The sequence below is a fragment of the Streptomyces sp. RB17 genome (assembly GCF_009604455.1).
GTDB lineage: Bacteria > Actinomycetota > Actinomycetes > Streptomycetales > Streptomycetaceae > Streptomyces.
The window spans coordinates 111,445-564,611 of record NZ_WEGL01000003.1 but is presented as its reverse complement, the minus strand read 5'-3'; the positions used below and the strand labels follow the sequence as shown (position 1 = coordinate 564,611).

414 protein-coding genes, 2 tRNA genes, 5 pseudogenes and 1 riboswitch (2 of these 422 only partly in view) are annotated in these 453,167 nt (G+C 71.3%); of the genes and pseudogenes, 243 read left to right on the top strand and 178 right to left on the bottom strand.

Features of this window, described 5'->3' with window-relative positions:
- Positions 1-341 carry the final stretch of a LuxR C-terminal-related transcriptional regulator gene (locus SRB17_RS16225; protein WP_153539162.1) on the top strand. 403 nt of this gene lie to the left of the window's left edge, so the window shows 341 of its 744 coding nt (coding positions 404-744); its start codon lies off the left edge, out of view; its stop codon occupies positions 339-341.
- Between the two features lie 193 nt (positions 342-534).
- Here SRB17_RS16225 and SRB17_RS16220 read toward each other — a convergent pair whose 3' ends face one another.
- Positions 535-1,599, bottom strand: coding sequence for an NlpC/P60 family protein (locus SRB17_RS16220; RefSeq protein ID WP_323375657.1), 1,065 nt, complete (start codon positions 1,597-1,599; stop codon positions 535-537).
- Positions 1,600-2,024: 425 nt separating this feature from the next.
- Here SRB17_RS16220 and SRB17_RS16215 point away from each other — a divergent pair, with 425 nt between their 5' ends.
- Positions 2,025-2,378, top strand: a complete 354-nt coding sequence (locus SRB17_RS16215; RefSeq protein WP_153539160.1) for a hypothetical protein — start codon at positions 2,025-2,027, stop codon at positions 2,376-2,378.
- Positions 2,379-2,381: 3 nt separating this feature from the next.
- Here the strand turns inward: SRB17_RS16215 and SRB17_RS16210 are convergent, their stop codons facing one another.
- Both SRB17_RS16210 and SRB17_RS16205 read right to left on the bottom strand, forming a co-directional pair.
- Positions 2,382-3,347 carry a tellurite resistance/C4-dicarboxylate transporter family protein gene (locus tag SRB17_RS16210; protein ID WP_153539158.1) on the bottom strand — a complete coding sequence of 322 codons (966 nt, stop codon included), beginning with the start codon at positions 3,345-3,347 and terminating at the stop codon, positions 2,382-2,384.
- A gap of 313 nt (positions 3,348-3,660) precedes the next feature.
- Positions 3,661-4,827, bottom strand: coding sequence for a C40 family peptidase (locus SRB17_RS16205; protein ID WP_153539156.1), 1,167 nt, complete (start codon positions 4,825-4,827; stop codon positions 3,661-3,663).
- Positions 4,828-4,834: 7 nt separating this feature from the next.
- Positions 4,835-5,005, bottom strand: a riboswitch (cyclic di-AMP (ydaO/yuaA leader).
- 262 nt (positions 5,006-5,267) lie between these two features.
- Here SRB17_RS16205 and pcrA point away from each other — a divergent pair.
- A complete protein-coding gene (pcrA, locus tag SRB17_RS16200) occupies positions 5,268-7,760 on the top strand; it encodes a DNA helicase PcrA (protein ID WP_153539154.1) in 2,493 nt (830 codons plus the stop codon).
- A 43-nt stretch (positions 7,761-7,803) separates the two neighbouring features.
- On the opposite strand, the gene SRB17_RS16195 is transcribed toward pcrA, so the two are convergent.
- Positions 7,804-9,354 (bottom strand): M23 family metallopeptidase, encoded by a 1,551-nt coding sequence (locus tag SRB17_RS16195; protein WP_323375655.1) that lies wholly within the window; start codon positions 9,352-9,354, stop codon positions 7,804-7,806.
- Positions 9,355-9,576: 222 nt separating this feature from the next.
- Positions 9,577-10,428, bottom strand: coding sequence for an esterase/lipase family protein (locus SRB17_RS16190; RefSeq protein ID WP_153539150.1), 852 nt, complete (start codon positions 10,426-10,428; stop codon positions 9,577-9,579).
- 225 nt (positions 10,429-10,653) lie between these two features.
- On the opposite strand from SRB17_RS16190, the gene SRB17_RS16185 reads away from it, so the two are divergent.
- Entirely contained in the window at positions 10,654-11,070 is a 417-nt protein-coding gene (locus SRB17_RS16185; protein WP_153539148.1) for a cobalamin B12-binding domain-containing protein, read from the top strand.
- On the opposite strand, the gene SRB17_RS16180 is transcribed toward SRB17_RS16185, so the two are convergent.
- The gene (locus SRB17_RS16180; protein WP_228396084.1) at positions 11,052-12,809 is read right to left on the bottom strand and encodes a DUF5691 domain-containing protein; all 1,758 of its coding nucleotides are present in this window, start codon (positions 12,807-12,809) and stop codon (positions 11,052-11,054) included. The genes SRB17_RS16185 and SRB17_RS16180 overlap by 19 nt on opposite strands.
- 188 nt (positions 12,810-12,997) lie before the next feature.
- Positions 12,998-14,353 (bottom strand): SWIM zinc finger family protein, encoded by a 1,356-nt coding sequence (locus SRB17_RS16175; RefSeq protein ID WP_153539146.1) that lies wholly within the window; start codon positions 14,351-14,353, stop codon positions 12,998-13,000.
- 141 nt (positions 14,354-14,494) lie between these two features.
- Here SRB17_RS16175 and SRB17_RS16170 point away from each other — a divergent pair, with 141 nt between their 5' ends.
- From SRB17_RS16170 to sucD, 8 genes are all read left to right on the top strand, one after another.
- Positions 14,495-15,652, top strand: a complete 1,158-nt coding sequence (locus SRB17_RS16170; RefSeq protein ID WP_228396083.1) for an ATP-binding protein — start codon at positions 14,495-14,497, stop codon at positions 15,650-15,652.
- Positions 15,649-19,284 (top strand): DUF5682 family protein, encoded by a 3,636-nt coding sequence (locus tag SRB17_RS46345; protein ID WP_228396082.1) that lies wholly within the window; start codon positions 15,649-15,651, stop codon positions 19,282-19,284. The genes SRB17_RS16170 and SRB17_RS46345 overlap by 4 nt, the downstream gene beginning before the upstream one ends.
- Positions 19,281-20,459: a VWA domain-containing protein gene (locus SRB17_RS16155; RefSeq protein WP_228396081.1), complete on the top strand. Its 1,179-nt coding sequence runs from the start codon at positions 19,281-19,283 to the stop codon at positions 20,457-20,459. The genes SRB17_RS46345 and SRB17_RS16155 overlap by 4 nt, the downstream gene beginning before the upstream one ends.
- 118 nt (positions 20,460-20,577) lie before the next feature.
- Positions 20,578-21,522, top strand: a complete 945-nt coding sequence (locus tag SRB17_RS16150; protein WP_153539144.1) for a hypothetical protein — start codon at positions 20,578-20,580, stop codon at positions 21,520-21,522.
- Positions 21,523-21,720: 198 nt separating this feature from the next.
- Entirely contained in the window at positions 21,721-23,310 is a 1,590-nt protein-coding gene (locus SRB17_RS16145; RefSeq protein WP_153539142.1) for a hypothetical protein, read from the top strand.
- Positions 23,307-23,624 (top strand): hypothetical protein, encoded by a 318-nt coding sequence (locus SRB17_RS45415; protein ID WP_194294026.1) that lies wholly within the window; start codon positions 23,307-23,309, stop codon positions 23,622-23,624. Before SRB17_RS16145 ends, SRB17_RS45415 begins: the two co-directional genes overlap by 4 nt.
- A gap of 443 nt (positions 23,625-24,067) precedes the next feature.
- A complete protein-coding gene (gene sucC, locus SRB17_RS16140) occupies positions 24,068-25,246 on the top strand; it encodes an ADP-forming succinate--CoA ligase subunit beta (RefSeq protein WP_323375654.1) in 1,179 nt (392 codons plus the stop codon).
- A 28-nt stretch (positions 25,247-25,274) separates the two neighbouring features.
- Positions 25,275-26,159 carry a succinate--CoA ligase subunit alpha gene (sucD, locus tag SRB17_RS16135; RefSeq protein WP_153539140.1) on the top strand — a complete coding sequence of 295 codons (885 nt, stop codon included), beginning with the start codon at positions 25,275-25,277 and terminating at the stop codon, positions 26,157-26,159.
- A gap of 88 nt (positions 26,160-26,247) precedes the next feature.
- Here sucD and SRB17_RS16130 read toward each other — a convergent pair whose 3' ends face one another.
- Positions 26,248-27,081 carry an RNA polymerase sigma factor gene (locus SRB17_RS16130; RefSeq protein WP_323375652.1) on the bottom strand — a complete coding sequence of 278 codons (834 nt, stop codon included), beginning with the start codon at positions 27,079-27,081 and terminating at the stop codon, positions 26,248-26,250.
- Between the two features lie 96 nt (positions 27,082-27,177).
- On the opposite strand from SRB17_RS16130, the gene SRB17_RS16125 reads away from it, so the two are divergent.
- Positions 27,178-29,040: a DUF6350 family protein gene (locus SRB17_RS16125; protein WP_194294025.1), complete on the top strand. Its 1,863-nt coding sequence runs from the start codon at positions 27,178-27,180 to the stop codon at positions 29,038-29,040.
- Between the two features lie 21 nt (positions 29,041-29,061).
- Here the strand turns inward: SRB17_RS16125 and SRB17_RS16120 are convergent, their stop codons facing one another.
- A complete protein-coding gene (locus SRB17_RS16120; protein ID WP_153539138.1) occupies positions 29,062-29,967 on the bottom strand; it encodes a hypothetical protein in 906 nt (301 codons plus the stop codon).
- Positions 29,968-30,284: 317 nt separating this feature from the next.
- On the opposite strand from SRB17_RS16120, the gene purN reads away from it, so the two are divergent.
- Both purN and purH read left to right on the top strand, forming a co-directional pair.
- Positions 30,285-30,923 carry a phosphoribosylglycinamide formyltransferase gene (gene purN / locus SRB17_RS16115; RefSeq protein WP_323375650.1) on the top strand — a complete coding sequence of 213 codons (639 nt, stop codon included), beginning with the start codon at positions 30,285-30,287 and terminating at the stop codon, positions 30,921-30,923.
- On the top strand, positions 30,920-32,488 hold the full coding sequence (gene purH, locus SRB17_RS16110; protein WP_323375648.1) for a bifunctional phosphoribosylaminoimidazolecarboxamide formyltransferase/IMP cyclohydrolase: 1,569 nt from the start codon (positions 30,920-30,922) through the stop codon (positions 32,486-32,488). Before purN ends, purH begins: the two co-directional genes overlap by 4 nt.
- Before the next feature lie 84 nt (positions 32,489-32,572).
- On the opposite strand, the gene SRB17_RS16105 is transcribed toward purH, so the two are convergent.
- The 4 genes from SRB17_RS16105 to SRB17_RS16095 all read right to left on the bottom strand — a co-directional run bounded on the left by SRB17_RS16105 (position 32,573) and on the right by SRB17_RS16095 (position 36,163).
- Positions 32,573-33,055, bottom strand: a complete 483-nt coding sequence (locus SRB17_RS16105; RefSeq protein ID WP_153539136.1) for a hypothetical protein — start codon at positions 33,053-33,055, stop codon at positions 32,573-32,575.
- A gap of 104 nt (positions 33,056-33,159) precedes the next feature.
- A complete protein-coding gene (locus tag SRB17_RS16100) occupies positions 33,160-34,725 on the bottom strand; it encodes a serine/threonine protein kinase (protein WP_323375646.1) in 1,566 nt (521 codons plus the stop codon).
- Entirely contained in the window at positions 34,722-35,471 is a 750-nt protein-coding gene (locus SRB17_RS46340) for an FHA domain-containing protein (protein ID WP_228396080.1), read from the bottom strand. The genes SRB17_RS16100 and SRB17_RS46340 overlap by 4 nt, the downstream gene beginning before the upstream one ends.
- A gap of 143 nt (positions 35,472-35,614) precedes the next feature.
- Positions 35,615-36,163 (bottom strand): hypothetical protein, encoded by a 549-nt coding sequence (locus SRB17_RS16095; RefSeq protein ID WP_153539134.1) that lies wholly within the window; start codon positions 36,161-36,163, stop codon positions 35,615-35,617.
- A 289-nt stretch (positions 36,164-36,452) separates the two neighbouring features.
- On the opposite strand from SRB17_RS16095, the gene SRB17_RS16090 reads away from it, so the two are divergent.
- The 5 genes from SRB17_RS16090 to SRB17_RS16070 all read left to right on the top strand — a co-directional run bounded on the left by SRB17_RS16090 (position 36,453) and on the right by SRB17_RS16070 (position 41,530).
- Positions 36,453-37,307: a bifunctional methylenetetrahydrofolate dehydrogenase/methenyltetrahydrofolate cyclohydrolase gene (locus SRB17_RS16090; protein WP_153539132.1), complete on the top strand. Its 855-nt coding sequence runs from the start codon at positions 36,453-36,455 to the stop codon at positions 37,305-37,307.
- Complete coding sequence (locus tag SRB17_RS16085; RefSeq protein ID WP_323375644.1) at positions 37,297-37,758, top strand: DUF3017 domain-containing protein; 462 nt, start codon at positions 37,297-37,299, stop codon at positions 37,756-37,758. The genes SRB17_RS16090 and SRB17_RS16085 overlap by 11 nt, the downstream gene beginning before the upstream one ends.
- 319 nt (positions 37,759-38,077) lie before the next feature.
- Positions 38,078-39,595 (top strand): DUF2690 domain-containing protein, encoded by a 1,518-nt coding sequence (locus SRB17_RS16080; protein WP_153539130.1) that lies wholly within the window; start codon positions 38,078-38,080, stop codon positions 39,593-39,595.
- 410 nt (positions 39,596-40,005) lie between these two features.
- A complete protein-coding gene (locus tag SRB17_RS16075) occupies positions 40,006-40,995 on the top strand; it encodes a malate dehydrogenase (RefSeq protein ID WP_153539127.1) in 990 nt (329 codons plus the stop codon).
- A 238-nt stretch (positions 40,996-41,233) separates the two neighbouring features.
- Entirely contained in the window at positions 41,234-41,530 is a 297-nt protein-coding gene (locus SRB17_RS16070; RefSeq protein ID WP_416237059.1) for a hypothetical protein, read from the top strand.
- Between the two features lie 8 nt (positions 41,531-41,538).
- On the opposite strand, the gene SRB17_RS16065 is transcribed toward SRB17_RS16070, so the two are convergent.
- Genes SRB17_RS16065 through SRB17_RS16055 form a run of 3 tightly spaced genes read right to left on the bottom strand, consistent with a single transcriptional unit; the run spans position 41,539 to position 43,277 of the window.
- A complete protein-coding gene (locus SRB17_RS16065) occupies positions 41,539-42,462 on the bottom strand; it encodes a bifunctional helix-turn-helix transcriptional regulator/GNAT family N-acetyltransferase (protein WP_153539125.1) in 924 nt (307 codons plus the stop codon).
- Positions 42,449-43,075 carry a DUF2637 domain-containing protein gene (locus SRB17_RS16060; protein WP_153539123.1) on the bottom strand — a complete coding sequence of 209 codons (627 nt, stop codon included), beginning with the start codon at positions 43,073-43,075 and terminating at the stop codon, positions 42,449-42,451. Before SRB17_RS16060 ends, SRB17_RS16065 begins: the two co-directional genes overlap by 14 nt.
- 22 nt (positions 43,076-43,097) lie before the next feature.
- Entirely contained in the window at positions 43,098-43,277 is a 180-nt protein-coding gene (locus SRB17_RS16055) for a hypothetical protein (protein ID WP_153539121.1), read from the bottom strand.
- 254 nt (positions 43,278-43,531) lie between these two features.
- Between SRB17_RS16055 and SRB17_RS16050 the strand changes: the two genes are divergently transcribed.
- Genes SRB17_RS16050 through SRB17_RS16030 form a run of 5 tightly spaced genes read left to right on the top strand, consistent with a single transcriptional unit; the run spans position 43,532 to position 50,632 of the window.
- The gene (locus SRB17_RS16050; protein ID WP_153539119.1) at positions 43,532-45,052 is read left to right on the top strand and encodes an aldehyde dehydrogenase family protein; all 1,521 of its coding nucleotides are present in this window, start codon (positions 43,532-43,534) and stop codon (positions 45,050-45,052) included.
- A gap of 55 nt (positions 45,053-45,107) precedes the next feature.
- The gene (locus SRB17_RS16045; RefSeq protein ID WP_153539117.1) at positions 45,108-46,640 is read left to right on the top strand and encodes a GMC family oxidoreductase; all 1,533 of its coding nucleotides are present in this window, start codon (positions 45,108-45,110) and stop codon (positions 46,638-46,640) included.
- Positions 46,637-47,737 carry a quaternary amine ABC transporter ATP-binding protein gene (locus SRB17_RS16040; RefSeq protein WP_153539115.1) on the top strand — a complete coding sequence of 367 codons (1,101 nt, stop codon included), beginning with the start codon at positions 46,637-46,639 and terminating at the stop codon, positions 47,735-47,737. The genes SRB17_RS16045 and SRB17_RS16040 overlap by 4 nt, the downstream gene beginning before the upstream one ends.
- On the top strand, positions 47,737-49,671 hold the full coding sequence (locus SRB17_RS16035; protein WP_153539112.1) for an ABC transporter permease: 1,935 nt from the start codon (positions 47,737-47,739) through the stop codon (positions 49,669-49,671). Before SRB17_RS16040 ends, SRB17_RS16035 begins: the two co-directional genes overlap by 1 nt.
- A gap of 1 nt (position 49,672) precedes the next feature.
- Complete coding sequence (locus tag SRB17_RS16030; RefSeq protein WP_153539111.1) at positions 49,673-50,632, top strand: ABC transporter substrate-binding protein; 960 nt, start codon at positions 49,673-49,675, stop codon at positions 50,630-50,632.
- Between the two features lie 6 nt (positions 50,633-50,638).
- On the opposite strand, the gene SRB17_RS16025 is transcribed toward SRB17_RS16030, so the two are convergent.
- The 3 genes from SRB17_RS16025 to SRB17_RS16015 are packed head-to-tail and all read right to left on the bottom strand — an operon-like array spanning position 50,639 to position 52,307.
- Positions 50,639-51,361: an isocitrate lyase/phosphoenolpyruvate mutase family protein gene (locus SRB17_RS16025; RefSeq protein WP_323375642.1), complete on the bottom strand. Its 723-nt coding sequence runs from the start codon at positions 51,359-51,361 to the stop codon at positions 50,639-50,641.
- Positions 51,358-51,801 (bottom strand): carboxymuconolactone decarboxylase family protein, encoded by a 444-nt coding sequence (locus SRB17_RS16020; protein ID WP_323375640.1) that lies wholly within the window; start codon positions 51,799-51,801, stop codon positions 51,358-51,360. The genes SRB17_RS16025 and SRB17_RS16020 overlap by 4 nt, the downstream gene beginning before the upstream one ends.
- Positions 51,798-52,307 carry a carboxymuconolactone decarboxylase family protein gene (locus tag SRB17_RS16015; RefSeq protein ID WP_153539105.1) on the bottom strand — a complete coding sequence of 170 codons (510 nt, stop codon included), beginning with the start codon at positions 52,305-52,307 and terminating at the stop codon, positions 51,798-51,800. Before SRB17_RS16015 ends, SRB17_RS16020 begins: the two co-directional genes overlap by 4 nt.
- 47 nt (positions 52,308-52,354) lie before the next feature.
- On the opposite strand from SRB17_RS16015, the gene SRB17_RS16010 reads away from it, so the two are divergent.
- Positions 52,355-53,770: a PLP-dependent aminotransferase family protein gene (locus tag SRB17_RS16010; RefSeq protein WP_153539102.1), complete on the top strand. Its 1,416-nt coding sequence runs from the start codon at positions 52,355-52,357 to the stop codon at positions 53,768-53,770.
- 25 nt (positions 53,771-53,795) lie between these two features.
- On the opposite strand, the gene SRB17_RS16005 is transcribed toward SRB17_RS16010, so the two are convergent.
- Positions 53,796-54,323, bottom strand: coding sequence for a hypothetical protein (locus tag SRB17_RS16005; protein WP_153539101.1), 528 nt, complete (start codon positions 54,321-54,323; stop codon positions 53,796-53,798).
- Between the two features lie 185 nt (positions 54,324-54,508).
- Between SRB17_RS16005 and SRB17_RS16000 the strand changes: the two genes are divergently transcribed.
- Complete coding sequence (locus SRB17_RS16000; RefSeq protein WP_194294024.1) at positions 54,509-56,911, top strand: LPXTG cell wall anchor domain-containing protein; 2,403 nt, start codon at positions 54,509-54,511, stop codon at positions 56,909-56,911.
- 98 nt (positions 56,912-57,009) lie between these two features.
- Here the strand turns inward: SRB17_RS16000 and SRB17_RS15995 are convergent, their stop codons facing one another.
- Both SRB17_RS15995 and rocD read right to left on the bottom strand, forming a co-directional pair.
- Positions 57,010-57,837 carry a DMT family transporter gene (locus SRB17_RS15995; protein ID WP_153539796.1) on the bottom strand — a complete coding sequence of 276 codons (828 nt, stop codon included), beginning with the start codon at positions 57,835-57,837 and terminating at the stop codon, positions 57,010-57,012.
- 258 nt (positions 57,838-58,095) lie between these two features.
- On the bottom strand, positions 58,096-59,301 hold the full coding sequence (rocD, locus tag SRB17_RS15990; RefSeq protein ID WP_153539097.1) for an ornithine--oxo-acid transaminase: 1,206 nt from the start codon (positions 59,299-59,301) through the stop codon (positions 58,096-58,098).
- Between the two features lie 406 nt (positions 59,302-59,707).
- Between rocD and SRB17_RS15985 the strand changes: the two genes are divergently transcribed.
- The 3 genes from SRB17_RS15985 (at position 59,708) to SRB17_RS15975 (ending at position 63,060) form a co-directional block, all read left to right on the top strand.
- Positions 59,708-61,159, top strand: a complete 1,452-nt coding sequence (locus SRB17_RS15985; protein WP_153539095.1) for a glycine hydroxymethyltransferase — start codon at positions 59,708-59,710, stop codon at positions 61,157-61,159.
- Positions 61,160-61,282: 123 nt separating this feature from the next.
- On the top strand, positions 61,283-62,299 hold the full coding sequence (trpS, locus tag SRB17_RS15980; protein WP_153539093.1) for a tryptophan--tRNA ligase: 1,017 nt from the start codon (positions 61,283-61,285) through the stop codon (positions 62,297-62,299).
- A 176-nt stretch (positions 62,300-62,475) separates the two neighbouring features.
- A complete protein-coding gene (locus tag SRB17_RS15975; RefSeq protein ID WP_323375638.1) occupies positions 62,476-63,060 on the top strand; it encodes a 2'-5' RNA ligase family protein in 585 nt (194 codons plus the stop codon).
- 11 nt (positions 63,061-63,071) lie between these two features.
- Here the strand turns inward: SRB17_RS15975 and SRB17_RS15970 are convergent, their stop codons facing one another.
- Complete coding sequence (locus SRB17_RS15970; RefSeq protein WP_323375637.1) at positions 63,072-63,806, bottom strand: decaprenylphospho-beta-D-erythro-pentofuranosid-2-ulose 2-reductase; 735 nt, start codon at positions 63,804-63,806, stop codon at positions 63,072-63,074.
- A gap of 145 nt (positions 63,807-63,951) precedes the next feature.
- On the opposite strand from SRB17_RS15970, the gene SRB17_RS15965 reads away from it, so the two are divergent.
- Positions 63,952-64,875, top strand: coding sequence for a YihY/virulence factor BrkB family protein (locus SRB17_RS15965; protein WP_153539090.1), 924 nt, complete (start codon positions 63,952-63,954; stop codon positions 64,873-64,875).
- On the opposite strand, the gene SRB17_RS15960 is transcribed toward SRB17_RS15965, so the two are convergent.
- The gene (locus SRB17_RS15960) at positions 64,823-66,046 is read right to left on the bottom strand and encodes a D-alanyl-D-alanine carboxypeptidase (protein WP_323375635.1); all 1,224 of its coding nucleotides are present in this window, start codon (positions 66,044-66,046) and stop codon (positions 64,823-64,825) included. The two genes, SRB17_RS15965 and SRB17_RS15960, sit on opposite strands and share 53 nt — an antisense overlap.
- 91 nt (positions 66,047-66,137) lie before the next feature.
- Here SRB17_RS15960 and SRB17_RS15955 point away from each other — a divergent pair, with 91 nt between their 5' ends.
- Together SRB17_RS15955 and SRB17_RS15950 are read left to right on the top strand one after the other, a co-directional pair.
- Positions 66,138-66,377, top strand: a complete 240-nt coding sequence (locus tag SRB17_RS15955; protein WP_153539086.1) for an SCO4848 family membrane protein — start codon at positions 66,138-66,140, stop codon at positions 66,375-66,377.
- Between the two features lie 293 nt (positions 66,378-66,670).
- Entirely contained in the window at positions 66,671-68,215 is a 1,545-nt protein-coding gene (locus SRB17_RS15950) for an ABC transporter substrate-binding protein (RefSeq protein WP_153539084.1), read from the top strand.
- Here SRB17_RS15950 and SRB17_RS15945 read toward each other — a convergent pair whose 3' ends face one another.
- From SRB17_RS15945 to SRB17_RS15905, 9 genes are all read right to left on the bottom strand, one after another.
- The gene (locus SRB17_RS15945) at positions 68,216-68,980 is read right to left on the bottom strand and encodes a TetR/AcrR family transcriptional regulator (protein ID WP_323375633.1); all 765 of its coding nucleotides are present in this window, start codon (positions 68,978-68,980) and stop codon (positions 68,216-68,218) included.
- Between the two features lie 33 nt (positions 68,981-69,013).
- On the bottom strand, positions 69,014-69,574 hold the full coding sequence (locus SRB17_RS15940) for a thiol-disulfide oxidoreductase DCC family protein (protein WP_153539082.1): 561 nt from the start codon (positions 69,572-69,574) through the stop codon (positions 69,014-69,016).
- 5 nt (positions 69,575-69,579) lie between these two features.
- The gene (locus SRB17_RS15935) at positions 69,580-69,987 is read right to left on the bottom strand and encodes a hypothetical protein (protein ID WP_153539080.1); all 408 of its coding nucleotides are present in this window, start codon (positions 69,985-69,987) and stop codon (positions 69,580-69,582) included.
- Between the two features lie 83 nt (positions 69,988-70,070).
- Entirely contained in the window at positions 70,071-70,481 is a 411-nt protein-coding gene (locus SRB17_RS15930) for a VOC family protein (protein ID WP_153539078.1), read from the bottom strand.
- 102 nt (positions 70,482-70,583) lie between these two features.
- Complete coding sequence (locus SRB17_RS15925) at positions 70,584-71,363, bottom strand: succinate dehydrogenase iron-sulfur subunit (protein ID WP_153539076.1); 780 nt, start codon at positions 71,361-71,363, stop codon at positions 70,584-70,586.
- Positions 71,363-73,117 carry a succinate dehydrogenase flavoprotein subunit gene (gene sdhA / locus SRB17_RS15920; RefSeq protein ID WP_153539074.1) on the bottom strand — a complete coding sequence of 585 codons (1,755 nt, stop codon included), beginning with the start codon at positions 73,115-73,117 and terminating at the stop codon, positions 71,363-71,365. Before sdhA ends, SRB17_RS15925 begins: the two co-directional genes overlap by 1 nt.
- Before the next feature lie 19 nt (positions 73,118-73,136).
- On the bottom strand, positions 73,137-73,619 hold the full coding sequence (locus SRB17_RS15915; RefSeq protein ID WP_153539072.1) for a succinate dehydrogenase: 483 nt from the start codon (positions 73,617-73,619) through the stop codon (positions 73,137-73,139).
- A gap of 5 nt (positions 73,620-73,624) precedes the next feature.
- Positions 73,625-74,005: a succinate dehydrogenase, cytochrome b556 subunit gene (gene sdhC / locus SRB17_RS15910; RefSeq protein ID WP_323375631.1), complete on the bottom strand. Its 381-nt coding sequence runs from the start codon at positions 74,003-74,005 to the stop codon at positions 73,625-73,627.
- A 193-nt stretch (positions 74,006-74,198) separates the two neighbouring features.
- Positions 74,199-74,771, bottom strand: a complete 573-nt coding sequence (locus tag SRB17_RS15905; protein ID WP_323375629.1) for a 2-oxo-4-hydroxy-4-carboxy-5-ureidoimidazoline decarboxylase — start codon at positions 74,769-74,771, stop codon at positions 74,199-74,201.
- A 193-nt stretch (positions 74,772-74,964) separates the two neighbouring features.
- Here SRB17_RS15905 and SRB17_RS15900 point away from each other — a divergent pair, with 193 nt between their 5' ends.
- From SRB17_RS15900 to SRB17_RS15870, 7 genes are all read left to right on the top strand, one after another.
- Positions 74,965-76,581: a beta-N-acetylhexosaminidase gene (locus tag SRB17_RS15900; RefSeq protein WP_153539786.1), complete on the top strand. Its 1,617-nt coding sequence runs from the start codon at positions 74,965-74,967 to the stop codon at positions 76,579-76,581.
- A 131-nt stretch (positions 76,582-76,712) separates the two neighbouring features.
- Positions 76,713-77,411, top strand: a complete 699-nt coding sequence (locus SRB17_RS15895; protein ID WP_153539070.1) for a DUF4328 domain-containing protein — start codon at positions 76,713-76,715, stop codon at positions 77,409-77,411.
- A gap of 92 nt (positions 77,412-77,503) precedes the next feature.
- Positions 77,504-78,058, top strand: a complete 555-nt coding sequence (locus SRB17_RS15890; protein WP_153539068.1) for a hypothetical protein — start codon at positions 77,504-77,506, stop codon at positions 78,056-78,058.
- Positions 78,059-78,217: 159 nt separating this feature from the next.
- A complete protein-coding gene (locus SRB17_RS15885) occupies positions 78,218-78,607 on the top strand; it encodes a hypothetical protein (RefSeq protein ID WP_323375628.1) in 390 nt (129 codons plus the stop codon).
- Positions 78,608-78,783: 176 nt separating this feature from the next.
- The gene (locus tag SRB17_RS15880) at positions 78,784-79,479 is read left to right on the top strand and encodes an RNA polymerase sigma factor (protein WP_228396112.1); all 696 of its coding nucleotides are present in this window, start codon (positions 78,784-78,786) and stop codon (positions 79,477-79,479) included.
- 316 nt (positions 79,480-79,795) lie between these two features.
- Entirely contained in the window at positions 79,796-80,458 is a 663-nt protein-coding gene (locus SRB17_RS15875) for an RNA polymerase sigma factor (protein WP_323375626.1), read from the top strand.
- The gene (locus SRB17_RS15870) at positions 80,458-81,534 is read left to right on the top strand and encodes a hypothetical protein (protein WP_153539066.1); all 1,077 of its coding nucleotides are present in this window, start codon (positions 80,458-80,460) and stop codon (positions 81,532-81,534) included. Before SRB17_RS15875 ends, SRB17_RS15870 begins: the two co-directional genes overlap by 1 nt.
- 238 nt (positions 81,535-81,772) lie before the next feature.
- Here the strand turns inward: SRB17_RS15870 and SRB17_RS15865 are convergent, their stop codons facing one another.
- Entirely contained in the window at positions 81,773-82,651 is an 879-nt protein-coding gene (locus tag SRB17_RS15865; RefSeq protein WP_153539064.1) for a L,D-transpeptidase family protein, read from the bottom strand.
- A gap of 79 nt (positions 82,652-82,730) precedes the next feature.
- Between SRB17_RS15865 and SRB17_RS15860 the strand changes: the two genes are divergently transcribed.
- Both SRB17_RS15860 and leuE read left to right on the top strand, forming a co-directional pair.
- The gene (locus tag SRB17_RS15860) at positions 82,731-84,311 is read left to right on the top strand and encodes an acyl-CoA mutase large subunit family protein (protein WP_153539062.1); all 1,581 of its coding nucleotides are present in this window, start codon (positions 82,731-82,733) and stop codon (positions 84,309-84,311) included.
- Positions 84,312-84,377: 66 nt separating this feature from the next.
- Positions 84,378-85,028, top strand: a complete 651-nt coding sequence (gene leuE / locus SRB17_RS15855) for a leucine efflux protein LeuE (protein WP_153539060.1) — start codon at positions 84,378-84,380, stop codon at positions 85,026-85,028.
- Between the two features lie 7 nt (positions 85,029-85,035).
- Here the strand turns inward: leuE and SRB17_RS15850 are convergent, their stop codons facing one another.
- Positions 85,036-86,406, bottom strand: a complete 1,371-nt coding sequence (locus tag SRB17_RS15850; RefSeq protein WP_153539058.1) for an FAD-dependent monooxygenase — start codon at positions 86,404-86,406, stop codon at positions 85,036-85,038.
- A gap of 71 nt (positions 86,407-86,477) precedes the next feature.
- On the opposite strand from SRB17_RS15850, the gene SRB17_RS15845 reads away from it, so the two are divergent.
- Positions 86,478-87,128, top strand: coding sequence for a TetR/AcrR family transcriptional regulator C-terminal domain-containing protein (locus tag SRB17_RS15845; protein WP_323375624.1), 651 nt, complete (start codon positions 86,478-86,480; stop codon positions 87,126-87,128).
- Between the two features lie 4 nt (positions 87,129-87,132).
- On the opposite strand, the gene SRB17_RS15840 is transcribed toward SRB17_RS15845, so the two are convergent.
- From SRB17_RS15840 to SRB17_RS15825, 4 genes are all read right to left on the bottom strand, one after another.
- Positions 87,133-88,068, bottom strand: a complete 936-nt coding sequence (locus tag SRB17_RS15840; protein ID WP_153539055.1) for a class I SAM-dependent methyltransferase — start codon at positions 88,066-88,068, stop codon at positions 87,133-87,135.
- A 104-nt stretch (positions 88,069-88,172) separates the two neighbouring features.
- Positions 88,173-89,315, bottom strand: a complete 1,143-nt coding sequence (locus tag SRB17_RS15835; protein ID WP_194294022.1) for an acyltransferase family protein — start codon at positions 89,313-89,315, stop codon at positions 88,173-88,175.
- Between the two features lie 132 nt (positions 89,316-89,447).
- On the bottom strand, positions 89,448-90,782 hold the full coding sequence (locus SRB17_RS15830) for an alpha-2,8-polysialyltransferase family protein (RefSeq protein ID WP_323375623.1): 1,335 nt from the start codon (positions 90,780-90,782) through the stop codon (positions 89,448-89,450).
- Positions 90,779-91,756 carry a glycosyltransferase family 2 protein gene (locus tag SRB17_RS15825; protein ID WP_323375621.1) on the bottom strand — a complete coding sequence of 326 codons (978 nt, stop codon included), beginning with the start codon at positions 91,754-91,756 and terminating at the stop codon, positions 90,779-90,781. Before SRB17_RS15825 ends, SRB17_RS15830 begins: the two co-directional genes overlap by 4 nt.
- A gap of 198 nt (positions 91,757-91,954) precedes the next feature.
- Between SRB17_RS15825 and SRB17_RS15820 the strand changes: the two genes are divergently transcribed.
- The 4 genes from SRB17_RS15820 to SRB17_RS15805 are packed head-to-tail and all read left to right on the top strand — an operon-like array spanning position 91,955 to position 96,749.
- A complete protein-coding gene (locus SRB17_RS15820) occupies positions 91,955-93,277 on the top strand; it encodes a DUF6716 putative glycosyltransferase (protein WP_323375619.1) in 1,323 nt (440 codons plus the stop codon).
- Positions 93,278-93,294: 17 nt separating this feature from the next.
- Positions 93,295-94,590, top strand: a complete 1,296-nt coding sequence (locus SRB17_RS15815) for an N-acylneuraminate cytidylyltransferase (protein WP_153539051.1) — start codon at positions 93,295-93,297, stop codon at positions 94,588-94,590.
- A gap of 12 nt (positions 94,591-94,602) precedes the next feature.
- Positions 94,603-95,541 carry an N-acetylneuraminate synthase family protein gene (locus SRB17_RS15810; protein ID WP_153539049.1) on the top strand — a complete coding sequence of 313 codons (939 nt, stop codon included), beginning with the start codon at positions 94,603-94,605 and terminating at the stop codon, positions 95,539-95,541.
- Between the two features lie 38 nt (positions 95,542-95,579).
- A complete protein-coding gene (locus tag SRB17_RS15805) occupies positions 95,580-96,749 on the top strand; it encodes a hypothetical protein (RefSeq protein ID WP_153539047.1) in 1,170 nt (389 codons plus the stop codon).
- Between the two features lie 607 nt (positions 96,750-97,356).
- Here SRB17_RS15805 and SRB17_RS15800 read toward each other — a convergent pair.
- A complete protein-coding gene (locus SRB17_RS15800) occupies positions 97,357-98,022 on the bottom strand; it encodes a class I SAM-dependent methyltransferase (RefSeq protein ID WP_323375617.1) in 666 nt (221 codons plus the stop codon).
- A gap of 226 nt (positions 98,023-98,248) precedes the next feature.
- Between SRB17_RS15800 and SRB17_RS15795 the strand changes: the two genes are divergently transcribed.
- The 7 genes from SRB17_RS15795 to SRB17_RS15765 all read left to right on the top strand — a co-directional run bounded on the left by SRB17_RS15795 (position 98,249) and on the right by SRB17_RS15765 (position 106,824).
- On the top strand, positions 98,249-99,484 hold the full coding sequence (locus SRB17_RS15795; RefSeq protein WP_153539043.1) for an amidohydrolase: 1,236 nt from the start codon (positions 98,249-98,251) through the stop codon (positions 99,482-99,484).
- A 352-nt stretch (positions 99,485-99,836) separates the two neighbouring features.
- The gene (locus SRB17_RS15790) at positions 99,837-100,895 is read left to right on the top strand and encodes a BMP family ABC transporter substrate-binding protein (protein WP_323375616.1); all 1,059 of its coding nucleotides are present in this window, start codon (positions 99,837-99,839) and stop codon (positions 100,893-100,895) included.
- Between the two features lie 233 nt (positions 100,896-101,128).
- Positions 101,129-102,655: an ABC transporter ATP-binding protein gene (locus SRB17_RS15785; RefSeq protein ID WP_153539039.1), complete on the top strand. Its 1,527-nt coding sequence runs from the start codon at positions 101,129-101,131 to the stop codon at positions 102,653-102,655.
- A complete protein-coding gene (locus tag SRB17_RS15780; protein ID WP_153539037.1) occupies positions 102,652-103,779 on the top strand; it encodes an ABC transporter permease in 1,128 nt (375 codons plus the stop codon). Before SRB17_RS15785 ends, SRB17_RS15780 begins: the two co-directional genes overlap by 4 nt.
- Complete coding sequence (locus tag SRB17_RS46335; protein ID WP_153539035.1) at positions 103,779-105,065, top strand: ABC transporter permease; 1,287 nt, start codon at positions 103,779-103,781, stop codon at positions 105,063-105,065. Before SRB17_RS15780 ends, SRB17_RS46335 begins: the two co-directional genes overlap by 1 nt.
- Positions 105,062-105,466 (top strand): cytidine deaminase, encoded by a 405-nt coding sequence (locus tag SRB17_RS15770; RefSeq protein ID WP_323375615.1) that lies wholly within the window; start codon positions 105,062-105,064, stop codon positions 105,464-105,466. Before SRB17_RS46335 ends, SRB17_RS15770 begins: the two co-directional genes overlap by 4 nt.
- A 74-nt stretch (positions 105,467-105,540) precedes the next feature.
- On the top strand, positions 105,541-106,824 hold the full coding sequence (locus SRB17_RS15765) for a thymidine phosphorylase (RefSeq protein ID WP_153539033.1): 1,284 nt from the start codon (positions 105,541-105,543) through the stop codon (positions 106,822-106,824).
- 154 nt (positions 106,825-106,978) lie between these two features.
- Here the strand turns inward: SRB17_RS15765 and SRB17_RS15760 are convergent, their stop codons facing one another.
- On the bottom strand, positions 106,979-107,899 hold the full coding sequence (locus SRB17_RS15760; RefSeq protein WP_323375614.1) for an AEC family transporter: 921 nt from the start codon (positions 107,897-107,899) through the stop codon (positions 106,979-106,981).
- 82 nt (positions 107,900-107,981) lie between these two features.
- On the opposite strand from SRB17_RS15760, the gene SRB17_RS15755 reads away from it, so the two are divergent.
- Positions 107,982-108,368 (top strand): STAS domain-containing protein, encoded by a 387-nt coding sequence (locus tag SRB17_RS15755; protein WP_153539031.1) that lies wholly within the window; start codon positions 107,982-107,984, stop codon positions 108,366-108,368.
- Here SRB17_RS15755 and SRB17_RS15750 read toward each other — a convergent pair.
- The 3 genes from SRB17_RS15750 to SRB17_RS15740 form a co-directional block, all read right to left on the bottom strand.
- Entirely contained in the window at positions 108,252-109,265 is a 1,014-nt protein-coding gene (locus tag SRB17_RS15750) for a sigma-70 family RNA polymerase sigma factor (protein WP_153539029.1), read from the bottom strand. The two genes, SRB17_RS15755 and SRB17_RS15750, sit on opposite strands and share 117 nt — an antisense overlap.
- Before the next feature lie 107 nt (positions 109,266-109,372).
- The gene (dnaN, locus tag SRB17_RS15745) at positions 109,373-110,527 is read right to left on the bottom strand and encodes a DNA polymerase III subunit beta (RefSeq protein ID WP_153539027.1); all 1,155 of its coding nucleotides are present in this window, start codon (positions 110,525-110,527) and stop codon (positions 109,373-109,375) included.
- Between the two features lie 93 nt (positions 110,528-110,620).
- On the bottom strand, positions 110,621-111,922 hold the full coding sequence (locus SRB17_RS15740) for an MFS transporter (RefSeq protein ID WP_153539025.1): 1,302 nt from the start codon (positions 111,920-111,922) through the stop codon (positions 110,621-110,623).
- A 63-nt stretch (positions 111,923-111,985) separates the two neighbouring features.
- On the opposite strand from SRB17_RS15740, the gene SRB17_RS15735 reads away from it, so the two are divergent.
- Entirely contained in the window at positions 111,986-112,948 is a 963-nt protein-coding gene (locus SRB17_RS15735) for a LysR family transcriptional regulator (protein ID WP_153539023.1), read from the top strand.
- A 22-nt stretch (positions 112,949-112,970) separates the two neighbouring features.
- On the opposite strand, the gene SRB17_RS15730 is transcribed toward SRB17_RS15735, so the two are convergent.
- A complete protein-coding gene (locus SRB17_RS15730) occupies positions 112,971-113,732 on the bottom strand; it encodes an alpha/beta hydrolase (RefSeq protein ID WP_153539021.1) in 762 nt (253 codons plus the stop codon).
- A 123-nt stretch (positions 113,733-113,855) separates the two neighbouring features.
- Between SRB17_RS15730 and SRB17_RS15725 the strand changes: the two genes are divergently transcribed.
- On the top strand, positions 113,856-115,019 hold the full coding sequence (locus SRB17_RS15725) for an adenosine deaminase (protein WP_153539018.1): 1,164 nt from the start codon (positions 113,856-113,858) through the stop codon (positions 115,017-115,019).
- Between the two features lie 147 nt (positions 115,020-115,166).
- On the top strand, positions 115,167-115,523 hold the full coding sequence (locus tag SRB17_RS15720; protein WP_153539016.1) for an ATP-binding protein: 357 nt from the start codon (positions 115,167-115,169) through the stop codon (positions 115,521-115,523).
- Between the two features lie 102 nt (positions 115,524-115,625).
- Here the strand turns inward: SRB17_RS15720 and SRB17_RS15715 are convergent, their stop codons facing one another.
- The 5 genes from SRB17_RS15715 to afsQ1 all read right to left on the bottom strand — a co-directional run bounded on the left by SRB17_RS15715 (position 115,626) and on the right by afsQ1 (position 119,609).
- On the bottom strand, positions 115,626-115,826 hold the full coding sequence (locus SRB17_RS15715; protein ID WP_153539014.1) for a PspC domain-containing protein: 201 nt from the start codon (positions 115,824-115,826) through the stop codon (positions 115,626-115,628).
- Positions 115,827-115,938: 112 nt separating this feature from the next.
- Positions 115,939-116,502, bottom strand: coding sequence for a VanZ family protein (locus tag SRB17_RS15710; protein ID WP_323375613.1), 564 nt, complete (start codon positions 116,500-116,502; stop codon positions 115,939-115,941).
- 211 nt (positions 116,503-116,713) lie between these two features.
- On the bottom strand, positions 116,714-117,331 hold the full coding sequence (locus SRB17_RS15705; protein WP_194294020.1) for a hypothetical protein: 618 nt from the start codon (positions 117,329-117,331) through the stop codon (positions 116,714-116,716).
- On the bottom strand, positions 117,331-118,935 hold the full coding sequence (locus tag SRB17_RS15700) for a HAMP domain-containing sensor histidine kinase (protein WP_323375611.1): 1,605 nt from the start codon (positions 118,933-118,935) through the stop codon (positions 117,331-117,333). The genes SRB17_RS15705 and SRB17_RS15700 overlap by 1 nt, the downstream gene beginning before the upstream one ends.
- On the bottom strand, positions 118,932-119,609 hold the full coding sequence (gene afsQ1, locus SRB17_RS15695) for a two-component system response regulator AfsQ1 (protein ID WP_067041772.1): 678 nt from the start codon (positions 119,607-119,609) through the stop codon (positions 118,932-118,934). The genes SRB17_RS15700 and afsQ1 overlap by 4 nt, the downstream gene beginning before the upstream one ends.
- A gap of 241 nt (positions 119,610-119,850) precedes the next feature.
- Here afsQ1 and SRB17_RS15690 point away from each other — a divergent pair, with 241 nt between their 5' ends.
- Positions 119,851-120,591, top strand: a complete 741-nt coding sequence (locus tag SRB17_RS15690; RefSeq protein ID WP_153539010.1) for a SigE family RNA polymerase sigma factor — start codon at positions 119,851-119,853, stop codon at positions 120,589-120,591.
- Positions 120,592-120,748: 157 nt separating this feature from the next.
- Here SRB17_RS15690 and SRB17_RS15685 read toward each other — a convergent pair whose 3' ends face one another.
- Complete coding sequence (locus tag SRB17_RS15685) at positions 120,749-121,351, bottom strand: uridine kinase (protein WP_323375814.1); 603 nt, start codon at positions 121,349-121,351, stop codon at positions 120,749-120,751.
- A 158-nt stretch (positions 121,352-121,509) separates the two neighbouring features.
- Between SRB17_RS15685 and SRB17_RS15680 the strand changes: the two genes are divergently transcribed.
- Positions 121,510-121,893 carry a hypothetical protein gene (locus tag SRB17_RS15680; protein WP_153539008.1) on the top strand — a complete coding sequence of 128 codons (384 nt, stop codon included), beginning with the start codon at positions 121,510-121,512 and terminating at the stop codon, positions 121,891-121,893.
- Between the two features lie 78 nt (positions 121,894-121,971).
- Here SRB17_RS15680 and SRB17_RS15675 read toward each other — a convergent pair whose 3' ends face one another.
- The 3 genes from SRB17_RS15675 to deoC are packed head-to-tail and all read right to left on the bottom strand — an operon-like array spanning position 121,972 to position 125,245.
- Positions 121,972-122,856 carry an aldehyde dehydrogenase family protein gene (locus tag SRB17_RS15675; protein ID WP_153539006.1) on the bottom strand — a complete coding sequence of 295 codons (885 nt, stop codon included), beginning with the start codon at positions 122,854-122,856 and terminating at the stop codon, positions 121,972-121,974.
- Positions 122,849-124,279, bottom strand: a complete 1,431-nt coding sequence (locus tag SRB17_RS15670; RefSeq protein WP_153539004.1) for an aldehyde dehydrogenase family protein — start codon at positions 124,277-124,279, stop codon at positions 122,849-122,851. The genes SRB17_RS15675 and SRB17_RS15670 overlap by 8 nt, the downstream gene beginning before the upstream one ends.
- 6 nt (positions 124,280-124,285) lie before the next feature.
- Positions 124,286-125,245, bottom strand: a complete 960-nt coding sequence (gene deoC / locus SRB17_RS15665; protein ID WP_153539764.1) for a deoxyribose-phosphate aldolase — start codon at positions 125,243-125,245, stop codon at positions 124,286-124,288.
- A gap of 135 nt (positions 125,246-125,380) precedes the next feature.
- Between deoC and SRB17_RS15660 the strand changes: the two genes are divergently transcribed.
- Entirely contained in the window at positions 125,381-126,079 is a 699-nt protein-coding gene (locus SRB17_RS15660; RefSeq protein ID WP_153539002.1) for a PH domain-containing protein, read from the top strand.
- Positions 126,080-126,139: 60 nt separating this feature from the next.
- Here SRB17_RS15660 and SRB17_RS15655 read toward each other — a convergent pair whose 3' ends face one another.
- The 6 genes from SRB17_RS15655 to SRB17_RS15630 form a co-directional block, all read right to left on the bottom strand.
- Positions 126,140-126,628, bottom strand: coding sequence for a hypothetical protein (locus SRB17_RS15655; protein WP_153539000.1), 489 nt, complete (start codon positions 126,626-126,628; stop codon positions 126,140-126,142).
- Positions 126,629-127,003: 375 nt separating this feature from the next.
- Entirely contained in the window at positions 127,004-127,552 is a 549-nt protein-coding gene (locus SRB17_RS15650) for a hypothetical protein (protein ID WP_153538998.1), read from the bottom strand.
- A gap of 450 nt (positions 127,553-128,002) precedes the next feature.
- Entirely contained in the window at positions 128,003-129,634 is a 1,632-nt protein-coding gene (locus tag SRB17_RS15645) for a phospho-sugar mutase (RefSeq protein ID WP_323375609.1), read from the bottom strand.
- 837 nt (positions 129,635-130,471) lie between these two features.
- Positions 130,472-131,296, bottom strand: coding sequence for a purine-nucleoside phosphorylase (locus tag SRB17_RS15640; RefSeq protein WP_323375608.1), 825 nt, complete (start codon positions 131,294-131,296; stop codon positions 130,472-130,474).
- Between the two features lie 107 nt (positions 131,297-131,403).
- Entirely contained in the window at positions 131,404-131,685 is a 282-nt protein-coding gene (locus tag SRB17_RS15635) for a type II toxin-antitoxin system RelE family toxin (protein ID WP_153538996.1), read from the bottom strand.
- A gap of 51 nt (positions 131,686-131,736) precedes the next feature.
- Positions 131,737-132,174: a gamma-glutamylcyclotransferase gene (locus SRB17_RS15630; RefSeq protein WP_153538994.1), complete on the bottom strand. Its 438-nt coding sequence runs from the start codon at positions 132,172-132,174 to the stop codon at positions 131,737-131,739.
- A gap of 96 nt (positions 132,175-132,270) precedes the next feature.
- On the opposite strand from SRB17_RS15630, the gene SRB17_RS15625 reads away from it, so the two are divergent.
- Both SRB17_RS15625 and SRB17_RS15620 read left to right on the top strand, forming a co-directional pair.
- Positions 132,271-133,719 (top strand): NAD(P)H-quinone dehydrogenase, encoded by a 1,449-nt coding sequence (locus tag SRB17_RS15625; RefSeq protein WP_153538992.1) that lies wholly within the window; start codon positions 132,271-132,273, stop codon positions 133,717-133,719.
- Positions 133,720-133,909: 190 nt separating this feature from the next.
- Positions 133,910-134,821, top strand: coding sequence for a DeoR/GlpR family DNA-binding transcription regulator (locus tag SRB17_RS15620; protein WP_153539762.1), 912 nt, complete (start codon positions 133,910-133,912; stop codon positions 134,819-134,821).
- Positions 134,822-134,928: 107 nt separating this feature from the next.
- Here SRB17_RS15620 and SRB17_RS46330 read toward each other — a convergent pair whose 3' ends face one another.
- From SRB17_RS46330 to SRB17_RS15610, 3 genes are all read right to left on the bottom strand, one after another.
- Complete coding sequence (locus SRB17_RS46330; RefSeq protein ID WP_228396079.1) at positions 134,929-135,252, bottom strand: hypothetical protein; 324 nt, start codon at positions 135,250-135,252, stop codon at positions 134,929-134,931.
- A gap of 436 nt (positions 135,253-135,688) precedes the next feature.
- A complete protein-coding gene (locus SRB17_RS45405; protein WP_194294051.1) occupies positions 135,689-136,114 on the bottom strand; it encodes a hypothetical protein in 426 nt (141 codons plus the stop codon).
- A gap of 79 nt (positions 136,115-136,193) precedes the next feature.
- Positions 136,194-137,966: an acetyl/propionyl/methylcrotonyl-CoA carboxylase subunit alpha gene (locus SRB17_RS15610; RefSeq protein WP_323375606.1), complete on the bottom strand. Its 1,773-nt coding sequence runs from the start codon at positions 137,964-137,966 to the stop codon at positions 136,194-136,196.
- Positions 137,967-138,345: 379 nt separating this feature from the next.
- Here SRB17_RS15610 and SRB17_RS15605 point away from each other — a divergent pair, with 379 nt between their 5' ends.
- Positions 138,346-138,921 carry a hypothetical protein gene (locus SRB17_RS15605; RefSeq protein ID WP_323375605.1) on the top strand — a complete coding sequence of 192 codons (576 nt, stop codon included), beginning with the start codon at positions 138,346-138,348 and terminating at the stop codon, positions 138,919-138,921.
- Here the strand turns inward: SRB17_RS15605 and SRB17_RS15600 are convergent.
- The 4 genes from SRB17_RS15600 to SRB17_RS15585 form a co-directional block, all read right to left on the bottom strand.
- Positions 138,893-139,510 (bottom strand): Maf family protein, encoded by a 618-nt coding sequence (locus SRB17_RS15600; RefSeq protein WP_153538990.1) that lies wholly within the window; start codon positions 139,508-139,510, stop codon positions 138,893-138,895. The genes SRB17_RS15605 and SRB17_RS15600 overlap by 29 nt on opposite strands.
- Positions 139,511-139,536: 26 nt before the next feature.
- Positions 139,537-139,665 (bottom strand): morphogenic membrane protein MmpB, encoded by a 129-nt coding sequence (mmpB, locus tag SRB17_RS47595; RefSeq protein WP_153538988.1) that lies wholly within the window; start codon positions 139,663-139,665, stop codon positions 139,537-139,539.
- A 103-nt stretch (positions 139,666-139,768) separates the two neighbouring features.
- A complete protein-coding gene (locus SRB17_RS15590) occupies positions 139,769-139,978 on the bottom strand; it encodes an acyl-CoA carboxylase epsilon subunit (protein WP_323375604.1) in 210 nt (69 codons plus the stop codon).
- Between the two features lie 10 nt (positions 139,979-139,988).
- Complete coding sequence (locus SRB17_RS15585; RefSeq protein WP_153538986.1) at positions 139,989-141,581, bottom strand: acyl-CoA carboxylase subunit beta; 1,593 nt, start codon at positions 141,579-141,581, stop codon at positions 139,989-139,991.
- A 110-nt stretch (positions 141,582-141,691) separates the two neighbouring features.
- Here SRB17_RS15585 and SRB17_RS15580 point away from each other — a divergent pair, with 110 nt between their 5' ends.
- On the top strand, positions 141,692-142,588 hold the full coding sequence (locus SRB17_RS15580; RefSeq protein WP_153538984.1) for a biotin--[acetyl-CoA-carboxylase] ligase: 897 nt from the start codon (positions 141,692-141,694) through the stop codon (positions 142,586-142,588).
- Between the two features lie 654 nt (positions 142,589-143,242).
- The gene (locus tag SRB17_RS15575) at positions 143,243-144,388 is read left to right on the top strand and encodes an adenylate/guanylate cyclase domain-containing protein (RefSeq protein ID WP_323375603.1); all 1,146 of its coding nucleotides are present in this window, start codon (positions 143,243-143,245) and stop codon (positions 144,386-144,388) included.
- Positions 144,389-144,403: 15 nt separating this feature from the next.
- Here SRB17_RS15575 and SRB17_RS15570 read toward each other — a convergent pair whose 3' ends face one another.
- A complete protein-coding gene (locus SRB17_RS15570; RefSeq protein ID WP_228396078.1) occupies positions 144,404-145,003 on the bottom strand; it encodes a hypothetical protein in 600 nt (199 codons plus the stop codon).
- Between the two features lie 181 nt (positions 145,004-145,184).
- Here SRB17_RS15570 and SRB17_RS15565 point away from each other — a divergent pair, with 181 nt between their 5' ends.
- From SRB17_RS15565 to hutH, 3 genes are all read left to right on the top strand, one after another.
- A complete protein-coding gene (locus tag SRB17_RS15565) occupies positions 145,185-145,979 on the top strand; it encodes an enoyl-CoA hydratase/isomerase family protein (RefSeq protein ID WP_153538982.1) in 795 nt (264 codons plus the stop codon).
- 122 nt (positions 145,980-146,101) lie between these two features.
- Positions 146,102-147,247, top strand: a complete 1,146-nt coding sequence (locus SRB17_RS15560; protein ID WP_153538980.1) for a GGDEF domain-containing protein — start codon at positions 146,102-146,104, stop codon at positions 147,245-147,247.
- Between the two features lie 100 nt (positions 147,248-147,347).
- A complete protein-coding gene (gene hutH, locus SRB17_RS15555) occupies positions 147,348-148,886 on the top strand; it encodes a histidine ammonia-lyase (protein WP_153539754.1) in 1,539 nt (512 codons plus the stop codon).
- Positions 148,887-148,937: 51 nt separating this feature from the next.
- Here hutH and SRB17_RS15550 read toward each other — a convergent pair whose 3' ends face one another.
- On the bottom strand, positions 148,938-149,714 hold the full coding sequence (locus SRB17_RS15550; protein WP_153538978.1) for a hypothetical protein: 777 nt from the start codon (positions 149,712-149,714) through the stop codon (positions 148,938-148,940).
- 42 nt (positions 149,715-149,756) lie between these two features.
- Positions 149,757-150,080: an LPXTG cell wall anchor domain-containing protein gene (locus SRB17_RS15545; protein WP_323375601.1), complete on the bottom strand. Its 324-nt coding sequence runs from the start codon at positions 150,078-150,080 to the stop codon at positions 149,757-149,759.
- 109 nt (positions 150,081-150,189) lie between these two features.
- Between SRB17_RS15545 and SRB17_RS15540 the strand changes: the two genes are divergently transcribed.
- The 5 genes from SRB17_RS15540 to SRB17_RS15515 all read left to right on the top strand — a co-directional run bounded on the left by SRB17_RS15540 (position 150,190) and on the right by SRB17_RS15515 (position 157,900).
- Positions 150,190-150,537: a hypothetical protein gene (locus SRB17_RS15540; RefSeq protein ID WP_153538976.1), complete on the top strand. Its 348-nt coding sequence runs from the start codon at positions 150,190-150,192 to the stop codon at positions 150,535-150,537.
- Between the two features lie 221 nt (positions 150,538-150,758).
- Positions 150,759-152,006: a L,D-transpeptidase gene (locus SRB17_RS15535; protein ID WP_153538974.1), complete on the top strand. Its 1,248-nt coding sequence runs from the start codon at positions 150,759-150,761 to the stop codon at positions 152,004-152,006.
- 155 nt (positions 152,007-152,161) lie between these two features.
- On the top strand, positions 152,162-153,625 hold the full coding sequence (locus tag SRB17_RS15530; protein ID WP_153538972.1) for an ABC transporter permease: 1,464 nt from the start codon (positions 152,162-152,164) through the stop codon (positions 153,623-153,625).
- A 50-nt stretch (positions 153,626-153,675) separates the two neighbouring features.
- Positions 153,676-154,359, top strand: a complete 684-nt coding sequence (locus SRB17_RS15525) for an ABC transporter ATP-binding protein (protein WP_153538970.1) — start codon at positions 153,676-153,678, stop codon at positions 154,357-154,359.
- Between the two features lie 301 nt (positions 154,360-154,660).
- On the top strand, positions 154,661-157,900 hold the full coding sequence (locus SRB17_RS15515; protein WP_153538968.1) for a S8 family serine peptidase: 3,240 nt from the start codon (positions 154,661-154,663) through the stop codon (positions 157,898-157,900).
- 100 nt (positions 157,901-158,000) lie between these two features.
- Here SRB17_RS15515 and SRB17_RS15510 read toward each other — a convergent pair whose 3' ends face one another.
- Complete coding sequence (locus SRB17_RS15510) at positions 158,001-158,912, bottom strand: helix-turn-helix transcriptional regulator (protein ID WP_153538966.1); 912 nt, start codon at positions 158,910-158,912, stop codon at positions 158,001-158,003.
- A 169-nt stretch (positions 158,913-159,081) separates the two neighbouring features.
- Here SRB17_RS15510 and SRB17_RS15505 point away from each other — a divergent pair, with 169 nt between their 5' ends.
- Positions 159,082-160,122, top strand: a complete 1,041-nt coding sequence (locus tag SRB17_RS15505; RefSeq protein ID WP_153538964.1) for an NAD(P)-dependent alcohol dehydrogenase — start codon at positions 159,082-159,084, stop codon at positions 160,120-160,122.
- Here SRB17_RS15505 and SRB17_RS15500 read toward each other — a convergent pair.
- Entirely contained in the window at positions 160,089-160,559 is a 471-nt protein-coding gene (locus tag SRB17_RS15500) for a hypothetical protein (RefSeq protein WP_228396077.1), read from the bottom strand. The two genes, SRB17_RS15505 and SRB17_RS15500, sit on opposite strands and share 34 nt — an antisense overlap.
- Before the next feature lie 257 nt (positions 160,560-160,816).
- Here SRB17_RS15500 and SRB17_RS15495 point away from each other — a divergent pair, with 257 nt between their 5' ends.
- Positions 160,817-162,139, top strand: a complete 1,323-nt coding sequence (locus SRB17_RS15495; protein ID WP_228396076.1) for a hypothetical protein — start codon at positions 160,817-160,819, stop codon at positions 162,137-162,139.
- Between the two features lie 266 nt (positions 162,140-162,405).
- Here the strand turns inward: SRB17_RS15495 and SRB17_RS15490 are convergent, their stop codons facing one another.
- The 3 genes from SRB17_RS15490 to SRB17_RS15480 all read right to left on the bottom strand — a co-directional run bounded on the left by SRB17_RS15490 (position 162,406) and on the right by SRB17_RS15480 (position 164,941).
- Positions 162,406-162,885, bottom strand: a complete 480-nt coding sequence (locus tag SRB17_RS15490) for a DUF6114 domain-containing protein (protein WP_323375599.1) — start codon at positions 162,883-162,885, stop codon at positions 162,406-162,408.
- Between the two features lie 86 nt (positions 162,886-162,971).
- Positions 162,972-163,595, bottom strand: a complete 624-nt coding sequence (locus tag SRB17_RS15485; protein WP_153538960.1) for a DUF6230 family protein — start codon at positions 163,593-163,595, stop codon at positions 162,972-162,974.
- Between the two features lie 227 nt (positions 163,596-163,822).
- Positions 163,823-164,941 (bottom strand): hypothetical protein, encoded by a 1,119-nt coding sequence (locus SRB17_RS15480; protein WP_153538958.1) that lies wholly within the window; start codon positions 164,939-164,941, stop codon positions 163,823-163,825.
- Positions 164,942-165,135: 194 nt separating this feature from the next.
- Between SRB17_RS15480 and SRB17_RS15475 the strand changes: the two genes are divergently transcribed.
- The gene (locus tag SRB17_RS15475; RefSeq protein WP_153538956.1) at positions 165,136-166,290 is read left to right on the top strand and encodes a cystathionine gamma-synthase; all 1,155 of its coding nucleotides are present in this window, start codon (positions 165,136-165,138) and stop codon (positions 166,288-166,290) included.
- 70 nt (positions 166,291-166,360) lie between these two features.
- Here the strand turns inward: SRB17_RS15475 and SRB17_RS15470 are convergent, their stop codons facing one another.
- The 3 genes from SRB17_RS15470 to SRB17_RS15460 form a co-directional block, all read right to left on the bottom strand.
- Complete coding sequence (locus SRB17_RS15470; RefSeq protein ID WP_323375596.1) at positions 166,361-166,609, bottom strand: hypothetical protein; 249 nt, start codon at positions 166,607-166,609, stop codon at positions 166,361-166,363.
- A 103-nt stretch (positions 166,610-166,712) separates the two neighbouring features.
- Positions 166,713-167,216, bottom strand: a complete 504-nt coding sequence (locus SRB17_RS15465; protein ID WP_323375594.1) for a sigma factor-like helix-turn-helix DNA-binding protein — start codon at positions 167,214-167,216, stop codon at positions 166,713-166,715.
- A gap of 196 nt (positions 167,217-167,412) precedes the next feature.
- Positions 167,413-167,913 (bottom strand): MarR family transcriptional regulator, encoded by a 501-nt coding sequence (locus SRB17_RS15460; RefSeq protein ID WP_153539747.1) that lies wholly within the window; start codon positions 167,911-167,913, stop codon positions 167,413-167,415.
- 168 nt (positions 167,914-168,081) lie between these two features.
- Here SRB17_RS15460 and ilvA point away from each other — a divergent pair, with 168 nt between their 5' ends.
- The 3 genes from ilvA (at position 168,082) to SRB17_RS15445 (ending at position 171,423) form a co-directional block, all read left to right on the top strand.
- Entirely contained in the window at positions 168,082-169,311 is a 1,230-nt protein-coding gene (gene ilvA / locus SRB17_RS15455; RefSeq protein ID WP_153538952.1) for a threonine ammonia-lyase, read from the top strand.
- Positions 169,312-169,582: 271 nt separating this feature from the next.
- Positions 169,583-170,569 carry an ATP-binding cassette domain-containing protein gene (locus tag SRB17_RS15450; protein ID WP_153538950.1) on the top strand — a complete coding sequence of 329 codons (987 nt, stop codon included), beginning with the start codon at positions 169,583-169,585 and terminating at the stop codon, positions 170,567-170,569.
- Positions 170,566-171,423, top strand: a complete 858-nt coding sequence (locus SRB17_RS15445) for an ABC transporter permease (RefSeq protein ID WP_153538948.1) — start codon at positions 170,566-170,568, stop codon at positions 171,421-171,423. Before SRB17_RS15450 ends, SRB17_RS15445 begins: the two co-directional genes overlap by 4 nt.
- 106 nt (positions 171,424-171,529) lie before the next feature.
- On the opposite strand, the gene greA is transcribed toward SRB17_RS15445, so the two are convergent.
- The gene (gene greA, locus SRB17_RS15440) at positions 171,530-172,030 is read right to left on the bottom strand and encodes a transcription elongation factor GreA (protein ID WP_323375592.1); all 501 of its coding nucleotides are present in this window, start codon (positions 172,028-172,030) and stop codon (positions 171,530-171,532) included.
- Between the two features lie 194 nt (positions 172,031-172,224).
- The gene (locus SRB17_RS15435; protein ID WP_153538944.1) at positions 172,225-172,623 is read right to left on the bottom strand and encodes a DUF4307 domain-containing protein; all 399 of its coding nucleotides are present in this window, start codon (positions 172,621-172,623) and stop codon (positions 172,225-172,227) included.
- A gap of 113 nt (positions 172,624-172,736) precedes the next feature.
- Here SRB17_RS15435 and mca point away from each other — a divergent pair, with 113 nt between their 5' ends.
- A complete protein-coding gene (gene mca / locus SRB17_RS15430) occupies positions 172,737-173,618 on the top strand; it encodes a mycothiol conjugate amidase Mca (RefSeq protein WP_153538942.1) in 882 nt (293 codons plus the stop codon).
- The gene (locus tag SRB17_RS15425; RefSeq protein WP_153538940.1) at positions 173,611-173,865 is read left to right on the top strand and encodes a hypothetical protein; all 255 of its coding nucleotides are present in this window, start codon (positions 173,611-173,613) and stop codon (positions 173,863-173,865) included. The genes mca and SRB17_RS15425 overlap by 8 nt, the downstream gene beginning before the upstream one ends.
- A 9-nt stretch (positions 173,866-173,874) precedes the next feature.
- On the opposite strand, the gene SRB17_RS15420 is transcribed toward SRB17_RS15425, so the two are convergent.
- Positions 173,875-177,078: a tetratricopeptide repeat protein gene (locus SRB17_RS15420; protein ID WP_153538938.1), complete on the bottom strand. Its 3,204-nt coding sequence runs from the start codon at positions 177,076-177,078 to the stop codon at positions 173,875-173,877.
- A gap of 188 nt (positions 177,079-177,266) precedes the next feature.
- Between SRB17_RS15420 and SRB17_RS15415 the strand changes: the two genes are divergently transcribed.
- The 6 genes from SRB17_RS15415 (at position 177,267) to SRB17_RS15390 (ending at position 186,530) form a co-directional block, all read left to right on the top strand.
- Positions 177,267-177,509, top strand: a complete 243-nt coding sequence (locus tag SRB17_RS15415) for a hypothetical protein (RefSeq protein ID WP_153538936.1) — start codon at positions 177,267-177,269, stop codon at positions 177,507-177,509.
- A gap of 273 nt (positions 177,510-177,782) precedes the next feature.
- Positions 177,783-179,831 carry a thioredoxin domain-containing protein gene (locus SRB17_RS15410; RefSeq protein WP_153538933.1) on the top strand — a complete coding sequence of 683 codons (2,049 nt, stop codon included), beginning with the start codon at positions 177,783-177,785 and terminating at the stop codon, positions 179,829-179,831.
- A 216-nt stretch (positions 179,832-180,047) separates the two neighbouring features.
- Positions 180,048-181,316, top strand: a complete 1,269-nt coding sequence (locus tag SRB17_RS15405) for a glycosyltransferase (protein ID WP_153538931.1) — start codon at positions 180,048-180,050, stop codon at positions 181,314-181,316.
- Positions 181,313-182,959, top strand: coding sequence for an ArnT family glycosyltransferase (locus SRB17_RS15400; protein ID WP_323375588.1), 1,647 nt, complete (start codon positions 181,313-181,315; stop codon positions 182,957-182,959). The genes SRB17_RS15405 and SRB17_RS15400 overlap by 4 nt, the downstream gene beginning before the upstream one ends.
- The gene (locus SRB17_RS15395) at positions 182,956-184,125 is read left to right on the top strand and encodes a glycosyltransferase (protein WP_153538927.1); all 1,170 of its coding nucleotides are present in this window, start codon (positions 182,956-182,958) and stop codon (positions 184,123-184,125) included. The genes SRB17_RS15400 and SRB17_RS15395 overlap by 4 nt, the downstream gene beginning before the upstream one ends.
- Positions 184,126-184,127: 2 nt before the next feature.
- Complete coding sequence (locus SRB17_RS15390) at positions 184,128-186,530, top strand: galactose oxidase early set domain-containing protein (protein ID WP_153538925.1); 2,403 nt, start codon at positions 184,128-184,130, stop codon at positions 186,528-186,530.
- Between the two features lie 5 nt (positions 186,531-186,535).
- Here SRB17_RS15390 and SRB17_RS15385 read toward each other — a convergent pair whose 3' ends face one another.
- The 4 genes from SRB17_RS15385 to trhA form a co-directional block, all read right to left on the bottom strand.
- On the bottom strand, positions 186,536-187,258 hold the full coding sequence (locus tag SRB17_RS15385; RefSeq protein ID WP_323375587.1) for a Mut7-C RNAse domain-containing protein: 723 nt from the start codon (positions 187,256-187,258) through the stop codon (positions 186,536-186,538).
- A 33-nt stretch (positions 187,259-187,291) separates the two neighbouring features.
- Entirely contained in the window at positions 187,292-187,933 is a 642-nt protein-coding gene (locus SRB17_RS15380; RefSeq protein WP_153538922.1) for a TetR/AcrR family transcriptional regulator, read from the bottom strand.
- Between the two features lie 4 nt (positions 187,934-187,937).
- The gene (locus SRB17_RS15375) at positions 187,938-189,509 is read right to left on the bottom strand and encodes a DHA2 family efflux MFS transporter permease subunit (protein ID WP_153538920.1); all 1,572 of its coding nucleotides are present in this window, start codon (positions 189,507-189,509) and stop codon (positions 187,938-187,940) included.
- 112 nt (positions 189,510-189,621) lie between these two features.
- On the bottom strand, positions 189,622-190,332 hold the full coding sequence (trhA, locus tag SRB17_RS15370) for a PAQR family membrane homeostasis protein TrhA (RefSeq protein WP_153538918.1): 711 nt from the start codon (positions 190,330-190,332) through the stop codon (positions 189,622-189,624).
- Positions 190,333-190,618: 286 nt separating this feature from the next.
- Between trhA and SRB17_RS15365 the strand changes: the two genes are divergently transcribed.
- Positions 190,619-192,439 (top strand): phosphoenolpyruvate carboxykinase (GTP), encoded by a 1,821-nt coding sequence (locus tag SRB17_RS15365; RefSeq protein ID WP_323375586.1) that lies wholly within the window; start codon positions 190,619-190,621, stop codon positions 192,437-192,439.
- Between the two features lie 369 nt (positions 192,440-192,808).
- Here SRB17_RS15365 and SRB17_RS15360 read toward each other — a convergent pair whose 3' ends face one another.
- A complete protein-coding gene (locus SRB17_RS15360) occupies positions 192,809-193,228 on the bottom strand; it encodes a hypothetical protein (RefSeq protein WP_153538916.1) in 420 nt (139 codons plus the stop codon).
- Positions 193,229-193,315: 87 nt separating this feature from the next.
- Positions 193,316-194,527, bottom strand: a complete 1,212-nt coding sequence (locus SRB17_RS15355) for a pyridoxal phosphate-dependent aminotransferase (protein ID WP_153538914.1) — start codon at positions 194,525-194,527, stop codon at positions 193,316-193,318.
- A gap of 216 nt (positions 194,528-194,743) precedes the next feature.
- On the opposite strand from SRB17_RS15355, the gene SRB17_RS15350 reads away from it, so the two are divergent.
- Both SRB17_RS15350 and SRB17_RS15345 read left to right on the top strand, forming a co-directional pair.
- On the top strand, positions 194,744-195,760 hold the full coding sequence (locus tag SRB17_RS15350; protein ID WP_228396074.1) for a hypothetical protein: 1,017 nt from the start codon (positions 194,744-194,746) through the stop codon (positions 195,758-195,760).
- 325 nt (positions 195,761-196,085) lie between these two features.
- Complete coding sequence (locus SRB17_RS15345) at positions 196,086-196,919, top strand: trypsin-like serine peptidase (protein WP_153538912.1); 834 nt, start codon at positions 196,086-196,088, stop codon at positions 196,917-196,919.
- On the opposite strand, the gene SRB17_RS15340 is transcribed toward SRB17_RS15345, so the two are convergent.
- Positions 196,916-198,529 (bottom strand): N-acyl-D-amino-acid deacylase family protein, encoded by a 1,614-nt coding sequence (locus SRB17_RS15340; protein WP_153538910.1) that lies wholly within the window; start codon positions 198,527-198,529, stop codon positions 196,916-196,918. The two genes, SRB17_RS15345 and SRB17_RS15340, sit on opposite strands and share 4 nt — an antisense overlap.
- Before the next feature lie 24 nt (positions 198,530-198,553).
- Entirely contained in the window at positions 198,554-199,837 is a 1,284-nt protein-coding gene (locus tag SRB17_RS15335) for an amino acid deaminase (protein ID WP_153538908.1), read from the bottom strand.
- 196 nt (positions 199,838-200,033) lie between these two features.
- Between SRB17_RS15335 and SRB17_RS15330 the strand changes: the two genes are divergently transcribed.
- The 5 genes from SRB17_RS15330 to SRB17_RS15310 all read left to right on the top strand — a co-directional run bounded on the left by SRB17_RS15330 (position 200,034) and on the right by SRB17_RS15310 (position 204,585).
- The gene (locus SRB17_RS15330; RefSeq protein ID WP_153539740.1) at positions 200,034-201,131 is read left to right on the top strand and encodes a sugar kinase; all 1,098 of its coding nucleotides are present in this window, start codon (positions 200,034-200,036) and stop codon (positions 201,129-201,131) included.
- Positions 201,128-201,889, top strand: a complete 762-nt coding sequence (locus SRB17_RS15325; protein ID WP_153538906.1) for an IclR family transcriptional regulator — start codon at positions 201,128-201,130, stop codon at positions 201,887-201,889. Before SRB17_RS15330 ends, SRB17_RS15325 begins: the two co-directional genes overlap by 4 nt.
- Before the next feature lie 16 nt (positions 201,890-201,905).
- A complete protein-coding gene (locus SRB17_RS15320; RefSeq protein WP_153538904.1) occupies positions 201,906-202,316 on the top strand; it encodes a RidA family protein in 411 nt (136 codons plus the stop codon).
- Between the two features lie 162 nt (positions 202,317-202,478).
- Positions 202,479-203,954, top strand: a complete 1,476-nt coding sequence (locus SRB17_RS15315) for a gluconate:H+ symporter (RefSeq protein WP_323375812.1) — start codon at positions 202,479-202,481, stop codon at positions 203,952-203,954.
- A gap of 73 nt (positions 203,955-204,027) precedes the next feature.
- On the top strand, positions 204,028-204,585 hold the full coding sequence (locus tag SRB17_RS15310) for a hypothetical protein (protein WP_323375583.1): 558 nt from the start codon (positions 204,028-204,030) through the stop codon (positions 204,583-204,585).
- 60 nt (positions 204,586-204,645) lie between these two features.
- Here the strand turns inward: SRB17_RS15310 and SRB17_RS46325 are convergent.
- A pseudogene (locus SRB17_RS46325) lies at positions 204,646-204,771 on the bottom strand (antibiotic acetyltransferase); the annotation flags it as partial.
- A gap of 166 nt (positions 204,772-204,937) precedes the next feature.
- Positions 204,938-206,653 carry a glycoside hydrolase family 18 protein gene (locus SRB17_RS15305; RefSeq protein WP_323375582.1) on the bottom strand — a complete coding sequence of 572 codons (1,716 nt, stop codon included), beginning with the start codon at positions 206,651-206,653 and terminating at the stop codon, positions 204,938-204,940.
- Between the two features lie 312 nt (positions 206,654-206,965).
- Between SRB17_RS15305 and SRB17_RS15300 the strand changes: the two genes are divergently transcribed.
- The 14 genes from SRB17_RS15300 to SRB17_RS15235 all read left to right on the top strand — a co-directional run bounded on the left by SRB17_RS15300 (position 206,966) and on the right by SRB17_RS15235 (position 218,249).
- A complete protein-coding gene (locus SRB17_RS15300) occupies positions 206,966-207,850 on the top strand; it encodes a hypothetical protein (protein ID WP_416237058.1) in 885 nt (294 codons plus the stop codon).
- Between the two features lie 57 nt (positions 207,851-207,907).
- Complete coding sequence (gene cpaB / locus SRB17_RS15295; RefSeq protein ID WP_153538900.1) at positions 207,908-208,615, top strand: Flp pilus assembly protein CpaB; 708 nt, start codon at positions 207,908-207,910, stop codon at positions 208,613-208,615.
- Between the two features lie 12 nt (positions 208,616-208,627).
- Positions 208,628-209,869: a P-loop NTPase gene (locus SRB17_RS15290; protein WP_153538898.1), complete on the top strand. Its 1,242-nt coding sequence runs from the start codon at positions 208,628-208,630 to the stop codon at positions 209,867-209,869.
- Positions 209,870-209,924: 55 nt separating this feature from the next.
- Positions 209,925-210,254 carry a pilus assembly protein gene (locus SRB17_RS15285; protein ID WP_153539732.1) on the top strand — a complete coding sequence of 110 codons (330 nt, stop codon included), beginning with the start codon at positions 209,925-209,927 and terminating at the stop codon, positions 210,252-210,254.
- A gap of 1 nt (position 210,255) precedes the next feature.
- Positions 210,256-210,603 carry a TadE/TadG family type IV pilus assembly protein gene (locus SRB17_RS15280; RefSeq protein WP_153538896.1) on the top strand — a complete coding sequence of 116 codons (348 nt, stop codon included), beginning with the start codon at positions 210,256-210,258 and terminating at the stop codon, positions 210,601-210,603.
- Between the two features lie 16 nt (positions 210,604-210,619).
- Positions 210,620-211,957, top strand: coding sequence for a CpaF family protein (locus tag SRB17_RS15275; protein WP_153538894.1), 1,338 nt, complete (start codon positions 210,620-210,622; stop codon positions 211,955-211,957).
- A gap of 7 nt (positions 211,958-211,964) precedes the next feature.
- On the top strand, positions 211,965-212,909 hold the full coding sequence (locus SRB17_RS15270; RefSeq protein ID WP_153538892.1) for a type II secretion system F family protein: 945 nt from the start codon (positions 211,965-211,967) through the stop codon (positions 212,907-212,909).
- A gap of 16 nt (positions 212,910-212,925) precedes the next feature.
- Positions 212,926-213,816 (top strand): DUF5936 domain-containing protein, encoded by an 891-nt coding sequence (locus tag SRB17_RS15265; protein WP_153538890.1) that lies wholly within the window; start codon positions 212,926-212,928, stop codon positions 213,814-213,816.
- A 198-nt stretch (positions 213,817-214,014) separates the two neighbouring features.
- Positions 214,015-215,334, top strand: coding sequence for a sensor histidine kinase (locus SRB17_RS15260; protein ID WP_194294041.1), 1,320 nt, complete (start codon positions 214,015-214,017; stop codon positions 215,332-215,334).
- An 11-nt stretch (positions 215,335-215,345) separates the two neighbouring features.
- The gene (locus SRB17_RS15255) at positions 215,346-216,098 is read left to right on the top strand and encodes a response regulator (RefSeq protein ID WP_153538888.1); all 753 of its coding nucleotides are present in this window, start codon (positions 215,346-215,348) and stop codon (positions 216,096-216,098) included.
- 125 nt (positions 216,099-216,223) lie between these two features.
- On the top strand, positions 216,224-216,421 hold the full coding sequence (locus tag SRB17_RS15250; protein ID WP_153538886.1) for a Flp family type IVb pilin: 198 nt from the start codon (positions 216,224-216,226) through the stop codon (positions 216,419-216,421).
- Positions 216,421-217,008: a pilus assembly protein TadG-related protein gene (locus SRB17_RS15245; RefSeq protein ID WP_416237063.1), complete on the top strand. Its 588-nt coding sequence runs from the start codon at positions 216,421-216,423 to the stop codon at positions 217,006-217,008. Before SRB17_RS15250 ends, SRB17_RS15245 begins: the two co-directional genes overlap by 1 nt.
- 34 nt (positions 217,009-217,042) lie before the next feature.
- Positions 217,043-217,627, top strand: coding sequence for a hypothetical protein (locus tag SRB17_RS15240; protein ID WP_153538884.1), 585 nt, complete (start codon positions 217,043-217,045; stop codon positions 217,625-217,627).
- Positions 217,628-217,634: 7 nt separating this feature from the next.
- Positions 217,635-218,249, top strand: a complete 615-nt coding sequence (locus SRB17_RS15235) for an OmpA family protein (RefSeq protein WP_323375579.1) — start codon at positions 217,635-217,637, stop codon at positions 218,247-218,249.
- Between the two features lie 27 nt (positions 218,250-218,276).
- Here SRB17_RS15235 and SRB17_RS15230 read toward each other — a convergent pair whose 3' ends face one another.
- From SRB17_RS15230 to SRB17_RS15220, 4 genes and pseudogenes are all read right to left on the bottom strand, one after another.
- Entirely contained in the window at positions 218,277-218,711 is a 435-nt protein-coding gene (locus SRB17_RS15230) for a hypothetical protein (protein WP_153538882.1), read from the bottom strand.
- Positions 218,712-218,833: 122 nt separating this feature from the next.
- Positions 218,834-219,448, bottom strand: a complete 615-nt coding sequence (locus SRB17_RS46320; protein WP_228396127.1) for a hypothetical protein — start codon at positions 219,446-219,448, stop codon at positions 218,834-218,836.
- Between the two features lie 86 nt (positions 219,449-219,534).
- A pseudogene (locus SRB17_RS46315) lies at positions 219,535-219,756 on the bottom strand (DUF3224 domain-containing protein); the annotation flags it as partial.
- Between the two features lie 35 nt (positions 219,757-219,791).
- Complete coding sequence (locus tag SRB17_RS15220; protein WP_153538878.1) at positions 219,792-220,232, bottom strand: DUF192 domain-containing protein; 441 nt, start codon at positions 220,230-220,232, stop codon at positions 219,792-219,794.
- A 92-nt stretch (positions 220,233-220,324) separates the two neighbouring features.
- On the opposite strand from SRB17_RS15220, the gene SRB17_RS15215 reads away from it, so the two are divergent.
- The 3 genes and pseudogenes from SRB17_RS15215 to SRB17_RS48490 form a co-directional block, all read left to right on the top strand.
- On the top strand, positions 220,325-221,197 hold the full coding sequence (locus tag SRB17_RS15215; protein WP_153538876.1) for an LLM class flavin-dependent oxidoreductase: 873 nt from the start codon (positions 220,325-220,327) through the stop codon (positions 221,195-221,197).
- 45 nt (positions 221,198-221,242) lie between these two features.
- Positions 221,243-221,737, top strand: a complete 495-nt coding sequence (locus tag SRB17_RS15210) for a GNAT family N-acetyltransferase (protein ID WP_153538874.1) — start codon at positions 221,243-221,245, stop codon at positions 221,735-221,737.
- A pseudogene (locus SRB17_RS48490) lies at positions 221,734-222,057 on the top strand (nucleoside deaminase); the annotation flags it as partial. The gene SRB17_RS15210 and the pseudogene SRB17_RS48490, both read left to right, overlap by 4 nt.
- A 273-nt stretch (positions 222,058-222,330) precedes the next feature.
- On the opposite strand, the gene SRB17_RS15200 reads toward SRB17_RS48490, so the two are convergent.
- Positions 222,331-222,828 (bottom strand): DinB family protein, encoded by a 498-nt coding sequence (locus SRB17_RS15200; RefSeq protein WP_153538872.1) that lies wholly within the window; start codon positions 222,826-222,828, stop codon positions 222,331-222,333.
- Positions 222,829-222,880: 52 nt separating this feature from the next.
- On the opposite strand from SRB17_RS15200, the gene SRB17_RS15195 reads away from it, so the two are divergent.
- The 5 genes from SRB17_RS15195 to SRB17_RS15175 all read left to right on the top strand — a co-directional run bounded on the left by SRB17_RS15195 (position 222,881) and on the right by SRB17_RS15175 (position 229,502).
- On the top strand, positions 222,881-223,663 hold the full coding sequence (locus SRB17_RS15195; RefSeq protein WP_194294018.1) for a class I SAM-dependent methyltransferase: 783 nt from the start codon (positions 222,881-222,883) through the stop codon (positions 223,661-223,663).
- 735 nt (positions 223,664-224,398) lie between these two features.
- Positions 224,399-225,172 carry an isoprenyl transferase gene (locus SRB17_RS15190; RefSeq protein WP_323375578.1) on the top strand — a complete coding sequence of 258 codons (774 nt, stop codon included), beginning with the start codon at positions 224,399-224,401 and terminating at the stop codon, positions 225,170-225,172.
- Between the two features lie 345 nt (positions 225,173-225,517).
- Entirely contained in the window at positions 225,518-226,843 is a 1,326-nt protein-coding gene (locus SRB17_RS15185; protein ID WP_323375577.1) for a PhoH family protein, read from the top strand.
- 400 nt (positions 226,844-227,243) lie between these two features.
- Positions 227,244-227,942, top strand: a complete 699-nt coding sequence (locus tag SRB17_RS15180; RefSeq protein ID WP_323375576.1) for a transglycosylase SLT domain-containing protein — start codon at positions 227,244-227,246, stop codon at positions 227,940-227,942.
- Positions 227,943-228,143: 201 nt separating this feature from the next.
- Complete coding sequence (locus tag SRB17_RS15175; protein WP_153538866.1) at positions 228,144-229,502, top strand: AI-2E family transporter; 1,359 nt, start codon at positions 228,144-228,146, stop codon at positions 229,500-229,502.
- Positions 229,503-229,645: 143 nt separating this feature from the next.
- Here SRB17_RS15175 and SRB17_RS15170 read toward each other — a convergent pair whose 3' ends face one another.
- Positions 229,646-230,188 carry an alkyl hydroperoxide reductase gene (locus SRB17_RS15170; protein ID WP_153538864.1) on the bottom strand — a complete coding sequence of 181 codons (543 nt, stop codon included), beginning with the start codon at positions 230,186-230,188 and terminating at the stop codon, positions 229,646-229,648.
- A gap of 3 nt (positions 230,189-230,191) precedes the next feature.
- Positions 230,192-230,746, bottom strand: a complete 555-nt coding sequence (locus tag SRB17_RS15165) for a peroxiredoxin (protein ID WP_069778975.1) — start codon at positions 230,744-230,746, stop codon at positions 230,192-230,194.
- A gap of 139 nt (positions 230,747-230,885) precedes the next feature.
- On the opposite strand from SRB17_RS15165, the gene SRB17_RS15160 reads away from it, so the two are divergent.
- Positions 230,886-231,887, top strand: a complete 1,002-nt coding sequence (locus SRB17_RS15160) for a hydrogen peroxide-inducible genes activator (protein WP_153539722.1) — start codon at positions 230,886-230,888, stop codon at positions 231,885-231,887.
- Positions 231,888-232,417: 530 nt separating this feature from the next.
- Here SRB17_RS15160 and SRB17_RS15155 read toward each other — a convergent pair.
- The 5 genes from SRB17_RS15155 to SRB17_RS15135 form a co-directional block, all read right to left on the bottom strand.
- Positions 232,418-234,760: an ABC transporter permease gene (locus SRB17_RS15155; RefSeq protein ID WP_153538860.1), complete on the bottom strand. Its 2,343-nt coding sequence runs from the start codon at positions 234,758-234,760 to the stop codon at positions 232,418-232,420.
- Complete coding sequence (locus SRB17_RS15150) at positions 234,757-235,446, bottom strand: ABC transporter ATP-binding protein (RefSeq protein ID WP_323375575.1); 690 nt, start codon at positions 235,444-235,446, stop codon at positions 234,757-234,759. Before SRB17_RS15150 ends, SRB17_RS15155 begins: the two co-directional genes overlap by 4 nt.
- Positions 235,443-235,967 (bottom strand): PadR family transcriptional regulator, encoded by a 525-nt coding sequence (locus tag SRB17_RS15145; RefSeq protein ID WP_153538858.1) that lies wholly within the window; start codon positions 235,965-235,967, stop codon positions 235,443-235,445. The genes SRB17_RS15150 and SRB17_RS15145 overlap by 4 nt, the downstream gene beginning before the upstream one ends.
- A gap of 94 nt (positions 235,968-236,061) precedes the next feature.
- Complete coding sequence (locus SRB17_RS15140; RefSeq protein WP_323375573.1) at positions 236,062-236,295, bottom strand: hypothetical protein; 234 nt, start codon at positions 236,293-236,295, stop codon at positions 236,062-236,064.
- Positions 236,292-237,230, bottom strand: coding sequence for an SPFH domain-containing protein (locus SRB17_RS15135; RefSeq protein ID WP_153538856.1), 939 nt, complete (start codon positions 237,228-237,230; stop codon positions 236,292-236,294). The genes SRB17_RS15140 and SRB17_RS15135 overlap by 4 nt, the downstream gene beginning before the upstream one ends.
- 217 nt (positions 237,231-237,447) lie before the next feature.
- Between SRB17_RS15135 and SRB17_RS15130 the strand changes: the two genes are divergently transcribed.
- Positions 237,448-239,778, top strand: a complete 2,331-nt coding sequence (locus SRB17_RS15130; RefSeq protein WP_153538854.1) for a transglycosylase domain-containing protein — start codon at positions 237,448-237,450, stop codon at positions 239,776-239,778.
- Positions 239,779-239,851: 73 nt separating this feature from the next.
- Here the strand turns inward: SRB17_RS15130 and SRB17_RS15125 are convergent, their stop codons facing one another.
- The 3 genes from SRB17_RS15125 to SRB17_RS15115 form a co-directional block, all read right to left on the bottom strand.
- The gene (locus SRB17_RS15125) at positions 239,852-241,996 is read right to left on the bottom strand and encodes a SpoIIE family protein phosphatase (protein ID WP_323375572.1); all 2,145 of its coding nucleotides are present in this window, start codon (positions 241,994-241,996) and stop codon (positions 239,852-239,854) included.
- 313 nt (positions 241,997-242,309) lie between these two features.
- A complete protein-coding gene (locus tag SRB17_RS15120; protein WP_153538850.1) occupies positions 242,310-243,026 on the bottom strand; it encodes a DUF402 domain-containing protein in 717 nt (238 codons plus the stop codon).
- Positions 243,027-243,110: 84 nt separating this feature from the next.
- A complete protein-coding gene (locus SRB17_RS15115) occupies positions 243,111-244,496 on the bottom strand; it encodes a class II fumarate hydratase (RefSeq protein ID WP_153538848.1) in 1,386 nt (461 codons plus the stop codon).
- Between the two features lie 79 nt (positions 244,497-244,575).
- Here SRB17_RS15115 and SRB17_RS15110 point away from each other — a divergent pair, with 79 nt between their 5' ends.
- Positions 244,576-245,376 carry a helix-turn-helix transcriptional regulator gene (locus tag SRB17_RS15110; protein WP_323375571.1) on the top strand — a complete coding sequence of 267 codons (801 nt, stop codon included), beginning with the start codon at positions 244,576-244,578 and terminating at the stop codon, positions 245,374-245,376.
- On the top strand, positions 245,369-245,587 hold the full coding sequence (locus tag SRB17_RS15105; RefSeq protein WP_153538844.1) for a DUF397 domain-containing protein: 219 nt from the start codon (positions 245,369-245,371) through the stop codon (positions 245,585-245,587). Before SRB17_RS15110 ends, SRB17_RS15105 begins: the two co-directional genes overlap by 8 nt.
- A 1,283-nt stretch (positions 245,588-246,870) precedes the next feature.
- Here SRB17_RS15105 and SRB17_RS15100 read toward each other — a convergent pair.
- The gene (locus SRB17_RS15100; protein WP_153538842.1) at positions 246,871-248,541 is read right to left on the bottom strand and encodes a fumarate hydratase; all 1,671 of its coding nucleotides are present in this window, start codon (positions 248,539-248,541) and stop codon (positions 246,871-246,873) included.
- Positions 248,542-248,709: 168 nt separating this feature from the next.
- On the opposite strand from SRB17_RS15100, the gene SRB17_RS15095 reads away from it, so the two are divergent.
- A complete protein-coding gene (locus SRB17_RS15095; RefSeq protein ID WP_323375569.1) occupies positions 248,710-249,429 on the top strand; it encodes a DUF1707 SHOCT-like domain-containing protein in 720 nt (239 codons plus the stop codon).
- A gap of 175 nt (positions 249,430-249,604) precedes the next feature.
- The gene (locus tag SRB17_RS15090; protein ID WP_323375568.1) at positions 249,605-249,982 is read left to right on the top strand and encodes a WhiB family transcriptional regulator; all 378 of its coding nucleotides are present in this window, start codon (positions 249,605-249,607) and stop codon (positions 249,980-249,982) included.
- 83 nt (positions 249,983-250,065) lie between these two features.
- On the opposite strand, the gene glpX is transcribed toward SRB17_RS15090, so the two are convergent.
- Positions 250,066-251,100, bottom strand: a complete 1,035-nt coding sequence (gene glpX, locus SRB17_RS15085) for a class II fructose-bisphosphatase (RefSeq protein ID WP_153538840.1) — start codon at positions 251,098-251,100, stop codon at positions 250,066-250,068.
- Between the two features lie 127 nt (positions 251,101-251,227).
- Here glpX and SRB17_RS15080 point away from each other — a divergent pair, with 127 nt between their 5' ends.
- Positions 251,228-251,755: a DUF4245 domain-containing protein gene (locus SRB17_RS15080; protein ID WP_323375567.1), complete on the top strand. Its 528-nt coding sequence runs from the start codon at positions 251,228-251,230 to the stop codon at positions 251,753-251,755.
- A gap of 63 nt (positions 251,756-251,818) precedes the next feature.
- On the opposite strand, the gene SRB17_RS15075 is transcribed toward SRB17_RS15080, so the two are convergent.
- From SRB17_RS15075 to SRB17_RS15060, 4 genes are all read right to left on the bottom strand, one after another.
- Positions 251,819-252,409, bottom strand: coding sequence for a malonic semialdehyde reductase (locus SRB17_RS15075; protein ID WP_153538837.1), 591 nt, complete (start codon positions 252,407-252,409; stop codon positions 251,819-251,821).
- A 148-nt stretch (positions 252,410-252,557) separates the two neighbouring features.
- A complete protein-coding gene (locus SRB17_RS15070) occupies positions 252,558-252,788 on the bottom strand; it encodes an exodeoxyribonuclease VII small subunit (RefSeq protein ID WP_055706901.1) in 231 nt (76 codons plus the stop codon).
- Positions 252,785-253,993: an exodeoxyribonuclease VII large subunit gene (xseA, locus tag SRB17_RS15065; protein WP_153538835.1), complete on the bottom strand. Its 1,209-nt coding sequence runs from the start codon at positions 253,991-253,993 to the stop codon at positions 252,785-252,787. The genes SRB17_RS15070 and xseA overlap by 4 nt, the downstream gene beginning before the upstream one ends.
- 122 nt (positions 253,994-254,115) lie before the next feature.
- Positions 254,116-255,495: an APC family permease gene (locus tag SRB17_RS15060; protein WP_153538833.1), complete on the bottom strand. Its 1,380-nt coding sequence runs from the start codon at positions 255,493-255,495 to the stop codon at positions 254,116-254,118.
- 65 nt (positions 255,496-255,560) lie between these two features.
- Between SRB17_RS15060 and SRB17_RS15055 the strand changes: the two genes are divergently transcribed.
- Together SRB17_RS15055 and ppgK are read left to right on the top strand one after the other, a co-directional pair.
- Complete coding sequence (locus tag SRB17_RS15055; RefSeq protein ID WP_153538831.1) at positions 255,561-256,577, top strand: 4-hydroxy-3-methylbut-2-enyl diphosphate reductase; 1,017 nt, start codon at positions 255,561-255,563, stop codon at positions 256,575-256,577.
- Between the two features lie 29 nt (positions 256,578-256,606).
- Positions 256,607-257,356: a polyphosphate--glucose phosphotransferase gene (gene ppgK / locus SRB17_RS15050; RefSeq protein WP_153538829.1), complete on the top strand. Its 750-nt coding sequence runs from the start codon at positions 256,607-256,609 to the stop codon at positions 257,354-257,356.
- Positions 257,357-257,467: 111 nt separating this feature from the next.
- Here the strand turns inward: ppgK and SRB17_RS15045 are convergent, their stop codons facing one another.
- Positions 257,468-258,040, bottom strand: coding sequence for a DUF6542 domain-containing protein (locus SRB17_RS15045; protein ID WP_323375564.1), 573 nt, complete (start codon positions 258,038-258,040; stop codon positions 257,468-257,470).
- Between the two features lie 184 nt (positions 258,041-258,224).
- On the opposite strand from SRB17_RS15045, the gene ychF reads away from it, so the two are divergent.
- Both ychF and SRB17_RS15035 read left to right on the top strand, forming a co-directional pair.
- Positions 258,225-259,313 (top strand): redox-regulated ATPase YchF, encoded by a 1,089-nt coding sequence (gene ychF, locus SRB17_RS15040; RefSeq protein ID WP_323375562.1) that lies wholly within the window; start codon positions 258,225-258,227, stop codon positions 259,311-259,313.
- A gap of 811 nt (positions 259,314-260,124) precedes the next feature.
- Positions 260,125-260,793: a hypothetical protein gene (locus SRB17_RS15035; protein ID WP_153538827.1), complete on the top strand. Its 669-nt coding sequence runs from the start codon at positions 260,125-260,127 to the stop codon at positions 260,791-260,793.
- Here the strand turns inward: SRB17_RS15035 and SRB17_RS15030 are convergent.
- From SRB17_RS15030 to SRB17_RS15010, 5 genes are read right to left on the bottom strand one after another with little or no spacing between them, the layout of a single operon-like run.
- The gene (locus tag SRB17_RS15030; protein WP_153538825.1) at positions 260,775-261,884 is read right to left on the bottom strand and encodes an FAD-dependent oxidoreductase; all 1,110 of its coding nucleotides are present in this window, start codon (positions 261,882-261,884) and stop codon (positions 260,775-260,777) included. The two genes, SRB17_RS15035 and SRB17_RS15030, sit on opposite strands and share 19 nt — an antisense overlap.
- Positions 261,885-262,358: a hypothetical protein gene (locus SRB17_RS15025; RefSeq protein ID WP_153538823.1), complete on the bottom strand. Its 474-nt coding sequence runs from the start codon at positions 262,356-262,358 to the stop codon at positions 261,885-261,887.
- Complete coding sequence (locus SRB17_RS15020; protein WP_153538821.1) at positions 262,348-262,605, bottom strand: acyl carrier protein; 258 nt, start codon at positions 262,603-262,605, stop codon at positions 262,348-262,350. Before SRB17_RS15020 ends, SRB17_RS15025 begins: the two co-directional genes overlap by 11 nt.
- Positions 262,602-264,488, bottom strand: a complete 1,887-nt coding sequence (locus SRB17_RS15015; RefSeq protein ID WP_153538819.1) for an HAD-IIIC family phosphatase — start codon at positions 264,486-264,488, stop codon at positions 262,602-262,604. Before SRB17_RS15015 ends, SRB17_RS15020 begins: the two co-directional genes overlap by 4 nt.
- Positions 264,489-264,505: 17 nt before the next feature.
- Complete coding sequence (locus tag SRB17_RS15010; RefSeq protein ID WP_153538817.1) at positions 264,506-265,522, bottom strand: 3-oxoacyl-[acyl-carrier-protein] synthase III C-terminal domain-containing protein; 1,017 nt, start codon at positions 265,520-265,522, stop codon at positions 264,506-264,508.
- A 273-nt stretch (positions 265,523-265,795) separates the two neighbouring features.
- On the opposite strand from SRB17_RS15010, the gene SRB17_RS15005 reads away from it, so the two are divergent.
- Positions 265,796-267,175 carry a hypothetical protein gene (locus tag SRB17_RS15005; protein ID WP_153538815.1) on the top strand — a complete coding sequence of 460 codons (1,380 nt, stop codon included), beginning with the start codon at positions 265,796-265,798 and terminating at the stop codon, positions 267,173-267,175.
- Positions 267,172-268,515, top strand: coding sequence for a cation:proton antiporter (locus SRB17_RS15000; RefSeq protein WP_153538813.1), 1,344 nt, complete (start codon positions 267,172-267,174; stop codon positions 268,513-268,515). The genes SRB17_RS15005 and SRB17_RS15000 overlap by 4 nt, the downstream gene beginning before the upstream one ends.
- Here the strand turns inward: SRB17_RS15000 and SRB17_RS14995 are convergent.
- The gene (locus SRB17_RS14995) at positions 268,425-269,174 is read right to left on the bottom strand and encodes a hypothetical protein (protein ID WP_194294017.1); all 750 of its coding nucleotides are present in this window, start codon (positions 269,172-269,174) and stop codon (positions 268,425-268,427) included. The two genes, SRB17_RS15000 and SRB17_RS14995, sit on opposite strands and share 91 nt — an antisense overlap.
- A gap of 84 nt (positions 269,175-269,258) precedes the next feature.
- On the opposite strand from SRB17_RS14995, the gene SRB17_RS14990 reads away from it, so the two are divergent.
- Positions 269,259-269,624: an NIPSNAP family protein gene (locus tag SRB17_RS14990; RefSeq protein ID WP_194294016.1), complete on the top strand. Its 366-nt coding sequence runs from the start codon at positions 269,259-269,261 to the stop codon at positions 269,622-269,624.
- 46 nt (positions 269,625-269,670) lie between these two features.
- On the opposite strand, the gene SRB17_RS14985 is transcribed toward SRB17_RS14990, so the two are convergent.
- Both SRB17_RS14985 and SRB17_RS14980 read right to left on the bottom strand, forming a co-directional pair.
- Positions 269,671-270,018 (bottom strand): cupin domain-containing protein, encoded by a 348-nt coding sequence (locus tag SRB17_RS14985; RefSeq protein WP_153538809.1) that lies wholly within the window; start codon positions 270,016-270,018, stop codon positions 269,671-269,673.
- Positions 270,019-270,030: 12 nt separating this feature from the next.
- A complete protein-coding gene (locus tag SRB17_RS14980; RefSeq protein WP_153538807.1) occupies positions 270,031-270,417 on the bottom strand; it encodes an MmcQ/YjbR family DNA-binding protein in 387 nt (128 codons plus the stop codon).
- Positions 270,418-270,613: 196 nt separating this feature from the next.
- Between SRB17_RS14980 and SRB17_RS14975 the strand changes: the two genes are divergently transcribed.
- From SRB17_RS14975 to SRB17_RS14925, 11 genes are all read left to right on the top strand, one after another.
- Positions 270,614-270,766, top strand: coding sequence for a hypothetical protein (locus SRB17_RS14975; protein ID WP_153538805.1), 153 nt, complete (start codon positions 270,614-270,616; stop codon positions 270,764-270,766).
- Positions 270,767-270,812: 46 nt separating this feature from the next.
- Positions 270,813-273,299, top strand: a complete 2,487-nt coding sequence (gene pepN, locus SRB17_RS14970) for an aminopeptidase N (protein ID WP_153538803.1) — start codon at positions 270,813-270,815, stop codon at positions 273,297-273,299.
- Positions 273,296-274,558, top strand: coding sequence for an ATP-grasp domain-containing protein (locus SRB17_RS14965; protein ID WP_153538800.1), 1,263 nt, complete (start codon positions 273,296-273,298; stop codon positions 274,556-274,558). The genes pepN and SRB17_RS14965 overlap by 4 nt, the downstream gene beginning before the upstream one ends.
- A gap of 96 nt (positions 274,559-274,654) precedes the next feature.
- On the top strand, positions 274,655-275,971 hold the full coding sequence (locus SRB17_RS14960; protein WP_323375560.1) for a SidA/IucD/PvdA family monooxygenase: 1,317 nt from the start codon (positions 274,655-274,657) through the stop codon (positions 275,969-275,971).
- Positions 275,972-276,005: 34 nt separating this feature from the next.
- On the top strand, positions 276,006-276,425 hold the full coding sequence (locus SRB17_RS14955) for a cupin domain-containing protein (protein WP_416237057.1): 420 nt from the start codon (positions 276,006-276,008) through the stop codon (positions 276,423-276,425).
- On the top strand, positions 276,422-277,996 hold the full coding sequence (locus tag SRB17_RS14950) for a class I tRNA ligase family protein (protein ID WP_153538798.1): 1,575 nt from the start codon (positions 276,422-276,424) through the stop codon (positions 277,994-277,996). Before SRB17_RS14955 ends, SRB17_RS14950 begins: the two co-directional genes overlap by 4 nt.
- Positions 277,997-278,036: 40 nt before the next feature.
- Complete coding sequence (locus tag SRB17_RS14945; protein WP_153538796.1) at positions 278,037-279,320, top strand: MFS transporter; 1,284 nt, start codon at positions 278,037-278,039, stop codon at positions 279,318-279,320.
- Positions 279,317-280,561 (top strand): ATP-grasp domain-containing protein, encoded by a 1,245-nt coding sequence (locus SRB17_RS14940; protein WP_323375558.1) that lies wholly within the window; start codon positions 279,317-279,319, stop codon positions 280,559-280,561. The genes SRB17_RS14945 and SRB17_RS14940 overlap by 4 nt, the downstream gene beginning before the upstream one ends.
- 148 nt (positions 280,562-280,709) lie before the next feature.
- A complete protein-coding gene (ddaH, locus tag SRB17_RS14935) occupies positions 280,710-281,546 on the top strand; it encodes a dimethylargininase (protein ID WP_153538794.1) in 837 nt (278 codons plus the stop codon).
- A 4-nt stretch (positions 281,547-281,550) separates the two neighbouring features.
- Positions 281,551-282,009: a hypothetical protein gene (locus tag SRB17_RS14930; RefSeq protein ID WP_228396073.1), complete on the top strand. Its 459-nt coding sequence runs from the start codon at positions 281,551-281,553 to the stop codon at positions 282,007-282,009.
- Complete coding sequence (locus SRB17_RS14925) at positions 282,006-283,805, top strand: ABC transporter substrate-binding protein (RefSeq protein WP_323375557.1); 1,800 nt, start codon at positions 282,006-282,008, stop codon at positions 283,803-283,805. Before SRB17_RS14930 ends, SRB17_RS14925 begins: the two co-directional genes overlap by 4 nt.
- Positions 283,806-283,880: 75 nt before the next feature.
- On the opposite strand, the gene SRB17_RS14920 is transcribed toward SRB17_RS14925, so the two are convergent.
- Together SRB17_RS14920 and SRB17_RS14915 are read right to left on the bottom strand one after the other, a co-directional pair.
- Positions 283,881-285,089, bottom strand: coding sequence for an NYN domain-containing protein (locus tag SRB17_RS14920; protein ID WP_153538791.1), 1,209 nt, complete (start codon positions 285,087-285,089; stop codon positions 283,881-283,883).
- Between the two features lie 234 nt (positions 285,090-285,323).
- A complete protein-coding gene (locus tag SRB17_RS14915) occupies positions 285,324-286,565 on the bottom strand; it encodes a serpin family protein (RefSeq protein WP_153538789.1) in 1,242 nt (413 codons plus the stop codon).
- 365 nt (positions 286,566-286,930) lie between these two features.
- On the opposite strand from SRB17_RS14915, the gene SRB17_RS14910 reads away from it, so the two are divergent.
- The 5 genes from SRB17_RS14910 to SRB17_RS14890 all read left to right on the top strand — a co-directional run bounded on the left by SRB17_RS14910 (position 286,931) and on the right by SRB17_RS14890 (position 292,503).
- Entirely contained in the window at positions 286,931-287,683 is a 753-nt protein-coding gene (locus SRB17_RS14910; RefSeq protein ID WP_323375555.1) for a GntR family transcriptional regulator, read from the top strand.
- A gap of 770 nt (positions 287,684-288,453) precedes the next feature.
- Complete coding sequence (locus tag SRB17_RS14905; protein ID WP_153538787.1) at positions 288,454-288,645, top strand: SPOR domain-containing protein; 192 nt, start codon at positions 288,454-288,456, stop codon at positions 288,643-288,645.
- Positions 288,646-288,675: 30 nt separating this feature from the next.
- Complete coding sequence (locus tag SRB17_RS14900) at positions 288,676-289,116, top strand: (deoxy)nucleoside triphosphate pyrophosphohydrolase (protein ID WP_416237056.1); 441 nt, start codon at positions 288,676-288,678, stop codon at positions 289,114-289,116.
- Between the two features lie 95 nt (positions 289,117-289,211).
- The gene (locus tag SRB17_RS14895; protein ID WP_153538785.1) at positions 289,212-289,646 is read left to right on the top strand and encodes an ATP-binding protein; all 435 of its coding nucleotides are present in this window, start codon (positions 289,212-289,214) and stop codon (positions 289,644-289,646) included.
- Positions 289,647-289,917: 271 nt separating this feature from the next.
- A complete protein-coding gene (locus SRB17_RS14890) occupies positions 289,918-292,503 on the top strand; it encodes a SpoIIE family protein phosphatase (protein ID WP_323375553.1) in 2,586 nt (861 codons plus the stop codon).
- Between the two features lie 13 nt (positions 292,504-292,516).
- On the opposite strand, the gene SRB17_RS14885 is transcribed toward SRB17_RS14890, so the two are convergent.
- Entirely contained in the window at positions 292,517-294,091 is a 1,575-nt protein-coding gene (locus SRB17_RS14885) for a hypothetical protein (RefSeq protein WP_323375551.1), read from the bottom strand.
- 63 nt (positions 294,092-294,154) lie between these two features.
- Between SRB17_RS14885 and SRB17_RS14880 the strand changes: the two genes are divergently transcribed.
- The 3 genes from SRB17_RS14880 to SRB17_RS14870 are packed head-to-tail and all read left to right on the top strand — an operon-like array spanning position 294,155 to position 296,662.
- The gene (locus SRB17_RS14880; protein WP_194294039.1) at positions 294,155-295,354 is read left to right on the top strand and encodes a glycosyl hydrolase family 18 protein; all 1,200 of its coding nucleotides are present in this window, start codon (positions 294,155-294,157) and stop codon (positions 295,352-295,354) included.
- Between the two features lie 19 nt (positions 295,355-295,373).
- Positions 295,374-296,348 carry an aminoglycoside phosphotransferase family protein gene (locus SRB17_RS14875; RefSeq protein WP_323375549.1) on the top strand — a complete coding sequence of 325 codons (975 nt, stop codon included), beginning with the start codon at positions 295,374-295,376 and terminating at the stop codon, positions 296,346-296,348.
- A 5-nt stretch (positions 296,349-296,353) separates the two neighbouring features.
- Positions 296,354-296,662, top strand: coding sequence for a hypothetical protein (locus tag SRB17_RS14870; protein WP_153538780.1), 309 nt, complete (start codon positions 296,354-296,356; stop codon positions 296,660-296,662).
- Here SRB17_RS14870 and SRB17_RS14865 read toward each other — a convergent pair.
- The 4 genes from SRB17_RS14865 to SRB17_RS14850 are packed head-to-tail and all read right to left on the bottom strand — an operon-like array spanning position 296,643 to position 300,524.
- Positions 296,643-297,413, bottom strand: coding sequence for a succinate dehydrogenase/fumarate reductase iron-sulfur subunit (locus SRB17_RS14865; RefSeq protein ID WP_323375547.1), 771 nt, complete (start codon positions 297,411-297,413; stop codon positions 296,643-296,645). The genes SRB17_RS14870 and SRB17_RS14865 overlap by 20 nt on opposite strands.
- Positions 297,410-299,371: a fumarate reductase/succinate dehydrogenase flavoprotein subunit gene (locus SRB17_RS14860; protein WP_153538778.1), complete on the bottom strand. Its 1,962-nt coding sequence runs from the start codon at positions 299,369-299,371 to the stop codon at positions 297,410-297,412. The genes SRB17_RS14865 and SRB17_RS14860 overlap by 4 nt, the downstream gene beginning before the upstream one ends.
- Before the next feature lie 18 nt (positions 299,372-299,389).
- Positions 299,390-300,211 (bottom strand): hypothetical protein, encoded by an 822-nt coding sequence (locus tag SRB17_RS14855; protein WP_153538776.1) that lies wholly within the window; start codon positions 300,209-300,211, stop codon positions 299,390-299,392.
- A 22-nt stretch (positions 300,212-300,233) separates the two neighbouring features.
- Positions 300,234-300,524: a hypothetical protein gene (locus tag SRB17_RS14850; RefSeq protein WP_153538774.1), complete on the bottom strand. Its 291-nt coding sequence runs from the start codon at positions 300,522-300,524 to the stop codon at positions 300,234-300,236.
- Between the two features lie 314 nt (positions 300,525-300,838).
- Between SRB17_RS14850 and SRB17_RS14845 the strand changes: the two genes are divergently transcribed.
- The 7 genes from SRB17_RS14845 to SRB17_RS14815 all read left to right on the top strand — a co-directional run bounded on the left by SRB17_RS14845 (position 300,839) and on the right by SRB17_RS14815 (position 311,912).
- Complete coding sequence (locus SRB17_RS14845; RefSeq protein WP_153538772.1) at positions 300,839-303,073, top strand: ABC transporter family substrate-binding protein; 2,235 nt, start codon at positions 300,839-300,841, stop codon at positions 303,071-303,073.
- Positions 303,074-303,226: 153 nt separating this feature from the next.
- Positions 303,227-305,143 carry a translational GTPase TypA gene (gene typA, locus SRB17_RS14840; protein ID WP_153538770.1) on the top strand — a complete coding sequence of 639 codons (1,917 nt, stop codon included), beginning with the start codon at positions 303,227-303,229 and terminating at the stop codon, positions 305,141-305,143.
- A 545-nt stretch (positions 305,144-305,688) separates the two neighbouring features.
- On the top strand, positions 305,689-306,723 hold the full coding sequence (locus tag SRB17_RS14835; protein WP_323375545.1) for an ABC transporter permease: 1,035 nt from the start codon (positions 305,689-305,691) through the stop codon (positions 306,721-306,723).
- Positions 306,724-306,780: 57 nt separating this feature from the next.
- Positions 306,781-308,589 (top strand): ABC transporter substrate-binding protein, encoded by a 1,809-nt coding sequence (locus tag SRB17_RS14830; protein ID WP_153538768.1) that lies wholly within the window; start codon positions 306,781-306,783, stop codon positions 308,587-308,589.
- A 90-nt stretch (positions 308,590-308,679) separates the two neighbouring features.
- On the top strand, positions 308,680-309,660 hold the full coding sequence (locus tag SRB17_RS14825; RefSeq protein WP_153538765.1) for an ABC transporter permease: 981 nt from the start codon (positions 308,680-308,682) through the stop codon (positions 309,658-309,660).
- Positions 309,661-309,670: 10 nt separating this feature from the next.
- Entirely contained in the window at positions 309,671-310,735 is a 1,065-nt protein-coding gene (locus SRB17_RS14820) for an ABC transporter ATP-binding protein (protein ID WP_323375543.1), read from the top strand.
- Positions 310,736-310,793: 58 nt separating this feature from the next.
- On the top strand, positions 310,794-311,912 hold the full coding sequence (locus SRB17_RS14815) for an ABC transporter ATP-binding protein (protein WP_153538763.1): 1,119 nt from the start codon (positions 310,794-310,796) through the stop codon (positions 311,910-311,912).
- 83 nt (positions 311,913-311,995) lie between these two features.
- On the opposite strand, the gene SRB17_RS14810 is transcribed toward SRB17_RS14815, so the two are convergent.
- The 3 genes from SRB17_RS14810 to SRB17_RS14800 all read right to left on the bottom strand — a co-directional run bounded on the left by SRB17_RS14810 (position 311,996) and on the right by SRB17_RS14800 (position 313,843).
- Entirely contained in the window at positions 311,996-312,736 is a 741-nt protein-coding gene (locus SRB17_RS14810) for a class I SAM-dependent methyltransferase (protein WP_323375541.1), read from the bottom strand.
- Between the two features lie 64 nt (positions 312,737-312,800).
- A complete protein-coding gene (locus tag SRB17_RS14805) occupies positions 312,801-312,989 on the bottom strand; it encodes a DUF397 domain-containing protein (RefSeq protein ID WP_153538759.1) in 189 nt (62 codons plus the stop codon).
- Positions 312,990-312,991: 2 nt separating this feature from the next.
- Positions 312,992-313,843 carry a helix-turn-helix domain-containing protein gene (locus SRB17_RS14800; RefSeq protein ID WP_153538757.1) on the bottom strand — a complete coding sequence of 284 codons (852 nt, stop codon included), beginning with the start codon at positions 313,841-313,843 and terminating at the stop codon, positions 312,992-312,994.
- A 205-nt stretch (positions 313,844-314,048) separates the two neighbouring features.
- Between SRB17_RS14800 and SRB17_RS14795 the strand changes: the two genes are divergently transcribed.
- Together SRB17_RS14795 and SRB17_RS14790 are read left to right on the top strand one after the other, a co-directional pair.
- A complete protein-coding gene (locus SRB17_RS14795) occupies positions 314,049-314,471 on the top strand; it encodes an ATP-binding protein (RefSeq protein WP_153538754.1) in 423 nt (140 codons plus the stop codon).
- A gap of 32 nt (positions 314,472-314,503) precedes the next feature.
- On the top strand, positions 314,504-315,412 hold the full coding sequence (locus tag SRB17_RS14790) for a hypothetical protein (RefSeq protein ID WP_153538752.1): 909 nt from the start codon (positions 314,504-314,506) through the stop codon (positions 315,410-315,412).
- A gap of 362 nt (positions 315,413-315,774) precedes the next feature.
- Here SRB17_RS14790 and SRB17_RS14785 read toward each other — a convergent pair whose 3' ends face one another.
- From SRB17_RS14785 to SRB17_RS14765, 5 genes are all read right to left on the bottom strand, one after another.
- The gene (locus tag SRB17_RS14785) at positions 315,775-316,818 is read right to left on the bottom strand and encodes an ABC transporter ATP-binding protein (protein WP_153538750.1); all 1,044 of its coding nucleotides are present in this window, start codon (positions 316,816-316,818) and stop codon (positions 315,775-315,777) included.
- 26 nt (positions 316,819-316,844) lie between these two features.
- A complete protein-coding gene (locus SRB17_RS14780) occupies positions 316,845-317,882 on the bottom strand; it encodes an ABC transporter ATP-binding protein (protein WP_323375539.1) in 1,038 nt (345 codons plus the stop codon).
- Positions 317,883-317,932: 50 nt separating this feature from the next.
- Positions 317,933-318,913 (bottom strand): ABC transporter permease, encoded by a 981-nt coding sequence (locus SRB17_RS14775; protein WP_153538748.1) that lies wholly within the window; start codon positions 318,911-318,913, stop codon positions 317,933-317,935.
- Between the two features lie 98 nt (positions 318,914-319,011).
- Entirely contained in the window at positions 319,012-320,769 is a 1,758-nt protein-coding gene (locus tag SRB17_RS14770) for an ABC transporter substrate-binding protein (protein ID WP_153538746.1), read from the bottom strand.
- A 79-nt stretch (positions 320,770-320,848) separates the two neighbouring features.
- Positions 320,849-321,877 (bottom strand): ABC transporter permease, encoded by a 1,029-nt coding sequence (locus SRB17_RS14765; protein ID WP_153538744.1) that lies wholly within the window; start codon positions 321,875-321,877, stop codon positions 320,849-320,851.
- Positions 321,878-322,348: 471 nt separating this feature from the next.
- Between SRB17_RS14765 and SRB17_RS14760 the strand changes: the two genes are divergently transcribed.
- The 6 genes from SRB17_RS14760 to SRB17_RS14735 are packed head-to-tail and all read left to right on the top strand — an operon-like array spanning position 322,349 to position 328,100.
- Complete coding sequence (locus SRB17_RS14760; RefSeq protein ID WP_153538742.1) at positions 322,349-323,968, top strand: peptide ABC transporter substrate-binding protein; 1,620 nt, start codon at positions 322,349-322,351, stop codon at positions 323,966-323,968.
- 5 nt (positions 323,969-323,973) lie between these two features.
- Complete coding sequence (locus tag SRB17_RS14755) at positions 323,974-324,894, top strand: ABC transporter permease (RefSeq protein ID WP_153538739.1); 921 nt, start codon at positions 323,974-323,976, stop codon at positions 324,892-324,894.
- Positions 324,887-325,867 carry an ABC transporter permease gene (locus tag SRB17_RS14750; RefSeq protein ID WP_194294015.1) on the top strand — a complete coding sequence of 327 codons (981 nt, stop codon included), beginning with the start codon at positions 324,887-324,889 and terminating at the stop codon, positions 325,865-325,867. The genes SRB17_RS14755 and SRB17_RS14750 overlap by 8 nt, the downstream gene beginning before the upstream one ends.
- A 28-nt stretch (positions 325,868-325,895) precedes the next feature.
- Positions 325,896-326,057, top strand: coding sequence for a hypothetical protein (locus SRB17_RS48485; RefSeq protein ID WP_416237065.1), 162 nt, complete (start codon positions 325,896-325,898; stop codon positions 326,055-326,057).
- Positions 326,058-326,080: 23 nt separating this feature from the next.
- Positions 326,081-327,073, top strand: a complete 993-nt coding sequence (locus SRB17_RS14740; RefSeq protein WP_323375809.1) for an ABC transporter ATP-binding protein — start codon at positions 326,081-326,083, stop codon at positions 327,071-327,073.
- Entirely contained in the window at positions 327,048-328,100 is a 1,053-nt protein-coding gene (locus SRB17_RS14735; protein ID WP_153538738.1) for an ABC transporter ATP-binding protein, read from the top strand. The genes SRB17_RS14740 and SRB17_RS14735 overlap by 26 nt, the downstream gene beginning before the upstream one ends.
- A 172-nt stretch (positions 328,101-328,272) precedes the next feature.
- Here the strand turns inward: SRB17_RS14735 and SRB17_RS14730 are convergent, their stop codons facing one another.
- Positions 328,273-330,420: a prolyl oligopeptidase family serine peptidase gene (locus tag SRB17_RS14730; RefSeq protein WP_153538736.1), complete on the bottom strand. Its 2,148-nt coding sequence runs from the start codon at positions 330,418-330,420 to the stop codon at positions 328,273-328,275.
- A gap of 164 nt (positions 330,421-330,584) precedes the next feature.
- On the opposite strand from SRB17_RS14730, the gene SRB17_RS14725 reads away from it, so the two are divergent.
- The 9 genes and pseudogenes from SRB17_RS14725 (at position 330,585) to SRB17_RS14685 (ending at position 339,430) form a co-directional block, all read left to right on the top strand.
- Positions 330,585-330,779, top strand: a complete 195-nt coding sequence (locus SRB17_RS14725) for a hypothetical protein (protein WP_194294050.1) — start codon at positions 330,585-330,587, stop codon at positions 330,777-330,779.
- A gap of 682 nt (positions 330,780-331,461) precedes the next feature.
- Positions 331,462-331,952 (top strand): annotated as a pseudogene (locus SRB17_RS46310) (ATP-binding protein).
- Positions 331,949-332,806, top strand: coding sequence for an N-acetyl-1-D-myo-inositol-2-amino-2-deoxy-alpha-D-glucopyranoside deacetylase (gene mshB / locus SRB17_RS14715; protein WP_153538731.1), 858 nt, complete (start codon positions 331,949-331,951; stop codon positions 332,804-332,806). The pseudogene SRB17_RS46310 and the gene mshB overlap by 4 nt, the downstream one beginning before the upstream one ends.
- Before the next feature lie 14 nt (positions 332,807-332,820).
- Positions 332,821-333,237 carry a DUF6113 family protein gene (locus SRB17_RS14710; protein ID WP_153539677.1) on the top strand — a complete coding sequence of 139 codons (417 nt, stop codon included), beginning with the start codon at positions 332,821-332,823 and terminating at the stop codon, positions 333,235-333,237.
- Positions 333,238-333,398: 161 nt separating this feature from the next.
- Positions 333,399-335,816 (top strand): hypothetical protein, encoded by a 2,418-nt coding sequence (locus SRB17_RS14705; protein ID WP_153538729.1) that lies wholly within the window; start codon positions 333,399-333,401, stop codon positions 335,814-335,816.
- A 140-nt stretch (positions 335,817-335,956) separates the two neighbouring features.
- Positions 335,957-336,886 (top strand): ABC transporter ATP-binding protein, encoded by a 930-nt coding sequence (locus SRB17_RS14700; protein ID WP_194294014.1) that lies wholly within the window; start codon positions 335,957-335,959, stop codon positions 336,884-336,886.
- A complete protein-coding gene (locus SRB17_RS14695; RefSeq protein WP_153538725.1) occupies positions 336,883-337,623 on the top strand; it encodes an ABC transporter permease in 741 nt (246 codons plus the stop codon). Before SRB17_RS14700 ends, SRB17_RS14695 begins: the two co-directional genes overlap by 4 nt.
- A 5-nt stretch (positions 337,624-337,628) precedes the next feature.
- Complete coding sequence (locus SRB17_RS14690) at positions 337,629-338,819, top strand: sensor histidine kinase (RefSeq protein WP_153539675.1); 1,191 nt, start codon at positions 337,629-337,631, stop codon at positions 338,817-338,819.
- Positions 338,816-339,430 carry a response regulator transcription factor gene (locus SRB17_RS14685; protein ID WP_153538723.1) on the top strand — a complete coding sequence of 205 codons (615 nt, stop codon included), beginning with the start codon at positions 338,816-338,818 and terminating at the stop codon, positions 339,428-339,430. Before SRB17_RS14690 ends, SRB17_RS14685 begins: the two co-directional genes overlap by 4 nt.
- 4 nt (positions 339,431-339,434) lie before the next feature.
- Here the strand turns inward: SRB17_RS14685 and SRB17_RS14680 are convergent, their stop codons facing one another.
- Both SRB17_RS14680 and SRB17_RS14675 read right to left on the bottom strand, forming a co-directional pair.
- Entirely contained in the window at positions 339,435-340,301 is an 867-nt protein-coding gene (locus SRB17_RS14680) for a transglutaminase-like domain-containing protein (protein WP_153538721.1), read from the bottom strand.
- Positions 340,302-340,732: 431 nt separating this feature from the next.
- Positions 340,733-341,734 (bottom strand): annotated as a pseudogene (locus SRB17_RS14675) (GNAT family N-acetyltransferase); the annotation flags it as partial.
- A 140-nt stretch (positions 341,735-341,874) separates the two neighbouring features.
- On the opposite strand from SRB17_RS14675, the gene fdxA reads away from it, so the two are divergent.
- Positions 341,875-342,195, top strand: coding sequence for a ferredoxin (gene fdxA / locus SRB17_RS14670; protein ID WP_018561461.1), 321 nt, complete (start codon positions 341,875-341,877; stop codon positions 342,193-342,195).
- A 126-nt stretch (positions 342,196-342,321) separates the two neighbouring features.
- Positions 342,322-343,419, top strand: a complete 1,098-nt coding sequence (locus tag SRB17_RS14665) for a bifunctional succinyldiaminopimelate transaminase/glutamate-prephenate aminotransferase (RefSeq protein WP_323375536.1) — start codon at positions 342,322-342,324, stop codon at positions 343,417-343,419.
- Between the two features lie 64 nt (positions 343,420-343,483).
- Here the strand turns inward: SRB17_RS14665 and SRB17_RS14660 are convergent, their stop codons facing one another.
- Positions 343,484-343,897 (bottom strand): ATP-binding protein, encoded by a 414-nt coding sequence (locus SRB17_RS14660; protein ID WP_153538718.1) that lies wholly within the window; start codon positions 343,895-343,897, stop codon positions 343,484-343,486.
- A gap of 286 nt (positions 343,898-344,183) precedes the next feature.
- Complete coding sequence (locus SRB17_RS14655) at positions 344,184-345,185, bottom strand: heavy metal transporter (RefSeq protein ID WP_323375535.1); 1,002 nt, start codon at positions 345,183-345,185, stop codon at positions 344,184-344,186.
- A gap of 95 nt (positions 345,186-345,280) precedes the next feature.
- On the opposite strand from SRB17_RS14655, the gene dapE reads away from it, so the two are divergent.
- Positions 345,281-346,360, top strand: a complete 1,080-nt coding sequence (gene dapE / locus SRB17_RS14650; RefSeq protein WP_153538715.1) for a succinyl-diaminopimelate desuccinylase — start codon at positions 345,281-345,283, stop codon at positions 346,358-346,360.
- A gap of 133 nt (positions 346,361-346,493) precedes the next feature.
- Positions 346,494-347,252 carry a TIGR00730 family Rossman fold protein gene (locus tag SRB17_RS14645; RefSeq protein WP_153538713.1) on the top strand — a complete coding sequence of 253 codons (759 nt, stop codon included), beginning with the start codon at positions 346,494-346,496 and terminating at the stop codon, positions 347,250-347,252.
- A gap of 261 nt (positions 347,253-347,513) precedes the next feature.
- Here SRB17_RS14645 and folP read toward each other — a convergent pair whose 3' ends face one another.
- Entirely contained in the window at positions 347,514-348,374 is an 861-nt protein-coding gene (gene folP / locus SRB17_RS14640; RefSeq protein WP_153538711.1) for a dihydropteroate synthase, read from the bottom strand.
- A gap of 136 nt (positions 348,375-348,510) precedes the next feature.
- Between folP and SRB17_RS14635 the strand changes: the two genes are divergently transcribed.
- The 3 genes from SRB17_RS14635 to SRB17_RS14625 are packed head-to-tail and all read left to right on the top strand — an operon-like array spanning position 348,511 to position 350,101.
- Positions 348,511-348,867: a DivIVA domain-containing protein gene (locus SRB17_RS14635; RefSeq protein ID WP_153538709.1), complete on the top strand. Its 357-nt coding sequence runs from the start codon at positions 348,511-348,513 to the stop codon at positions 348,865-348,867.
- Positions 348,864-349,454 (top strand): DNA-3-methyladenine glycosylase I, encoded by a 591-nt coding sequence (locus SRB17_RS14630; RefSeq protein WP_153538707.1) that lies wholly within the window; start codon positions 348,864-348,866, stop codon positions 349,452-349,454. Before SRB17_RS14635 ends, SRB17_RS14630 begins: the two co-directional genes overlap by 4 nt.
- A 5-nt stretch (positions 349,455-349,459) precedes the next feature.
- Positions 349,460-350,101, top strand: a complete 642-nt coding sequence (locus tag SRB17_RS14625) for a GNAT family N-acetyltransferase (RefSeq protein ID WP_153538705.1) — start codon at positions 349,460-349,462, stop codon at positions 350,099-350,101.
- A gap of 24 nt (positions 350,102-350,125) precedes the next feature.
- On the opposite strand, the gene SRB17_RS14620 is transcribed toward SRB17_RS14625, so the two are convergent.
- Entirely contained in the window at positions 350,126-350,929 is an 804-nt protein-coding gene (locus SRB17_RS14620) for an enoyl-CoA hydratase/isomerase family protein (RefSeq protein ID WP_153538703.1), read from the bottom strand.
- A 371-nt stretch (positions 350,930-351,300) separates the two neighbouring features.
- On the opposite strand from SRB17_RS14620, the gene SRB17_RS14615 reads away from it, so the two are divergent.
- Positions 351,301-351,468, top strand: a complete 168-nt coding sequence (locus SRB17_RS14615) for a DUF3117 domain-containing protein (protein ID WP_018544333.1) — start codon at positions 351,301-351,303, stop codon at positions 351,466-351,468.
- An 87-nt stretch (positions 351,469-351,555) separates the two neighbouring features.
- Here SRB17_RS14615 and SRB17_RS14610 read toward each other — a convergent pair whose 3' ends face one another.
- The gene (locus SRB17_RS14610) at positions 351,556-352,254 is read right to left on the bottom strand and encodes an O-methyltransferase (protein ID WP_323375808.1); all 699 of its coding nucleotides are present in this window, start codon (positions 352,252-352,254) and stop codon (positions 351,556-351,558) included.
- A 245-nt stretch (positions 352,255-352,499) separates the two neighbouring features.
- On the opposite strand from SRB17_RS14610, the gene sigE reads away from it, so the two are divergent.
- From sigE to SRB17_RS14585, 5 genes are all read left to right on the top strand, one after another.
- Positions 352,500-353,210: an RNA polymerase sigma factor SigE gene (gene sigE, locus SRB17_RS14605; protein ID WP_323375531.1), complete on the top strand. Its 711-nt coding sequence runs from the start codon at positions 352,500-352,502 to the stop codon at positions 353,208-353,210.
- Positions 353,207-354,256: a zf-HC2 domain-containing protein gene (locus SRB17_RS14600; protein ID WP_323375530.1), complete on the top strand. Its 1,050-nt coding sequence runs from the start codon at positions 353,207-353,209 to the stop codon at positions 354,254-354,256. The genes sigE and SRB17_RS14600 overlap by 4 nt, the downstream gene beginning before the upstream one ends.
- Positions 354,257-355,590: 1,334 nt before the next feature.
- A complete protein-coding gene (locus SRB17_RS14595) occupies positions 355,591-357,402 on the top strand; it encodes a S1C family serine protease (protein WP_153538699.1) in 1,812 nt (603 codons plus the stop codon).
- Between the two features lie 84 nt (positions 357,403-357,486).
- The gene (locus SRB17_RS14590) at positions 357,487-357,954 is read left to right on the top strand and encodes a sec-independent translocase (protein ID WP_323375529.1); all 468 of its coding nucleotides are present in this window, start codon (positions 357,487-357,489) and stop codon (positions 357,952-357,954) included.
- A gap of 240 nt (positions 357,955-358,194) precedes the next feature.
- Positions 358,195-358,860: a hypothetical protein gene (locus tag SRB17_RS14585; RefSeq protein ID WP_194294012.1), complete on the top strand. Its 666-nt coding sequence runs from the start codon at positions 358,195-358,197 to the stop codon at positions 358,858-358,860.
- A gap of 75 nt (positions 358,861-358,935) precedes the next feature.
- Here SRB17_RS14585 and SRB17_RS14580 read toward each other — a convergent pair whose 3' ends face one another.
- The 3 genes from SRB17_RS14580 to SRB17_RS14570 are packed head-to-tail and all read right to left on the bottom strand — an operon-like array spanning position 358,936 to position 362,012.
- The gene (locus SRB17_RS14580; protein WP_153538693.1) at positions 358,936-360,069 is read right to left on the bottom strand and encodes an Mrp/NBP35 family ATP-binding protein; all 1,134 of its coding nucleotides are present in this window, start codon (positions 360,067-360,069) and stop codon (positions 358,936-358,938) included.
- Positions 360,070-360,112: 43 nt separating this feature from the next.
- The gene (locus SRB17_RS14575; protein ID WP_153538691.1) at positions 360,113-360,727 is read right to left on the bottom strand and encodes a DUF1003 domain-containing protein; all 615 of its coding nucleotides are present in this window, start codon (positions 360,725-360,727) and stop codon (positions 360,113-360,115) included.
- Positions 360,717-362,012, bottom strand: coding sequence for a magnesium transporter MgtE N-terminal domain-containing protein (locus SRB17_RS14570; protein WP_153538689.1), 1,296 nt, complete (start codon positions 362,010-362,012; stop codon positions 360,717-360,719). Before SRB17_RS14570 ends, SRB17_RS14575 begins: the two co-directional genes overlap by 11 nt.
- A gap of 190 nt (positions 362,013-362,202) precedes the next feature.
- On the opposite strand from SRB17_RS14570, the gene SRB17_RS14565 reads away from it, so the two are divergent.
- The gene (locus tag SRB17_RS14565) at positions 362,203-362,949 is read left to right on the top strand and encodes a hypothetical protein (RefSeq protein WP_323375528.1); all 747 of its coding nucleotides are present in this window, start codon (positions 362,203-362,205) and stop codon (positions 362,947-362,949) included.
- A 16-nt stretch (positions 362,950-362,965) separates the two neighbouring features.
- Here SRB17_RS14565 and SRB17_RS14560 read toward each other — a convergent pair whose 3' ends face one another.
- Positions 362,966-363,508: a hypothetical protein gene (locus SRB17_RS14560; RefSeq protein WP_153538687.1), complete on the bottom strand. Its 543-nt coding sequence runs from the start codon at positions 363,506-363,508 to the stop codon at positions 362,966-362,968.
- A gap of 25 nt (positions 363,509-363,533) precedes the next feature.
- A complete protein-coding gene (locus SRB17_RS14555; RefSeq protein ID WP_153538685.1) occupies positions 363,534-364,664 on the bottom strand; it encodes a magnesium and cobalt transport protein CorA in 1,131 nt (376 codons plus the stop codon).
- A gap of 502 nt (positions 364,665-365,166) precedes the next feature.
- Here SRB17_RS14555 and SRB17_RS14550 point away from each other — a divergent pair.
- Positions 365,167-365,751: a suppressor of fused domain protein gene (locus SRB17_RS14550; RefSeq protein WP_153538683.1), complete on the top strand. Its 585-nt coding sequence runs from the start codon at positions 365,167-365,169 to the stop codon at positions 365,749-365,751.
- 41 nt (positions 365,752-365,792) lie between these two features.
- On the opposite strand, the gene SRB17_RS14545 is transcribed toward SRB17_RS14550, so the two are convergent.
- Complete coding sequence (locus tag SRB17_RS14545) at positions 365,793-367,028, bottom strand: MFS transporter (protein ID WP_153538681.1); 1,236 nt, start codon at positions 367,026-367,028, stop codon at positions 365,793-365,795.
- Between the two features lie 117 nt (positions 367,029-367,145).
- Here SRB17_RS14545 and SRB17_RS14540 point away from each other — a divergent pair, with 117 nt between their 5' ends.
- The 3 genes from SRB17_RS14540 (at position 367,146) to SRB17_RS14530 (ending at position 369,505) form a co-directional block, all read left to right on the top strand.
- Positions 367,146-367,787, top strand: a complete 642-nt coding sequence (locus tag SRB17_RS14540) for a DUF6758 family protein (RefSeq protein ID WP_153538679.1) — start codon at positions 367,146-367,148, stop codon at positions 367,785-367,787.
- Positions 367,788-367,979: 192 nt separating this feature from the next.
- Positions 367,980-368,837: a PHP domain-containing protein gene (locus tag SRB17_RS14535; protein WP_323375527.1), complete on the top strand. Its 858-nt coding sequence runs from the start codon at positions 367,980-367,982 to the stop codon at positions 368,835-368,837.
- Between the two features lie 62 nt (positions 368,838-368,899).
- A complete protein-coding gene (locus tag SRB17_RS14530; RefSeq protein WP_153538675.1) occupies positions 368,900-369,505 on the top strand; it encodes a MarC family protein in 606 nt (201 codons plus the stop codon).
- A gap of 55 nt (positions 369,506-369,560) precedes the next feature.
- On the opposite strand, the gene SRB17_RS45400 is transcribed toward SRB17_RS14530, so the two are convergent.
- On the bottom strand, positions 369,561-369,713 hold the full coding sequence (locus SRB17_RS45400; protein WP_194294011.1) for a hypothetical protein: 153 nt from the start codon (positions 369,711-369,713) through the stop codon (positions 369,561-369,563).
- A 206-nt stretch (positions 369,714-369,919) separates the two neighbouring features.
- On the opposite strand from SRB17_RS45400, the gene SRB17_RS14525 reads away from it, so the two are divergent.
- Entirely contained in the window at positions 369,920-370,825 is a 906-nt protein-coding gene (locus tag SRB17_RS14525; RefSeq protein ID WP_153539661.1) for an NYN domain-containing protein, read from the top strand.
- Here SRB17_RS14525 and SRB17_RS14520 read toward each other — a convergent pair.
- Complete coding sequence (locus SRB17_RS14520; protein WP_153538672.1) at positions 370,822-371,703, bottom strand: alpha/beta fold hydrolase; 882 nt, start codon at positions 371,701-371,703, stop codon at positions 370,822-370,824. The genes SRB17_RS14525 and SRB17_RS14520 overlap by 4 nt on opposite strands.
- 185 nt (positions 371,704-371,888) lie before the next feature.
- Positions 371,889-374,318 (bottom strand): DEAD/DEAH box helicase, encoded by a 2,430-nt coding sequence (locus SRB17_RS14515; protein WP_228396072.1) that lies wholly within the window; start codon positions 374,316-374,318, stop codon positions 371,889-371,891.
- Positions 374,319-374,724: 406 nt separating this feature from the next.
- On the opposite strand from SRB17_RS14515, the gene SRB17_RS14510 reads away from it, so the two are divergent.
- Positions 374,725-375,471 carry a ferritin-like fold-containing protein gene (locus SRB17_RS14510; RefSeq protein WP_153538668.1) on the top strand — a complete coding sequence of 249 codons (747 nt, stop codon included), beginning with the start codon at positions 374,725-374,727 and terminating at the stop codon, positions 375,469-375,471.
- Positions 375,472-375,595: 124 nt separating this feature from the next.
- Here the strand turns inward: SRB17_RS14510 and SRB17_RS14505 are convergent, their stop codons facing one another.
- From SRB17_RS14505 to SRB17_RS14490, 4 genes are all read right to left on the bottom strand, one after another.
- Positions 375,596-375,862, bottom strand: a complete 267-nt coding sequence (locus SRB17_RS14505) for a hypothetical protein (RefSeq protein WP_153538666.1) — start codon at positions 375,860-375,862, stop codon at positions 375,596-375,598.
- A gap of 169 nt (positions 375,863-376,031) precedes the next feature.
- Positions 376,032-376,259, bottom strand: coding sequence for a DUF3107 domain-containing protein (locus SRB17_RS14500; protein WP_323375523.1), 228 nt, complete (start codon positions 376,257-376,259; stop codon positions 376,032-376,034).
- Positions 376,260-376,393: 134 nt separating this feature from the next.
- Positions 376,394-377,035: a TetR/AcrR family transcriptional regulator gene (locus SRB17_RS14495; RefSeq protein WP_323375521.1), complete on the bottom strand. Its 642-nt coding sequence runs from the start codon at positions 377,033-377,035 to the stop codon at positions 376,394-376,396.
- Positions 377,036-377,214: 179 nt separating this feature from the next.
- On the bottom strand, positions 377,215-377,439 hold the full coding sequence (locus tag SRB17_RS14490) for a hypothetical protein (RefSeq protein WP_153538662.1): 225 nt from the start codon (positions 377,437-377,439) through the stop codon (positions 377,215-377,217).
- A 223-nt stretch (positions 377,440-377,662) separates the two neighbouring features.
- On the opposite strand from SRB17_RS14490, the gene SRB17_RS14485 reads away from it, so the two are divergent.
- From SRB17_RS14485 to moeZ, 12 genes are all read left to right on the top strand, one after another.
- Positions 377,663-378,667 carry an alpha/beta fold hydrolase gene (locus tag SRB17_RS14485; protein ID WP_153538661.1) on the top strand — a complete coding sequence of 335 codons (1,005 nt, stop codon included), beginning with the start codon at positions 377,663-377,665 and terminating at the stop codon, positions 378,665-378,667.
- A gap of 697 nt (positions 378,668-379,364) precedes the next feature.
- Complete coding sequence (locus tag SRB17_RS48480; RefSeq protein WP_416237055.1) at positions 379,365-380,405, top strand: DUF3152 domain-containing protein; 1,041 nt, start codon at positions 379,365-379,367, stop codon at positions 380,403-380,405.
- Between the two features lie 56 nt (positions 380,406-380,461).
- The gene (locus SRB17_RS48070; protein ID WP_323375518.1) at positions 380,462-380,557 is read left to right on the top strand and encodes an Ms4533A family Cys-rich leader peptide; all 96 of its coding nucleotides are present in this window, start codon (positions 380,462-380,464) and stop codon (positions 380,555-380,557) included.
- Positions 380,558-380,712: 155 nt separating this feature from the next.
- The gene (locus SRB17_RS14475) at positions 380,713-382,431 is read left to right on the top strand and encodes an ABC transporter substrate-binding protein (RefSeq protein WP_153538657.1); all 1,719 of its coding nucleotides are present in this window, start codon (positions 380,713-380,715) and stop codon (positions 382,429-382,431) included.
- 5 nt (positions 382,432-382,436) lie between these two features.
- Positions 382,437-383,516, top strand: a complete 1,080-nt coding sequence (locus SRB17_RS14470) for an ABC transporter permease (RefSeq protein ID WP_323375516.1) — start codon at positions 382,437-382,439, stop codon at positions 383,514-383,516.
- Complete coding sequence (locus SRB17_RS14465) at positions 383,513-384,511, top strand: ABC transporter permease (protein WP_153538655.1); 999 nt, start codon at positions 383,513-383,515, stop codon at positions 384,509-384,511. The genes SRB17_RS14470 and SRB17_RS14465 overlap by 4 nt, the downstream gene beginning before the upstream one ends.
- Positions 384,508-386,100, top strand: coding sequence for a dipeptide ABC transporter ATP-binding protein (locus SRB17_RS14460; RefSeq protein WP_153538653.1), 1,593 nt, complete (start codon positions 384,508-384,510; stop codon positions 386,098-386,100). The genes SRB17_RS14465 and SRB17_RS14460 overlap by 4 nt, the downstream gene beginning before the upstream one ends.
- A gap of 201 nt (positions 386,101-386,301) precedes the next feature.
- The gene (locus tag SRB17_RS14455; RefSeq protein WP_323375514.1) at positions 386,302-388,002 is read left to right on the top strand and encodes a DUF3492 domain-containing protein; all 1,701 of its coding nucleotides are present in this window, start codon (positions 386,302-386,304) and stop codon (positions 388,000-388,002) included.
- Between the two features lie 674 nt (positions 388,003-388,676).
- A complete protein-coding gene (locus SRB17_RS14450) occupies positions 388,677-390,041 on the top strand; it encodes a hypothetical protein (protein ID WP_228396071.1) in 1,365 nt (454 codons plus the stop codon).
- A gap of 409 nt (positions 390,042-390,450) precedes the next feature.
- The gene (locus SRB17_RS14445; RefSeq protein WP_153538649.1) at positions 390,451-391,410 is read left to right on the top strand and encodes an NAD-dependent epimerase/dehydratase family protein; all 960 of its coding nucleotides are present in this window, start codon (positions 390,451-390,453) and stop codon (positions 391,408-391,410) included.
- Entirely contained in the window at positions 391,398-392,147 is a 750-nt protein-coding gene (locus SRB17_RS14440) for a spherulation-specific family 4 protein (protein ID WP_153538646.1), read from the top strand. Before SRB17_RS14445 ends, SRB17_RS14440 begins: the two co-directional genes overlap by 13 nt.
- Before the next feature lie 63 nt (positions 392,148-392,210).
- Positions 392,211-393,389 carry an adenylyltransferase/sulfurtransferase MoeZ gene (gene moeZ, locus SRB17_RS14435; RefSeq protein ID WP_323375512.1) on the top strand — a complete coding sequence of 393 codons (1,179 nt, stop codon included), beginning with the start codon at positions 392,211-392,213 and terminating at the stop codon, positions 393,387-393,389.
- Between the two features lie 140 nt (positions 393,390-393,529).
- On the opposite strand, the gene SRB17_RS14430 is transcribed toward moeZ, so the two are convergent.
- The 5 genes from SRB17_RS14430 to SRB17_RS14410 all read right to left on the bottom strand — a co-directional run bounded on the left by SRB17_RS14430 (position 393,530) and on the right by SRB17_RS14410 (position 398,938).
- Complete coding sequence (locus tag SRB17_RS14430; RefSeq protein ID WP_153538644.1) at positions 393,530-394,090, bottom strand: DUF3710 domain-containing protein; 561 nt, start codon at positions 394,088-394,090, stop codon at positions 393,530-393,532.
- A 487-nt stretch (positions 394,091-394,577) separates the two neighbouring features.
- Positions 394,578-396,140: a beta-propeller fold lactonase family protein gene (locus SRB17_RS14425; protein WP_153538642.1), complete on the bottom strand. Its 1,563-nt coding sequence runs from the start codon at positions 396,138-396,140 to the stop codon at positions 394,578-394,580.
- A gap of 469 nt (positions 396,141-396,609) precedes the next feature.
- Positions 396,610-397,098: an NUDIX domain-containing protein gene (locus SRB17_RS14420; RefSeq protein WP_153538640.1), complete on the bottom strand. Its 489-nt coding sequence runs from the start codon at positions 397,096-397,098 to the stop codon at positions 396,610-396,612.
- Between the two features lie 19 nt (positions 397,099-397,117).
- The gene (locus SRB17_RS14415) at positions 397,118-398,332 is read right to left on the bottom strand and encodes a helix-turn-helix domain-containing protein (protein WP_153538638.1); all 1,215 of its coding nucleotides are present in this window, start codon (positions 398,330-398,332) and stop codon (positions 397,118-397,120) included.
- Positions 398,333-398,566: 234 nt separating this feature from the next.
- Complete coding sequence (locus SRB17_RS14410; RefSeq protein ID WP_153538636.1) at positions 398,567-398,938, bottom strand: winged helix-turn-helix domain-containing protein; 372 nt, start codon at positions 398,936-398,938, stop codon at positions 398,567-398,569.
- A 152-nt stretch (positions 398,939-399,090) separates the two neighbouring features.
- Here SRB17_RS14410 and SRB17_RS14405 point away from each other — a divergent pair, with 152 nt between their 5' ends.
- The 12 genes from SRB17_RS14405 (at position 399,091) to SRB17_RS14350 (ending at position 405,832) form a co-directional block, all read left to right on the top strand.
- Positions 399,091-399,447 carry a hypothetical protein gene (locus tag SRB17_RS14405; protein WP_153538633.1) on the top strand — a complete coding sequence of 119 codons (357 nt, stop codon included), beginning with the start codon at positions 399,091-399,093 and terminating at the stop codon, positions 399,445-399,447.
- 3 nt (positions 399,448-399,450) lie between these two features.
- On the top strand, positions 399,451-400,806 hold the full coding sequence (locus tag SRB17_RS14400; RefSeq protein ID WP_153538631.1) for an FtsK/SpoIIIE domain-containing protein: 1,356 nt from the start codon (positions 399,451-399,453) through the stop codon (positions 400,804-400,806).
- 82 nt (positions 400,807-400,888) lie between these two features.
- Positions 400,889-401,095 (top strand): hypothetical protein, encoded by a 207-nt coding sequence (locus SRB17_RS14395; RefSeq protein ID WP_153538629.1) that lies wholly within the window; start codon positions 400,889-400,891, stop codon positions 401,093-401,095.
- A 2-nt stretch (positions 401,096-401,097) separates the two neighbouring features.
- The gene (locus SRB17_RS14390; RefSeq protein ID WP_323375510.1) at positions 401,098-401,760 is read left to right on the top strand and encodes a DUF2637 domain-containing protein; all 663 of its coding nucleotides are present in this window, start codon (positions 401,098-401,100) and stop codon (positions 401,758-401,760) included.
- Positions 401,761-401,775: 15 nt separating this feature from the next.
- Positions 401,776-401,967: a mobile element transfer protein gene (locus tag SRB17_RS14385; RefSeq protein WP_153538627.1), complete on the top strand. Its 192-nt coding sequence runs from the start codon at positions 401,776-401,778 to the stop codon at positions 401,965-401,967.
- Positions 401,968-401,979: 12 nt separating this feature from the next.
- Positions 401,980-402,135 carry a hypothetical protein gene (locus SRB17_RS14380; protein WP_086728272.1) on the top strand — a complete coding sequence of 52 codons (156 nt, stop codon included), beginning with the start codon at positions 401,980-401,982 and terminating at the stop codon, positions 402,133-402,135.
- 24 nt (positions 402,136-402,159) lie between these two features.
- Complete coding sequence (locus tag SRB17_RS14375) at positions 402,160-402,477, top strand: SpdD-like protein (RefSeq protein WP_153538625.1); 318 nt, start codon at positions 402,160-402,162, stop codon at positions 402,475-402,477.
- An 89-nt stretch (positions 402,478-402,566) separates the two neighbouring features.
- Positions 402,567-402,770 carry a hypothetical protein gene (locus tag SRB17_RS14370; RefSeq protein ID WP_153538623.1) on the top strand — a complete coding sequence of 68 codons (204 nt, stop codon included), beginning with the start codon at positions 402,567-402,569 and terminating at the stop codon, positions 402,768-402,770.
- Positions 402,767-403,009, top strand: a complete 243-nt coding sequence (locus tag SRB17_RS14365; RefSeq protein ID WP_153538621.1) for a hypothetical protein — start codon at positions 402,767-402,769, stop codon at positions 403,007-403,009. The genes SRB17_RS14370 and SRB17_RS14365 overlap by 4 nt, the downstream gene beginning before the upstream one ends.
- Positions 403,006-404,394: a replication initiator protein RepSA gene (gene repSA, locus SRB17_RS14360; RefSeq protein WP_323375509.1), complete on the top strand. Its 1,389-nt coding sequence runs from the start codon at positions 403,006-403,008 to the stop codon at positions 404,392-404,394. The genes SRB17_RS14365 and repSA overlap by 4 nt, the downstream gene beginning before the upstream one ends.
- Positions 404,395-404,396: 2 nt before the next feature.
- Complete coding sequence (locus SRB17_RS14355; RefSeq protein ID WP_153538619.1) at positions 404,397-404,597, top strand: helix-turn-helix transcriptional regulator; 201 nt, start codon at positions 404,397-404,399, stop codon at positions 404,595-404,597.
- Entirely contained in the window at positions 404,597-405,832 is a 1,236-nt protein-coding gene (locus SRB17_RS14350) for a tyrosine-type recombinase/integrase (RefSeq protein ID WP_153538617.1), read from the top strand. Before SRB17_RS14355 ends, SRB17_RS14350 begins: the two co-directional genes overlap by 1 nt.
- A 121-nt stretch (positions 405,833-405,953) precedes the next feature.
- On the opposite strand, the gene SRB17_RS14345 is transcribed toward SRB17_RS14350, so the two are convergent.
- From SRB17_RS14345 to SRB17_RS14335, 3 genes are all read right to left on the bottom strand, one after another.
- On the bottom strand, positions 405,954-407,510 hold the full coding sequence (locus SRB17_RS14345; RefSeq protein WP_153538615.1) for an alpha/beta hydrolase: 1,557 nt from the start codon (positions 407,508-407,510) through the stop codon (positions 405,954-405,956).
- 182 nt (positions 407,511-407,692) lie between these two features.
- Positions 407,693-409,237 carry an alpha/beta hydrolase gene (locus tag SRB17_RS14340; protein ID WP_153538613.1) on the bottom strand — a complete coding sequence of 515 codons (1,545 nt, stop codon included), beginning with the start codon at positions 409,235-409,237 and terminating at the stop codon, positions 407,693-407,695.
- Between the two features lie 84 nt (positions 409,238-409,321).
- Positions 409,322-412,195 (bottom strand): lysylphosphatidylglycerol synthase domain-containing protein, encoded by a 2,874-nt coding sequence (locus SRB17_RS14335; RefSeq protein ID WP_153538610.1) that lies wholly within the window; start codon positions 412,193-412,195, stop codon positions 409,322-409,324.
- A gap of 185 nt (positions 412,196-412,380) precedes the next feature.
- On the opposite strand from SRB17_RS14335, the gene SRB17_RS14330 reads away from it, so the two are divergent.
- From SRB17_RS14330 to nudC, 5 genes are all read left to right on the top strand, one after another.
- Positions 412,381-412,767, top strand: coding sequence for an MGMT family protein (locus tag SRB17_RS14330; protein WP_153538608.1), 387 nt, complete (start codon positions 412,381-412,383; stop codon positions 412,765-412,767).
- A gap of 257 nt (positions 412,768-413,024) precedes the next feature.
- On the top strand, positions 413,025-416,465 hold the full coding sequence (locus tag SRB17_RS14325) for an ATP-dependent DNA helicase (RefSeq protein ID WP_323375508.1): 3,441 nt from the start codon (positions 413,025-413,027) through the stop codon (positions 416,463-416,465).
- 115 nt (positions 416,466-416,580) lie between these two features.
- Positions 416,581-420,147, top strand: coding sequence for an ATP-dependent helicase (locus SRB17_RS14320; RefSeq protein WP_194294009.1), 3,567 nt, complete (start codon positions 416,581-416,583; stop codon positions 420,145-420,147).
- 53 nt (positions 420,148-420,200) lie between these two features.
- A complete protein-coding gene (locus SRB17_RS14315) occupies positions 420,201-421,604 on the top strand; it encodes a dipeptidase (RefSeq protein WP_153538607.1) in 1,404 nt (467 codons plus the stop codon).
- Between the two features lie 154 nt (positions 421,605-421,758).
- Positions 421,759-422,703 (top strand): NAD(+) diphosphatase, encoded by a 945-nt coding sequence (gene nudC, locus SRB17_RS14310; protein ID WP_323375506.1) that lies wholly within the window; start codon positions 421,759-421,761, stop codon positions 422,701-422,703.
- Between the two features lie 86 nt (positions 422,704-422,789).
- On the opposite strand, the gene SRB17_RS14305 is transcribed toward nudC, so the two are convergent.
- Positions 422,790-423,032 (bottom strand): mycoredoxin, encoded by a 243-nt coding sequence (locus SRB17_RS14305; protein WP_030649619.1) that lies wholly within the window; start codon positions 423,030-423,032, stop codon positions 422,790-422,792.
- A gap of 150 nt (positions 423,033-423,182) precedes the next feature.
- On the opposite strand from SRB17_RS14305, the gene SRB17_RS14300 reads away from it, so the two are divergent.
- From SRB17_RS14300 to SRB17_RS14280, 5 genes are all read left to right on the top strand, one after another.
- Positions 423,183-425,435: an ATP-dependent DNA helicase UvrD2 gene (locus SRB17_RS14300; RefSeq protein ID WP_153538603.1), complete on the top strand. Its 2,253-nt coding sequence runs from the start codon at positions 423,183-423,185 to the stop codon at positions 425,433-425,435.
- 165 nt (positions 425,436-425,600) lie between these two features.
- Positions 425,601-425,921, top strand: coding sequence for a hypothetical protein (locus tag SRB17_RS14295; RefSeq protein ID WP_323375504.1), 321 nt, complete (start codon positions 425,601-425,603; stop codon positions 425,919-425,921).
- Positions 425,922-426,093: 172 nt separating this feature from the next.
- On the top strand, positions 426,094-426,462 hold the full coding sequence (locus SRB17_RS14290; RefSeq protein ID WP_037660091.1) for a WhiB family transcriptional regulator: 369 nt from the start codon (positions 426,094-426,096) through the stop codon (positions 426,460-426,462).
- Positions 426,459-426,782: a hypothetical protein gene (locus SRB17_RS14285; RefSeq protein ID WP_153538599.1), complete on the top strand. Its 324-nt coding sequence runs from the start codon at positions 426,459-426,461 to the stop codon at positions 426,780-426,782. Before SRB17_RS14290 ends, SRB17_RS14285 begins: the two co-directional genes overlap by 4 nt.
- A 138-nt stretch (positions 426,783-426,920) precedes the next feature.
- Positions 426,921-427,133: a hypothetical protein gene (locus SRB17_RS14280; RefSeq protein WP_153538597.1), complete on the top strand. Its 213-nt coding sequence runs from the start codon at positions 426,921-426,923 to the stop codon at positions 427,131-427,133.
- A 162-nt stretch (positions 427,134-427,295) separates the two neighbouring features.
- Here SRB17_RS14280 and SRB17_RS14275 read toward each other — a convergent pair whose 3' ends face one another.
- Together SRB17_RS14275 and SRB17_RS14270 are read right to left on the bottom strand one after the other, a co-directional pair.
- On the bottom strand, positions 427,296-428,675 hold the full coding sequence (locus SRB17_RS14275) for an ABC1 kinase family protein (protein WP_153538595.1): 1,380 nt from the start codon (positions 428,673-428,675) through the stop codon (positions 427,296-427,298).
- Positions 428,668-429,882 carry a TOMM precursor leader peptide-binding protein gene (locus SRB17_RS14270; RefSeq protein ID WP_153538593.1) on the bottom strand — a complete coding sequence of 405 codons (1,215 nt, stop codon included), beginning with the start codon at positions 429,880-429,882 and terminating at the stop codon, positions 428,668-428,670. Before SRB17_RS14270 ends, SRB17_RS14275 begins: the two co-directional genes overlap by 8 nt.
- Before the next feature lie 339 nt (positions 429,883-430,221).
- On the opposite strand from SRB17_RS14270, the gene SRB17_RS14265 reads away from it, so the two are divergent.
- From SRB17_RS14265 to SRB17_RS14250, 4 genes are all read left to right on the top strand, one after another.
- A complete protein-coding gene (locus SRB17_RS14265; protein ID WP_323375502.1) occupies positions 430,222-430,818 on the top strand; it encodes a M48 family metallopeptidase in 597 nt (198 codons plus the stop codon).
- 129 nt (positions 430,819-430,947) lie between these two features.
- Complete coding sequence (locus SRB17_RS14260) at positions 430,948-432,690, top strand: TerD family protein (protein ID WP_153538591.1); 1,743 nt, start codon at positions 430,948-430,950, stop codon at positions 432,688-432,690.
- An 11-nt stretch (positions 432,691-432,701) separates the two neighbouring features.
- Positions 432,702-433,382 carry an AIM24 family protein gene (locus SRB17_RS14255; RefSeq protein WP_153538589.1) on the top strand — a complete coding sequence of 227 codons (681 nt, stop codon included), beginning with the start codon at positions 432,702-432,704 and terminating at the stop codon, positions 433,380-433,382.
- A 17-nt stretch (positions 433,383-433,399) separates the two neighbouring features.
- Complete coding sequence (locus SRB17_RS14250; RefSeq protein WP_153538587.1) at positions 433,400-434,155, top strand: AIM24 family protein; 756 nt, start codon at positions 433,400-433,402, stop codon at positions 434,153-434,155.
- A gap of 44 nt (positions 434,156-434,199) precedes the next feature.
- Here SRB17_RS14250 and SRB17_RS14245 read toward each other — a convergent pair whose 3' ends face one another.
- Together SRB17_RS14245 and SRB17_RS14240 are read right to left on the bottom strand one after the other, a co-directional pair.
- Positions 434,200-434,715, bottom strand: coding sequence for an NUDIX hydrolase (locus SRB17_RS14245; RefSeq protein WP_323375501.1), 516 nt, complete (start codon positions 434,713-434,715; stop codon positions 434,200-434,202).
- A complete protein-coding gene (locus tag SRB17_RS14240) occupies positions 434,712-436,178 on the bottom strand; it encodes a zinc-dependent metalloprotease (protein WP_323375500.1) in 1,467 nt (488 codons plus the stop codon). The genes SRB17_RS14245 and SRB17_RS14240 overlap by 4 nt, the downstream gene beginning before the upstream one ends.
- Before the next feature lie 192 nt (positions 436,179-436,370).
- On the opposite strand from SRB17_RS14240, the gene SRB17_RS14235 reads away from it, so the two are divergent.
- The 4 genes from SRB17_RS14235 (at position 436,371) to SRB17_RS14225 (ending at position 439,558) form a co-directional block, all read left to right on the top strand.
- Positions 436,371-437,480, top strand: a complete 1,110-nt coding sequence (locus SRB17_RS14235) for an SDR family oxidoreductase (protein WP_323375499.1) — start codon at positions 436,371-436,373, stop codon at positions 437,478-437,480.
- Positions 437,481-437,610: 130 nt separating this feature from the next.
- Entirely contained in the window at positions 437,611-438,072 is a 462-nt protein-coding gene (locus SRB17_RS14230; protein ID WP_153538583.1) for a molybdenum cofactor biosynthesis protein MoaE, read from the top strand.
- 164 nt (positions 438,073-438,236) lie between these two features.
- Positions 438,237-438,410, top strand: coding sequence for a hypothetical protein (locus tag SRB17_RS45395; protein ID WP_194294008.1), 174 nt, complete (start codon positions 438,237-438,239; stop codon positions 438,408-438,410).
- A gap of 50 nt (positions 438,411-438,460) precedes the next feature.
- Entirely contained in the window at positions 438,461-439,558 is a 1,098-nt protein-coding gene (locus SRB17_RS14225) for a PDZ domain-containing protein (RefSeq protein WP_194294007.1), read from the top strand.
- An 84-nt stretch (positions 439,559-439,642) separates the two neighbouring features.
- On the opposite strand, the gene SRB17_RS14220 is transcribed toward SRB17_RS14225, so the two are convergent.
- Positions 439,643-440,185, bottom strand: coding sequence for a PPA1309 family protein (locus SRB17_RS14220; protein ID WP_153538581.1), 543 nt, complete (start codon positions 440,183-440,185; stop codon positions 439,643-439,645).
- 164 nt (positions 440,186-440,349) lie between these two features.
- Here SRB17_RS14220 and SRB17_RS14215 point away from each other — a divergent pair, with 164 nt between their 5' ends.
- The 4 genes from SRB17_RS14215 (at position 440,350) to SRB17_RS14200 (ending at position 445,531) form a co-directional block, all read left to right on the top strand.
- Positions 440,350-443,262 (top strand): UPF0182 family protein, encoded by a 2,913-nt coding sequence (locus SRB17_RS14215; protein ID WP_153539636.1) that lies wholly within the window; start codon positions 440,350-440,352, stop codon positions 443,260-443,262.
- Positions 443,263-443,303: 41 nt separating this feature from the next.
- Positions 443,304-443,377, top strand: a tRNA-Met gene (locus SRB17_RS14210).
- Between the two features lie 203 nt (positions 443,378-443,580).
- The gene (locus SRB17_RS14205) at positions 443,581-445,389 is read left to right on the top strand and encodes a tetratricopeptide repeat protein (RefSeq protein WP_153538579.1); all 1,809 of its coding nucleotides are present in this window, start codon (positions 443,581-443,583) and stop codon (positions 445,387-445,389) included.
- Positions 445,390-445,457: 68 nt separating this feature from the next.
- Positions 445,458-445,531 (top strand) — tRNA-Met (locus SRB17_RS14200).
- A gap of 124 nt (positions 445,532-445,655) precedes the next feature.
- Here the strand turns inward: SRB17_RS14200 and SRB17_RS14195 are convergent.
- Positions 445,656-446,072, bottom strand: a complete 417-nt coding sequence (locus SRB17_RS14195) for a Fur family transcriptional regulator (protein ID WP_153538577.1) — start codon at positions 446,070-446,072, stop codon at positions 445,656-445,658.
- A 156-nt stretch (positions 446,073-446,228) separates the two neighbouring features.
- Between SRB17_RS14195 and SRB17_RS14190 the strand changes: the two genes are divergently transcribed.
- On the top strand, positions 446,229-447,680 hold the full coding sequence (locus SRB17_RS14190; RefSeq protein WP_323375498.1) for a catalase: 1,452 nt from the start codon (positions 446,229-446,231) through the stop codon (positions 447,678-447,680).
- 94 nt (positions 447,681-447,774) lie between these two features.
- Here the strand turns inward: SRB17_RS14190 and SRB17_RS14185 are convergent, their stop codons facing one another.
- Together SRB17_RS14185 and hisN are read right to left on the bottom strand one after the other, a co-directional pair.
- Positions 447,775-448,170 (bottom strand): cyclic nucleotide-binding/CBS domain-containing protein, encoded by a 396-nt coding sequence (locus SRB17_RS14185; protein ID WP_153538573.1) that lies wholly within the window; start codon positions 448,168-448,170, stop codon positions 447,775-447,777.
- Between the two features lie 148 nt (positions 448,171-448,318).
- Positions 448,319-449,119: a histidinol-phosphatase gene (gene hisN, locus SRB17_RS14180; protein WP_153538571.1), complete on the bottom strand. Its 801-nt coding sequence runs from the start codon at positions 449,117-449,119 to the stop codon at positions 448,319-448,321.
- Positions 449,120-449,472: 353 nt separating this feature from the next.
- Here hisN and SRB17_RS14175 point away from each other — a divergent pair, with 353 nt between their 5' ends.
- Positions 449,473-450,081: a TetR/AcrR family transcriptional regulator gene (locus SRB17_RS14175; protein ID WP_194294006.1), complete on the top strand. Its 609-nt coding sequence runs from the start codon at positions 449,473-449,475 to the stop codon at positions 450,079-450,081.
- Positions 450,082-450,091: 10 nt separating this feature from the next.
- Here the strand turns inward: SRB17_RS14175 and SRB17_RS46295 are convergent, their stop codons facing one another.
- From SRB17_RS46295 to aroA, 4 genes are all read right to left on the bottom strand, one after another.
- Positions 450,092-450,277: a hypothetical protein gene (locus tag SRB17_RS46295; RefSeq protein ID WP_228396070.1), complete on the bottom strand. Its 186-nt coding sequence runs from the start codon at positions 450,275-450,277 to the stop codon at positions 450,092-450,094.
- Between the two features lie 157 nt (positions 450,278-450,434).
- Positions 450,435-450,758 (bottom strand): DMT family transporter, encoded by a 324-nt coding sequence (locus SRB17_RS14165; protein WP_153538569.1) that lies wholly within the window; start codon positions 450,756-450,758, stop codon positions 450,435-450,437.
- A gap of 87 nt (positions 450,759-450,845) precedes the next feature.
- The gene (rsgA, locus tag SRB17_RS14160; protein ID WP_153538567.1) at positions 450,846-451,856 is read right to left on the bottom strand and encodes a ribosome small subunit-dependent GTPase A; all 1,011 of its coding nucleotides are present in this window, start codon (positions 451,854-451,856) and stop codon (positions 450,846-450,848) included.
- An 11-nt stretch (positions 451,857-451,867) separates the two neighbouring features.
- Positions 451,868-453,167, bottom strand: the 3' portion of a protein-coding gene (aroA, locus tag SRB17_RS14155; protein WP_153538565.1) for a 3-phosphoshikimate 1-carboxyvinyltransferase. Its footprint extends 41 nt past the window's final position; 1,300 of the gene's 1,341 nt are visible here — the last part of the coding sequence; its start codon lies beyond the right edge, outside the window; the stop codon is at positions 451,868-451,870.

Genomic DNA, 453,167 nt, shown 5'->3' with positions numbered 1-453,167 from the left:
GCTATGTCACCAAGACCATCACCGGTACCGACCTGGTCGACTCCATCTTCCGCGTCCAGGAGGGCGACGCCGTCTTCTCCCCGCGCCTGGCCGGGTTCGTCCTGGACGCCTTCGCCTCCACCGACGCTCCGCCCGTGGACGAGGACCTGGACCGCCTCACCCAGCGCGAGCGCGAGGTGCTCCGCCTGATCGCCCGTGGCTACGCCTACAAGGAGATCGCCAAGCAGCTGTTCATCTCGGTGAAGACGGTCGAGTCCCATGTCTCGGCGGTCCTGCGCAAGCTCCAGCTGTCCAACCGCCATGAACTGACCCGCTGGGCGACGGCGCGTCGGCTGGTCTGACCCCTACGGGCCCGCCCTAGGCCCTGTCGTCAAACTCCCTCCTGCCCCGCGACGCCATGCACGCACTCTCGCCGCACCGGACCCAGGCCCAAGTACATCCAGTACGAGGGCCAGGGTCCGGCACGCCGAGAGCACGCACCTGACGCCGCAGGGCCCGCCCTTCGGGCGGACGGCTGGAGTTTGACGACAGGGCCTAGGACACCCGGGTCGCCCCCGCGAACGGCATCAGGTCGACCGGGGCCAGCCGGACCGGGGCCGAGGGGTTCGGGGCGTGGATGATCTGCCCGTTGCCCACGTAGATGCCCACGTGGCTGATGCCGGAGTAGAAGAACACCAGGTCCCCGGGCTCGAGTTCGGAGCGGGAGACACGGCGGCCCGCGTCGATCTGGGCGTAGGTGGTGCGGGGCAGGGAGATGCCGGCGGAGCGGTAGGCGGCCTGGACCAGGCCCGAGCAGTCGAAGGCGTTAGGGCCGGCCGCGCCCCACACGTAGGGGCTGCCGAGCTTGGCGTAGGCGTACTCGACGGCGGCCTCGGCGCGCGCGTTCGGGGCCGCGGCCGACCCGGCCTGTTCCAGCGGGTCCCGGGTGTCCGAGGCCGAGCGGGATGCACGGCCTCGTGCGCTGCCGTCACCGGTGACCTCGGACCGCTGCTGCGGAGTGAGTCCCGCCAGCAGCCGCCGGGCCTCGTCCAGCTTGGCGTTGATGGTCTTCTTCTGCCGTTGCAGTTCGGCCTGCCGTGACCGCAGCGACGTCAGCTCGAGGCGTGCCGCGCCCCGCAACTGCTCGATCTCCCGCAGCTGTCCGCGCACCCGGGACACGGCGGCGGCCTGCCGGTCGTCGGCCCGTTCCATGAACGCGGCGTCGTCCAGATACCGGTCGGGGTCGCCTGACAGGGCCAGCTGCCAGGTCGGCGCGAAGCCGCCCTCGCGGTACTGCGCCGCCGCGAACGAACCCAGCGCGTCCCGGGCGGTGTTGAGGTTCTGCTGCTTGCGGGCGGTCTCGTCCCGCAGCGCGTTCAGCCGCCGCTGCGTCGTGTCCGCCTTCTCCTTCACCCCGTCGTACTTCTCGGTCGCTGCCTCCGCCTCCTGGTACAGCTTGTCCACCTTGGCCTTCACCTGTGCCGGCGTCAGCTGTGGCTCGGCGTGTCCGGTCCCGTCGAACCCCGTCGCGGTGGCCGCGCCCGCCAGGGCGAGCGTGGCGGCGGTGCGGGCCGTATGGCCGCCCATCGAGCGTTGCCGGGGCTTACGGTGCGCTGCCACCTGGACCGTCACGTCCTTCCGTACGACTCGCACGCCCGAGAGGTCCGTCCGGCGGCGGCCCGCACAGGGGAAGCGGGTCACCGCCGGACCCTTCTCGGCGGTGGTGGCCGACGGCCGCCCCTGGCCCGGGCGGCGGTGGGAAGCCGGTCACCTGGGGGAGGACGCTAGGCCCGACTGTGACGAGTGGGTAACGCAGTGTACGGAACTGGCCTCGAGCGATCGGGGTGTGACCGCAAGTGACCGCATGGCCGTTCCGGAGTCGTCGCCTTCACACGGCGAGGTGACCGAAGCGCGGAAAGCGGGACGGACGGGAGGCGTGGGGTGCTATGGGGCGCATATATGCAAGATCACCCCGCCGTCGCCGACCACTGTGACCGGGGGCCGGTGGCAGGAGGCCCCGGGGCCCCTGGTTAGGCTCCGAGCCCATGGACGTACTCATCCATCTCTTCGTCGGCCTGCACATCATCGGCATCGCCGCGCTGCTCGGCGGTTTCCTCACCCAGATGAAGGCGATGGGCCAGGGCACGGCCCGGTTCGTGCCCGCGATGCTGCACGGCGCGCTGACCATGCTGGTCACCGGTGTGGCTCTGGTCGGCCTCAACCAGGCCGACGACCACCACGTCAACACCGTCAAGATCGGCGTCAAGCTGGCGGTGCTGATCGTGATCCTCGGGCTGGTCTACGTGAAGCGCGACGAGGAGAAGATCGACAAGGGCGCGTTCGGGCTGGTCGGCCTGCTGACCATGGCGAACATCTTCATCGCCGTCCTGTGGACCTGACGGTCAACCGCCCCCTTCGCCAGTGCGGGCCGCGAGCAGCGCACCGGCGGCGACCGCGAGCCACACCGCCACCGCCGCCCACAGCAGCACCCGTCCCGGCAAGGTGAGCCACGGGACGCCGAGGGCGGTGTCGACGGACAACGTCGCCACCGCCGTCATTCCCATCGGGAACACCGTCGCCCACCGCAGCACGTGGTAGCCGGGCCGGGGCCGCGCCGCCTCGGCGGCCAGCAGTACGACGTAGCAGACCAGATCCAGCACGAGCAGCGTGACCGTCACGTTCCGCAGCACCCCGCGGTCGTCGGCGTTCCACAGGTACATGCCGGCGTCCCCGGCGATGAGCAGGTTCGCCCCGGCCAGCGCCGAGATCGCGAGCGCCCCGCCCGCGATCCAGTGGTCACCCGCCCCCTCCAGCACCTGTCGTGGATCGAAGTGGGTCAGCGCCAGGACGTAGAGCACCAGACCCAGCCAGAACAGCACCAGCGCGGTGTGCGCGAGCCACGCCGCGCGCTCGGCCGTGGCCAGCGTGGCGGCCAGTACGGCAAGCCCCTCGGTGGCCACGCAGCACAGGAACACCGCCCCCGGCATGCGCCGCCTCCAGCGCCGTACGACCAGGACCAGCAGCACCGGCCAGAGCAGCGCCGCGAGCGCCAGCAAGGCCTCGGCCGCGGTCTGCGCGCCCACCGCCGAGATCCGGGTACCGAGCACCGTGGTCGCGGCGACGGAGGTGAGCCCGCCCGGACTCTCCGCCTCGGTCACCCAGCGCTGCCGGTCACCGACCAGCCGCAGTACGAACTCGGCGGCCAGCGCGGCCCAGGCGACGCACGCCATCGCCAGCACCACCCGGGAGACCGTCTCGTCGCCGGTCATGTGCAGCCCCACCGACACGATGCCGGTCGCCATCACGGCGGCCCCGGCCGCGGGGGAAGGCTCCGCCCACCACACGCGTGGACCTGAGATGCCGGGCATGCGCCCGATGCTAGGCAGCCGTGCGGTCCCCTCCGGAAGGGCACGCGCGCGTGAAGAGCAAAAACGCCGGTACGCGTGCGTGGGGGCAAGGGAGAGGGCGCGGCTCCGGGGGTGGGGAGGCCGCGCGCGGGACGTCGGGACAGGGAAGGCGGCGCGCGGGGCGCGGGTGCCCGGACGCCGTGCACGGGCTTGTGAGTCGGCGGCCCCGGGCGCGGCGCCCACGACTCCCGCACGCGCGTGTGCACATCCGATGCGGCGGCACGCGCGCGTGGAGCGGGAAGGGCAGAGGCGCGCCGTTGTGCCGGGCCGGCGGTCAGCCGGGGCGGACCACGCTGTGGATGATCGACTCGCCGCCGTAGTAGATGGACTCCTCGCGGACGTACGCGCCCGGCTTCGGGGCATGGATCATCATGCCGTTGCCTATGTAGATGCCGACGTGGCTGATGTCGTCGTAGAAGAAGACCAGGTCGCCGGGCCGCGCGTCGGCGAGTGAGACCGTGGTACCCGCGTTGACCTGGTCGTACGTGGTGCGCGGAAGCGTGACGCCGGCGGCCTTCCAGGCGGCCTGGGTCAGGCCCGAGCAGTCGTAGGAGTCCGGCCCGGTGGCGCCCCACACATACGGCTTGCCCATCTGCGCGCGGGCGAAGGCGATCGCCTTCTCGGCCTTGGTGTCGTAGGAGCTGGACGCGGTGGTGGACCCCGTCGAGCCGGACCCCGCCGAACCGGACCCGGACCCCGTGGACGCGGACGACGAGTCGGCCTGCTGCTGAGCCGCCTGCTGCTTCGCCAGCTCGGCCGCCTTGCGCGCCGCTTCCTGCTCCTTCTGCCGTTCGATGGCGGCCAGCCGCGCCTTCTCCTGGGCCGTCAGCTGCGACAGCAGCTCGCGTGCCGAGGCCAGCTTCTTCTGCACGGTGGCCTTGGCGGTCTGCAGGTCGTGCTGGGAGTCGGTCAGCGTCTGCAGGCTCTCCGCGGCCTGCCGCCGCTTCTTCATGGTCGCGGCCTGCTCGCCGATGTAGTCGTCGACCGCGCTCTTCTCCCGCGAGGTCAGCCGGCCCATCAGCTGGGTCTGGTCGAAGTAGTCCTGCGGGTCATTGGCCAGCAGGAAGGTGGCCGTGTCGGGAGCGGCGGCGCCGGTGCGGTACTGGGCCGCGGCGAAGGAGCCCAGCTCCTCGCGGGCCTTGTTGAGGCGTGCGGTGCGCCGGGCGACGTCGTCGCGCAGGGCGTCGACGCGGCCCCGCTGTTTGCCGGTCCGCTCCTTGGCCGCGTCGTACTTCTCGGTCGCCGACTCCGCCTGGCGATAGAGCTCGTCGACCTTCTTCTCGACCTCCTCCAGGCTCGGCTTGGCGTGATCGGTACTCGGGGCGGCCTCTGCGGTCTGCGAGAACACGGCCATGGAGGTGAGGGCGGCGGTGGCGAGGGCGGGGGTGCGAAGGCCCGTTCCGATGGTCCCGCCGGGGCGCGGCTTGCGGTGCGACGCCAAGGGAGGCGACTCCTTCCAATGGGCCGCCTACCGGGTTAGCTGTCGGGTTCGGGCGGTGGTTCGGAAGGGTTGCCCTACGGCGGCGTCCCGGATGGGAGCCGACCGATTCACCCCAAAGTCGGTGGGTCCCCGGCTCCGGGCGCCATGCGCGGCGCGCCGGACTCGGCGGAGGCCGCGCGACCCGGCGAGGCTCGCCGGTAGGGGTCGTACGGCCCGCACGCACGCTAGCCAACTCGTGTGACTCCTGTGAAGGTTGGTGCGTGATATGTCCGATACATTTTCGTGACCTGAGGCGGGTTTCTTCTCTGTGTCATCGCACGGTTCCCCTGCGTGAGCAGGTCGCGGGCCCGTCGGGCGGTTAAGATCAACTCCGTTCCGGACCGGCCATGTTCCGGGGACGGCGACCGGTTGTCGGTGGGGCGCCCTAGACTCGTAGAGCGATGAGCAGCCTCTTTGACGACAGCTTCCTGGCGGACCTCCAGGCCCCTCGCGGGCGCGAGGAGGAGCCCCCGCCACCGCCCGAGGACGATCATGCTCCGGAGCCGGTTCCGGACGATCTGTTCGGCGGGAAGTTCGACGTGCCGCAGGACCGGGACGTGTACTACCGCGACGGCGCCCCACGTCCTGCCCTCGACTCGGCGGCCCTGCTGGAGGGGCTGAACGACAACCAGCGCGCCGCGGTCGTGCACGCCGGCTCCCCGCTGCTCATCGTCGCCGGTGCCGGCTCGGGCAAGACCCGCGTGCTCACCCACCGCATCGCCCACCTGCTCGCCGAGCGGCATGTGCATCCGGGCCAGATCCTCGCGATCACCTTCACCAACAAGGCCGCGGGCGAGATGAGGGAGCGCGTCGAGCAGCTGGTCGGCCCGCGCGCGAACGCGATGTGGGTGATGACCTTCCACAGCGCGTGCGTGCGCATCCTGCGCCGGGAGAGCAAGAAGCTGGGCTTCACCTCCAGTTTCTCCATCTACGACGCCGCCGACAGCAAGCGCCTGATGGCTCTGGTCTGCCGTGACCTGGACCTCGACCCCAAGCGCTTCCCGCCGAAGTCGTTCAGCGCGAAGATCAGCAACCTGAAGAACGAGCTGATCGACGAGGAGGACTTCGCCGCCCAGGCCACCGACGGTTTCGAGAAGACCCTCGCTCAGGCCTACGCGCTCTACCAGTCGCGCCTGCGCGAGGCGAACGCGCTCGACTTCGACGACCTGATCATGACGACGGTCAACCTGCTGCGCGCCTTCCCGGACGTCGCCGAGCACTACCGCCGCCGCTTCCGGCACGTCCTCGTCGACGAGTACCAGGACACCAACCACGCCCAGTACGCGCTCGTGCGCGAACTCGTCGGCACGGGTGAGCCCTCCGCCGAGGAGGCCGACACCCCGCCCGGCGAGTACGACCTCCCGCCCGCCGAACTGTGCGTCGTAGGTGACGCGGACCAGTCCATCTACGCCTTCCGGGGCGCGACGATCCGCAACATCCTCCAGTTCGAGGAGGACTACCCGAACGCGACGACGATCCTGCTGGAGCAGAACTACCGCTCCACGCAGACCATCCTGTCCGCCGCCAACGCGGTCATCGAGCGCAACGAGTCCCGCCGTCCGAAGAACCTGTGGACCAACGCCGGCCAGGGGGCCCGGATCACCGGTTACGTCGCGGACACCGAGCACGACGAGGCACAGTTCGTCGCCGACGAGATAGACCGCCTGGTCGACGCGCGCGAGGCGAAGGCGGGCGATGTCGCCGTCTTCTACCGCACCAACGCCCAGTCCCGTGTCTTCGAAGAGGTCTTCATCCGCGTCGGCCTGCCCTACAAGGTCGTCGGCGGTGTCCGCTTCTACGAGCGCAAGGAGGTCCGGGACGTCCTGGCCTATCTGCGCGTCCTCGCCAACCCCGAGGACTCGGTGCCGCTGCGCCGCATCCTCAACGTTCCCAAGCGGGGCATCGGTGAGCGCGCGGAGGCGATGATCGACGCCCTCTCCCAGCGCGAGAAGATCAGCTTCCCGCAGGCGCTCAAGCGCGTGGACGAGGCGTACGGCATGGCCGCGCGCTCCACCAACGCCGTCAAGCGGTTCAACACGCTGATGGAGGACCTGCGCACGATCGTCGAGTCCGGCGCGGGCCCCGCGACCGTCCTGGAGGCGGTGCTCGAACGCACCGGCTATCTGGCCGAGTTGCAGGCCTCCACCGACCCGCAGGATGAGACCCGCATCGAGAACCTCCAGGAACTCGCGGCCGTGGCCCTGGAGTTCGAGCAGGAGCGCGCCGAGGGAGAGACCGGCACGCTCGCGGACTTCCTGGAGCAGGTCGCCCTGGTCGCCGACTCCGACCAGATCCCCGACGAGGACGAGGACGGCTCCGGCGTCATCACCCTGATGACCCTGCACACCGCCAAGGGCCTCGAGTTCCCGGTCGTCTTCCTGACCGGCATGGAGGACGGTGTCTTCCCGCACATGCGCGCCCTCGGCCAGACCAAGGAGCTGGAGGAGGAGCGGCGCCTGGCGTACGTCGGCATCACGCGCGCGCGGGAGCGGCTCTACCTCACCCGGTCGGCGTTGCGCAGCGCCTGGGGCCAGCCGTCGTACAACCCGCCCTCCCGCTTCCTGGAGGAGATCCCGGCGACCCATGTGGACTGGAAGCGGACGGGAGGGGCTGCGCCGGTGTCCTCCGGCCCGGCCTCCGGGATCGCGGCCTCGCTGTCCTCGACCCGCTCGCGCTCCTCGGCGTCGGGCGCCTCCGGGTTCGCCACGCGGCGCACCACGGAGAAGCCGGTGGTCGCCCTCGCCGTCGGGGACCGGGTCACCCACGACCAGTTCGGGCTCGGCACGGTCGTCGCCGTGAAGGGCACGGGCGCGAACGCGGAGGCGACGATCGACTTCGGCGACGCCAAGCCCAAGCGGCTGCTGCTGCGGTACGCGCCGGTGGAGAGGCTGTAGGGGAGAAGCCGTAGGGGACTGGGGGGCGGGAAGCCCCCGGACCCTACGTCGGGTCGAGGCCGTGGCTGCGCAGCCACGGCAGCGGGTCTATGGCCGCTCCGCCCGCGGGCCGTACCTCGAAGTGCAGGTGCGGACCGGTTGAGTTGCCGGAGTTGCCGGAGTAGGCGATCGGCTGGCCGGCCTTGACGGACGTCCCGGCGGGGACGCGGTAACTGGACAGGTGGCAGTACCAGGTCTGCGTGCCGTCCTTCGCCGTCACGATCATCATGTTGCCGTAGGCGCTGTTCCACTTGGTGGAGACGACGCCGTCGGTCGCGGCCATCACCGTGGTGCCGTACGCGACCGGGAAGTCGATGCCCGTGTGCACGGACATCCAGTTCACACCGGCCTGGCCGAAGTAGGCGCTGAGCCCCTTCTGCGTGACCGGCAGCACGAACTTGGGGCGCAGCCGCTCCTTGAGCGCGGCCTCCGCGGCGGCCTTCTTCTTCTCCAGCTCCTGCTGGTTCCTGAGGTCGATCCGCTCCTGCGTACGGCTCGCCCGGTCGGCGAAGTCGTGCGCGCCGGCGGACAGGGTGTTGAGCTGGGTGTCCAGCCTGCTGTTGGCGACCGAGGCCTTGACCGTGTGCGCGTCCGGGGCGGAGGCCGTGGTGTCCTGGCCGTCGTCGGTCAGCGCGCCGACCGAGGCGGCGGCGATCCCGGCAACGCCCATGACACAGGCGGAGGGCACGGCGACGGTCAGCAGCGCGGAGCGCTTGGCGGTCGTACGACGGCGGGAGCGTGCGGCACTTCGCGCGCCGGTGCGGGGCGCCGGCGCGCTTTCTTCCTGCTCGTCCAGCAGCTGGGCGGGGCCGGGCTGTTCACCCGTGGTGACCGACTCGTCGTCCCCGGCCCCCGGTTCGTCGAAGGCCGTGTCCGTGTACGGCGTATCGCCCTCGTACGACGTGTCGTTCGCATAGGGCGCGTCGTCCGCGTACGGCCCCTGGTGCTGGTACGGCACCTGCGGGAAGGCCGCGGTCGCCTGCGGGCCGCCGACCTGGTCGAACAGGGCGGTGGCCGGCTGGTCGAACGGTTCGCCGGCCTGCTCGGCCTCCGCCGGCACGGTCTGGCCGCCGGAATTCCACTGCGTGGCGTCGAACGTGCCCGACTCGAAGGTCTGGGTGCCCCACGCCCACTGCTGGGTCGGTTCGGCGATGCCGGACTGGTCGGGCTGCAGCCAGGCGCCGGCGTCCCACTGGCCGCTGATGTCGTTGCCCGTCGCCTGAGCGGGGATGGTCCAGCCAGTGGCGTCGTAGGCGCCCGAGTCGTAGGCGGCGTGGTGCTGGGCCGCGTACGGGTCGTGGCTCAGGGCCTGGCCGGTCTGCCACTGCGTGCTGTCGTACGCGCCGGTGCTCTGTTCGCCGGGCATGCTGCCGAAGAGCGGGTCCGCGGAGAAGGTGCCGGTGCCGTCCGGAAATCCGGTGGTGCCGTAGCCGTCGTACGTGGTGAAGTCGCCGTAAGGGGCTCCATTCGTCCCGTACGGCGCGTAGTGCGCGGCAGAGGCGTCGGAAGCCGGGGCCGGGGAGGTCATGGTCCCCGACGGGTGACGGTCGTTCACCAACTTCTCTTTCGCCTCGACAACAGGGGCTGCCAGAGCAGTGCGGTGACTGTACCCGCCGGTACCTGGGCGCGACAATCTTCGGCTGGTTTCGCGCCCGCCGTAAACGGGCATTCAGCGGCGTTTCGGGGGGCGCGGGACACGAGTTTGGCCGAGAGTTCGATTGGCGTTCGATGTACGGCGACTGTTCGTCACCTGTACGTCACTCCGCCGCCGGATATGTCACGCCACCGTCAGACCGCCGGCGACCCGGTCCCCGGGGCTCGGGGAGTCGAGGACCTCGCGTATTCCGGCCGCGACGGCCGGGTGCACGGGCAGGGCGAGATGCCCGATGCCGGTCACCCGGACGTTCTGCACGTCGAGGTCGGGGTGCTCCAGGCAGGCCGTCTGCAGGGGCACCATCACGGAGTCCAGGTCGCTCCAGAAGCTGATGAACCTTGTACGGCAGCCGGGCGCGGGCCGGGCCAGCTGCTCGATCACCCCCGAACCGGGCCGCATCTGGCGCACGATCGGATGGGCGTTGGCCAGTGGCGCCGCGCTGGTACCCGAGTGCGGTGTACCCAGTGTCACGAGGATGCGCACCCGCAGGTCACCGCCCAGGCACTGCACGTAGTAACGGGCGATCAGCCCGCCGAGGCTGTGCCCCACGATGTCGACCTGGTCGCTGCCGGTGCGCTCGCAGATCTCCTCGATGTGCCGGCCGAGCAACTCGGCGGCGGTGCGGATGTCGCAGGTCAGCGGAGAGTAGTTGAGCGATATGACGCGCTGCCCGCCGTGCTGGGCGAGGTTGCGGCGCAGCAGCAGGAACACCGAGCGGTTGTCGATGAAACCGTGCAGCAGCACCACCGGCGGGCCGGACCGGACCGGCAGCTGGGCGGTGCCGTCACGGGCGGGCAGGGCGGGGGCGCGGCGCTCCTGGGTGAGACCGGTCGGGTACAGCAGGAGGTGGCCGGCCAGGATCACGGCCTCGAGGGCGGTCGCCTTCAGCAACGCCACGGAGATTCCGGCGAGTCTGCCGGGCCACAGGCGCCGGCAGAACGGGAGAAAGAGTGGCAGTACCCCGGTGACCTTCATGGGCCGACCTCCTGTCGGCACGCCGGAGGACGGCTCGGTCCCCCGTGTGCCCTGATGTCCCACCATGTGATTTCCCCCTCGCTGCGCACCGTAAAACTGCCGGTTGCGGGATGCTGGAGATAACGTTCGTTCACTTCGCGACGGGTGGCGGAACGCGCCAAAAGTGCGGTACTTGTCGTTACGGACGGAAGCGACCGCTTCCGGGGTCGTTTGATGGAGGCAGTGATGGGTGTGGCAGCCGGTCCGATCCGCGTGGTCGTCGCCAAGCCGGGGCTCGACGGCCACGATCGGGGGGCCAAGGTCATCGCGCGGGCCCTGCGCGACGCCGGTATGGAGGTCATCTACACCGGGCTCCACCAGACGCCGGAACAGATCGTGGACACCGCCATCCAGGAGGACGCCGACGCGATCGGCCTGTCCATCCTCTCCGGCGCGCACAACACGCTGTTCGCGGCGGTGATCGACCTGCTCAAGGAGCGCGAGGCCGAGGACATCCTCGTCTTCGGCGGCGGCATCATCCCGGACGAGGACATCCCGCCGCTGAAGGAGAAGGGCGTCGCGGAGATCTTCACGCCGGGCGCGACGACCGCGTCGATCGTGGAGTGGGTGCGGGAGAACGTCCGTCAGCCGGCCGCCTCCTGAGGCTGAGCCGACGGTTGCGGTGAGCGGGGGCCGGCGTCCCTGGGGACTGGGCTCCCGGACCCCCGGACGGCCTGCCGGCCTCGTCCTTGGACTCCGGACGGGCTGGTGATGCCGGCCGGCGCCAACTCGCGGGCCATCTCCGCCCGCAACCGCAACGTGGTCACCAGCCGCTGGAACGCCTCCGCCCAGTAGCCCCCGGCTCCCGGCGCGGCGTCCTCCCGTTCGTCGGGTATCGCCAGCAGCGCCTCGAGCCGGGCGGCCTCCGTGGGGTCCAGGCAGCGCTCTGCCAGTCCCATCACCCCGCTGAAGCTCCAAGGGTAATTGCCCGCGTCCCGCGCGATGTTCAGCGCGTCCACGACCGCCCTGCCGAGCGGTCCGGCCCAGGGCACCGCACACACCCCGAGCAGCTGGAAGGCCTCCGACAGCCCGTGCGTGGCGATGAACCCGGCCACCCACGCGGCCCGTTCCGCCGGGTCCAGGGCGGCCAGCAGCTTCGCGCGTTCCGCCAGCGACACCGCGCCCGGCCCGCCGGCCTCCGGCGCCGAGGGCGAGCCGAGCAGCGCTCTCGACCACTCGGCGTCCCGCTGCCGGACCGCCGCCCGGCACCAGGCCGCGTGCAGCTCGCCCTGCCAGCCGTCCGTCACCCGCAGGGCCACGATCTCCTCCGCCGTCCGTCCGCCGAGCCGTTCCGGCCAGGTGCGGAGCGGGGCGGCCTCCACCAACTGTCCCAGCCACCATGAGCGTTCCCCTCTGCCTGCGGGAGGTGCGGCCACCACACCGTCGCGCTCCATACCGGAGTCGCACTCGAGCGGCGCCTCCACCGCGATCGCGGGCGAGTTCCCCGTGCGGTCGAGGGCCACGCACGCCGCGGCCCGTACGGCCATGCGCGCGGCGAGCGCCGAAGCGGGCAGCGCCGACAGCAGTTCGGCCGCCGTCGCCCGTACATTGCGGCTGCGGTCGCCCAACGCCTGCTCCAGGAACGGCTCGTCCTCGGCGGACAGGCCCGTGCGCAGTGAGTCGAGGAACATCAGCCGGTCCTCCGCCCGCTCCGTCGGCCAGGTCGACGCGAGCAACTCGCGCGCGAGCGCGGGCGTACCGGCGCGCAGCGCGCCCAGCAGGGCGACCCGCTCGGCGAACAATCCCTCCAGCCACAGCCTGCGCACCGCCTCGGTGTCCCCGGGGCCGGGCAGCGTGGCACCGCCGCCGGGAGCCGCGCGCAGCGCGAAGCGCCAGTCCGTGTTCAGCCGGGCCAGCCACGGCGCCCGCGGGCCCGCGAACGCCAGCGCCGCCGGGCGCAGGTCCGTTCGGCCCCGGGCCGCGTCCAGCAGGGCGGGAAGGGTCTGCGGGGGTGCCGCGTAGCCGTGCGCGTTGGCTGCCGCGAGCCACTGTGGGAGCAGCTCCATGAGATCCGGTGAGCTGCCCCGACGGCCACCGTTTCCGCCACCGGAACGGTCGGCCAGCAGCGCGGTGAGTCTGCGGGCCGCCGCGGGGGGCAGGGCCGGACGGGAATCCTCGGGCGCCGGGTCCGGCCGGCTCGCCGCCCGCGCGGGCCGCAGCCCGGCCCGCCGCCGTACGGTCGCCACGGCGGCCTCGTCGAGCAGTGCCAGGGGTGCCTCCCGGCCGGATCCGGCGTATGCGGCGGGGCGCCGGTCGGTGCCGAGGAGGGCAGTGGTGACCAGGTCTTCCCAGGAGCGTGCGGGTGCCGTGGTGGTCACGCCGGTCGGGGTCGTGCCGTTCATCGCGTTTCCTTCCTTGGGAGCGTCCGAGGAGTGCCGGCGCCTTCCGGCAGGCCAGTAGCAGGGGCTTCGCCCCAGACCTGTCCACGGGCTCCGCCCCCGCCTCCTGGACCCCGTTTCGCCCACCCACCACCCACTCGGCCGGCGGCCCCGACCAGTCCGCAGGTGTCCGCCCTCTCTCGGCATGCCGGTCAGCACAGCGGCACCGCCTCGCGCGAGTCCTCCGGCCAGGCTGTGAGCGGGGTGAAGCCGCGGTGGCCGCACTCGCCGAAGACCGTGACGGGGGCGCCGCCGGACAGGGCGACCAGCCGCCACAGGCCGGGGCGGGAGCGGGCTGCCAGGGTCAGCGGCAGGGCGGAGTCCGTGTCGGCGTCGGCGAGCTGCCACTGGTCGCCGTCCGGGACCGGTATCACCCGGTCCAGCGTCGCCGGCACGGACTCCAGCCAGGGGTCGTCGCACAACGCCGCGCCGTAGCGGGCCGCCGCCTCGGCCGTGCCGGTGCCCGGTGGACGGAACGCGGCCGGCGCGGGAGGGGCGAACCGCTCGCCCAGGGCGGACCGGGACTGACCCGCCCCCGGATAGGCGGACAGTTCCGCGTCCAGCGCCAGCCCGACCGGCAGGGACAGCTCGGGAGCCCGGCCGGCCGCGCCGTAGGACAGCAGCAGCCGGGTGCGGCCCGAGGCGGCTCCGTGCAGCCATATCCGGCGGGTCGTCAGTTTCGGGTCCACCGTGTCGTACTGGGCGAGGACCAGCCAGCGGTCGCGAAGCGGCACACCGTCCGCCGTGGCGGGCAGGCCCAGACGGGAGCGGACCGTGGCCGCGAGGGCGTCCGGCAGGCGGTCGCGGCGCAGCCAGCCCTGGTCGAGCAGGTGCAGCAGCGCGCACTCCTCCAGCAGCCGGGCCGGCCAGCCCGCACCGGACGCCGGGATCGTCCCCAACTCCCGTACGTGCGCGGCCAGTCCGGGCGCCTGGGCGTCCACCATGCGGGCCGCCGTCTCGTCCCACAGGCCGTACCCCGTCTGCTCGGCCGCGGCCAGGCCGCCGCGCAGCAGGTCCGCGAGGCGTTGCTCCAGCTCCGTCGCGCCCGCGGTGACCCGCTCGGCCCGGCGCTCGGCCCGCCGCCGGGCCGCCTCCGGATCCGCGGACCCGCTCCCGGGACCTCTCTCGCTCCGGCTCTGCTTGCTCACGGCGCGGGTGCGTCTGCCCACGAGCCACTGCTCGGCCCAGTCCGGCGGCTCCGCGGACGCCGGCACCGAGCCGTTGTCGCCCGCCCACAGCAAAAGCAGTCCGAGCGCGTGCTTGCACGGGAACTTACGGCTCGGACAACTGCACTTGTACGCCGGTCCGGCCGCGTCGGCGAGATCGACCACCGTCTGGTACGGCCTGCTGCCGCTGCCCTTGCACAGCCCCCACACCGTCCTCTCTCCGCTCCCCGCCTCGGACCACGGACCGGCCGTGCCGAGCCTGCCTCCCGCTTTGCGTGACGCGGCGTCAGGCGCCAGTGACAGCACCTGGTCCGCGGTCCAGCGCACCCCCTGCTCAGTCATGTCTCCGACGGTAGGCCCCGCCACTGACAATCCGTCCGGAGCGGGCGTTCGTGCAGGTCAGAGCGATTGTCAGTGGCGTGGTGCACGGTGGATGCCAGATCCGAACCGGCCGAGCTGGAGGGGGCCTCAGCCATGTCAGCCATGTCTGCGTCAGCCACGTCTGCGTCCGTGCGACCGACGACCGCCGAACCGACCGACGGCGAGGGTGCATCCGGGAGCGGACAGGCGCTGCGCCCGCACGCCGAGCACGCCTTCGCCACCGAACTCACCGCGCTCGCCGCGCAGGACGACCGCCCGCGCCCGGCCCGCTGGAAGCTGTCGCCATGGGCGGTGGCGACGTACCTGCTGGGCGGCACCCTGCCGGACGGCACGGTGATCACACCCAAGTACGTGGGCCCGCGCCGGATCGTCGAGGTCGCCGTCACCACGCTCGCCACCGACCGCGCCCTGCTCCTGCTCGGCGTGCCCGGCACCGCCAAGACCTGGGTGTCGGAGCACCTGGCCGCCGCCGTCAGCGGGGACTCCACCCTGCTGGTGCAGGGCACGGCCGGCACCCCGGAGGAGGCGATCCGCTACGGCTGGGACTACGCGCAGCTGCTCGCGCACGGCCCGAGCCGCGCCGCCCTCGTGCCCAGCCCCGTCATGCGTGCCATGGCCGAGGGCATGACGGCCCGCGTGGAGGAGCTGACCCGGATCCCGGCCGACGTGCAGGACACGCTGATCACGATCCTGTCCGAGAAGACCCTGCCCATCCCGGAGCTGGGCCAGGAGGTCCAGGCGGTCCGCGGGTTCAACCTCATCGCCACCGCCAACGACCGGGACAGAGGGGTCAACGACCTCTCCAGCGCGCTGCGCCGCCGCTTCAACACCGTGGTGCTGCCGCTGCCGGAGAGCGCCGACGCCGAGGTCGACATCGTCACCCGCCGGGTCGAGCAGATCGGCCGCTCCCTCGACCTGCCGGCCGCGCCCGACGGCATCGAGGAGATCCGCCGGGTCGTGACCGTCTTCCGCGAGCTGCGCGACGGCATCACCGCCGACGGCCGCACCAAGCTGAAGTCCCCCAGCGGCACGCTGTCCACTGCCGAGGCCATCTCCGTCGTCACCAGCGGCCTTGCCCTGTCCGCGCACTTCGGCGACGGCGTGCTGCGCCCGGGCGATGTGGCCGCCGGCATCCTCGGTGCCGTCGTGCGCGATCCGGCGGCCGACCGGGTCGTCTGGCAGGAGTACCTGGAGACGGTCGTCCGCGAGCGCGAGGGATGGACGGACTTCTACCGCGCCTGCCGGGAGGTGAGCGCATGACCGACGACAGCCGCTGGCCCAAGGCCCATGACTGCGGACCGCTGCTGCTGGGCGTGCGGCACCACGGCCCCGGCTCAGCCCGTGCGGTGCGCGGCGCCCTGGACGCAGCCCGGCCCGCCGCCGTCCTGATCGAGGGCCCGCCCGAGGCCGACGCGCTGATTCCGCTGGCCGCCGACCCGGAGCTGAGGCCCCCGGTCGCCCTGCTCGCCCATGCCGTGGACGAGCCAGGCCGCTCGGCGTTCTGGCCGTTCGCCGAGTTCAGCCCCGAGTGGGTGGCGATCCGCTGGGCCCTGGAACACGGCGCCCCGGCCCACTTCATCGACCTGCCGGCCGCGCACACGCTCGCGTGGGAGGAAGGGGAGAAGGGGGCGGAAGGGGAGGAGAAGAGGGGAGTTCCTGCCGGACCGGGCTCGTCCGCCGGACCCGGCGCCGAGGGAACCGCGGCGGACCCGCAGCATGCCGGTGCGGACCGGGACGGCGATGAGAGTGTGGACGACGCCGATGCCGGCCGGGACGGCGACTTCGGCTGGGACGGCGATGAGAGGCTGGACGGCGGCGATCAGGTCCGGGTCGACCCGCTCGCCGTGCTCGCCGAGGCCGCCGGATACGACGATCCCGAACGCTGGTGGGAGGACGTGGTCGAGCACCGGGGCCCGGGGGAGCGGGACCCCTTCGCCCCCTTCGCCGCGCTGGAGGAGGCGATGGACGCACTCCGCGAGCGGTACGGCGCCGGCGGGCACTCCCGGGACCTGGTCCGCGAGGCGCACATGCGGCTCCGGCTGCGCGCGGCCCGCAAGGAGTACGGCGACCAACTGGCCGTGGTCTGCGGTGCCTGGCACGTCCCCGCGCTGCGGAAGAAGACCACGGTCACCGCCGACCGGTCCCTGCTGAAGGGGCTGCCCAAGGTCAAGGCGGATCTGACCTGGGTGCCCTGGACCCACCGCAGGCTCGCCCGGTCCAGCGGGTACGGCGCGGGCATCGACTCGCCGGGCTGGTACCGCCATCTTTTCCACGCCCCCGACCGGCCGGTCGAGCGGTGGCTGACCAAGGTGGCGCGGCTGCTGCGCGAGGAGGACCGGCTCGTGTCCTCCGCGCATGTCATCGAGGCCGTCCGGCTCGCCGAGACCCTGGCGGCACTGCGCGGGCGCCCGCTGCCGGGACTGAGCGAGACCACCGACGCCGTGCGCGCGGTGATGGGCGACGGCTCGGACGTGCCGCTGGCGCTGGTGCACGACCGGCTGGTGGTCGGGGACGTCCTCGGTGAGGTCCCGGAGTCGGCGCCCGCGGTGCCGCTGCAGCGGGACCTGACCCGGCAACAGCGCTCGCTGCGGCTCAAACCCGAGGCGCTGGAGCGCGAACTGGAGCTGGATCTGCGGGGCGACACCGACGCAGACCGCAGCAGGCTGCTGCACCGGCTCCGACTGCTCGGCGTCGGCTGGGGAGAGCCCGCGGCTTCACGGGGGAGCACGGGCACGTTCCGGGAGACGTGGCGGCTGCGCTGGGAGCCGGAGTTGTCGGTGCGGGTCGCCGAGGCGGGCGTGTGGGGGACGACCGTAATGGGCGCGGCGCAGACCAAGGCCGAGGCGGACGCCACGGCCGCGCGCACGCTCGCCGACGTGACCGCGCTCGCCGAGCAGTGCCTGCTCGCCGGACTGCCGGACGCCCTGCCCGTGGTCATGCGGGTCCTCGCCGACCGGGCCGCGCTCGACGCCGATGTCGGCCATCTCGCCGAGGCCCTGCCCGCCCTGGTCCGCTCCCTACGCTACGGCGACGTGCGCGGCACCGACACCGGCGCGCTGGCCGGCGTCGCCGCGGGCCTCGCCGAACGCATCTTCGTCGGCCTGCCCCCGGCGTGCGCCGCGCTCGACACCGACGCGGCGGAGGAGATGCGCGCCCATGTGGACGGCGTGCACACGGCGGTGGCACTGCTGACGGAGACACTGGCCGCAGCGGGTGCCGGGGCCGGCGGGGTCGCGGATCCGAGCTCGGGCGAGCCTGCCGGTGCCGGTGCCGGTGCCGGTGCCGGTGCCGGTGGTTCGGTCGGGCTGGGTGCGGATGCCGGTGGCGCAGCCGGGCCGGGCGTGGATGCCGGTGGGCGTGTCGGTGTGGGTGCGGGCGGTGGTCCCGGTGGCGAGGCCGGTGATCCTGGTGGCCCGGATATGAGGGGCGGTGAGGGCGAGCGTGCCGTTGGCCCAGCCGGACCCGGTGACCGTGCCGGTGCCGACGCGCGGGGTGGTGCCGGTGGCGGGGGCGCTGCCCTGGCGACGGGAGACCCCGCCGCGAGTGCCGGGGCCGGACGGCGTGCCGGTGTCGGTCGGGATGGTGGTGCCGGGCGCGGTGATCTGCGCGGCCGTTGGCGAGCGGTGCTGCGGACACTGTCGTTGCGTGACCGCGTGCCCGGTGTGCTGCGGGGGCGGGCGGTGCGGCTGCTGTTGGACGACGGTGAGTTGGCGGCCGATGAGGCGGCGCGGCTGATGGGGCTCGCGCTGTCGCCCGGGACGCCGCCAGCCGACGCGGCCGCCTGGATCGAGGGCTTCGTCGGCGGCGGGGGCGGGCTGCTGCTGGTGCACGACGAGCGGTTGCTCGGCCTCGTGGACGGCTGGCTGACCGGGGTCTCGGCGGAGGCGTTCACGGACGTACTGCCGCTGCTCCGCCGTACGTTCGCGGCGTATGAGCCCGGAGTGCGCAGAACGCTCGGCGAACTGGTCCGGCGCGGCCCGGGAGACCGGTCGGCCGGCCGGGCGGCCGACGGGGCCATGGCACTCGGCTTCGGCGCCGAAGCGGACACCGAGCGCGCCGACGCCGTACTGCCGGTGCTGCACCTGCTGCTCGGCCTGGCCGACCGAGCCCCGCGAGACTCGGCCGAGCGTCAAAGGACTCGGCGCGAATCGGCCAAGCGCGCCCCGGTCCGGCGTGGCGCGACCGGGTGCGAGCCGGCCGCGCGGGGGAATCCCGAGGCGGGGACTGCCGACACGGGGACTTCCGATACGGGGTCTCCCGGAGCGGGAATTCCGGAGCCAGGGGAACCAGGATCGGGGAGCCTCGGGTCGGGTGATCTGGAGCCAGGGGAACCAGAGGCGGGGATCCTCGCGGCGGGTGATGCGGGGCCAGGGGAACCAGGGGCGGGGATCCTCGCGGCGGGGGTTCCCGGGTCGGGAAGTCCGGAGCCAGGCCGACCAGGGTCGGGAAGTCCGGAGCCAGGGCGACCAGGATCGGGAAGTCCGGAGCCAGGGCGACCAGGGTCGGGAAGTCCGGAGCCAGGGCGACCAGGATCGGGAAGTCCGGAGCCAGGGCGACCAGGATCGGGGTGCCTCGCGGCGGGGCCTCCCGGGTCGGGGAATCCGGAGCCGGGGGAACCAGAGGCGGGAACCCTCGCGGCGGGGCCTCCCGGGGCGGGATATCCGGAGCCAGGGGAACCAGAGGCGGGAACCCTCGCGGCGGGGGTTTCCGGGGCGGGGAATCCGGAGCCGGGGGAACCAGGGTCGGGGTGCCTCGCGGTGGGGATCTCCGGGGCGGGAGAGCCCGGGCTGGGGGGACCTGAGGTGGGAAGGGTCGGGCCGGGTGACGGCGAGCGAGTCGCGGCGCGGCGTGACACGACCGAGGACAACAGCCTTGCGGGGGTGGGGGGATGACGGACGAATCGATGCCGTTGGAGGTGGAGGACCCGGCGCGGGAGCGGTTGCGGCGCTGGCGGCTGGTGCTCGGCGGGGACCAGGCAGACGGCACCGGATGCGCGCTGTCCGGCCGGGACGCGGCGATGGACGGCACGCTCGCCGCGCTCTACGGCAAGGGGGACAAGCCGCAGGCGGGACGGGACCGTTCGGCGGGACTCGGCGCCTCGGCGCCGTCGGTGGCACGCTGGCTCGGGGACATCCGCACGTACTTCCCGTCCTCCGTCGTCCAGGTCATGCAGCGCGACGCCATCGACCGGCTCGGCCTCGCCGCCCTGCTGCTGGAGCCGGAGATGCTGGAAGCGGTGGAGGCGGACGTGCACCTGGTCGGCACGCTGCTCTCGCTGAACAAGGCGATGCCGGAGACGACGAAGGAGACGGCACGCGCGGTCGTGCGCAAGGTCGTCGAGGACCTGGAGAAGCGGCTCGCGAACCGCACGCGGGCCGCCCTCACCGGCGCCCTCGACCGCAGCGCGCGGATCAGCCGCCCGCGCCACCACGACATCGACTGGAACCGCACCATCGCAGCCAATCTCAAGCACTACCTGCCCGAGTACCGCACGGTCGTGCCGGAACGGCTCATCGGATACGGGCGGGCCGCGCAGTCGATGAAGAAGGAGGTCGTGCTCTGCATCGACCAGTCCGGGTCGATGGCGGCGTCCGTGGTCTACGCGTCCGTGTTCGGCGCGGTCCTCGCCTCCATGCGGTCGATCAGCACCCGGCTGGTCGTCTTCGACACGGCGGTGGTCGACCTCACCGACCAACTGGACGACCCGGTCGACGTCCTCTTCGGCACCCAACTGGGCGGCGGCACGGACATCAACCGGGCGCTGGCCTACTGCCAGTCGCAGATCACCCGGCCCGCCGAGACCGTGGTCGTGCTGATCAGCGATCTCTACGAGGGCGGCATCCGCGACGAGATGCTCAAGCGGGTGGCGGCGATGAAGGCGTCCGGGGTGCAGTTCGTGGTGCTGCTCGCGCTGTCGGACGAGGGCGCGCCGGCGTACGACCGGGAACACGCGGCCGCGCTCGCCGCGTTGGGCGCACCCGCCTTCGCCTGTACGCCCGACCTGTTCCCCGAGGTCATGGCGGCCGCACTGGAGAAGCGGCCGCTGCCGATACCGGACACGGTGTGACGCCGCGCATGAAAGGGACGGGAAAGGGGACATGACTACCCATCGGTAACAGGGGGCTTGCGTGGTCTCGGGCGTGGCGTGCAAGGATCGGCGGAGCCCGTGTCGTACCGAGCCGAGGATGTCCAGCTCCTTGACCTTCCCAGCAGCCCTCCTTGGTCCCACCGTGCGCGTGCTGCGTACGGCGGCCGGGCGGCGTGCGCTCCAACTGGTGCTGCTGGTGGGCGGACTGTTCGGGCTGGGTTTCCTCTGCGGCGAGCAGGCGCACGCGGCCGACGGGGCCCCGGTGCCGGTGCAGGCGGCATCGGTGCGAGCCGTGGGGACCGCGGGGCACGAGGACGCGGGACGGGCCGTACGAGCGGTACACGCTGTACGGGCGGTGCAGGCCGTACGGGCGGTGCGGGCCGTACCGGGCGTGGAGGACGCATCTGCGGTGCAGGTGGTCCGCGCGGCGACCGAGCGGGTTGCCACTCAGGTCCACAGCACCGGCGAACAGGCCGTCACTCCCGTGCGGGACGTGCTCACCACCGTTTCGCGGACCGTCGAGACCGCGGCCGCGCACGCCGTGGTCGACGGGTCCCGGACCTCGGCGCCTTCCCTGCCCCTGCCCGACCTCGCTCAGGTCACGGACGCACCCGCCCAGCTGACGCCGGAGCAGAAGTCGTCGGAGTCCGGCCCGCAGCGGTACAGCGGTACCGCGGCGCCCGCTCCGACGGAGCAGAAGACGCAGCGGCACGCCCGCGCCCTGGGCCGTGACGCCGTCGGCGCATCCGCGCCGGTCGTCGCATACGGCCTGGAGTGTGCCCCCGTGTCGCGGCCCGTTGCGCACGCCTTCGCGCGCCACGGGGCCGCCGTGGGCGTCCCCGGCCGGCCCGCGCCCACCGGAGACTCCGACGGCGTGCTCGGCAAGCAGGCCGCCGACGGCAGTGCGTCCCGCCACGGTGACGCGTACGCCGTCACCCTCGACGACCGGGCGCCCCTGCGGCTCGTGCCCGGCGCCGCCGCGCGCGTCGACGCGCCCCACACCCGGGACCGGTACCGGGACATCCCCGTCTTCCCCGGCTAGGCATCAGGCCGACCTCCCCGCCACGGACCTGTCGCGCGGGGGCGGAACAGGTCTGCCCGTCCGTCCGGACCGACCCCCAGTGATCGTCGCCGCGGGCCGTCGAAGCGTTCACCGCGATCGGCGTTCCGCGCTCTCCGGACGGAAACCCCAGCCGTTTCCGGCCGTTTCCGGCCACTTCCGAAGGACTTGACGCACACAATGAACAAGAACATCCGTCGCTCGATCGTGATAGCCGCCGGTGTCACCGGTGCGTGGGCGCTCGGCTCGGCCGTCGCCAGCGCCGACGAGCTGTCCGCCACCGTCTCCGCGCCGGACGCGGGCACCGAGGCCGGCGGCACCACCGACAGCGTCGCCGGCACCGTCGACGGCGTCCTCACCGGCGTCCACGACACCGTCTCCGGCGTCCAGAACACCGTCACGGGCACCGTCTCCGGCCTGACCGGCACGGCCACCCCGGCAGCCCCGGCCGCCGCCTCCACCTCGCTCACCTCGACGGCGCCCACCACCGACGCCGCCACCGGCACCGCCGACCAGGCCCGTCGCCACGTGGGCGCCAAGGTCCCGACCGCCGCGAGGATCCGCGGCGCCGAGGCCGTCAGGGGCGCCCAGGCCGCCCGCACGGCGCAGGGGCACGTCCAGGCCCGCGTCCAGACCGACGGCACACACGGCACCCACTACGCCGTACATGCGGCCGCGCACGCCGCCTCGACCGCCTCCCGGGCCCTCCCCCACACCACTCCGCAGGACGAGATCGACTACCTCTTCGGCCCGCTCTCCTCCTTCGCGCCCGAGGTGGAGGAGGCCCTGGCCGCCGCCCAGACCAAGCTTCAGGCCACCCAGACGGCCGCCCGTCTGAAGGCGCAGGGTGTCGAGGGTGCCGTACGGACGACGGCGCGGCAGGCCGTCGCCGCGGCGCAGGGTCGCACCGCCGGTGCCGCGAACGCCGCGAACGCCGTGAGCGGCACGGTGGCCGGGGCGGCCGGCGCGGCCGAGGCCTCCGTCGCCGGTGTGCCCGCGCAGGCCACCGGTACGGCCGGGGTCGCCGGGCAGCGCGTCGTCGGCACGGTCCGGGCCGTGCCCGGTGCGGTCACGCCGGTGGTGGACGAGACGACCGCCGCCGCCGTGCCGCCGGTGGCCTCCGCGGCGCTGGACGGCGCGGTGCCGGTCGCCGGCCGCGCTGCGACGGGCGTACAGGCCACGGCAGGGCACGCGGTGGCCGGCGTACAGGCCACGGCAGGGCACGCGGCGGCGGGCGGGTACGGAACCGTCGGGCACACCGTCCCCGCCGTGCACGGGGTCGCCGGTGGTGCGGTCTCCGGGGCGCTGGGCACCGCCGAGGGCGCCGGGTCGGGTGTGTACCGGACCGCCGAGGCGGCCGTGTCGGGGGCGTACGGAACCGTCGCGGACAGTGCCCCGCTGCGTACGGAACCGTCACGGACACCGCCCCCACTGTGTACGGGACGGCCGGAGACGCCGCGTCCGGTGCGTATGGGACCGCCGAGGGCGCCGCGTCCGGGGTTCACGGGGTCGCCAGGGACGCCGTCGGCGATGTGCCGCCGGTGGCCGCTGGGGCGACGGCGTACGCCGCCGGACCGGCCGGGCAGGTCACGCGGGACGCCACGGACGCGGTACTGCCGCCCGTGGCCGCCGGTGCCGTGCACGGGGCCGTGCCGGTCGCCGGGCAGGCCGTCGCGGACACGGGCGCCCTGGGCCACGGCGTGGCCGGTGACGTCCGGCCCTTCGCGGGCGGTGTCGTCGGCACCGTACCCCCGCTCGCGCACGGTGTGACCACGCGGACCGGGGTCTTCGCCGAGGGCGTCACCGCCCCGGTGTCCCCCTTCGCGGCCGGGATCGCCGAGTCCGCGGCCGCGCCGGTCGTCCGGCCGACCGCAGGGTTCGTCGACGCCCTCCACGGCACGGTCCGGGAGACCGGCGGCTCGCTCGCCGGGCACGCCGTCGGCGGGGTCGAAGGGGTCGCCCGTACGGCCGTACCGGCGTACGTCCAGGACATCCAGGACGTCCAGGACATGCCCGGCTTCCAGCACGTCCGGGACGGGTACGGCGTGCCGGGCGCCGTACAGGGCATGCGACAGCAGGGCTGAGCGCCTGCGGGCGCTGAGTGCCCCGACCGCTCCGCGGGGTGTCCGGATCCGGATGGCCGAATGCCGTCGGCGCGTCCGGCCGGGTGCCCCGCGGCCCGGGCGGGTGGTCCCCATTGGGGTGGGGATCAACCGCCCCGGCCCCGGCACCACCGGGGCCGCCCCAGGGGCCTCACCGGGTCAACCCCAGCCCGGTGAGGCCTCGCACATCACTGCGATTGCGGCACGGCGTGTCAGGAAACCCGGCATCATGTGACAGGTATCACCGCTCGCGTGTGACCCTCGATTTAGGGAGCCCCCGCAAGCGGCGATAACCTGCGAGACGGACATGCCGCGCGCTCGGACACCGTGTGCGCCCCCCTTGTGACAAGCGGACGTCACGTTGCCCTTCGCGGCACGCCCACGCATCCAACGAACCGCGAGATCACTGATAGGGACGGAAGCGCGTGGACCTGTTCGAGTACCAGGCGAGGGACCTCTTCGCCAAGCACGATGTACCGGTGCTGGCCGGTGAAGTCATCGACACGCCTGAGGCGGCGCGCGAGATCACCGAGCGTCTGGGCGGCAAGTCCGTCGTCAAGGCGCAGGTGAAGGTCGGTGGTCGCGGCAAGGCCGGTGGCGTGAAGCTGGCCGCCTCCGCGGACGAGGCCGTCGCCCGCGCGACGGACATCCTCGGCATGGACATCAAGGGCCACACGGTCCACAAGGTCATGATCGCCGAGACCGCTCCGGAGATCCTCGAGGAGTACTACGTCTCCTTCCTCCTCGACCGTGCCAACCGCACCTTCCTCTCCATCGCCTCCGTCGAGGGCGGCGTGGAGATCGAGGAGGTGGCGGCCACCCGTCCGGAGGCCGTCGCCAAGACGCCGATCGACCCGATCGACGGTGTGGACGAGGCCAAGGCCCGCGAGATCGTCGCGGCCGCCAAGTTCCCGGCCGAGGTCGCCGACAAGGTCGTGAACGTCCTCGTCCGCCTGTGGGACACCTTCATCAAGGAGGACGCCCTCCTGGTCGAGGTCAACCCGCTGGCCAAGGTCGCCTCCGGCGAGGTCATCGCCCTCGACGGCAAGGTGTCGCTCGACGACAACGCCGAGTTCCGCCACCCCGACTTCGAGGAGCTCCACGACAAGGCCGCGGCCAACCCGCTCGAGGCCGCCGCCAAGGAGAAGAACCTCAACTACGTCAAGCTCGACGGCGAGGTCGGCATCATCGGCAACGGCGCGGGTCTCGTGATGAGCACCCTGGACGTCGTCGCGTACGCCGGTGAGAAGCACGGCGGCGTCAAGCCCGCCAACTTCCTGGACATCGGCGGTGGCGCCTCCGCCCAGGTCATGGCGAACGGCCTGGAGATCATCCTGGGCGACCCGGACGTCAAGTCCGTCTTCGTCAACGTCTTCGGTGGCATCACCGCCTGCGACGAGGTCGCCAACGGCATCGTGCAGGCCCTGAAGCTCCTGGAGGACCGCGGCGAGAAGGTCGAGAAGCCGCTCGTCGTCCGCCTCGACGGCAACAACGCCGAGCTGGGCCGGCAGATCCTCACCGACGCCAACCACCCGCTGGTGCAGCGCGTCGACACCATGGACGGCGCGGCCGACAAGGCCGCCGAGCTGGCCGCCGCCAAGTAAGCACTCAGGACGAGGACACCAACACACCATGGCTATCTGGCTCAACAAGGACAGCAAGGTCATCGTCCAGGGCATGACCGGCTCCACCGGCATGAAGCACACCAAGCTCATGCTCGGTGACGGCACCAACGTCGTGGGCGGCGTGAACCCGCGCAAGGCGGGTCAGACCGTGGACTTCGAAGGCACCGAGGTACCCGTCTTCGGCACCGTCAAGGAGGCCATCGACAAGACCGGCGCCAACGTCTCCGTCATCTTCGTGCCGGAGAAGTTCACCAAGGACGCGGTCGTCGAGGCCATCGACGCCGAGATCCCGCTGGCCGTCGTGATCACCGAGGGCATCGCCGTGCACGACTCGGCGTCCTTCTGGGCGTACGCCGGCAAGAAGGGCAACAAGACCCGCATCATCGGCCCGAACTGCCCCGGCATCATCACCCCGGGCCAGTCCAACGTCGGCATCATCCCGGGCGACATCACCAAGCCGGGCCGCATCGGCCTGGTGTCGAAGTCCGGCACGCTGACGTACCAGATGATGTACGAGCTGCGTGACATCGGCTTCTCGACGGCCGTCGGCATCGGTGGCGACCCGATCATCGGCTCCACCCACATCGACGCCCTGGCCGCGTTCCAGGACGACCCGGAGACCGAGCTCATCGTGATGATCGGTGAGATCGGCGGCGACGCCGAGGAGCGCGCGGCCGCGTTCATCAAGGAGAACGTGACCAAGCCGGTCGTCGGCTACGTCGCGGGCTTCACCGCGCCCGAGGGCAAGACCATGGGTCACGCCGGCGCCATCGTCTCCGGCTCCTCCGGCACGGCGCAGGCCAAGAAGGAGGCCCTGGAGGCCGCGGGCGTCAAGGTCGGCAAGACCCCGACCGAGACGGCGAAGCTCGCCCGCGAGATCCTGGGCGGCTGAGCTTCTCAGCTGACCGTCGCTGGGCCCGCCCCGTTCGCCGGGGCGGGCCCAGCGACGTTTCGCTCACAGTCCTGCCGCGCTCACCGCTCTATCGCGCCTCCGGAGTCACCCGATCCGGCCCCCGCGCGGCAGCGCTCCGCAACTTCGCCTGCAACTTCGAGCGCAACGCCCGCTCCTTCCGCGACAGCGGCCCCATCACCCCCACCGGCGGAACCCCCTGCACCGCCTGTGCCGGAGCGATCGGCGCCTCGTAGTGCGTCGGCGCGGACCGCACCGTGAGCGTCGTCGCGCCGATGATCGCCGCCGTGAACGCGATCGCCGTCCGCGTCCAGAACGTGTTCCGCCGTTCGCTCGCCCGCCGCACCGGCTCCGGCCGGGCCGCGCGCACCCGCTCCGCCGAGGCCAGCGCCCGCAGCCGGTGATGCAGCTCGACGGGGTCGGCCAGTTCCGGCAGCCGCGCGGCCAGCGCCTCGCGGGCGTGGGTCAGCCGGTTCGCGGCGGCCGGTGTGCTCGCCTCCGTCTCCGCCGCGGTCTCCGGCAGGTCGAGGCCCACACCGTCGTACAGGACGAGCGTGCGCCGGTACGTCGGCGGCAGCTCCAGCAGGGCGTCCAGCAGCGCCCGGTCGGCCGGATCGGCGGGCGGCGGCTCGGGGTGCCGGTACCGGGGCCGGAAGCGGTGCCAGGGCGAGAGCGCGCAGTCGTGCGCCGCCGCCCGCACCCAGCCGCCCGGATCCCGGTCCCGGGCCACCTGGGGCCAGCGCTGCCAGGCCAGCTGGAAGGCCCGCTCCACGGCCTCGCGGGCCGGCTCCCGGCGCCCGGTGAGCAGATAGGTCTGGCGTACGAGGGCGGGGGCGCAGAACGTGTACAGCTCGTCGAAGGCCTGAGCGGGCGTCAGGGGATCGGTGGTGTTCTGCGGAGTCACCGTACGCCTTTCCGTACGAAAAAGAACATGAACGTATATTGAGCGACACTACGGAAGTTCCCCTGTTGCGACAGGAATGCGCGTGTCGTTGGGAGCATGGCGTGCGTGATCCTGATGAGCGCTCGCCTGCCGTCGCTGTCGCCCCTGCTGACCCGGATGCGGGACCGCGAGCCGGGACTCGCCGCGAGCCTGCTCGGCGGCGCCGTCGCGGCCGGACTCGGATTCGGCTCGTTCGCCGTGCTGGTGATGGTCCTGTGGGTCAGCTCGCCGTATCCCGACAGCGGTCCGGGCGGCGCGCTGCATGTCGCCGCCGGGCTGTGGCTGCTGGCCCACGGCGTCGAACTGGTCCGCACCGACAGCCTCTCCGGCGCGCCCATGCCGGTCGGGGTGACCCCGCTGCTGCCGCTCCTGCTGCCCGTGTGGCTGGTGTACCGGGCCGCCAGGGTCGCGGTGGACGCGCCCGCCGACGCCGACGGCCCGCCGCCGGTACCGGCGCGCACGGTGTGGACGGGGGTCGTCCTCGGCTACCTCGGCGTCGGCTGCGGGCTCGCGGTGTACTGCTCGCGCGGCGAACTGCGGCCCGACTGGATCTGGGTGACGCTGTGTCTGCCCCTGGTCGCGGCCGGCTCGGCGGCGGCCGGGGTATGGGCGGCGTACGGCCGTCCGCGCGAGCCGGTGCTGAGCGCGCTGGCGGTGGTTCCCGGGGCGGTGCGGCGGCTGGTGCTCGGCGCGGACGAACGCGCCCGGCTGGGTACGGCCGTACGCGCCACCGGTGCCGCCACGGCCGTGTTCCTCGGCGGCGGGGCGCTGCTGCTCGCGGTGTCGCTGGTGTGGCACGGCGGGGCGGCACGGGCGTCCTTCGTCCAGCTGACGGAGGGATGGACGGGACGGTTCGCCGTACTCCTGCTCGGCGTCGCGCTGATCCCCAACGGGGCGGTGTGGGCCGCGTCCTACGCCCTGGGCCCCGGCTTCCTCCTCGGCGTCGGGCATGTGGTGCAGCCCTCCGTCTCCGATCCGGCCCCTCTGCTGCCGCCGTTCCCCCTGCTGGCGGCGGTGCCGGACGCCGGTGCCGGGACGCCGCAGAACTGGGCGACGGGACTGGTGCCGGTGGCGGCCGGGGTGACGGCGGGGTGGTTCGTGGCGCGCGGCGCCGTACGACGGCCGGAGCCGGGCGCACCGGCACCGCCCCGCTGGTCGGCCGTCCGTACCGCCGGGATGGTGCTGCTGACGGCGACCCTCTGCGCGGCGGTCCTCGCCCTGCTCGCCGTCCTGGCCGGCGGCCCGCTGGGAGTGTCCGCGCTGGCCCGCTTCGGACCGGTGTGGTGGCAGACCGGGGGAGCGGCGTGGGCGTGGACGGCGCTGTGCGGGATGCCGGTGGCGCAGACCGTGCGGCTGTGGCGGCTGTGGAGGCAGCGCGAGCGGCGTGGGGAGATCCCTTCGCAGGGGACGGGGCCAGGGACAGGGCGCGCCGGGAACACGCAGGGCCAGGGCAACACGAAGGACGCCTCGAGGACGAAGGACGCGACGAAGCCGGGGGACACCGCCGAGGCGACGGGCAAGACCAAGGCGGAGGACACGGCCGAGGCGGAGGACACGGCCGAGGCCGAGGAGGCGGGTCAGGCGGCCGAGGAGACCGCGAAGGCCAAGGACAAGCACGCGGGCAAGACCAAGGACTGGGTCAACGGCAAGGACTCGGCCAAGGGCAAGGGCAAGGACTCGGGTACCGGCAGGACTCCCGCAGCCCTACCGGAGCTCGTGCCCGACGACGAGGAGCCCTACGACTTCCTCCCGACCGACGATCCGTTCCCCCCGGACTGGCACGACGACCTGGCACGCGCCTCACGCTGGGCGGCCCTGCGAGAGGCTGCGGCGCCACGCGACCCGTCGGGCCCCGGGGCGAGCCCCGACCTCACCGACCCGCCGCCGGGAGCCACAGAACCCCCGGACACGGCTCAATGACCGCGCTGAGGACCCGCCGGCTCAGCTGTTCCCGACCCCCAGAACCCCCCGCAGCTCCTTCGGCAGCAGTTGGTCGCAGGATTGTTTGGCCTCGTGGGTGAGGGCGTCGTTCACACAGGTGTAGTAGTCGCGGTAGACGAACTGGACCGTGAAGGTCGAGGCCACCAGGACCAGGGCCAGGGATGCCGTGACCAGGCCGCCGATGGCCGCCGTCGCCTGGGGCCGGCCCGTCCCCGGCGGAGGCGCCGGGGTGTCCGGGTTCGGCCTGCCCGGCTTGGCGCGCAGCGCGCTGACGCCCCAGTAAAGAGCCAGCGCGCCCAGCAGCAGGGCCACGTACGGCCAGCTGAACAGGGCGAAGAAGACGGCCCACATGCCGGACAGCAGGGCGTAGCGCGCGCGGCGCTGGGCGGGGTCGGTCGGGTCCCAGCGCATGCCGCCGGGACCGGCCGGTCCGCCGGGGCCCTGGGGACCGCCGCCGGGCCGCTCGCCGAAGCCGTCGGGGGAGCGCCCGGGCTGGCGGTCGCTCCACTGGTCGCCCCACGGAGAGCCGCCCCCGGAGCCGGTCCCGTGACCGGAGCCCTGGGAACCCTCGGGATGACGCGGCTGCCAGGGCCGGTCCGGGGTGCCCTCGGGCGGCGGCGCGAAGGGGTTGTCGTCCTGCCGCCCACCGCCGTGTCCGTCTACGCCGTGTCCGTCTACGCCGTGTCCGTCACCCCCGCGGCCGCCGTGCCCCGCGGGCCCTCCAGAACCGGCAGATCCTCCAGAACCGGCAGGCCCGCCATGCCCGGCCTGTCCACCCTGACCACCGTGTCCACCCCGAGGAGCCTCTGGCGGCGAGGTCGGCCGCTCTCGCAGCACGGTGCCACGCTCGCCTCCCTGGGCCGGGCTCGGAGGGAACGTGAGGAGTCGCAGGCTGCGAACGGGCATCAAAAGAGCGTCTTCCCCTAGGCGAATACGGCTGTGCTTACGGCTGTGAACACGGCTGCGAAAACGACTGTCCGATATGAGCTTCCTCCCCGACAACGCACCGCACGACGACCGCGTTCCCGAGGCTGCCCTCCGTGATTCCTTGCGAACGCTACCTTCCGGCCCCGCACCCGTCCCGTGGGGGCCTTCCCATGTGCCGGTATCGTTGCTGACGGTCGACCGCTTCGTAGACTTCCCTGTATCGAGGGGCGTAACGCATTCGTACGAATGTACAAAGCGCCGGCCGGAACCGTCGCCACCCCAGAAAGGGCCCCATCGTGGCCGCCACCCCCGCCGGCCCAGCGGTCAAGCGCCTCGTCGTGCTGGTCTCCGGATCCGGCACCAATCTGCAGGCGCTCCTGGACGAGATCGAGCGCACCGGAGCCGAGCGGTACGGCGCCCGGATCGTCGCCGTAGGGGCCGACCGCGCCGGCGTCGAGGGGCTCGCCCGTGCCGAACGGGCCGGGCTGCCGACCTTCGTGTGCAGGGTCAAGGACCACGCGAGCCGCGAGGAGTGGGACGCCGCCCTCGCCGCGGCCGTCGCCGCGTACGAGCCGGACCTCGTGGTCTCCGCCGGGTTCATGAAGATCGTGGGGAAGGAGTTCCTCGCGCGGTTCGGCGGGCGGTTCGTGAACACGCACCCCGCCCTGCTGCCCAGTTTTCCCGGGGCCCACGGAGTCCGTGACGCGCTCGCGTACGGCGCCAAGGTCACCGGCTGCACCGTCCACTTCGTCGACGACGGCGTCGACACCGGCCCGATCATCGCCCAGGGCGTGGTGGAGGTCCGGGACGAGGACGACGAGAGCGCGCTGCACGAGCGCATCAAGGAAGTCGAGCGAAGGCTGCTCGTCGAGGTCGTGGGGCGGCTCGCCCGCAACGGCCATCGCATTGAGGGACGAAAGGTAGTTATCCAGTGACCGCCACCGCCGAGAGCACCAAGCGGCCCATTCGCCGGGCGCTCGTCAGCGTCTACGACAAGACCGGGCTGGAAGACCTCGCGCGCGGGCTGCACGAGGCCGGTGTCGAGCTCGTCTCCACCGGTTCCACGGCCGGCCGGATCGCCGCCGCCGGCGTCCCCGTCACGAAGGTCGAGGAGCTGACCGGCTTCCCCGAGTGCCTGGACGGCCGGGTCAAGACCCTGCACCCGAGGGTGCACGCGGGCATCCTCGCCGACCTGCGGCTGGAGAGCCACCGGCAGCAGCTCGCCGAGCTCGGTGTGGAGCCGTTCGACCTCGTCGTGGTCAACCTCTACCCCTTCCGCGAGACGGTCGCCTCCGGCGCCTCGGACGACGAGTGCGTGGAGCAGATCGACATCGGCGGCCCGTCCATGGTGCGTGCCGCCGCCAAGAACCACCCGTCGGTCGCCGTGGTCACCAGCCCCGACCGGTACGCCGACGTGCTCGGAGCCGTCAAGGACGGCGGCTTCGACCTCGCCGCCCGTAAGCGTCTGGCCGCCGAGGCGTTCCAGCACACCGCCGCCTACGACGTGGCCGTCGCCTCCTGGTTCGCCTCCTCGTACGCGCCGGTGGACGAGTCGCGGTTCCCCGACTTCCTCGGCGCCACCTTCGAGCGCAAGAACACCCTGCGCTACGGCGAGAACCCGCACCAGCCGGCCGCCCTGTACGTCGACGGCAGCGGCGGGCTCGCGGACGCCGAGCAGCTGCACGGCAAGGAGATGTCGTACAACAACTACACGGACACGGACGCCGCCCGCCGTGCCGCGTACGACCACGACGAGCCGTGCGTCGCGATCATCAAGCACGCCAACCCCTGCGGTATCGCGGTGGGTTCGGACGTGGCCGAGGCGCACCGCAAGGCGCACGCCTGCGACCCGGTCTCCGCGTACGGCGGTGTCATCGCCGTCAACCGGCCGGTGAGCCGGGAGATGGCCGAGCAGGTCGCGGAGATCTTCACCGAGGTCATCGTCGCCCCGGACTACGAGGAGGGGGCCCTGGAGGCCCTCAGCAGGAAGAAGAACATCCGGGTGCTGAAGGCTCCGGGCGAGCCCTGCAACCGGGTCGAGGCCAAGCAGGTCGACGGCGGTCTCCTGCTCCAGGTCACCGACCGGCTCCAGGCCGACGGCGACGACCCCGCGAACTGGACGCTGGCCAGCGGTGAGGCGCTGTCCGCCGAGGAGCTGAAGGAGCTCGCCTTCGCCTGGAAGGCGTGCCGCGCGGTGAAGTCCAACGCGATCCTGCTCGCCAAGGAAGGCGCCTCGGTCGGCGTCGGCATGGGCCAGGTCAACCGTGTCGACTCCTGCAAGCTGGCCGTCGAGCGGGCCGGCGACGAGCGGGCGCGCGGCTCCTACGCCGCCTCCGACGCGTTCTTCCCCTTCCCCGACGGCCCGGAGATCCTCATCGCCGCCGGCGTCCGGGCGATCGTCCAGCCGGGCGGCTCGATCCGTGACGAGCAGGTCGTCGAGGCCGCGACGAAGGCGGGCGTGACGATGTACTTCACGGGTACGCGCCACTTCTTCCACTGAGCATCTGGGCATCTGATACGCCCCATGCGAGCGACGGCCTCCGGCCCTCCCCCGAGGGAGCCGGAGGCCGTCGGCCTGACCGGGTCAGCAGGGGCGCAGGGACCAGATCGGGTCCCACGTGGCCGTGCCGGCCTGGTACGCCGTCGAGGTCCAGCGGACGCTGCCGTCCTGGTTGTAGAACCGGGCGATCGTGCCCGGCGTCTGGTTGTTGGTGAACGGGCCGTTCCCGGTCCAGTTGTGGACCGCCCAGGTCTGGCACTTGTAGAAGTCGAACTTGGTGCCCCTGACGATCATGCAGAGGTGACCGTAGGCACAGTCCAGGTCCTTGGCGGCGATCTTGCCCTGCCGGGCCTTGGTGAGGGTCAGGCCGTCGTACCGGACCTCGTCGGCGGAGGCCGAGAGCGGCTTCGGGTGGCCCGCGAGGACCTGGTCGGCGACCTGCTGGACGCCGGTGACCCGGGTGCCGTCCGGGGCGGCGGCGGTGGCCGCGGCCGTGGAGCCGGCGAGCAGGGCGGTGGCCGCGACGAGCAGTGCGGCGGGCTTGGCGATGTTCACGTGTTCCCCCATGTGAACGAGCGGTGTGGTCGCTCCGCCGGGCCGGAACGGTCCGTGGCGGAGTGGTTCCACCGTCGCAGCCGTGTCCCTGCGCCGGTACCTCGGACGTCTGAGGGTCACCAACTGCCCTGGGGCGTGTACTCCTTGAGGTAGTGGGCGACACGGGCGCAGTAGTCGCGCCACTTCGGGGGAACTCCGCCCGTGTCGTTCACCTTCCCGTACGAGGTCCGGTAGGACGCGGCGATCAGCACCCGCTTGTCGCCGGGCAGGCCGGCCTTCAGACGCGGATCGATGTAACAGAGGTAGCGGCCCATGGCGGGGATGGAGACGGAGGGCGTCAACGGTGGGGTGGGCGTGGCCGACGCGGGGACGCCGTCGTCGCGCATCCACCAGCGCAGCACGGCGGGGGTCCAGCGGGCGATGCCGAACTCCTGGTTCCCGGGGTCGGAGAGGTCGGGGTCGAAGTTGCTCTCCGCCTTCAGCATCGCGGCGATGAGCGCGGGCGTGACGTCCGGCTGGGAGCAGGCGTGAGCGGAGTCCACGATGAGCTTGCGGTAGCCGGCCGGTACGCCCCGGTCGGTACGGAGTTCCCCGGCACCGTAGGAGGCGAGGGCCGCCCGGTCGATGTCGTCGCCGGGCCCGTGTCCGTGCCCGCCGCCCGGGGTGCCCGCCCAGGTGGTGATGCCGTAGCCGAGGGCCGCGACGGCGGCGGTGGCGGCAGCGGCGCCGGCGATCAGCGTCCGCCGGCGTGCGCGGCGCGGGAACAGCCGGGGCAGGCGCGGCGAGCGGCCCGTGCCGGCGGCCGCCTCGACGTGGCGCAGCAGCGCCTCGGTGCCGATGCGTGCCTCGTGCGTCCGGGCCAGACAGTCCCGCACGATCTCGCGCCAGGCGTCCGGGAGTTCGGGCGACAGGCGCAGCTCGTCGGTGCCGCGCGCATAGGCGGCGGCCGCGTCGCGGCGGGCCGTCGGGGTGGCGCCGGACAGCGGGAAGGAGTCGGTGAGGACGAGATGGGCGAGCACACCGAAGGCCCAGACGTCGGCGGACGGCCGGATCCGCCGGCCGCGTTCGCCGATCTCCGCCCACAGCAGCTCGGGCGGGGTGTAGTCGGGGGTGGAGAAGGCCGGGGTGTAGGCGTGGGTGCCCTCCAGTTCGGCGGCCATGTTGAAGTCGGCGAGCCGTGCCGAACCGTCCGGCATCAGCAGCACATTGGCCGGTTTCAGATCCCCGTGCACCCAGCCCGCCCGGTGCAGCTGGGCCAGCCCCTCGCAGATCTGGGCGAGCAGCGTGGGCCCCGCGGCCGGGCGGGGCGAGGCGGTGAGCAGGGCGGACAGGGAGCCCTCGGCCCGCTCCAGGACGAGCACGGTGGCGCCGTCGAGCTCGGGGCGGTCCGGATCGTCGACGACGAGCGACTCGTACATCCGGATCAGCCGCGGCCGTCTGAGCCGCCGGTGCAGGTCGATCTCGCGCTGGATGAGGTCGCGCAGGTGGGCCAGTTGACGCGGGGTGCCGGTGCCGGTCGGCAGGAACTTCAGCGCGGCGGTGCGCGGCAGGCCGGCGTCTTTCCCGCCCGCGCGCCGGCCCGTGTACACGCTGCCGAAGGCGCCCGTCGCGATCGGCTCGCGCACCTCCCAGGCGCCGACCCGGTAACCCCGCGGCACCGGCACGGCGTACGGCTCGGTCACCGCGTCGTACGGCTCGCGTCGGCGGCGGACAGGACGACCAGGTCGTCCTCCCGTACCAGGTCGAAGCGGAGTGCCAGGGACACCAGGGACTCCTTCTTGCCGTTGAGGCGCGGACCGGTGTCGGCGGTCTCCGGGCCGGGCTTGAGCCGCAGCTTCACCGCGAGGTAGTCGATGTTCCACTGCACCGAGGTGCGCGAGGCGGCCGGCCAGGCGGGGCGCAGCCGGTCCACCACCTGGTCGACCGTGGGCAGCGCGGCGTGCGGGTCGCCGCGCAGCCGCGGTTCGCACAGGGCGGCCAGGACCGCGAAGTAGCGCTTGGTGCGGTCGACGGAGAAGGCGGGCGCGGTGGTGTCACCGTCCGGCCCGGCCCCCTCCGGCAGATAGTCGTGGCGCGGCGCCCACACCTCGATCGTCAGCAGGTCCCCGGCGGCGGGCAGCACGATCCGCGAGAACTCGAACGGGACGGGCGCGTCGAGCCGGCCCGGGCCGACCTTGATGTGCTCACCCGCGCCCTCCGGGTTCTCCACGACGTAGGTCTGCCGCGCGGACAGGTTGCTCAGTATCCAGAACGCGCCCTGGGCGCTGAGCTCGCCGGCCCGGCGGGAGACCCCGTCGTGCGGGATCGTCAGGTCGTTGTCCGGCGCCCGCCCGAAGCTGAGCCGCTCACCGGGGGCGAGCCGGATCCGGGCGGTGCCGTGCTGTCGGTCCTCCGAGGTCGGCGGAGGTACGACGATGATGCTGTACAAGGTACGTCTCCCCGTGCCCGACGGCCGCAACGGCCGACCCCGTCAGACTAGGGGGACACACCAGGGCCGTGCCTCCCCCTGGACGGGTGAGACACGGCCCGTGGTGCGGAAATGGCGCGAACTGTTCCGTCGCGCGGGCGGGTTCAGTAGCGCGGGCGGTTGAACCAGGCCTTGCCGTTGGAGCCGCCGACGAAGCAGGCGATCAGAATGCCGAGCACCAGGTGGATGATGCCCGCGATCGTGAACGGGTAGAGCGCGAGCACGGCGGTGATGATGCCGAAGACCAGCGTCGTGACGCGCAGGCCGTTGCCACCGGTGGTGAACTTCGACGCCAGGACGGCCGCCCACACCAGCCAGGCGAGCGCGAGCGCCGCGAAGGCCCACATCACGCCGGCCGGGTAGTCCCGGAGGGTCGACGGGAGGTTGCTGTTGTCGCTGGCCTTCTTCATGGCCACACCGGCGATGGCGAAGATCACCACGCCGATCACCTGCAGACCGACGATCACCCACAGCATCACGCGGGCCGCGCTGACATTGCCCGGCATGGCGGTCATCGGGGCGACGGCGCCGTACGGCTGCTGGACGGGCGGGGCCTGCGGGTAGCCGTAACCGGGCTGCTGGCCCTGCGGTTGGCCGTAGCCCTGCTGCTGGGGCGGCGGGCCGTAGGGGTTGTTCGGGTCACCGAAGCTCATGGCGGTGTTTTCCTCCGTCGATCGAGTGCTGGGGACGAGGCGCGGCACTGCACGGAGGAGAGTTTCTACAGATGCGGTCCGTCCCCCCGTCGAGCTGCCCGCTGCACTGTGCTGCTCATGGTTCTTGACCGGTTACTCACTTGTCCAGCCGGATGACGCAGGTGTTGTGCAAGTGCAACATCGTCGATCATCTGCCGACATTGCGGTACGGCCATCTGCCGGACATCGGGATACGGCGTCCGGCCACCCGGATTGGAACCCGGGGCGGGTCATCCGCGAGGATGGGGGCATGACCGCCCAGATTCTCGATGGCAAGGCCACCGCAGCCGCGATCAAGTCCGATCTGACCGCCCGCGTGGCGGCGCTGAAGGAGAAGGGCGTCACGCCCGGCCTCGGCACGATCCTGGTCGGGGAGGACCCCGGCAGCCAGAAGTACGTCGCCGGCAAGCACCGCGACTGCGCGCAGGTCGGCATCGCCTCCATCCAGCGCGAGCTGCCCGCCACGGCCACCCAGGAGGAGATCGAGGCGGTCGTACGGGAGCTGAACGAGGACCCGGCCTGCACCGGTTACATCGTCCAGCTGCCGCTGCCCAAGGGCATCGACGAGAACCGCGTCCTGGAGCTGATGGACCCGGCCAAGGACGCCGACGGACTGCACCCGATGAACCTCGGCCGGCTGGTGCTGAACGAGCCGGCCCCGCTGCCATGCACCCCGAACGGCATCCTGACCCTGCTGCGCCGCCACGGCGTGGAGATCAAGGGTGCCGAGGTCGTGGTCGTCGGACGGGGCGTGACCATCGGGCGGCCGATGCCGCTGCTGCTCACCCGGCGCAGCGAGAACGCCACCGTGACCCAGTGCCACACCGGCACGCGCGATCTCTCCGCCCACCTGAAGCGGGCCGACATCGTCATCGCCGCGGCCGGCTCCCCGCATCTGATCCGTGCCGAGGACGTCAAGCCGGGCGCCGCCGTCCTGGACGTCGGTGTCTCCCGCACCGCCGAGGGCAAGATCGTCGGCGATGTGCACCCGGACGTGGCCGAGGTGGCCGCGTGGATCTCCCCGAACCCCGGTGGCGTGGGCCCGATGACCCGGGCGCAGCTGCTGGTCAACGTGGTCGAGGCGGCGGAGCGCAGTGCCGACTGAGGGAGCCCGGGCGGGGGCCACCCGCGGTACGCAGAGCGCAGGGGAAGACCCCGGGCGGAGGACGACGCGTCGCTTCCCCCGTATCACCAGGGACACCGCGCGCCCCGAGGGCGGCGGCCGGGCCGCGCCCGGTGACGCCCCGGCCCCGGCACGCCAGTGGCCCCTGCTCGTGGTGCTCGGCGGGGTCGCGCTCGGCCTGCTGCTGACCGCCCTCGGCACGTTCCGCGCCGGCACCCTGCTGATCGGCGCGGCCCTGCTGGCCGGCGCGGTCATGCGCTGGATACTGCCGGGCGTCGGCATGCTCGCCGTCCGCTCCCGCTTCACGGACATCGCCACCTACGGCGTCCTCGGCCTCGCGATCGTCCTGCTGGCGATGATGGCCCAGCCGAATCCGTGGCTGCAGATACCGTTCCTGAAGGACCTCCTGCACGTCACGCTCAGCAGCAAGTGACGCCACAACGGCGGCCCGCCCCCTCCCCCGATGAGGGGCGGGCCGCCGTCCCAACTCAGCCTTCCCTGACGGGAACTGCCTGTTCAACGCCTGTCCGTGCGCTGTGGCACGGAAGTGACCGTTCCGCTACCGTGTCCCCGCACTGCCACATGTGTCCTCACCGTGTCGATGTCTTGACAGTTGGGGATACGTTGGGGCATGACCGGCGGCAGTGGTGCTCCCGTGCGCCCCCACTCCGGGAACTGGGATCCCGGGTCGGCGCATCCATGTGGGTAGCCAGGACGGGGAAAAGCCGGGGGAAAGCAAGAGGGGGGAAGCGATGCCTCGCTGGAAAGATCTGCCCGAGGACCTGGACCCGCAGATCAAGGAGTTCACCCAGCAGGTGCGGCGGCTCGTGGACCGCAGCGGCCTGAGCGTCGCGGCGCTCGCCGACCGCACGGGCTACAGCAAGACGTCCTGGGAGCGTTACCTGGGCGGCCGGCTTCTCGCGCCCAAGGGCGCGATCGTCGCGCTCGCCGAGGTCACCGGCACCAACCTGGTGCATCTGACCACGATGTGGGAGCTGGCCGAACGCGCCTGGAGCCGGGCCGAGATGCGGCACGACCGCACCATGGAGGCGATTCGCATCTCCCAGGCACGCGCCGCGCTGGGGGAGTTCGGCGCGGCGGAGGCGACCCGCGGCCCGTCCGGCCGCACGGGCACCGGCGCGGCCACGGGCATCGCCGGTCCGGGGGGTGTCTCCCCGACGATCCCCGCCCAGCCGACGGCTCCCGACGCCGACGCACGGGAGGTGGCGGGGCGTGATCGGGCCGACGGCCGTGATCGGGCCGACGGTTCCGGTCGCGGCCCGGCCGACGGAGTGGGGCAGGGGCCGGGCGGTGCTTCCGGGCGCGGACCGGGTGCCGGCTCGGGGCGTGGTCCGGGCGACGGCTCGGGGCACGGGGCGGTCGATGGTTCGGGTCTTGGCGCCGGTGACGGTGCGGGCCGGGGGCCGGCCGATGGCGCAGGCCTGGGTACGGCTGACGGAGCGGGCCTGGGGCCCGTCGATGGAGCGGGCCTGGGTACGGTCGGCCGGGACGGGGCCGGGCGTGGCGGGAACTCGGGGGGCGGCAACTCCTGGGGGCTGGCCGGATATCAGGGGCCGTCCCAGGCGAGCGCCCGCCCCGGTGCCGGGGTGCGCGCGGGGGCCGACGCCACTGCTGTGAACGGCGTGCGCCCCGCCGGCTCGCCGCCCGAGGGTTCCGGCTGGACCCCGAACACCCCGAACCCGTACGACGGCGGGACGCAGGAGCCCCGGCCCGCTGGGGGCATCCCCTCCGGAGAGGGCGCCCCGGCCCCGGGGAACGCCGGCCGGCAGCGGGTGATCATGTTCCTGGCGGGGCTGGTGGGCGTGCTCGTCGTCATCGGTGCCGTCTACTTCTTCACCGACCGGGGCGGCGCGAAGCACGAGAACGCCACCAAGCCGCCGTCCCCCAGCGCCACCACGCACGCGACCCCGCCGCCGGGGGTCAAGTGCACCGGCTCCGCCTGTGACGGCAAGGACGCCGAGGCCATGGGGTGCAGCGGTGACCTGGTGACCACCGCCAAGACCGCCACCGTCGGCACCACCACGCTGGAGGTCCGCTACAGCAAGGCCTGCGGCACCGCGTGGGGCCGTATCACCGGTGCCGCCGCGGGCGACCAGGTGCAGGTCTCCGCCGGGAAGGCCCGGCAGACCGGCGAGACCTCCGGCGTCGGCGACACCATCGCCTACACCCCGATGGTCGCCGTGAAGAACGCGGCGGAGGCCAAGGCCTGCGCGACCCTGGCCTCCGGGCGGACGGGGTGCACCAAGTAGGGCGGCCATGACGAGAGCCGCGGCAACGCCGTGAGCAGGGCGGGCGGGTGGACCGTACAGGGGTGCGGTGCCTCGGGACGGCGGCGGGTGGGAGATCGGGAGGATGAAATTCCGGGGCCGTGTGCATGGCGGGTCGGATTCTGGGCACGCGGCCCAGTACCCCCCACGGGAGTCCGGCGATCCGGTACCCCCACCTGGCGGCCGCCTTCGTCCTCTCCCCCTCTCCCGGACGGGCGGCCGCCCCTTCGCTCGCCACGTGTCCGACTTGTGGGGTGAGCCACAGGGCCCTGTACGTCTCGCATGCCGGATGCGCGATAGCCTGACCGCTGGATCGATCTCTTGACGCCAAGAGATCGATCATCCGCCCGGGGCAGGGACGCCCCACCGCCAGCTGTCATACGGAGAACGCCATGACCCGCACTCCCGTGAACGTCACCGTCACCGGCGCGGCCGGCCAGATCGGTTACGCCCTGCTCTTCCGCATCGCCTCCGGCCAGCTGCTCGGCGCGGACGTTCCGGTCAAGCTGCGCCTCCTGGAGATCACGCCCGCGCTCAAGGCCGCCGAGGGCACGGCCATGGAACTGGACGACTGCGCCTTCCCGCTGCTCCAGGGCATCGACATCACCGACGACCCGAACGTCGCCTTCGACGGCGCCAACGTAGCCCTCCTCGTCGGCGCCCGCCCCCGCACCAAGGGCATGGAGCGCGGCGACCTGCTCTCGGCCAACGGCGGCATCTTCAAGCCGCAGGGCAAGGCCATCAACGACCACGCCGCGGACGACATCAAGGTCCTGGTCGTCGGCAACCCGGCCAACACCAACGCGCTCATCGCGCAGGCCGCCGCGCCGGACGTCCCGGCCGAGCGCTTCACCGCGATGACCCGCCTGGACCACAACCGCGCGCTGACCCAGCTCGCGAAGAAGACGGGTTCGACGGTCGCCGACATCAAGCGCCTGACCATCTGGGGCAACCACTCCGCCACCCAGTACCCGGACATCTTCCACGCCACGGTCGCCGGCAAGAACGCCGCCGAGGTCGTGAACGACGAGAAGTGGCTGGCCGAGGACTTCATCCCGACGGTCGCCAAGCGCGGTGCCGCGATCATCGAGGCCCGCGGCGCGTCGTCGGCCGCCTCCGCCGCCAACGCCGCGATCGACCACGTGTACACCTGGGTCAACGGCACCGCCGAGGGTGACTGGACCTCCATGGGCATCCCGTCGGACGGCTCCTACGGCGTCCCGGAGGGTCTGATCTCCTCCTTCCCGGTCACCACCAAGGACGGCAAGTACGAGATCGTCCAGGGCCTGGACATCAACGAGTTCTCCCGTGCCCGCATCGACGCGTCGGTGAAGGAGCTGGAGGAGGAGCGCGAGGCGGTTCGCGGCCTCGGCCTCATCTAGCAGTTCCGGAGTCACGGCAAGCTCGGCATCCCGCCGTGGGGGTGCCGGGCTTTCGCCGTGTGCGGGTGCGTTCCGGCCAGCCGCCGTAGAGGTGCGCGCTTGCTGCCGCGTGCCGGTCCGTCGTGGCTGTTCGCGCAGTTCCCCGCGCCCCTTCGGGGCGCTTTCCGTACCCGGCGATCACCGGTGCCGTCGCCGCCAGGACCACCACGGCCACGGTCCGCAGCGCCGGTCCCATGCCATGGAGCAGGTCGGTGTGGGCCGCGAGCACCGTGCCGTTGAGGGGGAGTGGACGCCCGAGCGGTTCGCCGGGAAGGCCGGCCGTCTCGTCGTCTCCCGGCGTGGCAGGCAGCACGGTCCGATCGACGACGCCCTGGCCGAACTCGGCCTCGGCCGCCGGGTGGTGGCCAGCGTCGGCACCTTTCCGGCCTCGCTGTTCGTGCCGCGCGAGACCGACCTGATCGGGCTGATCACCACCTACAGCACGACGCCGACCCCGCCCACGCCTGGCTGCGCGCGTGCGTACGGGAGTCGATGACCGAGGCGTCAGGCGCCGCCCTCGGAAAGTAGCCGCTTCTCGAACCAGTGGCCGCCGTAGACGTCGTCGTTGTAGCGCGGGATCTCGGTGTACCCGCACGCCCGGTACATCGCCTGCGCCTCGGTGAGCACGGCGTGCGTGTCCAGCCGTACGACCGCCAGGCCGCGCGCCGACGCCTCCCGTTCCAGGCCGGCCAGCAGCCGCCGGGCGAGTCCCAGCCGGCGCGCCTCGGGGTGTACCCACACATGCCGGATCTCGCCGATCCCGGGGGCGAGGCGCCTGAGGGCCCCGCAGCCCACCGGCCGCCGCTCCTCGTACGCCACCAGGAAGGCGCCGGCGTCCCCGGTCACCTCCTCGGGGCGTACCAGGGTCGCCTTGTCGTAGCCCTCGGGGAAGCGCGCGTCGATGTCCGCCGCGTAGGCGTCCAGACAGTCCCGCGCGTCCGCCGAGGCGCCGTCGACGCTCTCCACGGTGATCCCGGCCAGTCGCAGCAGCCGCTGCGCGGTCGCCATGGCCCCGGTCAGCTCGGCCCGCTGGGCGGGGGTGAGTCCCTCGAGGAGACCGGCGGCGAGGGCGTCCGCGCGGCGCTGCTGCTCGGCGACCTCGGCGCGGCCGGCCGGGGTCGGCTCGACCGTCCGCAGCCGGTTGTCGTGCTCGGGCACCGCGAGCCGGACCATGCCCTGCGCCTCCAGGGCCTTCGCCATCCGGCTCAGGTAACCGGCGTCCAGGCCGAGCCGCCCGCGCAGCTCCCGCAGGGACGCCCCCTCACCGATCTCGAACAGCAGCCGGGCCTCGCCGAGCGGGCGGTCCTGGCCGAGGTAGTGGTCGTCCAGGACGCCGATGCGGCGCGTGAAGTACCGGTTGAAGCGGCGGAAGGCGGCGACGTCCTCCGCTCGTACAGCCGTTCTTTGACTCCGGTCAAAGGTCTCCATCCTTCGACTGTAGCCCCGGATCGCTGTGGGTGGCATGCCTCGGCCGGCTCCTGGTCGAGATCTGGCCGACGAGCTCCCAGAAGCACACCAGCGCGGTGACCGGCGGGATCCCGAAGATCACTAACGAGAGCAGCGCATGGGACGAGTGGCTGACGCACAGCGCCACGGCCATCGCGGAAGCGGCCAGCACGACGCACCAGGACCGCCGCGCGCTCCGGCGTTGAGCGGTGGCCCGCACGACGGAGAGCGCCGCCACGAACCAGGGCCCGTACACCGTCAGCGGCCAGCACTGCGCCAGTCCCGTGGGCAGCACCGAGGAGGCGATCCCGCGCAGTTGCCCGTAGGAATAGCAGACGGACCAGGCGAGCATGCCCACCGCGCACAGCGTGACCGTCCCGATCAGCAGCGTGATGTGGGTGAAGCGCCGGCCGCCGTCGAGCAGATGGGAGTCCTGCCGGATCCGTCGGCGGCTGCTCCTGCGCGGGGACGGAATGTCCAGCGGGGTGGTGACGGGGGTCACGCTGGTCGGCGTGGACAGTATCTGGGCCAGTTCTTCGACCGGGTCCCAGTCGTTCGACGCGATGTCCGGTTCCGGGACGTTCCAGGTGTCCATCGATTTACCTCCTTACCCCGCCTCAGGAAGCCTGGTACAGATCTGTCATCGTCCGCCGATATTCATTTTCCACTGTCTTGATTCTCTTCAGGAAATCATCGAGCAGGTCCGAACACGACGTGAGGTCCACTTCACCGCTCCAGCGCAGCATGCTCGTCCGATGATCCTCGGCTGTGTGCCAGTCCAATCGCGTCACGGTCACCTAACGACGATCGGTGGAGATGGGCTTTGGGGCGTTCGGGGGAATTGTAAATACGCAGGCAATTATATTCCGTGAATACTGCAATTAAATGGTCGACGGGTTGAGTGATCTAGTGCCGCTCGATGTGACACCGCGCACTTTCGGCCGTCGATTGTGCATGCGAGGTGTGCGTCCTGGGCAGGCGGCGACGGTCCCCGAGCGTGGCACACGTGTGACACAGGGGCACGGATCAGGAACGGAAGGCAACACCGATCATGGCGGACAGAACGGCACGACAGGCCCAGGCGACCATCCACGCGGGAGGCGAGTGGCTGACAGCGGTCTCCGGCGCGACGCGCGAGATCCTCGACCCCGCGGACGCCCGGCCGTTCGCCGTGGTCGCGGAGGGCGACGAGAAGGACGCCGAGCGCGCGGTGGCCGCCGCCCGGCAGGCCTTCGACCACGGCCCCTGGCCCCGCACCCCGGTCGCCGAACGCGCCGCCCTGCTGCGCCGCGTCGCCGACCTCCTCGTACGCGACCGCGAGGAACTCGGCCTGCTGGAGAGCAGGGACGCGGGCAAGACCGTCGAGGAGGGCCGGATCGACATCGACTGTGTCGCCGACGCCTTCCGCTACTTCGCCGACGTGGTGGCCGCCGAGGCGCCGGGCCGGGTCGTGGACGCGGGCTCCCCCGACGTCCACAGCGTCGTCGTGCACGAGCCGGTCGGCGTCTGCGCGCTGATCACACCCTGGAACTACCCGCTCCTCCAGGCCAGTTGGAAGATCGCCCCGGCCCTCGCCGCGGGCAACACCTTCGTCGTCAAGCCCAGCGAGATCACCCCGATGACGACCGTCGCGCTGATCGAGCTGCTGACGGAGGCCGGTCTGCCCGCAGGAGTGGCCAACCTCGTCACCGGCCCCGGCCACACCGTGGGTGCCCGGCTCGCCGAGCACCCCGACGTCGACCTCGTCTCCTTCACCGGCGGCCTGATCAGCGGCACCAAGGTGGCCCAGGCCGCCGCCCCGACCGTGAAGAAGGTCGCCCTCGAGCTCGGCGGCAAGAACCCCAACGTCGTCTTCGCCGACGCCTGCGCCACCGAGGAGGGCTTCGACACCGCCGTCGACCAGGCCCTCAACGCCGCCTTCATCCACAGCGGCCAAGTCTGCTCGGCCGGCGCCCGGCTCATCGTCGAGGAGTCCGTCAGGGAGCGCTTCGTCACCGAACTCGCCCGCCGGGCCCAGAAGATCAGGCTCGGCCGCGGCACCGAGAACGGCGTCGAGTGCGGCCCGCTCGTCTCCGAGCAGCAGCGCGCCAAGGTCGAGGCGTACGTCGCCTCCGCGCTCGCGGAGGGCGCCGTACTGCGCTGCGGCGGCAAGCGGCCGGAGCCGTCACCGCAGCGCCCCGAGACCGGCTGGTTCTACGAGCCGACCGTCCTCGACGCCTGCCACCGCGAGATGAAGGTCGTCCGCGAGGAGGTCTTCGGCCCGGTCCTCACCGTCGAGACCTTCGGCACCGAGGAGGAAGCCGTCCTCCTCGCCAACGACACCGAGTACGGCCTCGCCGGCGCCGTCTGGACCAGCGACCCCGGCAAGGCCCGCCGCGTCGCCGGCCGGCTGCGCCACGGCACCGTCTGGATCAACGACTTCCACCCCTACCTGCCGCAGGCGGAGTGGGGAGGCTTCGGCAAGAGCGGCACCGGCCGTGAGCTGGGGCCCGCCGGACTCGCCGAGTACCGCGAGAGCAAGCACGTCTACCAGAACCTCGCGCCGAAGCCGGTGCGCTGGTTCGCCGGCTGAGCCCCCCGAACACCCCCTGGCTCCCCCCCGGAAACACCCCTGGAGTAGTACCCCCATGTCCCACACCCCCCACGTCTACGACTACGTCGTCATCGGCGGCGGCACCGCGGGCTCCGTCATCGCCTCCCGCCTCACCGAGAACCCGGACGTCACCGTCGCCGTCATCGAGGGCGGCCCGAGCGACGTCGGCCGCGACGACGTCCTCACCCTGCGCCGCTGGATGGGCCTGCTCGGCGGCGACCTCGACTACGACTACCCGACGGTGGAGCAGCCCCGCGGCAACTCCCACATCCGGCACAGCCGCGCCCGCGTCCTCGGCGGCTGCTCCTCCCACAACACCCTCATCTCCTTCAAGCCGCTGCCGTCCGACTGGGACGAGTGGGAGGAGGCCGGCGCCAAGGGCTGGGGCGCCGTCCCCATGGAGGCCTATTTCGCCCGCCTGAAGAACAACATCGTCTCCGTCGACGAGAAGGACCGGAACGCCATCGCCCGCGACTTCGTCGACGCCGCCCAGGCCGCGCTCGGCGTCCCCCGCGTCGAGGGCTTCAACAAGAAGCCGTTCACGGAGGGCGTCGGCTTCTTCGACCTCGCCTACCACCCCGAGAACAACAAGCGTTCCTCGGCGTCGGTGGCGTATCTGCACCCCGTGATGGACGAGCGCCCCAACCTGACGATCCTGCTGGAGACCTGGGCGTACAAGCTCCAGCTGGACGGCACCCGTGCCGAGGGTGTCCATGTGCGGACCAAGGACGGCGAGGAACTGCTGGTCCGGGCCCGGAACGAGGTGGTCCTGTGCGCGGGCGCCGTCGACTCCCCCCGCCTGCTGCTGCACTCGGGCATCGGACCCCGGGGAGACCTCGAAGGGCTGGGCATCCCCGTCGTCCACGACCTGCCGGGCGTCGGCGAGAACCTGCTGGACCACCCCGAGTCGGTCATCGTCTGGGAGACCCACGGCCCGATCCCGGAGAACTCCGCGATGGACTCCGACGCGGGCCTGTTCGTGCGCCGCGACCCCGGACACGCGGGCCCGGACCTGATGTTCCACTTCTACCAGGTCCCGTTCACGGACAACCCGGAACGCCTCGGCTACGAACGCCCGCGGTACGGCGTCTCGATGACCCCGAACATCCCCAAGCCGAAGAGCCGCGGACGCCTGTACCTCACCAGCGCCGACCCGTCCGTGAAGCCCGCCCTCGACTTCCGCTACTTCACCGACGAGGACGACTACGACGGCCGGACCCTCGTCGACGGCATCCGCATCGCCCGTGAGATCGCCACGACCGAGCCGCTCGCGAGCTGGCTCAAGCGCGAGGTCTGCCCCGGCCCCGAGATCCAGGGCGACGCCGAACTCGGCGAGTACGCCCGCAAGGTCGCGCACACCGTCTACCACCCGGCCGGCACCTGCAGGATGGGCGCCGCCGACGACGAACGCGCCGTAGTGGACCCGGAGTTGAAGATCCGGGGCCTCGACGGCATCCGCATCGCCGACGCGTCCGTCTTCCCGACGATGACCGCCGTGAACCCGATGATCGGGGTGCTCATGGTCGGGGAGAAGGCCGTCGACCTGCTCGGAGGTGACGCCCGATGACCCCCACCGTCCCCACCCGCAAGCCGCCCACCACCAACGCCCCTGTCTTCTCCGTCGACGGCCTGTGGAAGGTCTTCGGCCCGAAGCCGCAGCGGATCCCCGCCGACCCCGGACTCGGCGCCCTCGACCCCGCCGAGCTGCGCGCCCGCACCGGCTGTACGGCCGCCGTCCGTGACGTCTCCTTCGACGTCCGCAAGGGCGAGGTCTTCGTGGTCATGGGCCTGTCCGGGTCCGGCAAGTCCACCCTGGTCCGCTGCCTCACCCGGCTGATCGAACCGACGGCGGGCAGCATCTCCATCGACGGCGAGGACGTCCGCGCGATGGACAAGTCCCGCCTGCGCGAACTGCGCCGGCACCGGGCCGCCATGGTCTTCCAGCACTTCGGCCTGCTCCCGCACCGCACGGTCCTCGACAACGTGGCGTACGGCCTGGAGATCCAGGGCATGGGCAGGGCCGAGCGGCGCGAGCGGGCCGCCGCCGTCGTCGCCAAGGTCGGCCTCGAAGGCATGGAACACCGCCGCCCCGCCCAGCTCTCCGGCGGTCAGCGCCAGCGGGTCGGGCTCGCGCGGGCCTTGGCGGTCGACCCCGAGGTCCTGCTCTTCGACGAGCCGTTCAGCGCCCTCGACCCGCTCATCCGCCGTGACATGCAGGACGAGGTGGCCCGCCTGCACCGCGAGGAGGGCCGCACGATGGTCTTCATCACCCACGACCTCTCCGAGGCCCTCAAGCTCGGCGACCGCATCGCCCTGATGCGCGACGGCAAGGTCGTCCAACTGGGCACGCCGGAGGAGATCGTGGGCTCCCCGGCCGACGACTACGTCCGCGAGTTCGTGCGGGACGTCCCGCGCGAGCAGGTGATGACGGTCCGTACGGCGATGAAGCCGGGCGACTGCGGCGGCTCCGAGCACCCCGGCGCCCTCACCCCGGACGCGGTGGTCGCGGACGCGATCAGGACCGTGGCCGAGACCGGCACCCCCGCGTGCGTGGTGGAGGGCGGCAACTGCATCGGAACCGTGGACCACGAGCTGCTGCTGGATGTCGTGGCAGGCATAGACGTGTGCGTACCCGGCCCCCGCACCAGTCCGGAGGCCGTCTGATGGCAACGCTCACCGTCGCGACCTCCTCCCGCGCGCACACCCTCCGCCTGCTGAAGAGCCGGACCGCGGCAAAGCTGCTCCTGCTCGCGCTCGTCACCGCCGTACTGCTGCCCCTGCTCCACGGCGGCTCGTGGCCCCACCACCTGACCGTCAGCCTGGACAAGCCGCTCACCAGCGCCAGCAACTGGGTCATCGACAACCGCGACAGCCACCCGCTGTTCCTGTACTTCTTCGGCTACATCAGCAACGCGGTCGTGCTGTCCGTGCGAGCCGTCTACCTCACCCTGCTCGCCGCCGGCTGGACCGGTGTGACGGCGTTCGGCGCCCTGCTCGCCTGGCGCGTCGCCGGCCCCCGGCTGGCCGCCGGCACGGCGGTCGCCTTCCTCGCCTGCGGCGCCCTCGGCATGTGGGTCCCGACCATGCAGACCCTCGCGCTCATGGTGGTGGCCGTCCTCGCCTCCGTGGTCGTCGGCGCGCTCCTCGGCCTCGCCGCCGGCCTGTCCGACCGCCTGGACCGCGCCCTGCGCCCGGTCCTGGACACCATGCAGGTGCTCCCGGCCTTCGCCTACCTCCTCCCCGTCGTCCTGGTCTTCGGCATCGGCGTCCCCGCGGCGGTGCTCGCCACCGTCGTGTACGCCGCCCCGCCGATGGCCCGCCTCACCGCGCTCGGCCTGCGCGGCGCCGACCCCGAAGTCCTGGAGGCCGTGGAGTCGCTCGGCGCGACCCGCCGCCAGCGGCTGCTGACCGCCCGCATCCCGCTGGCCCGGGGGGAACTCCTCCTCGGCCTCAACCAGACGATCATGATGGCGCTGTCCATGGCCGTCATCGCCTCGGTCATCGGCGCCGGCGGCCTCGGTGACCGCGTCTACCAGGCGCTCGCCTCGGTCGACGTCGGCCAGGCCCTCGCCGCCGGCATCCCGATCGTGCTGCTGGCGATCGTCCTGGACCGGGTGACCGCAGCCGCGGGCGCAGGCACCGGCGCCACGCGCCCGAAGACCATCGGCTGGCCGTACGCCCTCGCCGTCACCGTGGCCGTCGCCCTGGCCGCCCGGCTCCTCGGCCGCCTCGACTGGCCCTCCGGCTGGACCCTGGACATCGCCGAACCGGTCAACCGCGCCGTCGACTGGATGACCAACCACCTCTACTCCGGCGTCCCGGTCATCGGCGGTACGGCCGACTGGGCGGGGCACTTCACCACCTGGGTCCTGGACCCCGTGCGCGGCGGACTGCAGTGGCTGCCCTGGTGGACGGTGCTGCTGATCGTGGCCGCCCTGGCCTGGTCGATCGGCACCTGGCGCACCGCCCTGACCGCCGTCCTCGCCATGGCCGCGATCGGCGTGCTCGGGGTCTGGGAGCCCGCCCTCGACACACTGTCCCAGGTGCTCGCGGCCGTCGCCGTCACCCTGGTCCTCGGCTTCGCGACCGGCATCGCCGCCGCCCGCAGCGACCGCGTCGAACGCGCGCTGCGCCCGGTCCTGGACGTGTTCCAGACCATGCCGCAGTTCGTGTACCTGATCCCGGTCGTCGCCCTGTTCGGCGTGGGCCGCGCCCCCGCCGTCGCCGCGGCTGTCGTCTACGCGCTGCCCGCCGTCGTCCGGATCACCGCGCAGGGTCTGCGCCAGGTCGACCCGGCCGCGCTGGAGTCGGCGCGCTCGCTCGGCGCGACCGGCCGGCAGCAGCTGTGGCAGGTCCAACTCCCGCTCGCCAAACGGTCGTTGCTGCTCGCTGTCAACCAGGGCGTGGTCCTCGTCCTCGCGGTCGTCATCATCGGCGGCCTGGTCGGCGGTGGCGCCCTCGGCTACAACGTGGCCTTCGGCCTCGCCCAGGGCGACCTGGCGACCGGTCTGGTGGCCGGCGCCGCGATCGTCTGCCTGGGCCTGATGCTGGACCGGGTGACCCAGCCGACCGAGCGACGCACGACGAAGGGAGCGTGACATGCGATTCCGTACGACACTCACGGTGGCCGCCGGAGCATCCGCGCTCGCCCTGCTCACCGGCTGCGGCGCCGCCGACATGACCAAGCAGGCCTCGCCGTTCGCGAACGCCCAGGGCGCGAAGTCGGTCACCCTGTCCGTGCAGTCCTGGGTGGGCGCGCAGTCCAACGTCGCCGTCGCCCAGTACCTCCTGGAGCACGAGCTCGGCTACCGCGTCGACACCGTGCAGGTCGACGAGGTGCCCGCCTGGGACGCGCTCAGCCAGGGCCGGGTCGACGCCATCCTGGAGGACTGGGGCCACCCCGACCAGGAGAAGCGGTACGTCGAGGACAAGAAGACGATCGCGCGGGCCGGCGACCTCGGGGTCACCGGCCACATCGGCTGGTTCGTCCCCACCTACCTGGCCAAGCAGCACCCGGACATCACGAACTGGAAGAACCTCGACAAGTACGCCTCCCTCTTCCGCACCGCGGAGAGCGGCGGCAAGGGCCAGCTGATGGACGGCTCCCCGTCGTACGTCACCAACGACAAGGCCCTGGTGAAGAACCTGAACCTGGACTACCAGGTCGTCTTCGCCGGCTCCGAGGCCGCCCAGATCACCCAGATGAAGCAGTTCGCCAAGGAGAAGAAGCCCTTCCTGACCTACTGGTACGCCCCCCAGTGGCTGTTCAGGAAGGTCCCCATGACCGAGGTGAAGCTGCCGCCCTACAAGGACGGCTGCGACGCGGACGCGGCGAAGGTCGCCTGCTCCTACCCGCACACCCCGCTGCAGAAGTACCTCAACGCCGGCTTCGCCAGGTCCGGCGGCAAGGCGGCGGCCTTCCTGAAGAAGTTCCGGTGGACGACCGAGGACCAGAACGAGGTCTCCCTGATGATCGCCGACCAGAAGCTGTCACCCCAGGACGCGGCGAAGAAGTGGGTGGACAGCCACCCTGACGTGTGGAAGCGGTGGCTTTCCTGAACGCCTCTATGTCCTGAGCGCGTCGGCGATGTCCTGGACCGCCGCGGTGGCCCGCCGCTGGCATCCCGGTCCGAAGGTGACGCGGGTGGCCCCCAGTTCGCCGAGCCGGGCGGGCGAGGGGCCCTCGCCGTCCAGGCGGCCCAGTGCGTTCAGCGGGCCCTGGACGCCGGCCCGCAGCAGGGGCAGTACGGCGGCGGGGGCGAGGATCGGATAGACGCAGTCCGCGCCCGCCGCCACGTACGACGCCGCCCGCTCGATGGCGCGCTCGGGGTCCTTGTCGCCGTGCACGAAGGTGTCGACGCGGGCGTTGACGAACAGCCGGTCGGCGGCGGCCGAGCGGACCTCGGCGAGGAACTCGGCGTGCTGGTGCGGGTCCTTGAGGACACCGCCGTTCGAGTCCTCGAGGTTGCAGCCGACGGCGCCCACCTCCAGCAGCCGCTCCACGATCTCCTTCGGCGCGAGGCCGTACCCACCCTCGATGTCCGCCGACACCGGCACGTCCACCGCCCGCGCGATCCGGGCGACCGCGGCGAACATCTCGTCGGCCGGGGTGGCCCCGTCCGCGTACCCGAGCGAGGCGGCCACCCCGGCGCTCGGCGTGGCCAGCGCCGGGAACCCGGCCTCCGCGAAGGCGCGCGCGCTCGCCGCGTCCCAGGGGCCGGGCAGGACCAGCGGGTCATCCTGAGCACGCCGCAGATGCAGCGCGCGGAAAACGTCCACCTTGCTCACGGCTGATACCCCCCGGGCGGGATGCGGCGGCTGACCATGATCCGGTTCCAGCCGTTGATGACGGTGATCAGGCCGACGAGATGGGCGAGTTCGGACTCGTCGAAGACCTTGGCGGCGCTGTCGTACACCTCGTCCGGCACAAAGCCCTCGGTCAGCACGGTGATCGCCTCGGTCAGCGCGAGTGCGGCGCGCTCACGCTCGCTGTAGAGGTCCTCGGTCTCCTCCCAGGCGGCCAGGAGCTGGATCCGGTCCTCCGACTCGCCGTTCTTCCGCGCCAGCCCCAGGTGCATGTCGAGGCAGAACGCGCAGTGGTTGATCTGAGAGGCCCGGATCATCACCAGCTCGGCGAGGACCGGATCACCGAGCCCCCGCTTCGCGGCCGCGCTGAGCGCGGACATCGCCCGGCCGACCTCCGGGTCCAGCAGCTGGGTACGGTTCACTTGTGCCGCCCCGGCTGGTAGTGGCCGGGCACCTGGCGGGTGCTGACACCGAACCGGTTCCAGGTGTTGATCACCGTGATCCCGGCGATCAGCTGGGCCAGCTCGGCCTCCTCGAAGTGCTGGGCGGCCTTCTCGTACACCTCGTCGGGCACGAACCCTTCCGTCAGCACGGTGATCGCCTCGGTCAGCTCGATCGCGGCCAGTTCCTTCGCGGTGTAGAAGTGCTTGGACTCCTCCCAGGCGCTGAGCTGCACGATCCGCTCGACGCTCTCGCCGGCGGCCAGTGCGTCCTTGGTGTGCATGTCCAGGGACAGGGCGCAGTGGTTGATCTGCGAGGCGCGGATCTTCACCAGCGCGTACAGCGTGGGGTCGAGGCCCTGCCGGGCCGCCGCGTCGAGCCGGATCATCGCCTTGAACACCTCGGGGGCGTGCTCGGCCCAGTTCATGCGGGGGGTGTGCTCGGGGACGTACGCGTCGGTCTTCCGGATGCTGGTCTCTGTGCTCATGTCTTCGACCCTAGAGGCAAGGCAGCCCAGGAGTATGGTCCATTTCCATGGTGGAATCCTGGGCCACTCTGGGCGTCGATCTGCACCTCGAACCGACCGGCGCGGGCGGGCTGCGCCGGGGCCTGACCGACGCCCTGCGCGAGGCCGTCCGCACCGGCCGCCTCGCCCCCGGCACCCGGCTGCCCTCCTCCCGCTCCCTCGCCGCCGACCTCGGCATCGCCCGCAACACCGTCGCCGAGGCCTACGCGGAGCTGGTGGCGGAGGGCTGGCTCACGGCCCGGCAGGGCTCGGGCACCCGGGTGGCGGAAGGGGCCGCGGCCGTCCCGCCGTCCGGTAGGGGGCAGGTGCCCGGCAGGGGAGTGGCCCCGCGCCGCGTGGAGCCGGCCCGCCCGACGTACAGCCTCGTCCCCGGCGTCCCCGACCTCGCCGCCTTCCCTCGCGCCGCATGGCTCAAGGCCGCCCGCCGCGCCCTCACCACCACCCCGTACCAAGCCCTCGGCTACGGCGACCCGCGCGGCCACCCCGACCTGCGCACCGCCCTCGCCGGCTATCTCGCGCGGGTACGCGGCGTCCGCACCGACCCGGAGCGGGTGCTGATCACCTCCGGTTTCGCCCACGCGCTGCACCTCACCGGCACCCTGCTGCGGGCACGCGGGGTGCGGACGGTGGCCGTCGAGTCGTACGGCCTCGACGCCTACTGGGGTCTGCTCCAGCGGTCCGGACTGGCCACACCGGCCCTCCCGTACGACGAACTCGGCACCGACACAAGGGCGTTGGGCGAGCAGGGTGCGGTCATGCTGACCCCGGCCCACCAGTTCCCCATGGGCACGCTCCTGCACCCCGACCGGCGGGCCGCCGTCGTGGACTGGGCGCGGCGCACCGGCGGGCTGATCCTGGAGGACGACTACGACGGCGAGTTCCGCTACGACCGCCAGCCCGTCGGCGCCCTCCAGGGCCTCGACCCCGACCGCGTGATCTACTTCGGCACCGCCAGCAAGTCCCTTGCCCCCGGACTGCGACTGGGCTGGATGGTGCTGCCGCCGTCCCTGGCGGAGGAGGCGGCCTCGGTCAAGGGCGGCACCGACACCGTGGGGGTGCTGGAGCAGCTCACCCTCGCCGAGTTCATCACCTCCGGCGCGTACGACCGCCACGTCCGCTCCTCCCGGCTGCGCTACCGGCGCCGTCGCGACGCCCTCGCCGCCGCCGTCTCCGCCCGCGCCCCCGAGGTGACGGTCACCGGCATCGCCGCCGGCCTGCACGCGGTGCTGCGCCTGCCGACCGGCCTGGAACAGTCGGTGATCCAGGCCGCGGCCTGGCAGGGCCTGGCCCTCCACGGCCTCGCCCGCCACCGCCACGAACAGGCCGTCGCCGAGCCGTTGGACGCGCTGGTCGTGGGGTACGCGACCCTGCCGGACAGCGCGTGGGCGGGGGCCTTGGAGGCGTTGTGCAGGGTGTTGCCGTAGGGCGCCGGTGCGGGCCGTGGCCCGGTCACGTGTCCGAGGGCATCCAGGGGGCGAGGTCGGCACGCCAGCCCTCGAAGTGCTCCAGGGCGACGCTCAGATGGGAGTCCTTCGCCCGGTAGAGGGCGCCGACGAGCTGGTGCGGATCGACGGCCGGGAGCAGGGACTCGCCCTCCTCCTCCGACGCGGCGACGGCTTCGGCCTCCCGCTCGGTGAGCCGGTCGTACGGGTAGGTCAGGGACGGGCACGACCGTTCCCGGCTCGGGCAGGGGGTGTCGGGCGCCCACACCCAGACCGCGTCGTGGTGCCGTACGAGGACTTCGCCCAGGTACCAGGCGACCGCCCGCAGGAACGGGCCCCGCCGGTCGTCGTACTGCTCCTCCCAGGTGGCGTAGCGGTCCAGGACGAGGCGTTCGAGGCGGGGGAGGGAGGCGGGGGAGAAGTCCCATTGACCGCCGGTCCGTTCGGCGAGGGCCACGAAGTCGGCGCGGGCGGTGTCCAGCCAGGCGGTCAGGTGCGGGTTGTCACGGTAGGACGGGTCGTCGATGGGACGCATGCCCGTGACTCTACGACCGGCGGGTGCGCCAGGTTGTGACGATCCTGTGTGCGGGGCGAGTTGACGGGCCCGCGTCAACCGGCTCGGTGCATAGGGTGAGGCTTCCTGCGGCGCCACACATGCAACGGGGGCCCCTGGCGCCGTACGAGAACCCACATGGTGTGGGCTCCCAGTGGAGAAACCTCGTGACTCAACAGATAGGTGCGCCCCGTCGGGGCGTGTGGGCGCGTGCCGTACTGGCCTTAGCCGCGGCGGGTGTTCTGACCCTGACCGGGCTGCCGGGCCTGCCGGGCGACGCCGCGTACGCGGCCAAGGGCAAGCGCTGCGACAGCCTCCCCGGCGTCACCTCGACGAATCCGGGCACGAACAACCTGCCGTGGGACCGCAACATCCACGTCCGAGCCCCGGGCGACTGGGACTCCTACCCCTTCGACGCCCCGCGGCAGACCTTCGACGGCCTGACGCTGCCAGGGGACGCGGAGAACCCGACCGAGGAGCAGATCAAGCAGCGGGACGCCTTCCTCGACACGTTCGACAAGCCCTACACGAAGTACCCGGAGAACAGCGAAGAGCGCGTCTACGCCCGCTACAAGAAGTACCTCGCCGACAACCAGGGCAGGACGCCGAAGTACTCGACGTTCTCGAAGTGGCTGTCGGACGGGTACATCCTGCCGAACAACAACAACAAGCGCGGTGCCGCCTTCGAGACGAAGGTGATCAACGATCTCGGCCTGGTCGGCGAGGACTGGCTGTGCCAGGAAGAGATCGAGATCAAGGACAAAGACGGCAAGACCGTCATGGTCAAGGACCCCAAGACCGGCCGGATGAAGCCGCTGGTCCGCAAGTTCGACGCCGTCAACTACAAGACGGGCCAGTTCCTGGAGTTCAAGGCGGGCCCGGGCCGTGACACCGGGCAGGACTTCGCGAACCAGAAGTTCCTGGAAGACCCCCGCTTCAACAACGGGAGGATCGCCTACGTCAACGGCCAGTCCAAGGACTCCGCCACCACCAAGTACCTCGGCCGCATGGCCGACGCCTACAAGGACGCGAACGGCCAGTCCCGCGTGCGGGCGTACGAGCACCTGTCCACCGACGTTCCCAGGTACAAGTCCGTCGCCTACAAGAACGTGTCGGGCTCGACGCTCGCGGACCCGAACTTCGCCGTGAACGGCGACAACCGGGCCGCCGGCGGCGCCTCCCGCACCATCAGCCGGTCCCCGGCCACCCCCCTCGACATGGAGCGGCAGCTCCAGCGCATCGGGAGGAACGGCGCTGCCAACTTCGGCGTGCGCGGGCCGGGCGGAGTGGACTTCTCCACCCTCGACCTCTCCTACGTGGGCAAGCCCGTGAAGGGCAAGGGCCTGCCCTACGCCTTCTCCGCGAACCGGATCCAGGACGAGAGCAAGGACTACGGCTGGGGCGGCAAGGCCAAGGCCCAGCTGATCTCCGACTCCTTCTTCACCTGGCTCGCCCTCACCCCGGACAAGTTCTGGGTCAACCTCAACCCGGACCAGCCCGACACGATCATGGACAGGACGTTCGGCAAGACCGACGCCGGACGCGTGCTGCTGCAGGCCGACCTCCAGATGAAGCACGACTACGCCAAGGACGTCGACCCCCGCAAGGACCCGGGCAAGAAGTACTGGGACGCCATGCGGGCCGCCGGACTCGACTGCGGAGACACCATCCGCCTGTGGATCACGCCCAGGACCGCCAAGGTCCGCGCCGACGACGACGGCCTCTACATCCTCGACACGCCGCTGAAGGTCAACGTCGCCCACATCGAGCGCAAGACCCCCGACCCCAACGGCACCTGCACCCTGACCAAGGCCCAGCAGACCACCGCGAACAACCTGCTCAAGCAGTACATCGTGCCCGGCGTCGAGGAGAAGGTGAACACCGCTCCCCAGTACGCCGACCTGCGCCGCGTCTACAGCGCCCGCGTCGCCGCCGAGTACGTCCGCCAGCAGGACGCGCAGCAGGCCACCGACTACCACTCCCTCATCAACAGCGGCAACATCACCCGGTGGCCGCTGCGCGCCCCGAACGCCACGTGGACGCCGAAGAAGACCTGGGACGAGTACATGGTGTCCTTCACCAAGGGCGACTACTCCTATCCCTGCGAGTTCGGCGGCCAGCAGAAGATGTGCGTCATGGGCGGCGTCGACTTCGGCAAGGCACCGCGCCGCAACATCACCCGTGTCGAGTTCCAGGTCGAGCACCCGCACCTGAGGAAGACGACCAGGATCGCCACTCAGGCCCAGGCGGAGAGCGCCGACAACCCGAAGCTGGCCCTCCTCGGCGGCGGCACCGGGTCCACCGGCACCGGGGGCAACCCGACCCCGGCCCCCACGCCCACCGGCACCCCCACCCACCAGCCCACCACACCCCCGGCGAGCCACACCCCGGCCCCGGGACACTCCACCCCGGCGGGGGGACACACACCGCCCGCCGATGACGACAAGGGCGGCGGCCTCGCGAGCACCGGAACCCAGGTACTCACCGCCGCCGGGATCGCCGCCGTACTCCTCGCGGCCGGAATCGGCCTGCTCTGGTTCAGGCGCCGCCGTACCACCGGCGAGGGGTAAGACCCCGAGCGCCGGCCGGTCCGGCACAAGGCGGGCCCCCACCCGAGAGGATTTCCTCGGGTGGGGGCCCGCCTGATGAGGGCGTCCCTGTTGGGGCCTCAGCCTTCCTCGGCCACCGCCGGCGCCTCCCCGAACCGTGCCAGCGCCAGCGCCCCTACCACGGCCACCAGGAACCCCAGCACCGCCAGCCAGGCCAGCCCCTCCCGCGTACGGTCGCCCAGCCACACCACGCCCACCGCCGCCGGACCGATCGTCTCGCCGATCACCATGCCGGCGGTGGCGGTCGTCACGGACCCCCGCTGAAGAGCCGATGTCAGCAGCATGAACGCGGCGCCACCCCCGATCAGCAGCGCGTAGGCCGCCGGGTTGGCCAGGAGATCCAGTGGCGCCAGACTGTCGATCAGCCGGACCGTCACCTCCACCACCCCGAAGCCGAACCCGGCCCCGAGCCCGAGCGCCAGCGCCCGCCCCGGGCCGGACAGCCTCCCGCCCGCGAGGGCGAGCAGCAGCATCCCGACCGCCACGCCGAGCATCACATAACCCAGCGCGGCCGAGCCGACCTCCTTGCCCTCCGGCCCGGACGCCAGCCCCAGCATGGCGAGCCCGGCGCACACCACGGCCACCGCGCTCCACTCCGTGCCGCTCAGCCGCACCCGCAGCAGGCGCGCCGCCACCACCGCGGTCACCGCGAGACTCGACGCCAGGGCAGCGCCGACGGCATAGATCGGCAGGGAGCGCAGCGCCGCGATCTGGAACAGGAAGCCGAGCCCGTCCAGCGCCAGTCCGGCGATGTACCGCCACTGCCTGAGCGCACGCAGCAGCAGGGCCGCCTCGCCGCCCTCGCCCGTACCGGCTTCACGCGCCGCGACCGCCTGCAACACCGTCGCGGTGCCGAAGCAGACCGCCGCGCCAAGGGCGCACACCATTCCAAAGACCACAAAGGGACTCTAGGAGACGGCTGATCCGGCCACCCCCAGTGGCCTGCGCTCTTACCGTTCTCTAGGGCCGACGGCGGACATCGGGCCGCGCAGACGAAGACGCGAGCGCAGGCACAGACACGGGGGAGTGGGCCTGCCGGCCGCCGCCGGCCTCGGCATCCGCGAGTCCTCCGGTCTGATCACCGACGAGTACGCCCGCTTCCTGCCGCACGTGATCCTCTGGACGTGATCCTCTGGCCCCTGCGCTCAGCCGCTCAGCACCGCCCGGAACTGCTCCAGCCCCCAGTCCAGGTCCTCCTCGCTGATCACCAGCGGCGGAGCGATCCGTACGGTGGCGCTGTGGGTGTCCTTCACCAGCACCCCGCGGTCCATCAGCCGCTCCGAGACCTCCCTCGCCGTGCCGGCCTTCCGCGCGATGTCCACGCCCGCCCACAGCCCACGCCCGCGCACCGCCGTCACCGCGCCCGTCTCGAGCAGCGCCCCCAGCGCCCGGTGCATCCGTTCGCCCAGCTCGGCCGCCCGCGCCTGGAACTCGCCCGTGCGCAGCATCGCGATCACCTCCAGTGCCACCGCGCAGGCCAGCGGATTCCCGCCGAACGTCGAGCCGTGCTCGTTCGGCCGGAACACCCCGAGCACCTGCGCGCTCGACACCACCGCCGAGACCGGCACGATCCCGCCGCCCAGCGCCTTGCCCAGCACATACATGTCCGGGACCACCCCCTCGTGCTCGCACGCGAAGGTCCGCCCGGTGCGGCCGAGACCCGACTGGACCTCGTCGGCGACGAAGAGCACGTTGCGCTCGCGGGTCAGCTCCCGGACCGCGGGGAGATAGCCGGCCGGTGGCACGATCACGCCGTTCTCGCCCTGGATCGGCTCCAGCAGCACCGCCACGGTGTTCTCCGTCAGCGCCTCCCGCATCGCCGTCAGATCGCCGTACGGCACGATCGCGAACCCCGGCGTGTAGGGCCCGAAGTCAGCCCGGGCCTCGGGGTCCGTGGAGAAGCTGATGATGGTCGTCGTACGCCCGTGGAAGTTGCCGCCCGCGACCACGATCTTCGCCATCTCGGCGGGCACCCCCTTCACCCGGTACCCCCACTTCCGGGCCGTCTTCACCGCGCTCTCCACCGCCTCCGCGCCGGTGTTCACGGGCAGCACCATCTCCATCCCGCACAGCTCGGCCAGCTCCGTGCAGAACGCCGCGAACCGGTCGTGCAGAAAGGCGCGGGACGTCAGCGTCACCCGCTCCAGCTGGGCCTTCGCCGCCTCGATCAGCCGCCGGTTGCCGTGTCCGAAGTTCAGCGCCGAGTAACCGGCCAGCAGATCCAGATACCGCCGCCCCTCCACATCCGTCATCCACGCCCCCTCCGCCGTGGCCACGACGACCGGCAGCGGACGGTAGGTGGGGGCACAGTGCGCCTCTGCGGCGCTGATGAGGTCTTCTGCAGTGGTCATGGCCTCTCCCGGATCCGACGAGAACACTTCGGGAACACGACGGTGACCTCCTTCCTACCGTCGCTCGCATGGTGGACGGGGGACCTGCGCCGTCCGGCTCGCCCGGTAGGCTGATCAGCGGGCCGTGACTGGCGCGCGGGGCTCTGCCGTCACATTCCCGTCGTCCGCCCGAAGGGCGGGCACCGCGGCGTCCGGTGCGTGCAGCTGCAAGGCGGAGGAGGGAGCCGACGCGGAGCGTCGGCGACCGACGACAACGCGGCAGATGTGCGTGCCAGGCGTCGCGGTGCAGGCGGGAATGTGACGGCAGAGCCCAGGATGGGACGGACCATCGGGGAGCGGCCCCAGCGGGAAAGTGCCGTGCGCCTGGGCCGAACGTGAACGCTGTACACGCCGTCCGGAGGTCCTCATGCCAGAGCAGCAGTCCCTCTCCACCGAGTCCACCGCCTTCCGAGCCGCCCTCGACGTCATCCGCGCCGTCGAACCGCGCGTCGCCGACGCGATCGGCCAGGAGGTCACCGACCAGCGCGAGATGCTCAAGCTGATCGCCTCCGAGAACTACGCCTCCCCGGCCACGCTGCTGGCGATGGGCAACTGGTTCAGCGACAAGTACGCCGAGGGCACCATCGGCCGCCGCTTCTACGCCGGCTGCCGCAACGTCGACACGGTGGAGTCCCTGGCCGCCGAGCACGCCAAGGCGCTCTTCGGCGCCCGCCACGCCTACGTCCAGCCGCACTCCGGCATCGACGCCAACCTCGTCGCCTTCTGGGCGGTCCTCGCCGACCGGGTCGAGGCCCCCTTCCTGGAGAAGACCGGCGCCCGCCAGGTCAACGACCTCTCCGAGGCCGACTGGGCCGAGCTGCGCCAGGCCTTCGGCAACCAGCGCATGCTCGGCATGTCCCTGGACGCCGGCGGCCACCTCACCCACGGCTTCCGCCCGAACATCTCCGGCAAGATGTTCGACCAGCGTTCCTACGGCACCGACCCGGCCACCGGCCTCATCGACTACGAGGCGCTGCGCGCCCAGGCCCGTGAGTTCAAGCCGCTGATCATCGTGGCGGGCTACTCGGCGTACCCCCGTCTGGTGAACTTCCGGATCATGCGCGAGATCGCCGACGAGGTCGGCGCCACGCTCATGGTCGACATGGCCCACTTCGCGGGCCTCGTCGCCGGCAAGGTCCTCACCGGCGACTTCGACCCGATCCCGCACGCCCAGATCGTCACCACCACCACCCACAAGTCGCTGCGCGGCCCGCGCGGCGGCATGGTCCTGTGCGACGACTCCCTCAAGGACCAGGTCGACCGCGGCTGCCCGATGGTCCTCGGCGGCCCGCTGCCGCACGTCATGGCCGCCAAGGCCGTCGCCCTCGCCGAGGCGCGGCAGCCCGCCTTCCAGGACTACGCCCAGCGCATCGTCGACAACTCGCGCGCCCTGGCCGAGGGCCTCATGCGGCGCGGCGCGACCCTGGTGACCGGCGGCACGGACAACCACCTCAACCTCATCGATGTCGCCACCTCCTACGGTCTCACCGGCCGCCAGGCCGAGGCCGCCCTGCTGGACTCCGGCATCGTCACCAACCGCAACGCCATCCCGGCCGACCCCAACGGCGCCTGGTACACCTCCGGCATCCGCATCGGCACCCCCGCCCTGACCACCCGTGGTCTGGGCGCCGCCGAGATGGACGAGGTCGCCGGCCTCATCGACCGCGTCCTCACCACCACGGAGCCGGGCACCACCAAGTCGGGTGCCCCCTCCAAGGCGGCCCACGTCCTGGACGAGAAGGTGTCGCAGGAGATCGCCCAGCGGGCCACGGACCTGGTGGCGGGCTTCCCGCTGTATCCGCAGGTCGACCTGGGCTGAAGCGCCCCGAAGGAGTGCGGGGCCGCATCAATGTGCGGCCCCGCCGCGGGGCGCGACCGGCCCACCACGGTCCGCAGTTCCCCATGCACAGAAGCCCCCGAGCTCTCTGCAACAATAAAAAACATGGCCACTGCTGACGAACCTCGCGTGCTCTCCGGCATCCAGCCCACCGCCGGCTCGTTCCACCTCGGCAACTACCTCGGCGCCGTCCGCCAGTGGGTGGCCCTGCAGGAGACCCACGACGCGTTCTACATGGTCGTCGACCTGCACGCGATCACGCTCCCGCAGGACCCGAAGGAGCTGCGGGCCAACACCCGCCTGGCCGCCGCCCAGCTCCTCGCGGCCGGTCTGGACCCCGACCGCTGCACACTCTTCGTCCAGAGCCACGTCCCCGAGCACGCCCAGCTCGCCTGGATCATGAACTGCCTCACCGGCTTCGGCGAGGCCAGCCGGATGACCCAGTTCAAGGACAAGTCCGCCAAGCAGGGCGCCGAGCGCGCCTCCGTCGGCCTGTTCACGTACCCGATCCTGCAGGTCGCGGACATCCTCCTCTACCAGGCGAACGAGGTGCCGGTCGGCGAGGACCAGCGCCAGCACATCGAGCTGACCCGTGACCTGGCCGAGCGTTTCAACGGCCGCTTCGGCGACACGTTCACGATCCCGTCGCCGTACATCCTCAAGGAGACGGCGAAGATCTACGACCTGCAGGACCCGTCGATCAAGATGAGCAAGTCGGCGTCCACGCCGAAGGGCCTGATCAACCTGCTCGACGAGCCGAAGGCCACCGCCAAGAAGGTCAAGAGCGCCGTCACCGACACCGACACCGTGATCCGCTACGACGCGGAGAACAAGCCGGGCGTGTCGAACCTCCTCACCATCTACTCCACGCTCACCGGCACGTCGATCGCCGAGCTGGAGCGCCAGTACGAGGGCAAGATGTACGGCGCCCTCAAGACCGACCTCGCCGAGGTCATGGTCGACTTCGTGACGCCGTTCCGGGAGCGCACCCAGCAGTACCTGGACGACTCCGAGACCCTCGACTCGATCCTGGCCAAGGGCGCGGAGAAGGCGCGCGCGGTCGCCGCGGAGACGCTCGCGCAGGCGTACGACCGCGTGGGCTTCCTGCCGGCGAAGCACTGAGACGCACGGCTACGCACTGAGACGCACGGACCGGCACCGAGGCGCACGACCGTACGCACGTCCGGGTGGGCAGAGCGCTGCACATCACTTCCGCCGCGCCTGCCCACAGGACAGCCATAGCCGTACAGTCGATAGCCGACGGACGTGACAAAAACAGACACACGACAGGAGACGACGTGGGGACCGTAACGATCGGCGTGTCGATCGCGGTCCCGGAGCCTCACGGCAGCCTGCTCCAGGAGCGGCGCGCGGGCTTCGGCGACGCCGCGGCTCACGGCATCCCCACGCACGTCACACTGCTGCCGCCGACCGAGCTCGACGAGAGCGAGCTGCCGGCCGTCGAGGCGCACCTCACCGAGGTCGCGGCCGGCGGGCGGCCGTTCCCGATGCGGCTGTCCGGCACGGGCACGTTCCGTCCACTGTCCCCGGTGGTCTATGTCCGTGTCGTCCAGGGTGCCGAGGACTGCACCCTGCTGCAGCAGCGGGTGCGGGACGCCTCGGGGCCGGTGGCGCGCGAGCTGCAGTTCCCGTACCACCCGCATGTCACCGTCGCGCACGGCATCGACGAGGCGGCGATGGACCGCGCGTTCGAGGAGCTGGCCGGGTTCGACGCGCAGTGGCCGTGTACGGGTTTTGCCCTGTACGAGCAAGGGACCGACGGGGTCTGGCGGAAGTTGCGGGAGTACACGTTCGGGGGATCTGTGGTGCCTCCGCAGGCCGGTGCGCTGCGAGGGGCGGGCCGCAGCAGCGCGGTGTCGTAGTGGCGGGGCCGCTACACCGGAAGGCGCCGGAACAGTGCCCTCGGCGTGTGCCGCAGCGCCGCCATCACCACCCGTAGTGCCCCCGGCACCCACACCACCTCCGAGCCTCTGCGCAGGCCCAGTTCGATGGCCGTGGCCACCGCTTCCGGAGTCGTCGAAAGCGGCCCCCCGTCCCGGAGGTACCCGGGCCGTACGACCATGACGTGCACGCCCGTGCCGTGCAGGGCGTCGCCGAGGCCCTGGGCGAAGGTGTCGAGGCCGGCCTTGCTGGAGCCGTAGATGAAGTCGGCGCGGCGGGCCCGCTCGCCGGCCACGGAGGACAGGACCACGAGGGATCCGTGCCCCTGGGTCTGCAGGGCGCGGGCGGCGACCAGGCCGGCGGAGACGGCCCCGGTGTAGTTGGTCTGGGCGACCTGGACGGCGCGTACCGGGTCCCGTTCGTCGTGGGCCTGGTCGCCGAGGATGCCGAAGGCGAACAGCACCATGTCGATGTCGTCCTCGGCGAAGACCTTGCCGAGGACGGTCTCGTGGGACTCGGGGTCGAGGGCGTCGAAGGCGACGGTACGGGTGTCCGCGCCGAGTGCGCGCAGGCTCTCGGCGGCCTGTTCCAGGGCCGGTGAGGGGCGGCCCGCCAGCCACACCGTGCGGGTGCGACGGGCGATCATCCGGCGCGCGGTGGCCAGCGCGATCTCGGACGTGCCGCCGAGGACGAGCAGGGACTGGGGGAGACCGAAAGCGTCCTTCACATCAGCTCCTAGCGGGGATCCGGAGGCATGTCGGTGACCGTATCGTCCCTATATGAGGGATTAGTTACTGAACATTCGCCCGCTCCACACAATGGGTGATTAGTGGGATGTCTTACGAGCGCGCGGTCAGGGGCAGGAGCGGATCATGGACTGGCTGAAGAGACTCCCCGGCATCGGGCCGATCGTGGTCCGGCTGATGGAGACGCACGCGTGGCACTGCTACGAACGTCTGGACCGGGTGAAGTGGACGCGGCTGGCCGCCGCCATGACGTTCATCAGCTTCATCGCGCTGTTCCCGCTGCTGACCCTGGTCGCCGCGGTCAGCGCCGCCACGCTCAGCCCGGCCCGGCAGAAGACCGTCGAGCACAAGATCGCCGAGCAGTTCCCCGGCGTCCTCTCCAGCCGGCTGGACCTCACCTCGCTCGTCCACAACGCCGGCACCGTCGGCGTCATCGCGGGCGCCCTGCTGTTGGTGACGGGCATCGGCTGGGTCGGCCAGATGCGGTCCTGTCTGCGCGCGGTGTGGGAGCTGCCGGACCAGCAGCAGAACCCGGTGGTGGCCAAGGCCAAGGACGCCGGCATCCTCCTCGGCCTCGGCGGCGCCCTGCTGGTCACGCTCGCCGCGTCCACGCTCGCCTCGGCCGCCGTCGGAGTGGTGTCGCGCAACCTCGGCCTGGCCGAGCACGGCTGGGGCAGTGCGCTGCTGCGGATCGCCGCGTTCGCCGTCGCCGTGCTCGCCGACTTCCTCGTCCTGCTCTACGTCCTGACCCTGCTGCCCGGCGTCGAGCCGCCGCGCCGCCGCCTGGTGGTGGCCGCACTGCTCGGCGCGGTCGGCTTCGAACTGCTGAAACTGCTGCTCAGCGGCTATATCCAGGGAGTCGCCGCGAAGAGCATGTACGGCGCGTTCGGCGTCCCCGTGGCGCTGCTCCTCTGGATCAACTTCACCGCGAAACTCGTGCTGTTCTGCGCGTCCTGGACGGCGACGCGGAGTGCGGAGGCCGAGCCCGCCGCCGACGTCACGGACGCGTCCGACGGCGCATCAGGTCCGGCAGCGGCCACCGGCGATTGATCAGGAACGCGGCGCCCGCGAGCAGCACCACCGCCCCGCCCGCGATGGCCGCGGCGGTGCCGACGCCGGAGCCGGAGCCGGCGGTGGCACCGGCCACCGGCCTGGCCTCGGATCCGCCCCTCCCCGCGGACTTCCCGGCGGAGGCACCGGGGTCAGGGCTCGGCAGGGCGCTCCTGGGCGGCACCAGTTCGCCCACCGGGTTGACCTTGCCGGCCGCCTGGAAGCCCCAGTCGAACAGCTTGGCCGTCTCCTTGTAGACCTCGTTGTGCTCGGGCTTGTCCGGATGCATCACCGTGACCAGCAGCACTCGGCCGTTGCGCTCGGCGACCCCGGTGAAGGTGGCGCCCGCGTTGGTGGTGTTGCCGTTCTTCACGCCCGCGATGCCCTGGTAGACGGGCACGTCGGTGTCACCGCTCAGCAGCCGGTTGGTGTTGCGGATCTCGCCCGTCTCGAACCTGGCGCTGACGGTCGAGCAGTAGTCACGGAAGTCCTTCTTCTGCAGCCCGGACCGCGCGATCAGCGTCAGGTCGTACGCCGACGACACCTGACCCGGCTCGTCGTAGCCGTCGGGCGAGACCACGTGTGTGTCCCGGGCCTGCAGTTCGTCGGCGTGGTCCTGCATGTCCTTGACGGTCTGTGCGACACCTTCGTTCATCGAGGACAGCACGTGCACGGCGTCGTTGCCCGAGCGCAGGAAGACCCCGAGCCACAGATCGTGGACGGAGTAGGTGTGCCCCTCCTTTATCCCGACCACGCTGGAGCCGACACCCATGCCCGCGAGGTCGGACGGCACCACCTTGTGCTTCTCCTCCTTCGGGAAGCGGGGCAGCAGGGTGTCGGCGAACAGCATCTTCAGCGTGCTCGCCGGGGGCAGCCGCCAGTGCGCGTTGTGCGCGGCGAGCACCTCGCCGGACTCGGCGTCGGTGACGATCCAGGAACGCGCGGTGATGTCCTTCGGCAGCACCGGGACACCCGGCGCGAGATTGACCTGTGTGCCCGGCCGGCCCAGCCGGACGCCGCCCACGGTCGACATGCCGGCCGGGGGCGTGACCGTCGGGCTCGTCGAGGGGGCCGGGGCGGCGAGGGCGGCGGGCGCGGTCACGGACAGGGACAGCAGGGTGGCGGAGGTGACCAGCAGGGATCGCCGACCGGTCTTCTTCAGTGCAGACACGGTCGAGAACGTACCTTTTGTCGGCCATGAAATCCCATGACCCACCTCACCCCCGGCACAGAACCGAAGGGCGAACGGCAATACTGGTCGCATGAAGCTCAGCCGCCCGGTCTCCTGGTTCCTGCTCGCCTTCGGGGTGTGGTCCTGGGTCATCTGGGTCACTTTCGTCAAGAACCTGGTCAAGGACAGCAGCGGGCTCGCCTTCGACAACGGTCACCCGACGGCGTACTTCTGGGTGCACCTGCTGCTGGCGGTCGTTTCCTTCGTATTGGGGACGGTCATCGGGGTCATCGGGTTGCGCGGACTGCGCGCACTGCGCCGCGCGTCATAGCCGCCCGCACCCTAGCCGTCCGCACGCCATAGCCGCCGTACGCCGCCGCGCGCGCGTGACCGACCCGCACCGCTCCTGGCGGGAACCGCTCCCACTCCTGTGAAGACGCTGTGAAACCCGGGGGAAACAACGCCTCGGTAAGTTCTTTCACCATCTGGTCAGAAAGCCCTTCCCCCAGGCGAAACCCGTGTGATTAGGTGAGCCGCGCCACGAGGGGAGTGGCGAAATCGTGCTGGTCAGGGGTAGGGCCTTTGAAGGGGCCTGGGGAGGGCACCACCATGCGATCGATTCGCATGCGCGTTCTCGTGACACTGCTCGTGCTCGCGATCGCGGGAATCGGCGGCTGGCAGCTACTGCCGTCGCAGGGAAACAAGAACAAGACCATCACGGTCGGTACGACGGACGCCGTCACGGACCTCGACCCGGCGGGCGCCTACGACGCCGGTTCCTGGGCGCTGTTCAGCAATGTCTTCCAGTCGCTGCTGACGTTCGAGCCGGGCGGCGTCGCGCCGGTCCCGGACGCGGCACAGAGCTGTGCCTTCCAGGGCAGCGGTCTGCGGACGTACCAATGCACTCTGCGCTCCGGGATCACCTTCCCGAGCGGCCGCACGATGACGGCCGAGGACGTGAAGTACTCCTTCGACCGGGTCAAGAAGATCAACTCCGATGTCGGCCCGGCGTCGCTGTTCTCCACGCTCGCCTCGGTGAGTGCCGACAGCGCGACGACCGTCACCTTCCATCTGTCGTCCCCCGACGCCACCTGGCCGCTGAAGGTCGCCACCGGCGCCGGGGCGATCGTGGACAAGGACAAGTACCCGGCCGAGTCACTGCGCAAGGACACCGGCGTCGACGGCACCGGCCCGTACACCCTGACGTCGTACGCCAAGGACCAGAAGGCGGTTCTCCAGCCCAACAGCCGCTACAAGGGCTACCTCAGCGGCACCGGCCGCCCGATCGACCTGCGCTACTACGCCGACTCCGCGAAGCTCGACAGCGCCTGGAAGGACGGGCAGGTCGACGTCGCCACCCGGGAGCTGCCGCCGAGCGTGCTCTCGGCGCTGAACCCGAGCGACCCCAACCAGCGGGTCACCGAGTCCGACAGCGCCGAGACCCGCAACCTGTACCTCAACACGCGCGCCAACTCGCCTCTGCACGATGTGCGGGTGCGCCGCGCGATGGCCTGGCTGGTCAACCGCGAGCAGCTCGCCTCGTCGGTCTACGAGGGCACGGTCGACCCGCTGTACTCGCTGATCCCGACCGGCATCACCGGCCACACCACGTCGTTCTTCGACGACTACCCGACGCAGAGCGTGCAGAAGGCGCGGGCGCTGCTCACCCAGGCCGGGGTGTCCCTGCCCGTCCGGTTCACCTTCGGCTACGGCAAGAACCGGGGCGTGGGTGAGCAGGAGGCCGCGGCGCTGAAGCGGCAGCTGGAGGCCGGCGGCCTGTTCAAGGTGGACGTCCAGGGGTACGAGTGGACCGACTTCCAGAAGCGCTGGGCCACCGGGAAGATGGACGCGTGGGCGGTCGGCTGGGTGCCCGACTATCCGGACCCGGACACCTTCGGCTCCGCGCTCGTCGGCACCGGCTCCACGATGAGCACCGGCTACAGCAACAAGCTGGTCGACCATCTCATCCTGCACAGCCAGCAGTACGCCGACCGCAGCCAGGTCGACAACGACTTCAGGGCCATCCAGGCGGCAGTCGCCCAGGACGTCCCGCTGATCCCGCTGTGGCAGCGCAAGGAGTACGTGGTCAGCACCGAGGACGTGGGCGGCAGCCAGTACCTGGACGACGGCACGGGCGTCTTCCGCCTGTGGCGCCTGCAGTGGCTCTGATCAGCCCTCGCTCTTCTTCTCGCGCCCCTTGGTCCGTTCGGACCGTGGATCCGGCAGTGCCTTCGTCATGCCGGGCAGGAAGTCCGTGAACAGCTCATGGACCTCCAGGACCAGGGGGCGCAGCACCCGGAACCGGGCGAGCGCCACCCCGCGGGCGGTCAGCCGGGCCCCGCGCCGGGCCAGCCGGTAACTGCGCTCGCGCCCTTCGGTCCGGTCGAAGACCCAGTACAGGACCAGCCCCATCTGGGACAGCCACATCAACTCCGGCAGGACGTCCCGGAGTTCGGGGGCGACCTTGGACTTGGAGCCGGCCAGCACCTCGCGGTGAACCGCGATGGCCTGCTCACGGGCGTGCTCGCTCTCCGGGGAGAAGGGGCTGAGCGGGCTGTCCGGGTCGGCGGCGTTCTTGAAGAACTGCACGGCGAACTCGTGGTACGGCCGGGCGATGTCCAGCCAGACGGTGAGCACGCCCGCGAGCCGCGCCTCCAGGTCGGTCTCCTTCTCCAGGACCTCGCGGACCGCCCTCTGGTGCTCGGCGGCGATCCGGTCGTAGAAGCCCTGGATCAGGTGTTCCTTGCCCTCGAAGTAGTAGTAGGCGTTGCCGACGGAGACCCCGGCCTCCTTGGCGATGGCCCGCATGGTGGTCTTGTCGTACCCGCGCTCCTGGAACAACCGCATCGCGGTCTCCAGGATCAGCGCGCGGGTCTGCTCGGACTTGCTGCTGGGGGAGCCGGCCGTCTCGGGGCCGTCGTTCTTCGCGGGCACGGTAGGAGAGCCTAACGAGTGCGGCCCGAGGGCCTAACCGGTGGAGCAGGCTCCGCCGGAGCAGGAGGACGGCTCGTAACGCCAGCCGGTCTCCGGACGGTATACCCACCCGTCGCCCGACCGCCGCCCCTGAACGAGGCGCTGCGCGCCGCCCCCATTGATGTCCGCCCTCCGGTACGCCGTCCCGCCCCAGTTCCACCCGGCGTCGCGCCGCTGCGCACCCCGCCACTTCGCCGCCGCCAGCACCGCCCCGCGGGCGAGCCGGGCGCCGGAGGGGGTGCTCAGCCGGTGGGCGAGGGGCCGGTGCTCGCGCAGGGCCCACAGCACGACGATCCAGGCGCGGGAGCCCCGGTAGACCTGCCCGGAGTCGCCGACGACGGTGACCTCGTCGAGCGTGGCGGCGTGGTCGAGCCCGGGAAAGCGGGTCCGGGCCCGCTCCGAGCCGGCCGGCACCAGGTCCAGCGGCACCAGCTGCGGCTGCCGTACCAGCCAGCCGCGCAGATGGGTGCACAGCCCGCACTCGGCGTCGTACAGGACGGTGAGCCGGCGGACCGGGACGCCCCCCGTGACGCCCCGGTCCTTCGTGGTGGTCATGGCGGTCACGCTCCGGCCGCCGGGGTGATCCACTCCTGCGGGCCGACCGGAGGCCGCTCCTCGCGCTCCATGATCCCACGCCGGCGGATCCGGTTGAGCACGTACACGTTGCCCAGGTGCATCACGCCGAGCACCAGCAGGACCACGCCCAGCTTGGTCGACAGGGCCTCGAAGATGCCGCGGGTGTCCTCGATCGTCTCGTCCCCGCTCAGGTACAGCGCCACGAAGCCGAGGTTGACGAGGTAGAAGCCGACGACCAGGAGGTGGTTGACGGCGTCCGCGAGCTTCTCGTTGCCGCGCAGTACGTCGGCGAGGAAGATCCGGCCGTTGCGGCTGAGCGTGCGGGCCACCCAGACGGTCAGCCCGATGCTGACGACCAGGTAGATGACGTAGGCGATGACCGTGCGGTCCATACCCCACCCCTTGTTGAACGCGTTCAAAACGCTGACGGGGGTGACTGTAGCCTCGCTTTTGAACATGTTCAACTCAATGGCGCTCAGCTTCTGCGCCCCAGCTCCGGGCGTTTGGTGTAGTCCGTGAATCCGAGGACGTTGCCCCAGGGGTCGGCGATCTCCACGGTCCAGCCGGTGGCCACCGGGAGCACCTCGTCCAGCGGCGCGATACCGGCGGCGGTCAGCTTCCGCGCCGCCGCTCGCGCGTCCGGCACCTCCAGCCAGATGCGCGGCGCGGGCCAGGGCGGCGACCGGCGCCCCAGCGTCTCCTCGGCGCACAGCAGGATCCCGGGGGTCTCCTTGCCGATCTTCAGCAGGGCGATCCCGCCCTCCTCGAACCGGAACTCGACTCTGAACCCGGCCCGCTCGTAGAACCCGACGGCCTCGCCGAGGTCGCCGACGGGGAGCAGCACGTTGTCGAAACCGAGCAGTTCGTACGACTCATCGTCTGACATGTCGTCACATTAGAACCGTCGAGCGCTGAAATCCGACAAAAACGCCCGAGAGCCCTGCTTCCGAACGCTCGGAAGCAGGGCTCTCGGGAGGTGCCGGGACGATCAGTAGCGACGCGTGATCAGCGCGCGCTTGACCTCCTGGATCGCCTTGGTGACCTCGATACCGCGCGGGCAGGCGTCCGTGCAGTTGAAGGTCGTACGGCAACGCCACACGCCGTCACGGTCGTTGAGGATCTCCAGGCGCTGCTCGCCCGCCTCGTCACGGCTGTCGAAGATGAAGCGGTGGGCGTTCACGATCGCGGCCGGACCGAAGTACTGGCCGTCGTTCCAGAACACCGGGCAGGACGACGTGCACGCGGCGCACAGGATGCACTTGGTGGTGTCGTCGAAGCGCTCACGGTCCTCGGCGGACTGCAGACGCTCGCGCGTCGGCTCGTTCGTGTCCTTGGTGACCAGGAACGGCATGACGTCCCGGTACGCCTGGAAGAACGGCTCCATGTCCACGACCAGGTCCTTCAGGACCGTCAGGCCCTTGATGGGCTCGACCGTGATCGGCTTCTCGGGGTTGATGTCCTTGATCAGCGTCTTGCAGGCGAGGCGGTTCCTGCCGTTGATCCGCATCGCGTCCGAGCCGCAGATGCCGTGCGCGCACGAGCGGCGGAAGGTGAGGGTGCCGTCGAGGTCCCACTTGATCTTGTGGAGGCCGTCGAGGACGCGCTCCTTCGGGTCGATCTCCAGCTGGAAGTCTTCCCAGGCCGCCTCCGCCGAGACCTCCGGGTTGAACCGGCGGACCCGGAAGGTGACCGTGATGTAGGGGGAGTCGGCGAAACCGGGCTCGGGCTTGCCGGCCGCCTCTTCCTTGTCCAGAACGGGGGTAGCCATCAGTACTTACGCTCCATCGGCTGGTAGCGGGTCTGGACGACCGGCTTGTAGTCGAGACGGACGGTTTCCGAGCCGTCGGCGCCGACCTCGCGGTACGCCATGGTGTGGCGCATGAAGTTGACGTCGTCGCGGTTCGGGTAGTCCTCGCGGTAGTGACCGCCGCGGGACTCCTTGCGGGCCAGCGCCGAGACGGCCATGACCTCGGCCAGGTCCAGCAGGTTGCCCAGCTCGATGGCCTCCAGCAGGTCGGTGTTGAACCGCTTGCCCTTGTCCTGGATCGCCACGTTCTTGTAGCGCTCGCGCAGCTCGGCGATCTTCTCGACGGCCGTCTTGATCGTCTGCTCGGTGCGGAAAACCATGACGTTGGCGTCCATGGTCTCCTGCAGCTCGCGACGGAGCGTGGCCACCCGCTCGTTGCCGGTGGAGTTGCGCAGCCGCTCGATCTGCTCGACGACGAGGGACTCCGGGTTCTCCGGCAGCTCGACGAAGTCCGCCGTGTGGGCGTACTCCGCGGCGGCGATGCCCGCGCGGCGGCCGAAGACGTTGATGTCCAGCAGCGAGTTGGTGCCGAGGCGGTTGGCGCCGTGCACGGAGACACAGGCGACCTCGCCGGCCGCGTACAGACCCGGGACGACGGTGGTGTTGTCCGCCAGGACCTCACCCTCGACGTTCGTCGGGATGCCGCCCATCGCGTAGTGCGCGGTCGGCTGGATCGGGATCGGGTCCGTGTACGGCTCGATGCCGAGGTAGGTGCGCGCGAACTCGGTGATGTCGGGCAGCTTGGCGTCCAACTGCTCCGGGGGCAGGTGGGTCAGGTCGAGGTAGACGTGGTCGCCCTCGGGACCACAGCCGCGGCCCTCGCGGATCTCCGTGTAGATGGAACGGGACACGACGTCACGGGACGCCAGGTCCTTCATGACGGGAGCGTACTTCTCCATGAAGCGCTCGCCGTCCTTGTTGCGCAGGATGCCGCCCTCGCCGCGCGCACCCTCGGTGAGCAGGATGCCCATGCGCCAGATGCCGGTCGGGTGGAACTGGAAGAACTCCATGTCCTCCAGCGGCAGACCCCGGCGGTAGACGGCGGCCTGGCCGTCACCGGTGAGGGTGTGCGCGTTGGAGGTCACCTTGAAGAACTTGCCGCAGCCGCCGGAGGCGTAGATGACCGCCTTCGCCTGGAAGAGGTGGATCTCGCCGGTCGCCAGCTCGTAGGCCACCACACCGGCGGACTTCTTGACGCCGTCGACCTCGGTGATCAGCTGGTCCAGGACGTAGAACTCGTTGAAGAACTCCACACCCTCCTTGACGCAGTTCTGGTACAGCGTCTGGAGGATCATGTGGCCGGTGCGGTCCGCGGCGTAGCAGGACCGGCGGACCGGGGCCTCGCCGTGGTTGCGGGAGTGACCGCCGAAACGGCGCTGGTCGATCGTCCCGTTGGGCGTCCGGTTGAACGGCAGGCCCATCTTCTCCAGGTCGAGGACGGCGTCGATGGCCTCCTTCGCCAGGATCTCGGCGGCGTCCTGGTCGACCAGGTAGTCACCGCCCTTGACCGTGTCGAAGGTGTGCCACTCCCAGTTGTCCTCCTCCACGTTGGCGAGCGCGGCGGCCATGCCGCCCTGCGCGGCGCCCGTGTGGGAACGGGTGGGGTAGAGCTTGGTCAGCACGGCGGTGCGGCTGCGCTTCGTCGCCTCGATGGCGGCACGCATGCCCGCGCCACCGGCGCCGACGATGACGGTGTCGTACTTGTGGATCTTCATGATTCTCGCAGCCCCGTGCCTAGCGGATGTTCGGGTCGAAGGTGAAGATCACCAGCGTGCCCAGCAGGATGGTCCACACCGTGGCGGTGTACAGCAGGGCCTTCAGCCACATGCGGGAGGCCGGACGCTCGGCGTAGTCGTTGATGACCGTGCGCAGGCCGTTGGCGCCGTGCAGCATCGCGAGCCACAGCAGCAGCAGGTCCCAGACCTGCCACCACGGGGACGCCCAGCGGCCGGCCACGAAGGCGAAGCCGATCTTGGAGACACCGCCGTCCAGCACGAGCTGGATCAGCAGGTGGCCGATGACGAGGACGACCAGCACGACGCCGGACAGGCGCATGAACAGCCAGGCCGCCAGCTCGAAGTTGCCCCGCGTCGACTTGGGGGACTTCTTGGTGCGCTTGCGCGGCGCCTCGATCAGCGGGGCCGGGTTGTCGACGGTGTAGACGGGGGCGCCCTCGACGGGGCCCACTCCGGACGCGGCGGTTTCAGTCGTGGACATCGGCGTCAGCTCCCAAACAGAACGCGGGCGGCGTGGCCGAGCACCGGGTAGATCGCCCCGAGCATCAGCACGATCCAGACACCCATCACGGTCCAGAACATCTGCTTCTGGTAGCGCGGGCCCTTCGACCAGAAGTCGACGGCGATGACGCGCAGGCCGTTGAGCGCGTGGAAGAGGATGGCGGCGACGAGGCCGTACTCCAGCAGCGCGACGATCGGCGTCTTGTACGTGGCTACGACCTTGTCGTAGTCCTCGGGGGAGACACGCACGAGAGCGGTGTCCAGCACGTGAACGAACAGGAAGAAGAAAATGAGGACGCCGGTGACTCGGTGAGCCACCCAGGACCACATTCCTTCCCGGCCGCGGTACAGCGTTCCAGCCGGCACGGAAGAACCCTCCGGGAGCGGGGATTAGGGCCGCGCCGGCTTCGGTGTCGGTCGGGCCCGGCCGGGTACGGTCCACCGGCCCCCAGCATCGTAGCCATGCGCTGCGCTGTGCTTTACGGGGGGCCTACCTTGTGTGATCAAATTGGCACCGGATGGGTTAGGCGCCGGACGGCTACTGGGGTGGTGTGTCCGGTTATTTGCCGGGTGCGGGTGCGTTGTCGCTGGTCGCGCCCCGCGGCGGAGCCGCTGATGGATGCAGCCTCGCGCCCCCTAGGCAGGTGCCCAGTCTGCTTCTTGCAAGGCGCCGGAGTTGCTCCGCCGCTATGACCCGCTCTTCCTCGGGATCGTTTGTCAATCGTGATCGGATTGCTTCGAGGGTCCGATCGAGGGATTCGTCCGGGTGGGTGTCGCCCAGGTAGATGACGAACGCATGTCCGAATCTCGCCTCGTAGGCCGCATGGGCGGCGCTCAGCGCCATGTGGGCCGCGGAGTACGTGTCCGCCGGCAGGTCGGGAAGGGACTCTCCCGCCAGAGCCTCCGCCAGATCCGTCGGCGACAGGTCGTACGCCGCCTCGTCCGCCGCGGCCAGGAGGGAGTCCAGGTCGGGGTAGGGGCGGTGGTCGGCGACGCGGTGGGACCAGCGCAGGCTGTGCAGGCAGCGCAGCAGGAGGGCGCGCGCCTCGTCGGCCGGTGCCGCGTTGAAGGCGTCGAGGGGCTTGGGGAGATACGGAAGACGGTGGGCGGGCAGCGTGGGTCCTCGCGTCACAGGGGGCGTGGCAGGGGATGCTGTGAAAGGTGTGTCGTCAGGCTATCGAGATTGGTCACCGTGTGTCCGCGTGGTGCCTGAAATTCACCCGGACGGAAGAGTTTCGGAATGCCTGGATGACGGACGCGGTGCGGATCGGTCGTACGTTGGTCGAGTGACCCAGCACAAGCGCCGTGCTCCGGCGCAGCAGGTGATGCGGAAGCGGGCGGTGGTGGCCGCCGCGGTCGTCGGGACCGTCGCGATCGGCACGAGCGTCGGCGTGTGGGCCTCGTCGGGTGGGGGCGGCGGGACGCGGGAAGGGGGCGCGCGGCAGTCGTCGCCCGGCCGGGTGTCCGGCAGCGCTTCCGACGGGGCGGCCACGCCCTCGGCGAGTCCGACGCGCTCCTATCCGCTGTCCCAGGCGCCGCGCACGATCCCCGCGGTGCGCTCCCACACCCCGGCGCGCGGGCCCGGCTGGAAACCGCAGAAGGCGGACCGGGTGGTGATCAGCGACGGGGAACTGGCCGACGAAGGGCAGCTGATCGCGGGGGAGCTGGGGCTGACCTACGCCGGGGAGAAGGACGACGTGCGCGCGGGTGACGTCCGGCTGGCGCTCGGCGGCGGGGACGGGAACCAGGAGTCCTACACCATGACCGTCCGCTCGGGGCGGGTCGACATCAGCGGGCCCGGCGAGGCCGGCGTCTTCTACGGCACCCGCACGCTGAAGCAGGAGGTCCACGGCGGCGGTACGGCCCCGGAGGGGGTCGTGCGGGACGAGCCGGCCAAGCCGGTGCGCGGGTTCAACCTGGACATCGCGCGCAAACCGTTCTCCGAGTCCTGGATCGAGGACCGGATCCGGGAGCTGGGGGACCTGAAGTTCAACGAGCTGGGGCTGCACTTCTCCGACGACCAGGCGTTCCGGATCGAGTCCAGCACCCACCCCGAGATCGTCTCCACGGACCATCTGACCAAGGCGCAGGTCAAGAAGATCGTGGACCTCGCGAACAGCCGGCACATCACCGTCGTGCCCGAGATCGACTCGCCGGGGCATCTGGGCGCCGTCCTCGCCGCCCACCCCGACCTGCAACTGCGCAACGCGAGCGGGGTCGCCACCAAGGGCGCCATCGACATCTCCAGGCCCGCCTCCGCGAAGCTCGTGGACGATCTGCTGAACGAGTACGCGGGGCTGTTCACCGGCAACCAGTGGCACCTCGGCGGCGACGAGTACCAGGCGCTGACCGTGAAGGACCCGCAGGCCTCCTATCCGCAGCTCGCGGCCGCGGCCCGGCAGAAGTACGGCTCCGGCGGCACGGTCGCCGACCTCACCACCGGCTGGCTGAACGACCGCGCCGCCACCGTCCGCGCGCACGACAGGACCATGCGGGCCTGGAACGACGGCTTCTACCGCGGTACGTCCGTGCAGCCGGCCAAGGACCTCCAGGTCGCCTACTGGACCGGCAAGGAGATCGGCGCCCGGCAGCCGGTCGACCATCTGAGCGCGGGCCGGAAGGTCATCAACTACAACGACGAGTTCCTCTACTACGTGCTCGGCCAGCCGCAGACCTTCGTCTATCCGACCGGACAGCGCATCTACGAGCAGTGGAACCCGCGGGTGCTGCGCGGCACGACCGCCGTGCCGGCGCACTACGACGGGCAGATCCTCGGCGGCTCGTTCGCGGTGTGGGGCGACTTCCCGAACGCGCAGACCGAGAGCCAGGTCGCGGCCGGCATCCGGATGCCGCTGCGGGCCACCGCGCAGAAGCTGTGGGCCCCGGGCACACCCGCGTTGTCCTGGACCGACTTCCGGAACCTCGCGAACCGGCTGGGCTGACGGGCCTGCGGAACCGGGCCGATCGCAACCTGGTGGACGTACGGTGCCGGGCGGCCATATGTTCCGGTGTTCGCGTGTGCGGCCGGGGGAGTGCCGCGCGGCGCCATCGTCACCTCGGGGGGAATCCCTTCATGACCACGTCCACGCCCGCACCACCGTTCGTGCCCGGTGCCGTGCTTCGCTCGCCCGTGGGGCTCGGCCGGGCCGTCGGCGTTCTGCTCGGGGTCGTCATCGCCGCCGACGTGTTCGGCTGCTACGCCGACCTGCTGGAGATGAACGCCGCCGGTGACATCGCAGACGGCGCCACGGGCGCCGGGATGTTGCACCGGGCCGAGCACGCCGACACCCTCTACCACTGGGCCGGCTTCACCCAGGCGTGGACGCTGCTCGCCACGGCCGTCGTCTACCTGTGCTGGCTGTGGCGGGTGCGGGTGAACGCCGAGGTGTTCGACCGGTCCGCACACGTCATGGGGCGCGGCTGGACGATCGGCGGCTGGTTCTGCCCGATCGTCAACCTGTGGTTTCCGCGCCGGATCGTGCTGAACATCTGGGACACGAGCGTGCCCTGGGGCGCGCGGGCCCGGCACAGTCCGGTCAACGCCTGGTGGACGCTGTGGATCATCAGCATCCTCACCGGCCGGCTCGCCTCCATGAGCTGGAATCACGCCCACACGGAGCGACTGCTGCACAATGCCGCCGGGCAGATGCTGTTCTCCGACGCGGTCGACATCGGGGCCGCCGTACTTGCGATCGTGGTCGTCGTCCGCCTGACCCGGATGCAGGTACGCAAGGCCCTCGTGGGTCCGGTGCCGGCTCCGGTTCTTGGCTGAAATCATCCGCTGTGACACTCGCGCGCCGTCTCACGCAGTAAAGGGAAGTGCGGGCTCCGTAACGGTCGGTGCCCCGGCGAGGGAGACATTTCATGAGCCTGGTGGAACGGATCGCACAGGCCGACGCACGCGGACTGGCCGCCAGCGGGCTGGCTTGTTTGGATCGGTGCCTGCCGCTGCTCGGCGCCGACGACGAGCTGCTGCGGCCGCTGTGGGCGAGCCTTGCCGACGGCTCCGACTGGGGCGTGAGCCTGGAGAAGGCGCGCGACGCGCTCGGTGCCGGGCAGCCGGACGACGAGGCCGCGCTGCTCGTCCGGCGCATGCTGGACGCGGCCCCGGCCGAGCGCACCGACGACGCGCTGCGGCCCTGGGCCGACGCCTGCTCGGTCGCCTCCCTGCGGATCCACCGGCTGCTGGACCCGGCGGCGGACGGCACGTCGGCGGCCGACGGGCTCGACGCCGGGCGGTCGGGGGAGACGGCGGACCTGCCTCCGCTGGTCGCGGCGGAGCTGCGCCGGCAGACGGCGGTGCTGGACGTCCTGGCCGAGCACGGTCCGCATGGCCTGCGCCGGGCGCTCGACCTCTCCATCGAGGGGCGGCGGGTGCTGCGCGCGGTGGTGTCGCGGCGGGAGCGCGCCGGGTCCTGAGAAGTGCCCGTACGGACGTTCAAACCCCCCTGTGTGGGCGAGTCCTGTGAGTGTCCCGAGGTGGACCTGGGCTAGTCCTGCGACGGTTGGCGAATCGATTCGGAATGCGGTGACGGTTGCCTCGTCCCGGTCGCTCTTCCCTATGTGACAGCCCAGTACGTGACAGCACAGCAGGAGACCAGGCCGCACGCCGCCGCGAAGCCCGTGCGGTGGGCCGCGGACACCGTGGCGACCATGCGCGAGGGCGCCCGGGTGCGCCTCGACTACTCGGCGCAGAGCCTGTGGCGGGTGGACCGGATGATCGAGGAGATCCGGCGCGAGGGACCGCCGTACGCCGCCGTCGAGAGCGTGCTGCGCGGTTTCGGCGCCTACGCCGGTGAGGTGATCGTCCGGCAGAGCGGCGCCGAGTGGTGGGCGACCGGCCGTGACCACTGGGTGCGCACCCCCGACGGCCGGCTCTGGGACCCCATCGAGGAGGCCCGGCGCGCCTACGACGGCAACGGCTCGCTGCGCCTGCTCTGCCGGGACGCGACCGGCTCCGCCCACTGACGGCCGGCCCGCACGGGGACGCACTGGCCGGCCATGGCAAGGCACATCGCCTCGCTGTGACACTTCTGTGAGGTCCGGCGCTGATCACCGTGGAGGGCGGAGACACGGCCGGAGCGTGTCGGACCGTGAGAGGCGTGCCACGCAGTGGCCATGAACGCGGCGCGAACGAGGACGTCTTGGGCCAGGCAGGGGAACCCCGTCGCCCGCAGCCGCGGGACGGGGAACTGGGCGCGGCCGTCGCGCGGGCCCAGGACGGCGACGAGACCGCCTTCGCGGTGGCCTACCGGATCGTGCAGCCCGGCCTGCTCGGCTATCTGCGGGGCCTGGTCGGCGAGGACGCCGAGGACGTGGCGTCCGAGGCCTGGCTGGAGATCGCCCGCGACCTGGGCCGGTTCAAGGGCGACGGTGCCGGCTTCCGCGGCTGGACCGCGACCATCGCCCGGCACCGTGCCCTGGACCATCTGCGCCGCCGACGGGTACGGCCGCAGGCCGCGCCGCTGGAACAGGAGATGCTGGAGCTGCCCGGCCGGCTCGACACCCACGACCAGGCCCTGGAGTCGCTGTCCACCGCACGGGCGCTGGAGTTGCTGCGCATCCTGCCGCGCGACCAGGCCGAGGCCGTACTGCTCCGGGTGGTCGTCGGCCTCGACGGTCCCGGCGCCGCACGCGTCCTCGGCAAGCGCCCCGGCGCCGTCCGCACGGCGGCGCACCGCGGACTGAAACGCCTCGCCCGGCAACTGGGCGCCCCTGACCCGGCGGACGAGGCCGTGACGGATACCGGCACCCGGGCGCTGGGGGAGTCCGCCCCGGCACCTCGCGGCCGCCCGCGCCGCCCAAGTGGCAGCCACCCAGGGGAAGAAGGCCGACAATAGCGGCAATTCGGACCATCGGGCATCGGGGAAGAAGTAATCCTCGTCACCCGGGCATGCCGCGAAGGGCAACGGCCGGGGCCGCCACCCCCCACAGGAGAGGCCCCGGCCGTCGCGCGGTCGGGCCGCGTACGGCCCGTATCCTCTACAGCGCCGTGCGTGCTGTTTCTGTCACACCCGGCCACCGCCGATCCTCACCCTGCGCACATCCGCACCCGGTCACGAGTTAGTTGCATCTTCTACGGACATGGACGGGGAACGGTTTGACGCCGTAACGTGCCTTTCGCGCCGACCGGGAAACAGGCGTAAAGGGAGTCAGGTGCTGGGGGACGACGCGGAGCTGACCGCCGCGGTGCGATCGGCGCAGGACGGAGACGAGACCGCGTTCCGTACTGTGTACCGCGCGGTGCATCCACGGCTGCTCGGATATGTGCGCACGCTGGTCGGCGATCCGGACGCCGAGGACGTGGCGTCCGAGGCCTGGCTGCAGATCGCCCGCGACCTCGACCGGTTCAGCGGAGACGCCGACCGCTTCCGCGGCTGGGCCGCCCGGATAGCCCGCAACCGCGCCCTGGACCACATACGCATGCGGGGCCGCCGCCCCGCCATAGGCGGCGACGAGACGGAGCTGACCGGCCGGGCCGCCGAGTCCGACACGGCCGGCGAGGCCATCGAGGCCCTGACCACCGACAGCACCCTCTCGCTCATCGCGCGGCTCCCGCAGGACCAGGCCGAGGCGGTCGTCCTGCGCGTCGTGGTCGGCCTCGACGCCAAGAGCGCCGCCGAGACCCTCGGCAAACGCGCCGGTGCCGTACGCACCGCGGCGCACCGCGGTCTGAAGCGGCTCGCGGAACTGCTCGGCGAGGATCCGGAATCGGCGGGCGCGCTCGACGCTCTGCCGCCCCAGCGAGAACCGCGCGGTCGCGCGGTGTCGTCCGCAACTGTGACGGATACGCGTGCGCGGACGCAGAAGGACATGTGATGGCCGACGAGCAGGACAAGTGGCTGAACCGTGAGACGGCGGAACGCCTGCTGCGCGGTGAGTCGCTGGAAGCCGTCGACGCCTCCGCCCGTGACCAGGCCGAACGCCTCTCCCAGGCACTCGGCGCACTGACCGCGCACGCCGCCCCCGCCGCTGGTGAACTCCCCGGCGAACAGGCCGCCCTGGCCGCGTTCCGCAAGGCCCGCGAGGCAGCCGGCACCGAACGCACCGCCGTCGGCCGTGCCGACGCCACCTCCGCCCTGCCCGTACCCGGCGCCGACGCGGGCCTGGTCCGCATCGGCGCCCGGTCGCGTACCGGAATCACGGCCCGCCGGCCCCGCTGGGCCCGCCCGGTGCGCCTGGCGCTGGCCGCGGCGGTGGCCGTGGGCACGGTCGGCGGGGTCGCCATGGCCGCCGGAACCGGGGTGCTGCCCACGCCGTTCGGGCCCGAGCACCCCCGCCCCGCCACCTCCGTCTCCACCGGCCCGACCTCCAGGGCGCCGCTCGCCTCGGTCCCGCAGGGCACCCCGGGTCCGACCGCGGGGCCCGGGGTGCCGAGCGGCAGCACCGGCACCAGCCGCGGCGCCTCCGGCAGGGCGGTGACACCGGACGACCGTCACGGCAGGAGCACCGCGCCCGGCGCCGGCGACTCCTCCGGCACCCCCGGTGGCCGGTGGCGGGACGCGGCCTGCCGGGACATCCGGGACGGCAGGGAACTGGACGCCGGCCGCCGGCGCGCTCTGGAGAACCTGGCGGGCGGCAGCGCCCGGGTCAGCCGGTACTGCAAGGTCGTGCTGTCCGTCGCCGACTCGGGCGACGGCGGGACGAGCGGCGGCAAGGGCGACGAGGGCGGCAACAAGGGCAAGGGCGGCGACGAGGAAGGCAACCCCGGCCGGGGCGGCGACGGCCACCCCGGCGAGGGCGGCGGCCACGGCAAGGGCAACGGCGGCGGCAGGGGCCGGCACGGCGACGGCGCCGCGCTCGCTCCCACGGCCAACGCCGCGACCCACCCCGCCCGGCGGACGACCGGCACCATTCTGGGCCCCATGCCGAGCCCGACCTACACGGCGCTCTGATCCGTCGGCCGCTCCGAAACCCGCACCGTGAAATCCCTCTGACCTGCGGTTTCGTAGATCGCGAAAAATTTTCCGCGTGGGGTGTGACGTTTTTGGAGCCCGGCGCGCAGTACTGAGTGAGCCGACTGGTCATCGGCCGTCGCACTGAGCCGGGGTTCCCCCCGTACCCACGGCTCGTGCACCTGGCGCGGGCGGGACACGTTCCCCCGGTCCCGCCCGCGCCCCGCACATCCCCGCGTCACCAGTGGACGACGACCTTGTCGCCCACCCGCACCTGAGCGAACAGCTGCTGGATCGCGGCCTCGTCCCGGACGTTCACGCACCCGTGCGACGCCCCCGCGTATCCGCGCGCCGCGAAGTCGTACGAGTAGTGCACGGCCTCGCCGCCGCTGAAGAACATCGCGTACGGCATCGGCGAGTGATAGAGCGTCGACACCCAGTCCCGGGCCTTCCAGTAGATGTGGAAGACACCCTCCCGGGTCGGCGTGTACTGCGCCCCGAACCGCACCGCCGTCGTCGACAGCGTCCGCCCGTCGACCATCCAGCGCAGCGTCCGCGTCGTCTTGTCGATGCACAGCACGCGCCCGGTCATACAGCGCGGGTCGGGTGCGCCGGCCGGCTGACCGCCCATCAGGTACAGCTCCCACGTGCCGGGCGTGTGGGTCATCTGCACCAGCCGCTCCCAGGTGACGGTGTCCGTGCGCCCGGTCTGCGGCAGCCCGCGCCTGCCCTGGAAGCCCCGGACGGCCCGCTCGGTCAGATCGTCGTACGACCCCGTCGGCCCGTCGAACAGCCAGTCCAGCTGGCGCAGCCGGGCCTGCAGCTCCCGTACGCCCGCCCCGCTGTCGCCGCGCGCGTACAGCACCCGGGCAGCGGGCGCGGCCGAGGGCGGCTGCTCCGTCCGGGTGGGACGTGCCCGGCCGTTTCCCGGGGTCCGCTCCTGTGCCTGGCCGGGGACCCGTCCCTGAGCCTGTCCCTGAGCCCGCCCCTGGGCCGGGACCTGCCCCGGTGCCCGGGCCTTGCCGTCGGAGTCCGTGGGCTGGACGGTGCAGCCGCACAGGGCGGCGAGGGCGGCGGTCGAGGCGAGCAGGGCGGCGGGTCTTCCCGAGATCCTCATGCCGGGATGCTTCCCCGCGTGACCGCCGCCGAACGACGGGGCATGGTGAGGGGTGACAGAACGCACCCCGGAGGCATCCATGACGCGTGAGTCGGAGTCGGGACTGCCCATCGAGCCGGTCTACGGGCCGCAGGACCTACAGGGCTGGGACCCGGCCGGGCAACTGGGCGAACCGGGCACGTACCCCTTCACCCGCGGGGTCTACCCGAGCATGTACACCGGCCGCCCCTGGACCATGCGCCAGTACGCCGGCTTCGGCACCGCCGCCGAATCGAACGCCCGCTACCGGCAGCTGATCGCCCACGGCACCACCGGCCTGTCGGTCGCCTTCGACCTGCCCACCCAGATGGGCCACGACTCCGACGCGCCCCTCGCGCACGGCGAGGTCGGCAAGGTCGGCGTGGCGATCGACTCGGTCGAGGACATGCGGGCGCTGTTCGACGGCATCCCGCTCGACCAGGTGTCGACCTCGATGACCATCAACGCCCCGGCCGCCCTCCTGCTGCTGCTCTACCAGCTGGTGGCGGAGGAGCAGGGAGCGCGGGCCGGCCAGCTGACCGGCACGATCCAGAACGACGTGCTGAAGGAGTACATCGCGCGGGGGACGTACATCTTCCCGCCGAAGCCGTCCCTGCGCCTGACGGCGGACATCTTCAAGTACTGCACCGCCGAGATCCCGAAGTGGAACACGATCTCGATCTCCGGCTACCACATGGCCGAGGCCGGGGCGTCGCCCGTCCAGGAGATCGCCTTCACCCTGGCGGACGGCATCGAGTACGTCCGTACGGCGGTCGCGGCCGGTATGTCCGTCGACGACTTCGCGCCCCGCCTGTCCTTCTTCTTCGTGGCCCGTACGACGCTGCTGGAGGAGGTCGCCAAGTTCCGTGCCGCCCGCAGGATCTGGGCGCGGGTGATGCGGGAGGAGTTCGGGGCGCGCAACCCCAAGTCCCTGATGCTCCGCTTCCACACCCAGACGGCGGGCGTCCAGCTGACGGCGCAGCAGCCGGAGGTGAACCTGGTCCGGGTCGCCGTACAGGCCCTGGCCGCGGTGCTGGGCGGCACCCAGTCCCTGCACACCAACTCCTTCGACGAGGCGATCGCCCTGCCGACCGACAAGTCCGCCCGCCTGGCGCTGCGCACCCAGCAGGTGCTGGCGCACGAGACGGACGTGACGGCGACGGTGGATCCGTTCGCGGGGTCGTACGCGGTGGAGCGGATGACGGACGAGGTCGAGGAGGCGGCCGTCGACCTGATGCGGCGGGTGGCGGACCTGGGCGGGGCGGTCGCGGCGATCGAGCGGGGCTTCCAGAAGTCCGAGATCGAGCGGAACGCCTACCGGATCGCCCAGGAGACGGACTCCGGGGACCGGGTGGTGGTCGGCGTCAACCGCTTCCAGTTGGACGCGGAGGAACCGTACGAGCCCCTCCGCGTCGATCCCGCCATCGAGGCCCGCCAGGCGGAGCGGCTGGAGAAGCTGCGGGCCGAGCGCGACCAGCGGGCGGTGGACGCGGCGCTGGACGCGTTGCGGAAGGCGGCCGAGGGGGAGGACAACGTCCTGTACCCGATGAAGGAGGCGCTGCGGGCGCGGGCGACGGTGGGGGAGGTGTGCAACGCGCTCCGCGGGGTCTGGGGGGCGTACGAGCCGTCGGAGGTGTTCTGACCTCCGGGACGGCGACCCCCGACCCACCCGGACCGGAGTGTCGTACCCCCGTGCGACACTCCACCCATGTTCGGCGTCATCGACCTTCCCACCTATCTGGCAGGACTCGTCCTGATCGTCCTGCTGCCCGGGCCCAATTCCCTCTACGTCCTCTCCGTGGCCGCGCGGCGCGGAGTGCGGGCGGGCTACACCGCTGCCGCGGGGGTGTGGTGCGGCGACACCGTGCTGATGACGTTGTCCGCCGCCGGGGTCGCCTCGTTGCTGAAGGCCAACGCCCTGCTGTTCGGGATCGTGAAGTACGCCGGTGCCGGGTATCTGACCTGGCTGGCGATCGGGATGCTGCGGGCCGCCTGGCAGATGTGGCGGACCCGGAGAGAGCAGGCCGCGGAGGAGGACACCCCGCTCGGGACCGGAGACGAGCGGCCCTTTCGGCGGGCGTTCGTCGTCAGCCTCTTCAACCCCAAGGCGATCCTGTTCTTCGTCGCCTTCTTCGTGCAGTTCGTCGATCCGGACTACGCCTACCCGGCCCTGTCCTTCGTCGTCCTCGGCGCGTTCGCCCAGCTGGCGAGCTTCCTCTATCTCAGCGCGCTGATATTCAGCGGCACCCGCCTTGCCGCGGCGTTCCGGCGGCGCAAGCGGCTGTCGGCGACGGCCACTTCGGCGGCGGGCGCGCTGTTCCTGGGCTTTGCCGTGAAGCTGACGCTGGCCAGCGCGTAGGGCGGGGTCAGACGCCGACCCCGGCCAGGTAGGCCCCGACCCCGTCCGCCGCCTCGCCCGTCCAGCCCACATAGCCGTCGGGGCGGATCAGGAAGACCCCCGGGCCGTACGACGCCGGCGCCGTCGGGAGCGCGCGCACGCCAACGGCCGGGGCGTCTGCGCCCAGCAGCGTCCAGTGCGGGCCGCGGAACACGTCGAAGAGGCGGACCCCGGACACCGTGCCGTCCGGGGCGCGGTCGCCCGCCCGGACGCCGGTCGGGTCCCTGCGCGTCTCCACGCTCAGGGACGACTCCCGGTAGCCCAGCCCCAGTTGCATCGTCGCCTTCCCGCGCCGTACCTCACCGCGGTGCACCCCCGTCGAGAGGTTCAGCATGGCCGCGGCGTTCGCCCGGCGTTCCTCCGCATAGGTGTCGAGAAGGGAGTCCGGCGCCCCGGCCCGCAGCACCGCGCCCAGCTTCCAGCCCAGGTTGTAGGCGTCCTGGACGCTGGTGTTCAGGCCCTGGCCGCCGGCCGGGGAGTGCACGTGGGCCGCGTCGCCGGCGAGGAACACCCGGCCGACCCGGAAGCGGTCCGCGAGGGCGGCGCGTGGACGGAAGTCCGATGCCCAGCGCAGTTCCGTCACGTCCTCGGCGTCCAGGTGGGTGTACTCGGCGACGATCTTGCGGACGCCGTCGAGGGACAGGTCGAGGTCCGTGCCCTCCGGGAAGCGCCCCGCCAGCTGGAAGTCCTCCGTGGCGGGGAGCGGGCACAGCATGACCCCGCTGCCCTCGGGTCCCGGGAACGCGTGCCAGTGGCCCCGGTCCAGGCCCCGCAGCCGTACGTCCGCGACCAGGAACGGCGCGGGGTCCACCGGCTCGCCGGTCATGCCCACGCCCACCGCGCGCCGGACCACCGAGCGACCGCCGTCGGCCGCGACGACGTACCCCGCGCGAGCGGTCGTACCGTCGGCGAACCGCACGGTCACGCCCGCCGCGTCCTGCTCCAGGCCGGTCACCTCGTGCCCGAAGGCGACCCGGCCGCCCAGCTCCAGCAGTCGCGCGTACATGATCTCCTGCGTCCGCCACTGCGCGACCATCCACGGCTCGGCGTACGGAGTGCCCGCGTCCGCCTCGGCCTTGTCGAACATCGGCTGTTCGCCGACCCGCTCGCCGTCCTTCCAGATCATCCGCATGGGGACGGGGCCGCCCGCAGCGCGGATCGCCTGCAGCACCCCGAGGTCGTCGAAGACCTCCAGGGTGCGCGGCTGGAGCCCCTTGCCGCGCGAGCCAGGGAACAGTGCCTCCGCCCGCTCCACGATCAGGGCCTCCACGCCGCGCCGGGCGAGGTCGATGCCGAGTGTCAGGCCCGTCGGACCCGCCCCCACGATCAGAACATCCATCGCATATCTCCTTAACGTCGTTAAGCTCCGTTGCCCATGAGCCTGCCCTTAACGCTGTTAAGCTGTCAAGCGTGAGCCCCGAGAAACGCGCACCCCTGGACCGCCGACGCGTCGCCGACGCCGCGCTGCGGCTGCTGAACGAGGTCGGCCTGGACGGCCTGACCCTGCGCGCCATCGCGAAGGAGCTGGACGTCAAGGCGCCCGCGCTGTACTGGCACTTCAAGGACAAGCAGGCGCTGCTGGACGAGATGGCGACGGAGATGTACCGGCGGACGGTCGCGGGCACCGAGCTCGATCCCGCCGACACCTGGCAGGAGCGACTGCTGAAAGCGGGCCGCGGACTGCGGGCCGCGCTGCTCGGCTACCGCGACGGCGCCAAGGTGTTCAGCGGGTCACGTTTCACGGGCACGGACCACGCGCCCCAGCTGGAGGCCAACCTGCGGCTGCTGACGGAAGCCGGATTCACGCTCGCCCAGGCGGTCCACGCGGGCCGCACGGTGAACGCGTACACGATCGGCTTCGTCACCGAGGAGCAGGGCGTGCAGCCCCTCCCGGGCGAGCGCCGGGAGGGGTACGACGTCGGGGAACGCGCCCGGCGGATGGCCGAGTTCCCGCTCGCCGCCGAGGTGGGACAGCTGCTCTTCGACGGTTACGACGAGCAGTTCGAGGAGGGCCTGGCGATCGTGATCGCGGGTGTCGGGGCGCGGTACGGGATCGGCTGAGCCGTCACCTCCGGGCGGCGCGGGCGTTGCGGATCGCCCGGGTGACCACCGGCGGCAGCAGGTCGACGGCGACCCGGCGGACCCGGCTCGCGCCACGGCGCGGTACGGGCCGCACCGGCGCGGGCGTCGGGGTCTCCCGCGGAAGCGGCTCCGGCTGCGACTGCGGCAGCGCGGCCGCCTCCGCGTGCCTGGAGGGCGGGAACTCCGGCGCCCGCATGCCCTTGGACTTCAGCCGGACGATCCGGTGTCCGGCGGCCTCCTGGACGCTCAGATGGCAGTCGGACCGCTCCCGCACCATGGCCAGCAGCTCCTCCTGGACCGGCTCCGGGTCGCCCCAGGTGCCGTAGAGCTTCTGGGTGCTCAGGCAGACGGGGCGCAGGCCACGGTTGAGCACGGCCTCCCAGGTGGCTATCGAGACTCCGGGGGTGTGCTCGGAGCGGAAGTCGTCCAGGACGACGATTCCGTCCGGGAGCAGCAGATCGCGGGCGGTGCCGATGTCGCCGTGCACATGCTCGTACAGGTGGGACGCGTCGATGTGCACGAACCGGCAGGAGTCCGGCTCGACCTCGGCGGGCACCAGCGAGCTGGGGCCCTGCAGCACACGGGGCAGTTCGTCGTGGAAGGAGAGGTAGTTGCCCTCGAAGACGCGCCGGGTCAGCGCGCCGTACGACTTCGAGGACTCGGCCTGGTTGGCGTCGTCCGGGGCGTCGCCCTCGAAGAGGTCGCACACCGTGTACCGCTCGCCCGGCTGCTGGTGCCGGCCGATGAAGATCGCGCTCTTTCCCATGTAGACCCCGACTTCCAGCAGATCACCTCGCATCTCCGCGGTTTCCTGCCGGTTCAGGAACCAGTCGAAGAGCAACTGGTCGAGCACCGGGAACCAGCCGGCGACGTCGTCGAGACGGTGGGGCTGTCGCGTCGTTTCCTGGATGGTGGCCATGCGGGGTGGGCACTCCCTCGGTACGGCGTCTGTGGGATCCCTGCGGAAAGCCTGTGCGGCCTGGGGGTGGCAAGGGCTCTACGGTGCCTGCCCGAGGTGCCGGTTCAAAACCCAAGACGAGATGAACGCACGCCCAACTTCCGCTCCTTCAGCGCCCGCTTCAGACGCGGCCCGAACGGCCTCTCCACGAACCGGTGGATCAGCCAGGCGAGCAGCAGCATGGAGACCACCGTCACCCCGAGCGTCGGCCACGCGGGCAGCCCGAGCCCCCGGTGCAGCACCCGGATGACGAACCAGCCGAGGTGCTCGTGCACCAGGTAGAACGGGTACGTCAGCGCGCCCGCCGTCACCAGCCACGGCCAGGAGGCCCAGCGCGTCCAGCCCAGCGCCACGGTGGCGACGGCCGCGAAGGCGACGGTGACGATCAGGACGACGACATAGGGGTCACGGTGCGGGTGCGGGCCCCACAGGCCGCGCGTGGCCTCGCTCTGGGCGAGCAGCCAGGACATCGCGACGATGCCCCAGGCGAGCAGGTCGCCGCCGAAGCGGTGGACCAGGTACAGCGCCAGACCGCCGGTGAAGAACGGGGCGTACTCGGGCATGACGACCTGGTTCAGCAGCTCGTTGCCGGACGAGTGGCACAGGACGGCCGCCAGGGTCCAGACGCACGCGAACAGCACCACCCGGCGGTAGGTCACCCCGCGCAGGACGACGAGCAGCGCGAACAGCGCGTAGAAACGGACCTCGACCCACAGCGTCCAGCACACGCCCAGCACGCGGGTCGCGCCCATCGGCTGCTGGAGCATCGTCAGGTTGACCAGGAACTCGTCGAGGCGGACCGGGTGGACCACGACGGGCAGGGCGAGGGACGCCCCCGTGACCAGGACCAGGGCCACCCAGTAGGCGGGGTAGAGACGTGCGATCCGGGAGCGGAAGAAGTCGCCGAGGGTGCGGCCCCAACTGCTCATGCAGATCACGAAACCACTGATGACGAAGAAGAGCTGCACACCGAGGTTGCCATAGACGGCGGCCCGGGACAGCGTCGGGAACAGGTGGGCCGGGCTCCCGTGCCAGGACGCGGAGACCGTGCCGCCGCGACCGGTGTAGTGGTAGAGGCAGACCATCAGCGCGGCGACGAGCCGCAGACCGTCCAGGGCGAGCAGCCGGCTCCGGGGTCTGGGGGCGGGGGCCGTTCCGGCGGTGGGGGAAGCGGGAACGGCGGCGAGGGTGGGGGTTGAAACAGCCATGGTGTCCGGCGCCTACCCGAACAAACGCTGATCATCTCGGTATTTTGTGTGAAAGTACCTGAAATGACTGCGTAGTTGAGCTGACATCCGGGTGAACGGGGAGGGCGGGCCCGACCGCGGGCCCGCCTCGCCTCAGCGTCGTACGGAATTGCGCAGGCTCCGCGCCTTCTTCGCCACCCGGCGGACCGTCGCGTTGCGCGGGATGAACGCCAGCTGGGAGGGCACCCCGCCGGGCAGGGCCAGCGAGGACAGGCGCCGGCGCTTGAAGTAGCGCATGGTGCGCTGGTTCAGGTTCCGCGCCAGCCAGGTCTCGGCCTGCGCGCGCAGCCTCGGGTAGATCTTCGGCTGCATCGCGAAGCCCACCGCGCGGATCAGTGCGCCGAGCGCCTCCACGTCCATGCCGGCCCGCTGCTCGGTCACCGCGGCGCGGTCGCGGAGGTCGGGCAGCAGCGCGTCGACGATGGTCACCGGGACGCGGTTGCTGTTCTCGTACGGCGTCAGCTGCTCCAGCAGCAGCTCGGTGCCGATGCGGGCGACCGGCAGGCCGTACAGGGCCTGCGCCGTGAGCAGGGCGGTGGAGAAGCAGCCGACGACCAGCGCGGGACGCATCCGCTGGTACAGCACCTCGGCGAGGACCGGGGTGTCGAGCACGGTCAGCTCGACCTCCAGCCGCTCCGCCTCCTGCTCCAGCAGGCGGGTGAAGCGGGCCGGGGCGGACGGGTGCGGCTTGAACACCACCTTGGTGTGCCCGAGCGCGGCCGCGCCCTTCAGCATCCGCACATGCAGGTTCTCCTCCTGCTCGGCGGTGAGGATGTCCAGCGCCGACAGATACTGGCCGAGCAGCAGTGCGGGCTCCTCGACCTCCGGCAACTCCGCGCCCGACGGGGCGAGTTCGGCGAGCACCTTGGTGAAGGCGGACGTCTGCAGCACCTCGCCGGGTACGTCGAACTCGGTCAGCAGCAGCGGCTTCAGGCCCGGCACCAGGTCCAGGTGCAGCACCCGGTCCACGCGGGTGCCGACCAGCGGGTCGATCTTGTTGCGGGTGGGGCCGTAGCTCATCAGGCCGTCGGCGTAGACCGTCACCGGGGCCCCGGTGAAGATCTGCGCGAGCGCCAGGGCCGGGTTGACCTGGATCGACTCGACGGCGAGTGCCACGTCCTCGTCGCCCAGCCGCCACTCATGACGCAGGAAGCGTTCCCACAGCGGCAGGTCGTCGCCGCGGGGCGCCCAGCCGCCCGGATGGAACGGGAAGATGGTCTCGTTGTACGAGATCACCTCGTCGAACCGGTCGCGCAGCTTCTCGAAACCGGGCGCCTCGTCCAGCGCGGGCGTGGTCTCGGGCGTGGCCGCGTTGTTGCACACCAGCAGGATCCGCCGGTCGGCCGGGCGGAAGCAGCCGGAGTCCAGGGCGGCGGCGAGCGTGGCCGTGCCGTACAGCGTCGACGCCTGGAAGATCTGGGTGGTCACGCGGCGGCCCCCGCGGAGGCGGGACGGCGGCGCAGCCGGCGCAGCTTGGTGGCGCGCTGGAGGTCCATGGAGTCCAGCGCCTCGTCCAGCACGTCCTGCGGCATGCGCCGCAGGGCCGCGGCACTCATGGATTTCAGTTTCTTCGCCACCGCGGGCTCGAACCTTTCGATGGATCCCAGATGATGGGAAATGATGGCGCAATAGGTGCGGACGGCCTTCGGCAGCAGCTGGTCGGCGTCCCGGTCCTCGGCGGTTTCCGCGACGACCTGGTCGAACGCGCGAATGAAATCGAGCTGCCGGACATCGCCGATCTGGGTGAGCGAGGAAGCGACTCCGCGCCGGTAGAACACCCCGAGCATGCTCACCGCGGCGAAGGACTCCGCCTCCCGGTGCAGCTTCCAGATCCACGGCCGGTCCTCGGCCGTGCGCAGTCCGTGGGTGAAGTGCAGCAGCCCCTTGTCCACGAGCCGCCGGTGGTAGACGCCCGCCCACGCGTACGCGTAGTCGACGGACGTGGACCGGTCGGCGGGCAGGATCGCCTCCCGCGGGTCCATCACCACGTTGCGCCGGCCGACCGGCACCCTGTTCACCGTGCGCGAGCGGGCCGTGCACTGCACATGGTCGGTGCGGATGAAGTCGCAGCCGAGTTCATCCATGGCCTCGACCAGCTGCGGGAAGTAGCCGGGGGCGAGCCAGTCGTCGCCGTCCAGGAAGGTCAGGTACGTACCGCGCGCGCGGTCGATACCGGTGTTGCGGGCGGTCGCCAGCCCCCCGTTCTGCTCGTGCCGGACGTAGACCGCTCCGGGCAGCTCGCGCTCCGCGCGCGCGAGAATCTCTGGTGTCCCGTCGCGTGAACAGTCGTCGACGAGAATGAATTCGAAGTCCTCACGCGCGTTCGCCTTCAGGCTCCTGAGCGTGTCGGGCGCGTATTGCTGCACGTTGTAGAACGGCACGATGACGGAGAGCTTGACCACGGCTTGAACGTTAGGGCGAAGCCCGTCATTCGTCTTGACCGGCTGCTTGATGCCGGGTGAACGGCACATGGCGAAGCTGTGAACCGGGCCTTTTTCCCGTGCTCTCGCGCCCTGATTCGCCATTCGGCGATGTGCTGTTAACCGTTTGTTGCATTCGGGTTGGGCGGATCCTCGGAATGGCTTCCTAGCGTCTTCGGCGTGCCAGCAAGTGCTACGAAGTCCCTGCGGGTCGCCGTCCTCGCCGATTCCGACACCCGATGGAAGTGGGGTGCGCTCACCGCGCAGCGCCTCGCTCCCGCGGACGCCGAGATCCGGCTCGACGGCTACCTCCTGCGGGGGCGCGCCACCCCGACAGCCCGCCAGCTGAAGGAGGTCGGCGTCCGGGCGGACTCCCTCCGCGAGGTCACCGGCGTCGAGTTCCTGCGTGCGATGGGCGGAGCCGCCGAGGACCCGTACGACGTCCTCATCCTCGCGCTCGTCGGCGGCGGCGTCCAGGCCATGCTGCACGGACTGCGCGCCACCTGGGCGGGCGCCGGCAAGCGCCCCGTCGTCGTCACCGGTTACGTCGGTGTCGTCTACGAGAAGCTCGCCGACGGCCTGCTGCTGCGGCACGGCGCGGACCTCGTCCTCGCCAACTCCCGCCACGACGCGGACCGGTTCCGGGCCGTGTACGAGGGCGTGGGCGCCGACGCCTCCTCGGTCACCGAGGTCGCGCTGCCCTTCCTCGGCGGGGCGCCGTACACCGGCGAACACGAGCCGTACACGGTCGTCTTCGCCGCCCAGCCGTCCGTCCCGGACAGCCGCAAGGACCGTACGTACCTGCTCGACCGGCTGATCGAGCACGCCCGGAAGCACCCCGAGCGCGAGGTGCTGCTGAAGCTGCGCTCCAGGCCCGGCGAGCACACCACCCACATCGAGGAGCTGCCGTACCAGAAGCTGGCGCAGGGCAAGGACCTGCCCGCCAACTTCCGCCTGGTGTACGGCCACATGGGCGAGGTGCTGGACCGCACCGACCTGCTGGTCACGGTCAGCTCCACGGCCGCCCTGGAGGCCCTGCACCGCCGCGTCCCCACGGTGATCCTGACCGACCTGGGCGTGCGCGAGGTGCTCGGCAACCACCACTTCACCGGCTCCGGGTGCCTGGCCTCCTGGGACCAGCTCGACGCCGGGCACCGGCCGGTGCCGGACGCGCAGTGGGTGGCCCGGCAGGGCGTTTGCGCCGACGGCTCGTACGACACGGCCTTCGACACCGCCCGCGAACGCATCGCCGAGCTGCTCGACCGCCCCGGCGGCCTGCCGCCCCTGAACCCCTACTACACCCCCGAGACCGCGCCCGGCTATCTGCCCGGCATCCTCGCCCGGCACCACCTCGGCCCCGACGGCGTCCCGCTGCCCGGCGCGCCCGCCGCCGACAAGGAGCCCGGACCGGTCCGCCAGATCGTGCGCCGCGCCGCGCGTGGCGCCTACCGCCACGGCGTGCAGCGGGTCGCTCCGGTGATCCGCCGGATGGGGGAGCTGTGACCATCCAAGGAGACCCCATGTCCAACCCGGAAGCGGGCCAAGGCGCGACCGTGCGCCGCGTGCTCGCGGTGATCCCCGCGCGCGGCGGCTCCAAGGGCGTGCCCGCGAAGAACCTCGCCCCCGTCGGCGGAGTCCCGCTGGTGGCGCGCGCGGTGCGCGAGTGCCGGGCGACCCGGCTGGTGACCGACGTCGTCGTCTCCACCGACGACCAGGCCATCGCCGCCGCCGCCCGGGAGGCCGGCGCCGAGGTCGTGCTGCGGCCCGCCGCCATCGCCGGGGACACGGCGACCTCCGAGGCCGCGGTCCTGCACGCCATGGACGCGCACGAGGCGCTGCACGGCGCGGCGGTCGACGCGGTCCTGCTCGTGCAGTGCACCAGCCCGTTCATCGTCCGCGAGGACATCGACGGGGTCGCCTCGGCGGTGATCGAGGACGGTGCGGACACCGCGCTGACGGTCGCGCCGTTCCACGGATTCGTCTGGCGGGAGGCGGTCGACGAACTCGCCGCGCACGGCGGGCCGTCGGCCACCGGCGCGGTCACCGACGGCCAGGCCGTTCCCGCGCCGACCGCCGGAGGCTGCGGCGTCAACCACGACAAGTCCTACCGCCCCCGCCGCCAGGACCGCCCCCAGGACTTCCTGGAGACCGGCGCCGCCTACGCGATGGACGCGGCCGGCTTCCGCAAGCACCAGCACCGCTTCTTCGGCCGTACGGAACTCGTCCGCACCGACCCCGCGCGCGTGCTGGAGATCGACGACCCGCACGACCTGGCCCGGGCCCGCGCCCTGGCGCCCCTCTTCGACGCGGACCTCCCCGGTTCGCTGCCGACCGCCGACGACATCGACGCGGTCGTACTGGACTTCGACGGCACCCAGACCGACGACCGGGTGCTGATCGACTCCGAAGGACGGGAGTTCGTCTCCGTGCACCGCGGCGACGGACTCGGCATCGCGGCCCTCCGCAGGAGCGGCCTGAAGATGCTGATCCTGTCCACGGAACAGAACCCTGTGGTCGCCGCCCGCGCCCGGAAGCTCAAGCTCCCGGTGCTGCACGGCATCGACCGCAAGGACCTCGCGCTGAAGCAGTGGTGCGAGGAGCAGGGCATCGCGCCGGAGCGCGTGCTCTACGTCGGCAACGACGTCAACGACCTGCCGTGCTTCGCCCTCGTCGGCTGGCCCGTGGCGGTCGCGAGCGCCCACGACGTCGTACGCGGCGCCGCACGCGCGGTCACCACCCTCCCCGGCGGTGACGGCGCGATCCGAGAGATCGCCAGCTGGATCCTCGGCCCCTCTCTCGATTCCCTCCCCAAGTAAGGACATCCCCTGATGAGCACCAACTCCCGTCTGCGTACGTTCGGTTCCCGCGAGGTCGGCCCCGGCCGTCCCGTCTACATCTGCGGCGAGATCGGCATCAACCACAACGGTGAGCTGGAGAACGCCTTCAAGCTGATCGACGTGGCCGCCGAGGCCGGCTGCGACGCGGTCAAGTTCCAGAAGCGCACCCCGGAGATCTGCACCCCGCGCGACCAGTGGGACATCGAGCGCGACACCCCCTGGGGCCGGATGACCTACATCGACTACCGCCACCGCGTGGAGTTCGGTGAGGACGAGTACCGCCAGATCGACGAGTACTGCAAGGAGAAGGGGATCGCCTGGTTCGCCTCCCCGTGGGACACCGAGGCCGTCGCCTTCCTGGAGAAGTTCGACGTCCCCGCCCACAAGGTGGCCTCCGCCTCCCTGACGGACGACGAGCTGCTGCGCGCCCTGCGCGCCACCGGCCGCACGGTCATCCTCTCCACGGGCATGTCGACCCCCAAGCAGATCCGCCACGCGGTCGAGGTCCTGGGCAGCGACAACATCCTCATGTGCCACGCCACCTCCACCTACCCGGCGAAGGCCGAGGAGCTGAACCTCCGCGTGATCAACACGCTGGAGAAGGAGTACCCGAACGTCCCGATCGGCTACTCCGGCCACGAGACCGGCCTGCAGACCACCCTCGCCGCGGTCGCGCTCGGGGCGGCCTTCGTCGAGCGTCACATCACCCTCGACCGCGCCATGTGGGGCTCCGACCAGGCCGCGTCGGTGGAGCCGCAGGGCCTGGAGCGCCTGGTCCGCGACATCCGCGTCATCGAGTCCTCCCTCGGCGACGGCGTCAAGAAGGTCTACGACTCCGAGCTCGGCCCGATGAAGAAGCTGCGCCGCGTCGCCGGTGCCGTCGCCGAGGCGGAGATCGCCGCGGCGGCGGGCGAGCCGGTCACGGTCTGAGTGTTTTGATCCCCTTACGACGGGACGGTCGTACGCCGATGAGCCCCCGCGCCGGTCACGCCGGCCGCCCTCCCCGCACGCTCGCCTTCGTGGAGAGCCCGGTCCAGCTGCTCAACGTGCTGGAGTGGGCGCACCTGCACGGACTGGGCGGCGCGGAGCCCGACCCGCTGCCGGGCACGGACCCGCTTCCGTCCGTGCCCACGCAGGTGCGGCGAACGGTGGCCGGCGACCCGTCAGGCGCCGGCGCGGAGCTCACGGTCGTCGTCCTGTCCCCGACCGACCCCATGACCCGGGGCCAGCTGCGCCGCATGGCGGACCTGGCCCGGGACGAGGGGTACCGGGTGCGCTGGGAGGAGGCGCGGGGCGGCCCGGCCGCGCCCTTCTCCACGATCGGCGGCCTGGCGGGACCGCTCCGCCGGGCCGACCGGATCGTGATGGGCGACCCCTTCTCGCGGTATGTGCAGTTGCTGTTGACGATCACCCGGGCGAAGGACCTGGTCGTGGTCGACGACGGCACGGCGACGATGGAGTTCGTCGCCCAACTGGCCCGGGGCGAGCGGCTGGTCCGCTGGCACCGCAAGGGCGGCCGACCGGGGGCACGGGATCTGCTGTTCGCCCCGGTGTCGTCCTCGGCCCGGCGCCGGCTGACGCCGAGCGCGCGCCGGAAGGTCGAGGTCTTCTCCTCGATGCCGGTGACGGAGACCCCGGACGGGGTGACGGTCACGGCCAACGACTTCTGCTGGACCCGCGCCCGTTTCGGTCCCCCGCGCATCACCAAGAGCGCGGACATGGTCGGAACGTCCCTGGTGGAGACGGGAGTCGTGGACGGCGACGCCTACCTCGAGGCGGTCCGTCACCTGGCCAAGACGCACGGTGCGACGCGCTACTTCGCGCACCGCAGGGAGAGCGCGGACAAGCTGCACCGCCTGGCCGCCGAGACCGGCCTGGAGATAGTCCGCCCGGATCTCCCGTTGGAGCTGATCGCCCGCCGTGGTCCCATCGGCCGTACGATCCTCAGCTTCCCGTCGACCGTCGTCCACACCCTGCCGCTGGCCCTCGCGGGCACGGGCGTACGGGTGGCGGTGTGCGACATCGACCCCGCCTGGCTCACGGAGAACGCGTCCCCGCGAGCGCAGGGCTTCCTGTCCGGCGTGACGGGCACGGCCCGGGATGTCCACCGCCTGGCGGCGGTCTCCAGCCTGGCCTAGCCGGCCGACTGGACGGGGGCCCGGAGCGTCGATCGGCTGGGGTGCCGCTGGGGTGGGGGCTGAGCGTCCTTCGGCTGGGGCGGCCGGGCTGAGGGACTGAGCGTCCCTGCGCTGGGGTGCCTGTGCCTGGGGGATGAGCGTCCCTGCGCGGGCGTGGCCGGGCTGGGGGTTGAGCGTCCCTGCGCGGGCGTGGCTGGGCTGGGGGTTGAGCGTCCCTAGGCTGGCGTGGCTGGACGGGGGATGAGCGTCCCTGCGCGCCTGCGCGGGCGTGGCTGGGCTAGCGTCCCTCGGCCGGGGCGGCCGGGTGAGGCTTCCGTGCGTCGTTCGGCTGCGGAAACCGGGCGGGGGCGTGGAGCGTCGTTCGGTGCAGAGCGCGGCGAAGGTGGGCGAGGAAGCTCGGGGCCGGTGATGACGTCCTGGCGCGAGGCACGCCGGCCGTGGCCGGTGGTGCTGGTCCTCCTGACGGCCGGTGATGGGCGGAGCCGTTCCGCTCGGTGGCGCGGTCGCTCTGTCGGTCGCGGCTGACCTGCGGTTTTGGCGCACAGGGCTGGTACAGATCTGCCCATCGCCGTGGCTCAGGTCCTCGCGCCGGGCCGCCGGACGGGGCTCACGCCTCGTCGGCGGGCTTGCGGACCAGCACGAACGCACGTGCCCGGGTCTCCTCCTCGGCCGGTTCCCGGCGCACCGTCGCCACCAGCTCCAGCCCGGCCGCCGTCGTCGCCGCGGCGACCTGCTCCGGAGTGCGCCAGTAGTAGTCGAGGTCGATCTCGTGGCCGAAGCGCTCCGGGAGGTGCAGATGGCCGGGTGCTTCGGCGGTCTGGAAGGCGAGGAGGGCGTGGCCGCCGGGCTGGAGGGTGCGGTGGAATTCGGCGCAGGCCGCCGGCAGGTGGGCGTCGGGGACGTGGATCGTCGAGTACAGGGCGAGGATGCCGCCCAGGGTGGCGTCCGGCAGGTCCAGGGATGTCATCGAACCGATGTGGAAGCGCAGTTGGGGATAGGTGTCGCGGGCCAGCGCCACCATGGCGGGGGAGAGGTCGACCCCGAAGGCCGGCACGCCCAGCTCGTCCAGGAGCGCGGTGCCATGGCCGGGGCCGCTGCCCAGGTCGGCCACGGGGGCCGTGCCGCGCCGGGCGACCAGCTCGGCGAAGGCGGTGATCACGGTGCGGTCCAGGGGATGCCGGCCGCCGGCCGGGAACTGGGCGGCGTAGTCCTTGGCGATCGCGTCGTAGGAGGTGCGGGTCGTCTGCAGGAAGGTCTCGGTCGCATCCGTCACGGGTGCGGACCCTACCGGCCGGGGGTGCGGGGCGTGGTCCGGTTCGTGGACATGGCGCGCGTGACTGCGGGGAGGCATGGTATGCAGAAATAGAGGTGTTTACCCATCAGTGTCCGCCGCCATGCGTCCGCCGGTCAGATTTTCTTCCCCTAACGGGCTGAACTTTTGTTGATCGAGGGGTAGTTGACCAGCCGGGCGTCCTACCCTTCAGAGGGTGAAGCAATTGATGTCCCTAGAGTCCGAGTCCGGCCTCGCGGGGGATGTGCTCCCCGGCGTGCTGAGCGAAGCCCTGCACGCCGAGCTCGTCGCCTTCCGTCGCGACTTGCACATGCACCCTGAGCTGGGCAATCAGGAGTTCCGTACGACCGCCGCGATCAAGGAGCGGCTGGAGCAGGCGGGGCTTCGGCCCCGGGTGCTCGCCAAGGGAACCGGACTCGTGTGCGACATCGGGCTCCCGGAAGGACAGCGGCCGGCCCTGCCGCTGCTGGCCCTGCGCGCGGACATCGACGCCCTGCCCATCCCGGACACGAAGAGTGACTGCCCGTATCGGTCGACCGTGCCCGATCGGGCGCATGCGTGTGGCCACGATGTGCACACGACCGTCGTGCTCGGCGCCGGGCTCGTGCTCGCCGACCTGCACGCCAAGGGCCTGCTGCCCCGTCCGGTGCGGCTCCTCTTCCAGCCCGCCGAGGAGGTGCTGCCCGGCGGCGCGCTGGACGCGATCGAGGACGGGGCGCTGAAGGGGGTCGAGCGGATCCTCGCCGTGCACTGCGACCCCCGCGTGGACGCCGGGAAGATCGGGCTGCGGCACGGTGCGATCACGAGCGCGTGCGACCGGCTGGAGATCGCTCTGGACGGGCCCGGCGGACACACCGCCCGGCCCCATCTGACCACCGACCTCGTCACCGCCGCCGCCCGGGTCGCCGTCGACGTGCCCGCGCTGATCGCCCGCAGGGTCGACACCCGGGCCGGGCTGGCGCTGACCTGGGGGCGGATCGAGTCGGGGCACGCCCCGAACGTGATCCCGCAGCACGCCGAGTTGTCCGGGACCCTGCGCTGCCTGGACCTGGAGGCCTGGCGGCAGGCCCCCGACCTCGTGCACGCGGCCATCGACGAGGTCGCCAGCATGCACCGCGCCAAGTCCGAGATCACGTACGTGCGCGGAGTGCCGCCCGTGGTCAACGACCGGGAGTCCACCGATCTGCTGCGCCGGGCGATGGCGGCGCGCCGCGGCCGGGACGCCGTCGAGAGCACCGAGCAGAGCCTCGGCGGCGAGGACTTCTCCTGGTACCAGGAGCACGTCCCGGGCGCCATGGCCCGGCTGGGTGTCCGGACGCCCGGCGAGCGCACCGTCCGCGATCTCCACCAGGGCGACTTCGACGCCGACGAGCACGCGATCACGGTCGGCGTGGAGATGTTCACGGCTGCGGCCTTCCTGGAGCCGAACGGAATCCAGGGCTGAGCCTCGCGGCCCCGCCGGCCCCGGAGACCATGCCCCGACCGGCCTCCGCGGGCCTCGGAAACGTTCCCGTGACCGACCTCCGCGGGCCTCGGAGACCGTTGCCCTGGCCGGCGCAACACACTCGTAAGCCATTCGTACACGCTGTGCAACAACGCCATGAGAGGACCGGGATACCGAGTTCAAACGCTGTTTGCCTCGAATCGATAACGGCTTCGCGAGAGGGTTTTTTGCGACATCTACGCGCGTTACGATGCCGCGAAGCCGACGCCGCCGGGGCGTTTCGGCTCGAGCACTGGCATGGTGCTCACATCAAGCGCCGACACGGCGCTCAGGTCAGGTGAAGGAGCCTCCCGTGCGCCGGGTAGCCAAGCTTTCCGCTGCGGCAATCGCCACCGCAGCCCTCGCCGTGACTGCCACCGCGTGTGGCAGCACGTCCTCCGACAACAACGCCAGCTCCTCGTCCTCGGGCGGCGCCAAGGGCGGCATCAAGATCGGTCTCGCCTACGACGTCGGCGGCCGTGGTGACCGTTCCTTCAACGACTCCGCCGCGCGCGGTGCCGACAAGGCCGAGAAGGAGTTCGGCGGTTCCATCAAGGAGCTGACCGCCAAGAACTCCGACACCGAGGCCGACCGCGAGCAGCGGCTGTCGGACCTGGCCCAGGCCGGTTACAACCCGGTCGTCGCGGTCGGTTTCTCCTACGCCGCCGCGGTGGAGAAGATCGCGAAGCAGAACCCGAAGACCAGCTTCGGCATCGTCGACTCGGTCGTGAACTCGCCCAACGCCGACAGCATCACCTTCACCGAGGAGCAGGGCTCCTACCTCGCCGGTGTCGCCGCGGCGCTGAAGACCAAGGTGAAGCACGTCGGCTTCGTCGGCGGTGTCGACACCCCGCTGATCAAGAAGTTCGAGGCGGGCTACGTCCAGGGCGTCCACGACACCAACCCGAAGGTCAAGGTCGACGTCCAGTACCTGAGCCACGGCACCGACCTGTCCGGCTTCTCCAGCCCGGACAAGGGCAAGGAGGCCGCCCAGGGCATGCTGGACAACGGCGCCGACGTCGTCTACACGGCGGCCGGCTCCTCCGGCAACGGCGCGATCGAGGCCGTCAACGGCAAGAAGGGCGCCTGGGCCATCGGCGTCGACTCGGACCAGTACAACATCCCGGGTCTGGCCAAGTACAAGAGCTCGATCCTGACCTCCATGGTGAAGAACGTCGACGTCGGCGTGTACGACTTCATCAAGTCCGTCAAGGACGGCAAGCCGCTGACCGGCAACAACGTCTACTCGCTCGCCAAGAACGGTGTCTCGCTGGCCACCAGCGGTGGCTTCATCAGCGACATCCAGCCCAAGCTGGACGCGGCGAAGCAGAAGATCGTCTCCGGCCAGATCAAGGTCAAGACGACCCCGTGACCCGACCGGTACGGCCGGACCGTCCAACCGGCGGTCCGGCCGTACCGTGGACCTGAGGCTCGGCGCAGGGGCGCTTCCGGGGCCCCCGCCGAGCCATAACAATGTGCCAACTCTACGCGTGTAGCGCGGAGTTGCCGCGCTAGCGTCGCCGACGCCCAAGCCCTCCCCTACGCAGCCCCTTTCCCCGAGGAGAGTGCGCCATCAACGCGTCCAGCCCTCCCGCTGCCGTCGAACTGCGCGGCATCACCAAGCGCTTCCCCGGCGTCGTCGCCAACCGCGACATCGACATCACGGTCCGCACGGGCACCGTCCACGCCCTGTGCGGTGAGAACGGCGCCGGCAAGTCCACCCTGATGAAGATCCTCTACGGCATGCAGCAGCCGGACGAGGGCACCATCACGGTGGGCGGCGAACAGGTCACCTTCCACAACCCCGGCGACGCCATCGCCCGCGGCATCGGCATGGTGCACCAGCACTTCATGCTCGCCGACAACCTCACCGTGCTGGAGAACGTCGTCCTCGGCGCGGAGAAGCTGTACGGCATCGGCAACAAGGCCCGCACCAAGATCAAGGAGATCTCGGACGCGTACGGCCTGAACGTCCGCCCGGACGTGCTGGTGGAGGAGCTGGGCGTCGCCGACCGCCAGCGCGTGGAGATCCTCAAGGTCCTCTACCGCGGCGCCAAGACCCTCATCCTCGACGAGCCGACGGCCGTGCTCGTGCCGCAGGAGGTCGACGCGCTCTTCGACAACCTGCGCGACCTGAAGTCCGAGGGCCTCACCGTCATCTTCATCTCCCACAAGCTGGGCGAGGTGCTGTCGGTCGCCGACGAGATCACCGTCATCCGGCGTGGCACCACGGTGGGCACGGTCTCGCCCGAGGGCACCACCCCGAAGCAGCTCGCCGAGCTGATGGTCGGCAGCGAGCTGCCCACCCCGGAGACCGCGGAGTCCACCGTCACGGACGTCCCCATGCTCACCGTGGAGGGGCTGCACCTCGCGCAGACCGACCTCGAGGGCATCGAGCGGATCATCCTGGACCAGATCTCCTTCACCATCCACAAGGGCGAGGTCCTCGGCATCGCCGGTGTGGAGGGCAACGGCCAGTCCGAGCTGGTCGAGGCGATCATGGGCATGCGCCACCCGGACGCCGGCGTCGTCACCCTCGACGGCACCGACATCTCCCAGACCCCCACCCGCGACCGCCGCGAGGCCGGCATCGGCTACATCCCCGAGGACCGCCACCGCCACGGCCTGCTGCTGGAAGCCCCGCTGTGGGAGAACCGCATCCTCGGCCACGTCACCGAGCGGCCCAACGCGCGCGGCGGACTCATCGACATCAAGGCGGCCCGCGCCGACACCGAGCGGATCGTGCAGGCGTACGACGTCCGCACCCCGGGCATCGACGTGACCGCGGCCTCGCTGTCCGGCGGCAACCAGCAGAAGCTGATCGTCGGCCGCGAGATGAGCCACGACCCCAAGCTGCTCATCGCCGCCCACCCCACCCGCGGTGTGGACGTCGGCGCGCAGGCCGCGATCTGGGACTACATCCGCGAGGCCCGCCGCGAGGGCCTGGCCGTGCTGCTGATCTCCGCGGACCTGGACGAGCTGATCGGCCTCTCCGACACCCTGCGGGTGATGTACCGCGGCCGCCTGGTCGCCGACGCCGACCCCGCCACCATCACCCCCGAAGAGCTGGGCTCCGCCATGACGGGTGCGGCCACCGGCCACCTGGAGCACACAGAGGACGACGAGCGATGAAGAAGCTGACCTCACGGATCGACAAGGAGCGGCTGCTCCTCGGCATCGCCGCGCCGGTGCTCGCGGTCGTCGCCGCGCTCGTCGTCACCGCCCTGGTGATCGCCGCGACCGGCAAGAACCCCGGCCCCGCCTTCAACGACATGGTGACCTACGGCTTCGCCAGCGACAGCCAGGTCTACATCCTCAACAAGGCGACGACGTACTACCTGGCCGGTGTCTCGGTGGCCATCGGCTTCCGGATGAACCTGTTCAACATCGGTGTCGACGGTCAGTACCGGCTCGCCGCGTTCTTCGCCGCCGTCCTCGGCGGGGCGCTGACCGTGCCCGGCTGGCTCGCCATCCCGCTGATCCTGATCTGCGCCATGGCGACCGGCGCCCTGTGGGCGGGCATCGCCGGCATCCTCAAGGTGACCCGCGGCGTCAGCGAGGTCATCTCGACCATCATGCTGAACGCGATCGCCACCGCGATCATCGCCTACCTGCTGCAGCCCGGGAAGCTGGCGCAGCTCTACCAGGGCGGCACCGTCGTCGCCACCAAGCCGCTGCCGTCGGCGTCGCACTTCTTCAGCATCGACACCGGCCCGGCCGGCGTGCTGGACGGGTTCATCTTCATCGCCGCCGCCGTCGGCATCGCGTACTGGTTCGTCCTCGGCCGCACCCGCTTCGGCTTCGACCTGCGCACCGTCGGCCAGTCCGAGAGCGCGGCCGCCGCGAGCGGTGTGTCGGTGAAGAAGATGATCGCCACCAGCATGATCATCTCCGGTGCGGTGGCCGGCCTGATCGGCATGCCGACCCTGCTCAACGAGAGCTACCAGTACAGCACCGACTTCCCGACGGGCATCGGCTTCACCGGCATCGCCATCGCGCTGCTCGGCCGCAACAACCCGATCGGCATCGCGCTGGGCGCCCTGCTCTGGGGCTACCTGGAGCGCACCACCAACCACCTGGAGTTCCAGGGCTACGACAAGGAGATCCTCGGCGTCATCCAGGGCGTCATCGTCCTGTGCGTCGTGATCGCCTACGAGGTCGTACGCCGCTACGGCCTCAAGCGCCAGCAGCAGAAGGTCGGCGCCGAACTCGCCGCGCAGGCCGCCGCCCCGACGAAGAAGCAGGAGGTGGCGTGATGACTGCCACGATGACCGACACGCCGCCGCCCGCGGCGCCCAAGGCGGAGGGCGCGGCGCAGCGCTCGGGCCGCTCCTTCGGCCAGATCCTCCTGCTCGTCGCGGGCGCGCTGCTGCTCCTGGCCGCGGTCCGCATGATCACGGGCTCCCAGCAGCTCGACTCCGCGGGCCAGGTCAGCGCCGCGCTCGGCCTCGCCGTGCCGATCGGTCTCGCCGGCCTCGCGGGCCTGTGGTCCGAGCGGTCCGGTGTGGTCAACATCGGCCTCGAGGGCATGATGATCCTCGGCACCTTCGGCGCCGGCTGGGTCGGCTGGCAGTCCAGCCCCTGGCTCGGCCTGCTGGCCGGTATCGGCTTCGGCGTCGTCGGCGGCCTGCTGCACGCCGTCGCCACCGTCACCTTCGGTGTCGACCACATCGTCTCCGGTGTCGCGATCAACCTGCTCGCGCTGGGTGCCACGCAGTACCTCGCCAAGCTGTTCTTCGCGGGCGGCGCGGCGGAGAACGCGGGCGGCAACCCCAAGCAGTCCCCCCCGGCGGACTCGCTGCCGCAGGTCACCGTGCCCGGCCTCTCCGACGGTCTGCAGTCGCTGGAGAACCACCACTGGTTCCTGATCTCCGACCTGGCCGGCATCCTCGGCGGTCTGATCACCAACCTGTCCGTGATCACGATCCTGGCCGCCGTGCTCTTCGTCGCCAGCTGGTGGATCCTGTGGCGCACCCCGTTCGGTCTGCGGCTGCGCTCCTGCGGCGAGAACCCGACGGCCGCCGAGTCCCTCGGCGTCAACGTCTACACGTACAAGTACGCGGCCGTGGCCGTCTCCGGCGGCCTCGCCGGCCTCGGCGGCGCCTTCCTCGCGCTGGTCACCTCGCACACCTACCTGGAGGGCCAGACCGGCGGCCGCGGTTACATCGGCCTCGCGGCGATGATCTTCGGCAACTGGCGTCCGGGCGGCCTCGCGATGGGCGCGGGCCTGTTCGGCTACTCCGACGCCCTCCAGCTGCGCAACGGCGGTACGACCGTCCACGCGCTGCTGCTCCTGCTGGTCATCCTGCTCGTCGTCCTGGCAGGCTGGAAGCTGTACCGCACGTCGCTGTGGCAGGGCGCGATCAGCCTCGTGGTGGCCGCGCTCGTCCTGCTCTGGTACCTGGTCACCGACGAGGTCCCGAGCGACTTCGTGGGCGCCACGCCGTACGTCGTCACCCTGCTGGTGCTGTCGCTGTCGGCGCAGCGCCTGCGGATGCCGAAGGCGGACGGCATGCGCTACCGGAAGGGTCAGGGCAAGTGACGCAGGAAGCCGCCGGGTTCGACTGGGAGGCGCTGCGGGAGGTGGCGCGCGAGGCGATGTCCCACGCGTACGCCCCCTACTCGGGCTTCCCGGTCGGCGTGGCGGCCCGGGTCGACGACGGCCGCACCGTCACCGGCTGCAACGTGGAGAACGCCTCCTACGGCATCGGCCTGTGCGCCGAGTGCGGCCTGGTGTCGGACCTGCAGCGCACGGGCGGAGGCCGCCTGACGCACTTCACCTGCGTCGACGGCACCGGCGGCCTGCTGGTGCCGTGTGGCCGCTGCCGTCAGCTGCTGTACGAGTTCGGCGGCCCGGACCTCCTCCTGGACACCCCCGCGGGCGTCCTGACGCTGTCCGAGATGCTCCCCCAGGCCTTCGGCCCGGACCATCTCACCAAGTAAGTCCCGTACGGCCCTCCTGCCCCGCTCGCAGGGGGGCCGCACACTTCGCACCTCCCGGAAGGAAGCCACCAGCCATGGCCATGGACGCCATCTCCGTGATCCGCACCAAGCGGGACCGCGGCGAGCTGACCGACGAGCAGATCGACTGGGTCATCGACGCGTACACCCGCGGCGAGGTCGCCGACGAGCAGATGTCCTCGCTCGCCATGGCGATCCTGCTCAACGGCATGAACCGGCGTGAGATCGCCCGCTGGACGGCCGCCATGATCGCCTCCGGCGAGCGCATGGACTTCTCCACCCTGTCCCGCCCGACGGCGGACAAGCACTCGACGGGCGGCGTGGGCGACAAGATCACGCTCCCGCTGGCCCCGCTCGTGGCCGCGTGCGGCGCCGCCGTCCCCCAGCTCTCGGGCCGGGGCCTCGGCCACACCGGCGGCACGCTGGACAAGCTGGAGTCGATCCCGGGCTGGCGCGCGCTGCTCTCGAACGAGGAGATGCTGTCCGTGCTGGAGGGGACCGGCGCGGTGATCTGCGCGGCGGGCGACGGCCTGGCCCCGGCGGACAAGAAGCTGTACGCGCTGCGGGACGTGACGGGAACGGTCGAGGCGATCCCGCTCATCGCCTCGTCCATCATGTCGAAGAAGATCGCCGAGGGCACGGGCTCGCTGGTCCTGGACGTGAAGGTGGGCAGCGGCGCCTTCATGAAGACCCTGGACGACGCCCGCGAACTGGCGACCACGATGGTCGGCCTCGGCACCGACCACGGCGTGAGGACGGTGGCGCTCCTGACGGACATGTCCACCCCGCTCGGCCTCACGGCGGGCAACGCGCTGGAGGTCCGCGAGTCGGTGGAGGTCCTGGCGGGCGGCGGCCCGGCGGACGTGGTGGAACTGACGCTGGCCCTGGCGCGCGAGATGCTGGAGGCGGCCGGGGTGAAGGACGCCGACCCGGCGAAGGCCCTGGCAGACGGTTCGGCGATGGACGTCTGGCGCCGGATGATCGCGGCGCAGGGCGGCGACCCCGACGCCGAGCTGCCCACCTCGAAGGAACAGCACGTGATCAAGGCGCCGGCCTCCGGTGTGCTGACCCGCCTCGACGCCTACGGCATCGGCATCGCCGCCTGGCGCCTGGGCGCCGGCCGCGCCCGCAAGGAGGACCCGGTGCAGGCGGCGGCGGGCGTCGAGATGCACGCCAAGCCGGGCGACACGGTGACGCAGGGCCAGCCGCTGCTGACCCTGCACACCGACACCCCGGAGCGCTTCGAGTACGCGCTGCAGGCGGTGGAGGGTTCGTACGACATCGCGGCGGCGGGGACCGACTTCACGCCGTCGCCGGTGGTGCTGGAGCGCATCGCCTGACCTGGGGCCCGCGGCCGGAGGCCGCTGATGCAACGGCTCGTTCGAGTGAACGGGACCGGTGGAGCGCCGCCGGTCCCGTTCGGCATGCCGGACGGCCGATGGACGAGTTCCGGGGCATCCGCCTCGGGCTCACCGTCGGCTGACCGACCCTGCGTCACCCCAGCAGCGCCGCCACCCCCACCAGCACCGGCACCGACACCACCGTCGACAACAGGATCGACTCGCGGGCCAGGCCCTCGGCCACGCGGTAGCGGCCGGCGTACGTGAAGAGGTTCTGCGCGGCCGGGAGGGCCGAGGTCACCACCACGTCCAGCAGCGGGGCCCCGTGCAGGCCGAAGACCATCCTGGCCAGCGCCCACGCCACCAGCGGCTGGCCCAGGGACTTCAGCGCCACGGACAGCAGGACCAGTTGGCGGTCCCGGCCGCGGCCGGGGGCCGAACTGCCGTGCAGCGACATGCCGAAGGCCAGCAGGGCCGCCGGGACGGACATGTTGCCGATCAGGGTGAGGGGGTTCATCAGCGGGCCGGGAAGCGTCCAGCCCGCCGCCGACACCACGACCCCCGACAGCGTGCCCACTGCTATCGGATTGCGCAGCGGTGTCAGCAGGCGCCGCCACACCGTGCCCTTCTCGCCCATGCCGGACAGGTCCAGGACCGTCAGCGCGACCGGGGTCACCAGGACCACCTGGAAGAGCAGCACCGGTGCCACCAGGGACGCGTCGCCCAGGACGTACGCCGCGATCGGGATGCCGAGGTTGCCCGAGTTGACGTAACCGGAGCACAGGGCGCCGATGGTCGTACGGCCCACACCCCAGCGGCGTACGGCACCGACCGCCACGAAGACCCCGGCGACGGCCGCCGTGCTCAGCGCCGTCACCAGCAGCCGCGCCGAGAAGAGCAGCGACAGGTCGGCGCGTGCGAGGGTCGTGAAGAGGAGCGCGGGACCCGCCACCGTGAAGGCCAGCCGGGTCAGCACCTCGCCGCCCTGCGCCCCGAGCGTCCCGTGCCGCCCGAGCACATAGCCCACCCCGATCACGACCGCGATCACCGCGAACCCGCTCAGCACCCCCGTCACACGACCAACCCTCCGAGGAGAAGCGGGAACTGGTCAATGTGATCTGTGCCGGTGGGCGTCCGTGCCGATGATGATCCGTGCGATGAGTTCCGCCCGGCCCGCCGGTCTACCGCACGTGGACGCCGAGGAACCCGCCGTGCTCGTGCTGCGCGGCCCCGTCACCCGGGACGAGGTGGCGGGGCTGTGTGCCCGGGTGCGGACGCTGCTGGCGGGCAGGGGCGCCCGCGTCGTCGTGTGCGACGTGGGCGGGCTCGGGCCCCCGGGCCTGGCCGCCGTGGACCTGCTGGCCCGGCTGGAGCTGGCCGCCCGCCGGGCCGGCGGGCGGATCCGGCTGCGGGACCCCGATCCCGCGCTACCCGCTCTTCTCGACCTCGTCGGCCTCCGCTTCCAGGTGGAGGGGCAGGTCGAACAGCGGGAACCACCGCTTGGTGTCGAGGAAGCAGTGGAAACCGGTGATCCGGCCCTCTGACAGCTCCAGCACCTGCACGGCCCAGGGACTGAAGCCGCCCTTCTCCTCGTCGGGCTTGTAGTGCGCGAACCCCGGCAGGCCGTTGACCTGCACCGGCAGCAGCCGCGAGCCGGCGCAGGAGGCGCCCAGCGTCGACATGAACCCGGTGATGTCGGCCGGGCCGCGCAGCCACAGGTCGAACGGCGGCATCGTCATGACGGCGTCCTCGTGCAGCAGCGCCGTCAGCGCCGTCATGTCATAGCCCTCGAAGGCTTTGACATAGCGTTCCAGGAGTTTCTGCTGCTCCTCGTCGAGAGGATCGGACACCGCGCCCTCGGGGCTCGCGTCCGCGCGCTCCGCGAGCGTGGCCCGTGCCCGCTGCAGCGCGCTGTTGACCGAGGCGACCGAGGTGTCCAGCAGCTCGGCGACCTCGCTCGCCTTCCAGGCCAGCACCTCGCGCAGGATCAGCACCGCCCGCTGCTTGGGCGGCAGTTGCTGGAGGGCCGCCATGAAGGCCAGCCGGATCGACTCCTTCGCGACCGCGGCCTCCGCCGGATCGTCGACCGTCGGCAGCACGCGCGCGTCCGGCACCGGCTCCAGCCAGGTGTGGTCCGGGCGGGGCGAGAGCGCGGCCCGCGCGAGCGGGGTCGATTCCGTCAGGTCCATCGGTCTCGCCCGCTTGTTGCCCGCCGTCAGCATGTCCAGGCACACGTTCGTCGCGATCCGGTACAGCCACGAGCGCAGGCTGGAGCGGCCCTCGAACTTGTCGTAGCTCCGCCAGGCCCGCACCAGGGTGTCCTGCACCGCGTCCTCCGCCTCGAAGGAGGAGCCGAGCATGCGGTAGCAGTACCCGGTCAGCTCGGTCCGGTGCTTCTCCAGTGCGACGTCGAGATCCGCCGTCGCCGTGCTGTCGCCCATCGTCCACCCACCCCTGTGGCCGTCCTGTAGCGCTCCTTCGCGCCCCAGCACTTCGGAAGCTACCGCACCCCACTGACAACGGCCCCCCAAGTCCGAAAAAGCCCAGCTCAGACCAGTTGCTTCACGGACATGAGCAGATGCCGGTGACCCTCCGCCGCCCCGGTGCCGCCCAGCAGCACCCGCTGCCCCGCCCCCAGCAGCTCCACCCGCAGCCGGGTGTCCTCGAACGAGGTCAGCGCGTCGAGCAGATACGCCGGGTTGAACGCCACCGTGACCTCCGGCGCGCCCCGCAGGACGGCCGGCAGCCGCTGTGCCGCCACGTCGTCGCCGTAGCCCGCCCGCACCAGCAGCGATCCCTCGGCCGCGGCGAAGTCCAGTCGCACCGGGCTGTTCGCCTCCGCCACCACCGCCACCCGGCGTACCGCCTCGGCCAGCGCCCCGGCGTCCACCTCGGCGACCGAGGCACCCGCCAGCTCGAACAGCGACCCGTACCCCGGCAGGCGACCCTCCAGCCGCCGCAGCACCGTCCGCACGCTCCCAGCCTGGAACCCGCTCGGCAACCCGCCCTCGAGCGCGATCACGCCCCCGCCGGTCCGCGCCCGCGGATCGAGCCCGATCCGGACGGACCCGCCCCGCGCCAGCGCCCGCGCCGCCTCCAGCAGCCGCCGCGCGGGCACCAGCACCTCCACCGCATCCCCGGCCGCCCCCGCCTGCGGCTTCCACTCCAGCTGCCGTACCGCACAGCGGTACCGGTCGCACGCCGACAGGGTCATCTCCTCGCCGGTCAGGCGGAGTTGGATTCCCGTGAGCGCCGGGAGCGTGTCGTCGCGGCCCGCCGCCACCGCGACCTGCCCGACGGCCGTCGCGAACGTCTCCGCGTCCACCGCGCCGTACTCCGGGGGCGACTCGGGCAGCGCCGGGTACTCCTCGTACGGCAGCGTCGACAGCCCGAACCGGGTGCCGTCCGCCTCCACGGCCAACCGCGTCCCCTCCAGCACGCAACTCACCGGCCCCTCGGGCACCACCCGGCACACGTCCAGCAGTCTGCGCCCCGGCACCAGCACCCGGCCTGCCGCCGACACCTCGGCCACCGCCTCCGCCCGGACCGCGGTCTCGAAGTCGAACCCGGACACCGTCAGCCGCCCCGCCTCCGCGACCAGCGCCAGCCCGCCCAGCACGGGCACCGGCGCCCGCGCGGGCAGCGCGCGCGACGCCCTCCCCACCGCCTCCGCCAGCTCCCCGCGCGCGATCCTGAACTCCATACGGCAAACCCCCCGCGTCGATGGACAGTTGTCCGGCGGACGCTATCGGCGTCCACTGACAACCGGCCCCGAGCAGGGGGTTCAGCCACGAGGTCAGTGCGCCGCGACCAGCTCCCGCCGGGCCGCCACCCGGGCCGCCCGCGTGCCCAGCACGGTGATCGTCACGACGCCGACGACCGCGAGCAGGCCGACACCGACCGTGCCGCTCCAGCCGTCCGTGTGGAAGGCCAGCGCACCGACCGTGCTGCCGGCGCTCGAGCCGATGTAGTACATGGACTGGTACAGGGCGGAGGCCTGGGCGCGGCCCTGTGTGGCCGTCTTGCTGACCGCCGAGGAGGCGACCGCGTGGCCCGCGAAGAAGCCCGCCGTGATCAGCACCAGGCCGAGCAGGACCAGGGGGAGTGAGGGGGCCAGCGAGAGCAGGAGCCCGGCCGCCGTCGTCCCGCCCGCCAGGTACAGCGCGCCGCGGCGGCCGAGCCGGCCCACCAGCCGGCCCGCCGTGGACGCCGACACGGTACCCACCAGGTAGACCAGGAAGATCGAGCCGATGATGCCCTGCGGCAGCCCGAACGGTGCGCCCGTCAGCCGGTAGCCGATCACCGTGTACACACCGCCGAACACGGTCATGAACAGCGCGCCGATCGCGTACAGGCGCCGCAGCAGCGGGTTCGCGAGGTGGTCGCGGACCGTGCCGAGCAGGATGCGGGGCCGCAGCGAGCCCGCCGTGAAGTGCCTCGGCGTCGGCAGCAGCAGCCGGAAGGCGATCGCGCAGGCCACCGCGATCACGCCGATCACGCCGACCGCGACCCGCCAGCCCCACTCCTGGGCCACCCAGCCCGTGATCACCCGCCCGCTCATGCCGCCCACGCTGTTGCCCGCGACGAACAGGCCGATCGCCGTGACCAGTGCCTTCGGCCGGACCTCCTCGGCCAGGTAGGCCTGCGCGGAGGCCGGCAGACCGGCCAGCGCCGCGCCCTGCACCGCGCGCAGCACCACCAGCGCGCCGAGCGACGGCGCGAACGGCACCAGCAGCCCCACGGTCACCGCCACGGCGAGCGAGGCCGTCATCATCGTACGGCGGCCGAAACGCTCGGAGAGCGCGCTCATCGGCAGGACGAACAGGGCCAGTCCGCCGGTCGCGGCCGCCACGGTCCAGCTCGCCTCGCTCGCCGCGACCCCGAACTCGCCGGAGATCAGTGGCAGCAGGGCCTGCGTGGAGTACAGAAGGGCGAAGGTCGCGACTCCGGCGAGGAAGAGGGCGAGGCTCATCCGGCGGTAGCCGGGCCCGCCCGGAGTCATACGGGAGTCGGAGGCGGCGGTGTCGGAGGCGGAGGCGTCGGAGACGGTCGGTGCGGCGCCCACGGTGGTGGACGCCCCGGTACTGGCGGGAGACATGTCTCGACCGTAGGTAGGGCCTGTCTCATCCGTCCAATGCATGGAATCGCCATAATCGTTCCCATGCCGCATCAGCAGAGCTCACAGCCTCGTCTGTCACCGAACAGTGACACAGAAGACATGTCCGCGATGTCACGGGTGATCGCTCCCCGCCTCGCGTACTTCGCCGGTGTGGCCCGCACCGAGCACGTCACCCGGGCCGCCCAGGAGATGAACGTCCCGCAGTCCACCCTCTCCCGTGCGATGGCCCGCCTGGAGCAGGACCTGGGCGTCGACCTGTTCGCCCGGCACGGCCGCACGGTCTCCCTGACCCCCGCCGGCCGTACCTTCCTCACCTCCGTCGAACGCGCCCTTGCCGAGATCGAGCGGGCCGCCGAGGAGGTACGCGCCGACGCCGACCCGGCCACCGGCAAGGTGGCCTTCGGCTTCCTGCACACCATGGGCGCCGAGACGGTCCCCGGCCTGCTGCACGCCTTCCGCGAGGACCACCCGCGCGTCCGCTTCAGCCTGGTCCAGAACTACGGCGAGGCCATGCTGGAGGGCCTGCGCGCCGGCGAACTGGACCTCTGCCTCACCTCGCCCGTGCCCGACGCCCCCGATCTGGTCGCCCGCCGCCTGGACGAGCAGAAACTCCGTCTGGTCGTCCCCGCCGACCACCGCCTGGCCGGCCGCCGCCGCGTCCGCCTCGCCGAGGCGGCCGACGAATCCTGGGTCACCCTGGAGCCCGGCTACGGCCTGCGCCGCATCTTCGACGCCCTGTGCCGCGAGGCCGGCTTCCGCCCGAGGGTCGCCTTCGACGGCGAGGAGGCGGAGACCCTGCGGGGTCTGGTGGCCGCTGGGCTGGGGGTCGCCCTCCTGCCACCGCCGACCGTCCCCAGGCCAGGGGTCGTGGAACTGACGGTCACCGCCCCGAGGGCGGTCCGCGAGATCGGCGTCGCCTGGCTGGCGGACCGCCCCGACACCCCGCCAGTAGCCGCCTTCAAGAAGTTCCTGCTCTCGAGAAGGGGCAACTTGCTGCCGGCCTGAGCGGCGCCGGCCCAGAGGGCCTCTACCGCCTCAACGACTTACCGAATCCCGCGGCCAACGGCATCCGAAGCCCGATCGGCGGCGGAGCCGCAAGCGCATCCTCGACAGGGCGGGACACGGAGTGCCCGAACAGCGCCCCCATCATGAAATCCACGGCCAGCCAGGCCACTTCGTCCCGGTACCCGTGCAGCCGATGCCCGTCGGAATGCACCTCGAACCGGCACACCTCCCGGTTCACCTTCTTCGCCCGCGCCGCGAACCGGAACGACAGCTCGGGATCGGTCCGCTCGTCGTTCGTGCCGTGCACGATCAGCACCCGCCGCCCCACGAGCTGCTTCACCGGCTCGGCAGGCGCGGCGACGTCGTCCTCCGGCAGCCAGGGAGCCAGCGCGACAACGGAGTTGACGGCCTCGTGCCCGCCCGCCCGCAGCGCCGCCCGTCCCCCCATGTCCACTCCGACCAGGCACACGGGAACGTCGCCGTACCGTCGTACGACCTCGTCGGCCGCCCACTCCGCGTCCCTCGCGAGGTGGGCCTCGCTGCCGTTCCAGCCCCGGTACCGGTAGTGGAGGGCGTGGACAGCCAGCCCCTCCTCCCGCCCCGCGCGGGCGATCCGCCGGCCCAGCGAGCGCAGGGCGGTCGCCCCCCGGACGAGGGATGGTTCGCGGTCGGAGACCTCCTCCCCGCCGGGGAGCAGCACCACCGCTGCGCACACCGCCGTCGGCTCCTGGCCGACTGCCCTTCCCAGCCTGGCCGTTCGGGCCGGCGTCGCTTGCTGTCCCATGGCAGAACAGTGTCAGAAGGAGCGGTGTACGAAACCCGTACGTGGGGTCACCTTTGCATATCGACGGAAAAGCGATGTCGTCGATTCCCGGCCCTCTACGCGCGTAGGCGTTACAGTGCGGAAATGACGAGCCAGACTGCACCAAGTGGGGCCGTTCCGACGCCGGACCAGATCCGCCGGGCGCCCAAGGTTCTGCTGCACGATCATCTCGACGGCGGGCTCCGCCCCGGAACCGTCGTCGAACTCGCCCGGGAGACGGGTTACTCGGAGCTTCCCGAGACCGATCCGGACAAGCTGGGCATCTGGTTCCACGAGGCCGCCGACTCCGGCTCGCTGGAACGGTATCTGGAGACCTTCAGACACACCGTCGGCGTGCTGCAGACGCGGAAGGCGCTCGTCCGGGTCGCCCGCGAGTGCGCCGAGGACCTCGCGGAGGACGGGGTCGTCTACGCCGAGGTGCGGTACGCCCCCGAGCAGCACCTGGAGCGCGGGCTGACCCTGGAGGAGGTGGTCGAGGCGGTCAACGAGGGGTTCCGGCAGGGTGAGCGGCTCGCCCGGGAGAACGGCCGGCGGATCCGGGTCGGCGCCCTGCTGACCGCCATGCGGCACGCCGCGCGCTCCCTGGAGATCGCCGAACTCGCCAACCGCTACCGGGACTCCGGAGTCGTCGGCTTCGACATCGCGGGCGCCGAGGCCGGCTACCCGCCCACCCGGCACCTGGACGCCTTCGAGTACCTCAAGCGCGAGAACAACCACTTCACCATCCACGCCGGCGAGGCCTTCGGGCTGCCGTCCATCTGGCAGGCGCTGCAGTGGTGCGGTGCCGACCGGCTCGGGCACGGCGTGCGGATCATCGACGACATCGAGGTCCACGAGGACGGCTCGGTCACGCTCGGCCGGCTGGCGTCGTACGTCCGCGACAAGCGGATCCCGCTGGAACTGTGCCCCAGCTCCAACCTGCAGACCGGGGCGGCGCCCTCCTACGCCGAGCACCCGATCGGGCTGCTGCGCCGGCTGCACTTCCGGGCGACCGTGAACACCGACAACCGGCTGATGTCGCACACCAGCATGAGCCAGGAATTCGAGCATCTCGTCGAGGCGTTCGGTTACACGCTCGACGACCTGCAGTGGTTCTCGGTCAACGCAATGAAATCAGCGTTCATTCCTTTCGATGAACGCCTCGCGATGATCAATGACGTCGTCAAGCCCGGATATGCGGAGCTGAAATCCGAATGGCTGTTCCGGCAGACGGCCTCCACCAGCGGATCTGCCGGTTCGGCGGGATAACGGCGGCCCGGCGGGCGGGCGGGTTGTGAAAGGCGGTTCACAACCCGTCCGCATTTCGGTGTTTGCGGCGGGCGATCGGGCGTGTTTACGGTCGAGGACCGTTCATCGTTTTTGTTCTCCGTCCCCTACTTCAAGGACGCATTCACCATGAAGCACTCTGCCGTCAGGACTCTCGGTGTCGCCGCCCTCGGTGCCGCTTTCGCCGCCGTCGGTGCGGGCGCGGCCAACGCGGCGGTCCCGGCCCTACCGGACACCGCCCCGGCGCTGGACACCGTCAGCAGGACGCTGCCGGCCGGGGACGCGGGCATGGCCCAGCCGGCTGCCGCCGACGCCCTCAGCCGGGGCCAGGACGCCCTGGGCGCCGGCATGGCCGCCACGCAGCCGGCCGTCGAGAACGCGCTGCACGGCGGGCCGACCGGGCCCCTGCACAGCCGCATCGGCGGACTGCCCGTACAGGGCGCGCCCGTGCACGGCCTGCCGGTGAACGGGATCGCGCTCGGCTGACACCGGCTGCCGTACGACGCCGTCGGGGCGCCCCGGTCAGGTCCGGGGGCGCCCCGACGGCGTTCCGCGTACGGCGGACACGGCATCACGGCGTTACAGCGGTCACCAGGCGGTACGCGTCTTGTCCTCGGCCGGCAGCAGGATCCACAGCGCTATGTAGAGCAGGAACTGAGGGCCGGGCAGCAGGCAGGACAGCAGGAAGATCACCCGCATCGTCGTCGCGGAGGTGCCGAAGCGCCGTGCCAGTGCGGCGCACACTCCGCCGATCATGCGGCCGTGGGTGGGGCGGGCAAGGGCGGACATGGCGACTCCTCCGTGGTCGTCGGCTCGCTCGGCGAGCCGGGGTCGGGGCCGCCCCGATGGCGTCCCTCGACTGTCTTCCACGGTAGGCAGACGAAGCGGGCGAAGCGTCGCTCTACGGGGCGATCCCGACCCTGGGAATCGTCGGGGTACGCCCCTGAGACAGCTCCTCCTGCACGGTGACGGGCGGCTCCGCCCCGGCGTCCGGCCGCGCCTTTTGGCGGCGCAGCCAGGCGCGGCCCGCCGGTACGACGGCCAGGTGGGCCAGCGCGACGCCGGTGGCGTTCAGCAGCAGCGAGTCGACGTCCACGACCCGGCCGGGCACACCGGTCTGCAGCAGGGCGATGCCGAGGGAGATCAGGGCGCCCGCGGCTGTCGTACGGATCAGCGAGGCGACCGGGGAGGCGGTGAGCCTGCCGTGTGCCATCGGCAGCAGCACGCCCAGCGGGGCGAGCAGGGCCAGGCCCTCGCCGATGGGTCTGGCGGCCTCCGGCCAGCCCAGGGCCAGGTCGGCCCGGATGCCGGCGAAGGGGTGCAGGTTGGGGGGTGTGACCCAGGGGACGTCCAGGGGCCGCAGCATCAGCCAGGCGACGAGGGCGAGGTGGACGACGAGGAGGACACCCCCTGTCACCCGGATACGGATCGCGGCGCTGCCGCCGATGGAGCCTTGACGCTGCACGATCCCCAAGACGCAGCGGCGGTGCCGATCGGTTCCGCCCCGCAACCCTCCGGTTGCCCTGCGCGGTGGAAGCGGTTGCGCTCCGCTGCCGAAGCGGATTCGCCGTAGGGGTCCTGTCCGTCGCGGAGTGCTGGTCCGTCGTGGCTGCTCGCGCAGTTCCCCGCGCCCTTCGGGGCGCTACCGCCCCGCGGACCCATGGGCGCGCACCCGCTTACCGGCTCGCCACCTCGCTCGACGGCGGCTCCACGCTGCCGGGGCGGTCGCGGACGTCGTCCGTGCATGCGTAGCGGCGCAGGGGACCGTTGTCCGGGCCGCCGAGGACGACCGAGCCGTCGCCTTCTGTCGCCGCCGAGTCGGAGAGGGTGCACACCAGCTGGGCGAGGGCGTAGGAGGTGAGCCGGGACGGTGCCGTGCTCAGGTGGAGCGTGTCCTCGGGGTCCTTCGGGCCGGGCCCGCGCACGGTGAGGCCGCCCGGCACGTACGTCGTGTAGCCCGCGGAGCGCTCCGCGGCGGACGGGGACGCGGCGAGCTGGTCCAGCAGCCCCTGTGCCACGATCACGCGGCGCCACGCGTCCGGGGTGCCCTCGGGGACGCGCACCGTCCGGTCGACGGCCACCAGGGACGCCCCGCACAGCAGGAAGACCTGCACGGGCACGCCCTGCGGGGACTGCGTGGCCAGGTCGGGCCCGGCCAGCGAGCACGGCACCCGGGACGGCGCCGCCCCGAAGTCGGTCGGCACCTGGGTGGCCCGGATGCCGCAGCCGGACAGCAGCAGGCCGAGGAGGGGCAGCGCCAGCAGGCGTCGCACGGTCAGGCGTCGTACGGACATCACCCCTCCTTCCCTGAACTTCCCGGGCTTCCGGAGTTCCCGGAAGCGTCCTTGTCGGTCTTTGTGCCCTCGTCGGTCTCCTCCGTCAGCCGGGAGGCGTCCCGTGGCAGCCGCAGGGTGAACACCGCGCCGCCTTCGGGCGAGTTGGCGGCGGTGATCTCACCGCCGTGGATATGGGCGTTCTCCATGGCGATGGACAGGCCCAGCCCGCTGCCCTCGGAGCGCGGCCGGGAGGCGCTCGCCTTGAAGAAGCGGTCGAAGACGTGCGGGAGCACGTCCTCGGGGATCCCCGGCCCGTGGTCACGCACCGCGATGACCAGGTCCTCGCCGTCTATGCGCACCGACACCCGCACCGGCGACCCGCCGTGCTTGAGCGCGTTGCCGATCAGGTTGGCGAGGATGACGTCCAGCCGGCGCGGGTCGAGACGGGCGTGGATGCCGCGCTCGGCGTCCAGGTCGACCGCGTCGAGCCAGGCGCGGGCGTCGATGCAGGCGGTGATCTGGTCGGCGAGGTCGACGTCGTCCAGGACCAGCCGGGCGGTGCCCGCGTCGAAGCGGGTGACCTCCATCAGGTTCTCGACCAGGTCGTTCAGGCGCCGGGTCTCGCTCACCACCAGCCGGACCGCGGGCTCGATCATCGGATCCATGGATCCGGACTCGGCCTCCAGCTCCTCCTCCAGCACCTCCGTCACGGCGGTGATGGCGGTCAGCGGCGTCCGCAGCTCGTGCGACATGTCGGCCACGAACCGGCGGGACGCCTCGTCCCGCGCGGCCATCTCCGCGACCCGCTGCTCCAGCGCCTCGGCGGCGTTGTTGAACGTCCGGGACAGATCGGCGAGTTCGTCGGTCCCCGACACCCGCAGCCGCGTGTCCAGCCTGCCCTCGCCCAGCCGCCGGGCGGCGACCCCCAGCCGGTGCACCGGCTTCAGCACGGTCGTGGCGGCGGCCTGCGCGAGCAGCGCGGCGCCGATCAGCGCGAGCCCGGTGGCGATGCCCAGCGACCAGGCCAGCGAGTTGAGGTCCTTCGCCTCCGGCCCCAGCGACTTGGCCATGTAACCCGTGGGCCCGCCGCCGATCACCCGCGAACCGGCCACCAGATACGGCGTGCCGTGGTCCACGACCCGCTGCCAGTACAGGTGGTACGGCTCCTTGTTGGAGTCGGTCACCGCCTGCTGCTTGTTCACCGCCGTGCGCAGCGACCTGGGCACGTCCTCCAGCGAGAAGCCGTTGATGCCGCCCGAGTTGCCGTACACGGTCTTGCCGTCGGCGTCCTGGGCGACCAGCAGCACGCTGAAGTGCTGGCTGCTCGCGGCCATCTGGCCCGCCGCGCGCTGCAGTTCGTCCTGGGTGGGGTGGGCCGGCAGGGCGCCCGCGCGGTTCTGCATCTCCTGCCGGAAGTCGCGCAGCACCGCGTCCTGGGCGCGGGTGAGCACCGCCTCCCGGTTCAGCCAGTAGGCGATGCCGGACGCCGAGACGGCGGCCGTCAGAGCCACCAGCGCGAAGACCACGACCAGGCGCAGCCTGAGGCTGGTGAACCTCAGCCGCGACAGATTTCCCCTGCGCCCCGCGGCCCAGCCGCGCAGCCCCCCTTGCGTGTCGGTCACTGAGGCGTGTCCAGGCGGTAGCCGACACCACGGACGGTACGGATCAGCGTCGGGGACGAGGGCACGTCCTCGACCTTCGCGCGCAGCCGCTGCACACAGGCGTCCACGAGCCGCGAGTCACCGAGGTAGTCGTGCTCCCACACCAGCCGCAGCAGCTGCTGCCGGGACAGCGCCTGGCCGGGCCGCCGGCTCAGCTCCAGCAGCAGCCGGAGCTCGGTCGGGGTCAGCTGCAGATCCTCGCCGTTCTTCGTCACGGTCATCGCCGACCGGTCGATGACGAGGTTGCCGAACGTCGCCGAGTCGCTGGACTCGCGCTCCCCGCGCCGCAGCACGGCCCGGATCCGGGCGTCCAGCACCCGGCCCTGGACCGGCTTGACGACATAGTCGTCGGCGCCGGACTCCAGTCCGACCACCACGTCGATGTCGTCACTGCGCGCGGTCAGCAGGATGATCGGCAGCTGGTCGGTGCGCCGGATGCGACGGCACACCTCGAAACCGTCGATGCCGGGCAGCATCACGTCCAGCACGATCAGGTCCGGCCGCTGCTCGCGCAGCAGCTTCAGACCGTCCTCACCGCTGGCAGCGGTCGCCACCCGGTGGCCCTGGCGCGTCAGGGAGAGCTCCAGGGCCGTGCGGATGGCGTCGTCGTCCTCGATCAGCAACAGGGAAGGCACGGGCTCATTCTGGCCCATGGACGGGCTGTCGTACGACCCGCCGACACCGGGCCTTCCCTACCGCCACCATCTGTGCACTTCCTGTGACGACGCCCGCCCGGACCCCTGTGACAGGTCTGTGACAGTCGGCGGACACGGCGATGAAGTCGCCCCGGCAGTCTTTTGGTCACGGGCCGGACGGGGAGCCGAGAGCCGGCCCGGCGAGACCGAACCACCGGAAGTCCACCACGGGGAGCGCGAGATGAACACGCTGCACAGCATCAGCACCAGCGCCGTAGTCACGCGTCTGCACGACATGCACCGGGGTTCCGAGAAGTCCGGTGCCGTGAGCGGGCGGGGGTGCGCTCGCGGCGCCGGGCGTCAGCACACCACGTACATGACGGTGGTCGACGCACACACGGGGGACACGCACGGGGGATCCGCGTACGGGGAGGACTCGGGGGAGCAGCGCCGTTCCCTGACGGAGGCGGAGTTCACCGCCTACGTCCAGGAGCGCCGCGCCTCCCTGTACGCCACCGCCTACCACCTGACCGGCGACCGCTTCGAGGCCGAGGACCTGCTGCAGAGCGCGCTGTTCTCGACGTACAAGGCGTGGGACCGGATCAGTGACAAGGCCGCCGTCGGCGGATACCTCCGCCGCACCATGACCAACCTGCACATCAGCGCCTGGCGGCGCCGCAAGCTCAACGAGTACCCGACCGAGGAACTGCCGGAGACGCCCACCGACACGGACGCGATGCGCGGCACCGAGCTGCGCGCGGTCCTGTGGCAGGCGCTGGCCCGGCTGCCCGAACTCCAGCGCACCATGCTGGTCCTGCGCTACTACGAGGGCCGTACGGACCCGGAGATCGCGGAGATCCTCGACATCAGCGTCGGCACGGTGAAGTCCAGCATCTGGCGCTCGCTGCGCCGGCTGCGCGAGGACGAGGTCCTCAGCTTCGGCCGTGACGAGGAGGACGCCTTCGGCGAGCTGGTCGCCTGAGGGCCAGGGGTCACCGGTGGGTGACCCACGGGGGGACACGGGGGAAAACGGAGGGGGACACGGGGGAAACGGGGGAAACGGGGGAGCGCGAGAAGCGGGACTGGAGGGTCGGGGGGCCTGTCCAGTCCCGTTTTTCGTTTCCTTCCCCGTACGGTGATCAGGCCGCCGTCTGCTGACGCGACTGCCGTCCCGCCGCTGCCGCCGCGAGCCGCCCCAGCGCCTCGTCGCGGTCGCACGGATGCGCGCCCAGCGACACCTGGCGGGTCACGATCGACCGCTCGGCGCGCATCAACCGCCAGCCGCGGCGCAGCAGGAACGGCACCGACTTCCGGCCCTCCTTCAGATCCCGCAGGAACCGTCGGCGGAAGGTGACGACCGGGCCGCGGGTCAGACACATCGCGTCCGCGAGCACGCCCAGCTCCCGGCAGCGTTCGACGATCTCCGCCGCGAAGATGCCCTCCGCGACGAACAGCGGGGTGCGCCCGATGTGCAGCGTCTCCTCGCCGGTGCGGGCGCTCAGCGCGATGTCGTACACCGGCACCGGCGTCGAACCGGTGGCGCACAGCCGGGTGATGGCCGCGACGGCGACATCCGCGTCCCACGACTCGGGATGGTCCCAGTCGATGTCCGAACTCCCCTCCACCAAGGGCAGAGTCGGGTCGTCACCCTCCTTGTAGAAGTCGTCCAGACGCAGGACGGGGAGCCCGGAGCGGGCGGCGACGAGTGACTTGCCCGAGCCCGAGGGGCCGCACAGCAGCACGACGCGGGCGGGGGACGGGGGATGAATGCTCACGGAACACCAGTTTGACGTATGGCGGCGCCCCTGCCGACCCCGCGGGTCGGCTTTTGAGCGTGACTCCCGCCTCAACTACCCTCGGTGTCGACAGTTTCACCCTGAGTATCAGAAGGTGACCCCGTATGACACGACACACGTCCCCCCGCAACCACACCGCGCGGCGCGCCCTGATCGTCCTCGCGACCGCCTCGGCAGCGCTGGGTGCGGGCGTGGCGACGGCGTCCGCGGACGCCGCTCGCGTCCCGGACGTGCCTCCGCGGCCCGCCTCGCTCGGGACGGCGGCCCCGCAGGCCGGCGCCCAGGTGCCGGGGCTCACCGACTACGCCGCCATCCCGGTCCAGGCCCTCCAGTACACGCCCGTCGCCCACACCCGTGTCGTGCCGGGGGACGAGGGCGACCTCGGCGGCCTGACCGGACCGGTCGCCCGGATGGGACCGGTCGGCGCGGTCCCGTTGGCGGAAGGGCTCGGGGGAGTGTTCGGCGGCGGAGGCGGAGGCCAGGGCTGACCGCAGGCGGACGAGAGAGCCGCGCCGCCCCTGGACGGAGGGGCGGCGCGGCTCTCGGCCGTCGTGGCCGTCAGGCCGTCAGTACGACGAGCCGGACGCGCCCAGCGCCCCCGTCGGATGCCACACCGTCTTGGTCTCCAGGAACGCCGTCATCCGGTCGATGCCCGGCGTCTCGACGTGGTCCACAGCCTGTGGACGAAGGACCCGCTTCAGGTTGTCGGCCGCCGCGATCTCCAGCTCCTTCGCCAACTCCTCGTCCGCACCGGCGAGATCGATCGCGTTGACGTCCTGGTGCGCGGCCAGCGGCGCCGCGAGCTCCGCCGTACGGCCGGAGAGGATGTTCACCACACCGCCCGGGACGTCCGACGTGGCCAGCACCTCGGCCAGGGACAGGGCCGGAAGCGGGGACTTCTCGCTCGCGATCACGACCGCCGTGTTGCCGGTGGCGATCACGGGCGCGAGCACCGAGACCAGGCCCAGGAACGACGACTCCTGCGGGGCCAGGACGGCCACCACACCCGTCGGCTCCGGCGAGGAGAGGTTGAAGAACGGCCCCGCGACCGGGTTCGCGCCGCCGATCACCTGGGCGATCTTGTCGGTCCAGCCGGCATACCAGACCCAGCGGTCGATGGCCGCGTCGACGACGGCCGCCGCCTTCGACTTGGACAGGCCCTCCGCGTCGGCCACCTCGCGCACGAACTGCTCGCGACGGCCCTCCAGCATCTCCGCGACGCGGTAGAGGACCTGGCCGCGGTTGTACGCCGTCGCACCGGACCAGCCGCCGAACGCCTTGCGCGCGGCCACGACCGCGTCCCGGGCGTCCTTACGGCTCGACTGCGGTGCGTTGGCCAGCCAGTTGCCCTTTGCGTCGGTCACCTCGTACACCCGGCCGCTCTCGGAACGCGGGAACTTCCCGCCGACGTACAGCTTGTAGGTCTTGAAGACACTCAAACGGTCAGACATCGAGGTACGCCTCCAGGCCGTGGCGGCCGCCCTCGCGGCCGAAGCCCGACTCCTTGTAACCGCCGAACGGCGAGGTCGGGTCGAACTTGTTGAACGTGTTGGACCAGATCACGCCCGCGCGGAGCTTGTTCGCGACCGCCAGGATGCGGGAGCCCTTCTCGGTCCAGATGCCCGCCGACAGGCCGTACTGGGTGTTGTTCGCCTTGGCGACCGCCTCGTCCGGCGTGCGGAAGGTGAGGACCGACAGCACCGGGCCGAAGATCTCGTCGCGGGCGATGGTGTGCGCCTGGGTGACGTTCGTGAAGAGCGTCGGGGCGAACCAGTAGCCGGAGGCGGGCAGTTCGCAGGCCGGGGACCAGCGTTCGGCGCCCTCCGCCTCGCCCCGCTCGGCCAGCGCGGTGATCCGGGCCAGCTGCTCGGCGGAGTTGATCGCTCCGATGTCGGTGTTCTTGTCCAGCGGGTCGCCGAGGCGGAGGGTGGAGAGCCTGCGCTTGAGGGAGTCCAGCAGCTCGTCCTGGATCGACTCCTGCACCAGCAGACGGCTGCCCGCGCAGCAGACCTGGCCCTGGTTGAAGAAGATGCCGGTGACGATGCCCTCGACGGCCTGGTCGATCGGCGCGTCGTCGAAGACGATGTTGGCGCCCTTGCCGCCCAGTTCGAGGGTGAGCTTCTTGCGCGTGCCGGCGACGGTCCGCGCGATCTCCTTGCCCACGGCCGTCGAGCCGGTGAAGGCGACCTTGTTCACGTCCGGGTGCGCGACGAGCGCGGCGCCCGCGTCGCCGTAGCCCGGCAGGATGTTGACGACACCCTTGGGCAGGCCGGCCTGGCGGCAGATGTCCGCGAAGAACAGGGCCGACAGGGGCGTGGTCTCGGCGGGCTTGAGTACCACCGTGTTGCCGGTCGCCAGCGCCGGGGCGATCTTCCAGGCCAGCATCAGCAGCGGGAAGTTCCACGGGATGACCTGGCCGGCCACGCCGAGGGGCCGCGGGTTCGCGCCGAAGCCGGCGTGGTCGAGCTTGTCGGCCCAGCCCGCGTAGTAGAAGAAGTGGGCCGCCACCAGGGGCAGGTCGGCGTCCCGCGTCTCCCGGATCGGCTTGCCGTTGTCCAGCGTCTCCAGGACGGCCAGCTCACGGCTGCGCTCCTGGATGATCCGGGCGATGCGGAACAGGTGCTTCGCGCGCTCGGAGCCGGGCAGCGCCGACCACTTCTCGAAGGCCTTGCGGGCGGCCTTGACGGCCCGGTCGACGTCCTCGGCGCCGGCCTGGGCGACCTCCGAGAGCACCTCTTCCGTGCTGGGGCTGACCGTCTTGAAGACCTTGCCGTCGGCCGCGTCCGTGAACTCGCCGTCGATGAACAGGCCGTAGGAGGGGGCGATGTCGACGACCGAGCGGGACTCGGGCGCCGGTGCGTACTCGAAAACCATGATCGATCAGTCCACCGTCACGTAGTCGGGGCCGGAGTAGCGGCCGGTGGCCAGCTTCTGACGCTGCATCAGCAGGTCGTTCAGCAGCGAGGAGGCGCCGAAGCGGAACCAGTGGTTGTCCAGCCAGTCCTCGCCCGCGGTCTCGTTGACCAGGACCAGGAACTTGACGGCGTCCTTGGAGGTGCGGATGCCGCCGGCCGGCTTCACGCCGACCTGGACGCCGGTCTGGGCGCGGAAGTCCCGTACGGCCTCCAGCATGAGGAGGGTGTTGGCGGGGGTCGCGTTGACCGCCACCTTGCCGGTCGAGGTCTTGATGAAGTCGGCGCCCGCGAGCATGCCGAGCCAGGAGGCGCGGCGGATGTTGTCGTACGTCGACAGCTCGCCGGTCTCGAAGATGACCTTCAGGCGGGCGGAGTCGCCGCAGGCCTCCTTCACGGCGACGATCTCGTCGTACACCTTCAGGTACTTGCCGGCGAGGAACGCGCCCCGGTCGATGACCATGTCGATCTCGTCGGCGCCGGCGGCGACGGCGTCGCGGACGTCGGCCAGCTTCACGTCGAGGGCGGCACGGCCGGCCGGGAACGCGGTGGCGACCGAGGCGACCTTGACGCCGGAGCCGGCGACGGCCTCCTTGGCGACGGCCACCATGTCGGGGTAGACGCAGACGGCCGCGGTGGTGGGGGCCGTCCGGTCCGTCGGGTCCGGATGGACCGCCTTGGCACCGAGCGCCCGGACCTTGCCCGGGGTGTCCGCGCCTTCCAGCGTCGTCAGGTCGACCATCGAGATGGCGAGGTCGATGGCGTACGCCTTCGCGGTGGTCTTGATGGAACGGGTGCCGAGGGACGCGGCGCGCGCCTCCAGGCCGACCGCGTCGACGCCGGGCAGCCCGTGCAGGAAGCGGCGCAGCGTGCTGTCGGACGCGGTGACGTCAGCGAGAGCGTGTGCTGTGGGTGCAGTGGTGGGCATGGTCACCAGACGAGCATATCTACGCGCGTAGCGGCTGTACAGCCCCCGTGCTCCCCTCCCGCCCGGAGATCACAGCTGAGCGCCGGTTCCGGGGCGCGTGGCGGCAGTGCCGCCGGTGTCATGCAGACTGGGCCCATGACCACCCCGGACCACCAGTCTCCCGCGTCACAGCCCCCGGTCCCCACCGCCAAGGACCGGATCTACCGCTCGCCCATGGCACTCCTGGGCGGCGTGCTGCTGCTGCTCGTCGTCGGGTGGCTCGGCTTCGACGCGCTGTTCAAGGGCCATGGCCGCACGCCGTGGCTGGCGCTCGCCGCGATGATCCTCATCGTGCCGCTGGTGACCGCCTTCACACTCCGTCCGGCGGTCTTCGCGGGCGACGACCGGCTGCGGGTGCGCAACCCGTTCCGGGTGATCAGCCTGCCCTGGGGGCAGGTCGCCGCGCTGCGCTCCGGCTACTCCAACGAGGTCGTCGCGAAGTCCGGCGGCAAGTACCAGCTGTGGTCGGTTCCCGTCTCGCTGCGGGCCCGCAAGAAGGCGGAGATGCGCAAGTCGCGGGCGGCGGCGGAGGCGGCGCGGGGCGGGGAGCAGACACGGCGCGGCCTCGGCTTCGGCGGCATGGGTGGCTTCGGAGCCGGTGGCGGTGCCGGCACCGCGTCGGGGCCGACCCGTGCGGAGACCGACCAGGTCATGGACGATCTGCGGGACCTGCTGGAGCGGCGCGGCGAGGCGGAGTCGGCGCAGGGGGAGGTCACCGTGCGCTGGGCGTACGAGGTGATCGTGCCCGCGCTGGCGGGTGCGGTGTTGCTGCTGATCCTGCTGGTCACCGGGTGAGGTTCCGCGGGGCCTCCTGGCGTGGACGACCGGGACCCCGGTCGCAGGGACAGGCCGGCGTCAGCCGGGGGTCACCGAGCTGAAGCGCCGGCTGTGGAACCTGCGTGAGCCTCCGCCGCCGTTCGTCCTGGACGGATGGAATCGGCGGCGGAAGTCCACGGGGATGTCCAGCGCGAAGAAGTTCTTCCCGTTCCCGGTCCGCGCGCGCAGGCGGATCCGGTGCTCGGCCACCGGCACCGCCTCGGGCAGCCGCAGGATCCACGCCTGCTTCCACGGCCCGGCGGGCGGCGTGGTGTCACCCGGCAGCCGCGCGCCCATGCGCGCCAGCAGATCGGGCAGCCGGTACCAGCGGTCCAGCATCTTCACCGGACCGAACTTCATGATCACATTGCAGCTGACCCGGGTCAGGTCGACGGCCTCCTTGAGGTGGCCGTCCATCTCGCAGCGGACCTGGTGCCCGAGCCACGGCAGCGCGGGGGTCAGCGTGATGGTGAGGAGGTCCAGGACGTAGGTGTCGTCGCTGATGTCCTCGACCGTGTCCACACTCATCTCACTCACCCCGCAGTGTCGCGAACGGATGCTCCTGGGTCGGGCCCCCGATCCCGCCCAGGTGAGGGACCGGGGGCCCTCGGCATGCGTGTCACGCTGCTTCCTCACCCGTTCGGCGGTGGGGAAACGACGAGACGGAAGCCCACGGCCGCCGCGCCGGGACAGGCGCCGACGGAAGCCGCTCGGGCGGACAGCACCGGGCGGTTCGGCCCGTGAACGCAGGGACGGCCGCCCCGGACACCAGGCGTACGACGCCGGGTGCCCGGCCCGGGCGGGATGCGCCCGGGGCGCGGGCCGTCGGACAATGGCTGCGGGAACTGGGGCTCCGGCCCGATTCCGGCAGGCCGGAGCACCACGGGTGCACTCGACGCGGGACTAGTTCCAGTCCCAGTCCCCGTCGCCGTGCCCGCCCCAGTCCCCGTCCCCGTCCCAGTGCCGGACCACGCGGAAGCTGGCCACCACACCGTCCTTGATGTGGATGCCTTCGACGTGCCCGACGCGCACGCCTTCCGCGGAGCTGTGGGACCCGACGGTGGCGATGGGAGCGCCGTTGTCGCAGACCACCCCGCGGAAGACCTCGACGGTCTTGCGGCTGTCGTTGCGGATGTTCAGTGTCCGGGCGCCCAGGCCGCTGATCACGGTGATGCAGTCACCGGGGTGGGCGGAGTACGAGCGCTCGTTGATCTCGATCCGGCCCCAGTCCTCGTGGCCGCCACCCCTGCGCCCGCCACCCTCGTTGCCCTTGCCCGGCCCGGCGTTGCCGCCGAAGGGAGCCTCGACGGGAGCGGCCGGAGCGGACTGGGGTGCAGGGGCCGACTGGGGCGCCGGGGCGGAGGCCGCCGAGGCGTAGGTGATTCCGGTCGCGGCCAAGGCAGAGGCGGCCGCGACACCAGCGGTGACGACGGTGGAACGGGGGAGCTTCATGTCGCTTCTCCTGTCTCCGGTTTCAGAGATACCGGCCCGTCAGCCGGCTTGGCAGTAAAAGTACCCACACCAGTCATATCGGTCATATAGGAAGACCGGTACGGAGGGCCGATAGGGGTATTTTTGACGCCATGCACCGCTCCCCGGAGGCGTCGATGGCCCATCAAGTGGCCGAACATAAAAGAAGATTGACCGACTATTAACCCTTTTGACGGATCTTCTGACGCGCACTCACTTCCGTCGTGTCGCAGTGTGTCGCCGCGCGCCGCAGCGTGTCGCCGCGGCCGTCAGGGGCGAGGCGTGCTAGAGAGTGCGCCGCCCCGGTGCCGTCGGCCGCGGCGGGCGCGACCGCGGTGCCAGGGAGGAACGGCGGTTCCGCTGCGGCGAGTTGAGGGGACGACGACATGGGGTGCCCCCCGGGCCGGGGGCACCCCATCGGTGTCGTACGGGTCAGATGCCGGCGGCAGCCGACAGGTCGCGCTTGATCGCGGTGAGGAGCTCCGTCGCGCGGGCGCGGGCGGCCGGGAGGGCCGTGTGGTCCGCGACCGGTACGACGACCTCCAGGTAGCACTTCAGCTTCGGCTCGGTGCCGCTCGGGCGGACGATCACGCGGGCGCCGTCGAGGGTGTAGCGCAGGCCGTCCGTGGGCGGGAGCCTGTCGGTGCCCCGGGTCAGGTCCTCGGCGCCGGTGATGGCCAGGCCCGCCAGTTCGGTCGGCGGCTGCTCGCGCAGGCGGCGCATCGCGTCCGCGATGAGCGAGAGGTCCTGCACACGGACCGACAGCTGGTCGGTGGCGTGCAGCCCGTGCTCCACGGCGAGGTCGTCGAGGAGGTCGAGGAGGGTACGGCCCTCCTCCTTGAGGACGGAGGCCAGCTCCGTGATCAGCAGTGCGGCCGTGATGCCGTCCTTGTCGCGCACGCCCTCGGGGTCCACGCAGTAGCCGAGGGCCTCCTCGTAGCCGTAGCGCAGGCCGTCCACGCGGGCGATCCACTTGAAGCCGGTCAGCGTCTCCTCGAAGGGCAGGTTCGCCTTCTCGGCGATCCGGCCGAGGAGGGAGGAGGAGACGATCGACTCGGCGAACACGCCGGTCGCGCCCCGGCGGACCAGGTGGGCGCCGAGCAGGGCGCCGACCTCGTCGCCGCGCAGCATGCGCCAGTCCGCGCCGTCCCTGACGGCCACGGCGCAGCGGTCGGCGTCGGGGTCGTTGGCGATGATCAGGTCCGGGCCGGTCGTACGGGCCCGGGCGAACGCCAGGTCCATCGCGCCCGGCTCCTCCGGGTTCGGGAACGCGACCGTCGGGAAGTCCGGGTCGGGGTCGGCCTGCTCGGCGACCAGCACCGGCTCCGGGAAGCCGGCCCGGGCGAAGGCGGCCAGCAGGACGTCCTTGCCGACGCCGTGCATCGCGGTGTAGACCGTGCGGGCCGTGCGGGGGGAGCCGGCGGCCAGGACGGCGTCCGTACGGGCCAGGTAGGCGTCGAGGACCGAGTCGTCCAGGGTCTCCCAGCCGGCGTCGGGGCGGGGGACGTCGTGCAGGCTCGCGATCGCGTCGATCTCGGCGGCGATCTCCGCGTCGGCGGGCGGGACGATCTGGGAGCCGTCGCCGAGGTAGACCTTGTAGCCGTTGTCCCGGGGCGGGTTGTGGCTGGCGGTGACCTCCACGCCCGCGACCGCGCCGAGATGCCGTATGGCGTACGCCAGGACCGGGGTGGGCAGCGGGCGGGGGAGTACGGCCGCGCGCAGGCCGGCGCCGGTCATCACGGCGGCGGTGTCGCGGGCGAAGTCGGCAGACTTGTGGCGGGCGTCGTAGCCGATGACCACGAGTCCACCGGCGTGGCCGTTCTTCTTCAGGTACGCGGCGAGGCCGGCGGCCGCCCTGATGACGACGCTGCGGTTCATGCGCATCGGGCCGGCGCCGAGTTCGCCGCGCAGGCCGGCGGTGCCGAACTGGAGGGTGCCGCTGAAGCGGGCGGACAGCTCCGCTGTGTCACCGGCGTCGATCAGCTTGGCGAGTTCGTCACGGGTCTCCGCGTCGGGGTCCTCGGCGAGCCAAGCCTTGGCCCTGCTGATGAGATCGTCGTGCACCTTGGGGTCAACCTCTCCGTGTTTGCCTGGTCCACTGGGGGCTCCGCCCCCAGACCCCCGTTCGCCCACCCACCCACCCGACTCGGTCGGCTGGAGGGTGGGCGACAGGGACTTGCCCCACCATCCGACACCATCGCGCCCCACCCGGCGCCGCTTTGGCATCCGCGCCACCTCCGACACCGCACCGCCTCCGACACCGCACCGCCTCCGACACCGCGCCGCCTCCGACACCGCGCCGCCTTGGTGCCCGCGCCGCCTCGGCACCGCGCCGACTTGGCACCGCGCCGACTTGGCACCGCGCCGACTCGGCGTCCGTGCCGACTCGGCGTCCGTGCCGACTCGGCATCCGTGCCGACTCGGCATCCGTGCCGCGTCGGCATCCGTGCCGCGTCGGCGTCTGCGCCGCTCCCGGCACCCGCATCGAGCCGGCATCCGTGTCGACCCGGCACCGCGTCGCCCCGGCACCGCGTCGCCCCGGCACCGTGCGGCTTCGGCGTTTGCGCCGCCCCGGCACCCGCATCGACACGGCATCCTCGTGGACACGACACCATGCCGCCCCGGCACCATGCCGCCCCGGCACCCGCATCGAGCCGGCATCCGCGTCGACACGACACCATCCCGCCCCGGCACCGTGCCGCCTCGGCATCCGCGTCGCTTCGGCGTCTGCTCCGCCCCGGCGTCTGCTCCGCCCCGGCACCCCCGCCACCTCGGCATCCGGGGGCGCCTCGGCATCCGCGTTGCCCCGGAGGTCGCGCCGCCCTCGGCGTCGCCGCCCCGGCACCCGCGCCGCCCCCGCATCCGCGCCGCCCCCGCCGGGCCGGTCTGGTGTCCTGTTCCTTACAGCTTGCCCAGCACCTGTGCCAGCAGCTGGCCCATCCGTGCCGCCGAGTCGCGGCCCGCCTGGAGGACCTCCTCGTGGTTGAGGGGTTCGCCGGTCATGCCGGCCGCCAGGTTGGTGACCAGGGAGATGCCCAGCACCTCGGCGCCCGCCTCGCGGGCGGCGATGGCCTCCAGGACCGTGGACATGCCGACCAGGTCCGCGCCGATGACGCGGGCCATGCGGATCTCGGCCGGGGTCTCGTAGTGCGGGCCGGGGAACTGGGCGTAGACGCCCTCCTCCAGGGAGGGGTCGATGTCCTTGCACAGGGCGCGCAGGCGGGGCGAGTAGAGGTCCGTCAGGTCGACGAAGTTCGCGCCGACGATGGGGGACGTCGCCGTCAGGTTGATGTGGTCGCTGATCAGGACCGGCTGGCCGGGGCGCATGCCCGCGCGCAGGCCGCCGCAGCCGTTGGTCAGGACCACGGTCTTGCAGCCGGCGGCCACGGCCGTGCGCACGCCGTGGGCGACGGCGGCGACGCCGCGGCCCTCGTAGTAGTGCGTGCGGCCCAGGAAGACCAGGGCCCGCTTGTCACCGAAGGAGTACGAGCGGACCTTGCCGCCGTGCCCCTCGACGGCCGGCGGCGGGAAGCCGGGCAGCTCGGTGACCTGGAACTCGGCATCGGGTGCGCCAAGGGCGTCGACGGCCGGAGCCCAGCCGGAGCCCATCACGAGGGCGACGTCGTGGGTCTCGGCGCCGGTGAGTTCGCGCAGGCGCGCGGCGGCGGCGTCGGCGGCGGCGTACGGGTCGCCCTGGATGTCGTCCGGAAGAAGAGATGCGTTCACGGGGTCGAGGGTAGCCGCTCTTCGCCTACGCGCGTAGATGACAGACGTCACGGGAATGCGATCGTTGTCTTGTCGTTTCCGACGAGAACCACGCCGCGGGCGGTCCGTCACTCGTCGGTGATGAGGACGTCCTTGTCGTTGAAGACCTCGACGATGAAGATCAGCAGACGGCCGCGGCTCACCGTGTACTCCACCAGGATGTTCTGGGTGAGGCGGATCGTACGGTCGTCGCCGGTGGAGCCTATGGGCCGGGACACCGGGAGGAAGGGGTCGCGGGCGAGCATGGCGATGCCCTTGTCGAACGCGTTCCGCTGCCGGTCGTCGAGGCGGTCGCGGGCCGCCGCGGCCTGCACCGTGTAATAGACGTCGTAGGTGGTCGTGGGGGCCATGCGCTCTCCCGTTGGTGCGTCGGTGCACTCGATTTTATGGTCGGCGCCCGCTCAGCAGGGCCGTTTCCGCAGCTCCATCACGTAATCGTGGGGCGCTCCCGCGGATTCCGCCGCGTCGGCGATCTCCCCGAGGTAACGCGCCGACGGAAGTCCGCCCTCGTACGCGTTGAGGGCGTACGTCCACGCGGCCTCCTCGCCGTCGAGGGTGTGCACGCGCACCCGTACCCGGCGGTAGAGGTCCAGCCCCATGCCCTCCCACCGGTCGAGGGACTCCTCGTCCAGGGGTGCGATGTCGTACAGGCCGACGAAGACCTGCGCGAGCGGGTCCTCGACGATCGTCGCGAGCGCGCCCTCCCAGCCCAGGTGCTCGCCGCCGAACGTCAGCCGCCAGCCGTTCAGCCAGCCCGTGGCGCGCAGCGGGGAGTGCGGGGCGCGGTGGGACATCAGACGCGCGTCGAGGTTGCCGGCGTAAGCGGCATAGAGCGACATGGGGAGAGGGTACGGCAGGGGGAACGCGAGTCACTTCCGTCCCAGGAGAAGCTTCCGCGCGCCCCCGGGCAGTAGCACCTTGAAGCGTGCGGGACAATGGAGTACGTGACTCGGATCGTGATCATCGGTGGCGGACCCGGCGGATACGAAGCGGCCCTGGTGGCCGCCCAGCTCGGGGCGGAGGTGACCGTCGCCGACTGCGACGGTCTGGGCGGAGCGTCGGTACTGACCGACTGCGTGCCGTCGAAGACCCTTATCGCTACGGCCGAGGTCATGACGACCTTCGATTCGTCGTACGAAGAGCTCGGCATCATCGTCGCCGACGACACCCCGCCGCTGGAGCAGGCGGCCCGGGTGGTCGGGGTGGACCTCGGGAAGGTCAACCGGCGTGTGAAGCGGCTCGCTCTCGCCCAGTCGCACGACATCACCGCCTCCGTCACCCGCGCCGGCGCCCGGGTCATGCGCGGCCGTGGCCGGCTGGACGGCATGCAGGCCCTCGACGGGTCACGGAAGGTCGTCGTCACCGCCGCCGACGGCACCGAGGAGACCCTCACCGCCGACGCCGTCCTCATCGCCACCGGCGGTCACCCGCGCGAGCTGCCCGACGCCCAGCCCGACGGCGAGCGCATCCTGAACTGGACCCAGGTCTACGACCTCACCGAGCTGCCGGAAGAGCTGATCGTGGTCGGCTCCGGTGTGACCGGTGCCGAGTTCGCCGGCGCGTACCAGGCCCTCGGGTCGAAGGTCACGCTCGTGTCGTCCCGGGACCGCGTGCTGCCGGGTGAGGACCCGGACGCCGCCGCCGTGCTGGAGGACGTCTTCCGGCGCCGTGGCATGAACGTCATGGCCCGCTCCCGCGCCGCCTCCGCCAAGCGGGTCGGGGACCGGGTGGAGGTGACGCTGGCCGACGGCCGGGTCATCAGCGGCACCCACTGCCTGATGGCCGTCGGCGCCATCCCGAACAGCGCCGGGCTCGGCCTGGAGGAGGCGGGCGTCAAGCTGCGCGACTCGGGGCACATCTGGACCGACAAGGTGTCCAGGACGACCGCTCCGGGCGTCTATGCGGCCGGTGACGTGACCGGAGTCTTCGCCCTGGCCTCCGTAGCGGCCATGCAGGGACGTATCGCCATGTACCACTTCCTCGGCGACGCGGTGGCCCCGCTGAACCTGAAGACGGTCTCCTCGAACGTCTTCACCGACCCCGAGATCGCGACCGTCGGCTACACGCAGGCCGACGTGGACGCGGGCAAGATCGACGCCCGGGTCGTGAAGCTCCCGCTGCTGCGCAACCCGCGCGCCAAGATGCAGGGCATCCGGGACGGCTTCGTGAAGATCTTCTGCCGGCCGGGTACGGGGATCGTCGTCGGCGGTGTGGTCGTGGCACCGCGCGCCTCGGAACTGATCCACCCCATCTCGATCGCCGTCGACAACAATCTGACGGTCGAACAGATCGCGAACGCGTTCACGGTGTACCCCTCCCTTTCGGGGTCGATCGCGGAGGTGGCCCGGCAGCTCCACACCCGCAAGGCCGGCGCGGAGGCCTGATGGCCGGATCCAACTTCCCGCTGGTCACGGGGAGTTGCCGCGTGTGCGCACGGCATAGTCGGGGCGGGTAGGTCCTATACCACTTCCCGACCTGCCATGCGAACAACTTCGTTTATTCGGCGCAAACTGCTGAAACCAGACGGTCGCTGGGGTTACTGTCAGTTTCGTGTTCGCTGCTGAACGTCGCCAATTGATCCTCGAAATGGTGCGAGCGAACGGTGCCGTGTCGCTCCGTGAGCTCGCCCGCGTCGTCCAGACCTCCGAAGTGACCGTACGGCGGGACGTGCGGGCACTGGAGGCAGAAGGACTCCTCGACCGCCGGCACGGCGGTGCGGTACTGCCGGGCGGGTTCACGCGAGAATCCGGCTTTCCGCAGAAGTCTCATCTCGCGACCGCCGAGAAGACGGCCATCGCCGACCTCGCGGCGGGCCTCGTCGAAGAGGGCGAGGCCATCGTCGTCGGGGCCGGTACGACCACGCAGGAGCTGGCCCGCCGGCTCGCGCGGGTGCCCGGGCTGACCGTCGTCACCAACTCCTTGTTGGTGGCCCAGGCGTTGGCCCATGCCAACCGCGTGGAGGTCGTGATGACCGGTGGCACCCTGCGCGGCTCCAACTACGCCCTCGTCGGCTCCGGCGCGGAGCAGTCCCTGCAGGGGCTGCGGGTGTCCAAGGCCTTCCTGTCGGGGAGCGGGCTCACCGCCGAGCGTGGGCTGTCCACGTCCAACATGCTCTCGGCGTCCGTCGACCGGGCGCTGGTGCAGGCCGCCGCGGAGGTCGTGGTCCTCGCCGACCACACCAAGCTCGGCACGGACACGATGTTCCAGACCGTGCCGACCGACCTCATCACCCGCCTGGTCACCGACGAGCCCCCGACTCACGACGACCGCGCCGCCACCGAACTGCAGGCGCTCGCCGACCAGGGGGTGCAGATCGCCGTGGCCGGGGCGAACGGGGCCCCTCCGGGGGGTGAGCAGGCCCCGGCGCGGCGCGCATCCCTGCCGGGGCCAAGGCGGGGGGTCCCTGGAGGTGGGCTGCGTGGAATGCTGGGGGACCAGCAGGCGGGGGCCGAGCGGGGGCGCGTCGCTGATCTGCGGCGGCGCTGAGGTGCCTGATCGCCGTAGGGGCTTGAGTGGTTGGGCGGGTGCGGGTACGTCGTGGTTTCTCGCGCCCACGCGGCGGAGCCGCATATCGAACACAGCCCCGCGCCCCTTCAGGGCGCGGGTGGCTGGGCTCGGTAAGGGGCCAGGGCCGACCGGGCCGCCGGGGCGTACCGGCGGCGGGACATGCGGGTCACCAGCTGCCGCATGGTCCGCTCCTCCTCCAGGTCGGCCGGCAGGACCGGGCCGAGGGTCTCGGCCAGGGGCTTGCGGCCGAGGTTGACCAGGGCGCGTACCGCCGCCGCCCACTCGTCGGTGGCGGCCACCGCCGCGTGGTACCGGACGGGGATCAGGGCGGTCAGTACGACGGCCGTGACCACCAGCACCGGGCGGTCGGCCCGGCCGGACGCCAGCGCGGCGAGCGCCGAAACTGCCACCGCCGCATGGCCGTACAGAGGCCACGAAGAAGTCGACGTTGGTGCGGACGGTGTCGTTCTCCTTGCGCGTCCACTCCGGGGCGACGCTGGTCAGCTCGTTCCACAGGACCTGGGTGTCGAGCCGGTAGCGGTCGTGGCCGTACTCCTCGAAGCGGCGGATGGCGTTGAGGTGGCCGCCGGCCGGCCGGTCGGCGATGCGCCCGCGCCGGGCCCGCTGCACCCGGCAGCCACGCTCGTACGCCACGGCCGGCCACAGCGTGGACCCCTCCAGGAAGCGGTAGAGGGGGGTCTGGAGCGCGTTGCGGACCAGGCCGAGCAGGAGGGGCCGTGACCAGGAGGAGCAGCGCGGAGTGGCCCGCCGACGTCGGCCGGTGGCGGCTCAGCGCCGAGGGTCCGTGCAGGCTGGGCGCGACCGCGAACAGGAACACGGACAGATTCAGCGCGGTCGGCAGGATCCAGCCGACGAGCAGCGTCCAGCCGCCGCCGAGGACGCCCTTGGCGATGTCTCCCACGGCCTACGACTCCTCCGCGTCCCGCGCCCAGCAGCCCCCAACTGTTCGATCAGGGAGAGGGGTTTGTCGATGTCGCTCGGCCGGGAGGTGGTCATGACCTGCCGCCCGCCGCCGGGCACGTCCACGCTGATGGTGACGGGCGGGCCGGCCGAGCCGACCGTGGTCCACCAGACGATCAGCAACACCGCGATCCGGGCGGCCGAGTCACCTTCGCCACTGACCTGGAAGCCCACGCCGTCCGGTCCGTCCACCACGCGGAGAGAGCCTTGTGGTGCCGCATCCATCAGCCGGCGGAGCACCTCGGCGACCCGATCGGGGCCGGCGCTGGTGACCGTGAAGACGAAGTCCACGCGGCCGGCTCGGGGCCCCGGAAAGACGGTTGGCCCCCGGTGTGCACCGGGGGCCAACTCGGCTTCGTACGGCTGGACCTCAGTCCTTGATCTCGCAGATCGCCGCGCCGGAGGTGACGGACGCGCCGACCTCCGCGCTCAGGCCCTTGATGGTGCCCGCCTTGTGCGCGTTGAGGGGCTGTTCCATCTTCATGGCCTCCAGGACGACGACCAGGTCGCCCTCCTTGACCTCCTGGCCCTCCTCGACCGCGACCTTGACGATCGTGCCCTGCATGGGGGAGGCGAGGGTGTCGCCGGAGGCGACGGGGCCGGACTTCTTGGCCGCGCGGCGCTTCGGCTTGGCGCCGGCCGCGAGTCCGGTGCGGGCCAGGGACATGCCGAGGGAGGACGGGAGGGAGACCTCCAGGCGCTTGCCGCCGACCTCGACGACGACCGTCTCACGGCCCGCGTCCTCCTCCGCCTCGGCCTCGGCGGGGGCGGCGAACGGCTTGATCTCGTTGACGAACTCGGTCTCGATCCAGCGGGTGTGGACCGTGAACGCCTCGGTGGAGCCGGTCAGTTCGGGGGCGAAGGCCGGGTCCCTGACCACCGCGCGGTGGAAGGGGATCGCCGTGGCCATGCCCTCGACCTGGAACTCGTCCAGGGCACGCGCGGCCCGCTCCAGGGCCTCCTTGCGGGTACGGCCCGTGACGATCAGCTTGGCCAGCAGGGAGTCCCAGGCCGGGCCGATCACGCTGCCCGACTCCACGCCCGCGTCCAGGCGGACACCGGGGCCGGAGGGGGCATCGAACCTGGTGACCGTGCCGGGGGCGGGCAGGAAGTTGCGGCCCGGGTCCTCGCCGTTGATGCGGAACTCGAAGGAGTGGCCGCGCAGCGCCGGGTCGTCGTAGCCCAGCTCCTCGCCGTCGGCGATGCGGAACATCTCGCGCACGAGGTCGATGCCGGCGACCTCCTCGGTCACCGGGTGCTCGACCTGGAGGCGGGTGTTGACCTCCAGGAAGGAGATCGTGCCGTCCTGGCCGACCAGGAACTCGCAGGTGCCGGCGCCGACGTAGCCGGCCTCCTTCAGGATGGCCTTCGAGGCGCGGTACAGCTCGGCGACCTGCTCCTCGGAGAGGAACGGCGCCGGGGCCTCCTCGACCAGCTTCTGGTGGCGGCGCTGCAGCGAGCAGTCACGGGTCGACACGACGACCACGTTGCCGTGCCGGTCCGCCAGGCACTGGGTCTCCACGTGCCGGGGGCGGTCGAGGTAGCGCTCGACGAAGCACTCGCCGCGGCCGAAGGCGGCGACCGCCTCACGGACCGCCGAGTCGTACAGCTCGGGGACCTCTTCCAGGGTGCGGGCGACCTTCAGGCCGCGGCCGCCGCCACCGAAGGCGGCCTTGATCGCGATCGGCAGGCCGTGCTGCTCCGCGAAGGCCACGACCTCCTCGGCACCGCTCACCGGGTCCGGGGTGCCGGCCACCAGCGGGGCGCCGGCGCGCTGCGCGATGTGGCGGGCGGCGACCTTGTCACCCAGGTCGCGGATGGCCTGCGGCGGCGGGCCGATCCAGATCAGGCCCGCGTCCAGCACCGCCTGGGCGAAGTCGGCGTTCTCCGAGAGAAAGCCGTACCCCGGGTGGATGGCGTCCGCGCCGGACTCGCGCGCCGCGTTCAGCACCTTCTCGATGTCCAGATAGCTGGTGCCCGGCGTGTCACCGCCCAGGGCGAACGCCTCATCCGCGGCGCGGACATGCAGAGCGTCCCGGTCCGGGTCGGCGTAGACGGCCACGCTCGCGATCCCGGCGTCCCGGCAGGCCCGGGCCACGCGGACAGCGATTTCGCCACGGTTGGCGATGAGCACCTTGCGCACGATTGAGGCTCCCTCCTTGAAACAAGCCGAGTTTAGGGACTGCCGACACGGCACTTCGACCCGTCCCCAATGGTGAGCTTGCCCACACGGAGCGTGATTCGAGGCTCGCTCGACCCGCGAAAACCCTTGTCGCACGGTCGTACGCAGGGCTCCTCCGGGAAACCCTAGCCCCGTCATGTGGTCAAGGTCTCTGTGAGAGCGTGCTGCGGCCCACTCTGTTTCTTTGTCGAGTCCCTACGAATGGCCCAATGATTCTTTGCTGCCGCGCAAACCCTTGTCCCACGGTTTACCCGTTAGTAGCGTTCATGACGACTCTTACGTACCTGGGGTAACAGCGGCGAGGCTCGAGAGTGGGTGGGGACCGGTGGTGCGCAGACCGGTGGCATGGGTCGTGGCGATCGTCCTTCTGGCGGAGGCGGTCTTCGTCGCGGCGCTGAACTGGTTCCTCGGCGTGGTCGTCGACCGGCAGCAGATGTCCCTGGCCGGACTCGATCCGCACGTGATGTCGACGTCGTCGAAGATCGGCGGCGTCGTCTTCGGCCTGTACTTCGTGCTGTGCGCGCTGGTGGCCGTCCTGGTCGCGATACGCGACCGCGCCCCCGCGGGCTTCGGCCGCGTCCTGCTGATCAGCGTGGCGGTCGTGCACGGCCTGCTGGGCGCCTTCGTCTGGGGCCTGGTCGGCTGGACGGCGTTCCTGTTCATGGTGGTCGTGCTCGGCCTCGTCGTCCTGCTGCTGATGACGTACGACCGTGACGGGGGCGCGGAGGCGGGTGCGGCCGGGGACGGCGCGGGCGAGGGCGGCGGCCCGGAGGCCGAGGCCGAGCCCGGGCCGGTCACGGCTCCGGATGCGGCGTCCTTGCCGGCCCCGCGTACGGACGAGCCGCAGGGCGGGGACGACGAGCCGCAGGACACCGTGCCCGCCCAGGTCACTCGTCCGGTGACCACAACTCCGTGATACCGACGCCCAACTCGGCCAACAGCTTGCGCACCAGGGGCAGGCTGATGCCGATCACGTTGCCGTGGTCGCCCTCGATGCCCTCGATGAACGGCGCCGAACGGCCGTCCAGGGTGAAGGCCCCGGCGACGTAGAGGGGTTCGCCCGAGGCCACGTACGCCGCGATCTCCTCGTCGGTCGGCTCGCCGAAGCGGACGACGGTGGAGGCGGTGCCGGAGACGTACCGCTTGGCGGTCGTGTCCCAGATGCAGTGCCCCGTCTGGAGGGTTCCGGCCCGGCCGCGCATCGCCTTCCAGCGGGCGGTGGCCTCCTCGGCGTCGGCGGGCTTGCCGAGGGCCTGTCCGTCCAGCTCCAGCACCGAGTCGCAGCCGATCACCAGGGCGCCCTGCACCTCCGGCTTCGCCGCCACGACCGAGGCCTTCGCCTCGGCCAGGGCGAGCGCCAGCTCGGCGGGGGTGGGGGCGGTGACGGCGTCTTCGTCGACGCCGCTCACGATCACCTCGGGATCGAGGCCGGCCTGCCTCAGGAGGCCCAGGCGGGCGGGGGACCGGGAGGCGAGGATCAGGCGGCGGCGTGGCTTGGCAGTCATGCGGCCAGGTTAGCCTCGTCGCTGCGCTAGCTCAGGCCGATCACGACCATGGCCAGGATCATGGCCAGGGCCATGAGGAAGCCGAGCCGCCGAAGCATGTCCTGCGCGTCGCGCAGTTCCTTCGGCGGCTCGTCTTCCGGGTCTGACCACAGCATTCGTCCAGCGTGCGGCCGGGTGCGGGCGGGCGCCTGAGTACCGGTACTCAAATGGCGCCCTGAGCTGTGCCACTGTGCGCGGTTCCCCGCGCCCCTCGGTGCTTCAGCTCGGCCAGTAGGTGCGAGTCCAGGACGCCGGCCCGGGCTTGGGCAGGTGGGCGGCGGCGATCCTGCTCGGGTCGGACCACGCGTCCCTCGGGCCCTTCGCGCCGGGCGGTGTCGCTGCTGCCGCCGCGGCGCGGGCGCGGACCACCGCCAGGGCGGCGGCCAGCTCCTCCGGGGTCGGGTTGCCCCGTACGACTCTGATCGTCACAGCGGCTCCTTTACAGGGGGATGTTGCCGTGCTTCTTCGGAGGCAGGGATTCCCGCTTGGTACGCAGCTGACGCAGGCCGCGGACGATGTGGGCGCGGGTGTCGGACGGCATGATCACCGCGTCGATGTAGCCGCGCTCGGCCGCGACGTAGGGGTTGAGGAGGGTGTCCTCGTACTCCTGGATCAGCCGGGCCCGGGTGTCCTCGCCGTTTCCGGCGGACTCCGCCTCGGCGATGGTGCGGCGGTGCAGGATGTTGACCGCGCCCTGGGCGCCCATGACGGCGATCTGGGCGGTCGGCCAGGCCAGGTTGAGGTCGGCGCCCAGGTGCTTGGAGCCCATGACGTCGTAGGCGCCGCCGAAGGCCTTGCGGGTGATGACCGTGATGAGCGGGACGGTGGCCTCGGCGTAGGCGTAGATCAGCTTGGCGCCGCGCCGGATGATGCCGGTGTGCTCCTGGTCGACGCCCGGCAGGAAGCCGGGGACGTCGACGAAGGTCAGTACCGGGACGTTGAAGGCGTCGCAGGTGCGCACGAACCGGGAGGCCTTCTCGGACGCGTCGATGTCGAGGCAGCCGGCGAACTGCATCGGCTGGTTGGCGACGATGCCGACCGGGTGGCCCTCCACCCGGCCGAAGCCGGTGAGGATGTTCGGCGCGAAGAGGGCCTGGGTCTCGAAGAACTCGCCGTCGTCCAGGAGGTGTTCGATCACCGTGTGCATGTCGTACGGCTGGTTCGCGCTGTCGGGGACGACGGTGTCCAGCTCGCGGTCCTCGTCGCTGATCGCGAGGTCCGCCTCCTCCGGGAAGACCGGAGGCTCGGAGAGGTTGTTGGACGGCAGGTAGGACAGGAGCTGCTTGACGTACTCGATCGCGTCCTTCTCGTCGCCCGCCATGTGGTGGGCCACGCCGGAGGCGGTGTTGTGGGTGCGGGCGCCGCCCAGCTCCTCGAAGCCGACGTCCTCTCCGGTGACGGTCTTGATGACGTCCGGACCGGTGATGAACATGTGCGAGGTCTGGTCGACCATGACCGTGAAGTCGGTGATGGCCGGGGAGTAGACCGCGCCGCCCGCGCACGGACCGACCACCAGGCTGATCTGCGGGATCACACCGGAGGCGTGGGTGTTGCGGCGGAAGATCTCGCCGTACGCGCCGAGGGAGGCCACGCCCTCCTGGATGCGGGCGCCGCCGGAGTCGTTGATGCCGATGACCGGGCAGCCGGTCTTCAGCGCGAAGTCCATGACCTTGACGATCTTCTGGCCGTAGACCTCGCCGAGGGCGCCGCCGAAGACGGTGAAGTCCTGGGAGAAGACGGCGACGGGGCGTCCGTCCACGGTGCCGTAGCCGGTGACGACGCCGTCCCCGTACGGCCGGTTCTTCTCCAGTCCGAAGTTCGTGGACCGGTGCCGGGCGAACTCGTCCAGCTCGACGAAGGAACCCTCGTCGAGGAGGAGCTCGATGCGCTCACGGGCCGTCAGCTTGCCCTTGGCGTGCTGCTTTTCCACGGCGCGGGCGGAGCCGGCGTGCGTCGCCTCCTCGATGCGGCGCTGGAGATCCGCGAGCTTGCCCGCGGTGGTGTGAATGTCGATCTCTTCCGGCTCGGACATCGGGATGCGGCTCCCTGCCTGCTCAAAAGGGGGGACGGTTACTCATCCGTAGAGTAGTGCTGGGCCCGGTGGTCGGCAGTGCGGCGTTTCCCACACCTAGGGTGACTTGCATGACGCCGCACAATGCATCAGATGACAGCCGTGGTTCCGATGACAGTCGTGGTTCCGGTGACAGCCGGTGGTCCGACCTGGACCGTCCGCCCCTGAACGCCGCGGCGCTGCGGCGCGCGCTGGTTCGGGAGGGGAGCCTGTACAGCGCGGTGGACGTGGTGCAGCGCACCGGCTCCACCAACTCCGACCTGGTCGCCGCGGTCGCCGCCGGGAAGGCGGGCGAGGGGGCGGTGCTGGTCGCGGAGGAGCAGACCGCGGGCAAGGGGCGACTGGACCGCCGGTGGACGGCGCCGGCGCGCTCGGGCCTGTTCTTCTCCGTGTACCTGCGGCCCGCGGAGGTGCCCGTGGCCCGGTGGGGCTGGCTGCCGCTGCTCACGGGTGTCGCCGTGGCGACCGGGCTGTCCCGGGCGGCGGGTGTGGACACGGCCCTGAAGTGGCCGAACGACCTGCTGGTGACCGTGGCGGGCGAGGAGCGCAAGGCGGGGGGCATCCTCGCCGAGCGGGCCGGGGCGGACGGTGTGGTCGTCGGGGTCGGCATCAACGTCACGCTGCGGGCGGAGGAACTGCCGGTGCCGCAGGCGGGGTCGCTGGCGCTGGCCGAGGCGGTGAGCACGGACCGGGATCCGCTGCTGCGGGCGGTGCTGCGGGCGCTGGAGGACTGGTACGGGCGGTGGCGGGGCGCCGGGGGTGATCCCGCGGTGAGTGGCCTTCAGGAGACGTACGCGGCCGGCTGCGCGACGCTGGGGCGCACCGTGCGGGCCGAGCTGCCGGGGGAGCGGTCGATCGTGGGCGAGGCGGTGGCGGTCGACGGGGACGGGCGGCTGGTCATCGCGACGGAGGCCGGTGTGCAGGAGCCCGTGGGGGCGGGGGACATCGTGCATCTGCGGCCTGCCTGAGGGGGTGCGCGCGGCGCGCGGGTGGGTGGGGGGTGCTGCGCGTGTGCGGCTGGGGCGGGTGCGTGCGGTGTCTCCGGGGCTTGCGTGAGGGGGTGTCTGCGGTGCGTGGCTGGGTGGCGGGTGTCTGCGGTGCGTGTGCGGCTGGGGGGCGGGTGTCTGCGGTGCGTGTGCGGCTGGGGGGCGGGTGTCTGCGGCGCATCTGCGGCCGGGTGGGGGTGCGCGTAGCGCCCAGAGAGGGCCTGGGGTCGGGGCCGCGCCGGGGGTGTCCGTCCTCGGAACGGCGCGGAATCGGTCGGCCGTAGAGGCCCCGGTGTGGACGCGCCAACCGCTGCGGGCGGACACCCCCCGAGGCGTCCTCTTCCCGCCGTGGGCGGCTGCGGCGCCGCCGCACGGCCACGAGGTCGACGGCGGTGCAGCGCCCCGTCAGGGGCGCGGGGAACTGCGCGATCAGCCGCGATGGACGCGCGGGCGGCGATGGTGGGGGCGGCCCCGGACCTGTCCCGATGTGGGGGGCTGGGGGGCGCAGCCCCCGGTGCGCAACCGGTACCGGGAGGTGAGTCGTCGGCCGAACCCGACGGAGTGAGCTGGCGCACACCTGCCGTAGAGTTGAGGCCGGTCGAAACGTGACCGCGGCAGATCGGAAGGGCAGCAGGCGTGACCGTCGACGACACGGGCTCCGGCGCGGACGCGGACGGCCGGGTGGAGCCTCCCCAGGAGCGGGGGGACGCCCACGCCGCCGACCCGGGCGAGGACCCGCTGGCCCTGCGCCTCGAACAGCTCATCCTGGGCGCCGAGCGCCGCTACACGCCGTTCCAGGCGGCCCGCAGCGCCGGTGTCTCCATGGAGCTGGCGTCCCGGTTCTGGCGGGCGATGGGGTTCGCCGACATCGGGCAGGCCAAGGCGCTGACGGAGGCCGATGTGCTGGCCCTGCGCCGGCTCGCGGGTCTTGTGGAGGCGGGGCTGCTCAGCGAGGCCATGGCGGTGCAGGTCGCGCGGTCCACGGGGCAGACCACCGCCCGGTTGGCCGAGTGGCAGATGGATTCCTTCCTGGAGGGCCTGACCGAGCCGCCCGAGCCCGGGATGACCCGCACCGAGGTGACGTACCCGATCGTCGAGCTGCTCCTGCCCGAGCTGGAGGAGTTTCTGGTCTATGTGTGGCGGCGCCAGCTCGCCGCGTCGGCCGGGCGGGTCGTGCAGTCGGCGGACGACGAGGAGATGGTCGACCGGCGGCTCGCCGTCGGCTTCGCCGATCTGGTGGGGTTCACCCGGCTGACCCGCCGGATGGAGGAGGAGGAACTCGGCGAGCTGGTCGAGGCCTTCGAGACCACCGCCGCCGACCTGGTGGCCGCGCGGGGCGGACGGCTCATCAAGACCCTCGGCGACGAGGTGCTGTACGCGGCGGACGACGCGGGGACGGCGGCCGACATCGCGTTGCGGCTGGTGGAGACGCTGTCGAACGACGAGACGATGCCGGAGCTGCGGGTCGGCATGGCGTTCGGCACGGTCACCACGCGCATGGGTGACGTGTTCGGTACGACGGTGAACCTGGCCTCCCGGCTGACGTCTATAGCGCCCCGGGACGCCGTGCTGGTGGACAGTGCCTTCGCCGAGGAGCTGATCCGCACCGGCGAGGCACCCGCCTCCGAGGCGGAGGCGGCCGAGGCCGCGGCGGCCGCCGAGAAGGAGGGCGAGGAGCCGCCGAAGTACCGCTTCGGGCTCCAGCCCATGTGGCAGCGCCCGGTACGTGGTCTCGGCGTGGTCGAGCCCTGGCTGCTGGCCCGCCGCGACGGGCAGCCCTAGCGCCGCAGAGCCCCTCTAGTGGCCGCCGCCGAGTACGTCCACGCACAGGCCGAGCACCGGTACGCACAGCCCGCCCGGGCCCGGGTCCGTCGAGCTGTGGGTGGGTGCGGGGGTGGTCGGCGCGGGCTGGACAGTGGTGGGGGCCGGGCGCGGGGCGGACGTGGACGCCGACGGTCGTGGTGCGGTGTCCGGGGTGGAGCCCGGAGCGGTCGGCAGGGTGGTCGCGGTCGGTACGGCGGTGCCGTCCGCCGATGTCCCGGAAGCGGCCGGCCCTGAGCGTGAGTTTGTGGGGGTCGGTGCGGGGCTTCTGCCGCCCATGACGGAGGTCGCCGAGGGCAGTGCGGTGGGGTCGGCGGAGACGGTCGCGGCGGTGTCCGACGCGTGGTCCGTGGCGCCGCCCCCCGCGCCGACGCGGGGCTCGGCCTCCGCCGTGCCCGGGGCGCCGACGCCCGACTCCGGCGAGACCCGGACCAGGCTGAGCACGCCCGCCGCGAGGGCGAGACCGCCGGCGGCGAGCAGGACCTTGCGGGGGCGCGGTTTGCGGTGCCGCCCGCGCCGCAGGATGGACCCGTCGGTCACATCGGTGTCTGCGGCATCGTCCGGTATCGGTGTCATGGTTTTCCCTCCCCGCAGTCGCGGACGCACGCTATGCGGTCCTGTGGGTGATGTGGGGTGAGACGGCCGGGATGTCACTCGAACGGGCGTAGCCCCCTGGACTTTCCCGGGATCGGGTACGACTGCGATGATCGGACCGACAGGGAGTTAACCCGCGTTAACACGTGAGCCGGAGGGTGTCATGAGCGAGGAGCGGTTCGGTCAGTTCGTGCTGGTGCGGCGGCACGGGCATGTCGCGGAGCTGGTCATGGACCGGCCCAAGGCCATGAACGCCGTCTCGACGGAGATGGCCCGCTCCCTCTCCGCCGCGTGCACGGCGCTGGCCGCCGACCGGGACGCGCGCGTGGTGGTCCTGACCTCGTCCCACGAGCGGGCGTTCTGCGTCGGCGCGGACCTGAAGGAGCGGAACTCCTTCAGCGACGCGGATCTGCTGCGGCAGCGGCCGGTGACGCGCGGTGCGTACACCGGGGTGCTGGAGCTGCCGATGCCGACGATCGCGGCGGTGCACGGGTTCGCGCTCGGCGGCGGTTTCGAACTGGCCCTGTCCTGCGACCTGATCGTGGCCGACCGTACGGCGGTGGTGGGGCTGCCGGAGGTGTCCGTGGGCGTGATCCCCGGCGGTGGCGGTACGCAGCTGCTGCCGCGCCGGGTCGGGGCGGCGCGTGCGGCCGAGCTGATCTTCTCCGCGCGGCGGCTGGAGGCTGCGGAGGCGGCCGGGCTGGGGCTGGTCGACCGGCTCGTGGACGAGGGCCGCGACCGCGAGGAGGCGCTCGCCCTGGGCGCCACCATCGCCGGCAACTCCCCGGTCGGGCTGCGGGCGGCCAAGCGTGCACTGCGGCTGGGGCAGGGGCTGGATCTGCGGGCCGGCCTGGAAGTCGAGGACGCGGCATGGCGGACCGTGGCGTTCTCCGGGGACCGGGCGGAGGGCGTGGCGGCCTTCAACGAGAAGCGCAAGCCGGAGTGGCCCGGCGAGTAAAAACGCCGTGTACTGCAGCGCCCTGGAGGGGTGGTCCGCACTTCCCGAGCTCGTGGCCGAACATCCCACCTGATCGCCCCACCAATGTCCCGATTACCCCAAATCCTCCCTAATCTGGAGTAATGGGTGAGGACAAGCGGCTGGCCGCAGTCGTGGCGTTGGCGCAAGGCATGGCAGCGGCGCACACCCCGGCAGGGGCATGGCAGGCCGCCGCACTCGGCGCCTGCCGAGCGCTGGACGGCAGTTTCGCCGCGCTGTCGGTGTGGGAGCGTGAGCTGGGCCGGCTGCGCGTTCTCGTGAACGTGGGGGACAGGCGCCCGGACGAGGAGGAGTTCCCCGAGTCCGAGGCCTACCCGGTGCACCAGTTCCCGGAGATCACCGAGTTCCTGCACGAGCGGTGGGCCGGCGGGGGCGGACCCAACGCATGGGTGGAGACCGCCGAGGGGACGGCCGCCGGCACCCCGGGCTACTTCCATCGGCGGGTCGCCGCCCTGCGCCGCCGCGGCCGGGGGTGTTGCGTGGTCGCGCCGGTTCTGCTGCACGGCAGGGCCTGGGGCGAGTTGTACGTCGCGCGGCCCGTGAAGGCCCCCGTGTTCGACCGGGGCGACGCCGACTTCGCGACCGTCCTGGCCGCCGTCGCCGCCGCCGGGCTCGCGCAGACCGAGCGGCTGGAGGAGGCCCGGCGGCTCGCGTACACCGACGCCCTCACCGGTCTCGCCAACCGCCGGGCCGTGGACGTGCGCCTGGAGGAGGCGGTCGAGCGGCACCGCGCGGAGGGCGTGGTCGTCAGCCTCGTCGTGTGCGATCTCAACGGGCTGAAGCGGGTGAACGACACCCTCGGGCACGCCGTCGGGGACCGGCTGCTCGAGCGCTTCGGCTCGGTGCTCTCGCTGTGCGGCGCCATGGTGCCGGGCGCGCTGGTCGCGCGGCTCGGCGGGGACGAGTTCTGTCTGCTGGCCGTCGGGCCGCCCGCCGACGACGTGGTCAAGGCCGCCGATGAACTGTGCCGCAGGGCGGGGGAGTTGGAGTTGGGGGAAGGCGTGGCGTGCGGGGTCGCCTCGACCGAGGATCCGATCGGCGAGGTGGGGGACGCGCGGCGGCTGTTCCGGCTCGCCGATGCCGCCCAGTACCGTGCCAAGGCCCTGCGCGCCGACCGGCCCGTGGTCGCGGGCCGGGGCGGGCGGGAGGATCCCGTCGTACGGCTGGCCGACGAGCCGCCGCACGTGTCGCCCGCCGAGCGGCGCCGGTTCCGGGGGCGCCGGCCGTAGTTCCGTGGTTGAGGCGAAGGCCACACGGATCGGTAAGGGTCGCTCCCGTACTCCACTAGTGACATCTCCGCATTCAATGCGTACGCTCCTGAATATGGATATGCACACTGTGGTGGTGGGGACGTCGGGTGTCACGGCGTCCGACGTGCTCGCCGTGGCGCGCGGCGGTGCCCGCGTCGAGCTGTCGGCCGAGGCGGTGGCAGCCCTGGCGGCCGCCCGCGAGATCGTGGACGCGCTGGCGGCCAAGCCGGACCCGGTCTACGGCGTCTCGACCGGCTTCGGTGCCCTGGCGACCCGGCACATCAGCCAGGAGCTGCGTGCCCAGCTGCAGCGCAACATCGTCCGCTCGCACGCCGCCGGCATGGGCCCGCGGGTCGAGCGCGAGGTCGTACGGGCCCTGATGTTCCTGCGGCTGAAGACCGTCTGCTCCGGACACACCGGCGTCCGGCCCGAGGTCGCGCAGACCATGGCGGACGTTCTCAACGCCGGGATCACCCCGGTCGTGCACGAGTTCGGCTCCCTCGGCTGCTCCGGCGACCTGGCCCCGCTCTCCCACTGCGCCCTCGCCCTCATGGGGGAAGGGGACGCCGAGGGCCCCGACGGTGTCGTACGGCCCGCCGGTGAGCTGCTCGCCGCGCACGGGATCAAGCCGGTCGAGCTGCGTGAGAAGGAGGGCCTGGCCCTGCTCAACGGCACCGACGGCATGCTCGGCATGCTGGTCATGGCTCTCGCCGACCTCGACACCCTCTACAAGTCCGCCGACGTCACCGCCGCCCTCAGCCTGGAGGCGCTGCTCGGCACGGACAAGGTGCTCGCCCCCGAGCTGCACGCCATCCGCCCGCACCCGGGGCAGGGTGCCTCCGCCGCCAACATGCTGGCGGTGCTGAAGGGTTCGCAGCTCACCGGCCACCACCAGGACGACGCCCCCCGCGTCCAGGACGCCTACTCCGTGCGCTGCGCCCCGCAGGTCGCCGGCGCCGGGCGCGACACCATGGCGCACGCCCGGCTGGTCGCCGAGCGCGAACTGGCCTCCGCCGTCGACAACCCGGTCGTGCTGCCCGACGGCCGCGTGGAGTCCAACGGCAACTTCCACGGTGCGCCCGTGGCCTACGTCCTGGACTTCCTCGCCATCGCGGCGGCCGACCTCGGCTCCATCGCCGAGCGCCGCACCGACCGGCTGCTGGACAAGAACCGCAGCCACGGGCTTCCGCCGTTCCTCGCCGACGACGCGGGTGTCGACTCCGGGCTGATGATCGCCCAGTACACGCAGGCCGCGCTGGTGAGCGAGATGAAGCGGCTCGCCGTACCGGCCTCCGCGGACTCCATCCCGTCCTCCGCCATGCAGGAGGACCACGTGTCCATGGGCTGGTCGGCCGCGCGCAAGCTGCGCACCGCCGTCGGCAACCTCGCCCGGATCATCGCCGTCGAGCTGTACGCGGCCACCCGCGCCATCGAGCTGCGCGAGGGCCTCACCCCGGCGCCCGCCTCCCAGGCCGTGATCGAGGCCGTGCGTGCCGCCGGTGTGCAGGGCCCGGGCCCGGACCGGTTCCTGGCGCCCGACCTGGCCGCCGCCGACGCGTTCGTGCGCGGCGGGCACCTCGTCGCCGCGGTGGAGTCGGTCACCGGCCCGCTGCAGTAACGTCTCCGCGCGAGGACAGGGCCCTGCCGTGTGCGGGGCCCTGTCGCCGCGTCACTTCAGCTTGGCCTGCTGGGCCCTCACGACCTCCGGCGACACCGTGTAGGTCTTCTTGGCCATCATCGCGCCCAGGTTCGAGGTGAAGTAGACCGAGAGGGTGTTCCCCAGCCGGACCACCTCGGCGTGGACGGGTGCCGCGTCCCCGTCGTCCGAGTCCATGGTCGCGGTGAACGCCACCGACCCGTCCCCGGCGCCCGTCGCCTTCTCCTCGGCGACCTTGGTGAACCGTGCCGTCGTGCCGGCCTGCTTGCCGGAGAAGCCGTTCGCGCAGCCCTTGACGGCGGTGGCGACCGACGCGAGGGCCTTCTCGGCGCCGTCCCCGTCGTACGAGGCCAGGGTGACCGTGGTGACGTCCCGGTCCAGGGACTTGTGCATCGCCTCCTCGAACTTCCCCTCGTCGAGGTCGTCCAGGGAGGTCGGCTTGGCCGTGGGGGACTTCTTCTGGTTCTCCATGGCCATACGGTCGGTCCTGGCCGCCGCGTCGACCGGCGGAAGCCCGCTCATCACGCGGGCCAGCGGCCGGCACGACGCACTGTCGGTGGTGATGGCCCTGGACCGGGTGGCCGGCACCGCCCCCACCTTGAACCCGGGCACCTCGCCCTGGGCGATGATCAGCTTCTTCAACTCCGCGGCGCTCAGCGCCTTCGCGGCCGTGCCCGGGTCCTTCGCGTCCCCGCCCGAACCCCCGCCGGAGCAGCCCGTGACAAGGGCGAACGACAGTGCACCAAGAACCGCTGCGGCGCACAGCCGTACGCCCGATGATCTCTTCATGGGCGAACTATGTGGGAACCGTCAAAGGATCGTCAAGGGAAATTAAAAGCCCAGGCGTTCGCGGCGCACCGAATACACCACGAAGCCGGCGCCCACGCCGAGGAAGAGGGTGCCGCCGACGACGTACGGCGTGGTGTCGATGCTTCCGGTGTCGGCGAGCTGGGTGTCGTCCGCCGCCTCCCGTGCGGTCTCGGCGGTCGCCTGCGACACCGCCCTGGCCTGCTGGGTCAGGTGTGTGGCGGAGGCGTCCGTGCCCGCTCTGCCGGAGGAGTCCTGCGACGCGTTCGCGGACGGGACGAACCACAGGGCGCACAGCAGAGTGGCCGCCGCGGTGGCGGTCAGCAGCGGACGGCGAGCGGATGACACGGAATATCGATCCCCTTGTGACGCTGGCGAATTGGCCGTGGGCAGTGATGTTAGTGAAAGTCGCGGGTCACGGGAAAGTCACGGGAGGTTTCAGTCGTACGCTCCCGCCATGAGTGCTGAAGACACATCACGTTTTGTGCGGCTTCGGGTGGAGCTGGTCCTCGAGGTGCAGGACGAGGACGCGGTCGGCAAGGCCGCGCTGCGCCGGCTCGCCACCGATCCGGAGCTGCCGGCGTCGGAGCGGGCCCAGGCCGAGGCCGCTGTGACGGAAGACACCGCGGAGGCCCTGGCGTATCTGGTGGACCCGTTCGACCTGGTCAGCGAGGTGCCCGGGGTGGAGCTCCAGCAGGCGTCCTGGTCGAGTGAGCGGATCGACTACGACCCGGACTCGCCGGACTGGGACCTGGATGAGGAAGATGGGGAGGGCGACGAAGAAGAAGAGGACGGCATCGGCTGAGCGTTTCGGGGCACCTGCAACCCCGGACGGCAACCGCCGTCCGGGGTTTCGTCGTCCCAGGGGGACGCACGGACCGACCCTCGCACCACCCGCGCACCGCGGACGTGGTGTGCCCCACAGATCCAGAGGATCTGGAACGGGACGGCACGGCCGTGGCGTTGAAGGTTCTTACGGGGGATCTTGGGGTTTTTCGGCGATCGGCGACGATGGAGAAGCGTGTGATGACGGACAGTAAGCGGCGCAAGGGCCTGATGGCCGCGTCCGCACTGCTCGGTGGTGTCCTGGCCCTCACGGGCTGTTCCGGCGGCAGCAAGGCCAAGGCGTCCGACAAGGGGGAATCCTCGCAGGCTCAGGCCGACGCGGCGGCCGCGAAGAAGTCCTCCGAGGCGCAGATCACGATCACGCCGAAGGACGGTTCCGACAACGCGTCCATCAACAACTCCGCCGCCGTCACGGTCAGCAAGGGCACGCTCACCGGCGTCACGATGACCACCGAGGACGGCAGGGCCGTCGCCGGTCAGCTCTCCGCCGACAAGAAGAGCTGGAAGCCCACCGTCCAGCTGCAGCGCTCCACGACCTACAAGGTCGCCGCGGAGGCCAAGGACACCCAGGGCCGCATAGCCAACGAGAACGCGTCCTTCACCACCGTCTCCCCGGCCAACAGCTTCATCGGCACCTTCACCCCGGACGACGGCTCCACGGTCGGCGTCGGGATGCCGGTCTCGATCAACTTCGACAAGGCGATCACCAACAAGGCGGCCGTGCAGAAGGGCGTCACGGTGGCCTCCAGCAGCGGCCAGGAGGTCGCCTGCCACTGGTTCAACGCCAACCGCATGGACTGCCGCCCGGAGCAGTACTGGAAGGAAGGCTCCACCGTCACCCTGAAGCTCGCGCTCGACGGCGTCCAGGGCGCGCCCGGCGTCACCGGCGTCCAGCAGAAGACGGTCACCTTCCACATCGGCCGCAACCAGGTCTCCTACGTCGACGCGAAGACCAAGCAGATGAAGGTCACGCAGGACGGCAAGGTCGTCAAGACCATCCCGGTCTCCGCCGGCGCCCCCGAGCACACCACCTACGAGGGCCAGATGGTGATCTCGGAGAAGTTCAAGCAGACCCGCATGAACGGCGCGACCGTCGGTTTCAAGGACTCCGACGGCAAGGGCGAGTACGACATCAAGGACGTGCCGCACGCCATGCGCCTGACCACCTCCGGCACCTTCATCCACGGCAACTACTGGGGCGCGCCGTCCGTCTTCGGCAGCGTCAACACCAGCCACGGCTGCGTCGGCCTGCAGGACGCCAAGGGCGCCGGCGACCCGAGCACCCCGGCCGCGTGGTTCTACGAGCACTCGCTGATCGGTGACGTCGTGGTCGTCCAGAACACCGGCGACAAGACCGTCGCCCCGGACAACGGCCTCAACGGCTGGAACATGGACTGGGCCCAGTGGAAGGCCGGTTCGGCCGTCTGACGGTTCCCCCACAGCTTCCCGGTGCCGCCCTCCGAGGGCGGCACCGGCGTTTCTGAGCCCTCTCCGGGCGCTTCATGGGCGCAGGAACAGCCTTCTCATCCATCTCTTATGCCGGCCTTAGGGTGCCGTCACGGTCCGTCCCTAGCTTGCGGGCCATGTTCTTCACCTACCTGAGGCGCGAACTGCGCCGCCGCAGAAAGGCGGCCCTCGTCGTCGCCTCCGGCCTCGCGCTCGGCATCGCGCTGGTCATCGTGGTCAACTCCGTGTCCAGCGGCATGGGGAAGGCCCAGGACAAGGTCCTGCAGTCGTTGTACGGCCTCGGTACGGACATGACCGTCACCAAGGCGGCGAGCCCGGACGGCTCCGGCGCCCAGAGGCCGCACTTCAAGTTCGACGCCAAGGGCTCCGGCGACGACTCGTCGCAGAGCAACGACCTGGTCATGGCGCAGGGCTTCACCACCCTGCCCACCTCGACGGTCACCAAGGTCGCGGACCAGCAGGGCGTCTCGTCCGCCGTCGGCGGTCTGAGCCTGCGCGTGGTGAAGGTCGACGGCCAGTTCACCCGCGGCAAGTTCCAGCAGGACGGCAGCGGCGGCGGCAAGCAGTTCGGGCGCCAGGGCGGCCAGTCCCCGCAGGGCAAAGTCGTCGGCGGCGGCGCCGACTTCGACGTCAACCAGTACTCGGTCTACGGCACCGACGTCACCCGGCCGGCGCTCGGCCCGCTGACCTCCTCGAAGATCACCAGCGGCCGTGCCTTCAGGACCACCGAGACCGATGCCAAGGTCGCCGTCGCCGACTCGGCGTACGCCAAGGAGAAGAAGCTGAAGGTCGGCAGCACGGTCACCATCAAGAACGTCAAGTACCAGGTGATCGGCATCGCGACCGCGAACAGCGGCGACGCGGCGGCCAACCTCTACGTCCCGCTGAAGCAGGCGCAGACGCTCAGCGACAACAAGGACAAGGTCACCACGATCTACGTCAAGGCGACCGACTCCCAGAAGATCGACTCCGTCAAGAGCGCCATCCAGAAGAACGTCTCCGGTACGACGGTCACCACCTCCTCCGACCTGGCGAAGACGGTCTCCGGCTCGCTGTCCACCGCCTCCTCCCTCGCCACCAAGGTCGGCAAGTGGCTGTCCATCGCGGTGCTGGTGGCCGCGTTCCTGGTCGCGGGCCTGCTGACCTCCTCCGCGGTCTCCCGCCGCGTCCGTGAGTTCGGCACGCTGAAGGCGCTGGGCTGGAAGTCGGGCCGGGTGACCCGGCAGGTGGTCGGCGAGGCCGTCGTCAACGGATTGGTCGGCGGCGCGCTCGGCATCGCCCTGGGGCTCGCGGGCGCGTACGCCGTCACGGCGATCAGCCCGACGCTGCAGGCCCAGCTGGGCGGCGGCGGGGGCGGCGGTGGCGGCTTCGGCGGGGGACCGGCGGGCGGTGGCGGATTCGGCGGGCCGGGGCGAAGCGCGGCCAAGACCCTCGAGGTGGCCCTCACGGCACCGGTGAGCCTGACGACGATCGCCCTGGCGGTGGGCCTCGCGGTGGCCGGTGGGCTCATCGCCGGCGCGTTCGGCGGCTGGCGCGCGTCGAGGCTCCGTCCGGCGGACGCGCTGCGCCGAGTCGAGTAGCCGAAGCCGGCCCTGAAGCGCACCACCCCGAACCCTCCCCAGGAGCCCCCATGTACGACCTCAGAAACGTGACCAAGCGCTATACCCGAGGCAAGGACACCGTCGACGCCCTCGACGGAGTCGATCTCGTCATCGGCGACGGCGACCGACTGGTGATCCAAGGACCCACCGGCGGCGGAAAGTCCACCCTCCTGCAGATGCTCGGCGGCCTGGACCGCCCCACCTCCGGCGAAGTCGTCCTGGACGGCATCGACCTGGCCAAGCTCAGTGAGGCCCGGCTGACACGAGTCCGCAGCGAGAACATCGGCTTCGTCTTCCAGTCCTTCAACCTCATCCCGACCCTCACCGCCCAGGAGAACGTGGAGACGGCCCTCGTCCCCCTCGGCATCAAGGTCAAGGAACGCCGCGAACTCGCCGCCGACGCACTGAAGTCCGTCGGCCTCGGTGAACGCCTCTCCCACCTCCCCGGCGAGATGTCCGGAGGGCAGCAGCAGCGCGTCGCCATCGCCCGGGCCGTGGTGAAGAAGCCCAAGGTGCTGCTCGCCGACGAACCGACCGGCAACCTCGACGAGGGCATGCGGGACGAGATCATGGACGTACTCGAACGCCTGTGGAAGGAGCACGGGCTGACCTTCATCATGGTCACCCACGACTCCTCGATCGCGAAGAAGGCCCCGCGGGTGGCCACCATCCGCAAGGGAAGGATCACTGTGAGGGAGAACGCGGGCGCCTGACGGTCCACAACGCCGTTCGCAGTCACCGCACTTCGCGGTTGTGTAACGGTGTCCCGGCCACGGCGTAACAGTTTCCCGTCGCTCCTTCTTACCGTCCTCTCATCCATTGAGCCGTCTGATCGCCCCCCGGCATACTGCGTGATCCGGGGGGCGACGTATATGCGTACGAGACCACCCCCGGCCGGGTGAACGGGGAATTCGCCCGGTACCTCATCTCCAGGGGGAGATCTTGCGCAGACAAGTGAAAAGAGCTGCTGCGGCCGGTGTGGCCACGGCCGCAGCCGTCGCCCTCGCAGCGGGTATGACCAGCCCGGCGTCGGCGAAGCCCGCGGAGCGCAGCCCGGCCGCCGCCTCCGCGCTCACAGCGAAGACCCATGTCACGCTCATCACCGGTGACCGCGTCGCCCTCGACGCCAAGGGCCGGATCGTCGGCCTCCAGCGGGCCAAGGGCCGCGAGCACATACCCGTCCAGGTCCGCAGGACCGAGGGCCACACGCTGGTCGTCCCGGTCGACGCGGCCCACCTGATCGCCTCCGGCAAGCTGGACCAACGCCTGTTCGACGTCACCGAGCTGAACAAGGCGGCGAACCGCCGGGCCCAGAAGAACGGCCTGAAGGTCATCGTCGGGTACAACGGCTCCGCCCGGACCGCCAAGGCGGACGTCCGTAGCGCCGGCCATCTGCGCCGCAGCCTCGCGGCCCTCGACGCCGACGCCGTGCAGACGCCGGTCGAGGACACCGCCGCGCTCTGGCACGCCGTCACCGACGGGAACACCACCGCCTCCGGCATCGCGCACGTCTGGCTCGACGGCGTCCGCAAGGCCTCCCTCGACAAGTCCGTGCCGCAGATCGGCGCCCCGGTCGCCTGGAAGGCCGGCTACACCGGCAAGGGCGTGAAGGTCGCCGTCCTGGACACCGGTGTGGACACCAGCCACCCGGACCTCAAGGACCAGGTGATCGCGTCCAGGAACTTCTCCGGCGCCGCCGACGCCACCGACCACTACGGCCACGGCACCCACGTCGCCTCCATCGTGGCGGGCACCGGCGCCAAGTCGGGCGGCAAGTACAAGGGTGTCGCCCCGGACGCCGAGATCCTCAACGGCAAGGTCCTGGACGACACCGGCTCCGGTGACGACTCCGGCATCCTCGCCGGCATGGAGTGGGCGGCCCAGCAGGGCGCCTCCGTCGTCAACCTCAGCCTCGGCGGCTACGACAGCCCCGGCATCGACCCGCTCGAGGCCGAGGTCAACAAGCTGTCCGCGACCAAGGGCATCCTGTTCGCGATCGCCGCGGGCAACGACGGGCCGCAGTCGATCGGTTCACCGGGCAGCGCGGACGCCGCGCTCACCGTCGGTGCCGTCGACAAGAAGGACAAGCTCGCCGACTTCTCCTCCACCGGCCCGCGCCTCGGCGACGGCGCCATCAAGCCCGACGTCACCGCGCCCGGCGTGGACATCACCGCCGCCGCGGCCAAGGGCAGCGTCATCGACAAGGAGGTCGGCGAGAAGCCCGAGGGCTACCTGACCATCTCCGGCACCTCGATGGCCACCCCGCATGTCGCCGGCGCCGCCGCGATCCTCAAGCAGGAGCACCCCGACTGGGGCTACGCCGAGCTGAAGGGCGCGCTGACCGGCTCCGCCAAGGGCGGCAACTACACGCCGTACCAGCAGGGTTCGGGCCGTATCGCGGTGGACAGGGCCTACCGGCAGACCGTGATCGCCGACCCGGTCTCGGTGAACTTCGGGATGCAGCAGTGGCCGCACACCGACGACAAGCCGGTCACCAGGAAGGTGACGTACCGCAACCTCGGCGACAAGGACGTCACGCTCACCCTGAGCAGCACCGCCCTCGACCCCAAGGGCCATGCGGCCCCGTCGGGCTTCTTCAAGCTCGCCGCGACCGAACTGACGGTCCCCGCGCACGGCAAGGCCTCCGTCGGCCTCACGGTCGACACCAAGCTGGGCGGCACCCTCGACGGCGCCTACTCCGCGTACGTCACCGCGACCGGCGCCGGCCAGAGTGTCCGCACGGCCGCCGCGGTGCAGCGCGAGGTGGAGTCGTACGACATCACGCTGAAGGTGATCGGCCGTGACGGCAGGCCGGCCCCGTACTACACCGCCGACCTCAGCGGTGTGTCCGGTCTGGCGAGCGGCACCGAGCTGAGCCCGTACGACAAGTCCGGCACGGTGAAGGTGCGCGCGCCCAAGGGCACGTACATCCTCAACTCCGCCGTCTTCGTGGACAAGAACGGCACCAAGGGCACCGACTGGATCGCCGCGCCGAAGCTGACCGTCTCCAAGAAGCAGACCGTCACGATCGACGCACGCAAGGCCAAGCCGGTGGACGTCACCGTCCCGGCCTCCGGCGTGAAATCGGAGTTCGCCGCGCCGGGGTACACCCTGACGCTCGACGACGGCTGGTACAGCTACAACTGGTTCCTGGACTCGTACAAGAACTTCCGCACCGCCCACCTGGGCCCGCGGCTGCCCGCCGGCGAGCTGTTCCAGCAGTGGGACGGGCACTGGAGCAAGGGCACGAGCGAGGAGTACGACGTCACCTCCGGCGGCCCGGTCAGGCAGCTCGCCACCGGCTACACCAAGCACTGGAAGGCGAGCGAGCTGGCCACTGTCAAGGCCCGGCTCGGTGCCGCCGCGAGCGGCAAGACCGGTTCGATCGCCGCGACCGGCTGGCTGCCCGGCAGCTCCGGCGCCTCCTCCGTCGACATCCCGCAGCAGCTGCCCGGCACCCGCACCCTGCACGTGTCCGCGGTCGGCGGCGTCCTGTGGGACCTCGACTTCAGCCAGTACGGCGGGCGCGACCAGGACGGCTTCCCGGTCCAGGACGCGGGCTACACCCTCGGCCAGTCCTCCTTCAAGGCCGGCCACAGCTACACGAGGACGGTCAACACCGCGGTCTTCGGCCCGCACGTCGACAAGGACCTCGGGCTGTTCCGCAACGGCAACGAGATCTACGGTTCGCTGCCGCTGTTCGCCGACTCCGGCAGGCACGCCGGGTACTCGGAGTTCACCTCGGTGCACACGACCCTGTACCGGGACGGCACCAAGGTCGGCTCCACCGAGGACCCGCTGTTCGGCGACGCGACCTTCAAGGTCCCGGCCGGTGACGCCGCGTACCGGCTGACCACCTCGGTCAGGCGCTCGGCGCAGGTCGCCCGGGCCTCCTCGCGGATCGACGCGACCTGGACCTTCCGCTCCAAGAAGGAGTCCGGCACCGCCGTACAGCTCCCGGCCTCCGTCCTGCACTACGGCGCCACGACCGACCTGGACAGCCGGGTCACGGCCGGCCGGACGGTCACCTTCCCGGTCACCGTCGAGGGCTCGGCCGCCGGCGGCGACCTGAAGTCCCTCGCGGTGTACGTCTCCTACGACGGCAAGACCTTCACCAAGGTCGACGTCCGGAACGGCAGGATCACCGTGAAGAACCCGGCGAAGGGCAAGTCCGTCTCGTTCCGCTCCAAGATCACCGACAGGAAGGGCGACACGTCGGAGATCACGATCTACGACGCGTACTTCGGCAAGTGAGCCGCAGCGCCCGCTGAATGAGCGAGGGGCACCCGGAGCACAGGCTCCGGGTGCCCCTTCGTCGTACGAATGCGTCGTACGAATGTGTCGTACGAAGGCCCTACGCCGACGGCACCGCGCGGGTCGCGTCCGTGCCCCAGCTGGCCAGGAGGCGCAGGGAGTCGGCGGACGGGGAGCCCATCTCGGCGTGGTACGTGATCAGCGACTGCTCCGAGTCGTCCGGCAGGCGGAAGGACTCGAAGTTCAAGGCGAGATCGCCGACCAGCGGGTGGTGCAGACGCTTGACGCCATGGCTCTTCTCCTTGACGTCGTGCGTCGCCCACAGCCGGCGGAACTCCTCGCTCTTGACGGAGAGCTCGCCGACGAGTGCGGACAGCTTCGGGTCGTCCGGGTGGCAGCCCGCGTCCATGCGCAGGGCGCAGACGATGTCGATCGCCTTCTGCTCCCAGTCGATGAACAGCTCGCGGTAGTCCGGGCGCAGGAACACCAGGCGGGCCCAGTTGCGCTCGCCCGCCGGCAGCTCCGCCCAGTCACCGAAGACCGCCGCCGCCATCCGGTTCCAGGCCAGGATCTCCGAGCGGCGCCCGACGACGTACGCCGGTACGCCGTCCAACGTGTCCAGCAGCTGCCGCAGCGCGACCCGGACCTGCTGCTGCCGCGCCGCAGGCTTCTTCTTGTGCGACTTCGGCTTGGCCAGATGCGTCAGATGCGCGTGCTCGGCGTCCGTCAGCCTGAGCGCCCGGGCGATCGAGTCCAGGACCTCCGCCGAGACGTTCCGTCCGTTGCCCTGTTCCAGCCGGGTGTAGTACGCCACCGACACCCCGGCCAGCTGGGCCAGCTCCTCGCGGCGCAGCCCGGGCACCCGCCGGTGCCGCCCGAAGTCGGGCAGCCCCACGTCCTCCGGCTTCAGCCGGGCCCGCCGGCTGCGCAGGAACTCGCTCAGCTCGGCCCGCCGGTCCAGCGACCGCCCGGCGGCGGCCGCTGCCCGCGGTTCTGAGTCCCTGTGGTCCATACGTCCAGTATTCCTGGTCGTACGCGCAGGAGCCTGACCCCGCCAGTGGTAGGCACAGCGGTCGTACGCAAAGGCGTGGTCTGGGTGGCCCGCGCGGACTCCGGCAGGCTGGGGCCGTACCCGGTGGAAGGCAACCGGGCACGGAAGCACCTGCTAGGAGAACCCCGGCATGACCACTGTTGCTGCGTACGCCGCGCCCGCCGCGAAGGCTCCGCTGGAGCGGACCACCATCGAGCGGCGCGCGGTCGGCGAGTTCGATGTCCTGATCGACATCAAGTTCGCCGGCATCTGCCACTCCGACATCCACCAGGCCCGCGAGGGCTGGGGCGAGGCCATCTTCCCGATGGTGCCCGGCCACGAGATCGCGGGGGTGGTCTCCGAGGTCGGCCCCGGTGTGACGAAGTTCGCCGTCGGCGACCGGGTGGGCGTCGGCTGCATGGTCGACTCCTGCCGTGAGTGCGAGAACTGCCTGGGGGGCCTGGAGCAGTTCTGCCTCAAGGGCATGGTCGGCACCTACAACGCCGTCGGCAGGGACGGCGAGCCCACCTACGGCGGCTACTCCGAGAAGATCGTCGTCGACGAGAACTACGTCGTGCGCATCCCCGACGGCCTGTCGCTGGACGTGGCGGCCCCGCTGCTCTGCGCCGGCATCACCACCTACTCGCCGCTCAAGCACTGGAACGCGGGCCCCGGCAAGAAGGTCGCCGTGGTCGGACTGGGCGGCCTGGGCCACATGGCCGTCAAGATCGCGCACGCGATGGGCGCCGAGGTCACCGTCCTCTCGCAGTCCCTGCGCAAGAAGGACGACGGCCTGAAGCTGGGCGCCGACCACTACCACGCCACCAGCGACCCGAAGACCTTCGAGGAGCTGGCCGGCACCTTCGACCTGATCGTCTCCACCGTCTCGGCACCGATGGACTTCGGCGCGCTGCTGTCGCTGCTGAAGGTGGACGGCGCGCTGGTCAACGTGGGCGCGCCCGAGGAGCCCATCGCCCTGAACCTGTTCTCGGTGATCGGCGGCCGCAAGACCCTCGCCGGGTCGATGATCGGCGGCATCGCCGAGACCCAGGAGATGCTGGACTTCTGCGCCGCGCACCACCTGGGCGCCGAGATCGAGCTGATCGGCGCCGAGGAGATCAACGAGGCGTACGAGCGGGTGCTGTCCAGCGATGTCCGCTACCGCTTCGTGATCGACACGGCGACGATCTGACCGGCCCGCCACAGGGCCGTACCGGCAACCACAGCAGGTACGGCCCGCCGACGGGGGTGTGCAATCGGCCCAGCCGATGCCGACGGGGTGTGCAATCCGGCCCAGTCGCTCGAGAACCCCTCTCCCGCGCGGTACGACCGCACGCGCACGCCCCCGTCCCCGTCCGGCCGTACGGCATGGGCGCGTCCCGGACCCGCCACCCGGACCTCGCCGTCCGCCACGTGGAGCAGGGTGTTCTCGTCCACGGCGACCCCGTACGGCGCCGCGCCCCGCCCGACCACCGTGACCAGCCGCGCGAGCGTCCCCCACCGGGCGGCGTGGACGTCCACCGCGAACGGCACCAGCCCGAGCCCCGCCCGCACCTCGACCTCCGCCAGGTCCTCCCCGGTCTCCCCCGGGCACACCGGCACCCCGTCCACCAGCCACCCGCCGACCACGGCCCGCCGTGCGGCGACGGCGGCACCGGCGGAGAACCCGACCTGACCTCCATCCCATCCGCCAAGGTGACGGCCGGCCGTACACCGTCGCTCACCGCCTACGGCGTACCGGAGATGGCAGCCGGCTTCCGGGCGAGTGTGTACGGTCGGTCCGTGACGCCGGGGGGCGCACGGGGAGGGGCACCATGTGTGGCAATTGCGGTCACGGCGGGACCATCGCTGCGCTCGCGCGAAATCCCGCGGCGCCGGCCGGGGTCTTGATCCGGCTGCTGTGCGAGGAAGCGAAAGCGGCCTGGGACATGATCGCCTGGCGCGCTCTGCCGGACGAGGTGGTGAACGCCGTCGTCGCGCATCCCGACCGCAGGCTGCGGACGGCGTTCGCTGCGAACCCCGCGGTGACGGCGGAACAACGCGCCCGGCTCGTGGACGATCCCGATCCACGGGTCCGCCATGCTCTGGCCGTCGGACCCGACTGGTTCCGCGTCCCTGTGCAGTCGCTGCCCCTGTCCGTCCAGCAGCGCCTGCTTGCCGATCCGGAACCGCGGGTCCGCCGCAGCGCAGCCTTCTGTCGCCACACAGCTCCGAGCCTGGTCGCCGGGCTCGCCGACCACCAGGACGCGGACCTTCGCCGGGCCGCCTGCGGCCAGTGGGCCTTGCTTTCCGAGGACGCCCGGAGCCGTCTGCTCCGCGACGCGGATGACGAAGTACGCCAGGCGGCCATGACGGAGACCTGCCGCGACGACGCGGGCTGTACCGACCTTCTTCTCAGCGCAGACATCGGCCGCTTCGCCAGGCAGGATGTGATCCGGTACGGCGCCATGACCGCGGCGACCGCGGAACGACTCGCGGCAAGCGCGGAAGAGGAGGACCGGCGGGAGCTGGCGGCCAACCTCAACGTTCCCATCGACATCGTCAGGACGTTGGCGAACGACGACGCGCACAGCGTCCGGCTGGCGGTATCCGTGCGACCCGAACTGACAGAGGCCGAACGCACCGCCATCGACATCACCGTCAAGCAGTCCGACCGGCTCCCTCCCGTCGAATGGGTACGCCTCTGCGCCGATCCCGACGTCCTGCGCCGGTGCGCCGGCTCGGCGAACACCCTGCTACGGCGCAGCGCCGCCTGCAGCCGGCATCTGCCTGCCGACGCCGTCGACCTGCTCTCGAAGGACGACGACTACCCCGTGCGCCTCCTGCTGTGCGAGAACCAACCGACCGTCGACGGCGAGGTGGTGCTGCAGACGTATCTGGACTGCAAGGTCATCACCAAGGGCGATCTCCTGCGCCACCCGAACTTCCCGCGTACGGGCAACGGACAGCGCTTCGCCGACGACCCGGACCCGGGCAAACGGGGGCTGGTGGGACTCGACTCCGAAGCGCCCGTCGACGCAGTGGTCCGGTTGCTCGCCGACCCCGACGAGCGTGTTCGTGCCATGGCCGCCGCGCACCCCGCGCTGCCGGTCGACCTCATCCTCCAAAGCTGCCGGAATCCGGAAACCGCCTCCCGCGCCCTGAGCAACCCAAGCCTTCCTCCGGAAACCATGCACCAGTACCTGGACGATGCGGGCATCCCGCGCTGACGCCGCAGGCGCGCTGCCGGTCCGTCTGCGAGCCACCGGCTTTCCTCACCGGCAACCTCCGTTGCTGATCTGCCGACGAACTCAGGTGCCCGTCCGGGCCGGCGCTGTTACGGTGCCGCGTCGTGAGCACATCCATGGCGGCATCGAGTTTCGTCACCCCGGCGTCGACACCGACTACTACGACGGCGACTCTGGCAGGCCGCTTCGGTGATGACGGTGTCCGCCTGGTAGTGGCGTTCGACTGATCCCACGGCTAACCGGCGTGGTCAGGTGTCACGTTGAGTTTCTCCTGGTGGGACGGCCGTGGCGGCGCGGTCCGTCGGCGCCGTCGACGGTTCGGTGGCGACGGGAGTCCAGGAGCAGGCCAGGGAGCCGCCGATCAGACCGGTGATCAGTCCGAGGAAGAGGCCGCCGAAGTTCGCGACGGGGAAGGAGATGAGGGTCAGCAGGAGAGTGGCAATCCCGGCGAACACGCGGAGATGCGGTTGGTACCAGAGGGTGAACCCTAGCGTGATGAGCAGGACTCCGATGATCAGGGCTGCGGCACCGGACGTGGTCGACAGCGCCAGCGGAATTCCGCCCAGGTCCAGATTCGCGTACGGCCAGTACAGGATGGGCAACCCTGCCGCCAGGGTGAACAGCCCCGCCCAGAAGGGACGTTCGGCACGCCAGGTTCTGAATCTGTGCCGGGCGCGCGCTGCGGTGACGCGTGGTCGGGGGTGTCTGCCCAAGAGGTTGGTGATCACGTGCCTTCCTGATCAGCGGTGCGGCGTACGCACGGGTCGTGCGGGGCAACTGTGGGGGCGTTCGGCAGGTTCGGCCCGCCCGGGATTCAGAAGCATTCGTGACGGCCGTGCTCGATCTGCACGCGCAGGCCGGGGATGGTGAACGTACCGGCAGAGAGCGCGACCGCGGTCAGGCGCACGTCGGTCAGGGTCACCGACGACGCCTGCTGCCCGAAGCCGTTGGGGTCGAAGAGGGGCGAGTTCCTGTCGCCCGGCTCGATCGGACCCTTGGTGATGTCCCCCTGCGCGATTCCCTGCTGGAGGCCCCTGAACTCCGCCTGCCCGGCCGACTGGAATGTCGTGTCGAGGAACAGGTTCGACGCTTCGACCGGTCGTTCGTTTCCGCCGGTGATCTTCAGCGTCTGCACGCCCAGCACCGGGACCTCGACCAGTACGGACTGGCACAGCCGGCTGATCGTCGAGTGCCGGGATCCGTTGACCGTCACCGGCACACGCCCGCCCTGCCTGGTCGCGTCCACCACGCTGTAGACGCTGAGCCCGCGAGCGGTCAGCGTGTCCGCGGTGACCTGGAACTCCTTGCCGGAAATGAGGAACGACGCGGCCAGTACGCCCTGTCCCATGGCGATGCCGAGGACCGCGCAGGCTGCGACGCTGGGCACCAGCACTGCCACAAAGCGCCGCCAACGGGTCTTGCCGACGCGGTGCGACATCCCGTCTCCTTCGGTCATGGCGCGATCCGCCCTTACCTGGACAAAGCAGGTGTTTTCCTTGCTGCCCAGTGACGGATCCTAGGCTTCCGGTTGTGGCAATCGGCTGCACGCCAGGGCCGCCGTACGGGTGACGCACACGGTGGTCGGCCCTTCGGGCGATGCGCGCAGGCGCAGCTCCCGGGCGAGGAGCACCGTGCTGCGAGGGGGAGGGGCCTGGTGCCGTTGGGTCAGCCGGGCAGGGTGGCCGGGTTGCCGCCGTTCGCCTCGTAACCGGCCACCGCCAGCGCGCGGTAGAGGGCGAACTCGGCGGCCGGGTCGGCGGACAGGGTCCAGGGCAGTGCGCCGACGTGCCCGTCGACGTGTATCAGCTGGCGCATGGCCTCCTGCCAGCGCTCGGCGCGGACCAGGAAGAAGATCAGCAGGTGGCGGACGTGCGCGAGCATCGGGTCGTCGCGGCGGGCCGCGTGCACAGCGTGCAGGGCGCCGTGCATCGCCTTGGTGACGACCTCGCTCTGGTAGAAACTCGCCACCAGGTTCACCTCGGGGAGGTGCTCGAAGACCGCGAACAGCGGCAGCGCGGCGAGCAGCGAGCCCTGCGGCGCGCGGGCCGCGGCGGCTTCGGCGAAGGCGTACGCCTGCTCGCGCGAGCCGTGCCACTTCTCGCACCAGTGGTGCAGCGCCGCCAGATGCGCGCCCATGTGGTCCGGGGCGCGGTCGAGGATCTTCAGCCACAGCTGGTCGAACTCGGCCTGGGAATAGGCGAGTCCACGGGCGATGGACAGCTCGACGATGTACGGCACCGGGTCCCCGGGGGCCAGCAGGGCCGCCTGCCCGCACGCGTCCCGGGCCTCCTCCATGATGATCCGGAAGTCGTCCGTGCCCGGCGTCGCCGTCCGCCAGGCCTGCTGCACCAGGAACTCCGCGTAGACGGCGGCGCAGCCCGCGTCCTTGGGCTGCTCGGCCCGCCACACCCGCAGCCACTGGCCGCCCGGCGTCTCGTGCACCCCGCCGGGCCGCTGCTGCAGCTCCAGCGCCGCCGCGCCCGCGAACGCCTGCACCCGCTGCCAGCGCAGCTCGCCCTCGGTCTCGGTGCCGGCCAGCAGCTGGGAGGCCGCGCGATAGTCCTGCGTGCGCTGCACCAACTCCAGGACGTCCAGCAGATCCTGGTCCGGGCCGGGCATGCGCAGGTCCAGCTCCTCCTGGCGCACGAAGCCGTAGGCCGCCGGGTCGGCGGCGTCCGGGTGCCCCGGGGGAACCTGCTCGATCACCCCGCGCCTGCGTCGCGCGATCGACAGCAGCACGAAGCTCAGCATGAGCAGCGCCATGACCAGCCAGAGAATCGCCATGCCCCAAGCGAACCAGACGCCGCCGACAATTGGCCAACCCCGCCGCGAGGCTGTGGAAAACTCCGTAGCCGTTCATGACAGGCCACTCCGGTGACGGCGTCCGGACGGGGTTCACGCAGGGAAAACCCTTCGGCCGGTGCCGCCCGAGCCCGGCGGGCGTCAGCATCCGGCCAAGCGCACTACGCTCGGTGCACATGAGCGACAGGCACATCAGTCAGCACTTCGAGACCCTCGCGATCCACGCGGGCAACACCGCGGATCCCCTCACCGGCGCGGTCGTCCCGCCGATCTACCAGGTCTCGACCTACAAGCAGGACGGCGTCGGCGGGCTGCGCGGAGGCTACGAGTACAGCCGCAGCGCCAACCCCACCCGCACCGCCCTCGAGGAGAACCTCGCCGCGCTGGAGGGCGGCCGTCGCGGCCTCGCCTTCGCGTCCGGCCTGGCGGCCGAGGACACCCTGCTGCGCACGCTGCTCAGCCCCGGTGACCACGTGGTGATCCCGAACGACGCCTACGGCGGCACCTTCCGCCTCTTCGCCAAGGTCGTCACCCGCTGGGGCGTGGAGTGGTCCGTCGCCGACACCAGCGACCCGGCCGCCGTACGGGCCGCGATCACCCCGAAGACCAAGGCCGTCTGGGTGGAGACCCCCTCCAATCCGCTGCTCGGCATCACCGACATCGCCGCCGTCGCCTCGGTCGCGCACGACGCGGGCGCGAAGCTCGTCGTCGACAACACCTTCGCCACGCCCTACCTCCAGCAGCCGCTGTCGCTGGGCGCGGACGTCGTCGTCCACTCCCTGACCAAGTACATGGGCGGTCACTCGGACGTGGTCGGCGGCGCGCTGATCGTCTCCGACCAGGGTCTCGGCGAGGAGCTGGCCTACCACCAGAACGCGATGGGCGCCGTCGCCGGTCCCTTCGACTCCTGGCTGGTGCTGCGCGGCACCAAGACCCTCGCGGTGCGGATGGACCGGCACAGCGAGAACGCCGAGAAGATCGCCGACATGCTGACCCGGCACGCGCGCGTGACCAGCGTGCTCTACCCGGGCCTGCCCGAGCACCCCGGTCACGAGGTCGCCGCGAAGCAGATGAAGGCGTTCGGCGGCATGGTGTCGTTCCGCGTCGAGGGCGGCGAGGAGGCCGCGGTCGAGGTGTGCAACCGGGCCAAGGTGTTCACGCTCGGCGAGTCGCTCGGCGGCGTCGAGTCCCTGATCGAGCACCCCGGCCGGATGACGCACGCCTCCGCGGCGGGCTCCGCACTGGAGGTCCCCGGCGACCTGGTGCGCCTGTCCGTGGGCATCGAGAACGTCGGCGATCTGCTGGCCGACCTCCAGCAGGCGCTGGGCTGACGCCGGCGCACGCCTGCCGCGGGGCGTCGGCTCACGGCCGTATCGGCAACCGCCGCCATCGGCCCGCGGCTCACCAGCCCGTGATCGACGGAGTCGTCTGGGAGGGCGGCTCCGTCCACGGGTGCACCCGGGCCGCCCACACGCTGAACGCGACGACCGCGGCGCAGGCCAGCAGCCACAGCACGCGGCGGGCGAGCTGCCCGCGCCGCAGCAGGCGCTCGCCACGGCGCACCGCCTCCGCGCACAGGTCCGGTGGCACCGGTGCCGGGGCCTGCTCCATGATCTGCCGCGCGGCAGCCTCCCGCTGGGGCCGGTTCACGCCGCCCTCCCGATGCGCGTGCTCTCCGCGCTTCTGACGAACTTCCCGCTCCGCCCGCTCCCCACGGCCCGGGCACTCCCTGTGCCGTCCACGCCCCGCCCCCTCATGAAGGCGCCACCTTCCTGCCCGCAGTCCGTGGTGTGGGGCGGCTCGGTGGGTGGAGCAGCGTCGCTGTCGCGCGGTCGCAGATGGTGTGGACGCGCTCCCGTGGGAGGCCGAGGAGGGCCGCCGCCTGCTGCTCGGCGACGCCTTCGTAGAGGCGCAGCACCAGGATCAGCCGTTCCTGCGGGGTGAGTGCGGCGAGCGGGCTGCGGGGATCCGGGCGGGTGCGGCCGAAGGCGCCGTACTGGTGCCAGGTCGTGCGCGCGAAGCGGGTGGCGAGGTACTGGCGGGCGCAGTCGTACGGATCCTCCCCGTGCAGCCGGTCCCAGCGCGCGTAGGTGTGGGCGAGCGCGAGCGTCAGCAGGCGCCGCGCGCGTGGGTTGGCCTCCGGTGCCTCCGCGGTCAGCAGCGTTGCGGCATGCAGGAGGCGTCCGGCCGCGCCCGCCACGAACGCCTCGAACTCCCGGGCCCGGCGGGCTCCTCGGGACCCCTGCCGATCACGCACCACGCCTCCCCCTAGAGGGGCCCTGTCCGGTACGGGACAGGTGAACCGCGTACGACGCAGGACCCGGTCTCATATGAGGCCAGCGACGGCCCGGGGTCAAGACTCCGGCACCGACCCGTGCGTACCGACTCCGGCACCGACCCGTGCGTACCGCGGTGGCGTCCGCGGCGGAGCGTGTGCGGCGGGGTGTCCGCCCTCAGGACGCCGGTGGCTGTTCCGTCGCAGTGGTCCCCTGCACCGTCATCCGCGCGGACAGCGCGCCGTTGAACCGGGTCAGGAGCGAGCAGAACTGCTCGCGCTCCTCCGGTGCCCAGTCCTGCGTGAGCTCGGCCATCAGCTGACGCCGGGAGGAGCGCACCTCTTCCAGCCGCGCGACCCCGCGCGGGGACAGCTGAAGGACCACCGCTCGCCCGTCCTCGGGGTGCGAGGTGCGCTTGACGAGCCCGGTGTCGACCAGGGGCGCCACCTGCCGGGTGACCGTGGAGGAGTCGATGCCCATGCTCGCGGCGAGCGCCTTGACACCCATCGGGCCCTCCTTGTCGAGGCGGTTGAGCAGCAGGTATGCCGCGCGGTCCATGGAGTTGCGCACCTGCCCGACCCCGCCGAGCCGCGTCTGTTCGGCACGGCGGGCGAACACCGCCACCTCGTGCTGGAGGGTGTCGAGGAGACCGGTGTCACCGACGGTCGTCATGTCCATCGACATTTCAGGTGTTGTGGGCATGGCCGGAGGCTCGCTTCATGAAGGGCTGCTGGGTTGGGGGACAGGGTACGCGGCCCGGCGGCGGGCCGTACCGGCGCTGCACAAACCGGTCTCGGAGCTTGGTCACAGCCGTCGTGTACGACCGTGAACTGCGATGCTGGAGTCATGAGCTACGGCACGGCTGACTCCTTGCGTTCCGTCACCCTCGACGATGTGCGCGGCGCCCAGAAGATGCTCTCGGGCGTGGCACGGGTGACCGCGATGGAGGGCAGCCGGCACCTGTCCCAACTCGTCGGCGCGCCGGTGCATATGAAGTGCGAGAACCTGCAGCGGACCGGCTCGTTCAAGCTGCGCGGCGCCTATGTGCGGATCGCCGGGCTGCTGCCGGAGGAGCGGGCGGCCGGTGTGGTGGCGGCGAGCGCCGGGAACCACGCGCAGGGCGTCGCGCTGGCGTCCTCGCTGCTCGGGGTGCACTCCACGGTGTTCATGCCGAAGGGCGCCCCGCTGCCGAAGATCAGCGCGACGCGCGACTACGGCGCCGAGGTGCGCCTGCACGGCCAGGTGGTCGACGAGACGCTGGCCGCCGCCGCGGAGTATGCGGCGAAGACGGGGGCGGTGTTCATCCACCCCTTCGACCACCCGGACGTCATCGCCGGTCAGGGCACGGTCGGCCTGGAGATCCTCGAGCAGTGCCCGGAGGTGCGCACGATCGTCGTCGGCATCGGCGGCGGCGGGCTCGCGGCCGGAATCGCGGTGGCGGTGAAGGCGATCCGGCCCGACGTCAGGATCGTCGGTGTGCAGGCGGAGGGCGCGGCGGCGTACCCGCCGTCACTGGCCGCCGGGCACCCGGTGTCGGTGGAGAACCCGGCGACGATGGCCGACGGCATCAAGGTGGGGCGGCCGGGCCTGGTCCCGTTCGGGATCGTCCGGGACCTGGTCGACGAGGTGCGCACGGTCAGCGAGGACCGGCTGTCGGCCGCGCTGCTGCTGTGCCTGGAGCGGGCCAAGCTGGTCGTGGAGCCGGCCGGGGCGAGCCCGGTCGCGGCGCTGCTGGCCGCGCCGGACACCTTCGAGGGGCCGGTCGTCGCGGTGCTCTCCGGTGGCAACGTGGACCCGGTGCTGATGCAGCGCGTGCTGCGGCACGGCATGGCCGCGCAGGGCCGCTACCTGGCCGTTCGGCTCCGGCTGACGGACCGCCCGGGCGCCCTCGCCACGCTCCTCGGGGTGTTGTCAGTGGTCGACGCTAATGTCCTCGACGTGAGCCACGTACGAACCGACCCACGGCTCGGGCTCACGGAGGCGGAGGTGGAGCTGCACCTCGAGACGAAGGGCCCGGTGCACTGCGCCGAGGTCGGCCAGGCCCTGCGGGACGCGGGTTACACGGTCATCGCCTGAGAGCCCCGGCTCCCGGCTCATGGCTGGGGACTCCCGGCCGGCGGCACCTGCTCCCGGCTCGCGGGGCTGGAACCCTGTCGGCCACTCGTTCGAGTCAATCTCCGATCCATCCCATTGAGAGACGCGATACATCGCGTTATGGTGTGGATGCCGCCGGTCCTCTGCCCGCAGGAAAAACCGCGGGCGGACCGGGGCGCGCAAACCTAGCCTTTCCGAAGAATCCCGTCCGGAGAATCCCGGACGGCGATCCCCCGACGACGTGGAGACAGACATGCCAGGCGCCATCCATGCCGAAGGCCTGGTGAAGACCTTCGGTGACGTAAGGGCACTCGACGGCGTAGACCTGGACGTGCCCGAAGGCACGGTCCTCGGCCTCCTCGGGCCGAACGGCGCCGGCAAGACGACGACCGTCCGCTGCCTGACGACCTTGCTGCGCCCCGACAGCGGCAAGGCGGCCGTCGCGGGCGTGGACGTGCTGAAGGACCCCGACGCCGTCCGCCGCTCGATCGGCCTGTCCGGCCAGTTCGCGGCGGTCGACGAGTATCTGACCGGCCGGGAGAACCTGCAGATGGTCGGCCAGCTGTACCAGATGAAGAGCAAGGCGGCCAAGGCACGCGCGGTGGAACTGCTGGAGCAGTTCAACCTCGCGGACGCCGCCGACCGCCCCGCCAAGACCTACTCCGGAGGCATGCGCCGTCGGCTCGACCTCGCCGCGGCCCTCGTGGTCTCGCCGCCGGTGATGTTCATGGACGAGCCGACGACCGGCCTGGACCCGCGCAACCGCCAGCAGCTGTGGGAGGTCATCAAACAGCTCGTCTCCGGCGGTACGACCCTGCTGCTCACCACGCAGTACCTGGAGGAGGCCGACCACCTCGCCCACGACATCGCGGTGGTCGACCACGGCCGGGTCATCGCCAAGGGCACCTCCGACCAGCTCAAGGCCCGCACCGGCGGCGAGCGCGTCGAGGTCGTGGTGCACGAGCGCGAGCACATCGCGAGCGCCGCCGAGGTGTTGCGCGGCTTCGGCAAGGGCGAGGTCACGGTCGAGGAGCACACCCGCAAGCTCACGGTCCCGGTGACCGGCGGCGCCAAGCTGCTCGCCGAGATCATCCGCGAACTGGACACCCGCGGGATCGAGATAGACGACATCGGGCTGCGCCGCCCCACCCTCGACGACGTCTTCCTGTCGCTGACGGGACACGTGGCCGAGATCCCCGCCCAGGACGTCGAGGCGACCGCCAAGGAGGCCGTGAAATGAGTGCCGTCAGCGAAGCCGTGCGGGTGGCCCCGCCCGGCAACCCCATCAGCCGCTCCGTCCGCGACTCCCTGGTGGTGGCGAAGCGCAACCTCATTCGCATGTCGCGGATCCCCGAGATGATCATCTACGGGCTCATCCAGCCCATCATGTTCGTGGTGCTGTTCACCTACGTCTTCGGTGGCTCCATGCAGATCGGCGGCAGCACCAGCGCCGTCGACTACAAGAACTTCCTCATGGCGGGCATCTTCGCGCAGACCGTCACGTTCGCCACCGCAAGTTCCGGCGCCGGAATCGCCGACGACATGCACAAGGGGCTCATCGACCGGTTCCGCTCCCTGCCGATGGCGCGGGGCGCGGTGCTGACCGGGCGCACCCTCGCCGACCTGGTGCAGACGGCCGTGACCCTGGTCGTGCTCGCCGTGGTCGCCCTGCTGGTGGGCTGGCGCGTGGGATCCGACGGCGGCACGAACGCCGGCAAGGTGCTCGCCGCCTTCGGTCTGCTGCTCCTGCTCGGCTACGCGTTCACCTGGATCGGCGCCCTGATCGGCATGTCGGTGCGCACTCCCGAGGCGGCCACGTCCAGCGGACTGATCTGGCTGTTCCCGGTGACGTTCATCTCCAACGCCTTCGTGGACCCCGCCCATATGACGCCGTGGCTGCGGCACGTAGCCGAGTGGAACCCCTTCAGCGCCACCGCGCAGGCCTGCCGCGTGCTCTTCGCCAACCCCGGCCGGTCCACCTCGCACGCCTGGCCCATGGAGCACCCGGTCTGGGCCTCGCTGATCTACTCGGTCCTGATCATCGCCGTGTTCCGCAGCCTGGCGGTCCGCAAGTACCGCTCGGCCACCGCCTGACGGCTCCGGGCAGGACTCCGGGGACGACCCAGGGCACGACGAAGCCCCCGGTGCCGGGCGGGATCCGCCGGGCGCCGGGGGCTCGAGGTCACATCGGTGGGTGGGGTCAGCCCGAGTACGGCTCGGCCTTCAGGATCCGCACCATGGCCTTCTTGCCGTTCGGCAGTTCGTACTCCGCGTCCTCGCCGACCTTGTGGCCGATGACGCCGGTGCCGAGCGGGGACTGCGGCGAGTACGTCTCGATGTCGGCGCTCGCGTACTCGCGGGAGGCGAGCAGGAACGTCATGGTGTCGTCCTCGTCACCGTCGAAGGCGATCGTGACGACCATGCCCGGCGCGACGGCACCGTCGGTGGAGACCGGGGCCTCGCCCACCTTGGCGTTCTCGAGAAGCTGGGTCAGCTGCCGCACGCGCAGCTCCTGCTTGCCCTGCTCCTCCTTGGCCGCGTGGTACCCGCCGTTCTCACGCAGGTCGCCCTCCTCGCGCGCGGCCGCGATCTTGGCGGCGATCTCCGTGCGCGCAGGACCAGTAAGGTACTCAAGCTCGACCTTGAGCTTGTTGTACGCCTCCTGGGTCAGCCAGGTGACGTTCTCGCTGGTCTGGGTCACAGGGTGCTCCTCGTCGGTACTGGGAATACAAAGCATCGCCCTACCCAGAAGAATGTTCCCTCTTGGATGGGCGAAACCACGAGCCTAACAATTCAAGGCCGGAAGGGGGAGGACATAAGCCCTGAGAATCACAACAACGCAGGTCAGCGTGTACGTATTCCGGGTGAAGCCAGGAGTGTCCGGCCGGCCCCCGGTCAGCCGGTATGGCAGCCGAGCAGCTCGGCCGTGGTGCCCTTCGCCGTTGTACGCAGCGTGACGACCTTGTCGATACGCGTGGCCGACCCGGTGAAGTGGAAGTCGGCCCGGCCCACCTCGGAGCCGTCCGCCGCCTGGGAGCGCAGGGTGCAGTAGCCCGAGGTACCGGAGTCCTTGTGGACCTCCAGATGCACGTCGACCGCGTTGTCCGTGGCGTCGAAGGCGATCACCTGGGCGCTGATCTTGCTCTCGACGACATAGTGGTAGGCGAAGTAACCGACCAGTGCGAGCAGGGCCGTGCCGAGCACCGCACCGGCGATCTTGAGCTTGCGGTCCGCACGCTCGTCCGAGGAACGGCCGTAGCGGCCCTCGGGCAGCCGCGCGCTCGCCGTACTCATGATCGTCCTCTCGGCAGAACCGGACCCGGAATTATTCGCCCCCCGATTCCGTCACTATAGAAGCCGCCGATCGCGCCGAAGACACGGGGCGCCGACTTACCGAGGATTGAGTCTTGACTGACCAGCTGCGACTGATGGCCGTTCACGCGCACCCCGACGACGAGTCGAGCAAGGGCGCGGCCACCATGGCGAAGTACGTGTCCGAGGGGGTGGACGTGCTGGTGGTGACCTGCACCGGCGGTGAGCGCGGGTCCATCCTCAATCCGAAGCTCCAGGGCGACAAGTACATCGAGGAGCACATCCACGAGGTACGCAAGAGGGAGATGGACGAGGCCCGCGAGATCCTCGGGGTCAAGCAGGACTGGCTCGGCTTCGTCGACTCCGGCCTGCCCGAGGGCGACCCGCTGCCGCCGCTGCCCGAGGGCTGCTTCGCCCTGGAGGACGTCGACAAGGCGGCCGGTGAGCTGGTCCGCCGGATCCGCGCCTTCCGCCCGCAGGTGATCACCACCTACGACGAGAACGGCGGCTATCCGCACCCCGACCACATCATGACCCACAAGATCTCCATGGTGGCCTTCGAGGGCGCGGCGGACACGGAGAAGTACCCGGAGTCCGAGTACGGCCCCGCCTACCAGCCGCAGAAGCTGTACTACAACCAGGGCTTCAACCGCCCCCGCACCGAGGCGCTGCACCAGGCGATGCTCGACCGCGGCCTGGAGTCGCCGTACGGGGAGTGGCTCAAGCGCTGGAGCGAGATGGAGCGCACCGAGCGCACGCTGACCACGCACATTCCGTGCGCGGACTTCTTCGAGATCCGCGACAAGGCGCTGATCGCGCACGCCACGCAGATCGACCCCGACGGCGGCTGGTTCCGGGTGCCGATGGAGCTGCAGAAGGAGGTCTGGCCGACGGAGGAGTACGAGCTGGCGAAGTCTCTCGTCGACACCTCCCTCCCCGAGGACGACCTCTTCGCGGGCATCCGGGACAATGCCTGACATGAGCGCAAGCGTGAGCCTGGCAGTGACGCACCTCGTCCCCCTCGCCAAGGAGGTAGACGAGAACAAGGTCACCCCCGGTGTCCTCGGTTTCATCGTCTTCGCGGTGATGGCCGTGGCGGTGTGGGGCCTGATGAAGTCGATGAGCAAGCACATGAACAAGGTCGACTTCAAGGAGTCCCCGGACCCCGAGGCCGAGCAGGCCGACAAGGCCGGCAAGGCCGACTCCGCCGCACGACGGGGCTGACCCGACACCTCAGCGCCCCGCCGGTACCGCCACCCCCATCACCTCCCGGGCGTGGCGGTCCGGCGTCATGCGCAGCCGCCAGGCCTGCCAGCCGTCCTCCAGGCTGACCCCGCGTTCCAGCAGCAGGGCGTAGGCCGGGATGGAGTCGGCCAGCTTCCCGTCCCGCAGCGGATGGCCGGCGCGGGCCAGCTGGGCCAGCTCCTCCTGGGCGACCGCCGTACCCACCTCCACCCCGCCGGGCGCCGCATACGGCAGCAGGGTGCAGCGCAGGAAGCGGGCCCAGTCCTCGCCGCGCAGGTCGCCGTAGGAGACGAACAGGTCCAGCGCCTCGTCGGCGAGGGCCAGCGCGGCCTGTGTACGGGCGTTGCCCGCGTCGACCACCGCCAGCTCCAGGCAGGTCCACGCCTCGCCGTGGGCGACGCCGATGCGCTGGAAGTCGGCGCGGGCGTCCATCAGGAGCTGCCGGGCGAAGCCGGAGTTGCGCAGCGAGCCGGTCTGCGCGGCCCGCTGGTCGCGGGTCACCCGGGCCGAGTGGTGCCGGGCACAGGCCAGGCCGTACACGTCCCGCATCCGGGAGAACATCGTGCGGGACCGCTCCAGGTCGCGCACCGCCAGGTGGAGGTCACCCGCCTCCTCCAGCGCCTGGCCCAGGTAGTACAGCGTCCACGCCTCGCCGCGCGCGTCCTCGTTCTCTCGGTGCCGGGCGGCGGCCTGCCTGAGGCTCTCCACGGCCGGTGAGGCGTCGCCGGCCACCAGACGGGCCCGGGCCAGCTGGGTCAGCGCCCACGCTTCGCCGCGGGCGTCGTGCGTCCTGCCGTACCGCTCCAGCGCGGCCCGCAGCTCGGTCTCCGCGCGCGGCACGTCGCCCCTGCGCAGCGCCAGCTGGCCGAGCTGGAAGTGCGCCCAGGCCTCGCCGTGCACCGAGCCGCCCTCGCGGTGCAGGACCAGCGAACGGGTGAGGAGGTCCATGGCCTCCGCAAGGCGGGCCCGGTCCCGCTGGACGGCGGCCAGGGCGTGCATCGTCCAGGCCCGGTCCGTGGCCAGCTCCGGCGCCGCCTGCAGACCCAGCGCCTCCTGCAGCTTGGCGGCGGCCTCGGTGAGATTGCCCTGGTGGTGCAGGGTGATCCCGAGCGAGCACAGGGCGCGGGCCGCCCCCGCGTCATGGTGCGCCTCCCGGTACAGGTCCACCACCGAGGCCAGCGTGGTGCGCGCCTTGTCCAGCTCGCCCAGCTGCCGGGCCGCGATCCCGGTACGCCACTGCACCGAACGCACCAGCAGCCCCTGGTCCACGGCCTGCGCCAGCTCGCTGATCTCCCCGAGCCGGTACAGGTCACCGCGCAGCAGGCAGTAGTCGCACAGCGCGCCCAGCAGGTTCTGCACCGCCCGCTGGTTCACGCCCTCCGCGTGGCGCAGGGCAGCGGTGATGAAGCTGGACTCGTCGTCCAGCCAGCGCAGCGCCTCGTCCAGCGAGGTGAAGCCGTGGGAGCCGAACTGGTGCGAGCGCGTCGACATGTTCCCGTCGACCAGGCGCAGCACCGAGTCGGCCAGGTCCGCGTAGTTCACGATCAGCCGTTCCTGCGCCGCCGTGCGCTCGGCCGGGTCCTCCTCGTCCAGCAGCCGGGCCTGGGCGAAGGCGCGCACCAGGTCGTGCAGCCGGTAGCGGCTGCCGCGCACATGGTCGAGGAGGCCGTCCCGGGCGAGGTCGGCGAGCTGCCGCGCGGCCTCGGCCTCGTCCGTGGCGAGCAGGGCGGCGGCCGCCGCGGCGCCCAGCGAGGCCCGGCCCGCGAGCGCGAGCCGGCGCAGCAGCCGGCGCGCCGGCTCCGGCTGGTCGGTGTAGCGCAGCCACAGGGCGCGCTCCACCGGCTCCACCGGGCCGTACGCGCCCAGGTCCGTGGCCAGCTGCCGGGGCGAACGCGGGCCGAGTGCGGAACCCGCGATCCTGAGCGCCAGCGGCAGCCCGCCGGTCAGCTCCCGGATCCGGTCGGCGGACTCGGCGTCGTACGGGCCCGACGTGTCCTCCGCGACGGCGCCGAGCAGTTCCTCGGCACCCGCCGCGTCCAGCGCCTCGACCGGCAGCTCGTGCACCCAGGCCGGCAGATCCGCCGGCAGGTCCAGGGCGCCCCGGGCGGTGACCAGGACCAGACTGTCGGAGCGCTCGGGCACCAGCGCCCGCACCTGCTCCGCGTCCGAGGCGTCGTCCAGCACGATCGTCACCGGGAGCCCGGACAGATGCTGGTGGTACAGCTCACCGAGCCGCTTGACCTGCTGGTCGGGGGATGACCGCTCCCGGAACAGCAGCTGCTCGCGGGGCGCACCGAGCCGGTTGAGCAGATGCAGCAGGGCGTCCCGGGTCGCAAGCGGCGCCTCCTCCCGCGGGCCGCCGCGCAGATCCACGACCACCGCGCCGCGGAAGTGGTCCCGCAGCTCGTGCGCCGCGCGCACCGCGAGCGTGGTCCGGCCGGAGCCGGGCTCGCCGTGCAGCACGACCACCGTGGGCCGGGTCTCCGTGGCCGCCCGGGCGGCCTGCGCCCACTGCCGGATCCGCGCCAGCTCCGCCCGGCGACCCGCGAACGGGCCTTCCGCATCGGGGAGTTGGCCGAACGACTGCTCCAGCACCGTACGCCGGCGGGCCGCCGCGCTCTTGTCCGTGCCGCGCAGCGCCGGGCCGGCCTTCTTCTTCGCGGCCGTCGAGGCGGTCAGCACCCGCTGCTGGTCGAGGTACGGCCGGATGCCGCGCACCTCCAGCGCGGTCAGCCACTGCAGCCGCAGCTGCTCGGACCCGCCGGGCTGGCCGGCCGCGCCCGCGCGGTGGTGCGCGGCGGGCAGATGGGCGCCGGCGACTTTCACCACGGAGGCGGCGGCCCCGGCCACGCCCGCGACGACGCCGGCGCCGACGGCCGTGCCGGAGCCGGTACCGAGGGAGAGGTCGGCCACCGCTGCGGCCACCGCGGCAACCACCGCCACCAGCAGGGCCGTTCCGGCACCCGCGCGGGCGTACCGCTGTCCGAAGGTCAGCCGGCCCGCCTCGGTCTCGTCCAGTGCGCGGACGTATACCGCGTACTCCTCGCCGGCCGCCTCCGCCATCGCGTCGAGCGCACCGCGCGCCCGCGACAGCAGCAGCTGCCCGTCGATCCGCCCGCCCGAGCGTCGTACCTCCTCCTCGACGGCCCGCACCAGCAACCGCTCGGCCTCAGCCCGATGGCCGTCCCGCATGTCCCGTCCCCCTCCGGCGTCAACTGCCTTGCCTTCGAGTGTCCTTCGAGGGAGGCGGGATGGCGAGGGGGTGGTGATCAGGGGGTGCGGTGAGGGTTTGGTGCCGGAGCCTGTCGCCGGCCCGGCCGAAGAAGGTTCTCGACGATCCTCAGGCCGGCCCGGTCCGCCGCGTCACGGTCGCCGTAGTCGTGGCGGAGCACGCAGCGGCACCTGCCCACGAGGAGTACCGCGGCCCCGAGGGCTGGGCCCAGGTGCAGCGCCACGGCACCTGGCTGACCAGGGAGGAACTCCTCGCCTTCATGCGGGAGTACCACGCGCTGCTCGACCGGTACGGCCACCCGCGTGAGGAGGCTCCGGACGGGGCGCGGCCTGTGCTGATGCGCTTCTACGCCGTTCCCGAACCTGTCGTGCCGGAATCCACCTCCCCCTGAGTCCGTGGGTGAGCGGAACGGTGCACCGACGGGCTGACGGTGAATCCTCCGCCGGGACCGACCGACTCGGGCTCGTACATCGAGTTCGAGACGTCCGGACCGGTGGTGGTGGCGAACCTCAGGCACACTGCCGGCGACAGTCTGGCGCCGGACCGCGCCGGACCGCGCCGTACCGCGGCAGAACGCGCTCCTGCCGACGCCGGTCCGGCGAAACCAGAGGTCACCGTTCGGGCCTGGCGCCCCGCCCGCGCCGTACTGCGGCAGGATGGGGGTATGCCGAACCGACTGGCTCACGAGACGTCCCCGTATCTCCTCCAGCACGCCGACAATCCGGTCGACTGGTGGCCCTGGTCGGCCGAGGCCTTCGACGAGGCCCGCAAGACGAACAAACCCGTCCTGCTGAGCGTCGGATACAGCAGCTGTCACTGGTGCCACGTCATGGCTCACGAGTCCTTCGAGGACCGGGCCACAGCCGACTACCTCAACGAGCACTTCGTCAGCGTCAAGGTCGACCGCGAGGAGCGCCCGGACGTGGACGCCGTCTACATGGAAGCCGTGCAGGCCGCCACCGGGCAGGGCGGCTGGCCCATGACCGTCTTCCTCACCCCGGACGCCGAGCCCTTCTACTTCGGCACCTACTTCCCGCCCGCGCCCCGGCACGGCATGCCCTCCTTCCGGCAGGTGCTGGAGGGTGTGCAGCAGGCCTGGAGCACCCGCCATGACGAGGTCGCCGAGGTCGCCGGGAAGATCGTCCGCGATCTCGCCCAGCGGGAGATCGTCCGGCAGGGCGACCGCGCCCCCGACGAGCAGGAACTCGCCCAGGCGCTGCTCGGACTGACCCGTGAGTACGACCCGCAGCGCGGCGGATTCGGCGGGGCCCCCAAGTTCCCGCCGTCCATGGTGCTGGAGTTCCTGCTGCGGCACCACGCCCGGACCGGCGCCGAGGGCGCACTGCAGATGGCCCAGGACACGTGCGAGCGGATGGCCCGCGGCGGGATCTACGACCAGCTCGGCGGCGGGTTCGCCCGGTACTCCGTCGACCGGGACTGGGTCGTGCCGCACTTCGAGAAGATGCTGTACGACAACGCCCTGCTGTGCCGGGTGTACGCCCATCTGTGGCGGGCCACCGGATCGGACCTCGCCCGGCGCGTCGCCCTGGAGACCGCCGACTTCCTCGTGCGCGACATGCGCACGCACGAGGGCGGGTTCGCCTCGGCGCTCGACGCCGACAGCGACGACGGGAGCGGGCGGCACGTCGAGGGTGCCTACTACGTGTGGACGCCGGAGCGGCTGCGCGCCGTCCTCGGGGACGCGGACGGCGACCTCGCCGCCCAGTACTTCGGCGTGACCGACGAGGGCACCTTCGAGCACGGGCAGTCCGTCCTCCAACTCCCGCAGAGCAGCACCGTCTTCGACGCCGACAGGATCGCCTCCGTCAGGGAACGGCTCCTCGCCGCCCGCGCCGAACGTCCCGCCCCCGGCCGGGACGACAAGGTCGTCGCCGCCTGGAACGGCCTGGTCATCGCCGCGCTCGCCGAGACCGGCGCCTACTTCGGCCGTCCCGACCTGGTCGAGGCCGCCCTCGGCGCCGCCGACCTGCTCGTCCGGGTGCATTTCGACGAGCACGCCCGGCTCGCCCGCACCAGCAAGGACGGCCGCGTCGGCCCCAACGCGGGCGTGCTGGAGGACTACGCCGACGTCGCCGAGGGGTTCCTCGCGCTCGCGTCCGTCACGGGCGAGGGCGTCTGGCTGGACTTCGCCGGACTGCTCCTCGACCAGGTGCTCGCCCGCTTCACCGACCCCGGCTCCGGCGCGCTCTTCGACACCGCCGCCGACGCCGAGCGGCTGATCCGCCGGCCGCAGGACCCCACCGACAACGCCGCCCCGTCGGGCTGGACCGCGGCGGCCGGTGCCCTGCTGAGTTACGCCGCGCACACCGGCTCCGAGCCGCACCGGACCGCCGCCGAGCGGGCGTTGGGGGTCGTGAAGACCCTCGGGCCGCGCGTGCCCCGGTTCATCGGCTGGGGGCTCGCCGTCGCCGAGGCCCTGCTCGACGGGCCCAAGGAGATCGCCGTCGTCGGACCGGGACCCGGATCCGCCGTCGCGGACGAGAAGACGGCCGCCCTGCACCGTACGGCCCTTCTGGGCACCGCCCCGGGCGCTGTCGTCGCCGTCGGCACTGCGGACAGTGACGAGTTCCCGCTCCTCGCCGACCGGCCCCTGCAGCAAGGTGAACCGACCGCGTACGTCTGCCGTAACTTCACCTGTGACGCGCCGACGACCGATGCGGAACGGCTCCGCGCGTCCCTGAGCAGGCACTGAGCATCCGGAACCCCCGGCATCGGGAGGTGTGAAGTGTCCGAAACGGAGCACGTGTTCGGATAGATCCCACTACCCGCACCACCGTTCCGAAACAAGCTATTTATCAGAAGAGCTCCCGCACTTCACAGATCCCCCCTAGTCTCTCCACAGCGCGTCGACGGGTGGTGACTCACCGTCGCCCGCACAGGGGGTAATCGGGGATCTGGGGGGATCTTTTTGCTCACGTCTGTCTTCATCGCCGCTGTCTCACTGGCCCTGTTCTGGATGGCGGCGTTCACTCTGTGGTGGCAGATGCACGCGTGGCGCACGCCCGAGGTGCTGGCCTCCACCCGGTTCGGCAGACCGGACGGCGACGAACACGTGTCGTTCTCACTGCTGCTGCCCGCCCGGCACGAGCAGGCGGTGCTGGACCACACCATCCAGCGGCTGCTGGAATCCACGCACACCGACTTCGAGATCATCGTGATCGTCGGGCACGACGACCCGGAGACCACGGAGGTGGCCGAGAGGGCCGCCGCACGGGACGCGCGCGTCCGTGTCGTCGTCGACACCCACGAGAAGAAGAACAAGCCGAAGGCCATGAACACGGCGCTGCCGCACTGCCGCGGTGACGTCGTCGGGGTCTTCGACGCCGAGGACCAGGTCCACCCGGAGCTGCTCGCCCACGTCGACCACGCGTTCCGCACCACCGGGGCGGACGTCGTCCAGGGCGGGGTCCAGCTCATCAACTTCCACTCCAGCTGGTACAGCCTGCGCAACTGCCTGGAGTACTTCTTCTGGTTCCGCTCCCGGCTGCACCTGCACGCGCAGAAGGGGTTCATCCCACTCGGCGGCAACACCGTCTTCGTGCGGACCGGCGTCCTCAGGGAAGCGGACGGCTGGGACCCGAACTGCCTCGCCGAGGACTGCGACCTGGGCGTGCGGCTGTCCAGCGTCGGCAAGAAGGTCGTCGTCGCCTACGACTCCGACATGGTGACCAGGGAGGAGACCCCGGGTTCCCTCATGTCGCTGCTCAAGCAGCGCACCCGCTGGAACCAGGGCTTCCTGCAGGTGTACCGGAAGAAGGACTGGCGTCAGCTCCCGGGACTCGGGCAGCGGTTGCTCGCCCGGTACACCCTGATGACGCCGTTCATGCAGGCCTTCTCCGGCGTGGTCATCCCGCTCAACGCGGCCGTCGCGCTGTTCCTCGACGTGCCTGTCGGGGTCGCCTTCCTCACCTTCCTGCCGCTGGTCACCGCCGCCGTCACCTTCGTCTTCGAGGTGGTCGGACTGCACGACTTCGGCAAGCAGTACGGCCTGAAGGTCCGCCTCGTCCACTACGTGAAGCTCATCGTGGGCGGCCCCTTCTACCAGGTCCTCCTCGCCGGCGCCGCGATCCGTGCCGTCTGGCGCGAGCAACGCGGCCGTAACGACTGGGAGCTGACCACGCACGTCGGCGCGCACCTCACCGCGGCCGAGCCCATCCGAGAGGACGTTCCTGCGTGACCTCCACACTTCCCGCGGTGACCGCAGCGAAGGTCCCCGCGCAGCGCCCACCTGCGCCCGAAACGCCCTCGACCGGTCGCACACAGCCTCCGGTACGACTCCGCTCCTCCCGCCCCGACCTGCTGCTCTGCGGCGCCCTGCTCACCCTGATCCTCGTCGTCCAGGGCTGGAACATCGCCGACTACCCCACCCTCAGCGACGACGAGGGCACCTACCTCGCCCAGGCCTGGGCCGTCCAGCAGGGCCGGGGCCTCGCCCACTACACCTACTGGTACGACCACCCGCCGTTCGGCTGGATCCAGATCGCCCTGCTCAGCTGGCTCCCCTCGGCGATCAGCCCCGGCTCGATGACCGTCGGCAGCATGCGGCTCGTCATGCTGGGGATCACCGGCGTCAGCGCGGTCCTCGTCTACGTCCTCGGCCGCCGGCTCTCCCTGCCCCGCTGGGCCGCGGGACTCGGCATGGCCCTGTTCGGGCTCTCCCCGCTCGCGGTCGTCCTCAGCCGGGAGATCTTCCTGGACAACATCGCCGTGATGTGGCTGCTGCTGGCCTTCTGCCTCGCCGCCTCGCCCAGCCGCCACCTCTGGCACCACTTCGGCGCGGGTCTCGCCGCCGCCGCGGGCGTGCTCACCAAGGAGACGATGATCGTCGTCCTGCCCGCCCTGTTCGTCACCATGTGGCGGCACAGCCACCGCGACACCCGCAAGTTCGCCCTCACCGGAGCCGTCACAGGCTGCGCCCTGATCGGCTTCTCCTACCCGCTGTTCGCCCTGCTCAAGGGCGAACTGTTCCCCGGCGCCGGGCACGTCTCCCTGTGGGACGGCATCACCTACCAGATGTCCAGGCCCGGCTCGGGATTCATCCTCGACCAGGGCTCCGGCTCCTACGGCGTCCTGCACTCCTGGCTGTACTACGACCGCGTCCTGCCCCTCGGCGGCCTCGCCGGAGCCCTGCTCCTGCTGCTCACCTGGCGCTGGTCGGTCACCGCCCGCGCCCTCGCCGGACCGGCCCTCACCGTCGCCGTCCTGGCCGCCGTGGCCCTGCGGCCAAGCGGCTATCTGCCCGCCATGTACGTCATCGGCGCGCTGCCCTTCCTCGCCCTCGTGCTGGCGGGCGGCGCCTCCTCGGTCGCGCACGCGGTCATCAGGAGGTGGCGGACCGAGAGCGAGAAGCGGTACGTCACCGGCGGCCGGTACGCGCTCGCCGCCGTCCTCGCCCTCGCCGCCGGCGCCTACGTCGTACCGCACTGGTACGACGGCGACCGCACCGCCGTCACCGCAGACGCCAACAAGCCCTACCGGCAGGCCTCCCACTGGCTCGGCACCGAGGTGAGGGACCCGAAGGACACCCGCGTGCTCGTCGACGACGCCCTCTGGCTGGACCTCGTGCACGACGGCTACCGGCCCGGGCTCGGCGTCATCTGGTTCTACAAGGCCGACCTCGACCCGGCCGTCACGAAGACCATGCCGCACGGCTGGCGGGACATCGACTACGTCGTCGCCTCGCCGACCGTCCGCCGCGACGCCAAGGACCTGCCCACGGTGCGGGCCGCGATCCGGCACTCCACCCCGGTCGCCACCTTCGGCACCGGGCCCGACCGCATCGAGATCCGTCAGGTCCAGACAGCGGGGGGCGCCCGATGACCGAGTACACCGCGCCGGTTCCCGGTCTGGAAGCCACCGAGGTGCCGGAACCCGGCGCCGTCACCCTCGTCGTACCGACCTTCAACGAGTCCGCGAACATCCGGCAGCTGCTGCACCGGATCACCGAGTCGGTGCCCGCGCGGCTGCCCTGCGAGGTCCTCTTCGTGGACGACTCCACCGACGACACCCCCGAGGTCATCCGCGCGGCCGCCCAGGACTGCCCGTTCCCGGTGGCCGTGGTGCACCGGGAGGAACCCGTCGGCGGGCTCGGCGGGGCGGTCGTCGAAGGGCTGAGGGCGGCGACCTCGGAGTGGATCGTCGTCATGGACGGCGACTGCCAGCATCCGCCGTCCCTGGTACCGGAGTTGGTCGCCACCGGCGAGCGGGCGAACGCCGCGCTGGTCGTCGCCTCCCGGTACATCGACGGCGGCAGCCGGGCGGGGCTCGCCGGAGGCTACCGGGTGGCCGTCTCGCGCGGCGCGACCTGGCTGGCCAAGGCGCTCTTCCCGCGCAGGCTGCGCGGCATCAGCGACCCGATGAGCGGTTTCTTCGCCATCCGGCGCAGCGCGGTCACCGCCGACGTCCTCAAGCCCCTCGGCTACAAGATCCTGCTGGAGCTGGCGGTCCGCAGCCGCCCCCGGCAGGTTGCCGAGGTGCCGTTCGTCTTCCAGGACCGGTTCGCCGGCGAGTCCAAGTCCACCGCCCGGGAGGGCTTCCGCTTCCTGCGCCACCTGGCGGGCCTGCGCACCGCCTCCCCGGCCGCGCGCATGGTCGGCTTCGGGCTGATCGGCGCGAGCGGCTTCGTGCCGAACCTCGTCGGGCTGTGGGCGCTGACCGCCCTCGGCATGCACTACCTGCCCGCCGAGATCCTCGCCAACCAGCTCGGGGTCGCCTGGAACTTCCTGCTCATCGAGCAGCTGCTGTTCCGCGACCGGCGCGCGCACCGCCGCTGGTGGGACCGGCTCGGCCGGTTCGCGCTGCTGGCCAACGCCGACCTGGTGCTGCGCATTCCGCTGATCGCGCTGCTCGTCGGCCGGTTCGGCATGGGCGCCCTGCCGGCCACCGCGCTCGCGCTGGTCATGACGTTCGTCCTGCGCTTCGTGGGCACCGAGGCGCTGGTCTACCTCCCCCGTCGCCGGGGGAGCCGAACAAGGAGAGCCGCGTGAGGATGACGTACCGCAGACGCCGCAGACGGACCGCACTGGCCGGGGTGGGCGCCCTGACCGTCGGTCTGCTCCTGTCCGCGCCCCAGCCGGCGGAGGCCGCCAACCCGATCAAGAACCCCGGCTTCGAGACCGCCGGCAGCGACGGCATGCCGTACTGCTGGGAGAAGTCGGGCTGGGGCGACAACGACTTCACCTTCGAGACGACCTCGGACGCGCACTCCGGGTCCAAGGCCATGAAGGTCACGCTGACCCGCCGGGTCGACGGCGACCGCAAGGCGTTGATCACCGAGTCGACGGACTGCGCACCAGGAGTGACCGTCGGCAAGCAGTACGACCTCGGGCTCTGGTACAAGACCACCACCCCGGACGCCAACATCACCCTGTTCCGGCACGACACCACCGCGGGCTGGCAGTACTGGACCGACCTCAAGACCCTGGACATGGCGTCGGCCTGGACGCGGGCCACGGTCCGCACCCCGGAGGTCCCGGCCGGCACCGACCGCATCACCTGGGGCGTCTCCGTCTACGGCACCGGCTCGGCGACCACCGACGACTACACCATGGACCAGGTCCCGGACCCGCTCCCGCCGGCCCAGTGCACGGGCACGAACGACCAGTGCGCCAACGGAAGTTGGACGGTGCTGCCGACGCAGAACCCGGTCCGCTCCATGCACTCCGTCGTGCTCGACAACGGCAAGGTGCTGCTGATCGCCGGCTCCGGCAACAGCGAGGAGAACTTCAACGCGGGTACGTTCACGAGCGCGGTGTACGACCCGGCGACCGGCACCTACAAGGTCATCCCCACCCCGAAGGACATGTTCTGCGCGGGGCACGTCCAGCTCCAGGACGGCCGGGTGCTGGTGCTGAGCGGCAACAAGGCGTACCCGGTCGCGGGCGGGCACGGCTACGAGGGGTTCAAGGACTCGTACATCTTCGACCCGAAGACCGAGACCTACAGCAAGACCAACGACCTCAACGACGGCCACTGGTACCCCTCGGCGACCGAACTCGGCAACGGCGACGTCATCACCTTCGGCGGGCTGCGCGAGGACTCCACCGGCTCGGTGACCGCGGAGAGGTTCAGTGACGCGCAGCAGCAGTGGCTGCCGCTGTCGCAGGTCAACCAGACCTGGTCGTACTGGGGCCTGTACCCGGCGATGATCCTGATGCAGGACGGCCGCCTCTTCTACACGGGCAGCCACGTCTTCGGCAACAACATCCCCGGCACGGGCTCGGCGATCTACGACTACGACGCCAACACGCTCACGCAGATCCCGGGGCTGCAGAACAAGGACGAGCGCGACCAGTCGGCGAGCGTGCTGCTGCCTCCGGCGCAGGACCAGCGGGTGCTGACGATCGGCGGCGGCAACATCGACTCCAACCCGGACGCGAACCGCCTCACCGACCTGATCGACCTCAAGCAGGCGAACCCGTCGTACGGCGCCGGGCCGCCGATCCCGCAGGGCACGGTCGACCTCGGCAACGGGCCCCAGCCGGAGACCGGCAACCAGGGCAAGATGTACGTCTCCGCGGTGCTGCTGCCCGACGGCAAGGTGCTGGAGACCGGCGGCGCCCTGCACAACCGCGCCAACCCGGTGTACGAGTCCTCGATCTACGACCCCGGCGGCAACACCTTCGACCCCGTGGCCGCCGACCCCGAGTCCCGCGGCTACCACTCCTCGGCGTTCCTGCTGCCCGACGGCCGGGTGATGGCGACGGGTGACAACCCGGGCAACGGCAGCTGGAACCACAACGTGTCGATCTACACCCCGCCCTACCTCTACAAGGGCACCCGCCCCACGATCACCTCCGTGATCAACCAGGAGTGGAAGTACGGCGACACCCAGCGGATCACCGTCGACCGTCCCATCGCCAAGGCGGAGTTGATCCGCCCCGCGGCCGTCACCCACTCCTCCGACCCGAACCAGCGGTTCGTGGACCTGCCGCTGTCGGTGGACGGCAACAACGTCGACCTGAACGTCACGAACAACCCGAACATCGCCCCGCCCGGCTGGTACATGCTCTTCGCGGTCGACGCCAACGGCGTGCCCTCGGTGGCCAGGTGGGTCCACCTGACGGGCCCGGCGGCCCTCAGCGCCGCCTCCCCGCACGTCCACGCCTTCGCCGACTCCCTGTCCGGCACGGTGTCGGGCCCCAGCAAGAAGCGGACCGCACAGCAGGTCAGCCCGACCATCTCCGGCTGCGACCGGCACTACGGCTCGGCCAACGTGTGCGTGCCGACGGTGTTCCCGCCGCAGGTGAAGAAGGCGACGGCCGCCCGGTGCGCCTGGCTCCAGCAGAACCACTACGGCCGGCTGAAGGTGAACGGCGCCGACGATCCCCTGGGGCTGGACCGGAACCGGGACGGGATCGCCTGTGACAAGGGGGATGTGACCAGGCGCTGACCGCGCTAACCGTGCTCCGCCAGGGCGCGCTCCACGACCGCGGCCAGCTGGTCGTGGTGTGCGCCCTTCCAGTACACGCGGCCGCACTCCGTGCACCGGGCGAAGACGTCGTACGACCGCCGGGTGCCGTGTTCGAGCTGGTCGGCGACCTGTTCCTTGGTCGCCTCCTCGAGCAGTCCGTTGCAGGCCGTGCAGCGGGTCCAGGGGTGCAGGTCGGGGGCGAAGCGGTCGAGGACGTCGTGGAGCTGGTCGGCGGGGCGGGTGCTGTAGACGAACGCGCCGGCCCACAGCTCGCGGCGGTGCAGCAGGCCCCGGTCGCGGCTGAGCATCACGCGCTTCTCGGCCGCCGAGCGGGCGGCCAGCGCCGCGTCGCCGATGTCGGTCGACTCGTACGCCGTGTCCACGCCGAGCAGGCGCAGCCGGCGGGCGAGCGTGCCGAGGTGGACGTCGAGGAGGAAGCGGAGGGGGGCGCCGGGGACCCGCTGGGGGCGCTCGACGGGGCGCACGTCCACCGTCTCGCCGGCCTTCGGGATGTGCGACGTGGGCACCTCGTGGCCGTCCACGACGAGCGTGCCGACCTCGGTCAGCGGGACGCCGAGGGACTCGATGACATGGCCGAGCGTCGAGACGCCGTCCGTGGCCAGGAGCGTGGCTCCGGCCCGCCGGGCGTGCGGCACGAACAGGTGCAGTGCGGGGGCGACTTCGACGTGGATCTCGGGTCGGTTCACTCCGTCAGCATCGCACGGGAGCCCGCCGGGACCTCAGCGGTTTTCGTTCGGCAGGCCGTGCTCCAGGACGTCCAGGGCGCGGTCGACCAGGGCCGTGAAGTCGTCCCGGTGGTCGTTCTCCGCCCAGTACATGGACGTCTCCATCAGGCCGCCGATCAGGGACATGGCGTAGACCCGGACCTCCAGGCTGTCGGGGTCGCGGCCGGTGCGCTCGCCGATGGCCTCGCAGAGCATGCGGCCGGTGGCCGACATGCTCTCCATCATCCGTGAGCGCACCGCGGGGACCTGGACCATGAGGTGGGTGCGCAGCCGGGACACCGCCAGGTCGCTGGTCATGCCGAGCTCGATGGCCCGGTGCAGGACGTACCGGATGGTCTCGGACCAGGGTTCGTCGGCCGGCCGCGTCCTGATCTCCTCCAGGATGATCGGGTCGTACTCGTCCGTGAGGACGATGTCCTCCTTGGTCGGGAAGTAGCGGAAGACGGTCGACGGCGACACCTCGGCCCGCTCGGCGATCTGGTCGATCGTCGTGGCGTCGTAGCCCTGCTCGCGGACGAGGTCGTAGGTCGCCGCGCGGATCGCCTCCCTGGTCTTGATCTTCTTGCGCTCGCGCAGGCCCAGCTGCGGGCGGTCGGCGGAGGAGAGGGGGGAGAGGGGGGAACGTGCGGCCGTCATGCGGTCATTGTCCGGCATCCGCCACGGGGGCGGCCATGGCCGGGGCCTCCTCTCCACCGGTGTGCCGGGGCGCCGGGGTGTTCGGCAGCAGCAGCGCCGCGAGCAGGGCAGCCACCATGGAGGCGATCCCGCACACGATCAGCACCACGGTCATCCCATGCACGTACGCGCTGTTCGCCGACGTCGCCAGCCGGGCAGAGCCGGTGTGCGCGGTCACCATATGCGCGGCGACCACGGACTCCCTGGCGGTGTGCGCCACCGGTCCCGGCAGCCCCGCCACGTCGAGCCGGTCCCGGAAGGCGCTCGCGAGGAGGCTGCCGAGCAGCGCGATGCCGATGGCGCCGCCGACCTGGCGGAACGTCATGAGCAGCCCGGATCCGCTGCCGGCCCGGTCGGCGGGCAGGGCGCCGAGCGCGCCGTCCATCGCCGGGACGACCGCGAAGCCGAAGCCGAGGCCGGTGATCGACAGCCACAGGGCGGTGAAGCCGTAGCCGGAGTCCGTGGTGGTACGGCTGCCCAGCAGGGCGGCGAAGGCGAGCACGACCAGGCCCGCGGCGACCACCGCGCGCGCCCCGAACCGGGCGACGACCGGCTGGGCGCCCTTCGCGGCGACCATCAGCCCGGCCATCATCGGCAGCAGCCGCACACCGGTCGCGAAGGCATCGTGGCCGAGGACGGCCTGGAGGTAGGTCGGCACGGTGAACATCAGGCCGGACAGCACGAACATCACCAGGATCGCGGCGGTGGTGTTGAGCAGGAAGCCGCGGTGGGCCAGCAGGCCCATGTCCAGCATGGGGCGCGCCGTCCGGCGCTCGCGCAGCACGAGCCCGGTGAGCAGCACGGCGGCCGCCGCGAACATCGCCAGCACCAGGCCGTCGCCCCAGCCGCGGTCCGGGGCCTCGATGATCGCGTAGATGAGGGCGCCGAGCCCGGTCGCGGTGAGCGCGGTGGAGACGGTGTCGACCTTCGGGCTCGCGGGGTCGCTGGTTTCGGGCAGCAGGAACGCGCAGACGGCGATGGCGAGGACGGCCATCGGGACGTTGATCAGGAAGACCGAGCCCCACCAGAAGTGGTTCAGCAGCCAGCCGCCGACGAGGGGCCCGAGCGGCATGCCGAGCGCCGAGGCGGCGGAGATCATGCCGACGGCCTTGCCACGCTCGTCCGGGCCGAACAGCGCCGGCAGCACGGACAGGGACAGCGGCATGATCAGCGCGGCGCCGACGCCGAGGACCGCACGGGCGGCGATCACGGCGTTCACATCGCCGGCCAGGGAGCCGAGCACCGAGCCCGCCAGGAAGACGGCGAGCCCGGCGACGAGCATCCGGCGCCGGCCGAACCGGTCGCCGAGCAGGCCCGCGGGGAGCATCAGCGCGGCGAAGACGACGATGTACGCGTCGCCCATCCACTGCTGCTGCCCGGTGCTGGCACCGAGCTGTGCGGCCATGGTCGGCAGGGCCACGTTGAGGATCGTCGAGTCGAAGGCGAGCACCAGCATGCTCGCGACCAGGGCTCCTAGGGCCCACCAGCGGCGGGGGTCGCGCCGCGTCTCGGCGTCGGCGTGAGTGACGGCAACCATGAAATGAGAGTAACTCTCAAAAAGTAGTGACTGTCAATGAGGGGGTGGTGCCAGGCATACGAAAACGGCCACGGCTGATGAGCCGTGGCCGGAAAGGGAGGGGTGAGGGTGGTTATGCGTGCTGGTAGGCCACCAGCGAGATGCCGACGTAATGGACGACGAACGCGGCGAGGGTGAAGGAGTGGAAGACCTCGTGGAAGCCGAACCAGCGCGGAGACGGGTTCGGGCGCTTGATGCCGTAGACCACGCCGCCGGCGCTGTAGAGCAGGCCGCCGATGACGACCAGCACCAGGACCGCGATGCCGCCGGTGCGCAGGAAGTCGGGGAGGAAGAACACGGCCGCCCAGCCCATCGCGATGTAGCAGGGCGTGTAGAGCCAGCGCGGGGCGCCCACCCAGAAGACGCGGAAGACGATGCCGGCCGCGGCGGCGCCCCAGATGCCCCACAGCAGCCACTGGCCCTTGGCTCCGGGCAGGAGCAGCAGGGTCAGCGGGGTGTAGGTGCCCGCGATGATCAGGAAGATGTTGGCGTGGTCCAGGCGGCGCAGGACGCCGTCCATCCGGGGGCTCCAGTTCCCCCGGTGGTACAGCGCGCTGACACCGAAGAGCAGGCAGGCCGTCAGGACGTAGATCCCGCAGGCGACGCGGCCTCTGGTGGAGTCGGCGAGGGCGGTGAGCATGAGGCCAGCTATGAGTACGGCCGGGAACATGCCGAGGTGCAGCCAGCCGCGGAGCTTCGGCTTGACGTGTTGCGGCAGCGAGAGCGCGGGACCGCGGCCCTGGGCCGGCGTGTCCGTGGGCGCGTCGGGGACGGACGCAGTCATGGGGGGCATGGTACCTACGCCACCGTAAGTCGGGTGTCAGCGCGGGTCTTGGTCGATCGAACGCAAAAAGACCTTCAGGTGACGCAAACCTGGACGTAAAGGGAACGCAAACAGGCCTGGAAACCGTGGCCTTCCTCACGTCGCTCACTTGTGAGGTCCCCTGGACATATGGGCGCCGGCGTCGGATGATCAAATGAGTGCAGTCGGCACCGGATGAGCATTCGAAGCGTCCGGGTCGCAGCCCCCACGGGGCCACAAGGACAAAATCCCTCACTTAGGAGCAACCGTGGCGCGCGACAACTCGGCTTCCAGCGTTCCCACCAACCACCAGGAACTGATCTCCTGGGTCGACGAGATCGCCGAACTGACGCAGCCAGACAGGGTGGTCTGGTGCGACGGCTCCGAGGCCGAGTACGAGCGCCTGTGCGAAGAGCTCGTGGCCAAGGGCACCTTCCGGAAGCTCGACCCGATCAAGCGCCCCAACTCCTACTACGCGGCCTCCGACCCGACCGACGTCGCGCGCGTCGAGGACCGCACCTTCATCTGCTCCGAGAAGGAGGAGGACGCGGGCCCGACCAATCACTGGAAGGCCCCCGCCGAGATGCGGGAGATCTTCAGCGGCGAGAAGGGCCTGTTCCGCGGCTCCATGCGCGGGCGCACCATGTACGTCGTCCCGTTCTGCATGGGCCCGCTCGGCTCCCCGCTCTCGGCGATCGGCGTGGAGATCACCGACTCCGCCTACGTCGCCGTCTCCATGCGCACCATGACGCGCATGGGGCAGCCGGTCCTGGACGAGCTGGGCGAAGGCGGCTTCTTCGTGAAGGCCGTCCACTCCCTCGGCGCCCCGCTGGACGAGGGCCAGGAGGACGTTCCGTGGCCGTGCAACTCCACCAAGTACATCTCGCACTTCCCCGAGGACCGCGAGATCTGGTCGTACGGCTCCGGCTACGGCGGCAACGCCCTGCTCGGCAAGAAGTGCTACGCGCTGCGCATCGCCTCCGTCATGGCCCGTGACGAGGGCTGGCTGGCCGAGCACATGCTGATCCTCAAGCTCACCCCGCCGCAGGGCGAATCCAAGTACGTCGCCGCCGCCTTCCCGAGCGCCTGCGGCAAGACGAACCTCGCCATGCTGGAGCCGACGGTCTCCGGCTGGACCGTGGAGACCATCGGCGACGACATCGCCTGGATGCGCTTCGGCGAGGACGGCCGCCTGCACGCGATCAACCCCGAAGCCGGCTTCTTCGGCGTCGCGCCCGGCACCGGCGAGCACACCAACGCCAACGCGATGAAGACCCTGTGGGGCAACTCGGTCTTCACCAACGTCGCCCTCACCGACGACGGCGACGTGTGGTGGGAGGGCATGACGGAGGAGACCCCGGCCCACCTGACCGACTGGAAGGGCCGCGACTGGACCCCGGACTCCGCCGAGCCCGCCGCGCACCCCAACGCCCGCTTCACCACCCCCGCCGCGCAGTGCCCGATCATCGCGCCCGAGTGGGAGGACCCCAAGGGCGTGCCGATCTCGGCGATCCTCTTCGGCGGCCGCCGCGCCTCCGCGGTGCCGCTGGTGACGGAGTCCTTCGACTGGAACCACGGCGTCTTCCTCGGCGCCAACGTGGCCTCCGAGAAGACCGCCGCCGCCGAGGGCAAGGTCGGCGAGCTGCGCCGCGACCCGTTCGCCATGCTGCCGTTCTGCGGCTACAACATGGGCGACTACATGGGCCACTGGATCGACGTGGCGAAGGACAAGGACCAGTCCAAGCTGCCGAAGATCTACTACGTCAACTGGTTCCGCAAGAACGACGAGGGCACGTTCGTCTGGCCCGGCTTCGGCGAGAACTCCCGTGTCCTGAAGTGGATAGTGGAGCGCCTGGAGGGCAAGGCCGAGGGCGTCGAGACCCCGATCGGCATCCTGCCGACCAAGGAGGCCCTCGACACGAACGGCCTCGAACTGTCCGACTCCGACCTGGACTTCCTGCTCACGGTCGACAAGGAGATCTGGCGCGAGGAGGCGGCACTCGTCCCCGAGCACCTCAACACCTTCGGCGACCACACCCCGAAGGAGCTGTGGGACCAGTACCGCGCGCTGGTGGAGCGCCTGGGCTGAGGCCGCACCTCGAAAGAGATCCCGAAAGAGATCCCGAAAGACTCCACGGCCGGCCGCCGTGCCCTGACCAGCGATCGTCCCGGCCGGCCGTGGTGACATGCCGGCGAGGCCCGCACAACGGCGTGGGGGTCCTGGGCCTGTCGTCACGTTCCCGCTCGCCCCGCGGGAACACGACGGCAGGCCCTCGCCTGTCTGCCGGCCCCGGGTCGGGGCCGCGTCTCGCCGTAGGGGCCTCGTTCCGTCCTGCGGCTGCCGGTTCGCTGTGGCCGGTCGCGCAGTTCCCAGCGGCTCTGGCGGCATTGCGGTGCCGTCCTCGCGTGGCTGCGGGTGCACGCGGACCGGGGCCGATCGGGGGCCCCGGAGGCGGCGTCAGTGGGCCGCGCTGAGTTCCTGCGGGTCGGCCAGCGCGGCGGCGTGGGCGTCCATGCGCTCGGCGGCCAGGATCGCCGCGGCGGTGTCCGCGCGGGACGCGGCGACGACCAGCGCACGGCCCGCGAGGGCATGCGCCCGCCGGTGCAACGGCGCCGGCTCGCCGGCCGGGGCCGGCACCGCGCGCGCCGGCGTACGGCCCGCCCGGAGCCTGCTCACCTCGCCGGCGAGACGGTCCGCGGCCGCGTCCAGGTCGGCCGACGGAGTCAGCCCGCGCAGTTCGTCGGTCACGGCGAGCAGCGCGGCGAGGTGGCCGGCGAGCTGGATGTCCAGCTCCTCCTCGCGCGACCGGTGGGGGAATTCCGAGGTGGTGCCGGCCATCGTGCTGTGGACCGACTTGGTGCGGATCGGCTCGTACATGGGATGGCCTCCTGTGCGCTGACAGGAAACCATCCTAGCTTGGATTTCGTCTAAAGTTGAGTCGGGTCACGGAGCGCGGTCCGTCCGCTACGGCTGGCTGTAGCCGTCCAGGAAGGTCCCGATCCGGGTGACCGCGTCCCGCAGATCGCCGACCGTCGGCAGGGTCACCACCCTGAAGTGGTCCGGTTCCGGCCAGTTGAAGCCCGTGCCCTGGACGACCATGATCTTCTCCTGGCGCAGCAGGTCCAGGACCATCTGCCGGTCGTCCCTGATCTTGAAGACCTGGGGGTCGAGGCGCGGGAAGAGATACAGCGCGCCCTTGGGGCGGACGCAGCTCACGCCCGGGATCTGGGTGAGCAGCTCGTACGCCGTGTCCAGCTGCTCCTTCAGCCGCCCGCCCGGCAGCACCAGGTCGGTGATCGACTGCCGTCCGCTGAGCGCGGCGACCACCCCGTGCTGCCCCGGCATGTTGGCGCACAGCCGCATGTTCGCCAGGATCGTCAGGCCCTCGATGTAGGAGTCGGCGTGCGCGCGCGGGCCGGAGATCGACATCCAGCCGACCCGGTAGCCGGCCACCCGGTACGCCTTCGACATGCCGTTGAAGGTGAGGGTGAGCAGGTCGGGGGCGATCTTCGCGGTCGGGGTGTGGGTGGCGCCGTCGTAGAGGATCTTGTCGTAGATCTCGTCCGAACAGACCAGCAGATTGTGCCGGCGGGCGATGTCCGTCAGCCCCTTGAGCATGGCCTCGTCGTACACCGCGCCCGTGGGGTTGTTGGGGTTGATGATGACGATGGCCTTGGTGCGGTCGGTGACCTTGCGCTCGACGTCGGCGAGGTCGGGCATCCAGTCGGACTGCTCGTCGCAGCGGTAGTGCACGGCCGTACCGCCGGACAGGGACACGGCGGCGGTCCACAGCGGATAGTCCGGGGCCGGTACGAGGACCTCGTCGCCGTCGTCGAGGAGGCCCTGCATCGCCATCACGATCAGCTCGGAGACGCCGTTGCCGATGAAGACGTGCTCGACGTCCGTCTCGATGCCGAGGGTCTGGTTGTGCATGACGACGGCGCGGCGGGCGGCCAGCAGGCCCTTGGCGTCGCCGTAGCCGTGCGCGCTGGAGACGTTGCGGAGGATGTCCTCCAGGATCTCCGGGGGGCACTCGAAGCCGAAGGCGGCCGGGTTGCCGGTGTTGAGCTTGAGGATGCGGTGTCCCGCCGCCTCCAGCCGCATGGCCTCCTCGAGAACCGGGCCCCGGATCTCGTAACAGACGTTGGCGAGCTTGGTCGACTGGATCACCTGCATGTCGTGAGCTTACGACCCGCGCATGCCTCTTGAGCCGTGTTTTCCGCCACGTGAGACACGGCGGTTTGCCCGGATATCGCCGATGACTGTCTCAGGGGCCACTTGCGTCCCTAGAATGCGGTGCCGTTCCGCCGGGTCGGGCCGGTACGGAGGGGTCGTCAGGGGGCGGGCCCGAGCGGGTGGCTTGTGCGCACAGCGAGGTGGAGTGGGGCGGGGATGCACGGAGACACGGGCAGGGACGGCAGACGCGAACGGGGCGAAGCCCCCCAGGACCCGCCGAGCGCGTCGGCCGTGCAGCCGCCGCAGACCCTGCCGCACGTGTACGACACCGAGCAGCGGCGGGCCGTGCCGGGCGTGTCGGCTGTGCGACTGACGCAGGCCGTGCCGCACGTGTACGAGGCCGAGCCGACGCAGGCTCTGCCGGGCGTGCAGCCGCCGCAGGCCGTGCCGCACGTGTACGGGACTGAGCCGGCGCAGGCCCTGCCGGAGGCCGAGCGCGCACAGGCGAACGGACGGCCGCCGCATGCCGGGCACGCGCCGGTAGCCGCGCCGAACGTGTACCTCCCGCAGGCCCCGGCCCTCGCGTACGAGGAGTACGCCGATCCCGCCGCCGCCCACGGCTGGACGAGCGCCTACGACGAGACCCGCCGGCTGCCCCCGCCGGCCGAGCCGAGCGCGTCGATCGAACCGACCGAGGCGATCGAGGCGACGCGGGCGACCGGGGCGCCGGCGGTGACCGGGCCCGACGGCCGGTCCCGGTCCGGTGCGGGACGGGCCGCGCGGCGGCGGGCCGAGCGACGCACGGGCGGCCGTCGCCGGGTGGCGGTCGTCGCAGGGGTGCTGGGTGTGGCCGGCGCGGTCGCGGTGATCGCCGCGGTGGTGGGCGGTTCGGATTCGCCCGCCTCGGACGGCTCCGGTCCGGCCGGCGGCAAACGCGCCGTCGTCGATGGCTCCGCCACCGCGAGCCCCCGTACGGGCGCCGGCACCCCGGCCGGTGCCGCCTCGACGGCCGGCGCCCCCTCGCCCTCGCCGTCCCGCTCGTCCGCCTCCCCGACCGCCGGCGCGTCCCGGGCGCAGCCGAGCGCCGGCCCGGCCACCTCGGCCCCCGCCACCACCGCCGGGACGTCCGGCACTCCCACGTCCACCGCGCCCACGGCCGACCCGTCCACCGCCACGTCAGGATTCCCCAGCGGCCGGGGCCACGGCCACGGCCCCACCAAGCGCCCCCACTGACTGACGCGCCATCGCCGAGGCCGGCCTCAACGCCATCGCCGGGAAGCCGGCCCGTGTGCCGCCGCAGGGCTTCCGCTGCCCCCGCAGGGCTTCCGCATCCGGCGATGCCGTGGACCCTGCCCCGCCGTGTCCGGCGGACGCCTTCACGCCGACCGCCGTGCATTTCGGGCCACTTGGCCGACGGATGTGCTGTGCGGCCGGCACCCTTCCGGGCCGAAGGCGATCCTCCGCAGAGGGAAACCCCTATGACCTGAGCCGGCTTCTTGTTCCCGCCCCTCTCCTGTACTGAGAATGCGCATGACAATCTCGCAGAGGGGACCCCCACATGAACAAGCCTCTCCTTGCCGCACTCTCCTCCCTGGCCCTGGCCGGGCTGGGTGCCACTCCCGCGGTCGCCGCGCCGCACAGCACCGCCAAGCCCGCGGTGACCGTCAACTTCGCCGGCACCGTCGCGCTCAGCAACTGCTCCGGCTCCGTCATCCGCTTCCCCAACTCGGCCGACAGCGACCCCGCGCTCGTGCTGACCAACGGCCACTGCCTGGAGACCGGCTTCCCGGACCCCGGCGAGGTCATCACCGGCCAGTCCTCCAGCCGCACCTTCGGCCTGCTGAACTCCTCCGGCAGCAAGGTCGCCACGCTGCGCGCCAACCAGGTCGTCTACTCGACCATGACCGACACGGACGTCACGATCTACCGGCTGACCACCACCTACGCGCAGATCAAGAGCGCGTACGGGATCAGCGCGCTCACCGTGAACGACACCCACCCCACCGCCGGCACCGCCATCAAGGTCGTCTCCGGCTACTGGAAGCGCACCTACAGCTGCAGCGTCGACGGCTTCGTGTACCGGCTGAAGGAAGGCGACTGGACCTGGAAGGACTCGGTCCGCTACACCTCCTCCTGCAACACCATCGGCGGCACCTCGGGCTCCCCGGTCATCGACACCACCACCGGCAAGGTCGTCGCCGTCAACAACACGGGCAACGAGGACGGCGAGACCTGCACGGTGAACAACCCGTGCGAGGTGGACGAGAACGGCAACGTCACCATCCACCAGGGCATCAACTACGCCGAGGAGACCTACCAGATCCCCGCCTGCTTCACCACGGGCAACAAGCTGGACCTCGGCGCGGCCGGCTGCGTCCTGCCGAAGCCCTAGCGGGCGTCCGTACGGCGGACGGACCGGCCCGCGAGGACGTCCGTCCGCTTGCCGTCCTCGATGACGAACCGTCCGTCGACCAGGACGTACGGGATACCGGCCGGCAGTGTGCGCGGCTCGGCGAAGGTCGCGCCCGGCGCCACCGTCTCCGGGTCGAACAGCACCAGGTCGGCCCGGTACCCCTCGCGCACCAGCCCCCGGTCCAACAGCCGCAGCCGGGTCGCGGGCCGGGACGTGAGATGGGCGACGCATTCCTGAAGGGAGAGGATCCCCAACTCCCGCACGTAGTGGCCGAGATAGCGCGGGAAGGTGCCGTAGGCGCGCGGATGCGGCTTGTCGCCCCGCAGGATGCCGTCGGAGCCGCCGGTGTGGGTGCGGTGCCGCATGATCGCGCGGACGTTGTCCTCGTGGCCGACGTGCTGGAGGATCGTCGTACCGAGCCGGTCCTCGACCAGCAGCCGGCGGGCGGTGTCCCACGGGGCCTCGCCGCGCGCGGCAGCCGACTCCCGTACGGTACGGCCCACATGCTCCCCGAGCGCCGGGTCGCTGACCCCGGAGATCTCGATCGTCTCCCACTCCACGGGTACGCCGTGGCAGCCGTCCGAGCCGGTCACCTCCAGGTCGTGCCGGATGCGCGCGGCCGTCGCCGGGTCGTTGAGCCGCGCCAGGATCTCCTCCGGGCCGCCCTCGCTCGCCCAGCTCGGCAGCAGCGCGGCCAGGGTGGTGCAGCCGGGGGTGTAGGGATAGGTGTCGAGGGTGACGTCCGCGCCGCCGTCCAGGGCCTGGTCCAGCAGGGCCAGCAGTTCGGGAGCGCGGCCCTGGTTGACGCCGAAGTTCATGGTGGCGTGGGCCAGATGCAGCGGACACCCGGCCTCCCGGGTCAGGGCGACCATCTCGGCGTACGCCTCCAGGGCGCCGGCGCCGTAGGAGCGGTGGTGCGGGCAGTAGTAGCCGCCGTACGACGCCACCACCCGGCACAGCTCGGTCAGTTCGGCGTCCGGGGCGTACATGCCCGGCGTGTACGTCAGCCCGGAGGACAGCCCGACCGCGCCCTGCTCCATGCCCTGCGCGACCAACTGCCGCATCCGGTCCAGCTCTTCGGGGGTCGCCTCGCGGTCCTCCCAGCCGACGACGAGCGCGCGGACCGTGCCTTGGGGGATGAGATACGCCGCGTTGACGGCGATGCCCCGGTCGAGCCGGTCCAGGTACTCGCCGACCGACCGCCAGTCGAAGTCGATGTCGTCGCCGTACCCGTTCCACCCGGTGATCGCCCGCCGCACCTCCTCCAGCGTGCGGTCGTCCACCGGTGCGTACGACAGCCCGTCCTGCCCGAGGACCTCCAGCGTGACCCCCTGCGCGGCCTTCGCGCTGTGGTCGGGGTCGCGCAGCAGCGCGAGGTCGGAGTGGGCGTGCATGTCGATGAAGCCGGGGGAGAGGACCAGGCCCTCCGCGTCCAGCTCCCGCACGGCGCGCGGGCGCTGGCAGCCGGCCGCGGCGGCCTCCTTGACGATTCCGACGATCCGGCCGCCGTCGACCACCACATCGGCCCGGTACGACGGTTCGCCGCTGCCGTCGACGACGTCGGCGTCCCGGATGACCAGGTCCTCCATGTCCCGCCTCCCTTTCCCCGGCTCCTAGAAGAACGTACGGACGTATTCGACGACCGTGCCGTCCGCCTCGGCCACCGGGATCAGCTGCCACTTGTCGAAGGACGTGCACGGGTGGGACAGACCGAGCCCGATCCAGTCGCCGGCCTCGACGTCCGCGCCGGGTTCCGTGCGCAGCCAGGCGTGCTGGTCGGACAGGCCGGTCACGGTGATCCCGGTGGCCGGGCGCTCGACACCGTTCCGGCGTACCACCTGGGCGGTGGGCAGGTCCAGGTCGTAGGCCGCGTCGCGCTTGCCCGCGTTGGCGAAGGCCTGCTCGGCGGTGGGCCGGGAGACCACCTGCGCCCACAGCCGGAAGGCGGGCTCCAGGGCCCCCTCCTCCGGGACCCGGGCGAAGGGGGTGAGCCTGCGGTAGTGCCCGTCGTCGTGCGAGACGTACGCCCCCGAGCGCAGCAGCTTCAGCACGGGCAGGGAGAGCCCGGGGATCTCCGCGAACACCTCGGCCACCGCGTCGAACCAGGCGCTGCCGCCCGCGCTCACCACGATCTCCTCCGCGTCCTTGAGGAGTCCGGTCCTGTCGAGGCCGACGGCGAGCGCCACCAGCCGCCGCAGATACGACCGCACCCGCTCCGGATCGGCCTGTGGGACCTCGCCCTCGTAACCGGCGACGCCCACGAGCCGCAGCGTCCGCGTACGGTCCACCGCATCGGCCACGGCCAGGGCGTCGGCCTCCGTGCGCACACCGGTCCGCGCACCGTCGCCGGCGCCCAGCTCGACCACGACGTCCACGGGCCGGGCGGAGCCCTGGAGCGCGGAGTCCATCAGCTCGACGCCGCGCACGGAGTCGACGTAGCAGACGAACCGGAAGTCCGGGTCGGCGGCGAGTTCGGCGGCGATCCAGCGCAGCGCCGAGGCGTCGACCAGCTCATTGGCGAGGAAGACCCGCTGGATGCCGAACGCGCGCGCGACGCGCACCTGATGGGGCACCGCCAGCGTGATGCCCCAGGCGCCGTGTTCGATCTGGCGGTGGAAGAGCTGCGGGGCCATGGAGGTCTTGCCGTGTGGGGCGAAGGCGAGGCCGTGCCGGGCGGTGTAGGTCTCCATGAGCGCGAGGTTGTGCGCGAGCCGCTCGGCGGAGAGGACGAGGAGGGGGGTGGTGAAGCCGCCGGCTCCCTCGGCCGCCGCGAAGAGGTTGCGGCGCTGGGCGGTCAGCTCGCGGACGGTGAGGCCGTCGGCGTCCGCCGGGAGGCCCTTGAAGCGGTGGTCGACGCGTTCCTCGGCCAGCCGGGCGAGCGCTTCACTGCTGCTCATGGAGCCCCTCTCTCGGTTCGTTGCAGTGTGTGCAACGGCCATTGCGTGCATTGCTACTGGTGTCTAGCATCTCGCCGACACCGGGTCAACGGAGCCGCCACCCGGGTATCGGACAGGAGTCATCATCAACGACGCTGCTTACGCCGTGAAGGGTTCGGCCGCGCATGCCGTGGACGTGGTGGCGCTCGGCGAGTCCATGGTCACCTTCCTGCCCCGTCGGCCGGGCCGCCTCGCGGACGTGCCCTCCTTCGACCGCGCGATCGGCGGCGCCGAGTCCAACGTGGCGTGCGTGCTGGCCGCCGCCGGGCACACCGCCCGCTGGGTCGGCCGGGTCGGCGCGGACGGCTTCGGCGACCACCTGGTGGAGCGCATCGCCGCGTACGGCGTCGACGTGTCAGCCGTCTCCCGCGACCCGGCCCGCCCGACCGGCGTCTACTTCCGCACGGCCGGCGACCGGGGCACCGTCGCGCACGAGGTGGCGTACTACCGGGCGGGCTCGGCGGCGTCGGCGATGTCGGTGGCCAACGTGGACCTGCCGGCGGTACGGGCGGGGCGCGTCCTGCACCTGTCCGGCATCACGGCAGCGCTCTCCGCCGAGTGCCGAGCCCTGATGCACACCCTGACGGCTCCCCGGCCGGGGCGCCCCGTGCTCTCCTTCGACGTCAACCACCGCCCGGCCCTGTGGCGGAATCCCGAGGGGCCGCTGGAGCTGCTGGACCTGGCCCGCCGCGCCGACATCGTCTTCGTCGGCGAGGACGAGGCGGAGGAGGCCTGGGGCATCACGGGCGGCCCGGACGCGATCCGCGCGGCACTTCCGGAGCCGGGGGTGCTGGTGGTGAAGCAGGGGGAGAGGGGGGCGACGGCCTTCGAAGGCGCACACGCGACGCCCCCCGCACTGCCGGGCACCGCACTGCCGGCCACCGCACTGCCGGCCACCGCACCCCTGGCCGCCGCACCTCCGGCCACCGCACAGCCGACCCACCGCGCACCCACCCTGCCCACCTTCGCGCCGGCCGTGAAAGCAGACGTCGTAGCGACAACCGGCGCCGGTGACGCCTTCGCCGCCGGCTTCCTCTCCGGCGCCCTCCGCGGCCTTCCCCTGAGGACCCGCCTCCGGCTCGGCCACCTCTTCGCCGCGGCCACCCTCACCACCCCCGGCGACCTGGCCACACCTCCGACCCGGGAGCACGCCGACCGCCTGACCGCCCTGGACGACACCGCATGGGGGAGACTTCGACTCGCCCCCGGCTGGACGCAGGCCGAGCGGGCCACGGAGGAGGCGAACACCCCATGAGCCAGACCGTAGACCGCGCCCTGAGCATCCTGCCGCTCCTGGCCGAGGGCCCCGCCGACCTCGGCCAGGTCGCCGACCGCCTCGGCGTACACAAATCGACCGCCCTCCGCCTCCTGCGCACCCTGCACGAGCACGGACTGGTCTACCGCCAGTCCGACCAGCGCTACCGCCTCGGCGCCCGCCTCTTCGCCCTCGCCCAGGAGGCGATGGAGAACCTCGACATCCGCGAGATCGCCCACCCCCACCTCGTACGGCTGAACGAGGCCTGCGGGCACACCGTGCACCTCGCCGTGTACGAGGAGGGCGAGGTCCTCTACATCGACAAGGTGGACAGCCGCTACCCGGTCCGCATGTACTCGCGCATCGGCAAGCCCGTCGCCATCACCGTCGCGGCCGTGGCCAAACTCCTCCTCGCCGACCTGCCCGAACCCGAGCGCCGCGCCCTCGCGGACACGCTCGACTACCCCCTGTACACGCCCCGTTCCACCCCCAACGCCGCCGCTTTCCTGCGGGAGTTGGAGAAGGTCCGCGAACAGGGCTGGGCCACCGACCTCGGTGGCCACGAGGAGTCCATCAACTGTGTCGCCGCTCCCGTCCGCGGCGCCGACGGCCGCGTGGTCGCCGCGATGTCGGTGTCCGCACCGAACGTGGTCGTCACCGCCGAGGAACTCCTCACCCTGCTCCCGCAGGTCCGCCGTACCGCGGACGCGATCAGCGGCGAGTACTCCGGAAGAACGCCGGTCGGTGACCCCGAATGACAGACAAGGACCCTGCATGACCGAGAAGACCGCCCTCACCCCGAAGACGCACACCACCCCGCCCGCCAAGTTCTCCCACGGCGTGAAGAAGGGCAACATCCTCCAGGTCGCCGGCCAGGTCGGCTTCCTGCCCGCCGAGGAGGGCAAGCCCCCGACACCGGCCGGCCCCACCCTGCGCGCGCAGACCCTCCAGACCCTCGCCAACGTCAAGGCGATCCTGGAGGAGGGCGGCGCGAGCTGGGACGACGTGATGATGATCCGCGTCTATCTGACGGACGTGGACCACTTCGCCGAGATGAACGAGATCTACAACGCCTACTTCGAGGAGCAGGGCCTCACCCAGCCGCCCGCCGCCCGGACCACGGTCTACGTCGGTCTCCCGGCCGGCCTCCTCATCGAGATCGACGCGCTTGCCGTACTCGGCTGAGCCCTGACGATCCCTCACCTCCCGTACGTCCGTTCACGGTACGGCGGCCTCCACACCCGGGCCGCCGTGCCGCGATCCCCCCTGCCCGGCTGCGCCCTCCGGGGGGACACCCCCCAGACCCCCCGAACGATGTTCTTACCCAGAGGACCCCCGATGCCCCCCATATCCCTCCCGCTCGCCGCAACCGCCCCCGCCACCCCACCCCACACCGGAGGCCTGCTCCTCCTCGTCGACGGCACCCCCGGCCTCCTGACGGTCGCGGCCCTCGGCATCGCCCTGTTGCTGTTCCTGATCATCAAGGTCCGGCTGCAGCCCTTCGTGGCCCTCCTGGCCGTCTCCATCGCCGTAGGCCTGCTGGCCGGCCTGTCGGTCACCGAGCTGTTCGGCACGGTCCAGCGCTCCGACGCCGTCTCCACGATCGAGTCCGGCATGGGTGGCATCCTCGGCCACGTCGCGATCATCATCGGCCTCGGTACGATGCTCGGCGCGATCCTGGAGGTCAGCGGCGGAGCAGAGGTACTGGCCGCCCGCCTGCTGGCCCTGTTCGGTGAACGCCGCGCCCCCCTGGCGATGGGCCTGACCGGCCTGATCTTCGGCATCCCGGTCTTCTTCGACGTCGGCATCTTCGTCCTGGCCCCGCTCGTCTACGCGGCGGCGAAGCGCGGCGGCAAGTCGATCCTCCTCTACTGCCTCCCCCTGCTGGCCGGCCTCTCCATGACCCACGCCTTCCTGCCCCCGCACCCCGGGCCGGTCGCCGCCGCGGGCCTCCTCCACGTCCAGCTCGGCTGGATCATCCTCATGGGCATCGTCTGCGGCATCCCGGCCGTACTGGCCGCCTGGGCGTACTCCGCCTGGATCGGACAGCGGATCTTCGTCGCCGTACCGCAGGACATGGTCGAGGCGGCGGAGGAGGCGAAGCGGGCGGTGGTGGCCGAACAGCGCGCCCAGGGAGTGGCACCCCAGGAGCATCCGGTCCCGCTCGCCACGGTCCTGGCCATCATCGGCACGCCCCTGATCCTGATCCTCGCGGCCACCTTCTCCTCGATCGCCCTGGACCCGTCTCCCACCCGCTCGGTCCTGGAGTTCTTCGGCAGCCCGTTCGTGGCCCTGACCATCGCCCTGCTGATGGCCTACTACCTCCTGGGAATCCGCCGCGGCTGGTCCCGCAAGTCCCTGGAAACGGTGTCCACTTCCTCGCTCAAGCCGGTCGGCAACATCCTGCTGGTGGTCGGCGCGGGCGGGATCTTCGGCGCCGTACTGAAGGCGAGCGGCGTGGCCCAGGCCCTGTCGGACACCTTCCACGGCGTGGGCCTGCCGGTGATCGTCCTGTCGTACCTGATCTCGCTGGTCCTGCGGGTGGCCCAGGGCTCGGCGACGGTGGCCATCGTGACGACGGCGGGCATCGTGGCACCCCTGCTGACGGAATCCCACCACTCCCAGCCCTTCGTGGCCCTGGTCATCATGGCGATCTCGGCCGGCTCCATCTTCGCCTCGCACGTCAACGACGGCGGCTTCTGGATGGTGGCCAAGTACTTCGGCATCAGCGAACGGGACACGCTGCGGACGTGGACCGTCCTGGAGTCGGTGCTGTCGGTGGCGGGGTTCGCGGTGGCGGCGGCGGTGAGCTTGTTGGTGTGAACGTGACGTGAGCGAAACCGGGGATGGACGGGCTGACTGGTTCCGGCACAGGGATGTCGTCCATACTGCCGCCGTGGAGCAGCGCATAGGAGCGAGCAGCAAGCCGTCCGAGGCCGAGCCGTTGAAGCCCGAGCCCGTGACGGGCGCCGGTTTCGACCCGGCGTTCATCCCCGGAATCACGGGCCCGGCTCCGGCGTCGGCCAAGTCCGACGAGCCGGAGCGGGAGCCGGAGCCGCAGGACGCGGAGGTGTCGGCGGACCCGGCGGCGCCCGAGGACTCGAAGGCGCCCGAGGAGACCTCGGAGACCTCGCGGAACGAGGAGACCGCGGGCGACGAAGGCCCGCAGGACGGCCCGGTCTTCGAGGCCTCCGACCGTCGCGCGAGGATCGTGGCCGACGGCAAGGGCGTCCGCCTCCGGCTGGACGAGGAGTCCTGCGAGTTCCGCTGGGACGAGATCGCGGCGGTCGAGACGGAGGCCCCCCGCTTCGGCAAGCGCTACACGATCACCGTCCACACCCCGGACCGCCGCTGGTACCCCATCGAGATCGAGGCGTCGTCGAAGTCCCGCTTCACGGAGTGGGACGAGCAGCTGGACGCGGTGCTGGACGCGTACTTCGAAGACGGCGAGTGACCGACCGAGGCGGACCGAGGCGGTGTCCGCCTCGGTGAGTGACGCCTGGCGGACGTCCCGGGCGGCCGCTCCCAGGTCGTCGATGGTGCCGGACATGATCGTGCGCACGTGCTCGGTGATGTGTTCCGCCGGCCAGTCCCACCATGCCACCGCCGGCAGGCGGGCGATGTCCCGGTCGTGGTAGCGGGCATGGTGAGCGCATCCTCAGCGGTTGTCCGTGACGGTGTCCGGTCCATGGTCGCCTTGCTGAGCCGTCCTCCACACCTGTGTGGCACCTGCGTCGACGTGCGGCAACGCCCGGGCTCCTCCAAGGCCCGGGCGTCGTCGTCAGGCGGACAAGCCGGATGTCACGTCACGGCAGCGCGTGCACATGCGCCCCCACCGCGTTCGACCACGCGTTGCCCGCCGACGCGTCCCAGTTCGTCGACCAGGTCATCGCGCCCCGCAGGTCGGGATAGGTCTTGGCCGGCTTGAAGGTGCCGCAGTTCGTGCCGGCCGTCAGGCAGTCCAGGGCGTTGTTCACCACGGTGGGTGATACGTAGCCGCTGCCCGCCGCGCTGGTCGACGCCGGGAGGCCGAGGCCCACCTGGGACGGGGCCAGGCCGCCCTGCAGCTGGATGCAGGCGAGCGCGGTGAGGAAGTCGACCGAGCCCTGGCTGTAGACCTTGCCGTCGCAGCCCAGCATGGAACCGCTGTTGTAGTACTGCATGTTGACGACCGTGAGGATGTCCTTCACGTTCAGGGCCGTCTGGAAGTAGGAGTTCGACGTCGACTGCATGTCGATCGTCTGGGGGGCCATCGTGATGATCAGGGACGAGCCGGCCTTTGCCGACAGGGCGCGGAGCGCCTGCGTCATGTACGTCGCGTCGAGGCCGTTCTCCAGGTCGATGTCGACGCCGTCGAAGCCGTACGTCTGCATCAGGGAGTAGACGGAGTTCGCGAAGTTCGTCGCCGACGTCGAGTCGCTGATCGACACCGTGCCGTTCTGGCCGCCGATCGAGACGACGACCTTCTTGCCGGCCGCCTGCTTGGCCTTGATGTCCGCCTTGAACTGGTCCACCGTGTAGCCGCCGAGGCCGGAGGAGTCCAGGTTGAAGGTCACCGCTCCGGGCGTCGCGGTCGCGTCCGCGAAGGCCACCGCGATGATGTCGTACGACGACGGGACGTCCGACAGCTTCTGGACCGTCGCGCCGTTGTTGAAGTTCTGCCAGTAGCCGGTCACCGCGTGCTTGGGCAGCGAGCCACCGCCACCGCCACCGCCGCCGGAGGACGTCGTGGCCGACACCGTCGCCGACTTCGCCGACTCGCCCGCCGAGTTCGTCGCCGTCACCTGGAAGGAGTACGAGGTCGAGGCCGACAGGCCCGTCACCGTCGCCGACGTTCCCGTCACCGCCGTCACCTTCGTGCCGTCGCGGTAGACGTTGTAGCCCGTCGCGCCCGAGACCGGGGACCAGGACAGCGAGACGGAGGAGGACGTCGTGCCGGAGACCGTCACGCCGGTGGGAGCCGCCGGGACCGCCGGGGCCGGGTCGCCGCCTCCGCCGCCGTCGGGGCCGTAGACCGAGACGTCGTCGGCGTAGTAGGGCGCCTGGGCGTACCAGCCGTGTGTGTAGACCGTGACCGACGTCGTCGACGCGCCGGTGGTGAAGGTCGTGGACAGTTGCTTCCAGGCGGTGGTGTCCGGCGTCCACGTGGACACGTCGGTCGTGCCCGTGCCCGTCACGCCCAGGTAGGAGTAGCCGCCCTGGACCCACGCGCTGAGCGTGTACGTCGAGTTGGGCTCGACCGCGACCGCCTGGGTGCACTGGGCGTTGTCCTGGCCGGCCGGGGTCGCCTTCAGTGCCGAGGCGCCTGAGTGCACCGGGGAGGAGACCGTCGTGCCGCTGCCGGCCGTGCACGTCCAGTTGGACAGACCCGACTCGAAGCCCGCGTTCTTGACGTTGTTGACGTCCGCCGCGGAGGCCGGGGTTGCGGCGAGCCCTGCGACGGAGAGGGCCAGGGCCGTGGCGGCGGACCACAGGGTGATTCGCCGTCCGCGGGGTCTGGGTATGCCTGGTGCATGGTCCACGGGGGGCCTCCGGTGGGGAAGGGGAGTTCGGAGAGGGAGCCTTGACGGGGAGAAGGGAGGGAAGAGAGGTGCGCTGGGCACCGTTGGGCATACAAGTTGGTCCAGACCAATTGGGGTGTCAAGAGGTCCAGACCAAATCGGCTTCCGGATGGTCGCTCAAGCTGTCCGGATTTGGCGGGAGTTGTGACCAGAGAGTTCCACGCGAGCTTCACAAACGCTGTTCTCCGGTCATACGGCCGTGGATACAGTGCTCACGTAGTCACGCAGTGAAGTCGTCCGGCGTACAGGAGTGACCTCTGTGGGCCGGCGGGTGTGAAGAGCGGGGAGCTGCGCGTGCCAACTGCCATTGCCGTGACCAGTGCCGACATGGCACTGCCGGCGCAGGACGAACGGACCATGCCGGCCGTCGTGCTCGGCGGCCTCGACCAGCGGCCCCTGGAGCACGCGCTCAGCGAACTGCACACCCTGACCGAGCAGTACGGGTATGTGGTCGTCGTCTGCTCGACCGCCACTCCGGAACCCGTCGTACGCCGGCTGCACACCCTGCGCTCGCTGCTGGAGAGCGACCGCATCGCCTTCTTCCGGCCGGAGCTGCCCCCGCTGGGCATCGCCGTGCTCGCCCGGCAGCTGCGGCAGCTCGCCTCCTGCGATCTGAGCCCCGGGGTCCTCGCGTCCGCCGGGCGGCTGCTCACCCATTACATCCACGCCGGGGCCGTGCTCGGCTCGGTCGCCAAGCTGGACCGGGTGCCGGTCGGGCTGAAGGCGCACGCCAAGTCCTGGGTGCCCGGCAGCCAGTTCGCCGTGCTCGCCCATCCCGAGCCGCAGCTCGAGCGCATAGCTCCCGGTGTCACGCTCAAAGGGCCCGAGTTCAACACCTGGATGCTCGTCGCCAAAGGGCAGCAGGCGCAGGGTGACTGGGTCGCCGGGCTCGCCGGGCAGTGGAGCGTGCACGGGCTGCGCGAGGTCCCGCTGCCCGCCGAGTCCCCGGTGTGGTGGGGCACGGGCCGCATGACCGAGTTCTGCAGCTACCTCGCCGATCTGTCCGTCCTGTACCAACTGGTCACCTCGGTACGGCAGACCGTCTGCCACTGGTGCGGACTCGACGTCATCGGTGACCGCTGTGTCTTCTGCTCCGCCACCCCGCCCGCCCACGAACCCGCCGCGCCCCGCGCCCTGGAGCAGCGCACGCCCGCCTGACCCGCCCGTACGTCCCCAGTCCGCTCGACCGATTCCCCCAATGAGGTTGCACGGTTCATGAACTCCCGTCAGCGCCGCGGCGTGATACTCCTGATCCTGTCGGTCCTGTGCGCTCTCGGCGCGTTCGCCGGCGTGCTCTCCGTCGTCCGCAACGTCAATTCCAAGGTCGGGCCCGAGGTCACCGCCTACCGGGTGCGGTCCGACGTGAAGCCCTACACCACCCTGGACGCCGGCCAGTTCGAGAAGATCGAGATGCCCAGGCGGTGGCTGTCCGGCAACGCGGTCACGGATCTCCGGCAGATCCAGGGCAAGATCGCGGTCACCACCCTGCGCAGGGGCTCCCTGCTCCAGACCGACATGATCGTCGACCAGCCTGCCCTCCAGCCCGGACAGCAGGAGGTCGCCATCATGATCGACGCGGCGACCGGCGTGGCGGGGAAGATCACCCCCGGATCGCACGTCAACGTGTACGCCACCTTCGCCGGAAAGAAGGAGGGTGACCCCGACCAGTCGAAGATCATCGTCACCGACGCCCGGGTCCTCGACGTCGGCCAGATCACCGCCCTCGACCCGGACCAGAGCAAGAACCAGCAGCAGCCCAGCGAGGCCGTCCCCATCACCTTCGCACTGTCCACCCTCGACGCCCAGCGCATCACCTACGCCGAGTCCTTCGCCCAGCGCGTCCGGCTCGCGTTGGTGGCGCCCGGCAGCGAGACCAGCGTTCCGGACAAGGAGCGCACCTATGAACTCGCGACGGACAAGTGAGAGGCGGCCCGCATGCCTACCAGGATCCTCCCGGCGGGAGCCGACCCGGACGCCGTACGCTCCCTCACCACCCTGCTCAGCCAGCTCCCCGACGCCGAACCACAGCCGCCGGTCGGCGACTCCACCCAGCTCGTCGACACCCTCGCCCGGCTCGCCGCCGAGTCCGTGGACGAACTCCCGGAAGTCGTCGTCGTCCACGAGCGGATCGGCCCGGTCCCGGCCCTGGAGCTGATCCGCGAGGTCGCCCTGCGCTTCCCCGCCGTCGGCGTCATCCTCGTCACCACCGACGCCGGCCCCGGTCTGTTGTCCGCCGCCATGGACTCCGGCGCCCGCGGCCTGGTCGCGCTCCCGCTGTCGTACGAGGAACTCGCCAGCCGGGTCCAGGCCGTCGCCCAGTGGTCGACGGGGGTACGGCGTCACCTCGGCCACGGCGCCTCCGACGTGCTCGGCGGGGTCGGCGGTACGGTCGTCACGGTCAGCGGCGCCAAGGGGGGAGTCGGGGCCACCCTGGCGGCCATCCAACTGGCCCTCGCCGCACAGGCCTCCGGGCGGGCGACGGCCCTGGTCGACCTCGACCTCCAGACCGGGGACATCGCCTCCTACCTGGACATCCAGTTCCGGCGGTCCGCGGCCGACCTCGCCGCCATCACCGACATCTCGCCCCGCGTCCTCGCCGACGCCGTCTTCCGCCACGACACCGGGCTCGCCCTGCTCCTCGCGCCCGGCGAGGGCGAACGCGGCGAGGAGGTCACCGACCGCGCCGCCCGCCAGATCGTCAGCGCCCTGCGCTCCCGCTACGAGGTGGTCGTCGTCGACTGCGGCGCCCAGCTGAGCGGTGCGGGCGCCGCCGTGGTGGAGATGGCCGACATCGCGCTGCTGGTCACCACCCCGGACGTCGTCGCCGTCCGCGCCGCCAAGCGGACCGTACGGATGTGGGACCGGCTGCAGATCCGCAAGGCCGAGGAGACGACCGTGGTCGTCAACCGGCTCACCCGCAGTACGGAGATCCAGCCCGCGCTCGTGCAGCGCATCACCGGCACGGCGCTGGCGCGTACGGCCATTCCCGCCAACTTCAAGGAACTTCAGGCCGTTGTGGACGCCGGCCGGGTCCATGAACTCGACAGCAGGAGCACGGTGAAACAGGCGCTGTGGGGGCTCGCGGGGGAGCTGGGGCTGGTGCGGGCGGCCGAGGGGGCCGCGGGCCATCGGGGAAGTGGGCGCGGTCCGGTCGGATTCCGGCGGCGGAAGGAGTGAGCGGGCCGTGAAACGGGGTGGTGATCGAGGTCAGGTGAGCATCGAGTTCCTGGGGATGACGCCGCTGATCATCCTGACGCTGGTGCTCGTGTGGCAGGCCGTGCTCGTGGGGTACACCTTCACACTCGCCGGGAATGCCGCGGACGAGGGGGTTCGAGCGGGGACGGCGGCGCCGCGGGGGGAGCGGTACGGGGTGTGCCGGCAGGCGGCGCTGAAGCATCTGTCGGGGGCGTGGCAAGGGGGAGCCGAGGTGAACGGGTGCGACCAGACCGGCTACGTGTCGGTGGATGTGAGGCTCAAGGTCCCCGTCCTCTTCCCCGGTCTGATCGACTTCCCGGCTCACGTGACCGGCCACGCCGGCGCCGTCGAGGAGGTGAAGCGCTGAGATGCCGTACCGACGCGGACGGCGGGACACGGGCCAAGTCGCCATCGAGTACCTCGGGTTCATTCCGATCCTCCTGATCGTGGCCATGGCCGGCATCCAGATCGGGGCCATCGCCTACGCCGCCGAGCAGGCCAGTACGGCGGCCAGGGCGGGGGCGCGGGCCGCGTCCCTGGAGCAGGACCCGCAGCAGGCGTGCGCTCAGGCGGTCAGCGGCGCACTCACGGTGTCGTGCGCCAGGGGAGGCGGTGATGCCGGCTCGGTCACCGTCACCGCCAGAGTCCACATCCCCAAGATCATCTGGGACTTCGGCGACGCCACCAAGACGGCCACCATGCCGCTCGACCACTGACCGAGGAGGTGCCGACATGAGCCTGCGCGCGCGCATCAGCACTCCGGAGGAGCACGGCAGCCGGGGCGAGGACGGGCATCTGGTCGCCTCCTACCGGGCGAAGCTGCTGGAGGAGATCGACCTCGCGGAGATGAGTTCGCTCGCCGCGGCCGAGCGCCGGGCGCGCCTCGAGCGGGTGCTCGGGCACATCATCAGCCGCGAGGGCCCGGTGCTGTCGACCGTCGAGCGCTCGCAGCTGATCCGCCGGGTGGTGGACGAGGCGCTGGGCCTCGGCATCCTGGAGCCCCTCCTCGAAGACGCCTCGATCACCGAGATCATGGTGAACGGACCCGACGCGATCTTCGTCGAGCGAGGCGGCCGCGTCGAGCAGCTCCCCTTGCGGTTCGCCTCCGCCGACCAGCTGATGCAGACCATCGAACGGATCGTGTCCACGGTCAACCGCCGGGTGGACGAGTCGAACCCGATGGTGGACGCCCGCCTCCCCTCCGGCGAGCGCGTCAACGTCATCATCCCGCCCCTGTCCCTGACCGGCCCGATCCTCACGATCCGCCGCTTCCCGCGCTCCTTCACCCTCCAGGAGCTGATCTCCTTCGGCTCGCTGGACGAGCACATGGTGTATCTGCTGGCCGGCCTGGTGCAGGCGAAGTTCAACATCATCGTCTCGGGCGCAACGGGCACCGGGAAGACGACCCTCCTCAACGCCCTCTCCGGGCTGATCCCGTCCCACGAGCGCATCATCACCATCGAGGACTCCGCCGAACTCCAGCTCCAGCAGACCCATGTCGTCCGGCTGGAGTCACGGCCGCCGAACGTCGAGGGCAAGGGCCAGGTCACCATCCGCGACCTCGTCCGCAACTCCCTGCGCATGCGCCCGGACCGGATCGTGGTCGGTGAGGTCCGCGGCGGCGAGTCCCTCGACATGCTCCAGGCGATGTCCACGGGCCACGACGGATCCCTGGCGACGGTGCACGCGAACAGCGCCGAGGACGCGCTCACCCGGCTGCAGACGCTCGCCTCCATGTCCGACGTCGAGGTGCCCTTCGTGGCCCTGCACGACCAGATCAACAGCGCGGTCGACGTCATCGTCCAGCTCACCCGGTTCGCCGACGGCGCCCGCCGGATCACCGAGATCGCGCTCCTCGACAGCCACGGCGGGGAGCCGTACCGGATCGCGACCGTGGCCCGGTTCGAGGCCCAGCCCATGACCCCCGACGGCCGCGTGTACGGCAGCTTCCGGTACTTCCCGCTGCCCCGCCGTACCGCCGACCGCCTCTACATGGCGAGCCAGCCCGTCCCGCAGGCCTTCGGAGTCGCCCACTCCGTGGACCAGCTCGCCACCCGAGAAGCCAGGTAGGCCACCCATGGAACTCCACACCCTCGTCCAGCTCACCACCGGCGTGACGCTGCTGACCTGCGTCCTGGCGGTGGCCGGCGCGCACACCTACGCCTCGGGCCGGGCCCAGCGCGCGGCCCTCGTGGGCCGGCTCACCCACACCGGCCCGGCCCCGGCGACCGGCCGCACGCGCCGCTTCCGCGACCTGGACCGGCGACTGCGCCGTACCCGCCTCGGCCGCCGGCTGGAGCTGCGCCTGGCCGCGACCGGACTGGACGTCACCCCGGGCGAGTTCTTCGTCTACATCCTCGCCACGGTCGCCGCGCTCTGGCTGATCGGCCAGGCCACCCTGGCCCCCTTCTTCGGACCGCTCGCCGGGCTCCTCGGCATCTGGGCGGCGGTGCAGTTCCTCAACTGGCAGCGGCAGAAACGCATCGAGCGCTTCATCAACCAGCTCCCCGAACTCGCCCGCATCCTGGCCAACGCCACCCAGGCGGGCCTCGCCCTGCGCACCGCGATCGGCATGGCGGCGGAGGAGCTGGAGGCCCCGGCGGGCGAGGAACTGGCCAAGGTCGCCGATCAGCTGGCCATCGGCCACTCCCTCGACGACGCGCTCGGCGAGCTGGCGGACCGGCTGCCGTCCCGGGAGCTGGTCGTCCTCGTCACGACCCTGGTCCTGTCCAACCGGGCCGGCGGCCAGGTGGTGTCCGCCCTGCGGAACCTGACCGAGACCCTGGAGGAACGCAAGGAGACCCGGCGTGAGATCCGCACCCAGCTGAGTCAGGTGACGATGACGTCGTACGCCGTCCCCGTGCTGGGCGTGGGCGCGCTGTTTCTGATGAACGCCGTGAAGGACGGCGCGCTCGCCCGCATGACCGGCTCGCCGGTCGGCCAGGCCTGCGTGCTCATCGCGTTCGCCATGTACGCCGTCGGATTCGTCCTCATCCGGCGTCTGAGCCGGATCGACGTGTGAGGGGGCGGCCGGACCGATGGTCGGACTTCTGCTCGCCCTGCTGATGGGGCTGGGCGTCTGGGGCGCCTTCGCCGGCATCCGCATGTACCGCGCGGACGCGAAACTCCCCGGTGACCTGGCGGTGGCCCTGGAGGTCGGCGCCACCCGCACCGGCGCGGTCGGCTCGGTCGTCGACCGGATGGGCATGCGCTACGCCCCCGCCGTGCTGCGCCTGATGGGCCCGCGCCTGGTGGCCAAGTACCGCCGCAAGATCGACCTCGCGGGCAACCCCGGCGGCCTGACCATCGACCGTTACGCGGCCCGGCGGGCGGTCTACGGCGCGCTGGGCGGCGTGGGCTTTCTGGTCTTCCTCCTTCGCGGCCAGTGGTTCGTGGCCGTACTGCTTCTGCTCTTCGGCGCGTTCTGGACGGAGGTCGGCATCTGGTCGGCGATCCGGGTCCGCAAGGACGTCATCGAGCGCACCCTGCCGGACTTCCTGGACGTGCTGGCGGTGGTGGTCAGCGCCGGGCTCGGCTTCCGCCAGGCCCTCGACCGGGTGGCCTCCCGTTACGAGGGCCCCTGGGCGGACGAACTGCGCATCACCCTGCGCCAGATGGACCTCGGCATGAGCCGCCGCCAGGCCTTCGCGGAGCTGCGGCGGAGGAACGACTCGGAACAGGTGGCGATGTTCGTGACGGCACTGCAGCAGGGGGAGGAACTGGGCGCGCCGATCGTCGACACGCTCGTGTCCCTGGCGAAGGACATGCGCCGCACCGACGCCCAGAACGCCCGCCGCAAGGCCGCCCGCGCGGTGCCCAAGGCCACGCTGATGATCACCACGTTCATGGTCCCGGCCACCATGCTGCTGCTGGGTGCCGGCCTGCTGCTCGGCTCCGGCGTGGACTTCGGCTCGCTCACGGGGAAGTGAGTGGACGTGACGGTGACGGGGCTGACGGGGCGCGGGGGAGGGACGCTCTTCGGCGGCAGGGTGAGAGAAGTCCTCGGCCGGTTCCGTGAACGGTCGAGGGCGGCCACGGGCCGCCTCGTACGCCGCCGAAAGGCGACGGCCGGTACGGCACCCGCTCCCGAACCCTCCGAGAAGATCCAGATCAGCGCGCTGCAGGCGATGTGCCGGCAGGTCTTCGGCTTCCGCCTCGCCATGATCGCCCTGGCCGCACCCGCCGCGCTGCTCAACGCGGCCCCCGGCCTGGGCACGCGCCTGGTGGGCGCGGCCGTGGTGGTCACCTTCATGGTGTCGTACGTCCTGTTCCGCGACTGGGAACGCTTCGGCCCGCTCCTTCTGCGCCACCCCAGCCTCCTCGCCGCCGACACCCTCTTCGGCTCGTTCCTCCTGGTCTCGGCCGGCCCGGACACCACCCTCGCCTACGTCAGCGTCTGCACCCCGCTGCTGGCAGGCCTGGTCTACAGCTGGCGGGGCGCGGCCTGCTTCGCCTCCCTCCAGTCCCTGATCCTCCTCCTGGTCCACGCGACCCTGAAGGCCGACCGCCACGCCCCGATCGCCGAGGCCCTCCTCCTGCCCGGCCTGTGCGTCATCGCCGGCGCGATGGGCTCGACCCTGCGCAACCTGATGCTCCGCTTCGGCGCCGCGACCCACGCCCTGACGACGGTCCAGGCGCGCCTCGCGGCGGCGGAGGCGGTCAGCGCGGAACGCGCCCGGCTGGCCCGCGAGATGCACGACTCCGTGGCCAAGACCCTGTACGGCGTCGCCCTCGCGGCGGACGGCCTCGCGGCGACGGCCTCGGCGGAGGCCCCCGATCCGGCCCGCGTCAGGACCCAGGCGGACCTGGTGTCCCGCTCGGCCCGCAGGGCGGCGGCGGAGTCGCGGGAACTGCTGACGGACCTGCGCCGACAGGGCCCGGGCGCGCTCGACGGGGGCGGGACGACGGTATGGCGCGAACTGTCCGACGTGACAGCCGACTTCACGACCCGCACGGGCCTGCGGGTCACCTGCTCCTGGCTGGACGGGGACGGGGACGAGGACAGCGGCGGTCCGAACCCCGACCCCGACCCCGCCCCCCGCCTCCCCGCGCTACCCGCCCCCCTGGCCCGTCACCTCCTCGCCATCACCACGGAGGCGCTGGAGAACGCCCACCGCCACGCGCGGGCCACCCGGGTGGAGGTGAGGGCGGCCCTGCACGGGGACCTGCTGCGCCTCACGATCCACGACGACGGCCGGGGCCTCCCGTCCGGCACGACGCTCGAACGGCTCCGCGACTCGGGCCACTTCGGCCTGCTCGGCATGGTGGAGCGGGCCGCACAGGTGGGCGCCCGGATCCGCATCGGCCGGGGTGGCCACGAACGAGGCACGGAGGTACGCGTGGAACTCCCGCTGCGGTCCTCGCCGCTCCTACCGCCCCCGTCGCCCCTGTCGTCCCCGCCGTCCCCGCACGACTTCGACTCCGACCCCGCATCTCGGGAACCCTGAGAGGAGGCACCATGCGGCACACCGACCCCTGGCCGGACGCCCCCACGCCGACGCCACCGCCGTTGCGGCTGTTGGTGGCGGACGACAACCCCGTGGTCCGGGCGGGCCTGACGGCCCTGCTCTCGGGCCGCGAGGACACCACGGTGGTGGCGGAGGCGACGGACGGCAGAGAGGCGTACGAGGCGGCCGTACGGCACCGTCCGGACGTCATCCTCCTCGACGTCCGTATGCCCGGGGTCGACGGAATCTCGGCATTGCCGCACCTGGTGCGGCTGGCGCCGGTCATGATGCTCACCTACAGCCATGAGACGGAGACCGTGCGGGAGGCGTTGCGGCTGGGCGCGGGGGGATATCTGGTGCACGGCGAGTTCACGACGGAGCAGTTGGTGCGCGCGGTGCGGGATGTCCGGGAGGGGCGACCGCATGTGACACCGGGTGCTACGAAGGCGTTGCTGACGGACCTTCGGGCAAGTGCACCTGCACACGCGGAACCTGAACCACCGCAATTTTTGAGGAAAAACACGCTACATCATCTTTCGCAACTGCAATCCCCCATGGGACAGTCATCCCGTTCACGTTTCGCGCTGAGCACGAGGGAGGCGGAGATCATGGACCTCATCGCGTCCGGCATGACCAACCAGCAGATCGCCGCCGCCTGCTTCATCTCCGAGAAGACCGTCAAGAACCACATCAACCGCATCTTCGCCAAGCTCCAGACCACCACCAGGTCCCAGGCGGCCGCGAAATGGCTGGGGGTGGCTTGAGGTGGGGGTGCGGGGGAGCCGACGGCGGGGGGAATGGGTCCGGGGTTGGGTCCTGGGGCCCTCTCGGGTGTGCTGCGTTCCGGCATACGTTGTCCGGATCGGAGGCGAGTCCGGAGGGGACCACCATGAACAACTGGTTCAACACCACCGTCGCGTATCTGCAGACCCGTGCTGCTCGCAGCGACAGGGGGCAGACCGCGGTGGAGTACCTCGGCATCATCGCGGTGGTGGTGGCGATCGTGTTGGCGATCACCGGCACGAGCATCGGGCAGTCGATCTACGACGCGATCACGAACAAGATCGCCCAGGTCACCGGCGGCTGATTCCTCCACGCCGCGACGCAGGGCAGGCCTTCCCCATCTACATCACGGTGGTGGCGGGCCTGCTCTTTCTTGCGTTGGCCTACCTTGCGGTCGGACAGGCGTCGGTGAACCGCAGCGGCGCCCAGACAGCCGCGGATGCGGCAGCCCTTGCGTCGGCCCAGGATGTGCGGGACCAGCTCGCGGCCCAGTGGGTGAAAGCACTGCCTGACCCCAAGAAGTGGCAGGACATCTTCGACGGCAGGGCGACGCTCGACGACGACCCGTGCGTGCGGGCCGGCCAGCTCGCCGCGCGGAACGATGCCTTGCTGAACGGCTGCTCTCCGCAGGGGCTGCTGAAGTACCGGGTCGACGTGCGGACCAACAAGTCCGTCGGCCGGTCTGTGGTGCCAGGGTCGGAGAACTACAAATCAAGGGCGTCCGCCACTGCCGAAATTCAACCCCTCTGTACCTTCCCCCCCGACGAGGGCGCCGGTGGCGACGCGCTGCCCGAGCTCACCTGCAACGGCAAGGTCTGGCACCTTAAGCCGGACGACACAACGGGGCTGCCGAAGCCCGAAGACCTCTTCGACGTCCACCTGGCCGACTGACGAGCGAACGAACAACGACGAAGGAAGCGGAGCGATGAGCATTCGGTTCACTGCGAAGGCCCGCAGGGGGATGGTCGCATTGACCGTTGCGGCTGGTCTGGCCGTCGGTGTGGCCGGTTGCGGTGGAAGCGGCGGTGGAGACGACAAGAAGCCGGAACACTCGGCGTCCGCTTCCAGGACGGGTGGCTCCGACGCGAGCGCCCAGGAAGGTCAGTCGGACCAACCGCTGGCCGAGTTGAAGGGTTCGGACGGCCTCCTCCTCCAGATCATTTCGGCTCAGCGCGACACGGGCGGCTTCGTCACGGTCAACGGCACATTGAAGAACGACGGGGCCCAGACCGTCGTGATTCCCTCCGCTCTGAGCGGCAACGAAACCGAGATCATCAAGAACGGCAGATCTCTGGGCGGAGCCACGCTGGTCGATCCGCAGGGAAGGAAGCGGTACTACGTGCTGCGGGACACCGAAGGCCGCCCGCTGACGACCACCGGCTTCTCGACACTCAAGGCCGGCGCGACCTTGGCCGTCTTCATGCAGTTCCCGGCCCCTCCCGCGAGCGCGAGCGACGTGGAGTTCCAGCTGCCGACGTTCTCCTCCGCCACCATCAAGATCTCCGGGTGAGGCCCAAGTGACCACCACCCGTCTCGCCCTCACCCTCACGGCTGCGACCCTCCTCCTCGCCGCCACCCCCGCCCGCGCCGACGGCACGGACCCGAGTCAGCCCCCGGACACCGCACCCTCCGCCGCCGCCCCGGTGAGGATCGACCCCACCGACCCGGATCTGAAGCTTCCCGAAGGCGCCACCCTCGCCGCGCCCAAGGTGCTGGACATCAAGTCGGTCGTCGAGGACCAGAGCGGGGACGAGCGGCGCGAGGACACCAACGCCGACGTCACCTTCGCACTGCAGGCCGAAGTCCTCTTCAGCAAGGACAGCGCGAAACTCAGCGACGAGGCGAAGGGCCGTATCGCCACCATCGCCGAGGAGATCAAGAAACAGAACGCGACCCAGGTCCGCGTCTTCGGCTTCACGGACAACCTCGGCTCCTCCGCCCACGGCGACGTCCTGTCCCGGCAGCGCGCCAACGCCGTACAGGCCGTCCTCGACCAGGACCTGAACGACCCGAACATCACCTTCGAGGTCCGCGGTTACGGCGAGCAGTACCCGATCGCGGACAACTCCACCGAGGAGGGCCGAAGGAAGAACCGGCGGGTCGAGGTGTCCTTCCCGCGCACCCGGGGGTGACTGACACTCACCCACCTCGCACCCGAACTAAACGGCTCCAGTCAGGTACACCTGGTCGTGCTGCGCGTCGACGGGGTGCACGGCGATGTTCAGCCAGTTCAAGTCTCCCTCACAGGCTGTGCACACCGGCCCTTCAGTGACGTCGGCGAGTGTCCCCGGCTCCTTCAAACCGAGGTGGGCGAAGGGGGTGGTCGGCGACTGCCCCTTCCCCGTGGTGACGGGGGCGTTCCGGTGCAACAGGGGGCTCTCGGGGGCCAGCTTGTGGATGAAGGCCTTGGTGTCGGCCTTGGGCAGCGTGAAGGCGAGCAGCACGCCGTCGTCCTGGAACCCTCTCTGGTAAGCGGCTCTGAGATCGGAGGCCCGCGCTGGAATCGTCACCTTCATACGGCGGGCGACCTGCGCGGGAGTCGTGCCTTCGACCCAGTACGGGATGCGCCGTCCGCCCTCAGACCCCTCCCGCACCGAGGTCCCTTGCGCTGGAGACGAGGAACAGGCAGCCAGTGAGCAGGCCAGGGCGGCACACAGCACGCCGAGGAGCGCCCGGCATCGGCGCGCGGAACGCATCGGGAGAGTGGACGTGCGCCTCACCGGGCGTCTCCATTGCGTCCGATGTCCGTACGCGTCCCGTCCCGTCCCGGGTCGGCCGGGGAAGGCAAGGAACCCGACCCGGTTCCCAGGTCGTAGTGCTGCACTGACCCACTGCCTCTCATGTCGTACTCCTTGGCCAGGCCCGTCCGGTGCAGCCGGGCCATGTCCGCGTCGGTCACGGTCGTCGGTCCGATCGGGGTGGCCTTCCCCGGCTCCCAGTTGTAGCGGTCCCAGACGTTGACCTGGTAGTCGAGGCCGATCTTCGGCTTGCCATCGGCTCCCGGTACCACGGTGACCACGCCGGTGGTGTTCGTCTGGGCGCTGCCGATCGCCAGATACCAGTTGCGATCGGTGTGCATGTATCCGGTGCCCGAGGACTCCACCGGAATCACCACGGGCTTGCCGCCCGACTTCCGGTAGGCGTCCAGGGCCTCTTGCCGCCAGTGGTCCTGGTTGTCCGTGATGGATGCCTTGGCCACGTCACGCAGCGCGGCGTCGTCGTGCAGCATCCTGTCCACGTCCAGGTCGAGAGTCGTCCCGGTGCCCCGGAGGTAGTGGTCCATGTTGCGGGCCGCGTCGGTGTTGCCGATGAAGTCGCCCGCGTTCGCCATTCCTTTGGCTTCCGCCAGAATCCAGTAGTCGTGCGCGGTCGGGTCTTCGACGTCGTACGGACGTTGAAGCTGCCGCTTCTCCCGCCGAGGCTCCCCTCGAAGGACTCCATGGCGACATAGGTGCCGGTCCCGGTGGACTGGTCGTACGCCGCGGTGAACAGGATCTCCGAGACGCCGGCGACCTCCCCCTCGTACCGCTTCCGCATCGTGGCCACCCCGACCGGCACCGCCGTCTCGACCACCGGCTCCGGCAGCCGCACGTCCGCCGGAGTGAACTCCTCAACCCTGAAAGTCCCTGAAGCCCTCATGCCGCGATGCTAGGACGCGCCGCTGACAACGGCCCTCAACACGAGCCGTCCACGCCGCCGGCATCGCTGATGCCACCGGGATCGCGAACACCGTCGGCGTCGCCCCCGGCCTCCACGCTCACCCGAACTCCCGCCCGCAGCCCCCACCCCGCCATCACCCCCGCCTCCGCCTCCAGTACGTGCCGCGCCCGCAGTCGGGGCAGGCCGAGCCGGCCGGGGGGCATCGTGCGGACGGCGAGGACGGTCAGGTGGCGGTCCAGGTAGGCGACGTCGATCGGGATGCGCATGCCGAAGGTGTGCACACCGCTCGCCGGGGAGAGGAGCATCGCGCCGTCGAGCGCGTCCCGGCCCAGCAGGCCCATCGTCCGGGCCCGGTACGAGGCCGAGATCTCCAGCGGAAGGACCAGCGGATCTTCCGTTCTCTCACCCCGGGGCACGATCAGCCTCCCGGCCCCGTCCCGTCGGCGTCTGCCCATGTCCGTCCCCTCCCGCGGTCCCTCGGTGCCGCCAACTCTGCGCCGTGCGAAACCACTTGTCACCCCCCGTCCTCCCCACTAGGAAGAGATCCATGACCGGACTCGGTGTCGTGTTCCGCCCGCAGCTTCCGCCCGAGCGGCTGCGGGCCGTGGCCCGTACGGCGGACGAAGCAGGGATCGAGGAACTGTGGTTGTGGGAGGACTGCTTCCGGGAGGGCGGGATGACGACCGCCGCAGCCGCGCTCGCCTGGACCGAGCGGGTGCGGGTCGGTGTCGGGCTGCTGCCGGTGCCCCTCAGGAACGTGGCGCTCACCGCCATGGAGTCCGCCTCCCTGCACCGGATGTTCCCGGGCCGCGCCACCCTCGTCGTCGGGCACGGCGTGCAGGACTGGATGGGGCAGGTCGGCGTCCGGGCCGCCTCGCCGCTCACCCTCCTCGGCGAGCATCTCGACGCCCTGCGCGGTCTGTTGGGCGGGGAGCGGCTCAGCGTGCGGGGGCGGTACGTCTCCCTCGACGACGTCGCCCTGGACTGGCCGCCGGAGGCTGCCGTGCCCGTTTTCGCCGGCGCCACCGGGCCGCGCACCCTCCGCCTCTGCGGTGCCAAGGCCGACGGTACGGTCCTCACCGCCGCCACCTCCCCGGACGGTGTACGGCAGGCCCGGCAGCTCATCGCGGAGGGGCAGAAGGAGGCGGGGCGCGGGGAGCCGCATTCGGTCGTCGTGTATCTGCTCGCCGCCACCGGTCCGGACGCCGGCGCCCGGCTGCGGGCCGAACTCGCCGACGAGGGGCTTCAGTCGGCCACGGACGTCGGGGTGGCGGGGGACGCCGGCGCCGTGGCCGCCGCCGTACGGCGGCTCGCCGAGGCCGGTGCCGACACCGTCGTGCTGCAGCCGACCGGGGACGAGCCCGACCCGGAGGGGTTCGTGCGGTTCGCCGCCGAGGAGGTCCGGCCCCTGCTGGACTGACGTGACAGGGGGGCGTTGTCAGTGGCGGCTGCCACACTGCCTGTCATGACCGACGCGCACAACGACGAGCGCCGTGAAGTGCTCCTCCGGAGCGTCACGGACGATGACCTGTTCGTCCTCCTCGCCTATGAGCACGACCCGGAAGCCGTCCGGCGGTCGAGATTCACGCCCCGGCCGCGGGACGCCTTCCTCGCGCACTGGCGGGAGCGTGTACTCGGCGATCCCGACTGCCTCGTGCGGACCGTCACCGTGGGCGGCGAGGTCGCCGGGAGCGTCGTCTCCTGGACGGCGGAGGACGAGCGGCGGTTCGTGGGGTACTGGCTCGGGCGGCCGTACTGGGGGCGTGGCGTCGGCACCCGCGCCCTCGGACTGTTCCTGGAGCTGGAGCGCGTACGGCCCCTGTACGCCGACCCCTTCGGCGGCAACACCGCCTCCGTCCGCCTGCTGGAAAGACACGGCTTCGAGCGGTCCGGCACGGTCCGGCACGGGGACGACGAGCACATCCTGCTCGTACTCGGCGGTCCCGAGGCGCCCCGGTGAACTCGATCCCCGGCCCCTGGCGCCTTCCCTTCGAGCCGGCCTGGGAGGCCCTGCGGGCCGGCAGCCGACCCATCGGTGCCGTGCTGTACGACCCGGAGGGCAACGTCGTCGCGGCCGGGCGCAATCGCAGCCGGGAGCCCACCGCGCCGCCGGGACAGCTCGCGGGTACCGATCTCGCGCACGCCGGGATCAACGCCCTGGCCCAGCTGCCGGCCGACCGCAGGCACCCCGGTCACCGCCTGTACACCACCCTCGAGCCGTGCCTGCTGTGCAGCGGGGCGCTGATCCACGCCCATGTCCCGCACGTCGTCTACGCCACCGCCGACGAGCACTGGCGCGGAGCGGAGCGCGTCCCGGAGGTCGGCGGCGCGATCGCCGCCCGCCGGGCCACCCGCGAGGGCCCGCTGGACGGTCCGCCCCACCCGCTCGCCCGCTTCGGCGCCCTGCTCATGACGCTGTGGGGGCTGGTGCACACGCACGACCTGGTGCCCGAGGGCCCCGCCGCCCGCGGGGCGGGGCCCGCCGTCACCTGGACGCCGGCCTCCTCGACGCGGCCACGGCCCAGGCGGCGTACGAGGCGGTGCACGCGACGGTCAGCGGGAGCCGGTGACCGGCGGGTGGTCGCCGGTGGCGCCGTCGATCAGCTCCCGCAGGATGTCCATGTGGCCGGCGTGCCGCGCGGTCTCCGCCACCATGTGGACCAGGGTCCAGCGCAGGCTCACGGTGATGTCCCGCCAGGCCGGGCTGCCCTGGGCGTCCAGCGGCAGCCCGGTGATCACGGCGTCGGCGGCGGCGCGGGCGCGGCCGTAGAAGGCGACGATCCGCTCCGTCGTCTCCTCGGGGGTGACCCGCATGTCGTCGTGCGCGTCGAACCACAGGGGCTCGGCCTCGCCGCCGAACGTGTCCACGAACCAGCCGTACTCGACGCTGGCCAGATGTTTCACCAGGCCCAGCAGATTGGTGCCGGACGGTGTCATCGGCCGGCGCAGCTGCTCGTCGTCCAGGCCGTCCAGCTTCCACAGCACGGCGTCCCGGTGCCGGTTCAGGCTCGCGTGCAGGGTCTGCTTCTCTCCGGCGGAGTAAGTCGTCATGCGGGCGGAAACTAGCAGGCATCGCTGACAACACCCTGCGATCATGGCGGGCATGTCCGTGAACCGCTCCTTCGAGGGCCTCGTGGCCGAGGGCGCCGCCGTACCCACCGAGGGGTGGGACTTCTCCTGGTTCGAGGGGCGGGCCAGTGAGGAGCGGCCCTCGTGGGGGTACGCCGTGGCGGCGGGGGAGCGGCTGGCCCGTGCCGAGGCCGTGCTGGACGTCCAGACCGGCGGCGGCGAGGTGCTGGACTTCGCGCTGGGCAGGGCCGAACCCGCCCGGCCGGTGCTGGCGGCCGCCACGGAGGGCTGGCCGCCCAATGTGGCCAGGGCCACCGCGCTGCTGCGGCCGCGCGGGGTGACGGTCGTCGCCGCCGTGGACGACGCCCCGCTGCCGTTCGCCGACGAGACGTTCGACCTGGTGCTCAGCCGCCATCCGGTGCGGCCGTACTGGGAGGAGATCGCCCGGGTGCTGCGGCCGGGCGGCACGTACTTCGCCCAGCATGTCGGGCCGGCCAGCGTCTTCGAGCTGGTGGAGTACTTCCTCGGGCCGCTGCCGCAGGAGGCGCGCTCCGGCCGGGACCCCGAGCGCGAGCGGGCCGACGCCGAGGCGGCGGGCCTGGAGGTGACCGGGCTGCGGGCGGAGCGGCTGCGGATGGAGTTCCACGACATCGCCGCCGTCGTCCACTTCCTGCGCAAGGTGGTGTGGATGGTGCCGGGCTTCACGGTGGAGGCGTACGAGCCCCAACTCCGCGCGCTGCACGAGCGGATCGAGAAGGAGGGACCGTTCGTGGCGCACAGCACCCGGCACCTCTTCGACGTCCGCAAGCCCGGTTGATTCACCCGGAGTTTGCCAACGGTTTCCACATCGTTATCCGGTGCGGTTCACATCAGCCTCATCCGTCACATAGGTTCAGACCAAGGTAATTCGCGCCGGCAAACCCGCGCGGGTGGCACCGCGCAGTGGAGGGGGCTGCGCGGTGCCGTGAAACCGAGTGACCTTCCGTCGCCGCCGTGGCGGAACCGTCAAGTCACCGTTCGCTGACCGGTTAGCCCGTCGGGGGGACCCCGGGGCAACTCGGCGACATGCCCCCAGATGGCGTAAAGCGGTCGAATCTCTCCGAATCATTGCGCGGCTGACCAGTTTTCCCTTGGATTCCGCTGTGAACCGGCCATGTGACACCCCTGAATCCAGCCTTCCGCGTCCATCGGGGCGTCGCCGGGCGATTTCGGAGAGTAGTTGTGTCCTGCCAATGCACCCACCATCCCTCACGAAGGGTTATGGTGGAAACCCCCCCTCGGGCCGGTCCGTCTCCCCCCCACGGACCGGCCCGTTTTTCATGCCCGGCGTCGGCAGGTTCCTGGAGGGGAGCTCCAGGAACCTCTCGGCTCACGACGAGCGTCCCCATCTACGGACGAGCGTCCCCACCCACAGGGGCGCGGGGCCGCAAGCCCCCGAACCCCCGCCCCCAAGCCCCCGTCCCCAAACCCCGGGCGGGACCAAAGTCTCCTGCGGGGTAGGCTCGAACAACTCCCGCACCCCGAACCCGCCGCCAAACCCCCGGAGGGCCACGTGAACCTGCGCGACAACCTGCGCAGCCTGCTCGTCAGGCTCTATGCACGCCGGGTGGAGGGCCACCTGGACCACGCTCAGGTGCCCAAGCACATCGGCGTCATCATGGACGGCAACCGCCGCTGGGCGAAGGCGTCCGGTTCCACCACCGTCCACGGCCACCGGGCCGGTGCGGAGAAGATCGAGGAGTTCCTCGGCTGGTGCACCGAGACCGACGTCGAGGTCGTCACCCTGTGGCTGCTGTCCACGGACAACTTCGACCGGCCGCAGGAGGAACTCGTCCCGCTGCTCGGCATCATCGAGGACGTCGTCCGCACGCTCGCCGCCGACGGCCGCTGGCGCGTGCACCACGTCGGAACGATGGACCTGCTGCCCGGCGGCATGCAGCACACCCTGAAGGAGGCCGAGGAGGCCACCGCCCACATCGACGGCATACTCGTCAACGTGGCCATCGGATACGGCGGCCGGCAGGAGATCGCCGACGCCGTGCGCTCCATGCTGCTCGACGCCCACGACAAGGGCGTCACGATGGACGACCTCGCCGAGTCCGTCGACATCGACATGATCGGCCGTCACCTCTACACCGGCGACCAGCCCGACCCTGACCTCGTCATCCGCACCAGCGGCGAGCAGCGGCTGTCCGGATTCATGCTGTGGCAGACCGCGCACTCCGAGTACTACTTCTGCGACGTCTTCTGGCCCGCCTTCCGCAAGGTCGACTTCCTGCGCGCCCTGCGCGACTACGCCGCACGTCACCGCCGTTACGGCGGCTGAGACCCGACGACGCCCCGTCGGCCGCCACGGCCACGGGGCGTTCGCATACTCCCCTTTTGCGCGGACGTCACGAGGAGTTCACCGGCATGCCGGTGGCTGCTTTTGCATGGCAGTGCATGTTCGAGGGCATAAGGCAAACAGGTCGACACCCGAACCACGGGTGTCGGATCTCAGCGGGCGGCACGGGGCCGTCCGCCCGGGAGGCCCTTTGCACCAGCCCGATCGTGCGGTCACAGCACGGACGAAGAGGCGGAGGGCCGGTTCTCGGCCCGTGCAGGGCGGCCGACGACCGGTCCAGCTCGTCCTCGTCGCTCCCCGACCTCATCCGAGGGGGTACGTCCTTCCGTGGTGACCAGCGCAAAGCGCCACAAGTCAGACCGGCGCACCTATGTTCTCGACACCAGCGTCCTGCTGGCCGATCCGAACGCCCTGACCCGCTTCGACGAGCACGAGGTCGTGCTCCCCATCGTGGTGGTCACGGAACTGGAGGCCAAGCGGCACCATCCGGAGCTCGGCTACTTCGCCCGCCAGGCCCTGCGCCTGCTGGACGACTACCGGGTCCGGCACGGCCGTCTCGACGCCCCCATTCCGATCGGGGACCTCGGCGGCACGATCCGTGTCGAGCTCAATCACTCGGACCCCAGCGTGCTGCCCACCGGCTACCGCCTGGGGGACAACGACTCCCGCATCCTCGCGGTGGCCCGCAATCTTCAGGCCGAGGGGTACGACGTCACCGTCGTCTCGAAGGACCTGCCCCTGCGGATCAAGGCGTCCTCGGTCGGTCTGCTCGCCGAGGAGTACCGCGCCGAACTCGCCATCACGGAGAACTCCGGCTGGACCGGAATGTCCGAACTGACGCTCTCCGGCGAGCAGGTGGACATCCTCTTCGAGGAAGGGCATCTGTACGTCCCCGACGCCGCCGAGCTGCCGGTGCACACCGGGCTGACGATCCACTCCGAGCGCGGCAAGGCGCTCGGCCGGATCACCGCGGAGGGCAACGTCCGCCTGGTGCGCGGCGACCGGGAGGCGTTCGGTATCAAGGGCCGCAGTGCCGAGCAGCGCATCGCGCTCGACCTGCTGCTCGACCCGGACGTCGGGATCGTCTCGATGGGCGGCCGGGCCGGCACCGGCAAGTCGGCGCTGGCGCTGTGCGCGGGCCTGGAGGCGGTCCTGGAGCGCCGCCAGCACCAGAAGGTGATGGTGTTCCGGCCGCTGTACGCGGTCGGCGGGCAGGAGCTGGGCTATCTGCCGGGCTCCGAGGCGGAGAAGATGAGCCCGTGGGCGCAGGCCGTCTTCGACACGCTCTCGGCGGTCACCAGCCGCGAGGTCATCGAGGAGGTCACCGCGCGCGGGATGCTGGAGGTGCTCCCGCTCACCCACATCCGGGGCCGCTCGCTGCACGACGCGTTCGTGATCGTGGACGAGGCGCAGTCGCTCGAAAGGAATGTGCTTCTCACCGTTCTGTCCCGAATCGGCGCGAATTCACGGGTCGTTCTGACGCATGACGTGGCACAAAGGGACAATCTTCGCGTGGGTCGCTACGACGGAGTGGTCGCCGTCGTTGAGAAACTGAAGGGGCATCCGCTGTTCGCCCACGTCACGCTGACCCGGTCCGAGAGGTCCCAGATTGCGGCGCTTGTGACCGAAATGCTGGAGGACGGCCACATCTGACCCTCCTCGCACGGCAGTTGGCGCCGTCCGGCAAAGGCCAAGAGCCTAGCCGGGCGGCGCCTTGGCATGTGGAGCTTTCCGGAAATCCCCAGGGTCAAACGGGATGTGAGCTTTCACACGCAACACAGAATTGCCACCCGGCGTCCGGTTACGGCAGAGTCTCAGTCCTGTCAGGCCCCGCATACGACACACCTGTACCCCCAGCGGTACAGCACCACAGCAGCACCACCAACTCCATAGAGTTCGTCGTATGCCGCCCGAGCACCACGCGGCGCTCCCCGAAGGGGGAGTTGCCCACCGGGCCCGCGCCTCCCGTGACCCCGCAGTTGGGAGGCCAGTGCCAGGGGCACGATTGCGTCCGCCAGGGTCACCGAAGCGGGCGATGCTGGAAGGAAACCGTGTGAGCCGGATTTCGGTCCGGGGATTCGCAGTGGCCTCGGCCACCGCGGTCACCGCCGTCGGAAGCGTCGTCGGAGTTGCCTCGGGCAGCGTCGCGCAGAACAACAACGACGCCGAGGCGACGGCAGCCGACACCACGCTCCTCGCAGACATACCCGCGGGTCAGCAGGCACAGGTCCAGTCCGCGTCGCTGACGCAGCAGGCCGACGCCCAGGCCATCGCCGCGGACGCGAGCGCCAAGAAGGACGCCGAGGCGGCCGCCCGCAAGGCAGCCGCCGAGACCGCGGTCGCCAAGAAGGCCGCGGCCGAGCAGGCGGCCAAGGAGGCCAAGGAGCGCGCCCAGGCGAAGACCGCGGCCAGCCGCGACAGTGCCCGCGACTCCTCCAGCTTCCCCGTGCAGAGCAGCTACACCGTCGCGCAGATCCAGGCGATGGCGCGCCAGTTGGTGGCGGCCGACCAGTTCCAGTGCTTCAGCAACATCGTGGACCACGAGTCCAGCTGGAACTACCAGGCGACGAACGCCTCCTCCGGTGCCTACGGTCTCTTCCAGGCCCTGCCCGCCGGCAAGTACGCCTCGGCCGGCGCCGACTGGCGGACCAACCCGGCGACCCAGATCAAATGGGGCCTCAACTACATGAACGACCGGTACCACAGCCCCTGCCAGGCCTGGTCCTTCTGGCAGGCCAACCACTGGTACTAGGAACCCCGCCGGGTTCGGCCGGCGGAGCCGCACAGTGACGCGGCCCCGCGGCCAAGTGGGGCGCTCCCGCGGCCCTCTCAACCTTGCGCAGCCCCTCCCCGTCCTTAGGGGAGGGGCTTTCGCCCTGTACGGTCGTACCCGATGCCTCCAGGGGGAGCAGAGGTGGCGAGCACGCGGGGACGCGGGGGAAGAGGACGGATCATGTCGCGAGTGCCAGGGTGGCTCGGCAGGCTCGGTGCCGGTCTCACCGAGATGAGCGAGCGCCTGGACGAGCGCCGCGCGGAGGTGGAGCGCGAGCACGCCCCGGAGCCTCCGGAACCCTCCGACACCCCGCCGACCCCGCCGCGGCCCGCCGTCCCGGACCCCGTCGCCGAGGCCGCCGTACCGCCCGCCCGCCGGCCCGTACCCGCGGCCGGCCACCGCCCCGACCCCGTGGAAGCCGTCCCCTGGGGCGTGCGGGTCGCGGCCGAGGCCGGCTGGCGCATGCTGGTCCTCGCCGGCACCGTCTGGGTCCTGATGCGGGTCATCAGCGCGGTCCAGCTGGTGGTGTTCGCCTTCGTCATCGCCCTGCTCGTCACCGCGCTGCTGCAGCCGACGGTCGCCCGGCTCACCCGCCGGGGCGTGCCGCGCGGCCCGGCCACCGCGCTCACCGCGATCAGCGGGTTCGTCGTCATCGGGCTGATGGGCTGGTTCGTGACCTGGCAGGTCATGGAGAACATCGACACGCTCTCCAACCAGATCCAGTCCGGCATCGACGACCTGCGCGACTGGCTGCTGAAGAGCCCGTTCCACGTCACCGACAAGCAGATCAACCAGATCGCCAAGAACCTCCGCGAGGCGATCGGCGCCAACGCCGACCAGATAACGTCCGCGGGCCTGGAGGGCGTTCAGGTCATCATCGAGGCCCTCACCGGCATCCTGCTGGTGTTCTTCTCGACGCTGTTCCTGCTCTACGACGGCAAGCGCATCTGGGAGTGGTTCCTGAAGCTGGTGCCCGCCGCGGCCCGCCCGGGCGTGGCCGGCGCCGGCCCGCGCGCCTGGCGCACCCTGACCGCCTACGTCCGCGGCACGGTCCTGGTCGCCCTGATCGACGCGACCTTCATCGGCATCGGCATCTACTTCCTGGACGTGCCGATGGCCGTCCCGCTGGCCGTCTTCATCTTCCTGTTCTCGTTCATCCCGCTCGTCGGCGCGGTCGCCTCCGGCGCGCTCGCGGTGATCGTGGCGCTGGTGACCCAGGGCGTCTTCACGGCCGTCATGACGTTGATCGTCGTCCTCGCGGTCCAGCAGATCGAGGGCCACGTCCTCCAGCCGTTCATCCTGGGCCGCGCGGTCCGCGTCCACCCGCTCGCCGTCGTCCTCACGGTCGCCGCCGGCGGCATGGTGGCCGGCATCGGCGGCGCGGTGGTGGCCGTACCACTGGTGGCGGTGACCAACACGGTGGTGGGATATCTGCGCCAGTACGCCCAGGAAGCGGGGATCAACCAGGCCGTACCTCCGGAGGAGGCAGCGAACGGGGAGGTACCGGCGACGACCGGCGCGGAGCCGGACAGGCCCTAGCGTCCTGCGCCGGCAGCCGGCCGTGGCGGGCGGACTCCGGCCAGGCTCCCGCTCCCTGCACCGGCGGCACCGGGCGGCGGAGTTCAAGACTGACGACGGCCCCTGTCCACCGGGTGGACAGGGGCCGTGATGCGCCGCGCGGGTTACTCGGCCGACTCGGCCAGCACCGCCTCCGCGTCAAGGGTGACGCCGACCGCCTGGATCACCGAGGCGATCTTGAACGCCTCCTGGACGACCTCGCGCTCCACGCCCGCCTTGCGCAGCACCTGCTCGTGCGAGTCCAGGCACATGCCGCAGCCGTTGATCGCGGAGACCGCGAACGACCACAGCTCGAAGTCGACCTTCTCCACGCCCGGGTTGCCGATGACGTTCATCCGCAGGCCCGCGCGCAGGGTGCCGTACTCGTGGTCCGACAGCAGGTGACGCGTCCGGTAGAAGACGTTGTTCATCGCCATGATCGCGGCGGCCGACTTGGCGGCCGTGTACGCCTCCGGCGTGAGGTTCGCCTTCGCCTCCGGCTCCAGCTCACGCAGCACGATCGGGGAACGGGAGGCGATGGCGGTCGCCAGCACCGTGCCCCACAGCTGCTGCCCGGGCAGGTCGGAGTTGCCGATGACCGAGCCCAGGTTGAGCTTGAGGTCCTTGGCGTAGTCCGGGACGCGGGACTTCAGCGAGTCGAGCGACATGGGTCACTCACCAGCCAGCAGCGCGACCGGGTCCAGGGTGTCCTCGCCCTTGCTCCAGTTGCACGGGCACAGCTCGTCGGTCTGCAGGGCGTCCAGGACCCGCAGGACCTCCTTGGGGTTACGGCCCACGGAACCGGCGGTGACCATGGTGAACTGGATCTCGCGGTTCGGGTCGACGATGAAGACGGCGCGCTGTGCGAAGCCGTCCTCGCCCTCGATGCCCAGGTCGCGCATCAGCTCGTGCTTGGAGTCGGCCATCATCGGGAACGGCAGGTCGGTCAGGTCCGGGTGGTCCTTGCGCCAGGCGTGGTGGACGAACTCGGAGTCACCGGAGAAGCCGAGGATCTGGGCGTCGCGGTCGGCGAACTCGTCGTTCAGCTTGCCGAACGCGGCGATCTCGGTCGGGCACACGAAGGTGAAGTCCTTGGGCCACGCGAAAACGACCAGCCACTTGCCCTCGTAGGACTTGTGGTGGATCTGCTCGAACTCCTTGCCCTTCTCCAGCGAGACGCAGGCGGTCAGTTCGAACTCGGGGAACTTGTCACCGACAGTGAGCACACGCTCTCCTTGCAGCGAGGAAAGGCCCCTTTTGAGGATCTTTCCCATGGGTTGGACGCCGTCGATGTTGGCACAGGGTGCATTGATTAGTGAAATAGCTACACTCGGTCATGTTGATCGGAGGTGGTTATCAGTGACCATGAGTAACGGCAAGCGCAGGCAGCCGAGCCTCGCACAGCTGCGTGCCTTCGCCGCCGTGGCCGAGCATCTGCACTTCCGGGACGCGGCGGCCGCGATCGGGACGAGCCAGCCCGCCCTGTCCGGCGCGGTCTCGGCGCTGGAGGAGACCCTCGGGGTGACCCTCCTCGAGCGTACGACGCGCAAGGTGCTGCTCTCACCCGCGGGCGAGCGGCTGGCCGTACGGGCGAAGGCGGTGCTGGACGCCGTCGGGGCGCTGCTGGAGGAGGCCGAGGCGGTCCGGGCGCCGTTCACCGGCGTCCTGCGCCTCGGGGTGATCCCGACGGTCGCGCCGTACCTCCTGCCGGCCGTGCTGCGGCTGGTCCACGAGCGCTATCCGCAGCTCGACCTCCAGGTGCACGAGGAGCAGACCGCCAGTCTGATCGACGGCCTGGGCTCCGGCCGCCTGGACCTGCTGTTGCTTGCGGTGCCGCTCGGCGTGCCCGGAGTCGTCGAACTCCCGCTGTTCGACGAGGACTTCGTGCTCGTCACCCCGCTCGACCACTGGCTCGGCGGCCGCGAGGGCATCCCGCGCGAGGCGCTGCGGGAGCTCAACCTGCTGCTCCTGGACGAGGGTCACTGCCTGCGCGACCAGGCCCTGGACATCTGCCGGGAGGCGGGGCCGGGATTCAAGGGGGCGCGGCGAAGCCCCTCGGTCGAGGGTGGTGGTGGGCGACGGGAGGGCGCGCCGGTCACCACCACGGCAGCCGGCCTCTCGACGCTGGTTCAGCTGGTCGCCGGGGGTCTCGGCTGCACCCTGCTGCCGCGTACGGCCCTGAAGCTGGAGACCACCCGCAGCAGCCAGCTCCTCACCGGCTACTTCGCCGAGCCGGCGCCGAGCCGTCGGGTCGCCTTCGCCATGCGCGCGGGCGCGGCCCGGTCGGCCGAGTACGAGGAACTGGCGGCGGCCCTGCGCGGTGCGCTGGGCGTGCTGCCGGTGCGGGTGCTCGCCCCGGACGCCTGAGAGCCCCGGCGCCTCCGGCACCGAGGCGCTGCTCCTGCGCGTCGAGGGGAGCGGTGGGCGGCGCCGGTGCGCGAGTCCGGGAAGCGCCGGCCGGCCGCCGGGCTGATCACGCACGGCTACGCGGGGGCCGCCCGGCTCCGGGTGGTGTGCCTGCCGGCACTGCGGGACGCGGCCTTCGCCGCCGTCGCCGGCCGGTTGGACGCCTCGAACGGGCCACCGGCACCCCACCCGCCGACGGCCGCCGTACCGCCCGCGACCTGGCTCTCCGCACCGGACGCAGGGTCTACACCGGCACCGTCGAGGTCGCACGGATGCTGCACGAGGGGCCGCTGGACTGCCCCGGCCCACTCGCGTCCTCGTCCCGCCGGTGGGCGGGGCAGCGGGCCTGGGCCTGGCACGCCGCACCGCCGTCGACAGCCACGGCCACGTCGCCAGGGATCGGCGACGGCAGGAGCACCGCCTGTGAGGCACCGGCCGTGGGCTCCCGGACGGGAGGGGCCCACGGCCGGCCGTGATTCCGCTCCCGGCTCCTACTCCGTCCGCAGGCCCTCCGGCCGCATCAGCCGCAGCAGCGGAGGCAGGCTCAGCAGGGTGACCGTGAGGACCACCGCCGCGCCGGCGCCGGTCATCGACAGCAGGCCCGGCCAGTCCACGCCCACCGTCGCGCCCACCATCTTCAGCAACACCGTGCCCAGCGTCAGCCCGACGGCCGAGGCGAGCAGCAGGCCCAGGGAGATGGGGATCGCCGTCTGCCACAGCACCGACATGCTCAGGGTGCGCCGCCGGGTGCCGAAGGCGACCAGCGAGGACAGCAGCTTGCGCCGCTCGCGCAGCTGCTCCAGCTGGGAGACCAGCAGGCTCGCGCCGATCAGCGCCAGCACACAGATGGCTCCGGCGAACGTACCGGTGCGGATGGAGGTGAACTTGCGCGACTGCTCGGTGGACGACCACACCATCGCGTCCGCGAGCGGGTCGATCCGCGCGGCCGTGTTGCGGACGTACTCGTGCACGTCCGGCACCGACTCGTCGAGCCTGAGGTACATCGATCCGGTCAGCGCGCTGCTCATGCGGCCGGACAGGGCGGCCGGTGTCAGCAGCACCTGGCTCTCCTTGAACCCGATCGGGCCGGTGACGGCGCGGACCTGCTTCAGTCCGCGCGGCACGGTCCAGAGGACGTCCGGGCCCTTGCCCATGCCGTCGTTCATATTGAGGTGGAGGGTGCGGCCCGGCCGGGCGAGCGTGTTCACGTCGACGTCCCGTTCCCCGCCCGTCACCGCGAAGGCCTCCCCGTCGTGACAGGAGGTCAGCCGGGCCACCTCGCGCAGAGAGGCACAGGTGCCGACGGTGAGGCTCACCGTGTGGTCCGGGCCGCGATCGGGGGACCAGCGCCCGTCCCCGAGTTCGGTGCTGCCCAGCGCGGTGACCTGGCGTACGCCCTTGGTCGTGGCGAACTTCCCGGCCACCGGGAGGAACGGGAGGCCGCGGGACAGGTTGACCTGCATCTGGATGCGGTCGGTGTCCTTCGCGGTGGGTTTGGTGTAGTCGCCCTGGATCCCCGCGAACAGCATCTGCAGAGCGATCGCCCCGGCCACCGCGACCGCGATGCCGTTGACCATCCTGGCCGCCGAGCCGCTGCTCAACTGCAGCCGTCGTACGGCCAGTTGCCAGGACAGCCCGCCGTGCCCGAGCCGGGCCACGACCGCCTCGACCACCCACGGCAGCAGCGCGGTCACGCCGACGAGCAGCAGCAGGACGCCGCCGATCACCAGGTACTCGTTGAAGGTGCCGTTGTTCCGGCCCTGTCCGATCATCGGCGCGAGGCAGCCGAGGCCGCCCAGCGGCAGCAGCAACCGCCACCACAGCCGGCGGCGGGCGGGCTTGGCCGTACGGACCACGCCCAGCGGTTCGATGACCACCCCGCGCAGCGCGAACAGCGTGACCAGGACCGCCGCCGCCGGAACGGCGACCGCGACCAGCGCGGCAAGCGCCGGGGAGGGGTTGAGATAGCTGGGGAACACGCTGATGTCCATGATCTCGACCGAGGCCGCGAGCTGCCGGCCGAGCAGGAAGAAACCGGTGCCGAAGACCAGCCCGAGCAGCGAGCCGGCGAGCGCCTCGCCCGCCGCGATCCGCCGGGTCATCCGGCTGTCGGAGCCCACCAGCCGCAGCGCGGCCAGCCTGCGGTCGCGCCGCTCGCCGCCGAACCGTACGGCTGCGGCGATGAACACGGCGACCGGCGTCAGCAGCACCGCGAAGACGACCAGTACCAGCAGGATCAGCACCGGGTCGGCCTTGTCGGCCGGTGACGCCTGCGGCGGCCCGAAGTGGGTGATCCGGGCAGTCCGCCAGCCGTTGATGCGCGCGCCCAGGTCCTTCGCGCCGGCGTAGTAGGCGAGTTCGTGCGAGCCGATGAGCCCGGGCTCGGCGATCGTCCCGACGATCCGGTACGGCAGCCGCTCGCGCAGCAGTTTCCCGTCGGCGGAGCCGAGCAGCTTCTCCAGCGCCGGGGAGACGACCATCTCGCCCGGTGCCGGGTACTTCGTGAGGCCCGGGGCGAGCGGTGCCCGCGGCCCCTCGGGCTCCACCAGCCGACCGCGCACGTCGCTGCCGCGGAAGGTGCTGTCGGCGTCGGAGATCACCAGGGTGTTCGCTGCCTTCGGCCGGTGCGGGCCGTAGGTGTAGTCCATGCGGTCCTGGTTGCGCTGGTCCCGTACCGCGAGCGCGCTCGGGATCGCGGTCGTCAGCAGCAGCAGCGCCACGCCGAGACCGACGCCGACCGCGGTCAGCAGCATCCGGACCCAGCCCTCGCGCCCGCCGGTGACGGCGAACCGGACCCCCATGCCGAGATCCCGGGACCACTGCCGGGTACTCATACGGCGCGCTCCATGTCCCGGGACTTGCCGTCGCGTACGACGATCTCGCGGTCGGAGTAGGCGGCCACCCGGGGCTCGTGCGTGACCAGCACGACGGCCGCGTTGGTGGTGCGGGCCGCGTCGGTCAGCAGCTCCATCACACGCTCGCCGTTGAGGGAGTCCAGCGCGCCGGTCGGTTCGTCGGCGAACACCACCCGGGGCCCGGTGACCAGCGCCCGCGCCACCGCGACGCGCTGCCCCTGGCCGCCGGAGACCTCGCCGGGCCGCTTGCCCTCGAGGTCGTCCACCTCCAGGCGTTCCATCCAGGCGAGCGCGGCCTTCTCGGCCTGCTTGCGGGAGGTGCCGTTCAGCCTGAGCGGCAGCGCCACGTTCTCCACGCAGGTCAACTCGGGCACGAGCTGGCCGAACTGGAAGACGAACCCGAACTCGGACCGCCGGAGCGCACTGCGCTCGGCGTCGCTCATGCCGGCCAGCTCGCGGCCGTTGTAGAGGATGGACCCGGAGTCGGGCGGCACGATGCCGGCGAGGCAGTGCAGCAGGGTCGACTTGCCGGAGCCGGAGGGGCCCATGACGGCGACGACCTCGCCGGGGTGGATGGAGAACTCGGCGCCGTCGAGGGCGACCGTGGGGCCGTAGACCTTGCGCAGGTCCTCGGCGGCGAGCAGGGAGCCGGCGGGAGGGGTCACTTGGCCACCGCCGCACGGAGCTTGTCGAGGCGCGCCGCCGTCAGCTCCAGCCAGCGCAGATCGGCCTCCAGGTGGAACAGCGCGTGGTCGCAGATCAGCTGGTCCGCGAGGTCGCCCTTGCGTTTGCGGTCGGTGAGGATCCGCATGCTGCGCAGGTGCTCGGCGCGCTGGGCGTCGAGGATGACGGAGGCGTCGCGGTGGGTGAGGAGGGCGAGGACGACCTTGGTGTACAGGGTCGACTGCAGGTACTCCTCCGGCTTCTCCGGGGTGCCGAGCCAGCGCTCGACGTCCGTGACGCCGGCGTCGGTGATGGCGTACCGCTTGCGCTCGGGGCCGCCGCCCGCCTCGATGCCGTCGACTTCCACGAGGCCGTGCTTCAGCAGCCGGGACATCGTGGAATAGACCTGGCCGTAGTGCAGTGGCCGGTCGTGACCGAACTTCTCGTCGAAGGCCCGCTTGAGGTCGTAGCCGTGCCGCGGGCCGGACTCCAGGAGTCCCAGAAGGGTGTGACCGATGGACATGTGCGGCACTCTACACACGGTGTATACGCCGCATGTATACGCGGAGTGTGGAGATCATGGCGGGGCGTACGGCGGTGCTGGTGGGAGCCGATTGTCACGGTTCCGAAACAGGTGGCCTGCCCCTGCGCGGCAGCGGTCCCGTGTCCTTCGGCAGCCGTCCCGCCTCCGCCAGCGCCTTGCGCAGCAGGAACTCGATCTGCGCGTTGGCCGACCGCAGCTCGTCCCCGGCCCAGCGGGCCAGCGCCTCGTGCACCGACGGGTCCAGCCGCAGCAGCACCTGCTTGCGCTGCTGCGGCCGTCGCCGCGGAGTCTGCGAAGGGTCCGTCACTGGTAGAGGGTTCCCGTGTTGAGGACGGGCTGCGGGGCCCGGTCGCCGCAGAGCACCACCATCAGGTTGGACACCATCGCCGCCTTGCGCTCCTCGTCCAGTTCCACGATGCCCGCCTCCGCGATCCGGCCGAGCGCCGCCTCGACCATGCCGACCGCGCCGTCCACGATCTGCCGCCGCGCCGCCACGACCGCACCGGCCTGCTGCCGCTGGAGCATCGCGGAGGCGATCTCGGGTGCGTAGGCGAGGTGCGTGAAGCGGGACTCGATGATCTGGACGCCCGCGGCCTCCACGCGCGCGTGCAGCTCGATGGCGAGCTTTTCGGTGATCTCCTCGGCGTTGCCGCGCAGCGAGAGCGAGTCCTCGTCGTGCGCGTCGTAGGGGTACTCGATGGCGATGTGCCGCACCGCCGCCTCGGTCTGCGTCGAGACGAACTCCAGGAAGTCGTCGACCTCGAACGTGGCCTGCGCCGTGTCCTCGACCTTCCACACCACGACCGCGGCCAGTTCGATCGGGTTGCCATAGGCGTCGTTGACCTTCAGGACGGCCGTCTCGTGGTTGCGCACCCGGGTGGAGATCCGGGTCCGCGAGGTGAAGGGGTTCACCCAGCGCAGGCCGTCCTGCCGGATCGTGCCCCGGTAGCGCCCGAAGAGCTGGACGACCCGGGCCTCGCCGGGTGCGACGGTGTTCAGTCCGCGCAGCGAGATGACCGCGGCGAGGAAGACGACGAGCCCGGCGACGATGAGCCCGGCCTTGGCGCCGGCGGCGGTCACGGCCGAGGCGGCGGCGAGCAGCGCGGCGGTGCCGCCGAGCCCGAGCAGGCCGAGCAGCAGGGCGAGCCCGCCGCCGATGCTGTGCGCGGTGAACTCCCGTACCTGTGGCGCGGGCATCTCGGGTACGTCGAGGGCGTCGGGAGTGGAGTCGGTGGCGGTCATGGTGCGTCCCCGTTCAGCTCTTACCTATCTTCTGTCTAGCTAAGTGATAGCACTTTTACGGCCGGAAGCAACCCCGCGACCTCCAGAACCGTCGGTTCCCTTGGAAACAGGTGCTGATTGTCACGTCCGTAAAAGAACGGATCGGACGTCCTTTGTCATATAGACGGGTGTTAGCTTTCGGAGCTGACCCCGAGACGGAAGCGGAGCGAAGGAAGCCATGGGACGAGCGGAAGAGAGACGAGCGCGACAGCGCGGTGGCCACCGCGCGGCGCCCAGGCGGCGCCGCTCCGCCCCCACGGCGGGTGCCCCGGCCGGCGACCGGCCCCCCAAGGGCCGCATACGCCGGCTCTTCACCTGGAAGAAGATCCTCGGCACGTTCCTCGGGCTGTGCCTGCTCGGCATCGGCGGCTTCATCGTCCTGTACATGATGGTGGACATCCCCGAGGGCAACGCCGCCGCCAAACAGCAGAGCAACATCTACAAGTACAGCGACGGCACGATCATGGCCCGGGTCGGCAAGACCAACCGCGAGAGCGTGGACCTGGCCAACGTCCCCAAGGACGTCCAGCACACCTTCGTCGCCGCCGAGAACAAGACCTTCTACACGGACTCCGGCATCGACCTCAGGGGCCTGGCCCGCGGTCTGTACAACACGGCGATGGGCCGTGGCGCCCAGGGCGGCTCCACGATCACCCAGCAGTACGTCAAGAACTACTACCTCAACCAGAACCAGACCGTCAGCCGCAAGCTCAAGGAGATGGTCATCTCCTTGAAGGTCGACCAGAAGCTGACCAAGGACCAGATCCTCGCCGGCTACATCAACACCAGCTACTACGGTCGCAACGCCTACGGCATCCAGGCCGCCGCCCAGGCCTACTACCACACCGACGCCCAGAAGCTGACGGTCCAGCAGGGCGCCTACCTCGCCGCGCTCCTCCAGGCGCCGAGCCAGTACGACTGGGCCGTCGCGACCCCCACGGGCAAGAAGCTGGTGCAGGCCCGCTGGAACTACGTCCTGGACAACATGGTCAAGCAGCACTGGCTGGACCCGGCCAAGCGGCAGGCCTTGCAGTTCCCGTATCCCAAGGACCCCAAGGGGACGCCGGGTCAGGAGGGGCGGAAGGGCTATCTGATCGACCTGGCCAACCAGCAGCTCGAACAGCAGCTGATGAAGCAGGAGAACATCAGCCGCTCCCAGGCCGAGGCCGAGGTGGTCGACCGTGGCTGGACCATCACGCTGAACATCGACAGGAAGAAGCAGGCCAAGCTGGAACAGGCGGTCAAGTCCCAGCTGACCGGCAAACTGGACGCCAAGAAGCGCAAGGTCGACAGCGCCGTGCAGGCCGGCGCGGTCTCGGTGGACCCCAAGACCGGCAGGATCGTCGCCCTGTACGGCGGTGAGGACCTCTTCAAGCACTGGACCAACAACGCCACCCGCCGGGACTACCAGCCCGCCTCGACGTTCAAGCCGGTCATCCTCGCCTCCGCACTGGAGAACAACGCCACCACCCAGGACGGCAAGCCGATCAACGCCAACACGATCTACGACGGCACCAGCGGCCGCCAGGTCGTGGACCACGGCAGCAAGGTCGGCTTCGGCCCGCCCAACGAGGACGACCACGACTACGGCCCCATCACCGTCCAGCAGGCCATGAACAACTCCGTGAACTCCGTCTTCGCGCAGATGGGCATGGACGTGGGCATGGGCAAGGTCATGAGCACGGCCAACCAGCTCGGCATGGACACCACGGGCATGCAGCCGGTGCCCGCGCAGACCCTCGGCTCCATGGGCGCCAGCCCGCTGGAGATGGCCGGGATCTACGCCACCCTCGCCAACCACGGCAACAAGGTGACGCCGAGCATCCTCAAGTCGGCCGAGCAGAGCACCCGTACGGTCCAGCTCCCCAGCCCGATCGGCGGACAGGTGATCAGCCGGACCGCCGCCGACACCGTGACCTCGGTGCTGACCGGCGTGGTCGACGACGGTACGGCGAAGCTGAACGTGGCCGACAACCCGCTGCGCAACGGCCAGCAGGTGGCCGGCAAGACCGGTACCTCCGACGAGGACAAGTCCGCCTGGTTCACCGGCTACACGCCCGACCTGGTCACCTCCGTCGGCCTGTTCGGCGAGGACGCGAAGAGCAGGGCACATGTCTCCCTGACGGGCGCGGGCGGCCTGCTCAGTCCCACCGGCGGCCCCGGCCGCGTCAACGGCGGCGGCTACTCGGCGCAGATCTGGGCCGCGTACACCTTCGGCGTGACCGACCAGGCCAAGTTCGACCTGGACACCACCCAGGGCGCCGCCGTTCAGCCGACGGACACCCCCACGTACAGCCAGACCCCGTCGCAGACGCCGTCGCACACGCCCACGCAGACGCCGACCCAGACACCCACGCAGACGCCGTCGCACACGCCCACGCAGACGCCGACCCAGACACCCACGCAGACGCCGACGCAGACCCCCACGCAGACGCCGACGCAGACGCCGACGGGCCAGATCACGCAGAACCCGCTCGATCCGGGCAACGGCCGGAACGTCCGCCAGTAGGAGCGCACACACCAAGGGCGCCCGGGGACTCCCCGGGCGCCCTTCGCGCGGCTACGGCTCCATCAGGCCCGGTTCAGCCCCGGTTCAGCTCGAACCACACCACCTTGCCGGTGCTCAGCCGGGTCGCGCCCCAGCGCCGGGCCAGCCTGTTGACCAGGTACAGGCCGCGCCCGCCCTCGTCGTCGGCCCGGGCCTGGCGCAGCCGCGGCAACTGCGGAACGTCGTCCCCGACCTCGCAGCGCAGCACGTCCGTGCGCAGCAGCCGCAGCGTCACCGGCCGGGACGCGTACCGTACGGCGTTCGTCACGACCTCGCTGACCAGCAGCTCCACCGAGTCCGACAGCTCCTCCAGGTCCCAGCGGGCGAGCGCGCGCCGGGCCAGCCGGCGGGCCTGGCCGGGGGCCGTCTCGTCCGGCTCCAGCTTCCAGTACGCGACATCGCTCGGCGCGATCCCGTCGAAGCGGGCCGCGAGCAGCGCGATGTCGTCGTCCCGGTCGCCCGGCCCGAGCATGTCCAGCACCTCGTCGCACAGGGCTTCCAGCGGCGGCGGATGGTCCGGGCCGGTCAACCGGGCCGTCGCGGCGAGCTTTTCCCGCAGCTGCTCTATGCCGGTCCACACGTCCCGCAGCCGGGACTCCACCAGCCCGTCGGTGTAGAGGAGCAGCGTGGCCCCGGCGGGCGCGTCCAGCTCGACGGCCTCGAAGTCGACACCCCCGACGCCGATCGGCGCGCCCGGGGGCACCCGCAGCACCTCGGCCCGGCCGCCCAGGTGCAGCAGCACGGGCGGCGGATGGCCGGCGTTGGCGATGGTGATGCGGTGCGTCACCGGGTCGTAGACGGCGTACAGACAGGTCGCCATGCGGTCCGTGCCGAGCCGCTGCGCCTGCTCGTCCAGGTGGTGCAGCACCTCCTGCGGGGGCAGATCGAGCCCGGCCAGGGTCTGCGCGGTGGTGCGCAGCTGGCCCATGATCGCCGCCGAGGTCATGGAGTGCCCCATGACGTCACCGACGACCAGCGCGACCCGGCTGCCCGGCAGCGGAATCGCGTCGTACCAGTCGCCGCCGACCCGCGCGGTCTCCGCGGCGGGCAGATACCGGGAGGCGAGCCGCACCCCGGTCGGGCGGGGCAGGGTCTCCGGCAGCATGGTGCGCTGCAGCTCGTCGGCGATGTACGCCTCCCGGCCGTACAGCACCGCCTTGTCGATGCCCAGCGCGCTGTGCGTGGCCAGCTGGGCCGCCACCAGCAGGTCGTCGGCCTCGAAGGCGAGCCGCTCCGGGCGGCGCAGGAACAGCGCCGCGCCGATCACCCGGCGCCGGCCGCGCAGCGGCGCGAGGATCGCGTGCTGCCCGGACGGCACGACCGTCTCCGCGCAGTCGCCGAGCAGCTCGGGCAGTGCGGCCCGGGCGGCGGGCGACTCGGCGAACACCGGCCGCACCCCGCGCAGCACCTCGTTCAGCGCGCCGCCGGGGCGCACCTCGCACAGCTCGGTGGTGAGCGACGACAGCTCGGCCAGCGCGCTCGGCTCCGGCTCGGGTTCGAACGCGGGCGGCAGCAGCACACCGTCGGTGTCCCGGTCCTCCGGTATCCGGTCGGTACGGCGCAGCCGCAGCACCACCGGTCCGGTGGGCCGCTCGTCACCGACCGGCAGCGGGTCGCGCAGATAGACCAGGATCGCGTCGGAGAAGGTCGGCACGGTCGCCCGGCACAGCCCCATCACGATCTCGTCCAGGTCCAGTCCGCGGGCGATCCGCCGGGTGGCCGCGCCCACGAATCTCAGCCGGTCGCCGTCGCGCCGCATCGGCATCGGCCGGCCCGGCGGCAGGCCGCGCCCGGTACGGCGGTCCTGGCCGCCCGGACCCCGCTCCTGCTCGGCGCCGGGCTGCGGCGGGATCGCCTCCGGCGCCGGGCGCGGCGGAATGGCCTCCGGCGCGGGGCGCGGGCGGTGCGCACCGGGTTCGGTGGTGGCGGGCTGGGAGTGCTCGGGGCCGTTGACTGGGGGCTCCTTCCCCTTGCCGACCGGGGGCTGAATCCCCTTGCCGTCCTTCCCCTGGCCACAGGGCGTGGCGGTGCCCGGTCCGGAGGACGCGCCCTCCGCCCGGGCGGCCTGCACCGGTAAGGCCGGGCTGTCGGCCGGTTTCGGGGTACGCAGGAGCGCCCCGCGGCCCTCCGCGGGGTCGGCGCTCTGAGGGCGCTCGAAGGAGGTGGGCTGCTCCGTCACGCGTGTCGCATCCATCCGTACGGCACTGCACGCCGGGCGCGCAGTTGCTCCCGCAGAAGTCCCGATACCCGCAATACGTGCCCCAGGAACGGAATTCCCGCGTGGTCAGAGGTGGTTCCTGTGCCCTGGTGCCCCTCGCTCACGCGCTGCCGCCCCTCGGTGACGATCGGTCAAGCCTGACGTGTACTCCCGGAGTTGCCCTTCCGCCAGCCACCCGACCACCACCCCTCAACGACAGTGCTTCACACCGACTCTGATTACCTGTTTGCGGAGGACGATCCTACGTTTGATGCCCGGGGGCGCATCAAGGGTCTCATGAGGACACGTGCGCGGGCGTACGGTCCCAGTCCTCGGGGAGAGAAGGTACCGCCCAGGACGGATCCGGGCGCCAGTGCTGCCAGCCGTCCGCGAACGGCGCCCCCCAGGCCTCGATCACCTCCACCGCGTCCCGTCCGGCCGCCCGGACCCGCTCGGCGGTCCGCGCATCCATCAGCCCGTCCCGCTGGGCCTGCGCGAACTCGTCCTCGTCCCGCCAGTGCCAGCTGCGGTCGGGGTGCACGGAGATGTCCAGGAAGTAGTCCTCGGAGTCCACCCCGCCCGCCCAACGGGCCAGCGGCTGCTCAAGATTGACGTACCAGTTCTTGAACCGCCAGCCCGGCTCCCAGAACAGCCACACCGACCAGGGCCGGCCGGGCTGGGCCAGCTTCAGCACCCCCGTGCCGAACCAGCGGTCCCGCTGCACCGAGCGCGGCTTGGTGTAGCGGGACCGGAGCGGCTCCAGGTGCACGGGCGTGCCGTCGGCGAGGACCGGCTTCACGCACTCGGTGCCGGGGGCCAGCCACACGGCGAGCAGTTCCGCGTCGTCACGGACGACGGTGACGGGCCGGGCGATGTGGAAGCGCTCGCCGGCGTTCTCCCGGTAGCGCCACAGGATCGGGGTCCCCGCGGTCCAGTGGGCCGCGGGTCCGGTGTCTCCCGTGTCCGCCGTGTCCGCCGTTTCCACCCGTGTCATCGCTCCGTCGTCCGTCATGGACAGATATTAGGTGCCGTAGGCACACGACGCTGCGGTGCGCGTCACGGATCCGGGCGGGTGGCTGGAATGGTTCGCTCGTGGTTACGGGTGCGTCATCCGCAGGACATCCAGGGCTTCGTCGAGTTGCTCCAGCGTCAGGTCACCGCGCTCGACGTACCCGCTCTCCAGCACGACCTCCCGGATCGTCTTCCGCTCGGCGAGGGACTTCTTGGCGACCTTGGCGGCCTCCTCGTAGCCGATGTACCTGTTCAGCGGGGTCACCACGGACGGAGACGACTCCGCGTACTCCCGGGTCCGCTCCCGGTCGGCGGTGATGCCGTCGATCGTCCGGTCGGCGAGCAGCCGGGAGACGTTGGCGAGCAGCCGGATCGACTCCAGCACGTTCTTGGCGATGACCGGGAGCATGACGTTCAGCTCGAAGTTCCCGGCGGCGCCGGCGGTGGCGATGGCGGCGTCGTTGCCGATGACCTGGGCGGCCACCATGAGGACGGCCTCGGGGATCACCGGGTTGACCTTGCCCGGCATGATGGACGAGCCGGGCTGGAGGTCGGGCAGCCGGATCTCGGCGAGCCCGGTGCGCGGCCCGGACGCCATCCACCGCAGGTCATTGGCGATCTTCGTCAGCCCGACCGCGATGGTCCTGAGCTGCCCGCTGGTCTCCACGATCCCGTCCCGGGCGCCCTGCGCCTCGAAGTGGTCGCGGGCCTCGGTGAGCGGCAGCCCGGTGACCCGGGCGACCTCCTGGATGACGGCGGCGGAGAAGCCCGGCGGGGTGTTGATGCCGGTGCCGACGGCGGTACCGCCGAGGGGGAGCTCGGCGAGCCGGGGGAGGGAGGCGCGGAGCCGCTCGACGCCGTAGCGAACCTGGGCGGCGTATCCGCCGAACTCCTGGCCGAGCGTCACGGGGGTGGCGTCCATGAGGTGGGTCCGCCCGGACTTCACGACGTCGGCGAACTCCTCGGACTTGCGGGCCAGGGCGGTGGCGAGGTGGTCGAGGGCGGGGATCAGGTCGTGGGTGACGGCGGCGGTGGCGGCGATGTGGATCGAGGAGGGGAAGACGTCGTTGGAGGACTGGGAGGCGTTGACGTGGTCGTTCGGGTGCACGTCACGGCCGAGCCGCTCGCTCGCGAGGGTCGCGACGACCTCGTTGGTGTTCATGTTGGAGGACGTGCCGGAGCCGGTCTGGAAGACGTCGATGGGAAAGTGCTCGTCCCACCTGCCCTCGGCGACCTCGGCGGCCGCTTCCTGGATCGCCTCGGCGATCTCCTTGTCGAGCACACCGAGCTGCGCGTTCACCTTGGCGGCGGCGCCCTTGATCCGGGCCAGCGCCTCGATGTGGGCGCGTTCGAGTCGCCGGCCGGAGACGGGGAAGTTCTCGACGGCCCGCTGTGTCTGGGCGCGCCACTTGGCGGTGGCGGGGACGCGGACCTCGCCCATGGAGTCGTGCTCGATGCGGTAGTCGCTCATGGGAGTTATAGCGATCGGGCACGCGCGGTTGTTCCCTGTCATTACGCTGAGTGAGGGATCGGCTGCAAGGAGGTACCTCGTGGGGACGGCGTACGGTGACTGGCTCCGTCAGCAACGGGAGGCGGTGGGGATGACGCAGCAGGAACTGGCCGACGCTGCGTTCATGTCGCGCACGCACATCGCGCATATCGAGGCGGGGAGGCGGGTGCCGTCGGAGGAGGACGCGCGCAGGCTGGATCAGGTGCTCGGTACGCGGGGCGCGCTGACGAACTTCCGGCCGGGCAATGACCGCCGGCCGGTGGCGCCCCATTTCGAAGTGGCGCTGGCGTTGGAGCAACAGGCGGCGATGATCCGGGAGTTCGCGCTGTCGTTCGTGCCGGGGGTGCTGCAGACGGAGGGGTATGCGGATGCGGTGATGCGGGACGCGTCCTTTCCGCCTCTGGTCAAGGAGGAGCGTGCGAAGGCCGTCGCGACCCGGCTCGATCGGGCTCGGATCCTTGAGGACGCCCGAACGCCGATCGTTTGGGCTCTGCTCGACGAGGTCGTGCTGAGGCGGCCGATCGGCGGCCCCCAGGTGATGGCGAATCAGATCACGCATCTTGTCGGGCTGGTGCAGGCTGAGCGGATCCGGGTGCACATCGTGCCGTTGGGGCATGGAGGACACCCGCTCCTTGGCGGCATGGTCACGCTGATGTGGTTCGCGGATCAGCCGCCGGTGGCTTACGAAGAAGGGGCTTTCGCAGGCACGGTGTACGACGAACCGGCCCTGGTCGAGCGCATCCAGGCCGCCTACGATCTGGTGCTGGGAGAAGCCCTGCCGCAGCGGGATTCACTGGCTCTGCTGCGGTCGATTGCGAAGGAATACGGCCACCATGACTGAGCAGCACATCATCCTCAAGTCCTCCGCGCTGAAGGGATGGCGCAAGTCTTCCTACAGTGGGGGGAACGAGGGCAGCTGCGTCGAGGTGCTCGACCACCACCGTCACGGCCTTCCCGTCCGCGACTCCAAGGCCCCTCACGGCCCGGCACTGGTCTTCGGTCGGTCGGCATGGTCGTCGTTCGTTTCCGCCGTGCGGGAAGCGGAGTTGTGACGTGACCCTCTGGGCCGCTCGCTTCTTGGCCAGTGTCGTGCTTCCGCGGTCCGAGTAAAGGGCGCTGCGCGTCGCCTTCGGCGATGGCCCTCCGGGCCACCCTTGACTCGGCCCGCTCCAGCACGGGGAAGAAGCGAGCGAGCGGCCCGAAAGAGCAGTGGCCCCGACCGGCGTGGCCCCCGGGGTCGGCTGGGCACTCCCGTCGGCGAAGGGACGCGCTCGCGCCTCGCCAGCACGCCGGGTCGGCTTAGCGGCGAGCGGCCGGTGGGGGGAGGGAGCAGGGGGAGGGGGGAGGAGGGGCCGTGCGGCCGGTGGGGGAGGCGGGGAGGGGTCGTGCGGCCGGTGTGTGAGGGGGGCGGCGAGTGGCGGTGGGGGGTTGGGGGCGTGTGGCCGGTCGGGGTGCGGCCGGTGGCCGGTCTGGGCGCGGTCGGTTGGGGGTCGGGGACCGAGACGGCCCGAGAGTGGGGGCGCGCCGGGTCCGGGGCCGAGGCCGCGGCGATCTGAGGCTGAGGCGCTCCGGGGCTGGGGTGCGGCGCTCCGGGACGGGGATGGCTGGCCGCTGGGCTGTCGGTTCCGGGCAGCTGCCCTCGTGCGTCACATGTGCCTCACCAGTCCCCAGCCAGGCGTGATTGGAAGGTTTGGGCAGATCTGTTCCGTGGGGCAGGGGCAAAGCTGCAGGTCGGAGGGGTGCGGGGGCTGGGAGAGTTGGAACAGATCTGCCAATTGCTTCCAAGCACCGCCGATCCCCGGCCCGCGTGTGACCTGAGGGGCATGTGGGGGCAGCCTCCGGCCGGCCGTAAGCCGCCAAGCCCCCTGGCGTGCATACGAGAGGCGCCCGCGCGCCCCGGCTCCCGCACCGCCCGCAAGCCGCTGAACCGTCCCGGCGTGCCGCCACCCCGCGCCCGCGCGCCCCGGCCCCCCACCACCCGCAAGCCGCTGAACCCTCCCGGCGTCCATGTGAGGCCCGACCGCGCGCCCCCACCCCTCTACCGCTCGCAAGCCGCTTAGCCCACCCGGCGTCCATGTGAGGCGCGGTCGCGCGCCCCGGCCGTGGGCGCGGGCGCAGCCGAGTCGAGGGGTAGCGGGGCTGGGGCGGGCACTGTTTCCGGGCCGCCCGCTCGCTTCTTCCCCGTGCTGGAGCGGGCCGAGTCAAGGGTGGCCCGGAGGGCCATCGCCGAAGGCGACGCGCAGCGCCCTTTACTCGGACCGCGGAGGCACGACACTGACCGAGAAGCGGGCGGCCCCGACAGTCACTCGGAGCCGCCGGCCACGGCAGCAGGGACTTACGCCAGCCCCGGCCCCCGCACCGGGATCGAGGTGAACGTCGGCTGGGGGGCGGGGTCGGTGAAGAAGTCGTTGCCCTTGTCGTCCACGACGATGAACGCCGGGAAGTCCTCGACCTCGATCTTCCAGACGGCCTCCATGCCCAGCTCCTCGTACTCCAGCACCTCGACCTTCTTGATGCAGTCCTGGGCGAGGCGGGCGGCCGGGCCGCCGATGGAGCCGAGGTAGAAGCCGCCGTGGGCGTCGCACGCGTCGGTGACCTGCTTCGAACGGTTGCCCTTCGCCAGCATCACCTTGGAGCCGCCCGCCGCCTGGAACTGCTCCACGTAGGAGTCCATGCGGCCCGCCGTCGTCGGGCCGAAGGAACCGGAGGCGTAGCCCTCGGGGGTCTTCGCCGGGCCCGCGTAGTACACCGGGTGGTCCTTCAGGTACTGCGGCATGTCCTCGCCCGCGTCCAGCCGCTCCTTGATCTTGGCGTGCGCGATGTCGCGGGCCACGACCAGCGGGCCGGTCAGCGAGAGGCGGGTCTTGACCGGGTACTTCGTCAGCTCGGCGAGGATCGTGTCCATCGGCTGGTTGAGGTCGATCTTGACGACGTCGCCGTCCGACTCGAGGTGCTCGTCCGTCGTCTCCGGCAGGAAGCGCGCCGGGTCCGTCTCCAGCTGCTCCAGGAAGACGCCCTCGGGGGTGATCTTCGCCAGCGCCTGGCGGTCGGCGGAGCAGGAGACGGCGATGGCGACCGGGCAGGACGCGCCGTGCCGGGGCAGGCGGACCACGCGGACGTCGTGGCAGAAGTACTTGCCGCCGAACTGCGCGCCGATGCCGATCTTCTGGGTCAGCTCGAAGACCTTCTGCTCCAGCTCCTTGTCGCGGAAGCCGTGGCCGAGTTCCGAGCCCTCCGCCGGGATCTCGTCCAGGTAGTGCGCGGAGGCGTACTTCGCGGTCTTCAGCGCGTACTCGGCGCTGGTGCCGCCGACGACGATCGCCAGGTGGTACGGCGGGCAGGCGGCCGTGCCGAGCGAGCGGATCTTCTCCTCCAGGAACTTCATCATGGAGGCCTCGTTCAGGACGGCCTTCGTCTCCTGGTACAGGAAGGACTTGTTGGCCGAGCCGCCGCCCTTCGCCATGAACAGGAACTTGTAGGCGCCGCCGTCCGTGGCGTACAGCTCGATCTGGGCCGGCAGGTTGGAGCCGGTGTTCTTCTCCTCCCACATGGTGAGCGGAGCCATCTGCGAGTAGCGCAGGTTGAGCTTGGTGTAGGCGTCGTAGATGCCGTGGGAGAGGTGCTTCTCGTCCTCGCCGGCCGTCAGTACGTTCTGGCCGCGCTTGCCCATGACGATCGCCGTGCCGGTGTCCTGGCACATCGGGAGCACGCCGGCCGCCGCGATGTTCGCGTTCTTCAGCAGGTCCAGCGCGACGAACTTGTCGTTGCCGGAGGCCTCGGGGTCGTCGATGATCCGGCGCAGCTGGGCGAGGTGGGCCGGGCGCAGGTAGTGCTGGATGTCGTGGACGGCCTCCTCGGCCAGCTTGCGCAGCGCCTCCGGCTCCACCGTGAGGAACGTCCGCCCGTCGGGCCCCTCGACCGTGGAGACGCCCTCGGACGTCACCAGCCGGTAGGGGGTGGTGTCCTCTCCCTGGGGGAGCAGATCGGTGTACGCGAACTCAGGCATCTCAGCCCATTCCTCACTCTGACGGACGGCCGCCCGCCGACGCTGGCGGGCCTCACCAGCCTAGAACCTGCCGCCGACACGGAACCTGTGAGGTAGGGCTCAGTTCGACACGCCGAGGTTTTCCACAGCCCCTAGTCGCGATCTATCGCGTTTCGGTACGCTGTCTCCGTGGACCTTCAGAAGCACACCGAAGCACCTGTCTCCGAGCTGCGTGCCTCGGACGCCGACCGTGATCGCATCGCCGAGATTCTCCGCGAGGCCCTGGCCGAGGGGCGGCTGACCGCCGAGGAGCACGCCGAGCGGGTCGAGGGCGTCCTCACCGCCAAGACGGTGGGCGAGCTGGAGGTCTTCATCCGGGACCTGCCCGCCGCCCACCAGCGCCCCGCCGCCCCCGCCTACACACCCGTGCCTCCCCGCCCCACCCCGGGCGCCATCCCGCAGGAGGCGGACGCCAACGTTGTCGCCGTCTTCAGCAGCGCGGTGCGCCGGGGGCGCTGGCGCGCCGGCCGCCGGATCCACGCGTACTCGATCTTCGGAAGCGTCGAGATCGACCTCAGCGAGGCGATCTTCGAGTACCAGCAGGTCGTGATCAAGGCCGTCTCGGTCCTCGGCGACGTCCAGATCCGCGTCCCGGAGAACGTGTCGCTGCGCGGCTCCGGAGGCGGCGTCCTCGGCAACTTCGAGGTGGACACCCTGGACTCGGTGGAGTCCGACGCCCCGGTCGTCTACGTCGACGGCTGGGCCGTACTCGGCAATGTCGAGGCACGCCCGAGGCGCGGCAAGCGCGTGGCGGACATCCTGGACCGGGTGCAGAGCAAGGTCGACCGCAAGCTGGAGCGGGTCCAGGACAAGGTCGACCGGAAGTTGCGCAGACACCTGGGGCATTGACGGTCGCGAATCCGCCGGTGACCGGAGGGTTCCGCTCCTGCCCCGCCGCCCCGGCGGGGGCGCGAACGAGCCGCTTGTGCGCCCCCGACTGGGAACGCTGTGCATAGGCGCGCGCACAGGGGGTAGGCCTTGCTGCATCGTCTCTCGCTCGCGAAGCCGTCGTCAGGAGTAGACCGTGCTGCAACCGCCGCATTCGTCCCTGCAGGTAGCTGCCCTTCCGGTGCAGCGGGTGCCAGCGCGAGACAGGGACCAAGACACTCCCTGGCACACCGAAGCCGTGTGCCGGCGCGACGAGGCGGGGCTGTTCTTCGCCCCGTCCAAGGAGCCGACCGCCGCCCGGCTGTCCCGCGAGGAGGCGGCCAAGCGCGTCTGCGCCCGCTGCCCGGTGATGGTCGAGTGCCGCGAACACGCCCTCCTCCAGCCCGAGCCGTACGGCGTCTGGGGCGGCCTCACGGCAGCGGAACGCCGTGTGGTCCTGGCGAGGCGCCGCAGGCGGGAGATGGAACTGAAGAAGGCGGCGAGGGCGACGGCGGCCAACCGCATAGCAGGTTGAGCGGACCCACCTGAAGGGGCTGCGCGACCGGCCACGGACGACCCGCACTCGCCGGCGGCCGCGCAGCCCCCTTCGACCAGGCGTTACTTGGCGCGGTCGAAGTCGATCGCGCTGTAAGCCCGCAGCTTGCTCAGCCGGTGCTCGGAGTAGATCCTCCGCACCGTCCCCGACTTCGACCGCATCACGATGGACTCGGTCAGCGCGGTCTCCGACCGGTACTGCACACCCCGCAGCAGCTCACCGTCGGTGATACCGGTGGCGACGAAGAACACGTTCTCGCCGGACACCAGGTCGTCCGTCGTCAGGACGCGGTCCAGATCGTGCCCGGCGTCGATGGCCCGCGCACGCTCCTCGTCGTCCTTGGGCCACAGCTTGCCCTGAATGGTGCCGCCCAGGCACTTCACGGCGCAGGCCGAGATGATGCCCTCGGGCGTACCGCCGATGCCCAGCAGCAGGTCGACGCCCGTGCCCTCGCGCAGCGCGTAGACCGAGCCCGCCACATCGCCGTCGGAGATCAGCTTGATGCGCGCGCCGGCCTCCCGGACCTCCCTGATCAGGCCCTCGTGGCGCGGCCGGTCGAGGATGACGACCGTGACGTCCTCCGGCGTGGCCTTCTTCGCCTTGGCGATCCGCTTGATGTTCACGGCCACGGGCGCGTCGATGTCGACGAACTCGGCGGCCTCCGGGCCGGTGACCAGCTTGTCCATGTAGAACACGGCGGACGGGTCGAACATGGCGCCCCGTTCGGCGGCGGCGAGGACGGCGATCGCGTTCGGCATGCCCTTGGCCGTCAGCGTGGTGCCGTCGATCGGGTCGACCGCGATGTCGACCTCGGGACCGGTGCCGTCGCCGACGTGCTCCCCGTTGAAGAGCATCGGGGCCTCGTCCTTCTCGCCCTCGCCGATGACCACGACGCCGTTCATCGACACGGTGGAGACGAGGGTCCGCATGGCGCGCACCGCGGCGCCGTCGGCGCCGTTCTTGTCGCCGCGCCCCACCCAGCGGCCCGCGGCCATGGCGGCGGCTTCGGTCACCCGGACGAGCTCCAGGGCGAGGTTGCGGTCGGGAGCCTCGGAGGGAACATCGAGCTCGGACGGCAGGTGATGATTTTCGGTCATCGGAGCGCACCTTTCTGATACGACGACGGCCGGATGAGGGTGTTGGCCCTGACTCTATCGTTAGGCAGACAAAATGAGCAGGGGACCCCACGGATGAGCGCTTGGGGCACCTGCGACGATAGAGGGCGTGGCAGGTTCGAACGGCAAGCAGAAGACGGCCAGGGACATGATTCTCTCCCTGGCCCTGATCGGTATGGCGGCGTTGGTCGTCTACTTCCTCGCCATCCCGCACGACGATCACTCTCCCGACCTCAAGCGGGTCGACTACCGGGTCGAACTGCTCACGGCCCGTCGCGCGGCGAGCTACCCGGTGGCGGCACCCGAGGGCCTGCCGAGTACCTGGAAGGCGACCTCCGTACGCTTCCAGGGCGAGGACGGCGACAGCTGGCACCTGGGCTTCCAGACCCCGGACAGCCAGTACGTGCAGATCGAGCAGTCCACGCAGAAGCCGGCCGACTTCATCGACCAGGCCGGCCAGGGCGCGTCGGCGACGAAGAAGACCGAGAGGATCGACGGCCGCACCTGGACCCGCTACACCGGCGGCCGCTACGACGCCCTCGTCCTGAACGGCACGCCCGGCTCCACCACGGTGGTGGCCGGCACGGCGTCCTTCGACGAGCTGACGAAGATGGCGGCGGCGCTGAAGATGCAGTGAGCCACGCACCGCATGCGAGGAGGCCCCCGGCGATGCCGGGGGCCTCCTGCTGTACGGATCCGCTCAGACGGTCGTGACGACGTCCTCGTACGCCAGGCGCGGCGAGCGCGGGAACCAGGCGTCCGGGCCCGGCTTGCCGATGTTGACCACCATCAGCGGGGTGTGGTCGTCGTCCAGGAACTCCTTGCGGACGCCCTCGAAGTCGAGGCCGGTCATCGGGCCGGCCGCGAGGCCCGCGGCGCGGATGCCGATGATGAAGTAGGCGGCCTGGAGAGCGGCGTTCAGTGCGGCGCTGCCCTCGCGCGCCGAGCGCTCGCCGAAGAAGAGGTCCTTGGCCTGCGGGAAGTGCGGGAAGAGCTGCGGCAGCTCCTCGTGGAACTCGTTGTCCGCGGAGAGGATCGCGACCAGCGGGGCGGCGGCCGTCTTCGGCTGGTTGCCCTCGGCCATGTGCTGCACCAGGCGCTCACGGGCCTCGGGGGAGCGGACCAGGGTGACCCGCAGCGGCGACTGGTTCATGGAGGTCGGGCCGTACTTGACCAGGTCGTAGATCGCCTGGACCTGCTCGTCGGTGACCGGCTCGTCGGTGAAGTTGTTCGCGGTGCGGGCCTCACGGAACAGCAGGTCCTGGGCAGCGGGGTCAAGAACGAGAGACATGCGTGAACTTCCTTGGGTGGCGCCTTGATCCGACGTACCGGACCGCGGTCCGGATCGGCTGACGAGACCGACCCTACGGCAATGAAGTTCAAGCTTCAACAACAGTCGGGGCGCGGTGACCCGCTTCACAGGGGCAAGGCGCGGTCGCCTACTCGGCGTCCGCCTCCTCTTCCGCTTCCTCCTCCGCCAGCGCCGCGTCCAGCCGGGCCCGCGCCCCCTCGAGCCAGCGCCGGCACACCTTGGCCAGCTCCTCGCCGCGCTCCCACAGCGCCAGAGACTCCTCGAGCGTCGTACCGCCCGCCTCCAGGCGCCGTACCACCTCGATCAACTCGTCCCGCGCCTGCTCATAGGAGAGCGCCTCGTCCACCTTGCCGGTCATTCGCCTACCTTCACTGTGAATTCGCCGTCGGCGACACGGGCCCGGAGCGCCTCGCCCTCCGTCACCTCGTCCGGACCGCGTACCACGTGCCCGTCCGTCTTCTGCAGCACCGCGTAACCGCGCTTGAGTGTCGCCGCGGGGGAGAGGGCCACCACGCGCGCGTGCGTGTGCGTCAGCTCCGAGTCCGCGCGGTCGAGGAGATGGCCGAGGGTCCGCCGGCTGCGCCCGACGAGCGAGGCCACGTGGTCGGCACGCTCGTCGATCATCCGGTGCGGATCCTCTATCGAGGGACGGGCCAGCGCGTGCGCCAGCCCGCGCTCCTCCCGCTCCAGATACGCGTTCACGCAGCGCCGGGCCCGGTCCCGCAGCATCCGCACCCGCTCGAACTCCTCGCCCACGTCCGGCACGACCTTCTTGGCCGCGTCGGTAGGGGTGGAGGCGCGCAGGTCGGCGACGTGGTCCAGCAGCGGGTTGTCGGGCTCGTGCCCGATCGCGGACACGACCGGCGTACGGCACTGCGCCACGGCCCGCACGAGCTGCTCGTCGGAGAAGGGCAGCAGGTCCTCCACGCTTCCGCCGCCGCGGGCGACGATGATCACATCGACGTCCTCGATCTCGTCCAGCTCCTTCACCGCCTGCACGACCTGCGGCACGGCGTGCACGCCCTGCACCGGGACGTTGCGCACCTCGAAGCGGACGGCGGGCCAGCGGTGGCGGGCGTTCTCGAGCACGTCCCGCTCCGCGGCGGAGGCGCGACCGCAGACGAGGCCGATCAGCTGCGGCAGAAAGGGCAGCGGTTTCTTCCGCTCCGGCGCGAACAGGCCCTCGGCCGCGAGCGCCTTCTTCAGCTGCTCCAGCCGGGCCAGCAGCTCACCGACGCCGACGGGCCTTATCTCGGCGGCGCGCAGGGACAACTGGCCCCTGGGCGCATACCACTCCGGCTTCGCCAGTACGACGACCCGGGCGCCCTCCCCGACGACATCGGCGACGGCGTCGAACACCTGCCGGTAGCAGGTCACGCTCACGGAGATGTCGTACGACGGATCCCGCAGCGTCAGGAACACGACCCCGGCGCCGGGCCGCCGCGACAACTGGGTGATCTGCCCCTCCACCCACACCGCACCGAGCCGATCGATCCAGCCCCCGATCAGCCGGGAGACCTCACCGACGGGGAGGGGGGCTTCGGGGGTGGTCTGTGCAGCCATGGGCTCGAGAGTAACGGGGGGTACTGACAAGGGGGCGCCGTTGGGCTTCCGGCCGTCTGCCGGGTGCGGCTCCGTCGTGGCTGGTCGCGCAGTTCCCCGCGCCCCTGGGAGACGTCGATCAGCTACTCAAGCGGCCGCGCCCTGCCCCGCTGCCCCACCAGCACCAGCACGCCCACAACCAGCCACACCGCCCCCACCACCTGCGCCACCCCGCTCGCCGCCACGATCACCGCCACCGTGATCGCCGCCCCCACCACCGGCATCAGCACATGCCGCCACCAGCTCCGCTCGCTCTGCCGGCGCCCGAAATACCCCACCACGCTCGCGTGCAGCAGCGTGAACGCCGTCAGCGCGCCGATGTCGACCACCGACACCAGCCTGTCCAGGCCGTCGGACCGCCGCGCCGCCCACCCCGCCGCGATCAGCGTGATCACCGCGGCGCACACCAGAGCGACCCGCGGCACACCGGCGTCCGTCCGGGACAGCACACGCGGCAACCGGTGATCCCGGCCCATCGCGAACAGCAGCCGTCCCGCCGCGGCCTGCCCCGCCAGCGCCGCGAACGCCGCCCCGATCGCCTTGCTCGCGGCCACCAGATCGTGCAGCCAGCCGCCGACCGAGGCGTCCACCGCGTCGTAGAAGGCGGACCCCTGCTGCTCCGGACGCGCCGCCAACCGCGCGGACGTCGCCGGCTCCAGCAACGCCACCAGATACGTCTGCGCCACGAACAGCGCACCGGCCAGCGCCAGACAGCACAGCAGCGCCCGCGCCACCTTCTCCGCGCCCCCGGTGACCTCCTCGGCGAACGTCGCGATCGCGTCGAAGCCGAGATACGACAGCACGGCGACCGAGACCGCGCCGAGCACCGCCGAGAGCGTGAACGGCCCCTGCGTGCCGTCGTCCGTCAGCGGCGACAGCGGCCCCCGCGCGGCCCCGTCGCGCGCCAGCACCACGATCGCCGAGACCACGAACACCAGCAGCACCACGATCTCCATGGCCAGCACCAGGAAACCCACGAGCGCCGCCGCGCGTACGCCCCACAGGTTCAGCAGGGTGGTGACGACGACGGCCAGAGCCGTCCACACCCACCGGGGCACCGCCGGGACCAGCGCGTTCATCGCGATCCCGGAGAACAGGTAGGCCACCGCGGGGATGAGGACGTAGTCCAGCATCGCCATCCAGCCCGCGACGAACCCCGCCCCCTTGCCGAGCCCCACGCGCGCGTAGGCGAACACCGACCCCGCCTGCGGCACCACCCGCACCATCTGCGCGTAGCTGAAAGCGGTGAACGCCATGGCGACCGTCGCCACCACGTAGACCAGCGCCACCGCGCCGTGCGACCGGGCGTCCAGCGTGCCGAAGATGCCGACCGGCGCCATGGGGGCGATGAAGAGGAGCCCGTAGACCACGAGGTCCCGGAAGCCGAGACTGCGCCGCAGCCGGTGGTGCTCGTCGGTCCGGGACGGGGACGGGGACGGCGTCGTCGTATCCGGGTCGGACATGGCAGTCCGTGTTCCCCGTGCGGCACCGGGCACGCGATCTCGGCGCCGCCGAACGCGGCCTTACGATGGGACGCATGACCGCTTCGTCTGGCCGCCGTGTCCTGCTCGCCGCCCCCCGGGGCTACTGCGCCGGTGTGGACCGTGCCGTGATCGCCGTCGAGAAGGCCCTCGAACAGTACGGGGCCCCGATCTACGTCCGGCACGAGATCGTCCACAACAAGTACGTCGTGCAGACCCTCGAGAAAAAGGGCGCCGTCTTCGTCGAGCGCACGGAGGAGGTGCCACCCGGCAACATCGTCATGTTCTCGGCGCACGGCGTCGCCCCGGTCGTGCACGAGGAGGCCGAGCGGGGCCGCCTCGCCACCATCGACGCCACCTGCCCGCTGGTCACCAAGGTCCACAAGGAAGCCGTCCGCTACGCCAAGGACGACTACGACATCCTCCTGATCGGCCACGAGGGCCACGAGGAGGTCATCGGAACCTCCGGCGAGGCCCCCGACCACATCCAGCTGGTCGACGGCCCCGACGACGTCGACAAGGTCGAGGTCCGCGACCCGTCGAAGGTCGTCTGGCTGTCCCAGACCACCCTCTCCGTCGACGAGACCATGGAGACCGTCGACGCCCTGAAGGCGAAGTTCCCGGGCCTGGTCTCCCCGCCCAGCGACGACATCTGCTACGCCACGCAGAACCGCCAGCTCGCCGTCAAGCAGATGGGCGCCGAGGCCGAACTGGTCATCGTCGTCGGCTCGCGCAACTCCTCCAACTCCAAGCGCCTGGTCGAGGTCGCCAAGCTCGCCGGCGCCCGCGCGGCCTACCTGGTGGACTTCGCCGACGAGATCGACGAGGCCTGGCTGGAGGGCGTGACGACCGTCGGCGTCACCTCGGGCGCCTCGGTCCCCGAGGTGCTGGTCGAGCAGGTGCTGGAATGGCTCGCCGAGCGCGGTTACGGCGACGTGGAGATCGTCAAGGCCGCCGAGGAGTCCATCACCTTCTCGCTGCCCAAGGAGCTCCGCCGCGACCTGCGCGACGAGGCCGTCTCCCTGGTCGCCGAGCGCGGCGGCACCGGCGCCTCCGAGGAGTGACCGTCAGTCGTCCGTCGTAACGTGGTGCCATGCAGATCTTCGGTGTGGACATCGGCGGATCCGGGATCAAGGGCGCCCCTGTGGACCTGGACAGGGGCGACCTCGCCCAGGAGCGATGCAAGGTGCTCACCCCGCACCCGGCGACGCCGGACGGCGTGGCCGACGGGGTCAAGCAGGTCATCGACCACTTCGGCTGGACCGGCCCCGTCGGCCTGACCTTCCCCGGAGTGATCACCGACGGCGCCACGGTCCGTACGGCGGCGAACGTCGACCGGGGCTGGATCGACACCGACGCGCGCGCGTTGTTCAGCGGCAAGCTGGGAGGCCTGCCGGTGACGGTCGTCAACGACGCGGACGCCGCGGGCGTCGCCGAGATGCAGTTCGGCGCCGGCCGGGACCGCAGGGGCACGGTCATCCTGCTCACCTTCGGCACCGGCATCGGCAGCGCCGTCTTCGTGGACGGCATCCTCGTCCCGAACACGGAGCTGGGCCACCTGGAGCTCAGCGGCCACGACGCCGAGAGACGAGCCTCCAGCAAGGCCAAGGAGGACCACGAGCTGACCTGGGAGCAGTGGGCCCACCGCGTCCAGAAGTACCTCGAGCATGTGGAGATGCTGTTCTCGCCGCAGCTGTTCATCATCGGCGGCGGGGTCAGCCGCAAGGCCGACAAGTTCCTGCACTTCATCGACGGCATCAAGGCCGAGATCGTCCCCGCGCAGCTGCAGAACAACGCGGGGATCGTGGGGGCGGCGATGAGAGCGGCCCAGGAGAGCGCGTAGGTGCGGGTGGCCGTGTAGCTGGGGACCTCTGCCGTCCGCGGCGCCGTCGTGGCCGGTCGCGCAGTTCCCCGCCCCCCTGGGGAGCGGTCGGCCACCGTCCGGGTCAGCCGGTCACCAACGCCGCCGGCGCCGTCGTACCCACTGCACCCGGCGTACCAGCACGATCACCCCGGCGACGAGCGTCCCCCCGTACAGCCAGCCCGCCTGCGTGGCGAGCCCGGTGAACAGCCCCATCAGCCGGCCCGGCAGCCCCCCGCCACCGCCGGCGACGGGGAGCATGCCCGCCGCGAACGCGATCGGTACGACCACCGGCGCGGTCAGTACGTCCCCGGCCCGCACCCACAGCGCGGTCAGGACGCACACCGGCAGGAACAGCACCCCGTACACCCTCATGGACTCGCCGAACAGCAGCGTGTCCAGGCAGCCGAGCAGGAACATCGCGAGGACGCAGAACAGTCCGCTGCCGAGGCCGGTGAGCCGTGGCCCCGGAGGTATCTGCCTGGCGGCGGCTCCTGCCCGTGGCGCGCCGCGGTCCTGTTGCCCCGGCCGGCGCGTCCCCTGCCCCTGGCCCGGTCTGCGCTCGCCGCCGGCCCCGCGCCGGGCCTGCGGGGGCAGGCGCGCGTTCTGCTGCGGCGTGCCGCGTCGCGGTCCGTCGTTCGGGGGTCGCGATCCGTGTTGCTCCACTGGACCAACTTAGGTCTGTTTATGTGCCGAATAGCCCATCAGACACGCCGGTGGGAAGAGCTTGGCCAGGCGTTCGAAGCTCCCGGGAGCCGCCCCGCGCGGACGCCGTAAACTGGTGGATCGGCCGGTGTCAGTCTCTGGCCCCTGGCAGCCTCTGGCCCACTCACCTACGGGAAGTCGCAACGTGTCGCTCACGATCGGAATCGTCGGCCTGCCCAATGTCGGCAAGTCGACCCTGTTCAACGCCCTGACCAAGAACGACGTGCTGGCGGCCAACTACCCGTTCGCCACGATCGAGCCCAACGTCGGCGTGGTCGGCGTCCCCGACGGCCGGCTCGCCAAGCTGGCCTCGATCTTCGGCTCGGAACGCATCCTTCCGGCCACGGTCGACTTCGTCGACATCGCCGGTATCGTGCGCGGCGCCTCCGAGGGCGAGGGCCTCGGCAACAAGTTCCTCGCGAACATCCGTGAGTCCGACGCGATCTGCCAGGTCATCCGCGCCTTCAAGGACGAGAACGTCGTGCACGTCGACGGCAAGGTCTCGCCGAAGGACGACATCGAGACGATCAACACCGAGCTGATCCTCGCCGATCTCCAGACCATCGAGAAGGTCCTCCCGCGCCTCCAGAAGGAGTCCCGGATCAAGAAGGACGTGGCTCCGAAGGTCAAGGCGGTCGAGGAGGCCAAGGAGATCCTGGAGAAGGGCGACACGCTCTTCGCGCACGGCATCGTCCAGGGCACCGAGCGCAGCGAACTCCTCCACGACCTGCACCTGCTCACCACCAAGCCCTTCCTCTACGTCTTCAACGTCGACGAGGACGAACTGATCGACGAGGACTTCAAGAACGAGCAGCGCGCCCTCGTCGCCCCCGCCGAGGCGATCTTCCTCAACGCCAAGCTGGAGGCGGACCTCGCCGAGCTGGACGAGGAGGAGGCGCTGGAGCTGCTGGAGTCCGTCGGCCAGCACGAGCCCGGCCTCGCCACCCTGGCCCGCGTCGGCTTCACCACCCTCGGCCTGCAGACCTACCTCACGGCCGGCCCCAAGGAGTCCCGCGCCTGGACCATCAAGAAGGGCGCCACGGCCCCCGAGGCGGCCGGTGTGATCCACACCGACTTCCAGAAGGGCTTCATCAAGGCCGAGGTCATCTCCTTCGACGACCTGGTCGAGACGGGCTCCGTCACCGAGGCCCGCGCCAAGGGCAAGGCCCGTATGGAGGGCAAGGACTACGTCATGCAGGACGGGGACGTGGTGGAGTTCCGCTTCAACGTCTAGGCGCGATTCCGCCACGTCGCTACGGCCCCAGGTGCGTGACGCCGGCGTTGCCGACCGTCCTTCGACCCGTCGACGGCACCCACCTCCACGTCACCCCAGTCCGACCGTCCGACGCCGCTGGGCGTGGGACGGTCCTGTCGTCGTGGGTGATCGCACCACCGGCACCTTGTCGCTCCGACCGGCGACGGCGCCCGCGCGACCGGGCCTGCAGGCGGTGCCGAGGGCCGCACAGCACGCGGATATTCCCCTGGCTGCCCATGCCGCGGCACCGTAGACAGCAGGGCGGTAGCGGAAGAAGGACGGGCCGGGCTTCTGCCGCCGCGGCCCGCACCGCAGCGGCGGCCGGCTGTCGACGGCCGTCCGCAGCCTCATGACGGTGGGCGTCGGCGCCCCTCGCGCGGTCACCTGGTGGCGCGAGTGCCGTTCACGGGGTCCATGGAAACACCGCGCTCGGCCATATACCACATGCCCAGTAACTTCGTCAAGTTGACTATGCGTCATGATGTGGCGGCGAGCCACGGGGTCCCGGGTAGCGCGCGGAGTGGCGCCATCCCGAGTCGGGCGCCGCTGACCAGGGACTATGCGTCGAGCATCGCTGGGCGAATCGACAGGACACCCTCCGTCGGTTCCCATCTGCTTATGTGACGTGAATCACGAGAGAAACGGTGCCGATTGGTGAGCTAATCATTTGGCTTGCCAAGACGGGGCCGTATGCTCTTGGCGCTGCTGCGTCAATATGGGGGTAAGGGTGTCGCACAACAGCATTGGTATGTCCGGAGAGAGCGAGTGGGCAGCGGGGCGACCCCCCGTGATGACCACCCTTTCTCCCGCTTCGTCCATCAACGCCTACATCGAGGAACTGGCGAGTTCTGCCACCGTCGAGATCGCGTCGGCCCAACCGGGCTGGACACGGACGCCCGATGCGCTGGAACAGGCCCTGACGAAGACGGAGTCGTGCCTGGCCAAGGGCGTCCGGGTACGCACCATTTACCAGCACGCCGCCCGGTTCAACGAACCGATGAAGGAATACGTGCGGCGGGCCACCGAACTCGGCGGTGAGTTCCGCACCGTCGCGGATTCGCACTTCGACAGAATGGTGCTCGTAGACCGGCGGGTCGCCGTCATCTCCACCGCGAACGATCACGTCACCGCCACCGCCATCGCCGACCCGGGGGTCGTCGGCTTCCTCGTCGACCTCTACGAACGGGCCTGGTCGCACGGCAAGTCCTTCAACCTGACCGGACCCCGGGCCGCCTCCACCGAGGTCGTGCCCGAGATCCGGACGCGCATCAAAGAACTGCTGATGGCCGGCCACAGCGGTGCGTACATCGCCCGCCGCGTCGGACTGCGCAAGCGCGCCTACGACAACCATGTGGCCGCCATCAAGGTCGAGCTGGGCGCCTCCAACCTGGTCCAGCTCGGGGTGCTCCTCGCGCGGGAGCAGCAGGGGGTCCGGCAGGATCAGGCCGCGGTCAGCTGAACCGCCGGCCCGGCCGACCGGCCTTCGGGGTCCCCTTCGAGCAGGGCGGCCGCCGCATCGCGGCTCGCGGCGAGAGCGGTCTTGACCGCTCCACCGCTGCCGCCGGCGAAGGTGTACAGGGCCGAGCCCCGCGCCACCTGCCGCAGGACCGCGCCGGGATGTTCGTAGTAGCAGTCCAGCGCCGGCACGGTCCGCAAGCCGAGGACCACGGCGCCGGGCAGCCGCCGCTCCACCGCCATGCGCAGTTCGTCGGTGACGCCGTCGCGCACTTCGGCGGCCGACGGGGCCACGTCCCACAGGTCGGTCGGGACGCCGATCATGCCGCCGCCGTCCGCCGGACGTCCGTACAGGCCGGAGGTCTCGTCCGTGAACGCGCCGAGCCCGGCCGGCCAGCCGCTGCACCAGGTGTACTGGATCTGCTTGGTCCGGTAGCCGGCCGCGTCCAGCCCGCTGCGCTCCAGCAGGGCCGGCGTCCACGGCCCCGTCGCCAGGACCACTGCGTCGTAGCCCATGGCCGGTCCGCCGTCCGCGGGCCGGACCGCGGGAGCGGGATCCACCGATCCCGCCCCGCGATGCAGCACCCGGACCCGGTCGGCGGGCAGGTGGCTCAGTACGGCGTCCCGGAGCCGGTCGGGGAAGAGATAGCCGGCATGGTCCTCGACGATGCCCCAGGCACCCTCGGGCAGATCCCGGAAGGAGAACCTCCGGGCGAGCTCCGGCGCCTCCACGCACGCGGCATGACCCGGCAGCAGGTCCTCGACCACGGCGAGCGCTGCGGCCGTGCCCGATCCGGCCGTCCCGGTGCCGGCCGCCTGCACCACGACCGAGCCCGTCTCCCGGTACCCGGCCCAGGTGCGCAGGGTCGGGCTGGACCGGAGCTCGGCGAGACTGCGGGCGGCCAGCAGGCTGTCCGCAGCCGTGCCGGCGTACGCCCGGACCATGCCCCCGGACCGGGTGGTGGCGTCCTCATCGCGTTCCCGGTGGCCACCGGCCCACAGCTCGACCCGGCACTGCCCCCGGCCCGGCCCGGTGGCCAGCCGCCAGGTCAGCAGAGTGCCGAGCAGGCCGCCGCCGACCACCGCGACGCGCATCTACCCGGTCCCTTCGGCCGGTGCGGACCGGGAGAACTCCATGACCCAGTTGAGCTCCCAGGTGAGACCGCCGTCGGCGGAGAACGCCTGCTCCCAGCGCGCCGAGTCCGGGCCGCCCGGAGTCCACGTGAAGCGGACCCTCACCGGTGTGCCCCGGTGCTCGTCGTCGCCCTCGAAGAGGCCGATCCCCTCGGTGAACCGACCCTGCACGGGAGGAAAGAGCCGGCCCTCGCTGGTGGCCCAGTGCAGTGACCAGATGTCCTTCTCGGCGTCGTACAGCCGCAGGGTCAGTCCGTAGGCACCCTCGGCGGGATAGTGGATCTCCTCGATGTTGGCAGCGCCGCCGAACAGCGGGCGGATCACGGCCTTTGAGGAGAACTCCTCCCAGTCGTCGGCGCCCGCCAGCCGGGTCTTCAGGCGTCGGTTGGCGATCGTCCAGGTGCCGTGCAGGAACGCGAAGTCGTCAGCGGCCATCGTGGGCCGCCCGTACCAGTTCGACGAGGTCGACGGCGGTGCGCTGGGAGTGCAGGGCGCGCAGGTCGATCTCGATGCCGAACTCGCCCTCGAGGGCGACCAGCGCCTCCAGGGTGCTCAGACTGTCCCACTTGTAGGTGCCCAGCAGCGGCTCCTCGGCCAACGCGGCAGGTGTGGTGCCGAGTACGCCGCTGAGGATGTCCACGACCCGGGCGGCCGTCTCGTCCGTGAGGTCCATGGTGGTCATGCGAGGTTCTCCTGATCATCAAGGGATGAGGCGGGGGAGGTCAGGCCGATCCAGTCGGGGGCGACCGGGGGACGGCCGGCAAGGTCGACGGCGAAGGTCCGTACGCCGTCCGCGTCCTCGGAGACGAGCGCCAGGCCGGCCCGCTCCCAGGTGTCGGCCGCGACCGAGTTCTTCGCCGACGGCACGAACCGTGCGGTGACGCGGTCGGCGCCGGCCTCCGCCGCACGCTCGAACAGCCAGTCAGCGATGGCCAGTTCCACACCACGGCCGAGGACGCGGCAGCTGAGCACCAGGTTGAGCACCCGCCACTCGCGCTCCCCGCGCTCCACCCAGGCCGCTCCGACGATGCCCTCGTCGCCGAACCGGTCGGACACCGCGAACGAGGCGACCAGGTGGTCGGCGGAGTCGCGCATCGCGGCCGTCGCGGTGTCGTCGAACCGCACGTTGGTGAGGTTGAACTGGTTGGTGCGGGCGGCCAGCTGGGCGACGCGGCCCGTGGTGAACGGGGTGACCGGGGCAGCGGTCACGCTGATGCCGAGCGCCTTGAGGTAGTCCTCGGAGGAGCTGAACGTCCCCGAGTACTCGCTGCGCAGGGCTCGAGAGCGGTACAGATCGGGCCGCTGGTGGTCGGTGGCGGTCAGCTCCGGCACGTCGAACCAGCCCTGCCGCAGCAGCCGTTCCACCAGATGGGCGGGATCGCCGTCGGCGGGGACCACCGCCACCTGCGGAAGCTCGGTGCTGACGTGCTCCCGCTCGTAGGGGGAGTCGTCCACGAAGACGAACGAGTCGATGCCGAGCCCCAGGGAACCAGCCGCCCGGTTCAGGTTCTCCGCCTTGGCGTTCCAGTTCGCGGCGAGCACCGAGAAGGTGTCCGGCCGCAGCACCGCCTCCGGGTGGCCGGCGAGCATCTCCTCGACCAGGGCGGCGTCGTTCTTGCTGGCCAGGACCAGCACTACGCCCTGCTTGCGCAGTCCCAAGGCCGCCCGCTGCAGGGCCCCGTAGGCCTTGCCCGGGTAGAGGCCGCCCAGCTGCACGCCGTGGGCGCCCAGTTCGCCGAGGACCCCGCCCCACAGGGTGTTGTCCGCGTCCAGCGCCAGCACCTTCCTCGACAGCCCGGCCCGGGCCTGGAGCACCCGGCGGGTCTCCTGGGCGAGCAGCAGCAGCGCGGTGTCGGTGTACGGCATGTCGGCGTAGGAGTGCAGCCGCCGGTCCCGGGCGGGCACCGCGTCCAGGGCCAGCAGCCCGGCCAGGTCCAGGGTGACCAGTTGCGGGTCCTCGGCGGCCAGCCCCAGCAGGTCGCCGTTGAGCCGGTGCCAGGCCTGCGCCAGTACGGCCCGGTCGCGGATGGCGATGAAGGAGTCCCGTACCGCCCGGGACAGTGGCACGGTGTTCACCAGCAGGGCGGCCGAGGAGCGCCCGGCGGCCCCGAAGAGCAGGCCGCGCAGCTCCTCCAGCCTGCTCTCGACGTGGGCGACGACCTCCTTGACGGGCATGCCCTGGGGCACGGCCGGCAGGAAGAACTCCTCCGAGAGCATGCACAGCACGGCGTCGGGCTGCTGCTCCCCCTCCTGGAAGGTGCCGAGGGCCAGCTCCATCTCGAACCGGCCGTACTCCCCGGTCCGGATGCGCGGGCCCAGCCCGGCCGAGACCAGGGTGGCCCGGAGCAGGTCGGGCAGTGCGCCTAGGGTGCCCGTGCCCAGGACGGCGAGCCGTACCGGGCGCAGGCCGGGGGCCTCGGGGTCCAGGGACTTCAGAGCGGCGCCGATCCGGCGCAGCAGAGCCGGGTCCTCGGCGGCGGCGAGGGCCAGCCGGGTGCCGGGTTCCGGCGCCCGCCCCTCGGCCACCGCGGTGCGGACCGCTTCGGTCAGGTGGGTGTTGTCCATGGTGTCCTCGCCGTCCGTCAGATCCGGACGAGGGAGCAGTACCAGCGCATGCCGATGGCGATGCCGCACAGGGCCACCAGGTCGCCCTTCGCGAGCTCGCCCCGCTCCAGGTGCTCGCCGAGCGAGACCAGCTGGTCCGCGGCACCCATGTGGCCGTGCAGAGCGGCGAGTTCGGCGTTGGTGCGCTCCACCGGGATCTGCAGCGCGTCGGCGATCTCCTGCATGGAGGACTGGCCGTCGTTGATGTAGATCACGCGGGCCAGATCGGCGCGCTCCACTCCGGCCCGCCGGCAGGCGTCCTCGACGACCTGGACGACGCGCTGCTCCAGGTCGTGCACGAAGGCGTTCAGCCGCTTGGGGTCACGGTCGAAGTGGTTCTGCACGCGCAGCAGACCGCTCGGCGCGGTCAGGCTGTTCCAGCTCAGCGGCGGGAGCGGGGCGACGCTTCCGCCGTATTCGCTGCGGAAGAAATCGCACAGGTCGGGGTCGGTGATCTGGGAGGTGGTCAGCCAGCGGTTGTCCTCGTGGTCCCGCTTGAGAATCACCGCCACGGCCGCGTCGCTGTGCACGGAATTGTTGACCGTCATGCGGTTCCGGTGAAATTCGCTGGTGCGGTTCACCGCGACGAAGAGTACGTTGTCCAGATCCGGCTGAATGGCCAGCTGGCCGGCAATCATTCCCAGACCCGTGACACCCGAGGCGCAGCCCTCGTTCAGCAACAGCGTCTGCACCAGCGGGGTGCTCAGCTCCCGGGCCAGCGCCGCGGAGGAGTCCCAGTGCGGGTACTCCGGGTGGTCGGAGGTCGCGTACACGACCAGGCCCAGTTCGGCCGCGGTCATGCCGGCCCGCTTGAGGGCCTCCTCGGCGGCCTGTGTGGCGAGTTGGACGGCGTGCACGTCCTGCGGCGCGCGGTGGAAGGTGGTGTAGCCCCACCCGATGATGCGCTCCGGGTCCGGTACGTAGTCGGCCGCCACCGCGGCGACCTCCTGCGTCTCACCGAACGCGTAGCCGAATTCGACTATTCCGAAATTCATAGGGCTCTCCTGCTCAAGCCTGATCAAGGCCGCGTGGCGTCGCCTGAAGTCTCTGCAGTGCGCGGACGGGGTGCAACGGCCCTGATGGTGCAAGTTGTTGTGCTGCACTTTTATGCAGGATCGCCGGGCCGGCCGGAGAAAAGTTGCAGCTTGGGGAGCTGCTGTTCCGGAACCTAATCTACGCAGGGCCCGCATGTGTACCGCGTGCCATCGTATTTCTGCGCACGCAGCGAATTCCCCCGTCGAATCCCGGTGTTACGAGAGGTCACATTCATGGATCGCGTGTCCCTGACGAAGGAGTATCTGGCCGAGGTGGCCGAGAGCGGCGCCACGGCCGCGGAACTCGTCGGCTCCCAGCCTGAGTCCAAGCTGCTCAACTCGATCTACCAGGGCCGTTTTCTCTCCCGCCCGCTGTTCCTCGGGCACGAGGAGCAGGCCCGCATCGCCGCGGACCTGGAGAACCTGCGGACGGTCCTGGTCAGCCTTCCCGACCGGCTCTTCGGCGGCGACCTCGCCGCCTTCGCCTCCGCAGTGGGAATGACCGACCTCCAGGTCTCCGCCATCCTGCGCAGCCGGGGCACGTCCGTCACCCGGCAGGCCCGCGCCGACATGTACGCCGATTCCACCGGGCTGCGCCTGCTCGAGTTCAACATGGGCAGCACCCTCGGCGGGATGGACAACGCCGACATGGCCCGTGCCCTGCTGGAGCACCCGGTGCTGTCCCGGTACGCCGAGCGCCGCGGCCTGACGTATGTGGACACCATGCGGGAGCAGGTCAACAACATGTTGGTGGAAACCGGCTTCGCGCCGGGCGCGCGGCCGGTGGTCGCCCTCACCGACTGGCCCAGCAGCTTCGAGAGCCTGGCGCCGTACATGGAGCAGTTCTGCGAGCGCTGGCAGGCCCTCGGCCTGGACGCCCACCCCTGCCACATCGGCCAGTTGGAGATACGCGACGGCGGGGTCTGGCTCGGTGAGCGCAAGGTCGACGTCATCTCGCGGATGTTCCTCATCGAGGACCTGCTGGAGTCCGACGAGGCGGCGGCCCTGATGGAGCCGGTGCTGGACGCGGCCCACCGCGGCGAGGTCAAGATCTTCACGCCGATGGACTCGGAGCTGTTCGCCAGCAAGGGCGCCCTCGCGATGCTCTCCGACGAGGCCAACCGCCACCTGTTCGACGCGGAGGAGCTCGAGAGCCTGGACCGGATCCTGCCGTGGACCCGGATGGTCCGGGCCGGCGAGGTCACGTTGGAGGACGGCAGCCGCGTCGACCTCCTGGATTACGCACTGACCCACCAGGAGGACCTCGCCCTCAAGCCGACCCTGCTGCACGGCGGCCACGGCGTGGTGCTCGGCTGGCAGGACGAGGTCACCCCGGAGATCTGGCGCGAGCGGCTGACCGAGGCCCTCGACGGTCCGTACGTCCTCCAGCGCCGGGTCGTCCCGGACCCGGAGCTGTTCCCCGACGCCGAGGGTGTGCTCCGCGAGTGGACCGTGGCGTGGGGCGTGTTCACCGTGGTCAACGGCTACGGCGGGGCCATCGCGCGGGCCACCACGGTGGAGTCCGGCGAAGGCGTGGTCAACGTCGCCAACGGGGCCCACGCGGGCGCCGTGTTCCACGAGGCGGTGCCGTCCGCCCCGGCGGGGGAGCGATGACCCCGCCCGCGCACCATGTGGCAGCCGGTGGGGCCGATGCGGTACTCGGACCGGTGCTGTCCGCGCTCGCCCTGATCCTGGTCGCCGCCTTCTTGTGCGGCCGGCTCGCCGAACGGTGGCGCCAGCCCGCCGTCATGGGCGAGATCGTCGCGGGTGTCGCGCTCGGGCCCAGCCTGCTCGGGCTGTTCCCGGGTGATCCGGTGGGCCTCCTGTTCCCGACGGCCGCCCGTCCGTACCTGCAGGTACTGGCTCAGGTCGGTCTGGTGCTCTTCATGTTCGGGGTGGGCCACCACTTCGACATAGGGCAGCTGCGCGGAGTCGGCCGTCAGGTGACCGCCGTGTCCCTGGGATCGGTGGCCCTGCCGTTCGCCCTCGGGGCGGGAGCGGCCGCCGGGCTGTACGCCTGGCACACCCCGGTGACCGCGGACGGCAGCACCCCCACCCTGCTGGGCTTCTCGCTCTTCCTCGGCACCGCCATGTCCATCACCGCGTTCCCGGTGCTGGCGCGGATCATCGCCGACCGGGGACTGCACCGGGAACGGCTGGGCAGCATGTCGCTCGCCTGTGCCGCCGTGCAGGACCTCATCGCCTGGTGCGGGCTGGCCACGCTGATCGTCGTGGTGAGCGCCGGCGAGGTGGGCTCCTTGCTGCGGATGGCGGGCTGGTCGGTGCTGCTGCTCCTGGTCCTGGTGTACGCGGTGCGGCCCGCGCTGCGCCGACTGCTGGCACCGGGCGGACGAATCGCCGACGCAGGCCTGGGACAGGTCGTACTGGTGGCCGGGGCCCTGCTCACCGCCTGGGCCACACAGGAGATCGGCCTGCACGCGGTGTTCGGTGCCTTCGCCTTCGGCGCGGTCGTGCCGAAGGCGGAGATCGCCCGCTCGATGCCGGATGTCCCCGTGCGGATCGAGCAGAGCAGCAGGCTGCTGCTGCCGGTGTTCTTCACCGTGACCGGGCTGTCCGTGGACCTCGCGGGACTGGGGCTCAGCGGGGTGGTGATGGTCGTGGTGGTCACGGCGGTCGCCATCGTCGGCAAGTTCGGCGGCGCCCTCGGAGCGGCCCGACTCACCGGGGTGCCCCGCCGGGAGGCCCGGGCCCTGGGCATCCTGATGAACGCCCGCGGGCTGACCGAGCTGGTCATCCTGGGGGTGGGGCTGCAACTGGGCCTGCTGGACACGAAGTTGTTCACTGCCATGGTCACCATGGCAGTGGTCACCACCTTCATGACCGGGCCGCTCCTGGAGCGCTTCTACCCGATGGCCGGTACGGCGGCGGCTTCGCCCGCCGAGCCGGTGCCGTCCGTCCCGGGTTCCACCGAGCCGGCCGTGAAGACCAGGTAGCAGTAGTCGTCGAGCATCTTGGCCAGCGGCCTTCCCGGTGCCCCGAAGGCGGCGGCGAGTTCGTTCTCGGCGTCCGCGTGCGTCATGGCCCTGGCCGGTCCGCCGGCCTCGGCCAGCACCGCCCGCCCCCAGGCGCGTCCGAGGCGTTGGTGCGCGGCGAACGCGGACCCGTCCCGGGTCTGGTGCAGGGCCGCGGCGATGGCGGCGTCCCAGGGCATGACCGCGTACGGACGCAGCGCGTGCAGCAGTTTGGACGCGGCGGTCGGACCCAGCGGACGGGGCCTTCGGCCGAGCGAGGCCGGCGTGGCGCTCAGGGCCGCGAAGGCTGCGCCGACGGCGGCGATCCGCTCGTCGTCCAGGCCGACCAGCCGCTCCTCGGCGGCGGGCAGCAACTCGCCGTACTCCCTCCACCAGCCGGCCACTCCGGTGCCGAAGAGGTCGGGTTCCCCGGTCCTCGGGTAGCGGATCCGGCAGCCCGCGGCATTGAGCCAGCGCAGCAGCGCGGTGCGGTGGCCGGGCAGGACGGGGTCCACCCCGGGGGCGGTGGCGGCCTGGAACGCGGTCCAGGAGTCCTCGGCTGTGGTGTAGCGGCCGAAGGCCGCGACCGCGGTGCGCAGCAGGGCGAGCGAGGGCCCGGCCGCGCTGGAGGAGTGGTTCACGTGAAATCACCTCGCGAGCAACGGAACTGATGGATGGCCGGCCGACCGGCGTGTCGGCGGGCCGAGTCGTGGGAGTGGGAACACATGGGATTCACCGAGGGTCGCGACCCCTGGATGCTGGAGATCCGGTTCTTCAGGCTCAAGCCCGGCACGGGGCCGGAGTTCTACCGGGTGGCGGACGAGGGGACGGTCCCGCTGATGCGGAAGTGGGGCATCCACGTCCTCGGCCACTGGCTCTCCTCGACCGACGAGGACAGCTTCTTCCTGGTCCGCGCGTTCAAGGACGTGGAGGACCGGCGGGCCGTCTCGGAGGCGTTCTACGCCAGCGAGGAATGGCTCGCCTTCGAGGACACCGTCATGAGCATGGTGGTGGACTACCACGCCGTGACCACGTCGATCAGCGTGGCGAAGCTCGCCGAACTGGGCAGGGTCACCGGCGCCGTGGCCTGAGGCCGCGGCCGCCGAGAGACTGCGGGCAAGCACTGACAACGTCCGCTCAGGAGTAGGGAGTCTCGGCGGGCGCGAACACCACCAGCACCCGGAGCTCCTCGGTGATCGAGTGGAAGCGGTGCGCCGCCTCCGCGGGTACGTAGCAGACCGAGCCGGGCGCCACGGCGTGATCCGTGGCGCCCACCCGGAGGCGGGCCCGGCCGGTCAGCACCACGTAGAGCTCGTCCTCGTGGTGCGGCAGCTGGGGATCGGTGCCGTCGGCCGGCAGGACGTACAGGCCGGCGCTGAGCGCGGGCACCCGCAGGAATTCCAGATACCGCTTCGCCGACCTGTCCTGCGCGGCCGACAGTGCGGTCGTTTCAAAGACCTGGGGAACTTGTGCGACTGATTCCATTGTGCCGATTCTTCACAGCGCATCGGAATCCGGCAAGCTCTCCGGGAAATGTTGCAGGGTAGCCGCGTGGGCCGCTGCCACGCTCTTCGGCACGCACATGCGCCAGGCGTCCACAACCAGTTCGGACATCTCCGTGACGTCCAGTGCGTCCAGTCGTGCGACGACCCAGTTGAACCGCATATCGGACTCTCCGGGGAGCAGGAATTTGTCCGGCTCCGCCGCCACCAGGTCGGCTCGTTCCTCGCGCGGAAAGGCGAAGCCCATCAGGGTCTCGTCACGGGACAGCGCCACATAGACGATCCGTCGAACACGGAACTTGATCCGGTCTCGGACCAGCGCTTCTTCTGTACGTGGCAGAGCGGTGGCGACCCGCCGGACGTCCTCTGTGGTCGGCCTCATCGTGTACAGCCCCTTGTCTGATTCGCCCGCTATGGGGCATTTAGTGGCAGATGGAACATGCGAGAAGGTGCGTCGCGAAATTATGCACCTGCGGTCTCGTTGACCGTGCCGGGGCGCCCCGGAAACCTATTCATCGAAAGGCCCGAACCCATCCGCCGGCAGGATCGCCGATGGATCACATGACAGGAATCAAAAAATGTACTCCAGTTTCCGCAAGGTCCTTCTGTTTTTCGTCGGTGCCGCCGCCGTCGTAGCCGTCACCGCGCCGGCCGTGGCCGCCGCAGAATCCCCGAGCCGGCCGGCCGTCACCGCCGCGGATGCCGCACCCGACGACTTCCACTGGGACTAATACCGGAATTTCGGCAGAGGAAACCGAGGGACCCTGAGGGCCGCACATGACACGCCTCACGCACTGGGAAGCGCAGGAGCGCGCCTCCGCGACAAAGCTCGGGACCTACGACGTGGAACTCGACCTGACCACGGGTGACACCGTCTTCCGGTCCACCACCGTCGTCACGTTCTCCGCGACCACACCCGGCGGTTCCACGTTCCTGGAACTGCGGCCGGCCACCCTGCACTCCGTGGTCCTGAACGGCCGCCCGCTGGATCCCGCCGCCCTCGCCGACGGCCGGATCCGGCTGACCGGGCTGAGGGCCCAGAACACCGTGACCGTCGTCGCCGACATGGCGTACTCCCAAGACGGCCAGGGCATCCACCGCACCGTCGACGCCGCCGACGGGGAGACCTACGTCTGGGCCCACTGCGCCGTCGACGCCGCGCCGCGGGTGTTCGCCTGTTTCGACCAGCCCGACCTCAAGGCCCCTCTCATCCTCCGGGTCACCGCGCCCGCGCACTGGCGGGTCCTGGGCACCGGGCACGCGGAACGGCTGGACGAGCACCGCTGGCGGTTCGCCCCCACCCCGCCCCAGCCCACGTACCTGATGACCCTCGCGGCCGGGCCGTACGTCTCCCACCACGCCGAGCACGACGGCATCCCGCTCGGGGTGCACGCCCGTGCCTCCCTGGCCGACGCCCTGGAACGGGAGCATCCGGAGATCCTGGAGATCACCGCACAGTGCCTCGACGAGTACCACCGGCTGTTCGGGGTCCGCTACCCGTACTCCCGCTACGACCAGGTGTTCGTCCCCGAGTTCGGCAACCTGGCCATGGAGAACCCCGGCTGTGTGCTCATCCGGGACCAGTTCGTCTTCGAATCGGAGCCCACCGGCGCCGACCGCGAGGACCGGGCCGTGGTCATCGCCCACGAGATGGCCCACATGTGGTTCGGCAACCTCGTCACGATGCGCTGGTGGAACGACCTGTGGCTGAACGAGTCGTTCGCCGACTACATGGGCCACCGGGTCGCCTCCGACGCCACCCGGTTCACCGGCGCCCGCATGTCGTTCGCGGTCGGCCGCAAGGGCCAGGGCTACGCCGCCGACCAGCGGCCCACGACGCACCCGGTGGCCGGCACGGCCGCCGACATCGACGAGGCCGAGCTCGCCTTCGACCGGATCTCCTACTTCAAGGGATCCGCCGTGCTCCGGCAGCTGGCCGCTCGCCTCGGCGACGAGGTCCTCTTCGCCGGCCTGCGCCGCTACTTCGAGCGGCATGCCTGGTCCAACGCCACCACCGAGGACTTCCTCGCCGCCCTCGGCGAGGCCGCCGGAGCCGGGCTCACCGAGTGGGCCGAGCAGTGGCTGGCCACCGCGGACGTCAACACCCTGACACCGGTGGTCCGTACGGAGAACGGTCGGATCGCCTCCGCCGAGATCCTCCAGAGCGCCCCCGCCGCCCACCCCGTCCTGCGCGACCACACCCTCGACATCGGGCTGTACGGACCGGAGGGCCGCACCGTCGTACGGGCCGAGGTCCGCGGCGCCCGCACCCCGCTGCCCGCCCTGACCGGCCTGCCCGCTCCCGGGCTGCTGCTGCTCAACGACGGGGACCTCGCCTACGCCAAGGTCCGCTACGACGCCTCGGCCACCCCCGCCCTCGCCGCCGGACTGCCCGGCCTCAACCCGCTCAACCGGGCCATGGTCTGGGGCTCCCTGCTGCTCTCCGTCCAGGACGGCAGCTACCCGGCCGCCGATTACCTGACCCTGGCCGTGGCGGCACTCGCCACCGAACGCGAACTTCCCATCCTCACCGAGGTGTTGCGGCAGGCCCGGACCGAGATCGCCGACCGCTACCTCGCCCCGGAGGCCCGCGACCAGGCCCTCGCCGCCCTGTGCGCGGGGCTGAGCGGATTGCTGTCCGACCCGGCCACCGCCCCCGGCCTCGGCCTGCCCGCCCTGCGCGCTCTGGTCGACTGCACCGCGGACCCCGAGCTGCTGCACGGCTGGCTCGCCCCGGGGGCCGTACTCCCCGCGGGTGTGCCCCTGGACGCCGACCTCGCCTGGCGCATCCGGTACCGGCTGGCCGTGCTCGGCGGGCTGGACGCCGACGACCTGGCCGCCGCAGAGGCGGCCGCGCCCGGTGGCCAGTCGGCCCAGTGGGCGGCCAAGTGCCGCGCCGCGCTGCCCGACCCGGTGGCGAAGAAGGCGGCCTGGGAGGCCGTCACCGGTGACCGGACGCTGTCGCACCACACCGTCTGGTCCTTGGCCGAAGGCTTCTGGCAACCCGAACAGGCCGCCCGGACCGCCGAGTACGCCGACCGGTTCTTCAGTGACGTACCGGCCGCGCTGGAGGGCCGCGAGGGACTGACGGTTCTCCTCGTCCGGTATCTCTACCCCCGCTACGCCGCCGGCCCCGGCACCCTGCGTGCGGCCGACCGCGCACTGGCCCGCACCGACCTGGGCCCGCTGCTGCGCCGCAACCTCACCGACCTGACCGACGACCTGCGCCGCCTCACCGCGGCGCGCGGACTGGAGACCCGATGACCACCGACGGTCCCACCCCCGACGACGGCCTCATCCTGGTCGTCGGCAGCGGGGTGCAGCGCTACCGCGAGTACCTGCTGTCCTCCGCGGGCAAGCACCCGGTCTGGCTGCTGGACGCCGCCGAACCCGGCTGGCAGCTGGCCCACGTCACCGGCCACACCGTGGTCCCCCAGCTCCACCCGGAGCGGATGACCCCCGATGTCCCCGCGCTCGTCGAGGCCGCCCGGCAGGTGGCCGCCGAGCGCCCGGTGGCGGGGGTGATGTCGTACGACGAGACCCTCGTGGTCGCCACCGCTCATATCGCCGAAGCCCTCGAGCTGCCGGGCCTCACCGTGGCGGGCGCCCTCAACTGCCGTGACAAGTCCCGCACCCGGGCCCTGCTCACCCAGGCCGGCCTGGTCCAGCCGGGGTTCGCCTTCGTCACCGACCTCGCGGCGGCCCGCGAGGCGGCCGCCGGGTTCGGCTACCCGGTCGTGGTCAAGCCGCGCGGCATGGGCGCCAGCATCGGAGTGGTCCGCGTCGAGGACGAGGCGGCCCTCGACTCCGCCTTCGCCACCGCCGAGCAGGCCGGCCGCGCAGGCAACCCCGACTTCGAGGGCGGCGTCCTCGTGGAGGAGATGCTCACCGGTCCCGAGATCAGCATCGACGGCGCCGTCCTGAACGGTGAGTACCGGCCGATGTTCGTCGCGCACAAGTCCGTCGGCCTGGAGCCCTACTTCGAGGAGACCGGCCACACCGTCTCCGCCGACGACCCGTTGCTCACCGACCCTGTCCTGCTCGACACCCTGGAACGCGCCCATCGTGCCCTCGGCGTCTCCACCGGGATGACCCACACCGAGGTCAAGTTCAGCTCCCGAGGGCCGGCGATCGTCGAGGTCAACGCCCGGCTGGGCGGTGACCTGATCCCGTACGTGGGCCGACTGGCCACCGGGATCGACCCGGCCGACGTGGCGGTGGAAACCGCCCGCGGGCGGGCCGCCGACCTCACCCCGGCCAGGATCGCCACCGTCGGCATCCGCTTCTGCTACCCGCCCGTGGACGGCACGGTCGCCGCAGTCACCCTGCCCGCCCCGGGCAGCACACCCGGCCTGCTGGAAGCCGAGCAGATCACCCCGGACGGCGCCGCCCTGCGACTGCCGCCGGGAGGCTACGCCAACCTCAGCCGCTACGCCCTGCTGGTGGGCGAAGGACCCGATCCCGAGTCCTGCGCCGCCGTCCTGGACGCCGCACAGGCCGCGTCGGCGGTTCGGCTGACCTGACCGGCGCCGGGGCGTCCCCCCCAACCCCGGAGCCCCGGCCGCCCGAACCGGCCCCGCAGCACCCTTCGCAACCCGCACCCGAATCAGGAGACCCGAGTGACCGCGTTCGACATCGACACCCTTCTGGTCGGCGCAGGCCCCGCCAACCTCGCCCTCGCCATCGCGCTGGAGGAACTCGCCCCCGCCGAGGTGGCGGCCGGCACGCTGATCCTGGAGCAGGCCGACGACATCGTCTGGCAGCGCGGCATGATGCTGCCCTGGGCCCAGAGCCAGGTGTCCTTCCTCAAGGACCTGGTGACCCTGCGCAACCCCCGCAGCCGCTTCACCTTCGTCAACTACCTGCACTCCATCGGCAGGCTCGACGACTTCATCAACCTGGGCAGCGCCGTTCCCTACCGTCAGGAGATATCCGGCTACTTCGCCTGGGTCGCCGAGTCCCTCACCCACACCAAGATCGATTTCGGGCGGGGGGTCAGCCGGTCTCAGGCCCTGCGCGACCCCTCCGGCGCGGTCACCGGCTGGCGTGTCCACCTGACCGACGGCACCGCGCTGACCTGCCGCGACCTGGTGGTCGGCGTGGGCCGGGACGCGCACGTCCCCGAGGTCTTCAAGGACCTGCCGGCCGACCGGGCCATCCACAGCACCCGCTTCACCGAGGGCTTCGCCACCCTCGACGAGCGCCGCACGCGCCGGGTGTCCGTCATCGGTGCCGCCCAGAGCGCCGCCGAGATGCTGTGGACCGCTCACCAGAGGCTTCCGCAGGCCGAGTGCACCATGATCATGCGGTCCATCGGACTGAACTCCTACGAAAGCAGCAAGTTCACCAACGAGATCTTCTACCCGTCCTTCATCGACGACTTCCACGGGACCTCCCCGAACTCCCGCGAGCAGCTGCTGCGTGAGATGCACCGCACCAACTACGCCGGCCTCTCACCGGCCATGCTGGACACCCTCTACAAGCAGACCTACCTGGAGAAGCTCACCGGCCAGGAGCGCCTCCGCATGGTCACCATGACCGACGTCACCGCCGCCGTCCTGGACGGCGACGAGGTGGTCCTCACCCTGTCCGACCGCCGCACCGGCGAGGTCACCGAGCACCGCTGCGACACCGTGCTGCTCGGGACCGGGTTCGAGCGCGGCATGCCATGGCTGATCCGGGACCTGAGCGCATCCGCCGGGATCACCGACCCCGCCGCGATCACGGTCGACCGCAACTACCGGCTCCAGCTTCCCGAGGGCAGCACCGCCACCTGCCACCTGCAGGGCGTCAACGAGGCCACCCACGGCATCGCCGACTCGCTGCTGAGCGTGCTGGCCGCCCGGGCCGGCGACATCGTCACCGACCTGCTCGCCGTTCGCGCCCGCGGTGCCGACCAGCGCGTCCTACGGGCGCCCGCGGCCCGCGCCGCCTGACCGGCCCGTCCCCACCCAGGAGGAACACCCCGTCATGACCATGGAAATCCGCGGGCTCGACCGCCGCGCCGGCCTCCAGCCCGACAACGGTCTCGCCGCCCAGCGGCTGATGCCCTGGCCGCTGCTGAACGCCCCCTTCGAGGGCTCGTGGTGCCTGGTGCGCCCGGGCGCCGAGTCCGGCGCACACGCCCACCACGAGTACGAGATATGGATCGCGGTCACCGGCTCCGCCGAACTGTTCGTGAACGGCGAGTACCACCCCTTCACCAAGGGCGACATCGTCCACTTCGTCCCCGGCCAGGGCCACCAGGTGGTCAACCGCGGCGACGAGGACTTCGAGATGTACGCCGTCTGGTGGGACGCCGACCTCGCCCGCGGCTTCTCCGAGCGGCACGCCCGCACCGAGGCCGACGGCCGGGACCCGGCCGGAGCCACGGACGGAGCCGGCCGATGACCAGCTCCCGTCCCGTGATCCTCATCCCCGCCACCCCCACGCCCAACGGTGACCTGCACGTCGGCCACCTGGCCGGCCCCTACCTGTCCGCGGACATCTACGCCCGCCGCCAGCGCGCGCTCGGCCGCGAGGTCGTCCTCACCACCTGCACCGACGACAGCCAGAGTTACGTCGTGGCCAGCGCGCGCCGTAAGGGCGTCACCCCTGGGGAGCTGGTGGCCGGCGCCACCTCCGCCATCGAGAAGTCGCTGCACGCGATGGGCATCTCGATGGACGGCCTGCCGCCGATCGACGACACCTACCGAACCACCGTCCTCGACTTCGTCCGCAGGCTCCACGATGACGGCCGGCTCCGGCTGCGCACCGTACGCCTTCCCTACGCCGAGACCACGGGCACGTTCCTGTACGACGGCCTGGTCGGCGGCGAGTGCCCGGTCTGCCTGGTGCCCAGCAGCGCCGGCGCCTGCGAGGGCTGCGGCCACCCCAACAACTTCACCGAGCTGCTCCGCCCGTACAACGTCCTCGACCCGGACGAGCCGGTCAGCCACCGCGAGTGCACCATCTGGGTGCTGCCGGCCGAGGAGTACCGCGAGCGCATCGAGGAGCACTTCGCCCGGGTGAGCCCGCTGTGGCGTCCGCACGCCGCCCAGCTGGTCCGCGAGATCCTCGCGCGTCCGCTGCCGGACATCCCGGTCACCGTGCCCGGCGAGTGGGGCATCGAGGCGCCGTTCGAGGAGACCCCGGGGCAGATCCTCTACCCGTGGATCGAAGCCATGCCCGCCTCGATCTACGCCACCTGGTGGGCGGCCGGTCGGCAGGGTGACATCCGTACCGAGACCGACGCCCACTGGCGCGCGGACCAGGACGCCGAGCTGGTGTACTTCCACGGCTTCGACAACGTCTACCACTGGGGCCTGATGGACCTGGTGATGCTGCTGGCCCACGGTGACCGCTACATCACCCCGGCCGCCAACGTGTGCAACGAGTTCTACGAGCTCGACCATGCCAAGTTCTCCACCTCGCGCCAGCACCTGATCAACAGCACCGAGCTGCTGCTGGACGCCCCGCGCGACGTGGCCCGCTTCTTCCTGGCGCTGACCGCTCCCGAGCACCACCGCACCAACTTCGACCGGAAGAACTTCCGCGCCCTGGTCGACGAGCGCCTCACCACCCCGTGGAACGACCTGGCCGCGGCCTTGGCGCAGCTGGCCGCCGGCGCGAGCGGTGACAGCACGCTGCCGGTCGGCCCGGAGGGCCGCCGCCGCGCCGCGGCCATCGCCGACCGCTTCGCGCTCGCCTACGGCCTGCGCAGCTTCAGCCCGGCCCAGGCCGCCGACACCGTGGTCCAGCAGATCGCCCGGCTGCGCGGTGCCGCAGAGGCGGCACTGGCCGGCGCGGCCGCCCCGCAGGACCTGGGCAATCTGTTCGCGCAGGCGGCGGCGGTGCTCACCGGTGCCGCACCGATCCTCGTGGACACCGCCGAACAGGCCGTCGCGGCCGGCGTCGACCTCGACCCGGCCGCCCCGCCGGCCGAGCGGATCGCCCCCTTCACCCTGCCCCGCCTGGGCTGAGCCCGGTGTATACCTCCCACCTCGGAATGAGAACCCGCTGATGACCACCTTGCTCGCCGGCACCCCACCGCAGGAGGCGGGTGCAGCATGGCGGCGGACCGAACGGCTGCTGCTGCCCGCGGTCTTCGTGACCAACCTCGGCAACAACATCCAGCTGATCGCGTCCTCGCTGCTGATCTACAAGGACTCGGGTACCACCCTGTCCGTCGGCTGGGTCTACGTCCTGGTGGCACTGCCCCAGGTGCTGCTGTCCGTGCTCTTCGGCCGCTGGGCCGACAAGTTCGACCGCCGCACGCTGTGCGTCACCACCGACGTGCTCAGCACGCTCACCGCGGCCTTCCTGCCGCTCTGGCTGGTGCTGGGCGGAACCAGCACCGCGGCCGCTTACGGTGTCAACCTCGTGCTGGCCGTGCTGTCGGCCCTGTTCATGCCGGCGAGCATGGCACTGATGAAGGAGCGGGTGCCCGCCGAGCGGCTCGGCCCCTTCAACGCCAACTACGAGTTCGCCTTCCAGGGCGGCACCATGCTCTCCGGCGTGGCGGGCGGCTTCGCCGTGCAGTTCTTCGGCGCGACCCCGCTCTTCTTCTTCAACGCCGCCACCTTCGCGGTCTCCGCCGTCCTGCTGTTCTCGCTGGGCCGTCGGCCCGCCACCGAGCCCGCCCCCGCGGCCGCCGGGACGGCGGAGCCGGACCCGGAGACGCCGGAGACGGAAGCGACCGCCCCGGCCGAAGCGCTCCCGCGCGGGCCGGTGGCCCGGCTGGCCGCTCTGTTCAGCATCGGCAGCGTCATCGTCACCGTGGCCAACACCCTTCTGCTGGTCGTCGTCGTGGACCGGTTCCACCAGGGTGCCGCCACCCTGGGCATCGCCGATGCCCTCGCCTGCACCGGCATCCTCATCGGCATCGCCGTCTACAAGAGGCTCCAGGAGAAGGCCGACTACCGGCTGCTGATCCTGGTCGGGTACGGCGTCTGCGCCGGGCTCGCCTTCGTCCAGCCGCTGGCGCTGTGGACCCTGCTTCCCGGCGTCTTCCTGGCCGGCCTCACGTTCGTCTTCGGCCGGCTGCCCGCCCGTACCGAGCTGATGCGCAACATCCCCGACAACCGGGCGGGCCGGGTGTTCGGCGCCGCCAACGGCGCGGGCCTGGCGGTGAGCCTCGTACTGACCCTGGTGGTCGCCTACATCTGCGACCACTACGGAGTCGTCCGGGGCTACGCGACCCTCGCCGCCTTCGGCACGCTCGCGACCGTCGCGGTCGTCGGCTCGCTCTACGCCCGCCCCCACTCCCTCCGGTCGTCCGACGCAGCAAAGGCAGCCACATCGTGAAGCTCCTGACCATCGAGACCCGTCAGTACCTCAGCTACTACCACTCCCGCTATCAGCAGGTCGAGGACCACGGCGTCGAGCTGTACGTCCTCAACGGGGAGGGCACCGAGGACTTCTGGCCGGCCGAGCGCTACCGGCTGGTCGGCTCCAAGCACATCGACGAGATGATCGAGCAGGCCCGCGCCTGGCACGCCGAGGAGCGGTTCGACGGGGTCATCACCTTCTCGGAGTCGGCCGTCATCGCGGTCGCCGCGGTGGCCGAGGCCCTGGGACTGCCCTCCATCGGAGTCGAGGCCGCCGTCAACTGCCGCAACAAGTACCTGATGCGGCAGGCGCACGCCCGCCACGGTGTGCCGCACCCGGGCTTCCGCCTCGCCGACAGCCTGCAGGCCGCCCGGGAGGCCGCCGCGGAATTCGGCTATCCGGTCATCCTCAAACCCACCATGGGCGCGGGCAGCAACTTCGTCTTCCGGATCGACGACGACGCGGAGCTCGAACTGCGCTACGCCCAGGCCGCGGAGGGCATCCGTGAGATGTTCTGGGCGGTCTCCGAGGCGGACGGCCTGGACCTGGGCCCGCAGGGCCTGCTCGTGGAATCCTTCCTGGACGGCCGGGAGTTCCTCGTCGAGGCCGTCGCCTGGGACGACGAGGTCTACCTCGGGTCGGTGGTGGACCGCATCACCAGCGAGGGCGAGACCTTCGACGACGACGTCCACCACGCCCCCACCTCGCTCGGCGCCGAGGACCTCGCCGAGCTGCACCAGGTGGTCAAGGCGGCCGCCCACGCCCAGGGCCTGCGCCGCAGCGTGATGCACGCCGAGGTCCGCTTCCACCAGGGCAAGCCGTACATCCTGGAGATCGCCGCCAGGGTCGGCGGCGGCGGGCTCGACGCCATCGCCCGGCTCACCGCCGGGCACGACCCGATCCGCGCCGTGGCCGACATCGGCGCCGGGATCCTTCCGCAGGTCCGGCACTACACGCCCACCGGCACCCACATCACCGCCATGTGCCTGATCAGCGAGGCCGGTACGGTGCGCCACGTCGAGGTGCCGGCCGACGTCAGCGAGGACGAGCGGGTCTTCCTCCTCAAGATCACCGCCCGGCCGGGGGACGTCATCAAGCGTCCTCCGCACGGCAACACCATCCTCGGGTTCCTCGGCACCACCGGCGACTCGCTCGAGTCCGCCTACGCGGCGATGACCGGCCTCGCCCAGAAGATCACCGTCACGTTCGAGGACTGACGCACCACTCGCGACAAGCGCTCCACAGGAATCACCGCCGGCGCGGCGGCCGGAACCCGGCCGCCCCGCCGGTGCCGAGGTGCCTCCCACCCGGACCGCCCGGCCTCACCCCGACCATCCGTCACACACGTCCCCAGAAGGGTCATCCATGTCCGCCACCACGCGCACCGCCCGCACCCGCACCTACCTGATGTGCCGCCCCACCCACTTCGACGTCACCTACTCGATCAACCCGTGGATGCGTCCGGAGAAGCCCACCGCGACCGAGCTCGCGCTGATCCAGTGGAACGAGCTGCACGGCATCCTCACCGGCCTGGGCCACGACGTGCAGCTGATCGACCCCGTCGAGGGCCTGCCCGACATGGTCTTCGCCGCCAACGGCGCCACCGTCATCGACGGCACCGTGCTCTCCGCCAAGTTCCGCTACGAGCAGCGCGCCGCCGAGGGACCGGCGTACCGCGACTGGCTCGCCGAGCGCGGCTACCGGGTGCACGACGCCGAACACGTCAACGAGGGCGAGGGCGACTACCTGTTCACCGGCACCCGGGTGCTCGCCGGCACCGGCTTCCGCACCGCCCTGCGATCCCACGTGGAGGCGGAGGAGGTCTTCGGCCGCGAGGTCGTCGGCCTGACCCTGGTCGATCCGCGCTTCTACCACCTGGACACCGCGCTCGCCGTCCTGGACGACGACGAGATCATGTACTACCCGGCCGCCTTCTCGGAGGGCAGCCGCCGACGCCTGGAGCAGCTCTACCCCGACGCCGTCATCGCCACCGACCACGACGCCGAGGTCTTCGGCCTCAACGCGGTCTCCGACGGCCGGAACGTCGTGATGGCCGCCCAGGCCACCGAGCTCGCCGACAAGCTCCGCGACCGCGGCTTCCACCCGATCGGAGTCGAGCTCACCGAGCTCCTCAAGTCCGGCGGCAGCGCGAAGTGCTGCACGCTGGAGCTCCGCGGTGGCGCCGGCTCCACCGAGGGGTGACGCGGTGGCCATCGACTACGACGGACGCCGGTTCCGCCCCGTCGGCACGGACGAGCACGAGGCGGCCCGGCAGGCGGTCTACCACCAGCGGGACGACCTGCTGTGGGGGGAGTTCTCCGGCGGCGACGCCCGCCGGGGCACCCTGACCGGCACCGTCGCCGAGGACGGGGGACTGGACTTCGTCTACGGAGTCGTCCTCACCGACGGCCGGGTCGTCGCGGGCAGCTGCCGCAGCGTCCCCGAGGTCCTCGACGACGGGCGGATCCGGCTCACGGAGACCTGGCAGCGGTACGGGAAGCACGCCGCGAGCGGCGTGTCGTACTTGGAGGAACTCCCCGGCGCCCAAGCCGGCCCCGGTCCCCACGCACACGGGCCCGGCCCATCCGATTCCGCGGATCCCGGATCGACGGGATCCGCCCCCGCGCCCGCCCCGGGCGCCTCGACCGGAGAGAACACACCGTGACCACCGCACTCACCCCGCCCGTCGACATCACCGCCGGCACACCCCGCAAGGGCGGCGTCGTCACCTGGGCCTGCGCCCCCGGCTTCCCGCCCGCCGTGATCTTCCCGTTCACCCCGGCCGAGCGCATGGGCACACGCAACATCCTGGAATTCCAGGCCCTGATGTACCGCACGCTCTACTACTTCGGCGCGGACGGCACTCCGGACATCAACTACGACCTCAGCATCGGCGAGCCGCCGCGGTGGTCGGAGGACGGCCTGACCGTCCACGTGAAGATCAAACCCTGGAAGTGGTCCAACGGCGAGAGCCTGTGCGCCGACAACGTGCTGTTCTGGGTCAACCTCATGGCCGTCAAGGGCGAGTTCTACGGCGAGTACGTGCCCGGCTACTTCCCCGACAACCTCACCGACTACGGCAAGTCCGCCGAGGACGAGGTCTACTTCACCTTCGACAAGGTCTATTCCAAGGAGTGGGTGCTCAAGAACCAGCTCAGCACCATCACCCCACTGCCCAAGGCCTGGGACCGGACCGCGGACGGCCCGGCCGACGCCTCCGGCGGGCTGGACGACGTCGAGGCCGTCTACGACTATCTGATGGCCGAGCAGGGCGACATCTGCGACGAGGGCAACGAACACCGCACCCGGTGGGCGGACAGCCCGGTCTGGAGCGTGGTCAGCGGCCCCTGGAGGCTGAAGAGCTACACCCTCGAAGGCATCGTCACCTTCGTCCCGAACGAGCACTACTCCGGTCCCAACAAGCCCTACCTGGACGAGTTCCGGCAGATCCCGACCATGTCCGACGAGGAGCAGTACGAACTCCTGCGCGGCGACCCGGACGCCGTCCAGGTCGGCTACCTGCCGCTGAGCTTCGCCTCCGGAGGCACCGACGACCCGACCACGGGCGGCCCGAACCCGCTGGCCGACACCTATCAGCTCGTCCCGCAGACCGCGTACTGCATCCGGTACATGTCGCTCAACTTCAACAACCCGACCGTCACCGGCAAGCTGTTCGCCCAGACCTACCTGCGGCAGGCGCTCCAGCTGAGCCTGGACCAGGACGGCGCGCTCCGCGACATCTACCAGGGCTACGCCTACCGGCAGGACGGCCCCGTGCCGCGCTACCCGGACACCGGCGTGGAATCGCCGGCCCTGCGCGACGGAAACGGCCCCCTGCGGTTCGACCCCGCACGGGCCAAGCGGCTGCTGGAGGAGAACGGCTGGGACACCGGCGTCACCCCGGCTGTGTGCGTCCGGCCCGGCACCGGACCCGGCGAGGCGGGCGAGGGCATCCCGGAGGGCCACCGTCTCAGTGTCCTCATCCGCTACGTCGAAGGCCGACCCTCGCTCACCGCGTTGATGCGCCAGTACAAGGAGGACGCGGCCAAGGCCGGCATCGAACTCCGCCTCGAGGAGGTCTACGGCTCGGTCCTGGTCGCGGAGGACGCACCGTGCGTGCCCGGACCGGACTCCCCGTGCCTGTGGGAGATCTGCTGCTGGAACGGCGGCTGGGTGTACCACCACCCCAGCGGCGAGATCCTCTTCAAGACCGACGCGGGCGGCAACTTCGGCCACTGGACGGACGAGCGCGCCGACGAGCTCATCGAGCGCTCGGTGACCACGGACGACCTGCAGGCGCTGTACGACTACCAGGACTACATCGCCGAACAGGTTCCGGTGATCTTCACCCCGAACTTCCCGATCCGGCTCTTCGAGGTCTCGCGCAAGATCGGCGGCTTCGGTCCGGTCAACCCCTTCGGGATGATCGCGCCGGAGAACTGGTACTACAAGGAGGACTGAGCCGCCGCGCCCCCGTACAAAGGGGCCGGGCTCCCCGGAGCCCGGCCCCTTTCCCGATCCCGCGTCGGATCCTCGTCACGTGCCCTCGGGCCCGACGTTGCCGGTCACCCACGCCCGGATCGCCTCTCGGTCGTCGTCCGTGAGGGGCATCTGTTCGTTCGCGCACAGGGTGTAGATGTTGTCGGCCCAGGCGTGGGCCAGGGATTCGGCGGTGGCGGAATCCGTCAGGTTCTGCTTGGCGTAGGTGAGCCCCTTGATGACGAAGCTGATGGCGTTGCGCGGGACCGGGGTGCCCTGCAGGTCCGTCTGGTCGCGCACCCGCTTGGACGTCTTGGTGAGGTGGAACGGATGCTCCTGCAGATCCCGGGTGAGGGCGCGGAAGAGGGTGCCGTATGCCTGTGACGGCAGCGCGGGTACGCCGGTCACGGTCGTCACGGTGCGGACCCGCTGAAGGTACGGGTCGGGCTCGATCCGTTCGTCGCTCGGTACGCCGTCCGGCGAGTGGCGCGCCGGATCGAAGACGTAGCCGGCTCCCGCGGGCTCGTATCGCAGATCGTGCAGGTGGCGTTCGACGAAGGCGCGGAACGATCCCGCGCCGTACCAGCCGGATGTCTTGATCTCCGGGTCCACGGTGAGTGCTGCCTGTGCCGCGGTCGCCGCCGCGAGGGGGCGATGGGTGCCTCGGACGGCATCGCGGATCGCCACGGCGACGGCGTCGACGTCGCCGCTCGGCTGGCCGGCCGGTGCCCGCTCGCCGGTGAACTCGCGGGCCGGCGAGGAGGGAGCCCGCTGGGGAGCGGGGACGTAGTCCAGTGACGTATCGGCAGATTCGAGGGTTTCTCCGAGGACGGCCGCGACGAGCTGTTCGGGTGTCACCAGCGTGTCGCAGTTCGCGCCCAGGGCAGGGGCGCTCAGTCCCGCCGTCACGACCGTCGTCCACCGGTCCTGTGCGCGCAGCCGCCGGAGCACGGGGGTGAAGTCGGCATCGGCCGACATGATGACGAACTCGTCGTACCGGGTCTGGAAGACAGCGCGGTACTGGCTGAAGGGTCCGGGGTTGAGATAGACGTTCCGCACGAGGAACCGACGGGCGTGGTTCCCGGGAGGAGCGGTCGCCGTATGGCTGCCCGTCTCCAGCCAGTTCATCCACTGGGCCGGGCGCGTCGCGAAGGCTTCGGCGGCTTCCGTGGCGAACTTGCGCAGGCCGAGATAGATGTTGTCGAAGTCAACGAATAGCGCAGCCTTCCGTGGCGCGTTGCTGCCGCCATGCGCTGTCGTGCCCAACTGCTCACCTCCGGCGGACCAACGATGTCACGTCGCTCAGCGTAGCGGTGTGGTCGCAGGAGCGGGTAGAGTGCCAACTCAGTTGCTCCTGACGCCAGTTGGCCGGGGAGGGCGGACGACCAGGAGGGTGTCGGGGCTGAGCCGGCAGAACCGTCCTGGAGACCCGGCGGGCCCTCGCCGCCGAGTTCACCGACGCCGAGCGCGAGGCCCGGGCCGGGTTGCCCGTCCGCTGTGTCAGAGTCCTGGAGGAACAGCGCCCGGGACGTTCCTGACGGGATGTGGCGCCGGATCCGTCACCCAGCCCGCCACCAGCACCAGCCGGGACTCGCGGTCGACGGCGAGGAAGCCGAAGGGGCGGTCGAAGACGGCGCGGACGACCGTGGACTCGTAGCGGTACCGGGGCGGGGCGCTGCCGTACCTCTGCGCGATCGCCGTCACCGCCGCCGCGCGGAAGCCGAGCGCACCGAACTGGGCCACCGCCGACTGGCGGGCCTCACCGACGGCCAGCGGATGGTCGCTGACGCCCGGGAAGTGCCCGACCCGGTCGTCCGTCGCCGCCGTCAGGCCGAACAGCCCCGCCAGGGCGAGCAGATCGTGGTCGGCGCGCACCTCGTACGCCACCGTCCGCACATCCAGCATCAGCGGCTCCGGCTCGACGGCGGGCTGCTGCTCCACGTACAGGCCCGGCCCCACGTGCCCGTGCGGCAGCGAGCCGCCCCCGGTCAGCGGCAGCGCCCGCGCCACGATCCCCACCCCCGCAGTCAGCACCTGCCCCGGGGTCATGTGCTCCTCGCCGAGCACCAGATGGACGTCGATGCCGTTGTCGCCGGGGACCGTCAGCGCCGTGACGAAGCCGTCCGGGGTGCCTGCCACCCCCACCCGGTCCGGACGGACGCTACGGCGGTGCAGTCCGCGCAGCGTACGGCCCTGCCAGGGGCCGGAGCCGGGCCGCAACGGCAACTCGGTGAACGGCTGCCGCCAGGTGGTGCGCAGCGCCAGGGCACTGGCCAGCACCAGCCGCGCCTCCCGGGTCAGCGTCACCGGCATGCGCTCCACCAGCCCGCCGGTCCGCTCGGCCGCCCAGGCGTCCAGCCGCTCCTGCGCGGTGACGAGGTCGTCCCCGAACACCCCGTACGTTCCGGCCGGCAGCCCGCCCCGCCACTCCTCCCGCAGGGTGAGCGCCTGGTGCGTCCACAGCCCGAGGGCCGCGTCCAGCCCGGACACCGACCGCAGCGCCGCCAGCAACTCCCGCGCCGCACCGGCCGCCTGATCCGCCGGCAGACCGAGAGCCTCGCTCAGCTCCACCCGCGCCGGGCCGGCGGCGCCGTCGGCCAGGAAGGCCAGCAGGGGCCAGACCCCGGCCGCCGACGTGACCGTGCCGTTCCGTGCCGTCGCCGCCCACCGCTGGGTGAGCCCGTTCACCGCCCGGACGACCTCGCCGCCCACCCGGCTCCGGGTCTGGGTGTCCCCCCGCATTCCGCCCCCGTTCGTGCCCCGATCGCCATTCACCGCGTCGTACGTCGGCCCGGCCACCGGCCGTTCACCGGTCCCGCGCCGCCCCCGCTCGACACATGAGCACGGTACCGGTGTCCCAGCCCCGCCTCCTGGCCCCCACCAGCCGGAAGAGCCATATCGGCCACCTTGCCCGCACGCGCAGGGGTCACAGGGGCGTACAGGTGTGAGCACCGCCGGGTGAGCGCATCTATGAGGGAGAAAGTGCCTGGGTAAAGCCTTCCCATCCCCCAGGTCATCACATCGGGTGATTCTCTGGCCTTCGCTTGCATGGCACAACCCACGGTTGCCACGCTGTTGCTGTCTGTACAACCTGATGGGAGCGGCCAGTGACTTTCGGTGAGCAGCCGGCGTACCTGCGTGTCGCGGGTGATCTCCGCAAGAAGATCGTCGACGGTTCGCTGCCGCCCCACACCCGCCTGCCCTCCCAGGCCCGCATCCGCGAGGAGTATGGCGTCTCGGACACCGTCGCGCTGGAGGCCCGCAAGGTGCTGATGGCCGAGGGCCTGGTCGAGGGCCGCTCCGGTTCGGGGACGTATGTCCGCGAGCGCCCGGTGCCCCGCCGCGTGGCCCGCTCCGGATACCGCCCGTCCGGCGGCGCCACCCCCTTCCGGCAGGAGCAGGCCGACGCCTCGGTGCGCGGCACCTGGGAGTCCAGCAGCGAACAGGCCGAGGCCGGGGCCGCCATCGCCGCGCGGCTCGGCATCGAGGCCGGGGAACGCGTCATGCGCACCAAGTACCTGTTCCGGGAGGGCGGCGAGCCGATGATGCTCTCCACCTCCTGGGAGCCCCTCGCCGTCACCGGCCGCACCCCCGTGATGCTGCCCGAGGAGGGGCCGCTCGGCGGCATGGGCGTGGTCGAGCGCATGCGCGCCATCGACGTCATCGTGGACAACGTCACCGAGGAGGTCGGCGCCCGCCCCGGCCTCGCCGAGGAACTCCACGCGCTCGGCGGCGTCCCCGGCCATGTGGTCGTGGTCGTCCAGCGCACGTACTACGCCTCCGGCCGCCCGGTGGAGACGGCGGACGTGGTGATTCCGGCGGATCGGTATCGGGTGGCTTATCACTTGCCTGTGCGGTGAGGAGGGTTCGGGGCGGGGGCCGGTCCGGGGTGGGACTGGGGCCGGGGGCCCCGGGGGCCAGGGGCCGGGGGTCGGTCCGGAGCGGGGGCGAGTAGCCGGACGGGCCGTACGGCACGGGCCCTGGGTGGGAGAGGCCCCCGGGTTCGGCGCGGGCCGTAGGTGCGGGCGGTGGGTCGTACAGGCGCAGGGTGCCGACCGCCGGGGTTCGCGGGTGCGGGACGGCGAGGCCGGAAGTGCGGGGCCGTCGGATCCGCGGCCGCCGGCCCGTCGCCGAGCGTGGTGATTGGCAGACTTGTTCCGGTCCGGCCGCAGGGGCGGCCTTCTGACCAGTGGCAATCGGCAGATGGCCTGGAACGGATCTGCCCATCACTCCACCGGGGGGCGCCGCCGTGCTCGGGCAGGTGTGCGCCCCCTGAGTGAGGTAGCGCACACCCTCGGACCACCTTGGCGGCGGATGTCCGGCTGTGCGGCCTCCGGCCTCCGGTGAGCCGGGCGCCATGATTCGGCCGTTTTCCCTGGTGGACTGGGGTCACACGGATATGCCCGCGACTCGGGACAGCGGCGCTCACGACGGCGCGTTTGCTTCTGTGCGCCCCCCGCGTTCTGGCTGGTTGCATACCTCTTTGTGAAAAGGCGTGTTCGCTGCGTAAAGGTTGGGCGTACGCTCGGGCATATGCGTATTGCGGTTTCCTTAGGCGGGGCACGGTGGGGGCCCTCGACTGGAAGCGGGTGGGGTGGTGCGAGAAGGAGCGGCTCGGGTGGTGGGGACCATGAGTGAGGGGACCGTCTCTCTGCCCTGGATCGTGATACGGCAGGACGACAACGGCAACCGCTACCGCGTCGGCCGGTACGCGACCCGTGCCGAGGCCCAGCGGATCGCCGACAGCCTCGATGACCGGGGGCACAAACAGCTCTACTGGGTCGAGCGCATCGGCCAGAACGGGGACGGCGTCCGCAACTGACCACGCGCGCCCTCCCGTAGGCTCCGGCCCATGACGACGCCCATGACGCCCGGCACACCCAGCCCGGACCGGATCGTGGTGGTGGGAGCCGCCCTGCTCGACGGCGGCCGACTGCTCGCCGCGCGCCGCAGCGCACCCGCCGACCTGGCCGGCCGCTGGGAGCTGCCAGGCGGCAAGGTCGAGCCGGGCGAGCGGCCCGAGGGCGCCCTGGTCCGTGAACTGCGCGAGGAACTCGGCGTCGAGGCCGAAGCGGTCGAGCGCGTGCCGGGGGAGTGGCCGCTGCGGGAGCCGTACGTCCTGCAGGTGTGGACCGCCCGCCTGCGCCCCGGCTCGCCCGCGCCGAGGCCCCTCCAGGACCATGACGAGCTGCGCTGGCTGACCCCGGACCGGATCTGGGAGGTGGACTGGCTCGACCAGGACGTCCCGGCGGTCCGTGAAGTCTCACCCCGGCTCGTCACCGGTCTGCGCTGAGCGCCCCCTACGCCGTTCGTGCCACTGTGCGCCCTCTCGCGCGGTACTGCCTCCTGGATATCGGGTATGTGCCCATTAACCCCACGAAACCGGACATGGGTGGGGGCTCGCTGGCCTGGGAAGTGATCGGCGTGATCGACACCGAAGGCGACTGCGCCGAGTGGACCTTTCCCGCGGAACCGGGTGCCGTACGCACCGCACGTGCCGCGGTCCGCGGCCAGTTGCACGGCTGGGACCTCGGCTGCCTCGCCGACCTCGCCGCATTGCTCGTCAGCGAGTTGGTCACCAACTCGTTGCGGCACGCCACCGGCCCCATCGGCGTACGGCTCGTCCGTCCCGTCGGACTGGACGACGCGCTGCTGGTGGAGGTGTCCGACCCGCTGCCCGACCCGCCGCGCGAGCGCGTCGCCCGCGACGAGGACGAGAGCGGGCGCGGTCTGCAACTCGTCGCCGGCTCCTCGCGCCGCTGGGGCACCCGGCCCGGCGCGAGCGGAAAGACCGTCTGGTTCGAACTGGCGGTGCCGGGGTGAGCCGGAAGCACCCGGGGGGCACGGGGGTGTACAGCCGGCGGGGTCGCGTCCATCGTGCGCCGCGGATGCGCGGCCGGCTTCGCGGTGCGTGATTCGAGGGCGTGTTCCCTGGTTAGAAGAGTGGAAGTGATCTCACGGAGCGGTCCGAAAAACATCTGGACCGAGCTGTGATCGTGAACACCGTGTCGTGCGGCGCCGTAGTGCTGGATACTGCGGGCAGCCGCTGCCGGTGACCGGTGCCGGGCGCGGTGAGCTGGAGGGGACGGTTCGCGTGAGCGAGATACCAGCGAAGGCCACGGAGTCCGAGGACCCGTCGGACGGCGCGATGAACCAGGCCGTGGAGGCCACCGCACCCGGCGACGCCATGTGGCAGAGCAGTCCGCCCGGTTCCATGTACGACTACATCAAGGTCGCGTCCTTCTCCATCAACCCCGGCGGGCTGGTCGACCAGTGGAGTCTGCGCGCCGAGCAGCTCTTCGGCGTCCCCGCCGCACGCGCCGTCGGCATGGACCCGATAGAGGCCTTCATCGACCCCGACCTGCGCGAGCGCGGCCAGCGCAAGATGGCCGAAATCCTCGACGGCCGGGAGTGGACCGGGGTCGTGCCCTTCCGGATGCCGGACGCGGCGGACGGCGGGCGCGGCGCGGAGGGCCTGGCCGAGGTCTACGTCATGCCCACCCGGACCGCCGAGGGCGACAACGCCGCTGTGTGCATCGTCGTGGACGTCCGTACCCTGCGCAGCATCGAGACCGATCTGGCCGCCTCGCAGGCCATTTTCGGCCAGTCACCGTTCGGATTCCTGCTGATCGACACCGAACTGAGAGTCCGTCGGGTCAACGAGCGGTTCGCCTCCATCTTCGGCGGAACCTCGGACGACCATCGTGGCAAGGGAGTTCACGACTATCTGGCGCGCGGTGAGGCCGAGCGGGTCTCGGCCACCCTGCGGCGGGTGCTGGAGACCGGCCAGTCCATCACCGACATGCATGTCACCGGCCACGTCCCCGGCTCCGAGGAGCGCCGGCACTGGTCCGTCAACCTCTACCGCGTGCACAGCGGCAGCGGCCGGCCCATCGGCATCGCCTGGCTCGGCACCGACATCACCGCCCGCCGCGCCGCCGCCCGCGAGGCCGCCGCCGCCCGGCGCAACCTCGCCCTGCTCAACGAGGCCGGCGCCCGCATAGGGAACTCCCTCGACCTGGAGACCACGGCCCGGGAACTCCTCGACGTCGTCGTCCCCGGTTTCTGCGACCTCGCCACCGTCGACCTCTACCAGGGCCTGCTCACCGGCGACGAGACCCCGCCCGGACTCGCCGACGGCAGCGCCGAACTGCGCCGCGTCGCCTTCGCGAGCGCCGTCTCCGGCGCCCCCTTCTCCGGATCCGGCGAGCCCGTCGAGGTCGGCGCCGTCCACCACTTTCCCTTCAACTCGCCCTGTGCGGACGCCCTGCGCGCCGCCCGGCCGCAGGCGGTGCCCCCTGAGGAGGGCGGCCTCGTGCAGTCCACGCTGGCCGTGCCGATGGTCGCCCACGACACGGTCGTCGGCCTCGCCCAGTTCTCCCGTGCCAAGGGCAGCGAGCCGTTCGGCGACCGCGACCGGGACCTGGCGGTGGAGCTGGCCGCGCGCGCGGCGGTCTGCATCGACAACGCGCGCCTGTACCGCCGGGAGCACGAGCGGGCGCTGATACTGCAGCGCTCGCTGCTGCCGCCGGGCGACCCGGAGGCCTCCGGGCTGGACATCGCCTGCCGCTATCTGCCCGGCAACGCGGCGACCGAGGTGGGTGGCGACTGGTTCGACGTGATCGAACTGCCGGGCCACCGTACGGCGTTGGTGGTGGGCGACGTGATGGGGCGGGGGCTGCGGGCGGCCGTCGCGATGGGTGAACTCCGGACGGCCGTACGGACGTTGGCGCTGCTGGACCTGGAACCGGCGGAGGTGCTGTCCGCGCTGGACGAGATCGCGCGGGGGCTGGGGACCCCGGGGGGCGTGCAGCAGGCGACCCGTGCGGCCCGCCAGCCGAGGGACGCCGACCTCTCCGAGGTCTACCTCGCGACCTGCGTCTACGCGGTGTACGACTCCGTCACCAGACGCTGTACGTTCGCCAACGCCGGCCATCTGCCGCCGGTGCTGGTCGAGCCCGGTGAGCCGGCCCTGATGCTGGACGTGCCGCCCGGCATGCCGCTCGGGGTGGGCGGGGAGCCGTTCGAGGAGGTCGAGGTCGAGCTGCCGGAGGGCGCGCTGCTGGCGCTCTACACGGACGGGCTGGTCGAGTCCCGGGACCACCCCCTGGACGAGGGCCTGCAGGCGTTCGTCGGCGCGCTCACCGATCCCTCCCGCCCGCTGGAGGACGTCTGCGACCACGTCCTCAACACGCTCGACACCCACCACGGCGAGGATGACATCGCGCTGCTGATGGCCCGGGTGCAGGGACTGCCGGCCGAGTCCGTCGGCGACTGGACGCTGCCGCGCGAGCCGCGGAGTGTGGGGCGGGCGCGGGAGTACGCCCGGGGGCAGTTGCTCAGCTGGGATCTGGAGCCGCTGGTCGACACCACGGAGCTGCTGGTGAGCGAGCTGGTCACCAACGCGCTGCGGTACGGCGAGGGGGAGATACGGCTACGGCTGCTGCTGGACCGGACGCTGGTGTGCGAGGTGTGGGACTCCGGGCTGGTCCAGCCCCGGCGCCGGCGGGCCCGGGACACCGACGAGGGGGGCCGGGGGCTGCAGCTGGTGGGGTTGCTGAGCGCGGCGTGGGGATCGCGCCGGACGCCTCGCGGCAAGACGGTGTGGTTCGAGTTGCCGTTGCCCGGGGGAGAGACGGGGCTCACCGACCCGGCGGAGGCCTTGCTGAGCCTCTTCTGAGCGGCGTTGCCGGTCAGGCAGGTGCCGAGAAGCGGCGGCGGGCCCTTGACTGTGGTCCGCCGTAGCTCGCCGGGGGGCCGGCGTCCGGGTCCTCGGCCAGGAGGACTCCGCCCAGGACCGCGGCGGCCAGACCCGGCGCGTCGCCGTCGGCGCTCGTGTGCGGGTTGCCGTGGGCCCGGACGTTCCGTTCCGCCAGGTCCCGGGCCTCGCGGGCCAGGAAGTCGGCCGGGCCGGCGTGACCCGCGCCCAGTTCGCGTACCGCCTCCGCCAGGCGGACCCGCGCTTCCGGGCCCACCGCCCCCCGGTGCACCGTGACGAAGTCCTCCGCCCCGGCGACGCAGCTCCTCGCCACGAGCAGCGCCGCGGCGGACGGCGCACCGGCGTGGCCCGTCTCCAGCCGCTCCACCGCCCGCGCGATCCGGCGCAGGGCGTCCAGCGGGTCGTACGGACCCGCCGTCAGCTCCCTCCGTACGGCGGCCAGCACGGCGTCCGCGTGGGCCAGCCGGGCATGCAGCTCACCGCTGGTCAGAGGGACCGGCACGCCCCCCTTCCGGACCGCCGCGATCTCCGCCTCCGCGCCGGTCAGCACGGCCGGTACCAGTTCCGCCGCCTCCCGCAGCTCCGCGGCGAGCCGCTCCACCCCCGTGACGAGCATGTCGGCCTGGGCCACCGCGCCCTCGGCGGCGCGCAGCTGCGCGGCGGCCCGTGCGCCGTCGCCCGCGTCGGCCGACTGGCGGGCCTCGTTGAGCCGCATGGTGGCGAACACCAGCCGGTCCTTGGCCTGTTCCAGGTAACCGGTGACGGGCGCGACGGCCGCGGGCGTGCAGCGGTCGTGCACGGCGGTCAGGGTGTCCTCGGCGGTCAGCGTCCGTCCCGTCAGCTCCCGGAACCGCCCCTCGGCGACCTCCAGCGCCCCGGCCAGGCCCGGCCCCTCCAGCTCCCGCAGCCGGTCCAGCGCGGGAGCCTCCGCGTCCAGCCGGCGTCCCGCCTCCGCGCACCGGCCGACCACGCCGACCAGCGCCTGCCGCCGGGCCGCGGCGTCCTGCGGCACCCTCTGTTCGTACCGCCGCCAGATCGCGCACGCGGCCGCCAGCTCGGTCTCGGCGGCCCGCAGCGCGTGGACGAAGGGCTCGGTCTCGGTCTCCGCGAAGTACGCCTGGACGAAGGGGAGTTCCTCCCGGCTCGTGCGCACACAGTCGTCGGCCAGGATCAGCGCGGCGCGCGCCTGACGCTCGGAGTCGGCCTGGGTGGGTGCCGGCGGGGCGGGAGAGACGATCCCGGGGGTCGTACGGGTACGGGCCCGGCGGGTGCGGCGCAGATAGCCGTATCCGGCCAGCCCCACGGCGGCGGCCACCGCGATCAGGGGCAGCACGAGGTCGGTGGTGGACGTCTCGTCCTGCTGGGGGGCGGCGGCGCTCGCGACGGTGCCGGTGGGCGCCACGGGAACCGGATCTTGCGGCCCGGCCGTCATCACCGGCAACACCAGCCACCCGGCCCCGACGACGACACCCAGCACGGCATGCACCACCCGCACCCGTATGTGCGCCTTGGCGCGCCGGGGCCGGCCGCGGATCAGGGAGGACGTCACATTTTGGAGCGTATGGGCAGGTAGACGCCTTCGCGAGCGGGATGGATACGGGTGGGGGACGGGATGGGCAGGGGGTCAGGAATGGACGCCAGAGGAAGCGACCGCGCAACGGCGGACGGGGCGCCGGCGGACGCGGTGACAGCGGAGGGGACGCCGGCGGACGGGGCAACAGCCGAGGCGGCAGTAACCGACACGGCAATAACCGACGGGCCAACACCGGACGCCGAAACCCGCGCCGGCGGTGCGAGCCGGAAACGCACCTGGGCCCGCGCAGTGCGGCGCGCCGCGCTCGCCCTCGTCCTCCTCCTGCTCCTCCCCACCGTCGCCGCCGAGACCGCCCTCCGCCTCAACTACAGCGGCACCCCGGAACGCGGCACGCACACCCGCGACCGCGACGCCATCTGGCTCGGCCACGCCTGGATCGACGGCCGCAAGACCGACGCCGACGTCACCGCCCTGGTCCGCCGTCTGCGCGACACCGGGATCCGCGACCTGTACGTCCACGCGGGTCCCCTGGAACACGACGGCACGCTCCCGGCGTCGGCGTACCCCAAGGCAGGTTGGCTCATCAGCACGCTGCACAGCAGAGCGCCGCACATCCGGATCCAGGCCTGGCTCGGCGACGAGGTCGCCCCCGAGAAGCCGTACGCCATGCACCTGGAGCGCGCCGCGACCCGCTCGGCCGTGGTGGTGTCCACCCGCCGCATCCTGGACGCCGGCTTCCAGGGCGCCCACTTCGACCTGGAGCCCCTGCACTCCGGCGACCGGAACTACCTGGCTCTCCTGGACGCCCTGCGCAGCGTCACCCGCGCCCGCCACGCCGTGCTCTCCGTCGCCGCCCACCAGATCGATCCGCTCCCGGCCCTCCACTCCTTCTGGGGTACGGTCACCGGCCACCCCAAGTGGTGGTCGCAGGCGTACTTCGGGCAGGTCGCGCGCCGCGTCGACCAGATCGCGGTGATGTCGTACGACACCATGCAGCCGTTGCAGAGCCTGTACGGCGGCTATGTCGCCCAGCAGACCTCGCTGGCCCTGGAGGTCACACCCGAGTCCACCGATCTCCTCATGGGCCTGCCCTTCTACCACGAGAACCGCTTCGGCCACTGGGCCCGCGCCGAGACCGTCCCGGCCGCCGTACGCGGGGTCCGCCTCGGCCTGTCCCGTACCGCCAGGGACCGGGCCCGCTTCGGCGTCGCCCTCTACGTCGACTTCGCGGCCACCGAGGCGGACTGGACGGCCTATCGGGAGGACTGGGTCCGGTGAATCGGGAAGACTGGGTCCGGTGACCGGAACACGACAGCACAGGACCGTCGCCGACCTCGCCCCCCTTGCCCGTGCCGCCCTCGGCCGGCACCGCACGCTCACGGCCGTCAACCGGCTGCGCGGCGGCTCCAAAAAGGGCGTCTACCGGCTCCGCCTCGACGACGGCGGCACCGCGATCGCCTACGTCTGGTCGGCGGACGAGGACTACTGGGACCAGCCGGACGCCGACCCCCGCGACCCCTTCTCACACGCCTCCGGACTCGATCTGTTCACCGCCGCCCACGAGCGCCTGGCCGCCGCCGGCGTCCGCACCCCCCGCCTGCTCCACCTGGACCCCGAAGCAAGCGCGGCCGTGGTCGAGGACCTGGCCGGCGGCAGCCTGGAGGAGGCGCTGCGCCGGGACCCGGACGCGGCGGGCCCGGCGCTGCGGGAGCTGGCCGGCGCCCTGCACGCCCTGCGCGGCTGCCGCTCCGCCGCCCACGGCAAGGTCGCGCTGGTCGACGGCGGCGGCACCGCGTACGGCGCCTCCTGCGCCCGGCTCGTCGCCGACCGCGCCCTGTCCGACATCGCCGGGACCGCCGTACGCGACCCGCGGGTCGCCGCCGCCCGGGAGCGGCTGGAGGACCGCGTGCGTTCGCTGGCCGAGGCGGTGCACCCACGTGCGGAACACAGCCTCGTCCATGGTGAACTCGGCCCGGACCACGTCCTGTTGGACGCCGCCGGCCGTCCCGCGCTCATCGACATCGAAGGACTGATGTACTTCGACGCCGAGTGGGAGCATGTCTTCCTGCGGCTGCGCTTCGGGCCGCACTACGACGCCCTGCGCGCCCCCGGCCTGGACGAGGACCGGCTGCGGCTGTACCGGCTGGCGATGCACCTGAACCTGGTGGCCGGCCCGCTGCGGCTCGCCGACGGCGACTTCCCGCAGGCCGAGTTCATGCGGGGGATCGCGGAGTACAACCTGGCCGAGGCCCTGGCCCTGGTGGGAGCATGATGGGCATGCACATGTTCTTGGTGGTGGCGGCCGTGCTGGCGGTGACGTTCATGGGGGTGCTCGGCGCCGTGGCCGTCCTGGGGGAGTGGTTGCCGTCGGGGTTCCCTCCCCGGGTGCTGCGGCCACGGCTGTGGGGGTACGGGGCGCTGGCGAGCGCGGTCGGGCTGGGCCTGTTCATGTTCCTCGGGCCGCTCGCCGGCGCGGGGGTGGAAGCCCTCCCGGCCCTGGGGTGGTGCCTGTGGATGGGAGGGATGGTGGTCCAGTTCCGCGCCCAGCGCCCCGGTCGCCCCGCTGCTACGAAGTCCGCCTCCTGATCTTCGAGCCCAGCCACACCAGCGGGTCGTACTTACGGTCGACCGCGCGCTCCTTCAGGGGGATCAGGGCGTTGTCGGTGATCTTGATGCCCTCGGGGCAGACCTCCGTGCAGCACTTGGTGATGTTGCAGTAGCCGAGGCCGTGTTCGTCCTGGGCCGTGCGCTTGCGGTCCAGGCCGGTCTCGGCGGCCGCGTCCAGCGGGTGCATGTCGAGTTCGGCGACCCGCATCAGGAAGCGCGGACCCGCGAACGCCGTCTTGTTCTCCTCGTGATCGCGGACGACATGGCAGGTGTCCTGGCACAGGAAGCACTCGATGCACTTGCGGAACTCCTGCGAGCGGTCCACGTCCTCCTGCATCATCCGGTACTCGCCGGCGCCCAGCCCGGCGGGCGGGACGAACGCCGGGACCTCCCGGGCCTTCTGGTAGTTGAAGCCGACGTCCGTCACCAGGTCCCGGACCACCGGGAACCCCCTCATCGGTGTCACCGTGATCGTCTCCGCCCGGTCGAAGACCGACATGCGGGTCATGCACATCAGCCGGGGGCGGCCGTTGATCTCCGCCGAGCACGAACCGCACTTGCCCGCCTTGCAGTTCCAGCGCACGGCCAGATCGGGGGCCTGGGTGGCCTGGAGGCGGTGGATGATGTCCAGGACCACCTCGCCGTCGTTCACCTCGACGGTGAAGTCGGCCAGGCCACCGCCCTCGACGTCACCCCGCCACACCTTGAAGCGGGCCTCGTAGCTGCTCACTCGTACAGCTCCTCTTCGGCGAGGTACTTGACCAGCTCCTCCTTCTCGAAGAGGGCGAGCAGGTCCGGGCGGATGGGTGCGGTGGTCTCGCGGGTGAGGCGGATCTGGCCGCGGGCGGGGTCGGTCGCCGCGAGGCCGCCGGTGGGGTCGGCGAGGGCGCACAGCAGGTTCACGTTGCGCCACGTGCGGTCCATCGTGGGGTGGTCCTCGCGGGTGTGGCCGCCGCGCGACTCGGTGCGCTCCAGGGCTGCCCGGGCGACGCACTCGCTGACCAGCAGCATGTTCCGCAGGTCCAACGCCAGATGCCAGCCGGGGTTGAACTGGCGGTGGCCCTCGACCCCGGCCCGGCGGGCCCGTACCCGCAGCTCCGCGAGCTTGTGCAGGGCCTGCTCCATCTCGCCCTCGCGGCGGATGATGCCGACCAGGTCGTTCATGGTCTGCTGGAGTTCCTGATGCAGGGTGTACGGGTTCTCCGGCGGCCCCGCCTCGCCCTCCCGGTCCGCCTCCGCGGAGAACGGCCGCAGGGCCTCCGCCGCGGCCGTGTTGACCTGGGCGTCGTCCACCGGCGGACGCCGGTGGGCCGGCCCCTGCGCGTACTCCGCCGCGTGCCAGCCCGCCCGGCGCCCGAAGACCAGCAGGTCGGAGAGCGAGTTGCCGCCGAGGCGGTTGGAGCCGTGCATACCGCCGGCCACCTCACCGGCCGCGAACAGGCCCGGCACCCCGCGCGCCGCCGCCGTGTCGGAGTCGACCGCGATACCGCCCATCACGTAGTGACAGGTCGGGCCGACCTCCATCGCCTCCGCCGTGATGTCGACGTCCGCCAGCTCCTTGAACTGGTGGTACATGGAGGGCAGCCGGCGCCGGATCACCTCGGCGGGCATCCGGGTGGACACGTCCAGGAGGACCCCGCCGTGCGGCGAGCCCCGGCCCGCCTTCACCTCGGCGTTGATGGCGCGGGCCACCTCGTCGCGGGGGAGGAGTTCGGGTGGGCGCCGGTTGTTGTCCGGGTCCTCGTACCACCGGTCGGCCTCCTCCTCCGACTCGGCGTACTTCTCCTTGAAGACGTCCGGGATGTAGTCGAACATGAACCGCTTGCCCTCGGAGTTCCGCAGCACCCCGCCGTCGCCGCGCACCGACTCCGTGACGAGGATGCCCTTCACCGACGGCGGCCAGACCATCCCCGTCGGGTGGAACTGCACGAACTCCATGTTCAGCAGCGGCGCGCCCGCGAGCAGGGCGAGGGCATGCCCGTCACCCGTGTACTCCCACGAGTTCGACGTCACCTTGAAGGACTTGCCGATACCGCCGGTCGCGATGACGACGGCTGGGGCCTCCAGGACGAAGAAGCGTCCGGTCTCGCGCTCGTAGGCGAAGACCCCGGAGACACGGTCCCCCGCGGGGGAGCCGCCGTCGGACGCCGTCTTGAGGACCCTGGTGACCGTGCACTCCTGGAAGACCTTCAGCCGGGACTCGTAGTCCCCGGTCTCCTTGAAGTCCTCCTGCTGCAGCGCGACGATCTTCTGCTGGAGGGTGCGGATCAGCTCCAGGCCCGTACGGTCGCCGACGTGCGCGAGGCGCGGGTACTCATGGCCGCCGAAGTTGCGCTGGGAGATCCGCCCGTCCTTTGTACGGTCGAACAGCGCGCCCCAGGTCTCCAGCTCCCACACCCGGTCCGGGGCCTCCTGCGCGTGCAGCTCGGCCATCCGCCACTGGTTGAGGAACTTGCCGCCGCGCATGGTGTCGCGGAAGTGCACCTGCCAGTTGTCGTGCTCGTTGGCGTTGGCCATGGCCGCCGCGATGCCGCCCTCGGCCATCACCGTGTGCGCCTTGCCGAACAGCGACTTGCAGATCACCGCCGTACGGGCGCCCCGCTCGCGCGCCTCGATCGCGGCCCGCAGCCCGGCGCCGCCGGCACCGACCACGACGACGTCCCACTCCTGGCGGTCCACCACGGACATTAGACGGCTCACCTGTTCCTAGAAGAAGCGCGGGTCGGCGAAGACCCCGGACGCGACGAGATAGACGTAGAAGTCGGCGAGCGCCACGCTCAGCAGCGACGCCCAGGCCAGCTGCATGTGCCGGGCGTTGAGCCTGCCGACGAACTGCCACGCCTTGTAGCGCACGGGATGTCTGGAGAAGTGCTTGAGCTTGCCGCCGACGATGTGCCGGCAGGAGTGGCAGGAGATGGTGTACGCCCAGATGAGCGTGATGTTGACCAGGAACACGACGGTGCCGAGGCCCATGTGGCCCCAGTTCTCGTGCGTGTCGCGGAAGGACAGCACGGTGTCGTACGTCAGCACGCCCGCGACCAGGATCGCCGCGTAGAAGAAGTACCGGTGGACGTTCTGCAGGATCAGCGGGAAGCGGGTCTCGCCGGTGTACGCCCGGTGCGGCTCGGCCACCGCGCAGGCGGGCGGGGACGCCCAGAAGCTGCGGTAGTACGCCTTGCGGTAGTAGTAGCAGGTCAGGCGGAAGCCCAGCGGGAAGATCAGGATGATGATCGCCGGGGAGATCGCCCACCAGCTGCCGAAGAGGTCCGCGTTCGGGCCGGACGGCATGTTCTTGCAGTTCTCCGCCAGACACGGCGAGTAGAACGGCGAGACGTACGGCGCCGCGTAGTAGTGCGCGTTGGCGAAGGCCCGCCAGGTCGAGTAGACGACGAAGGCCAGCAGACCGGCCGCGGTGACGGCGGGCGCCAGCCACCAGCGGTCGGTCCGCAGATGCGGGGCCGTGAGTGCGGCGCGCGCACCGGTTCGTACGCCGCCGCTGTTCTGTTGGGGTTCCGTACCAGTGGCCAAGGCAGGCTCCGGTCGTCAGGGATCAGGGGGCGTGCCGGTCGCGGGCGCCCAGGCCCTCGTCGTCCGAGCCCACCCACAGGCTGGTGTCGTACGGCGCGTCGGAGATGGTGACGAGGTCGGGGCGGCGCGGGGCCTCCCCGGTGGTGGCGGCCGCACGCAGCAGCGCCACGCTCTCGCGCAGATGGTCGGCGTCCAGGCGGACCCGGCGCATCTCCAGGCCGCCGCTGCCGAGCTGGTGTTCCAGCCGTCCCAGCGACCGGTTGAGGTCGTCGAGGGAACGCTGGACCGAGGTGATGTCGTCGTGCACGGACATGACTTGCCCTCACTTCCGCGGGTCCGGCGGACCCTGGGCGGCAACGTTCATGCGCCTTGGAGTGTTGCGCGTCACACCCGCCGATGTGAAGGCGTGTGCAGCGATTGGCGGAGGCGCACTGGTGCATCTCGGGTGGTGTTGCGCCGCACGGGTGGGGTTACCGTCCGTCGTCGCCGTGTCGCCCGGTGTGGCCGGATCCTTTCCTCTTCAGTGGGCCGCATAGATCTGATCAGCTCCATATACCGCCAAAGGTGATCAGTTCCATATACCGACAAATGCGAGCATAAACCCGCGGCTTCCCGGAGGTAGCAGAGATGTCCCACGACGGCGTCCGCGCTGGGCAGCGTCCCGAAGGGGCGCGGGGAACTGCGCGAGCAACCACGACGGCGCGGCAGACGACCGACGGCGCATCCCGGCCCTTCCAGCGGAGCGTCACCCGCTCGGTCTCCTTCCTGGCCGCGGGCGTGCTCGCGGTGCCGTTCCTCGCCGGGTGCAGCCACGACGAAAAGGTCAGCAAGCCGCTCGCCGGTCAGGACATCGCTCCGGCCGCCCGTGACCTGGTCGCCGACGGCGGGACGCTGAAGTGGGCCGTCGACGCCGTGCCCGAGACCCTGAACACCTTCCAGGCCGACGCGGACGCCGGCACCAGCCGCGTCGCCCAGGCCGTCCTGCCGTCGATGTTCCGGCTGGACGCCAGTGGCCGGCCGGTGCCCAACCCGGCCTACCTGGAGTCGGCCAAGGTCATCGAGACCGAGCCGCGCCAGGTCGTGCTGTACAAGCTGAACCAGCAGGCCGTCTGGAGCGACGGCCGGGAGATCGGCGCCGCCGACTTCCTCGCCCAGTGGCGCGCCCTGGCCGGGAAGAACAGCGCCTACTGGACCGCCCGCAACGCCGGCTACGACCGCATCGAGAAGATCGAGCGCGGCGCCAGCGACCTCCAGGTCCGGGTCACCTTCTCCCGCCCCTACGCCGACTGGAAGTCGCTGTTCTCCCCGCTGTACCCGAAGGACGTCATGGGCACCCCGGGCGCCTTCAACGACGGCGCCCGCCGCAAGCTGACGGTCACCGCCGGGCCCTTCACGGTGAACAAGGTCGACACCGCCGCGAAGGACGTCGTCCTCACCCGCAACCCGCGCTGGTGGGGCAAGCGCGCCAAGCTGGACGAGATCGTGCTGCACGCCGTACCCCGCGACAAGCGGGCCGCCGCGCTCGCCGACGGCAGCGTGGACATCGCCGACGTCGACCCCGCGGACGCCCAGCGGATCGGGCTCGCCGCCCACCCCGCCGCGAACCCCTTGCAGGGCTCCGGCAAGACCTCGGTGAAGAAGCTGCGCGACTGGGCGCGCGCGCACGACTTCGACTCCGACGACGTCGAGGCCGGCCGCAAGCAGCTGCGCAGGACCATCTCCGAGTACCTGGACGAGCAGCAGGCGCTGAGCGGCGTCGAGGTCCGCAAGTCGCTGGAGCCCGCCTACACCCAGCTCGCCCTGAACGGCTCCACGGGCCCCCTCGCCGACGAACGCGTCCGCCGGGGGGTCGCCCGCGCCCTGGACCGCCGGGAACTGGCCAGGCTGGTGCTCACCCCGCTGGGCCTGCCCGCCGTTCCGGTCGGCAGCCATCTCGCCCTGTCCGGGCAGGCCGCGTACGCCGACAACAGCGGCGCGATCGGCGGCCCGGACCCCAAGGAGGCACAGGCGCTGCTCACCGACGCCGGCTGGGTGCCCGGCGGCCCGGTCAAGACGCAGAAGAAGAGCGAGAAGGCGGCCGGCCCCGAGCGCGACAAGAGCGACCACGAGGAGAAGTCCGACGGCGGAGGGGACGGCGAGTACGTCGTCGGCGGGGACGAGAAGAACGGCGGACGCGGGGACGGCGGCGACCGGCATCTGGCCCGGGAGGGCAAGCAGGGGGGTGCACAGGGTGCGTACGCCCCCCAGGGCACGGCCGCGCCGGCGGCCGCGGCCGTCCAGCCGCTCGCCAAGAACGGCAAGCCGCTCCAGCTCCGCTTCGTGCTCCCGACGGGCCCCGGCTCCCAGACGCTGAACTCGGTCGCCGAGCGGATCTCGGCCATGCTGGAGCGGGTCGGCATCCGCACGACGATCTCCAAGGTCCCGGACGCGAGCTACTTCAAGGACCACATCGCCTCCGGCGACTACGACCTCGCGCTGTACTCCTGGCCGACCTCCGCGTTCCCGGCGACGGACGACCGGCCGGTGTACGCGAAGCCGGTGCCGGCGGCGGACGGCTCGCTCAACGTCGAGCAGAACTACACACGGGTCGGCACGGACCAGGTGGACCAGCTGTTCGACGAGGCCGCGGCCACCCTGGACGAGGACGAGGAGGTGGCGCTGATCCGCAAGGCGGACTCGCGGATCTGGGCCGCTGCCGGGTCGATCCCGCTGTACCAGCGGCCTCAGCTCGTCGCGGTGCGAAAGAGCCTGGTCAACGCCGGGGCCTTCGGCTTCCGGACGCCGGTCTACGAGGACATGGGCTTCCTGAAGAAGGGCGGGAAGTTCCCGATCCCTCCCACCGGCCGCCCCTCACCCAGTTGATCTCCATGGAGATGATCACACGGCCCTGAGGAGGCCGACTCCCTCGGGGCCACGTACCATGGGGTGAGGCCGTGGCGTGTCCAGCCCGGCAGGACCCGCGCGACACAGACGTACGCGCAGGGCAATCCTCATACTCCGGGAGTTCCTCGCACTATGGCTGTGTCCATGACACGTCACGACATCCGCAACGTCGCCATCGTCGCTCACGTCGACCACGGCAAGACCACCATCGTCGACGGCATGCTGAAGCAGGCCGGCGCCTTCGCCGCGCACCAGCTCGAGGGCGTCGACGACCGCATGATGGACTCGAACGACCTGGAGCGTGAGAAGGGCATCACGATCCTCGCCAAGAACACGGCGGTGAAGTACCACCCCAAGGACGGCGGGGACCCGATCACCATCAACATCATCGACACCCCCGGCCACGCCGACTTCGGCGGCGAGGTCGAGCGTGGTCTGTCCATGGTGGACGGTGTCGTGCTGCTGGTGGACGCCTCCGAGGGCCCGCTGCCGCAGACCCGCTTCGTGCTGCGCAAGGCGCTGCAGGCCCGCCTCCCCGTCATCCTGTGCATCAACAAGACGGACCGCCCGGACGCCCGGATCGACGAGGTCGTCAACGAGACCTACGACCTGTTCCTGGACCTGGACGCGGACGAGGAGCAGATCGAGTTCCCGATCGTCTACGCCTGCGGCCGTGACGGCATCGCCTCGCTGACCAAGCCGGACAACGGCACGGTCCCGGCCGACTCCGACAGCCTGGAGCCGTTCTTCTCCACCATCCTGGAGCACATCCCGGCTCCGACGTACGAGGAGGACGCGCCGCTCCAGGCCCACGTCACCAACCTCGACGCCGACAACTTCCTCGGCCGTATCGCGCTGCTCCGGGTCGAGCAGGGCGAGCTGCGCAAGGGCCAGACGGTCGCCTGGATCAAGCGCGACGGGTCGATCAGCAACGTGCGGATCTCCGAGCTGATGATGACCGAGGCGCTCACCCGCAAGCCGGCGGAGAAGGCCGGCCCCGGTGACATCTGTGCGGTCGCCGGTATCCCGGACATCATGATCGGCGAGACCCTGGCCGACACCGAGAACCCGGTCCCGCTGCCGCTGATCACGGTCGACGAGCCCGCGATCTCCATGACCATCGGTACGAACACCTCGCCGCTGGTCGGCCGTGGCGGCACCGGCAAGGGCGCCGACGCGAAGTCGGCAGTGAAGGACCGCAAGGTCACCGCCCGCCAGGTCAAGGACCGCCTGGACCGCGAGCTGATCGGTAACGTCTCGCTGCGCGTGCTGGAGACCGAGCGCCCGGACGCCTGGGAGGTGCAGGGCCGTGGTGAGCTGGCGCTCGCCATTCTGGTCGAGACCATGCGCCGGGAGGGCTACGAGCTCACCGTCGGCAAGCCGCAGGTCGTCACCAAGGACGTCGACGGCAAGGTCTACGAGCCGGTCGAGCGCATGACGATCGACGTGCCCGAGGAGCACATGGGTGCCGTCACCCAGCTGATGGGTGTCCGCAAGGGCCGCATGGACAACATGTCCAACCACGGCTCGGGCTGGGTGCGCATGGAGTTCGTCGTGCCGTCCCGTGGTCTGATCGGTTTCCGGACCGAGTTCCTGACCCAGACCCGCGGCACCGGCATCGGCCACTCCATCCACGAGGGCCACGAGCCCTGGTTCGGCACGCTGCAGACCCGCAACAACGGCTCGCTGGTCGCCGACCGCTCCGGCGCCGTCACCGCGTTCGCGATGACGAACCTTCAGGAGCGCGGCGTGCTCTTCGTGGAGCCGGGCACCGAGGTGTACGAGGGCATGATCGTCGGTGAGAACTCCCGCTCCGACGACATGGACGTCAACATCACCAAGGAGAAGAAGCTCACCAACATGCGGTCCTCGACGGCCGACGTGGCCGAGTCGATCGTGCCGCCGCGCAAGCTGTCGCTGGAGCAGTCGCTGGAGTTCTGCCGCGACGACGAGTGCGTCGAGGTGACCCCGGAAGCCGTTCGCATCCGCAAGGTCAACCTCGACCAGCGTGAGCGGGCCCGCGCCGCGAGCCGCGCCAAGCACGGCTGATTCCGGAACAGTTGAGCCCGGGTGCCCCCAGAATGGGGACACCCGGGCTTTTTGCAACCCGTTTTCGGGGGCCGCATGTCCGACATGCGGAGATCGCTGCCCGATAGCCAAGTAACAAGTCCGTTTCGCGCCTTCTTCCGGCGAACAGTTTGTCCAGATTTTGGAAGGTCTAGCCGTGAGCCGTGACTGAATTGAGATCTACGGGCAGTGGTCGGTGGTCGACCCATGGCAGATAGTTAGCCGCGTAGCGCTCGGGTCAATGGGTCTCGCGCTGTGGGGACAGCGCGTCGACTCACGAGCACCAGAGGGTGTCTGGCCCTCCGTCAGGGGTGTCGGAGGCAAGACGGAAACCCTCTTCTGTTGGTGAACACGTGGAGTCATGAGGAGGAACCCCCATGCGCGGTGTCACAAACACCATGTGGGTCAGTTCGTCGCTTCCAGCGGTGTGATTCGGCTGTAGAACTACGCGCGTCCGCCTCGCGGTTCCGCGCGTCCTCGGAGTACCCGGGAACCTCTCACACTCATATCTGTGAAACGGACGAACCGTGACAAGTCCTATCGACATTGAGGGCGGCGGAACTTCGGTCGTCGTCGACGGCGAACCAGGGCCGGAGGCGAAGAGCGAAGCCGTCAAGCTCGAAGGCCGGTCCCCCGGCCAGCTGATGTGGCTGCGCTTCAAGCGCGACCGCACCGGTGTGATCTCGGCCTACGTCGTGGGCTTCTTCTTCCTGATCGGACTGTTCGCCCCGCTGATCTCCAAGCTGTACGGGAAGAACCCGTACACGGTGTACGCGGACGAGCGCCCGGAACTCTTCGACAGCGCCGGCGTGCCGGTGCATCCCAACGGCGGCATCAGCAGTGAGTTCTGGTTCGGTCTCGAACCCGGCAACGGCTACGACGTCTTCACCAAGCTGATCTACGGCATCCGCACCTCGCTGATGATCTCGGTCGCCGTCACCATCACGGTTGTGGTGACCGGCATCCTGCTCGGTGTCGCGGCCGGCTATCTCGGTGGCAGGACCGACTACTTCATCGGCCGGGTCATCGACTTCCTGCTCGCCTTCCCCGCGCAGCTGTTCTTCATCGCCAGCATGCCGGTCGTGGTGTCCCTGTTCGTCAGTCCCCGCGACGAGACACCCACCTACGTCCGTGTGGTGGCGCTGATCATCGTCCAGTGGTTCCTGGGCTGGATGGGGCTCGGGCGCATCCTGCGCGGCACCGCACTCGCCCTGCGGGAGAGGGAGTTCATCGAGGCGGCCAAGGTCAGCGGGGCCTCGTCGTGGCGGATCATCAGCAAGGAGATCCTGCCGAACGTCGTCACCCCGCTGCTGGTGCAGGCGACGTACCTGCTGCCCGGTTTCGTGACGGCCGAGGCCGGTCTGTCCTTCCTGGGCGTCGGCATCGTCGAACCGACGCCGGACTGGGGGCAGATGTTCTCCAAGGCGTCCACCGAACTGGTGATGCAGAACGACATCACCTACATGTTCTTCCCCGGCGTATCGATGATCATCTTCGTCGTCGCGTTCAACCTGCTCGGGGACTCGGTCAGGGACGCCTTCGATCCCAAGACCGCACGCTGACCGCAGTACGTCAACCACACGGAACGTCAGTTTCAAGGATGGGTGGGTAATTTCGTGATGAGTAGGGGCGGACGCCACGTCTACAGCGCGCTCTCCGTGCTCGCGGCCGGAGCTCTCGTGCTCACCGGTTGCAGCAAGGGCGGCAGCGACAGCGGCACCAGTGACAAGAAGGACCAGCAGGACGCCAAGCGGCAGCAGGCGTCGATCAAGTTCGGCGGCACGGCGGACTCCACCGGCCCCGCGGCCCCCGTGCCCGGCGCCAAGTCCGGCGGCACCATGGAGGTGCTGCAGCGGGACTCGTACGCGCACCTCGACCCGGCCCAGATCTACGTCTCCGACGAGGGCTCCCTCGCGACGCTGCTCCACAGAGGCCTCACGGGTTACAAGGCCACCGGCAACGACGGCCACCAGCACGAGGTGGTCGGTGACCTCGCGACCGACTCCGGCACCACCACCGACGGCGGCAAGACCTGGAAGTACACGCTGAAGGACGGCATCAAGTTCCAGGACGGCACGCCGATCACGTCCAAGGACATCCGCTGGAGCATCGAGCGGCTCTTCGCGCCGTTCATCAACCAGGGCCCCACCTACCTGCAGCAGTGGCTCGCCGACACCTCCGGCGCCACCTACCGCAAGCTGCTGCCGGACGGTCCGTACAAGGGCAAGCACCTGCCCGACTCCGTCCTGTCGACCCCGGACGACAAGACCATCGTCTTCCACTTCAAGAAGCCGCACGCCGACCTGCCCTACGCGCTGGCGATGGCGGGCTACGCGGCCGTCTCCCAGAAGGGCGACACCAAGGAGCGGTACGACAAGAACCCGGTGGTGACCGGCCCGTACAAGGTCCAGTCGTTCAAGTCCGGCAAGTCCATGGTGCTGGTGAAGAACCCGAACTGGGACCCGAAGACGGACCCGATCCGAAACCAGTACGTGGACCAGTTCAACATCACGTTCAACCAGCAGTTCGAGACCTCCACCAAGGCCCTGCTCGCCGACAGCGGCGCGGACCAGACCGGCATCAGCTTCAACAACCAGGTCGACGCGGGCAACCTCTCCCAGGTGCTGCGCGACCCGAAGATGAAGTCGCGCACGGTCTCCGGCTACCAGCCGTACGTCGGCCAGATGAACATCAACATGAGCCACCCGGCCATGAAGGACAAGACGGTCCGCGAGGCCATCGCCTACGCGCTGCCGGTCACCCCCTTCGTGCGCGCCTACGGCGGCACCGACGCCATGGAGGTCGCGGGCGGCCTGATCTCCCCGACCGTCTCCGGCTACGACCCCTCCTTCGACCCGTGGGGCAAGAAGAAGGCCCCCGGCGGTGACGCGGCGAAGGCCAAGGCGCTGCTGCAGAAGGCCGGCAAGCTCAACATGAAGCTGACCTTCGGCTACATCAACACCCCCGAGGGCCAGCAGTACTCCACGGCCATGGCGGCGGGCCTGAAGAAGGCCGGCTTCAACGTCCAGCGCCAGGAGATCCCGGCCGAGACCTACTACGACCAGGTCTCCAAGCTGAACAACAACTACGACATCTTCCACACCGCGTGGGGCGCCGACTGGCCGTCCGCCTCGACCGTGATCCCGCCGCTGTACGACGGGCGCGTGATCGCCGACGGTGCGCAGAACTACTCGCAGGTCAACGACCCGAAGATCAACAGCGAGATCGACCGGATCAACACGATCACCGACCCGGTCAAGTCCGCGGCCGAGTGGGAGAAGCTCGACCAGTACATCGTCAAGGACGTCGTCAACGTCGTCCCGACCGCGTACTACAAGCAGGTCCAGATCGCCGGTTCCAAGGTCGGCGGCATGGTCTACGACGACGTGATCGGCGGGGTCGACCCGCGTCGCCTCTACATCAAGTAACCGTCCCCGTCCGGTAGTACCCGGCGCGCTCCCGAGCAGGGGGCGCGCCGGGCACCGCCAAGGCTGCCGACGTCTGAGAGCTGCCCTGTCATGCTGCGCTTCCTCGTCCGCCGGATCATCGGTGCCGTCGTCATTCTGTTCCTGCTGAGCATCGTCACGTTCGTGCTGTTCTTCGGGGTGCCCCGGGATCCCGCGCTGATGATGTGCGGCAAGACCTGCAACCCCGACGCCATCGCGAACATCCACCATGTGCTCGGCCTGGACAAACCCATCACCGAGCAGTACTGGATCTTCCTGCACAACCTCGTCATGGGCAGCAACCAGTTCGCCCAGGGACCGTGCCCCGCCCCCTGCTTCGGCTACTCGTACCACACCAACGAGGCGGTCTGGAGCACCCTGATGGACCGGCTGCCCACCACCGTCTCGCTCACCCTGGGCGCGGCCGTGTGCTTCCTGATCGTCGGGCTCGGCACCGGCCTGCTCGCCGCCTGGCGGCGCGGCACACTGATCGACAAGACGGCCACCGCGGGTGCCATGGTGATCAGCTCGCTGCAGATCTACTTCCTCGGCCCGCTGGCCCTGGCGATCCTCGTCTACCAGACCCACTGGTTCGACAAGCCCGCCTACAACGAGTTCACCCAGGACCCTCTCACCTGGTTCACCGGCCTGATCATCCCCTGGGTCGTCCTCTCCACGATCTTCGCCGCGCAGTACACCCGTATGGCGCGGTCCTCGATGATCGAACAGCTCCAGGAGGAACACGTCCGCACCGCCCGCGCCAAGGGCATGTCCCGCAGATACGTGTTCTTCCGCTACGCCTGGCGCGGCTCGCTGATCCCTATCGTCACCATCTTCGGCATCGACCTCGGCTCGCTGTTCGGCGGCGCCATCATCACCGAGTACACGTTCTCCCTGCCCGGCCTCGGCAACCTCGCCGTCCAGTCCGTCTTCTTCAGCGACCTGCCGCTGCTGCTCGGCGTGATGCTCTTCTCCGCCAGCATGATCCTGCTGTTCAACATCATCGTCGACGCCGCGTACGCCTTCATCGACCCGCGCGTGCGGCTGGCCTAGGAGCACTGTCGTGACCACTCTGACCAAGGAGGCCGGTGCTCCGACCCCGGCCGGCACCGGTCCCCTGCTCTCGGTGCGGGACCTGCACGTCAGTTTCAAGACCGAGGACGGCGTCGTACGGGCCGTGGACGGCCTCTCCTTCGACCTGGAGCGCGGCAGGACGCTCGGCATCGTGGGGGAGTCCGGCTCGGGCAAGTCGGTGACCAACCTGACCATCCTCGGCCTGCACAACCCCATGTTCACCACGGTCGAGGGTGAGATCCTGCTGGACGGGCGGGAGCTGACCACGGCCCGCGAGTCCGAGCTGGAGAAGCTGCGCGGCAACAAGGTCGCCATGATCTTCCAGGACCCGCTCACCGCGCTCTCCCCGTACTACACCGTCGGCCGGCAGATCGCCGAGCCGTACATGAAGCACACCGGCGCCTCCAAGAAGCAGGCCTGGGAACGCGCCGTGGACATGCTCGGCAAGGTCGGCATCCCCAACCCCAGGGAGCGGGCGAAGGACTACCCGCACCAGTTCTCCGGCGGTATGCGCCAGCGCGCCATGATCGCCATGGCGCTGGTCTGCGACCCCGACCTGCTGATCGCCGACGAGCCGACGACCGCCCTGGACGTGACGGTCCAGGCGCAGATCCTCGATCTGCTCAAGGACCTGCAGCAGGAGTTCGGATCCGGCATCGTGTTCATCACCCATGACCTGGGGGTGATCGCCGACATGGCCGACGACATCATGGTGATGTACGCGGGCGGTGCGGTGGAGCGGGGCACGACCGACGAGGTGCTGCGCTCGCCCCGCCACCCCTACACCTGGGGCCTGCTGAACTCGATGCCGCGCCTGGACTCCGACCTCGGCGCCCCGCTCTCCCCGATCCCCGGCACCCCGCCGTCGCTGCTCACCCCGCCGTCCGGCTGCCGTTTCCATCCCCGCTGCACCTTCCAGGACCGGGTGGAGGGCACGGGCCGCTGTGTCCGCGAGCGGCCGCTGCTCGCCCCGGACCGGGCCTCCGCGTGCCATCTCACGGAGGAACAGAAGCGGACCATCTTCATCGAAGAGATCAAGCCCCGGCTGGGCTAGGTCGTAGTCGTCGTTCGTAGTCGTCGTAGTCGCTCGTACGTCCTAGGAGGACATCGGCATGAAAGAGGACCTGGTCCTCCCGGTCCCGCGCGAGAAGAGCGCCGGCGCGGACGGGGAGCCGCTGCTGCGGGTCTCCGGACTGGCCAAGCACTTCCCCGTCAAGGGCGGCTTCCCGATCCGCCGGACGATCGGCGCCGTGCAGGCCGTGGACGGCGTCGACATCACCGTGCACGCCGGGGAGAGCTTCGGCCTGGTCGGCGAGTCGGGCTGCGGCAAGTCGACCACCGGCCGGCTGATCACCCGCCTGCTGGAGCCGACGAGCGGCACGATCAGCTACCGCGGGCAGGACATCAGCCACGCCACGCGCAAACAGCTCGCCCCGATCCGCTCCGAGATCCAGATGATCTTCCAGGACCCGTACTCGTCGCTGAACCCGCGGCAGACGGTCGGCAAGATCATCTCGGGTCCGATGGAGATCAACGGGATCGAGCCGGAGGGCGGCCGCGAGAAGCGGGTCCGCGAACTCCTGGAGATCGTCGGTCTCAACCCGGAGCACTTCAACCGCTTCCCGCACGAGTTCTCCGGCGGTCAGCGCCAGCGCATCGGCGTGGCGCGGGCCCTGGCCCTGGAGCCGAAGCTGATCGTGGCGGACGAGCCGGTCTCGGCCCTGGACGTCTCGATCCAGGCGCAGGTGGTGAACCTGCTCCAGGAGGTGCAGAAGGAACTCGGCATCGCGTTCGTGTTCATCGCCCACGACCTGGCCGTCGTCCGGCACTTCTCGCACCGGGTGGCGGTCATGTACCTCGGCAAGATCATCGAGGTGGGCGACCGCGACTCCATCTACACCCGGCCGCGCCACCCGTACACACACGCCCTGCTGTCCGCCGTGCCCGAGGTGAACCTCGGGGACGAGGACTCGGGCGGACGCGAACGCATCCGCCTGGCCGGCGACGTGCCCTCCCCCATCAACCCGCCCTCCGGCTGCCGCTTCCGCACGCGCTGCTGGAAGGCGCAGGACAAGTGCGCGACCGAGGAGCCGCCGCTGGTCCAGATCTCCGGCAACCGCGGAGGCCATCTGACGGCCTGCCACTTCCCGGAGGAGCCGACGACCGAGGCCCGGGGCGAGGACATCGTGCTGGACCCGGCACTGGCGGCGCTGGAGGAGGACGCCGACTAGCCCCTGTCGCCGCGGCGCGAGCCGGAGCCCGACGACCGGGCCCGGCTGGGCCGCCCGGGCTTGGCTGGGCCGCCCGGACCCGGCTACGCGGGTCGGGCCACCGTGATGATCTCGGGGCTGGCGGGGGTGACCGGCCCTCGCCCCCAGTCGCCGTACTGCTCGACGACCCTCAGCCCGGCCTCGCCCAGAAAGCCCTCCAGGGACTCCCGGTCCAGGAACCGCAGCACGCTGCGGCACACCTGCGGGGCCGCCCAGCCGTCGCCGTCGTAGGTCTCCGTGAACCGCACCCGGCCCGCGCGGAGCCCGCCACCCTGTACCTCGTGCCACACCCGCACCGTGGTGCCGTCGGCGGTGCTGATCTCGTACACCCGGTCCGGGGTCCACCGCTCCCAGGCGCGGGCGGCCGGGTTGCGCGTCTCGAACACGAACCGCCCGCCGTCACCGAGGGCCGCCCGGGCCCCGCGCAGACAGTGCCGGATCTCCTCGTCCCCGACCAGCTCCTGGAAGGCGTGCCCGGTCATGACGACGAGGTCGAACTCCCCGCTCCACACCCGGGTGCGCATGTCCCCGAGCACCCACTCGACGTCCGGCCGGGCCCGTCTGGCCTGTACGAGCATGGCGGGGGCCGGATCGAGCCCCATCAGCCGCCCCCGGTGCCCCTCGGCCCGCGCCCGCCGCAGCAACTGCCCGGTCCCGCACCCGATGTCCAGCACCGCACGGGCCTCCCGCACCAGCCCGAGGTAGAAGTCGTCGCCCGGCCCCCAGGGGTTGAGGCGGTCGTAGAGCGCGGCGAGCGTGAGATCGGTAAACACATGATCTACCACCGCGGCAGTCTGACACACGATGTTGAACAGTGCGTCAGGTTCGGGTGCACTTCTTGAGGGTCTCTCAACTCTTGTGTTTCAGAGCCTTGATGAAGGAGGTGAAGGTGGCGGTCGGGACGGTGAGGGTGGCTCTTCGCGGTGCTTTTGAGTCGCGGATGGCTATGCGGGCGTCCAGGTGTGCGACTTCGACACAGGCGTCGCCCTGGCCGCCACCGGAGAAGGAGGACTTCTGCCAGGTGTCCGGGGTCAGCATGCTCACAGCTCCTTCGACAGCCGGTGGATGAAGTCACGCGAACGGTCGGGGTCGAGTGACACTGCCTCCACCCTACGGAAGAGCGTTCGATATCGGTTGAGCTGGGCTTCGGCGTCGATGAACACCGGTCCGTTGGGCCCGTCACGGACGACAGTGTCGAGCTTGGGGACGGGGCCGCCCGCGTACACCATCGCGCTGCCCGCACCGCCGAAGTCGTCCAGGTCGAAGGGGATGACGCGTACGGTGACGTGGTCGGCTTCGGAGAGCTCCAGGACGCGGGCGAGCTGAGATCGTGCTGTGGACCGGTCTCCGACCCTGATGCGCAGTGCCCCCTCGTGGATCACGGCCTCGTACGGGACCGGGTCCGCGCGCTCGATGATGACCCTGCGCGTCATTCGGTGATCGACCCACAGCTCGACATCGCTCTGAGGAAACTCCGGGTTCACGTACGAGAAGAGAGACCGAGCGTAATCCGCGGTCTGCAGAAGGCCAGGAACATGCAGGAACTCCACGTCCCAGCGGAAGTGGGCGTGATGCTCCAACTCGGGCAGATCCATGAACGGCGTGGGCAGCCGGCCCCGGTACTCCTCCCACCAGCCTTGCGTTCGGTCTGCGGCGATCGCTGCCAGGCCATCGATGAACCGTCCCTCGGTACAGGCGTAGTTGGCAGCCATACGACGCAGGCGCTGCTCGCTCACTCCTGAGGTGCCAGCCTCGATCTGGCTGATCTGAACGGAGTTCACGCCGAGCAGCGCCGCTGCCTCACGGGAGCTCAGGCCCGCCGCCTCGCGGAGCTTGCGCAGTTCCACGGCCAGCCGCATCTGGCGCGCTGTGGGCTCGCGTTTGGTCCCCATCGGCTGCTCCTTGGTTCAACATGCCTGACTGAGCGACTCGTTCGAAGTCAGATTAGGGGATCGGCTTGCCGTCTCTTAATTCTAAGGTTTACCGTCAGTGACGTACCGGATGCGCTACGGAAGCGCACCGCGTCGTCGTGCCGTGACGGCTGCGGCAATGCCACCGCGCGCGAAATCCCCACTCACTGTCCGGAGTTGATGACGCATGCCCGAAAACGAGCCCACCGAGTCCTGGGACTACACCCTCTACATTCCGAACGACGTCAGAGCGGTGACGGTGTGCCGCCGCACCCTGCGCCTGATCCTGACCCTGCATGGGCTGATCGGTCTGGTGGACACGGCGGAGCTGCTGGCGGCGGAGCTGGTGTCGAACGCGGTTCGGCACACGAAGGGGCCGGCGGCGCTGAGGGTGCGCCGGACCCCGGAGGGCACCGTGTGGATCGGGGCGTGGGACAGCGATCCCGCGCCGCCGGATCCGCCGCGTCCGCTGGAGCAGGTGACGGAGCTGGAGGAGGAGGGGAGGGGGCTGGGGTTGGTGAAGGCGTGCGCGCAGTACTGGGGGTGGCAGCCGACGGCGCGGTTCGGGGACCGGGGGAAGTTCGTGTGGTGCGAACTTGCGGCGGCCTAGCTCGTTGATCATCGCGATGGAAAGGAGAGCTGATGGTCGGCTCGTCGCATGAGGCGTTGCACCGGATCTTCCAGAAGGATCCGACGCTGCTGACGAAGGCGTTACAGAAGGTGCTGCGCGTGCCGTTCCCCGAGCCTCGGGAGATCGCGGCGCTGAACATCGACCTGACGGAGATCGAACCGGTCGAGCGCCGGGTGGACACGCTGCTGCGGGCGGAGACGGACGAGGGCACGTATCTGCTGGTGGTGGAGTCCCAGGGAAAGGTGGACGAGCGCAAGCGGGGCAGCTGGCCCTACTACCTGTCCTATTTGTACGAGAAGTACCGCTGCGAGCCGGTGCTCATCGTCATCACCCAGAGCAGCTCCACGGCGCGGTGGGCCGCGCGCCCGATCCGGCTCGGCTTTCCGGGCTGGGAGTCGCTGACGGTACGGCCGCTGGTGCTGGGCCCGGACAACGTGCCGGTGATCGCGGACGAGCGGCAGGCCGAGAAGGACGTCCCCCTTGCGGTGCTCTCGGCCATGACACACGGGCGTGGACCGCAGGCTGCGGCCATACTGGAGTCCCTGGCCGCCGCCCTGCGGACCATCGACCCCGACAGTGCCGCAGTCTTCGTGCAGTTCGTCGACTCCTGCCTGGCCGACCCCCAGGCGAAGCAGATGTGGAGGGATTTGATGACGGCGATCCAGTACTTCTGGCGACACCCCCTCGCCGAGCAGGTACGCGAGGAAGGCAGGGAACAAGGCCTGGAGCAGGGCCTGGAGCAAGGACGGATTCAGGATCGCCAGGAGATGACTCTCCGCATTCTCGAATGGCGCGGCATCCCGGTACCCGACCGTGCCCGCGAGCGAGTCATGGCGTGCACGGACCTGGCCCAGCTGGAGGTCTGGGCCCAGCGAGCCGTCCATGCCACGAACGCGGCGGAGTTGTTCACCGAGGAGTGAACGAGTAACCGTCGGGCCGCTCGCTTCTCGGGCCAGTGTCGTGCTTCCGCGAGGCGCGTCAAGGGCGCTGCGTTCCGCTGCGCTCCACTCCGCGTCGCCTTCGGCGATGGCCCTGCGGGCCACCCTTGACCCACCTCGCTCCAGCACAGGGAAGAAGCGAGCCCCCCCGCCGAGCGCCGCCCACCGGCCGCCCGGGGGTGTCGGAACTGTGGGAGCCGTACCAGGAACGGTCTGGGTAGGCCGAAGGCCCGCGTCTTGGGGAGACGCGGGCCTTCTTTCCCTGGAGCGGACGTTCAGGGGCTCGGGTCAATGGGCCGGTGAAAGTCCGTTCCGCGAAGGGGCGGCTGACGAAAAGGGGTGTGTCAGGCCGCCGCCTCGGGGTCTTTCGCGAGACGCGGAGCGGGAATCGCGTCCGCGGTCTCAGGATAGTGGCACGCGGTGAGGTGGCCCGGCTTGTTGCCCTCCACCTGCACCAGCGGCGGCGCCTCCGAGGCGCACTTCTCCGTCGCCTTCCAGCAGCGGGTGCGGAAGCGGCAGCCGGAGGGCGGGTTGATGGGGGAGGGCACGTCGCCGACCAGGCGGATGCGCTCGCGCGGCTCCGCGTCCACCGTGGCCTCGGGCACGGCGGAGAGCAGGGCCCGGGTGTAGGGGTGACGCGGGTTGCCGTACAGGTCGTCGCGGTCGGCGACCTCGACGATCTTGCCGAGGTACATGACCGCGACGCGCTGCGAGAAGTGCCGGACGATCGCGAGGTCGTGGGCGATGAAGACGAACGCGATGCCGAGTTCGTTCTGCACCTTCTGCAGCAGGTTCACGACCTGGGCCTGGATCGAGACGTCGAGCGCCGAGACCGGCTCGTCCGCGACGATCAGCTTCGGCTCCAGGGCCAGGGCCCGCGCCACGCCGATGCGCTGGCGCTGGCCGCCGGAGAACTCGTGCGGGAAGCGGTTGAAGTGCTCCGGGTTGAGACCGACGATCTCCAGGAGTTCGCGGACCCGGCGCTCGCGGCCGCCGGGCGGGTTGATGCCGTTGATCTCCATCGGCCCGGAGACGATCTTGCCGACCGTCTGCCGCGGGTTCAGCGAGGCGTACGGGTCCTGGAAGATCATCTGGATCTCGGAGCGGATCGGGGCCAGGTCCCTGCGGCCCGCGTGCGTGATGTCCTGCCCGCGGTAGGTGATCTTGCCGCCGGTCGGCTCCAGCAGGCGCGTGATCAGCCGGCCCGTGGTCGACTTGCCGCAGCCCGACTCACCGACGAGGCCCAGGCTCTCGCCCTCGGCGACCTGGAAGTCCAGCCCGTCCACGGCCTGCACCGCGCCCACCGTACGGCGGATCGGGAAGCCGCCCTTGATCGGGAAGTGCTTGGTGAGCCCGGAGACGTCCAGGAGGGGGTTCGTGTTGCTCATGGTCGTGAAGTCCCGTCTGCTGTCCGTCAGTGGTGCCGGGTTGCGGCGAAGTCGGCGAAGAGTTCCTGCTTCTGCTCCGCGGTGAGGTGGCAGGAGGAGCCCCGGCCGTCGATCACCTCGAGCCCCGGGCGCTCGGTCGAGCACAGGTCGCCGGCGACCTTCTCGGCGAACGTGCAGCGCGGGTGGAAGCGGCAGCCGGAGGGCGGGTTGAGCAGCGAGGGCGGGGAGCCGGGGATCGGCGTCAGCGGCACGTCCACGGGACCGTCCAGGCTGGGCATCGAGTTCAGCAGGCCCAGCGTGTAGGGGTGGTCCGGGGTGCTCAGCACCTGCTTCTTGGTGCCGCGCTCCACGCACCGGCCGCCGTACATCACCAGCACGTCGTCGGCGATGTCGGCGATGACACCCAGGTCGTGCGTGATGAAGATGATCGCGGTGCCGAACTCCTGCTGGAGGTCCTTCAGCAGGTCCATGATCTGGGCCTGCACCGTCACGTCCAGGGCCGTGGTGGGCTCGTCGGCGATCAGCAGCTCGGGGTCGCAGACCAGCGCCATCGCGATCATCGCTCGCTGGCGCATACCGCCGGAGAACTGGTGCGGGTAGTCGTCCACGCGGGTGTCGGGCTGGGGGATGCCGACGCGGCGCAGCATCTCGATCGCGCGGTCCCGGGCCTCCTTCTTGGAGGCGCCGGTGTGCTTGCGGTACGTCTCGGCGATCTGCGTGCCGACCGTGTGGTACGGCGACAGGGAGGCCAGCGCGTCCTGGAAGATCATGGACATCTTGTTGCCGCGCAGCTGCTCCAGCTCCCTCTCGGAGGCGGTGAGCAGGTCCTTGCCGTCGAGCAGGATCTCGCCCTCGATCGCCGTGCGCGCGGCGTCGTGCAGGCCCAGGATCGTCAGGTTGGTGACCGACTTGCCGGAACCCGACTCGCCCACGATGCCGAGTGTCTGGCCCTTGGCCAGGTCGAAGCTGAGACCGTCGACGGCCTTGACGATGCCGTCCTCGGTGGAGAAGTGGACCTTCAGGTCCTTGATCGAGAGGAACGGCTGCTGATCGGTGCTCGTCACGGGGACGCTCCTGAGGGGGGTGATGCGAGGGGTCGGGGATGGGGCGGAGGTCAGGCGAGCCGGATCCGCGGGTCGATGAGGGCGTAGACGGCGTCCACGATGATGTTGAAGATCACGATCGCACCGGCGGACAGCACGGTCACGCCCAGCACCATCGGCAGGTCGCTCTTGCTGACGGCGTCCAGCGCGAGCCGGCCGACGCCCTGGAGGCTGAAGACCTGCTCGGTGATGATCGCGCCGCCGATGAGCGTGGCGAGGTCGATGCCGAAGATGGTGACGATGGGTCCCATCGCACCGCGCCAGGCGAACCGGAAGAAGACGGTGCGGCGGGACAGTCCCTTGGCCCGGGCCGTGCGGACGTAGTCCTCGTTGAGCGTCTCGACCAGCTGGGAGCGGGACATACGGGTGTAGTTGGCGGTGAAGATGATCGCCAGCACCAGCCAGGGCAGGAGCAGCCCGGAGGCCCACTGGACGGGGTTGTCGGTGATGGGGGTGTACGACGGGTTGTCCAGGATGCCGAGCTTGGCGACGAAGAAGTACATCGCGATGTAGCCGACGAAGTAGATCTGCAGCGAGGAGGCGATCAGCGAGCCCGAACTGGCCAGCTTGTCCTGCCACTTGCCCTGCTTGACCGCGGCGATCATGCCGGTGCCGACACCGAGGACGAGGAAGACCACGGCCGAGCCGAAAGCGAGCGAGAGGGTCAGCGGGAGCCGGTTCATGATCGTGCCCAGGATCGGCTGCCGGTTGGCGAACGAGTAGCCGAGGCAGGGGGCGTTGCAGTTGCCGAAGTCGCCGTAGCTGCGTCCGACGAAGATGCCCTTGAGCCAGTACCAGTACTGGACCGGGACCGGATGGTCGATGCCCAGGTTGTGCCGGACCTGCTTGAGCATGTCGGGCGTGCAGTTCCTGCCGCACGACATCATGGCGGGGTCACGCGGGATGGCGTAGAAGAGCCAGAAAGTGACGGCGCTGATGATCAACAGGATGACCAGGGCGCCGAGAACTCGGCGGACAAGGAAGCGGAGCATGGGGCGTGACTTTCCGGACGGGGCGCCGTCGCCGGGATAGGGGGGTGGGCCGGAGGGGGCGGCCAGGTCGTGGCCGCCCCCGGAGGGTCGTTACGCGCTTACTTCTTCACGTACAGCTTGCAGAGCGCGACGCAGGTGTTGCCGGCGTCGTACACGACGTTGCCGACCTTGGAGCCGTGCATCCAGTTGCGGATCTTGTTGTAGTCCGGCACGCAGGCCGCCAGCTCCATGATCTGGCGGTCGACGTTGCCCCAGGCCTTGTTGGCCGCGCTGACGTCCGTGAGCGCGGCTGCGGCGTCGATCGCCTTGTTGACGCTCGGGTCGTTCAGCTGGGCGTAGTTGCTGCGGCCGTCGCCGATGTTCTTGCCGCTCCAGCAGGGGTAGAAGACCGAGTAGCCGTTCGGCCAGTCCGGGCTCCAGCCGGCCGCGAACAGGTCGTAGCCGTTGTCGATCTTGCCGATCTGGGTGTAGAAGGTCGACTTGTCGACCTGCTTGTTGACGACCTGGAAGCCGGCCGCCTCCAGCGCGTTCTTGATGGCGACGGCCATCTTCACCGAGGTGTCGGACTGCTGGTACGCGATGACCAGCTTCTGGCCGACCTTGCCGGCCTCCTTCAGCAGGGCCTTCGCCTTGGCCGGGTCGCCACCGGGCTTCGTGGTCGCCTCGTACAGGTCGAACTTCTCGTAGCCGGGGGTGACCGGGCTCATGATGGTGCTGGCGATCACACTGGAGGCCGGGCCGCCGTTGATGGTCTGGATCTGCTGGTGCGGCCAGGCGTAGTTGATCGCCTGACGGACCTTGACGTCCTTGATGCGGGTCGTGTTGATCGGCCAGTAGTAGGTGACCGTGTCGACCTGCGTGAGGACGCGCTGCTTGAGCGTGGCGTTCGTCATGACCTGGGCCATGCGCTCGGGGGCGACCTCGTTGAACACCGACACGGCGTACTGGTCGTTGCCCTTGTCCGCGACGTAGCGGTCGGTGGAGGCGACCAGCTCGAAGCCGAAGGAGAAGACGTACTGGTCCGGGTAGGCGTTGCGGATGGAGTCCGTCTTCGGGTCCCAGTGCTCGTTGCGCACGTAGGTCAGCGACTTGCCGATGTCACGGCTGCCGATCTTGTACGGGCCGAGCGCGAAGGGGTGCTTGTCGTACTTCTCCTTGGTGTCCTGCTTCTTGTTCACAAGACCGTAGCCCGGCATGGCGAGCGTGTAGTTGAAGTCGGAGCGCGGCTCGGTGAGGTGGAAGGTGATCGTCTTGCCGGAGATCTCGATCGAGGCAAGCTTCTTGCCGTCGTACGGGCCCTTGTACTTGTCGCCGCCGACCAGCCACTGCTGGACGTAGCGCGGACCCTCGGTGACGAAGGAGGCGAAGAGGCGCTCGAACGTGTGGCGGACGTCGTCCATGGAGAGGTCGGAACCGTCCTCCCACTTGATGCCGTCCTTGATCGTGAACGACCAGGTCTTGCCGCCGTTCTTCATGGTGCCGGCGTCCGTGGCGACGTCACCGACGAGCGTGCAGCCGCCCTTGTCGTCGACCTTGTAGCCGGTCAGGCCACGCAGGATCGGGCGGGTGATGGCGCCCTCGGTCGCGACGTAGATCTGGGCCGGGTCCAGGTGGTCCATGTCGAACTGGTCGAGGCCGTAGATCGTCCCGCCCTTGACCGCGCCCGGAACCTCGGGGGCCGGACCGGTGGAGTCCGCCTTGGTGCCGACCGGGATGTTCATGGTCTTGGCCTTGGCGACCGACGGGATGCTGTTGTCGGTCGACTTCTTGCTACCGCTGCTGCAGGCGCTCAGCACGGTCGTGGAGGCCGCGGCCACACCGGTGGCGATCAGGAAGTTTCTACGAGAAAAGGACATGCTGAGCCTGCCTAGAGAGGTCGATTCGAACGGTCGGAGCCAGCCGGACGTCATCGAGCCGGGCCGGTGGAAGGGGGTGCTACCGCTTGGACTTGGGGTCGAGCGCGTCGCGTACCGAGTCGCCGAGCAGGTTGAAGGCGACGACGAAGATCACCATGGCGATGCCCGGGAAGAGCATGAAGGTGATGTCCTCGGAGTAGAACTGGGCGCCTCGGGCGATCATGACGCCCCAGTCCGGGGTCGGGTCGATCATGCCGACGCCGAGGAAGGAGAGCCCGGCCTCGGTGGTCACGAGGGTCGGGAGCAGCAGGGTGGACTGGATGATGATCGGCGTCCACAGGTTCGGCAGCAGCTCCTTGAACACGATGCGCATCGGGGACGCGCCCGTGATCTTGGCCGCCTCGACGAACTCGCGCTCTCGCAGGGCCAGGACCTGACCACGCAGCAGACGCGCGATGGTGGCCCAGCCAAACGTGGTCAGCACCACGATCAGCGCGGTGGCGCGCAGCCAGGTCGGGATGTTGTCGTCGGGGGCGACGAAGATCCCGTAGACGACCGGCATGAACGCGATGAAGAACAGGGTGGAGGGGAACGACAGCAGGATGTCGATGACCCGGCCGACGAGGTAGTCGGTCTTGCCGCCCAGGTAGCCCGCGGTGATACCGACCACGACACCGATGACCACGGTGAGGGTCGTGGCGGCCACGGCGATGCCCAGGGAGGTCCGGATGCCGTACAGCAGGAAGGTGAAGACGTCCCGGCCGAGCTGGGGCTCGATGCCGAACCAGAACTGGGAGCTCATGCCGCCGTTCGGGCCCGCCGGGTACGCGAACGCGTCGAGCAGGCTCGGGTCCTGGCTCGCGTACGTCGTGTACGGGTTCTTGCCGTACAGCTTGGCTATCAGCGGCGCCGCGATCGCGATCACGAAGAAGAAGATCACGACATACGCGGATATAACACCCGTCTTGTCGCGCTTGAAGCGCTTCCAGGCGAGCCGCCCCGGAGAGCGGCTCTCGCTGCCCTTCGGACCGCTGGAAGTGGTCGACTTCGCCACGGTCTCGTCGGTCACCTCAAGCGGGGCAGCCGGGGATGGAGTTGGGGGGGTCATGGTGCTCCTGGCCCAAGGGAGGGTCTGATGACTCCGCAGGGCGCTCCCCTACGGGCTACGCCGGACTTTTTCAACGCAATTCATGCAGGGTCAATAAATTCTCGCCCGCCTTGGTTGCGTCTTTACTTTCTTTACTCGTACTTGGGCATTCCGTAGCTACGCGGGTAGCGTGCCGTGATCAATCCGTGCTTCACATCGGACTAATTGGACTATTCAGGCAATGAGTTCGATATGCGGACGGTGGTGTGTCGAAATGCGTACATCGACGCGTCACAATCCAACGTTTCCGCATCGTTGTCCGAAGATCTATTGCGTTCCCTCGCAAGATCGTCCGCTCGTTCCCGGCGGCTGCCCGCATTCGGCTGACGTGTCCCGCCAACGGCCCCCTCAATCCGACGATGGGCGTGCGGCATGTGATCGTATGAACCGATATTGGCCGGTATCGGACCTGCACTCGCGGAGGAGGCAGCCATGCGGGGTGTCACGCACGCCCGATGGGCCGCCTGTGTGATCGCCGCCGGGCTGCTGGCCACCGCGTGCGGGGACGCCGGCGGCTTCGGCGGTGCCGGGGTGCTGACCTCCTCCTGGGGCGACCCGCAGAACCCGCTGGAGCCCGCCAACACCAACGAGGTGCAGGGCGGCAAGGTCCTCGACATGATCTTCCGGGGGCTGAAGAAGTACGACCCGAGGACCGGCAAGGCGCAGAACTGGCTCGCCGCGTCCATCGACACCAGGGACTCGCAGAACTACACGATCAAGCTGAAGGACGGCTGGACCTTCTCCGACGGCGAGAAGGTGACCGCCCGCTCCTTCGTGGACGCCTGGAACTACGGGGCGAGCCTGAAGAACAACCAGAAGGACGCCTACTTCTTCGCCTACATCGACGGGTACGACAAGGTCCACCCCGACACCGGCGCCCAGACCGCCGACACCCTGTCCGGACTCGAGGTCACCGGCCCGCTGACCTTCACCGTCCGGCTCAACCAGAAGTTCTCCAGCTTCCCCGACACCCTCGGCTACGCGGCCTTCGCCCCGCTGCCCCGCACCTTCTTCACCGACCACGCGGCCTGGCTGAAGAAGCCGGTCGGCAACGGTCCCTACCGGATCGAGTCGTATGCCAGGGGCTCGGCGATGAACCTGAGGAAGTGGGACGGCTACCCCGGCCCCGACAAGGCCCGGAACGCCGGGGTGACCCTGCTGGTGTACACCGACAACAACACCGCCTACACCGATGTCCTGGCCGGCAACCTCGATCTGGTCGACGACGTGCCCTCCACCCAGCTCAAGAACGTCGAGACCGACCTGAACGGCCGCTACATCAACACCCCGGCCGGCATCCTGCAGACCCTCGCCTTCCCGTACTACGCCCCGAAGTGGAACACCCCCGGGGCACGGAAGGTCCGCACCGGCCTGTCCATGGCGATCAACCGCAAGCAGATCACCGAGACCATCTTCCGGAACACCCGCACCCCCGCCACCGACTGGACCTCCCCGGTGCTCGGCGCGGCCGGCGGCTACAAGCCCGGGCTGTGCGGCCACGCCTGCGACTACGACCCCGCGCAGGCCAAGAAGCTCATCCAGGAGGGCGGCGGGATCCCCGGCGGCCAGCTGAAGATCACCTACAACGCGGACACCGGCTCGCACAAGCAGTGGGTGGACGCCGTGTGCAACTCCGTCAACAACGCCCTCGGCAACGACAAGGCCTGCGTGGGCAACCCGGTCGGCACCTTCGCCGACTTCCGCAACCAGATCGGGCAGCACAAGATGACCGGCCCCTTCCGGGCCGGCTGGCAGATGGACTACCCGTTGATCCAGAACTTCCTGCAGCCGCTGTACTACACGGGCGCCTCCTCCAACGACGGCAAGTGGTCCAACAGGCAGTTCGACCGGCTCGTCGACCGGGCCAACGCCGAGACCGGGCAGGCCGCGGCCGTCCGGCTGTTCCAGCAGGCCGAGGAGGTCGTCCGGGACAACATGGCGGCCATCCCGCTCTGGTACCAGAACGGCAGCGCCGGCTACACCGCCCGGCTCTCGAACGTGGCGCTCAACCCCTTCAGCGTGCCGGTCTACAACGAGATCAAGGTGGGCTGAGCGGCATGGGGCGCTATGTGGCGCGGCGGCTGCTCCAGATGATCCCCGTGTTCATCGGGTCCACCCTGCTGATCTTCCTCATGGTCAACGTGATGGGCGACCCCATCGCCGGCCTGTGCGGCGAGCGGGCCTGCGATCCGGCGACGGCCGCCCAGCTCAAGCGGGAGTTCGGCTTGGACAAGCCGCTCTGGCAGCAGTACGCGACCTACATGGGCCATCTCTTCACCGGCGACTTCGGCACCGCCTTCAACGGCCAGAAGGTCACCGAGCTGATGGGAACGGCGTTCCCCGTCACCATCCGGCTCACGATCGTCGCCATCCTCTTCGAGATCGTCGTCGGCGTGACGCTGGGCGTGCTCACGGGCATGCGGCGCGGCCGGCCCGTCGACACCGGGGTGCTGGTGGCCACCCTGGTGGTGATCTCCGTGCCCACCTTCGTCACCGGTCTGCTGCTCCAGCTGCTGCTCGGCATCAAGTGGCAGTGGATCAGCCCGTCCGTGCGCTACGGCAGCTACGACGAGCTGATCGTGCCCGGCCTGGTCCTCGCGTCCGTCTCCCTCGCCTACGTCACCCGGCTGACCCGCACCTCCATCGCGGAGAACAAGCGGGCCGACTACGTCCGTACGGCCATCGCCAAGGGCCTGCCCCGACGCCGGGTCGTCATCCGTCATCTGCTGCGCAACTCGCTGATCCCCGTGGTCACCTTCATCGGTGCCGACATCGGTGCGCTGATGGGGGGCGCGATCGTCACCGAGCGGATCTTCAACATCCACGGCGTCGGCTTCCAGCTCTACCAGGGCATCGTGCGCCAGAACACCCAGACGGTCGTCGGCTTCGTGACGGTCCTCGTCCTGGTCTTCCTCGTCGCCAACCTCCTCGTCGACCTCCTGTACGCCGTACTCGACCCGAGGATCCGCTATGCCTGAACAGCCGTACGAGCCCGAGGGCGCGATCGCCGGGACCGGCATGGGGGGCGCGATGGACCTGGGTGCGAGCGAGGCGGCCACCCTGGAGCGCACGCCCGGCGGCCCGGAGGGCACGGGCCCGGCGGGCAGGCCGCGCTCTCTCTGGTCCGACGCCTGGCGGGACCTGCGCCGCAACCCGGTCTTCCTGATCTCCGCCGTGGTGATCCTCTTCCTCGTCTTCATCTCCGTCTGGCCCTCGGCGATCGCCTCCGGCAGCCCCCTGAAGTGCGACCTCGCCAAGGCCCAGGACGGCCCGGGCCCTGGCGCGCCCTTCGGGTACGACGGCCAGGGCTGCAACGTCTACACGCGTACCGTGTACGGCGCCCGTACCTCCGTCACGGTGGGCGTGCTGGCGACGCTCGGAGTGGCCGTCCTCGGGTCGGTCCTGGGGGCCCTGGCGGGGTACTTCGGCGGCGTCTGGGACTCGTTCCTGTCCCGGATCACCGACATCTTCTTCGCCATCCCGGTGGTCCTCGGCGGTCTGGTCCTGCTGTCGGTGGTCACCAGCAACACGGTCTGGCCGGTGATCGGCTTCATGGTGCTGCTCGGCTGGCCGCAGATCGGCCGCATCGCCCGCGGCTCGGTCATCACCGCCAAGCAGAACGACTACGTCCAGGCCGCCCGCGCCCTCGGCGCCTCCGACTCCCGCATCCTGCTGCGCCACATCACCCCGAACGCCGTGGCCCCGGTGATCGTGGTGGCGACCATCGCGCTGGGCACCTACATCGCGCTGGAGGCGACCCTGTCGTACCTCGGCGTGGGGCTGAAGCCGCCCAGCGTCTCCTGGGGCATCGACATCTCCGCCGCCTCCCCCTACATCCGCAACGCCCCCCACGCCCTCCTGTGGCCCTCGGGCGCCCTGGCCCTCACGGTGCTCGCCTTCATCATGCTCGGCGACGCGGTCCGCGACGCCCTCGATCCGAAGTTGAGGTGACGGTGGCGTGTGGTCGGAGGTGTGGGTTGTGGCTGCGGGGTTCGGGTCGGGTGGCGGGATGTTCGGGTGGTCCGGCGGCGGGTGGGGCGCCTTGCTGTGGCGTTCGGGCGCTCTGGCCGTCCTCACGGTGCTCGCCTTCATCATGCTCGGCGACGCGGTCCGCGACGCCCTCGATCCGAAGTTGAGGTGACGGTCGTGCGAGGTGAGGGTGGCGTGCTGCTCGAAGTGCGGGATCTGTGCGTGGAGTTCCGGACCCGGGACGGGGTCGCGCATGCCGTCAACGGGGTGAGTTACGAGGTGGACGCGGGGGAGACCCTGGCCGTGCTCGGCGAGTCGGGGTCGGGCAAGTCCGTGACCGCGCAGGCCGTGATGGGGATCCTCGACATGCCGCCAGGCAGGATCACCGGCGGACAGATCCTCTTCCAAGGGAAGGATCTGCTGAAGCTCAAAGAGGAGGAGCGGCGCAAGATCAGGGGCGCCGGCATGGCGATGATCTTCCAGGACGCCCTGTCGGCGCTGAACCCGGTGCTCTCCGTGGGGGACCAGCTCGGCGAGATGTTCGTCGTGCACCGCGGGATGTCGAGGAAGCACGCGCGCGGCAGGGCCGTCGAGCTGATGGAGCGGGTGCGCATCCCGGGCGCCGCCCAGCGCGTGCGCGACTACCCCCACCAGTTCTCCGGCGGTATGCGCCAGCGCATCATGATCGCCATGGCGCTGGCCCTGGAACCCGCGCTGATCATCGCCGACGAGCCCACCACCGCCCTCGACGTCACCGTGCAGGCCCAGGTCATGGAACTGCTCGCGGAGTTGCAGCGCGAGTACCACATGGGGCTCATTCTCATCACCCATGACCTGGGGGTCGTCGCGGACGTCGCCGACCGGATCGCGGTCATGTACGCCGGGAAGATCGTCGAGTCCGCGCCCGTACGCGACATCTACAAGGCGCCCGCCCACCCCTACACCCGCGGCCTGCTGGACTCCATCCCGCGCCTGGACCAGAAGGGACAGCAGCTGTACGCCATCAAGGGCCTGCCGCCGAACCTGGTGCACATCCCGCCGGGCTGCTCCTTCCACCCCCGCTGCCCCATGGCCAGGGACGTCTGCCGCACCGACGAACCCCCGCTGTACGAGGTCTCCGGTACCCGCGGCAGCGCCTGCCACTTCTGGAGGGAGTGCCTCGATGACCGCGGCAACCCCGACGACTGAGCCGATCCTCGAAGTGACCGGGCTCGTCAAGCACTACCCGCTGACCCGGGGCATCCTGTTCAAGAAGCAGATCGGCGCCGTGAAGGCCGTCGACGGCGTCGACTTCACCCTTGCCAAGGGCGAAACCCTGGGCATTGTCGGCGAGTCGGGCTGCGGCAAGTCCACGGTCGCGAAGATGCTCTGCAACCTGGAACGGCCGACGTCCGGCTCCATCAGGTTCAAGGGCGAGGACATCACCCAGCTGTCCGGAAAGGCCCTGAAAGCCGTACGCCGCAACATCCAGATGGTCTTCCAGGACCCGTACACCTCCCTCAACCCCCGGATGACGGTCGGCGACATCATCGGGGAGCCGTACGACATCCACCCCGAGGTCGCGCCCAAGGGCGACCGCCGCCGCAGGGTCCAGGAGCTGCTGGACGTGGTCGGTCTCGACCCGGAGTACGTCAACCGCTATCCGCACCAGTTCTCCGGCGGCCAGCGCCAACGCATCGGCATCGCACGGGCGTTGGCACTGCGCCCGGAGGTGATCGTCGCCGATGAACCGGTCTCCGCGCTCGACGTCTCGATCCAGGCCCAGGTGATCAACCTCCTGGACGGCCTGCAGTCGGAGTTCGACCTCTCCTACGTCTTCATCGCGCACGACCTGTCCATCGTCCGGCACATCTCCGACCGGGTGGGGGTGATGTACCTCGGGCGGATCGTGGAGATCGGCCGGGACGCCGAGATCTACGACCACCCCACGCACCCCTACACCCAGGCCCTGCTCTCGGCGGTCCCGGTGCCGAATCCCGAGGTACGGGAACAGCGCGAGCGGATCATCCTCAGCGGAGACGTGCCGTCGCCGACGAACATCCCCTCCGGCTGCCGCTTCCGCACCCGCTGCTGGAAGGCGCAGGAGCGCTGCGCCCGGGAGGTGCCGGCCCTCGCGGTCCCGGCCGTCTTCCGGGACACCTCCGGCCCGGCGGCCCACGCCTCGGCCTGTCACTTCGCGGAGGAGAAGCACGTGGTTCCGGCGGAGGAGCCGTAGGGGGGCGGAGGGCGGAGGAGCCGCAGGAGTACGGGGTACGGCAGCGGGCCGGGGTGACATGCGCACCCCGGCCCGCTCACGGCACCCGCACGGCCGTACGCGGATCAGCCTCCCGCGTTCGTATATCGGCACCGCTTCCGTGAAGTTGCCTGCGTGTTAACCCAGTTGCCGGTCATTTTCCCTGGTCGCCCAGCGCACGCCGGAGGAAGTCCAGCTGGAGCAGCAGCAGGTTCTCCGCGACCGTCTCCTGCGGGGTCATGTGCGTCACCCCGGACAGCGGCAGCACCTCGTGCGGGCGGCCGGCGGCGAGCAGGGCGGAGGACAGCCGCAGGGAATGGGCGACGACGACGTTGTCATCCGCAAGCCCGTGAATGATCATCATCGGGCGGTGCGGCTCGGCGGGGTCGACCAGTCCCGCGTCGTCGACGAGCGAGTTGCGGCGGTAGACCTCGGGCTGCTCGTCCGGGAGGCCGAGGTAGCGCTCCTGGTAGTGGGTGTCGTACAGCCGCAGATCGGTGACCGGGGCGCCGACGACCGCCGCGTGGAAGACGTCCGGCCGGCGCAGCACCGCCAGTGCGGCCAGATAGCCGCCGAAGGACCACCCTCGGACGGCCACCCGGCCCAGGTCCAGCGGGAACTCCCCGGCGAGTGCCTGCAGCGCGTCCACCTGATCCTGGAGCACGACGGCCGCCAGTTCGTCCCGGACCGCCTTCTCCCAGGCCGGCGAGTGCCCCGGAGTGCCCCGCCCGTCCGCCACGACAACCGCGAACCCCTGGTCGGCGAACCACTGGGAGGTGAGGTGGGCGTTGTGCGCGGCGAGCACCCGCTGGCCGTGCGGGCCGCCGTAGGGGTCCATGAGGACCGGCAGGGGAGTGTCACCGTGGTAGTCCCGTGGCATAAGCACGGCGCACGGGATTCGACGTGCGCCCCCCTGGGTGAGGGTCACGCGGGGGGACAGACCGGGACTTTCGGCGTACGAGCGGACAGTCGCCGCCTGTTTTCCGTCACGCAGCACCTGGACACGGGAGCCCGGAGTGTCGGGTGCCGCGGACACCAGCACGGTCACACCGCCGGAGCGCACCGCCGAGTGGACCCCGGGCCCCTGCGACACGCGCTCCACGCCCAGCTCGTTCACCCGGTACACATGGACCTCGCCGATCTCCGGCGCCGGCGCCTCCGGGCCCGCCGAGGCGGAGACCAGCACGTCGTCGTCGCCCACGTCCAGCACCGCTCGGATGTGCAACTGGGCGCTGGTCAAGGGCCGTTCGCCGACCGTCAGGACCCGTGCGCCGCCCTCGTCCGCGATCCGGACGAGCTGCCCGGACGGGCTCCAGCAGGGCACTCCAGGGAAAAGTTCCAGCCAACTTGGATCTTCGTCCGCGTGCACCATCCGGGTGGCCCCCGTGTCCGGGTCCACCGCCAGGAACAGCTGGCTGCGCTGGTCCCGCGCCTGCACCAGCACCAGCGGCGCACCCGCCGCTGACCAGTGCACACGGGCCAGATACGGATAGCGGGACCGGTCCCACGCGACCTCCGTGCGCTCGCCGTCGAGCCCGACCACGAACAGCCGCACGTCCGCGTTGGCCGTGCCGGCGGCCGGGTACGCCACGTCGTGTGGCTCACGCTCCGGGTGGGCCGGATCGGCGATCCACCACCGTCGCACCGGCGTGTCGTCCACACGCGCCACGAGCAGCCGGCGCCCGTCCGGAGCCCACCAGAACCCCCGCGAACGGTCCATCTCCTCGGCCGCGACGAACTCCGCGAGCCCGTAGGTGACCCGCCCCGGTCCGTCCGTGGACTCCGGCTCGGCGAGCACCCGGTCGCCCTCGCCCTCGGCGCCTACGACGCGCAGCGCGCCCTGCGCGACGTACGCGATGTGCCGGCCGTCGGGGGAGGGGCGAGGGTCGATCACCGGTCCCGGGACCCGGAGTTCACGCGCCGTACCGGCCCGCAGCTCGGCGACGAAAAGCCGCCCTGACAAGGCGAAAGACGCCAACTCCAGGGCGGTGTCCGTGGCGTAGCCGACAATCCCCGCGCCCCCCTCCCGGCTGCGCTCGCGGCGTGCCCGCTCCTCGGCGGAGAGCTCTTCGAAGGCGCCGCCGAGGAGGGCGCCGGGATCGGCCGCCGTGCGCTCCGCGCCCTCCGGAAGGTCCATGACCCACAGGGAGTTGGCCCGGTCGGTGCCGGAGCCGGAGCGCAGGAACGCGACACGCGCACCGTCGGGTGCCACTGTGAACGCACGCGGCGCGCCGAGCGTGAACCGCTGCGTTCGGGCGTACCGACGGGGGAAGGAGTCAGACTCGGTCGTCTCGGTCGTCATACCCCGACCATATTGGCCATGCGCCCCCTTGTGCGGCCGTGCGCCGAGCGATGCGCGAGCACGGATAGTTATGATCACTACCGCTGTGTGGGTATGAACCTGCTGGCGTCCGCATGGATTTGCTCAACTGATCTAGATCTCACGATCTTTGGAGGTGAGCCGCCGTGGCACTCTCGATTTCGGCGGTGGTGCTGCTGGCGATCATCGTCTTCCTGCTGATCAAGAAGTCAGGGCTGAAGGGCGGCCATGCGGTGGTCTGCGTCCTGCTCGGCTTCTATCTCGCCTCCTCGACCGTCGCCCCCACGATCAGCCAGTTGACGACCAACGTCGCCAGCATGATCAGCAGCATCAAGTTCTGAAAGCTCTGGGGTAAGTCCGGCGGGCGTCACGGTGTTCTGCTGCGCGCACGCCGACACGTGGCCGTTGGGCCGCTCGCTTCTCGGCGATTGTCGGGCTTCCGCGAGGTGCGTCAAGGGCGCTCCCGTTCCGCTCCGCTCCACTCCCGCGTCGCCTTCGGCGATGGCCCTCGGGGCCACCCTTGACCCACCTCACTCCAGCCCGGTGAAGAAGCGAGCGAGCGGCCCGGAAGAGCGGTGGCCCTGCCCGGTACCGGGCCCTCAGGGCGCTGCCTCGGCACCGTCGGCTGCGGGGGCGCGGTCGCGCCCGCGCCTCGCAGGCAGGGGGGCGGCACGCCGGGTGGGTTCGGCCTCGACTCGGAGCCATGAGGTAGGCCCAAGGCCCCATCGGCATGACCCTGACTCCAGTGATTGGAACTGATTGGAAGATTTGGGCCACTGCCCCGCCAGAAAGCAGCGGGTCAGACGAGTAACTATGCGGCCGAGGTGGCCCAAATCTGCCAATCACGTATCCGGCTGTGACGGATGAGGCCCATGGGGTCTCCGGGACGCCGCCGCGCCCTGGTGGGTCAAGGGTGGCCCGGAGAGCCATCGCCGAAGGCGACGCGCAGCGCCCTTGAGGCACCTCGCGGAAGCAGAGAGGGCGCCTGAGCACGGATTGTGCGTGCCGTACCGCAGCTCAAGGATGCGCAGATGTTTGGGCTCGGAGATCGGCTGGCTGTTGAACATCGCCGAGTCCCAAGCCGAGTCCCAACTCGCCACCGGAACCCCCCACTTCACCGCCCTGCTCTCCTCCACCCCACGCGGCGCCCGGCTGGCCGGGCTGCTCGCGGCGGACCAGTTCCGGAGCGGGGGGTTCCGCGCCGACCCCGCGACGCTCGTCGTGGCCGAGCCGGCGGCCAACGCCGTCACCCGCGGTCGCCTGCCCGGCCGTAGCTTCCGCCTCGCGCTCCACGTGACCGGCCGTACCCTGCGCATCGAGGTCAGCGACACGCGCGGTGACCGCGGGCCCAGGCGCGGGGCGCGCTCGGCGAGTCCGGCCGTGGCCTGCTGCTCCTGGACGCGCTCGAGGATCGCTGGGACGTCGCCGAGGGCCGGTTCCCGCGCAAGACGATCCGGGCCGAACTGGACCTTCCGGGCGACCGGGGTCCCGAGCCTCGTAGGGTGGTCCCATGACGGACTTCCCCGCCCGGCGTCTTCTCCTGGTGCACGCGCACCCGGACGACGAGTCGATCAACAACGGCGCCACCATGGCCAGGTACGCGGCCGAGGGAGCGCATGTGACCCTGGTCACCTGCACCCTCGGGGAGCGGGGCGAGGTCATCCCGCCGGAACTGCGGCATCTGGCGGGACCCGCCCTGGGCGCGCACCGGCGCGGGGAGCTGGCCGCCGCCGTGGGCGCGCTGGGCGTGACGGATGCCCGGCTGCTCGGCGGCGCGGGGCGGTACGGCGACTCCGGGATGATGGGCATCGCGGACAATGACGACCCCGGGTGCTTCTGGCAGGCCGACGTGGACGAGGCCGCCGGGCAGCTGGCCGAGGTGATCCTGGAAGTCCGGCCCCAGGTCCTCGTGACGTACGACGACAACGGCGGATACGGCCACCCGGACCACGTCCAGGCCCATCGCGTCGCCATGCGCGCCGTCGAGCTGGCGGACGAGCGCGGGCACCGGATCGACAAGGTGTACTGGAACCGCGTCCCGCGCTCCGTCGTCGAGGCCGCCTTCGACCGGCTCCAGGACGAGCTGGCCGTACTGCCCTTCGAGAAGAGCGCCGGCGTGGCCGACGTGCCCGGCGTGGTCGACGACGAGCGGGTCACCACGGCCGTCGACGGCACCGCCTTCGCCGCCGCCAAGGCCGCCGCGATGCGCGCCCACGTCACCCAGATCGAGGTGGCCGAGCCCTACTTCGCGCTCTCCAACGAGCTGGCCCAGCCGCTGTTCACCACCGAGTACTACGAGTTGGTGCGCGGCGAGGGCCGGCCCGGGGAGACCGACCTGTTCGCGGGTATCGAGGAGGCGGCGGCATGAGCATCAGCGGCGGCATGAGCAACAACCGGCCGGGCTCGGCGCTCGCCCAGCCGCTGCAGCGCCCCTCCGCCGGGCGGATCGCCGCCTATGTCGGCCTCTTCCTGTTCGGCGCCGTCATCGGTCTCGCCGGGGCCCTCGTCCAGGCCGCCTGGTTCCCCGGCGGGCTGCTGCTGGCCCTCGCGGGCGCGGCCGGGCTGTTCCTCGGCGGGGCGTACGCCACGGGCGGCCGGGGTGGGGCGGTCGCACCGGTGGCGGGCTGGATCGTCACCGTCATCCTGCTCACCACCTCGCGCCCCGAGGGCGACTTCCTGTTCGGCGCGGGACTCGGCTCCTATCTCTTCCTGCTCGGCGGCATGGCCCTCGCTGTGATCTGCGCCACCCTTGGCGCCGGGCGGCAACCCCGGGGTGGTCCCGCCCGACTTGGCAAGTGACGTACCACTTCGCCGTGCGGCGCAGGTGCGAGTCCGGTGTGGGTTTCCTCTGCGGTCATGGGATACACGCCAGAAGTGGCCAGTATGGTGGTGCGCGCCGCCGAGCCGCCCGAGCTAGCTGAGGTCGTAACGGGCGGCGAAGCCAACTGGGAGAACCTGCCTTGAGTCGTGAAACTGACACTCCGTCCTCCGGGCCCGACGGGCGCAGCGGAGCCGCATACCCCTCCGGTACGCCGCCGTACGGGACCCCCATGGCTTCCGACGACGGTACGGACGCCGGCCGTTCGGCCACGCGGCCGGAGGAGAAGAAGACCGAGACCACGCTGACCACCCGGATCCGCATCAACATCCCCGGGTCCCGGCCCATCCCGCCGGTCGTCGTGCGCAAGCCCGTCGGGGACACCGACGGTGCCGGGGACGATGCGCCCGCCCGCGACACGCGGCCCGCGGCCGACCGGACGGCCCCCTCCGCCGCCGAGTCCCCCGCCGAACCCGGAGTCCCGGCCGAGGAGAAGACCAGCGACTGGTTCGCGCCCCGCAAGTCCTCCCCCGGCAAGGCCGGTCCGGGCGGCGGCGGCACGAACGGGGCCGGAACGTCCGGCGGTTCCACCACCGCCCCCGGTGCGCCGGGCACCCGTCCGGGTGGTCCCGGAGCGTCCGGTACGTCCGGTACCACCGGCGCACGCCCGGGTGGCCGCCCCGGCGGTGTGGTCGGCGCCATGAGCGTCCCGGGCGGCACCCGCTCCGGCAGCACCAACGGCAAGGGCCTGCCCGGCGCCACCGGCGGCCCCGTCGCCCCCGGACACGGCGGCGGCACCGGCTCCTTCGACGTGACCGAGGCGCTGAACGCGGGCCCGCTGGCGGGCGGCTCCCGCCCCGGCGCGGCCGGCGGCGAGCGCCGCCGCGACGACCTGCCGTACTTCGCGGAGAACGGCGGCCAGGACGACTTCGGCGGCACGGGCAGCGCGGGTTCGGGCGCGGCCGGTGCCGGCGGGCACGACGGCTTCGGCGACACGCCGGGTGCGAACGGCCAGAACGGCTTCCCCGGGACCCCCGGCGCCCCTGGTGCGAACGGACTCGGCGGACTCGGCGGCCCCGGTGGTCCCAGCGGCTTCAACGGCCCGCACGGCCACGGCGGTCCCGGTGGCCCGCAGGGCCCGGCCGGCCCCACCGGCGGCCCGGTCACCGGCGACGGCCACCTCGTCCCGCCGGCCGGTGAACCCTTCGACAGCCTGTCCGGGACGGGCGGCTACGACCTCCCCGGCGGGCAGGCTTCGCAGCCTCGCAGCGCCCTCGCCGACATCGCCGACCTCGAAGGGCCCGCCGGCCCCGGCCGCCCGGGCGGTGGCCCCGGCGCTCCGGTCGCCGGCCCCGGCCCCACCGGTCTCGGCCCGGGCGGCGGGCTCAGCGACGACACCGCGATCCTCACCCCGCAGAAACCGGCCCCCGAACCGGGCACGCCCGGCTACCGTCCGGCCGACAACGTCTCCGGACACACCGTCTCCAGCGGCATCCCGGTCGTCCCCGGCGCCGGCAACTCCCCGTTCGGCGGCACGCCCGGCGGCGATACGGCCACGCAGCCGCAGTCCGGGCAGGCACCGGCCCCCGCGCGCAAGGCGCAGGCCAAGCCGAAGAAGAAGGGCCGCAGCAAGCTGGTGCTGCTCGGCGTCGGCGTGGTCGTCGTCGCGGGCGGTGCGTACGGCGCCGGACTGCTGATGAACCACACCGACGTGCCCAAGGGCACCACGGTCCTCGGCGTGGACATCGGCGGCGGCACCCGTGACGACGCCGTCAAGAAGCTCGACGACGCCTTCGGCAGCCGGGTGAACAAGCCGCTGAAGCTGTCCGTGGGCGGCAGGACGGTCACCCTCACGCCGGAGAACGCCGGTCTCCAGTTCGACTTCCCGGCCACCGTGAGCAAGGCCGCGACCAGCGACTACAACCCGGTCCACGTCATCGGCTCGCTCTTCGGGCAGAAGCGGGTGATCGAGCCCGAGATGCCGGTGGACGAGGAGAAGCTCCAGGCGGCCCTCCAGCAGGCGGGCGGCGGCTCCGGCTCGGTCGTCGAGGGCGGCATCGACTTCAAGCCGGGCAAGGCGGTCGCCGTCTACGGCAAGGCGGGCAAGGCCATCGACGCCGCCCAGTCCACCCAGGCGGTCGAACAGGCCTACCGCACCCTGGTGGAGACGGGCACGCCGACCCCGGTCACCGTCCCGACGACCACCAAGCAGCCGACGGTGTCGAACGCGGCGGTCGACCAGGAGATGAAGGAGTTCGCCGAGCCGGCGATGTCGGGCAACGTCACCGTGAAGACGGACGCCGCCCACTTCATCGCGTTCAGCCCGCGGAACTCCCTGTGGAAGTTCCTCAAGGTGAAGGCCGTGGACGGCAAGCTCGTCGACAGCCCCGACCTGAACGTGCTCAAGGGGCTCTACGGCAAGACCTTCGACGGCGTCCTCATCACCCGCGGCAACGGCAGCAAGACGCCCGTCACCCCGCAGGACGTCTACGCCGCCCTCCGCCAGGCCCTGATCAGCAGCACCAACCGGGTCGCGGTCATCTCCACCAACCCCAGTTAGCACGGCGACACGGCAGGGGGCGCCCACCGCCGGGCGCCCCCTTCGCCATGCCCGTCACCCGATCCGTATGACATCTGTCATCCGGCACTCAGGACCCCCGACACTGCCCCGCACCCGCCGCCGCCGCGAGCATGGATGCCATGACGACAACTGCGGCACCGGCCACCACCACCCCGGTGGTCGGCTTCGACCAGGTGACCAAGACGTACGGGAGCGTGAAGGCCGTCGACGGGCTCTCGCTCCGGCTGTACCCGGGCGAGACCGTCGCCCTCCTCGGCCCGAACGGGGCCGGCAAGTCCACCACCCTCGACCTGCTGCTCGGCCTCAAGCAGGCCGACGGCGGCACGGTGAGCCTGTTCGGCGGCACCCCCCGTGACGCGATCGTCGCCGGGCGGGTGGGGGCCATGCTGCAGAGCGGCGGCCTGATGGACGAGGTCACCGTCGAGGAACTGGTCAAGCTGGGCTGCTCGCTGCACCCGAAGCCGTACAAGGCCGCGGACGTCATGGCCCGCGCGGGCATCACGCAGATCGCCGACCGCAAGGTCAACAAGCTCTCCGGCGGCCAGGCCCAGCGCGTCCGCTTCGCCCTCGCCACCGCCGGTGACAGCGATCTGATCATCCTGGACGAGCCGACCACCGGCATGGACGTCTCCGCCCGCCAGGCCTTCTGGGCCACCATGCGCGAGCAGGCCGACCAGGGCCGTACCGTCCTCTTCGCCACCCACTACCTCGAAGAGGCCGACGCCATCGCGGACCGCGTGCTCGTACTGCACCGCGGCCGGCTGCTCGCCGACGGCACCGCCGCCGAGATCAAGGCCAAGGCGGGCGCCCGCCGGGTCGCCTTCGACCTGGAGGGCGAGATCGACGAGGCCGCCCTGCGCGCCCTGCCGTTCCTGACCTCGATCGACGTATCGGGCCAGACCGTCCGCATCCAGTCGTCCGACGCCGACGCCACCGTGCACGCCCTGTACGGCCTCGGTGTCTTCCCCCGCAACCTCGAAGTCGCCGGTCTCGGTCTGGAGCAGGCCTTCGTCGCCATCACGGAGGCCGAGGAGGCCAAGCAGTCATGAACGCCCTGATCAAGCTCGAACTGGCCCGTGCCCTGCGCAACAGGAAGTTCCTGTTCTTCTCGGTGCTCTACCCCTCGATCCTGTTCCTGATCTTCTCCAGCAGCTCCGGCTCCACCTCCAAGGTCGACGGCACCGGCCTGACCGTCGCCACCTACCTGATGGTCTCCATGGCCTCCTTCGGCGCCCTGACGGCCGTCCTGATGGGCAACAGCGAGCGCATCGCCAAGGAGCGCGAGAACGGCTGGGTACGGCAGCTGCGGCTGACCCCGCTGCCCGGGCGCGGCTACGTCCTCGCCAAGACCGCCAGCGCCGCCGTGGTGAGCCTGCCGTCGATCATCGTGGTGTTCGTCGCCGCCGCCGCGATCAAGCACGTCCACCTGGACGCCTGGCAGTGGCTGGCCCTCACCGGGGTCATCTGGGCCGGCAGCCTCGTCTTCGCCGCGCTCGGCGTCGCCATCGGCTACGTCGCCTCCGGTGACGCGGTCCGCCCGATCACGATGATCATCTACTTCGGTCTGTCGATCCTCGGCGGCCTGTGGATGCCGTCCACCACCTTCCCGAAGACCCTTCAGGACATCGCGAAGTGGCTGCCCACGCACGCGTACGCTGCACTGGGACGGGCCATCGAACAGAGCCAGGCGCCGAGTGCGACGGACATCGCCATCCTCGCCGTCTACTTCGTCCTCTTCGCGGGCGGCGCGGCCTGGCTGTACCGGAAGGACACGCTGAAGGCGTGAGCATGATGACGGAAGACCCGCAGGTCTGCGAGCGGCGGCCGGAGCACCAGGTGCAGATCGGCCAGGGGCCGCGCAACCGGCGCGAGCTGATGGTCAAGACGCTGTGGATCGGGGTCTGGCTGATCTTTCTCAGCTCACCGCTCCACGATCTGACCAGCGGCCGGCACACCACGGGCGGCACGGTGGCCGGCGCGCTCGGCCTGACCGCCTTCGTCGTCACCTACCTGTCGCTGGTCTTCCGGAACATGGGGCGGCCCTTCTCGCCGAGGACCGTCGTCTCGATGCTGGCGGTCCTCGCCGTCCTCGCCCCTGTCCTGGCCTACACGCTCGGCCCCGCCTGGCTCGGCCTGTTCGTGTACCTCTCGGTCGCCTGCGGGGCCACCCTGCCGGTCCGGGCCGCGTACTGGGCGATCCCGTCGACGGCCGTGGTGATGTACCTGGTCGGACGGCACTGGGGCGAGAAGCCGGACGACACCCTGCTCCTCGTCGTCCTCATCGGCTTCGCGATGGTCGGCGTCGGCCAACTCGTCCGTACGACCGTCGAGTTGCGCAAGGCCCGGGCCACCGTCGCCCAGCTCGCCGCCAACGAGGAGCGGCTGCGGCTCGCCCGTGACCTGCACGACCTGCTCGGCCACTCGCTCTCCCTGATCACGCTGAAGAGCGAGCTGGCCGGGCGGATGCTGCCCGGCCAGCCCGAGAAGGCGGCCCAGCAGGTCGCCGACATCGAACAGGTCAGCCGGCAGGCCCTGGTCGACGTACGGGAGGCCGTCACCGGCTACCGCCGCCCCCGGCTCGCCGACGAGCTCGCCGGCGCCCAGGTCGCCCTGACCGCCGCCGGCGTCGGCGCCGAGGTGCCCGCCGAGCCCCACCTCGACGGTGTCCCCGAGGAGTGCGAGTCCGCGCTCGCCTGGGCGCTGCGCGAGGCGGTCACCAACGTGGTCCGGCACAGCGGCGCCGACAGGTGCCTCGTCCAGCTCACCCACCGCCAGACGCTGGACGGCGCGATGCTCGAACTCTCCGTCGAGGACAACGGATCCGGCCGCGACGGCAGCGGTCCTGGCAACGGTCTGACCGGTCTCACCGAGCGGCTGGAGAAGGCCGGCGGCACCCTGGAGGCGGGCCGGATCAAGCACGGATTCCGGCTGGTCGCCCGCGTCCCCGCGGCCCCTTCGGGGCACGTAGGATCCGGGGCATGACGAGCACGATCAAGGTCCTGCTGGCCGAGGACCAGTCGATGGTCCGCGAGGCCCTGGCCGCGCTGCTCGGCCTGGAGGAGGACATCGAGGTCGTCGCCCAGGTCGCGCGCGGTGACCAGGTGCTGGCGGCCGTCGGCGCGTACGGCGTGGACGTGGCGCTGCTCGACATCGAGATGCCCGGCTGCACCGGCATCGAGGCGGCCGCCCAGGTCCACCGGGAGTTCCCGCAGGTCAAGCTGGTCGTTCTCACGACCTTCGGCCGCCCCGGCTATCTGCGCAGCGCCATGGAGGCCGGCGCCGACGCCTTCCTCGTCAAGGACGCCCCGGCCGCCCAGCTCGCCGAGGCGATCCGCAAGGTGCTGTCCGGCGAGCGGGTCATCGACCCCACGCTCGCCGCCGCCGCGCTCGCCGAGGGCGCGAACCCGCTCACCGAACGCGAACGCGAGGTGCTCCGCGCCGCCGCGGACGGCTCCACCAACGCCGAACTGGCCAAGGCCCTCCACCTCTCCCAGGGCACGGTCCGCAACTACCTCTCCACGGCCATCCAGAAGCTGGCGGTACGGAACAGGGCGGAGGCGGTACGGACAGCGCGGGAGAAGGGATGGCTCTGAGGGGTCAGTTGAGCATCGCGCGAGCGGTACCCGCCTGCTGCCGTACCTTCAGCGCGGCCGACTCGTCCACCACCTCGATCAGGTCGGCATAGTGTTCCAGCTCTTCCGCGCCTGACGAGAACTCGCCCCGCTGCACGAGAAGTTGCCCGCGCTCGTACCGCAGCCGAGCCGGATGCGAGGGCACCAGCAGCGCCAGCTCCACGGCCCACAGCGCCACGTCCGACCGCTCCGGCCGGGCGGCAGCCCACGCGCGGATGTTGTTCAGGATCCGCTGGACGACCTCCAGCGGCGTCGCGGGCTCCAGCATCGAGGCGTCCAGCGGCGCTCCCGTGGCCCCCACCACGAGCATCTCCGCGTCCGCCCCGGTCAGCACCCGCCCGCCGTCGAACGGATCGGCCAGCACCTGCTCCTCCGCCGCGCCGAACCCGACCACGAAGTGCCCCGGCAGCGCGACCCCGTACACCGGAGCCCCCGCCCGTCGCGCGGCCTCCAGCCACACCACCGACAGCAGGATCGGCAGCCCGCGCCGCCGTCGCAGCACCTCGTGCAGCAGGGAGGACTCCAGCCGGTCGTAGTCGCCGGGTGTCCCGTGGAAGCCGTAGCGCGCCCCGAGCAGCCGCCGTACGGCCTCCGCCCACGCCTGCGGCCCGCCCGGCCGGTACGGCAGCTCGCCCGCGAGCCGGTCCAGCTCCAGCTGGGCGGCGTCGATCCCGGCCTCGTCCAGCGTGCCGTCCCCCTCGGCGCCGATCAGCAGGCACAGCGCCGACAGATCCGGCCGCTCGGACCGTGCCTCCTCGGCGAACCTGCGACGCAGCTCGGCCGACCGCTCCGGCGGGGGCGGATACGGCGGCGGCAGATACGGGTGACGCATGCCAGGCTCATGCCCTCCCACGGCGGGTTCTACGACCCCACCGGCCCGGAATCCTCGGACTTCCGGCCTCGCTCCTCGACGGCTCCCGTCTCATGGCGGCCGACGGGTGTGGCGGCGCGGGTCCGGTGGCTCGGGTGGCCTGGTGTGTCCGCGGAGGTGTCCCGGTCGCCGGCCGCGTTGGTTGCGGGGGTGCGGGCTCCGGCGCGGCCGGCCGCCGGGGCGTGGTGGTCGGCGGGTGCGGCGGTGTGGGTCTGGTGGCCCGGTGTGTCCGCGGTGGTGTCCGGATCGCCGACCGCGTCCGTTGCCGTGGTGGTGTTCGGGTCGTCGGCCGTGTCCGTCGCCCGGTCGAGGCCTTCGGCCGAGTCGGTGGCTGCGTCCATTCGCCGGTTCCGGTTCGCGGATGTGTCCGTCTCGCCGTTCCGATCGTCGGACCCTGCCGTGTCCGGTGCCCGGTAATGGTGATACGCGTGGTGCGGTGTGAAGCCCATGGCGGCGTACAGCGCGCGGGCGCCCGCGTTGTCCGTCTCGACCTGGAGCCACGCTGCCGAGGCGCCCTCGTCCAGGGCCCGTCGGGCCAGCGCGGCCATCACCTCGGTGGCGAGGCCCTGCCGACGGCGGCCGGGGTCCACCTCGACCGCCGCGAACCCGGCCCACCGCCCGTCCACGACACACCGCCCGATCGCCGCCGGGGGCTCGTCGCCGGCACCGGGCACGGTCGCGAACCACACCGACGGACCCCCGCCGAGCACCCGCAGGGCCACCTCGCTCACCCCCTTGCGCTGGTACCGGGCGAGCCACGCCTCGTCCGCCTCCCGGGACAGCAGCACACCGGTGCCCTCGGCCCGGTCCGCGACCGGCGCCAGGGCACCGGTCCACACCTCGGACGTCACCTCCAGCACCCAACCGCGCCGCTCCAGCTCCGCGCACAGCAACTCCTGCGTGCCCTCGGCTCCGGTGGCCGTCTGGACGTAGGCGGGCAGGCCACGCTCGCCGTACCAGCTTCGTACGGCGGCGAGGGCCGCGTCGAGGGGGAGGCCGGAGTCGCCGAGCGGCAGCACGCTGTTGGCCCGCCGGGTGAACCCGCCGGACGCCCGCAGCACCCACTCGCCGAGCCGCTCGGTCTCCAGCGGCTGCCAGCCGCGCGAGCAGACCCGCGCGAGTTCCTCGTACGAGGCGGCGGGCCCGCGGCGGCGCGCCGGCGCGGCCGGTATGACCTTGCCCGCGACCAGCGCGGACTCGGCGATCCGGACACTCCGCCCGTCCCGCCGTGTGATCATGAGCACGCCACCGTCCCATGATGTGAGAACACCCACCGTGTCGGTGAACTTCTCCGACGCCGCGCCGGGTTCGCTCAACCGCCGTACCGACACCCGTTTTCCCACGTCAGCAGGGGTGATACGGACTTCAAGGCGTCCTGCAGCCGAGATTTCCACTGGTCAGTTCACCCCTCCTGTTCGGATCATGCTCCGGAACGGAGATACTAGGGGCGGGCATCGACGACGCCGCGCTCCCGCGCGCCAGGCGGCGGAGCCTGAGGAGGCCCGCCAGCGCCCTATCGAGGAGGAACGACAGCGTGACCTACGTCATCGCGCAGCCTTGTGTCGACGTCAAGGACAAGGCGTGCATCGAGGAGTGCCCGGTCGACTGCATCTACGAGGGCCAGCGGTCCTTGTACATCCACCCGGACGAATGCGTCGACTGTGGTGCCTGTGAGCCGGTCTGCCCGGTCGAGGCGATCTTCTACGAGGACGACACTCCGGAGGAGTGGAAGGACTACTACAAGGCGAACGTCGAGTTCTTCGACGAGCTCGGCTCTCCCGGCGGTGCCAGCAAGCTGGGGCTGATCGAGCGCGACCACCCCTTCATCGCCGCGCTGCCGCCGCAGGGCGAGTGACCGTCTGAGCGCCAGGCGGCCGCCCGCAAGCCGCGCCGCCTCGGTCCCGTACGGCCTGATCGTCCCGATCGGCGCCGTACGGGACCGCGGCGTTTGCCGCACCGTACGAAAGTGAGCCTGATTCCCGTGTCCGCAGTCTCCGAGCGGCTTCCCACCTTTCCCTGGGACAAGCTGGAGCCGTACAAGAAGACGGCCGCCGCGCACCCCGACGGGATCGTCGACCTCTCTGTGGGCACCCCGGTCGACCCGGTGCCCGAACTGATCCAGAAGGCCCTGATCGACGCGGCCGACTCCCCGGGCTATCCGACCGTCTGGGGCACCCCGGCGCTGCGCGACGCGATCACGGGCTGGCTGGAGCGCCGTCTCGGCGCCCGCGAGGTCACCCACCGCCATGTCCTGCCGGTCGTCGGCTCCAAGGAACTGGTCGCCTGGCTGCCGACCCAGCTGGGTCTCGGCCCCGGCGACACGGTGGCCTACCCGCGCCTCGCCTACCCCACCTACGAGGTCGGTGCCCGCCTCGCCCGCGCCGACTACGAGGCCTACGACGACCCGCGCGACCTGGACCCATCGAACCTCAGGCTCCTCTGGCTGAACTCCCCGTCCAACCCGACGGGCAAGGTGCTGTCGAAGCAGGAGCTCACGGACATCGTCGCCTGGGCCCGTGCCCACGACGTCCTGCTGTTCTCCGACGAGTGCTATCTGGAGCTGGGCTGGGAGGCCGACCCGGTCTCCGTCCTGCACCCCGACGTCAACGGCGGCTCCTACGACGGCATCGTGGCCGTCCACTCGCTCTCCAAGCGTTCCAACCTGGCGGGCTACCGCGCGGCCTTCATCGCCGGCGACCCGGCCGTCCTGGGCCCGCTGCTGGAGATCCGCAAGCACGGCGGCATGATGACCTCCGCACCGACCCAGGCGGCGGTCGTGGCGGCCCTCGGTGACGACACCCACGTCCACGAGCAGCGCGAGCGCTACGCCGCCCGCCGCGAGGCCCTCCGGGCGGCGCTGCTGGGCCACGGCTTCCGCATCGAACACAGCGAGGCCAGCCTCTACCTCTGGGCCACGAGGGACGAGTCCTGCTGGCAGACCGTCGCCCACCTGGCCGACCTGGGCATCCTCGTCGCCTCGGGCGACTTCTACGGCAAGGCGGGCGAGAAGTTCGTACGGGTGGCCCTGACGGCGACGGACGAACGCGTCCAGGCCGCGGTGAAGCGCCTGACGGCGTAGGCACAAGGGCGACGGGGCCCAGGGAACTCCCTGGACCCCGTCACCGGTCATCAACGCCGGGCGCTCAGCCGAGCGGCAGCCCCTGCACCGGCAGGTTCGGCACGCCGCCCTTCGTCGCGTTGGACGCGGCGCCCCCGAGGACTTCCCCGGCCGCCCCGGCCGCGCTGCCCGCGGCCTGCTGCGCCACCGGCGCCGTCTTCTTCACGGCACCACCGGTGGTCTTGCCCGCGGCCGGCACCGTCTGCTCGACCGCCTTGCCGCCCGTGTGGGCCGCGAGAGAGGTGGCGGTCTGCGCGGCACCGTCGACGGTGTTGCCGACGTGCGCCCCGTCCAGGGCGGTCAGACCACCCACGTTCGGGGTCGCCGCCGGCAGGTTCGTGGCCGCACCGGCGGAGCCGGCCGCACCGACCCCGGCTGCCGCTCCCGCTGCGACGAGCAGCGCGGCACGGGCGATCCGGCGGGTCAGAGGGAGGGACATGATGCTCCATTCGACGGGAGAGAACGGTGTGTGTCCGGGGCCGTGTCGTGGCTCGGACGCCGTGAATACCGCTCGAAGCCCGCGAAGGTTGCGGACGCCCCAGGTAAAGAATGGATAACGCATCGCATTATCAGGTGTGGATAAAAACGGGCAAAGAACATCTGCCCAAAAAACGCGCAGAATCCTTACAGCCCTTGCTTTCCAAGGAATCCCGGAAGCGGCACGCGGCCGGTCGGGATCGCCGCCCGAACCGGCGCCGTACAACCCCTCGGAGTGATCTCCCGTACTACTGTCCGGTCACGATCCGGACGACCCCCAGGGACGCCCCCGCACCGCCGGCCCCGGCCCTGCCGCCCGAAGTGGCCGTGCTCCACTGGCCGCCGCCGCTGCCCGCGGTCCACTGCCGCCCCTCGTACGACACCCGCGCGATGTGCAGCGCCGAGGAGTTGGCCACGGCCCACTGCGCCAGCTGCCAGCCCCGCTGCCGCTCCCCGCGCCCGATCGCGTCCACCTTCGTGCCCTGCGGCACCGGCACCGTCACGGTCCGACCCTGCGCGGTCGCGGTCACGCTCGGCGCGGGAGAGGGCGACGGCACGGGCGTGCCGCCCACCTCCGCACCGGTCTCCTGCAGCGCGTCCCGCCCGAAGTCCCGTACCAGCGCGGTCCGTACCGCGTCCGGTCCCGTCGCCGAGGCCGTGGTCTCCGGGCGCCCGTCACAGGTCAGCGCGGCCGCCGCGCGCCCCGTCAGCGCCGCCGCCAGCAGCTTCGCGTCCGGCTCGTGCTTGGCGTACGCCTCCGGGTAGCCGCTGCGCTGGACCTCCTGGGCCGCCTTGGTCAGCGGCAGATCGGAGTAGTCCGGGACCTTGGCCAGGTGTGCGTAGAAGATGCCCGCCGCGTACGCCGGGTCCATGATCTGCCGCGCGGTGCCCCAGCCCTGCGAGGGCCGCTGCTGGAACAGGCCCAGCGAGTCCCGGTCGCCGTGCTCGATGTTGCGCAGCCCCGACTCCTGCAGGGAAGTCGCCAGCGCGATCGTCACGGCCCGCTCGGGCATCCCGCGCCCGGTGCCGACGGCGGCGATCGTCGCCGCGTTCACCGCCTGCTCGGGCGTGAACTCGTACGACGTCGCGTCACCGTCCGCCGAGACCACTTTGCAGCCGCGCGCTCCGCCGCCTCCGGTGGCGTACTGCACCACGAGGTACGCGGCGACGCCGCACAGGACCAACAGGGCCGCGCCGAAACGGAAGAGGCGGCCGCGACGTTTGGGACGGGTGGGGGACGGCTCTGGCACGCGTACAAGGTACTGGAGGCCCGACGGACCCTCACGTGGGGTTACCGGACAGCGCTTACCCCGGCCCCGTCGAGCGGCGCGCTAGGGTCGACGCCATGGCCGACACCTCGCTTGACCTCACGCTCGACGCCGCCGCGCTCACCGCGCAGCTCGTGGACTTCCCCTCCGAGAGCGGCACCGAGAAGCCGCTCGCGGACGCGATCGAGACCGCGCTGCGCGCCCTGCCGCACCTGACCGTCGACCGTTACGGCAACAACGTGATCGCCCGCACGAACCTGGGCCGCGCCGAGCGCGTGATCCTGGCCGGCCACATCGACACGGTCCCGATCGCGGACAACGTGCCCTCACGCCTGGACGAGGACGGCGTGCTGTGGGGCTGCGGCACCTGCGACATGAAGTCGGGCGTCGCCGTACAGCTGCGCATCGCGGCCACGGTCCCCGCGCCCAACCGCGACCTGACGTTCGTCTTCTACGACAACGAGGAGGTCGCCGCCGAGCTCAACGGCCTCAAGCACGTGGCCATGGCCCACCCGGAGTGGCTTGAGGGCGACTTCGCGGTCCTGCTGGAGCCCTCCGACGGCGAGGTCGAGGGCGGCTGCCAGGGCACGCTCCGGGTGCTGCTGAGGACGAAGGGCGAGCGGGCCCACTCGGCGCGCGGCTGGATGGGCTCCAACGCCATCCACGCGGCGGCGCCCATTCTGGCCCGCCTGGCGTCCTACGAGCCCCGCTGGCCGCTGATCGACGGCCTGGAGTACCGCGAGGGCCTGAACGCGGTGGGCATCGGCGGCGGGGTCGCCGGCAACGTCATCCCCGACGAATGCGTCGTGACGGTCAACTTCCGCTACGCCCCCGACCGCACCGAGGAGGAGGCGATCGCGCACGTCCGCGAGGTGTTCGCGGACTGCGGCGTGGAGGAGTTCGTGGTCGACGACCACAGCGGCGGCGCGCTGCCCGGCCTCTCCCACCCGGCCGCCGCGGCCTTCATCGAGGCGGTGGGCGGAACCCCGCGCCCCAAGTACGGCTGGACGGACGTCTCCCGGTTCTCCGCGCTCGGCATCCCGGCCGTCAACTACGGCCCGGGCAACCCGCACTTGGCCCACAAGCGGGACGAGCGGGTGGAGCCGGCGAAGATCCTTGCGGGCGAGGAACGCCTGCGGAACTGGCTCACCGCGTAGGACGCCGTACGGCGCGCACGGCGGCGTGAGGCGCCCGTACGGCGCACGCGTGCCGGACATGCGCATGTCCCCCCTCCGTAACCGGCGTGGATCTACGCTGAGGTGGAACCACCCCCGAGCGGAGGGAGCGCACATGCCTACCGGCAACCCCGAGGGGAAGAAGATCCCGCCGGACGAACAGCGTCTGGGACCGGTCCTCCGCCGGCGCGGACAGGTGACGCCGAGCACGACGGACCAGCGCCTGCTGGACGCCGGTGGCCCCTCGGACTGGGTCCACACCGACCCCTGGCGCGTGCTGCGCATCCAGTCGGAGTTCATCGAGGGCTTCGGCACGCTGGCCGAACTCCCGCCCGCCATCAGTGTGTTCGGCTCGGCGCGTACGTCGGTGGACTCGCCGGAGTACGACGCCGGGGTGCGGCTCGGCCGGGGCCTGGTGGAGGCGGGCTGGGCCGTGATCACGGGCGGCGGGCCGGGCGCGATGGAGGCGGCGAACAGGGGCGCGTGCGAGGCGGGGGGCGTCTCGGTCGGCCTGGGCATCGAGCTGCCGTTCGAGCAGGGGCTGAACCCTTATGTCGACATCGGGCTGAACTTCCGCTACTTCTTCGTCCGCAAGATGATGTTCGTGAAGTACGCGCAGGGTTTCGTGGTGCTGCCCGGCGGTCTCGGCACCCTCGACGAGCTCTTCGAGGCGCTGACCCTCGTCCAGACCCAGAAGGTCACCCGCTTCCCGATCGTCCTCTTCGGCAGCGAGTACTGGGGCGGTCTGGTGTCCTGGCTGAAGAACACCCTGGTGGCCCAGGGCAAGGCCGCCGAGAAGGACCTCCTCCTCTTCCACGTCACGGACGAGGTGGAGGAGGCGGTGGCCCTGGTGTCAAAGGAGGCGGGCCGCTAGCGCGGGGCTTTGGCCGACGCCCGGGGGCAACCGGCGCTGCAGCCGTACCCCCGGGGGCTCCGCCCTGGGGACCCCTGGACCCCCGGCACTTGCCCACCCGCCACCCGTCTCGGTCGGCCCCCTTGTCGCTGCGCACCACCACACCCCGTGCCGTCGCGTACCTCTACCCACCCACCCCAGCCCGTCGCCTGAGCCTCTCGGCGGACCGAGACGGGTGTGGTGGGCAGAACGGGGGTCCAGGGGGCGGAGCCGCCTGATCGGTCAGGCCAGACCCCGGCGAGCCACCGCAGGGACACGGTGCCCGGCGATGGACGCGACCATCTCCAGTACCTGCCGCGTCTCGGCCACCTCGTGCACCCGGTACACCTGCGCCCCCAGCCACGCGGACACCGCGGTCGTCGCCAACGTACCGATCAACCGCTCCTTCACCGGCCGGTCCAGCGTCTCCCCGACGAAGTCCTTGTTGGACAGCGACACCAGCACCGGCCACCCCGTGGCGACCATCTCGTCCAGCCGCCGCGTCGCCTCCAGGCTGTGCCGCGTGTTCTTCCCGAAGTCGTGCCCGGGATCGATCAGCACCGACTCACGCGGCACTCCGAGCGACACCGCACGCTCGGCCAGACCCAGGGTGACGTCGAGGATGTCGGCCATGACGTCGTCGTACGTCACCCGATGCGGTCGCGTACGCGGCTGGACGCCCCCCGCGTGCGTGCACACCAGCCCCACCCCGAACCGCGCCGCGACCTCCGCGAGCCCAGGGTCGACGCCGCCCCAGGCGTCGTTCAGCAGATCCGCCCCCGCCTCGCACACCGCCTCGCCGACCTCGGCCCGCCAGGTGTCCACGCTGATGACCAGGTCCGGGAAACGCCGCCGTACCTCCGTCACGAAGCCGACCGTCCGGCGCGCCTCCTCCTCGGCGGTGACCTCCTCGCCCGGCCCCGCCTTCACCCCACCGATGTCGATGATCGCGGCGCCCTCGGCCACCGCCTGCTCCACGCGCGCGAGGGCCGGCTCGTCACGGAACGTCGCCCCCTGGTCGTAGAAGGAGTCCGGAGTCCGGTTCACGATCGCCATGATCACCGGCTCATGGGGCCCGAATTCCCGCCTGCCCAGCCTGAGCATCCGCTGTGACCTCTCCTCGTACGTCCCGCTGTACAACCGCCTGTGACCCTAACTGTCAGACTCGCATGGCACGATCGGACCCAGACAGATTCGGCGTCCGGCACAACGGCCGGCACGGAGCGTGGGGACCCCTGCCATGGTGATGTTCTTGTTCCTGGTCGTCGCGCTGACCGTCGTGGTCGCCGCGGTGACACTCGCCGTGGTGGGCGGCGGCGGGAGCGGCCCGCTGCCCGAGGTGGCACCCGAGCGGCTGCAGGACCCGCTGCCCCCGGACCGCCCGGTGCACCGCGCCGACGTGGACGGCCTGCGCTTCCCGGTCGCCCCGCGCGGCTACCGCATGGCGGACGTCGACGACGCCCTCGGCCGGATCGGCGCCGAACTCGCCGAACGGGACGCCCGCATCGCCGACCTGGAGTCGGCGCTGGCGGGCGCCAGAGCCGCGGCGGCACACGTCCGCATGGAGAAGCCCGATCACCCGGAGGACCAGCGATGACCGACGGCGCCGCCCTCGCCGGGCCCGACGGCGCCCTGCGCTGCCCCTGGGCGCTGTCCACCGAGGACTATGTGTCGTACCACGACGAGGAGTGGGGCCGCCCGGTGCACGGCGACGACGCCCTCTTCGAGCGGATCAGCCTCGAGGCATTCCAGTCGGGTCTGTCCTGGATCACGATCCTGCGCCGCCGCGAGGGTTTCCGCGCGGCTTTCGCGGGCTTCCGCATCGAGAAGGTCGCCGCGTTCACCGACGAGGACCGCGAGCGCCTGCTGGCGGATGCGGGGATCATCCGCAACCGTGCCAAGATCGACGCCACGCTCGCCAACGCGCGCGTGCTCGCCGACTGGGCGGAGGGCGAGTTGGACGAGCTGGTCTGGTCCCACGCCCCCGACCCGGCCGGCCGCCCGGCCCCGAAGACCGTCGCCGACGTGCCGGCCGTGACCCCGGAGTCCACGGCACTGTCCAAGGCGCTGAAGAAACGGGGCCTCAGATTCGTCGGCCCGACGACGGCGTACGCGTTGATGCAGGCCTGCGGCCTGGTCGACGACCACCTGGAGGCCTGCGTGGCGAGAGGAGCGGGCGCCTGACCGCCATGTCCCAGACCCTGGCCGACATCCTGGACGAGGCGGCGCGGGGACGCTTCCCGGCGCCGGACGGGGGTACGACCGTGGTGCCGCAGCCGAGCCACCGGGACGCCGGAGTGATCGCGTTCACCGCGCACTCCGTGGTGTTCACCGACGAGGATCCGCGGTGGGTGCGCAGCACGCTCGCGTCCCTCGACTGCGACGCGCTGGCGGCGGCGATGAACCCGCGCTTCCTGGCCGCGTTCCTGGACCGCACGGGCCGGTCGACCGACACCATAGACCTGCTCACCGTGGCGGGCTCCCTGCCCGGCGACCCCCCGCTGGAACTGCGCGAACTCGCCGACCCGGACCATCCGCGCGTGCACGGCGCACGCAAGCGCCGGGACGGCGTCCGCGTCTGGGCGACGGACGGCGGAGTGGTCGTCCTCGGGCGGGGCGTGGCGGGCCGCTGGGAGACGGCGGTCGAGGTGGACGAGGACGTACGGCACCGGGGGCTGGGCCGGGCCCTGGCCACGGCCGCCCGGCACCTCGTGCCTCCCGGGCAGTGGGTCTGGTCGCAACAGGCCGCCGGCAACGCCCGCAGCGTGCGCGCCTTCCAGGCGGCCGGCTACCGCCCGGTCGGCGCGGAGGCCCTGCTCATCGCCCGCTAGGCCCCGCGCCGCCCTGGCTCTGCTTCACCGGCCCAGGTACTTCGGCTTCTCCTTGTTCACGAACGCCTGCACGGCGATCGCGTGGTCCTCGGACCGGCCGGCCCGGGTCTGCAGCTCGTCCTCCTTCTGAAGGGTCTCGGCGAGGGAGTGCGACAGACCGTAGGCCACTGCCTCCTTGATGGCCGCGTACGCCACCGTCGGGCCCTCGGCCAGCGCCCGCGCCGTCTTCTCGGCCTCGGCGCGCAGCTCGGCCGCGGGGACGACCCGGTTGGCGATGCCCAGCTCCAGCGCGTCCTGGGCGCTGATGCTGCGCGGGAAGAGCAGCAGGTCCGTGGCGCGGCTCGGGCCGATCACCCGGGGCAGGGTCCAGGAGATCCCGGAGTCGGCGGTCAGCGCGACGCCCGCGAAGGAGGTGTTGAAGGCCGCCGTGTCGGCGACCACCCGGTAGTCCGCGGCGAGCGCGAAGCCGAAGCCGGCCCCGGCCGCCACCCCGTTCACCGCGGCGACCACCGGCTTGGGCGCCCCGGTAAGGGCCCGCACGATCGGGTTGTAGTGCTCCTTGACCGTGCTCATCGTCTGCCCGGCCCCCGTCTCACGGTCCGCCGCGAGCAGCCCGATGTGCTCCTTGAGGTCCTGGCCGACGCAGAACGCCCGGTCCCCGGCCGCGGTCAGCAGGATCGCCCGTACGGCCGTGTCCCCGGCCGCGGATTCCGCCGCCTCCCGGAGGGCGACCTTGGTGGCGATGTTCAGCGCGTTCATCGCCTCGGGGCGGTTCAGCGTGATCGTCGCGAGCCCGTCGCTCACCTCGTAGAGCACGGTGTCGGCCATGGCGCATCCCCTCCGGTTCGCAGGTGACGTACCGCTCAGTACGTCCTTGTCCGAAGGACAGCATGGCGGAGATCGCCGCCGAAGGACCGGACCCGACGTGTGACCTGCGTCAAGGAAAACCGGAGCGGTGCAGGCCGGTGGAGGTCCGTGCGGCGGTGCAGTATCGCAGCCACATCGCCGAATTGGGTGGTTTTGCTCGCGCGCGTTGCCCAAGCGATGCCGACCGATGTTGGTCATCGGGTCCTGCGATGCGGGATAATGGCTGGGAAGCAATGTGTTCGATGCCGGTGTCGCGTGTCCGTTCCGGAACCGCGGATGCCCTCCGAGGGCTCTCGGCAGACGATGAGCTGGTTTCAGGAAGGGGAACGAGCATGGCGGCCATGAAGCCGCGGACGGGCGATGGCCCGCTCGAGGTGACCAAGGAGGGGCGGGGCATCGTCATGCGCGTTCCGCTCGAAGGCGGCGGTCGACTCGTCGTCGAGCTGACCCCTGACGAGGCCGAGGCGCTCGGCGACGCCCTCAAGAAGGTCGTCGTCTGAAGTCCCAGCGATCTTGTCCTTCGGGCTGCCCCGGCATCGTAGGCGGTGCCGGGGCAGTCGCGTTTCCGGACCCCCGGGGCGGGCCGTTCACCTCTTGACGGCGCACAGCAGGCCGTCGCCCACCGGCAGAAGCGACGGGACCAGTTCCTGGCTCTCGCGCACCGCGCGCAGCAGTTCCCGCAGCCGCAGCACCTCCGTGGGCTGCGGTCCGGAGTCGACCGTACGGCCGTTGGCGAAGATCCCCTCGAAGACCACCACGCCGCCCGGCCGCAGCAGGCGCAACGATTCAGCGAGGTAGTCCAGGTACTCCAGCCGGTCGCCGTCGCAGAAGACGAGGTCGTAGCCGGCGTCCGCGAGCCGGGGCAGCACGTCGAGCGCGCGGCCGGGGATGAAGCGGGCCCGGTTGCTGGCGAAACCGCAGGCGCGCAACGCCTGCCGGGCGAACTGCTGGTGCTCCGGCTCCGGGTCGACCGTGGTGAGCACCCCGTCCGGGCGCATGCCGTGCAGCAGATGGATTCCGGACACCCCGCAGCCCGTGCCGATCTCCGCGACGGCCTTCGCGTCCACGGAGGCGGCGAGCAGTCGCAGTGCGGCGCCGGTGCCGGGCGACACCGAGCGCAGCCCTGCCTCGCGGGCCCGGTCACGGGCCCACCGCAGCGCTTCGTCCTCGGCGACAAAGGCGTCGGCGAACGCCCAGCTCGTCTGCCGGTTGCCGGTAATGACCCTCTCCTGTCCCCGTGGTTGCCTGGGCGTGACTGTATCCGTTGGTGCCGGGAACCCGCTGATGGGACCGGGCGTTTAAAGGGTTGAGAAGGTGACTTGGGACGCGACGGGGCAAGACGGGGGTGCACGAGGTGGATCAGGACGCCGAGCAACCGCTGACGCAGCCGTATGAGCCGTATCAGCCCAGATCAAATTCTCGTAAAACCGCTTATGGGGAGCTAACGGGCGAGGTGGCTATGGTAGGGGCTCCACTGGACACCACCAGAGCTGACAGGGGAGGTGCGGCCGCGTCCGGAGACCGGGGTGGAGTGCTGCGGCGCTTCCTCGGGTCTGCGAGCAGGCCGAAATCCGTGACAGACACCGCTGCTGACCACCACGCCGGTTTCGCCGCAGGCGAGGCCCAGACCGCGACCTTCTCCACCGACGCGGACGGGCAGGCGTGGACTCCGCCCACGTGGGAGGAGATCGTCAGCACGCACAGCGGCAGGGTCTACCGGCTTGCCTACCGCCTGACGGGCAATCAGCACGACGCCGAGGATCTCACCCAGGAGGTCTTCGTCCGCGTCTTCCGCTCCCTGTCAACGTACTCGCCGGGCACCTTCGAGGGCTGGCTGCACCGCATCACCACCAACCTGTTCCTGGACATGGTCCGACGCAAGCAGCGCATCCGCTTCGACGCCCTCGGCGAGGACGCGGCCGAGCGCCTGGCCAGCCGCGAGCCCAACCCGCAGCAGCTCTTCAACGACGCGCACTTCGACGCCGACGTCCAGCAGGCCCTGGACACCCTCGCGCCCGAGTTCCGCGCCGCCGTCGTCCTGTGCGACATCGAGGGACTGTCGTACGAGGAGATCGCCGCGACCCTCGGCGTGAAGCTCGGCACCGTCCGCTCCCGTATCCACCGTGGCCGCTCCCAGCTCCGCAAGGCGCTCGCGCACCGGTCCCCGGAGGCCCGCGCGGCCGAGCGGCGCTCCTTCATGGCCCGTGTCCCCGCTCTGGGGGGAGGGGGCGCGACCGCGTGAACGGATCCCGGCCCAACCCTGCGGAGGCACACCTCGCAGAGCAGCACCTTGGGGACCGGCTCTCCGCCCTGGTGGACGGAGAGCTCGGTCATGAGTCGCGTGAGCGGGTCCTCGCGCACCTGGCCACCTGCGCCCGGTGCAAGGCGGAGGCGGACGCCCAGCGCCGGCTGAAGAACGTGTTCGCGGAGGCGGCCCCGCCGCCTCCCTCGGCGAGCCTCCTGGCCCGCCTCCAGGGCCTGCCCGCAGGAGGTGACCCGGACGGCGACGGCATGTCGCCGCCGGGGGGACTCTTCGGCCGCGGCCCGGGTGACGACGAGAGCACCGGGGCGGAAGTCCCCGGCGTCTTCGGCGCCTTCGGAGTGAGGCGCGGCGAGCGCTTCGCGTTCGGATACGTCCCCGTGCGCCCGCACGGGGACGCGCATCCGGGCAGTCCTGTCCCGGCCGCCGAGGAGCGCGGCTTCCGTATCCATCCCGTCGGCCGCCCGGACGACGGCCGCTCCGCCTCGCGCGGTCTGCGGTTCGCGTTCGCCGCCGCCGGGGCGGTGTCGCTCGCCGCGGTCGCCCTCGGCGGCGTGACCACCGCCGTCCCCGGTGACACCAACGCGGACCCCCGCGGCGGCTTCGGCACCGGCAGCAATGTGATTCCGGCGCGTCCGACGGGCTCCGGCGGGGGCGCGGGGGCGGCCACGCCCGACAGCCAGCGCCGCCGCTCGGTGGGACCGCTGCTCGCCCAGGGCGGCACACTCGGACCGACGCCGGCCGTCCCGACCTCGATGACCGCGCCGCTGGTACCCGGACTGCCGGCCTCCAGCACCGGCAGCATCCAGGGCCAGAACGCCGTGCGCGGCCTTGCCGCGCCGGTGATGGCCGGTGCGGCCGCGGTCTCCCCACTGATACGTCCGCTCGACGACACCGTGGTCTACCCGCTCGCCGCCTGGTCCAGAGTCCCCGGAATGACCGGTTCCGGCCTGCTGTCCGCCCCCGTCCCCGACACCACCCCCACTCCTCCCACACCGTCCCCCACCACCCCCCGCCAGACCCCCTGACCGGCCACTGCGCCACGGCCCGCGAACCTGGTTGAATCCTGTGAGGGCCGTTCCCGCGGCGATGACCCGGGGGCGTAGCCGACGTTCCGCGCCCGCACGCTTCGGCGGCGGCCGCGTCCAGCCGTGGGGAGAGCATGAACGAGGGGAACCGTGTCCCACCGGAGGTCGACCCGGAGGGACCGGCGGGGACGCCACCGACCGCCCGAACCGATGCCGGGCAGCGGGAGAAGGCCGGGCAGGTCGAGAGCGGCGGGCATCGGGAGCTCGCTGAGCAGGTCGAGCGTGGTGGGCTCCGGGAGAGCGCCGGGCAGGTGGAGCATGGCGGGCTCCAGGGGAGCGGCGGGCAGCAGGAGACACCGGGCGGCATCGGGGCGGCGGACGCTGCGCTGACGGACTCCGCCTCGGTGGGTGCTGAGCCGGCGGGGCTTGAGCCGACCGACTTCGAGTTGGCACGTCCGGACGCTGCGGCGGAGTCCGTGCGTATCTCCGAGGGGGAGCAGGCCGGGACGGACGCCGCCGAGGCCGCGGCCGAAGGTGACTTCCAGCTGGCCAGGCCGGTGCCGGGGGTGCCGGGTGGTGCCGGGGCGGACACGGCCACGCCGGGCAGCGTGTCGCCCGAGGCCGGGGACAGGGCCTGGGCAGCTCCCACCGAGCGGCCCAAGCCGTTGCACGACCCCGACCCCTACGGCACCCCGCCGTACGGCGAGCCGGGCCCCTGGGCGCCCGCACCGCCCGTACAGCACCCCGCGGTCACCGCGGCCCAGGGAACGCCCATGCCCGCCCCTACGGCTCCACTGGCGACACCAATGAGCACCACACCCGGTACTGCACCGGAGACTCCCGAGCCCGTACCAGCAACGCCGGCACCGGCAGCCGACGCACCCGCGCCCGCGCCCACCTCCGTACCGGGGCCGCACACCCCGGTACACGGCCTACCCGCGCCCGCACCAGGGCCGCACACTTCCGCGGCCGGCGTACCCATATCCGGCACCGGCACCACTCCCATACCGTCCCCCGGGACGCTCGCCGCCGGTGTTCAGGCCTCTGGCGCTTACGCTCCCGCCCTTACAGTCTCCGGAGCGCCAGCTCCCGGTGTTCGGGCCCCCGATGCTTCGGCCCCTGGCATTCCGATCTCCGGGGCCCCCACCCCCGGCGTTCCGGCCCCCCGCGCTTCAGCCCCCGACGCCCCGGCCCCCGGCGCTCCAAGCCTCGGCATCCCTGCCCCCGGTGCCCCGTCCGTCGGCATCCCCGCCCTCGACGTCCCGGCCCCCAGCGTCCCCGCCCCCGCCGTCCGAGCCCCCGAGGCGCCTGCCCCCGGTGCCCCCTCCGTCGGTATGCCCGCCTTTGACGTCCCGGCCCCCGGTATCCCGGCCCCCGAGGCGCCCGCCCTCGGTGCCGCCTCCGTCGGCGTGCCGACCCCCGGCATCCCTGCCCTCGACGTCCCGGCCCCCAGCGTCCCCGCCCCCACCGTTCGGGCCCCCGAGGCGCCCGCCCCCGGTGCCCCCTCCGTCGGTATGCCCGCCTTTGACGTCCCCGCCCCCGGTATCCCGGCCCCCGGTATCCCGGCCCCCGGCATCCCGGCCCCCGAGGCGCCCACCCCCGGCATCCCGGCCCCCGAGGCGCCTGCCCCCGGTGCCGCCTCCGTCGGTATGCCCGCCTTTGACGCCCCCGCCCCCGGCATCCCGGCCCCCGAGGCGGCCACCCCCGGCATCCCGGCCCCCGAGGCGCCCGCCCTCGGTGCCGCCTCCGTCGGCGTGCCGACCCCCGGCATCCCTGCCCTCGGCGTCCCGGCCCCCAGCGTCCCCGCCCCAGGCATCCCCGCCCCCGAGGCGCCCGCCCCCGGTGCTCCCTCCGCAGGCATCCCCGTCCCCAGCGCCCCCACCCCCACGGGCCCCCCGGTACCGCCGTCCCCCTCCGGTCCGGAGCCAAGTCGGCGGTATGACCCCTGGGCCGCTGGGTCGGCCAAGGAGCAGGTGTTCGGGCAGGGGGTGTTGCAGCAGACCGGTGTCCGGGTGTTGACGCGGGAGCAGCGCAAGCGGCGGGCGAGGCGGGCGTTGGTCGTGTGGAGTCTCGTCGTCGCCCTCATGTCCGCGGGGATCGGCGGGGTGGCCGGTGCCTGGGTGGAGCGGCAGGGGCTGGGGGACGACGTTCACCTGCCGCAGGCCGGGCACGTGCCCGTCGGGCGGGCCCCGGACAGCGTGGCCGCGATAGCCGCCCGCGCGCTGCCCAGCGTCGTCACCCTGCACGTCACGGGGACCGAGCAGAGCGACACCGGCACCGGCTTCGTCCTCGACACCCGCGGGCACATCCTCACCAACAACCACGTCGTCGCGCCCGCCGGGTCAGGCGGCGAGATATCCGTGACGTTCAGCAGTGGCGACACCGTCAAGGCCAAGGTGGTCGGCCGCGACAGCGGCTACGACCTCGCCGTCGTCCAGGTCCACGGCGTGCACGGACTCACCCCGCTGCCCCTCGGCAACTCCGACGACGTGCGGGTCGGTGATCCCGTCGTCGCCATCGGCGCCCCCTTCGACCTCGCCAACACCGTCACCTCCGGTATCATCAGCGCCAAGGAGCGGCCCATCACGGCCGGCGGTGAGAAGGGCGACGGGAGCGACGTCTCGTACGTCGATGCGTTGCAGACCGACGCTCCCATCAACCCGGGCAACTCCGGCGGGCCGCTCCTCGACTCGCGGGCGCAGGTGATCGGCATCAACTCCGCCATCCGGTCCGCCGACGGCGGCTCCGGTTCGGACGGCGAACAGGCCGGCTCCATCGGTCTCGGATTCGCCATCCCCGTGAACCAGGCCAGGCGTGTCGCCGAGGAGCTGATCAACGACGGCCACGCCACCCACCCGGTGATCGGCGTCACGCTCGACATGGCGTACACCGGCGACGGCGCCCGTATCGACAGCAAGAGCGCGAACGGCGGTCCCGCCGTGACCCGCGGCGGCCCCGGCGAACGGGCCGGCCTCAGGGCGGGCGACGTCATCACCGAGGTCGACGGACAGCCCGTGCACACGGCCGAGGAGCTGATCGTCAAGATCCGTGCCCACCAGCCCGGTGACCGGCTGCGGCTGACGGTCCGGCGCGACGGCACCGACCGGGAGATCCCGCTCCGACTGGGCGCGGCGGAGCAGAACTGACAGAAGTCTCACCTCGGGACGGTACCGGTCGGACGGGAACCCCGGGTACCGTTGAGCGACCGAGGACATCGCAAGGAGCGTCAGGTGTTCAATGACATAGGACCACTGGAGCTGGTGACGATCGTCGTGCTCGCCGTGCTCGTCTTCGGTCCGGACAAGCTCCCGAAGGTCATCCAGGACGTCATGCGCACGATCCGGAAGATCCGCGAGTTCTCGGAGAGTGCCAAGCAGGACATCCGCAGCGAACTGGGTCCGGAGTTCAAGGACTTCGAGTTCGAGGATCTCAACCCGAAGACGTTCATCCGCAAGCAGCTGGACAACGACGAGCTGGGCCTGAAGGAGATCCGTAACGGGTTCGACCTGAAGAAGGAGATGGCCGACGTCACGGAGGCGGTCAAGAGCTACGACACGGAGGCCTCCGCGCCGTCCTCGTCGTCCGCGTCCTCCTCGTCGTCCTCGTCCACCGCGCCCGCCTCGCGCGTCGACATGACCAAGAAGCCCGAGGAGCCCGGCAAGGACGAGCGGCCGCCCTTCGACGCGGACGCCACCTAGGTCGCACCCCCGCCGCCGACACGCGCACGGGGGCGTACGGCGCGCACGTGACGCGTTTCATAGCACGCACCCGTCGCACACGGCCTGAACAGGTCGTTCGCGCGACCCACGCATCCAGCGCCTGCCCTGAGGGCCTCACCGGTGTGGATATGCTGCCGAGTTGTTGTGCGGACCGGACGCGTACGCCCGAAGGGGGGCGGGCCACCCCGGTCCGACGAGAGCGAGGAGGCGTCCGGGCAGATGGAGACGACGAGTCGGGTGGGCGCACAGGCGCCGGCCGCGGAGGACGGGCAGCAGCTCCCCTTCGCCCGGCGCACGGTCGACGGTTATCTGCAGGCACCCTTCCCCTGGTACGGCCTCGACGAGGCGTTCACCGGGCCGCGCTGGCTGATGCAGGTCGGTACGGCGGCCGACGGTGCCGTCGAGCACGGTTCGATCGGGCACGGCGACGAGCCGTCCGTGCGGGGCGAGGCCGGCGCCGCCGGTGAGCCGCGGGAGAAGTTCGCGGTGGTCGTCACCGTCGCCGCGCAGCCGTCGCGGAGGAGCGCCGACGGTACGGGGCTGCTGGAGGCGACATCGGTGTCCTCGGCGGCCTGGCTGGCCGGGGTGGGGCTGCTGTCGTTCACCTGGCCCGGTCAGATGGACCACAGCCTGCGGGACGACTGGCTGGAGCAGCAGACGGAGACCGCGTGGGCTCTGGCCGACGACCTCGAGGGGCCGGAGTGGAACCGGCTCTCTCTTCCGGTGGACGGGGTCGCGGCCTCGTTCTATTACCGGGAGTCCGAGTTCGGGTGGGTGCTCGCCGGTACGACCGAGGCGGGGGTGCACCTGGGTGCGTACGGGCGGGGGATGAGTGCGTACGGCCTTGGGTTCGCCGTGGTGAAGGACGTCTCCGCGTACGCGTGACATCCGCTCACGCATGAACGAAGGGGCACCGACCGATGTCGGCGCCCCTTCGTCGTCGAGTTCCCGGAAGAGACCTCAGAACTTGTTCTTCGGGGTGATCCCCAGCGACAGGCCCGAAAGCCCGCGCTGCCGGCCGCCCAGCTTGCCGGCGATCGACCTGAGCGCGCTGCCCGCCGCGGAGTCCGGGTCCGTCAGCACCACCGGCTTGCCCTCGTCGCCGCCCTCGCGGAGGCGGACGTCGATCGGGATGTTGCCGAGGACGGGGACCGTCGTACCCGTGGTGCGGGTGAGGCCGTCGGCGACCACCTGGCCGCCGCCCGTGCCGAAGACGTCGACCATCTCGCCGCAGTGCGGGCAGGGCAGGCCGGACATGTTCTCGACCACGCCGACGATCTTCTGGTGGGTCTGGACCGCGATGGAGCCCGCGCGCTCGGCGACCTCGGCGGCGGCCTGCTGCGGGGTCGTGACGACCAGGATCTCGGCGTTCGGGATCAGCTGGGCGACCGAGATGGCGATGTCACCGGTGCCGGGCGGGAGGTCCAGCAGCAGGACGTCCAGGTCGCCCCAGTACACGTCCGCCAGGAACTGCTGCAGCGCCCTGTGCAGCATCGGGCCGCGCCAGACGACCGGGGCGTTGCCCGGGGTGAACATGCCGATGGAGATGACCTTCACGCCGTTCGCCGACGGCGGCATGATCATGTTCTCGACCTGGGTGGGACGGCCGTCCGCGCCCAGCATGCGCGGCACGCTGTGGCCGTAGATGTCGGCGTCGACGACGCCCACCTTGAGGCCGTCGGCGGCCATGGCCGCCGCCAGGTTGACCGTCACCGAGGACTTGCCGACGCCGCCCTTGCCGGAGGCGACCGCGTACACACGGGTCAGGTTGCCGGGCTTGGCGAAGGGGACCTCGCGCTCGGCCTGGCCGCCGCGCAGCGCCGCCGCCAGCTCCTTGCGCTGCTCGTCGCTCATCACGTCGAGCGTGACGTCGACCCGGGTGACGCCCTCGACCCGGGAGACCGCCTCGGTGACGCGCTGGGTGATCGTCTCGCGCATGGGACAGCCGGAGACCGTCAGATACACGGTGACCGCGACCGCGCCGTCATCCCCGATCTCCACCGATTTGACCATCCCCAGTTCGGTGATGGGTCGGTTGATCTCGGGGTCGTTCACTGTCGCCAGTGCCTCGCGCACCGCGTCTTCCGTAGCCATGAGAACGATGGTACGGCGCACCGAGGGGCGTCCGGGATGCCCCTCAGTGGTCGTCTGTGTCACGTCCCGGAGACCGGTCTGACCGTTCCGCCGGGAATACGACGTGCCCGGGATGCCCGTCGTGCCGTCGCCATTCGTCCAGCTCCTTGACCAGGTCCTGCAGCTCCGAGCGGATCCAGTCGCGGGTCGCGACCTCGCCCAGGCCCATCCGCAGCGCGGCGATCTCCCGGGTCAGGTACTCGGTGTCGGCGATGGACCGCTCGTTCTGCTTGCGGTCCTGCTCCAGGTTGACCCGGTCGCGGTCGTCCTGCCTGTTCTGCGCGAGCAGGATCAGCGGGGCCGCGTAGGAGGCCTGCAGGGACAGCGCCAGGGTCAGGAAGATGAAGGGGTATTCGTCGAAGCGCAGGTGGCGGGGTGCGGCGATGTTCCACAGCACCCAGACGATGATGACGATCGTCATCCAGACGATGAAGCGTCCCGTGCCCAGGAAGCGGGCGATCCGCTCCGACAGCCGGCCGAAGGCCTCCGGGTCCCATTCGGGGATGATCCGGCGGCGCGGCGGGCGCGGCTGGTCCAGCCGGGGCGCACGGGGCCGGGTGGCGGCCGTGGCGCCCACCGGGTTGCGCTCACGGGTCGCGGTGTCACGCTCAGGAGCCATAGGTGCCCACCCCCTCGTTGTTCTCGTCGTCCAGGTGGAACTCCGTCTCGCGCCAGTCCTCGGGCAGCATGTGGTCCAGTACGTCGTCCACGGTGACCGCGCCGAGCAGCGACCCGGACTCGTCCACCACGGGCGCGGCGACCATGTCGTACGTGGCGAAGAACCCGGCGATGACGCGCAGCGCCGCGTCCGGGTCGAGGGGCAGCAGGTCGGTGTCGGCGATGGAGCTGACCAGGGAGTAGGGCGGCTCGCGCAGCAGCCGCTGGAAATGGACCGTGCCCAGGTACTTGCCGGTCGGGGTCTCGTCGGGCGGGCGGCAGACGTAGACCTGGGCGGCGAGGGCCGGGGAGAGGTCGGCGTTGCGGACCCGGGCGAGCGCGTCGGCGACGGTGGCGTCCGGGCGCAGCACGATCGGCTCGGTGGTCATCAGACCGCCGGCCGTGTGCTCCTCGTAGGACATCAGCCGGCGCATGTCGGCGGCGTCGGACGGCTGCATCAGGCTCAGCAGCCGCTCCTTGTCCTCCTCGGGCAGCTCGCCGAGCAGGTCGGCCGCGTCGTCGGGGTCCATGGCCTCCAGGACGTCCGCCGCGCGCTCCTCCTTGAGCTTGCCGAGGATCTCGATCTGGTCGTCCTCCGGGAGCTCTTCGAGCACGTCGGCCAGGCGGTCGTCGTCCAGGGCGGCGGCGACCTCGGCGCGCCGCTTGGGGGAGAGGTGGTGCAGGACGTTGGCGAGGTCGGCGGGGCGCAGCTGCTCGAAGGTGGCGAGCAGGCTCTCGGCGCCCTGTCCGTGCTCCTCCAGGGAGAAGCCGGTGACGGCCGACCACTCGACGGTCAGTGTCTCGCCCTTGGCCCGCCGGAAGGCGCTCGCCTTCCTGCCCTTGCGGACGAAGACGCGGTCGACCTCCCAGTCGCGGCGGGCCGGCAGCTGCTGCACGGACAGGTCGAGGACGGTGACCTCCTCGCGGGTCTCCACCAGCGTCACCCGCCGGTCCAGCAGCTCGCCGAAGACCAGCCGCTCGGTGGGCCGCTGCTCGAAGCGCCGGACGTTCATCACGCCGGTGGTGATGACCTGCCCGGACTCGACGCCGGTGATCCGGGTCATGGGCAGGAAGATACGGCGCCGGGTGGTCAGTTCGACGACCAGCCCGAGCAGCCGTGGGGGCCTGCGGCCCACGCGCAGCATCACGACCAGGTCGCGCACGCGGCCCACCTGGTCGCCGTTCGGGTCGAAGACGGGGACCCCGGCGAGGTGCGAGACGAAGATCCGGGGGGCGCCGGCTGCCATGACTGTGGTTCCTTTGGGTGGGGTTCGTGTGAGTTGCTCGGATATGCCCGCACGGTTGCGCTTCAGGCTAGCCCTTCCTGATCGGATACGCCCTGGTGGGCCGTCCGGACGGACCGGCTCCGCCGGACGGCCGGGGCACCGGTACGCTGCGGTACGCCGCTCAGGAACCGTCAGAAAGGCAGCTCCACCTGTGACTGCGATTCCCCGGGGCCGAACCGGCCGCGCCGCGCGGGTCACCGCACTGTGCGCACTGGCCGTGACAGGGGTGGCGGTGCTGACGGGGTGCGGCGGCGAGGATCCGGACGCGGGGACCAACGGCGTGGGCAAGCTGCCCGCCGCCGAGATCCAGGCCAAGACGCGGGCGGCGGCGTCGTCGGCGTCCGCGGTCCGGCTGTCCGGCACGGTTGTCACCAGCGGCCGTACGTACGCGCTGGACATGCAGCTCAAGGCCGACGGCGGCACCGGGTCGGTGACGTCCAAGGGGGCGACCTTCAAACTGCTGAGGGTCGGCAGGCAGCTGTATCTGAAGGCCGACGCGGACTTCTGGAACCAGGCCGACGGCAAGGGCGGCGACGGCGCGGGCGCCACGCTCGACGGCAAGTACGTCAAGGTGCCGCAGGCAGACCCCGCGTACAGGAAGTTCAGCGGCTTCACGGACAAGGACGTCCTCCTCGACGGACTGCTCACGCTGCACGGCACACTGGCGACCGACGGCCACCACGACGACGCGGGTACCCCCACCATCCGCATCACCGGCGACAAGGGCTCCGGCGGCAGCCTCGACGTCTCCCTGGAGGGCACGCCGTACCCCCTCCGCCTGGTCCGCGGCGGCGGGGCGGGGACGCTCAGTTTCTCGGAGTGGGGTAAGGACTTCGCCGTAGCCGAGCCCGCGAAGGGTGAGACCGTGGATTACGGCAAGCAGCTGCCGACGTCGTAGCGCGAACCGGCCCTCCTCAGCCCCGGCGCTCCTTGTGTTTCCGCCGCTTGGAAAGCAGCCTCGGCAAGCCCGCAGGAATCGGCATCCGCGTGGTCGCCGGAGTCGCGACCGGCCGCTCCGCCAGGCTGCCGGCGGGCAACGGCACCGCAGACCCCGCCGGAGCCAGCCGCAGCACCCGGCACTCGCGGGCCCAGCGGGCCGGCATCTGCTCGCCGTCGGGGGCGTTCAGGCGCTTGCCCTTCAGCTCGGCGACGGCCGCCTCCCATTCCTCGGAGCCGGCGGGCAGTTCGGACACGGTCGCCGGGAACGTCACCAGCCGGCCACCCTTGTCCTTGCTGCGCACGGTGACCTCGGCAGTGCCCCCGTCGACCAGCCCCTCCAGCGGCTGCTCACCGGGCCCGCCGCCGACCAGGCACACCGCGCCCTCGTGCCACACGTGCCACAGCGCACGCGCGGCGGAGGCCCCCGCGCCCCTGACCCAGACGAGGCCGGACTTCTTGGCGGCCTCCTCGAAGAGGGCCTGGTCGAGAAGGTCCTGGCCGGGCAGCTCGCTTGTCATGGCGCCCACCCTATCCAGCGCCCGCTCACAGCCAGCCGTTGCGCTTCAGCGTGCGGTGGATGCCGAGACAGATGGCGACCGTGATGCCCATGATCACCGGGTAGCCGTACTTCCAGTGCAGCTCGGGCATGTACCTGAAGTTCATGCCGTACACACCGCACACCATCGTCGGCACGGCGATGATCGCGGCCCAGGCGGTGATCTTGCGCATGTCCTCGTTCTGCGCGACGGACGCCTGCGCCAGGTTGGCCTGGAGGATGGAGTTGAGGAGTTCGTCGAAGCCCAGCACCTGCTCCTGGACCCGGGCGAGGTGGTCGGCGACGTCCCGGAAGTACTTCTGGATGTCCGGGTCGACCAGCCGCATCGGCCGCTCGCTCAGCAGCTGCATCGGGCGCAGCAACGGAGCCACCGCACGCTTGAACTCCAGCACCTCACGCTTGAGTTGGTAGATCCGCGCCGAGTCCACGCCACGGGACACCCCGCCCTTGCGGCCCGGTGAGAAGACCTCCGTCTCCACCTCGTCGATGTCGTCCTGCACCGCGTCGGCGACCGCGATGTAGCCGTCCACCACATGGTCGGCGATCGCGTGCAGTACCGCCGAGGGACCCTTGGCGAGCAGCTCCGGGTCGTCCTGCAGGCGGTGCCGGAGCGCCCGGAGCGAGCCCTGGCCGCCGTGCCGGACGGTGATGAAGAAGTCCCGGCCGGTGAAGCACATGACCTCGCCGGACTCCACCACCTCGCTGTTGGCGGTGAGCAGGTCGTGTTCGACGTAGTGGATGGTCTTGAAGACGGTGAAGAGCGAGTCGTCGTACCGCTCCAGCTTGGGCCGCTGATGGGCCTGCACCGCGTCCTCCACGGCCAGCGGGTGCAGCCCGAACTCGGCGGCGATACCGGCGAATTCGGCCTCGGTCGGCTCGTGCAGACCGATCCACACGAAGCCGCCGTCGCGCCGCACCAGCCGCATCGCCTCGTGCGGGCTCAGCGGCTTGTCGCTGCGCACGCGCACGCCGTCGCGGTAGACGGCGCAGTCGACCACGGCCGACGGGCTGGCGGGGTCGCGGGTGGTGTCGTACGACACGCTCGATGTGCTGGTGGGCTTGCGCAGCGAGACGCGGGACGGACGGACCACGGCGCGCAGGTCGCGGATCATCGACATGGGCAGGCTCCTTCGCGACAGGCAACGAAAGACCGCCGGCGACGGGTGGAACTACCCGGAATGGGGACGTCCTGACTGCGGGATGTTTGGCACGTCCACAAAGCGGGGAGCACCGCACCGTCGCGGTGGCGACTTCGCTACTGATGCAGAACTGATGCGATCGGCAGATCGGGTGATCAGACGGATCGGATGATCAGGCGGATCAGGCAAAGCGAAACGAAGTGCTCTTCCGAAGGGCAACGCGCACAGGAAGGTGTAGAGCAGCCGGAAACCAGCCAGTGACTACATCAACGGGCGGAAGAGCGAGTGGTACTGCACGGTCGACTTCGATCCATGACAGCCCCACCTCCTCCGGCCGGTCCCTCGTAAGGGAGTCTTATCGGCGTCGGGGCTTGATAGCGACGCTTCTGCGTGCTGCCCCGAACCACCGGCTCAGCGTAGCAGCCGCCCGATGTGTCAAGGTGCTGCTTTGCCCGCTACTGACGAGTTCTATGCTCACCGCATGGTTGATGTTCTTCCTCTGGTCGAGGCACGGTTGACCACCGCGCTGGGCGCGCCGGACGCGCGTGCCGCCGTCACCTTCCTCGGCACGGACCGCATCGAGGTGCTCCGGTTCCAGGAGGGGGACGTCCTGCGGTACGCCACCCTCGGCATGTCCGCACACCCCATGACCGACCCCACCGCGACGCTCGCCGACCCGGTCAAGGGCCCCCGCGCCGAGCTGGTCCTCTCCGTCCGCGCGGGCCTCGCCGACACCGACGAGGTGCTCCGCCCGCTCGCCGTGCTCGCCGCGTCCCCGCAGGTCGAGGGCCTGATCGTGACCCCGGGCGGCTCTCTGGACGTCGGTGGTCCGCTGTGGCCCGGCGCCCCCTTCACCTCGGTCCTGGTGGGTGAGCCCGGCGGCCTGGTCGAGGACCTGGAGCTGGACGACCCCATGGAGCCCGTACGGTTCCTGCCGCTGCTGCCGATGACCCCGAACGAGGCCGCCTGGAAGCGGGTGCACGGCGCCCAGGCCCTGCAGGAGCGGTGGCTCGCGAACGGCACGGACCTGAGGGACCCCGCCCGCAGGTCCGTCCCGCTCGACTGATCCCTGAGTGACGGATCTCACCAACGCAAGGCTGGATCCGGTCAGTTGGCAAAGACAGTGACGCCGTCCTCGGTGGCGTGCGCCGTCTCCAGCTCCTCGGCCGTGGGGGTCCCCCCGCTCGAGCGAGGTCGAGAGTGGGGGAGCGTGAGGGCGCGGCGCCGTACGAGGACCACGACCGCGCCCAGCACTGCCGTGACCGCTGCCACCACGAACGGGGTGTGGATGTCGCTCCACTCCTCGATCTTCGGGGCGAAGTAGGGCGCGGCGGCGGCCGCGAACCAGCGGACGAAGTTGTAGCCCGCGCTCGCCACCGGGCGCGGGGCGTCCGACACGCCGAGGGCCAGTTCGGTGTAGACAGTGTTGTTCACGCCGATGAAGGCGCCGGACAGGATCGTGCAGACGATCGCGGTGGTGTGGTCGCCGTAGCCGAGGACCAGCACGTCCGCGGCCAGCAGCACCAGTGAGCCGCCGAGCACCTTCAGCGAGCCGAAGCGCTCCTGCATGCGCGGCGCAACGATCACGGAGAAGACCGCCAGCAGCACGCCCCACGCGAAGAACACCGCGCCGGAGCGGTACGGGGTCATGTCCAGTACGAACGGCGTGAAGGCCAGCACCGTGAAGAACGTGTAGTTGTAGAAGAACGCCGAGATCGCCGCCGAGGCCAGGCCGCCGTGGCCGAGCGCCCTGAGCGGGTCGAGTACCGAGGTCCTGCGGGCCGGCTTCGGCTGCTCCTTCAGGAACGCCGTGATGCACAGGAAGCCGATCGCCATCAGCGTGGCCGTGCCGAAAAAGGGGTAGCGCCAGCTGAGGTTGCCGAGGATCGCGCCGAGCAGCGGGCCGCAGGCCATGCCGAGGCCGAGCGCGGACTCGTACAGCAGGATCGCCGCCGCGCTGCCCCCGGCCGCCGCGCCGACGATCACCGCGAGCGCGGTCGAGACGAAGAGCGCGTTGCCGAGACCCCAGCCGGCCCGGAAGCCGACCAGCTGCCCGACACTGTGCGAGGTGCCGGCCAGGCCCGCGAAGACGACCACGAAGGCGAGGCCGAGCAGCAGGGTCTTGCGGCCGCCGATGCGGCTGGAGACGAACCCGGTCAGCAGCATCGCGACCGCGGTGATCAGAAAGTACGAGGTGAACAGCAGGGACACCTGGCCGGCGGTGGCGTGCAGGCCCTGCGCGATCGACGGCAGGATCGGGTCGACCAGTCCGATGCCCATGAAGGCGACGACGGAGGCGCCGGCCGTGGCCCAGACCGCCTTGGGCTGCCGCAGCAGGTCCATCTGTACTCACCACTCCCATGACAAGTTAGCTTTGCTAATTAATGTATGTTACATCAAATTTGCCGGACGGGTGATCGTCCTTGACGTGGGCGGGCAGGGGTAGGACCGTGGAGCCCTATGAGGGGCGAACCCAGTTGCCCGAGGTGCGGTGGCCGGGTCAGGGCGCCCGGTCTCTTCGCCGATGCGTGGCAGTGCGATGTACACGGCACGGTGTATCCGCTGCAGCCCGTGATCCCGCCCAGTGTGGAAGCCCTCGCTGCCGTCGTGCACCGCACGCACGTCCCGTTGTGGATGCCCTGGCCGTTGCCGGTCGGCTGGCTCTTCACGGGCGTGGCCTACGCGGGTGACGACCGCAGCGGCGGCCGTGCGACCGTCGTCGCCTGTTCCGGCCCCGGCCCACTGGGCGGCCCGGGTGAACTCATCCTGGTCGCCGAGGAACTGGGCGTCGGCCTCGGCGCGCGGTACGCGGGCATCGACGGCCCGGACCCGGGGTCGTACATGAACGTCGAGAAGCCGCCGCAGGCCAAGGTGCTGGCCGCCGGCCGGCCGACCCCGCTCTGGCACGTCTACCGCACCCCCGACGACCGGGCAGTCTTCGCCGGTGAGGCCCTCGGCATGTGGCTGTGGGCGGTGATGTGGCCCGAGCAGGCGGGGCTGCTCATGTACGACGAGCTGGTGCTGACGGATCTGCGGGACGCGGGGGCGGAGCTGGATCTGGTGCCGTTCGGGGCGTTGTCGCCGCGCTTGCTTCGGCCGTAGCGCCCACTGGGTGCCGGGGGCTCGCCGTTTGCGGGTGCGGGTGCGGGTGCGTGATGGGCTGGTCGTGCAGTTCCCCGCGCCCCTGAGGGGGTTGCGGTAAAGGGTGCTTCCCGGGTGCGGGTGTGACAGTGGGCTTCAAAAACCCGGCTATCCTTAGGTGTCCCCTTCCGTCCGTCACTGCCTGGAGTCTGCGTGCGTATCGATCTGCACTGTCACTCCACGGCCTCCGACGGTACGGACACCCCGGCCGAGCTGGTGCGCAATGCCGCCGCTGCCGGGCTGGACGTCGTCGCGCTGACCGACCATGACACCACCCGTGGGTACGGCGAGGCGATCGCCGCGCTGCCCGAGGGGCTGACCCTGGTCACCGGCGCCGAGCTGTCCTGCCGTGTCGACGGCATCTCCATGCACATGCTGGCCTACCTCTTCGACCCCGCGGAGCCCGCCCTGCTCGCCGAGCGTGAGCTGGTGCGGGACGACCGGGTGCCGCGGGCCAAGGGCATGATCGCCAAGCTCAACGCGCTGGGCGTGCCGGTCACCTGGGAGCAGGTCGAGCGGATCGCGGCCGGCGGTTCCGTGGGGCGCCCGCATGTCGCGACGGCGCTGGTCGAGCTGGGCGTCGTACCGACGGTGAGCGACGCGTTCACCGAGGAGTGGCTGGCCGACGGCGGCCGCGCCTACGTGGAGAAGCACGAGACGGACCCCTTCGAGGCGATCCGGCTGGTCAAGAACGCGGGCGGGGTCTGTGTGTTCGCCCACCCGGCCGCCGCAAAGCGGGGTCGTACGGTCCCGGAGGCGCGCATCGCGGAGCTGGCCGAGGCCGGTCTGGACGGCGTCGAGGTCGATCACATGGACCACGACGCCGACGCGCGCGACCGGCTGCGGGGCCTGGCGAAGGAGCTGGATCTGCTGGTCACGGGCTCCTCGGACTACCACGGCAGCCGCAAGACCGTGGCGCTGGGCGCGTACACGACCGACCCCGAGGTGTACGGGGAGATCACGCGGCGGGCCACCGGGGCGTTTCCCGTGCCGGGGACCGGCGGGGCCTGAGGCCCTCAGGGGCCCGTCCGCGCCCGTAGTTCACCCTTTCCAGCAAGGCCAGTACTTCCCTCATGTTCGACATCGCCGTCTTCGGCTCTCTGTTTCTGACCCTTTTCGTCATCATGGATCCCCCTGGGATCACCCCGATCTTCCTCGCCCTGACCGCCGGCCGTCCGGCCAAGGTGCAGAAGCGCATGGCCTTCCAGGCGGTGTGCGTCGCGGGCGGGGTCATCGCCACCTTCGGTGTCCTGGGCCACCAGATCCTCGACTACCTGCACGTCTCCGTCCCCGCGCTGATGATCGCGGGCGGTCTGCTGCTTCTGCTGATCGCGCTGGACCTGCTCACCGGCAAGACCGACGAGCCGAAGCAGACCAAGGACGTGAACGTGGCGCTCGTACCGCTGGGCATGCCGCTGCTGGCCGGCCCCGGTGCGATCGTGTCCGTGATCCTGGCCGTGCAGAAGGCCGACAGTGTGGCCACGCAGATCTCGGTGTGGTCCGCGATCCTCGCGATCCATGTCGTGCTGTGGCTGGTGATGCGCTACTCGCTGCTGATCATCCGGGTCATCAAGGACGGCGGTGTCGTGCTGGTGACGCGGCTCGCGGGCATGATGCTCTCCGCGATCGCCGTGCAGCAGATCATCAACGGGATCACTCAGGTCATCCGGGGGAGCTGAACGGTTGTCGGCTCGGCTCCCCCGGAAAGCTTGAGTGGCGCGCAGCGCGTGAGCGTTACGAGGCCTGGGTGTCGGCCGGGCGGATCCACAGGCGCTGTCCGATGGCGGCGGCCTGCTGAACGATCCGGTTGACGGAGGCGGCGTCCACGACGGTGCTGTCCACGGTGGTGCCGTCGACCTCGTCGAGTCGCATGATTTCGAAGCGCATGGGCTTCTCCCTTCGTCTGGTCATCCTCCTGAGGAGAACTACTTGGTGGGCCGGAGGTTCTCCGGCCTCGTGAGCAGTCAACGTGCTGCTTGTTACAAACATTCCCTACGCTAAAGAAATTTTTCGAACAACTAATTACTGACTGGTAAGCGGAGGGTGCGGAACCGATCGGGAGCGGTTGTGTTCGCAGCGTGACCACCGGGACAATGGAGGCGATGAACGACGACCTGGCGGCCCTGGGCGCCCGCATCGACCGCACGAACGAGCTGCTGGAACGCATGCTCGCCGAGGTGGCGAAGACGCCCTCCACCCACGCGATCTTCGTCGACGCGGGCTACCTGTACGCGGCGGCGGGCCGGCTGGTCGCCGGTACCGAGGACCGCCGGGCCTTCGACCTCGACGCCGAGGGGCTGATCGAGGCCCTCATCGACCGGGCCCGCCAGGTCTTCGCGGACAGCCGCCTGCTGCGCGTGTACTGGTACGACGGCGCCCGCCGGCGCATCCACACCGCCGAGCAGCAGTCGATCGCCGAACTCCCCGACGTCAAGGTCCGCCTCGGCAACCTCAACGCCAACAACCAGCAGAAGGGCGTCGATTCCCTGATCCGCAGCGACCTCGAATCACTGGCGAGGCACCGCGCGATCAGCGACGCCGCCCTGCTGGGCGGCGACGAGGACCTGGTCTCGGCGGTCGAGGCGGCACAGGGCTACGGCGCCCGCGTCCACCTGTGGGGCATCGAGGCCCCCGAGGGCCGCAACCAGGCGGAACCCCTCCTGTGGGAGGTCGACAGCCAGCGCACCCTCGACCTCGAGTTCTTCAAGCCGTACGTCTCCCGCCGCACCGCCGCCGCCTACGACGCCACCGCCGGCACCCGCCCCACCCGCGAGGACGTCCGTTTCGTGGGCGCCCAGATCGCCGCGAAGTGGCTCGTCTCCCGAGGCCGCGAGGCCCTGGTGGAACTGCTTCCCGGCCACCCCTACCTCCCGGGCTCCGTCGACCAGGACCTGCTGGTCGAGGCCGAGGGCCTGCTCCAGTACTCCCTGCGCGGCCAGGCGGACCTGCGCCGCGCCCTGCGGGACGGCTTCTGGGACCATCTGCAGGCGCAGTACTAACCCTGCTCGGCCGCGGTGTCCCAGAAGTCGGCGATCGCGCGGGCCGTGGCGAGGGGCTGGTCGGTGTTGGGGGAGTGCTCGGCGTTCTCGATCACCGTCCGCCGTGCGCTCAGCCGTACCGCCATGTCGTCCAGCAGGGGCAGCGGCCAGGTGTCGTCCCGCGCGCCGGACAGGACGTGGAACGGCAGTGGCAGCGCGGCCAGTTCCGTGACCCGGTCCGGTTCCACGCACAACTGGCGCCCGGTGGCGATGAGTTGGGCGGGCCTGGTGCCCAGCCAGCGGCGCTGCAGGTCGTCGCGGTCGTCGAGGCCGCCGTCGAGCGCCGCCGTCTCGGTCTCCTCGGGCGTCTCCATCGCCCGCATCGCGTCCCACACCTGGCCCATGGTCATCACCGCGAGGGCGTCCCGCAGCAGCTTCACGCGCTGCTGCTGGGGTTCCGAGATCTGCGCGGGGCCGGAGGCCATGAGGGTGAGAGACCGGAAGGGTGTGTGGTCGATCAGTACGGCCGCGCGCGAGATCTGCCCGCCGAGGGAGTGCCCCAGCAGATGCACCGGCTCCCCGAGCGCCGCCGCCTGCGCCAGCACGTCCCGCGCCAACTCCTGCTGCGCGTAAGCCGATTCGTCGGTCTCCGGCCCGTCCGACTCGTACTGCCCGCGTCCGTCCACGGCCACGGTCCGGTACCCGCGCCGCGCGAGCGGCACGTGCAGCGGATTGAAGTCCTCCTTGCTCCCCGTGAACCCCGGCAGCAACAGTGCCACCCCTCGGGGCTCCACCCCGTCGGCCACGGGAGCGTCGACGACGGCGAACTCCCCGCGCGCGGTCCGCAGCGCGTACGCACGGGCACCGGGGGGCGGGACGAAGGTGGCGGGCCTGCTCATGGGGAGAGGTTATCGGGCGGGGTTTGCCTGCGGTGCGGCTGTGCGGGGGCGGGTCGCTGGAACTGCGTGAACGGCCAGAACGGATCCGCAGTCGGGAGACGGGCCCGCAGCACAACGGCGCGGCGGCCGAAAATGCGGCTGCCCGGTCCACCACTGTGGACCGGGCAGCCGCTGGCTGGTGCCGATCAGCCCTCGGTGACCTCGACGGCAGCCGTGGCCTTACGGGTACGGCGACGCGGCGTGGCCGCCGGCTCCGGCTCCTCGGTGGCCTGCGCCGGAATCTCCGCAGTGACCGCCTTGGCGACGGCCTTGCGGGTCCGCCGGACCTTCGGCGCGGCCACCTCGGCATCCCCGTCCGCCTCGACGACCGCGGTGGCCGCCTTGCGGGTGCGGCGGGGCTTGGCCTCGGCCTCGGGGGCCTCGGTCGTCTCCGGGGCGGTGGCGGCCTTCTTGCGGGTGCGGCGGGGCTTGGCTTCCGTGCCTTCGGCCGTGGCGACGGCCGTCTCGGCGGCGGGCTCGGCCGCGGCGGCCGTCTTGCGGGTGCGGCGGGGCTTGGCCTCGGCCTCGGGGGCCTCGGTCGTCTCCGGGGCGGTGGCGGCCTTCTTGCGGGTGCGGCGGGGCTTGGGCTCCGCCTCCGTGTCCGCCGGTGCCGCCTCGGTCGTCTCCGGGGTGGCGGCGGCCGTCTTCCGCGTGCGGCGCGGCTTCGCTTCCGTGCCCTCGGCCGTGGCGACGGCCGTCTCGGCGGCGGGCTCGGCCGTCTTGCGGGTGCGGCGGCGCGGCTTGGCCTCCGGCGCCTCCACGGGCGCGGCCTCCACAGGCGCCGTCTCCGGCTCCGGCGTTTCGGACGCGGTGGCCTCGGGCGCCGTGCCGGGCGCGGCCGACTCCGCCGACTTGCGGGTACGGCGGCGGCGCGGCTTCTCCGGGGCCACAGGGGTCTCCGCGGACTCGTGGGTCTCCTGGGGCTCAGGGGTCTCCAGCTGGGCCGGGCCCTCCGCCGTGGCCACCGACTCGACGGCGGCCTCGGCGGCCGTCGTCACCGGCTGCGCCGATCCCCCGCCGCGCGTACGGCGACGGCGGCGCAGCGTGCGGGAAGCGCTCGGCTCCTCCACGCCGGTGGCCTCCGCGGCGCCCGACTCGGACGCCGGCACCGCAGTGGCCGCGCCGGCGTCGAGCGGCGCCCCGCCACGGGTGCGGCGGCGACGGCGCGGCGTACGGTCCGTACGCTCGCGCTCGGCGGTGCCGGACTCGGGACGGCCACGACGCTCGTCCCGGCCACCACGCTCGTCCCGGCCACCACGGCCGCGGCCGCGAGCGCCACGCCCGCCGGTCTCGCCGAGGTCCTCCAGCTCCTCCGCTTCCAGACCGGCACGGGTCCGCTCCGAGCGCGGCAGGACGCCCTTGGTGCCCGCGGGGATGCCGAGGTCGGAGAACAGGTGCGGGGAGGAGGAGTACGTCTCCACCGGGTCGTTGAAGTCCAGCTCCAGCGCCTTGTTGATCAGCTGCCAGCGCGGGATGTCGTCCCAGTCGACGAACGTGATCGCCGTACCCTTGGCGCCCGCGCGGCCCGTACGGCCGACCCGGTGCAGGTACGTCTTCTCGTCCTCGGGGGACTGGTAGTTGATGACGTGGGTCACGCCCTCGACGTCGATGCCGCGCGCGGCGACGTCGGTGCAGACCAGGACGTCGACCTTGCCGTTGCGGAAGGCGCGCAGCGCCTGCTCGCGCGCGCCCTGGCCGAGGTCGCCGTGGACCGCGCCTGAGGCGAAACCGCGCTGCTGGAGCTGCTCGGCGATGTCGGCGGCCGTGCGCTTCGTACGGCAGAAGATCATCGCGAGCCCGCGGCCGTCGGCCTGCAGGATGCGGGCGACCATCTCCGGCTTGTCCATGTTGTGCGCGCGGTAGACGAACTGCTTGATGTTCGCGACCGTCGCGCCCTCGTCGTCCGGCGCGGTGGCGCGGATGTGCGTGGGCCGGGACATGTAGCGGCGCGCGAGGCCGATGACCGCGCCCGGCATGGTCGCCGAGAACAGCATGGTCTGGCGCTTGACCGGCAGCATGTCGATGATCTTCTCGACGTCGGGCAGGAAGCCCAGGTCGAGCATCTCGTCGGCCTCGTCGAGGACCAGGCACTTGACGTGCTTCAGGTTCAGCTTCTTCTGGCCCGCGAGGTCGAGGAGGCGGCCCGGGGTGCCGACGACCACGTCGACGCCCTTCTTCAGGGCCTCCACCTGGGGCTCGTAGGCCCGGCCGCCGTAGATCGCGGTCACGCGTACGTTACGGACCTTGCCCGCCGTCAGCAGGTCGTTGGTGACCTGGGTGCACAGCTCGCGCGTGGGGACGACGACGAGCGCCTGCGGGGCGTCGGTGAGGGATTCGGGGGCGGCGCGTCCGGCCTCTACGTCGGCGGGGACGGTGACGCGCTCCAGGAGCGGAAGACCGAAGCCCAGCGTCTTGCCGGTGCCGGTCTTGGCCTGGCCGATGACGTCCGTGCCGGACAGGGCGACGGGGAGCGTCATCTCCTGGATGGGGAAGGGAGTGATGATGCCGACGGCCTCCAGGGCCTCGGCCGTCTCGGGAAGGATTCCGAGGTCTCGAAACGTGGTAGTCAGGGTCATGCCTCTTCTGTGTGCGCGGCGCGAGGCGAGCGCGGGGGTCATGTGCGACCGTGCCGGGGACGTCGGCCGCCGTACGGGCGAGCCACTCAGGGCAAGCCGTATGACACGGGACCACTGCCGACGCTCTAGCGCTCGTACCGCTGAGGGTGTCCCTCCGGTCGTCGTACGTACTGTGCCGTACGGCCAGGGAGGGCTGTCGGGTCGGAGCCGATCGGGCCACCGACCGGGCATCCTCATGCGTGCGCCCTGTTCCGAGACGTCGAACACCGTCGACGCACTCTCGCAGGCGCATTACCACCATACCCCGGATTCGCGCACATGCGATGGCCGATTTGGTCACGTCGTGGTGGTCACACTGATCCACAGGGACCTTCCGACGCCACGCAAGCGGGCTATTGTGCGCCTCATGACTAGCTCTGACAAGCCTGAGAACGCGTCCGCCGCCTCCGCCCAACCCACCGGTGTCGCCGCCCAGGACTGGGCGCAGGCCTCCGCCGATCCGCAGTACCGCGCCGCCGTCGTGGACCTGCTCGGCGCGCTCGCGTACGGGGAGCTGGCGGCGTTCGAGCGGCTCGCGGAGGACGCGAAGCTCGCGCCCACCCTCGCGGACAAGGCGGAGCTGGCGAAGATGGCCTCGGCCGAGTTCCACCACTTCGAGCGGCTGCGGAACCGGCTGACCGAGATCGGCGAGGAGCCGACGGCCGCGATGGACCCGTTCGTCGCCGCGCTCGACGGCTTCCACAAGCAGACCGCGCCCTCGGACTGGCTGGAGGGCCTGGTCAAGGCGTACGTCGGCGACTCGATCGCGAGCGACTTCTACCGGGAGGTCGCGGCGCGCCTCGACTCCGACACCCGGGAGCTGGTTCTCGCCGTTCTCGACGACACCGGGCACGCCGGGTTCGCGGTGGAGAAGGTGCGGGCCGCCATCGACGCCGACCCGCGGGTCGGGGGCCGACTGGCGCTGTGGGCGCGGCGGCTGATGGGCGAGGCGCTGTCGCAGTCCCAGCGGGTGGTCGCCGACCGGGACGCACTGTCGACGATGCTCGTGGGCGGGGTGGCCGACGGGTTCGACCTCGCGGAGGTCGGAAAGATGTTCTCGCGGATCACCGAGGCGCACACCAAGCGAATGGCTGCGCTGGGCCTCGCGGCCTGAGAGCCGGGTGCGCTCTGGGGGGTGGTTGCGGGGATGCTCGCGGCTGCGGGTGCGTGGGGGCTGGTCGCGCAGTTCCCCGCGCCCCTAGGGGTTGCTGCTCGCCCCCGCTGCGAAGGTGCCGTTGCTACGCCGTCGCTGATCGGCGCAGTCTTCCTGCCGGGCGGATGAGCAGGGACAGGGAAGCCGCCGAGATGGCCGCGGCGCCGAGGAGGCTCAGCCAGGCGGTGCCGGGGCCGAGGGCGGTGTGGGTGACGAAGTCGCCGAAGAGGGCGCCGGCGATGCCCGTGCAGAGCACCAGCGGGCGGGCCGGCAGGCGGTGGGACAGGCGGTACGACGCCGCCCAGGCGAGGACGAGACCCAGCACAGCGGATGCGAGCGCTTCCAGGATCATCTCCGGGTCCCTCCCACGGCACGTCTGCCTTGACGGTCGTAGCCCGTCATACCCGTGACCTGCGGAGTGCAATCCTCCGCCGTGGAGGAGTTGTGCTCCAACCGTGTGCACCGCACAAGTGGAAGGGCCCGGCGGCACACGGCCGCCGGGCCCTTCCCACGACGTCGGCCTACAGCGCGCCGAACCCCACCTTGCGCACGGTCGGCTCGCCGATCTCCACGTACGCCAGGCGGTCCGTCGGCACCAGGACCTTGCGGCCCTTCTCGTCCTGGAGGGTCAGCAACTGCGTCTTGCCGGACAGCGCCTCGGACACCAGGCGCTCGACCTCCTCGACGCTCTGACCGCTCTCCAGAACGATCTCGCGGGGCGCGTACTGCACGCCGATCTTGACCTCCACGGCTATGTCCCTCCGACGGTCAGTGATGTGCGCGATCTTCCGCGCCGTACCCAGCACACATTAGTCCGGTGAGAGGACCTGCACGCCACGGGCCGGAACGCCGTCAGCGAACAGCGAATGGGAACAAACGGCCGTCAGTGGTGTTCGGTGCCGTGCAGCGGGAATCCGGCGATGCCCCGCCAGGCCAGCGAGGTCAGCAGCTGCACCGCCTGGTCGCGCGGCACGCTGCGGTCGCTGTGCAGCCAGGAACGGGCCACCACCTGGGCGAGACCGCCGAGGCCGGAGGCGAGCAGCATCGACTCCGCGCGCGACAGGCCCGTGTCCTCGGCGATGACGTCGCAGATCGCCTCGGCGCAGTCGTTGGTGACCTTGTCGACGCGCTGGCGGACGGCAGGCTCGTTCGTCAGGTCCGACTCGAAGACCAGCCGGAAGGCGCCGCCGTCGTCCTCGACGTAGGCGAAGTAGGCGTCCATGGTCGCCCGGACACGCTGCTTGTTGTCGGTCGTCGACGCCAGTGCGTTGCGCACCGCCTGGATCAGCGACTCGCAGTGCTGGTCCAGCAGGGCGAGGTAGAGGTCGAGCTTGCCGGGGAAGTGCTGGTAGAGCACCGGCTTGCTCACGCCCGCCCGCTCGGCGATGTCGTCCATCGCCGCCGCGTGGTAGCCCTGCGCGACGAAAACCTCCTGGGCGGCGCCCAGCAATTGGTTCCGTCGGGCTCGGCGCGGCAGACGGGTGCCACGTGGGCGGGCCGCCTCAGTTTGCTCGATGGCTGTCACGCCGCCTCCCAAAGTCGTCCATATCGCAGTGTCAGCCGCGCGGCCATCGTACTTTTCGGTAACCGTGGTGTGCGCGGTGCGAGCGCAGAATTTCACGTACCGGACGGCGACGAAAGCCGCAGGCGGGCTCCGCGCGAGCCGGGCGGGTTCCTCGTGGGGCCGCGGGAGTCCCCGCAAGGTCAGCGGTAGTCGTCCTCGTCGAGCGTGACCACACGCGCCTGTTCGACCAGATCGGCCTCGTTCCCACGGTCCGGATCCACGCCCGTCATGGGGTCGTCACGGTCCGGATTGATGTCGGCGTGCTGCTCGGCGGCGTCCACCTCGTTGGCTTCGACGTCGGTCTCCGGGACCGTGTCAGCCTCCAGGTCCTCGATCGTGTCGGGTTCGGTGGGGTCGTAGGCCATGGTGGGCTCCCTTCCTACGAATGTCCCTGGAAGAAGCAGGGGCCACATGCGGGTGCCCTCTGTACGAGCCTAGGAGACAGCGGAACCGGACGCCATGCCGTCTCGTCCGTTCGTAGCCGACCGGTCCGGCTCCCGGTCCGGTTCCGGTTCACCCGTGCCCCATGGTTCACTCTGTGACGGCGAACACATGAGCCACGGCGTGATCACCTCGTAACATTGCCGCATGTCTTCGACCGAGTCGCCGTCCGTGCCGGCCGCCAGCAGTGCCCTTCCCAGGGTGGCGCCCGTCAGGGTCGGCGAGGGCGAGCGGCTGCGGTCAGTGGGGCTGCCCGGAGTCACCCTGTCGATCCGGTCCCGCCGCCCCGCGCGCGAGGGCCTGCCGCCCGCGCTGTACGTCCACGGGCTCGGCGGCTCCTCGCAGAACTGGTCGTCACTGATGGCCGAGCTGGACCGCGTCGTCGACAGCGAGGCGGTCGACCTGCCGGGCTTCGGCGACTCCCCGCCCCCGGACGACGGCAACTACTCCGTCACCGGGCACGCGCGCGCGGTGATCCGCTATCTCGACGCGGCCGGGCGCGGCCCGGTCCACCTCTTCGGCAACTCGCTCGGCGGCGCGGTCACCACGCGCGTGGCCGCCGTACGCCCCGACCTCGTCCGTACGCTCACGCTCGTGTCGCCGGCCCTGCCGGAGCTGCGCATCCAGCGCACCGCGGCGCCGACCGCACTGCTCGGCGTGCCGGGTGTCGCCGCCCTGTTCACACGGTTCACCAAGGAGTGGACGGCCGAGCAGCGGGTGCGCGGGGTCCTGGGGCTCTGTTACGGCGACCCCGGGCGGGTGTCGCCCGAGGCGTTCCAGCACGCCGTGGAGGAACTGGAGCGGCGGCTGCAGCTGCCGTACTTCTGGGACGCGATGGCCCGCTCCGCGCGTGGGATCGTCAACGCCTACACGCTCGGCGGACAGCACGGGCTGTGGCGCCAGGCCGAGCGTGTGCTCGCGCCGACCCTGCTGATCTACGGTGGCCGCGACCAGCTGGTCGGCTTCCGCATGGCCCGCCGGGCCGCCCGCGCCTTCCCGGACTCGCGCCTGCTCTCCCTGCCGGACGCCGGGCACGTGGCGATGATGGAGTACCCGGACGTGGTGGCCACGGCGTTCCGGGAACTCCTCGGGGACACCGGGGGTGCCGGGGACACCGGGGGCGCCGCCACCGACTCGGGTACGGGGAGCTGAGGCCGGAGTGGGACGCCACAGCCGCCGCGGCCCGTCCGCGAAGAACGACTCCGCGGCCATAAGCGCCGCCAGTCGGGCGAGCGCCACCCGAGACGGGCAGCCACGCCTGCCCGGCCAACGACAGGCACCGCCGTCCGGCGCCGGCACCGACGCCGGATACCCGCCGCAGGGCCCGCAACAACCGCAGCCGTTCCCACCCGGACCACCCGCCCAGGGCGTGCCGCGGTTCGCGGAGGGGACTCCGGCGCGTGGGATGCCGCGGTTCGCGGACGGCACGCCCGCGCATGGCGTGCCCGCGCATGGTGTGCCGCGTCTGCCCGACGGGACGCCCGCACACGGTGTCCCCCGGCTTCCGGACGGCACCCCTGTGCAGGGCGTGCCGCGTCTGCCGGACGGGGCGCCCGTGCGCGGTGTCCCGAGGTTCCCTGACGGCACGCCGGGGCAGGGAGCACCGCGTTACGGCGAGGGCACTCCGGCGCGCGGTGTGCCCCGCTTCCCTGATGGCACCCCCATGCCTGGTGTGCCGCGTCTGCCGGACGGCACCCCGGCACACGGCATGCCCCGTCTGCCGGATGGCACCCCCGCGCACGGTGTCCCCCGGCTTCGTGAGGGGGCTCCCACGCGTGGTGGGCACCCCGAGCAGCGGGAAGCCGGTGGTGGTTGGGGTGAGTTCGCGAGGGCGGCCGGTCCCGGTGTCGTGCTTCCACCGCAGCGGTCGGCCGGCCCGGGCGACGGGTCCGGGCCCCGGCAGGAATACCTCGACGCCTTCGCCGCCGGGCGCGGCGGCGTCGGCCTCGACGACGACATCGACGTCTTCGCGCCCCGCCCGGGCACGCCTCGCCCCGCCGAGGAACACCCGGCCGACGCGCCGGAGGCGGACGCCGCCGACGCACCCCCGGCCGACCCCTCCGCGCAGCCCTCCGTCGGCCTGCCCGCGCAGCGCTCCGGCGGCAAGGGACGGGCCTTCACCGGAATCGCGGCGGCCGCCGTCACCACCGTGCTCGCGGTGGTCGTCGCCGGTCAGGTGACCGGGTCGCACCACGACGCCGGTGGACAGCCGAGCTCCGCCACCGACCGGGCCCGGGACGCCCGTACCCCCGGCGGTGGGACCCCGTCCGCCTCGCCCGGCACGGTCACGCTGTCGTACGAGCAGAAGATGGACCGGAAGTACCCGCTCAGCGCCACGCTGAAGGGCCCGGGGAAGTTCGACGCCGTGCCCGGTTTCGACAAGGCACCCGGCACGGGACAGAAGTACACCTACCGCGTCGACATCGAGCAGGGACTCGGCCTGGACGGCGCACTCTTCGCCGAGGCCGTGCAGAAGACCCTGAACGACGACCGCAGTTGGGCCCACCACGGCGCCCGCACCTTCGAGCGGATCTCCTCCGGCAAACCCGACTTCGTGATCACGCTTGCCAGCCCCGGTACGACCGCCAAGTGGTGCGCCAAGTCCGGGCTCGACACCGCGGAGGACAACGTCTCCTGCGACTCGGCCGCCACCGAACGAGTGATGATCAATGCATACAGGTGGGCCCAGGGCAGCAAGACATATGGGGACAAAATCCACGCCTACCGGCAGATGTTGATCAACCATGAGGTCGGCCACCGGCTCGGTCACGGTCATGTGACGTGCCAGAAGGACGGCGAACTCGCCCCTGTCATGCAGCAGCAGACCAAGTTCCTCGACCATGACGGAATCCACTGCCTGCCCAACCCCTGGCCGTATCCCAGGAGTTGACAGGAGCCGCTTATGCCACATTGACATGAGCCGCAAGGTCGTTCATATTCCTGTGCATGTGGTCTAGTCATGCCGCCTCCGACAGCGCCGCCATCGAGCTGGCGCTCATCGGCGTGACCGCACTCTGCGTGGCCGACATCCACTGTCGCTGACGCCGCCCCTGGCGTTCGCGTCGCGACTCTTTTTCTCTTTTGCGTCCGTAAGTGAGTCACGGACTTTTCGACGACCCGACGCCGGGGCTGACGTCTGCCCGCAGTCGTCTCACTCCTCGTCCATCAGTCTCAGTATCCGAGAGGTCGTCATTCCGATGCGTCAACCGTCCGTCATAGCGCGCCGCGTGGCAGCGGCATCCGTCGGCCTGGTCGTGGCAGCGGGCGCCGCCGCCTGCGGTCCGAAGGACAACGATGCCAAGGGCTCCGGTGGCGACTCCACGCCCCACAAGGGCGGCACCCTCACGGTGCTGAACTCCCAGCCGCAGACCGACTTCGACCCCGCCCGCCTCTACACCTCCGGCGGCGGAAACGTCCCTTCGCTGGTCTTCCGCACCCTCACCACCCGCAACCGCGCGAACGGCGCGGCCGGCGCCAAGGTCGTCCCCGACCTCGCCACCGACACCGGGCGCCCCAGCAAGAACGCGACCGTGTGGACGTACACCCTGAAGAAGGGCCTCAAGTTCGAGGACGGCACCCCGATCACCTCGGCCGACATCAAGTACGGCATCGAGCGCTCCTTCGCCCCCGAACTCTCGGGTGGCGCGCCCTACTTGAGGGACTGGCTGGTCGGCGCGGCCGACTACCAGGGGCCCTACAAGGACAAGAAGGGGCTCTCGGCGATCGAGACGCCGGACGCGCGGACCATCGTCTTCCACCTGAACAAGCCCGAGGGCGAGTTCCCGTTCCTCGCCACGCAGACGCAGTTCACCCCGGTGCCCAAGAACAAGGACAACGGCACCAAGTACGAGGAGCGCCCGATCTCGTCCGGCCCCTACAGGGTCGTCAAGAACGAGAACGACGGCGAGCACCTCGTCCTGCAGCGCAACACGTACTGGTCGGCGGCCGTCGACGACCAGCGCAAGGCCTACCCGGACACGATCGACGTCCGCTCCGGGCTCGACTCCTCCGTGATCAACCAGCGGCTGTCCGCGTCTCAGGGAGCGGACGCCGCGTCCGTCACCACGGACACCAACCTCGGCCCGGCCGAACTCGCCAAGGTGAGCGGCGACAAGGAACTGGCCGCGCGCGTGGGCACGGGTCACTTCGGCTACACGAACTACATCGCGTTCAACCCGACCGTGAAGCCCTTCGACGACCCGAAGGTGCGGCAGGCGATCGCCTACGCCATCGACCGGTCCTCGGTGGTCAACGCGGCCGGCGGCAGCGCTCTCGCCGAGCCCGCCACCACCTTCCTGCCCGACCAGAAGTCCTTCGGCTACACGCCGTACGACCCGTTCCCGGCCGGCACGTCCGGCAACCCGGCCAAGGCCAAGGAACTGCTCGCCCAGGCCGGTCACAAGAACGGGCTCACGGTGACGCTGACCCATTCCAACGCCAAGGACTTCGAGACCAGCCCGGAGATCGCGACCGCCATCCAGGACGCGCTCAAGAAGGCCGGCATCACGGTCAAGCTGCAGGGCCTGGAGGACAACGACTACCGGGACAAGATCCACGGCGTGAAGACCGAGCCCGGCTTCTTCCTCGCGCACTGGGGTGCCGACTGGCCCTCCGGCGGTCCCTTCCTGGCACCGATCTTCGACGGCCGGCAGATCGTCAAGGACGGCGCCAACTTCAACACGGGCCTGCTCGACGACAAGTCGGTCAACGCCGAGATTGACGCGATCAACAAGTTGACCGACCTTGACGCGGCCGCCAAGCGGTGGGGTGCACTGGACCAGAAGATCGGCGAGAAGGCCCTCGTCGTGCCGCTGTTCCACCCCGTCTACAAGCGTCTGTACGGCAAGGACGTCAAGAACATCGTCATCAGCGACTGGACCGGCGTGCTGGACATCTCCCAGGTCGCGGTGAAGTAGCGGCCGTGAGCGAGGCACTCGTCGCCGTCGAGGCCGCCGGGACGGCAGCGTCCGTCCCGGCGGCCTCGGGGGCCCGTCAGTTCTGGCGGCGGCTGCGTGCGCAGCGCGCCGCCCTGGTCGCCGCGGCCGTCGTCGCGCTGCTTGTCCTGGTCGCGCTCGCCGCGCCGCTGCTCACGGCCCTGGAGGGCCAGGACCCCACCACCTATCACCCGTCCCTGATCGACTCAGCGCGCGGCGGCGTGCCCACCGGCTCCCTCGGCGGCATCACCGCCGACCACTGGCTGGGCGTCGAACCGCAGACCGGCCGCGATCTGTTCGCCCGCCTGGTCTACGGCGCGCGGGTGTCGCTGGGCGTCGCGCTCGCCGCCACGGTGGTGCAGGTCGCCATCGGAGTCGCGGTCGGTGTCGGCTCCGCGCTCGGCAACCGATGGGTTGATCAACTGTTGAGCCGGGCCACGGACATCATCGTCTCGATGCCGCTGATGATCATGTCGTTGGCGCTGCTGGCCATCGTGCCGTCCAGTTTCCCGCGGCCGGTCCTGGTCACCCTGGTCATCGGTCTGATCGCCTGGGGCAACATCGCGAAGATCGTCCGCGCCCAGACGCTCTCCCTGAAGGGGCTCGACCACGTCGCCGCCGCCCGGCTGAGCGGCTGGGGCGGTTGGCGGGTCGCCCGCCGGGAACTGCTGCCCGGCCTCGCGGCGCCCGTCATCACGTATGCCGCGCTGCTGGTGCCCACGAACATCTCCGTCGAGGCGGCGCTGTCCTTCCTCGGCGTGGGCGTGAAGCCGCCCACGCCGTCCTGGGGGCAGATGCTGACCGCCGCGGACGTCTGGTACCAGGCCGCACCGCAGTACCTGCTGCTGCCGGCCGGTGCCCTGTTCGTCACCGTCCTCGCACTGACCGTCCTCGGCGACGGCGTGCGCACCGCCCTCGACCCGCGCGCCGCCTCCCGCCTGCGCGTGGGCACCGGCCGCAAGGACGTCAAGAGCGACAAGGACGTCAAGAGCACCAAGAGCACCAAGAGCACCAAGAGCACCAAGAGCGACAAGAGCGACAAGAGCGACAAGGAGGCAATCGCATGAGCGGCTTCGGCGGCTTCCTGCTGCGCCGCGTCCTGGGCGTGCTGGTCACCCTGCTCGCCATCTCGGTGATCGTCTACGTCGTCTTCTACGTCACCCCCGGCAACGTCGCCCAGATCACCTGCGGCCCGCGCTGCTCACCGGCACAGGTGCACCAGGTCGCCGAGCAACTGAACCTCGCAGACCCGCTCTACCTGCGCTACTGGCACTTCCTGGAGGGGCTCTTCGCCGGCCAGGACTACTCCACGGGCACCGCGGTCGAGCACTGCGCCGCCCCCTGCCTGGGGCAGTCGTACCAGACCGATCAGCAGGTCCTGGACATCATCCTGACCAAGCTGCCGGTCAGCCTGTCGCTCGTCCTCGGCGCGATGGTGCTGTGGCTCCTCCTCGGCGTCGGCACCGGTGTGCTGTCCGCCTGGCGGCGTGGCCGCATCTCCGAGCGCGTGCTCACCGCGATCACGCTCGCGGGCACGGCCACGCCCGTCTTCGTCATCGGCCTGGTGCTGATGATCGTCGTCTGTGGCGAACTGCAGCTGCTGCCCTTCCCGCAGTACGTGAACTTCTCGGACGACCCCGAGCAGTGGGCCTGGAACCTGCTGCTGCCCTGGCTCTCGCTGGCCCTGATCGAGGCGGCGGTCTTCGCCCGTCTCACCCGCGCCGCCATGCTGGAGACCCTCGCCGAGGACCACATCCGGACCTTCCGGGCGTACGGCGTCGCGGAGCGCTCCATCGTCGGGCGGCACGCCCTGCGCGGCGCCCTGGCGCCCGTGATCGCGCTGAACGCGAACAACGTCGGCTCGGCCGTCGGCGGCGCCGTCCTCACCGAGACCCTCTTCGGGCTGCCAGGCATCGGTCAGGAGCTGGTGCACGCGGTGACCGTCGTCGATCTGCCGGTCGTCGTCGGCATGGTCCTGGTCATCGGCTTCTTCGTGGTCCTTGCCAACGCCGTCGCGGACGTCCTGTACGCGGTGGCCGACCGACGGGTGGTACTCCAATGAGCCTGGTGGACGTCACGGACCTGACCGTCGAGTTCGGCTTGCTGCGGGCCGTGGACGGACTCTCCTTCAGCCTGGGGAAGGGCGCCGCCCTGGCCCTGGTCGGCGAGTCCGGCTCCGGCAAGTCCACGGTCGCGGGCGCCCTGCTGGGCCTGCACCGCGGTACCGGAGCCCGGGTCACCGGCTCGGTCCGCGTCGCCGGCACGGACGTACAGGCGGCCTCGGACGAGGAGTTGCGGCGGCTGCGCGGCGCCAAGGCGGCCGTGGTCTTCCAGGACCCGCTGTCCTCGCTGGACCCGTACTACGCGATCGGCGACCAGATCGCCGAGGTCCACCGCGTGCACACGCGCGTGTCGCGCCGTAGCGCACGCGCGCGTGCCGTGGAGGTGCTGGAGCGGGTCGGAATTCCGGACGCGGCACGGCGGTCCCGGTCCCGCCCGCACGAGTTCAGCGGCGGCATGCGCCAGCGCGCCCTCATCGCCATGGCCCTCGCCTGCGAGCCTGACCTGCTCATCGCCGACGAGCCGACCACCGCCCTCGACGTCACCGTCCAGGCCCAGATCCTCGACCTGCTGCACACGCTGCGCGAGGAGACCGGCATGGGCCTGCTGCTCGTCACCCACGACGTGGGCGTCGCCGCGGAGAGTGTGGACGACATCCTCGTCATGCGGCACGGCAGGGTCGTCGAGCACGGCCCGGTCGGCACCGTCCTCGCGGCGCCCGCCGAGGCGTACACCCGGGAACTCCTCGACGCCGTCCCGCGCGTGGACACCCGCCGCACCGCCTCCCAGGCCTCCGACGAGGTCGTGCTGGAGGCCACCGGGGTGCGGCGCGAGTTCGGGCGCGGCAGGCGGGCGTTCGCGGCCGTGGACGACGTCTCGCTGACCGTCCGGCGCGGTGAGACGCTCGGCGTGGTCGGCGAGAGCGGCAGCGGCAAGACCACGCTCGGCCGCATGCTGGTCGGGCTGCTGGAGCCGACCGCCGGCACGATCCGCTACGCGGGCCGCCCGCACACCGGCGTGAACCCGGCCGTCCAGATGGTCTTCCAGGATCCCGTCTCCTCCCTCAACCCGCGTCGCAGCGTGGGCGAGTCCATCGCCGACCCGCTACGCGCGCGTGGGGACCGCGACGAGGAGCGCATCCGGGGGCGCGTGACGGAACTGCTGGAGCGCGTGGGGCTCGAAGCGGCGCACTACGACCGCTACCCGCACGAGTTCAGCGGCGGCCAGCGGCAGCGCATCGGCATCGCCCGGGCGCTCGCCGCCGACCCCCGGGTCATCGTGTGCGACGAGCCGGTCTCCGCGCTCGACGTCACCACGCAGGCCCAGGTAGTCGAGCTGCTCGGCGAACTCCAGCGGGAACTCGGCCTCGCGCTGGTCTTCATCGCGCACGACCTCGCCGTCGTACGGCAGGTCAGCGACCGGGTCGCGGTGATGCGCCGGGGCCGGGTCGTGGAGTACGGGCCCGCCGACGAGGTGTACGACAGCCCGCGCGAGCCGTACACGGAGCAGCTCCTGGCGGCCGTACCGGCGCTCGACCCGGAGCTGGCGGCGCGGCGTCGCGCGGCGCGCCGCGAACCTGCCGTGGCGTAACGTTTCGTGCACGGCTGATCGCCGTGCGAGGCCCTAGCGCGGCCGAACGCGACCCGCACGCGAAAGTTACGACCGTTCACCCCTTTTGGTGGCGCGATGGACAACCGTCCGTCGCGCCACCGCCTTGTCCCCTTACGTTCGTCCCGCTGCGAGCCGCCGGGGGATCGGCGGCTCACCGGACGGGAGATCGGGGGTGCACACGTGCGCATCGGACTGCTTACGGAGGGCGGCTACCCGTATGTGAGCGGTGACGCCGGACTCTGGTGCGACCGGCTCGTGCGCGGGCTCGACCAGCACGAGTTCGACATCTACGCGCTCAGCCGCAGCCGCCACCAGGAGGACGACGGCTGGGTCGCGCTCCCGCCACAGGTCGGCCGGGTGCGTACGGCGCCGCTGTGGACGGCCGAGGACGACGGGCTCAGCCACGGACGGCGCACGCGCCGGCGCTTCACCGAGTGCTACGGCGAACTGGTCGCGACCGTGTGCGCCGGAGCCGACCCGGCGTCCGGGGAGGGGGCCACCGACATGGCGGACCGTTTCGGCAGCGCGCTGTACGGGCTCGCCGAACTCGCCCGTGAGGAGGGCGGCCTGGTCGGCGCTCTGCGCTCGGACGCAGCCGTACGCACCCTCGAACGCGCCTGCCGCGCCCCCGGCGCACTGCGCACGGCGTGCGAGGCGCGCGTACCCGATCTGCTCACCGTCACCGCACATCTCGAACGCGCCCTGCGCCCCCTCTCCCTCGACTGGTACGACGACGACGGCCTCGGCGCGGCCGACCTCTGCCACGCCACCGCCGGTGGCCCCGCGGCCCTCCCCGGACTGCTCGCCCGGCACTTCTGCGACGTGCCGCTGCTCGTCACCGAGTACGGCGTGCAGCTCCGCTCGCACTACCTGGCCCTCGGCCCCGACACCGCCGCCCCCGCCGTACGCGCGCTGCTCGCCGCCTTCCACGGCCGGCTCGCCGCCGAGGTCTACCGGCGCGCCGAGATCCTCACGCCCGGCAACGCCCACGCCCGGCGCTGGCAGGAACGGTGCGGCGCCGACCGGGCCCGGATCCGCACGGTCTACCCGGGCATGGACGCCACCCGCTTCGCGGAGGTCGGCGAGGCCCCGGACCGCGCCGACCCGGGCACCCTGGTCTGGGTCGGGCGGGTCGAACCCGCCAAGGACCTGATCTCGCTGCTGCACGCCTTCGCCGAGGTCCGCAAGGAGGAGCCCACGGCGCGCCTCAGGATCGTCGGCTCACCGTCCGGAGCCGAGGGCGAGGCCTACCTCGGTCACTGCCGGGCGCTCGCCGCACAGCTCTTCCCGGACGAGGCCGAGGGCGTGCACGCGGTGGGTTCCAATCCCGTCTCCTTCGAGGAGATCGGCGGCCCGGACGCGCCCACGCTGCCCGAGACGTACGCGGCCGGAGCGGTCGTCGTGTTGTCCAGCGTCGTCGAGGGCTTTCCGATCGGCCTGATCGAGGCCATGTTCTGCGGCCGGGCCACGGTGTCCACCGACGTCGGCGCTGTGGTGGAGGTCATCGGGGGCACGGGACTCGTCGTGCCCCCGCGCAATCCGCGGGCGCTCGCCGAGGCGTGCGTGGCGCTGCTGCGCGATCCAGAGCGCCGTGAGCGCCTCGGCGCCGCCGCGCGCGCCCGCGCGCTCGAACTGTTCACCGTCGAGCAGAACATCGCGGCATTTCACGGCATTTACCTGCAGATCGTCTCGCACTGCCCGGTCCGCCGGGTCGTCCTCGACGAGACCGGCGAACCCCTGCCGTTCGCCACGCCGGCCGAGTCCCACGTCCCCGGCCGCTGGACCGGCCCCACGGCCCGCGTCCTGCCCCGGACCGCCCCCGGCTGGGCCACGGCCCCACCGGTACGCGCAACACGACTGGCCGCCGCAGAGGGGGCGTGATGGACCCACAGGACGACCTCACGCGAGCGCTGAACGACCCGACCGAACGAGGCGCGCCACGCCCCCTCGGCCTGCGCGACGCCGGGGTGCCGGGTGGGCTGGGTGACGCGGATTCGGCTGCCGGGGTGCCGGAGGTGCTGGACGGGTTGGGCACGCGTGGCATTGGGGTGTCTGCGGAGGCGGAGGGCTCGGGTTCGGCTGCCGGGGTGCCGGAGGTGCTGGGAGATCTCGGCCGATGGGGCCCTGGGGTGCCGGGTGGTCTGGGGGCCGCGGGTTCGGCTGCCGGGGTGCCGGAGGTGCTGGACGGGTTGGGCACGCGTGGCATTGGGGTGTCTGCGGAGGCGGAGGGCTCGGGTTCGGCTGCCGGGGTGCCGGAGGCGCCGGGAGACCTTGGCCCGCGGGGCACTGTGGTGCCGGGTGGGCTGGGTGACGCGGATTCGGCTGCCGGGGTGCCGGAGGTGCTGGGAGATCTCGGCCCATGGGGCACTGGGGTGCCGGGTGGTCTGGGGGCCGCGGGTTCGGCTGCCGGGGTGCCGGAGGCGCCGGGAGACCTTGGCCCGCGGGGCACCAGTGCGGCGGACGGGGCGGAGGGCTCGGGTTCGGCTGTTGTGCCGGGGGATGCCGGCGACGGCGGTCGGGGGGTGAGTGGGCTGGACCGCCTGGACCGGCCCGGGATGCCCAGTGCTGCCGAGCCCTGGGACTCGCGGTCGGAGGAGTGGTTCGAGGCTGAGCGGGGCGGTGAGGGGGATCTGTCCGGCGAGGCCTTGTCGGCGCCGTTCGCCTCCGTGCCCGGTGAGTCGGGCTCCGCCGGTGGCGCCGAGCCGGGCGGGGGGCCGGGTCGTCCCGGAACGCTCGCCGCGGGCGCCGTCGCCGAGGAGGCGCCGGACAACTCCCGGTCCGGCAACGGGGAGTCGAGCACGCGACGCGCCGCCGCGCCCCGGCGTGGCGCCGCCGACCCGGTGAAAGCCCTGCTGCACCGGCACCGTGAGCTGTGCGAGCGGGCCGTGGACCCGTTGGAGATCGCCGCCGGGCTGGAGACACACGGAGTCACCGACCGGACCGCCGCCCGCTTCCGCCACCGGGACGTCTTCTCGCTCGCCGAGGAGCTGTACGCGCGCGTGCCGCGAGCGGGCGAGCAGGGCCCGGACTCCGAGCCCCTGCCCGTACCCCGCGTGCGCGCGGACTGGATCCTGCTCACCCTCCTGCCCGGCGCCCTCGGCGCGGCCACCGCGGCCGGACTCCGCCTCACCCACGGCCATCCCCGTCTCCTGACCGCCGCCGTCGGCATCCTCGCCGTCGCCCTCTCCACGCGTGCCGCACTGCGCCGAGGCCCCCTCGCCGGTCTGCCCGGCACGCGAGCGTGGCACATGGCCCACGGCACGCGTGCGTGGACCCTTTGGCTGCTCGGTTACGCCCTCCTCGGCGACGGCCTCCTCCACGCCGTCCTGACCGGTGGCCCCGATGCTCCGCCCACCGGTGCCCCGGACGGCCCCTGGCCCACGGCCGTCGCGCCCACCCTGGCCCTGACCGTGGCCTGTGCCCCGGCGGCCTGGTGCGCCCACCTGCTCGGCGCGGGCGCTCGCCGCAGGCTCGCCGGCAGCCGGGGTCTGGAGGACTTCAAAGCCGCCGCCAAACCTTTGCTGTTCGGCACTTTCGTCCTGTTCCTGGGCACGCTCACCGCCCTGCTCCTGCTGTGCGGAACCGTCCTGCACGAACCCCTGGCCTACCCACAGACCCTCGCCCTGGGCGCCCTGCTGCTGCTCGCCCGCCTGCTCACGGTGCACGGCCACCGGCACGCCCCGGCCGTGGTGCTCGGTGCCGCGGCGGTCACGGAGGCGGCGGCCCTGGTCCTGCCCCTGGCCGGAAGGCTGCCGGGCTGTGCCGTCCTGACGGCCCCCGTACGGACCCTCGTGGAGGCCTGGGGCGAGGCCGCCGTACCGGTACTCGCCTGCGGTACGGCCGCACTGGCCCTGCTGTTCCACGCCGGCCGCACCCTCACCCAGGCCTCGGCGCACGCGCCCACGGCAGCCCCCGAGTGAATCGTCCGCCGCCGGCCCGAACCGCCGCCGGAGGCGACCGCACCACCCCTTTTGAAGGAGAACACCAGATGACCACCTCCCGACCCGGAGCGTCCGGAGCGCCCGGAACCTCCGGCGAGTCCGCAGCAGTCGCAGCCGCGGATGCACAAGCCGGGACCGCCGGAGCCGGAGTCCGGGGAACCACCGGATCCGCCGGCCATGCGAGCGCGGGCGGACCCACCGCACCTTCCTGGCCCACGGCACCCGCCCGATCCCATGCCGGCTCCCGGCCCAAGGCGCCCGTCGGCCCCGCCAGTCCCATCTGCGCCGACAGTCACATGAACACCGCCAGTTACATGAACACCGCCAGCGCCGCGAGTCACATCGGCTCCGCCGGTCACGTCGGCGCCCACACCCGGGGAGCCGCCCGATGAGGGTCCTGCTGATCGGAGCCAACGGATACATCGGCCGCTTCGTCGCCGACCGCCTGCTCGCCGACCCGGCCGTCCAGCTCACCGCGCTCGGCCGCGGCGACGATGCCGACGTCCGCTTCGACCTCGCCACCGGCAGTCCCGGCGCACTCACCCGTTTCCTGGACGCGGTGCACCCCGGGGTCGTCATCAACTGCGCCGGCGCCATCCGCGGCGGCGCCCGCGAACTGACCCGGCACAACACCGTGGCCGTCGCCACCGTCTGCGAGGCCTTGCGCCGCAGCGGCTGCGGGGCCCGTCTGGTGCAGATCGGGTGCAGCGCCGAGTACGGGCCGAGCCAGCCCGGCTCCTCCACCGCCGAGGACGCCGTACCACGCCCCGGCGGCCCGTACGGCGTGAGCAAGCTCGCCGCGACCGAACTGGTCCTCGGCTCCGGACTGGACGCCGTCGTACTGCGGGTGTTCTCCCCGGCCGGCCCCGGCACCCCGGCCGGCTCCCCGCTGGGCCGGCTCGCCGAGGCCATGCGGCGCGCGATGCAGTCCGGCGACGGTGAGCTCAAGCTGGGCGGCCTCGGTGTGCAGCGCGACTTCGTCGACGTACGCGACGTCGCCCGCGCCGTGCACGCCGCCTCGCTCTCCGCCGCGCAGGGCGTGATCAACATCGGCTCCGGCCGCGCCGTCCGCCTCCGCGACGCCGCCGCCGTCCTCGCGCGCGTGGCCGGATACGGCGGTGCCCTGCACGAACTCGACGCCCCTCCCGGCCCGCTGCGCAGCGCCATCGGCCACCCCCGCGCCGACTCCGAGCACGGGGCCCCGGTGGCGTACCCGTACCCGGACGGCTGTGGCAGCTGGCAGCAGGCCGATGTGCGTACCGCGCGCGACCGGCTCGGCTGGCGGCCCCGCATCAACCTCGAAGAATCCCTGGCCGACATCTGGATGGAGGCGGCATGCCGCATCTGACCAGCACCACAGCAGGCTCCGCGAGCACCGGGCTGCGCACCGCCCTCGGCGTCCCCGGCTACGCCCACCCGCTCGTCGCCCCCGCCCAGTGGGCCGAACTCGCCCGCCCGGGCACCCCACTGGACTGGGTGGTTCTCAACGTGGCCGCCGGCCCCGGCGCCCGCCCGGACCCGCACTGCCTGGAGGCCGCGGGCCGGCTGCGGGCCGCGGGGGTCCGTGTCCTCGGCCACCTGGACCTCACCCACGGCGCCCGCGCCCTCGCCGACCTGCTCTCCGACGCCCATCGCTACCTCGACTGGTACCGGGCCGACGGCTTCCTGCTGGCCCGCTGCCCCACCGACCGCAGCGCGCTCCCCGAGGTCCGCCGGACGGTCACCACCCTGCGGACGATCAGTGACTCTGCCCACATCGTCCTCGGTCACGGCAGCCATCCGCACCCCGGCTACGCGGAGAACGCCGATCAACTGGTGACCTTCTCCGGCTCCTGGTCCGACTACCGCTGGTCGCAGGTCGCCGAGTGGACCGCCGACTACCCGGCCGACCGCTTCTGCCACTTCGTGCACGGCGTGCCCCGCGGCCACCTGGAGGAGGCACTGCGCATCGCCCGCTGGCAGGGCGCGGCGACGATCTACTTCACCGACCGCACTGACCGCGGCGGCCGCACCGACCCCTGGGAGACCATGCCCGGCTACTGGGACGAAATCGTCTCGCGTATCGGAACAGGTGTCTCGGAATGAAGAAGGCCGTGGCAGTGTTACGGGGAGAACAACTGTAGTGATTGACCGACCAACGGAGTCCCCGTGTCGCTGCCACCCCTGGTTGAGCCAGCCTCTGAGCTCACCGTAGACGAGGTCCGCAGGTACTCCCGCCACCTGATCATCCCCGACGTGGGCATGGACGGGCAGAAGCGGCTGAAGAACGCCAAGGTGCTCTGTGTGGGCGCCGGCGGACTGGGCTCGCCGGCGCTGATGTACCTGGCCGCCGCGGGCGTGGGCACCCTCGGCATCGTGGAGTTCGACGAGGTCGACGAGTCGAACCTGCAGCGCCAGATCATCCACAGCCAGTCCGACATCGGCCGCTCCAAGGCCGAGTCCGCCCGCGACACCGTCAAGGGCATCAACCCGTACGTGAACGTGGTCCTGCACGAGGAGCGGCTCGAGGCCGACAACGTGATGGACCTGTTCAGCCAGTACGACCTGATCATCGACGGCACCGACAACTTTGCGACCCGTTACCTGGTCAACGACGCGTGCGTGCTGCTGAACAAGCCGTACGTGTGGGGTTCGATCTACCGCTTCGATGGCCAGGCCTCCGTCTTCTGGTCCGAGCACGGCCCCTGCTACCGCTGCCTCTACCCGGAGCCCCCGCCGCCCGGCATGGTCCCCTCCTGCGCCGAGGGCGGCGTCCTGGGCGTGCTCTGCGCGTCCATCGGCTCCATCCAGGTCAACGAGGCCATCAAGCTCCTCGCGGGCATCGGCGAGCCGCTCGTCGGCCGCCTGATGATCTACGACGCCCTGGAGATGACGTACCGCCAGGTCAAGGTCCGCAAGGACCCGAACTGCGCGGTCTGCGGCGAGAACCCGACCGTCACCGAGCTCATCGACTACGAGGCCTTCTGCGGCGTCGTGTCCGAGGAGGCCCAGGCGGCGGCCGCCGACTCCACGATCACTCCGAAGCAGCTCAAGGAGTGGATCGACGACGGCGAGAACATCGAGATCATCGACGTCCGTGAGCCGAACGAGTACGAGATCGTCTCCATCCCGGGCGCCAGGCTGATCCCGAAGAACGAGTTCCTCATGGGCACCGCCCTGGAGGGCCTCCCGCAGGACAAGAAGATCGTCCTGCACTGCAAGACGGGTGTCCGCAGTGCGGAAGTCCTCGCCGTCCTGAAGTCCGCGGGCTTCGCCGACGCCGTCCATGTCGGCGGCGGCGTCATCGGCTGGGTCAACCAGATCGAACCGCACAAGCCGGTCTACTGATCACCCCTTCCGCTGACCAGCGCAACAGAGGAAGCCCACGGCTCTGACCAGTTCAGATGCCGTGGGCTTCTGTCGTTGTTGGTCGGCGTTGGCCGGCTTCGTACGGCCCGGAGGCGGCCCGGCCTGCGACACGACAGCTGTCATCGGCGCCGGATCTGGGCGTCCAGCGGAAGGCGCAGTACCAGTGGTGCGCGCTCAGGTAGCACCCGATCGCCTCGCACGACGATGGTGCTGCGGAACACGTTCTCGAACTTGTCTCGGGCTGGGCCCGGGGTCACGGCGAGGCCGCTGAAGACTCCCCTGAGGAACCAGCCTGGGCCGTCGCTCCCGACGAAACTGAGCGCTTCCCCGTCACCAGCGCGGGGCACGATCAGCTCGGGCCCTAGGCTCCCGATTTCTTCCACGGCTTCCCGGCTTGCCCACCGCAGCAGGCCTTCCTTGATCTCTCTCCGTACATCGTCCCAGAGATTTGCAACCGTGCTTGCGAATGCCTGCAGCTGAATCTGGCTTCCGTCTTGCACGAAGGTCGCTGCGACGGCTTGGTTATCCGCCACTTCGAGACGGACCTCCATGCCTTTGGCTGGCGAGACTATGAGAGAACCGAGATCAAGCCTGCCGATCTCATTGCGCCAACCCGGAACGTCACTTATGTCCCATGGCCCGTGCCGCTGGCCGCCGGTAGATTCCCCACCCGTCTCCATGACCGCATAATGTCGGTCGCTACTGCCAGCAGGCAACGGATCTCACAACGCAGCGGTCAGCCGACTTGCGGGCGGATGCCGCACCTCGCCCTGTCTGCCGTCCCGTCTGCCGTCGTCCCACACGCTTTCCAAGTCTGTTGGTGACTCGCGGGGCCATGTGCAGGGCCGTTCACCTGCGTTCATGGTCGGTTGGCCGTTACCGGGGAGACGACCTGGGGCCGCGGCTGAACGGCCGTGAACGAGGCTGAATGAGACGGAAACTGAGACGGCCTGGCACAGAGCCAGACCGTCTCTCCCTGGTGCAACCTTCTGATCCGTAGCTCTACAGAGGTCGGTCAACGGGGGTCATAGCGGACGCCATTCGGTCCGTCAGAGTGCCGTTGGTCATAGTCGGTTGCTGGGGTTGCTGTACCTCGTTGCTGTACTGCACTGGCAGTGGCCACCCGCATCAGGAATTCGGTCCGCTGGCTCTGCCGGCAAGGTTCGGTCAGGAATCGTCATCCCCGTAGCCCTGAGTCGATGCCGGGTCGCGCGTGATGGTGGTGACGTCAGTGGTGGTGTGTGTGGCGGTGTCGCCGCCGCCGGTGACCGTGACGGTGTTGGTGACCTGGGAGGGGGCGAAGCCCAAGGCTCGGACGGTCAGTGAGATGGGCGGGTAGCTGCTCCCGGCGGGGAGGGCGTTGCTGCGGGTGCAGGTCAGGGTCGAGCGGGTGCAGTTCCATCCGGAGCCGGTGATGCTGACGGCGGTGAGTCCTCGCGGAAGCGTGTCGTGGACAGTGACCGTGGTGCCGTTGGTGGGCGCAGATCCGTTGTTGCCGACGGTGATTGTGTAGGTGCCCAGCCTTCCTACGTGGAAGTTGCCCGTGTGGTGCTTGGTGATGGTCAAGGAGGGCTGCCTGACCGGGGTGATCGCAATACCGGCCGGGAGGGTTCCGACGGGGATGGGGCTGCCCACGACTGTGTTGCTGGCTGTATCGATAACCGAAACAGTGTTCGAGGTCTGGTTGGCGACGTAGGCGTGCCTGCCGTCCGGGGCGATCGCCACACCGTACGGGTCGCTTCCTACGGGGATAGGGCTGCCCACAACGGTGTTGCTGGCTGTATCGATAACCGAAACAGTGTTCGAACCCCCGTCAGTGACATAAGCGTGGCTGCCGTCCGGAGTGATCGCAATAAACTGCGGGCCGCCACCGACGGGGATGGTGTCCACGACCGTGTTGCTGGCCGTATCGATCACCGAAACAGTGTTCGAGTCTGTGTTGGCAACGTAGGCGTGCCTGCCGTCCGGAGTGATCGCAATACCGAGCGGGCCGACGCCGACGGGGATGGGGCTGCCCACGACGGTGTTGCTGGCCGTATCGATCACCGAAACATCGCCCGAGACCCTGTTGGTGACGTAGGCATGCCTGCCGTCCGGGGTGATCGCAATACCAAGCGGGAAGGTGCCGACGGGGATGGTGTCCACGACTGTGTTGCTGGCTGTGTCGATCACCGACACTTGGTTCGAACCAAAGTTGGTGACGTAGGCGTGCCTGCCGTCCGGAGTGATCGCAATACCGAACGGGTTCGTGCCGACGGGGATGGGGCTGCCTACGACGGTGTTGCTGGCCGTGTCGATCACCGATACATCGTTCGAGGTCTGGTTGGTGACGTAGGCGTGCCTGCCGTCCGGAGTGATCGCCACGCCGGCCGGGTTCGTGCCGACGGGGACGGGGCTGCCCACGACTGTGTTGCTGGCCGTGTCGATCACCGAAACAGTGTTCGAAGCAAAGTTGGCGACGTAGGCGTTCGGGCCTGGCGCGGCCCAGGCCGAGGACGAAGCCAGGACCGGCAAAGCCAATCCCGTCAGCATGGCCAGCCCCGCCATGCAGGCTCGCAGCCATGCCCATGACCACGGCCGCCGCCCATGCTGACCCTTCTCGGGCCCTGAACCGTAGTAGGACCCACCTTGCTTGCTCTTGCGTCTGAGCACCGGCACCTCCGCCTCGCGATTAGAGCGGCCGTCGCTAGCAATGCCTGTATTGCCGTCGACAGACTGCAGATCACTCACTGTGATCGAGGGCGAGCCTAGTGATGGTGGAGTTTTTATGCTGCTATGACACGTTTCTGCCAATTCATCTGATTAGAAGGTACTTTGAGGTGCGTCACCGGTGCGGACCCGAGAGGTCGGTGGAACGGCTTTGGGCTGGAGCTGCTTTGGCGCGAGTGATCATGGCCCCGTAAGCTTCCGGCGCGTCGGGCAGTCTGTGGACCTGCCCGGTAAAGCACGACGTTGGGGCCATGATCTTCGAGGCTCGCGCCAAAGTGGCTGCCTAAAGCCGTGGAGCCGACCGGCCTCAGCCACAGAGGGTTTTCCTACCTCCGCCCGCATGCACGCAGCGCGCCGCCTGGCGCGGCCAGCCGGGCGAAGACAGAGGCAGGCCGCGCCGTCGAGGCGGCGCGCGCCCGCGCCGTGCGCGGGCCTTGATGATGTAGGGAAATTCCCACCGCACAGCGATCAAGGGACGGCTCCCGTGCCGCTAGGCGGCAACACTGTCGGGCTGTTGCCCGTGTTCGAGGTAGATCGGTGCAGCCCCTGACGATCGGGCCTCAATGGCGGCAAGGATCCGTCGAGCCAAGCGCGGAATCGTCCGCTCGGCGATCTCGTTGGGAGACAGGAATTCGAAGCTCTTCAGCTCGTCGGCCTGCAGGGTCACCCCTGCCAATGCTTCCGGCGTTAGCTGACCGCCATCGAACAGATACAGCACCTTGTCGCCCTCGGCATCGTTCGGTGCCCAGTCGACGGCCAGCAAGCGCACTAGCGGAGGAGTGATCCCAAGCTCCTCCCTCACCTCCCGCACAGCGGCCTGGAGCGGCGATTCCCCCACCTCGACGTAGCCGCCTGGGATGTCCCAGTACTCCTTGTAGGTGGGTTCCACCATGAGGACCCGCCCGCCGGCATCAAAGAAGAGCGCACCCGCAGCCATGCGCGGATGCGCCATCTTCGCTTCGTGCTCACTCGCTGCCATGCAGTCGAGCCTACCTACCTCAGACGACGTGCAGCCGGTCGGCGAGCTCCGCGAGGGTCCGGCTGGGTCGGCCACGCTGGTTCCGGACCCAGGTGAGCACAAGCTCACGGGCGAGGTAGTGGCTGCGGACCTGTTCCGGTGCCCACTGCTCGGCTTCGAGGATCATCGACAGGGCGTCGTCCGTCCGGTTGTGCGCGCTGAGTGCTCGGGCCACTTCGAGGTTGTGCCGCGTCCGGCGCTCGGTGGGCAGGCCGTTGGTGTCGATCTGCGGGCCAAGGTCCATGGCCACCTGCATGTCTCCCAGTTCGGCCGCCGCGGCGACTCGGTGAATGGCGACGTTGGTGGGCCCGAACGCCGTCCACATGTGGTTGGCGTCTCGTCCAAGCCGCTGCGCTGCTTGGTCTGCCTCGGCGAGGAATGTGCTGGTAGTGGCTCGGTCGTCGGCACGTGCGGCAGCGATCGATCCCGCGAGGAAGAGCGTCCCGTAGATCGACAGGAACTCCGCATCGGCGTCTCTGAGCGCTGGGCGAAGGTAGTCGGCCGCGTCGCCGACGAGCTGCACGGCGGCATCGAATCGGCCGTTGGAGAGGAGGCAGTGAGCCACGGAGCGGAAGAGCGATCCGGTCACGGCCATGTTGTCGGACTGCTGGGCTGCAGCCAATCCGCGATCGGCAGCGATCCACGCGAGGTCGGTTTCGCCGACCTTGGTCAGCACCATGGCGGCGCCCTGGTAGGTCATCGCCATCAGCTCGTGAGCTCGCTCGCGGTCCCGGCCTCCGTGGGCTTGGGCTGTGATGAGCGCGTCGGCCAGGACGAGGGGAAGACGCCGGGTCGCGAACCCGTACCGGGAATCCTGGTAGGCGTCCCAGACTTCGGCCACGCTGTTCTTCAGGTCGTCGAGGGGTGTTGCCTCGCCCTCGGTGGTCACCCCCAGGAGCGGGGTGAGCTGCCGGTAGTTCATCAGCGCCGAGCGAAGCGCCGGCACCGTCCGCGTCCCGCTGTCCGCCGTCCACTCCATGAGGGTCGGCTCGGCGAGCAAATCGCCAAGGCTCACGTCCAACGCGTCGGCCAGGGACTTGATGACCGACAGTCTGTCGAGCTCGATCCGGTTGTTCTCGGCCTTGCTCAGCCAGTCGACCGTACGGCCGACGAGACCGGCCAAGACTTCCTGGGAGATGCCACGTCGGCGGCGGTACCAGGCAACTCGCTCACCGATCGTCAGGTTCGTCGTCATTCCTCGCATGGGAAGAGCGTCCCCCTGCCTCTTCGCGCGGCCCCGGAGAGATTTTCCGGGGTGGTGAGCCGGACCGGTCCTAGCGTTGCTGACAACCCGAGGAGCTGTCACACCGAGAGTGCAACGAGGGGGCCGTCATGGCACTGACCCCGGTAGAACGGCTGGAACTGATCAAACAGATAAGGGAGCTTGGTGACGAGGTGGCGGAACTGGCACGCCGCGCGGACGCGTTGGTCACTGCGCTCGGACCTGATGCCGGACCAACTCCTCAAGCTCGTCCATCCGTTCAGCGAGACGGCGCACGTCCCGGCGAACCTCCGAGAGGTACTCGGTGATCTGCTCGAACTCCGGGCTTCGCTTCGCTGAGGGACCCTCACCCGGGAGTGCGGCAAAGCTGCCCTTGCCCTGGTGAGAAATCACGTAGCCGTCCTCACGCAGTCGAGAGATCGCCTGCCGGGCCACAGTGCGGGACACACCGTGCTCCGTCATCAACCTTGCCTCTGAGGGCAGCTTGTCACCCGGCGCAAGCTCCCCGTCTCGGATCTTGCGCTTGAACTCGTCGGCGATCTGCAAGTACGCGGCCCGTCCGGCGGTGAAGTCGGCCATAGCCCCTCTCCGTGGTTGTCGTACCTAGTGCAGCACATCTCGCGGACGGCAGTCGAGACCAAGCCACTTGACACACCAAGTAGGACAGGTGCAACCTCGAAGGCAGATGACGTACCAAGTACGTCAAGTTCATCGACTCTAGGAGTGCACTCATGCGTCAGATCCCCGTCGACACCACCGCCGCGACCGTGATGGTCGCCAAGACCCCGCAGCCCAAGGTCAAGGACCGCCGGACCGGCGAGATCGCCACCGACGCCGAGACGGGCGCGAAGCTGATGACGGTCGACGTGATGTTCGCGGCGAACGACGAGGTCGAGATCCTGTCCATTACCGTTCCCGAGCCGGGTATCTCCGGTGAGCTGGCCATGGGCACGCCGGTCGCGCTCACGGGCCTGATCGCCCGGCCGTGGGAGAACGAGTTCAACGGCCAGAAGCGGCACGGCATCGCCTTCCGCGCGGTCGCCGTGACCTCGCTGGTCGAGACGGCTGCGAAGGCGAAGGCGGCCTGAGCCATGACGTGGCTGATCGTCGCTGTGGTGCTGGTCGTCGCCGCTGCGGGTCTCCTGCGGTGGCGGCGCCCCGCCTGGTACTGGATGACCTTCGGTGTCACTCTGGCGACGCTGCGGGTCCTGGTCCGCTACGCCTCCGTCATGGACGCCTGCGGGCTGACCGTCCCGCCCTCCCGCTGGCGCCTGGCCCTGGCCCGTGCGGCGAACCGGCCGATGCCCGGACCCCGCGCCCCGCGCATCCTGCGGATACGGCCGACCCGGACGGGCCTCGTTCTTCGGTTGAAGCTCCGGCCTGGTCAGGACGCCTTCGATGTCGCTGCCTCGTGTGACCGGCTGCGGCACTCGTTCGCCCTGTACGGGGTCACCTCCCGCGAGCTGCGCTCAGGCGTCGTCGAGGTGCGGATGACCGGCTATGACGTGCTCAAGCGGGTGCAGATGCCCGCCAAGACCGATACCCGTCCGATGCGGGTCCCGGTTGCCCTGCGCGAGGACGGCTCCGTGCACTACCGCGACTACCGGGCCGTCCCGCACGCCCTGACGCTGGGTGCTACGGAGTCGGGCAAGTCCGTCTATCAGCGCAACCTGGTGGCCGCGCTGGCCTCACAGAACGTCGCCCTGGTCGGGATCGACTGCAAGCAGGGTGTGGAGCTGTTCCCGCTGGCTCGTCGGTTCTCCGCGCTGGCCGACAACCCCGACACGGCCGCCGAACTGCTGGAGGCGCTGGTGTCCCACATGGGGGACGTCTACCAGCTCATCCGTGCCGAGCAGCGGATCACCGCTGACGTGCCGGATGCGGAGATCGCCGCCGACATCTGGGACCTGCCCGACCACCTGCGGCCGGTGCCGGTCGTGGTCCTGGTCGACGAGGTCGCCGAACTCGCCCTGTTCGCCACCAAGGAGGAGGAGAAGCGCCGGGACCGCATCATTACCGCGCTCGCCCGGCTGGCCCAGCTCGGCCGTGCCGCCGGCATCTACCTGGAGGTGTGCGGGCAGCGCTTCGGCTCCGAACTCGGCAAGGGCATCACCATGCTCCGCGCCCAGCTCACCGGCCGGACCGCGCACCGTGTCAATGACGAATCGTCGGCGAACATGGCCTTCGGCGACATCGCCCCGGATGCCGTGCTGGCCGCGATCCAGATCTCCACCGACATGCCCGGCCTCGCCATCGCCGGGGACTCCACCGGCGGTTGGGCTCGCATCCGGGCTCCGCACACGTCCCTGCGGCAGGCCGTCAACACCTGCAACCGGCACGCCGACCTGACCCCGGATCTCGCCGCGCTGGCCCCCTTCCGGCCCGTCCTCGGCGTCCCGGCTCCGGCCGATGCCCCGGCCGTGGAGTCCATCCCGGCCACGGCCTGACCTCTCCCGCTTGATGGTCGGCGCGACCGCTTCGCGCCAGGTCCCTACCCGAGCCATGCCCAACGCAAGGAGATCACCCGCCATGTGCCCCAACTGCGAGGACTTCGCCCGCACCGTGGTGATGCTCGGCCAACTCGCCCTCTACGCCGACACCATCGGCGCGGATCAGGACTTCGTCGACGCCGTGGGTCCGTGTCTGGCGGCTTCGCTGCCCGAGCCGCCGCCCGGCACCTTCCCGCCCGGCTATGACCCGAGCGAGGGCCCGGAGTACCCCGGCGAGGGGTGGTGACCGTGGCCCGCTCGATCCGCCCGGACGCCGTCCTCGTCCAGGCCGTCATCGCCGGAGCCCTGTCCTTCGCCCACCTGCACGACCTCGCCGCCGCGGCCGGACAGTCCGGCTGGAAGGCCTGGGCCTACCCCATCTCGGTTGACCTGCTCCTGGTCGCCGCCTGGAGGCGCCTTCGCTCGGACGGGCCGTCCCGGCTGGCCTGGTGCTGGTTCCTCGTCGCCCTGGTCGCCTCCCTCGGCGCCAACATCGCCACCGCAGGATTCCTCGACCTGGCCGATCCGCCCGCCCTGCTCCGCCTCGGCGTCGCCGGATGGCCCGCCCTCGCCTTCCTCGGCGGCACCCTCCTCGCCCACTCGCCCGCACCCCACCCGGCCGGGGACCGGGTGCCGGTTCCGCCGGCACCCGCGCCCGACCCTGACCCCCAACCCGAGCCCGAGACCGAACCGGCTCCCGCCCTGGAGCCGGAGACGGCCCCGGCCCTGCCCGCCGCCGACCCGGCGCCCGCCCCGGCCGTGGCGGTCCCGGCCGCGCTGGTCGACCACGCCCGCAAGGTCGCCGCCGACCACGAGACCCGGACCGGCCAGCCGATCGACACCGACACCCTGCGCGCCCGCCTCGGCGTCCCGCCCCACCTCGCCGACGCGATCGCCGCCCAACTCGCCTGACAAGGAGGCAAACCCATGCCCGCCCGCGACTTCTTCCACTCCGTGATGCAGATCGGCCCGGTGCAGATCGGCACCCATCGCGACCGGCACGGCCAGAGCAAGCACGCCGCCGTGTGCACCTCCGACGGCTGCGGCTGGTCCTCCGATTACACCACCCAGTCCGCCGCCCAGCTCGCCGCCCGCACCCACCGCTGCAAGGTCCGCTAGGAGATCACTGCCATGCAGGTTCCGCTCTGGCTCGCGCTGCTCGTCGTCGGCTACCTCGGCGTAAAGCTCATCCGCCCGCCCGCCTGGCTCATCGCCGTCCTGCTGCTCGGCGGCTTCCTCCTCGCGGATAGCGTCCTGGCCCCCGCCATCAACGCCTTCGTCAAGTAGCCCAATCCTGAAGGGAGTTCACCGATGCTTCGCCCGAAGATCCCCACCATGCCGACCCCGACCGGCCGTGTGACCCCGCCCGCCGTCGTCGAGACGACCACGGTCGTCCCCAGCGCCCAGACCCCGCCGCCCGCTGCCGTGGCCCCGGCGCCGACCCGCCCCACGGTCCAGCTCACGCCCGGCACCACGCTCGCCCTGGTCGGCGCCAGCACCGCCGTGGTCCTGGTCGTCGGCGCCGTCCTGGTCTCCATGCTCCTGGCGGTCGCCATCACCGCCGCCTCGGTCGCCGTGTGCACCGTGGTCCTGCGCTCGCTGCTCGCCTCCCAGACCCGGCGACGCTGACCGGCCCCCGGGCGGCCCTGAAACCGCCAAGTCTCCGCCGCCCGGGCGCCGTCCCTACCGAACCCAACGATCCGGAAGGAACCTCCATCATGACTGGCCCCACCTCGGCCACAACCCGCATCGCGCGGATCTGCCCCAACTGCGACGGCTTCGCCGCCGTGGCCATCACCCTCGGCGGTCGCGACGCCCGCGGCCACCTGCGCACCATCACCGCGCACTGCCCGGCCTGCCACGGCACCGGCACCACGCCCCAGCGTGGCCTGCGCGCCACGGCATCGGGGGTGGCCGCGTGAAGACCCTCACCGCCTCCGCTCACATCGAGCCGGACACCACCAGCCGCGTGAACGTCTTCCCCAGCACCAACGACGACGAGGCCTTCGTGAGCCTCCGCATCGGCGGCGACGGCATCGACGTCGCCTTCCTCGCCCGCGCCGGCACCGCCGAAGCGCTGCGCACCCTGGCGCGCGCCGCCGACGAAGCCGCCCGCGTCCTCGACCAGATCACCGCCGACGAGCAGGAGGGAGCCGCGTGACCAACCCCGCAACCTTCGCGGGCCTGGACCCGATCACCCTGGGAGACCTCCTCAGGGTGGCCGGGTCGCCGGGGTTCGACCGCTGGCAGGACCAGATCCGCCGCACCGGCGGCTGCGCCAACCCGATCCACCTGAGCGGCTGGGTCCTGCACAAGGACAAGACGACCGGCGAGACCCTGCACCACTACTCCACCGAGACGGAGCCGGGCGGGCGCCTCCGTGTCGCCTGCGGCAACCGCCGTGCCTCCCGCTGCCCCGCCTGCGCCTGGACCTACGCGGGCGACACCTACCACCTGATCCGCGCAGGCCTGGCCGGGGACAATGACAAGGACATCCCGGCCACCGTCCGCGACCACCCCCGCGTGTTCGCCACCCTCACCGCGCCCTCGTTCGGCCCGGTCCACAACCGGCCCGACCGCGGCGCCTGCCGCTGCGGCACACGCCACTCCGAGGATGACTCCGCCCTGGGCACCGCGCTCGACGCGGCCTCGTACGACTACGCGGGCGCCGTGCTCTTCAACAACCACGCGGGCGAGCTGTGGGTGCGCTTCGCCAACCGGCTGCGCCGTGAGATCGCCAAGCGTGCCGGGCTGACACAGCGTGAGCTTGCCGACGCCTGCCGGGTGTCGTACGGCAAGGTCGCGGAGTTCCAGAAGCGGGGCGCGATCCACTTCCATGCCGTGATCCGCCTCGACGGACCGGACGGGCCCGACTCGCCGCCGCCGTCCTGGGCCAGCACCGGCCTGCTCACCGACGCAATCCGCGCCGCCGCCGCGCACTCCTACACCAGCGTCAGCGTCCCGGCCTCCGGTGACCAGCCTGCCCGTACCTTCCGCTGGGGCAAGCAGCTCGACGTGCGGCCCGTGAAGGCCTTCGGCGACGGCTCCGACCTGACCGAACAGGCCGTCGCCTCCTACGTCGCCAAATACGCCACCAAAGCCGCAGAGAACACCGGCACCCTCGACCGGCGCATCGGCGAACTGTCCGAACTCGACCGGCACTGCGTACCCGACCACGCCCGCCGCCTGATCACCGCCTGCCGCGACCTCGACCTGCTCTACCCGGACCGGCGGCTGTGGGCCTGGGCTCACATGCTCGGCTTCCGCGGCCACTTCTCCTCCAAGTCCCGCCGCTACTCCACCACCCTCGGCGCCCTCCGCCAGGCCCGCGCCGACTACCGCGCCGCCCAGGAGCGCGAGGCCCTCGGCCTCAACGACGTCGAGCCGGACACCGTCCTCGTCCTGGCCGACTGGCAGTACGCCGGACACGGCCACACCCCCGGCGAATCCGCCCTCGCCGCGTCCATCGCACGGGATCTGCAGCTCAACCGCGAAACCGCCCGCGAAGCCCTACGCGACCAACTTGCCGACGAAAGGGGGCGCTGACCATGGTGACAGCACTGCCGAACCGCTTCCTGACCCCCGAAGACTTGGTCGAGATGTTCGAGCTACCCAGCGTCGAGACGGTTTACCAGTGGCGCCGCAAGCGCACCGGTCCTCGCGGCTTCCGGGTCGGCCGGCATCTCCGCTTCGACCCAGAAGACGTACGGGCCTGGGTTGACTCCCAGCTCAGGGAGGCTGCTGCCTGATGGCCGGACATATCCAAGACCGCTGGTACAGGACCGAGACCGGACCGGACGGCAAGCCGTGCAGGGTCAAGACCGAGCGCTATGGCGTCGGCCTGCGCTATCGCGCCCGCTACATCGGGCCGGACGGCACCGAGAAGTCCAAGAGCTTCCCCGACCGTCAGAAGCGGCTGGCTGAGCAGTGGCTCTCGCAGATAGAGACGGACATGGCGCGCGGGCAGTACATCGACCCGCAGGCTGGTCGCCTCACCGTTCGACAGCATGCCGAACGATGGCTGGCCTCGCTGACCATGGACCCCGGTACCTTCGTCGGCACCGAGCTGCGCATCCGCCTGCACGTCTTGCCGTACCTAGGCAGTCGCACGCTGGGCTCGCTCCGGCCGACGCACATACGCGAGTGGCTGCGGAAGCTGCAGGACGGGGGAGTGGCGCCCGCCTATCAGCGAGTGATCTTCGCGAATCTCTCGACCATGCTGACGGCGGCTGTGGATGACCGCCTGATCCCTGAGAACCCTTGCCGTTCGTCGTCCGTGCGTGCGCCGAAACTCGACCCACGCCGGACCGTTCCATGGTCCCGTGAGAGCGTGCTCGCCGTTCGCTCAGCTCTGCCGGAGCAGCACCGGGCCATGGTGGATCTGGCGGGCGGATGCGGCCTGCGTCAGGGGGAGGTGCTTGGTCTGGCGGTCGATGACGTGGACTTCATCGAGGGAGTGGTTCACGTGGTCCGCCAGGTCAAGCGCATCCGCAATCGCCCGGTGTTCGCCTTGCCCAAGGGAGGCAGGACACGCACAGTGCCGCTGCCGGAAAGCGTCGCTCGGTCGTTGGAGGAGCACATCAGCCGGCACCCGCCCGCCGCCGTGACGCTGCCATGGCGGGCGGTCGACGGCGCGCCGGTCACCGTCTCGGTGCTCTTCCATGGCGGCCAGGGTCGACCAGTGGACCGCAACCACTTCAATCGCGGAGCCTGGCGCCCGGCTCTTGACGCGGCGGGCATCCCTCGCGGCCGGGAGAGCGGCATGCACGCCCTGAGGCACTTCTACGCGTCCGTTCTGCTCGACGCGGGCGAGAGCATCAAGGCTCTGTCCCAGTACCTGGGACACCACGATCCGGGCTTCACGCTGCGCACGTACACGCACCTGATGCCCAGCAGCGAGAAGCGGACCCGCGAGGCAGTGAACCGTGCCTTCGCGGACGGCCCGGAGACCGATGACGGCCCCACGACGGCCCAGGAGGGGTGAGTATGCAGGAAACGCACAGGTCACGCCATATGCGGCCTGACTTGCCGGTCTACTGAGCCGGTTCCCCGGTGCGGGTGGCGGGGGCCTCGGGTGCGTACGGCGCCCGGGGCCCCCGTCCGCGTCAGGAGCAGACTGTGCCGTCCTTCGGCACCGTCCCGCTCAACAGGTAGGCGTTCACCGCCGAGTCGACGCAGTCGCTGCCGTTGCCGTACGCCCCGTGTCCCTCGCCCTTCCAGGTGAGTTCGACGCCGACTCCCTTGCCCAGCTCGTCGGCCATTCTGCGGGCACCCTCGTACGGAGTGGCCGGGTCGCCGGTGTTGCCGACCAGCAGGATCGGCGCCGCTCCCGGTGCGCTGACCTCCGGAGTCGTGAACTGGCCCGGCACCGGCCAGTCGTGGCACCAGCCCGCCGTGTCCCAGCCCAGGAAGTTCCCGAACACCGGCGATATCCGCTCGAACTGCGCGAGCAGCCGCTTCGTCTCCGCGGGCGTCGGCCGCTCCTTCTCGTCCAGGCACGATATGACCCGCTGGGAGTGGGTCGTCGTGCCGTAGTGGCCCGAGGAGTCCCGCTCGTTGTACTCGTCCGCGAGCGCCATCAGCGGTGAACCGTCGCCCTTCTCCGCGGAGCCGAGGGCGCTGGTCAGCCTCGGCCAGCCGGCCTCGCTGTACAGCGGCACGATGATCCCGGTGAGTGCGAGGGTCTCGGTCAGCTTTCGCCCGGACGTGGCCGGCAGCGGTTTCGCGTCGATCCGCTTCAGCAGGGCCGCGATCCTCCGGGTGCCCTGTTCGGGGTCCTGGCCGGTCGACTTCAGGTAGTCGTCCAGCGCCCGCTGGAAGCCGCGGGTCTGGTTCTCGGCCTGGCCCACCGTGTCCGCGGTCGGGTCGACCACCGCGTCGAGGATCAGCCGTCCCACCCGCTTCGGGAACAAGTGGGCGTACACCCCGCCCAGTTCGGTGCCGTAGGAGATGCCGAAATAGTGCATCCGCGTATCGCCGAGGACCTGGCGCATCAGGTCCATGTCGCGAGCGGTGTCGGTGGTGGACACATGTGCCAGCAGTTTGCCGGCGGCCTTCTGGCAGCCCTTGCCGAAGTCGGCGGCGTCCTGGAGGTACGCCTTCTGCTCCCTCGGGGTGTCCGGTGTGGCGTCCACGTCCTCGGCGGCCTCGATCTGCCGGTCGCTGCGGCAGCGGACGCCTTCACTGGCGCCGACCCCGCGCGGGTCCCAGCTCACCAGGTCGTAGCGCTCGCGGAGTTTCGCGACGGTGTCCGCGTAGTACGGCATCATCTCCAGGCCCGAGCCGCCGGGGCCACCGAAGTTGAACAGCAGTGAGCCGATCCGGTGCCCGCCGGTCGCCTGGGCACGGATCAGCGCCAGGCCGATCGTCGCACCGTCCGGCCGGGACCAGTCCAGCGGCACCTTGAGCGTCGCGCACCGCCAGTCGCCGGTCGGCGCGGGGGAGTCCCCCGTGGCCTTGCACCCGCGCCAGTCGAGGCGCTGGGAGGTGAGGGAGGCGGGCAGGTCCGTCGCCGGAGCCGAAGGGGGAGCCGCGCTCGTGCCCTTGTTCTCGCCGCGCTTGTGCCCGTTCCCCTTGCCGCCCCCGTCCGGCGAGCCGCCACCGCAGCCGGCCATCAGCAGCGCCGCGGCCACCGCGGCGGTCCAGCGCAGGAATCGCCTCATACGTACCCCCCTCACAGGCCCTTCGCGTCGTGCCGCGCCGGGCGTCCAGGCCATGGTAGGCACGTCCGGCCAATCCCGTGACGGCCTGTGGATAACGCCATGACCTGCTGTTTCTTCGCTGCGACGGGTTGTTTCGGTCCGGGGTTCTCTTCAGGCTCCGGGGTGGTTCAGGCCCGGGACGTTCAGGAGCAGACCGTGCCGGCCTTCGGTTCCCTCCCGTCCAGCAGATAGCCGTTCACCGCGCTCTGCACGCACCGGTTCTTGCTGTCGTACGCACCGTGCCCCTGGCCCTTGTACGTCAGCTCGACGGCGACGCCCTTGCCGAGCGCGTCCACCATCTTCTTCGCGCCCTCGTACGGGGTGGCCGGGTCTCCGGTGTTGCCGACGACGAGGATGGGGGCAGAGCCGGGCGCGCTGACGTCGGGATGGTCGGCGGCACCCGCCACGGGCCAGTCGGCGCAGCTGAGCATGCCCCAGGCCAGGTAGTCCCCGAACATCGGGGAGGCGGCACGGAACTCGGGCAGCTTCCCCTGGATGTAGTCGGCCGTGTACCGGGGCTTCTCGTCGGCGCAGTTGATGGCGATGTTCGCCGCGGTGATGTTGCTGTACTCGCCGTCCTCGCTGCGGCCGTTCATCGCGTCGGACAGCAGCATGAGGATCTTGCCGTCGCCCGCGTACGCCTGCTCCAGGCCCTCGGTGAGGTACTCCCAGAAGTCCTTGGAGTAAAGGGACTGCGCGATGCCGTTCGTCGCGACGGTCTGGGTGAGCTGGCGCGGCGCGATGCCGGGGATCGGCTTCTTCTCCAGGTCGTTCAGCAGTTTCGCGATGCGGTTCTTCACATCCTGCGCGGTGGTGCCGAGCGGGCATTCCGTGGGTTTCGAGGTGCAGTCGGCGGCGAAGTTGTCCAGTGCGAGCTGGAAGCCCTTGGCCTGTCCGAGCGAGCTCTGTTCGGGGTTCTGCGTGGGGTCGACGACGGCGTCGAGCACGGCCCGGCCGACGTTCTTGGGGAACAGGTGGGCGTACACACCACCGAGTTGGGTGCCGTAGGAGATGCCGAAGTAGTACAGCTTGTCGTCGCCGAGAACCTGTCGCATCAGGTCCATGTCGCGGGCCGCGTCGGTGGTCGCCACGTGCGGCAGGATCTTCTTGGAGTTCTTCTCGCAGGCCGCGTTGAACTGTTTGGTGCGGTTCAGGAGTTGGGTGCGCTCGGCGCTGTCGTCGGGGGTCGCGTCCTGCTGGAAGTACACGTCCAGCTGGGCGTCGCTCTCGCACTCGACCGGCGCACTGCGCCCGACTCCGCGCGGGTCGAAGCTGACCAGGTCGTAGCGGGTGCGCAGGGCGGCGTAGTCGGAGGCGAACGCGGGCAGCGAGCTGACGCCGCTGCCGCCGGGGCCGCCGAAGTTGAACACGAGCGAGCCGATCCGCTTGCTCGCCGGGCCGCTGGCCCTGGCGCGGATCAGGGCGATGCCGATGGTGTCGCCGTTCGGTCTGCTCCAGTCCAGGGGCGCCTTCATCGTGGCGCACTGCCATGTGCCGCCGCTCGGCAGCGGGGACGGGGCGCTGCCGCCGCCTTCTGCCTCGGACGGAGCAGGGCAGTCCTTCCAGTCCAGCTTCTGCGCCGAGAGGTCGCCGGCCTTGCTGCCGTCGCCGCACCCGGCCAGCAGGGCCGAGAGCAGCACGGCAGTGGTGGTCAGGGCGGCGGCGCGCAGCCAGGAGGGGTTCGCCATGTTCCCATCCTGGAGGCGCGCACTCCGGGGCGCGCGGGGCGCGAGCCGTACGAGGTACGGGCGCCCCGTGCCCTGATGGGGCTCCTACAGGGCTCCCTTGCGGGTGAGCTGGTTGAAGGCCAGCCAGCCCGGCAGCACGGGCAGCCACAGCGTCAGCAGGCGGTACAGCAGGACGGCCGGGGCGGCGACCTCCTTGGGCAGCCCGATGGCGATCAGGCCGACCGTCAGGGTCGCCTCCACGGCGCCCACGCCGCCCGGGGTCGGCGCCGCTGACCCGAGCGCGTTGCCGGCGAGGAAGACCACGGCGACGCTGGCGATGCTGAGTGAGGCCGAGCCGTCGCCGAACGCCCGGATGGAGGCGTCCAGGCACATCACGAAGCAGAACGTCAGCAGCAGGATGCCGCCGATGCCGGTGATCAGCTTCTGCGGCCGCTGCAGCACATCGAGCATGCGGGGCACGACACCCGCGAACAGTGACCGCACGCGCGTGACGACGAATTTCCGCAGGAACGGCACCGAGGTCACCACGAGCACCAGTACCGCGACCGTCAGCAGGCCCGCGATGACCGTACGGGACGGCGACAGGGACGGCGTCTTCTCGGTGCCGGTGAGATAACCGAAGGACAGCAGCATCAGGATGTGGAAGCCGAGCCCGGCCAGCTGCGAGGCACCCACACTCGCCACCGCGAGCCCCGGCCGGACCCCGGAGCGCTGCAGATACCGCGTGTTGAGGGCCACGCCGCCGACCGCGGCCGGTGCCACGATCTTCACGAACGAGCCGGCCACCTGGGCCGCCACGGCCCGCAGGAACGGCACCCGCTCCGGCACGAACCCCAGGAGCTGCATCGCCGCCGCCACATAGCTGACCGCCGAGAACAGCACGGCGGCGACGACCCAGCCCCACTGGGCGTTGGCCACGAGCGGCCCGAACTCGATGTGCGTGAGCTGCGTCAGCAGGAAGTACGCGCCGATGGCACCGGCGAAGACGCTGATCAGGGTGCGCGGCCGCACCCGTTCCAGCCGGGCCGGCTCCACCGGTGCCTGCGGCCTGATCCGCAGGACCTCATGGCGGATCTGGGTCAGCAGATCCTCCTCACGGGCTTCGTCGAGGGCCTCGTCGACGGCTCGTTTCTCGGCCCGCGCCTGGGCGCGTACGGCCTTCTTGTCGGCCTTCCCGAGGGGCTGTGCGCCCTCCGCACCGTCTTCTTCCGCACGCGCCTGCTTGGTCTGCCGGGATGCCTCCAGGACCGCCTCGCGCTCGCGCTGGGCCTGCTCCCGGGCCAGTTTGCGCAGCGTCGCGCGCGTGGAGCGCGTCAGAGCGATGGGCTGGAGCAGCGGCAGGCAGTCGGCGACCGCGTCCGGCCCGAGCACCCGGACCGCCGAGGCCACCGCCCGCTCGGCGCCCACCCGCAGACCGAGCGTCGTGACCAGCTGGGCCACGTCCATGCGCAGCAGCAGCTCGCCGGCCGCGATCTCACCGCCGCGCAGCTCGGCGAGGATCACACTGCCGGAACGATCCACCAGAATCGCGTCACCTGCGAGTCTGCGGTGTGCGATGCGCCGGGACTGCAGCGCCTGCACCTGGTGCCAGGTGTTGCGCAACAGCTCGTCGGTGATCTCTTCGTCGGTGAGCGAGTCGAGCGTGCGCCCGCCGGTGTGTTCGTAGACGAGCATGACGGCGTCGGGACCGAGTTCGGAGGTGGCGATCAGCTTGGGCGCGTTGGCGCCGGCCGCGATCGCCGCGTACGCCAGCAGCGCCTCCTGTTCCAGCGCCTGGCGCAGCGACTGGAGGCTGGATCGGGTGGCGAAGCCGCGCAGGGTGAGATTGCGCCACGCACGGTAGAAGAAGCCCTGGGCCTGCTGTTCCCGGTCCACGACCGTGACGTCCAGCGGCGGGCCGTCCTCCAGGGTGACGAAGTAGCGCCGGCCGCGGTCGCCGTTCTCCGTCTCCACGGCCTCCTCGCGGGCCGCGCTGACGGGGTGGAAGCCGACGTGCCTGAGGCCTGCCATCAGGGTCTGCCCGGTGGGGCGGACGTTGGGGGAGCCGACCGCGTACAGCGTGCCGTAGGCGATGGTCCAGCCGATCAGCACCGTCAGGATGATCGAGAACGGGGTCGTGTAGCCGGTGACCAGCATCGAGAACGCGTCGAGCAGCAGCACGATCCACAGCACGGCGCGCCATCGGGGTCTGCGGGACATGCCGACGGCCGTCATGTAGGCGATGACGGGTGCCAGATAGCCGTGCACGGGGTCGGTCAGGGCGTGGATGTCGCCCGGGGAGGGCTGGGTGAGCGCCTCCTGGATCGAGCCCGGGGCGGCCCGCGCCACCCACAGGTCGGTGGCGAGGGTCACACCGTGGGCGAGGACCGCCGCGAGGACGCCGTCGGCGATGCGCAGCCCGTCGCGTTTGATCAGCCGTTCGATCGCGAAGGCGACCGGCACCAGCAGGATCGCGATGCTGGACGCCAGACCCGCGATCTTGATGAGCAGGTCGGGGGCCTGACCGGTGCCCTTGTTGATGTCCTGCTCGAATCCCGAGGTGGTGCCGTGCGCGAACGCTGCGATGGCGAGCAGCACCACGATGGCGAGCACGCCCACCAGGAGCCGCATGAGGTCGGAGGGGCGGTGCACGCGCGCGGGGAGCAGCGGTTCGTCGCCCTCCACGGCCTCGGCGTGCGGATCGTCGTCCGCGCCCGGACCGTGATCGGGAGCAGTGTTCTCCGGGACGTGGGCCCCCTCGGTGTCGTCGCTGCCGTCCTCACGCGTGCGTGAGGCGTCGTTCTCACCGGCTTGGCTGTTCCCACGCGCGCGCGTGCTGTCGTTGTCGGCGGGCCGGGGGCGACCGGTGGCCTCCTGCCGGGCGTCGCCGCTGTTCCTGGCCGCGCCGGAGGCGTCGGGGCGCGCGGCGGCGTCAGGGGTGCCCGCCGCGCCTTCGGGGTGCACGCCCTGCTGCTTCATGGTCTCTTCTTGGTCTCGTATCACCAGTCACCGCCCGCACGATGGTGGCATGCCCGACCGACGTACGCGGGCATCAGGGTGCGGATGCGCGGGCGCACAGTCTGCCGGAAGCGCCGTCCGAGGGCGAGAGGGCCGACCCCGCGGTCCGCGCCACGATGTCGGTGGGGTGCGGCAGGATGGAGCGAATGAGCGAGCAGAGCCCTGCCGAGGACGCCCCCGAGGAGTACGCGGACGCGCTGCCCGAGTACGCCGAGCGGGTGCTCGAGGTCGCCGAGCGGATCCCGCCGGGGCGGGTCATGACGTACGGCGATGTCGCCGAGTGGCTCGACGAAGGGGGGCCACGCCAGGTCGGCCGGGTGATGTCGCTGTACGGAGGCGCCGTCCCGTGGTGGCGTGTTGTACGCGCCGACGGGGTGCTGCTGCCCGGCCACGAACTGCGCGCGCTCGCCCACTACCGCACGGAGGGCACGCCGCTGAAGGAGGCGGCCAGGAGCGCCGAGGGGCATCTGCCGCGGATCGACATGCGGCGGGCCCGATGGGACGGCGGGGTGGGCGTGGTGGGTCACACCTGACAGCTTCCGCCATCCGATGCCCTCTGGGAGAGCCCATGGCCCGTACGGGTGACGTGGGGGACATCCGTGGCATGACGTACGTTCGTGGGATGTGGGACGCACGTGGCGCGAGCGCCGCGAGGGAAGAAGCGGAAGCCCTGCTTCCGTCCGGTGCGGCGGCGTAGCGTCGGCTGCACGTGTCCCCCTCACCCCGCGGCCACCGCCCCGCACCCGTGACCGCCCGCCCACCAGCACGAACACCAGGACCGGCCAATCACGTGAGCTCCTCTTCCTCCACCAGGCGCCTGCCGCACCCCCAGGTGCGGCAGGGGGGCCGTGGCGCTTACCGTCTGGTCCGTACCCCGCCAGCCGCCGTGGACCCCCCTCGTCTGGACGCGGCACAGCGCGCCGTGGTTGACCACCGGAGCGGGCCCCTGCTCGTCCTCGCCGGTCCCGGCACCGGCAAGACCACCACCCTCGTCGAGTCCGTGGCCGCCCGGATCGCCCGCGGCGCCGACCCCGAGCGCATCCTGGTCCTGACCTTCAGCCGCAAGGCCGCCGTCGATCTGCGCGACCGCATGGCCCTGCGCATGGGCGCCGCCCGCGCGCCCCGCGCGACCACGTTCCACTCGTACTGCTACGCACTGGTGCGCGCCCACCAGGACAGCGGCCTGTTCACCCAGCCGCTGCGGCTGCTCTCCGGCCCCGAGCAGGACGTCACCGTCCGCGAGCTGCTCGCCGGACAGCCCGAACTGCAGCGGCTCGGGCCGGCGCATGTGCGCTGGCCCGACGAACTGCGCGCCTGCCTGACCACACGTGGCTTCGCCGACGAGGTCCGCGCGGTCCTCGCCCGCAGCCGCGAGCTGGGCCTCGGTCCCGGCGCGCTGGACGCCTTCGCCCGCCGTATCGGCCGCCCCGACTGGCGCGCCGCGGCCGCGTTCCTCGCCGAGTACCTGGACGTGCTCGACATGCAGGGCGTGATCGACTACGCGGAACTGGTCCACCGCGCGGTCCTGCTCGCCCGCCGCCCCGAGAACGCCGCACGCCTCGCCGCCCGGTACGACGCCGTGTACGTCGACGAGTACCAGGACACCGACCCCGCCCAGGTACGGCTCCTGCACGCGCTGGCCGGCGGCGGACGGACCCTGGTCGCCCTCGGCGACCCCGACCAGTCGATCTACACCTTCCGCGGTGCCGACGTGAACGGCATCCTCGACTTCCCGGCGGCCTTCCCGCGCATGGACGGCCGCCCCGCCCCCGTCGAGGTGCTGCGCACCTCCCGCCGCTCCGGCGCCGCCCTGCTGGCCGCCACCCGGCTGATCACCCAGCGCATGCCGCTGCCCCGGCTGCCCGCCGACAAGGTCCGCGCCCATCGCGAGCCGGCCGCCGTACGGGACGGGGGCCGCGTCGAGGTCTACACGTACCCGACACCTGGTACAGAACTGGACAACATTGCGGACATCCTGCGGCGCGCGCACCTGGAGGACGGCGTCGCCTGGAGCGAGATGGCCGTCCTGGTCCGGGCCGGCTCCCGCACCCTGCCGACCCTGCGCCGCGCCCTCACGGCGGCCGGCGTCCCGCTCGACATCGACGGCGACGACCTGCCCCTGCGCCACGAGCCGGCGGTGGCCCCCCTGCTGACGGCTCTGCGCGCGGTGGCCACGGCGGAGGCCCGGAGCCACGGGGACAACGCGGGCCCGTCCGGTGCCCAGAGTGAGGGCGCTTCGGAGGAGCCCGAGGAGACTGCCTCTGAAGAACCACACGAGGAAGCTGCCTCTGAAGGCGAGGCCGTCGCTCCTGGGGACGCCGCCCCGGAAGACGTCGCAGAGCGTGATCCGGACACCTCCTGGCTCGACACCGAGACCGCGCTCACCCTGCTCGCCTCCCCCCTCGCCGGCATGGACCCGGCCGACCTGCGCCGCCTCGGCCGTGCCCTGCGCGAGGAGGAGCGGGCGGCCGGCAACCCGCTGCCGCCCCCCTCCGACGTACTGCTCGCACGGGCGCTCGCCGAACCCGAGCGCCTGGCCGTGCACGACCCGGCGTACGCGCGCGGGGCGCAGCGCCTCGGCGCGCTGCTCCGCAAGGCCCGCGAACGGCTCGCGGGCGGCGGTACGGCCGAGGAGGCGCTGTGGGACCTGTGGGAGGGCACGCCGTGGCCCGGGCGCCTGGAGCGGGCCGCCCGCCGCGGCGGCGCGGCCGGCCGCAACGCCGACCGGGACCTGGACGCCGTGTGCGCGCTGTTCGCCACCGCCGCGCGCGCGGAGGAGCGCACCGGGGGCCGTGGCACGCTGAACTTCCTGGAGGAGATCGAGGCCGAGGACATCGCCGCCGACACGCTCACGCGCCGCGCGGTACGTCCCGACGCCGTCCGTCTGATGACCGCGCACCGCGCCAAGGGCCTGGAGTGGCGGCTGGTCGTCGTCGCCGGTGTCCAGGAGGGCCTGTGGCCCGACCTGCGCCGCCGCGGCTCCCTGCTCGAGGCCGACCGCATCGGCCGCGACGGACTCGCCGAACCGCTCACCCCGGGCGCACTGCTCGCCGAGGAGCGCCGCCTGTTCTACGTGGCCGCCACACGCGCGCGTGAACGCCTCGTCGTCACCGCGGTGAAGGCACCCGCCGACGACGGCGACCAGCCCTCCCGCTTCCTGACCGAACTCGGCGTCGAGCCGAAGGACGTCACCGGCCGCCCCCGCCGCCCGCTGTCCGTGGCCGCGCTCGTCGCCGAGCTGCGCGCCACCACGGTCGATCCGCGCGCGTCCGCCGCCCTGCGGGAGGCCGCCGCCCGCCGCCTGGCCCGGCTCGCCGCCCTCGCCGACGAAGACGGCCGCCCGCTGGTGCCGTCCGCGCACCCCTACCGCTGGTGGGGCATGTACGACCCGACGGAGAGCAAGGTGCCGCTGCGTCACCGGGACCGGCCGGTCGTGCTCTCGGGCAGCGCCCTCGACCAGCTCGCCAACACCTGTGCGCTGCAGTGGTTCCTGGGCCGCGAGGTGAAGGCCGACGCCCCGGCCACCACCGCACAGGGCTTCGGCAACGTCGTCCACGTCCTCGCCGACGAGGTCGCCTCCGGCCGCAGTCCGGCCGACCTCGACGTCCTCATGGAACGCCTGGACTCGGTGTGGAACGCGCTCGCCTTCGACGCGCCCTGGAAGTCGCAGCAGGAGAAGGACAACGCGCGCGTGGCGCTCGAACGCCTCCTGAACTGGCATGTGCTGGACCGCACCGGGCGCACCCCGGTGGCGAGCGAGCAGGACTTCGACGTCACCCTCGAAGCGGGCGACTACCAGGTCCGCATCCGCGGCCAGATGGACCGCGTGGAGACGGACGGCGAGGGACGCGCCTACGTGGTCGACTTCAAGACCGGCAAGCAGGCGCCCAGCGCCGCCGAGGCGGCCCGCCACCCCCAGCTCGCCGTCTACCAGCTCGCCGTCCACGAAGGCGCCGTCGACGACGCCTTCGACGGCGTACGCCCCGAACCCGGCGGCGCCGAACTGGTGCACCTCAGGCAGGGCGCCGCCAAGCGCGACGGAGGCGACACCCTGCCCAAGGTGCAGACCCAGGAGCCGCTGTCGGGGGAGTGGGTCGGCGAGCTGCTGGCCACCGCCGCCGGCAAGGTCCTCGACGAGCAGTTCGCGCCGAACACCGGCCAGCACTGCACGCACTGCGCGTTCCGCGCCTCGTGCAGCGCCCGGCCCGAGGGGCGGCACGTGGTCGAGTGAGTGCCGGCAGGTGCTGGGGTGACGCACGGCACCACAAGGGCTGACCTGCGCTTCTTCCTTCCCGATGGGCGGATGCGTCCGCGACTGTCAGTGCCCGCCGCTAGCCTCTTTCGACATGCCCGCCCGTATCACCGACCCCGAGCAGCTCAACGAGCTCCTCGGCATCCCGTTCACCCCGGAGCAGACGGCCTGCATCACCGCGCCGCCCGCCCCGCAGGTGATCGTGGCCGGAGCCGGGTCGGGCAAGACCACCGTGATGGCCGCTCGCGTGGTCTGGCTGGTAGGCACCGGCCAGGTCGCCCCCGAACAGGTCCTCGGCCTGACCTTCACCAACAAGGCCGCCGGCGAGCTGGCCGAACGCGTCCGCAAGGCGCTGATCAGGGCCGGTGTCACCGACCCCGATGTCATCGACCCGGACAACCCGCCCGGCGAACCGGTGATCTCGACGTACCACGCCTTCGCCGGCCGCCTCCTCACCGACCACGGCCTGCGCCTCGGCCTGGAGCCCACCTCCCGGCTGCTCGCCGACGCCACCCGCTACCAGCTCGCCGCGCGCGTGCTGCGCGAGGCCCCCGGCCCCTACCCCGCGCTGACCCGCTCCTTCGCCGACCTCGTCAGCGACCTGCTCGCCCTCGACTCCGAACTCGCCGAACACCTCGTGGACCCCGAGGAGCTGCGCACCTGGGACGCGGACCTGCTGCGCACCCTCCAGAGCGCCAAGCTCACCAACGCCGATCTGCGCAAGGTGCCCGAGACGGCCGCCGCCCGCCGCGAACTGGCCGACCTCGTCCGCCGCTACCGGACGGCCAAGCGCGAACGCGACCTGCTCGACTTCGGCGACCAGATCGCCCTGTCCGCCCGCCTCGCCGGCATCCCCGAGGTGGGCCGGTTGCTGCGTGAGGAGTTCCGCGTGGTGCTCCTGGACGAGTACCAGGACACCTCCGTGGCCCAACGCGTCCTGCTGGCGGGCCTGTTCGGCGGCGGCACGGGCCATCCCGTGACCGCCGTCGGCGACCCCTGCCAGGCCATCTACGGCTGGCGCGGCGCCTCCGTCGCCAACCTGGACGACTTCCCCGCGCACTTCGCCCACGCCGACGGCCGCCCCGCCACCCGGCAGGCCCTCAGCGAGAACCGCCGCAGCGGCGGCCGCCTCCTCGACCTCGCCAACGGCCTCGCCGAACCGCTGCGTGCCATGCACGCGGGCGTGGAGGCCCTGCGCCCGGCCCCCGGCGCCGAGTACGACGGCACCGTCCGCTGCGCCCTGCTACCCAGCCACGCCGACGAGATCGACTGGATCGCCGACTCGATCGCCCACCTCGTGCACACCGGCACGGCCCCCGGCGAGATCGCCGTGCTGTGCCGCACCGCGACCGACTTCGCCGAGATCCAGGGCGCCCTCGTCGCCCGGGACGTCCCCGTCGAGGTGGTCGGCCTGTCCGGGCTGCTGCACCTGCCCGAGGTCGCCGACCTCGTCGCCGTCTGCGAGGTCCTGCAGGACCCCGGCGCCAACGCCTCCCTGGTGCGCCTGCTGACCGGCCCGCGCTGGCGCATCGGCCCCCGCGACCTCGCCCTGCTGGGCCGCCGCGCCCGCCTCCTGGTAGCCCACGCGCGCGTGGACGACACCGACGACCCCGACCGCCGGCTCGCCGCCGCCGTCGAAGGGGTCGACCCGGCCGAGGTGATATCGCTCGCGGACGCCCTCGACACCTTCCTCGAAGCACCCATGGACGCCGAGGCGGATGACGACGCGCTGCCGTTCTCGCCGGACGCGCGCGTGCGCTTCGCACGCCTGGCCGCCGAGCTGCGCGACCTGCGCCGCTCGCTGTCCGACCCGCTGATGGACGTCCTGCACCGCGTGCTCGCCGTCACCGGCCTTGAGGTGGAGCTGTCGGCGTCCCCGCACGCCCTGGCCGCACGCCGCCGCGAGACCCTGTCCAACTTCCTGGACATCGCCGCGTCCTTCGCGGCCGGCGACGGCGAGGCCACCCTGCTCGCCTTCCTCGGCTTCCTGCGCACCGCCGCGCAGTACGAGAAGGGGCTCGACAACGCCCTGCCCGGCGGCGAGAACACCGTCAAGGTGCTCACCGCCCACAAGTCCAAGGGCCTGGAGTGGGACGTCGTGGCCGTTCCCGGACTGGTCAAGGGCACGTTCCCCAGCGCACAGGGCCGCGAGAAGTGGACGGCGCAGGCCAAGGTGGTGCCGCACGCCCTGCGCGGCGACACCGACACCCTGCCCGACGTCGACGGCTGGGACACGCGCGGCATGAAGGCCTTCCACGAGGCCATGAAGGACCACCAGCACACCGAGGAGCTTCGCCTCGGCTACGTCACCTTCACCCGCCCCCGCTCCCTCCTGCTCGGCTCCGGCCACTGGTGGGGGCCCAGCCAGAAGAAGCCGCGCGGCCCCTCCGACTTCCTCCAGGCCCTCCACGACCACTGCGCCGCCGGACACGGCGAGATCGAGGCGTGGGCCGAGGAGCCCGCCGAGGACGAGGAGAATCCCGCCCTGCACACGGCCGGCGCCGACCAGGTGTGGCCCCTCCCGCTGGACGCCGCCGCCCTGGCCCGCCGCCGTGCCGCCGCCGAGACCGTCCTCGCCCACCTGGACGCCCTCGCCGCCCAGGACACCGCCCCCACCTCGGCCACCCACGACCCCGGCGCCCTGGACGACCCGGACTGGCCCGCACCGCCGGAAGAAGAGGACGGTTACGGTGAGGGCCCCTACAGCGAGGAACCGTACGAGGGTGAGCCCCGCGCCGGGGGCCCGTACGACAAGGACCTGTACGGGGACGAGTTCCCGTACGACGACGGCCCCGACGCACAGGATCCCGACGGGTGGGACTCCTGGAGCGCCGAGCGGCCGACCGTCCCCCACCAGGCGCCCGCACCCGCCGCACGCGCCCCGCGCACCCCCGACGGCCCCGCACCCGATGCCGCCCTCACCTCCGACACCGTCGTGTCCGAGACCACCCTCACCCCCGAGGAGGCCCGCACCATCGCCTCCTGGGACCGTGACCTGGACGCGCTCACCGGAGAACTGCTGCGCGCCCGGCAGACCGTCACCGACGTCCCGCTGCCCGCCGCGCTCACCGCCTCCCAGCTGCTGCGCCTGGCCGAGGACCCGGACGCGCTCGCGCAGGAACTCGCACGCCCCATGCCACGCCCCCCGCAACCGGCCGCGCGCCGGGGCACCCGGTTCCACGCCTGGGTCGAGGCCCGCTTCGAGGAACTGACGCTGCCCCTGCTGGAACCGGACGAGCTGCCGGGCAGCGATGCCGAGATCGCCGACGAACGGGACCTGGAGACCCTGAAGGAGGCCTTCGAACGCACCGAGTACGCCCGGCGCACCCCCTACCGGGTCGAAGCGCCCTTCCAGCTCACCCTCGCCGGCCGCGTCGTACGCGGCCGCATCGACGCCGTCTACCGGCACGGCGACGGCGACGGGGCGACGTACGAGATCGTCGACTGGAAGACCAGCCGCACCCGCACCGCCGACCCGCTCCAGCTCGCCGTGTACCGGCTGGCCTGGGCCGAGCAGCAGGGCGTGCCGCCCGAGTCGGTCACGGCCGCTTTCCTGTACGTGCGCACCGGCGAGGTGGTACGGCCGCGTGACCTGCCGGACCGGGCCGCCCTGGAACGGCTCCTCACGGAAGACGCCGAAACGGCACACCGGGCGGTCTGAGTGTGACGAACCGCCCGCCGAGGATGTCGGTGCGGGCCGATAGGCTCGAGAGCATGAGCCAGACCCCGGACAGCGCCGTCCGCACGTACATCGAGCAGCACCGCGCCGCCTTCCTCGACGATCTCGCCGCATGGCTGCGCATCCCCTCCGTCTCGGCCCAGCCCGACCACGTGCCCGACGTACGGCGCAGTGCCGACTGGCTCGCCGCCAAACTCAAGGAGACCGGCTTCCCGACCGCCGAGGTCTGGCAGACCCCCGGCGCCCCGGCCGTCTTCGCCGAGTGGCCCTCCGGCGACCCCGAGGCGCCCACCGTCCTCGTCTACGGCCACCACGACGTGCAGCCCGCCGCCCGCGAGGACGGCTGGGACAGCGAGCCCTTCGAGCCGGTCGTCCGCGGAAACCGTCTCTACGCGCGCGGGGCGGCCGACGACAAGGGCCAAGTGTTCTTCCACACACTCGGCGTCCGCGCCCACCTCGCCGCCACCGGCCGCACCGCCCCCGCAGTCAACCTCAAACTGCTGATCGAGGGCGAGGAGGAGTCCGGCTCCCCGCACTTCCGGGCCCTGGTCGAGGAGCACGCGGGACGGCTCGCCGCCGAAGCCGTGATCGTCTCCGACACCGGCATGTGGTCCGAGGACACCCCGACCGTCTGCACCGGCATGCGCGGCCTCGCCGAGTGCGAGATCCAGCTGTACGGCCCCGACCAGGACATCCACTCCGGCTCCTTCGGCGGCGCCGTGCCCAACCCGGCCACCGCCGCCGCCCGCCTGGTCGCCGCGTTGCACGACGAGCACGCGCGCGTGGCGATCCCCGGTTTCTACGACGGCATCGTGGAGCTGACCGACCGCGAGCGCGAGCTGCTCGCCGAGCTGCCCTTCGACGAGCAGCGCTGGCTGGACACCGCCAAGTCCCGCGCCACCCACGGCGAGGCCGGATACAGCACCCTCGAACGGATCTGGGCCCGCCCGACCGCCGAGGTCAACGGCATCGGCGGCGGCTACCAGGGCCCCGGCAGCAAGACGATCATCCCGTCCTCGGCCATGGTGAAGCTGTCCTTCCGAATGGTCGCCGGGCAGGACCCCGACCACCTGGAGAAGGCCGTCCGCGCCTGGGCCGAGATGCAGGTGCCCGCCGGGATCCGGCACGAGATCCGGTTCGGCGCGGCCACACGCCCCTGCCTGACACCGCTCGACCACCCCGCACTGCAGTCCGTGGTCCGCGCCATGGGCCGCGCCTTCGAGAAGTCGGTCCGCTTCACCCGCGAGGGCGGCTCCGGACCCGCCGCCGACCTCCAGGAGGTCCTCGGCGCCCCCGTGCTCTTCCTCGGCATCTCCGTCCCCTCCGACGGCTGGCACGCCCCGAACGAGAAGGTCGAGCTGGACCTCCTCCTCAAGGGCGTCGAGACCAGCGCCTATCTGTGGGGTGACCTGGCCGAGCACTGGCGTCCCACGCCCTGACCGGCTGGCGCCGTACGGGAGGGCATCGCGCGCGGGGCACACTGGAGGGACCGCCCCGCCCGTCCCACCCGCGCCCGGCCCGGTGCCCTTCCGCCCACGTCCCGCCGATCCGCCCGCCGAACGAACCGCTGCACTGGGGGAGTTGGAAGCACCCGTGACCACCTGGACCGACGACACAGCCGACCGACCCATCTCGCTGACCGCTCCGAGCGGCATCGACCGCGCCGCCCACCACCGGCTCGACGAGGCCTGGCTCGCGGCGGCCTGGAGCCATCCCACGACCCGCTGCTTCGTGGTCTCCGGCGGCCAGGTGCTCATCGACGAGACACCGGACGGCCGCACCGAACTCGTCATGACCCCCTCCTTCGAGGCCCCGCTCACCGAGGCGCACCGCTACTTCCTCGGCATCGACGAGGACGGCGTCAGCTACTTCGCGCTGCAGAAGGACGCACTGCCCGGCCGTATCGACCAGTCCGCACGCCCCGCCGGGCTGCGGGAGGCCGGCCTGCTGCTCTCACCGCGCGACGTCGGGCTCATGGTGCACGCGGTCGGCCTGGAGAACTGGCAGCGCACCCACCGTTTCTGCTCCCGCTGCGGCGAGCGCACCGTCATCGCCGCCGCTGGTCACATCCGCCGCTGCCCGGCCTGCGGCGCCGAGCACTACCCGCGTACCGACCCGGCCGTGATCATGGCCGTGACCGACGCGGACGACCGCATCCTGCTCGGCCGCCAGGTCCACTGGCCCGAGGGCCGCTTCTCCACGCTCGCCGGCTTCGTCGAACCCGGCGAGTCCATCGAGCAGGCGGTGCGCCGGGAGGTGTCCGAGGAGGTCGGCGTCACCGTCGGCCCCGTCGAGTACGTGGCCAGCCAGCCCTGGCCCTTCCCCTCCAGCCTGATGCTCGGCTTCATGGCCCGCGCCACCTCGACCGGGATCGACGTCGACGGGGACGAGATCCACGAGGCCCGCTGGTTCTCCCGGGAGGAACTGCACGAGGCCTTCGAGTCCGGCGAGGTGCTGCCGCCCTACGGCATCTCCATCGCGGCCCGCCTGATCGAGATGTGGTACGGAAAGCCACTGCCGACGCGCAGCTTCGTCTGAGGCACAGCGCTGCCGACGAGACACAGCAGGGCGGCCCCCGACACGGGGGCCGCCCTGCTGCGGTCACCGCGGAAACCCGCGGAGCGTCACGCGGCGAGCTTCTGCTTCACCTGGGCGAGCGACGGGTTCGTCAGCGTGGAGCCGTCCGCGAAGAGCACGGTCGGGACCGTCTGGTTTCCGCCATTCGCCTTCTCCACGAAAGCGGCGGACTCCGGGTCCTGCTCGATGTTGATCTCGGTGTAGGCGATGCCCTCCCGGTCCAGCTGGCTCTTCAGCCGCCGGCAGTAGCCGCACCAAGTCGTGCTGTACATCGTCACAGTGCCCTGCATGTCTCTCGCGCTCCTCGGACAGCTCGGAAAATCGTCCAGGGGGAGAACGTACGCGAGCCGCCCGCCATTCCCACCCGGGGTATCCCACAGGCCTGGCACGCTGGGTGTCCACACGCCGCTGTGACGCTTGCCGCATTAGTACGACTATCTATGCTCGCCTGTGGACAACCGGCACGGCAGTCCCGGGCGACCTGGCAGCATGGCGGTGTGACAGCAGCAACGCACTCCACCCTCTTCCCGCAGGCACCGGACTCTGCCGACGCGGTGCTCGAAGGGCTCGACCCCGAGCAGCGCGCGGTGGCCACCGCCCTGCACGGCCCGGTGTGCGTCCTGGCCGGAGCGGGCACGGGCAAGACGCGGGCGATCACGCACCGCATCGCCTACGGCGTGCGTGCCGGCATCCTCCAGCCCTCCAGCGTGCTCGCCGTCACCTTCACCAACCGCGCCGCCGGGGAGATGCGCGGCCGGCTCCGCCAGCTCGGCGCCCACGGCGTCCAGGCCCGCACCTTCCACTCCGCCGCCCTGCGCCAGCTCCAGTACTTCTGGCCGAAAGCGATCGGTGGCGGCATGCCCCGGCTCATCGACCGCAAGATCCAGCTCGTCGCCGACGCGGCCGCAAGCCTCGGCACCCGGCTCGACCGGGGTGAGCTGCGGGACGTCACCGCCGAGATCGAATGGTCCAAGGTCACCCAGACCATCCCCGCCGACTACCCGTACGCGGCCGCGAAGGCCAGCCGCGAGGCCCCCCGCGACCCCACCGAGATCGCCCACCTCTACGCCGCCTACGAAGACCTCAAGCGCGACCGCGCCGTGATCGACTTCGAGGACGTCCTGCTGCTGACCGTCGCCATCCTCCAGGACCGGCACGACGTCGCCGAACAGGTCCGGTCCCAGTACCAGCACTTCGTCGTCGACGAGTACCAGGACGTCAGCCCCCTGCAGCAGCGGCTGCTGCAACTGTGGCTCGGCGACCGCGACAACCTGTGCGTCGTCGGCGACGCCAGCCAGACGATCTACTCGTTCACGGGAGCAACGCCCGACCACCTCCTGGACTTCCGCGCCCGGCACCCCGGCGCCACCGTCGTCAAACTCGTCCGCGACTACCGCTCCACCCCCCAGGTGGTCCACCTCGCCAACGGCCTGCTCGCACAGGCCCGCGGCCGCGCCGCCGACCACCGGCTGGAACTGGTCTCCCAGCGTGCCCCCGGCCCCGAGCCCGTCTACACCGAGTACACCGACGAGCCGGCCGAGGCCGAAGGCGCCGCCCGCCGCATCCGTGAGCTGATCGACGCGGGCGTCCCGGCCGCCGAGATCGCCGTCCTGTTCCGTACGAACGCCCAGTCCGAGACCTACGAGCAGGCCCTCGCCGACGTCGGCGTCCCCTACCAGCTGCGCGGTGCCGAGCGCTTCTTCGACCGGCCCGAGGTGCGCAAGGCCGGCATCGCCCTGCGCGGCGCGGCCCGCTTCGGCGGCAACGACTCCCTGCTGGACGACGCCGTGGACCTGCCCTCCCAGGTGCGCGCCGTCCTGTCCGGAGAGGGCTGGACCACCGAACCCCCGGCCGGCTCCGGCGCCGTCAGAGAGCGCTGGGAGTCCCTCGCCGCCCTGGTCGGCCTCGCTCACGACCTCGCCGCCGCCAGGCCCGGCGCCACCCTCGGCGACTTGGTGACGGAACTCGACGAGCGGGCCAACGCCCAGCACGCCCCGACCGTCCAGGGCGTCACCCTCGCCTCCCTGCACGCCGCCAAGGGCCTGGAGTGGGACGTCGTCTTCCTGGTCGGCATCGCCGAGGGCATGCTGCCCATCACCTACGCCAGAACCGACGAGCAGATCGAGGAGGAACGCCGGCTGCTCTACGTGGGCGTCACCCGGGCGCGGGAACGGCTCCACCTCTCCTGGGCGCTGTCCCGGTCGCCCGGCACCCGCCCCAACCGCAGACCCAGCCACTTCCTCGACGGGCTGCGCCCCGGCACCACGCCCACCGTCGGCCACACCGGCACCGCCGCCACAGGCGGCATCGAGCGCGGCACCACCACCGGCACCATCGCCGCCCCCCGGCGCACCCAGCGCACCCCCGCCCGCTGCCGGGTCTGCGGCCGCACGCTCACCGACGCCGGTGAGATGAAGCTGATGCGCTGCGAGGACTGCCCCTCGGACATGGACGAAGGGCTCTACGAACGGCTGCGCGAGTGGCGGGCCGTCCAGGCCGAGCGCAGCGGACAGCCGGACTTCTGCGTCTTCACCGACCGCACTCTGATGGCCATCGCCGAGGCGCGGCCCGAGACTCCCGCGGAGCTCTCCCGCATCCCCGGTGTCCTCAGCCGCAAGCTGCGCAGCTACGGAACGGACGTTCTGGCCATCTGCGCAGGCCGCGAGGCCGGGGAAGGCGACGAGGGCGACTGATACGAACTCGTCGAAAAAATAGTTTGCGCATGCCCCAGCAATCCCCATAGGTTCTAGGCACGGAAGCAGCGGCCTTCTCGAAGGGCCCACCTCCGTGATGTACTTGCATATCCGAACGGACTGATTCACCTCAGTCCCCAGAGACGCCGAGAGGAGGCGAGTCCAGTGATCAGCATCAACACCAGCACCATCAGCACGGCCAAACTGACCGATCGCTCGGCCGTCTCCCTGTGCATGCTCGGCGCCTCTCACCAGGGCACCGGTCTGTCCGGCATTCGTGCCGACCGTCCGGCGTCCTCCGTCGCTCTCGCGGGCCTTCCCGTCCGTGAGCGCAATGAGCGACCGACCAAGGCACTGGAAGCGGTAGGGGCACAGGCACATGCCTATGCCTTTGCGGCGGCCGGTGCCGGATTCCGGAAGCTGACGACCCAGCACCACCTGATGTGGGCCTTCCGTGGGCCAGAACCCTGGAGTGATCCAGCCTGATCCGATCAGGCCGGCGCCTTCAGGGCCGCGGAACCCCATCCGGGATCCGCGGCCCTTCTGTTTTCCCCGAACGGGGACGACGGAGCGAAGGGGCCTCGGGACAGGAAAAGAACCCGGTACCCAGCCGACACCCGGTCAACCGGCCGGACCGACCAGACGAGGAAGACCAACCGTGCAACTCGAAGCGCACGCCCCGTCCGTACCGCCTTCACAAACGATCCCCCCGCCCGGCCTCACGGAGGACTCCACCTTGATCCCCCTCACCGCGCTCACCGCGCTCGACGACGCCATCGAGAACCTCGGTGTACCCGTCCCCTGCCGCTCCTACGACCCGGAGGTCTTCTTCGCCGAGTCGCCGGCGGACGTCGAGTACGCCAAGTCCCTCTGCCGTACCTGCCCGCTGATGGAGGCCTGCCTCGCAGGCGCCAAGGAGCGGCGTGAGCCCTGGGGCGTCTGGGGTGGCGAACTGTTCGTCCAGGGTGTCGTCGTCGCCCGGAAGCGGCCGCGTGGCCGCCCGAGGAAGAACCCGGTCACGGCATGAACACCGCAGGAACGATCGACCGTCCCTTCACGCACGACCCCCAGAAGCAGGCCCCGATGAAGCCGTCCACCAGCGAGCCCGCAGGCTCCGCGACTGAAGACGTCACCACCACCGGCGCGACCGAAGCGCGCCAGAACAGGACCCGAGAGATGCAACTCATGCAAGAAGCCCTGGCTCGTGCGCATATGGACGAGCGACTCCATGACGCCGTGCGGGAACGCCGGGCCGTGCGCCTGGCGGTCGCCCAGCGGATGCAGCGCCGGGCCGAGCGCGCCTCGATGCGCGCCCGGCGGGCGCTCGCCATGGCGGTCATGCAGTAACGATCACACCTGCGGAAGCGGTGGCCTCCCGGCCTGGGAGGCGAAGCCTTCTCGCGCGGGGGCCGGTCCGGCCGAACGGACCGGCCCCCGCGGTGCGTTGCGCGGGCGATCGGCCGCCGGCGGAGTTATCGTCGCCAGGTGACGAGTCTTCCCGGAGGAAGTGAACAGGGCGGCTCCACCCCGGAGCGCCGCGTGCTCGTGTGCGCCCGCTGCGGCACCCCCGCCATCGGCTCCCAGCCGGCCACCTGGACCTGCTCCGTGGAGAACGGCGTCCGCCAGTACTTCTGCGACACCTGCTCCAGGGAGAACCTGAGGGCGATCGAGGGGCGGCTGGACTCGTCCTGGTGGTGAGCCGCTTCCCCGGGGGCCCTCCCCCTCCCCCTCCCCCCGCCCACCCCTCCCACTTTCACGCACAGCACGGCGCGCCTCAGCCCCCGACCACGTCCTCCCGGGTCTCCCGGACGACGCCTCCGCCGCGGACTCCTTCCCACACGCCCTCCCAGGCGTCCCGGATCACGCCTCCGCCGCGGACTCCTCCTCGGGCAGCTCCTCACCGGGGACGCCGGGCTCGAACCCCGGCAGCCACTCCTGCAGTTCCTCCCGGAGCCGTACCGTGGCACCCAGTTGGCACAGGACGCCGATCGTGCTCAGAGTCACCCGATGGATCAGCAGATAGGAGGGCGGCAGGTTGAGCCGCTTGCCCAGCTGGTAGGCGGGAGAGCGGGGGTCGGCGATGCGGGCGGCCTGGTTGCGCATCCAGGTGCGGTTGAAGGTGAACGCCTCGATCCGGGCCGGTTCGATGATCGGCAGCAGGTAGTCGAGGACCGCGTCGGGATCCAGCTCTATGGACTCCTTCACGAATCCTTCCTCGCAGAGGAGTTCGTAGACCGTGTCGGCCTCGCCGTCCAGCGTCATGCGGAGCGAGATGCCGATCGGCAAGGGCAGTCCGCCGGGCAGCCGGTCGACGGTGCCGAAGTCCAGGACGCCCAGGCGCCAGTCGTCGTCACCGGCCGGGCCGCCGGGCAGCAGCCGGAAGTTGCCCGGATGCGGGTCGGCGTGCAGCAGGCCGGTGCGGGCCGGGCCCGAGAAGAGGAACCGGGCCAGGAGCTGGCCGGCGCGATCGCGCTGCTCCCGGGTGCCGTCCGAGATCACCTCCGACAGCGGGATGCCGTCGATCCACTCGGTCACCAGGATCTGCTCGCACTGGTGCACCACCGCCGGGACCACCACGTCCGGGTCGTCCGCGAACTCCTCCGCGTGGACCGTCTGGGCCTGCGCCTCCAGTGCGTAGTCCAGCTCCTCGGAGACGCGGTCCCGCAGCTCCGCGATGAGCGGCTTGATGTCCATGCCGGGAATCAGCGGCCCCAACAGCCGGGCGAAACGGCTCAGCTGACCCAGATCGGAGAGCAGGGCCTCGCCGGCGCCCGGGTACTGCACCTTGACCGCCACCTCACGGCCGTCGTGCCACACCGCCCGGTGCACCTGCCCGATCGAGGCCGCGGCGGCCGGCTTGTCCTCGAACTCCTCGAACAGATCTCGCCAGTCCGGACCGAGCCGGTCCTCGAGCACCCCGTGCACCGTGCGGGTCGGCATCGGCGGCGCCGCCTCCTGGAGCTTGGTCAGCGCGGCGCGGTAGGGCCCGGCGATCTCCTCGGGCAGCGCGGACTCGAAGACGGACAGGGCCTGCCCGAACTTCATCGCACCGCCCTTCAACTCGCCCAGCACCTTGAACAGCTGCTCCGCCGTGCGCTGTTGCAGTTCCCGGCCGACGATCTCCGCGGACTCGCCCACGATCCGCTTGCCCAGCCCCCAGGTGGCCCGGCCGGCGAAGCCGAGCGGGAGCGCGGCGAGCTTGGCGGTCCGGGTGACCGCCTTCCGGGGAAGATCAGACATGCGCCCTCCAAGTCCCAGTCGGCCGCGCCGCGCCTGTTGTGCGTCGTCGCTCCGGCGACGGCCGTTGCACCGCCATTGTCGCGCGTGCGTCGCCGCCGGTTGAGGAGTGCTCCTCTTTAGGTCTCTCCGCAGCGCCGCACCCGCATGCCGGATGCGGCCGGACGGGTCGGGCGTGCCAGTTCAGCCCGGGTGCGGACACCTCCCAGCGGGTGCCCGTGCTGGACGGCGACTGCTCGTCGAGGAAGGCGAGCGCGTGCGCCGCGGCCAGTCCGGCGACCGCGGTGGCCAGCGTCAGATCGCAGGCCGGGACCCGGTGGGCCCTGGCGCACCGCCACTGGACGGTCAGCCGCGGCCAGTCCGGGTCACGGTCCGCGCGGTCGAGGTGCAGACAGCGGGCGCAGGGCGACTCGCCGGGGAGGACGAGCGGTCCGACGACTCCGGTGTTCTCCACGACACCGGCGTACAGGTGGGGCGTTCCGGAGGCCAGGAGCGGGTCGGCGTCGGCCGGGTCCGGTGCGTGCACGGCGACATCGTCGCGGTGGGTGAGGATCACCAGGGAGAGCCCGGGGTCGTGGGCGCCGGATCCGGGGGAGTGGGCGCGGCGCGGGGGGCGGTCGGGTGCGGCACGGCGCACGGCGGCCCGTGCCGCCGTGTCCCGTCGCTCGCCGAGCGACTCGGCGGGCAGCCCGCCCGGCGCCACGTCCCACGGCTCCACGCGTCCCGCGTCGTGCACGTCGACCTCGCCGACCCCGGCGCCCGACAGCACCGACGCCAGGACCGCGCCGACCCGTCCCGCGCCCCGCACCTGCACCCGCAGTGCGCGGCGGGCGGCGAGCCGGGCGAGTGCGCCGCCGGGTTCGGTCGTGGTCAGGGACAGCGCGGCGAGGTCGGGGCGCAGCCGCCGCAGGACGTCCGTCCTGGCGCGCAGCGCGTCGGCGGCCGGTCCGCCGCCGCGCGCGTCGTCGACCAGGCCCGCACGGGTCAGCCGTGCCAGCAGGGTGTCGACATGGCCGGCCGGGAGGTCCATGCGGTGGCCTTCCTCGCGGAGCAGCGGCAGCCCGCGGGTGCCGTTGAGCAGATCCAGGAAGTCCCGCGTGGCGGGGTCCATCGGTCCCAGTGTCAGCGCGTGCGCCGGGGTCATCCCGAACTGCGCGGTCTCGCGATCACGCCAGCCGCGCCGCAGCGCGGGCTTCATCACCGGATGCATGACTGGCCCCCCGTATCAGTGGAAAGCATCCCGAACATCTCGTCGCCGGTGGAACCGGTCACGCTCCCCCGACGCCTGCCAGCATGCCGCGCCAGGCGGTCCGGCGCCGAGAGTTATCCACAGGTTGGGGGTGTCAGTCACACAAAATGGCCGGACGAAGTGCGTCAAACGGGCGGCAAATGGGTCAGAAGAAGACGGCAAACCGCCCGTGCGGTACCCCGTAAACCGGATGTGCGGATCAGCCGGAGGAATCATAGGAATCAAACGCATGGTGGGGGATCGGCAGCGAACCGTTCCGGAGCCGGGACTTCGGCCCTGCGCAGCGGGTAACGTCGGGGCGTGCCCGCCGACCCACTGCACCGCGCCGGAAATCCACAGCGCAGCACGACGAGTCAGCCGCCCGGCGGCTCGGGGGCGAGCGCGATCGAGGTCCGCAGGAGTTCCCGGCGCCGCCGGACGGTCTCCGCGTACCGCGAGGGCGATCGCACCGTCGTACTGATCCCCGCCCGGATGTCGAAGGCGGAGGAGCAGCGCTGGATCACCGTCATGCTCGACAAACTCGCCGCCCAGGAGAGCAGGCGGCTGCTCGGCGACGCCGAACTCGCCGAGCGTGCCGAGCGGCTGTCGGCCCAGTACTTCGACGGCCGGGCGCGCCCCGCCTCCGTACGCTGGGTCACCAACCAGAACACGCGCTGGGGTTCGTGCACCCCGGCCGAGGGCAGCATCCGGCTCTCGCACCGGCTGCAGGGGATGCCCGAGTACGTCGTCGACTACGTCCTCTGCCATGAGCTGGCGCATCTGCTGGTCCCCGGTCACGGGCCGGACTTCTGGCGGCTGCTGGAGGCGTACCCGCGCACCGAGCGGGCCCGCGGCTACCTCGAAGGGGTGGTCGCCGCGGAACGGCTGCCGCATGTGCCCGGGGCGCGCGGGGAGTGAGCCGAGCGCCGTCCGTCCCCCTCCGGGCGCGGTTGTGTACCGGGTCTGTACCGGCCGCGTCCGCTGTCGGACTTTGCCGTTAGCCTGGCGCGACGCACTCACATTCGGGATGGGGGACGGTCGTTACGCATGGCCAGGGAATTCCAACGCGGCCACAAGGCCAGGATCAGTGACCTCACGGCGGGCACGGATCTGTACGTAGGCGTGCAGATCTCCGCCCCCGGGCTGACCTTCGACATCAGCTGCTTCGGTCTGGACGCCGACGAGCGCCTCTCGGACGACCGGTACTTCATCTTCTTCAACCAGCCGAAGTCCCCGGAGGAGTCCATCCAGCTGCTGGGTGCCCAGGCGGGCGACACCGAGTCGTTCCGGGTCACCCTGGACCGGATCCCGTCGCAGATCCGCAAGCTGTCCTTCACCGCGACCATCGACGGCGCCGGGCAGATGTCGCAGATCGCCCCCGGCTACCTGCGGATCGTGGCGGGCGGCGAGGAGGTCGCGCGGTACTCCTTCAACGGCACGGAGTTCTCCACCGAGCGGGCCGTGATGCTCGGCGACATCTACCTGAAGGACGTCTGGCGGTTCGCCGCCGTCGGGCAGGGCTTCGACGGTGGACTGGACGCGCTGCTGAAGAACTTCGGTGGCGAGGTGCTGGAGGAGGAGGCGCCCGCCGCCCCGCAGCAGCCGCAGACCGGTGCCGCCCCCGGCTTCGCCCCGCCCGCGCAGGCCACGACCCCGCCTCCGTTCGCTGCCCCCGCCGCTCCCGTCCCCGCGCCCACGCCGGCGCCGCAGCCCGCCGCCCAGTCCTTCGCGCCGCCGCCCGGAGCCACGCCCCCGCAGGGCTTCACACCGCAACCCGGCCAGACCCCGCCCGGCCACACGCCGCCCCCGCCACCGGCCCCGGCGCCCGCGCCGAACGTGCACGCCGCGCCGACGGTCATCGCCCCCATGACCCCGCCCGCCGGCGGCACCGTCCCGCCGCCCGCCCCGGCCCCCGCACCGTACGGACAGCCCCAGCAGCAGCCGTACGGCCAGCCGCCCCAGCAGCCGTCCTACGGCGGTCAGCCGGCCGCGCCGCTGCCGCCGGGTTACGGCCAGCAGCCGCCCTCCTACGGCGGCCAGCCCACCGCGCCCATGCCCCCGGGCTACGGGCAGGTCCCCGGCCAGCAGCCCGCCGGCTACGGAGTGCCGCAGGGCGCCCCGCAGGGCGGTGCCGGCGTGACGGCCGCGCTCCAGGCGTTCAAGGAGACGCCGACCGGGCAGCGCTGGACGCAGCAGAACAAGAAGCTCGTCCGCGTCGACCTCGGCATCGGCGGGCAGCCCGTGCTGGCCCGGCAGGGCAGCATGGTGCTCTACCAGGGCAAGGTCGACTTCAGCTACAAGGGCGCCGGGTTCGCCGGGCGGATCGTCGGCAACGCCACCGGCCAGGAGATGCAGCTGATGCGCTGCACCGGCAACGGCCAGGTGTTCCTCGCCGAGAACGCGACCCATGTGCACCCCGTCGAGCTGCAGGGCGACGCGATCTGCGTGTCCGCGGAGAACGTCCTCGCCTTCGACGAGACCCTGCAGTACGAGGTGCGCCGCATCGAGGGCCACGGCATCCCCGGCGGCGCGCTGTTCACCATGCAGTTCCAGGGCACCGGCACCATCGTCGTCAAGACGCACGGCACGCCCGTGGTGCTGCCGGTCACGCCGACCACCTTCGCCGACTGCAACGCGGTCGTCGCCTGGTCGGCCGCCGCCCAGGTGATCGTCTCCAGCCAGGTCCGCATGCGCCGCAACGCCTATGCGGGCGACACCGGCGAGAGCGTCAACCTCCAGTTCCGGGGCGCGCCCGGCAACTTCATCGTCGTCCAGCCGTACGAGGTCTGAGGGAGCCCGTCATGAACCAGCCGCTCGCGGGCTACGCTCCCGCACCCGTCACCGCCCGCATGGAGAACCACGGCAGCCACATGCTCAAGGTCGCCATGCAGACCGGGAACGACCTCCTCGCGCGCGTGGGCTCGATGGTCGCCTACGAAGGCTTCATCCAGTACGAGCCCAACCCGCCGGCCGTCCGCCAGATCGCCCGCGACTGGATCACCGGCGAGGGCGCGCCCCTGATGAAGTGCACCGGGGACGGCCTGCTCTACCTGGCCGACTACGGCGCCAACGTCGTCGTGATCAACCTCAACGGCGACGGCATCTCCGTCAACGCCACCAACCTGCTCGCCTTCGACGCCCACCTCAGCTGGGGCGTGGAACGGGTCAAGGGGCTCGCGAAGTTCGCCGGGCAGGGCCTGTGGAACACGAAGATCTCCGGGCAGGGCTGGGTCGCGCTGACCTCCCGGGGCGAGCCGATCGTCGTCGACTGCGGCGGTGGCGAGGACGAGACGTACGTCGATCCCGACGCGCTCGTCGCCTGGTCGCCGAACCTGAGGGTGAAGGGCAAGCGCAGCTTCAAGGCGCAGTCGCTGATCGGCCGGGGCAGCGGCGAGGCCTACCAGATGGCGTTCTCCGGCCAGGGCATCGTCGTCGTCCAGCCCAGCGAGGACAGCACCGACCGCCTCCGGATCCGGGGCTGAGGGGGAGTCAGAAAGCCATGCAGAGCCCGCTTTTCGCGCACAACGACGTCCAGACGCAGGAGCGCTGGAGCCTGCAGAACGCGCAGCTGCTCCGCGTCACCCTGGAAGGCCATGACGACATCCTCGCCCGCAAGGGCACCATGGTCGCCTACCAGGGGCTGATGGAGTTCGACGCCGAGTACCAGAGCAACAACCAGGCACGCGCGCGTGCGTACACCGGCGAGGGCCTGGACCTGATGCGCTGCCACGGGCAGGGCACGGTGTATCTCGCCAACCTCGCCCAGCACGTGCACATCATGGACGTCGAGCAGGACGGGCTGACCGTCGACAGTTCCTACGTCCTCGCCATGGACTCCTCGCTGCACTACGAGGTCGTCGCCGTCGACAGCCTCTACGGCATCTCCGGCTCCGGGAAGTACCAGCTGAACATCACCGGGCGCGGCAAGGTCGCGCTGATGACCTCCGGCGCGCCGCTGCTGATGCAGGTCACGCCGGACAAGTACGTCAACTGCGACGCGGACGCGATCGTCGCCTGGTCCACCGGGCTGCGCGTGCAGATGCAGGCCCAGACGCATTCCTCCGGGGTGTGGCGCCGGCGCGGCAGCACCGGTGAGGGCTGGGAGCTGAGCTTCATGGGCTCCGGTTTCGCGCTGGTACAGCCCAGCGAGCTGCTGCCGCCGCAGAACGCGGTGATCGGGCAGGGCCTCGCCGCCCAGTTCGGCATGGGGCAGCACGGGGCGCGCGGGCAGAACCAGGGGAACGTCTGGAGCTAGCCGTGTGCAAGGGGTGACCGACCAGGCGGCCACCCCTTACGCAGTCAGAGCCTGGCGCGGGTCGCCTCCAGCAGGCGTACCACGGACTCGTCGGCGACCTCGGCCACCTCGCCGTAACCGAACCAGCGCAGGTCGAGCGACTCGTCGCTGATCGCCTCCACGGCCCCGCCCGGCGCGACGGCGGCGTACTGGACATCCAGGTGCCAGGCGCAGGGAGTGTGATGGCGGTCCAGGCGCACCGGACCGCCCGGCAGCAGAACCAGACCCGCGATGCCCGACTCCTCGGTCGCCTCACGCAGGGCGGAGTCCGCCAGGGTGGCGTCGGCCGGCTCGCAGTGGCCGCCCATCTGCAGCCACATCCGCATCTTCTTGTGGAGGGTCAGCAGCACCCGCTCGCGCGCCGGGTCGATCACCAGGGCGCTCGCCGTGATGTGCCCGTCCTCGCAGGCCTTCCACATGCCGTCCGGGTGGGCCGCCAGATGGTCCAGGTAGGCCTGGCGCAGCTCCTCCTGGTCCTCGTACGCCTTCAGCACGAGGACCGCGTCGTCGTACAGGCTCACTCGGCGTCGTCGTCCTTGTTGTCGTCCGTGCCGGCGTCCGTGCTGCCGGTGTCCTTCTTGCGCAGGTCCGGCTTGCCGTGCGAGCCGGACGCCGCCTCGCCGAGCATCTTGTCCAGCTCGGAGAAGTCCAGCTGCTCGCGGTGCACGAAGCCGTCCGGGTCGTCCAGGTCGGTCGCGGTCGGCAGCATGTCCGGGTGGGCCCACAGGCCGTCCCGGCCGTCGACCCCGCGCGCGTCCGTGAGCGAGGCCCACAGACGGGAGGCGTCGCGCAGCCGGCGCGGGCGCAGCTCCAGGCCGATCAGGGTGGCGAACGTCTGCTCGGCGGGGCCGCCCGTGGCACGGCGGCGGCGCAGGGTCTCGCGCAGGGCGTCGGCGGACGACAGACGCGGCTTCGCGGCCGCGTGGACCACCGCGTCCACCCAGCCCTCGACGAGCGCCAGAGCGGTCTCCAGACGGGCCAGGGCGGTCTTCTGCTCCGGGGTGTCCTCGGGCTGGAACATGCCCTGCTGGAGCGCGTCCTGCAGCTGCTCGGGGTTCTGCGGGTCGAACTGGCCGACCACGTCCTCCAGCTTCGCGGTGTCGACCTTGATCCCGCGCGCGTACCCGTCGACCGCGCCGAACAGGTGCGAGCGCAGCCACGGCACATGCGCGAACAGGCGCTGGTGGGCCGCCTCGCGCAGGGCCAGGTACAGCCGCACCTCCTCCTGCGGCACGCCGAGGTCCTTGCCGAACGCCTCCACGTTGGCCGGGAGCAGTGCGGCCTTGCCGGCCGGGCCCAGCGGAAGGCCGATGTCGGTGGAGCCGACGACCTCGCCCGCGAGCACGCCGACGGCCTGCCCGATCTGCGTGCCGAACATGGCGCCGCCCATCGAGCGCATCATGCCGATCAGCGGGCCCGCCATGGCCTGCATCTCCTCCGGCAGGACGTCACCCATGGCCGCGCCGACCCGCTCGGCGACCGGATCGACCAGCTCCTGCCAGGCGGGCAGGGTCGCCTCGACCCACTCCGCGCGGGACCAGGCCACCGCCGAGGCGGAACCCGACGGCAGGGACGTCGCGTCGTCCAGCCACAGGTCGGCCAGGCGGACGGCCTCCTCGACCGCCTTGCGCTCGGCCGGGCCCACGCTGGCGTCCTTCGTGCCGTCCGGGGTGCCCTGGGCGACCGTCTGGCGGGCGATCTGCTTGGCCATGTCCCAGTTCACCGGGCCGCCCTCGTAGGAGAGCATCTGGCCCAGCTGCTGGAACGCGGCGCCCAGATCCGTGGGGTTCAGCGAGCCGAACATGGCTGCGAGCGGATTGTCGGCGCCGGGGCCGCCAAAGCCCTCGGCTCCAGGCAGGCCGCCGAAGCCGAACGGGTTGGCCGGTCCCTGCCCACCACCGCTCTGCTGGTCCTTCTTCTTGCCCTCGTCGCCGTCCTCCGGCTCCTCCGGCGGAAGGCCGAAACCGAATGGGGTGTCACTCACGGGATTCCTCGGCTGGTAAGGCCACCGGTTCTCTCCCGGCGGCGCGGCTGCCCGACAACACCACCCAGCGTAGACACCCGGACCCGATCGGGCCTCGGTGCTTCGCCGACAGCAGGCCTGCGGCAGGATGGATGCACCTGGTACGGACGCATCACTTGCGCCCGTACTGAAGACAACCGCTGGAGACGCCCGGTGAGTTCCCCAGATCCGCAGGTTCGCGCAGCGCGAAACCCCTCAACCCCTCCCGCGCGCGGACCCGTCGTCGCGGTCACCGGCGCCGCGACCGGGGTCGGAGCCCTGCTCACCGAGCGGCTCGCCGCCTCCGAGGAGATCAGGCAGGTCGTCGCGATCGACGAGCGGCGCGGCGAGTGCGCCGACGCGGAGTGGCACATCCTCGACGTGCGCGACCCCGCCATCGCGGACAAGCTCCGGGGCGCCGGCGTGGTCGTCCACCTCGCGCTCGACCTGGATCTGGAGACCGATCCGGCCGCTCGCAGCGCTTACAACGTCCGGGGGACACAGACCGTCCTGACGGCGGCCGCGGCGGCCGGCGTGCACCGGGTCGTGCTGTGCACCTCGGCGATGGTCTACGGCGCGCTGCCGGACAACGAGCTGCCCCTTTCCGAGGAGGCCGAGCTGCGCGCGACCGCCGAGGCCACCGGCGTGGGGGACCTGCTGGAGATCGAGCGGCTGGCCCGGCGGGCGCCGCGGGCGCATCCCGGGCTGAACGTCACCGTCGTACGGCCCGCCGTGCTGGTCGGAGGCACCGACACCGCGCTGACCCGGTACTTCGAGTCGCCGCGGCTGCTGGTCGTGGCCGGGTCGCGGCCCGCGTGGCAGTTCTGCCATGTCGAGGACCTGTGCAGCGCCCTGGAGTACGCCGTCCTGGAGAAGGTCGACGGGGAGCTGGCGGTCGGCTGCGACGGGTGGCTGGAGCAGGAGGAGGTCGAGGAGCTGAGCGGGATCCGGCGGATGGAGCTGCCGTCGGCGGTCGCGCTGGGCGCCGCCGCCCGGCTGCACCGGATCGGGCTCACCCCGTCCCCGGCGGGGGATCTCGCCTACACGATGTACCCGTGGGTGGTCAGCGGGAGCCGGCTGCACGACGCCGGGTGGCGGCCGCGGTGGACCAATGAGGAGGTGCTCGCGGAGCTGCTGGAGGAGGTCTCCGGGCGGCATACGGTGGCCGGGCGGCGGCTCGGGCGCAAGGACGCGACGGCTGCGGGGGCCGCGGGGGCGACCGTGGCCCTGCTCGGGGCCGCCGCCGTGGTCCGGCGGGCTCGCAAGGCCCGGCGGCGCTCGTGAGGGGCCCTGCGCCGGAGCCGGGCGGGTGGGCGCGGCCGCGCCCGCTGTAGAAGCATCCAAGACGTCCCGCGCGCGTGCCTGGTGAATCTCGTATTCCCCGCTGTCACAGGCGTGCGGCACGATGGGAGGCATGGCACACGCGAACGAGCACCCCGGTGAGCAGGCGGCGCAGGATCCCATCAAGTTGATCGGCGTCCGGGAGACCGCGCTCTCCGTGGACGAGGTGTTCCAGGCCGTCGGGGACGACGCGGCCGGGGGCATCGCCCTGTTCGTGGGGACCGTGCGCAACCACGACGGGGGCGCCGACGTGGACGCCCTCGGCTATTCCTGCCACCCCAGTGCCGAGGCCGAGATGCGGCGGATCGCCGTGAAGGTGGTGGCCGAGCATCCGGTGCGGGCGCTGGCCGCCGTGCACCGCGTGGGGGACCTGCGGGTCGGGGATCTCGCCGTGGTCGTCGGCGTGGCCTGTCCGCACCGGGCGGAGGCCTTCGACGCCTGCCGGAAGCTGATCGACGACCTCAAGCACGAAGTGCCCATCTGGAAGCACCAGACGTTCTCGGACGGTACGGAGGAGTGGGTCGGGGCCTGCTGACGTCCGGTACGCAGGAGTGGGCCGGAGCCTGCCGACGTACGTCACTCGGAGCACGCGGGCGAACCCGTGTTGCGTAACCGGCACCCTCGCGTGAGCGTTGTCAGTGCGGACGGTTAATCTGCTGATCAGTCAGTTGCGGTCGCTCGTGGCGTTGGGAGGTCGGCATGGGGGCGCTTGTCTGGCTGCTGATTCCGCTGGTGGCCGCCGTCGGCGGCGGACTGTGGAGCAGTTGGGCCAATCGGACTCGTAAGGTGCGCGGTGACGGCCCGGAGCTGGACGGCTATGCCCGGTTCCGCGAGGCCATGGAGAGGTCCCACACGGGTGCCGGCGGTGCGTGAGAGGGGTGCCCTGACGGTGCGCTGACAGCGCCGTCCCGTACTGTCGTGCCATGCCACGCCGCACCGCGACGATGCTCGCCTCCACCCTGATGCTGATCGCGCTCCTGTGCGCGGGAGTGCTCATCCCCGTGCCGTACGCGGAGATGTCCCCCGGCCCGACCGTGAACACGCTCGGGGACCACGACGGCGAGCCGGTGCTCCAGATCACCGGGCACGACACGTACCGGACCAGCGGCAACCTGAACATGACGACCGTCCGGGTGACCAGCGCGGACTTCCGGATGAACCTGGTGGAGGCCGTCTACGGCTGGCTGGACCACGACACCAAGGTCGTCCCGCACGACACGCTGTACCCGAACGGGACGACGCAGGAGCAGTCCTCGCAGCAGAACGCCGAGGAGTTCAGCCAGTCCCAGGAGAGCGCCAAGGTCGCCGCCCTGAACGAACTGGGCATCCCGGTGAAGTCCTGGGTGATCGTCTCCACCGTCGTCAAGGACTCGCCCGCCGAGGGCAGGCTGCACGCCGGTGACGTGATCAAGGCGGTCGACGGTGCGGCCGTGAAGCAGCCCTCCGACGTCGCCACGTTCGTCACCAGGCACAAGCCCGGGCAGAAGGTCGTCTTCACCGTCGTCCCCGCCAAGGAGCAGGCCGCCGCCGAGAAGGCGCACAGAACGGCGACGAAGACGCAGGACGTGACCCTCACCACGACCACGTCCGACGACAGCGGCGCCAAGCGGGCCATCGTCGGGATCTCGGCCGGGACCGACCACACCTTCCCGTTCGGCATCGACATCAAGCTCGCCGACGTCGGCGGCCCCAGCGCCGGTCTGATGTTCGCCCTGGGCATCTACGACAAGCTGACCCCGGGCAGCCTGACCGGCGGCAAGTTCGTCGCCGGCACCGGCACCATCGACGACAACGGCACCGTCGGGCCGATCGGCGGCGTCGAGATGAAGACCGTCGGCGCGCGCGACCAGGGCGCCCAGTACTTCCTGACGCCCGCCGACAACTGCGCGGCCGCCGCCAAGGACACCCCTGGCGGGCTCACCCTGGTCAAGGTGAAGAACATCGGCGACGCGCTCGGCGCGCTGAAGGACATCCGCAGCGGGAACACCGGCGCGCTGCCCAAGTGCACCACCAAGAGCTGACCGGCACGCGCGCGCGACGGTGACACGGCTGGGGGCGCCCCTCACGGCAGGGGCGCCCCCATCGCCGTACCGCAGCGGGCGGGATCAGTCCTCGAACGTCGCCGCCAGGGCCGCCGCCAGTCCGGGCACCAGGTCGGGGCCGGTCAGGACCTCCGTCGGGGTGTCCTTCTCGCGCAGCCGCAGCGCCGACTCGCGGCCGCCGCCGCGCAGCACCGCGACCGTCATGCGCACCTCCTGGCGCTCTGGGTGCTCGGCCACCCACGTGGCCAGCTTGGCCTCGCTCAGGTTCTTCGGGACCTGTGCCTCGGCGGACGGCGGCAGCATCAGGCGCTCCACCGAGAGCGCGCAGCCGGCCACCGCGTCGGGCCAGGCGATGGTGCCGAGGAACTCGTCCAGCGGCTTGCCGGACGGGATCTCGTCCTGCTCGATCGGGGTGAGCCCGGCGGATTCGGACTCGTCCTCAAGGCCCAGCTGGGCCGCGAGCGCGGGTTCCTGAGCCCGCAGCTGTGCGGTGTCGACAAGGGCGAAGAGGCGAGCGGGCTGGTCCCAGCCGAGGCCGGAGACGTACTCGTCGATCTCGAGTACGGCCCGGGTGAGCGGGCTCGCTGCCATGGGAGTGTTGGACATGGTCACAATCCTGCCTCGTTCCACACCGGAATCGGGAACCGAGCAAAGCGTGAGTAAGTTGCATAGGTGTGGGTCCGCGATCACGGGGGGCCACGGCGGGTCCGCGAACACGAGGGCCTGACGGATCGACAGCGAACTTCGAGGTGCGCACCTTGGCTTTCCAGATGCCGGACCGCGGCGGAGGCCCGACGGGGCCGCGGATCAGAGCGGGACGACCGTCCCGGGGTGTCCGGACCCTGCTCATGACGCTGGGTGTCCTGGCCGTCCTCGGCATGGCCTTCACCATGTTCGCGGGCTTCTGGACGGACTGGCTGTGGTACCGGTCGGTGCACTACTCGTCCGTTTTCACGACCACGCTGTGGACGAAGATCGGCCTCTTCTTCGTCTTCGGTCTGGTCATGGCGGTCGCGGTGGGGGTCAACATCTGGCTGGCGCACCGGCTGCGGCCCCCGCTGAGCGCCATGTCCACGGAGCAGCAGAGTCTCGACCGATACCGGATGGGCATCGCGCCGTACAAGAAGTGGCTGCTGCTCGCCGTCACGGCGCTCGTCGGGCTGATCGCCGGCGCCTCCGCGGCCGGCCAGTGGCGGACCTGGCTGATGTGGGTCAACGGCGTGCCCTTCCACCAGAAGGATCCCCAGTTCCACCTCGACGTCTCCTTCTACGCCTTCGATCTGCCCTGGTACCGCTTTCTGCTCGGCTTCGGCTTCGCCGCCGCCGTCCTGTGCCTGATCGCCGCCGCGCTCACGCACTATCTGTACGGCGGGCTGCGCGTCACCAGCCCCGGCGCGCGGGCGACCGCCGCCGCGACCGGCCATCTGTCGGTGCTGCTCGGCATCTTCGTCGCCCTCAAGGCGGTCGCCTACTGGCTCGACCGGTACGGCCTGGCCGTGAAGTCCAGCGACTTCAAGGCGACCGGCAACTGGACCGGCCTGCGCTACGTCGACGCCAACGCCTATCTGCCGGCGAAGACGATCCTGTTCTGCATCGCCGTCATCTGCGCGCTGCTGTTCTTCGCCACGCTGTGGCGGCGCACCTGGCAGCTGCCCGTCATCGGCTTCGGCCTGATGGTGCTCTCGGCGATCCTCATCGGCGGCCTGTACCCGGCGATCGTGCAGAAGTTCCAGGTCGAGCCCAACGAGCAGACCAAGGAAGCGCCGTACGTCCAGAAGAACCTCAAGGCGACCCGCGAGGCGTACGGCATCGACGACACCAAGGTCACCGAGTACGCCGGCAAGTCCACGACCTCGGACAAGACCGCACTGCGGAGTGACGCGGACGACGCGGCGAGCATCCGGATCATGGACCCGAACATCGTCTCGCCGACGTTCCAGCAGGCGCAGCAGATGAAGAACTACTACGCCTTCCCGACCAACCTGGACGTCGACCGGTACCCCACCAAGGACGGCAAGGAGCAGGACACGGTCCTCGGCCTGCGCGAGCTGAACCTGGCCGGCGTCCCGAAGAACAACTGGATCAACGACCACTTCCGCTACACGCACGGCTACGGCGTGGTCGCCGCCAAGGGCACCGAGGCCGACGACCAGGGCCAGCCGGTCTTCACCGAGTCCAACCTGCCGTCCGAGGGCGACCTCGGCACGTACCAACAGCGCGTCTACTACGGCGAGAAGACCACCACGTACTCCATCGTCGGCGGACCGCAGAAGGAGGTCGACTACTCGGCGGACAACGGCGACGAGAAGACCACCAGCTACACCGGCACGAGCGGCGTCAACCTCGACAGTCCGATCAACCGGGCCGCGTACGCGGTGGCGTTCAACGAGCCGCAGATCCTCTACTCCGGCGCGATCGGCAAGGGCTCGCGGATCCTGTACAACCGCACGCCCAAGGAGCGCGTGGAGGCGGTCGCCCCCTGGCTGACCATCGACGGCGACACCTACCCGGCGGTCGTGGACGGCCATGTCCAGTGGATCGTCGACGCGTACACGACGTCGAACGGCTACCCGTACTCCTCCCGCACGACCCTGGGCGATACGACGGCCGACTCGCTGACCGCCACCAACAACAACCGCGCGGTGGTGGCCCAGCAGAACCAGGTCAACTACATCCGCAACTCGGTGAAGGCGACCGTCGACGCGTACACCGGCGAGGTCAAGCTGTACCAGTGGGACAGCCAGGACCCCGTGCTGAAGACCTGGATGAAGGCGTTCCCGGGCACGGTGCAGCCGAAGAGCGCCATCTCCAAGGACCTGCTGGCCCATCTGCGCTATCCGCAGGACCTGTTCAAGGTCCAGCGCGAGCTGCTCACCCGCTATCACGTGACGGACGCGCAGACGTTCCTCACCGGCAGCGAGGTCTGGCAGGTGCCCGACGACCCGACCAACGACTCGGGCAGCGCGGTGCCGCCGTACTACCTGAGCATGAAGATGCCCGACCAGAGCGGGCAGTCGTTCTCGCTGACGACGACGTTCACGCCGAACGGACGTGACAACCTCAGCGCGTTCATGGCGGTCGACTCCGACCCGGGCACCAGCGACTACGGCAAGATCAGAATCCTGAAACTGCCGACCAGCACGACGGCCGACGGTCCCAAACAGGTGCAGAGCCAGTTCAACTCCCGGCCGGACATCGCGGAGACGATCAGCCTTCTCAGCCGCGGGCATTCCAAGGTCGAGTACGGCAATCTGCTGACTGTGCCGCTCGACGGCGGACTGCTCTACGCGGAGCCTGTCTACGTCCTCGGCGGTAACAAGCTGAAGTACCCCTTGCTGGGCAAGGTGCTGGTCACCTACAACGGCAAGACGGCGTTCGAGGACACCCTCGACGAGGCGCTCAACAAGGTGTTCGGCGTGCAGGGTTCGACCACCACGCCACCGGACACCGGCACCAGCAACCCGCCGTCGTCCGCCAACCCGACCGTCCAACAGGCCCTGGCCGACGCCCAGAAGGCGTACGACGCGGGGCAGAAGGCCCTGCAGGCGCCGAACGGACCGGACTGGGCCGCGTACGCCAAGGCCCAGAAGGACCTGAAGGACGCGCTGCAGCGGGCGCAGGAGGCGGAGACCAAGGCCGGCCAGTCCGGCGGCGGCAAGAACGGGAGCGGAAAAAAGAGTTGATCAAGGGCACCCCGTGTCGTGATACGGTTGACAGGCAACGGCGCGGGGTGGAGCAGCTCGGTAGCTCGCTGGGCTCATAACCCAGAGGTCGCAGGTTCAAATCCTGTCCCCGCTACTGCAGTCGAAGGCCCGGATCCCAAGGGATCCGGGCCTTCGTGGTGTGCGAACTCATGTACTGAGGGGAGGGACGGCCGCGCCGTCGTGGGGAGTTGAGGGGTGTGTGTTTGACTTGTCGTCCTGTGGGCATGTCGACAAAACGCTGAAGTGACCTCACGGGCTGCGGTATACCAGGTGTACCCAGGTGCAGGTGGTGCGACGATGGACGTTATGGGGGACAAGGCAACTCTGTTCGAGTCGGGGCGATTTGTGCGGCCCTCCGGTGAGGAGGCGTCCCGCGACGAGCTCACCGACATGGGGGACGCCGCCGAGGAGGTACGCCTCGCGCTCGCCGCACAGAACGGCGACGCCGAGGCGGCGAGCGTCCTCGGAGCCATGCTGCTGCGCCGTGGCGACCTCGACGGAGCCGAACCCCAGCTGCGGGCCGCCACCGCGGCCGGTGACCGGGCCGCCGCCAACAACCTGGGTGTCCTGCTGCACCAGCGCGGCTACCCCGAGGAGGCCGCCGGCTGGTGGCGCATCGCCGCCGTCGCCGGTTCCGCGGCCGCCGCGCACGCCCTGGGGCGCTACCACCGCGAGCGCGGGGACGAGCCCGCCGCCGAGTACTGGCTGCGCCAGTCCGCCGAGCAGGGTCATGTCCTCGGCGCCTACGCGCTCGCCGACCTGCTGGAGCACCGCGGTGACGTCGGCGCCGAGCACTGGATGCGGGCCGCAGCCGAGCGGGGACACCGGGAGGCGGCCTACCGGCTGGCGCGCGCGCTCGACACCGCCGGGCGCGAGGACGAGACCGGGGCCGACAACGCTGTCGCGGAGACCGAGCAGTGGTACCGGCAGGCCGCCGCGCGCGGCCACCGGCGTGCGGCGCTGCACCTCGGGGCGATCCTGGAGAAGCGCGGGGAACTGAAGGAGGCCGGGCGCTGGTACCTGACCTCCGCCAAGGACGGTGAGCCCCGGGCCGCCTGCGCACTCGGCTTCCTGCTGCGCGACGCCGGGGACACCGACAGCGCGGCCGTGTGGTGGCTGCGCGCCGCCCAGGAGGGCGACGGCAACGCGGCCAACGCGCTCGGCGCGCTGCACGCCGAGCGCGGCGAGACCCAGACCGCCGAACGCTGGTACCGGGCGGCGCTGGACGCCGGTGACGACAACGGCGCGTACAACCTCGGGCTGCTCTGCGCCGAGCAGCGGCGGACCGCGCAGGCCGAGCAGTGGTACCGGCGGGCCGCCTACGCCGGGCACAGGGAGGCCGCCAACGCGCTGGCCATCCTGCTGCTCCAGGGCGGCGACACCACCGGCGCCGAGCCGTGGTTCTCCAAGGCTGCCGAGGCCGGCAGCGTGGACGCCGCGTTCAACCTCGGCATCCTCTACGCCGGACGCGGCGAGGAGAGCACGGCGCTGCGCTGGTACGAGCGGGCGGCCGCCGCGGGGCACACCGAGGCCGCGCTCCAGGTCGGGATCGCCCGGCTGCGCGCGGGGGAGGAGCAGGAGGCCGAGCGGCATCTGCGGTGCGCGGCGGGCGGGGGCAGCGCGGAGGCGGCGTACCGGCTGGCGGCGCTGCTCGACGCACGGCGGCCGCCGGAGCCGGCGCATGAGCTGGGCGAGATCGTGCACGAGAAGACCGAGTGCGAGGAGTGGTACGAGCGGGCGGCGACCCAGGGGCACCGGCGGGCACAGGTGCGGGTCGGGATGCTCGCGGCGGCGCGGGGGGACGTGGTCGAGGCGGCGCGGTGGTACCGGGCGGCGGCGGAGGCCGGGTCGCGCAACGGCGCCTTCAATCTCGGGCTGCTGCTGGTGCGGGAGGGGAGCGAGCCGGAGGCGGCGGTGTGGTGGACACGGGCGGCTGACGCCGGGCACGGCCGGGCGGCGTTGCGGCTGGCCCTGGTCTACGCGCGTCGGGGGGAGCTGGCGGAGGGGCAGCGGTGGGCCGACCGGGCGGTGGAGCTGGGACCGGCGGAGGTTTCGGAGCGGGCGGGGCGGCTTCGGGACGCGCTGCGGGAGGAGCTCTCGGCGTGAGCCCCGCCACGTCCCCGGTAACTGATTTGCTTCCGCCCACCTCCCTCACGTAATGTCGTGTTCACCGACGCGGGGTGGAGCAGCTCGGTAGCTCGCTGGGCTCATAACCCAGAGGTCGCAGGTTCAAATCCTGTCCCCGCTACTGAAGGCCGAGGGCCGGAATCCAGAGATGGGTTCCGGCCCTCGGTTTTTTCGCGCGCGTGCGGCATGCCGTGTGACATGCAAAGAGCCCCGGCGGTCGCCGGGGCTCGAAAAGAAGCCGTGAGCTACGCCTTCGCGCAGTCCGGGCACAGGCCGCGATACGTCACCTCGACGTCCGACACCGTGAAGCCGAAGCGCTCGGTGTCGGGGAGGTCGGCGAGCGGGTTGCCCATCGGGTGGACGTCGCGGATCGCACCGCACCGGGCGCAGACCAGGTGCTGGTGCGGCCGGTGCGCGTTGGGGTCGTAGCGCTTGGCGCGTTTGTCCGTCGAGACTTCCAGCACCTCGCCGAGCGAGACCAGCTCGCCCAGCGTGTTGTAGACGGTCGCCCGGGAGATCTCGGGCAGCTTCGCGACAGCCCGTGCATGGACCTCGTCGGCCGTCAGATGGACGTGCTCGCCGTCGAGGACCTCGGCGACGACGCGCCGCTGCGCGGTCATCCGCCATCCGCGTCCACGCAGCCGTTCCAGAAGGTCGCTCATGAAGACCAGCCTAACAGCAAGGGGGACCAGGACGGGAATAGGTGTGAAGTTGGATCGTGAATTGACTTAGAACTAGTCCAATGTAGGATCGAGAACGGCTTTGAACGCAGGACAGGACTGGGACAGGACGAGTCAGTGATGACGCAGGAGGCGCGCGTGACGCAGGGACCCCTCACCACGGAGGCCGGTGCTCCGGTCGCCGACAACCAGAACAGCGAGACGGCGGGCGTCGGCGGACCGGTCCTCGTCCAGGACCAGCTCCTGCTGGAGAAGCTCGCCCACTTCAACCGCGAGCGCATCCCGGAGCGGGTCGTGCACGCGCGGGGCGCGGGTGCGTACGGCACCTTCACCGTCACCGCCGACGTCACGCCGTACACCCGCGCGGCCTTCCTCTCCGAGGTCGGCAAGGAGACCGAGGTCTTCCTGCGCTTCTCGACGGTGGCCGGCAACCTCGGCGCTGCGGACGCCGTCCGTGACCCGCGGGGCTTCGCGCTGAAGTTCTACACCGAGGAGGGCAACTACGACCTCGTCGGCAACAACACCCCGGTGTTCTTCATCCGGGACGCGATCAAGTTCCCGGACTTCATCCACACCCAGAAGCGCGACCCGTACACCGGCTCCACGGAAGCCGACAACGTGTGGGACTTCTGGTCGCTGTCGCCGGAGTCGACCCACCAGGTGACCTGGCTGTTCGGCGACCGTGGCATACCGGCGTCGTACCGGCACATGGACGGCTTCGGCTCGCACACCTTCCAGTGGAGCAACGCGGCGGGCGAGGCCTTCTGGGTCAAGTACCACTTCAAGACCGACCAGGGCATCAAGAACCTCACGGCGGAGGAGGCGGAGGTGCTCGCGGGCAAGGACCCCGACTCGCACCAGCGCGACCTGCGCGAGGCGATCGAGCGCGGGGAGTTCCCGAGCTGGACCGTGGGTGTGCAGATCATGCCGGCGGCCGACGCGGCGACGTACCGCTTCAACCCGTTCGACCTGACCAAGGTGTGGCCGCACGCGGACCACCCGGTCATCGAGATCGGCAAGCTGGAGCTGAACCGCAACCCGCGGAACGTCTTCGCCGAGGTCGAGCAGTCGGTCTTCAGCCCCGCGCACTTCGTGCCGGGCATCGGCCCCTCGCCCGACAAGATGCTCCAGGGCCGCCTCTTCGCCTACGGCGACGCGCACCGCTACCGCGTCGGCATCAACGCCGACCACCTGCCGGTGAACCGCCCGCACGCCACCGAAGCGCGCACCAACGCGCGTGACGGCTTCCTGTACGACGGCCGGCACGGCGGGGCGAAGAACTACGAGCCGAACAGCTTCGGCGGGCCGCGGCAGACCGGCCGTCCGCTGTGGCAGTCCGTCTCCGTCGACGGCTCCACCGGCGACCACCCGACGCCGGTGCACGCCGCGGACGACGACTTCGTGCAGGCGGGCACCCTCTACCGGCTGATGTCGGAGGAGGAGAAGGAGCGCCTGGTCGCGAACCTGGCGAGCGCGATCTCGCAGGTCTCGCGCGAGGACATCGTCGAGCGCGCGATCGGCAACTTCCGCAATGCCGACGCCGGCTTCGGCAAGCGGCTGGAGGCGGCGGTGCAGGAGCTGCGCGGCTGAGGCCGCAGAGACCTGGGGGCACCCCCAGGGCGGGCCGGACCCCACGGTGCTCGGGGTCCGGCCCGTTCCGCGTGCTCAGGGGCTTCGGACCTGCTCAGAGCGCCGGTGCGGGCTCGCGGACCGGGGCCCAGCAGCGGATGATGTCGCGGACCGAGACGATTCCGGCCACCTCGCCGCGGTCGAGGACGACCAGGTGCCGGAAGCCGCCGTGGGCCATGGCGCGTGCGGCCTGCTCCAGGGTCCAGGTCGGGGCGGCGAAGACGACGTCGGTGGTGGTGTGGGCGTGGGTGCGTTCGGTGTCGGGGTTCTGGCCGAGGCCGACGGAGTTGAGGATGTCGCGTTCGGTGAGGATGCCGATGCCGCCGGCGTCCGGGTCGAGGACGACGGCGGCACCGACGCGGCGTGCGGACATCAGGGCGGCTGCCTGGCGGAGGGTGTGGGCGGGACCGACGGTGAGGATCACCGTGCTCATGGCGTCACGGACGAGCATGGGTGGGGCCACCTCCTAGGAATCCGAGGCGCTAGTTCCCGGATTCACAAATTCACAAGTGGGGGTAGCCTCAGACTGACAGGTAAAGCGCGGGTCAACAAGGGGGCGCGCGATGTCAGTTGAGGGCGTACCGTCGTGCCCTCCCTGCTCAGTGACGCGGGTTGAGATATCCCAGCAACTCGTCGTGCAGCAGTCCGTTGGACGCCGCGGCGTTGCCGCTGTGCGGGCCCGGGCGGCCGTCGAGGCCGGTGAAGGTGCCGCCGGCCTCCGTGACGACGATCGCCGTGGCGGCCATGTCCCAGAGCGACAGCTCCGGCTCCGCACAGATGTCCACGGATCCCTCGGCGACCATCATGTACGGCCAGAAGTCGCCGTACGCGCGCGTGCGCCACACCTGGCGGGTCAGGTCGAGGAAGCCGTCGAGGCCGCCCCGCTCCTCCCAGCCGGAGAGGGAGGAGTACGCGAACGACGCGTCCGCCAGCTTGCCGACGCCGGAGACGTGGATACGGCTCGCGGAGGTCAGGCTGCGGCCGGTGAAGGCGCCGTGACCCTTCGCGGCCCACCAGCGGCGGCCGATGGCGGGGGCGGAGACGAGGCCGACGACGGGCTGGTAGCCGCCCTCGGCGGCCTCCATCAGCGCGATGAGGGTCGCCCACACGGGGACGCCGCGTACGTAGTTCTTGGTGCCGTCGATGGGGTCGATCACCCAGCGGCGGGGGCCGGAGCCCTCGACGCCGTACTCCTCGCCGAGGACCGAGTCCCTCGGGCGGGCGCGCTGGAGGTGGCCGCGGATCAGTTCTTCCGCTGCCTTGTCCGCTTCGCTCACCGGGGTCATGTCCGGCTTCGTCTCGACCTTCAGGTCGAGGGCCTTGAAGCGGTCCATGGTGGTGGCGTCCGCGGCGTCCGCGAGGACGTGGGCGAGGCGCAGGTCGTCTAGGTAGTCCGGCATGTAAGGAACCGTATCTGCCGGGGTCGGTGGGGACTAGCAGGGACGGGCGGTGTCGGGGCCTGTGCTGCGGGCGAGTGGCTGTGATTGCTGCAGCTGGCTGCCTGCCGAGGTGGCGCTGCGCCCCGAAGGGGCGCGGGAACTGCGCGACCGGCCACGACGCACCCGCGGACGGCGAACCCGGCCCGCAGGCGGGCGGCGATGCCCCGCACCCCGACAGCGATGCCCCGGTTAGCCCCGGCCCCACCCCGGCCCCGGCCCGCGGCGCGAACCGCACCCCGAACCGCCGCGAACCCTTGACAGTGCATACAAGCGCGTCAAATCTGGGCGCAGAGCCGCTCCGCCCCAGGGAGGCGATGATGCCTGCTGCCCGGGAGTCCCTCCTGGACGCCGCCTACACGGCGCTCGCGCGCCGGCCGTGGTCTGCGGTGCGGATGGTCGACGTGGCCGCGGCGGCGGGCGTGTCCCGGCAGACCCTGTACAACGAGTTCGGCAGCAAGGACGGTCTGGCGCGGGCGCTGGTGCGGCGGGAGGCCGACGGCTACCTCGCCGGAGTCGAGCGTGCGCTCGCCGGGCCGGGCGAGCCGAGGGAACGGCTGACCGCCGTCGCCGAGTGGACGCGCTCGGCCGCGCGGGACAACGCGCTGGTACGGGCCATGCTCACCGGCTGCTGGAGCGAACGGCTGCCCACCCCGCCGCTCGCCGCCGTACCGTCCTCCTCCTCGGTGCCGGCCCAGCGCCGCGCGGACGGCCCGCTGCCCACACCCCGCGACTTCGTACGGATCGTGCGGGACCGTGCCGTCACCGCCCTGGCCGGTCCCACCGCCGTCCCCGCCGACCCCGCCGAACTGACCCGCCCCTGCGAACTGGCCGTACGCCTGGCCCTGTCCTGTGTCGCGGCACCACCGGGAGAGGGCGGCATGGCGGAGCTGATCGGCGCGGTCGTCCCACGCCAGACGGTGTGAACCGCGGGGCTCAGTACGGTCCGCCCCGGAAGTGCCGGGCGCCGTACGGCCGGGAGCGGTCGCGGTGCTCGTGGGCGGCGTCGGACCGGTCCGCCGGAGCCGAGCGCTCCGCCGGCGCGCGCAGCCGCTCCAGGCCGGCCGGCACCTCGGCCCGGTGCCCTGACTCCTTCATCCACCGGGGCAGCCGCGGGAACATCGCCCTCGTGTGACTCGCGGTGCCCTCGCACAACGCGTCTGCAGCCACAGGGGCCGCCCGAAGAACGGGTCCCCGGTCCCGCCGGGCTGCGCCGCGACCAGCCCGCCACCCCGGACCACCGCCGTGAGGGCGGACGACGGGAGTTCGACGACAGGACCTAGTGCGCCGACCCCGACAGCTGCAGCCCGATCACGCCGACGATGACCAGGCTGATCGAGACGATCTTCAGGGTGGACACCAGGTCGCCGAGGAAGATCATGCCGTAGATCGCGGTGCCGGCCGCGCCGATGCCGGTCCAGACCGCGTAGGCGGGGCCGACGTCGAGCTTCTTCAGGGACAGGGTCAGCAGGCCGAAGCTGCCGAGGGCGAAGGAGGCGAACGCGACGGTCGGCCAGAGGCGGGTGAACCCGTGCGAGAGCTTCAGGCACACGGCGAAACCGGTCTCCAGCATCCCGGCCACGATGACCAGCAGCCACGCCATGTGCGGTCCTCCCGTTGATCCGGATCTCCGGCTCGGTGCGATTATGCACTTACCGAACCCGGGCCCCGGCAAACAACGCCAGGCGGCTCAATCGCCTTCCTTGCGCTCCCGCGTGGCCAGCAGGCGGCGGAGCGAGTACAGCCGCGCCGGGTCCGCGTGGCCCTCCTCGACCCACGCGTCCAGCGCGCAGTCCGGCTCGTCGTGGCTGCACGCGCGCGGGCAGCCCTCCGTGCCGGATTCGAGGTCCGGGAAGGCGTGGATCACGCGGGACGGGTTCACGTGGTGCAGCCCGAAGGAGCGCACGCCCGGGGTGTCGACGACCCAGCCGGCGCCACCCGACAGCGGCAGCGCGAGCGCCGAGGTGGTGGTGTGCCGGCCACGGCCCGTCACCGCGTTGACATGACCCGTCGTACGGCGCTGGTCCTCCGGCACCAGCGCGTTGACCAGGGTCGTCTTGCCCACGCCCGAATGCCCGACGAACGCGGTGATCCTGCCGTCCAGTTGCTCGCGCACCCGGGCCACCGCGGTGCCGTTCTCCAGCTCCTCCCGGCTGGTGACGACGTACGGGATGTCGAGGGCGCCGTACAGCTCCAGCAGCTTGTCCGGCGGGGCCAGGTCCGACTTGGTCATGACCAACAGGGGCTCCAGGCCGCCGTCGAAGGCCGCGACCAGGCAGCGGTCGATCAGGCGGGGGCGCGGTTCCGGGTCGGCGAGGGCGGTGACGATCGCCAGCTGGTCGGCGTTGGCGACGACCACGCGCTCGAACGGGTCGTCGTCGTCGGCCGTGCGCCGCAGCACCGACGTGCGCTGCTCGATGCGGACGATGCGGGCGAGCGTGTCCTTCTTGCCGGTCAGGTCGCCGACCAGGGCCACCCGGTCCCCGACCACCGCCGCCTTGCGGCCCAGCTCGCGGGCCTTCATCGCCATCACGGTCCGGTCGTCGACAAGGCAGGTCAGCCGGCCGCGGTCGACGGTGAGGACCAGGCCCTCGGCGGCGTCCTCGTGCTTGGGCCGGATGTTCGTACGCGGCCGGGTGCCCCGGCGGCCGGGGCGGGTGCGGATGTCGTCCTCGTCGGTGTGCTTGCCGTAGCGGCGCATGGCGTACGTCCCTACTGCCCGAGCATCCCGGTCCACAGCTCGGGGAAGTCCGGCAGGGTCTTCGCCGTCGTCGCCACGTTCTCGATCCGCACGCCGTCGACCGCGAGACCGATGACCGCGCCGGCCGTGGCCATGCGGTGGTCGTCGTAGGTGTGGAAGACGCCGCCGTGCAGCGGGCGCGGGCGGATGTGCAGGCCGTCGGCGGTCTCGGTGACGTCACCGCCGAGCTCGTTGATCTCCTTGGTGAGCGCGGCCAGCCGGTCCGTCTCGTGCAGCCGCAGATGGGCCACGCCCCGCAGGGTCGAGGGGGAGTCGGCGAGTGCGGCGACCGCCGCGATGCCCGGGGTCAGCTCGCCCACGTCGCCCAGGTCGACGTCGATGCCGTGGAGGGCGCCGGAACCGGTGAACACCAGCCCGAACTCGGTGAGTTCGCAGGAACCGCCCATCTCGGTGAAGATCTCCCGCAGCCGGTCACCCGGCTGGGTGGTCCGCTCCGGCCAGTCCGGGATCAGCACCTTGCCGCCCGTCACCAGGGCCGCCGCCAGGAACGGCTGGGCGTTGGACAGGTCCGGCTCGATCGTCAGGTCCCGGCCCAGCAGCGCGCCCGGCGTCACCCGCCACACGTTCGGCTCGCCGCCCGACTCCGGGGTGTCCACCTGGGCGCCGACCGCGCGCAGCATGTCGACGGTCATCCGGATGTGCGGCATGGAGGGCAGGGTCGCGCCGGTGTGGCGGACCTCCACACCCTGGTTGAAGCGCGGGCCGGACAGGAGCAGGGCCGAGACGAACTGCGACGAGGAGGACGCGTCGATCGACACCGGGCCGCCGTCCAGGGCGCCGCCGCCGTGCACGGTCAGCGGCAGCGCGCCCCGGCCGTCGTCGTCGATCCGGGCGCCGAGCACGCGCAGCGCGTCGATCACCCCGTGCAGGGGACGCTCGTACGACCGCGGGTCGCCGTCGAACCGGATGGGACCGTCGGCCAGCGCGGCCACCGGCGGCAGGAAGCGCATCACCGTGCCGGCGTTGCCGACGTCGACCGTGGCCGGGCCGTGCAGGCCCGTCGGCAGCACCCGCCAGGCCTCGCCGGTGCCGTCCTGGCCGCCCGCGCCGGAGGAGCTGGACGACACCGTCTCCTCGATCTCCACGCCCATCGCCCGCAGGGCACCGGCCATCAGCAGGGTGTCGCGGGAGCGCAGCGGGCGGCGCAGCCAGCCGGGCTCGGAGGCGAGGGCGGCCAGCACCAGCGCGCGGTTGGTGACCGACTTGGACCCGGGCACGTGGACCGTCGCGTCGACGGCTCCGCTCGCGTGC

Excerpts from the sequence above, each read along its gene's own strand:
- SRB17_RS16215 (WP_153539160.1), top strand. The coding sequence starts at position 2,025 with ATGGACGTACTCATCCATCTCTTCGTCGGCCTGCACATCATCGGCATC.
- SRB17_RS16210 (WP_153539158.1), bottom strand. The coding sequence starts at position 3,347 with ATGCCCGGCATCTCAGGTCCACGCGTGTGGTGGGCGGAGCCTTCCCCC.
- pcrA (WP_153539154.1), top strand. The coding sequence starts at position 5,268 with ATGAGCAGCCTCTTTGACGACAGCTTCCTGGCGGACCTCCAGGCCCCT.
- SRB17_RS16190 (WP_153539150.1), bottom strand. The coding sequence starts at position 10,428 with ATGAAGGTCACCGGGGTACTGCCACTCTTTCTCCCGTTCTGCCGGCGC.
- SRB17_RS16185 (WP_153539148.1), top strand. The coding sequence starts at position 10,654 with ATGGGTGTGGCAGCCGGTCCGATCCGCGTGGTCGTCGCCAAGCCGGGG.
- SRB17_RS16180 (WP_228396084.1), bottom strand. The coding sequence starts at position 12,809 with ATGAACGGCACGACCCCGACCGGCGTGACCACCACGGCACCCGCACGC.
- SRB17_RS16175 (WP_153539146.1), bottom strand. The coding sequence starts at position 14,353 with ATGACTGAGCAGGGGGTGCGCTGGACCGCGGACCAGGTGCTGTCACTG.
- SRB17_RS16170 (WP_228396083.1), top strand. The coding sequence starts at position 14,495 with ATGTCTGCGTCAGCCACGTCTGCGTCCGTGCGACCGACGACCGCCGAA.
- SRB17_RS46345 (WP_228396082.1), top strand. The coding sequence starts at position 15,649 with ATGACCGACGACAGCCGCTGGCCCAAGGCCCATGACTGCGGACCGCTG.
- SRB17_RS16155 (WP_228396081.1), top strand. The coding sequence starts at position 19,281 with ATGACGGACGAATCGATGCCGTTGGAGGTGGAGGACCCGGCGCGGGAG.
- SRB17_RS16150 (WP_153539144.1), top strand. The coding sequence starts at position 20,578 with ATGTCCAGCTCCTTGACCTTCCCAGCAGCCCTCCTTGGTCCCACCGTG.
- SRB17_RS16145 (WP_153539142.1), top strand. The coding sequence starts at position 21,721 with ATGAACAAGAACATCCGTCGCTCGATCGTGATAGCCGCCGGTGTCACC.
- sucD (WP_153539140.1), top strand. The coding sequence starts at position 25,275 with ATGGCTATCTGGCTCAACAAGGACAGCAAGGTCATCGTCCAGGGCATG.
- SRB17_RS16125 (WP_194294025.1), top strand. The coding sequence starts at position 27,178 with ATGGCGTGCGTGATCCTGATGAGCGCTCGCCTGCCGTCGCTGTCGCCC.
- SRB17_RS16120 (WP_153539138.1), bottom strand. The coding sequence starts at position 29,967 with ATGCCCGTTCGCAGCCTGCGACTCCTCACGTTCCCTCCGAGCCCGGCC.
- SRB17_RS16105 (WP_153539136.1), bottom strand. The coding sequence starts at position 33,055 with ATGGGGGAACACGTGAACATCGCCAAGCCCGCCGCACTGCTCGTCGCG.
- SRB17_RS16095 (WP_153539134.1), bottom strand. The coding sequence starts at position 36,163 with ATGAGCTTCGGTGACCCGAACAACCCCTACGGCCCGCCGCCCCAGCAG.
- SRB17_RS16090 (WP_153539132.1), top strand. The coding sequence starts at position 36,453 with ATGACCGCCCAGATTCTCGATGGCAAGGCCACCGCAGCCGCGATCAAG.
- SRB17_RS16080 (WP_153539130.1), top strand. The coding sequence starts at position 38,078 with ATGCCTCGCTGGAAAGATCTGCCCGAGGACCTGGACCCGCAGATCAAG.
- SRB17_RS16075 (WP_153539127.1), top strand. The coding sequence starts at position 40,006 with ATGACCCGCACTCCCGTGAACGTCACCGTCACCGGCGCGGCCGGCCAG.
- SRB17_RS16070 (WP_416237059.1), top strand. The coding sequence starts at position 41,234 with ATGGAGCAGGTCGGTGTGGGCCGCGAGCACCGTGCCGTTGAGGGGGAG.
- SRB17_RS16065 (WP_153539125.1), bottom strand. The coding sequence starts at position 42,462 with ATGGAGACCTTTGACCGGAGTCAAAGAACGGCTGTACGAGCGGAGGAC.
- SRB17_RS16060 (WP_153539123.1), bottom strand. The coding sequence starts at position 43,075 with ATGGACACCTGGAACGTCCCGGAACCGGACATCGCGTCGAACGACTGG.
- SRB17_RS16050 (WP_153539119.1), top strand. The coding sequence starts at position 43,532 with ATGGCGGACAGAACGGCACGACAGGCCCAGGCGACCATCCACGCGGGA.
- SRB17_RS16045 (WP_153539117.1), top strand. The coding sequence starts at position 45,108 with ATGTCCCACACCCCCCACGTCTACGACTACGTCGTCATCGGCGGCGGC.
- SRB17_RS16040 (WP_153539115.1), top strand. The coding sequence starts at position 46,637 with ATGACCCCCACCGTCCCCACCCGCAAGCCGCCCACCACCAACGCCCCT.
- SRB17_RS16035 (WP_153539112.1), top strand. The coding sequence starts at position 47,737 with ATGGCAACGCTCACCGTCGCGACCTCCTCCCGCGCGCACACCCTCCGC.
- SRB17_RS16030 (WP_153539111.1), top strand. The coding sequence starts at position 49,673 with ATGCGATTCCGTACGACACTCACGGTGGCCGCCGGAGCATCCGCGCTC.
- SRB17_RS16015 (WP_153539105.1), bottom strand. The coding sequence starts at position 52,307 with ATGAGCACAGAGACCAGCATCCGGAAGACCGACGCGTACGTCCCCGAG.
- SRB17_RS16010 (WP_153539102.1), top strand. The coding sequence starts at position 52,355 with ATGGTGGAATCCTGGGCCACTCTGGGCGTCGATCTGCACCTCGAACCG.
- SRB17_RS16005 (WP_153539101.1), bottom strand. The coding sequence starts at position 54,323 with ATGCGTCCCATCGACGACCCGTCCTACCGTGACAACCCGCACCTGACC.
- SRB17_RS15995 (WP_153539796.1), bottom strand. The coding sequence starts at position 57,837 with ATGGTGTGCGCCCTTGGCGCGGCGGTCTGCTTCGGCACCGCGACGGTG.
- rocD (WP_153539097.1), bottom strand. The coding sequence starts at position 59,301 with ATGACCACTGCAGAAGACCTCATCAGCGCCGCAGAGGCGCACTGTGCC.
- SRB17_RS15985 (WP_153539095.1), top strand. The coding sequence starts at position 59,708 with ATGCCAGAGCAGCAGTCCCTCTCCACCGAGTCCACCGCCTTCCGAGCC.
- trpS (WP_153539093.1), top strand. The coding sequence starts at position 61,283 with ATGGCCACTGCTGACGAACCTCGCGTGCTCTCCGGCATCCAGCCCACC.
- SRB17_RS15965 (WP_153539090.1), top strand. The coding sequence starts at position 63,952 with ATGGACTGGCTGAAGAGACTCCCCGGCATCGGGCCGATCGTGGTCCGG.
- SRB17_RS15955 (WP_153539086.1), top strand. The coding sequence starts at position 66,138 with ATGAAGCTCAGCCGCCCGGTCTCCTGGTTCCTGCTCGCCTTCGGGGTG.
- SRB17_RS15950 (WP_153539084.1), top strand. The coding sequence starts at position 66,671 with ATGCGCGTTCTCGTGACACTGCTCGTGCTCGCGATCGCGGGAATCGGC.
- SRB17_RS15940 (WP_153539082.1), bottom strand. The coding sequence starts at position 69,574 with ATGACCACCACGAAGGACCGGGGCGTCACGGGGGGCGTCCCGGTCCGC.
- SRB17_RS15935 (WP_153539080.1), bottom strand. The coding sequence starts at position 69,987 with ATGGACCGCACGGTCATCGCCTACGTCATCTACCTGGTCGTCAGCATC.
- SRB17_RS15930 (WP_153539078.1), bottom strand. The coding sequence starts at position 70,481 with ATGTCAGACGATGAGTCGTACGAACTGCTCGGTTTCGACAACGTGCTG.
- SRB17_RS15925 (WP_153539076.1), bottom strand. The coding sequence starts at position 71,363 with ATGGCTACCCCCGTTCTGGACAAGGAAGAGGCGGCCGGCAAGCCCGAG.
- sdhA (WP_153539074.1), bottom strand. The coding sequence starts at position 73,117 with ATGAAGATCCACAAGTACGACACCGTCATCGTCGGCGCCGGTGGCGCG.
- SRB17_RS15915 (WP_153539072.1), bottom strand. The coding sequence starts at position 73,619 with ATGTCCACGACTGAAACCGCCGCGTCCGGAGTGGGCCCCGTCGAGGGC.
- SRB17_RS15900 (WP_153539786.1), top strand. The coding sequence starts at position 74,965 with ATGCGGAAGCGGGCGGTGGTGGCCGCCGCGGTCGTCGGGACCGTCGCG.
- SRB17_RS15895 (WP_153539070.1), top strand. The coding sequence starts at position 76,713 with ATGACCACGTCCACGCCCGCACCACCGTTCGTGCCCGGTGCCGTGCTT.
- SRB17_RS15890 (WP_153539068.1), top strand. The coding sequence starts at position 77,504 with ATGAGCCTGGTGGAACGGATCGCACAGGCCGACGCACGCGGACTGGCC.
- SRB17_RS15870 (WP_153539066.1), top strand. The coding sequence starts at position 80,458 with ATGGCCGACGAGCAGGACAAGTGGCTGAACCGTGAGACGGCGGAACGC.
- SRB17_RS15865 (WP_153539064.1), bottom strand. The coding sequence starts at position 82,651 with ATGAGGATCTCGGGAAGACCCGCCGCCCTGCTCGCCTCGACCGCCGCC.
- SRB17_RS15860 (WP_153539062.1), top strand. The coding sequence starts at position 82,731 with ATGACGCGTGAGTCGGAGTCGGGACTGCCCATCGAGCCGGTCTACGGG.
- leuE (WP_153539060.1), top strand. The coding sequence starts at position 84,378 with ATGTTCGGCGTCATCGACCTTCCCACCTATCTGGCAGGACTCGTCCTG.
- SRB17_RS15850 (WP_153539058.1), bottom strand. The coding sequence starts at position 86,406 with ATGGATGTTCTGATCGTGGGGGCGGGTCCGACGGGCCTGACACTCGGC.
- SRB17_RS15840 (WP_153539055.1), bottom strand. The coding sequence starts at position 88,068 with ATGGCCACCATCCAGGAAACGACGCGACAGCCCCACCGTCTCGACGAC.
- SRB17_RS15835 (WP_194294022.1), bottom strand. The coding sequence starts at position 89,315 with ATGGCTGTTTCAACCCCCACCCTCGCCGCCGTTCCCGCTTCCCCCACC.
- SRB17_RS15815 (WP_153539051.1), top strand. The coding sequence starts at position 93,295 with ATGTCCAACCCGGAAGCGGGCCAAGGCGCGACCGTGCGCCGCGTGCTC.
- SRB17_RS15810 (WP_153539049.1), top strand. The coding sequence starts at position 94,603 with ATGAGCACCAACTCCCGTCTGCGTACGTTCGGTTCCCGCGAGGTCGGC.
- SRB17_RS15805 (WP_153539047.1), top strand. The coding sequence starts at position 95,580 with ATGAGCCCCCGCGCCGGTCACGCCGGCCGCCCTCCCCGCACGCTCGCC.
- SRB17_RS15795 (WP_153539043.1), top strand. The coding sequence starts at position 98,249 with ATGTCCCTAGAGTCCGAGTCCGGCCTCGCGGGGGATGTGCTCCCCGGC.
- SRB17_RS15780 (WP_153539037.1), top strand. The coding sequence starts at position 102,652 with ATGAAGAAGCTGACCTCACGGATCGACAAGGAGCGGCTGCTCCTCGGC.
- SRB17_RS46335 (WP_153539035.1), top strand. The coding sequence starts at position 103,779 with ATGACTGCCACGATGACCGACACGCCGCCGCCCGCGGCGCCCAAGGCG.
- SRB17_RS15765 (WP_153539033.1), top strand. The coding sequence starts at position 105,541 with ATGGCCATGGACGCCATCTCCGTGATCCGCACCAAGCGGGACCGCGGC.
- SRB17_RS15755 (WP_153539031.1), top strand. The coding sequence starts at position 107,982 with ATGAGTTCCGCCCGGCCCGCCGGTCTACCGCACGTGGACGCCGAGGAA.
- SRB17_RS15750 (WP_153539029.1), bottom strand. The coding sequence starts at position 109,265 with ATGGGCGACAGCACGGCGACGGCGGATCTCGACGTCGCACTGGAGAAG.
- dnaN (WP_153539027.1), bottom strand. The coding sequence starts at position 110,527 with ATGGAGTTCAGGATCGCGCGCGGGGAGCTGGCGGAGGCGGTGGGGAGG.
- SRB17_RS15740 (WP_153539025.1), bottom strand. The coding sequence starts at position 111,922 with ATGTCTCCCGCCAGTACCGGGGCGTCCACCACCGTGGGCGCCGCACCG.
- SRB17_RS15735 (WP_153539023.1), top strand. The coding sequence starts at position 111,986 with ATGCCGCATCAGCAGAGCTCACAGCCTCGTCTGTCACCGAACAGTGAC.
- SRB17_RS15730 (WP_153539021.1), bottom strand. The coding sequence starts at position 113,732 with ATGGGACAGCAAGCGACGCCGGCCCGAACGGCCAGGCTGGGAAGGGCA.
- SRB17_RS15725 (WP_153539018.1), top strand. The coding sequence starts at position 113,856 with ATGACGAGCCAGACTGCACCAAGTGGGGCCGTTCCGACGCCGGACCAG.
- SRB17_RS15720 (WP_153539016.1), top strand. The coding sequence starts at position 115,167 with ATGAAGCACTCTGCCGTCAGGACTCTCGGTGTCGCCGCCCTCGGTGCC.
- SRB17_RS15715 (WP_153539014.1), bottom strand. The coding sequence starts at position 115,826 with ATGTCCGCCCTTGCCCGCCCCACCCACGGCCGCATGATCGGCGGAGTG.
- SRB17_RS15705 (WP_194294020.1), bottom strand. The coding sequence starts at position 117,331 with ATGTCCGTACGACGCCTGACCGTGCGACGCCTGCTGGCGCTGCCCCTC.
- SRB17_RS15690 (WP_153539010.1), top strand. The coding sequence starts at position 119,851 with ATGAACACGCTGCACAGCATCAGCACCAGCGCCGTAGTCACGCGTCTG.
- SRB17_RS15680 (WP_153539008.1), top strand. The coding sequence starts at position 121,510 with ATGACACGACACACGTCCCCCCGCAACCACACCGCGCGGCGCGCCCTG.
- SRB17_RS15675 (WP_153539006.1), bottom strand. The coding sequence starts at position 122,856 with ATGTCTGACCGTTTGAGTGTCTTCAAGACCTACAAGCTGTACGTCGGC.
- SRB17_RS15670 (WP_153539004.1), bottom strand. The coding sequence starts at position 124,279 with ATGGTTTTCGAGTACGCACCGGCGCCCGAGTCCCGCTCGGTCGTCGAC.
- deoC (WP_153539764.1), bottom strand. The coding sequence starts at position 125,245 with ATGCCCACCACTGCACCCACAGCACACGCTCTCGCTGACGTCACCGCG.
- SRB17_RS15660 (WP_153539002.1), top strand. The coding sequence starts at position 125,381 with ATGACCACCCCGGACCACCAGTCTCCCGCGTCACAGCCCCCGGTCCCC.
- SRB17_RS15655 (WP_153539000.1), bottom strand. The coding sequence starts at position 126,628 with ATGAGTGTGGACACGGTCGAGGACATCAGCGACGACACCTACGTCCTG.
- SRB17_RS15650 (WP_153538998.1), bottom strand. The coding sequence starts at position 127,552 with ATGAAGCTCCCCCGTTCCACCGTCGTCACCGCTGGTGTCGCGGCCGCC.
- SRB17_RS15635 (WP_153538996.1), bottom strand. The coding sequence starts at position 131,685 with ATGGCCCCCACGACCACCTACGACGTCTATTACACGGTGCAGGCCGCG.
- SRB17_RS15630 (WP_153538994.1), bottom strand. The coding sequence starts at position 132,174 with ATGTCGCTCTATGCCGCTTACGCCGGCAACCTCGACGCGCGTCTGATG.
- SRB17_RS15625 (WP_153538992.1), top strand. The coding sequence starts at position 132,271 with ATGGAGTACGTGACTCGGATCGTGATCATCGGTGGCGGACCCGGCGGA.
- SRB17_RS15600 (WP_153538990.1), bottom strand. The coding sequence starts at position 139,510 with ATGACTGCCAAGCCACGCCGCCGCCTGATCCTCGCCTCCCGGTCCCCC.
- mmpB (WP_153538988.1), bottom strand. The coding sequence starts at position 139,665 with ATGCTGTGGTCAGACCCGGAAGACGAGCCGCCGAAGGAACTGCGCGAC.
- SRB17_RS15585 (WP_153538986.1), bottom strand. The coding sequence starts at position 141,581 with ATGTCCGAGCCGGAAGAGATCGACATTCACACCACCGCGGGCAAGCTC.
- SRB17_RS15580 (WP_153538984.1), top strand. The coding sequence starts at position 141,692 with ATGACGCCGCACAATGCATCAGATGACAGCCGTGGTTCCGATGACAGT.
- SRB17_RS15570 (WP_228396078.1), bottom strand. The coding sequence starts at position 145,003 with ATGACACCGATACCGGACGATGCCGCAGACACCGATGTGACCGACGGG.
- SRB17_RS15565 (WP_153538982.1), top strand. The coding sequence starts at position 145,185 with ATGAGCGAGGAGCGGTTCGGTCAGTTCGTGCTGGTGCGGCGGCACGGG.
- SRB17_RS15560 (WP_153538980.1), top strand. The coding sequence starts at position 146,102 with ATGGGTGAGGACAAGCGGCTGGCCGCAGTCGTGGCGTTGGCGCAAGGC.
- hutH (WP_153539754.1), top strand. The coding sequence starts at position 147,348 with ATGCACACTGTGGTGGTGGGGACGTCGGGTGTCACGGCGTCCGACGTG.
- SRB17_RS15550 (WP_153538978.1), bottom strand. The coding sequence starts at position 149,714 with ATGAAGAGATCATCGGGCGTACGGCTGTGCGCCGCAGCGGTTCTTGGT.
- SRB17_RS15540 (WP_153538976.1), top strand. The coding sequence starts at position 150,190 with ATGAGTGCTGAAGACACATCACGTTTTGTGCGGCTTCGGGTGGAGCTG.
- SRB17_RS15535 (WP_153538974.1), top strand. The coding sequence starts at position 150,759 with ATGACGGACAGTAAGCGGCGCAAGGGCCTGATGGCCGCGTCCGCACTG.
- SRB17_RS15530 (WP_153538972.1), top strand. The coding sequence starts at position 152,162 with ATGTTCTTCACCTACCTGAGGCGCGAACTGCGCCGCCGCAGAAAGGCG.
- SRB17_RS15525 (WP_153538970.1), top strand. The coding sequence starts at position 153,676 with ATGTACGACCTCAGAAACGTGACCAAGCGCTATACCCGAGGCAAGGAC.
- SRB17_RS15515 (WP_153538968.1), top strand. The coding sequence starts at position 154,661 with ATGACCAGCCCGGCGTCGGCGAAGCCCGCGGAGCGCAGCCCGGCCGCC.
- SRB17_RS15510 (WP_153538966.1), bottom strand. The coding sequence starts at position 158,912 with ATGGACCACAGGGACTCAGAACCGCGGGCAGCGGCCGCCGCCGGGCGG.
- SRB17_RS15505 (WP_153538964.1), top strand. The coding sequence starts at position 159,082 with ATGACCACTGTTGCTGCGTACGCCGCGCCCGCCGCGAAGGCTCCGCTG.
- SRB17_RS15485 (WP_153538960.1), bottom strand. The coding sequence starts at position 163,595 with ATGTCGCACCGCGTCGGCAAGACCCGTTGGCGGCGCTTTGTGGCAGTG.
- SRB17_RS15480 (WP_153538958.1), bottom strand. The coding sequence starts at position 164,941 with ATGGCGATTCTCTGGCTGGTCATGGCGCTGCTCATGCTGAGCTTCGTG.
- SRB17_RS15475 (WP_153538956.1), top strand. The coding sequence starts at position 165,136 with ATGAGCGACAGGCACATCAGTCAGCACTTCGAGACCCTCGCGATCCAC.
- SRB17_RS15460 (WP_153539747.1), bottom strand. The coding sequence starts at position 167,913 with ATGGACATGACGACCGTCGGTGACACCGGTCTCCTCGACACCCTCCAG.
- ilvA (WP_153538952.1), top strand. The coding sequence starts at position 168,082 with ATGAGCTACGGCACGGCTGACTCCTTGCGTTCCGTCACCCTCGACGAT.
- SRB17_RS15450 (WP_153538950.1), top strand. The coding sequence starts at position 169,583 with ATGCCAGGCGCCATCCATGCCGAAGGCCTGGTGAAGACCTTCGGTGAC.
- SRB17_RS15445 (WP_153538948.1), top strand. The coding sequence starts at position 170,566 with ATGAGTGCCGTCAGCGAAGCCGTGCGGGTGGCCCCGCCCGGCAACCCC.
- SRB17_RS15435 (WP_153538944.1), bottom strand. The coding sequence starts at position 172,623 with ATGAGTACGGCGAGCGCGCGGCTGCCCGAGGGCCGCTACGGCCGTTCC.
- SRB17_RS15425 (WP_153538940.1), top strand. The coding sequence starts at position 173,611 with ATGCCTGACATGAGCGCAAGCGTGAGCCTGGCAGTGACGCACCTCGTC.
- SRB17_RS15420 (WP_153538938.1), bottom strand. The coding sequence starts at position 177,078 with ATGCGGGACGGCCATCGGGCTGAGGCCGAGCGGTTGCTGGTGCGGGCC.
- SRB17_RS15410 (WP_153538933.1), top strand. The coding sequence starts at position 177,783 with ATGCCGAACCGACTGGCTCACGAGACGTCCCCGTATCTCCTCCAGCAC.
- SRB17_RS15395 (WP_153538927.1), top strand. The coding sequence starts at position 182,956 with ATGACCGAGTACACCGCGCCGGTTCCCGGTCTGGAAGCCACCGAGGTG.
- SRB17_RS15390 (WP_153538925.1), top strand. The coding sequence starts at position 184,128 with ATGACGTACCGCAGACGCCGCAGACGGACCGCACTGGCCGGGGTGGGC.
- SRB17_RS15380 (WP_153538922.1), bottom strand. The coding sequence starts at position 187,933 with ATGACGGCCGCACGTTCCCCCCTCTCCCCCCTCTCCTCCGCCGACCGC.
- SRB17_RS15375 (WP_153538920.1), bottom strand. The coding sequence starts at position 189,509 with ATGGTTGCCGTCACTCACGCCGACGCCGAGACGCGGCGCGACCCCCGC.
- trhA (WP_153538918.1), bottom strand. The coding sequence starts at position 190,332 with ATGACTGCGTCCGTCCCCGACGCGCCCACGGACACGCCGGCCCAGGGC.
- SRB17_RS15360 (WP_153538916.1), bottom strand. The coding sequence starts at position 193,228 with ATGTACGAGCCGATCCGCACCAAGTCGGTCCACAGCACGATGGCCGGC.
- SRB17_RS15355 (WP_153538914.1), bottom strand. The coding sequence starts at position 194,527 with ATGCAGGTGATCCAGTCGACCAAGCTCGCCAACGTCTGTTACGAGATC.
- SRB17_RS15350 (WP_228396074.1), top strand. The coding sequence starts at position 194,744 with ATGCACGGAGACACGGGCAGGGACGGCAGACGCGAACGGGGCGAAGCC.
- SRB17_RS15345 (WP_153538912.1), top strand. The coding sequence starts at position 196,086 with ATGAACAAGCCTCTCCTTGCCGCACTCTCCTCCCTGGCCCTGGCCGGG.
- SRB17_RS15340 (WP_153538910.1), bottom strand. The coding sequence starts at position 198,529 with ATGGAGGACCTGGTCATCCGGGACGCCGACGTCGTCGACGGCAGCGGC.
- SRB17_RS15335 (WP_153538908.1), bottom strand. The coding sequence starts at position 199,837 with ATGAGCAGCAGTGAAGCGCTCGCCCGGCTGGCCGAGGAACGCGTCGAC.
- SRB17_RS15330 (WP_153539740.1), top strand. The coding sequence starts at position 200,034 with ATGGTCACCTTCCTGCCCCGTCGGCCGGGCCGCCTCGCGGACGTGCCC.
- SRB17_RS15325 (WP_153538906.1), top strand. The coding sequence starts at position 201,128 with ATGAGCCAGACCGTAGACCGCGCCCTGAGCATCCTGCCGCTCCTGGCC.
- SRB17_RS15320 (WP_153538904.1), top strand. The coding sequence starts at position 201,906 with ATGACCGAGAAGACCGCCCTCACCCCGAAGACGCACACCACCCCGCCC.
- cpaB (WP_153538900.1), top strand. The coding sequence starts at position 207,908 with ATGAACTCCCGTCAGCGCCGCGGCGTGATACTCCTGATCCTGTCGGTC.
- SRB17_RS15290 (WP_153538898.1), top strand. The coding sequence starts at position 208,628 with ATGCCTACCAGGATCCTCCCGGCGGGAGCCGACCCGGACGCCGTACGC.
- SRB17_RS15285 (WP_153539732.1), top strand. The coding sequence starts at position 209,925 with ATGACGCCGCTGATCATCCTGACGCTGGTGCTCGTGTGGCAGGCCGTG.
- SRB17_RS15280 (WP_153538896.1), top strand. The coding sequence starts at position 210,256 with ATGCCGTACCGACGCGGACGGCGGGACACGGGCCAAGTCGCCATCGAG.
- SRB17_RS15275 (WP_153538894.1), top strand. The coding sequence starts at position 210,620 with ATGAGCCTGCGCGCGCGCATCAGCACTCCGGAGGAGCACGGCAGCCGG.
- SRB17_RS15270 (WP_153538892.1), top strand. The coding sequence starts at position 211,965 with ATGGAACTCCACACCCTCGTCCAGCTCACCACCGGCGTGACGCTGCTG.
- SRB17_RS15265 (WP_153538890.1), top strand. The coding sequence starts at position 212,926 with ATGGTCGGACTTCTGCTCGCCCTGCTGATGGGGCTGGGCGTCTGGGGC.
- SRB17_RS15260 (WP_194294041.1), top strand. The coding sequence starts at position 214,015 with ATGTGCCGGCAGGTCTTCGGCTTCCGCCTCGCCATGATCGCCCTGGCC.
- SRB17_RS15255 (WP_153538888.1), top strand. The coding sequence starts at position 215,346 with ATGCGGCACACCGACCCCTGGCCGGACGCCCCCACGCCGACGCCACCG.
- SRB17_RS15250 (WP_153538886.1), top strand. The coding sequence starts at position 216,224 with ATGAACAACTGGTTCAACACCACCGTCGCGTATCTGCAGACCCGTGCT.
- SRB17_RS15240 (WP_153538884.1), top strand. The coding sequence starts at position 217,043 with ATGAGCATTCGGTTCACTGCGAAGGCCCGCAGGGGGATGGTCGCATTG.
- SRB17_RS46320 (WP_228396127.1), bottom strand. The coding sequence starts at position 219,448 with ATGGCGAACGCGGGCGACTTCATCGGCAACACCGACGCGGCCCGCAAC.
- SRB17_RS15220 (WP_153538878.1), bottom strand. The coding sequence starts at position 220,232 with ATGGGCAGACGCCGACGGGACGGGGCCGGGAGGCTGATCGTGCCCCGG.
- SRB17_RS15215 (WP_153538876.1), top strand. The coding sequence starts at position 220,325 with ATGACCGGACTCGGTGTCGTGTTCCGCCCGCAGCTTCCGCCCGAGCGG.
- SRB17_RS15210 (WP_153538874.1), top strand. The coding sequence starts at position 221,243 with ATGACCGACGCGCACAACGACGAGCGCCGTGAAGTGCTCCTCCGGAGC.
- SRB17_RS15200 (WP_153538872.1), bottom strand. The coding sequence starts at position 222,828 with ATGACGACTTACTCCGCCGGAGAGAAGCAGACCCTGCACGCGAGCCTG.
- SRB17_RS15195 (WP_194294018.1), top strand. The coding sequence starts at position 222,881 with ATGTCCGTGAACCGCTCCTTCGAGGGCCTCGTGGCCGAGGGCGCCGCC.
- SRB17_RS15175 (WP_153538866.1), top strand. The coding sequence starts at position 228,144 with ATGTCGCGAGTGCCAGGGTGGCTCGGCAGGCTCGGTGCCGGTCTCACC.
- SRB17_RS15170 (WP_153538864.1), bottom strand. The coding sequence starts at position 230,188 with ATGTCGCTCGACTCGCTGAAGTCCCGCGTCCCGGACTACGCCAAGGAC.
- SRB17_RS15160 (WP_153539722.1), top strand. The coding sequence starts at position 230,886 with ATGAGTAACGGCAAGCGCAGGCAGCCGAGCCTCGCACAGCTGCGTGCC.
- SRB17_RS15155 (WP_153538860.1), bottom strand. The coding sequence starts at position 234,760 with ATGAGTACCCGGCAGTGGTCCCGGGATCTCGGCATGGGGGTCCGGTTC.
- SRB17_RS15145 (WP_153538858.1), bottom strand. The coding sequence starts at position 235,967 with ATGTCCATCGGTCACACCCTTCTGGGACTCCTGGAGTCCGGCCCGCGG.
- SRB17_RS15135 (WP_153538856.1), bottom strand. The coding sequence starts at position 237,230 with ATGACCGCCACCGACTCCACTCCCGACGCCCTCGACGTACCCGAGATG.
- SRB17_RS15130 (WP_153538854.1), top strand. The coding sequence starts at position 237,448 with ATGGGACGAGCGGAAGAGAGACGAGCGCGACAGCGCGGTGGCCACCGC.
- SRB17_RS15120 (WP_153538850.1), bottom strand. The coding sequence starts at position 243,026 with ATGACGGACGACGGAGCGATGACACGGGTGGAAACGGCGGACACGGCG.
- SRB17_RS15115 (WP_153538848.1), bottom strand. The coding sequence starts at position 244,496 with ATGAGCGACTACCGCATCGAGCACGACTCCATGGGCGAGGTCCGCGTC.
- SRB17_RS15105 (WP_153538844.1), top strand. The coding sequence starts at position 245,369 with ATGACTGAGCAGCACATCATCCTCAAGTCCTCCGCGCTGAAGGGATGG.
- SRB17_RS15100 (WP_153538842.1), bottom strand. The coding sequence starts at position 248,541 with ATGCCTGAGTTCGCGTACACCGATCTGCTCCCCCAGGGAGAGGACACC.
- glpX (WP_153538840.1), bottom strand. The coding sequence starts at position 251,100 with ATGACCGAAAATCATCACCTGCCGTCCGAGCTCGATGTTCCCTCCGAG.
- SRB17_RS15075 (WP_153538837.1), bottom strand. The coding sequence starts at position 252,409 with ATGTCTCTCGTTCTTGACCCCGCTGCCCAGGACCTGCTGTTCCGTGAG.
- SRB17_RS15070 (WP_055706901.1), bottom strand. The coding sequence starts at position 252,788 with ATGACCGGCAAGGTGGACGAGGCGCTCTCCTATGAGCAGGCGCGGGAC.
- xseA (WP_153538835.1), bottom strand. The coding sequence starts at position 253,993 with ATGGCTGCACAGACCACCCCCGAAGCCCCCCTCCCCGTCGGTGAGGTC.
- SRB17_RS15060 (WP_153538833.1), bottom strand. The coding sequence starts at position 255,495 with ATGTCCGACCCGGATACGACGACGCCGTCCCCGTCCCCGTCCCGGACC.
- SRB17_RS15055 (WP_153538831.1), top strand. The coding sequence starts at position 255,561 with ATGGGACGCATGACCGCTTCGTCTGGCCGCCGTGTCCTGCTCGCCGCC.
- ppgK (WP_153538829.1), top strand. The coding sequence starts at position 256,607 with ATGCAGATCTTCGGTGTGGACATCGGCGGATCCGGGATCAAGGGCGCC.
- SRB17_RS15035 (WP_153538827.1), top strand. The coding sequence starts at position 260,125 with ATGACCACCCTTTCTCCCGCTTCGTCCATCAACGCCTACATCGAGGAA.
- SRB17_RS15030 (WP_153538825.1), bottom strand. The coding sequence starts at position 261,884 with ATGCGCGTCGCGGTGGTCGGCGGCGGCCTGCTCGGCACTCTGCTGACC.
- SRB17_RS15025 (WP_153538823.1), bottom strand. The coding sequence starts at position 262,358 with ATGGCCGCTGACGACTTCGCGTTCCTGCACGGCACCTGGACGATCGCC.
- SRB17_RS15020 (WP_153538821.1), bottom strand. The coding sequence starts at position 262,605 with ATGACCACCATGGACCTCACGGACGAGACGGCCGCCCGGGTCGTGGAC.
- SRB17_RS15015 (WP_153538819.1), bottom strand. The coding sequence starts at position 264,488 with ATGGACAACACCCACCTGACCGAAGCGGTCCGCACCGCGGTGGCCGAG.
- SRB17_RS15010 (WP_153538817.1), bottom strand. The coding sequence starts at position 265,522 with ATGAATTTCGGAATAGTCGAATTCGGCTACGCGTTCGGTGAGACGCAG.
- SRB17_RS15005 (WP_153538815.1), top strand. The coding sequence starts at position 265,796 with ATGGATCGCGTGTCCCTGACGAAGGAGTATCTGGCCGAGGTGGCCGAG.
- SRB17_RS15000 (WP_153538813.1), top strand. The coding sequence starts at position 267,172 with ATGACCCCGCCCGCGCACCATGTGGCAGCCGGTGGGGCCGATGCGGTA.
- SRB17_RS14990 (WP_194294016.1), top strand. The coding sequence starts at position 269,259 with ATGGGATTCACCGAGGGTCGCGACCCCTGGATGCTGGAGATCCGGTTC.
- SRB17_RS14985 (WP_153538809.1), bottom strand. The coding sequence starts at position 270,018 with ATGGAATCAGTCGCACAAGTTCCCCAGGTCTTTGAAACGACCGCACTG.
- SRB17_RS14980 (WP_153538807.1), bottom strand. The coding sequence starts at position 270,417 with ATGAGGCCGACCACAGAGGACGTCCGGCGGGTCGCCACCGCTCTGCCA.
- SRB17_RS14975 (WP_153538805.1), top strand. The coding sequence starts at position 270,614 with ATGTACTCCAGTTTCCGCAAGGTCCTTCTGTTTTTCGTCGGTGCCGCC.
- pepN (WP_153538803.1), top strand. The coding sequence starts at position 270,813 with ATGACACGCCTCACGCACTGGGAAGCGCAGGAGCGCGCCTCCGCGACA.
- SRB17_RS14965 (WP_153538800.1), top strand. The coding sequence starts at position 273,296 with ATGACCACCGACGGTCCCACCCCCGACGACGGCCTCATCCTGGTCGTC.
- SRB17_RS14955 (WP_416237057.1), top strand. The coding sequence starts at position 276,006 with ATGACCATGGAAATCCGCGGGCTCGACCGCCGCGCCGGCCTCCAGCCC.
- SRB17_RS14950 (WP_153538798.1), top strand. The coding sequence starts at position 276,422 with ATGACCAGCTCCCGTCCCGTGATCCTCATCCCCGCCACCCCCACGCCC.
- SRB17_RS14945 (WP_153538796.1), top strand. The coding sequence starts at position 278,037 with ATGACCACCTTGCTCGCCGGCACCCCACCGCAGGAGGCGGGTGCAGCA.
- ddaH (WP_153538794.1), top strand. The coding sequence starts at position 280,710 with ATGTCCGCCACCACGCGCACCGCCCGCACCCGCACCTACCTGATGTGC.
- SRB17_RS14915 (WP_153538789.1), bottom strand. The coding sequence starts at position 286,565 with ATGCGGGGGGACACCCAGACCCGGAGCCGGGTGGGCGGCGAGGTCGTC.
- SRB17_RS14905 (WP_153538787.1), top strand. The coding sequence starts at position 288,454 with ATGAGTGAGGGGACCGTCTCTCTGCCCTGGATCGTGATACGGCAGGAC.
- SRB17_RS14900 (WP_416237056.1), top strand. The coding sequence starts at position 288,676 with ATGACGACGCCCATGACGCCCGGCACACCCAGCCCGGACCGGATCGTG.
- SRB17_RS14895 (WP_153538785.1), top strand. The coding sequence starts at position 289,212 with ATGGGTGGGGGCTCGCTGGCCTGGGAAGTGATCGGCGTGATCGACACC.
- SRB17_RS14880 (WP_194294039.1), top strand. The coding sequence starts at position 294,155 with ATGGGCAGGGGGTCAGGAATGGACGCCAGAGGAAGCGACCGCGCAACG.
- SRB17_RS14870 (WP_153538780.1), top strand. The coding sequence starts at position 296,354 with ATGCACATGTTCTTGGTGGTGGCGGCCGTGCTGGCGGTGACGTTCATG.
- SRB17_RS14860 (WP_153538778.1), bottom strand. The coding sequence starts at position 299,371 with ATGTCCGTGGTGGACCGCCAGGAGTGGGACGTCGTCGTGGTCGGTGCC.
- SRB17_RS14850 (WP_153538774.1), bottom strand. The coding sequence starts at position 300,524 with ATGTCCGTGCACGACGACATCACCTCGGTCCAGCGTTCCCTCGACGAC.
- SRB17_RS14845 (WP_153538772.1), top strand. The coding sequence starts at position 300,839 with ATGTCCCACGACGGCGTCCGCGCTGGGCAGCGTCCCGAAGGGGCGCGG.
- typA (WP_153538770.1), top strand. The coding sequence starts at position 303,227 with ATGGCTGTGTCCATGACACGTCACGACATCCGCAACGTCGCCATCGTC.
- SRB17_RS14830 (WP_153538768.1), top strand. The coding sequence starts at position 306,781 with ATGAGTAGGGGCGGACGCCACGTCTACAGCGCGCTCTCCGTGCTCGCG.
- SRB17_RS14825 (WP_153538765.1), top strand. The coding sequence starts at position 308,680 with ATGCTGCGCTTCCTCGTCCGCCGGATCATCGGTGCCGTCGTCATTCTG.
- SRB17_RS14815 (WP_153538763.1), top strand. The coding sequence starts at position 310,794 with ATGAAAGAGGACCTGGTCCTCCCGGTCCCGCGCGAGAAGAGCGCCGGC.
- SRB17_RS14805 (WP_153538759.1), bottom strand. The coding sequence starts at position 312,989 with ATGCTGACCCCGGACACCTGGCAGAAGTCCTCCTTCTCCGGTGGCGGC.
- SRB17_RS14800 (WP_153538757.1), bottom strand. The coding sequence starts at position 313,843 with ATGGGGACCAAACGCGAGCCCACAGCGCGCCAGATGCGGCTGGCCGTG.
- SRB17_RS14795 (WP_153538754.1), top strand. The coding sequence starts at position 314,049 with ATGCCCGAAAACGAGCCCACCGAGTCCTGGGACTACACCCTCTACATT.
- SRB17_RS14790 (WP_153538752.1), top strand. The coding sequence starts at position 314,504 with ATGGTCGGCTCGTCGCATGAGGCGTTGCACCGGATCTTCCAGAAGGAT.
- SRB17_RS14785 (WP_153538750.1), bottom strand. The coding sequence starts at position 316,818 with ATGAGCAACACGAACCCCCTCCTGGACGTCTCCGGGCTCACCAAGCAC.
- SRB17_RS14775 (WP_153538748.1), bottom strand. The coding sequence starts at position 318,913 with ATGCTCCGCTTCCTTGTCCGCCGAGTTCTCGGCGCCCTGGTCATCCTG.
- SRB17_RS14770 (WP_153538746.1), bottom strand. The coding sequence starts at position 320,769 with ATGTCCTTTTCTCGTAGAAACTTCCTGATCGCCACCGGTGTGGCCGCG.
- SRB17_RS14765 (WP_153538744.1), bottom strand. The coding sequence starts at position 321,877 with ATGACCCCCCCAACTCCATCCCCGGCTGCCCCGCTTGAGGTGACCGAC.
- SRB17_RS14760 (WP_153538742.1), top strand. The coding sequence starts at position 322,349 with ATGCGGGGTGTCACGCACGCCCGATGGGCCGCCTGTGTGATCGCCGCC.
- SRB17_RS14755 (WP_153538739.1), top strand. The coding sequence starts at position 323,974 with ATGGGGCGCTATGTGGCGCGGCGGCTGCTCCAGATGATCCCCGTGTTC.
- SRB17_RS14750 (WP_194294015.1), top strand. The coding sequence starts at position 324,887 with ATGCCTGAACAGCCGTACGAGCCCGAGGGCGCGATCGCCGGGACCGGC.
- SRB17_RS14735 (WP_153538738.1), top strand. The coding sequence starts at position 327,048 with ATGACCGCGGCAACCCCGACGACTGAGCCGATCCTCGAAGTGACCGGG.
- SRB17_RS14730 (WP_153538736.1), bottom strand. The coding sequence starts at position 330,420 with ATGACGACCGAGACGACCGAGTCTGACTCCTTCCCCCGTCGGTACGCC.
- mshB (WP_153538731.1), top strand. The coding sequence starts at position 331,949 with ATGACGGACTTCCCCGCCCGGCGTCTTCTCCTGGTGCACGCGCACCCG.
- SRB17_RS14710 (WP_153539677.1), top strand. The coding sequence starts at position 332,821 with ATGAGCAACAACCGGCCGGGCTCGGCGCTCGCCCAGCCGCTGCAGCGC.
- SRB17_RS14700 (WP_194294014.1), top strand. The coding sequence starts at position 335,957 with ATGACGACAACTGCGGCACCGGCCACCACCACCCCGGTGGTCGGCTTC.
- SRB17_RS14695 (WP_153538725.1), top strand. The coding sequence starts at position 336,883 with ATGAACGCCCTGATCAAGCTCGAACTGGCCCGTGCCCTGCGCAACAGG.
- SRB17_RS14690 (WP_153539675.1), top strand. The coding sequence starts at position 337,629 with ATGACGGAAGACCCGCAGGTCTGCGAGCGGCGGCCGGAGCACCAGGTG.
- SRB17_RS14685 (WP_153538723.1), top strand. The coding sequence starts at position 338,816 with ATGACGAGCACGATCAAGGTCCTGCTGGCCGAGGACCAGTCGATGGTC.
- SRB17_RS14680 (WP_153538721.1), bottom strand. The coding sequence starts at position 340,301 with ATGCGTCACCCGTATCTGCCGCCGCCGTATCCGCCCCCGCCGGAGCGG.
- SRB17_RS14660 (WP_153538718.1), bottom strand. The coding sequence starts at position 343,897 with ATGTCCCTCCCTCTGACCCGCCGGATCGCCCGTGCCGCGCTGCTCGTC.
- dapE (WP_153538715.1), top strand. The coding sequence starts at position 345,281 with ATGGCCGACACCTCGCTTGACCTCACGCTCGACGCCGCCGCGCTCACC.
- SRB17_RS14645 (WP_153538713.1), top strand. The coding sequence starts at position 346,494 with ATGCCTACCGGCAACCCCGAGGGGAAGAAGATCCCGCCGGACGAACAG.
- folP (WP_153538711.1), bottom strand. The coding sequence starts at position 348,374 with ATGCTCAGGCTGGGCAGGCGGGAATTCGGGCCCCATGAGCCGGTGATC.
- SRB17_RS14635 (WP_153538709.1), top strand. The coding sequence starts at position 348,511 with ATGGTGATGTTCTTGTTCCTGGTCGTCGCGCTGACCGTCGTGGTCGCC.
- SRB17_RS14630 (WP_153538707.1), top strand. The coding sequence starts at position 348,864 with ATGACCGACGGCGCCGCCCTCGCCGGGCCCGACGGCGCCCTGCGCTGC.
- SRB17_RS14625 (WP_153538705.1), top strand. The coding sequence starts at position 349,460 with ATGTCCCAGACCCTGGCCGACATCCTGGACGAGGCGGCGCGGGGACGC.
- SRB17_RS14620 (WP_153538703.1), bottom strand. The coding sequence starts at position 350,929 with ATGGCCGACACCGTGCTCTACGAGGTGAGCGACGGGCTCGCGACGATC.
- SRB17_RS14615 (WP_018544333.1), top strand. The coding sequence starts at position 351,301 with ATGGCGGCCATGAAGCCGCGGACGGGCGATGGCCCGCTCGAGGTGACC.
- SRB17_RS14595 (WP_153538699.1), top strand. The coding sequence starts at position 355,591 with ATGCCCGCCTTTGACGTCCCGGCCCCCGGTATCCCGGCCCCCGAGGCG.
- SRB17_RS14585 (WP_194294012.1), top strand. The coding sequence starts at position 358,195 with ATGGAGACGACGAGTCGGGTGGGCGCACAGGCGCCGGCCGCGGAGGAC.
- SRB17_RS14580 (WP_153538693.1), bottom strand. The coding sequence starts at position 360,069 with ATGGCTACGGAAGACGCGGTGCGCGAGGCACTGGCGACAGTGAACGAC.
- SRB17_RS14575 (WP_153538691.1), bottom strand. The coding sequence starts at position 360,727 with ATGGCTCCTGAGCGTGACACCGCGACCCGTGAGCGCAACCCGGTGGGC.
- SRB17_RS14570 (WP_153538689.1), bottom strand. The coding sequence starts at position 362,012 with ATGGCAGCCGGCGCCCCCCGGATCTTCGTCTCGCACCTCGCCGGGGTC.
- SRB17_RS14560 (WP_153538687.1), bottom strand. The coding sequence starts at position 363,508 with ATGACAAGCGAGCTGCCCGGCCAGGACCTTCTCGACCAGGCCCTCTTC.
- SRB17_RS14555 (WP_153538685.1), bottom strand. The coding sequence starts at position 364,664 with ATGTCGATGATCCGCGACCTGCGCGCCGTGGTCCGTCCGTCCCGCGTC.
- SRB17_RS14550 (WP_153538683.1), top strand. The coding sequence starts at position 365,167 with ATGGTTGATGTTCTTCCTCTGGTCGAGGCACGGTTGACCACCGCGCTG.
- SRB17_RS14545 (WP_153538681.1), bottom strand. The coding sequence starts at position 367,028 with ATGGACCTGCTGCGGCAGCCCAAGGCGGTCTGGGCCACGGCCGGCGCC.
- SRB17_RS14540 (WP_153538679.1), top strand. The coding sequence starts at position 367,146 with ATGAGGGGCGAACCCAGTTGCCCGAGGTGCGGTGGCCGGGTCAGGGCG.
- SRB17_RS14530 (WP_153538675.1), top strand. The coding sequence starts at position 368,900 with ATGTTCGACATCGCCGTCTTCGGCTCTCTGTTTCTGACCCTTTTCGTC.
- SRB17_RS45400 (WP_194294011.1), bottom strand. The coding sequence starts at position 369,713 with ATGCGCTTCGAAATCATGCGACTCGACGAGGTCGACGGCACCACCGTG.
- SRB17_RS14525 (WP_153539661.1), top strand. The coding sequence starts at position 369,920 with ATGGAGGCGATGAACGACGACCTGGCGGCCCTGGGCGCCCGCATCGAC.
- SRB17_RS14520 (WP_153538672.1), bottom strand. The coding sequence starts at position 371,703 with ATGAGCAGGCCCGCCACCTTCGTCCCGCCCCCCGGTGCCCGTGCGTAC.
- SRB17_RS14515 (WP_228396072.1), bottom strand. The coding sequence starts at position 374,318 with ATGACCCTGACTACCACGTTTCGAGACCTCGGAATCCTTCCCGAGACG.
- SRB17_RS14510 (WP_153538668.1), top strand. The coding sequence starts at position 374,725 with ATGACTAGCTCTGACAAGCCTGAGAACGCGTCCGCCGCCTCCGCCCAA.
- SRB17_RS14505 (WP_153538666.1), bottom strand. The coding sequence starts at position 375,862 with ATGATCCTGGAAGCGCTCGCATCCGCTGTGCTGGGTCTCGTCCTCGCC.
- SRB17_RS14490 (WP_153538662.1), bottom strand. The coding sequence starts at position 377,439 with ATGGCCTACGACCCCACCGAACCCGACACGATCGAGGACCTGGAGGCT.
- SRB17_RS14485 (WP_153538661.1), top strand. The coding sequence starts at position 377,663 with ATGTCTTCGACCGAGTCGCCGTCCGTGCCGGCCGCCAGCAGTGCCCTT.
- SRB17_RS48070 (WP_323375518.1), top strand. The coding sequence starts at position 380,462 with ATGTGGTCTAGTCATGCCGCCTCCGACAGCGCCGCCATCGAGCTGGCG.
- SRB17_RS14475 (WP_153538657.1), top strand. The coding sequence starts at position 380,713 with ATGCGTCAACCGTCCGTCATAGCGCGCCGCGTGGCAGCGGCATCCGTC.
- SRB17_RS14465 (WP_153538655.1), top strand. The coding sequence starts at position 383,513 with ATGAGCGGCTTCGGCGGCTTCCTGCTGCGCCGCGTCCTGGGCGTGCTG.
- SRB17_RS14460 (WP_153538653.1), top strand. The coding sequence starts at position 384,508 with ATGAGCCTGGTGGACGTCACGGACCTGACCGTCGAGTTCGGCTTGCTG.
- SRB17_RS14450 (WP_228396071.1), top strand. The coding sequence starts at position 388,677 with ATGCCCAGTGCTGCCGAGCCCTGGGACTCGCGGTCGGAGGAGTGGTTC.
- SRB17_RS14445 (WP_153538649.1), top strand. The coding sequence starts at position 390,451 with ATGAGGGTCCTGCTGATCGGAGCCAACGGATACATCGGCCGCTTCGTC.
- SRB17_RS14440 (WP_153538646.1), top strand. The coding sequence starts at position 391,398 with ATGCCGCATCTGACCAGCACCACAGCAGGCTCCGCGAGCACCGGGCTG.
- SRB17_RS14430 (WP_153538644.1), bottom strand. The coding sequence starts at position 394,090 with ATGGAGACGGGTGGGGAATCTACCGGCGGCCAGCGGCACGGGCCATGG.
- SRB17_RS14420 (WP_153538640.1), bottom strand. The coding sequence starts at position 397,098 with ATGGCAGCGAGTGAGCACGAAGCGAAGATGGCGCATCCGCGCATGGCT.
- SRB17_RS14415 (WP_153538638.1), bottom strand. The coding sequence starts at position 398,332 with ATGACGACGAACCTGACGATCGGTGAGCGAGTTGCCTGGTACCGCCGC.
- SRB17_RS14410 (WP_153538636.1), bottom strand. The coding sequence starts at position 398,938 with ATGGCCGACTTCACCGCCGGACGGGCCGCGTACTTGCAGATCGCCGAC.
- SRB17_RS14405 (WP_153538633.1), top strand. The coding sequence starts at position 399,091 with ATGCGTCAGATCCCCGTCGACACCACCGCCGCGACCGTGATGGTCGCC.
- SRB17_RS14400 (WP_153538631.1), top strand. The coding sequence starts at position 399,451 with ATGACGTGGCTGATCGTCGCTGTGGTGCTGGTCGTCGCCGCTGCGGGT.
- SRB17_RS14395 (WP_153538629.1), top strand. The coding sequence starts at position 400,889 with ATGTGCCCCAACTGCGAGGACTTCGCCCGCACCGTGGTGATGCTCGGC.
- SRB17_RS14385 (WP_153538627.1), top strand. The coding sequence starts at position 401,776 with ATGCCCGCCCGCGACTTCTTCCACTCCGTGATGCAGATCGGCCCGGTG.
- SRB17_RS14380 (WP_086728272.1), top strand. The coding sequence starts at position 401,980 with ATGCAGGTTCCGCTCTGGCTCGCGCTGCTCGTCGTCGGCTACCTCGGC.
- SRB17_RS14375 (WP_153538625.1), top strand. The coding sequence starts at position 402,160 with ATGCTTCGCCCGAAGATCCCCACCATGCCGACCCCGACCGGCCGTGTG.
- SRB17_RS14370 (WP_153538623.1), top strand. The coding sequence starts at position 402,567 with ATGACTGGCCCCACCTCGGCCACAACCCGCATCGCGCGGATCTGCCCC.
- SRB17_RS14355 (WP_153538619.1), top strand. The coding sequence starts at position 404,397 with ATGGTGACAGCACTGCCGAACCGCTTCCTGACCCCCGAAGACTTGGTC.
- SRB17_RS14350 (WP_153538617.1), top strand. The coding sequence starts at position 404,597 with ATGGCCGGACATATCCAAGACCGCTGGTACAGGACCGAGACCGGACCG.
- SRB17_RS14345 (WP_153538615.1), bottom strand. The coding sequence starts at position 407,510 with ATGAGGCGATTCCTGCGCTGGACCGCCGCGGTGGCCGCGGCGCTGCTG.
- SRB17_RS14340 (WP_153538613.1), bottom strand. The coding sequence starts at position 409,237 with ATGGCGAACCCCTCCTGGCTGCGCGCCGCCGCCCTGACCACCACTGCC.
- SRB17_RS14335 (WP_153538610.1), bottom strand. The coding sequence starts at position 412,195 with ATGAAGCAGCAGGGCGTGCACCCCGAAGGCGCGGCGGGCACCCCTGAC.
- SRB17_RS14330 (WP_153538608.1), top strand. The coding sequence starts at position 412,381 with ATGAGCGAGCAGAGCCCTGCCGAGGACGCCCCCGAGGAGTACGCGGAC.
- SRB17_RS14320 (WP_194294009.1), top strand. The coding sequence starts at position 416,581 with ATGCCCGCCCGTATCACCGACCCCGAGCAGCTCAACGAGCTCCTCGGC.
- SRB17_RS14315 (WP_153538607.1), top strand. The coding sequence starts at position 420,201 with ATGAGCCAGACCCCGGACAGCGCCGTCCGCACGTACATCGAGCAGCAC.
- SRB17_RS14305 (WP_030649619.1), bottom strand. The coding sequence starts at position 423,032 with ATGCAGGGCACTGTGACGATGTACAGCACGACTTGGTGCGGCTACTGC.
- SRB17_RS14300 (WP_153538603.1), top strand. The coding sequence starts at position 423,183 with ATGCTCGCCTGTGGACAACCGGCACGGCAGTCCCGGGCGACCTGGCAG.
- SRB17_RS14285 (WP_153538599.1), top strand. The coding sequence starts at position 426,459 with ATGAACACCGCAGGAACGATCGACCGTCCCTTCACGCACGACCCCCAG.
- SRB17_RS14275 (WP_153538595.1), bottom strand. The coding sequence starts at position 428,675 with ATGTCTGATCTTCCCCGGAAGGCGGTCACCCGGACCGCCAAGCTCGCC.
- SRB17_RS14270 (WP_153538593.1), bottom strand. The coding sequence starts at position 429,882 with ATGCATCCGGTGATGAAGCCCGCGCTGCGGCGCGGCTGGCGTGATCGC.
- SRB17_RS14260 (WP_153538591.1), top strand. The coding sequence starts at position 430,948 with ATGGCCAGGGAATTCCAACGCGGCCACAAGGCCAGGATCAGTGACCTC.
- SRB17_RS14255 (WP_153538589.1), top strand. The coding sequence starts at position 432,702 with ATGAACCAGCCGCTCGCGGGCTACGCTCCCGCACCCGTCACCGCCCGC.
- SRB17_RS14250 (WP_153538587.1), top strand. The coding sequence starts at position 433,400 with ATGCAGAGCCCGCTTTTCGCGCACAACGACGTCCAGACGCAGGAGCGC.
- SRB17_RS14230 (WP_153538583.1), top strand. The coding sequence starts at position 437,611 with ATGGCACACGCGAACGAGCACCCCGGTGAGCAGGCGGCGCAGGATCCC.
- SRB17_RS45395 (WP_194294008.1), top strand. The coding sequence starts at position 438,237 with ATGGGGGCGCTTGTCTGGCTGCTGATTCCGCTGGTGGCCGCCGTCGGC.
- SRB17_RS14225 (WP_194294007.1), top strand. The coding sequence starts at position 438,461 with ATGCCACGCCGCACCGCGACGATGCTCGCCTCCACCCTGATGCTGATC.
- SRB17_RS14220 (WP_153538581.1), bottom strand. The coding sequence starts at position 440,185 with ATGTCCAACACTCCCATGGCAGCGAGCCCGCTCACCCGGGCCGTACTC.
- SRB17_RS14215 (WP_153539636.1), top strand. The coding sequence starts at position 440,350 with ATGCCGGACCGCGGCGGAGGCCCGACGGGGCCGCGGATCAGAGCGGGA.
- SRB17_RS14205 (WP_153538579.1), top strand. The coding sequence starts at position 443,581 with ATGGACGTTATGGGGGACAAGGCAACTCTGTTCGAGTCGGGGCGATTT.
- SRB17_RS14195 (WP_153538577.1), bottom strand. The coding sequence starts at position 446,072 with ATGAGCGACCTTCTGGAACGGCTGCGTGGACGCGGATGGCGGATGACC.
- SRB17_RS14185 (WP_153538573.1), bottom strand. The coding sequence starts at position 448,170 with ATGCTCGTCCGTGACGCCATGAGCACGGTGATCCTCACCGTCGGTCCC.
- hisN (WP_153538571.1), bottom strand. The coding sequence starts at position 449,119 with ATGCCGGACTACCTAGACGACCTGCGCCTCGCCCACGTCCTCGCGGAC.
- SRB17_RS14175 (WP_194294006.1), top strand. The coding sequence starts at position 449,473 with ATGATGCCTGCTGCCCGGGAGTCCCTCCTGGACGCCGCCTACACGGCG.
- SRB17_RS46295 (WP_228396070.1), bottom strand. The coding sequence starts at position 450,277 with ATGTTCCCGCGGCTGCCCCGGTGGATGAAGGAGTCAGGGCACCGGGCC.
- SRB17_RS14165 (WP_153538569.1), bottom strand. The coding sequence starts at position 450,758 with ATGGCGTGGCTGCTGGTCATCGTGGCCGGGATGCTGGAGACCGGTTTC.
- rsgA (WP_153538567.1), bottom strand. The coding sequence starts at position 451,856 with ATGCGCCGCTACGGCAAGCACACCGACGAGGACGACATCCGCACCCGC.